We start from the raw sequence: 461373 nt of genomic DNA on the forward strand, positions 1-461373 counted from the left end.
TCAGAGGCATTAAGAGTTTCTGAGTCATGGTTTTGCTTCCCATCCGTTCTCATCCCAGACCACACACCCGATATCGAGCTCATGGCACAGGGATGCATATCCGTTATTGAAATGACCGTGATGCTTGGATTTATGCAGCAGAATCCGAGGCGTGGGGTCATGGCGAAGGGTAAAAAATTGCCCCGGTTCGATGTGTCGAAGGCGGGGCAGGGGTTTGTTGCTGTAGGCGCTTTGTGTCATGCGACTTTCTCCCGAGGGGAGATCTGCTGATCGGAGTAGTTTGCCTGGACCAAGGCATGGGCCAGTGGCGGGCAGACGCTGTTACCGCACATGCGGACCTGAGCGGTTTTGGTAAGCGGGCTGCCGTCAGGCTTCTGATCGATGATGTACGAGTCAGGAAAGCCTTGAGCGCGGTAGAGCTCGCGTGGTGTCAGCATGCGCAGGCCAATGTCCACGATCTGGTAATCATCACCATGGACTGTCACCAGCCCGAAGCGGTCACGGGTGGGGATTGTGTGTAGAGGCTCGTGCAAACTCACTCCATCCTGCTCATTGCCGTAATACTTCACCAGGAATGAGCGAACTTCTCCAACATGCCCGCCGCCGGCAGTCAGTGTCGGCATAGGCTCGTCATGGCTCTGACCGAATTGGTTATTACGCAGCTTCACCAGATGGCTTGTGACCAGACCTGCAGGGCAGCCGGATGCCGTCACGGTATTCAGCGGTTGCTCAACATTGCGGATGCCATGACTGAACCGTTTGCCGCCTGCCTTCCCTTCGCCGTGTCCCATGTGAATCAGGTTGGCCGTGATCAGACTGTGGTGATCCACGCTGGTGACAGTGCCGATGGGGTCTTGCAGATCGCTGCCCACTACGCCGGTGTAGTGCTTGGCCAAGAATGCCGTCACCATTCCCATCACGTTCCCTGTGCTCATGCGCTTTGTCTCGCCACCGGCCGTGACTGTGTGCAGCGGCTCATCCAGGCCTGTGCCCACCGAGCCAGAGCGAAACTTTGTGATGAAACTGACGCCACCCGGCACGATGAATGGGTTTTCCGCCTCTATCACGTACCGCATCACACCCTTAGCAATGCGCCGGCATGTCGCGTCAGCAAGGGGACGCTTGCGTTCAAAGATGGATGGGAACGGGATGGACCAGTCGATGATGTCCGATGCCGGGCGCCAGGCCAGCTGGCCCTTGGCTGGCTTGGCAAAGTGAGTTTGCTGCGGCCACACGATAGGCAGGCCATCACACCGCGCCACCATGAAGAAGCGCTTGCGGATGGTTGGCGCGCCGTAGTCGCAGGCCCGCAGTTCCTTGTATTCCAGGCGGTACCCAAGGGCACGAAGCTGCTCTTTCCAGAGTTGGAACGTCTGGCCCTTACGCTCAGGGCAGGGCATGCCGTCATCAGTCAGCGGCCCCCATGTCTGAAATTCTTCCACGTTCTCAAGGATGATCACGCGGGGGCGAACTGCCTTTGCCCACTTCACGACCACCCAAGCTAGCCCACGGATGCGCTTGGAGACGGGCTTGCCGCCCTTGGCCTTGCTGAAGTGCTTGCAGTCAGGGCTGGCCCACAGCAGCCCGACTGGCCGACCGCGAGTAGCAACGTGTGGATTGATCTCAAACACATCACTGACATAGTGCTCAGTCTGAGGGTGGTTGATGGTATGCAGGGCAATGGCTTCTGGGTCATGGTTGACGGCAATATCAACATGCCGTCCCAAGGCTTGTTCCAGCCCGGTGGAAGCGCCACCACCGCCTGCGAAAAGATCGACCGTGATCTCCGAGGCGATGGGCAACAAAAACTGCTTGGTGGTCATGGGTTGATCCTAGAAAAGAAAAACCCCGGTTGAGTAAATCAAGCGGGGTTATGGAGTGTTGCTGTAATCGTGATGCTTCATAGGGGCGGCATCCTATGTTTTAGCCACAGAGGTTCGGCTATGATCCTTGCAGATATAGTAGAGGGAAATTGGTTATAGTTAGGCGCGCAACCGCCGCGTACGGCTATGAACAGTCATTATTGCATTGGATTTTGACGACACTTGGTTGCTTCTAATTTGATTGTCAATTGCTCACTTTCATTCCTATGGCTAGACTCTTTTTATAAGGACAAGAGCGATTTTTTACGTGATGTGTAAATCTATTTAGACCATTCTCAACCGGATATTAAAAATGAATACTAATCTTACTCCTACCCCTGAAATGATTGACAAAGCCATGAAAGATGCTTGGTATTCGTGCTTGTTAAATCAATGGATCAAAAATGGAAATGAACCTCCTGCAAAGGGAGAGTTAGAATTATTCGCCAATTCTTATAGCGACAAAAAAGCACTAGATCTTATAAAGGCAAGCAAAGGATATAGTGCTTTGCCTCCAAGCCTTCAGGACGACGTAAAACTAATAAGTAATTTGCGTTCCGCAAAATGGGAATAGTTTGAGCCGGCCCATCGCTCAAGCCGATCCGCCCTCGGCGGCCAGTGTGGATTTTTCGTTAGGTACTTTTTGGGAGATTCCTCCGTGCCACCAAAAGTAACGAAAGAGGATTGCTTGGCTGAGATAAGAAGGTTCTTCAAGCAATACGCCTCTTTCTGTCAAAGCCCAGATCCAGATTCAGTACGTGAGGTATTTTCGTCTGCTTACAGCTTAAACGACAAGGTTCGAAAGGCAGGTTATCCGAACTTCTTCAGAAGCGACGAATTCCTGACAATTAAGGCCATACGTAACTACGCGGTTCATCAAGCAGAGATATACAACAAAGCTCGAGCGGTACCAATGATCTCGAATGTGCCTATCGAGGCTGAGCTGGGTGTTCTGTGTTTGGTTCCGAGGATAGTTATGGATCGAGTGCTTGAAAGTACAAAGAATGCTGATGCGATTAGAAAAACGTGCCTCTTTTACCTCGACTATGTCGATATCTATCCGAGCATATTCAATTTTGGCGTACAGCTATTTCTCTACACTGAAGAGCACCAATTGGGTGTCGACTCGGTTGAGTACCGCGAGTTCTCGCATTCAATTGAGTTTGAAAGAGAGAATGGATACTCGCACCATGTGGTTGGTGGCATTACTCTTCCTCAGGGATTAGACGTCGACGAATTTCTTGAGAACAGCCTTCACACATTGGAGGAGCGGAACACTATACAGAATGCCCTTTATTCCGAGGATGAGGGGATGTTTACGTTCAAGGGATAGATGTTGAATATCGTGTGGAAGCCCCTAGCCATTCATCCAAGCCGACGCCGCTTCGCGGCGAGGCTCGAGTCAGGCGTTAGTAGTTTGGTCGTCTATTTGGGGACGCTTTCTGCACGATACATCTGTGAGTGTCTATCAGATTAAATCTGAGTTAATGTATATTGGCTTACTCACGCTCCCCACTCAGCACAACGACCAGATTACTGATCATCTTGGCCAGCTCGGCGGTCATCAAGGTCATGTCGGCATCAAAGATGTCGTCATCGTTGACGGCCGTCACATCTTGTTTTTCAGTCAGGATGTCCAGCGGGGCCACACGTTTGACGTCCAGCGCGTCGGTCAGCACAAAGCTGATGCGATCCGCCCAGGTCATGGCCAGGCGGGTGCATTGCTTGCCAGCTTCAACGTGCTTGCGCACTTCGTCGATGTCGGCGCTTTGTTTCACGTAGCGCACAGCAGCACCGCTATCGCCGGTGGAGCGCAGTTCTGTCTCCTGGTCCACGGTGAAGTTGGCCAGTTGCTCTTCGTTCACCAGCCAGGAGGTCATGGCGGCACCGGGCGCTTGCTCGGTGTACAGCGGCTGCACGGGGAAGGGCTCCACGCTCTTTGCGAAGAGGCCTAAAACCTCGTCACTCTTGGCAACCGCTGCGGCATCAATGACAAACCAGTGGTTTTGAGTGTCGATCCACACCAATGTGTCGCGCTGCACCGCATGAGAGCGGGGCATCAAATCAATGATGATCTGCTCTTTGATTTCCTTCATCTGCTTGCGACCTGGCTTGTAGCCTTGTTGCTCTTCAATTTCGCGGGCCTTCTCGCGTGCCGCCTGGTTGACCACAGCACTCGGCAGTAGTTTCTTTTCGGCCCGCATGCAGATCAGATACTGTCCGTTCACTTCATGGACCAGCTCACCACCTTCTCGTGGCGGTACCCAGCCCAAGCTGAGAGGTTCTTGGCTGCTGCATGGCGTGAATTGATGCTTAGCCAGCAGCTCGGCCAGTCGTTGAGCGGACAGGGCAAATGCCGTATCCAGGCGATAGATACGCAGGTTTTTAAACCACATGGGTGTATTCCTTTCAGGATGGGCTATGCTGCTTCCACATATTTACTTACAGAGCTTGTGAGAGGAAGCGGGGATGTTTAAAGAGGTTGCTTTTGAGAGGACGCTGATTGCCGCTTTTCTAGTTGGCGGGGTCGTGGGCATTGGATTTGGCTGGTTTCTGTTCCCCTTTTTATTTCCTTTACTTGACGCATCTGGAACTGCCGTATGGGTACAAGCCATAGCGTCAGTCGCGGCAATATATTGGGCTGGAAGGCAGGGGCGTGCCCTCTTCCAACATCAGAAGAAAGAGCGGGAAAAAGCTGCTGTTCAACTCGCGGTAGACGTTGTTCGCACGTTGCATAGCCATTTAGAGAAGTTGGGAGGTTCTAGATGGTGGCCTGGGGATAGGCTTAAAGCTGTGGCAACGGGGAAAAACTATTTCAAAATCGACTATTTGGACCCGGTGGAAAGGATGCTCGATCAGGTCAATCTTGAGCATCTCAGCGGTACGCGCTCGGTCGTAATTATGGTGGAGGTGCGGTCAAAAATATGGCGCATTAAAGAGTATTTGACCTGGATTATTGAGAATGTAGAGGATGTTCAGCTACGGGAGGAAAAGGGAGAAAAAATATTTGATGACCGGGCGAGCCGCATTAAGAAGGAAGTGGCAGACATATCTACTTATCTCAGCGAGTTAATAGTTCATAGAGATAAATATGAGCCAATCCCTACTGTTGATTCATAGAATTATTGATTCCCGGTTTGGCGGTGGAATGCTCCGTCTAACATCTGCATTTGCTCGGCGATGATCTCGGTAGTGAAACGCTCCTGACCGTCCTGGCCTGTCCATTTACGGGTGCGCAGACGACCTTCTACGTAGACGGGACGGCCTTTACGCAGGTACTCGCCCGCGATTTCAGCCAGACGGTTGTAGAACACCACACGGTGCCATTCCGTTTCCTCTCGGGGGTCACCGGTCTGCTTATCCTTCCAGCTGGACGTAGTGGCAATCGAGATATTGCACACGGGGGCGCCACCGGCCTGGTATCGGACTTCGGGATCTCGTCCAAGGTTGCCGACGAGAATTACTTTGTTGACGGAAGCCATATTTAGAAGCCCGCTGCGGGGGCGATGTAGTTGAGCAGGCCAGCTGAGACCGTGATTACGAAAGCAAAGCCCAAGCACCAGTCAATAGGGATTTCGCTATCAGCTGGTAGCGGCTCCCAGTCAAAGTGCTGGGCCAGTTTGGGATGCAGGACACGCACCCACAGCTTGTCGACCAATAGCCCAGCAGTTACCAGGCCAGCGAGCAACATCAAATAAGCGAGCGCGGTCATAGCGCCTCCTGTTAGAAAAGAAAAAGCCCCACGCTTCGTTGGAAGGTGGGGCTTCGTTGTTTATGAAACTGATTACCCTCTAGTCGCAGCACTCCCGCCGCCCATGGCGAGGGCGGGTTTGATATCGAAAAAGTGAGGGGAATGGGAATGCTGCGGCCGGAGGGTGCCCGCTCTCACCATGCGGGCCATGGGCCTGTGCGCACTCAGGCTGGCGTTGTCGGTTGTTGTATGACGCGAATATTCAGCCGACACCCGTCGCACGGGGTGATGGTGAGCGAGTGCAAGTCCGGCAAAGCATCCGCTTCGGAACTAATCCAGATAACAAGGCATGAGCACCCCAGCGCCGCCATCAAACTCGAACCTTGCGAAGGCTTTCGGGTCTCCATTTACGAGCAGCTTGTGATGCGGAAGCCCTTGAATCAGCCTCAGATAGCGCTCCTGAAAGCGGTAGCGTACGCCATCGGCCTCCAGGTCTATGGTGCGGAATTCAACTCCAGATCCGTTACAAGGCATGCAGGCTTCTGCATCAGATTTTCCTTTTGGGGCGGGCTCGATCAAACTCCCGTCGCCTTTGCAGGCCAGGCATTCATACTCGTAATTTCCATGACAGAAGTAGCCATCGCCATCACAGTCATCGCAGTCCGCCACGATAACTAGGCCTGAGCCTTCACAATGTTTACAAGGAGTGCTAGGCCTTTTTGGCAGGGTAATTGGCAGAGCCTGAGAGTACTGGCGAGAATCACGCTCAAGAGCCTGAACTCTGCCGATCATCTTTTCATGAGCAGTGGGCAGGCCTCCACCAGCCCCGAAAACAATCACAGCGATATGTGAATTCGTGGCGATGGCATGGCCGTCATCTTGAAAAGGTGCATTGAGATACCCTCGGATGTCTCCACTCGCCGCGAAAGACTGTAGGTCGATCATGTGGGCTCCTTTATTTTCCGATGGGCAGGGCATCGAGACTGCCGCGAACGTCCCAATCAGAAAGAATGGTTTGAGGCTTGAAAACTACTCGATAGTGGTAGGTGCTGACATTGGCAGAGGCCAACTGCTCTGCAAAGTAGGTGACGTTGTCGGATAGACCAAGGAAGTGCTTCTTGTATTCGTTTGGTCCAACCTTGCAGGTGACATGAAAGGACGTGTTGCTGGCGTTGGTGTCAATGGAGCACCGGCCCTCAATGGTCAGGATGTATGCGTCGGTGATTCCGTTGTAGAAAACGATGCGGCGCTCAATCTCGAACATATCAGCGGCTTTCGACAGGTTCCGAGACGCCACCTTAGAGTCAGTGTCGCAGCCAGCCAGAGCCATCAGCGACGCGGCTGCTGCAACCAAAAAGAGTTTCTTCATTTGCTCCTCGCATGAAAAACCGCCCTGAGTAGGACGGTTTCAGATGCGGCCCCACCAAAGGGGCCATGAGTGCTGGGATTCCAACCAGCATGACCGTTTCCGTTTTTGGCCGTCTACGCCTCACCCTCTTTCTCCGTAAACCGTGCTTTGACGGACTGGAGACGGCAGGGATACCGCGCAGAGCCACAACCATGCTTGTGGGTGCTATTGAGCCGGACGAACACTCCCACATAGGCGGGGTGAGCAACATCGGCAGGTGGGTTGTTAAAGAGCGTTGGATGAATATTACCCAAAGGTAATTAATAAAACAATACCTATGGGTAATTATTTAAACGATATGGGTAATGGGCCTGCATGCGCTAGCGGGCTAAGATGCCGTTACTTTTTGTATTTTTTTGGGGCTAGAGGAGAAATGAGCAAACTTAGTCGGATGACTGTGGGAGTGTTGCTGGCCATAGGCCTAGCTGGCTGTGCGAAGCAGGTTCTGTACAAGCCTGGCGCCAATGTCTGGGACTTTGAGGCGGATAAGTCGGCCTGTGAGTACGAAGCGCTAAAATATGCTGGTGGGTACGATAACTCTTACGCAAGTGCGTTCGGGTCATCTTTGGACATGGCGCTAAGGAGAAATGAGATAACGATGGCGTGTATGCGTCAGAAGGGCTGGCATCCAGCCTCATCTAGCTATACCCCTCAAGAGAAATTTACGCCGATTAAGGTCGATCTGCCTTCGTGAATAAGCGTGGCCCAACAAAAAAGCCCCGTGAGGGGCTTTGTCGTATAGGCTCGTCACGTGAGCTGACGTATCAGAACGGAAGGCCGGGGAATCGGTCTTTTAGTTGTCGGATAAGTTTTTGCCGGGTCGACACCACTTGCTTTGTATAGGTTTGATGGCTTTCGACTGTTCGGCGAGCGGGCTCGCGCAACGGAGAAGTGTGTAGTGGGCTGCGACTAGCCTGATTAAGTTTTTCGTAGATAGTAATACCTTCTGTATGACTTCAAATTACCGCTGCAGCCTGGAAATCGAGGTTTTCCTAAGCAATGATATGGCGAGGAATTTGAAGGGTAGTGAGGTAGCGAGATTGCCACCTTTGAATGAGATCAGTCTCATTGTACCAGTATGGGCTTTTCGCTCACTGAGGTATAGAAGTGCTTTGTAACGCTTCCTCGGGGCTGAGGGCGTCAGGGCCTAGTCAGTACATCCAACGAAAAAGCCCCGGGAGGGGCTTTGGTGTTTCTACTCAAAGGAAGGGTCTTCGTTTATTGGTGGCAGACGTTGCGGCGCCTAGGAGGCAAGTGCAATCAGTTGCTCTGCCCCCTCAGATGCGTTATGGACAGGGTAGAGCCTAATTTCTGCATCGTCAGCCTCGCGCTCTATTGCCATCTGATTGGATGCAATGCTTTTTCGCTGGTGTTGCCCGATTGATGGGTCATCCAGGCGCGGTATTGCTGTAATTAGACCTGCTTTGGCAATGCCAGAAAGGTTTGCCGCTCTAGATAACTCCCAAAGCTTGGCCCGTGCATCTCTAACACTTGCAGACTGTCGTACAGGATGCAGCACTGAGAAGTGCAGAATCACGGAAGGGGAAAAAAAGCCGAATTTTACTAAGGCCCCGCCCATGGTTAGTCTTCCCCCCTTGCCAAAGCCATACATCAAGTCCGGTCTACGCGAGATCACAGCTTCCCGAACTTCTGTGCTGAATCGCTTATTCACTTCTTCGGCTTGTGGTGCGTCGTTCTCATCCTGCTCATCAAATTTGTCAATTTGGGCAAGGCTTGAATAGAGAAGAGCAGCAACTTGTAGTAGTTCTGATACAGAGTCCACGCGAACAAATCTTGCATCACTAGGAATTAGTCCAGCTACTGAAAAACTTATCGTATCAATGTCGTTGCTAGCCTCCGCTGCTACGGCGTATGTCTTCAATGCATGATCGATAAGCGTTTTCACATCGGCTGAAGCCTTGCCATAGAGCGACTCTAGGACATCATCTCGGAGGATGCGCTGTGCTGCCCATTGACCTTTAAAAGAATAAACTAAACCCACCATTAGCCGTTCGCCGGTACCGGCAACAGGCTCCCAAAACAGGGCTCTCCATGGCGTCAAAAATTCGGCAGTGGTGTTAGTCATCATGGTCTCTATATTAGACTAGCCGTACTTGGGAAGCGAGCAATGACAAGATTTGCAACGCTCGCAATACGGTCGGCTACGAAATCCGCTATATCATTGGTTCCAAGCATTTGGTCTACGATATTGCCAGCTTCGCTAATTGCAGTTGTGTCAAATGACAAGGCTTGAGCAACTGCGGATTGGGCAATGGCATTTGCTTTATTAGTTTGCTGCACTATGAGTGCGAGTTTGTTGTAGTCTTTCATGGATTTTCCGGCCTCTAGGCACATGGCATGGTCAATCCAAGCTTCCTCCTTTCCATCCCATAAAATATTTCCAAGGTTTCGATCGCGATTTCCGATCGCTTCGTCTGCCGCAAGCGCTGTGGGCGTGGAGCTAAAGCCAGCTGTTAGTTGGTACGCAAGCTGTTCCGCCGCTGTTCTAGCAGGTCCATAAGGAATTGTCTCTAAACCAAGAGTTTGTTTTAGGTTTGGGTACCCCACATCCGCGCTACCAAACCCCAGGTCAGAGCCTAGCCTCACCAGGAAAGGGTCCGGGGTATTCAGCCCCCAGGCACGTAAGAGTAAGGCGCAAAAACATTCTGAGGCAATTTCGCTTAAAGTGCCACGTTTCAATATTGCAGCTCGCTTAACGCCGGATGAAGTTATCAAGATGCAGCGCTGTGCTCCGGTTTGGCCGTCCCCGGCAGGCATCTCTGTTCCTTGTATTAGATCTGCAGTTTCTAAATGCATCATTTAAGGTGCCTCCCCGACACACAATTTTGCGCTAAGCGTCATTGGTTTGGATATAAAAAATAAGGAGCCAAACGGCTCCTTGTCTCTTCTTGCTCAGTCCTTCTTACGTACAGCCTCCCTGGGCTGGGTTAAATCGATATCTGTCATATTCAGCCTTTCCTCAGGCTCCACCAGGCCATGACCTTCCCGCACACAGTGATAGCTTCAGCAATGTGGCGTAGATCGTAGCGCTCTTCATCTGGATATTCATCAATGTTGTCGCTGCGGATTATCAGCGTTCCACTGCTCAGAATCATCGCCTTCTTGAGTATCAAGCGACCAGCAACATCAAGCACGTAGATACCTGCCGCTTCGATACTCCTGCACTCCACATCAACAAACACCAGATCTCCATCATTGATAGTGGGCGACATACTGTTTCCGCTACCGGTCAGCACCTTGATGCGAGACGGATTCACACTTCCAACTTTCTCACGCACCCATTGTTCAAGCACGTCTAAGTGTTGAACAAGTTGCACGGGGGTGTCTACTTCGCGACCACGGCCCATAGAGGGGGTGGGGGAGAGGTGTTCCAGGCGTACATAACCAGGGGCCGGTGCGCTACTGACCGCAGTTGTCATTTCCCCGGTTTCAGCTTCAAGCCAACCAGGAAAAGCGGCATTCAGTCGCTCAACATTATCCTCGCCAATACGCTTTTGGCCTGCCTTTCCTTCAGGGTAGAGCATGCGGGAGACGTAACTGGGGTCAACGTCAATCCGTGAAGCGATCTGTGAGATGGCTCCATGCCCAAGCTGCGCACGTAGCGCGAGCAATGCTTGACGACGTTGTTCAAATTTATCCATGGGCAGATTTCAACTAATTATTACCTGTGAGTAAATGACCTGCGGGTATTGATAAATTAATTACCTATAGGTAAGATTTGTGCATGGAAACTCTTCGCACCTATCTGAACGGCCTAGACCGACCTACACAAGCTGCTTATGCCGAGAGGTGTGGCACCACGCTGGGATATCTCAGGAAAGCTATCTCGCGGGGGCATCGGCTGGATGGAGGTCTCGCCCGACGACTTGATATTGAGTCTGGAGGCCGCGTACGGCGGGAGGAGCTACGCGGAGATATTTGGCCTGAACTAAAGGAATCCCACATGCCCAACACCCCCGACCCCAAACCTGACGACCGTATCCCCATCGGTCCCCCTGACTGCATTACGAAAGCGGGCGCTCATGTCTAGCGGCCGCGAGCAGACAGTTTCATTGAGCGTGGATGCTTCTAGTCTGCTCGCGACGATGGAATCACTTAAACATTTTGCTGAGGTTTCGTTGGAAGTCAGACAGCGACTTCTCAGCCTTGGCGATTCCATTTCTCAGACCAGAAGCATCGATCTTGGTAGTAACGCCACAGGAGCATTTGATATCCGGATCCTGTTTGAGCCTTCCGATCGTTTGACTGAGCTTCTTGCCGCATGCCTGGCAGGGGACTTCAACGGCATGTGAATCGATGTTGAGTTTCATGGCTTGCTCCTTTTGAGACATGTTTGGTTACGTGCATTTCCAAGCATAGCTGATTGGGGCAGGCCGCCCCTTAATGAGTGGTAGTTACACCTACCTCGTCGAGCCCATGTTGCTCGTTCCAAATAAGCCGGTCGTATATGCCGGTTATGTGTTCATCGGTAGGGCAGTTGAAGGCCTGATAGGCCAGCTCAGTAGCTCTATCAATGATTTCAAAGCGGGGAAGTTCTTTTTTATCCATCCCTGCATTTTCAGTTTCACGACCTATTTTTTCCATTTGCAGTTCCCACTCCTGATTTATCACTACGTACTTTTCACACTTTTACTGTAGCGATTACGAGGGGAGGGCGAAACGCTGAAATACACAGGAGTTCAGCCCAATGACAAGACGTTTTTCTTCCTTGAACTGGCGAGACGCGCTTTACAGTGCTGTCCGTCAGGCCCCAGGCGGCGTTGGCGCGGCTGCCGTATTTCTCTCAGACCGTCGCGGCCTGTCAATTCATCCCGAGTCCCTACGTCGCAAGCTGACCGGTGGTGAGCAACTGGACATCGACATGGCCTTCCTGCTGACCGAATGGCTCGATGAATTAGCCGACTGCCGAGAAAGTGCACGGGACTGGCTCATCGCTGCAGCTCACCAAGGTGGATTGCATGTGGTTGATCTGCCGCCTGAGCCGGTAGGGGGATTCGAGAACGAGGCCACGGCATTAAACGAGAAGGCACTCAAAGCAGCCGCTGAACTTGGCGAAATGTGTAGCGCCATCACCGGCACAACGGCAGACGGTCGAGTGACCCATGAAGAGCGTGAGCGTGTGGTGGCCAAGGCCTTGGATTTGATCCGCCTGTGCTTTCGCATCATCCGCAACGTGACCCGCTGGCACCGCAAGGAGGTCTCAGCATGACCAAAGCACCCTACGGCACCTACTACACCGACCTGTACAAGCTGGGCTGGTTCAACAGCCCCCAGGTATGCAAAGTCCTGAAAGTAGCTTTCGACCAAGAACCCCATGAGCGCCAGCAGCAGATCAAAGAAAAGCTGTACGCCGAATTTGGCACCGACAGTCTGGCCATGGTGAACCCACAGCATTTCGTGCGCACGCTGGACGGCATGGGCCTGTTCTTCACATTGCCGACGTCTTTGAAGGATCAACTGCGATGAAGAAAACAGAATGGCCACAGCGCACACAGCTGCAGCGCCGGCAAGCACTCAAACGCAGTGCATTCAAAGCCAAGCCAAAGGAAAAGAAGGGTCCGAGCCTTGGGCAGCGTATTGCCCAGATAGTCGGAACAGCCCTGCAGCATCGGCCCAAGCCCTTAGCTGTCTACCGCTCCGAGCAGCACCGTCGCAACGTCGCGGCACTGCCATGCGCCAACTGCGGCCGGTGGTATCGCTCCCAGGCTGCCCACATGAATGGCATTGAGTTTGGTAAAGGGCTTGGCCTGAAGGTATCTGACGCTTTGATGTTCCCCCTGTGCACCGATAACGCCTGGGGGCGAGGCTGCCACAGCAAGCTCGACCAGGGTGGGATTTACGACAAGGCCACTGCAGTGGGCTTGCAGATCACCTGGCTGCACCAAACCCGTGATGAATTGAAACGCCTGGGCCAATGGCCTGAGCAAGCCGACCGCGACGTAGAGACGTTCGTGGGGGCGTATTTGAGGAGGCAGGTGACATGCTAAGTGCATCCGACCTGATGCGCACGATAGGGCGTCCAATTGCCTATCACCCCGCCTTGGCTCGAATGGTAGGGGGCGTGAATGCCGCCATCTTCTTGTCTCAGCTCATCTACTGGGACGAGCGCATGGAGGATGCCGAGCTGGGTGTGTACAAGACCGCAGAACAGTGGGAGGCAGAAACAGGTTTGTCCGTTCGCGAGCAGACGACAGCACGTCGCCAGTTACGCGACCGTGGCCTTATCACCGAGACCCACAAGCGTATTGAACACAAGCTGTACTTCAAGCTGGACCGTGGTGCCTTTGATCGACTGATTGCGGGGGCGGGTGAAGCCGAAAACCCCGAACAACAAAACGTCGATTCCCTAAACGCGGAAACGCAATTCGGGAATAGCGAAAGCGCAAATACCGAAACCCCCAAAGCGCCATTCCCGAACCACCCAAAGCGCAGTTCGTTAATAAAGACAGAGATTACTACAGAGACTACAGAAGAAAAAAATACCAAAAAAGAAAACTCGCCTTCGTTCAGCTTTGAGCACTGGCCTGTGAATCCATCGTCGGAAGTCTGGGCGGATTACCTGCAGCACCGTAAAGCGATCAAAGCACCGTTGACCCAGACCGCTGCAAACCGCTTGGGCGCAGAAGCGCATAAAGCCCAGGCAGCCGGGTTCAGCGTTGACGACTTCCTGGCCGAGTGCATGCTGCGCGGTTGGCGGGGAGGAAAAGCCGACTGGCTAACGCGGGGAATGTCGCAGGACCAGCCAGGGGGCGGGCAAGCGGCTCGGGGTGGAAAGTTCGACCCCAATGCGTACATCGAAGAGCGTCGACGCAAACGACAAGCGGAAAGCCAAGGAGGTGGCGATGTTATCGACGTTTGAGCGTGAGAGCGCCTGGTTGAAACCAGTGCCCAAGCTGGATGGCAAAACGCTGATGGAGCATCTGTACGCCCGGATGGATGGCCTGTACCCCGGCAAGTGGAAATCCAACTTTGTGGGCGAAGCAGCCATGTCGAACTGGGAACAGGCCTGGGCCGAGGCATTCGATGAAGAGGGCATTGTGCCGGTGGATGTTGCCCTGGGAATCCAGAACAGCCGACGCATGTACGACTGGCCACCAAGCCTGACCGAGTTCTTGCGGGCCTGCCGTCCCTACCTGGAGCCGGATGTGGCGTTCTTTGAAGCAGTGCGGGGCATGCAAGCCCGAGAGCGAGGTGAGCGTGGTGAGTGGTCACACCCTGCGATCTTTCACGCTGCTGCAGCCGTTGGCAGGTTTGATTTGCTGAACCAAGCCTACCAGCAGATGGAAGGGCGCTGGAAGAAAGCACTCCATGCCCAGCTGGCCCTGGGGGCGTGGCCCGATATTCCAGACCCAGCGCCAGCACTGCCAGCGCCATCAAGCGTGGCTCAAAGCGAACAGGGAACAAAGGCCATGCGTGAAATGGCGCAGAAAGCCATCAGCCGTAAAGGTAAAGACCACAAGGCATGGGCTAAAGAAATCATGGGTAATCCGAAAGGACGCACACCCGCCATCGTACGCATGGCCCAGGCAGCAGTAGGAGACCAGGCATGACCGAGGCAACCGCATTAACTCTGGTGCTGCCCTGGCCTGATATGCGGCTAATGCCCAATCGCAAGAACGGGCGGCACTGGGGTGGGGTCCAGTCAGCCAAGGAGCAGGCAAGGCGCGATGGACGTGTGGCGGCAGTCGTAGAGCTTGGTCGGCGGCGCTTCATCGGCGGGGATCGCATCCCAGTGAAAGTGACTTTCATGTCTCCGGATCGCAGGGGGCGCGACCTGGACAACCTGCTGGCCTGCATCAAGCCGCAGATTGACGGCATCGCCAAAGCCCTTGGGGTGGATGACAAACGGTTTCGACCGCTGATTGTTGATGATGGACTGGACCCAGCTAAGCGCGGGTATCTGAAGATTGAAGTGGGGGATGTATGAAATCGCAGATTGAAATCTTGCTGGGCGAGTGGGGGCGCTGGAAGCGGGGGGAGAACCGGAGTGTTCTGGGGTATCCGAAGAAAGCGGCTTTCATGGTTATGCGCGTGGACGGCGGTACTCAAATGGACCCATCGGAGTTTGTGTCTGATAAAGAAGTAGAGCGCTTGGACGCAGAGGTAAATGCTATACACCCGGAATATCGAGCAATCCTGTCCATGCATTATGTCCGGCCAGGGGCTATCAAGGAGAAATTGGAACGACTGAGTATCTCCAGAGCGCTGTATTACTTCCGGCTGGAGTTTGCCACAAAGCAGCTGGCGTTTCAGATGGGGTTTGTGCCACCTGGTGCCTCGGTAGCTCGACGGGGGGCGGCAGCACAAGGCATGTAGTTGGATATTGGTGGGGGTGTTGCGGAGCCGTTTACCTAGGGGTACACTTAACTCGTCCCGGAAGGGATGGAGGGTAAGAGCTCCAGTGCAAAGCGGCATCCGCTCCCGATAGATACGCGGTTTTTTTGCGCCCGCGCCATACAGATCAATGGCTGGGAGGGCGACGGATACAAGACCCGAAAGGGAAAGAAGTCCACCCGGCTTTGCACGGGCTCTTAACCTCCTGGCCGCCATTGCCGGTGCATGTAAGAGTGCTCCGGCGATGACTCTCAAGTCTCGCAAAGGAGCAATCATGCACCAACCCACTCTGGCGCTTGCCGCCTCCAGTCACACCCCTTCGGTTTTCAAATTTGAATCTCATGCTGTCCGGTTCATCATGATCAACGGAGAGCCGTGGTTTGTTGCTACAGATGTATGCAGAGCGCTGAAGCTAAGCAACCCATCGAAAGCCACGGCATCCCTAGATGAGGATGAGCGGTCTAACTTGAAGTTAGATCGTGGTGGCAGCCTTGTTGTTGTCTCCGAATCCGGCATGTATACCTTAGCGCTTCGTTGCCGTGATGCGGTGAAGCCTAATACCGTCCCCCATCGATTTCGTAAATGGGTTACATCGGAAGTTTTGCCCAGTATCCGCAAGACTGGTGGCTACGGAACGCAGCAGAGGACAATCGAGGCTCAGGCGTTGGCGGCAGCTATCTCTCAGCGTATTTTCCAGACCCTAATGCAATCTGAAGCTGATCTACGTACACAGCGATGGAATGTGCGGTTTGATCGAGATAATCGGGAGCAGGACTTAAATGTGCAGATCACACCCATCCCGTCTAACGCCTACATCATGTCGTTTGCCAAGCTGGCACGTAACATCGAAATCGGTGAAGTGGGATGCGCAGCCAGCGATGTTGAGCTTCTGGCTATTGCATCGGCTTGCACAGACCGCGTAGCACGCCGCATGCAGCAAACTACCCAGAATGGGCTGCACGAACGTTGAAATTATTGTGCCTTCACACGTTGTGAATGTGCGGTGCGGGCACAGCAAGATCTTACCTTTTCAGTGTAAAGCGGTTTAGCCTTCATATTCGGGATGTTATGGCTTGCCTGTATGTGAACGATAACAAATAATGAGTGTTCAAGTTGGTATGCATGCCGATCGTAATTTCTCGAGAGATATGATTGTCGAGATTAAAACAGGAGAAAGTTATGAAGAAGCAGAATCAAGATCAAGTTCAGGACCAAGGGGGCGACTCTACGCGTGAGGAGAGAGAGTGGATGCGTAAATTTGAGGAAGAAAATTTTGGACGTGTGCTTGAGCGAGATGTAAATGGGGATCCTATCGGTGAGGTAAAGTGGCGAAAATAGCGCAGCTAATTACTTCCCAGATAGCCGGTTTACGGGGGCTGCGATGATCCCGACTTGACCTGATGGAAACTAATTTTAAGCTGCCCAGTCAGGTCAAGTCAGAGTTATAGAATGTGATCCCTACTCTCTAGGTTTCAAATATCCTCTGCTCTTTAGTACTTTAGTTGCGGCCATTCGCTCGGTCATGTTTCCATTCCGATATTTATCCTTCAAATAATTATCTGATTTTGTCTCATATTCCAGAGCCAGTTCGTTGGCCCGGTCAACTTTTTGCTTCACGTTGTTGCCAGCCTCAACAGCCACTTTCCCCGCCGTCGAGGCTATCTTACCTACGGTATCCCAAAAACCCATTTCTGCTCCTTATTAAGTCGATTTTCTGTATGTGGCTCCACAAGAGCGACATTTGTTGTTGAAAACTTTTTGCTCGCCACAGTTTGAGCATTTACTGCCTTGGCCGCCCCTGCCACTATTTGCAGGGACTTTCATCTCGTATGAGCATTGAGAGCATTTGCGTCCTGTCGGAGTTTCAAAAAACGTCTGCTTACCGCATTCAGGGCACATTTTTCCAGCCATAGATTTACCTGTTTATGTAAATGTGTAAATGTGTAAATGTATTTAAGTTTGTAAGTGTACTTGAAATTTTGAGGGGCGACTCACTTGAGTTTCCTGCTTGAGCTCAGGTTTAAAGCTTAAGCTGCCAAAGGAGACGCAAAAACTATTTTGTCTAGACTCGTTGACGAAGTGTCTATACTCAATCAGAATAAATCCCGTAGGCTGGATATTGCTCAGCCTGACGAAAGGAGCCCTGCCAGAGATGGTGGGGCTTTTTGCTGTGTAGGATGTTATCTGGCTATAAATTGTGCGCACACATTGGGAAATCGTGCGCACTGATATAGACTAAAACCCCTATGCTGGAGTTTCATTTGCCAGCTGATCTTTCTGGGAAGTGGAAAGGGTTTGTTTGTATGCATAATAAACCAAGGGCGTAGATCACTAAACTGTCCGGACATCTAGCGCATGTGTCCGGACAGAGTTACCATTTTCTTTGTAGGCTGAGCATTCTTCGGTCTACAGAATTGAAGCAAGATAGGCCCCTCCAAATTGGCGGGGCCTTTTTGTTTCTGAGAGAAGTCTAAGCAGCCTTAAATCGGTAGATGCCGAGCCAGACAGGGTGGAAACGCTTTGCAAGTTTAGGGCCACTCCTTTTCGGGGTGGCCTTTTGTTTTGGAGAAAACAGCGATGAAAGAACTTATGTTCAGAGACGAGACGATTCGGCTAATTGAGCTCGATGGAAAGAAGTGGGCAAGTGCGGCAGACATCGCCAGAGCGCTCGGGTATACGCGCTCAGATAAGGTGAATCAGATATTCGACCGACATGAAGCCGAGTTTTCGGCCTCTATGACACGCATCACTACATTGCAGGACCTGGCCCCCCAAACTGAGGTTGCAGGTCAGTACCGTACTGTCCGCGTTTTTAGTTTACGTGGTGCTCATCTGATCGGAATGTTTGCTAGGACAGCAAGGGCTCAGGAGTTCCGGCGTTGGGTTCTGGATATCTTGGATGGCAATAAGGCTGCACAGTCTTTAATCCAGCAATGGTTTGAAGCCAAGGCTGCACTGGATGCTCAAGACCGCTTTGCGAGTTTATGCGGTCGAGGCCTTGGTGAGCACCGGCTTCGCAAGAAGCCATTGGCGACGCGTGTCGATCAGCTATCCGAACAAATGCAGCCCTCGCTACAGCTCCAAGGACCCGGCCAAGTGCCGGGTTTTCTTTTTCTGCCTTTGGGTGATTAGGTCCTTCCAGAAACGATGAGTTTCTCGTTTGTAGTAGGTAGAGTTGGCTTACTTAGCGTGAAATTAAAAGCAGTGGCAAGCGTAGCTTCTGTTCCTATTTATGTAGCGGCAGACATGATGACGCTAGTGCTGATCTCCTGCGCAGCGTCAAAGACATGGTAGTGCGAGTCAGTGCGGGAGAGAAACTGGGAAAATACCAGTAAGCACAACCACGTCTATAGGCTTTGAACGGGTCCGTCTATCGTGAGACCGGCGGGCCCGTTCAATAGGGATTACTTAGCCCATTTGCCTGCCTCACGGGCTTTTTCAATTAGGGCGAGGATCATGTCTTGCGAGATCGATTTTCTGAGTAAACGAATGATGGTATCCCTTTGTTCCTTGTGGGTTGAAAGGTAGGAATAGGGAACGGGGATATACCCACCCCCTGGGTTCGGGACTAAGAACTCCATCTCGGAATCGTCAGTTTTGATGGACTCTATGTTCTTAAATAACTCAATATTTAGGTCAGTGCTCATGTTTATTTCTCTATCTCAATTGGGACTTTGATCTTATACGGAAGATTGCTATCAGTCTAATACTGGAGATATCTGCTAATGCCACTAACGGCAGTGTTTATGGGTGAAGGAAATGGAGCTTAAGGTAAAACAGTGCTGTTTCTTGGAAAACCTTTTTTATTTACTCTATATAAGCCACTTTAATATTGAGCACCGCTTACATCAGGTGCCGGTATGGCCTTACATTGCCCATAGGTACGCTACGGAGAACCATGTAAGTGTCATGCGCTGCCGGGGGCCCCTGGGTAAATAGCCCCGGTAAGGGGGATTCGAACCCCGGACTCTCGCTGTTCACGAGTTTTTTCAATGGGGGGTTATATTTTTTCCCCTCCAAAGCTAATGCACATGCGCCTTCCTTGAAAAAAATGGCCTCCCTTGAAAGAGGGGGGGTTATATTTTTCGAGGGGGGTTATATTTTTTGGGGCGTCCCATGCTTGAATACACCAGCACCGCAAAAGAGGGCGCTCGGTGGCTTAGCCGTGGCGAACGACAAGTGCCCTACGCAACATCGTTGGCACTTAATAGGACAGCATCAGCAATTCAAAAAGCACTTGTAGAGCAGATGGGACAAGTGTTTGACCGTCCTACGCCGTATACATTGCGCTCGCTCCGGTTGCAGCGGGCCACAAAACAGAACCTGACAGCGTCCGTTGCTTATAAAGACTTTGCTGGCAAGGGAACGGCGGCAAGTAAATATCTGCGTCCCCAGGTTGAGGGGGGGATGCGCCGCCAGAAGCGATTTGAAAGTGCCTTGGGTCGTATTGGCCCCAGCGGGTACTACGTTCCTGCTGGCGGTGCCGATCAAGACGCATACGGGAATATGTCACGCGGGCAGATCGTCAAGCTGCTGTCCTACCTGCAGGCCTTTGGGGAGCAAGGGTATAGGGCTAATGCGACAGATAAGAGCCGCGCACGTACAGCCAAAGTGGGGCGTAGTGAAGCTGGCTACCGTCGCATCAATGGGGTCATGTACTTCATTTCCAGAGGGAAGGGGACGGTATCGGGAAACCGGACACAGCATTTACCGGCTGGTGTGTGGCGTAAGACAGGAACTCATGGGGCGGATGTAGCGCCGGTACTGTTACACGTCGATAGCGTGAGCTATACAAAGCGCCTACCGTTTTATGAGACTGCAGACGAAGTGTATGGCACTCGGTTTGAGGACGAGTTTACCCAGGCCTTTGAGCAAGCCATGGCCACCGCGCGATGATTGATCCAGATAAGAAAATGACCCAAGCCAGGTTTGCTCAAATTGTGGGTATTACCCAGCCTGCTGTCAGTGGCTTGCTTGCTCAAGGTGTCTTAACTGTAGGCGACAACGCCGGAAACTGGCTCTTGTCGTATTGCGGGCATTTGCGTGAGATAGCCTCTGGTCGTACCCGTCAGTCTGATAACTCAATTGATCTGGTCCTTGAGAAGGCGCGTCTGGCGTCAGCTCAGGCAGACAAGATCGAGATGGAAAACAACGTCAAAAAAGGGGAGCTTGCTCCTGTTGCTGTGCTGGAGGAGGTGCTCGTGCGGGCAGGCGGCAAGATCGCAGCACAGCTTGACACGATACCGGCATCTTTAAAACGCCGCATACCGTCACTGACGGATTCTGACATCGGTTTCGTCAGGCGAGAAATTGCGAAGGCCCGCAACGCGGTTGCAAATCTGAACCTGGAGGATGTCGAGGCAGACGAAAATGAGGCGAAATAATGCTGGTCACGCAGAATCGAGCAGCGATTGCACGCGCTTTGCGCCGTGGCCTGGCTGGCTTTGCCGCACAAGAGCCTATTTCTTTGAGGGAGTGGGCTGAAAGTCACTTTTATCTATCCGCTGAATCCTCGTATGTGGAGCAACGATGGGAAGCCTGGCCGTTTCAGCGCGGCATTCTGGCCTGCATTGGTAGCGATGATGTACATGAAGTGGATGTCATCAAATCGGCACGGGTTGGATATACCAAGATCTTGCTGGCGGCAGTGGGTTACTTTGCTGAGCACCGGCGACGTAACCAGGTATTGTGGCAGCCCACTGATTCGGCGCGGGATGAGTTTGTAAAAACCGAATTGGACACGATGATTCGTGACGTTTCGGTTCTCCATCCGATATTCCCCATGCGGGAGGCCAGGCACAAAGACAATACGCTTCTGGTAAAGAAGTTCATTGGCAGCATGCTTCACCTGCGCGGGGGGAAGTCAGCAGATAACTACCGTCGATTATCGGTCAGCGTCGGGTACTTGGACGAGTTCAGCTCGTTCGATAGCAATATTGATGGGGAAGGCGATCCCGGCAAGCTGGCGCTGAAGCGATTGGAGGGGGCGACATTTCCCAAGTTGGTCGTCGGCTCTACACCGAAGATAAAAGGCCTGTGCTTAATGGAAAAGCGGGCCGAGGGGGCGGACGCTCGCTATACCTACCATATCCCTTGTGCCCATTGTGACGAGCTGCATAACTTGGAGTGGGGCGGGAAAGGTGAGCCTCATGGCTTTAAGTGGGTTGATGATGATCCTGAAACGGTGCGCCATCTTTGCCCGCATTGCGGTGCATTGGCGACTCAAGGTGAATATTTAGCTGCTGCAGAGCGCGGTATCTGGGTTGGCAATGATGGGAGCACTATTGATCAAGACGGCGTGTTCCGCGACTCAGAGGGCAATTTAATCCAACCTCATCTGCGAGTTGCTTTCCACGTTTGGACCGCCTATAGCCCGTTGGTTTCATGGCCCAAGATCGTTAAGGAGTTTATGGAAGCCTACGAAAAAGCATCCACTGGTGAGGATGAGGAGCTGCGTACATTCTGGAACACCACGCTCGGTCGCACTTGGGAGGGCGAAATTGAGCGCATGGAGTCCGATGAGCTGCAGCGCCGTGCTGAAGTTGAAGGCTACCGCTCTCCTGGTCTTGATGATGGGTTGGTCCCCAAACGATGCATGCTGTTGCTGGCTGGAGCTGACATCCAGGGCAACCGTATTGAGGTTGGTGTATGGGGAGTAGGTAAGGGCGGGGAAATGTGGGTCGTAGACCACCAAATTCTCTTCGGAAATCCTTCTGAAGATGAAGTGTGGACAAAGCTGGATGAGTTGCTGTTTGAACGCAGATATTTACATGAGGGCGGGCAACAGATGCCAATCTACGCTACCGCCATCGATACGGGTGGCCACCACTCGCATGCTGTGTATGAATATGCTCGGAAGAATCGGGCGCGCCGTGTTTATGCGATCCGGGGGCGACCTACGGGTGAGAAGCACATCAAGGACGGTGTCACACAAGTGGACATCGACTGGCGCGGGAAGCGTGTCAAGAAAGGTGTGCGGCTTTGGTATGTCGGCACCAATATGGCCAAGGATCTTTTGTTTGGGCGATTGCAAGTTGAGGAGCCGGGTCGAGGCTATGTTCACTTAGCGGCAGATATGCCGGAAGAGTGGTTCAGGCAGTTTGCTGCTGAAGTTCGTGCAGTGCGCCGGACCGCATTCGGTTCACGCTCAGTATGGACGCCAATTCGTAAGCGAAACGAAGTGCTGGACTGCTGTGTTTATGCGCTTTGGCTTGAGGCGCATCTTGAATTGGCAAGAAAGACAGACAAATGGTGGGCGAACTTCGCTCAGAAGCTCGGCGTTGACGAGCCTGACGATGATTCAGGCCCCACTGAAACTCCACAGAAAACGCCCGCGATTGCGGGCGTTTCTGTTTCTAAACCACGAACACAACCGGCCACTGGTGTCAGGCGGGCTGCGGTGAGAACGGGGTCATCAAGTTACTTACGGAGCAGACGCTAATGGCGTACACACGTGCAGATTTGGAGGCGGTGAATAAAGCGATTGCCAGCGGGGTGCTGAAAGTTCGCTATGGGGATAAGGAGGTTCAGTATCCCTCGGTTAATGATCTGATTCGGGCTAAACAACACATTGTTGCTGAGCTCAATGCGGAGAACGGCAAACGCAAGCCTTGGGTGTTCCGTATTCGGAATAAAGGGAAGGGGGTCTGATGCGATATCAAACATTGCAGCAGGCCGGTTTTGTGGTGCCTACCCGTTTAAATGCTGCCTCATCCTCTGCCTATGAGGGAGGAAGCGCAACGGGGAGCCGCTCCAAGAGTTGGAACCCCTCGGCGGCTGGCCCTAATAGTGCCGCCACAGGCAATCTTGGGATTATTCGCAGGCGAGCTCGGGATGCTGTACGTAATGATCCTTGGGCAAAAACAGCGGCTGCTCGCTGGGTCTCGAACGTTATCGGGACAGGAATTCAACCATACCCTCGACATCCTGATCGAGGGGTGCGTAAGGCGCTTAAGGAATTATGGTCGGATTGGGTAGGTGAGTCTGATGCCGATGGGCTGCTTGGCTTTTATGGGCAGCAAGCCTTGGCAGCCAGATGCCTGTTTACCGACGGCGAGGCCCTAGGGCGGATTCGGATGCGTAGGCCGGAGGATGACCTCGTTGTTCCCATGCAGATTCAACAGTTTGAAGGTGACTTCCTGCCAGTTGAGGAAACGAGAAGTCTGGCAAATGGCCATGAAATTGTGAATGGCGTGGAGTTTGACCGCATTGGTCGGCGTGTGAACTACCACTTGTGGGATCGGCATCCCGCAGAGCCAGGTGGGCTCAGGAGTAGAACTTTACGTCCGGTACCTGCCGATATGGTCGTTCACGCATATCCGGTCCTGCGGCCAGGTCAGGTACGAGGTGTATCTGAGCTTGCGACTGTTCTTCTTCGGCTGAAAACCTTAGATAACTTCGATGATGCCGTTGCGTTCCGGCAGGAAGTGTCGAATCTGTTCGCCGGTTATGTCGTCACAAAAGAGGATGAGAGTGAGGGGCCAGACCCAAGTAGTTTTGCAGATCCCAGCATAGAGCCGGATGCTGACGGTGTACCGCTGATTGGTATGGAGCCTGGGTCTGTCACCTCATTGCCTCATGGGACAGATATTAAGTTTGCGTCGCCGCCTGGGGCGCCCGACAACTATGCGGAGTTCATGCGGCAGCAACTGATGGCCGCATTTGCATCCGTCGGTATGCCATATGAGACGACGGGGGACCTGCGTAATGTAAGCGATAGGACTCTGCGCGTCGTGGTGAACGAGTTTCACCGTCAAGTTGAGCAGTACCAGTGGGGGGTATTTATCCACCAATGGTGTCGACCAATCTGGAATGCCTGGATTAACGCTATCGCGCTTTCGGGGATTATGCCGATGAAGTACTTAGAGCGTCGGCTGTTCCGGCGTGTGCTCTGGGTTCCCCAAGGGTGGGCCTACTTCAATCCTGTGCAGGACGTAAAGGCGAACACCGATGCGGTGAGGGCTGGCTTTACGTCGCGGTCCGCAATCATCCTCTCGCAGGGCGAAGACCCCGAGGAGGTGGCGGCTCAAATTCGTGCTGATAACGATCAAGCCGATTCCGACAATTTGAGCTTGGACAGTGATTCCCGCCATGCACGAAACAAAGGCGCAGAGCTTGGCGACCCAAGTGAACGTGTTGATGACCCCTCTGGGGCCTGACTTAACTTTTAGGAGCCACTATGGCTAAGAAATGGCTTTCGATTCAAGCCAAGCAGATTGGCGAAGAAAAGGTCGCCGAAGTGCGAATTTACGATGAAATCGGCTTCTGGGGGACGACTGCGAAATCGTTCGTCCAAGAGCTCGATGCGGCGGCGGCGGATGCCACCAAGATTGTTGTATCGATTAACAGTCCAGGCGGAAACGTGTTTGACGCGTTTGCTATTTACAACGCGTTGATGCGTCATAAGCTGCCTGTTGAAACCCGTGTGGACGGTGTAGCGGCTTCGGCAGCATCGCTGGTGTTTATGGCGGGCGACGAGCGCATTATGCCCGAGAACGCTATGTTGATGGTTCACAACGCCTGGATCATCACGGCTGGCACAGCGGATGAGATACGCAAAACCGCTGAGATGATGGACAAGGCCCGCGATGGCATCGTCGCGGCATATCGACGCAGTGGGCTGGCTGATGAAAAAATTATTGAGTTGATGGATGCCACCACCTGGATGGACGCCTTGGAAGCGCAATCCATGGGGTTCTGCTCTCTCATTGAAGAGCCCGTCAAGTTGGCTGCGTCAACTGACTGCGTGGATATTTTGGAAAAATTGGGTGGGGCTCCTTCCGAGTTCGTCGCCACACTTCGTGCGCAAGTCGAGGGTGAGGGCGAACAGCAACCATCCAGTTCGGCTCCCGATCCTGTTGTAGAGCCGAAGCAAGAGCCCTCTACGTCTGCAGCTCTGCAGGATGCTTCCACCATCGCCGCACAGATCTATGCCCAAAGTCGTGAGCGAGGTATCCCTCAATTGGCTGAAGCTGTTTTGTTGTCGGGTGGTCTGGGGGGCGCAGACGCGGCGACTGCTCGCCTAGAAGCCGCAGAACAGATCGCTGTCTTGTGCGCTTCGGTCAAGCTTCAAGATAAGGCAGCAGAGTTTGTGGCGGCGGGCCTGTCGGTTGAGCAGGTACGTGCCCGACTTTTTGAGCATGTAGTGAGTGCTGCTGACTCCATACAGATCAGCAATTTGCAGCGCGACCAAGCCCCCAGTAATTCATCGGCCCCGGAGCGGAGCGGGCCGAATCACCAGGCGATCTACGCCAAGCGTAAAGCCCTCTCCGCATAACCAGGAGTTATCACATGCCTTTTATTGAACAAAAACCCCGCACAGCAGATTTCCTGCTGTCAGAAGCCAACGGCTCCCGCTCCCGCGAGACAGGGGAAATGGCTCCCACGACAACGGCTATTTATGCCGGTCAGCTTTTGGCTTTGAATGCCGATGGCCGCTATATCCCATTTGCGGGCAAGGGCGATGAACCGGACTCTCCCGTTAAGGCGGTCGGTGTGCTGTATGCCAATGTGCCTGCATCTGAGCAGCCCCAAGCGGTGGTGGTCATTAAGCGCGATGCAGAAGTAGCTGGTGAGCCACTTCTGGGCCTGGATGCTGATGCGACCACGGATCTGCAAGATGTTGGCGTGATCGTTCGCCCTTAACCCCGCCTTATTGCAAACAAACTCCAGGCCGCTTAGCGGTCTTTTTTATTTTCAGGAGCCGTAATGGCAAATATCAATATTTTTCAGGATGAGGCGTTCTCTGTCCCTAACCTGACCGCTGCAATCAACGAGACGCCTTATGTGCCCGGTCGTATTGGCGCTCTGGGCCTGTTCTCTGAAGAGGGTATCCCGACTCTCGTGGCTCAAATCGAGTATGACGGCCAAACGATCGGCTTGGTAGCTGCCAAGCCGCGTGGCAGCTATGGTGCGCCTGTGTTGCTGGCGGGTCGCCGGACCATCCCGCTTAATACCGTACATCTTCCGCAACGTTCGGCCATGATGGCAGACGAAATCCAGGGCATCCGGGCGTTTGGCTCTCAGACAGAGTTGGAGGTGGCCGAAGCGCGTGTACAGAAGTATCTGGCCAAGCACCGCATGCAATTGGATATGACCCACGAAAACCATCGTTTGGGCGCAATTAAAGGCAAGGTTCTTGACGCAGACGGCACTACGGTACTGCTGGATGTCTATCAGACATTCGGTATTACCCAGAAAGAGTTCAATATGGAGCTCGGGACGGCTGGCACTATTGTTCGCACAAAATGCTCTGAAGTTGTGGACATGATTGCGGACGCATTGGGCGGGGTTCCTATGCCGGGCGCGCGCGCCCTGTGTGGCAAAAGCTTCTGGAGCTCGCTGATTGATCACAAAAGTGTGCGCGAGACATACCTGAACACGCAGCAGGCAGCAGAGCTGCGCGGCAAAGCGCCGGACAGCTTTGAGATTGGCGGGATCATTTTTGAGCGTTATCGCGGGCGCATCGCGGGCCAACCGCATGTGGATGATGATGAAGCGTATGCGTTCCCTGAAAACGTGCCAAATATGTTTCTCACTCGCTTTGCTCCGGCTGACTATTTGGAAACTGTCAATACTGATGGCCTTCCTTATTACAGCCGTGTGGAGCCTCTGCCGATGGGCAAAGGCCTGGACATTGAAAGTCAGTCGAACCCCTTGCATGCTCCTGCCATTCCCAAGGCCATTATCAAGCTGAAACGGGCCTGATATGTGGGACAACTCGATCTTTGATCGGGCTTTCGACCAGGCGGGCATGCGTCAAACCGTTGTTCGCCTGGTCGATGGACAGCCTGCAAGTAAGCCGTTCCAAGCTCGTTTTGATCGTCCACAGCAGATTGTTCTGGAGGGTGAGGTTCACACCACGGAGTACTCGATTGAGTTCACGACATCGGACTTACAACCTCCACTTAAGTATGACGATGTGCTGCGGGTGGAGGTCTCTAAGGAGCAGTTTCAGGACTTCCGCGTGAAACAAGAGCCGTTGGTCCAAGGTGACGGCTACTGGACCAGAGCAGAGTTGGGGATCATCAAGTGAAAACACGGGTTCAGTTGTATGTCGAAGGCGTGCGAGCCGCACTGCGTGTTGCGCCTGGGTTCCCTGCCGAAGTTGAGGACTCGCCTGTACGTGCTCACACATTTGTCCGAGATAGGGTCATTACAGTCCAGCTTGGCGCGGAAACGGTGACCGAGGGGGCGACGCCTCGCGTAAACCGGGTTCGTGAGATCCACCTTCTGGTGCATACAGCAGGTGATAACGGACTGGAGTTGTCGGAGTCGATCTTTGCGGCAGCTCATCCAATTGTGATGAATTTCTCTGGCCCAGGCCTTGTGCAGGTCCAAGAGTTGCGCACAGATGAGCCGCGCTACGCAAATGGGGATCTGGAGCGGCAGGTGATCACAAAGCGCTACCTGTTCTATTACCAAACCGCTGACGACTCTCTTAGCGAGTAGGAGCAATCATGAAAGAAACAAGTCCCGTGGCTAAGTGGGAGCCGGAAGTGTTGCCGCTAGATTCGGTGCCTGCGGTCGCACCTGTGGCAGCAGCCCAGAATCCTGCCCGTGGTGGCAGCTACGTTCGCAACAAACAAACAGGTGGTCTGGAACGGGTCCAGTACACGGAAACGTGTAAAGACTGCGTAATGACGCCAACTCAAAAGGGGTAGTTCATGGCTAAGTCTGCCAAGAAAACACTGTTGATGGCCAAGCTGCAGACTGCAGCAGGTACAGAGGCAGTACCGACCGGCGCAACAGATTCGATTTTGCTGCGCAATCTTACGGCCACACCGCTGAGTACGGAGACCGTAGAGCGTGCCTTGCTGCGTCCCTATATGGGCAATGCTGGTCAAATCGTGACTACGGTGTATACGCAGATCGAGGGCGAAGTGGAGCTGGCCGGTTCGGGTACGCCAGGCAAGGCCCCTGCATGGGGCGGCCTGTTGCGAGGCTGCGGATTTGCTGAAGTCGTTGAAGACGCAGAAGTGGTTTACACGCCGGTGTCTGACGATTTCGAGATGCTGACGTTGCATTACTACCTTGATGGCTTGTTCCACAAGATCACAGATGCGCGGGGCACAGTGTCCTTTGATATCAGTGCCAAAGGCATTCCGTTCATGCGTTTCCGATTTATGGGCGTGTACCACCCGATTACCGACCAAGCCGCGCCCGCTGATGTGGACTTCAGTGCGTTCCAGACTCCGCTGGGTGTGAACAAAAAGAACACACCGCAATGGAGCCTGGGCGGCTACAGCGGTTGTCTGCAGTCCTTGAATATAGATCTGGCCAACTCGCTGGTTTGGCGGTCCCTGATTAGCTGCGAAGGTGCAGAAATTACCGACCGTCAGCCCACCGGTCAAATCTCGCTGGAACTGCCCAAGATTGCAGACCTGAACTGGCCTGAAATGGTACGAAACGCCGTCCTGCAGCCGCTTTCAATCACTCATGGTTCTCAGCCAGGCAACATCGTCACTCTCAGCGCACCAGGTGCGCAACTGAGTGAACCCTCGTACTCCGAGGCAGACAACGTAGCCATGCTGGGCATGAACATGAGCATGCAGCCTGGGCAGGGCAACGACGAAATCAAAGTCGTCGTTTCGTAAAACCTACTTTCATTCCGAGGTCATCATGAGTTTCAAAATCGCCCAGCGCCCTGTGGTGGGTTACCCCGTGTCCATCTCTGTCTATGACGAGAAAGGCAAAACGCAAAAGCTGGAATTTATCGCGCAGTACAAGCGCTCGAAACGGCCTGAGCTGAAAGACCTTATTGCGGCTGCCCGTAACTTGGCACGAAAGAATTCCGGTCTGGAGCCTCTGGCTGAAGAGGGCGGCAAGCCGAAAGAGTGGCCGTATGCCAACGACGAAGACTTCTTTAAAGCCCATGTATGTGGCTGGGTCGGCGTCAAAGGTGAGGACGGCAAAGACCTGGCGTTCTCGCACGAGGCTTTAGCCGATCTGCTCACGGAGTATCCCGAGTTTCATCAGCCGTTGTTTGACGGCTTTTTTAGTGCACACATTGGGGCCCGCGCAAAAAACTAATCGAGGCCGCTCGTCACTGGGCAAAAGGTTGGCGCTCGAAGTCAGATGACTTTGAGCCTGATGCCCTGGTGCTTGAGGCACTCAAAGCAGCCGGTGCGCCTGATGCAGTGATTCAACGCGTTCAGCAAGAAGAGCGCACCGACTATGAAGTGTGGCCTGAAAACGAAGCGATTGTTGAGGCTTTCCTTCACTTGTCTAGCTGTTGGACCGTAGTCATTCCCCCGATGGGGGATCTTCTCTACTTCGGTTTGCCTTCCACAGAAATTGAATCGACTTTACGTCTTTTGGGGTTTCCCAGGCGCAAGCGTGCCCGAGTGTTTCGATATCTCAAGGATATGGAACGAGCGGCCCTATCTGTTTTTTATGAGTAGCGGGTATGACAGATCGAGTTATTGGCGTAACGCTCAAGGGTAACGCCTCCCAGCTCCAGCAGACCTTTGCGTCTGGGGCAATGGCCGCCAGCAATTTTGGTGCGGTTGTTGAAAAGGCTATGGGGCAGGCCAAAGCGGCCAACCGTGACTACGCCTCTTCGACAAAAGGGGCTGTCAGCGCCTTGGAGGAAGTGCGGGGCCTGGTCAAAGGTGTAGCGGCTGGCTTCTCCATTATGAAGCTGATTGATACAGCGGACGAATGGGGGCAGTACGCGAGCCGAGTGGACATGGCCACTCGCAGTGCGGAAGAGTTTGGTCACGCCCAGGAGCGGTTGGCAAAGTCCGCTGCTGTTACGTACCGCTCGCTCGCTGAAACCCGTGAGGGCTTTATCAATATGTCTCCTCCCTTGCGGGAGTTGGGGCTATCGCTTGATCAGTCGATTGATGCAATCGATACCTTCTCCGGTCTGCTGGTGACGAACGCAGCCAGCGCTGAGAAAGGCAAGTCCGCCATTGGTGCGCTTTCTACCGCGATGCAGAAGGGCAAGCTGGACGCTAATGGCTGGGGCACGATTCTGAGTACGATGCCTTCGATTGTGGATCTGCTGGCGCAGTCCATGGGGCGCAGCGCAGCTGAGATTCGTCGCCTTGGGGCAGAGGGGAAGCTGACCGCCAAAGACCTAGCAAAGGCGCTTGTCGAAGGAAATGCCGAGGTCATCAAGCAAGTTGAGTTAATGCCAACGACCGTACGGGATGCGGTTGGGCGTCTGATTGGTGTCGCAACGGAGTTTCTTGGCAAAAATAATGAGGTAATCGGTGTCACGGCGACACTCGCCGCTGGTATTGATTTTCTAGCTCAGAACTTTGATTTGTTGGCCACGGCTGTTGGTCTGGTGGCCGCGGTTCACGGTGCACGGTTTGTGGGGGCGCAGTACGAGGCGGCTAAGGCTCTGTGGGCAACTGCTGGGGCGGCTACGGCTCAGACCCGTGCGGCACTGGCTCTATCCGCGGCTATTTCGGGGTCCAGTCGCGCCGCTGTAATTGGTTATGGTGCCATGGCTACTGCGGCTCGCACAGCCAGCGCTGCGATGGCATTGGTGGGTGGCCCTGCTGGCTTGGTTACTTTGGCACTTAGTGCTGGCGCAATTGCATGGATGAATTGGGGCAATGCAACCGAGAGTTCGATCAGGTCAATCAATGCTGCCAAGCGTCCTCTGAAAGAATTGGAGGAGGACTTCGCTAAGCTGAGCAAGACTCAGCAGCGAGGGATGGAGCTCTCCATTGCTACGGAGCTGCGGGAGCAGGAGGCAATCGTTAAAGATGCAATGGCCTCTATCCGGTCCGAGCTTACCGGTTTGGTTTATCAGGGTGGGATGGTGGGCGCCAGTGAGCCCATTGAACGGTTTGCCGCTGCTTTCAATGAGATTGTGAGCTCCGCCGATGGAGCAACCGAGAAGTCAGAGCGATTGGCAAATGAGTTGGAGAAACTCCGTGGCGTGGTGCCTGATGCAGTGGTCCTTAAGCTGAGGGAGATGACCCAGGGGCTTTCTGAGGGGGCGGAGTCTGTTGAGGATCTGAACCGGAAGTTGGAACGTATCCGGGGACTTCTGGCTGATGCGGGTTTGGGCAATCTTGGTGACACTCTCCAAGGTTTGACTGACGCCGACTTTGGAAAGCTCATTACCGGCCTGACCGAGGCGCTCGATGTAATTGGGATGAGTGCCAAGCAAGCCGAGGAATATCGTGCAAAGTTGCGCGGGGCCTCAGATGAGCAAGCCGCTTTAGCAGGTGTTGTGGCCGGGATGGCTGAGGCTGCAAAGAAGCTTGAAAAGGCGACGGCAGATCAAGACGCGAAAGCTGTTCAGGGAGCTCGTAATCTACTTTCGGAACTGGCTGCTCAAGAAGTTCAGTTGCGTGTGAATATTGCGCGGGCAGCAGAGTACAAGGCGCTGATTGCGCTCGGAGTATCTGAGGCTGTCGCGAGTCAGGGGGCCGATACAGCAGGGGAGTTGGCAGGCCTCAAGGCGCAAGAGGAGGTGCTGAAACGGATTAAGACCGTTCAGGACAATATTGCCGCAAACACGAAGCCGACGAAAAAGGCCGCAGGCTCCAAGAAGCAAGACGAAGGCGAACGCTTGCTGAAGCAAATGAAGGAACGCCTAGCGCTGCTTGGCAAGGAGACTGAGTACGAAAAGCTGCTGGCAAACATTTCTTCAGGGGCAGTCAAATTTCGCAAGGTGCCTTCGGAGGCAGAGGCTAAGCGGCTGGCTAAGCAGCTGGACGATAAGCAGCGTGATATTGATCTGGAGAAAACCCTTAAGACGCTAAGGGAGGAGCAAAGCGTCACGCAGCGTGAGTTCATGCGCGAGCTGGATGCTTTCGGAAAAGGCGACTGGGCAAACGGCGTCATTGAGGCGCTTTCTTCTGTAGAGAAGCGATACCGGCAGATCATTCGTGATCGGCAAAATTCACCACATGGCTTAAGCCAGGATGAGCTGAAGGCGATTCAAGAATCGCTACACGAAGAACTGATCATGGTGCGGGATCACTATGCTCAGTTAAAAGAGCTGCAGGGTGATTGGACTTTAGGTGCTAGTAGCGCACTGCAAAACTATGCGGACCAGGCTGCAAACCTCTTTGAGTCTGTTGGGAACATGGTTTCTAACGTCTTCTCCGGTATGGAGGGGGCGTTGGTGCAGTTTGTTCGAACAGGAAAGTTGGATTTCAAAAGTCTAGCTGACAGCATTATTTCGGACATGGCTAGGATCGTTGTCCAGCAAGGCATTACGGGGCCATTGGCTGGCATGCTAGGGAGTGTGATAAGCGGCGCTTTATCAGGCATGTGGGGGGGCGGATCAGGGAACCTCACAGGCGGAAGTCTCTCAGGTGCAACCTGGGGGCCGAAGTTTTCATTTGATGTAGGAGGCTACACAGGTGATGGGGGGAGATATGACTTCGCTGGTTTTGTGCACAAAGGCGAGGGGGTCTTAAATCAAGATGAAGTTCGAGCTCTTGGTGGAGAGTCCGGATTTAATCGTCTTCGCCGTGCGTTGAGCGGGCCAGGACATTCGTTGGGTGGCATGGCTGGCCGACCCTCGTTGCCGCAGTCAGCTGCTCAACAAGTGGCAACTATGCCGCCTATTGTTTTTAATAATTACGCGCCAGGGATTGAAGTTGAGGAGCGGATGTCAGCTGGGCAGTTGCAATTTGAAATTCGCCAGCAAGTGAAGCGGGAGGTTGCTCAGCAAACGCCAAAGATTATTGCACGAGAGCAAGGCGATCCTAATAGTCGACTGTCAAGGCAGCAGGGCAAAAGCCTTGCCGTTTCGCGCAGAAGGTGATTCATGAGATTTTTACCTTTCATACCTTTAGAGGCGGGATATAGCGCCCAGTTCAATGATGGTGTAAGCCGGATTCCGCTGCCAGGTGGGCGAGGTAGGTATCGAGTATCTGAGATTGGGAATAGCTCCTCAATGACGATGTCCTGGTCTTTGAGCAATAAAGATTACTCAATGTTCATGGGGTTTTATCGTGAGTGGAGCGGGACCGCTGAGTTGTTTGAGGTCGATCTTGTGCTCGATTCTCATGAGTTGAAGCGGTATACGGCATCATTTGTACCGAATACTATGAAGCTGATGGGGAAAAACGGTCCAAGCTTTTTGGTCTCCGCTGAGCTAGAGGTGTTGGCTCTGCCAGAGTTCACGGATGTTGACCTCGATTATTGGCGTAGCGTGGTTTCTTTGCTGATTATCTATGGTGGATACGATCAAGCCTTGGAGGTACTGAGTCTACTGGATAAGCTGGTCAACGAGGATTTGCCACATGAATGACGCTGATGCTGACTACGTCAGCTTTTTTTTTGATTCGCCGTCAAGCGTTCCTGAGCTTGAAACGCTGGAAATCAGTCACCCCAGCTTCTCCAAGCCCCGTTTGCTGGTGCGCAACTCAACCTTTGGGCTGGCTGCGCAGTCGGAGACAGGGGAGCCAGCCTTCTTTGAGTACTGTCCGATGATCCTGCGGCCAATGGCTGACCGTGGGACGCTTGATTACGGCATCTCGGTGACGCTGGGAAACTACGACGAAATCAGCGATGAGATCGCACGGGCTAGGGAGGCAGGGACATTAGCGATCCGTCCAACGGTGAAGTATCGAAGTTATCGGGGGGATCGGCTGAACAAGCCGATGTTTGGGCCCATAACGCTACAAGCACAATCCATTTCAATCGGCGCCTCGGGCGCCGTTTTTGATGCTGGTGCGCCGAGTTTGAACCTGGTGCGAACCGGCGAGCGTTATTCCGTTGACCGCTTTCCTATGCTGCTGGGGTTCCTGTGAGTATCGATGATCTGCTTTTTCGCCAGTACGACCGGCAAACGTACAACTGTTGTCATTTCTCGGCAGAGGCCTGGCAGCGATTCACCGGTGACAAGCGTTTGCACGACATCGATGAGAGCACGCTGCAGGCGGGGGATCTTCGATTGCTGTTTACGCATTATCAGCGTGTTGATGGGCCGACCGTAACGCCCAGCATCGTGCTGATGCAGAATCTGCAGGGTGAGTTTCACATGGGGATTTGTTCACGTCGGCGTCTGCTGCATATCCGTGAAGAGGGCACAGCCTTTCTGCCTTTTGATGCTTCGCTCCACACGTACCGTAATTTCAGGTTTTATCAATGAAAACTGTTTATCTGACTCGCACGCCGGACCAGGCAGGGCCAGAAATTCACCAGGTCGCTGATCTGCTGACGTTCCTGCGTTCCGAGTTTGGGCAGTGGCCAGCTGGTGCGCGGATTCTCCATCAGCCGGATGGGCGAGTAGTGACGCCAGTGACTCCGTCCGATATTCCGCGTTTGCGCGAGTTGCCGGGGCCTTTCGTCATCGAGGTGTTCCCCCGAGGTCCAGAGACGTGGATTCCGATGCTGATCAGTCTGGCCGTGTCAGCTGCCTTATCGATTGTGTCGATGATGCTGGCCCCGAGCCCGCCGAATCAGACAGCCCGCAATATTCGCAGTGAGTCGCCAAACAATGGCCTGTCTGACCGTGTGAACCGCGAGCGTGTGAACGGCCGCATTCCTGATATTTATGGCACCGTACGCTCGACGCCGGATTTGCTCTGTGCGCATCGTGTGTTTGAGAACCACGTTGAGAAAGAGATTGCCTACCTGTGCATCGGGCGTGGGGCCTATGAGGTATCGGACATTCGGGATGGAACGACGCCGGTGGCCGATATTGCCGGGGCATCAGTGGCGGTCTATGGGCCATACACATCGCCTAATGGCGGGCAGCCGCAACAGGTCATCGGCAACCAGATTAATGTTCCAGTGCTGATGACCAAGCGCGAGAACGCGGTGAACGGACAAGTGCTGCAGCCGCCCAATGCCTCGCGTCTGGTTCTGTCTCCCATGGTTTTTGAGTCCCCCAATCTAATCCGAAGTGTCGACAGCGGAGTGGATTTTACCGAGCAGTTTCTTGCTGGGGATGTGATCGAAGTGAAGGGCGCCAGCATCTCTGCTGGTACTTATCAATATGTGTCCCCGCTCGACTCCGCTGGAGCCTCGAGCGAGGGGTTTATGGAGGACTCAGTTGGCTACCTTAGTTTGGAGGGAGATCTCTCTGAACACTGGGAATCTGGTCAGGTAGTCACCATTACCAATGGGACTTTCCACTGGATCGGGGTGTCAGGTGGGGATGCGGGTTATTTATTTGATGTGTCGTGCAATATAAATGGCGCATACGGGATTATTGGCGTAAGCGTCAATGACACACTCGGTGTGAAATCGACCGTTCTTGCCTTGGATATATCGCAGAATTACTCGGCATGGCCGGGCCATTTAGGTGCGGTTCATACCTACCCCACGGGCAATCCCATATTGACGAGGCCATCCGGAGAGATCCTGTATGACCTGTCAGGCATGTACACCATCAACACGCTCAATAGTGATGTGTTGACGCTCTCCAATCCAGCGGCAGTGAATCCTGACTGGGATGTCATGGCCAATGAGTATGGCGGGGCTTCGGGCACTTTGACGGTCACGATTGAAGCTCAGAAGGAGCGTTGGGTAGGCTGGATGATTGCAGAGTCGGCAACACCGATCCGGCGAGCGATCTGCAATTTGGTAGCCCTCAACGGCTTATACGCGGATAACGGACGCCAGCAGTACCGGCGCGATGTGACGGTGCAACTGCATGCTGTCCCGCTCGATGAGTACCGCAATCCCATTGGGCCTGAGCAGGTATTCTATGGAACAGTGCAGGGCTCCGGCACCTCCCGCGCCACGCGGGCGCTGACCATGGACGTGGATCTGGGCGCCGAGTCGTTGCGCTGGCAGTTCCGCATGCTGCGCACGAGCGATTCAGATACTGATTTTGAAGGGCAGGTGGTTGACGAGGTGAAGTGGCGGGATTTGTACGTGGCAGCCCCAGTCGCTCAGCCGCACTTTGGTGATGTGACGACGGTGCAGTCCTCTACCTTCGCAACAGATGGGGCGCTGGCAGTCAAAGAGCGTAAGTTGAACGCTCTGGTAACACGCAAGTTGCCTCGGCGCGTGGAGGGTTCTACTTTTACCAGCGAGCTTTACCCCACCAATAATGTCGCTGACATTCTCTCGGCTATCAGTCTTGATCCAAAGATGGGTAATCGGACTGCTGCCGAAGTGGATTTTGACAATCTGTACGCGACCGCTGCGGAGATCAATGCGTATTTCGGAGTCGATGTTGCTCAGTTCAACTACACGATTGACGCTGACAGCCTGTCGTTTGAAGAGATTGTGGCGATGATTGCTGATGCGGTGTTTTGCAAAGCTTACCGTCGGGGCAGCGTGTTGCGACTGCACTTTGAGCGGGAGACGCCCGATAGCGCGATCCTCTTCAACCATCGAAACAAGGTGCCGGGCTCTGAGACAAGGACCACGTCTTTCGGACCAGCTGAGCAGTATGACGGGGTGGAGTTCCAGTGGGTCAGGCCATCTGACGACTCCGTGCAGACGATTTATCTGCCGGCAGACCGTACAGCAGTCAATCCCAAGTCAGTGGAATCTGTTGGTGTGCGGGTGCCAGAGCAGGCGCACTTTCACGCCTGGCGGGCCTGGAACAAGATCCGCTTCCAGACGGAAGTCACCGAATTTGATGCGCTGCCCGAGGCCAATTTGTTGACGCTGTCGGAGCGGATTCTGTGTGCGGACAACACCTTGGGCTTCTGCCAGGACGGGGATGTGGTCGATGTGGATGGCTTGGTCATCGAATTGTCTCAGCCTTTTGACTGGGGTGGAGGTGCGTACAACATCTTTTTGCAGAACGCGGATGGCTTGGTAGAGAGCATCCCGGTATCGAACGGAGGAGGGCGACGCTACGCACTGCTGGCGCGCGCACCGCGTGTACCGATTGTCACCCAAGGGTACAACCCGACCAACTACATCATTGCGGACGCTGCAGACCGGCGTAGTGCCAGACCGTTTCTTGTGACGGAGAAGGACGCACCGAACGAAGACGGGACCATCCCACTGACCGCTATTAATTACGATGCCAGGTATTACGCGAACGACGCTGACTACCGTGCTTGAACCTTACTTTTTTATTCAACTGAACCCCGCTGAAAGGCGGGGTTTTTTGTTTGTGAGACAGATATGGCCTATATCTCCCCGGAAGAGCTGCGCAACGCCAGTGTGGACGCTGGGACGCTTGAGAAGTTTGCGCTTGGCAAAGTTGGTGAGACAAACATCAACCGTGAAGGTAAAGATGTTCAGAACTTGGCGACCATTGCTGATCGTGTGATGAGTCACAGTTCCGCAATTGTCTACGCCACACGGGCTGAGCTGGACGCAGACACAAGCAAGCCGCGTGGAACGTGGGCTGTAGTGATAAACGATCCGCTTTTAACCAACAACGGCTACTATCGCCGCGGCACAAGCACGTGGGGGAAGTCGGCTCTACAGCCAGTGAGTCGAGTCGACTTTGAGGCTTTAGATGGGTTGAGTGTTAATCGCGGCAAAGACTATCCTTGCCGTCAAATGACACGGAACTCAATTACCTCAGAGGCTAATAGCTTCCTTAAGAGCGCGGTGTTGAGCGTGAGCGTAGAGGGGGCTTTACCAGGTAATTATTACAGCATTGCGTATTTCAAGAATGGATCCACGCTTACAAGTGGCCGGCCTGATGGCTTCTTAATAACTCGCCAAACGCAAGATGATTTTGAAACTGCTGATACCTCTGTTGTTGTAGTGCGTGCTAGCGAAACGTTAACACCGGAGATTCCGCGTGACGATCGCATTCATACCGTTGTGCTGCCATCAACCGTGCAGCCTGGGCTTACCGTCTCCATTACGTTGGACACATCGAAACTGCCACCCTATGGCGAATATGTGGCGATGAACTCGCCCGCAAGGCCAGGATATAGTTGGATTATTGACCCCTCTTGCTATCTTTACGCGGTTGAAGCGCCAGTGGAGGATTTGGTTGATACAAGTGCTTTGAGTTACTCGGTGAGTGACACAAACGCTATGAGTGTTGTATGGGGATCGGTTGACAGGCTTTATAGGGTTCGATTCGGCCCCAATGGCTATAACGCTCTGCCGAATATCAAAGGCATTGATTATGCCCTAGGCGGAGATCGCGAGAATGCCGCATGGGTCCAAGTCAATAGTTCCAGTTCTGACTGGTTGCCACCGTTGGTTGTCCGCGCTGTAAATGGGGGCGACAACAATAAAGTTATATATACAGGAGGGAACCACGGAGCGGACGGATATTCTGGAGGTGGGCAGACGGCACGTTGTGTTCTATTTCAACTGTACGTGAATGGACAGCCCCTTGAGATGAGCAGAGCCCAGCAGGGCCATGCTCAAAAAATAACAGCCGTCTTTACCAATGAGATTATGGGGTTCAACACGACTGGAACTGTTGACCCAGCCTCTTTTCCTGCTCGTTATGTGCTGCGGCAGTCTTTCGTGGTGGACTTTGCTCCGGGCGCGATTGAGGTTGTGTCGTTTGTCGAAGCGCTAGAAGAGATTGAGGTACAGAAAGATAATGGACCGCAAGTTGTATCGATCGGGTTTCAGGGCGAGCAGGTCTTTGTTGGATCACGTATAGCACGTAGCGGATTTGACTCATCGAAAGACAGCGGCCCATCAAGCGATACTCCGAATTGTTGGGCCCTAGTTCTCAGTAGCGGGGCAGGTCAACAGGTTAGTTGGGTCGATAGGAAATACGAAGCAGGGGGCGGTCAGAATGTTGCGCCCTCGGCACCGTATATAAGAGGTGGGAGCGCAGCTAATACGAAGTTTTATCACGCGATTGTTGTCGGAAGGCCGATCTCACTTCAGGCTGGTGATGGATATAAGTGGCGTGGTGGGTATGCCTGGCAGGCCCCTGGGCTAGCGATTGATGCGGGTCTTGATTGCAGAATTGACTATCTACGCGAGGGGCGCCTACACCATGCGTTTGTAAAACCATCATCGGAGTTTTTCGTAATCCCATAGTTCATCGCGCATTCTGAAGTTGTTGCCGCCTAAGCGGCTTTTTTTACGTCTGCTGCTTTTGCAGCGCTTCACGGGAGACAGCCATGCCGACCGTATTACACAAGGGGAAGGACTTGGAACCGACAAGCACGGGGACATCGGCGGCTGGTCTGGCCGTCTGGAAAGCAATGGGAGGGATAGCAGGTATGGGGGCCATTGGCGCGGGCTTGGCCACGCTGGTGGTGATGTGTATTTTGCGGCCGCGTACGCAATCAGAATGGATTGTGGGGGTGATCAGCACAGTGGTGGCCTCGATCTCGGGCGGTGCCGCTGTGATTCAGCAGTATGAGTTGCATCACTGGGCAAACAATCCGGTGGGTCTGGTGGCCATGCTTGGCCTGGCCTTTGCATGTGGTTTGCCAGGCTGGGCTGTGGTGAGGTGGGCTTTTAACTTTTTCGACAAGCGGCGCAAGGCTGATCTGCTCGAAGTTATGACGGAACTGCGCGAAGGCGCGATTGGAGGGAAAACAGAATGAAGTCGTTGTTGAGTTTGATCTCGGGCCTGCTGGCCCTTTTTTTTCGTTCGCAGAAAGTGGAACCTACGCCTGCACCGGTGGAGCCTAAGCCGCTGCGCCACCTGGCCTGGGGTCGCAAAGTATCCCAGGCGTTTCGCGACCGCCTATTCGAGATCTGCCAGATCCTGGGCGTAGAGCCGGATTACCTGATGGCGTGCATGGCGTTTGAGTCAGCGGAGACATTCAGCCCGTCGATTAAGAACGCCGCTGGCAGCGGTGCCACGGGTCTGATTCAGTTCATGCCGACCACTGCCAAGGGCCTGGGCACGACCACGGCGGCATTGGCGGCGTTGACGGCTGAGCAGCAGCTCGAATGGGTGCTGGCATATTTCATGCCCTATAAAGGCCGACTTAATACACTGGCCGATGTTTACATGGCAATCCTTTGGCCAGCCGGTATTGGCAAGCCAGACAGTTGGACTCTATGGGATAAGGACAGCAGACCCACGACCTATCGACAGAATGCAGGTCTGGATCTGAACAAGGACGGCAAGATCACAAAATCCGAGGCTGCGGCAAAGGTATTGGCTAAGCTGGAGCGCGGTCGCCTGGCTCAGTTTCAGTGGGAGGGCGTGTGATTGCGGCTCTATGGAAACGAATCGCAGGCTGGCTGGGCCTGCTGGGTGGGTTGATCCTGGCCGCGCTGGCGCTGTTGAATGTCGGGCGGCGTCAGGGCAGGGTGCAGGCAGAGCAGAAACAAACAAAGGCGGACATGGCCGCAGTAGAGGTAGGACGTGATGCAGCTGAAACGATCGAGCGCCTGGATGATGATGCTGTGCGTGACCGTGCTCGTAAGCGGATGCGGGACACAGAGGGGCGGTAGCTATTGCGGTGCCGCACAGCGTCCGTTCCAGTGGCGCTCTGATGCCGAGATCGACGCCACACCGATCAGGGTACTGCGCTACGTAGAGGAGGGAGCCGAAACGTGGAAGAGGTTGTGTTTGTAGTAAGTGCATTTGAAGAGGCGGGGAAGCTGTACGCACAAAAAAACCGCCCGAAGGCGGTTGGTGTTTTGGAGCCCCAACTAATCCTGCACTGGCTCCAATGCTGTGACTGGAATTGTCATTAGATTATATTCGCCGTTAGTGAACCATGAGACGCTCGCCTTGTGGTCGGAGGTAATGACCTCAACTGTCAGCTTAGGACTGCCGCTTTTCAAGGTAACAATGCTTCCGGGGGTAATCTGATTTGTCATGGCGCTCTACCGATGGAATGAAAGTTAGTGTCATAAGTTTATAAGCCGAAAGATTAAACAATCTATTGTCATAGGTCAAACAAAACTGAAAGTGACTATAAAGTCTGTTTGTTTGTGCGTCTTCGCTTGCTGACTTATCCCAAGCGCCAAATGTAGAAAACCGCCCAGAGGGCGGTCTAATTAAGGGTTCATTAACTCTACTGGCATAAGGGCGACAGCGGGAATTGACTGGGTCCTGGCTCTGTTGTCAATCACGAACCACATGCACTTTACGTTGCTGCCTTCTTGGCTCTTGTCAATAACTGTCATTTCAGGGCCACCGCTTTTCAGTTGGACTACATCTCCGACCTTGAACGTGCTCATAGAACCTCCGCAAGTAAATGAAGGCCACAGTATGCCAATGGGCGAATAAATTATCTAGATAATTATTTCGATCGAAATATTATGCTAGATTGCGTGCTGAGTTGACCCTGTTTCGCCAGAACTATGCCGTACACAGATATCGCAAATCTAGAAGAGGAGACACGCATGCATTTTGAGATTAATGCTGGCCATCTGACGCCTACGTATGTATCCCTTGTGGCTAGCACCAACGAGGCCTGCATCCCCAGTGCAAAGTCACCGGGGGTGATGATTTACCAAAACATCGCGCCACACCACGCAGAGAGCCTACTGAAGCTGCTGGAAGAGAAGGGGATTCCATACAAGATATCGACGGATGGCACCTGGCAGGGCTTTAACGGTGCATGCTGGGAGAGTTAGCCATTCTCCAGACGCAAAAAAAGCCCGCTCTATGGCGGGCGTCGTGTTTTATCCCAATAAATCTGCAAGTGTTGAGGCGTGTGGGTTGTAGTAGATCATTGCCATTTTTGGGTCGGTCCAGCCGAATATCTTGCATAGATCCAGCACGGCAACTTTTTTGGATAACATGGTTGCGGCCGTATGGCGGGTGTCGTGCCAAGTAAATCCTTCTAGACCTGCTCGTTGGCGGTATTTCCGAAATAAAGCGTCTAGGCTCGCGGCTTTGATGCCAAAGACCAACTTGTCATCCCACCCGCGCATGCGCTTCAGCAGCTTAAGGGCCTTACTTGAAAGCGGTACATCGCGGGGGCGCCCTGATTTTGTGGTTGGTAAGTGGCAGTGGCGGTCGTAGACCTGTTCCCACTGGAGACCGGTGAGCTCACCGGCACGCATACCAGTGCGAAGGGCCAGCAGCATGCACATTGCTACCGCCTGTCCGAATGAGGCAGGTCGAGCAGAGCGGTGATAGCCCATCTCCCGCAGCATCCGCTTGATTTCCCACCACTGCAGCACACGCTCACGATGTTTGGGCGGGGCAGGCTTGCGGACTTCTGTGCATGGGTTTGAATCCATCCAGCGCCATTCTTGTCTACAGTGCATGAATACAGCGGACAGTAGGACTATCTCTCTACGTATGGTTGCTGGTTGTACGGTATGAGCTCGAAAGTCGCGGAACTCGGCAATGTCTTGTGGGGTAATTTGAAGAAGGGCTTTATCGAGTGGCAGTCGATAGGTTTCAAACGCTGATAGTCTGAGCTTCTCCCACCTTGCTCCGCGTTTCGTTGGAGAAACCTCTGAAGCGTAACGGCGCAATGCTGTACGCAAGGTGTATTGAAGACGTGGGTCTGCCGCTGCTTGATCTCGTAGCTCTTGCTCACGCTGCACGCCCCATGCCATAGCTTCCCGTTTTGTGGGGAAAGTTCTGCTATCTCGGGTGTAGGGTTCGCCAGTTCGCAAGACGAGTTTAATCTGGGCGCGATAGCCGCCCGCATGTTTTGTAATGCTTGCCATATGCCTATTTTCGTGGGGCCTGCCGTGGGGCTTTTTTGGGGCCGTCTATGTGGAATAGTTGAAAGTAGGCTATCAAATGCTTCCGGTGTCAGGAAGCTAAACCATTGATTTGATTAATATTGATTATTTTATTTCAATGGTTTTAGATTAGCTGGTGCCGATGAAAGGAATCGAACCCTCGACCTTCTCATTACGAATGAGCTGCTCTACCGACTGAGCTACATCGGCTAACCTAAGACGATAAGTATATCCTGTTTTTTTCGGGTTTGTAAATTCTGCGCACGCATTTGGGCTGCGGCGTGCTATGTTGGGCGTTTTCAGCCTGTGAAGGGGACGATGATGCTGGGGATCAAGATCAGTTTGGTGGTAGCGGCTTTCTTGCCTTGGTTGGCGGCGATTTGTGCCAAAGCCGGTGGGGCGGGCTTTACGAATCATGAGCCTCGTCCGTGGCTGGCCAGCCTGTCGGGCTGGCGTGGTCGGGCCAATGCGGCGCAGGCCAATGCGTTTGAGGCCTTGCCGTTCTTTTACGCGGCTGTCTTGCTGGCCTTATGGTCGGGGGCGGATGCCTTGCGCGTGCAGAACCTGATGATTTCCTGGATTGTGCTGCGCGTGCTGTATTTGCTGATGTACATAATGGACAAGGCCACCTTGCGTTCGCTGGTGTGGTTCCTGGCCTTGGCCGTCAATATCTGGATTGTGTTCCTGCCCGTGCTGCGGACTTGATGAAATGAATAAGGGCCTGTTCTGTGCTTTTGATCAAGCATGGAACAGGCCCTGGGATTGCTTGCTTGGACTATTGGCAGGCCAGTCGCAAAGCTGGCCTGTTTTTATTTGCCGTTGCTATCTTGCTCTTCCGCTTCCACGCGGGCGCTGACGGCCGAAGGGAACAGGTCCCAGCAGGCAATGAACATGGCGGCGATCAGCGGGCCAATCACAAAGCCGTTCAGGCCGAAAATCGACAAACCGCCCAGGGTGGAGATCAGGATCACGTAGTCCGGGATCTTGGTGTCTTTACCCACCAGCAGGGGGCGCAGCAGGTTGTCTACCAGGCCGATTACCAAAATACCAAAGGCGGTCAGGATGATGCCGGGGACGTAGTGGCCCGAGACAAAGAAGTAGATGGCAACCGGAGCCCAGATCAGCGAGGCGCCTACGGCAGGCAGCAAGGACAGCACGGCCATCAGCACACCCCAGAACAGTGCGCCTTGAATGTCCAGGAACCAGAACATGACCCCGCCCAGCGCACCTTGGGTGGCTGCCACAGCGATATTGCCTTTGACGGTAGCGCGTACCACAGTGGTGAATTTGCGGAACAGATGGGTTTTCTGGCCCTCGCTCAGAGGGATCAACTGGCGGTAATGACGACCCAGCTCCACGCCATCGCGCAGCAGGAAGAACAGCATGTACAGCATGATGCCCAGGCTGACCAGGAACTGGAAGGTGTTCTGGCCGACGTTCAGGGCTTGTTTCGTCAGGAACTGGCCGCCTTGCACGGCAAACTCAGAGAACTTCTCTTGCAGGGATGCAAAGTCATGCAGACCAAAACGAGCGGCAAAATCCGTCACGCTAGGAGGCAGGGCATTCAGTATTTTTTGCAGGTAGGCGCCCGGATTGAGCTGACCGCTATTCATCAAATCGTACAAAGAGGCGATTTGTTGAACCAGGGAAATGGAAATCAGGATGACCGGAATAATGACGATCAAAATGATGACCAGCAAACTGATCAGGGCAGATAGAGACCGCCGGCCTTTGGTTTTAGCCAGCAGTTTGCGTTGCAAGGGGGTAAACAAGATAGCCAGAACGGCACCCCAGAATATGGCGCCATAAAAGGGAAGAAGTATCCAGACAAAGGCAGCGGATACAGCGGCCAGCAAAAGCAAAAAGGTATGGAATTGTAGATTTGGCCGGGTGGACATGGAGTTTTTCCATTAGCGTGAATTTGAGCCGATTGTAAGGGGGAATCCTTACTATGAGCGTGAATCTTGGTATCTGTTTATTGGGTTTCTGTGGGCTTTAAAACACGCTTGTTTTGCATATTCTTGTCATATGAGTTTTGCGCGGCAGGAGAGCCCCAAAAGTTGCTTCAAGTATGAAGGGTAAGCTGGGGGCGCCTGCTTGCGGGTAGCGGCGCCAGCCGGGTTAATGTATGGGCTTGGGGCTTATTGCTCCGGTTGGCGAGCCCGCTGCAAGTAATAGCTGCTGCGCCAGACATGCTGGCTGCTGCGTTCGAACCAGCGATGGGTGTCTGTGATGCGCAAGGTGCGTGAGACATCATCATGGCCTTGTGGCGCGGCTAGAAGCTGACTGCGAACGGCGTTTAACAAGTCGGCCAGGGCCTGGGCTCTGGCTTGTACTTGCTCCAGCCAATCAACAGGGGCTTGTCCGTGCAGGCCTTGCTGCGCCAGGGTATTGAGCTCTGTGGCCAGGGTTTGAGCTTGCTGGTAACGATTGTCCTGCAGGTCCGTGCTGGGCGGATGTTGCAGTCGGCTGCGCAGGCGCTGCATATGGTCAATGGTGTGCAAGAGCGCGCTGATACGGGCGGCAACGGCGGGATCATCGGCTGCGCTGGGGATGCGCAATACAAATTCGTAGGCTTGATCCAGGACTGTCTCGATTTGCTGCAGGTCGGCAGTGGCGGTGCTGGGGCGGCTCATGTTCAGACTGTGCTGATACAGGTTCAGCAGGCGCTGGGCCAACTCTTCCAGGGTGCGTTGTGTGGTTTCCAGGGCCAGGGCCGGTACTTGCAGCAAGCTGTCGTCCAGATGGTGCTGGGGGCGGGCAGCCCGGTCGGGTACCAGGCCTTGTACCCAGCGAGCAAACTGCTGGGTAAAGGGCAGGCACAAGGCAGCCCCCAGGCCGATGAACAGGCTGTGAAAGGCTGCCAGTCCTAATGCACCGGGAGGAACGTTGATGTAGGAGCCTGTGGCATACATGGCTTTCAGGAACAAGGGCAGGATCAGCAGCCCCAATAGACCGGCAATAACGTTGAACAGAATGTAGGCAATGGCTGTGCGTTTTGCGTAAATGGTGCCACCGATCGCAACCAGTACGCCGGTTAGGGTGGTGCCTATGGAGGCTCCCACGACAATGGCCGCGGCCTGGTCAAAGCTGACGGCACCGGCATCCAATGCGGTCAAGGTCATGGCGATTGCGGCGGTCGAGGATTGCAGCACGGCGGTCAGAGCCAGGCCGGTCAGCATGATCAACAGGTGTGCGCCATAGCCTCCTGTTGGCATATGGGCCAGGCTGAAGCTGGCTGCCAGCCCTTGCATGCCGTCTTGCAGCATGCCCAATCCAAGAAATAGAGTGCCAAAGCCTGCCAGTGCCCGGCCCAGCTCCTTATAGCGACCGGGGGCAAGCAGTTTGAGCAGGGCACCCAAGCCGATCAACGGCAGGGTGTAAAAGCCCAGATTCACTTTCAGCCCCAGACCCGAGATGATCCAGCCGGTGGCGGTATTGCCCAGACTGGCACCGATGACTACGCCTATGGCTTGTGTAAAGGAAATCAGGCCTGCACTGACAAAACCAATCAGTGTGACGGTGGTGGCGGTAGAGGATTGGGCCAGCGCGGTAATCAGGGCGCCGGAAACAAAGGCCTTGATGGGCCTGCCGGTAAACGCCAGCAGGATCTGCTTGAGAGAGCCACCCGCAAAAGCCACCAGTCCTTCGGACAGCAGCATCATGCCAATCAGGAAAAGGCCAAGCCCCCCTAAAAAGGGAAAAAGAGTATCAAGCATAAAAGAGTGCAAGCAGCGAAATAATCGGCAGGTTCCGGCGCGACAGACCGGGATAGAAAACGGGATGCTGCATTATCGCCAGTTACGCAGCCTATGGAGTGAAATACTTCAGTGTTGCAAACTGGACGTTTCTGGAAGCGTATGTTGCAAACACAGCGGTTATTCTCTTTTTTGTGTATAAGAGCGCTTGGGTTTCTATGGCAAAAGAGAGGGCAATGTGGATTTTCGTAAAAGTGTGAAGCTGGCTGCAGGGGCCATGCTGCTGGGTGGTGTGGTTGCTGGCCAGGCACAGGCGGTGCAGATGTGGCATTCCGATACGGTCTTTGCGAATCAGGGAATGTGCGCTGCGAACTTTACTTTTGATTCCCAAATGGAGCCGGTGCAGCAACTGAGGGTTCATATTCAGGTGCTAAGCAAGAAGAACAATAAGCTGGTGGCCGAGGATGTGATCGAGGTGGACGATTTTGGAAGTTCCAGTGCCGATCGCTATGCCACTGGTTATTGGTATAACGAAATCGCTTGCGATCAGAATTTGCGAGTGGTGGTGACGGGGGCGACTGCAGTGATGAATGGCGAGCGTGTTGATTTGTTGGCCAAGGATCTGCTGGAAGTGGAGAACTTCGTGCCGTATGAGATCAGCATTACACCCGCAGGAGCCAAGTAAGCGATTCTGGATAGTGATCTTGCAGACAAGGCTTCTTGAGCAATCAAGAGGCTTTTTTCATGAGTCCAAATGTAGAAAAGCCCAGCTACTTGCGTAGCTGGGCTTTTTGTATTTTTGGCTCCCCGACCAGGGCTCGAACCTGGGACCTGCGGATTAACAGTCCGTCGCTCTACCGACTGAGCTATCGGGGACCAGCAAAGAAAATAATTATAGGGTAGGGCTATCGAGATTGTAAAGAGGTATTTTTTGAGAAATTCATTTTCATATACGCAAAACCGGATGCGGCCTTGGCAATAGGCGTAAATCCTGATTTTTTCATTGGAAACATACCGTCTGGTCAATAAGGCTCATGAGCCTGGTTTGTTGCAAATGGTTGCAAGCCTTTTGTTTATTGGCTTTGCGACCGTTTAGCCCATTTTTTGCTGAATTCTCTGTAGGTGAAAAACTAGGGAAAATGCGTATTAAACCCAGTAAACACGCTGGATTCAGTTTATTGACACCAATATTGTTTATGTCTGAAATATAAATGCTTGCAGTATATGTGCCTCAACTATCAAGCCCCTTTCATCCCTGTTTCAGGGCTGATCTGTTGAGCAGTTTTGCTTCAAGAAATAGGAGGGGGGCAGGGGATTGACGTCGGGAAATCAGCTTTTCAGGCGGTGGGACCCAGCACTTGATCAAGAGCCGGACAACGATAAGAAATCCGGCATTCAGACGTTTACAGAGAACAGAGAACATGAAAAAAACTATCTTGGCAGCCATGTTGATGCCTGTGTTGGCGGTTCCCGCATACGCCGCATCAAACGTGACCTTGTACGGCGTGGTGGATACAGGCCTGGGCTACGAGCAGTGGAAAGGGAGCGACCTGAAAGGTGGCGCAGAGAAACAAAGCCGTTTTGGTCTGTACGATCAGGGCTGGATGGGTAACCGCTGGGGCCTGATGGGCAGTGAAGATCTGGGGGGCGGTCTGAAAGCCAACTTCATGCTGGAAAGCGGCTTTGATCTGAGCGATGGCAATATGCGCCAGAACCGCTTGTTTGGTCGTCAAGCTACCTTGGGTCTGAGCGGCGAATCCTGGGGGCGTATGGATCTGGGCCGTCAAACCACTGTGACTTCCCTGTACGTTGCCGGTGTAGCCAGTCCCTTTGGTGGCAACGGCTATCAGTACGGCGTGGGTGCTGCATTTGATGCGGCCAACACGGTTCGTTACGACAATATGGTCGCCTACCAGAGCCCCGAGTTCTCCGGCTTCCAGTTCGGTGCTGGCTATTCTTTCAATACCAACGGCGCACAAAAGTGGGATCGTAGCGGTTTGACTGGCAATACCATCAACAGCGACGACGCTAACGTGAAAGCCTTTAGCGTGGCCATGCGTTACACCAATGGTCCTTTGAAAGCGGCCTTGAGCTTTGACCAGGCCCGTTATGGTTCGGCTCGTGAGCAAGGCGGCAACCTGGTTGCGGCTGAAAGCGGCAATGTCAGCGCCTGGAACCTGGCTGCCAGCTACAAATTCAGCTTTGCTACCTTGCACGCTGCTTTTGGCCAAAGCCGTAACGGTTACATCGGTGGCTCGCTGCAAACCGAACAGTTTGGTCCCGGACTGCACAAAGACCTGAAGGTTAACTCCTACGCGCTGGGCGTGACTGTTCCTGCAGGCAAGGCCGGCTCGGTTCTGGCTTCCTGGACCATGGCTGATCCACGCTCGACTCCACGCAGTACTGATGATGCCAAGACCCAGCACGTATTTAGCGCTGGCTACCTGCACAACCTGTCCAAGCGCACCAATCTGTACGCGATTGGCTCCTACGCTCGCAACATCGGCTACTACAGCGATCTGAAGAGCACGGTTGCCACGGTCGGTATCACGCACCGTTTCTGATCTTTCTGACTGATTCTGCCAGCTCCGGGTCGACGTAGTGCGTTAGCAGCGGCGGCATCGTCCCGGGCAGGGGCTAGGTCAGGGGAAAAGAGCCACAGCGGGGCGGCATCAACATGCAGTCCCGCTGTCTTTTTGGCTAAAGGATTTTGTTTGTCAAAATGTTAATGGCGCCGCTGCGTTGTTATCGGACAGACGCATTTTGCAAGGACAAAAAAATCAGCCCAAAGCAAATGCTATGGGCTGATTTCAATGGTTTTCTTGGCTCCCCGACCAGGGCTCGAACCTGGGACCTGCGGATTAACAGTCCGTCGCTCTACCGACTGAGCTATCGGGGACCAGAGAAAAAGAATATAGCATGTATTTTGAGAAATGTGCAAGTTTTCATGGAGGAACAGCACAAAAGTTTTGGCATGTTGGTGCTGTTTTCACGGGTGGGCAGACTAAGTCTTTGTCTTTATTGAGGAGTTGGTTCGACATCGTGTCATTCGCGATCTTCCGGTTTTGGAGACTTGTGCACTCTAGTGGGCCATTGGCTGCGATATTGGCAGGGTCAACGTGGCCGCTGCCAGAAGCAAAGAGTAGAATCGACGGCTTGTTGACTCTTTTTTCGCTGGGGCCAGCAGCTCTTGTGCTGACGGTGTCGCCCTGCAAAGTGATGAATTCCCATGCAAGCTAGTCAAAGCTCCAGTGCGCAGCGCAGTTCCTTTTTAATTGGACTGGCCCTGTCGGGGGGCGGCTCTATTCTTTTCTCCGCCAAAGCGGTGGTTGCCAAGCTGACCTATCAATACGATGTCAACGCCTTGACCGTTATTGGCTTTCGAATGCTCTTGTCGCTGCCTTTCTTTCTGGCTATTGCCCTTTGGCAAGTGAAGAAAGTACGGCAGGGCAAGCTGGCCGCACTGACTGGTCGTCAGAAGCTGGAGCTGGTGGTGCTGGGCTTTCTGGGCTATTACCTGGCCAGTTTGCTGGACTTTATCGGCCTTGAATATATTTCGGCAGGGCTGGAGCGGCTGATTCTGTTTTTGTCGCCTACCTTTGTGCTGATGTTCTCCGCCCTCTTTCTGAAACGACGCATTCTGCCCAAACAATGGCTGGCTCTGGCGCTGGCCTATTTAGGGGTAGGGCTGGTCTTTGTGCAGGACTTGAGCCTGACCGGCGATGATGTGCTGCTGGGTGCGCTTTGCGTGTTGGGTTCGGCCATTTCCTATGCCATCTACCTGATTGGTTCGGGCGAGCTGCTCAAGGCCATTGGTTCTACACGGCTGGTGGCTTATGCCATGTCCTTCTCGGCGGTCTACACCCTGATTCACTTTTTTGCCGTGCTGGGCTGGCAGGGGCTGGTGCAGCCTGCGCCGGTCTATGGCCTGTCCATGATTCACGCCGTCTGCAATACGGTTTTGCCGACCTTTATGACAATGTGGGCAGTGGAGCGAGTAGGCGCGCCCATGAGTGCTCAAATGGGGCTGATTGGCCCAGTTTCGGTTCTGTTTCTGGCGAACTGGTTTCTGGGGGAGCCGATTACGCTCATGCAATTGCTGGGTACGGCCTTTGTACTTAGCGGCGCGATGGTCTTGAGCCGCCGCTAAGTCTCGGCACAGGCTGGCTTACTTGCCGTTGTTGGCCAGCCGTTTTTCGATTTCGTCGCGGTGCACGTCGTAGGTGGTGAAACCGGCCAGGTTCTCCGGCATGTTCAGCTTGTCTCGATGGATCAGCGTCTGGCGAATATCATCCAGACCGCTACGCCAGTGCTCGCGCATGGTCATGCGACCAAACTGATAGTCCTTGTAGTGCTGCTCGTAGGGCTGGTTGCGGTAAATCAGGTGCACCACGTTGTAGCGCTTGTTGCTGGCCAGCTCTTCGGCCAGGCGGCACGGCAACAGGTCTTTGCGTTGATCTTCGGGGATCAGGGGGAGCAGCTCTGACAGGATATGACGCATGTACTGCGAATGACGCATGTCCTCGGTCACCATACGGGTACGGCTGGAGTAGCGGATCTCGTTCAAGCGGTCGCTGACTTCACCCATATTGTTGGGTACCGGGCCACGCGCACTCCACAAGTCCACTTGAAAAACCAGAGTGTCCCGGCGGGGTGACTGATCCAGCACATAAGAGAGCGGCGTATTGGAAACCAGACCGCCGTCCCAGTAATACTGACCATCAATTTCCACGGGGGCGAAAGCCGGAGGCAGGGCACCCGAGGCCATGAAGTGTTCGGCTCGCAAGGTGGTGCGATGGTTGTCAAAGTAAACAAAGTTGCCCGTGCCTACATTGACAGCACCTACCGAGATGCGCTGACGCTTGTCGTTGATGCGATCAAAGTCACATAAACGTTCCAGCGTGTCTTTCAGGGCGCTGGTGTCGTAATAGCTGGCACCTTCGGGCACGCCCGGTGTGGCTTGCATTGGAGGGGGGAAACGGGGGCGGAAAAAGCCACGCTGTCCCAAGACCAGGGCGTTGCTGGCATTGAAGGCGCTGATGGCCTCACGCATGACATCGTTGATACCAAAGAGGGCACGCTCCAGGCAGGCTGGGCTGGACCAGCCATAGTAGGGCTCGCAAATGGTATTCCAGAACTCCCGCAGGCGTTCTACCTGCCGCTCGGGGGGATTGCCCGCAATAATCGCGGTGTTCAAGGCCCCAATTGAAATCCCGGATAAACAGTCTGGCTCGATTCCTGCTTCCAGCAAACCTTCATATACACCGGCTTGATAGGCTCCCAAAGCGCCGCCGCCTTGCAATACTAGGGCTACCGTTTCGTAGGGTGGCAAATAAGAGGGGCGGGCAAAAGCGGGGACATCTTGCGCTTGTGGCGTAGGAACAGTGTTCATGGCATCACTCGGTTCAAGAGGTGGGCAGGAGAGCGGGACTTATGGTCCCTTCTGTTTGTGCTGCACTGCAGCAAGAATAGCATTGCTGCGGGTGTCAACCATCATCAGAATGCAAACTTGCGTCAAGTTTCCGATGCGCTTGAACCGGACTCCGGGCTGTGTACATGTTCCGCAAAAGCGCTTAACACTTGGCTACGGTAGCGTTCTTTATGCAGGACCAGGGACAGGCGGCGCTTCAAATCCAGAAAAGGGGTGTCCAGGATGCGTAGTCGCTGATTGGCAACAGCATCCAGGGTAGCTGCCTGTGGCAGGCAAGCCAGGCCCAGTCCGGCGATGACCGCCTGTTTGATGGCTTCTACCTGACCCAGCTCCATCAGCACATGGCCGCCGGGCAGCACATTCAAGGCTTGTTCGGTCAGCGCTCGGGAGGCCGAGCCACGTTCGCGCATGATCCAGCTCATGCCCGCAAAGTCCTGTTTTTCCAAGGTGGCCTTGGTAGCCAGCGGGTGATCGGGGGCGGCGCAGACGACCAGCGCATCTTCGCGCCAGATCCAGGTTTCCAACTGAGGGTGATTGACCGGGCCTTCCACGCAGGCAATGTCGCAGCCATGTTCCAGCAACTGATTGATGATGTTGGCCGTGTTGTCCACCGACACATGCAGGGACACGCGCGGGTGCTGGCGCACAAACTGCCCCACCAGATCCCCAATCAGATAGTTGCCGACGGTATTGCTGGCCCCGATGCGGATTTCACCACGCAACTCGCTTTCTTCCTGCTGGCTTTGCATCTCCCGCAGGCGTTCCAGAATTTCGCGAGCGTGTGGCAGCAATTGCTTGCCGCGGCTGGTCAGCTGCATGCGCCCCGGCGTGCGTTCAAACAGGGGACAGTCCAGCTGCTTTTCCAGCTCGGCCAAGGCCATGCTGGCGGCAGGTTGGGACAAGTGAATCTGGGCGGCGCAAGCACGCACGGTGCCCAAGGTGGCAATGCCTACGAACACTTCCAGTTGTCTGATGCTGATCGCATTCATGATAAATAAAATTGATACTTACGATAAGTAATAATGAATTTTTTAATACTCGGGGTCAACCTAAAATTACTTTTACTTATTACATATCTGGAATGACGAGATGAGCAGTGTGACCGATTTACCAGCAGGAAGCACGACCCTGAAGGCACAGGGCAAATCGGGTTTCTCTCTGAAGCCGTCGCGTTGGTGGGGCTTTTTACTGGCGGTGGCCGTAGGTGTTGCGGCTATGGGCCTGGGCAAAGTGTGGCCCTTGATTGGCGGTCCGGTTTTTGCGATTGTCTTGGGCATGGTATTGCGTAACAGCATGGGCGTGGCTACGGTGTTTCAGCCCGGTTTGCGCTTTTCGTCCAAGGTATTGTTGCAGTGGTCGATTATTGGTCTGGGTTTTGGTTTGAGCCTGCCGCAAGTGATGCGTACCGGTATGGATTCGCTGGCGGTGACCCTGGTGACCTTGACGGTGGCGTTTGTGACGGCGCTGGTGCTGGGCCGAGCCTTGGGGATTCCTTCCAAGCTGCGCACCCTGATTGGGGTGGGGACGGCGATTTGTGGGGGCTCGGCCATTGCAGCGGTCACGCCTATTCTGAAGCCTGAGGAACATGAAACCGCACTGGCGATTTCCACCATTTTTATCTTCAATATTGTGGCCGTGCTGATTTTCCCCTTGGCCGGTCACATGATGAATATGTCGGACGCAGGTTTTGGGGTGTGGGCGGGAACCGCCATCAACGATACGTCTTCAGTAGTGGCAGCAGGCTATAGCTACAGCCGTCAGGCCGGTGACCACGCCACTATCGTCAAGCTGACTCGGGCAACCTTGATCATCCCGATTTGCCTGATTCTGGCGGGTCTGGAAGTGTGGCGTTCGCGTCAGGCTGGTCGGGATTTTGACTTGATGCGTGTGTTTCCCTGGTTCATCGTCTGGTTCATGGTGGCCTCGGCTCTGCGCTCGCTGGGTTGGGTGCCGGTGGAGTGGCTGGAACCCCTGCGTTTTCTGGCTGAGTTCCTGATGGTTCTGGCCCTGGCAGCTATCGGTTTGTGTTCGGACTTGCGTGTGATGGCCCGAGCGGGCGTGCGGCCTGCCTTGCTGGGCTTGGGAGTCTGGATCGCGGTGGCGGTCAGCAGTTTGCTGGTACAGCGCTGGATAGGTGTCTGGTAAGACAGGTATGTAAAAAGCCCCTGTCAGTGGAAGATAACTTTCACTGACAGGGGCTTTTTTGTCGCCGGGCCGTCCCAAGACAAAAAGCTCCCCCTCGGGGGGCAGCAAGCCGAAGGCGTAGCGTGGGGGCTTTTTTTGTCGTCGGGCCGTCCCAAGACAAAAAGCTCCCCCTCGGGGGGCAGCAAGCCGTAGGCGTAGCGTGGGGGTTTTTCTTGTATGTGGGCTACTGGTTTAGACGAACCAGGACGCCGGGCTGCGATTCAGCGCCACGCCTACGATATAGGCAAAGATGGCAATCGCAATCAGGGCTGCCACGCCGCGGCTAAAGGCGGTTTTACCGCGCTTGATGGCATAGCTGCCCACCACAATGTAGACCACCAGCAACACAATCTTGGTCAGCAGCCAGGGCTGGTTGGCGGCTGCGCCCAACATGCCGGCCAGCGCCAGACCACAGACCAACAAGACGGTATCGATGACATGCGGGGCAATGCGCACAAAGCGATTCTGCAAACAGGATGATCCGCTGACTGACCAAAAGGCCCGAATAATGAAAAACAGAATGCTCAGCCCGGCGGCTGTCATGTGCAAGTGTTTGAGGGCCACGTAAGTCATGCCAGTTATTTCCTTCTGAAGTTCAGGGTGCAGAAAAGGGCAGTATACGCAGGCTGAGCCTTAAAAGTTTTTCTACGTCCGAGCCTGTGTCTGCCCGGACGCAAAAAAAAGTCATATTCAAAGCAGATTGACGGGCAGTTTCAGATAGATCTGACCATTGCTTTCTGGTTCGGGAAAGTGTCCGGCGCGGATATTGACTTGAATGGAAGGCAGGATCAGGCGTGGCATGCCCAGGGTTTTATCGCGTGCGCGGCGGCGCTCGCAAAACTTTTCCTGGCTGATGCCGTCGTGTACGTGGATGTTGCCGTCCTTCTGCTCCTGAACCGTGCAGTGGAACTGGGGCTCCCGTCCTTCAGGCGGATAGTCGTGGCACATGAACAAGACCGTATCTGCGGGCAGGGCCAGCAGGCGCTGGATGGATTCATAAAGCTGGCTGGCGCTGCCGCCCGGAAAGTCGCAGCGGGCGGTACCGACATCGGGCAGGAACAAGGTGTCGCCCACAAATACGCCCAGACCTTGAACGTGATAGGCCATATCTGCCGGGGTATGACCGGGCACGTGCAAAGCCTGCACTTGAATGGCGCCGATCTGGAACGGTTCCTGATCCTTGAACAGCGTATCGAAGGGTGTGCCGTTGGCCTGTATTTCGGCCTCTATATTAAAGATGCGGCTGAACGTGGACTGCACTTGCTTGATGTGTTCGCCAATGGCTATTTTCCCGCCCACCTGTTCTTGCAGCCAGACCGCAGCGGACAGATGGTCGGCATGGGCATGGGTTTCCAGAATCCATTGCACCTCCAGCTGATGCTGGCGCACAAAGTCCACGACCTTCTGGGCAGACACGGTGCTGCTGCGGCCGGAGGCGGCGTCGTAGTCCAGCACCGAGTCAATGATGGCGCATTCGCGTTGACCTTCGGCATAAACCACGTAGGTGAACGTGGATGTGTCCGTATGAAAGAAGCTGGCGACCTGGGCTTGGAGCATGTCAGACCTCTTGTTGCTTAAAAAATATGAAAAGATATTATATAATAATATATATTGTATTTTTGTAGAACGTTATGAATCAAACCGAACTGGAAGCCCTGCGACAGGTAGCGGGCCGAGCCAGCAGCTTGCTGGGCAGCCTGGCCAACCCTGACCGCCTGATGATTCTGTGCACGTTGGTGCAGGGCGAATGCAATGTGGGGGAGCTGGCGCAACGCAGTGGAATTTCACAACCTACTTTATCCCAGCAATTGACGGTTTTGCGGCGCGAAGAGCTGATTGCCAGCCGCAAAGAGGGCAAGTACGTCTATTACCGCCTGGAAAACCCGGCGGTGCTGGCTGTCATGCAAACTTTATATGGAATTTTTTGTGCCCCAGGAGGCATTGATGATCGCAATTGACTGGAGTTCCTTTACCCCATGGAGCGCCTTGTTTGGCGGCGCCTTGATTGGTTTGGCGGCCGCGGTGCTGGTGCTGTTCAATGGTCGGGTGTTTGGCATATCCGGCCTGCTGTCGGGCACCTGGAGCGGGGAGGCGGGTGACAAGGGCTGGCGCTGGATGGCCTTGCTGGGCCTGGCGGCGGCACCCTGGCTGTACCGCCTGGCCGGGGAAACCGTACCTGTCGTGCAGCCGCAGCCCTGGATGTGGGTGGTGGTAGCCGGTTTGCTGGTGGGGTTCGGAACCCGTTTGGGTTCGGGGTGCACCAGTGGTCATGGTGTGTGTGGTCTGTCGCGTTTGTCGCCCCGTTCTTTGGTGGCAACGCTGACGTTTATGGCCAGCGGCTTTCTGACCGTATTTGTCTTGCGTCATTTGATCTAAGGAGCCCGCCATGCACTATTTCATCGCTTTAGTTTCCGGCCTGATTTTTGGCTTGGGTTTATTGATTTCCGGCTTGGCCAACCCCAGCAAGGTGCTGGCGTTTCTGGATCTGGCCGGAGCCTGGGACCCGTCTTTGGCCTTGGTAATGGCCGCGGCAATTGCGGTGGCGATTGTGCCGTTCAGTCTGGCACGCCGTCGTCCTTGTGCTTTTGTGACTGGCCAGCCCATGAATCTGCCCAAGCAGCGTCAAATAGACCGTCCTTTGGTGTTGGGTGCTTTGATTTTCGGCGCTGGTTGGGGTGTGGCAGGTTTCTGCCCCGGACCGGCCATTGTGCTGGCTGCGTCGGGCGCACCGTTGGCTATTTTGTTTCTGGTCGCGATGCTGATCGGAATGTGGGCGGCAGGGCGGGTGCGTGGCTAAGGACCACGTCACACCGCCTTAGCCCAAATGGGTTGTGGGAGCCGGGACTTGATCCGGCTCCATATTCACCAATCCCTGCAAAATGCCGCAATGCTCCAGGCCACCGGCCTGTCCGCAGCGGTGACGCAGTTCAATCAGTTGTTTTTGCAGGTGTTCCAGCTCGGCAATGCGTACGGCCACATGCTCGATGTGTTCATCCAGCAAATCGTTGACCGGGGCGCAGTCTTGCGCTGGGCCGTCCATGAATGCCAGCAGGCCGCGAATTTCTTCGTGCGTCATATCCAGGCTGCGGCAGTTGCGAATAAAACGTAGCCGTTCCAGGTGGATACTGCGGTACAGGCGGTAGTTGCCCTCGCTGCGCTCCGGCTCGGGCAGCAGCCCAACTTTCTCGTAATAGCGGATGGTTTCCGTGTTGCAGTGGCTTTTTTCCGCCAACTCACCAATTTTCATTGCTTGGCCTCCAAAGGGCTTGACCTTGTAGTTACTTTAGGCTTTCTACTGGTCCCATGCAAGAAGCGAGGAACTGCTATGACATCAGCTAACAACACATCAAAGCTCGGCGTGGGGCAGTGCACAACATCAGCCTGCCAGACCGAGCACGTACATGACCATAGTCATGATCACGCCCATGCGGCGGGCGATCACAGCAACGAGCATAGCCATGATCACGATCACAGCCATGCAGAACAAGCGTCGCACTCCCACGAGGGGGCGTGCTGCTCGGCACCCGCATTTGGCCCATCGGTGACCTTGGCGGCCAGTACCTCCACTCGTCTGGTCGTGCATATTGCTGATATGGACTGCCCGGCGGAAGAGAACATGATTCGCTCCGGCCTGAAAAAGCTGGATCAGGTGCAGAACCTGGGTTTTGACCTGATGCAGCGTGTGTTGACCGTAGACCACGTGGATGGTGCCCGTGACAAGGTGCTGGGCGCGTTGCGCGGCCTGGGCTTTGAACCCCGCATGGCCGATGAAGAGCCTGTGAAGCAGGTATCGCCCAAGCAAGGTCTGATTCGCATTGCCGGCGCCGTGGTGCTGGCTTTGGCCGCCGAGATCAGTCACTGGCTGGCGGCCCCCGAGTGGCTGGTGATTGTTCTGGCTCTGGCCGCGATTCTGTCCGGCGGCGTGCAGGTCTACAAGAAGGGCTGGATTGCGCTGCGTAATGGTCAGCTCAATATTAATGCCTTGATGAGTATTGCCGTTACCGGCGCGGTACTACTGGCCCAATGGCCTGAAGCCGCCATGGTGATGTCCTTGTTCAGCCTGGCTGAGTGGATTGAGGCTCGTTCCCTGGACCGCGCCCGTAATGCGGTGGACAGCCTGCTCAAGCTGGTTCCGGATGAAGTGCTGGTCAGTGCCGATGGCAAGGATTGGCAGCGTGTACCGGCCAATCAGGTGCAGGCAGGCTGGCAAGTGCGTGTGGCCCCTGGGGAGCGTTTTGGCCTGGATGGCAAAGTTCTGCAAGGGCTAAGCACGGTTAACCAGGCTCCTATCACGGGTGAAAGTGCCCCCGTGGACAAAGCGCCCGGTGACGAAGTTTTTGCAGGCACCATCAATGGCATGGGCGAACTGGTGTATCAGGTCCAGGCCGCGCATGATGAAACCTTGCTGGCCCGTATCACACGTTCGGTTCAGGAGGCCCAGGCCAACAAGGCTCCGATTCAGCGCTTTGTCGACCAGTTCTCTCGCATCTACACCCCGCTGGTTGTGGTGGCGGCAGCCTTGATGGCTGTGGCCTTGCCCTTGATCTGGGGTGTGAGCTGGTCGGAGTCCGTATACCGCGCTCTGGTTCTGCTGGTCATTGCGTGCCCTTGCGCCCTGGTGATCTCCACGCCTGTGGCCGTAGTCAGTGCCCTGGCCAGTGCCGCGCGTGCCGGTATTTTGATTAAAGGTGGCGTGTATCTGGAGCGGGCTCGTCAGCTACGGTACTTGGCCGTGGACAAGACCGGCACCCTGACCTTGGGCGAGCCTTCCTTGAGCGAATATGGCAGCCTGCGTCCAAGCCTGTCAGATAGCGAAGTGCTGGACATGGCCGTTACTCTGGCCGAGCGTTCGGATCATCCTGCCTCGCAAGCGATTGCCCGTGGCCGTGTGGCATCGGGTCTGGTGCGCCTGGATCAATTCGAAGCTTTGGCGGGTAATGGTGTGCAAGCACAAGGCACGACTGGCCAATTGCGTCTGGGCAAGCGTAGCTGGGTGCTGGGGCAGAACAAGGCTGAGTCCAGCCAGGCCGAGCAGCAAGCGGTAGAGAGCGGTGCCACCATGGTGTATCTGGGTGACGAGCACGGTCTGCTGGCCTGGTTCGCCATGATGGATACGCTGCGTCCCACCACCAGCCAGGCGATTCGCGATCTGCAAGCGCAGGGTGTTCAGGTGGAAGTGCTTTCGGGCGACCACGAACAAGCCGTGCGCCATGTCGCCCAGCAAGCCGGAATCAAGGATTTCCGAGGTGGTTTGCTGCCACAGGACAAGCTGGACCGTATCGAGGAAAAACTGGGTAACGGTTTGGTGGCGATGGTGGGTGATGGCATCAATGATGCACCCGCCCTGGCTCGTGCCGATGTGGGTATCGCGATGGGAGCTTTGGGTTCGGACATTGCGATCGAGACCGCTGACGTGGCCTTGATGGACGATGATCTGGGCAAGATTGCCTTGCTGATGCGTCAGTCCCGAGCCTTGCATGCCGTGTTGTGGCAGAACATCAGCCTGGCTTTGGGTATCAAGGCCGTGTTCCTGGTGATGGCCCTGACCGGCCAGGCCACCATGTGGATGGCCGTGTTTGCCGACGTGGGTGCCAGCTTGCTGGTGGTGCTGAACAGCTTGCGTTTGCTGCGCGCCCGCAACCCTTGAATTCCGTGTTCGTTGTCACTGAGCCCCACCTCTTTGAGGTGGGGCTTTTTTTATCGCTGGGCCGTCCCAAGGCTCGGCGCCCCCGGTAAAAAGCGCCCCCTCGGGGATGAGCCTGGACACACAGTAGTCCATTGCGGCCTGCTGTGTGCCAGGCGAATCCGAGCGGCATGCAGGCCGCGAGGTGGAGCGCAAGCCGCAGGCGCAGCGTGGGGGCCTTTTTATGCCGCGTCAAATAAGCCCATCACTAACGTGAAGTTTTTTTGACACGCAGTAGTATCATTAAGGCTTCATTTGGGTTGAGGCCCTGCTTGTTTCTCATCTGTGTCGAGCAGGCTGGGCATGACAAGGACGCGCGATGATTGCACTGCTGGAAGCGGGTCGAGCCGGACTCCTGGGGCGAAAACACTGGCTAAATAACCTGTTGGCTGGTTTGGTGGTGGGGGTGGTGGCCTTGCCGTTGGCCATGGCCTTCGCCATTGCCTCCGGGGTCAAGCCCGAGCAGGGTTTGTATACCGCCATTATTGCCGGTTTGGCGGTGTCTTTATTTGGCGGCAGCCGGGTGCAGATTGCCGGGCCGACGGGGGCCTTCATTGTCATTCTGTCCGGGGTGGTGGCCCAACATGGGGTGGCGGGCCTGCAAATTGCCACGCTGATGGCCGGGGTGATCTTGCTGCTGCTGGGCCTGCTGCGCCTGGGAGCCGTGATCCGCTTTATTCCCGATCCGGTCATCGTGGGTTTTACCGCCGGTATCGGGGTGATCATCTGGGTGGGCCAATGGCGGGACTTTTTTGGCCTTCCCGTCGTCGAGGGCCAGCACTTTCACGAGAAACTCTGGTTCTTGCTGCAGAACCTGCCGTCCCTGGATTGGGCAACCACACTGCTGGGGCTTTTGTCTCTGGCGATTCTGATTGTCGTGCCCAAGATCCCAAGTCTGGCGCGTTTGCCCGGACCGCTGGTGGCCCTGGTGGTCATTACGCTTATCCAGGCGATTTTCCGTTTTGAGTCGGTGGCCACTATCGGCTCCAGCTTCGGTGCCTTGCCCAGTGGTTTGCCGTCGTTTCAATGGCCGGAAATTACGCTGACTCGCGTGGTGGAGCTGATCGGGCCTGCGTTTGCAATTGCCATGTTGGGTGCGATTGAGTCCTTGCTGTCCGCTGTCGTGGCCGACTCCATGACAGGGACCCGTCACGACTCCAATCAGGAATTGGTGGGCCAAGGGATTGCCAACGTGCTCTCGCCCTTGTTTGGCGGGATTGCGGCTACCGGGGCCATTGCCCGTACCGCTACCAATATCCGTAATGGCGGTGACAGCCCCATTGCCGGCGTGGTGCATGTCATTTTCCTGGTACTGGTTCTGCTGTTGCTGGCCCCGCTGGCGGCTTATATCCCGCTGACGGTGTTGGCGGCCATTCTGTTCATGGTGGCCTGGAATATGAGTCAGGCCAAGCTGGTTCTTCGCCTGCAGCGCCGTATGCCTACCGCTGACTTGTTCATTCTGTGGGTGACTTTCGCCCTGACGGTATTTGCGGATCTGGTGGTAGCCGTCAATATTGGGGTGATTCTGGCCATGCTGTATGTGCTCAAACGCACCTCGGATGGGGTGCAAGTGCGGGCCCTGGAAGGCCGCCGTTTACAGCGGGCACTGGATTTGTCCTTCAGCCAGGAATTGCGGCAGGATATTTCGGTGCTGACTCTGGAAGGACCGTACTTCTTTGCCAGTGTGGAAGCGGTGAATCGTTCCTTGCTGACGGTGCCGGAGCAGGTTCGGGCCGTGGTCTTGCGCTTGAATTACGTGCCTTTTGTGGATGCGACGGCCATGCAGGCTTTGGAGACTGCCTTGGCGGAGCTGGAACAGCGCAATGTCATGGTGGCGCTGTGCGAGGCGAACGAGAAAGTGGGTCGCAAGCTGATTCGCATGGGTCTGTTCAAGCAGATTCACGCGCATCGCGTTTTTGATAGCTTGCAGAATGCGTGGGAAAGCGTCAGCGAGACCCTGGACCATCAGGCCGTCAAGCAAAAAGAAACGGCCACGCCTGAAACGGGAATGGCAACGTAAGCCTTGATGCCTTGCTTGTCTGCCCTGAAAGAACTTGATAGTGAACAATCCCCTCGTGAAAAGCGGGGGGATTGTTGTTTGGTGCCGGGCTTGGCAAGGGTGAGCCCGGCTTTTGAGCTCAGTTTTTTATTTCATTAAGCACCGTACGAAAGCCCACATGCTGGGTAGACATGGTGGTTTCCTGGGGTTGCCGTGAAGCTGGGCGATAGCGTACGCAGAAGTTCGCCGCACACAGAAACGAGCCGCCCTTGATGACGCCTGTTGCCGGATTTCCGTTGGCATCCGTTGCTGCCACGAGAAGGGGTTTGGGCGCCAGGGGGCGATGCTGGGGCTGCCATGCACTGCGTGTCCATTCCCAGACATTGCCGACCGAATCCCACAGGCCATAGTTATTGGCCGGGAAGCAGCCTACGGGGGCGGTGCCTTCGTAGCCATCGCGCAGCAGGTTCTGGGCGGGGAAACTACCTTGCCAGGTGTTGGCCATCAAGCGGCCGCGCACTTCAGGCGTATTGCCCCAAGGGTAGGTAGCGCCTTCCAGTCCGCCGCGCGCTGCAAACTCCCATTGCTCTTCGGTGGGCAGATCGCGTCCCAACCAGCGGGCGTAGGCCAGCGCATCCTCGTAGGCGATATGGACGACGGGATGATTGTCACGGCCGTTCATATTGGTATCGGGGCCACCGGGATGCCGCCAGTTGGCACCTGGCACCCATACCCACCAGTTGTAATTGCTGGGAGGGGCATGTTGATCGTGCCCGTCGTGGTGATCGTGATCATGCGTTGCTGCCGGTGGCGTGAAGACGGCGGATCCGGGCTGACGATACTGCTCGGGAACCTGAACATTCGGCGGAAATTCCGGCACCCGTTCCGCCTGGGTGACATAGCCTGTGGCTGCCACAAATTGTGCGAATTGGGCATTGGTGACTTCGTGCTGGTCTATCTGAAAAGCCTGGACCTCCACGGGATGTACCGGCTTTTCTTCCGGATAGCCTTCGTCGGACCCCATCAGAAAGCGCCCACCGGGAATGGTGACCAAACCAGCCTGATTGGCGGCTCCTTGCCTGGCCGGGCCGAAGCCTGTTGGTATGCCGCTATAGGCTTGGCAATCGTGGGCCGGAACCGGAGGAGGGAGGGTATCGGAGCCGTCTGCCGCTGCAGGCAGCGGGGCTGCTGTCAGCAGCCCGCATACCGTCAGCAGTGCCTTGGCTCGGGAGAGCTTAAAGGACTTCATCCAGATCCTTGTAGTAGTTCAGGCTGTTGCTGTAGCCTGGGCGCGAAGCCAGACCTTCAAAATCCTCCACTCCGTTGCGCTTGGCATATTGCTCGTACTCGGCAATCAGCTCTTTCAGCTTTTCAGGATGTTTTTCGGACAGGTCATTCAGCTCGGAGCGATCTTCGACCACATTGAACAGTTCCCAGCGGTCTTTGCCCCACGGTGCATTGGCGTACACGATTTTCCAGTCACCCACGCGCATGGCGCGGCGGCCATTCAGCTCCCAGCCTTGGCGGAAGGTTTCATGGACCTGATCGCTGTGACCGGTCAGCACATCCACCATGGAGTTGCCTTGCATGGGGATGACCTGGCGGCCACGGTATTCGCCCTTGGGCTGTTCGATCTGGGCCAAGGCCAGAATGGTGGGGGCGATGTCGGTTACATGGGCCGGAGCGCGCACAAATTCGCCCTGACGCTTGCCACCGGGTACGCGCATGATGCTGGGCACCGAGATACCGCCTTCATACATGAAGGCTTTGTACAGATTGAAGGGCGTGGAGCCAACTTGCGCCCAGCCTGGGCCGTATTCCACAAAGGAGCCGGGACGGCCCGTGTTTTCATAGCTGTTATCGCGATGCTTGTGAGCCCAGGCGCGGGTTTCACCTTCATCCAGCACGGTATTGCCGTCGGCACCGTTATCGGACATGAAGATCACAACGGTGTTGTCGTACTGGCCGGTTTGTTTCAGGTGCTCGATGACACGGCCAATCTGTGCATCCATGGCTTCCACCATCGCGGCGTAGACCGCCATACGTTTGCTTTCAACACGTTGCTGTTCAGGACTCAGCTCTTTCCAGCGTGGCCAGGCCGGATTGCCCACATAGCCTTGCATATCCTGGGGCACCAGACCCAGCTTTTTCATGCGTTCCAGACGTTCCTCACGCAGCACGTCATAGCCTGCGTCATAGCGGCCTTCATATTTACGTATGTATTCCTCGGGCGCGTGCAAGGGCCAATGGGGAGCCGTAAAGGCCAGGTAGGCGAAGAAAGGCTGGTCCTTGCGTTTGTCCGCATCGATATAAGACATCAGGCGCGAGGCAAAAAACTCGCTGGAGTAAAAGTCCTTGGGCAATTGAACTTCCTTGCCGTTCTCGCGGTACAGGGCAACCGGCGCTTTATTGGCATCAAAGGTGATGATGCCGCTTTGGTCAAAGTGGCTGGCGCCACCGTGCATCAAGGCGTAAGACTGGTCGAAGCCCCGATTGGGCGGGGCGACTTCCTCTTTCACACCCAAATGCCACTTGCCAGCCATATAAGTACGGTAGCCATGGTCTTGCAGGACCAAGGGGAAGGGCAGGGCCTGGTCGCTTAGAAAGCCTTCGTAGCCGGGCAGGGCGCGCTGCTGGGGCGTCATCAGTTCGGCCATGCCACCAAAGCCAACCTGGTGGTTGTCCGCGCCGGACATCAGCATGGCGCGGGTGGGGGAACAGAAGGGGGAAGCGTAAAAGTCAGTCAGGGCTACGCCGTCTTTGACCAGGGCATCCAGGTTAGGGGTGGAAATTTCCCCGCCAAACGCGCCAATGTCTGAATATCCCAGATCATCGGCCACGATCAGCAAAATATTGGGGCGTTGTGTCTCTTTGGCTGCGTGACTGCTTAGCGTGCAGGCGGCCAAAGCCAGGCCCAGCAAGTTGCGCAGTAAATAGCTGGTTTTAGTGCGTCGCATTTTCGTGTGTCTCAATCTAGTTATGTTTATAGGTAGAACGGATGTGTAGACAGAGCCAGCAACAATGGCCTCACACTTTTGATCTGAGCCGCCGCTGCCAGTCTTTTAGAGGCTGGCGTGTCTCCCCCAATTCGATTGGACACGAAGCGGCGTGGGGATTTCCAAGACTAAAAAGGTTTGCTTGCATACCTGGAAGGTATGGTGGCTAATATAAGCATTGGAAATCAAGGAACTAGGCTTGCAAGCGGCATGGGCTGTGGTTTTCCCTGATAAGTCCACAAAACGCCCTGAGTGGAGCCTGTTTATTTGACGTAGCCAGGCTTCTGGCATGCGTGAAGGGGGCAGCCATGAAAAAAGCCCCAGCAAGTGGGGCTTGGGTGAGCAATCTGGAAATTAACGGGCCAGCTTGAACTCGTCGTCGCCCATGAAGGCGTAACGCAAGGCGTCGATCAAGGCCAGGAAATAGGCCAGCGGCGACCAGATGGCAAACAGCACCAGGAATAACAAGCCCATGCCGATCTGGCCCAGGTAAAAGCGGTGCACGCCCAGCCAGCCCAGAAATATCGCCAGCACGATCGCGATCTTGCGGTGGCTGTTGGGCTTGGACATTTCGTCTTTCTTGTTCTTGGAAATCCAGATCACCAGCGGGATGGTAATGATCAAGGCGATCAGCGCCTTGCCCCAATGTACGGTCAGGTAGTGCTGAACTTGCTGCATCAACTCGATGAAGTCATGGAACAGGAATCCCAGGTACGAGGAAATGTAGTGGAAAATGGCCTCGCCAAAGGTCAGGCCCAACATCACGATCAGGAAGATGGCAATGCCCAGAATGATTTTTTGCAGCATGGTGTTTCCGTCAAAAAAAACAGCAAGTTCAATAAGTGCGTGCCTGACGCACGGCTTGTTCCCAACTGAGCATCAGGTTTTGGGCTTCATCGCGCGACATGATGGGCTCGAAAACCCGGTCGCATTGCCATAGCGCCGCAATCTCAGGCAGACCTGAATACAGACCGCTGCCCAAGCCCGCCAGATAGGCGGCGCCCAGCGCGGTCGTCTCAATAGTAACGGGACGCACGACAGGCAGGCCCAACAAGTCTGCTTGAAATTGCATCAGAAGATTATTGGCACAGGCCCCACCGTCCACACGCAGCTCGTGCAAGGCCGGGCCGCCGTTGGCCTGTACATCCCGATTCATGGCTTGCAGCACGGCGGCGCTTTGGTAGGCAATGCTGTCCAGAGCAGCGCGGGCGATGTGGGCCATGGTGGAGGCGCGTGTCAGGCCGGTAATGGTGCCGCGGGCTTGGGCATCCCAATAGGGGGCGCCCAGGCCGGTGAAGGCAGGGACCAGTCGTACGCCTTGTGCATCCGGCACGCTGCGAGCCAGCTCTTCGACTTGCGCGCTATGCTCCAGTGCGCCCAGACCATCGCGCAGCCATTGGACCACCGCCCCCCCAATAAATACGCTGCCTTCCAGCGCATAGGCGGGAGCATCGCCGTGATGGGCGGCGCTGGTTGCGATCAGGCCGTTATGGGATTGGGGGACTTGAGAGCCACAGTGCATCAACAGGAAGCAGCCTGTGCCATAGGTATTCTTGGCCATGCCGGGTGTTGTGCAAGCCTGGCCGAACAGGGCGCTTTGTTGGTCGCCCGCCACACCACAAATGGGAATGGGGCTACCCAGAATTTCGGGGCTGCAATGGCCAAACTCGGAGGCGGAGCTCTGTACCTGGGGCAAGACGCTGGCCGGGATGTTGAACAGGGCCAGCAATTCATCGTCCCATTGCTGGCTATGAATGTTGTAGAGCAGAGTGCGTGAGGCATTGCTGACATCGGTGGCATGGACTTTGCCGGCGCTTAAATGCCAGATCAGCCAGCTGTCAATGGTGCCGAAAGCCAGTTCACCACGCGCTGCACGTTCACGGGCGCCGGGTACGGAGTCCAGCAGCCAACGCAGCTTGGAGGCCGAAAAATAGGCATCAATAGGCAGGCCGGTCTTGCCGGTAATGGTGGCTTCGTGCCCTTGTTCGCGCAACTGGGCGCAGAAGTCCTCGGCGCGTCTGTCTTGCCAGACGATAGCCTTGTGCAGGGCCTGCCCGGTTTGCCGATCCCATAGCACTGTGGTTTCACGCTGATTGGTAATGCCAATGGCGTGTATGTCCTGAGGGCGCAGCCCTGCCTGCTCAATCGCTTGCCGGGCGGTTCGGAACTGGGTGTCCAGGATTTCCTGGGGATCATGCTCCACCCAGTCTGTACGCGGGTAGTATTGCTGAGTTTCCTGCTGCGCCTTGGCCAGAATGCGGCCGTCTGCCGCTACCACAAGGCTGCGCGAGCTGGAGGTTCCCTGATCAAGAGCAAGTATGAATGTCATGCGAATGAGGCAGTAAAAGCGGAGCAGACCACAGTGTACTGGCTCTGTGTGATCTGTGTCCGGTCGCAGAAGGGGACTTGATACGCGAGCAAACAAGTTTCACTGGACGGTAAAAGTTCAGGGGCTAAAATCAGGGTAAATCCCGAGCCAGTCAGTGTTTTTTTCGGGTGTCTGCTAATTTCAGGTCCAAAGCTCATCTTATGACTACATTAAGTTCCCCCTTATTGACCGACAGAGCCCAGATGCTGGGCGCCTTGGCGCGCACCACGCAGGTTGATATGGTCGTGGTGGGTGGTGGCGCTACCGGCTTGGGCGTGGCTCTGGACGCGGCCTTGCGGGGCTTGAGTGTGGTTGTGCTGGAAGCCTGGGACTTTGCCAAAGGCACGTCCTCGCGGGCGACCAAGCTGGTACACGGCGGGGTGCGATACCTGGCCCAGGGCAATGTCAGTCTGGTGCGTGAAGCCTTGCGCGAGCGTATGCATTTGCTCAGCAATGCGCCCCATCTGGCGCAGCGCCTGCCTTTTGTCATGCCCAGCTACAAGTGCTGGGAGACTCCGTTTTACGGGGTGGGCCTGATGGCCTATGACGGTTTGGCGGGGCGCGAGGGGTTGGGTCATACCCAATTTTTGAGTGCTTCCAAAATCCGGCAGCTTCTGCCCGGTGCGCGGCAAAGTGGCCTGAAAGGTGGCGTGAAATATTGGGACGGCCAGTTTGATGATGCCCGTCTGGCCTTGGCCCTGGCCCGTACGGCGGCACTGAATGGGGCCTTGCTCATCAATTACTGTCCGGTTGTGGATGTGATGCACAGCGAGGGCAAGGTCTGCGGGGTGCGCTGCCAGGACAAGGAAAGCGGTCAGACCTATGAGATCCAGAGCAAATGCGTGGTCAATGCCACGGGCGTGTGGGTGGATCAGGTGCGACAACTGGATGCGCAGGAAGCCGGGCGTGAACTGCGCCCTATGGTTTCGCCCAGCCAGGGTGTGCACTTGGTGGTTGATCAGGAATTCTTGCCCGGTGAACACGCCTTGCTTGTGCCACGGACCAAGGATGGCCGGGTCTTGTTTGCCGTGCCTTGGTTGGGCAAGCTGATTTTGGGCACGACGGATACTCCCCGAGACGATATTCCGCTGGAGCCGCGCCCCTTGGCCCAGGAAGTGGATTTCATTCTGAAAGAGTCCGCGAATTATCTGCAAAAAGCGCCCACGGTGCGGGATGTGCGCAGTATCTGGGTGGGGCTGCGACCGTTGGTGCGCCCTGCAGCCGAGTCGGCCGCGGGGCAGACGCAATCCATCAGCCGGGAACATAGCATTACGGTTAGTGCGAATGGTTTGCTGACAGTCACTGGCGGCAAATGGACGACGTATCGTGCCATGGCCGAAGATGTGCTGGAACGCTGCCAGCAGTCCGGCTTGCTGAGGCCTTTGCCAGCCTGTCGGACTCAGGAGCAACGTTTGGTCGGTGCTTCTTATGTAGGTGACCGGCGTTCTCTGGGGCGTACAGCCGGTCTGGATGCGTATGGCAGCGAGGCCGACTGGGTGCAGACCTTGCCGGGAGCGGATCAGGAATTGGCGCCGGGCTTGAGTGTGGCCATGGTGCGCTTTGCTTGCCGCTTTGAATATGCCCGTACCGTTGAAGACATGCTGGCCCGTCGTTCGCGCCTTTTGTTCCTTGATGCGCGTCTGGCGCAGTCACTTGCCCCAGCGGTGGCGGCAATTATGGAAGAAGAGACCGGGCGCTCGCCCGAGCTGGAGGCCTTTCTGGAACTGGCCGAGCAATACGCCACCGTGCCTACGCGTTAAACGTATGGCAATAAGAAAGGGCCCGTTCATTACGGGCCCTTTTGCTTTCTGCGCTCAATGAAATTGGGTCTGGTGAAAGATCAGGCCCGCTTCCATTCAATACCTGCGCTGGCTTGCTGATGAGTCAATCAAAGAAAGTGCGAGCTGTTTCAAAGCGCTTGGCGAAATAGGGATTGTCCAGTGAATCAATCCGCACGCGTCCACCACTGGAGGGAGCGTTGATGAATTGTTGCTTGCCTATATAGATGCCTACATGCGAGTTCGGGGTACCCAGTGTATTGAAAAACACCAGGTCACCCGGGCGCAGCTGTGAACGGCTGACACGCCGGGCCGCGCTGGCCTGGTCGCCGGTGCGGCGTGGAATGGGGGAGCTGGACTCCTGGCTGAATACATAGTGCACCAGGCCGCTGCAATCAAAGCCGGTAGACGGCTCGCGTCCGCCGTAGCGGTAAGGCGTATCCAGCAATGTCAGGGCAGACAGGACGACGGCTGAGCGGCGCTGTTCATCCACACCAATGGGTTTGCCGGGGGGGAGGCGGGACAAGGGCGTGTGCGCACAAGCTGCCAGGATCAGTGTCAGGCACAAGGCGAACAGACGTTGCGTAAAAGCAGCAGGAACCATGGGCTGTTACAAAACGGATGTGGTGGCGGCGGGGAAAGCTGTCCCCAGAAGATTATCCGATATTTCAACGCTTTTTAGGCTGCACGCGAGATGGATCGTCGAAATATGCATTAATTAATGGCTAATGTATGCAACAAAACATAAATTTGATACAGGCGCTTTGATCTTTGTCATGTTACATCTCGTTTATAACTACAACATTAAGTGAGCATCTGATAATATTCTGCTGTGTCTTGATACGTTTATTGCATATATTTATTGTTTTCCATGTTTTTAGGGCATTAAAAGAGAGTGTGTGTCGGAAACATCGAGAATGTAAAATTTATATTCACGCAATAGATTGCAAGGCATGATACATATTTATGTAACTTTATATGTTTTAAATGTGTTTTGTTACAAGAAACTGGCTGATTAACAGATTTACAAGGATGGCTGACATGCCCGTATCGGAAAATTCGCTGCTGAATGATATTCAGGAAGTCAATTTGTCGTACTTGTTACTCGCGCAGCGCCTGCTGCGGGAGAATTTTTCGGCAGGTATGTTCCGTTTGGGCTTCGATACTGATGTGGCAGAGACCTTGTTGCGTCTGTCGCCGGCCCAATTGGTCAAGCTGGCCAGCTCCAGCTCGTTGATTTGCGGCTTTCGCTTCAATGATTACGACCTGCTCACCACCTTGACGCAGGATGTGCTGGGAGGGGTATTGCAGCAGGCTCACTCCACTATTCTTCTGTCACAGCGCGCGACGGCAGAACAAGCCGGTTAAACCGGCTGCGAACTTATTACATCAAGAACTATGGCTATAAAAAGCGTCGCCAAAGAAGCCCAGGAAATTGGGCTTGCTTCCGACATGATTGAGCTGGGGGCGCGTTTGCAGGTCCTGCAAGCAGAAACATCATTAAGCTACGACCGGCTGGCCCGTTTGTACCGTGAAGTCAAGGGCTGCTCGCCACCCAAAGGGATGCTGCCTTTTTCTGTCGACTGGTTCATGACCTGGCTGCCCAATATTCATTCCAGCCTGTTCTATAGCATTTACCAGTTCATGGCCGTACATACGCCGTGCGACAAAAGTCGTGCACTGGTCGAGGCCTATCGCCTTTACCTGGAGCAATCGTCGGCCGGGCGTCTGGAAGTGGGGCCGGACGAAGAGCCCGTGCTGAGTTTTACCCGTGCCTGGATGCTGCTGCGCTTTTTTGATAGCGGTTTGTTGCAACTGTCCCAGTGCGAGCGCTGCAAGGGGGGCTTCGTGGCCCATGCGCACGATCCTGAATCAGGCTTTATTTGTGCCATTTGCCGTCCGCCACCACGGGCCGGCAAGACCCGTGCCAGCAAGGCGCGCAGTACACCTAAATCTCCGGGCGGCAAAAGTCGAAAATCAGAGCCGGTCAAGGAGCCGCAAGCCAGGGTCACGGGGCACGTCAACGCACAGGTAGACGTGCCCATCTAACAATAGCTTTTGTCGTCAGTGTGCAGCAAAGCCGGATAGATGCTGGTTTTTGATGTGGATCTGATAAGAATCTGAATGTGTCAAGGCAACTGGAAGCGTTGATCTAGGCTGGAAAAAGGCCATTAACGCGTCGTTTTAGCCCGGTTGCTTGCCGCCATCATTAGCAGCGTGTATTTGAAGAAGGCGTATCCGTGCTTATTATCCTTGGATATATCATTGTTTTCGTCTCCGTTTTCGGGAGCTTTGTGGGGCTGGGCGGGCACTTGGGTGCGCTATACCAGCCTTTTGAATTACTGCTGATTGGTGGCGCGGCCCTGGGAGCCTATTTTGCGTCCAACAGCGGCAAGTCCATCAAGCTGCTGGCCAAAGCGTTGCCGATTGCATTTCGCAGCAGCCCCTACAACAAGCAGTTATACATGCAGTTGATGGGCATGTTGTCTGTGCTGCTGAACAAGGCTCGACGCGATGGCATGATGTCCATCGAAGCGGATATCGAAAACCCCGAACAAAGCCCCATCTTTGCTGATTACCCCAATGTGGTGAAAGATCCGGCTTTGATGAACTTTGTGTCCGACTACCTGCGTTTGATGATCAGCGGCAATATGAGCTCGTTTGAAATCGAAACGCTGATGGACCAGGACATTGAAACCCACCAGCACGAACGTAACGTGCCTGCACGTGCCTTGCGTGAAGTGTCTGACGCCTTGCCCGCTTTCGGGATTGTGGCGGCCGTGCTGGGTGTGGTGAAAGCGCTGGCCTCTGTAGACCAGCCGCCTGCCGTGCTGGCAGACCTGATTTCCAAGGCCATGGTTGGTACCTTCCTGGGTATCTTGCTGGCCTACGGCTTTGTCGCTCCCTTGGCTGCTACCATCGAACGCCGTACCTCGGATTCGGTCAAGGTGCTGGAGTGCATCAAGGTCACTTTGCTGGCCAATCTGAACGGTTACCCGCCCCAGCTTGCCGTGGAATTTGGCCGTAAAGTGCTGTTTTCCTCCGATCGCCCTTCGTTCCAGGAGCTGGAAGAGCATGTGCGTCAGGCCCGCTCGGGTGCTGGTCGCAAAGCCTAAGCGGATGCGTTCATGAGCAATCATAAAGATCGCGTGGTCATCCGTCGCAAGAAGACGGCCCATGCCGAGCATCATGGTGGTAGCTGGAAAATTGCCTACGCCGACTTCATGACGGCGATGATGGCTTTTTTCCTGGTGATGTGGATTCTTTCCCTGGTTCCCAAGCAGGACTTGAAGGAAATTGCCGATTACTTCCGCATGCCCTTGATGGACGCCGTTTCGGGCGGCTATCAGGCCGACTATTCGCGCAGCGTCATTCCTGGTGGCCAGCCCAGCCTGGTGCCCAATCCCCATCCCGGCACGAACAGCAGTCAGGCGGCCGATGATCGCCAGGATGTGGAGCGTCTGGAAGATTTGAAATCGGCTCTGGAAGAACTGATCCGCATCGACCCCGTGCTGAAAGAGTTCCGTCCGCAACTACTGCTGGACATGACTCAGGACGGTTTGCGCATCCAGATTATCGACCGTCAAAGCCGCCCCATGTTCTCCACGGGCAGCGCACAGGTGCAGATTTATATGCGGGCTATTTTGCGCTCGCTAAGCGCTCCCTTGAACGAGATGCCTAACCGTATTCTGATTTCCGGTCATACCGACTCGCTGCAGTACGCCAGTGGCGAGCGTTTGTACAGTAACTGGGAGCTGTCGGCCGATCGTGCCAATGCGGCTCGACAGGAGCTGGTGGCTGGTGGTCTGGCCGAGGCCAAGGTCAAGCAGGTCGTGGGTTTGGCCGATAGTGTCAGCCTGGTTAAAGATAACCCCGCCGCAGCCGTAAATCGACGTATCAGCCTGCTCGTGCTCAATAGCCGGGCCGAACGACGCATGGACGAGCAAGCCGCAAGCGGTTCGGAAGAGTTTGATTTGCGCGAAGCCATGCAGGAGACCGAGGGGCCAATCAGTATTCATATTCCCGGTCTGCCTGAAATGCCTTCTGCCTTGCCAGTGGTGCCCTAGGGCTTGTTAACAGGCCCGACGGCCCAGGTGTTTGGGCTGTGCTTTTTGTTTTGTTGTTCTAAGCCATAACCAGGAAGGAAGTGTTCATGAGCTCCGGCGTAGATCTGAGTCAGTTTTACGAAACCTTTTTCGATGAAGCCGATGAGTTGCTGGCGGACATGGAGCGCTTGCTGCTGGAGCTGGATCTGGACGAGCCTGATCGCGATCAGCTCAATGCCATCTTCCGGGCCGCGCACTCAATCAAGGGCGGTGCAGGCACGTTTGGTTGCTTCGGTCAGCTGGCTGAAACTACCCACTTACTCGAAAATCTGCTCGATCTGGTCCGTAATGGCGAGATGCAATTGCGCAAGGACATGATTGACCTCTTTCTGGAAACCAAGGACGTGCTAACCGGACAAGTCAATGCCTACCGCGAGGAACAGGAGCCTGACGAGGAAGCCTATACCCGTATCTGCGCGCAATTGAGGCAACTGGCCCTGGAGCAAAAGGGCATTCTGGCAACGGACGCCAAAGGAACCGAAGCGATTCTGCAAGCCGAAGCGGAACCCGAGCCGGAACCGGCCGCCAATACGGATGGCTTGCCACTGTGGGTGTCCATGGGACCGGTATCGGATAAAGATGCGGAGGCGCTGCAACAAGAAATGGAGTTGATGGGCACCATCGTCCATCAAACCCGTGAAGGCGATCGCCTGGATATCTGGGTGGAAACCACAGGTTCAGCGGACGACATCCTGGCCGTTTGCTGCTTTATTCTGAATGCCGACCAGGTGTCGGTAAAACCGGCTGCTGCTCCTGGGCAAGCGGCGGCTCCAGCATCCGCCGCAGCTTCTGCTCCTGCCGCCGCCGTGGCTGTCGAGCCCGCCGCTGTCGCTCCGGCCGCTCCAGCACCAGCCCCTGTTGCGGCTGAACCTGAAAAAACCGAAACGCCTGCTCCTGCTGTTGCCCCTAAAGCTGCCGACAAACCCGCCAAGGCCGCGGCTCCCAAAGAGTCCGGCACGATCCGCGTGGGCGTGGAAAAAGTTGACCAGATCATCAACCTGGTGGGCGAGCTGGTCATTACACAAGCCATGCTGGTGCAAACTGCCTCGACGCTGGACCCGGTCGTGCATGATCGTCTTTTGAATGGCATCGAACAGTTGGAGCGCAATGCGCGCGATCTGCAAGAGTCCGTGATGTCCATTCGCATGATGCCGATGGATTACGTGTTCAGCCGCTTTCCGCGTGTGGTGCGTGAAAGCGCGGCCCGCATGAACAAGAAGATTCGTCTGGTCACCAAAGGGCAGGCCACCGAGCTGGACAAGAGCCTGATCGAACGCATTATTGATCCGCTCACGCACCTGGTGCGCAACAGTATCGACCACGGCATTGAAATGCCCGAGGATCGTCTGGCAGCGGGCAAGGAAGAAGAGGGCGTGCTGACCTTGTCGGCCCAGCACCAGGGCGGTCATATCATCATTGAAGTGGTGGACGATGGCGCTGGTCTGAACCGCGAACGTATTCTGAAGAAAGCCATGTCTTCGGGCCTGCCTGTCACCGAGACCATGCCGGACGACGAAGTGTGGCAACTGATTTTTGCCCCCGGCTTTTCCACCGCCGACAAAGTCACGGAAATTTCCGGACGCGGCGTGGGCATGGACGTGGTGCGACGCAATATCCAAAGCATGGGCGGCCATGTGCAGCTGTACTCGCGCGCAGGCAAGGGAACGACCACCCGTATTGTCTTGCCGCTGACGCTGGCGATTCTGGATGGCATGTCGGTCCAGGTGGGCAATGAGGTGTTCATCCTGCCGCTGGCTCACGTAACCGAATCCATGCAGCCCACAGAAGAGCAGTTGCGCAGCGTCACCGATACCGATCACGTCATGTTTGTGCGTGGCGAGTATCTGCCCCTGATTTCCCTGCGTGACATCTTCTCGGTTGAAGGGGCCGAGACTGATGTGACTCGTGCGATTGCCGTTATCTTGCAGGCCGAAGACATGCGCTTTGCCTTGCTGGTCGATCACCTGATTGGTCAGCATCAAGTCGTGGTCAAGAACCTGGAAGCCAATTATCGAAAAATTCCGGGTATTTCCGCTGCCACCATTTTGGGCGATGGCAGCGTAGCCCTGATTGTTGATGTTTTTGCCTTGCAACGTCTGGCGCGTGACCCCGCCTCGACGTGGGCCTGATTATTCGGAGATCTTTATGTCCAACGACTTTACTTCCCACTCCGAAGCTGCCGAGGCTGGCGGCAAGGAGTATCTGGTATTTACTCTGGGCGACCAGGAATACGGCATCGATATTCTGAAAGTTCAGGAGATCCGGGGCTACGACTCCCAGACCGTCACTCGTATCGCCAACGTGCCCAATTTCATCAAGGGTGTTACCAATCTGCGTGGCGTAATTGTTCCTATCGCAGACTTGCGGGTGCGTTTCAATATGGAACGGGTGGAGTACGACCACCAGACTGTAGTGGTGATTCTGAACTTGCACGACCGAGTAGTGGGTGTGGTGGTGGATGGTGTCTCGGATGTACTGGTGCTGCAATCGTCCCAGATCAGCGCTGCCCCCAGCTTCGGCACCGCCTTCTCGACCGAGTACCTGACCGGTATCGGTACGCTGGGCGAACGTATGCTGATTTTGGTGGATATTGAAAAACTGATGACCAGTGAAGAGATGGCTCTGGTTGACAGCGCAGTGGCCTGATCGCCCGAGTCTGTAAAGACTTGCCAGGCGGGGACTTGTTTAACGGGTCCTCCAAGGAATGTTCGGGCCGGGGGAGGCGTCACAAGCGCCTCTGATGTTCGGATCTACTCTAGACAAGGTGCTTGCAATGCTGGATGGATTACGTTTAGCCAATCTGAAGGTGCGGACCAGTCTGATTCTGGTACTGGTGTTTTTTTTAGCAATGCTGGTGGCAGGCGCCGCTCTGGGGATTTTGTCCTTGCGCGCCAATAACGGTGCGCTGCAAAGCATCGTGGTCAATCAGCGTGTAGGCTCGGCCATGTATCAGGCCATCGAGCGCTACAAAGAGACTCAAACCCTGATTGGACGAGCGGCCATCAGCTATGTGGTCAGCAATGATCTGCAAAACCAGGACTTGATGGCCGAGTGGAGCGATGCGGCTCCCAAAACCTCGGCGATCAGCTCGGCAACCCGTGATGCCCTGGACGCCACGCGCAAGCAGTTTGAGCTGGCCCAGGAATCCTTCTTTGAATACCAGGGTGTCGCTACCCAGCTGGAAGGCACCAATGATTACTACCAGCGTGTCGACGCGGCGTTCATGTCCCTGATGCAAGGTGGCGTGCTGCCCTTGATCGCCTACCTGGAGCAAGGTGATATTGCGGGTTTCCGCAGCTATGTGGCGACTACCACCAAGTTCCTGGAAGAGGATCTGTACAGCGCCTTGAACACCTTGCAGGAAGCTCAGCAGCGTTCTATCGACTCGCAATACCAGAAAGAAAACGACCAGTACAACATGGTGATCCGTCTGGTGGGTCTGGCCATGGTGCTTTGTCTGTTTATCTCCTTGGCCGTGTATGTGTTCTTGAATCGCATGGTGTTGCGCCCCTTGCGTCAGGCTGGTGCGCACTTTGATCGCATTGCCAGCGGGGATCTGACCCAGCGCGTGGAAGTGAAGTCCACCAATGAAATTGGTGTGCTGTATGACGCCGTGCGTCGCATGCAGGGCAGCTTGCAGTCCATGGTGCAAACCGTGCGTCAGGGCGTGGAAGAGATCACCTTTGGTTCGCGCGAAATTTATGTGGGCAATACGGACTTGAGCAGTCGCACGGAAGAGCAGGCCGCCTCCTTGCAGCAGACTGCGGCCAGCATGGAGCAGTTGGCCAGCACGGTTCGCCAGAACTCGGACAATGCCCAGCAAGCGGACCAGGTTGCCAAGAATGCTTCCGAAGTGGCTCTGCGCGGTGGCCAGGCGGTCTCTACCGTGGTGCAAACCATGGAAGACTTGTCGGCCAGTTCGGGACAGATTGCCCAGATCGTGAACGTGATCGACGGCATTGCCTTCCAGACCAATATTCTGGCCTTGAACGCCGCGGTGGAAGCCGCCCGTGCGGGCGAGCAGGGCAAGGGTTTTGCGGTGGTAGCCGGTGAAGTACGCAGTCTGGCTCAGCGCAGTGCGCAAGCGGCGCGCGAGATCAAGGGCTTGATCGAGCAGTCGCTGGCCAAAGTGAAAGAAGGGACTCGACAGGTGGATGAGGCGGGCAAGGTGGTCATGGAAGTGGTCAGCTCGGTACAGAGCGTAACGACCATCATGGCGGAAATTTCCTCGGCTTCAAACGAGCAGTCGGAAGGAATTGAGCAGGTGAACCGGGCGGTTGCGCAAATGGATGTGGTTGTGCAGCAGAACGCGGCCCTGGTCGAGCAGGCTACCGCTGCGGCGGGCTCCTTGCAGGATCAGGCAACCCGTTTGTCCGATGCGGTGTCGGCGTTCAAAGTCAGTGCGCAAGACATTATTGATGATCCGTTTGAAGCGCCCGAGCCGGAACGATTACGTTCTACCGAGCGTCTGTCGGCGGGGCCTTTTAGCGGGACCTTGGCCAGCCTGTAGTTATATGAGCACATCTGTGGAACCTTTTGTTTATACATTGCCCTCGATCCCGCAAGCCTCGAGGGCCGACTGTGAGCGAGCCGCGCGCTTGCTCAAGTCGTATGCGGGCATCATCTTAGGTACCCACAAAGAAGATATGGTTGCCCGCACGCTGGGTATGCGCAGTCAGAACGCGGGCATGCGCGAGGTACGCCAGTACCTGGATATTCTGGAACAGGACACCCATAGCCAGGAGTGGCAGGACTTCGTCAACGCCTTCACCATCAATCACACCGCGTTTTTTCGGGAACAGCATCACTTCGATATTCTGGGCAAGTTTGTCAGTACACGCGGCAAACCCCTGGATATCTGGTGCAGCGCCGCCTCTACGGGCGAGGAAGCGTATTCCATTGCCATGACGGTGCGCGAACACTGCCCCTCACCGGATGTGAATGTGTCCATTCTGGCTAGCGATATTGACTCGGCGGCCTTGGACAAGGCCCGTCAGGGCGTGTATACCCTGGAGCGCATTCAGCCCGTGCCCGATTTGTGGCTGCCGCGTTACTTTCAGCGTGGCGTGGGCGCTCGCAAGGGGCTGGCACGCGTCAAGCCCGTGTTGCGCAATATGGTGGAGTTCGAGGAGTTCAATCTGGTGGGGCCGGCCTGGCCGTCTTCCAGCCGTTTTGATGTGATCTTCTGTAGAAACACCATGATTTATTTTGATCGTGATGATCAGACACGCATTCTGGAGCGCTTTGCCGCCGTCACCAAGCCTGGCGGACTGCTGTTTGTGGGGCATTCCGAGAACTTCTCCTATCTGACCAAGGCCTTTCGACTGCTGGGTCAGACGGTGTATGTCCGGAACTAGGGCCCATTAGTTTCACCCCGCCCCAAGCTCTGTTGGCGTTTGAAATCGGGATTATGAGTAGCATGAAGAAAATTCGAGTTTTGTGTGTAGACGATTCCGCCCTGGTGCGCAGCCTGATGGTGGAAATTATCAACAGTCATGCGGATATGGAAGTGGTGGCCGTGGCCCCCGATCCGCTGGTGGCGCGCGAGCTGATCAAAGAACACAATCCGGATGTGCTGACGCTGGACGTCGAGATGCCGCGTATGGACGGGCTGGACTTTCTGGAGCGCCTGATGCGCTTGCGTCCCATGCCCGTGGTGATGGTGTCCTCGCTGACCGAGCGCAATTCGGACGTGACCTTGCGTGCCCTGGAGCTGGGCGCGGTGGACTTTGTGACCAAGCCCAAGCTGGGCCTGCGGGACGGCTTGCTGGATTACTCGGACCTGATTGCCGACAAGATCCGCGCCGCCTCCATTGCCCGTCCACGTCGTGCGACCCCGGCCCCGGCAGGGTCCGCCCCGGCTCGTCGCCTGACGCACAACTTTTCGACCACTGAAAAACTGATCATGATCGGTGCATCCACAGGCGGCACTGAGGCCATTCGCCAGGTGCTGGAGCCTTTGCCGGCCAATTGTCCGGCCATCATGATTACCCAACATATGCCAGCCGGTTTCACGCGCTCGTTTGTGAACCGTCTGGATGGACTGTGTTCCATGCAGGTGCACGAGGCCGAAGATGGTCAGCGCGTGTTGCCCGGCCATGTGTATCTGGCTCCCGGTGGCGTGGCGCACATGAAGCTGGCCCGCTCGGGTGCCAACTATGTGGTCAAGCTGGTGGACAGTGAACCTGTCAACCGCCACCGGCCCTCGGTTGATGTGCTGTTTCACTCTGCCGCCGAGCTGGCCGGACGCAATGCCGTGGGTGTCATTCTGACCGGCATGGGCAAGGACGGCGCGCAAGGTTTGCTGGCCATGAAACAGGCCGGTGCCATGACTTTTGCCCAGGACGAAGCCACCAGCGTGGTCTTTGGCATGCCGCGTGAAGCCCTGCAAATTGGCGCGGCGGACATCGCCTTGCCCTTGGGGCAGATCAGCGAACGAATTCTAGCCAGTGTGGGGGCCTTTGGGCACCGTGTATAAACGGTCCTGAACGCACTGGCATGCTACTCATTTGGAGAATGTAAATGGTACAAAAAAATATAAAAATTCTCGTCGTCGATGACTTTCCCACCATGCGCCGGATCATCAAGAACCTGCTCAAGGATCTGGGATACGAGAATGTAGACGAAGCAGAAGATGGTCAGATGGGCCTGGAAAAACTGCGCAACGGCAATTTCGAGTTTGTGGTCTCTGACTGGAATATGCCGAATCTGGATGGGCTGGAAATGCTCAAGCAGATTCGTGCCGATGCCAACCTGTCCTCTTTGCCTGTGCTGATGGTGACCGCCGAAGCCAAGAAAGAGAACATTATTGCCGCCGCCCAGGCGGGCGCCAATGGCTACGTCGTCAAACCCTTTACCGCCGCAACTCTGGAAGAGAAGCTGAACAAGATCTTCGAGAAAATGGCCGGTTAATACGGAGTACGTCATGGATCCACAGCAAACACCGAATCATCCCGACCCCCAAAGCGTACCGGTTGATCTGGTCTACCGCATCGCCAATCTGACCCGCCTGCTGCGGGAAAGCATGCGCGAACTGGGTCTGGATCAGGCCATTAAAGATGCCGCGCACGCGATTCCGGATGCCCGTGATCGTCTGCACTATGTGGCTCGCATGACTGAGCAGGCCGCCAACCGGGTACTGAACGCGGCCGAGCAGGTGCGTCCTTTGCAGGAGTCCTTGCAAGAGGATGCCCAGGCCCTGGATGCCGAATGGGAACAGTGGTTTGAACAGCCTCTGGACCAGGACCAGGCCCGCGAACTGGTCAAGCGTACTCGAGGCTTCTTGCGCGATGTGCCCGTCAAGGCCCAGCAGACGCAGGACAATCTGCTGGAAATCATCATGGCCCAGGACTTTCAGGATCTGACCGGGCAGGTGATCACGCGCATGCTGGGTGTGGTTGGCACTATCGAGACCGAACTGGTCCAGGTGCTGGTCGATAATGTCCCCACAGAAAAACGCGAAGAAACTCAAAGTCTTATCAACGGCCCGGTGGTCTCGCCGGTAGCCTCGGAAGTGGTCACCAGCCAGGACCAGGTGGACGACTTGCTGGCGAATCTGGGCTTTTAATCCTTGCCCAAATTCGATCATCGCGTTCGCTTCAGAAAGGCGCTGCACCTTGCAGCGCCTTTTTGCTTGTGGGGAACAGCCTGCTTTTATCGGGCTTTCTCCGCGCTATCAGAGCCGCGGTGCTCTTTTAGAATGACCCCGCGGCCTGCAGTGCGAACGCGACATTCGTGCTGGGCGCGTGATTCATTCTTTCAATTCCTGCGTCTTGGCAGTCCATGGCAGAAGACAGCGATCTCGAAAAAACAGAACCGGCCTCACCCCGGCGCCTGGAGAAGGCGCGGGAAGAGGGGCAGGTGGCGCGTTCCAGAGAGCTGACGACATTCCTGATGCTGCTGGCCGGGATTGGCGGAATCTGGGCCGGAGCCAGCTATTTGTACGAGACTTTTGGCGGCATTGTGCGTCGCAGCGTCTGGTTTGATCCGCGCGTAGCGCACGATCCCAGCGCTATGGTGGTACAGGCGGCCGGTCTGGCAGGCGAAGCGTTAAAAGGTCTGGCACCGCTGTTCCTGCTGCTGGTTGTGGTCGCGATCTTTGCCTCGATCGCCCTGGGCGGCATGAGCTTTAGCGGCAAGGCCTTGCAGCCCAAGTTCGAGCGCATGAATCCGGCCAAGGGCATCAAGCGCATGTTTTCCATGCAGACCGTGATCGAGCTGATCAAGACCCTGGCCAAAGCCGGCCTGGTAGGTTCGGTGGCGGTGTATGTGATCTGGACCGAGCGCGAGCAGATGACGGCTCTGATGTATGTGCATCCCACGGCGGCCATAGCCACGGGGATGACGCTGATCATCAAGTGCTGTGCCCTGATCGCCGCCAGCTTGCTGGTGATTGTCTTGATTGATGCGCCCTGGCAGTTGTGGAGCTTTTACAAAAAGCTGCGCATGTCGCGCCAGGATGTGAAAGAAGAACATAAGGAAAGCGAGGGTGATCCGCATGTGAAAGGGCGCATCCGGCAGCAGCAACGGTCCATGGCCCGTTCGCGCATGATGTCTCAGGTGCCGGGGGCCGATGTGGTGGTTACCAACCCTACGCATTATGCGGTGGCCTTGAAGTATCAGGACGGCAAGGGCGGTGCCCCCCGTGTGGTTGCCAAAGGCACGGGGCTGATTGCTGCCAAGATTCGCGGGCTGGCCGCCGAGCACAAGGTGGCCATGCTGGAGGCGCCTGCGCTGGCACGGGCCTTGTACTTCAACGTGGAGCTGGAGCGCGAGATTCCTGTGGATTTGTACTCGGCCGTGGCCGAAGTGCTGGCCTGGGTTTATCAGCTTCGTAACTGGAACAAGGGGCAGGGCGAGCGCCCGATCATGCCCACCCGATTGAAAGTGCCAACTGGCATGGATGAAGGGCCACTGCGTTCGCGCAAACACTAAAAGCAATGAACAATTTTTTTGCCTTACTGAAACAAAACGGTGGTCAACACGCCCGGCTTTTAGCCGGTCCGGTGCTGATCCTCATGGTCATGGCCATGATGATTCTGCCCTTGCCACCGTTTCTGCTGGACCTGCTGTTTACCTTTAACATCGCCCTGGCCGTCATGATCCTGCTGGTGGCCATGTTCACCAAAAAGCCGCTGGATTTTGCCGCTTTCCCGGCAGTGCTGTTGTTTGCCACCCTATTGCGCCTTTCTCTGAACGTGGCCTCGACGCGAGTGGTACTGATGAACGGCCACAAAGGTCCGGATGCTGCCGGTCAGGTGATTGAAGCTTTTGGCCACTTTCTGGTGGGCGGTAACTTTGCCGTTGGTCTGATCGTGTTCGTGATTCTGGTCATCATCAACTTTGTGGTGATTACCAAGGGTGCTGGCCGTATTGCGGAAGTGGGGGCACGCTTTACCCTGGACGCCTTGCCGGGCAAGCAGATGGCCATTGATGCCGACTTGAACGCTGGCCTGATTGGCGAAGACGATGCCCGTCGTCGCCGTACCGAGGTTTCGCAGGAAGCCGAGTTTTACGGCTCCATGGACGGTGCCAGCAAGTTCGTGCGCGGGGACGCGGTGGCGGGCTTGCTGATCATGGTCATCAACGTGATTGGCGGTCTGATTATTGGTGTCCTGCAGCATGACTTGTCTTTTTCGGAAGCCGGTCGCGTTTACACCTTGCTGACCATTGGTGACGGCCTGGTCGCCCAGATTCCAGCCCTGATCATTTCTACTGCCGCCGGTGTGGTGGTGTCGCGAGTGGCGACGGATGAAGACGTGGGCCAGCAAATGGTCAGCCAGCTTTTCCGCAATCCCATGGTGCTGTACATCACCGCCGGTATTCTGGGTTTGATGGGTTTGATTCCCGGCATGCCCAATCTGGTGTTCCTGCTGCTGGCCGCGATATTGGGTGCTGGAGCCTGGATGATGCAAAAGCATCAGCTCGAACAGCAGCAGCAAGCCAGCGAACCCAATGATGAAGTCCTGGCCGCAGCCGATTCTGCCGCCAGTGAAGCCAGCTGGAATGATGTGTCCATGGTGGACCCGCTGGGTCTGGAAGTGGGTTATCGCCTGATCTCTTTGGTGGACCATGCGCAAAACGGCGAGCTGCTGCATCGTATCCGCAGCTTGCGTAAAAAGTTCGCACAGGAAGTGGGCTTTTTGCCGCCTGTGGTTCATATTCGGGACAATCTGGAGCTCAAGCCCAACGACTATCGCATCCTGTTGGCTGGGGTGGAAATTGGCCGGGGTACCGCCACGCCAGGGCAGTGGCTGGCCATTGATCCCGGGGGCGTCACCATGAAGCTGCCCGGCACACCTACCACGGACCCGGCCTTTGGCCTGCCCGCCGTGTGGGTGGATGTCAGCATGCGCGAGCAGGCCCAGATCGCGGGCTACACCGTGGTGGATGCCAGCACGGTGATTGCCACGCATATCAATCACTTGCTGCATCGCCACGGGGCCGATTTGCTGGGCCGTCAGGAAGTGCAGCAATTGCTGGATCACGTGGGCCGCGAAGCGCCCAAGCTGGTCGAAGATTTTGTACCGCAAACCTTGTCCCTCAGCCTCTTGCTCAAGGCCTTGCGTGGTCTGTTGGCTGAAGATGTGCCGATTCGCGATATGCGTAGCATTGTGGAAACGCTGGCTGAACACGCACCGCGCATTCTGGCTCCCGGCGCGGTTCAGCCCGGCCAGGAGGCTGGCGAATTGCTTGCGGTTCTGCGCGTGGCCTTGGGACGCGCTATTGTGCAGCAGTGGTTCCCTGGCGAGGGCGAATTGCGTGTGATTGGTCTGGATGCCCGTCTGGAGCGGGTCATGACGCAGGCGCTGACCAGCAGTGGTGCGCTGGAACCAGGTCTGGCCGAGTCGGTACTGACCGATGCCATGCGTGCGGCCCAGTTCCAGGAGGAACATGGGGATCCGCCCGTGCTGGTTGTGCCGCCTGTTTTGCGGGCCACCTTGTCGCGTTTCTTGCGTCACCACATCCCACAACTGGGTGTCTTGTCCAACGCTGAAATCCCTGAAGAACGCATCCTTCGGGTCACCACCATTATTGGTCAGTCTGAATGAATATAAGTCGCTTTTTTGGTAGTACCAGCCGGGAAGCCATGCGTCAGGTGCGCATCGCTTTGGGCCCCGATGCCTTGATTGTGTCCAACCGTCGCGTGAATGGCGGGGTGGAGATTCTGGCTACCGACTCCAGCTCGGTACCGGGGGGCGCCACCGAACGTGCGCCCATGCCCAGCAGTGCGCCGCATCAAGCCGCGGGGATACGTCAGCAGGAAATGGCCCCGCCGCCCGCTGCCGACAATGTGATGGGTGCGATTGGGGCATTGCGTGGTGCCCTGGAAGGCCGCATGGATGATCTGGTCTGGAGTCACCAGATGCGGCGCTCGCCTGTAGCGGTGAATCTATTTCAGAGTCTTTTATCGCAAGGCTTCAGTACTGCCTTGTTGCGTGCCATGCTCAAGCGCCTGCCTGAAGAGCTGGGCGCGCGGGCGGCCTTGCAATGGGTGCGGACCGAGCTGGAAACCCATTTGCCGGTGCTGCGTTCCGAGGACTCCTTGTGGCAGCCCGGCTTGGCCTTGGCTCTAGTGGGCCCCACGGGTGTGGGCAAGACCACCACGCTGGCCAAACTGGCTGCGCGTGCCGTGCGTCGTTTTGGTCCCGATAAGGTCGTTCTGCTGACGACTGACACCTATCGGATCGGTGCGCACGAGCAACTGAAAATTTATGGCGACCTGATGCGGGTAGCCGTGCATATCGTTCAGGACGTGGCGCAACTGCGTAGCGTGATGCTGGGTGTGCGGCCCGATCAGGTGATCCTGATCGACAATATGGGCATCAGCCAGCGCGACCGTTATGTGCGAGAACAAGCTGCATTGCTGGCCAGTGCCGGACGCCGGGTGCAACGCTTGCTGGTCCTGAACGCCGCCAGCCAGGGCGATACCTTGGATGAGGTCGCCCGCAGCTACACGCAAGATGGTGGCACACCGCTAAGCGGTTGCATCATCTCCAAAGTGGACGAGGCGATCAAGCTGGGTGGCCCGCTGGATACGGCCATTCGCTTCAAGCTGCCTATTCATTACGTGTCCAACGGCCAGAAAGTGCCCGAGGATTTGCGTTTCATGAGTGCCGCCGAACTGGTCGATTCTGCCTTGCAGGTGCGCGGGAACCAGCGTCCCTTGTACGCGCCCAGTTCCGGTGATCTGGCGGCCTTGCTGGAAAGCGGTGGCCAGTCCGCCCAGGAGCAACAGGCTGAAGAAGAACGCCGTGCGCGTGTCTTGCCGCGTCTGTTGTCGGCTGCCTCTGCGGGTGGCCCTATCGCCCTGGAGCAGGCCCGTCGTGCAGCCGCCGACCTGGACGAGCGTCTGGCCTGCGCGGAAGCCTACGATTTCTGGCGCGATCTGCATGCGCAAAATGCCCCTGTTCAGGACGGGGCGGCGGCACAGCGTGCCGAAGGCCTGATGCGTGCCGCGTGTCAGGAAGTCAGTGAGGGCAATGTGTCCCGCTTGCTGGTGATCCATGCCGATCATCAGCTTGCCGGTAGCCAGGAGCAATGCTCGTTCAGTTTCCTGTTCAGTCCTAAGGGCCAGGCCTTGAGCGTGCCGTATTATCAACGCCAAACGCCCTCCCAATGGTCGGATGTACGAGGCGTGCGCAGCATGGAACGGCCGGGCCCGACACAGGCACTGAACCAGGCCATGCAGGTCTTGAATGCCCAGGCCCAACCGGTAAACTTGCTGCATATTTTTGAAGGTGGTTCGCCCACCATGTGGCGTCAATGGGCTGATATGGAAGCCGACTGGCTGGCCCTGATTCCGGGTGCGACTTCCTTGTGGCACAAGGACGGCAAGACCACGCCTAATGCCCTTGGCAAACAGTTGGCCTTTCACGCGATTCCTGATCTGGCAGCACGATTGCATCTGGAAACGTTGGGCCGCGCCAAGCAGGGTGAAATCGCCCTGTGGTACGCCGTCGAGCCGGTGCAGTTGCGACAACGCAATGCCGAGCCTGTGCATCTGGACCTGATCATCCTGCGCACCGTGCGTCGTCACGACGGCAAAGTGTTGAAAACCCGTTTTGCCTTGGTGCACCAACGCGCAGGCTCCGAGGCTATCGCCCCGGCCAGTCTGGCCTGCTACATGATGCTGCGTAGCGAAGTGCAGGAAATGGCGCGCTTGCTAAGCACTGTGCGTGGCATTTTGCCTACCAGCAATTCCGAGTTTGAAGAAGAACTCAACTTGCTGGCCTCCGCCCAATTGACGCTGGCCGCCTGGGATTTGCTGCAGGCACCGGACAATCTGGGTGTGCGACAACTTAGCGCACGCTTGCTGGGCAAACCGGGGCTGAAGTCCAGCCACGCGGTTGATGCGCTGGTAAAGATGCTGGTGTTGAAGGAAGCGATGAGCTAAATTCAGCAAGATTGAAAAAGCCTGCCGTGTGGCAGGCTTTTTTATGTCTGTCAGAGCGCAGCTTTGGCTTGGCTCTAAGCCTTCAAGCTCAAGGAAGACTGCGTATTCCGTGTTTTGCCGGACGCGTCGTAAAAGGTATTGCGACCCGTGAAGGCTTCCAGGGCGTCCAGGTTTTGCTGGGTGTCGACCAAAAAGGTATCCACCAAAATGCGGTTGTTGTCGCTGGCGTTGCGCACCTTCTCGCTCAGCTCGATCAACTGTTCTAGTTCTTCTTCCAGTTCGTCTTCTTCAGCCGCGTAGCGCAGGCCCTGGAGGTTGTTTTCCAGTTCACGTGCTTGCAGGAGCTGGGCGCGAGCCTGGTCCTGTTGCTCGATACGTTCAACCAGCTGATATTTGCGCAGGGTGATCTGGGCCAGTTCTTGTGGCTCGAAGCTGCGCAGCAGCAGGGTGTTTTCTTCTGCCAGTAGCTGCTCGAAGTCCAGCAGGGTTTGGCGTTGATCGGCAAGACAGGTTTGCAAAGACATGGCCGTTTCAGGTGAGTTACTTGAGAAGATCGCGCACAGAGGCAATCAGGGAGTCGGCGATCCGACTGGTGTCAATTTTGAGCTCGCCGGCTGCAATGGCCTTGCGCAAGGCCTCGACTTTTTTCATGTCGACATCGGCACTGCTGTCTTGCAGGGAATTGAGCTGGCGGGCTGCAGCGCTGAAGTCCACTTCGTTGGTGCTGCTGCTGTTGTTGTACGCGTGGCGCGCACGAGGGGATGCCGTGCTGCGCTCTGCGGCAGACGTTTCAGCAAGGGGTGTCTTGAGGGGGGAGGGGCTGATCTTCACGTGTTTCTCCGTGCGGCCTGTTCTTTGCGTTGATCTTGTAACGGCGCTCTGGACGCAAACTTTAGCATGCTCATCCGATTTAGTTTAGAGAACGACCTGAACCGTGGATGCATCCAGTACCGTGGCTGAAATCACTTGCCCCGAACTGGCCTTGATCTGAATCTGGGTGCCTGGTGAGCCGCTTTGCAGCGCCTGGCCCTCGCCGGTCGCTACAAAACCCATACCGCGCGCAATGGTGCGCACCATCTGGCCGCGTGTTACCGACTGCGGGTCGCGTAGAGCCGAAGCCCGTATCGCATTGCCCAAAGGAATACGCTGGCTGGCGACATACCCGATGATCTGGTTGGGATCAATGACCACGCCATTGGCCAGAGCCAGCAAATCCCCCTCGCGCTCAAGCAGATCGTCCTGATTGATGGTCTCGCCCGGATTGATGCGGCGGTTGGTGACGTAATAGTGTCCCTGAATAGACAAGGTGGCGCTGATGGAGGTGCTCCAGCTTTGTGGGCTCAGGCAGCGCACGCCAATACTCATGCGCGATCGCAGGCGTTGACCGCTGGGCAGAAATATCTGGTTCTGGGTGCAGGCAGGCATGGCGTTCAGGCGCGCGCTGTCCAGGGTGATCGTGGCGATACCGGGATACATTTGCGCCAGCTTGAGCAGATAGTCCTGCGCCTGGTCCTGCATGGCTTGCACGCTCAGCGCCTGAACGCTCTCTTGAGCGCGCACGTTCGCTGTTGCACCCAGAGCGAACAGGCATACGCAGATCAGGAGTCTATATAAGGTCATGACTGAATTTTACGGACTCAGTCGCCAGGTCAAGAGCTGAACTGGCCGATAAATTGCGTTTTGTTCCCTGATTTGTGAAGCAGTGCCTCTGGCTACCATTCTGTTATAGCGGTGAAAAGGCGTGCGCGCGTTCACCTGGATCTCAAACTTGAACACAGAATATTGGCTTGACTCCATGATTGATCGCATCGGTGAGCACCTGAAGTTTTACCAGACGGCCCTGGCTGTGCGCCAGGAGCGCCAGGAGGTGCTGGCCTCCAATATTGCCAATGCCGACACGCCTAACTACAAGGCCAGGGATATGGACTTTACGGCCACCTTGAAGGCCGCTTTAGGGGGGCAGGGCCAGATGGCATTGCCCAATACCAGTTTGTCCTTGACCTCGGCCCGTCATATTCCCGCCCAGGCAACCCGTCCGCCCAGCACGGACGAGTTGCTCTATCGCGTTCCTGTACAACCTTCTCTGGACGGCAACACGGTCGAGATGGATGTGGAGCGCATGCAATTTGCCGATAACACCTTGCACTATCAAAGCACGATCAACCTGGCTTCCCAGCGCTTGAAAGGCTTGATGGCGGCCTTGCAACAGTAATAGCGAGTCTTCATGTCCAGTTTCAGTATTTTCCAGATTGCCGGTTCTGCTCTGACGGCACAATCGCAGCGCTTGAACGTGTCGGCCAGCAACCTGGCTAACGCCGATAGTGTGGTCGGACCCGATGGCCAGCCCTACAAGGCCCGCCAAGTGGTGTTTCAAATGACTCCTCAGGGCAACAGCCCCGTGGGTGGCGTACAAGTGGTGGGCGTGCAGGAAAGTGATGCGCCTGGCCGTTTGCAATATGACCCCGACAATCCCTACGCTGACGAACAAGGCTATGTGACTCTGCCCAATGTGGATGTGGTGGCCGAGACCGTCAATATGCTGGCCGCGTCGCGCTCTTATCAGGCCAATGTGGAAGTGGTGAACACCTCCAAGAACCTGATGTTGCGCACCTTGACCATTGGCCAGTAAGCCGGTTTACGGAAGATAGAACATGAGCACAGTCAATAACGATCGCACCGCCCTGGACCCCACCGCAGGGGCCATGGCTGGTGTGGATGCCCGCAACAAAAGCGCCATGGCGGAAACGGAAGACCGCTTTCTGACCATGCTGATTACGCAGCTGCGTAATCAGGATCCGCTCAACCCCATGGATAACGCCCAGGTCACGACCCAGATGGCGCAAATGTCCACGGTGGCGGGGATTCAGCAATTGAATAACACCCTGCTGGCTGTGGCCGGGCAAATGGACGTCAGCCAGTCTATGCAGGCCGCCAATCTGATCGGCAAGCAAGTGCTGGTGCCGGGCTCGAAAGTGTCTCTGGGGACCAGCCAGGATGGCGAAAAAGTGGCCATGCCCTACGGCATTGATCTGGTCAGCGGAGCGACTTCGACCGTGGTTCAGATCAAGGACAGCAGCGGCAAAGTGGTTCGTGAATACGATCTGGGCGCCAAAGACGCGGGCGTGTACTCGCTGGAGTGGGACGGCCTGGATAACGATGGTTCACCGCTGGCCGACGGTTCGTACACCGTCAGCGTATTGGCCAGTAATGACGGCACGGCCGTCACAGCCAGCCCATTGACGCATGGCAAGGTCGATAGCGTGGCTTACACCTCCAGCGGTTTGATGCTGGACCTTGGCCTGGCGGGTTCGTTCTCCCTGCTGGATATACGCAAAATCATGTAAGCGCCGCTTGCCCCAACAGCGGGCTGGGCCAACACGACATTAAAAGGAAAGTTCATGAGCTTCGGACAAGGATTGAGTGGCTTGAACGCCGCCTCCCAAAATCTGGATTCTATTGGTAATAACATCGCCAACTCGGGCACGGTGGGCTACAAGGCCTCGACCGTGCAGTTTGCGGACGTGTATGCCAACTCGCGCATCGGTCTGGGTGTGCAGGTATCGCGGGTCAGCCAGCGTTTCTCGGTAGGTAACGTCAGCAACTCGGGTAACCAGTTCGACATGGCGATTGACGGTGCAAACGGTTTGTTCCGCCTGGAGCAAAGTAACGGCGCTGTCCTGTTCTCGCGCAATGGCCAGTTCTATCCGGACAAGGCGGGCTATCTGGTTAATGCCCAAGGTCATTACCTGACCGGTTACGGCCCAGGTGGTAGCCAGCTGGAGCGCTTGCAAGTGCCTTCGGCCAACGTGCCTCCCAAAGCCACGACCGCCCTGGATTTCAAGCCCAACCTGCCCGGCGGTGCCGAAGCAATTCCAACGACAAAGACGCAGCAAAAAGTTGATGCCAACGGTGATCTGGTATTCAAGCCCAAACTGGATGCCAACGGTAATCCTGAAATGACTCCCAAGCTGGACGGTAATGGTGATCCCGTTCTGGATGGCAGCGGTAACCCCGTCATGGAACCCGTGATGGAACCAGACATGGAAACCGTTGCGGTCAATGTGTTTGATCCCAAAGACCCCACCACTTACAGCAACGCATTCAGCTACTCTGTCTACGATTCGCTGGGTAACAGCCACGAGGTTTCCCAATACTTCGTCAAGCGCCCCGCCAATGCGGCCGGTGAGAGTGTGTGGGACGTGTATTACATGGAAGGCAGCACGCCCTTGTCGCCTGCCAGCGCGACCTTGACCTTTAACGGTGCAGGCGTGATGACCAGCCCCAATCCGGCTACCGTCAATCTGACCCTGGCCAATCCGGGCGGCAATGCGTCGCCAGCGGATGATCTGGTGTTTGATGTGCGTTACACCGGCACCACCCAGTTCGGTGGGGAGTTTGCCAAGGGCAAGCCTTACCAGGATGGTTACGCCACGGGTGAGTACGCTGGCATGAGCATCGACAAGGACGGCACCATGATTGCCTCCTACACCAACGGTGTAACGCAGCGTCTGGGTTCCCTTGTTCTGGCTGACTTCAGCAACCTGCAAGGTCTGAGCCCTGTAGGCGGTAACGCCTGGGCTGAAACCGGCGCATCGGGCCAGCCTATCCTGGGTCGTCCCGGCGAGAACGGCTTGGCCACGATCAAGGGTCAGGCGGTGGAAGATTCCAACGTGGATATGGGTCAGGAACTGGTCAATATGATTATTGCCCAGCGTACCTACCAGGCGAATGCCCAGACCATCAAGACGCAGGATCAGGTTCTGCAAACCCTGGTCAACCTGCGTTAAGAGCTGTCATGGATCGCCTGATTTACACCGCCATGAATGGCGCCCAGCGCACGCTGGAGCAACAAGACGTCATTACCAACAACCTGGCCAACGTGAACACGTCCGGTTTTCGCCAGCAGTTGGCGTATTACCGTTCCGTGCCCGTCACAAGCGATGTGGGTTCGCAAACCCGCGTAGGCACGGCCACAGTGACGCCTGGCAGCCGTTTTCAACCTGGCGCCATGGCCGAGACCGGCAATGCGCTGGATGTGGCCATTGCGGGCGAGGGCTGGTTTGCCGTCCGTGCGCTGGATGGTCAGGAAGCCTATACGCGGGCAGGCGATCTGGTGGTCAATGCCCAGAACCAGCTGGTGACACAAGGTGGCTTGCCCGTGCTCAGCGCCGATGGGCAGGTCATTGAAATCCCGGATCGCGGATCGATCACGTTCTCCAGCGACGGTCAGTTGACCGCGCTGGGTGCGGGTGACAACCCACGCGATATCCAGGTGATGGGTCAATTGAAGATGGTTAATCCCCCTTCTGCTGATTTGTTGCGGGGGCAGGATGGTTTGTTTCGCATGAGCAATGGGGCGCCGGCCCCGGCTGATCCGTCGGTACGCATGGTTTCGGGCTTTATCGAGAAAAGCAATGTGAACCCGGCTGAAGCGATGGTGGCCATGATTGCCAATGCGCGCCGCTTTGAAACCCAGATGAAGGTCATCCAGGACGCCAGCGCACGCGAAGATCGGGCCAACTCCCTACTTTCTTTTAATGGCTAAGCCGCGCTGATTGCGCAGGCGTTAGCTGCAAGGATTACACACACATGATTCGCTCTCTGTGGATTGCCAAGACCGGTCTGGAAGCCCAGCAGACCAATATGGACGTTATCTCCAATAACTTGGCCAACGTGAATACCACCGGCTTCAAACGTACCCGTGCGGTGTTTGAGGACTTGATGTACCAAACCATTCGTCAGCCTGGCGCTCAAGTCGGTGCTGCCAACCAGTTGCCTACCGGCTTGCAGGTTGGCACCGGTGTGCGCACCGTAGCCACCGAGCGTATTCATACCCAAGGTGACATGAAGCACACGGGCCACAATATGGATATCGCGATTCAGGGTAGCGGTTTCCTGCAGGTGGAAATGCCGGACGGCACGTTTGCCTATACACGTGACGGTAGCTTGCAGCGTGACCAGAATGGTCAGTTGGTGACTGCTGGCGGTTATCCCATTCAGCCCCCCATCAATATCCCTGATAACGCGCTGGAACTGACGATTGGCCGTGATGGCACCGTGTCGGTCACTCAGCCTGGTGCAGCCGGTACGAGTGTGGAAGTGGGCCAATTGCAATTGAGCACCTTCGTGAATCCGGCCGGTCTGCAAAGTATGGGCGAGAACTTGTACATCGAAACCGATGCCTCGGGTGCCGCCAACTTCCTGCAACCTGGCATGGACGGTGCTGGTCTGGTCATGCACAAGTACAACGAAACCTCCAACGTCAATGTGGCCGAGGAACTGGTCAATATGATCAGCACCCAGCGTGCCTACGAAATCAACAGCAAGGCCGTTTCCACGGCTGACCAGATGCTGGCTCGCCTGACACAGCTGTAAATCTAAAGAGATCGTGACAATGTTCCAAGCTCTGATGAGCCGTCTTACCTTGTGTGCGCTTGTAGCCCTGTCCGGTTGTGCGCTGGTGCCCCCTGAAGATGTGGTAACCGGCCCCCTGACGGCGGCCCCGCCACCGGCGGTGCCTGCCGCCGTGGTGGCCAATGGCTCTATCTACCAGCCCTCGGCTTACGGTAACTATCCGCTGTTTGAAGACAGACGACCACGTAATGTGGGCGACATTGTCACGATCATGATCCAGGAGCGGACCAACGCGGCCAAGAATGTCTCGACCAATACGGATCGGACCGGAAGCGGTGGTCTGGACTTTACCGGCGTTCCAGCTTTCCTGCCTAACGAAGTGGGTAGCAAGCAGAACTTTGAAGTCAGTGGCTCGAACAAGGCCCAGGGCAAAGGTTCCAGCCGTGCCGACAATACCTTTAGCGGCACCTTGACGACGACCGTGGTCGGCGTTTTGCCTAACGGCAATTTGCAGGTGGCCGGTGAGAAGCAGATCGCCATTAACCGTGGCAGCGAGCACATCCGCTTTTCTGGTGTGGTGGACCCACGCTCCATTACTGGCAGCAATACGGTGTCCTCCACCCAGGTGGCCGATGCCCGTATCGAGTTTCGTAGCAAAGGGGTGATGGACGAAGTCCAGACCATGGGTTGGCTACAGCGTTTTTTCCTGAATATTTCTCCGTTCTGAGCCTTTTGCTTGCTATGGCGTTTTCCATGAGTCGTACTCGTTTTTCTTCTTGTCGCCATGTGCTGCAGGCAGCCATGCTGGCGGCGGGCCTGTTGCTGGCTCCGGTCAGTCAGGCCGAGCGTATCAAGGATCTGGCATCCATTCAGGGCGTGCGAGACAACCCGCTGATCGGCTACGGTCTGGTCGTAGGTCTGGATGGCAGCGGTGACCAGGTGCGTCAGGCTCCTTTCACCCAGCAAAGCTTGACCAATATGCTGTCCCAGTTGGGGGTGACCATTCCCCAGGGCAGCAATATGCAGCTCAAGAACGTGGCGGCTGTCATGGTGACGGCCCGTCTGCCAGCTTTTGCCCGTCCTGGTCAGGCCGTGGATGTGGTCGTGTCCTCCATGGGTAATGCCAAGAGTTTGCGTGGCGGGACCTTGTTGATGACGCCCTTGAAAGGTGCGAACGGTCAGGTCTATGCCATTGCCCAAGGCAACTTGCTGGTGGGTGGGGCAGGCGCCGAAGCAGGTGGTTCCAGCGTACAGGTCAACCAGCTCAATGGCGGCACCATTCCAGGCGGCGCAACGGTCGAGCAAAGCGTACCCACGACTTACGCTCGGGATGGCGTGATCAATCTGGAAATGAATTCCTCGGATTTCGGTACAGCCCAGAACGTGGTGGCGGCCTTGAACAAGCAGTTCGGCCCTTCAACTGCAACAGCGCTGGATGGTCGCTTGATTCAGGTGCGCGGTCCCTTGGATCCCCAGGCTCAAACCGCCTTTATTTCGCATGTTGAAAACCTGCAAGTGAATCTGCCACCGGCACGTGCCCGCGTGGTGATCAATGCTCGTACGGGTTCGGTGGTCATGAACCGCACGGTCACGATTGATGAAGCCGCCATTGCCTACGGCAATCTGTCCGTGGTCATCAGCCGTCAACCGCAGGTCAGCCAGCCGGATACTCCTTTTGGTGGTGGTCAGACCGTAGTGGCTGACAGCACCCAGATTGAAATGCGCAGTGACAGCGGCTCCCTGCAACGCGTGAAGACCAGTGCCAATCTGGCCGATGTGGTGCGCGCTTTGAACGCTTTGGGTGCCACCCCTCAAGACTTGTTGTCCATCTTGCAGAACCTGAAAAGCGCGGGCGCTTTGCGGGCCGATTTGGAGATCATCTAATGACGGTGCAGTACTTCCCACGTCCGGGCACGGGAACGCAGGTTTCGATTTTTGACCCGCAGCAACTGGCCCAACTGCGTCGGCAAGCCGGGCAGGACGGTCAGAATCAGGCCACTCAGCTGCAAGTGGCGCGTCAGTTCGAGTCCCTGTTCATTCAAAATATTTTGAAGCAGGCACGGGCAGCCAATCCCGAAGGCGGCCTGTTTGATACGCAGTCGGTGCGCATGGCACAAAGTCTGGGTGATGAGCAACTGGCCATGCAGCTGGCTGACCCCGGCATTGGTTTGGCCAAAGCCTTGCAGGCCCAGATGAGCGGGCAGAACAGCGAGCCATTTGGTGTCGCGTCCCATGATCCGGAAGCGGCCTCTTCGCGTCGGGCGGATTTGCGTTCGCGCATGCCTAATGACCGTTCCATTGATGCAGCATCGATTGCCGAGCTGATCGACAAGCTCAGCAATAACAATACGGTGCAGCGCGTGTACTCCGCGATTCAGGGCGCGCCCAATCATATTCGTCAGTTTGTGGACCGCATGAACACGGCCGCCAAAGTGGCTGCCGAGGACAGTGGCGTCCCGGCCCAACTGATCTTGAGCCAGGCGGCGCTGGAGTCGGGCTGGGGCAAGCGTGAAATCATGCACGCAGATGGCTCTACCAGTCATAACCTGTTTGGTATCAAGGCCACACCGTCCTGGAAAGGTAAAACGGTAGAGGTCATGACGACGGAATATCAGAACGGCGTGGCGCGCAAAATGACGCAGACCTTCCGTGCTTATGACTCCTATGCCGAGTCGTTTGCGGACTACGCGCGCCTGATCGGTAATAACAAACGCTATGAAAGTGTAAAACAAGCGGCTTCGCCTCAAGAAGCGGCGCAACGCATTCAGGAAGCGGGCTACGCCACTGACCCCTCCTACGCCAAAAAGCTGATCTCCATCATGGCCTACTTTGATGGCGGCAAGTCTTAATTATTGATACAGGTCTAAATATTGCACCAAGGTGGTCGTTAAAAAGCAGCATGTTCATTTTTCGCCTTGGACACTACGGGCCGGGCAGGACAGAAAGGATTTGATATGAATCTCGCCAACCTTGGTATTACCGGCTTGTTTGCCGCTCAAAAGCGCATGCAGGTGACGGGCCACAATATTAATAATATCGATACCGCTGGCTATAACCGCCAATCGGTCCTGGTTGAGACGGCTGGCTCGGTAGGAAGCGGCAATGGCTATTACGGCCGTGGCGTGCAGGTGGTTACCGTTCAGCGCTCCTACGACAACTTTCTGTATCAGCAGTTGGTGCGCTCGCAAACTACCGGTGCGGCTCTGGTTAGCTACGGTACGGAAATTGCCCAGCTGGACAATCTGTTCTCGGACCGCACGGTCGGCGTCAGCCCCGCCTTGCAAAACTTTTTCAATGGTCTGGAAGCCGTGGCATCGCAACCTGCGGATCCTTCGGCTCGCCAGGAACTGCTGGGCCGTGCAGAAAGCCTGGCTACCCAGATTCGTGACGCGACATCCTACATGAACCGCGTCAACGAGAACATCAATACCCAGGTCGGTACCACCGTTACCCAGATCAACAGCTATCTGGAACGGATTGATAACGTCAACAAACAGATCGTTGCTGCCAAAGGCACCACGCCCGGTCACGAACCCAATGACTTGCTGGACCAGCGCGAACAGCTGGTGTCCGAGCTGGGGCAGCTGATTGATGTGCGTACCGTCGAGCAGGATGGACGGATGAGCATCACCACCGCTGGCGGCCAGATGCTGCTGGGTGGCGAAAGTATTTACCCCTTGCACGCCGTGCGTTCGGCTGAAAACCCCGAGCGTATGGTGGTCGGCTTTACCTCCGCACTGAATGTGGACGGCAAGATGGTGGTGTCCGAGTTCCGCGAGGGCACCATTAAAGGCGGCACCTTGGGGGGCTTGTTGCAGTTCCGTCAGGAAAGCCTGGAGCCGGCTATCAATGCGCTGGGGCGCTTGGCTGTGGGTCTGGCTCACACGGTGAACGATATTCACCGTCAAGGTGTGGACCTGAAGGGTGAGGCGGGCAAAGACATGTTCAGCGTCAGCGGCCCGAAAGTGATTGCCAATGGCAATAACCCGGTCAGCAGCGGTGTGCCTGGTGTGTCTTTCTACAAAGACCCTGTTGATCCGGCTGATCCCAGCAAGGGCTACACCCAGCCAGTCGACAAGCTGACGGGCGACAACTACCGCATCGAGCGCGTGGATGGTCGTTTCCAGCTGCGTAACTTGAGCAGCAACGACGTTACCCCCTTGAACGGTCCGGACAAGAACGGTGGCATTACCCGGGTGGATGGTCTGGAAATTGATGTCTCCGGCTTGAAGACCCAATCTCAGGATGGCGACTCCTGGTTGCTGCAGCCCACCGTCAATGCAGGCAGCAGCTTGCAGGTGGAGATCAAGCGTCCACAGGATATTGCTGCAGCTGATAAAGATACCGGTTCGGCTAACGGTGCCATCGCCCAGAAACTGGCGGACTTGCGCAATAGCAAGGTGCTGGCCGACGGCTCCTTGAGCCTGAACGATTCTTTTGGTCAGATCGTGAACCGTATTGCGGTGCAAACGCAGCAAAACGGCACGGCGGCCAAAGCCCAGTTAAAGCTGATCGAGCAAAACTATGCCGCTCAGCAAACCTTGTCCGGCGTGAACAAGGACGAGGAATACATCATGCTCCAGCGTTATCAGGAGCAGTATCAGGCCGCTGCCCGTCTGATTGACGTCAGCTCCCAGATGTTTGACACCCTTTTAGGCCTGCGTAGTTGAGTACGGCTCTTTAGTCTTGAAATTGGAACCTTGCTATGCGTATCAGTTCTTCTCTTTTCTTTCAGACGGGCCTGACTTCGATCAACAAGCAGCAGTCCGATCTGATGCGGGTTTTTCAGCAAATGGGTTCGCAAAAGCGCATGATCACCCCATCGGATGATCCGCTGGCCTCGGCCCAGACCATTAATCTGGCCCAGTCCCAGGCCATGGACAAGCGTTACGGTGAAAACCGTGAAGTGGCCATGCGTGCTTTGGGTGAAGAAGAAAACATTTTGAATGCTGTGAACCTGCAGTTGCAGGGGGTACAGACTCGGTTGGTGGAAGCGTCTACCGGCACATTGTCTGATGCTGATCGTAGTACATTGGCAACCGTCATTGAAAGTGCTTTGGACACTTTGTTTGGCTTAGCCAATACCAAGGATGGCTCGGGGCAGTACCTTTTTTCCGGTTCCCAGGGGAGTACCCAAGCTTTTGAGCGTTCGGGTAATACCTTCATCTACGCAGGGGATAGTAGTAGCCGTCAGATTCAGGTTGAACAAACCCGTCAACTGGATTCGTCGGATCATGGCAATACGGTATTTGAGCGTGCCAATCCGGGTTCAACCGCATATTTTACTCAGGCTAACGGCAATAATGGCACCGCAGTGGTGAGTGGTCCCAATGGCAATTCATCCTTACCTGGGGCGCACGCCAACTATCAGATTCGTTTTACGTCAGAAACGGAATATCGAATTGAAGCGGACGGCGTGTCTGTTGAAGGGGTGCTTGATGAGAATAAAAGTCAGCGCATCAGTCTGCCAGGTGGGGTCAGCTTCCAGATCGAAGGCAAACCTGCTGCGGGTGATAGCTTCACGATCAGTGCGGTGGACAGCACCAGTTCAAGTGACATGAATATGTTCAACACTCTGCAATCGGTGGTTGAAGCCTTGCGCAAACCTGTCAGCGGAGACCCAGCTGCTCAAGCCGAGTTCCGCAACGCGATGAACTCGGCCATGCAACGTATCGGGGAAAACTTCGATAACGTGCAGACCGTGATTTCCTCGGTGGGTACGCGCATGAACGAAATTGATGCCTTGAGCGCCAACGGCGCGGCTCGTGCTTTGAACTACACCAATGAACTCTCGCGTCTGGAGGATCTGAATATTTTTCAGGCTTCCACCGATCTGGAGTTGCGCAAGGCCGCGCTGGAAATGTCGGCCATGGCGTTCCAGACGATTCAGAGCATGAGCTTGTTCAATATGAATCGCTAAGCCTGCGTTCCTTTTTTGGGTGGTTTTTCCTTAAACCGGCAGTCAAGCACCACGTGCGGGAATCTTCTATGCTTTTTAAGAATTTGAGTCTAAAGGTCGGCATGACCTTTTGTATTGCTGCTCTGATGGCATTGACAGTGGCCATGGCAGGTTGGGCGCTGTATTACTTTCATGGCCTGCTGGCCCTGGGTTCGGGCGACAAAGTCTTGCGCACCCTGCAAGAGCAGCAGAGCACGTTCAATATCGTCCTGACCGTTGTGCTGGTGCTGGCCGTGCTGCTGGGCCTGGCCGCGATCAGCTACTTCTTCCGCCGTGTGGTGCGTCCCTTGGGCGACTTTGCTGCGTACTTTGATGCAATTGCCAAAGGCGATCTGACTCAACGTATTCGCGTGCTGACCGCCAATGAAATCGGTGATCTGTTCGAGTCGCTGGGTCGCATGCAGGAATCCCTGGTCAAGACCACCACGACGGTACGTCTGGGCCTGGAAGAGATCCATGCCGGTGCGCAGGAAATTGCCCAGGGCAATACCAATATCAGCAGCCGTACCGAAGAGCAGGCCGCTTCCTTGCAGCAGACCGCTGCCAGCATGGAGCAGTTGGCCGGCACTGTTCGTCAGAACGCGGACAACGCCCAGCAAGCCAACCAGTTGGCCGCCACTGCATCGGATGTGGCTCATCGTGGTGGTAGTGCCGTCAATGAAGTGGTTGCAACCATGCAAGGCATTTCGGCCAGCTCCAACAAGATTTCCGACATTGTGGGCGTGATCGACAGCATTGCGTTCCAGACCAATATTCTGGCTCTGAACGCGGCTGTGGAAGCCGCTCGCGCAGGGGAACAGGGCAAGGGTTTTGCGGTGGTGGCCGCTGAGGTGCGAGCCCTGGCTCAGCGCAGTGCCCAGGCCGCGCGTGAAATTACCGCCTTGATCGAAGACTCGGTGCGCAAAGTGACGGAAGGTTCCTCGCAAGTGGAACGTGCCGGCGCCACCATGCAGGAAATTGTGGATTCCGTGCGTCGCGTGACCGACATCATGGGTGAGATTACCGCTGCCACGATTGAACAGTCCTCCGGGATTGATCAGGTGAATCGCGCAGTCTCGCAAATGGATGAAACAACGCAGTACAACGCCCGTCTGGTGGAGCAGGCCGCTCTGGCATCCTCTGGCCTGAGCGAGCAGGTGACCAAGGTCAACCAGGCCATCGCTTTCTTCCGTTCGCCCGGTACGGAAGTCATTGACGTCAGCGCGCGCCGTGTGGCCAACCGCCGCAGTGTGGCCGCTGCCTCCTCTGAAACAGAACACCGTCGCAGCCCCGCCTTGAACGGCAGTGCCGCGACCACCAAAGCGAGCCCCGCCACCAAAGGCTTGTCGGCGCCTGCCAAGGCTGCACCGGCCGCCAAGGCTACCGCTGCCCAGGATGATAGCCAGCGCCTGCTGCGCCCGGACCTGAGCAAAAGCAGCAGCGCTGCTTCGGATGATGATTGGGAGGAGTTTTAATGTCTCGCACCCGACTGAGTACCTGGGTCGGGCTGGGACGTAAGACGCTGATAGGCTTGTGCTTGCTTACCCTGGCTGCGTGTGCCACCCAGGGTTCCTCCTTCAAGGCCTCGGGGTTGAATGATCTGATCCTGGGCCAAAGTACTCGTGCCGATGCCGAGCTGTCCTTGCAAGGTCGTCCTCATCAGGTCTACCGACAGCTCGATGGCAGTGAAATGGCCGTGTGGTTCCAGGGCACAACCCTGGCAACGGATGCGGTCTATTTTCGACAGGAACTGTGGCTTCAATTTGATGCCCAGGGGCGTTTCCAGCAAGTGGTCAAACGCAGTCATATTCCTTCCATGTATCGCGAGCAAGCGCGTAGTACCACGACAGGCTCGGTCACGATTGAGCACCCTGGCACGGACATGATCACCATCTTGCCGGTCAGCCACTAGAGTTTTCTTTGGATTTAGCAAATGCTGGGTATTGAAAGCAGTCTTCCGTCCGCGTCCCGCGCTTCTAAACGTCGTTCCTCAAAATCATTTCGCCCCAGTCTGAAGTCTGCTTCGGGCCTGAAGATCAGCACCATGCTGATGATCTGCATGGGCTTGTTCATGGTCCTGATTGTGGCCGTGGGCGGCCTGGCGGCTTACTACCTGCAGCAAAGCGGCGATGCGCTGCGTACCATCAATCGTCAGGCAGATCGTTCCGCACAGGTTCTGCAGCTCAATAACAATATGATGGAAGCGCGCCTTAGCTTGATGAGCGCAGCGCGCTTTTATCAGGAAGCTGGCATCGATAACGACGCCAATATGCTGCAAAGTGCAGACAATCTGGTGATTATGGCCAACCAGAAGCTGGATGAGGTACGCAAGGCCTTTGCAGATATCCGTGCCAATATGCCTACCGAACCGGAGCTGCGCCGACTGGCCATGGGTTTGGTGGCTTCCTATCAGGCGTATCTGGACGATGGTATCGAGCCTATGGTTCAGGCCCTGGAGACACGCGACTACAGCACTTTTTACTTCGTCAGCGAAGGTTTTGGTGTGCTGCGTGCGGCCACTTTCCAGTTCCGTATTGAAGAGTTGAGCAAGTTCTACAACGATCAGACGGATCTGTTGCTGGAGCAAGCTCAATTGCAAACCCGTGTTGCCAATAGCGCGATTGGTTTGGGCTTGCTGATTGGCTTGGCCATTATTGTGGCGCTGCGCCTGGTGCTGGGCCGTACCGCTTTGGCTCCCCTGCGTGAAGCCGGTGTGCATTTTGACCATATTGCCAATGGCGATCTGACCAAGAAGATTACCTATCGTTCGGCCAATGAAGTCGGTGTTTTGTATGATGCCATGCGCCGCATGCAGCAAAGCTTGCAAGGCATTGTGCTGACCGTTCGCCAAGGTGTGGACGAAATTGCTTCGGGTTCCTCGCAGATTTTTGCAGGCAATACTGACTTGAGTTCCCGTACCGAACAACAAGCCGCCGCCTTGCAGGAAACGGCGGCCAGTCTGGAAGAATTGGCCAGCACGGTGCGTCAGAACGCAGACAATGCTCATCAGGCAGACCAGCTGGCTCATAACGCCGCCAAGGTTGCTCGCCAGGGTGGGGAGTCGGTCGGTGCCGTGGTCAATACCATGAACCAGATTTCTGCGCGTTCCGGCCAAGTGGCAGACATCGTTAACGTGATTGACGGTATTGCTTTCCAAACCAATATTCTGGCTTTGAACGCCGCCGTGGAAGCCGCCCGTGCCGGTGAGCAGGGCAAGGGCTTTGCGGTGGTAGCGGGCGAAGTACGCAGCCTGGCGCAGCGCAGCGCGCAAGCGGCCAAGGAAATCAAGGGCCTGATTGAAGCCTCGCAAAATGAAGTCCAGACCGGCACACAGCAAGTGGCTAGCGCGGGCGACATTATTCAGGAAGTGGTGCGCGCGGTAAATAGCGTGACCACCTTGATGAGCGAGATTTCCTCGGCCTCTCAAGAGCAAACGGCGGGTATCGAGCAGATCAATACTGCCGTGGCACAAATGGATGCTGTGGTGCAGCAAAATGCCTCGCTGGTGGAAGAGGCGGCTGCGGCAGCAGGCTCTTTGCAGTCTCAATCCGAGACCCTGGCCGAGGCGGTTTCCCAATTCAAGGTCCAGGAAGGCGATGTCATCGATATGGCCGAGCGCGACTACGATCGTTTGCGTTAAGCGCTTTGAGGGGAAAAAAAGGCGCATGCCTATAGTTGAAATCCCCTAGAAAAACAGGGTCCGCGAGGGCCATGCTGCATGGCACAATAATTCTTTGCCTATAGCCAGCAGAGACGCCCATGTCCTTCGCGATTCCCGGTGAATCCGTGGCCAAGACGGCGGTGCGCCAAAAGGCGCCCGGCATCTTGGCCTGGTTGATTGCTTACCCGCCTTTCGATCAGATGCAGGCGCAGCACTGCGATTACCTGATCGAGCATAGCGAGCTACGGTTTTTTTCAGCCGGACAGGTGCTGTTGGAAGAAGGCGCGCGTGTTGATCAGCTCTATCTTGTTCGCCAAGGTCAGATCTCCAGCCAGGAACACGGTGAAACTCACGAGTATGTGGAAGGGGATCTTCTGCCCGTGCGTGAACTGGTCTCGGGTCAGGCTCTGGACAGTGATTACCTGGTGCAGGAAGACTGCTTTACCTTGTGCGTGGCTGGTGAAGCCGTTGCCCATCTGCTGACCATCAGCGAGCCTTTTCGGGATTACTGCTTGCGTGGTGCCAGCAGCCTGCTGGCCTCGGTCTGGCGCAGTGCCCAGAAAAGTGCCAGCGCCGACCTGGGTGCCAGCTACACGCTGGACATGAGTCTGCAAGCCCTGACAGAACGCGGTTTGCTCAGCTGTTTGCCGGATTGTCCGGTCGAGCAGGCGGTCAAGGACATGCACGAGCGTCAGGTCAGCAGCATGGTGGTGGTCAATCCGGACCAGCATTTGCTGGGCATCTTCACCTTGCGAGACTTGCGCCGTTTGGTAGCCGGTGGTCAATACGATCCGACCCAGGCCATGTCTCAAGTCATGACACCGGACCCGGTCTGGCTGGCCCCACAATCCTCGGCCTTTGATGCGGCTTTGCTGATGGTAGAGCATCAGATTGGCCATATCTGTCTGGTTCAAGACCATAAAGTCGTGGGCATGGTGTCCGAGCGCGATGTGTTCTCCTTGCAGCGCGTGGATCTGGTGCATTTGTCGCGTGCCTTGCGCTGTGCCCAGGACGTGTCCGTGCTGGTACGTCTGCAGTCCGATATTGGTCGGCTGGTGGACGCCATGCTGGCTCACGGTGCGCGTTCTGAACAGCTGACTGCGGTGATTACGCGTTTGAATGATCACACGGTTCAGCGCACGATTGAACTGAGCTTGCCCGGCTCCGGGCTGGATGGCATCGAGTTCTGCTGGCTGGCTTTTGGTAGTCAGGCCCGTGGCGAGCAAACCCGTCATACCGATCAGGACAATGGCATTTTGTTTGCCGCCCATTCGCCCGAACAGGCCCAAGCCCATCGCGCCTTGCTCCTGCCTTTTGCGCGTCGGGTGAATGAGGCTCTGGACCGCTGCGGGATGGCCTGGTGCACTGGCAATATCATGGCCAGCAATCCTGACCTCTGCCTGTCTGAAGCCGAATGGCTGCATCGTTTCCAGATCATGATTGAACGGCCTGCGCCCGAGCAATTGCTGGAGTCCACGATTTACTTTGACTGCCGCGCCATCTGGGGCCAGAGCAGTATGCTGCAACGCATGCAGCGCCGGGTACTGGGCATGGTGAACGATAACCCTGTGTTCCAGCGCATGCTGGCTCAAAGTACCTGTCAGACCCGTATTCCCAGCGGTAAAAAGCGTAGTCGTCTGGAAGCGCTGATGGGGCAGGGCGATGACAAGCTGGACATCAAGAAACAGGCCTTGGCGCCGATGGTGGATGTGCTGCGGGTGCTGGCCCTGGCGCATGGTTGCGAACTGGCCTCGTCCATGGACAGGCTGGCCGTGCTGACTCAGCGCGGTGTCTTCACAGACGAGGAGTCAGAGGGCCTGCGCGAGGCCTACCGCTATTTGCAATTGCTGCGCTTGCAACATCATCAAACCCAGTTGCAGCAGGGGCAGGAGCCCAACAATCTGGTGCGTTTAAGTACGTTAGGTGCACTGGATGCACGTGTCTTGCGTGAAGCCTTGTCGCAAGTGCGCCGTGCCCAACGTATTCTGGCTTTCCGGTATCGCTTATGAAACTGCTTTCCTGGCTTCCTTGGCGTAAATCCTCTTTTGCCGCACGCAGTCCCTCCTTGTCCTGGAGCGGGGTGGACGAACTGGCTTTGGACGAAGCGGCCTTTACTGTGCTGGATCTGGAAACCAGTGGTCTGGAGCCCAAGCGCCACCATATCGTTCAGATGGGTGCGGTCCGCTTGGAAAATGGTTCGATTGCCCTGGGCAATATCTGGTCCGGTCTGGTTCGCACTCAGGGCGAGCGCAGCCCTGATAGCTTATTGATTCATGAGATCAGCCCGCAACAACAGGAAGAAGGCGAGCCACTACCCCAGCTGATGCGGGACTTTGCCCGCTATTCCGAAAATACGGTATGGGTCGCCTGGGATGCCGACTTTGATCTGGCGTTTCTGGACCGTGCCTGGCCGAAGGCGGGCCTGGAGCAGGCCCGGCCTTTGGCTCTGGATTTGGCTGAACTGGCTGCGTGTATATTGTCCGACTGGCGTGGTCGTCGTCTGGGCCTGGACGATTGCCTGAAATATTGTGGCCTGCCGGTAAGTGACCGCCATGATGCTTTGGGAGACGCCCTGGTCAGTGCACAGTTGATGCAATTACTGATTGGGCGCGCCAAGCAAAAAGGCATCCTGACCATAGGCCAGGCTCGGCGCTTGATGCAATCGCACAAGCAGCGGCAGGCGCACGCGTTTTAAGAGCCTGCCAGCCCCAGCGCGACCCGCATCATGGCTTCGTAGCCGGAGTTGAATAGCTGGGTCAGGAAGGGCGTAGTCTGAGGAATGACCACGGTCAGCAAGGTCAGGCCGATTGTCAGCGTAATAGGGAAACCCACGGCAAAAATCGTCAATTGCTGGGCGGTACGGTTCAAGATCCCAAAGGCCAGGTTAATGGTCAACAGCACGATAATCAGTGGCAGGGCCAGCAACATGCCTGACACCCACAATTCGCTGCTCCAATCGAGCAAGGCACCCCAGCCATTGATGTTCAGGTCCGCGCCGATGGGCAGCACATGGAAGGTGCGCACCAGCACACCCAGCAAGAGCAGGTGGCCGTTCAGGGCCAGAAAGGTCAGCACCGCAATCACGTTCAACAGCCGCGACAGCACGGCGGTATTCGCGCCGGTAGCGGGGTCAAAGAATGAGGCAAAAGACAGGCCCATTTGCAGGCCGATAAACTCGCCCGCTGTCTGTACCGCTGCAAACACGATGCGCATGGTCAGACCCAGCGCGACACCGATGAACACTTGCTGCGCGGCAATCAACAGGGCCTCGTAAGAGGCTGTGGGCAGATCGGGTAGAGGCGGTAGCGAGGGCGCGACAATCAGGGTCAGGATAAAGCCCAGGCCTATTTTGGCCCGCTTGGGGATGGCGGATTCGCTAAAAAAGGGAACGGTAGCCAGGGTGGCCAGAATACGGATGAAGGGCCACAGAAAGGCGTTGAGCCAGGTATAGAGCTGGGCGGAGTTCAGGTCGAGCACGGCACGCCTAGGGCCTGTTCAGTGGGCAAGGCATGGCACTTTGCCCGTCACGGATTTGCGTACTCACGGAAGGCTCCTTGTCGCGCTGGTCGGTCTTAGTTGACCAGCCCGGGAATGCCACGTAACAGGCCCTGCATGTAGTCGACCATATTGTTGATCAACCAGGGGCCCAGCAGCACCACCGTAATGCCCATGGCCAGCAGCTTGGGGATGAAAGACAGCGTCATCTCGTTGATCTGGGTGGCTGCCTGGAAAATACTGATGCCCAGACCTACCACCAGCACCACGATCAACATGGGACCGGCCATGGACAGGGCCAGTTTCAGGGCGGTATAGGTCATGGACATGACGGTTTCGGGAGTCATCACAGTCCTTTATTGGTAGAAGCTGCGGGCCAGGGAACCCAGCAGCAGATGCCAGCCATCGGCCAGCACAAACAGCATGAGCTTGAAGGGCAGCGAGATGGTCACGGGTGGGACCATCATCATCCCCAGGGACATCAGGACGCTGGCAATCACCAGGTCAATGATCAGAAAGGGGATAAAAATCGTAAAGCCGATCTGGAAGGCGGTTTTCAGCTCGCTGGTTACAAAAGCCGGCACCAGTACGCGCAAGGGGACATCTTCCGGGGATTCCAGTTCTGCCACGCCCGCCATATCGCCAAACAGCTTCAAGTCCGCTTCGCGGGTCTGGTGCAGCATGAAGGTTTTCAGGGGCTGGGCGCCTTGCTCCAGTGCAGTTTCAAAGCTGATCTTGTTTTCTGACAAGGGCTTGTAGGCGTCCTGATACACCTGATCAAACACCGGTGACATCACAAAGAAAGTCAGAAACAGGGCCAGGCCCACCAGCACGGTGTTGGGCGGCGCTGTACCGGTACCCATGGCATTGCGCAGCAGCCCCAGCACGATGATGACGCGGGTAAAGCCGGTCATCATCAGCAAGGCCGCTGGCAGGAAGGACATCATGGTCAGCATGGCCAGCGTCTGGATGCTGAGTGACCAGGTTTGCGAGCCGTTCGGGCCTGCTGTGCTGGTAATGGCCGGAACAGCCTGGGCCCAGGCCTCGGAAGGCAGGAGCAGGCTGATCAGGGCCAGAAGCAGCATCAGGCCGATGCGCTGGGCGGGAGAGAGGAGTGCGGTCATGATGCGGTCAGCGGGGCGCACGGTGCTGGTCCAGATGGGCCTGGAAGTCCGGCTCGGAGCTAGCGGGCGTTGTGGTGTGCAGCAGGCTGATCTGCTGAGGGGTGATGCCAATCAGAATTTCGCGGTCATCAATCTGGACCAAGGCCACGCTGCTGCGCGGCCCCAGGCGTTGATTGTCCAGAATCTTGATGCGTTGCTGGTTTTTGTTTTTCAGCAGCCCGCCTCGACGGGCAACCCAGGCTGCCGCCAGAATCAGGCCTACAACCAGCAGCAGGCTGAGCATGATTCTGACGAGCTGGGCTTGTTCCATGTTCTAGCGGCGGCCGTTCAGGCGTTGGATACGATCCGATGGAGTCACGATGTCGGTGACGCGAATACCGTATTTATCGTCTACCACGACCACTTCGCCTTGGGCGATCAGGTAGCCGTTCACGTAAATATCCAGCGGTTCGCCAGCCAGACCGTCCAGCTCCACCACGGAGCCCTGGCCCAGTTGCAGAATGTTCTTGATGGTCAGACGTGTGCGACCCAGCTCCACCGACAGCTGGACCGGGATGTCCATAATCATGTCGATATCGGTGGTGGCGTTCGCTTCGGCGTGCTCCATGGGCGGGAACAGATTGCTGGCCGGGCTGGGTTCGTGCACAGGCGTGGCCGCGCTTTGCTCGGCCAGTGCCGAGGCCCAGTCATCCTCCAGGGGCTGTTCCAGTCCTTGGGCTTGGGTGCTGCTTTGGCTGCCAGCCTGTTGCTCAGCCATCGCGGCTGCCCAGTCGTCCTCGGGCGCAGACCGGTCGTTAGGGTTGTGAGGGTCGCTCATAGGGACTTACCTTTAGTCAAATCGCTGTCGTTGGTGGCCAAGATGTTTTCTACCCGCAAGGAGTAGCGGCCACCGGAGGTGCCGTAGCGGCATTCCAGAACCGGCACGCCATCCACGTGGGCTTCAATAAGAGTGGGGATTTCAATTGGCAAGACATCATTGGCCTTTAACTGGGTCAGCTCGGCAATGGTCATGTCTATATTGACGAAGTTGGCAATCAGTTCAACTTCGGCGCTGCGCACTTGTCGTGACAATTGCTGGGTCCACCGCTGGTCAATATCGTTGGTGCCTTTGTCCTGCAAGGGGCGGGTCAGCAGATCGCGCAGCGGCTCGATCATGGAGTAGGGCAGGCAGATATTCAGATTGCCACCCTGGGCACCAAATTCAATATTGAAAGAGGTCACCACCACGATGTCATTGCTGCTGCTGATGCTGGCAAACTTGGTATGCATCTCCGAGCGCATGTACTCCGCTTCCAGCGGGTAGATGGACTCCCAGGCACCGCAGTAGCTCTCCAGCGTCAGGGTCAGCAAACGCTGGATGATGCGCTGCTCGGTCGTGGTGAAGTCCCGGCCTTCGACGCGGGTGTTGTAGCGGCCATGGCCACCAAACAGGCTGTCGATAATCAGGAAGACCAGGTTCGGGTCGAAGGTAAACAGCGACACGCCCCGCAAGGGCTTTAAGGCAACCATGTTCAGGTTGCTGGGCACGGGCAGGTTGCGCTCGAAATCCGAGTACTTTTGAATACGAATGGAACCGACGGTGATGTCTGCGTTGCGGCGCATGAAGCTGAGCATGGTCGAGCGCAAACGACGGGCAAAGCGCTCGTTGATCAGCTCCAGGGTCTGCATGCGGTGACGCACTACCCGGTCTGGCGAGGTCAGGTCATAGGCCCGTACGCCAGTCAGGTTTTCGTTCAAGGGCTTGGTGTCAGCGCCTTCGCCGGTAACACCGGCCAGCAGTGCATCGACTTCGTCTTGGGATAGGAAGCTCTGATACGACATTTATTGGATGACAAAGGCGGTGAACAGGACATCATTGATGTTCGGTACAGCAGTGTTGGGCGCGTAGGGCTCTTTCAGGCCGGCGCTCAGCTGTGCAACCAGGGCTTGACGCCCTTCGGAGGTCTGGATGTAGGTGGGGCGCTGTTCAGCCAGAATCTTGAGCACGCGATCACGCACCATGGGCATGTACTCCACCAGCATGGAGCGCGAACCATCGTCCTGGACACGCAAGGTGATGCCTACGTACAAGATGCGCGAGCGGCCATTCTCGTTCAGGGTGACGGTAAAGGGGTCCAGCGGCGCAAAAATGGGTTTGGCATTGACCTTGACCACCGGCGGTTCATCCGGGGCAGGGGCCGCTTCAACCGATTGGCCTTTTTCCGCCCAGGCCAACCAGGCAGGCGTGCTGCTTTGTTGCAGGGAGTAGTACAGCGTTGCGCCCACGCTAGCGGCGATAATAAACAGAACCAGCAGACCGGTTTTCATCAGGCGTGCAAGTTTGGTGGGTGCTTTTCGGGCCATGTGATGTGAGCGATGTATTTTCTAGCGTATTACAAACAGACAAACGCATGTCGGGCCTGAGCCTGACTGCATGCCTGAGCTATTGTGCCGGAGGTCAGACAGGACAGGCCCGGCGAATAGACGCTGCTTTTCGAGCTTAATCATGCTTTTTGCCGGGCTGTCTGTGGGACTGTGAATCAGGCGAAGGTATCAACCAGCGCGTCGGGGTTCAGCGAGCGTGTGGCGCTGCTGTTCACCAAGGGGCTGCTTTCGTCAGCGGAAGCCACGCCGTTCAGGCTGAAGGCGGGTTGATCGCCTTGATTGCCCTTGGCGGCCAGTTGCTCGTGAAAGGCCTGGTGCGAGGCGTGCTGGTCGCCTACGTCAGCCTGTCCCAAGGTCAGCCCGTTTTCTGCAAACTGCTGTTGCAGCTGCTGCAAGGATTGCTCCAGGGCGTGGCGGACTTGAGCATGGGGCGAGGTGATCATGGCGTGGGCCATGCCATCTTGCATTTGCAAGGTAATGCGCAAGGGGCCCAGTTCGGGTGGGTCCAGACGAATGTCGGCGCTTTGAACGCCGCCTTGAGCCTGTTGGGCCAAGGTAATCATTTGACGACCCATGGCCGCCCCCCATTCGGGGGACTGGACCGGCGTGGCAATGGCCAGCGTCAGGGGGCTGGGCAAGGCGGCCGGGCTGTTGGCCTGGACTGCGCTGGGTGCGGCGCCAAGTTGGGCTAGCAGGGAAGCATCCAGAGCGGGCAGGTTCAGATTCACGCCGGCACGGGCATCGTCAGCAATTTGTCGTCCAAAGCTAGCCAAGGAAGCCGACGCTTCATCCATCAAACGTGACTGGGATGAGGGCACATTAGCGTCGATGCCAGTGCCTGGCGGGTTGTTGTTCAGTAATTGTGCTGTGTTCACCGCTGATTTGCGAGTAGTGGTGGCGGCCAGCGGATTGCTGGTTTCAACGGCTTTAGGCAAGACCAGTTCGGCGCTCAGATCAAGCTTGGCTTCTGCTTCAACAGCGTTCAATGGCGCGGTCTGAGCTTGACGGCTACTTGGCTCGGCGGCCAGATTCTGGCGTGTGTTGAGAGCGCTCAGTGGCAGTTTGCTATCGGTTTGGGCACTTTTTGGGTCGGCCTTGCTGCTCTTGATGGCCTGTACTTGCGAAAGAATCGACAAGGCCATGGCAGGCAGGCCGCTATCGGCCGGGGCATCAGTGTCAAGTTCCAGATCGCTCTGATCGGCAATCAGCAGGGCCGGGTCTTTGATCAAGGGGTCCAGCTCGCTGGCACCAGCCTGTTCGGCCACGGCGTCAGCCAGCTTGGGGCTGTCGGCGGGAACCTGGGTTTTGGTGCTGTCCTGCTTGGCGGCTGCCGGTGTCTTGCCAGCCCCTTTGTGTTGCACCTGCTGCTGTTGGGTTTGCAGATGCTGGGCAAAGCCTTCGTCTTTGGGCGCATGCGCAGCCGCAGGCCCGGCCGTGTTAGTGACGGGGGCCGAGGGTGCGGCAGGGGCCGCAGGTAAAACCGAAAGAGTGGGCGAAGTCATGGCGGCGCTTGTTTAATAGGCGGTCTGGCTACGAGTAAAGAGACGAGCAGCGATTTCATCGCTGTTACGTTGTTCCATTCTTTGTTGCTGGACTTGCTGGGTCTGGAGACGGCGGTCGATCAAGGTTTCATACGCTTTCAGGCGCTGCTGATGGCCATACCAGACCTGGCGTCCCTGTTCCATTTTCTCTTCCAGCGCTTGGATGACACTATTTTGCTGGGAAATGGCCTGGTCCAATGTCACGATAAAGCGCCGGAAATTGTGGTAGTTCGCCATGGTTACCCCAGTTTGGCCCACATCCAGCAGGCGCTGGGCGTAGTCCTGGCGATAGGTCTGCAACATTTCCAGCTGCGACTGGGCCGCATCGCGCTCTGTTCGCAGCTCCTGCAGATGGCGGGCCGCGTCGTCCACATTGTTCTGACTGAGATCGACCAGCGTATGTAAAGAGGCGTTGGCTTTCATGGCTATTGCTCGCTATTGAGAACGGCGTTCAATTCATCGAAGGCGCGTGGCACGTCCACACGTTGCTGCATGCCCTGGCGCAGATAGGCTTCCAGCCAGGGGAAACGATCAATGGCTTGATCAATGGCTGGATCATTGCCACGGGTATAGGCGCCCACGGCAATCAGGTCGCGGTTGCGTTGATAGCTGGAGAGCAGGCCCTTGAAGCGGTGCACCATCTTGATCTGTTCTGGCTCCACAATGCTGGGCATGACCCGCGAGATGGACGCTTCGATATCAATGGCCGGGTAATGGCCGGTTTCCGCCAGACTGCGCGACAGTACAATGTGACCGTCCAGGATCGCGCGGGCCGAGTCGGCAATCGGGTCTTGCTGGTCGTCGCCCTCGGTCAGCACGGTGTAGAACGCGGTGATCGAGCCGCAACGGCCTTGTGCATTGGGTTCACCGTTACCGGCGCGCTCCACCAGGGCCGGTAGCTTGGCAAATACGGAAGGAGGGTAGCCCTTGGTGGCAGGCGGCTCGCCAATTGCCAAGGCGATTTCGCGCTGAGCCATGGCATAACGCGTCAGTGAATCCATGATCAGCAAGACGTTCTTGCCTTCATCGCGGAAAAACTCGGCCAGACGGGTGGCGTACACCGCGCCTTGTAAGCGCAGCAAGGGCGAGACATCAGCCGGGGCTGCGACGACAACCGAGCGTTGCAGGCCTTCTTCGCCCAGATTATGCTCAATAAATTCTTTAACTTCCCGGCCCCGTTCACCGATCAGGCCCACGACAATGATGTCGGCTTGGGTGTAGCGGGCCATCATGCCCAGCAGCACACTTTTACCCACACCGGAACCGGCAAACAGACCCATGCGCTGACCACGGCCTACGGTCAGCAAACCGTTGATGGCACGTACTCCTACGTCCAGAACCGTGTCGATGGGACTGCGCTTCAGTGGGTTGGGTGTGGTGTGGCTGAGCGAGACGCACGCTTGCGCGTCGATCGGGCCCAAACCGTCCAGCGGATTGCCGCTGCCATCGACAACGCGACCCAGCAGGCCGGGGCCGACCGGGACATGGCGCGAACGCGCCTGGGCGGGCAGGCTGTCCGGTTGATCGGAGTCGGGCAGCGGAACCGGCGGCTGCAATTGAGCTTCAACCGGTACAACACGTGCACCGGGAGGCAGGCCGGAAATTTCGCTCAAGGGCATCAAATACAAGGATCTGCCTTCAAACCCTACAACCTCGGCTTCGGCCCAGATGTTTTGCGCGGCAGACAATTCCACTTTACAAGCGGCTCCTACAGCCAGCTTCAAACCTGTAGCTTCCAGCACTAAACCCGTGGCGCGGACAACGCGGCCACTGCGCAAGCAGGGCTCAATGGCCTGGACCCGTTGCTGTGCCGACAGCATCTGGGCGCGCCAGCGTTCGGGGGAGGAGGCCAAAAGGGGCGTTGCCATCAGGGCTCCGAAGAGACGGGCAAGCCCAGGCTGGCCAGGGCGCGTTTCCAGCGAGTGGCAAAGGTGGCGTCAATATCGCCGTAACTGGAGCGCACACGACATTCACCGCGTTGCAGCTGGGGGTCTTCTTGCAGACGCCAGGCGCGGGGCTCGCCTTGTTCAATCAGAAACTCACGCACCAGGCTGATGTCGTCCGGGTGCAAGCTCAGTTCCAGGGCGCTGGTATCGCCTGGATCACTACGCAGTACTTCGGCAACCAGATCGCGGATGCGGCTGGGTTCGGCCTTGATGGTGCTTTGCAATACATGCTCGGCAATACGTGTCGCCAGCTGAATCAGGGATTGGCCCATTTCCTGATCCATCAGTTCAATGGACTGGGCGCAGTTCTGGTTCAAGGCGACAAATTCCTTGATGTACTGGTCAATCTGTTCTTGTGCCTTGGCCATTCCAGCCGCCATTCCGGCTTCATAGCCTTGGGCATGGCCACTTTCCTGGCCTGCTGCCAGACCAGCGGCATGGCCCTGGTTGTAACCGGCCTGATAGCCCTGGGTATGGCCTTCTTCCTGCGCCTGGCTGCGCTGGTTTTCCAGATCGCGCTGCAGTTCTTCCGGGGTAGGAGGGACGAACTCGGGCTCTTCCGGTTCCGGGGCGACGACAGGATCATCCAGCCCCTGCATTTGCCAGCGGCTCCAGCTTTCCTGAAGTTCCGAGTAGGCCGAGGCTTTACGGTGGCTGGACATTTACAGGCTCCCGCGCAGGCGGTTCGTGCCTGGGCACAAGCGAATAACGGCTTGGACGGGCAGGAGCTGCCCAAACGAGGCCGTCTTAGACATACTCGTCCCCACTCAGGCCACCCAGCGTAATCTGACCGGCTTCGGCCAGGCGACGGGCCACCTGCACAATGGCTTTCTGTTCCTGTTCCACCTTGGACATGCGGATCGGGCCTTGGGCGTCGATGTCTTCGCGCAGCATTTCGGCAGCACGGTTGGACATATTGCGGAAGAACTTGTCGCGCAACTCTTCGGGCGCGCCTTTCAGGGCAATCGTCAATGCAGAGGTCTCGATTTCCTTGAGCAGCAGCTGAATGGCAATGTCTTCCACATCGGCCAGGTTCTCGAACACGAACATCTCGTCCACGATGCGCTGAGTCAGGTCGGCGTCCATGCCGCGCAGACTGGTCAGGACGGACTCTTCCAGGCTGGCGTTCATGTAGTTCAGCATCTCGGCTGCCGTGCGTGGACCACCCATCTTGCTGCGTTTGGCACCCTGGCCCGATAGCATGCCGTTCAACACTTCGGTCAGCTCGTTCAGGGCCGTGGGCTGTACGCCGCCAAAAGTAGCAATACGCAGGACCACATCATCGCGCAAACGATCCGGAATGTAGCCCAGAATGTCGGCGGCGCGATCACGCTCCAGATGCACCAGAATGGTGGCAATAATTTGGGGGTGTTCGTCGGCAATCAGCTCGGCCACGCTGGAGGCATCCAGCCAGTTCAGGGCATCAATACCGCTGCTGGAGCCTTCGCTGTTTTCCAGCAAGTCTTCGATCAGGCCAGCGGCTCGGTCCGAGCCCAGCGCCTTGTTCAGTACGGAGCGGATATAGGCGTTGGAGTCCAGTGCCACCGCCATGAACTGGTCGGCCTCCTGGCGAAAGCTCTCCAGAGCTGCGTCCATATCGGCACGGGTCAGTTGCTTCAGGGACGCCATGGCGGTACTGAGCTGCTGCACCTCACGAGGCGAGAGGTGGCGAAACACCTCGGCGGCGGCATCTTCCCCCAAGGACATCATCAAAATCGCACTGCGTTCGATGGAATCGTCCGGTTTAGCCGTTTTCATTTTTTTCATCTTTGTTTAACCAGGAGCGCAACACCATAGCCACGGCACGTGGGTCATCGTGAGCCATCGTGCGGGCGGTGTTCAGATTCTCTTCGTAGCGGCTCATTTCGGCGGCACGTTGTTCAGCAGCCTGTTCGCGAGCAGATTCTTCTTTCTGGCGCTCGACGCGGGCGTCAGCCACCGCCTTGGCCTGGATCAGGCCCTGGATGATGGGGTTGATGACGATGCGCCATGCCATGAACAGAATGAATGCAAAGACCAGATACTTGACCAGTTCCATAGCGAGCTCGCGGTACTCCGGATTTTTCCAGAAGGGGGTATCAATATCGCCTTGTTCGTTGAACTGTCCGTTCACCACGCTCAGGCTATCGCCTCGATCAGCCGAGTAACCGACGGCTTGTTTGACCAGATCGCGGATCTTGTCCAGTTCTTCCTGCTCCAGCGGCTGTTGGTCCTTGTCCGTATTGCGATAGTTCACCACCACGGCTACCGACAGGCGGCTTAGCTGACCCAAAGGACCTTTGACGTGGCTGATGGTGCGATCCACTTCGTAGTTCACGGTGGAGTCGTTACGCGCATTGCCGGTGTTTTGCAGCAAGCGGGCCTGTTCGGCCAGGGACACCAGTGAAGGGTCTGTACCGGCCGCTGCAGCGTTTGCGGCGTTGGCGGTTTGTGCGGCGGCATTGGCCGGCTCAATTGCCGGAGCAGTCGGGGCTTGGGGCTGATTTGGCGCAGCAGGCGGGTTGACCAGATTGGCGGTGGCATTGTTGGGAGCCTGATTGCTCAAGGCACCGGGCACGCCCTGGGGCTGCTGCGGGTTGCGTTGCAAGGAAGAGCTGGTCTGCTGGCTGCGTACCGCGGCCTGACCGGGTTGCTGATTGGGCTTGTAGACCTCGGACGTCTGCTCGCGGCGCGAAAAGTCCACTTCAGCCGTCACCTGGGCGCGGACGTTGCCAGCACCGACCAAGGGGTTCAGCAAGGTCAGGATGCGCTGGACGGCTCGGTATTCAATATCGTTTACAAAATTGCGCTGCTGATTATCAGCACCCATCTCGCCAGTGGGGGCGGTTAGCAAGCGGCCATTCTGGTCAATGATGGACACCTTGTCGGCTTGCAGATTGGGCACGCTGGAGGAGATCAGCCAGCTGATGGCGGAAACCTGGCCTTCGCTCAGGTCGCGGCCCGGATACAGCGACAGCACTACCGAAGCGGTCGGAGACTGGCGGTCACGTACAAACAAGGTTTCACGCGGCATGGCCAGGTGAACGCGCGCTTCCTTGACGGCATGCACGGCCTTGATGGAATTGGCCAGCTCGCCTTCCAGGGCGCGCTGATAGGTGACTTGCTCGGTGAACTGGCTGGCGCCAAAGCGACTTTGATCCAGCAGCTCGAAACCGGCATTGCCACTGCGCGGCAAGCCTTGCGAGGCCATTTGCATGCGCACATCATGCACACGATCTTGCGGCACCAAAATGGCGGTACCGTTGCTGTTGAACTGGTAGGGCACGTTCATCTGGCCCAGGGCCGAGACAATCGCACCGCCATCGCGGTCGTCCAGATTGGAGAACAGTACCTGGTAGGTAGGGCCGCGGCTCCACAGCAAGAGGGCGACAATCAGAGCAATCAGTGCGGCACCCAGCCCGATCAGCGCTACCTTGGGCAAGGCGCGCAGTGTGTCGTAGCCAGGAAGTTTGTTCAGCAACTGTGCTGTCTGACTCATGGGTGAGGCAGAGGCAGGGTTCTGCATGGAATCAGGGGAGTTCAAATCAGGACGTGCTCAGGCAGCATTAAGGAAAGGGCGGCGGGCATGAAAGAATCAGGCGCTTATACCGGCATACTGGCAATTTCTTGGTAGGCGGCCACTAAGCGGTTGCGTACCTGGACGGTGGCCTGAAAGCCAACGCTGGCTTTTTGCAGGTCAATCATCACGTCGTTCAAGGAAATTCCGGGCTCGCCCATTTCAAAGGCCTGAGCCTGGGCATTGGCCTCATTCTGCGCCTGGGAAACCCGGTTCAAAGAGCGGGCCAGCTCGGCGGCAAAACCACCGGGAGCGGCGCTGCTGGCCGAGGAGGACACAGAACTGGAAGCCCCGGCCGCTTGCGCAACTGCGCGCATCTGGGCCAAAAGGTTTTCAATGCTGGAGAGATTGGAAATCGACATATTCGCTTGCCAGAAAGTCAGGATGGGCCACGCGCACAGGTGCGGGCAGCTTGCCGTGCTTAATGTAACGTTTAGAACGCGAGGCTAAGCAGGGTATCTAAGCCCAAAAACAGGGGCTTTTCAGCCCTTATAAATAGCAGGCTCAAGTTTTTGGGGCGTCGTGCAAAGCCTGCAAGGCTTGTGTGGCCTGGGGATGGCCTTGTTCCAGGGCGTAGAGCCAGGCCAGCAATTCAGCCACGGCTTGATAGAGCTGAGGGGGGATATGACGGTCCAGATCCACCTGCATCAGCAGGCCGACCAGTTCGGGGGACTCGTGTACGTACAGACCGTGCTCGCGGGCGGTCTCGACAATTTTTTCGGCCAAGGTGCCGTAGCCTTTGGCAACGACACGCGGGGCCCCGTCTTTGGGCTCGTAGCGCAAGGCCAGGGCCTGCGGGCGACGGGAGGGGGAGTCATGACTCATCGGGCAGGTCCTGCGGCAGGGTCGGGTCGGCTTCAATCTGCAATTGGCTCAGGATCAGGCCCTGGTCTTGCAGACGTTCGCGCAAGGGCAGGCTGTTCTCGTCCAGATAAGGGGCGGATTGATCGGCCTGAATATGGACCAGCAATTGCTGGTTCAGGAGGTTGAGCCGTAGGGTGATCGGCCCCAGCGTGGGCAGGTCCAGTTGCAGGGTACTGGACCAATGTTCGGTTTCGTCCTCTGACTGCGCCTGGTGACGTTGCACACTCCAGTTCATGTCGGCATCCGGCCAGGCCTGACCTTGCCATTGCAGGTTCTGGTAGGCCAGCGTATCCAGTTGCTGACGCACCAGCAGGCTATTGGCCGGGTCCTGGGTGCTGGCCTGGGCCTGAGGATTCTGGCTTGTGCTGGTATGTGTTTCGGCCGCGGGGCGATTCAGGTTTTGCGGCTCTTGCTGTAATTCGCCAACGCTGCGTTGCCCAAAGTGCAGATCACTAAGATGAGACTCGTAGAATAGCCCGCTTTGTTGCAAGGCCTGGGGCAAAGCCTGGCTGAAATGCTGGGCCAGAGCAGCCGTGCTGCCTGTAGGCAAGGGGCTTTGGGTTGCGGCGCCGCTGGTCGCAGTGCCTGTTCCCACAGCACTGCTGCCTGTTGTCATTGCACTGGCAGAGCCCGCGTTTGCGCCGCTTGTTGCTGTGCTACCGGGCAAGGGCAGGCGCTGCTGAGCCACGGTGGCGATTGTGCTGGCGGTATTCTGTGCTGTGCCTGCCCGCCCCGCCGTCTGGGTATCGCTGCCGGGACGCGTGGGCTCCTTGCCGTCCGCCTGCATCGTGGGGCGGCCAGGTAACAAGGCCTGTCTCCCCTGGATGGCAGGGGCACGATCCGGAAAGCGCTCCAGCAAGGACAGGATCAATTGGGCAGTGCGCCCCAGGGTTGTGGGGGCCGAGCTGGTGGTGGCCGTATTGGGGCCACGAGCATTCAGAGCCGGGTCGGTCGAGGTTTGTCCGCTTTGTGTGCGGATGTTCCAGCTATCGCGACCCTGGGTGTGGGCGCGGGCTTGATCTACGCTTTGGCGTTGATCACGAGCCGTTTGGTTTTCGGCGCGCTCGGGGCGCTGGCTGCCCGGTGTCTGGCTGATGGCGTCCGGTCGGGCGCCTGTGGCGATATTGCTTTGCTGTCCAGTGCTGATACCCAGAACGGCATCAAGCCGTTGAATGAGCAGCGTCCCCAAGGGGGAGGGGCCGCCTATGCTCATGGATGAACGCTAGGGTTGTAATACGCTTGCAACACGGTTTGCTGGCGCTTCATATTGCCCAGCAGTGCACCCAGACGCCCCAGTTCGGGGGTGGCCAGATGGCGGATCTGGGCGTCGTCCTCCAGAATTTGGGTCAGCAACTGACGGCGTGCCTGTTTTTCAGTAATAGACAGGTCTTCCATGTTCTTGAGCTTTTCCACGGCGAGTTGATAGTGTTCGGATTGTTCAAACACATCCTCCCAGCGAGCCGTTTGGGCAAGCTCCAGCATGTGACGGGTGATGCTGGCGATAATTTGATATTGATCGACGATCGGGTTAGAGGTATCGCTCATGTTCGTACCAGGCGCTAAAGGCGCAAAGGAGGTTGGAGGTGCAGGTCAGGAACAGAACCTGTCCCGCGAGCCCCGGAGTCAAGCTGGCTGCTTGGCACGTTGGGTATCAACATTGCTGCGCCAGGCATCGGCAATATCGGTCAGCAAACGCTCGGCCAGCGTCAGCTTTTCCGCGTCATTGCGAAGGTTGGCCAGCATCAGATTGTGCAAAATCAGGTCATAGGTAGCGACCAGATTGCGGGCCAGCTCTCCGCCCTTTTCGGTATCGACCGCCATTTTCAGGCCGCTATCGACAATATCAATAGCCTTCGATAGTGATTGCCCCCGCCCGGCAATATTGCCCTGTTCCATATGCAAGCGCGCTTGCAGCATGGCGGTGCGAGCACCGTTAAATAACAGGGTAATCAGATGTTCGGGGCTCGCGCTCAAGACCTCGGTTTCCAGACCTACTTGAGCGTAGGCGCGAACCGATTGTTGGCCAAAGCGACGGGAAGGGGCAGGATAGCTCATAGGGGGTTATTTATTGCTGTTCATATTGCCCAGCATGGACAGTTGCTGGCTTAGGTAATTGCTGGTGCCTTGCATGCGGTTGATCATGACGTCCAACTGCACGAATTGCTTGCGGTAGGCTTCCATTTTTTCTTCGATGCGTTTGTCGGCGTTATCGTACTGATCCTGCAGGGTTTTGCCGATTTTTTCGGCGCCTTCCTGGGCCTTGTCAATGCGTCCGCCCTTTTTGACAAAATCTTCTGCTGCTTTTTGGACGCGACCTGCTATGGCCTGTTCGCCGACAAACATCTTCTGGACGTCAGCCATATTGTTTTTCAAGGCGGCGTCCAGCTTCTTGTCATCAATCTGCAACTCACCAGTTTTGGGGTCAAGGTTAATGCCAAGACCAATCAGAGTCCGTACTTCGCCGTCTCCGCTTACATGGCCCAAAATGGCTTCTCGCATTGCGTTTTGGGCTTCACGGGCCAAGGAATCGCCTGTCAGGGCCGAGCCCTGCTTCAGGTCAGGGTTATAGGCGGTTAGCGAGCGAATGGATTTATTGAACTTGTTGTAGGCCGCAACGTATTCTTTGATAGCCTCGGAAGCCTTGCTATCGTCTTTGCTGACGTCAATATTGATGGCTTCGGAACTTGCTTTGTTCAGCGTAATTTCCAGGCCTTCAATAGTGTCGTTCAATGTGTTGCTTTCGCTGCTGATCTTAATACCGTTCACGGTTAGCTCAGCGTTTACCGCTGCTACTTCTTTAGGGCCGCTTGTGGTTGCGTGGCTGGGGTTAAAGTTCAGCAGTTTGCTTAAGTCTTCGTTGCCGTCCACGTTGATCGAGGCAACAGAAGCAGCCTTACCAGTGTCGGTAGCCGATAATTGCAATCGGTAAGGCTCGTCAGCGGCTCCGGTATTAATGATAGTGGCTTTTATGCCCAGCTTAGCATCGGCATTGATCGCGTTCATTACCCCTTGCAAGGACGTGTCCTTGCCGGTCATATCCAGAGTATGCTCCTTACCATTGGCTAATGTGACGGTAATCTTGCCGTCTGTGCCTAGGGCGGTGTCACGAGAAGTGTGTGCTGCGGCGGTCAGTGTTTGTCGGGTAGCCAAGTTACTTACTTCGATGACGTATTGACCAGGCACGGCTTTAGCTGTGCCGGAAACTTTCACGTCTTCGCTATTGGCAGTCGTTTTGACGGCACCATACAAATCTTCGGAGTTCAGTTTTTTGGCAGCAGCTTGCAGTTCAGACAGACCACTTTTTAGCTGACCATAGGCCGAAATCTTGTTGGTATTGGCAACCTGGCGGTTCTGAATGACAACAAGGCTCTTCTTTTCCGTCTTGCGCAGATCTTCCAGTAGTTCGTCCAGCTTCAGGCCCGAGCCTACGCCAATTGCAGAAATAGCCATATTCAATACTCCTTTAGTGTCCTATTTTGTCGCGAATGTGCCGCGCACAAAGCCCATGTCAATGGGACGTTTCGAGGCCAGTTTGCTTTTTAAGCTTTCACGCTGACTTGGTTGCCCTGCAACTGAACGATCATCTTGGCAATCTGGATCACCGCGTCAGAAGGGACTGTGCGCAGTACCTCCCCGGTCGAGTTGTCCACAATCGAGACCACCAGACGCTGGGCCTCATCGTCCATATTGAAGCGAATGCCAGTGGACCAGGCCTGCAGGGAGTTGTTGATCTTGTCCAGGGTGTCGTTCAGCGTGTTCACTATGCCGGGCACGGGTTCGCGTTTATCGGGCCAGCGTTGCTGCAACTGGGTATCGGTACTGCTTTCCTTGATGGGAGTCACCGTGGTGGCTGCCGAAGGTATAGGGGTGCCGGGGTTTTGCTCCACAGGGGAGGCTAGGGGCACCAAGGCCGTCGTTTGAGATGAAACTGAGTTGATCATGACATCACTCCAGAAGGGGCTTGGTGGCAGGCCTGCTCGATGGGGGGGGGGCTTGGCACCTGTAACGCTCCAATTACGGCACCTACGCGCGTATCTTTAGGAGGTATTTTGGTTTTAGGTCCGGTCAGGCCCGTTTAAAGCCTGAACAAGATGGCGAAAGACTGTTTGATTTGGGGACTGTCGGGCAGGGCGGGCAGGCAAAATAGCTCAATCTTTATTGTCCGGATTCTTGCCTGTCCATGCCTCGTTCAGAAGACGTCTTGGTTGAGCAGTACGCCCCATTGGTGCGCCGCCAAGCGCTCCAGCTCGTGTCGCGCCTGCCCCCTAGTGTTGAGCTGGATGACCTGATGCAAGCCGGCATGATGGGTTTGCTTGATGCCGTACGCCGTTACCAGGTCGTGGCCGAGGCCCAGTTCGAGACCTACGCCGTCACTCGGATTCGCGGTGCCATGCTGGACGAACTGCGTAGCCAGGACTGGCTGCCGCGCAGCGTGCGTACCAAAGCACGCCAGATCGAAGTGGCCGTCAGCGCCTTGCGTCAGGAACTGCTGCGCGAGCCTACCGAGCCGGAAATTGCCGAAGCCCTGTCCATGAGCATGGACGATTACTACGAACTGCTGGATGAGGCAGTCGGAGTGCAGGTAATTCACTACGAAGACCTGAAACGCCATGCCGATCCTGCCGCCGATGCGCTGGAGTTTCTGGAAGACAGCACGCGCGAACAGGCGTACTTCGATAATCCCCTGAACCTGCTGACCTCCCAGGGTTTGCGGCAAGCCTTGATTACCGCCATCGACCACCTGCCCGAACGCGAAAAGCTGCTTTTTGCCCTGCAATTCGAGCAAGACCTGAACCAGAAAGAAATCGCCTTGGTGCTGGGAGTGACCGAAGGCCGCGTGTCTCAACTACGCAGCCAGGCCGTCGCCCGTATCCGCGCCAGCCTGGCGAAAGATCAATGGGACGCCATCTCCGATAGTGCGGAGTTTCAGGTTCTGTTATAGCGGGCGTGCTTAATTTTGATATGTGGTTTGAGCGTGCTGATAAGCCAGTGGGAACAGAGTCTTAAAGTGTTAAGCAAGTCTGCTTTGATCGTATAAACAAAAAGCCTCCAAGAAATCTCGGAGGCTTTTTACTGCTGGGCAACCTAGGTTGCCCAACTGAATAGCCCCGGGAATCGAGGAGGCTATTTGGTTAAAGTAACGCGTTGATCGACATAGATTCAGATTGAGTCCGATAGTAGGCCTCTTCCGCCTGCGCAGGAGGAATATACCCGATGGACCCGAGCAGACGTTGATGGTTGTACCAGGCGACCCATTCCAGCGTTGCCAACTCCACGGCAGCCCTGGTTTTCCAGGGCGCTCGGCGATGGATCAATTCGGCCTTGTACAGCCCGTTGATGGTTTCAGCCAGGGCGTTGTCATAGCTGTCCCCTCGGCTGCCGACCGACGGCTCGATGCCTGCCTCGGCCAGACGTTCGGTATAGCGGATGGACACGTATTGCGATCCTCGATCGGAATGGTGAGTCAGGGTGTCGGTGGGACGCCGGTCATACAGGGCCTGTTCCAGGGCATCCAACACGAAGTCTGTACTCATGGTGTTGCTCACGCGCCAGCCGACGATGCGGCGGGCGAATACATCAATGACGAAGGCCACATACAGCCAGCCTTGCCAGGTCGACACGTAGGTGAAGTCCGAGACCCATAACTGATTGGGCCTGTCAGCGTGGAAGTGGCGATTGACGCGATCCAGCGGGCAGGCCTGCGAACCGTCGGCAATGGTAGTGCGCACCCGCTTGCCCCGACGCACGCCCTGCAATCCCAGGCGACGCATCAGACGTTCGACCGTGCAGCGGGCCACGGCAATGCCTTCGCGCTGCAGTTGATGCCAGACCTTGCGTACGCCGTAGACCTGCATGTTGGCTTGCCAGACACGCCGAATCTATGCCATCAAGCCCTCGTCGCGCTGGCTGCGCGCACTGCGCAGTTCCGGATGTCGTTGGCGGGCGGCATAACGCCGATACGCCGATGGAGCAACCTGCAGCACCTTGCAGATCGGCTCGACCCCGTAGATGTCCCGGTGCCGGTCGATATAGGCGTTTACTTCTTCAGCTCGCGGTCGAGCGCCACCTGGGCGAAAAAAGCACTGGCCGACTTCAGGATCTCGTTGGCCCGGCGCAGTTCCTTGTTCTCGCGTTCCAGGGCCTTCATGCGCTCGCGTTCACCGGTTGTCATGCCATCACGCATGCCGCTGTCGATCTCGCTGCGCTTGACCCAGTCCAGCAGCGTGGCCGGTACGCAACCAATCTTCGGCGCAATGGACTCGACGGCTGCCCACAGCGACGGATACTCGCCACGATGCTCCTGCACCAGGCGTATGGCGCGTTCACGGACTTCAGGGGAAAACTTGCTTTGCTTGCTCATAGTGGCTCCATTTTCTCAAAGAATGGAGCCTCCTCAAAACCCGGGGCTATTCATTACACAAACAAAAAGCCTCCAAGAGTTCTTGGAGGCTTTTTACTGCTGGGCAACCTAAGTTGCCCATCTGATCAGCTTTGCTATCGTTAAGATTAACGCAGCAAGGACAGAACAGTTTGTGGAACTTGGTTAGCTTGAGCCAACACAGAAGTACCCGCTTGTTGCAGAATCTGAGCACGTGTCATGTTGGACACTTCAACAGCGTAGTCTGCGTCTTCGATACGTGAACGCGCTGCGGACAAGTTGTTTACTGTGTTGTTCAGGTTAGCAATTGTGGACTGGAAGCGGTTTTGTACAGCACCCAGCTCAGAACGCAAGGAGTCTACGTTTGATAGTGCGCTATCAATAGCTTTCAATGGATCATCTGTAGGGGTCATAATTTCAGCCCCTTTAGTGATAGCTCCGTCCGCTGCTACCTCAACAGCAAAAACCTTACCACCTTCTTTTAAGACATAGTCATGCGTATTGCTATTTTCTACTGCATGAATTGTTTGAGTACCAGTTACAGTAGGTGTAACTGCAACAGTAGCTTGAGTAACTTTAGCTGCTGTTGATACATCTGAAGCATCTACATTATTAGCTGCTGTACTTGAGTTCCAAGTCCAAGTAGAGCTTCCAGTATCATATGTCGCTTTACTGAATGTTCCATCACCAGCCTTAACAGCATAACCAGAGCCATCAGCAAGAGCATACAAACCGTCTGCTGTTTTAGCTGTTGCTGCTGCATCTGTAGCTACTGCCACCCCAACTTTAACGTTAACCGCTGTTGCCGCAGTCGAGTTAATTTGTTCGGCTTTTAGACCGCTAACATTTAACTGATCCAGTTTCAGTGTTTTTGCGTCAATAGCTTTCAGATTGACCGAGATAGTCTCATTATCATGAGCACCTACTTGTACTTTCAGCTCTTGATCGCCAGCAAGAACTTTTACACCGTTAAACTGTGTCTGCTCTGAAATACGGTTAATTTCGGCCAAGCGCTCACCAATTTCAGCTTGGATAGAATCCAAGTCGGAACCAGAGTTAGAGCCAGTAGATGCTTGAACTGTCAGTGTACGAATACGCTGCAAGTTTTCGTTGATTTCGTTCAGCGCACCCTCAGTTGTCTGAGCAACGGAGATACCGTCGTTCGCGTTACGTGAAGCTTGTGTCAGACCATTGATGTTGGCGGTGAAACGGTTAGCGATGGCTTGACCAGCAGCGTCGTCTTTTGCACTGTTGATACGCAGGCCGGAGGACAAACGCTCAATCGCGGTGCCGAGGGAATTCTGGGACTTGGTCAGGTTGTTCTGCGAAACCAGAGCCAGGTAGTTGGTATTGATAACAGACATGGTAACTCCCAATGTTGAGTAGAGCGGCGAAACGGTTTCGCCCTTTGCCCAGGAAAGCGTTGGCGTTCTGCTAGGCCCCAAGGGGCTGATCGCGCATTCGACACACTGCGTTCTTCCTGTACAGCACCATTAACGGACGGGGCAAAAAACTCTTTAGGGCTAATAAGAAAAATTAGTAGATATGCTTTTGACGACGTCCGCCAGAGGCCGTCGTCGTCGCATTTTTCCTCGATTGTGGATGTTCCCCATCGTTGGTTGCCCTGCTATTCCTAAACTCCGTAAGCCAGTGTCAACGACACGTTGGGCTGATCTGTCCTTCGAGCGTCATGGAGATGTGCTTTCATACGACATAGATTGTCGCGTACTAGTGGGACAATTTGCCTAACTAGATGAATTGTCTAACTGGCTATAAGGGAGGCTCTGCCATGAAAGATCTTGTCTGCTTTTCTATAGGTTTGCTTATAGGTGCCGTATTGATGAAAAACAGCCGTGTCATTCGCGAGCTGCAGCGGCAGTTGGAGAATGAAAGAAGGTGCAGTAATTCGTAAGTGCGGAAACCCGAAATCCAGAGCTTTCCCCCGTTCACGAGTCTTGAAATAAGTGTTACAAGGTCTGTCGAAGATTTAAGTGGAGGCAGCATGCGAACTCTGGGACTTAACGATGTCTGTTCCTAAGGATAGGCTCTTTAGGCATTTGGCTATGCTGAGATTAATTCCTCGGGCGCCTAGGAGTATTTCAACGACAGAGTTGCTGGGCTATTTGAGAGCAGAGGGCTTTGTTATTGATATGCGTAGTTTGCAGCGTGATCTAACAGGACGGCTTTCAATGGATTTTCCTTTGCAGTGTGATGAAAGTCAGCGGCCTTATCGTTGGAGTTTTGCAAAAGATTCCCCTAATTTCGCTTTTCCTGCGTTGGATACGCCGACTGCATTGGCACTCGTTATGGCGCAAAACCAGCTCAAAAAGGTCATGCCGCACAGTGTTTTTAGTTTATTAGCACCACATTTTGACCTGGCGCAGCGGCAAATTTCGGGTTTTAAAAATAACGGACTTATACGTTGGGCCGAGAGGGTGAGAGCCATTCCTAATGGAAAGGAGTTGAAGCAGGCTGATGTGTCTGTTGCTGTATGGGAGTGTGTTTCCATTGCTTTATTAGAGCAAAAGCAGCTGGAGATTCACTATTTAAGTCGTAGTAAAAGGGAGCATAAAGTCTTTGTTCTTCACCCTGCGGCGTTAGTGTCCCGCCATTCCGTCAGTTATTTGCTTGGTGTAGTGGATGGGTATTGTGATGTACGACAGTTTGCCTTGCATCGTATAGATAAGGCTAACTGTTTAGATGTCGGCTCCTGCGATCCATCAGGGTTCGATCTGGATCGTTATATTTCATGTGGTGGGTTTAATAACCCTGCTCCCGTGATGCCTGTGCAGTTGGTGGCAGATGTTGCCGCAGATGTTGCTTGGCTGTTGCGAGAGACCCCATTAGCAACTGGTCAGAAATTAAATCAACTTGATGGTTCTGATTGGGAGCGGCTTTCCGTTCAGGTTCCAGATGACCTAGAAACCTTATGGTGGGTGTTTGGCTTGGGCGAAAAAATTCGTGTCCATCATCCCAGCCATTGGGTCGAAAAGATCATGAGTAGGGTAGATGATATGTCTTGTTTGTATGAAAGGCCGAGTACTTTTTGAGTGCGTTTCAGGAGATTTTATGAGTTCCAGCAAGTTCCAGCCGGACATCCGTGAGGCTCTCATTGAGCATGAGCGGAAAGTGCGGGAAGCAGATCGAACGACGGTGGCGATGGCCGCTAATGAGGTGGTGCAACGATTTGGCAGTGCTAATGCTGAATATATAAAGGGATATACCGGTGTAGATCAGGAAACTGGGCAACGCTTAGCTAAGGGATTGGCGGGCATTTCCAATTCCAAAGTTAATGAAAACCCTGTGTATGCGAACCAAAATATTCGACAGCAAGCTGGTTTCAGTGCAGAGGTTGCCGTAACCAGTCGAGATAATGCGGATGCAATTGTTAAAAAATCAAGGGTGCGCACCTCGCGTACCGATGATCTGCCTCAGTATGGAGCAAATCACAATGTTGTTGATCGAGTTCGGATACTCGATGGCAAAGTTGTGGATGGTTCGCAGGCTCAAATGAAGTTTGTTGGTAACCGGGATAAATTGCTGGATAGTATTGCGCGCGAAAAAGGTGAGTTTGCTCGATATCGTGGTGTTTTATTGGAATTACCCTCAGAGCAGTTCCAGGGAGATCGCAGCCATTTGTTGGAGCAGGCCAAGCAGCTAAGAGCACGAGCAAAGGCGCTTGGCACTGATTCAGGACACTCGGAGAGTGTGAAAGAATTGTTTGAAAAAGCTGATTTGCTTGAGAAGCGTGGCTCTTCGCCTAGCTTTCAGCCTCAGTCTGCTGCTGATTACTGCTTGGAGCAGGCTGCGCAGCGTCGTGCAAATGCTCTCAAGGCTGAGGCAAGCGGCAATTTACAAGCAGCGCAGACTCTAAATGAAGAGGCTAAAAATTATGAGAGGCTGGCGGAAAATGTTCGAGATAGTGGCCTTACGACTCAAGAGGCTATTTATTATCGTGAGCACCCTGAAATCGCCACATTGTTGGATATTGGGCGTACCTCGCATCATGCAGGGCTAGAGGGGGCTCGAATCGGTGCTGCATTAGGGGTCAGTATTTCCTTGTTGAGTAATTTTTTTAAAGTGGCTCAAGGAGAGAAAGATCTGGCAGACGTGTTTAAAGATGTGAGCAAAGATGCCTTGAGAGCAGGTGCAGTAGGCTATGCCACTAGTTTTACCGGGGCCGCGATCAAAGGGGGGATGCAGCAAGCTCAGAGTAAATACGTGCGTCAGTTGGCAACTACCGGCGCACCTGCCTTGGTTATGGATATCTGCGTTTCACTAGGGGCTTCCGTTAAACGCTATGTAAGCGGCGAAATTAATGAGGCTCAGTTTTTGTCAGAGGTTGGTGAGAAAGGGTCGGGGATGTTGTCCGCAAGCATGATGGCGGCTGTCGGGCAAATAGCGATACCTATCCCTATTGTGGGCGCAGCAATTGGCTCGATGATTGGTTGTACCTTGTCGTCCATTTTTTATCAAAGTGCATTGGAGGCTGCTCGAGATCTTGAGCGTTCCCGTACGCATTTGAATCGGGTGCGTTTGGCAGAGGCGGCTGCGCGTGAGCGAATTACCCTTGAACGGGAGAGCCTGCTTGCATTCATGGGCCGGGAGATCCCCCAGTTACAGAAAGAGACGATCCAGTTTGTTGGACTAATCGGAAGCGTAAGTGAAACAGGAGTGGATGCAATTGCAGTGGCGGTAAATCATTACGCTACCTTGCTTGGAAAGCAGATTCAGTTTGAAAGCCAGGCTGAATTTAACGATTTTATGGCATCTGATAAACCGCTTTTTTTGTAGGTTTATTGTTTTCTTTGAATGAGTTGTTGAACTGGGTTGAGAGGCTCTATGTTTTATAAGCTGCTTGGTAGTGACGATAGAAAATATTTGTTAAAGATGGCTAAACTTTTGGTTTTGTGCGACAAGCCACTGCTCTGGGATGGTAAGCCATCCAACGAAATTAAGGCGGGAACTAATTTGGATGTTCTCTCTATTGTAGAAAGTGAAAATGAGCAGGAAATTATTGATGAACTTGAAATCTTTGCAGGAATGACAGATGGATTTGGTTTCAGGGAAATGGATTCATCAGCACAAGTTCATGATTTATTGATTGAAGCGTTGAAAGAATTTCCTATCTCTATGGTAGAAAAACCAGAGGTTCGCTTACAGGCTGCCAGTAAGGTTTTTAAAAATATTGTTGGTGGTAGGAAGTTTGATATCCCAGCTGTTCCTAAGGCTGTTTTATTTGAACTTTTGATGGTGGCTCTAGGAGATGGGCAAGTCGCGGGAATCAAGTGGACACTACTTAAGGACTTTCAGCAGCATCACAAGATAGATGATTTTATATTTGATGATTTGCTTGAATGTGCCGAGAACCTAAGCAAAGAGCGCAGTAAAACCGTATCTATTATTCTGGAGTAAAAAAATGGCCATTCCTATAATTGTTGGTGCAGTTGCTGCCGTTGCTGGGGTCTATGGCGCGGTGAAAGGGGTCAGTGGTGCTATGGACCATAGTAATGCCAAGGATATGAATAACAATGCGCGCTCTTTGGTGGAAACGGCCAATGGAAATGTAGAGGAACAGCGCAAGGCTATTAACAACGTTCTTGAAGATTATGGCCAACGAAAGCTGCGTGCATTTAACGGGGTCGTTGTAGCTTTTATTGAAAATTTTGAGCGACTCAAAAACGTTGATTTAGGGCAGAGTCCTGAACTGGATAAGTTGACGGCGGGAGAGTTCAATAAAGAAGTGCTTGGGGGCTTGCGTAACGATTATCAAGCTCTTCAGGATGCTGGTTTGGGTCTTGGGGCGGGAGTTGGCGGCGGGGCGGCTTTGGCGTTTGGCGCCTATAACGGAACGATGCTGTTGGCTTCGGCCAGTACGGGAACCGCAATTTCTTCTCTTGGGGGAGTTGCAGCGACGAATGCAACGTTGGCTTGGTTGGGAGGAGGCTCTTTAGCTGCCGGTGGTTACGGGATGGCGGGGGGAATGATGGTGCTTGGCGGCATTGTGGCTGGGCCAGCCCTGGCTATTTTCGGCCACATTTTAGGCAGTAAAGGTGAAACGGCTCTGAATGATGCCAAGAGCAACTTGGAACAGGCAGAGACGCTGGCAAAGCAAGCAGAGTTGATGGTGATTAAGCTCCAGGCGATCGAAAAGGTGACGTCTTTGGCTAACAGTACTTTCTCCAAGGTTAGTTCCCAGCTACGTCGTACTGTGGGTGATCTGAAGAAAACCATCGATCAAAATGGGGAGGATTTTCAATCGTATCCCGAGGAGAACAAAGCTACTGTTTTTATGGCTGTCAAATTTGCTCAGTTGCTTAAAGCGATGATTGACACGCCCATTTTGGATGAAGATGGCAACCTTGTGCTGTCTACGGAGAAACGCATTCAAGACGTTTCAGCGGTGGCAAGTGGTCAAAAGGATGCTTTGGATCCGATCGCGGTTTAACGGTATGCCCCCTCTTAGAGGGGGGCAGCCTTTACTATTATGAGAACTATCAACTTATCAAGTGCTCCACGGAAAGAGTTTCCCTGTGTGAAATGTGGGTTATGTTGCCAACTGGTTCATTTGGCAACCGAAACCCGTTTTTTGGACCGAGGGGACGGGGTGTGTCGACATTTCGACGCTGGGAGTAAAGGGTGCCTGATCTACGAGGATCGTCCGAATATTTGCCGGGTAGATAGACAGTACGATTTACACTATTTTCAGAACTACAGTTGGGATGAGTTTGTCGCGGCCAATCTCGAGGGGTGTCAGCGTATTGCCAAGCATATGCAGCCCTGAGAGTTGCATTTTTAAGGTTTGCGCGGTCTTGCTTGTTGCTTGTCAGGGCATGATGTCCCTTTTTTGAGCGCGTGGTAGTAAATGGCTGAAAACTAGGCAGTTTGGGCTCGGCGAGGTGTGCGGGTCTAACAATTGCATATGTAAAAGCGGGGCCATCTATTGACGGCCCCGCATTGTAAAAACTTAAGAAAAAACTGGCTTGGGCGGATTTAAATAAGGAACCCGCCCTTGCGCTTACACGGCAATAGGCTTGCCATCCGCACGTTGGATGACGACGGTCGAAGAACGCGGGCGTACCGTGTTCATGCTGACTACCGTGGCGTCATGCGTGTCGTAGGCCGGCCAGTTCGAGGGGTGCTGAATGTTCAGGAACAGGCTGGTGTGGTCGGGCGTCATGGAAAAGCCGGTAATTTCGGCTTCGTTCGGGCCTACAAAGAAGCGACGCAGATCGGACTGGTTGCTGGCGTTGATGGCCGGGCCGGTGCCCGAGCTGTCCGCCAAGGCACCTGGAATCACGGCCAGCATCTGGTCGTTGGTGGCGCGCGCAACATTGTTCTTGCGTCCGCCGTCGATGCCGTTGTCGGTCTGAATCCACAGAATGCCACGGCTGTCGAAGCCCAGGCCGTCGGGGCTGGCCAACTGGTTCAGGTCGGTCAGGCCGGAGCGGTTGGTGTCTGCGTCCGCACCCGAGTCCGAGCCGAATACGAAGATATCCCACTTGAACTTGTTTGAACCGGGTTCGTCGTGCCAGCGGATGATGTGACCGTTGACGTTGTTCAGGCGCGGGTTCGCGGGGTTGGTGCCAGTGGACGCGTTGCGGCTGGTGTTATTGGTCAGCGTCAGGTAGATGTCGCCATTGCTGGGGTGGGTAGCCGTCCACTCGGGGCGATCCATCGGGGTGGCACCGACAAAGTCAGCGGCGCCACGGGTATTGATCAGGATTTCTTCCAAGGTTTTGAACTTGTCAGCCAAGGTGCCGCCATCCTTGCCTTTGGTAGAGCCCGTCAGTGCCAGCCATTCGCCCGAACCGTCTTCGTTGAAGCGGGCGACATACAAGGTGCCCTTGTCCAGATACTTGGCGCCCACGGCCAGGCGATCCGTGCGCTGGGCGTCTTTCGGGTCCCAGTTGGCTTCGGACACGAAGCGGTAAACGTATTCAAAGCGCGAATCGTCGCCACTATAGAAAGCCAGGGGTTTGCCGGCTTCAGGCTTGCTGTAGGCACAGCCTTCGTGGGCGAAGCGACCCATGGAGGTGCGCTTGGTGGCAATGCTGCTGGGGTCGTAAGGGTCGATCTCGACCAGGTAGCCAAAGCCGTTGACCTCGTTGCGCCAGTCTTCCGTGGCGCTGGCACCGGTTTCGGTCACGTTGAAGCGAGCAAATTCGCCCAGTACTTCCGAAGGGTCCTTGGCGGCGGTTTCCCATTTGTAGCGGCCAGTTGGGCCAGCCGATACGCCCACGCGTAATTGGGCTGCATCACGATTGCCAGTGTTTACAAAGCAGGCTGCCCAGTTCTCTTCAGCGGTGATGTAGGTGCCCCAGGGCGTGGTGCCGTTACCGCAGTTATTGTTGGTGCCGCGCACTTGCGTGCCGTTGGGCGAGAAGGGGGTCTTGACCCAGTCCGTGCCACCCACAGGGCCAGCCAGTTTCATGGCCGTGGCCGAGGTGAAGCGGCGGTTGTAGCGCGAGTTCTGAACGATGTCCCAGCGGCCATTGGTACGACGAATATGGATGATGGCCACGCCGTGGGCGTTGATTTCCTTGCGTACTTCTTCTGCCGGGCGCTTGCCATTGACCAGGGTCGGCCCATTGGGGTGCAGGGCTTTTTCATCAATGTATTCGTGGTTGACGGCCAGCAAGCCCTCGGTAGAGCTTCCTTCCAGAGGGAAGAAGTGCATGCCGTCATGGTGCATGCCCATGGAGTTGAGCAAGTCGTTGGAGCTGTTATTGCCGTTCTTGTCCCAGGGCAGGGCATTGTCATTGATTGGCGTACCCCATGGGGCCAGTACATGGGCGATGTAGCCGGGAGGTACGACACAGCCGTCGGTCATGGAGGTGGGCAGGGATTCAAAACCCAGTTTGACGCTTGCTGGTGGTTCCGGATCAGGGCCGGGACCGGGTTTCGGGTTCTCGCCGCCGTTATCAGTGGAATTGCCTCCTGTGCTGCTGTTATCGCAACCAGCCAGACCAAAGCTGCTCATGGTGGCCAGGGCGGCTGCCAGGCCACCGCGCATCACGGCGCGGCGAGTCATGCTTCGTTCCAGGATTTCACTAAAAGGGGTGTTCTGACTAGCGTTACGAACAGTCTTGTCGGAGATATGTTTGCTCATAGTGATAAATAGCGCCAAGGCTGAGTTGTAGGGGTAGCGCTCATGCTAGTGGTTTAAGGTGAAAGGACTATGACACTTCTCCTCGTGCGGGGGTTTTGCGCAGGACAGCAAGATTGGCTCACAATAAGAGGTTATTGCATGCGGCTATTGAACTACGCATAGACTGTGGAAATGTCTACATCATCCTCTCGCCCTGACTCGCCCGAACGCCGCCTGCGTCGCATGAAGCGCAGCGCATTGGCTTTGCTGGTGCTGACTATCTGCCTGTTCCTGCTAAGCCACGCCATGATGCGGCAGGGCGAGGCGGCGCCCATTGCCGGATTTTGGCCCTGGTTGCGTGCCTTTAGCGAGGCCGCCACCGTCGGTGCGCTGGCAGACTGGTTTGCCGTCGTGGCCTTGTTCCGCCACCCGCTGGGCCTGCCGTTTCCACATACTGCGATCATTCCCAACAAGAAAAACAGCCTGGGTGAAAGCCTGGGCGTCTTTGTACGCGACCACTTTCTGGACTCCGCCATGTTGCTGGAAAAGCTGCGCAGCCTGGACCCGGCAGCGCGTTTGGGGCAGTGGCTGTCGCAACCTGAACAAAGCGAACGTGTCAGCCGTGCCTTGCAAACCGCCATGGGCGAGGCTCTGCGCCTGCTGGACGAGCGCAGCGTTAAACAAGCACTGACCGATGGCGTACGTGGTTACTTGATGCGGGTGGACATGGCCGGTTCCAGCTCCCAGATTCTGGGCTTGTTGACGCGCAATGCCCGACACCAGCGCCTGCTGGACGAAGTCTTGCAGCAATTGGGTGGCTATTTGTCCAACGAGGCAGTCAAACAGCGTGTGGCTGATGTATTGGTGCGCTACGCTCAGCGGGAGTGGCCCAAGCTGCTGGCCATGGTCGGGGTAGTGACTTCGGTAGACGAGTTATCGGGCAAGATGGCCGACCGTCTGGCGCGGGCTCTGGTGGATGAAGTGCAAACCATTTTGAGCGAGCCCGAGCACCCCTTGCGCAAGGATTACGAGCAATGGGTACACGACTATATCCAGCGCCTGGGTCAGGACCCGGACTTGATGGAGCAGGTAGAGGCGATCAAGCAGCGCTTTTTGCACCATAAAGATGTGGGTGAGTACATTGATGGCGTCTGGACGGATGTGATGCGTGTTGTGCGCAATGATCTGGCCAAAGAGGATTCTTCTGTGGCGGCCCATCTGCGTCAGGTGGCGCAGGATTTGGGGACACGCTTGAATACGGATGCGACGCTGCGTGAAACCTTGAATGAACACATGCTGTCCGCAGCAGCGGGCCTGGCCGAGCAACTACGTGAAGGGGCCAAAGACCATATCTCGCGCACCGTGCGTCAATGGGATGACAGGCAACTGGTGCGCGAGCTGGAGCTGACCGTGGGCACGGATCTGCAATACATACGCTTTAATGGCACGGTGGTGGGCGGTTTGGTTGGCGTAGGCCTGCACGCGATTCTGTTACTGGGTTTGGTCTAAAAAGAGCCTGCCAGATCAGCGTCCTGTCAGCGCCTTGGCCGTGCCTGGAAAACAGGGCAGAGCATTTCTGACCCGAGTGGGCTGAATCCGCTGCCTTATCGAGGCAGGAGTAGGAAGGGGCGGGGCAGCGAGACGCTCAGCGCTTTGCCCCCACGGCTTTCTTATCAGGCAACTTTCAGCAAGGGAACTGGCTCCTGGGTGGCATTCGGGTCGGGGGCGTAGGTAGAACGGCCAGTCGACCCCGTATTCAGAAGCTGGATGGACAGTTTCAGCTCTTGTGCCTGACGGCTGAGCTCATGCACTGTCACTCCCAAATTACGAGCCAGATCGGCGTTGTCATTGGTATCGCTGTCCATGGTGGAGACAGCGTCGTTAATCTGCGCCAAACCGCTGGCTTGCTCATTGGAGGCCGTGGAGATTTCGCTGATCAGATGCGTCACATCGGAGACGGACTGCATGATTTCATCCATGGTAGAACCGGCCCGTTTGGCATGATGGGCGCCGGTTGCCATGCGCTTCAAGGAGTCTTCCACCAGGTTCTTGATTTCCCCGGCGGCCTGCGCACTTTTCTGCGCCAGACTGCGTACTTCACCAGCCACGACCGCAAAACCTTTGCCTGCCTCGCCCGCACGGGCGGATTCCACGGCGGCATTCAGCGCCAGAATATTCGTCTGAAACGCCAGCCCTTCAATAATCGACACAATATCGCCAATGCGCTCGGAGCTATTGTGGATGTCCTGCATGGTGCTGACCATGTCCTGCACCACTTCGCCTCCACGCCTTGCGGTAGACAGGCTCTGGTCGGCCAGCTGATTGGCCAGCCTGGCATTGTCCGCGGTCTGCTGCACATTCATGGTCAACTGCTCCATATTCGCGGCCGTGCGCTGCAAGGAGCCGGATTGGGCGGCGGTACGGTGGGATAACTGGCGGTTGCCGTCCTCAATTTGTGTGGACACATCCAGCGAGGCCTGTATGCCCTGATGCACATCGCGGGCAAGGCTCAGCAGGCTCTTGCGCATCATGTCCATATAGAAATACAGCTGTGCAATTTCCTGGCTACGGGTGTGTTGCGGGTTCAGGTCGATCAGCAGATTGCCCGTCGCAATTTGTTGAGCAATATGGGTGGCACTGTGCAGGGGCTGCATCATGCGCTGGGTCACGATCCAGCCGTAGGCCAAGGTGGCCAGACTGAGCACCCCCAGCGAGGCCAGCCCGGCGGTCAGATAGGTGCCGGATGCGCCGCTGCCCAATAGCAAACCGACGCTCAAGGTCACCAGGCTGCCCGTCAGAATCCCGAAGCGCAGCAAGCTGGCGCGCAGGCTGCGGTTCAAGGGTTGGAGCAGGGTGTTCAGGGCAGAGCGCCAGCCTCTGGCCTGCAACTGACCTTCATGCAGACGAAAGCCGCGCAACCCTTGCTGCTGGATGGAGTGGTACAGATATTCTGCTTCCTTGATCTCTTTGGGCTGGGCGCGTACCCGTACCGAGGCATAGCCATTGACGCGGCCATTCTCTATTAAAGGAATGACGCGGGCCTTCACCCAGTAAAAGCCGCCGTCTTTGCGGCGGTTCTTGATCAGCCCCGACCAGGATCGTTGTTGCTTGAGGGTCTGCCATAAATCCTGAAAAATCACGGCCGGCATGTGGGGGTGACGCACGATATTGTGGGGTGCCCCGATCAGCTCATCATGGCTGTAGCCGCTAACCTCGATAAAGACCGGATTGGCGTAGATGATGCGCCCCTTCAGGTCTGTTTTGGAGATTAAATAGGTTTTTTCGGGTACCTGTGTTTCATGAGACGTAATGGCTTGGTTTTCACGCATGATCTGGCCCTGTTAAAGACGTAGGCGGAAAAGGACAGATCATTATGTTTCATATTGACTCAATTTTGTTACCTGGTATTTGCATTAGAGTCTAAATGTGTCAATGTAATGACAAGCAGAATCCAGGGTTTCAGAGCAAGGTTACAGTGGTCTACTTCCTTGATTTTATTATTAATTATTATTTTCAAGTATTCCGGGTATCAAAACCGATCCCGGAATTATTGTTTTGTCTAGCTGTCAGTTTTATCAGGATCAGCAGAGCCGCTGCCGATCCTGATTTTATGGTTTAGCGACGAATCGCTTCCAGGCGGGCGTTCGCTGTTTTGGCACTTTGAACCTGAAAGGGCTGCGTGTTCTGGTAGGACAGTACCTGCATGGTGGTAGCCTTGCTCAACTGAGCCAAAGCAGGAGCACTTTGGTTGGAATCGACAGAGCCGGTATTCAAGGCCTTGATGGCATCGGCCAGCTCGGAGGCTTCGGAGGCCAGGTCGCTCATGGTGTTGCCCAGATCCTGTACCAGGGCGGCATTCTGCTGGGTGACTCCATCCATCTTGGCCATAGCCTCGTTGATCTGATCCAGACCGCTGGCCTGCTCGATCGACGCGGTGGAGATCTCGCCAATAATATCCGTGACACGTTTTACCGAGTCCACGACCTCACCCATGGTGGCGCCCGCGCGGGCAGCTTGTTCGGCACCCACGGCCATACGGCTTACCGAGGCATCAATCAGGTTCTTGATCTCTCCAGCAGCTTGGGAACTCTTCTGGGCCAGACTGCGCACTTCACCAGCCACCACGGCAAAGCCACGACCAGCTTCACCGGCGCGGGCCGACTCCACCGCCGCGTTCAGTGCCAGAATATTGGTCTGGAAGGCAATGCCTTCAATGACGGTGACGATATCGCCAATGCGGCGCGAGCTGTCGTGAATGCCTTGCATGGTCTGTACCACTTCATTGACCACTTCGCCGCCACGCTGAGCAATCTGCATACTGGCATCGGCCAACTGGCTGGCCTGATTGGCGTTATCTGCGTTCTGACGCACGGTTACCGTCAGTTCTTCCATGCTGGCGGCGGTTTCCTGCAAGGACGCAGCCTGATCTTCGGTGCGTGATGCCAGATTGGTATTGTTGACTTCCAGAATGCGGGCCGCATGGATAGAGGCATCAATCCCGGTGCGTGCATCACTGGCAATCCCCACCAGACTCTTGCGCATCAAATCCAGACAGAAGTAGAGCTGGCCAATTTCCGAATTGCTTTCGCTGGAGTTGATGTCAATATCCAGCTGCAAGTTGCCGGTGGCAATTTGCTGGGCGATCAGGGAGGCCTGGTCCAGAGGGCGGATCACACGCTGGGCAATCAGCCAGCCGTAACCCATCATCACGGCACTGGCCAGACACAAGCCACCTGTCAGCCACAAACCCGAGCCTTGAGGTACGCCCCCCGTCAGGGCGAAGTACAAGGCGGTGCCGGTCGTGGCCAGAGCCAGGGTGCCCATACGGAACAGGCTGGCACGCAAGGAGTTGCTGAAAGGGCGGCGCAACTGACTCAAGGCCTTGCGCCAACCGGTAGGCACAGCACGGCCTTCATGCAGGCGTACACCTTTGGCGCGGCCTTCATTAATGGCGGCGTACAGGCTTTCGGCCTCGTCGATTTGTTCCTGGCTGGGTTTTACGCGTACCGAAGCATAGCCAGCGACGGTGCCATTTTCGTAAATAGGCACCGCCATGGCGTACACCCAGTAAAAACCGCCGTCCTTGCGGCGATTCTTTACCACGCCCATCCAGGGGCGCTTGCTTTGCAAGGTATCCCAGAAATCCTGGAAAGCCTCGGGGGGCATGTCGGGGTGGCGGACCAGGTTATGGGCCTTGCCGATCAGCTCCTCACGGGTGAAGCCACTGATCGCAATAAAGGCTGCATTCGCGTAGGTGATCCGACCTTTCAGGTCAGTTTTTGAAATAAGGTACTGATCGGCCCGGACGCGAACCTCGTCCTGGGTAATGGGGAAATTCTTACGCATTCATCATCCTGGAGGAGAACAACAAAGGGGACGCGGGGGGCCGTCAAGCCCGCATGGGCCATGCAAAAACGGGGCATAGGCTTCTGTCTGTCCGTGATCGACCTGAATTGTCAGAAACCTTCTATTTTTGCGAATGGCGGAGCAGAACAAAGCGTGAAACTGTTGTCTGATCCGGCCTCTGACTGAGCGCTTGCTTGTCATTTATGGCAAACACATACAGTTCAAACGCTTAACGGCAGGCAGGCGAATTTCTTTAGGCTTAGATGTTCATGGGTCATAATTTGAGCATCTGAAAATAAGGTACCCACTGTAATTTCGGATAGCGTCCCTGCCGCCCGCCGGAGCAGGGCGGGCCTCGCTTATAATCCGCCAGATGCGCGCTGGCGCGATTCAGAAGGAGAATATGTGATCGATACGCAGGAACCTGTAGTCAGTGCTGAGCTGGTGGCTGTTTTAGTGGCTGTCACCGATGGTGAGCCTCGTGTCTTGACCACGGATGCCGGGCAGGCCTTGCCCGCCGGACCGTTTCAGCACACGCACCGTTCTTTGCAAACGGGGCTGCGCGATTGGGTGGAAACCCAAACCCATCACCCGGTGGGGTATGTGGAGCAGCTGTATACCTTTGCAGACAGGGATCGTTTTGACGCGCAGGGCACGCGTATTGTGTCGGTCAGCTATGTCGGGCTGACGCGTGAAGTTGGCCAGCCGGATGTAGCCCAGGTGATCTGGCAGGACTGCTACCGTTACTTCCCGTGGGAAGACCGACGCGATGGTGCACCGGACATTATTCAGAAAACCATCGTGCCTGCCTTGCTGGACTGGTGCGAGCAGGACGAATCCTTGCGGGCCTTGCGCCGCCAGCGCGTCAATTACAGTTTTGGCCTGGAAGGGGCGATCTGGAACGAGGACTTTGTTTTGCAGCGTTACGAGCTGCTGTATGAAGCGGGCTTGTTGCCCGAGTCCTGTCGCCGTCGCCAGCGTGAACAGCAAGAGCTGGGCAAGCATTACGAGCTGGGTCTGGGCATGCGTCACGATCATCGCCGTATTCTGGCCACTGGCTTGGCACGTCTACGCGCCAAAATCAAATACCGTCCTGTTGTGTTTGAACTGATGCCGCCAGAATTCACCTTGCTGCAATTGCAGCAGGCCGTGGAAGCCTTGGCAGGGCGGGGACTGCATAAGCAGAACTTTCGCCGTTTGATTGAACAGCAAGCCCTGGTGGAAGAAACCGGCGCCATGAGTGTGGGTGGTTCAGGCCGACCCGCCAAATTGTTTCGCTTTCGTGGAGACGTTTTGTTTGAACGGGCCATCTCGGGCAGTAAATTGCCGCTGGCAAAACAAGCGCGTTAAAAAGCGGGCCTATGGCTTGACAGTGCTTATGCTCAGGAATAGCATAAATGCACCGTGCCATTAGGCCTTATTTTTAGCGATTTAAATACTCATAATGAGCATAATTAACGCCTCCGAGCCGACAGCGCAAGCTGCAGAGACACGAGCTCACCGTATTCCTTCCTTGCCCGACGTCATCCTGGAACCCTTGGTGCGCGCCACCTTGCAAGAAGACTTGGGTCGCGCTGGTGATCTGACGACGGATTCCATCGTTCCCGCAGCAACGCGCACGCAAATGCGCCTGGTGGCCCGCGAGGAAGGTGTGTTGGCTGGCCTGGATCTGGCTCGTCTGGCCTTTACCTTGCTGGACCCTACGCTGCGCTTCGAGGCCCAACTGCAAGATGGCGATGTCCTGACTCCGGGGGCGCAGATTGCGGTCATTAGCGGCTCGGCCCGTTCCATGCTGACGGCAGAGCGCTGCGCCTTGAATTTCCTGGGGCATTTAAGTGGCGTGGCATCGGCAACTGCCTCCATTGCCCGCGCGATTGCGCCCTACGGCACGAAAGTCACTTGCACCCGTAAAACCATGCCCGGTCTGCGCGCTGTGCAGAAATACGCAGTTCGAGTCGGGGGCGGCAGCAACCATCGCTTTGGTCTGGATGACGCGGTACTGATTAAAGATAACCACATTGCCGTTGCCGGGGGCGTCAAAGCCGCGGTGGAAGCAGCCCGTGCCTATATTGGCCATCTGGTTTGCATTGAGGTGGAAGTCGATACCCTGGAGCAGCTGGATGAAGTGCTGGAACTGGGTGTGGACAGCATTCTTCTGGACAATATGGACACCGCAACCTTGACCGAGGCCGTGGCCCGCGTCGCAGGCCGAGCCAAAACAGAAGCCTCTGGTCGTATCACTCCGGAAACAGCCGTAGAAATAGCCCGTTGCGGTGTAGACCGAATCGCAGTGGGCTGGATTACGCACAGTGCCCGTGTGCTGGATATTGGTCTGGATGCTTGAGTAGAGAAACGTGTTAGCTGTAATGGCGGGTTTTCAGGTGGGGAAGCGGGCGGCAGCAGCCGCCTTGCTGGGAATGGTGGCGCTAGGCTTGGGTAATCCAGCGGCGCAGGCAAGGGAGGTGGCAGCCGAGCAGGCTGTGACATATCCCCTCAAGCCGATTACCGTGATCGTCACCTTTCCGCCTGGCGGCGGGACCGACTTGCTGGCCCGCAAACTGGGCCCCAGGCTGGAAAGGGCGCTGGGCCAACCCGTTATTATCGACAACCGACCTGGTGCCAGCGGCAATATTGGTGCGCGGGCGGTAGCTTATGCCCGCGCTGACGGCTACACCTTGCTGATGGCCAATAGCTCTTTCGCTATCAATCCTGGCGTATTTCGTAACCTGGGCTTCAAACCCAAAGAAGACTTTGCGCCGATTGCGAATATAGGATTTGTGCCCTCCGTGATCGTGACCGGACACGGCTCGGATATTCAGAATCTGGAACAAGTTCTGGAGCAGCAGTCCGAACCGGCCTTGGCTTATGCGTCCTGCGGAAATGGCACTCCTCAGCATCTGGCCGGAGAGATGCTCTATGACTTGCGAGGCACGGCCTTGCTGCATATCCCGTATCGCGGCTGCGGCCCCGCTTTGAACGATGTGGTCGCGGGCCAGGTGCCTTTAGGCATTGTGACCTTGTCCAGCGCGGCTACCTTGATCGAGTCCGGACACTTGCGCGCCCTGGCCGTCACCTCTGCCCAACGCAGCCCCGTTCTGCCTAAAGTGCCAACCGTGGCTGAAGTCAGTCATAGTGATTTCGAGCTGGACCAATGGCACGGCCTGTTGGCCCCGTCTCACACGCCTGAACACATTATCAATACGCTGAACCGCGTCGTGCAAAAAGCCCTGACGGACCCGGCCATGCAATCGCAGTTGCTGGCATTGGGTTATACGCCGCAAGAAGGCAATGAATCAGCACAAGCCAGTGGCTTCAAGGCCATGATCTGGAACGACATCGACCGATTTGGGGCCTTGGCCTACAAGATTGGTTTGCAGGTGGATTAGGGCGGGTAGGGCCCTGCTTTGCGGACTGGTTGACTCCTGGAACGCCAGCGACGGGTTTTCCTCTGATAATGTTCCGGCATCCGAATGCATCAGATCATGCGACAATATGCCCAGTTTCTATATGAATCTTATTGGTCCCTCAGACAGTTTGAGGCCCAGGCAGCGGTTTGGGCTTACCTGGGCCAATATCTATAGAGAGGCGAGGGGCCGATAGCTGAGCTTGTGTCTGTCTAACAGTCAGTCGATTGTGAACTGACAGACAAGCCCAGCTTCTATTTAGAAGAAGCTGTCTTCACTGGGCGCCTCAGGAACAGGCTGGGTCGCAAACCAGTGTTTTTCCAGTAGCAGGGTATGCGTCAAACCATCCTTGCTGCAGTTGGAATCGATCTCGATCTGGCCGCGCTGGCTGCCGCCCGCATTGAAATTATCGGCCTCTACTTCGGCAGCGGCGATATAAGCCTGCAGGTTCAGATCAGGCTGACCACGATCCAGAACAAACTGACGAATCGCTTCAGTGCCTAACTCGTTAAGGGTGTAGGTGTAGTTCATGGTGTGCTCCTGATAGAGGGCCTTGAGAATATGCGGCCATAGATCCAAATCCTAGCACAGGGTAAAAGGAGCCGTGTGCATCGAGGCACTGTACTGCGCGATGTAAGCCCTCCATCTAGCTAACCATGTGACACGAGCAGACAGATGGCGTTGCAACGGAAGGCGTACTGTCGAGTACTCGAACGCCTCGATACCAGCGTGGCTGAGCCCAGAGTTTTGCCGTGCAGTTGCCAGGGGATCACCAGCTAGATCCCCCGCAGCCTTTGTGACTTAACTGACCATGCCTGGAGTGGCGAGAATCAGATCCCTCATTGCTTGGTGGTAACGGACATAGCCGGTACAGCGGCAGATATGGTTTTGTAAACCTTCCGATACTTTGGCTTCAACTTGTTCACGTGAAACGGGCTGCTTTTGCAGGGACTCGTACAGCACAATTCCTGCATTTACAAAGCCGGGGGTGCAGTAACCACACTGAAAGGCAAAGTGCTCCAAAAAGGCTTGTTGTACAGGGTGCAGTTGCGTGACCTTGTCCTGTGCATCCCGCTGGGCATGGGCCTCGATCGTGCGTATTTTTTTGCCCTCAAAGTAACTGGCTGGTGTGATGCACGTTTGTATCTCTTCGCTACGTCCGTCCGGGTGATCCACGATGACAACACAAGCATGGCAAATCCCCATTCCGCAGCCTAAATGCGTGCCGGTCAGCCCTGCATGCTCATGCAGAAAGTCGATCATGGGCAGATCTGGGCTGACGTCCATTGTTTGCAAGTCCACCCGATTAATGTTGAGGTGTAAGGTCTTAGTGGGGCTGCTCATGCCAAGCGCTCCTTGATTTTTTCTGCGGTCACAGGCAGTTCACGAAAGAACTGTCCTGTAGCGTGGTTAACACCGCTGACAGCGGCAGCAATGATGGGGATCATCACCACTTCGGCAATTCCCTTGGGAGAGTCCGTCTCGGAAATCTGGTCCAGTAGTTCGAAACTGGTGTTCCAGACGGCCACATCCTTGGCGCGAGGTAGGCGATAGCGGTGAAAATTCCAGGAGCCATCGCCGGGGCCACCTTCGTGCAGCGGTAGATCCTCGAACCAGGCTTGACCCAATCCCATGGCTAACCCCCCCTCGGCCTGACTCATGACTAGTTGGGGCACGATGGGCTTGCCGCAGTCGATCCACGTATGTGCTGACAATAAGGTCTGTTCACCACTTTTGCTGTCGATCTCCACTTCCGTTAACACGCCAACGGCGGAGTAATACAGGTAACCGCCTCGACGACGTGACACAGGCGGGTAGCTGATATTGCGACGCTCCAGTCGCTGATAGCCATTATGCGCCTTGGCCTGTTCGGTCCTGGTGCCTGCTCCATGGCGCAGTGCCAGCCCATCCAGCGGTAGTCGCAGGTTTTGGCCAGCTACCTCAAAGTCGGCCTCGGCCCACTGGTAGCGGTTAAACGCATGCAGCACAACACCAGTAACCAATTCCAGCTCGTGGGCGCGCTTGGCCAGTTGTGGCAGTGTGAGGGGTTCCAGACCTCCGGTGCTGAGCAGGCCATCGTCGGTCCAGCTGGCGTCCTCAGGGCGTACGGTCAAGGGGGCGATTTGACCACCACCGTAACCTTCCCCCCAGATGGACAGTGCGGCTGGCCATAGTCCATACAGAAACAGCAAGCGAGCCGCTTCCGAGGTGCCGTGAGAACCAAAGTAGGAGGAGCTGCTGGCGTAGGAGCCGGAGGATAGAACCGGTGTCCAGCGTGGATTGGTTTGATGTTTGTCTTGATCAGGCTGTTTTAAGGTGTAGGGGTTGTGAGTAGCCTGCATATCCAGCTCGGGCCAGTCAAGATGTGAAGCCTTTACCGTGTGGGCAGCGCGGCCAACCCACTTGGCACAGATCACTGCTTGGGACGTTGCCGAGCCCGTACCAATTTCTACCGTAGAGGTGCGAAGGTGGACTTGCCCTTGCTCATCAATTTCGATACCAGAATGGTCTCCTTGCGCACCGGTGCCATAGTTTTTCATAACGCAGGCAAAGCCCACGCCATACAGCTTGCCTGGGTTACTGGCTTCAAACTCTTTCTTTTTCTTGTCCCGCCCGGTCCACAATGGATGTTGATGTGCTTTTTCTAAAATCTCCCTGGCACGCAGGGAGCCCGCCGGAATCCCTCCTTCCATATTTTTCTGACCGCTGCGCATGACGTTCTTGAGGCGTAATTCGATGGGGTCCATGTTCAGGCGAGCGGCTGCTTCGTCCAACATCAGTTCCATGGCAGTCATGGTCTGTCCCTTGCCATAACCACGCATGGAGCCGGCCTCCACCGCGCGCGAGGCCAGTGCAATTCCCCAGGAGTCGCTCTTGGGCAGATAGTAAATACCCTGTGCGCTTTGTGCACCGCCTGTGGTGACCGCCCAGCTGCACGTAGCCCTGCCTCCACCGTCCGTTATGCTAAAGCTCTGGTACTGCATGATCTTGCCGCTCTTTCTGTCGATAGCAATGCGGTTGTTCATGCGGTTGGAGTGTCGTTTTTGACCAGCTTGAAACTGCTCAAAGCGGTCATTGGCTAGCCGTACGGGCATATTGTCTGCAAACAGGGCAGCAACAACTCCGTAGTGGTTGAAAGCGCTGTGCTCCTTGACCCCGTAACCTGTGGCCGTACAGGGGTGGACAATGATGTTCTCCAAACCAAATTGGGATGCGGCCACTATGCCCGCAGCTTCTGCACCATCCGCCCCCGGGGTTTGGGAGCCGACCACCATTTGCAGCTCTTTGTTTTTGTTGTCATACCAGCAATTGATGCACTCCGGTTCTAAAGGGGCGCCGTCGATCGATTGGGAGTAGTACTCACCATCGAACACGAGCCAGTCATCAGGCGCTTGGTCGAAACGTTCTTGCATCGCTTCGCTCAAGGCGATGGCCTTCGCTGTATTGGTGTTTCCCTTGCTGGACGGCCATACAGGTGAGTTTCCCTGAATTTTTTCCGGAAACACGACTCCGTCCTTCATGCTGGAGAATATATCGTCGGCCCCTGGAGTATCGCCCTCCACACGGATATAGCGTGCCCCACCATAGGCATCTATTTCCCTGAAGCCTGTCTTGTCTCCATACTTCAGCACGGCGGATCTCTTGCTGGCATTTTTAGCGCGGCGGTAGCGATCAAAGTCTTTGTAGATCAAGATGGCGACCGGGTGCCCTAAAAAGCGTGCCGTCTTACCGGTGGCCAGTAGCATCTCGTCGTTGTAGTAGTCAGGCAGTTCCAGTTGTGCCTTGGCGAGGTCCTGGGCCTGGATCAATATATCGGGCTGTAGGTCGGCACCTAGCGCTTCCAGGTCCAGGCCGATGTAACGATGATCAGCTTGAGCGGCGCGCAGGATAAAGGCGTGAGCCTGATGCTCTGGCCAACCGGGCATATCTTTGGCGCGAATATCACGTACAAAAAATTTGCTGCCGGTGACTTGTCGCGTACCGTCAATCTTGAAGGGTACTTGTCGCTCTACGCTATTCCAGGGCGTAGGGCGGGAGTCGTGTTCTCCCAGAAGTGTGGCCTGTGCTGCCTTGGGTATAAAAGGCGCCATATAAATGGATACGCCGGATACGACACTAAACTTCAGGAACTGTCGCCGATTAAAAGGCGCTGTGCTCATGCAGGACCTCCGGATAATAAAAGATACGTCGCGATATTGAGAGCAACATTCCGCCTTCAGATGCGTAGTCGTACAGCATCGTTGAGCGTGGCTGATGATGGGGACGTGTCAGAACCCGAAGTTGGGCTTTTGGCCAAATTTCATATGTGTGTCTCCGAATCTTCGTATCAGGTAGGACCTCGCCTCGCCTTTTTTGTAGATGGCGTAGCGGGACCTGATTATTTTTAGTTAGCTGGCTAGCTTCATAGGCATGAAGCATTTCTGATAGTGGCGGAGAATATCTGAAAATAGCGTGATAATGGTTATATTGTTTATGTTATGTTGATTTTTATTGTTGTAAATCAGTTGCTTATGGAAGCGCTTGTTGTTGCTGGTGTTTCTACTTAGGCAGGTTTAAATGGTTCTTGGGTGTGGTTTTAACGTCCTGACTCTACGGTCCTGGTGTGTCGGCTGTCTCCATGTGGACTAAAAAGCCAGCCCGATGGGCTGGCTCGATGCACTGATAAGAAGAAAATCTAGAAGCTGCCAAAAATCGTACCCAACGTAATCACGGTGATCAGCGCAAAGATAGGAGCAGCCATTGTCACCATGGCGATATTGCCATAGGACTGACGGTGGTTCAGCTTGCAGATGGACAGCAAGGTAATGATCGCGCCGCAATGGGGCAGGGTATCCAGACCGCCCGCTGCCATCACCGCCACTCGGTGCAGCAGTTCAGGGCTGATGCCAGCTTGCTGAGCCATCGCCAAATAATCCGAACCCAACGTCTGCAAGGCAATACTCAAACCACCTGAAGACGAGCCTGTAATCCCGGCCAATGTCGTCATGGCGACTGCTTCCGAGATCAGTGGATTGCCAGGAGCCACGTTCAACACAAAGTCCCGAATAATCGCAAAGCCTGCCAGGCTGGCAATTACCGCGCCGTAACCAACTTCAGAGGCGGTATTGAACAACGGCAGCATGAAACCAAATACGCCTTTATTGATGCTCTCGCGCAGACTCTTCCAGTGACCCAAGCGGCTGATGATCAGCACCAGGTTCGCGGTAATCAAGGCAATAATCAGCGCCCACAGACCCGTAATCTTGGCAGGATCAACCTGAGGGAAGCGCTCGGCCATGAACTCGAAGTTCGTGCCGGGGAAAATCCCATAAGTGAACAAGGCATTGACGCCAATCACCAGAATCAGCGGCAAGATAGCCAGGAAGATAGGCATGGGTTTCTGACCATGCGTACTGTGATCGTCGCTGGCATCAAAATGATCCTGACCGTGGTCGCCATAGCCTTCGCCATTCGCAATAGCTTTGCGCGCACGCGACTGCAGCCACCACAAGCCACCCAAAGCCATGATCAAACCACCAATAATCCCCAGCCCCGGTGCAGCAAACACGTTAGTGCCGTAATAAGGAATAGGAATCGCGTTCTGAATGGCAGGCGTGCCAGGCAGAGCCGTCATGGTGAAGGTAAAGGAGCCCAAAGCAATCGACGCGGGAATCAGACGCTTGGGGATGCCTGCGGCGCGAAACAGATCCTTGGCGATCGGATAGATGGCAAAGGCCACCACGAACAAGGACACACCACCATAAGTCAGTACGCCGCACACCATCACAATGGTGGCAATAGCATGACGATGTCCCAGCTTGCGTGTAATCCACTGAGCAATCGCCTGAGCCGCACCGGAGTCCGCCATCAACTGACCAAACAAGGCACCTAACAAGAAGATGGGCAAGAACTGAAGCACATAGCCGCTAAGCGCGCTCATGAAGGTGGATGTGTAGATGGGCAACAAAAACCCGGAGTCCCCCGAGAGCAGCACAGCCAGGGCGGCCATCAAGGGAGCCAGCAACAGAACCGTCACCCCCCGATAAGCGAAGAACATCAGCAGCAAAAGCGAGACAACAATAGCAAGCGTACTGGCCATAAACAAAGTTCCTGTGGAAAGTCCGGATCACGGACGTCAGTCAATTAACAAGGACGGATCAAACGCCAAGCAGGCAGTGTAGCAATAGGGGATGACAAACAGGCTTGATAGGGCGCAAGGAGGAGGAGTAGCAGGGAATGGCTGGTCTGTTTACTTTTTGTATCATTTGGTTGAGTGATCGAAGCAGGCGTTGAAGAAGGGAAGCTCAATGAATACAAGGGCTTAGCGTTTTCATAGGAGAGAATCATCAAAAAGATGAAAAAAGATCGAGATAAGTGCTTGCTAAAAGACGAAACCTTGCTATAATTTCTTCTTCGGCGCATTAGCTCAGCAGGTTAGAGCGACGGAATCATAATCCGCAGGTCCCCTGTTCGAATCAGGGATGCGCCACCAAGATAAAGAAAACGGCCCACAGCAATGTGGGCCGTTTTTTATTGCTCGTCGGGATGATGGAAAGCCGTCGGTGTTTACTTATACTGGGCTCATGACAAAACTCATCATCCGCCCCGAGACTTTGGCTGATTTTGCTGCCATCGAGACCGTTACAGAGGCTGCGTTTCGTGATGCGCCTCATACGAGCCACAACGAACAGTTTATTCTTGCTGCCTTGCGCGATGCGGGAGCATTAAGCGTTTCCCTGGTTGCGGAGCAGGGTGGCTTCCTTCTTGGGCATGTCGCCGTGTCACCCGTTTCCATCTCCGATGGCACCTCAGGGTGGTTTGGGATTGGCCCTGTCTCTGTGATCCCAAGGCTTCAGGGCCGTGGTATCGGGTCGCAGTTGATGCGTGAGGCCTTGGGGAGGCTTGCCGAGCAGGGTGCAGCGGGCTGCGTTGTTCTTGGTGACCCATCCTACTATCAACGATTCGGATTCAAACCTGAAGCCAGGCTTGTGTTGCCGGGCGTCCCTCCTGAGTACTTCATGGCCATGTCCTTCGGGCAAGTTGTGCCAGCCGGTACGGTTACTTACCACCCGGCATTTAGCACGCCGGTTTGATGTTGGCGATTAGGCCGAGCAAGGCGTTCAGGATGGTTTAGTTTTATTAAAGACGGTAGCCTTGCCATAGTTTGCTGTGTTTCTTGTCCAACTCAAGGTTAGGCTCATGAACTTATTCAAACGTGCTGGAGCCCTTGCGCTGTTCGTACCCGTCCCGGCTTTGGCGTCCGATGGTTTGCTGACCCTGGTTGCTGGAATTCCTGTTCTGCTTGTGGCGACCATTGTTTTTGCCGTGCTGCTGGCAATACGGTCTCGCAACCTCATCAAGACGCTGGCGACGATCCTGTTTGTCCCAACCTTGCTATTCGGCCTTTACAGCGCCTTGGATGCGGTCACCCTGTTGCGCGATTTTGGGACGGAGAACTTCAGCATTGGCCTTGCTTTCTTTGCGCTATTGGTGCTGGTTTGCGTGTTGTTCTTCCTGATCGTTCGTGGGCAGTCAAAGACACGCTAGCGGCTAGATGATGGGCTTTGTTTTGACCTTGTCCTTGCATATAAGGGGGGCAATTCTGTTGAGGCAGAGTTAGAGGCTTTTGAGCTGGTTTATCGCCCGTTCGTCTTTACACCTCATAAATTCGCGCACTAACAATAAGCGAAATCGGTCTTTTGACCCTCAAGTTCTTTTGTCTATTCTGATTCCTCGACCTAAGGGCTTATCAAGCCGCCACCATCATCGAGGAATGCTTCATGTCGTTGACGAAAACTCTGCAGCATCTGGGCCTGGCCTTGGCGGCCAGCGTCGTATCTCTAAGCGCGCAGGCCACCAGCCTGACCGTTGCTTATCAGACCATTCCCACTCCATCCAATGTGCCTCAGGCCGATGGCGTTTATGAAAAAGAAACGGGCGCGAAAATCGACTGGCGTAAGTTTGATGGTGGGGCAGAGGTCATCAATGCTGTCGCTTCGGGTGATGTGCAGATTGCCTATTTAGGCTCCAGCCCTTTGGCCGCTGCGGCCAGTCGCAAGCTTCCTATCGAGACATTCCTGATTGCTGCTGAGCTGGGTACCAGCGAAGAGCTGGTGGTGCGTAACGGTTCGGGTATTCAGGCTCCGCAAGATCTCATCGGCAAGACGATTGCCACGCCTTTTGTATCGACCAGTCATTACAGTCTGCTGGCTGCGCTCAAGCATTGGAAAATTGATCCCAAGCAGGTCAATATCATCAATCTGACGCCGGCCAATATCGTAGCAGCCTGGGCTCGTGGTGATATTGATGGTGCTTATACGTGGGACCCGGCCTTGAGCAAGGCCAAGGAAAGCGGCAAGGTGCTGATCAGTTCAGGGGAACTGGCCAAGCTGGGTGCTCCGACTTTTGATGTGTGGTTAGTGCGCAAGGATTTTGCGGAAAAACATCCGGATATTGTGTCGGCTTTTGCGCGTGTCACCTTGGCTGCGTACGAGGGCTATACGCATGATCCTGCTGCCTGGGTAGCCAATGCAGATCACATCAACAAGCTGTCCCGCTTGACTGGTGCGACGCCTCAAGAAATTCCCAATGTTCTGGCTGGCAGCGGCTTTTTATCTGCGGCTGATCAAATCAAAACTTTAGGTCAGCCCACTGCCAAGGCCTTGGCCGATACCTCTGCCTTCCTGAAAGAGCAGGGCCGTATCGACGAGGTCTTGCCTGATTACGCCGCTTATACCACCAGCAAATATGTCGAGGCGGCTGCCTCGCTGGCCAGGTAAATCTGATGGCGCAGTTAACACTGAATCACGTCAGCGCACGTTATCCCGGTGCCGATCATTTGGCGCTGCGAGATGTGTCGCTGCAATTGGGGTCGGGGCAGTTGGTGGTGGTTCTGGGGCCTTCGGGAAGTGGCAAGACTACCTTGTTGAATCTGATTGCGGGCTTCACCTTGCCTAGCGCTGGAACGATTACCTTGGATGGCGAACCTGTGCGCGGCCCTGGAGCTGATCGCGGTGTGGTGTTCCAGGACGACGCCTTGCTGCCTTGGCAGACGGTTCTGGAGAACGTGGCTTTTGGTTTGACGCTGCTGGGGGAGTCCAAGGAGCAGCGGCAGGCTGTGGCTCGTCATCACTTGGCTCTGGTAGGGCTGGAGGGCTTGGAGCAGCGCCGTATCTGGCAATTGTCTGGTGGTCAGAAGCAGCGGGTGGGTATTGCTCGTGCTCTGGCGGCGGACCCGCGTGTGCTCTTGCTGGATGAGCCTTTTGGGGCGCTGGATGCCTTTACCCGAGAGCAGGCCCAGACGCTTTTGTTGAATGTCTGGCAACGCAGTGCCAAACCAGTTTTTCTGATTACTCACGATATTGAAGAAGCTGTCTTTCTAGCTACCGATCTGATCATTTTGGGTGGTACCCCTGGGCATGTGGTGGAGCGTTTGGTGCTGGATTTTGGGCGACGTTATACCGATGGGCAGCCGGTGCGTCAGGTGAAGTCCTCACCAGAGTTCATCGCGGCGCGAGAACGTGTGCTGGAGCATGTGTTCTCGGCGCATCCTGTTGCGGCTTCGTCCTGAATTTAGGAGATTGTTCATGAAATTCTCTGCCGCTGGCGAAGTTCTGCAAGCAGGCGATATCGCAGGTTTGTCGGGCGCTTCGTCTTTAAGTGTGGGCAGCGATTCCAAGCCTAATCAATCAGCGTCCACTAAACCTCGGCAAACGTCTATTGCCGTGATCAGTTTGCTCACTTTAAGTGGGGTGTTGTTCTTGTGGTGGGCCCTTACCGAGTGGGGCTATGTGGACCCGCTGTTCCTGCCTTCACCCCAGGCTGTGCTGAGCCGTGTTTCTCGTTTGTTCTCGGTGGGCTATATGGATGCCACGGTGCTGCAGCATTTGGCGGCCAGTTTGTGGCGGATTAGCTTGGCATTGTTTGCCGCTGTCTTATTAGCAATTCCTACAGGTATCGCCATTGGTCGTAATCGCATTGCCCAAGGCATTCTGGACCCTTTGATTGAATTCTATCGCCCGATTCCTCCGCTGGCGTATTTGCCGCTGATCGTGATCTGGTTTGGAATTGGTGAGTTGTCCAAAGTGCTGCTGATTTATCTGGCGATTTTTGCGCCGATCACGATTGCGACGGCTGGCGGGGTGCGTAATGTGGATCCGGTGAAACTGCGTGCGGCTCAATCTCTGGGGGCGACGCGTGCTCAGTTGCTGCGTTACATCATTATCCCCAGTGCCTTGCCTGATATTTTGACGGGCTTGCGCATCGGTTTGGGAGTGGGGTGGTCAACCCTTGTGGCTTCGGAGCTGGTTGCTGCCACGCGTGGTTTGGGATTTATGGTTCAGTCAGCAGGGCAGTTTCTGGCAACTGACGTGGTGATGGCGGGGATTCTGCTTATTGCCTTGGTGGCGTTTGTGCTTGAAATCGGTTTGCGTCGATTGCAGGCCAAGCTTGTTCCGTGGCACGGGCAAGCGCGTTAGCAGCTGGGATGTGATTGTTCGCCTGGAGTTTTTGGTGCAGAGGTTCAGAGTTGATGTTGTGCGGTGTGAGTAGGTCGGCTCTCGTTCGAGCCGACCTGGACGTCCAGGCACCGTAGCATTGCGTCAAGACATGATTACTGCTTTGCTGGTTTATGCCTCAGCTGCTGGATTGAACTCATGGATCCCATAAGGCCTTTATTTAGTGTGTGCACAGTAGCCTTAGTGTGAACACAGCCAGTCAGCTCAGCGCTTGGCAGCTCACACTGACCGAGTCAGCCCACCATCCACCTTGATGTTCTGTCCCGTAATGTAGCCAGCCCCATCCGACAACAAAAACGCAATTGTCGCGGCAATTTCCTCGGCTTTTCCATAACGTCCCATAGGCACACTTTCTCGCCGTTCTTCGGTCGCCGGCAGGCTATCAATCCAGCCAGGCAGCACGTTGTTCATACGTACATTCTTGGCCGCATAGCTATCCGCGAAAATCTTGGTGAAGCTGGCTAGCCCGGCGCGGAATACCGCCGAAGTGGGGAACATCTCCGCAGGTTCAAACGCCCAGGCTGTAGAGATATTCACAATAGCCCCACCACCTTGCGCGGCCATGATGGGCGCTACCAGTCGTGCTGGACGCACGGCATTCAGAAAGTAGACATCCATGCCCTTATGCCAGTCTTCGTCGCTGATCTCCAGAACCGGGCCGCGTGGACCGTGTCCAGCGGAGCTGACCAGGGCGTCGATACGCCCCCAGCGCTGCATTGCCAGGTCAACCAGGCGCTGTAAATCTTCGTTAGATTGATTCGAGCCAGTCAGGCCCACACCGCCCAGTTCTTTAGCCAGTGCCTCGCCCTTGCCGGACGAGGACAGGATGGCGACGCGATAACCATCTTGAGCCAGTCTGCGGGCCGCAGCGGCGCCCATGCCCGAGCCACCTGCGCTAATAAGTGCTACTTTTTCTACAGTCATGAGAGCCTCCATATGTTGAGATTGATATTATTATTTCAGCATGGAATGGAAAAATCATGCGATAAATAAACCCTCCAGGATGTAGAAAAACTACTGTCAGAAAGATGATGAAATCTCGCCGTTCATTGCCTCCGCTCAATGCCTTGCGTGCTTTTGAAGTGTCTGGCCGTCGTTTGAGTTTCCGTGCCGCTGCTGATGAGCTGGGCGTGACTCAAGGAGCGGTCGCCCAGCAAGTCCGGGCCTTGGAAGAACATCTGGGGCTGGCGCTGTTTCAGCGTCACCCGCGTGGGCTGCAACTGACTTTGGCGGGTGCGGCCTATCTGGCCGAGGTGACTCGTGCTTTTGACATTTTGGCTGATGCAACAGGACGCTTGTTGGTGCGACCTGATACGGTCACGATCAGCGTCACACCCACGGTGGCGGCCAAATTACTGATTCCTCGTCTGGGGGATTTACAAGCGGTCTTGCCCGATGTGGAGCTGCGTACCGTGGCAACCGAGGCCTTGTCGGATTTTGAGCGCGATCAGGTTGATATTGCTGTGCGCCTGACTCGTCCGCCATTTTCTGCGGATCTGGAGGCCCGGCTATTGTTTCGTCAGGATCTGGTAGCAGTGGCCAGCCCTCGTTTGGTAGGGAACATGACGCTTCCTTTGCCGATGGAGCAGCTGCGTGCTTTGCCTTTATTGCATGATGCTCACGATCATTGGGCTACGTTTTTGAAAGGCGGTGGCAAATTGTCGGGTGCGGTGTTCAATCAGACAACGTTGGCATTGGACGCAGCCATGGCGGGTCAAGGTGTGGCTTTGGCGTGCAGGGCTTTTGTGGCAACAGATCTGGCCGCTGGGCGTTTGGTGCAGGTGGCGGAAGCAGGGGCTTTAGGGCCGGATTTCTATCTGGTACGCAAGCGATCAGCTCCGGTCAGACAGTCGGTGGAGGCAGTATGGGATTGGTGCTTGAAGAGATTGTTAATTCTGTAGCCTGATGCGCAGTTTATTTGCCCTTTTTAAGGGGGCTGACGTTGCTATGAATGAGGTACGGCTTGGCCGCAAGCCCATTGCCATGGTTGATGTGAATCTTGCGTTTTTGGTCTTCCTGATGCAAAGGGCTAAACTGGCCGCACTTCTGGTGCAGCAGCACCCAGCTTTTTACAGGAAAAAAATATGAGCACACCGCTTCCCTGTCCTCAGTGCACCTTGGAAAATACCTACCATGACACCGAGCAATGGGTATGTGCCGATTGTGGCTATGAATGGCAAGACGCGGACCCGGCTGCCGAAACAGATACCGATGACGATGAGCTGATCGTCAAGGACAGCAACGGTAACTTGCTGGCTGCGGGCGACGATGTGATTTTGATCCGCGACTTGAAGGTTAAAGGCTCCAGCACCTTGAAGAAAGGTGCCAAGGCCAAAGGCATACGTCTGGTTCGTGGTGACCACGAAGTCGATTGCAAGATTGATGGGATCAGCTACTTGTTGAAGGCCATGTATTTGAAGAAAGCCTAAGTACTCAAACTTAGGTTTTTTCAGGCGCAGCGTATAGACACGCTGCGCTTTTTTTATGCGTACAGACAGGGGAATACATCCAGGCGACAGCAACTATCAGCCAACGTATTGATGGCAGGTAGTCGCAAACAAGGCGCTGGACATGTATATAATAATGAGAATGATTATTAATTAGATGCTAACCTGATTGTCTCTATGTCCAAGTTGACGGCGGCGTTCCTGACCCACTACCCGGATTTGATCCGCTATCTGCGCAAGCGTACTCATTGCTCTGAACTGGCGCAAGATTGCGCTCATGATACCTGGCTGCGTTTGCTGGAGAAGGGCAAGCAGGTCGCGGTGGACAACCACCGGGCCTATGTGTTCAGAGTGGCTGCCAATATCGCGGCGGACTGGTATCGGCGTCAAACACGTGAGCAGGCTGCTTTCGATGGCTACGCCTTGAGTGTTGCCCATCACCATGCCCCGGATACGTACGAGGAAGTGCTGGCCAAGGAAACCTTGCAACGTCTGGAGCAGGCCTTGATGGCCCAGTCCCAGCGCAGTGTGCGGATTTTCATGATGCATCGCTGTGAGGAGATGAGCTACGCGCAGATCGCCCAGAAGTTGTCAGTGTCCGAGAGCACGATTGAGAAACACATGATGCGCATTTTGTTGGTGGCGCACCAAGTCTTTAATTCCGCAGTATGAACGCGCAGTCAGATTCGGCCTGGAGCCGAGTAGATGAAGACGCCGCCCGCTGGGTGGTGCGTAAAGAAGGCACCAAGCTGGAGCCGGACGCCCTGGCTCAGTTTGATGCCTGGTACGAAGCGGATCCGTTGCATGCTCAAACCTACGATGCCTTGGCAGCCAGTTGGCGGAGGCTGGATCAGGTTTCGGTGTTGCCTATCGCCCGTAAAAAGAGAAAGTCACGCGTCAAAACCCTGGCCAGTGCCTGTGTCTTGATGGGCGTCTCTTTTTACGCCTGGCAGATGTTTGAGCTGCAAGGCTCAATCCGCAGCGGGGTGGAGATCACTCAGTTGAGTTTGCCTGATGGCTCGGTGGCGATTCTGGACGCACAGACTCGTGTGCGGCTGAATTTTGAAAATGGCCAACGACAAGTCAGCGTGGAGTCGGGGCGTGCTTTCTTCCAGGTGGTGCCTGCTTCGCCCCAGACAGGTCCGTTCACCGTGCAGGCCGGCCCGGCACAGGCGACGGCTTTGGGAACGCGCTACGAGGTCAGTCTTAACGATCAGATCAGCGCCGTGGCGGTATACGAACATACCGTGCAGGTGCAGTGCCAGTCTTGCGAGAGCTCGCAGCCAGTAATCTTGCAGCCGGGAGACAGTGCCACGGTAGCGGGCGGGCAACTGCGGGCGCAGTTGGCTCAGCCTGCAACGTCCACATATGCGGAAGCGGCGCCCGCCTGGGTGAACGGCTTGCTGAGCTTTGATGATGTCAGTTTGAAAGAAGTTGCCCGTCAGTTGGGGGAATACACCCATCGAGTGATCTGGATTGGCAGCGAGCAGGCGGGCTCAATGCGAGTGTCCGGTGTGGTGCAAGCGGCTCGCCCAGCCGCTGCCCTGAACTTGCTGACCTCGGGCCAAGGCTTGCAAATCAAGGAGTTACCAGGGCTTATAGTTATTTACTAATGATAATTGTCATCAATTAAAAAATACGATGGCAATCAGGGGTGAGGGGAGAGGGGTAGCACAGCGTCCTGAGGGTAGTTGTTTACATAGGATGCTCAATCATGAAGTGCGCTTTGCAGGACACGCCGTCTCTTTTTGCCTTGCACAGGCAAGCTCGCCCCGGCGTGACAACCAAGTCTCTTTCTTCTTCTCAAGGCTCGCGCTTCAAGCAGGGGCAACTGGCTTTCTTGATGGCCGGTGTTTTGTTCGTGATGCAGCCCATGCCGGCACACGCTGCCGGGCCTATTGTGCTGGATATGGCCTCTCAGCCTTTGGCTGATGCACTTTTGCAAATTGGCCGTCTGGCCCAGGTGGAAATTGCGTTTTCACCGGGACAGGTTCGGGAAAAGCGAGCCGGGGCCTTGCAGGGCGAACTGACGGTTGAGCAGGCCTTGGATACCTTGCTGGCCCCTTGGGGACTGGCGGCCAGAGCCCAGGGCGATCAGCGCTACACGATTGTGACGGCTCCCGTTGCCAAAGGCTTGTCCGTGCTGGAGCCCGTCCGTGTACAAGGCCAGCGTGTTGGTGAACGCAACTATACCCGCGAGGAACTGGATCAACGCGCAGCGGGTAACCGTGATCTGTCCAGCCTTCTGGCCGATAACCCGGCCGTGCGTCAGAACGAGGCCGCAAAAACCAGTGCCAACCGTGGCTCTCTGGCGCTGGAAGATATCAGCTTCTATGGGGCCAGTCCGTTCCAGAATCAGTTCCAGATTGATGGCATCAGCTCCACCAATCAGATTGATCCTGCCAGCCGCAATTTGAATTTGCAGGTAGGCAATGTGCCCGCCTACTCCCAGGCCTACAACCTGGACACGAATATGCTGGAAAGCGTGACGGTGCTCGATAGCAGCATTCCCGTGGAATACGGCCGCTTTACTGGGGGCGTGGTCGATGCCAAGGTGCGTGATCCCAAGGGCAATAACAGCTTCCGTGCGGACTTCAGCTACAACTCCTCGGGTTTGACGTCGCAGACTGTACCTGAAGAGCAAAAGAAAAAGTTTGGGGCGGGTGAGCCCGGATTCACCCCTGCCTGGACCAAGCGTTTTTCGTCCGCCATGCTGGATGTGGGCATTACGGGCAATACTGCGGCCTTGATCAATGTGTCCCGGCGTGAGTCCAGCATTGATCGCACCATGCGTGTCTTGCACGAGAAGGAATTCACCGATGTGAATACCAACTCCAAAGACCGTGTCGATAATGTGTTCGCCAAAGTCCATACCCGTTGGAGCGCCAGCACGGACTCCGCCTTGACCTTCAAGTACGCGGATCGACGCGAGGATCTGGTCGATTCCGGCATGATGGCCAATCGTGTTCAGTGGCAGAATCAACAAAAAGCCTATGGTCTGGGTTTCGACTTGAATCATGACTTTGGTTGGGGGCAAGGGCGGGTTCAGCTGGGTTATGACCAGATGAACAGCTACCGTAATTCCGACGGCACGGAATATATGGTCAATATGGCGTTTCTGCCCAATGGCCGCCCCGACTACACCTATATCAGCGGTGGTTTCGGGCAGGAGTCCACCGAGCAACGCAATCTGACCATGAAGACCCGACTGGAGTTCAAGCCGTTTCAGACCGGGGCCATTGAACATACGCCCTACGTGGGCTTTGAGCTGGCCCATACCAAGGGAGAATTTGTCCGAGATCGGGATGCCTACGGGGGGCAGAAACGCCATTACAGCGATGGGCAGCCCAGCAAGGTGCAGGTCTTGAACTATTACCGCGCTGGAGAGGTGGGCGTCAGCTATACCAATGCGTCCGTTTATGTATCGGATCGCATGTCCTGGCAGCGTCTGGCCCTGACAACGGGCTTGCGCATGGATAAGGACAACTACTTTAGCAACATCAATCTGGCCCCCCGTACCTTGCTGGAATGGGATGTGCTGGGGACGGGTGAAACCCGTCTGTCGGGTGGCTGGTCGCGCTATTACGGAATGGATATTCTTGGAATTGCCATGCGCGAGCGCAAGAGCCAGTTGCACACCTTGCTGGTGACGGGCGGCAATCCGGTAGACCGTCCTTCGCATACGGCCTACAAGCTGGATGGCCTGAAAACCCCGTATGACGACGAGTGGGCCTTGCGTTTGCAGCAACAGCTGACGAACAAAGTGGCCGCCGAACTGGCCTATGTGCGCCGCTATGGTCGTCAACAAGTCTCTATCGAAGGGCAGGCGAGGACGGGCTACACCTACACCAATAATGGCAAGTCCAAAACCGATGCCGTTACCTTGAGTTTGATGAACACGGCCCCTTGGACCTTGGGCGAGAGCTTGTGGACGGGGCGTGTGGATGTGACCTATCAGCACAGCAAGCGTAATAACAAGTTGGCCGACGGTTATGACGGTGAAGCCGAGGAACAGGAGGAGAACATCTATTACAACGGCGACCTGATACGCCGTGGTGATCGTCCAGTGGGGGACTACAACCTGCCTTGGCGAGTCAGCGCTGGCGTAACCGGCATGTGGGCGCGTTATGGTTTGCAGATGAACAACCGGATCAATTGGAACAGCGCCCGCATGGATGTGCACTATGTGGGTCTGAATCGGGGCGATGGCTTGGAGAAGTACGAGTCCGGTCGGGTCGGTTCTTATTGGACCTGGGATATGCGTCTGGATTGGGAACCGGCCATGCTTAAAGGTCTGGGCCTGGGGCTGGATGTGCTGAACGTGCTGGACAAGCAAGCACCCGTGGTGGTTTCGACACCAACCTCGGTGCTGAACCCGAACCTATATCGCACAGGACGAGAGCTGTGGCTGCGCGCTTCCTATCGGTATTAAAAGGGGGACAAGCTGGCGCAAGTTTGCTGATGGCGGCACTGGCAACCGTGCTGTCAGGGGCAGCTTGCGCTGCGGGGGGAGTGGAGACAGGAGCGGACCAGAAGCTTGGCTCAGGTTTAGCTTCTGCTCCTGTGGTCACTACGGGGCTTTCCGCGTCGGAGACAACAGAGCAATCCTGTGGAGCTAAGGACATGCTTGAGGCCAGGTGTCTACGCGCCCTCTATAAAAATGTCCCCGCTCAATGGCCTGCGCCCACTATTGATCCGGGGCAGCCCTGGCAAGAGTGGGGCCCCGTGCCTGGGCCTGGCTCCAGCGCCCAGTCCGAGGCGGCAGAGGATGCCAAGAACAGGCAGATCGTCTCCTTGGGGGCACGGCTGTTTTTTGACAAGCAGCTGTCCCGTAAAAAGCAGATCTCCTGTGCCTCCTGTCATCAGCCCGACAAGTCCTTTACCGATGGCAAGGCATCAGCCGTAGGGGAGGATGGCTTGATGGGAAAACGCCGTACTCCACCCTTGTTTGCTGCGCCTTTTGCTAAAGATCTGTTCTGGGATGGCCGTGCTCGAACCTTGCAGGAGCAAGTCGTCGGCCCCATAGAAAACCCGGTAGAAATGAACCATGCCTTGAGTGACTTGATCCCACGTTTGCAGGATTCGGAAGGCTATCGTCAGGCATTTCAACAAGCCTTTGGCGCATCTTCATCCAATTCCATCGACGCTGAGCGGCTGGCCCGAGCCCTGGCCGCCTATGTCGTTACCATTCGCCCGGCAGCAACGCGCTTTGATGAATTTATCGCCGGGAATACGGCTGCCTTGAATGATCAGGAACTGATCGGCCTGCACCTGTTCCGTACCAAGGCGCGCTGCATGAATTGCCATAACGGCCCCATGCTGACAGACAACGGTTTTCACAATATCGGCCTGTCTTTTTATGGGCGTCGCTTGCAGGATCTGGGACGATTTGAATGGACCCGAGATCCTGCGGATCTGGGGCTGTTCCGAACACCTAGCCTGCGCAATGTTGCCAAGGCAGGTCCCTGGATGCACAACGGTTTGTTCCCCAGCCTGGATGGCCTGTTGCGTATGTATGACGTAGCAATGGGGCCGGACCCTAAAGAAACCGGCCTTTTGGTGCCGCGTAAATCGGAATGGATACGGGTCTTGAACTTGAGCGACGAGGAGCTTCAGGCTTTGCTGGCCTTTCTGCAGGTCCTGTAGCGATCAAAGCGATTCAGACTTGATTGCGGGGCGCATAAAAAAAGCGATAGTGGCGGACCACTATCGCTTTTAAGCTCATTGGAGGAGGGCGTTTTATTTCAGGCAGGCTTTGATTTTTTCCAGATCCGGGCCATCAATCGGGCGTCCCAGATTGAAGGGCATGGAGGTTTCGCGCCAGTCCTTGTAGTCATGCAGGTATTCCATCTGGCTGGCATATACCTTGGCCGCATCAGGATTGCTGCAAGCCATGGAAATCATCACCTCGTTGGTGACTTGCTGAATGGTCTTCAGGCTTTCATCATCCATGCGGTGTATTTCCACGCCAGCTTTCTGGAAGGTGCGCAGACCTTCTGTCGCTTTTTTCTCTGTAAAAGCAATGGACCACATCATGGTGGCGTCGGCGGCAATTTGCAGTTTCTCCTTGGCCGAATCACTGAGTGCATCCCAGGCGGTTTTATTGATCATGACGCCAAACACGGAAGCGGACTGATGCCAACCCGGCGTGGTCCAGTGCTTGGTGACCTGATGCAGCCCGGCAGAAACGTCCACGTTCGGCGTGGAGAACTCGGCTCCCTCGATCACGCCACGCTCAAGCGATTGATACAGTTCCTGGCCAGCCATGGAAACCTGCGTGCCACCAATCTTTTCCAGCACCTTGCCTTGTTCGAGGCCAGAGAGGCGCAGACGCTTGCCCTTGATTTCTTCCAGATTGCGAATCGGCACATTGGTATGGAAGCCGGATTCGTTATTGGTGATGGCGTAGGGGAGGTACACCATGCCGTACTTGCCGTAGATCTCGTTATAAAGCTCGGCGCCACCCCATTCCTTGATCCAGTTGGCGTAGTCAACCGCGTTGAACAGGCTGGAGTGTGTTCCTAAAGGGGAGAAAGCGGGGTTGCGGCCTGCCCAGTAGCCCGGCCAGTCGGCTCCGGCTTGTATGGTGCCGGACTCCACCGCGCTGAAGACCTCGCCGGTTGGAACCAGTGCGCCGCCTTCAAAGAACTCGATTTTCAGTTCGTCGCCGACCAGCTTGTTAGCCAGCTCTACCCATTTCTTGTCCAGCTCCACCAGCTCGATCGAAGCGGGCCAGGTACTGGTCATGGTCCACTTTTGTGCCGCCTGGCTCAGGCTGGTAATGCCCAGCAGGGCAAAACCCGTCAAGGCGAAGAGTGCCTTCTTTGTCAGTTTCATGGTGTCTCCTTGTTTTATTTAAGTTCCGTACAGGACGGTGGGTAGCCAAGTGGCCAGGCCAGGGAAAATGGCCAGCAAGATGCACATCAAAATAATCAGGGCAATGAATGGAATGACGCCGGTAATGATCTCCATGGTTTTGACGGATTTGGGCGTAATGGCCCGCAAGTAAAACAGTGCATAACCAAAGGGAGGGGTCAGGAAAGAGGTCTGCAACACAACGGCGACCAGAATCACAAACCATAGCAGGCTGATGCCCATCTCTTGCACAATGGGCAACAGAATCGGGAAGGAAAGCAGGACAATACCGGTCCAGTCCAGAAAGCAGCCCAGCGCAAAAATAATCAGCAGCATCACCACGATAAGTAGCCAGGGCTCCATATCCAGGCCACGCATCAGATCCTGTGCGGCACCCAGACCGCCGGTGATATTAAAGACGCCGGTAAAGGCGGTTGCACCCACCACGATAAATAAGATCATGGAGGAAGTACGGCCCGTTTCGTAAAGCGCATTCAGGAAAATGGACCATTTGAATTTGCCCCGGAAAATAACGATCAGCAGGGACAGCAACACCCCAATGGCCGAGGCTTCCGTGGCCGTTGCAATACCGGCCAGCATGGAGCCCAGAATGCCCAGAATCAAAAAGATAGGAGGCACGGCTTCCACCAGCAGCATGCGGATCAGGGCGGGCTTGGAGATCTTTTCATCAGGCTCCACCGAGGGGGCACGTTCCGGGTGACGCCAGGCTACGAACACCACCCAGACGGCATACAGCAGGCCCAGCAGGACACCCGGTATCAATGCACCAGCGAACAGCTCACCGATGGACAGGGGAGAGTAGCTGGCCATCAAGATCAACATGATGGACGGTGGAATCAGAATGCCCAGACAGCCGGAGGCCGCAATAACACCGGTGGTCAGCTTGGGGCAGTAGCCGTATCGCAACATGGGGCGCAAGGCCATCATGCCGGTGACGGTAATGGAGGCGCCAATAATGCCGGTGGTCGCTGCCAGAAGGATGGAGATGAATACCACGGCCAGTGCCAGCCCGCCACGAACGCGGGACATGAGCAGGCGCAAGGCTTCGAACATCTTGTCAGTCACTTCCGAGTCGGACAGGAAGCGCGCCATCAGGATGAATAAAGGAATGGCGATCAGGGTGTAGTTGTCCAGGACATCGCCGTAAATGCGGTTGACGACAATGCCCAGAACCATGGGCTTGCCAGCCACCATTGCGCCGATGACGGCGGTACTACCCAGAACAAAGGCCAAGGGATGGCCCATGAATAGCCCAAGCAGGAGCAGGCCACCCATGACAAGTGCAATCAGTTCAGGCGTCATGGTGAGCGGCTTCCTTCTGGGTCAACAAACGAATAACTTCAGCAATGCCCTGGAGAAGCAAAAGCGCGGCGGCCAGGACCATGGACATCTTCAAGGGATAGACGGGCAACTGTACTGCGCCGTACGTGGTTTCGCCTTGCGCCAGCGAGCGCATGGCGAAGTCGTAGCTGCGTGTCAGAAATACCCAGGCAAAAGGGAAGAAGAAAATCAGATAACCCGCAATCTCGGTCCATTTGCGAACGGTGGGGGAAAAGCGGTTGATCAGCAAATCCACCCGGACATGGGCCTGATGTTTAAGTGCGTAGGCGCCCAGCATCAGAAAGTAGAACCCATATAGCTGCTTGGTGACGTCAAAAGTCCAGCGAGTGGGCTGATTCATCACATAGCGCATGAACACTTCGTAAATAATAATGGCGGAGAAAATGATGGCAATAAAGGAAATGAGCTTTCCTATCCATTCATTGATTGAGTCGATTAGACGCAAAACCATGCTTGTCCCTTTTGTACGTTTTTATTGGCCACACACCGGGTTTAGTCTATGAGTAAGCTCCAAAGCGCCACAACTTGGGTTTACCCTTACGTAAACTTGAGTTTAATAATTAAGGGTAATAAGGCGTAAATAAGGGTGATTTTCTTGGGAAATCGTGCTGGGCCTGAAGGTGAAAGCCAGATTTTCGGGGCGACAATGAGCATGAAAAAAGCCACCCGTTCGGGTGGCTTTTTGCTGCCGGGCTCCAGCCTCGTTCCAGATCTGCTGTCCAGGGACAGCAAGGTGGAGTGTTGCCAGTGTGTGCCAGCCAAGTTGTGTAGAACGTGGCCAGACCCGACTGCATCAGCACGGCTCCGGGTAGAGCCGTGCCGTGTACTTCAACAACTTAGCGCATGTTTTGCGCGGCCAGACCCAGGGCCAGATCTTGCTTCATGCGTTTCTTGTAGAAAGGCAGGCAGATGAACAAGGCCAGGAACCAGAATGGCGTAGCCATCAGGCCGATCAGGGTTTCTTCTTCCTGGCTGAACAGGTACAGCGCAAAGGCAAAGAACGCCAGGGTCAGGTAGCACATGGGAATCGCAAAGGGCATTTTGTAGCTCGATGCGGCATGGGCCTCAGGACGAATGCGACGGTACTTCAGGTAGGTGATCAGAATCACGGCCCAGACAAAGATAAAGCAGATGCTGGCCACGGTGGTCACAATGGTGAACACACGCATTACGTCGCCTTCTGCGTAAAGCAGGAACAGGCTGGACAGCAAAAGGGCGCAAGAATAGATCAGACCATTACGGGGAGTGCCGTTACGCGACAACTGGCTGAATGCCTCTGGAGCCAGCTTGTTCTTGGACAGACCGTACAGCATGCGGCCGGTCGAGAACATGCCACTATTGGCCGACGACAGGGCCGAGGTCAGCACCACAAAGTTGATGATGGCAGCCGCTGCACCCACGCCAATCAGCAAGAACATGTTTACAAACGGGCTCTTGTTGGGCGCCACAATGTCCCAGGGGGTGACGGTCATGATGGCGGTCAGGGCCAGCACGTAGAACACAATCACGCGAACGGGAATCTTGTTGATGGCTTTGGGCAGGTTCTTGGCAGGGTCAGCCGTTTCAGCCGAGGCCGTACCCACCAGCTCGATCCCCACGAAGGCAAAGATGGCGATCTGGAAGGCCGCAAAGAAACCATGCAGGCCATTGGGGAACATGCCGCCGCGATCCCACAAGTGGGTCAGGCTGGCTTTTTCGCCGGTTGGGCCGACAAAGCCGGTAAACAGCAGGTAAGCACCCACACCAATCAGGGCCACAATAGCGATGATCTTGACCAGGGCGAACCAGAACTCCAGCTCCCCAAACAATTTGGCCGACAGCAGGTTGAAGATCAGCAAGAAGGCGATACACGCCAGGCCGGGTAACCAGAGCGGAATGTCCGGCCACCAGAACTGGGTATAGCCGGTAATGGCGACAATATCCGCAATACCAATCACCACCCAGCAGAACCAATAACTCCAGCCCAGAAAGTAACCCATGGTGGGCCCGAGAATATCGGCGGAGAAATCCACAAAAGATTTGTATTCCAGGTTATGCAGGAGCAATTCCCCCATCGCCCGCATCACAAAGAATAAAAAGAACCCAATGATCATGTAGGTAAACAAGACCGAGGGTCCGGCCAGGCTAATGGTGCGGCCTGATCCCATAAATAGCCCTGTACCGATAGCGCCTCCAATTGCTATCAGTTGCAGGTGCCGGTTTTTCAACGAGCGCTGCAGTCCAGATGAATGTTGCTGAGACACACTGTTCTCCTAATTTTTTTTCGTTCAAATGCGTAATTATGACTGTGCTGCGAGAAAACAAAGGGCACAACCCGTCCTCAAGGACGGTTTTCTTGATGCCGATCTAAATAAGCTGAGGAGCGCACAGCAGTCCTCCTTGTTCTGACGACATGAAATGTCAAAACAGACCTGTGTGCGAATAAAAATGGGAATAGGGGTGTGGTATGCCAGGCGGCCAGAAAAGGCGCCTGACTATCTGCTCATAAATAGGCTCCGGACGAATAGGTGAACACAGGCCATATGGCCTCTGTACCCCCTCTGTCCGTTTACCTGAGAGCTTATCCATCGGTTCGCGATGGTCCCCTTCGGTGGGCACGGGTGTGCCTCTCTCCAGATGGTCAAAGGTTCAGGATTCTTTTGCCTGAGAGATTCCGGGGTCGTTGCTCCGTCGGCGCTTCATCAAAGTGAAGACTCTCACCTGAACCGTTATTGACGCCGCTATTGTATAGACAGGTAAAAAGCGATGACTACTAGCGTTAACCTGTAGGCTTTTAATGAGACTAGTTCTTGTTTGTTGAGGGGTTTTGTGGCTGCAGAGCCAGCCTCGGGGATAGTGCAGGGGCGTGATGAAAGTGGCGGCGTCGAGTCTGGCCAGATGCCCTTGAAAGGGGCCGTGTTTTTTGCATGGAAGCTATGCCGTAATGCTTTAGCGTTGAAACAGAAATCGGCCGACACCAGCCTACAATATCGGCTGTCTGGCAATTTTTGTACCTCGCAATATGGTCGAATCGATTCTGCAACTTATCGAGCAACACGGTCTGTTGATCGTGTTTTTCAATGTCCTGGTGGAGCAGGCAGGGGCGCCGGTGCCGGCCTATCCGGTGTTGGTGGTAACGGGTGCCTTGCACGAGTCCGGTGGTTACAGCCTGTGGGGCTTGCTGGGTTTTGCCGTGCTGGGCGCGATGATTGCGGATTACGGCTGGTATCTGGCTGGGCGACGCTATGGTGGCAAGTTGCTGGCTTTGCTGTGCAAAATTTCACTATCGCCGGACTCCTGTATTCGGCAGACCGAATCCATTTATATGCGTTGGGGGGCACCGTCCTTGATGGTGGCCAAGTTCATACCCGGCTTTGCTTCCATTGCCAGTGTGTTGGCCGGTACGGTGGGCACACCCAGAAGAAGCTTCCTTTTTTACGACATTATCGGAGCTGCGGTTTGGGCGGGCTCTGCCGTATTTTTGGGTTCCTTGTTCAGCTCGGCGGTGGATGCACTGTTGAATGTGCTGATCAGCCTGGGTGTGGTGGGCGGAATCCTGCTGACACTGGCTTTGGGCGTGTTCATTGCCAGAAAGTGGTGGCAGCGCCATCGCTTCATGAAGTCCTTGTGCATGGAGCGTGTCAGCGTGCAGGAACTGCACCAGATGCTGTCCTCGGATACGCCCCCCACGATTGTGGATGTACGTTCGACTCTGATGCAGGCGCAAGGACGTATTCCGGGGGCCATCAGCCTGGCCTTGGGTGAGGCCACATTGAACCTGATTACCGACGGGGAAATTATTGTGTATTGCGATTGCCCCAATGAGGTGTCCGCAGCCTTGGTGTCCAAACGCTTGCTGCAAAGTGGCTATAGTCGGGTGCGCCCTTTGGAAGGCGGATTGGAAGCCTGGCGGGCCGCTGGTTTTGATATACAGCGCGACCCGGATTAGCCCGAACCGGCCTTGTAAAAGAAAACGGCAGACATCAAACCATGTCTGCCGTTTTTGCAAGATAAAGACACTCAGCATCAGCGCCCCCAACCAGGCCAGACGACTTGCGCTGATAATCAGCCAACTGCCCAGCAATTGAACTGTGATAGTCAGCACGGCGAATAAAGCCTGGGGCTCCAGTCCGAAGTGGGCCATTTCCTTTTTTGCAGCGCTGAAGTCCCAAACCTTGTTCACACCGCTCCACCAGAAAATGTAGGTCAGGAGCAGAGTAGCCAGTACAAAATACACTCGTGAACGCAGTAATTCTTGTATGAGGTGGTTCATGATGCCTCCTCCTTGGGTGGGGCGTTCAGGGCTTGTGGACAGATGCTTCCAGCGTGGAGCGTGCGACGGCCAGTGTTTGCTGGCTCAAGACCAGTCCACCCATGACCAGTGCCACTCCCACCAGTTGCAGCGTGGTGGGCCAGATGCCCTTGATCAGCGCGTCCAGAATAAAAGCGGTCACAGGCACCAGCAGCATGAAGGGGGCAACAGTGACGGCGCCCAGTTGCTTGATGGCACTGAACCACAGCGCGAAGGGACCAGCCGTCAGTACAGTTGCCAGCAGGAACAGGCCCAGCCAATGCACAGGGATAAGCTGGCTTGGAATGTCCTGCGTCAGCAGCACAACCACACTCAGTTCCACACCGGCAATCAAGAGCTGCCAGCCGGTAAAGCCCAGCAAAGGGATAGGTGGCGCCCCCCATTTGTTCATCAAGACCCCGCCCGTCGCAATGGACAACATGCTGCCCAAAGCGGCGGCAATGCCGATCAGATCCAGAGTGGCATTGCTGGACAGGACAACCAGCGACACGCCCAGTGCACCCAATAGAACGGCTCCAATCCGCGTTAGGGCGGGGTGAGCACGCAAAATGCCCCAGGCGATAAAGATGGTGGCCAGTGGTGTCAGCGCCTGGAAGATGGCGGCCACGCCACCGGGCAGACGGGTGGCAGCGATAAAGAACAGACCAAAGAACAGGCCGGTGTTCAGGGTGCCCAGCACGGCCAGGCGCCCCCACCAGGCACGGGGCGGCAGGCTGCGTACCAATGCCAGCAGGACGATGGCGCCTCCCAGCGCCCGGACAGCAGCCAGGAACAAGGGATTAGGTGGCAACCAGGTCGTGGTCAGAATGTAGGTAAAGCCCCAGAGAATAGCGGCAGTGGCCGCGGCCATTTTGGCGTTCATGTCGATGCACTCCCCATCATGAATAGTTCGATGAAGAGACTATAGGAGTGCAACGATGGCTTGAATAGACAAGAATATGGCCATCAGCGTTCCATAATTAGAACGACTGAGTGGCGGCTGGCTTTGGGTAATTTGCAGCAGGGATTCAGGGGGCGGGCGTATGCAAAATAGTGACGAACTCCTGGCCCAGAAAATCCAGCAGAGCGCGTACCGCAGGCACCAGGCCTCGGCGTGAAGGAAAGACGGCATGTACCACGCCGGAGCGGGGGTTCCAGCCGGGGGCCACATCCACCAGTCTGCCGTCCTGCATGTACGGAGCGATCAGCATGGCCGGCATCTGAACGACGCCAATTCCCTGCAAGGCTGATTGCAGCAAAGTCATGCGGTCGTCGCAGACCAGACGGGGTTGGTAGGGCACTTCCATCAGGGTGTTTTCTGCGGTTTGCAGTTGCCAGGTGGGATTGCGCTGCAGATGCTCGTCGCTCAAGGCGGGCCAGCTACCTAACTGGTCCAGCTTGGGCAGCCCACCCATGCGTTCGATCAGGGCTGGGCTGGCAACCAGATACTGTGTGCTCTCGCCCAGGACTTTCATCACCAGACCGCTGTCTTCCAAAGGAGGGAAGCGGACGCGCAAGGCCACATCAAAGCCTTCGCGAATCACGTCCACGCGGCGGTTGGTGCTTTCCACTTCCAGCTTGACCTGCGGATAGGCCGCCATATAGCGGGCCAGCAATTCATTGACGCCGTAGTCCAGCAAAGCCAGGGGGCAGCTGATGCGTACTGAGCCTTGCGGCTCGCTGCGATGGCGCTCGATGATGTCCTGAGCGGAGTCGGCCTCCACCAGCATGGCTACACAGCGCTGGTAGTACATCTGGCCAATTTCCGTGACGCTGAAATGGCGGCTGGAGCGCTGAATCAGACGCACACCCAGGGATTCTTCCAGAAAGGTGATGCGTCGGCTTAGCTTGGATTTCGGGATGCCCAAAGCCCGTCCGGCCGGTGCAAATCCTCCGTGGTCCACGACCTGTACAAAGTAGTAAAGGTCGTTCAAATCGCGCGTGGATGGGTGTTTGGTGTCGGGCATGTCATTACATGGCCGGTGGAACCGGGCAGCTCATATCGCCTTCTTCGCAGGACAGGTAGGTGTTGAAGTTCTTGATACGGGCCTGGGTCAATTCATTCCGGCATGTGGTGATCAGCATGGAGTGAATGCTGCCGCCCTCGGTGTTGATCGCTGCAAAGTCGCATTCTGCATCCCTGAAGCTGATCCAGGCCCGTTGGGCGTTGCGCAAGGCTTTGAGGGTATCGGCATCATCTTTCAGACGATGGCTGATTTCCTTGTAGAGCTTGTTCAGTTCGGTGTCCGAGTTCTTGTACTCGTTGCTAAAGCACTGGTTCATGGCATTTTGATTGCTCATGCTGTCGCAGTCGGCTGCCTGAACGGAAGAGGCGCTTGCCATCAAGCTCAGTCCTAAAGCGATCAGGCCGGTATTCAATGCTTTTTTCATGAGGTTCTCCGGGTTTGCGGGCGTTGATAAGCGTATGAGTCTGGGTTGAGTCGCCAGGTGCAGCGCGTACTGCCTCTTTGCTTGGGGCAGGGTGTAAATCCTACTACAGAAGCGCGACAAGCCTGGTGCTTTGCAGGGTGACAATTGGGGTCCATAAATAGCATTGAGCCGCATCGTCTTGAATCGGGCACATAGCCCGTCCAAGCCGATGCGGCTCAATGATTCTGTCAGCAGGAGTCAGTGCAGCTTATTCGTCGTTGCTGTGCAGAAAGCGATACACCAGAGCGCCGATCACACCACCAATCAAGGGAGCGACCCAGAACAGCCACAGCTGCTCCATGGCCCAGGTGCCCTGGAAGAAGGCCACGCCAGTAGAACGCGCAGGGTTCACGGAAGTGTTGGTGATAGGGATGCTGATCAGGTGAATCAAAGTCAGTGCCAGACCAATCGTTACGCCTGCCAGGCCAGCGTGACCACGCTTGTGGGTTGCGCCCATAATGATGAACAGGAAGAAGGCGGTCAGCACAATTTCTGCGATCAGGGCTGCGTCGCGGCTGTAGTTGTCGGGCGAGTGCTCGCCAAAGCCGTTGGAGGCGAAACCTGCCACGGGATCGAAGCCGGTTTTGCCGCTGGCGATCAGGTACAGAACACCGCCGGCCAGCAGACCGCCGATAACCTGGGCAATGATGTAGGGAATGGCATCACGAGCGGGGAAGCGTCCCCCAGCGACCAGGCCCAGCGTGACAGCCGGGTTGATGTGACAACCAGAGATATTGCCGATGGCATAGCACATGGTCAGCAAAGTCAGACCAAAGGCCAGGGCTACCCCGGCAAAACCAATCCCCAGTTCAGGGTAGGCAGCGGCAAAGATCGCACTCCCGCAGCCTCCAAAGACCAGCCAGAAAGTGCCCAGCGTTTCTGCGGTGCATCGTTTTAATAAAGACATGATATTGTCCTGTTAGTCATTTAACACGGCTGGATTCTAGCGATAAGCGGGAAGCGCTAAGTGCTTGAAAGGAAAACAACTGTCAAAAATTTTCCTTTGTTTAGGGAGGTGTTTTTTTATAGTAAATGTGAGAAATATCGGTGGCGTGGCGGCTTGTGTCAGGTGTAGGATTTTGTCTGGTTTATGAAGAATTGTGTTGACGATTCTGACGCTGAATATCACTCCCAAGTCCCCCACATTCACGTGCCTCATTCCCTTGAATCCTTGATCCTGTCTCTTGAAGAGCGCCTGTTTGAGCGTGCCACTCGTCAGGATGTGGCGGCGCTTGGCGCTTTACTGGCCGACGAGTTTGTAGAGTTCGGAGCCAGAGGCGCGGCGTGGGGTAGAGCAGAAGTGCTAGGCGATCTGCCTGAACAGGATTTTGTGCAGCGCCACCTCAGCAACTTCAAGCTGACCATCCTGTCAGAGGATGTCGTCCTGGCGACTTATGTGTGTGAGGTATCAGGTGATGAAAAGCCGAAGCAATCCTTGCGCAGCTCCATCTGGAAGCAGAGTCAGGGGCGTTGGCAGATGGTGTTTCATCAAGGAACCCGCGTTGCCCAGGAATAAAAAAGGGTCGGGATTTGAATGGCCCACCAAAGCGTGAATTGTTGTTCAACACTCGGGGGGCGGTTCAATCTTGGCCCTTTCTATTCGGGTCGCGCTTACGGCTGTTGCTGGATGAATGCCGCCGTCATCGGGGATACCTGGTGGAAATCAAAAGCCTGATGGTAGATCTCTCCACTCTTGGCTTCCACGGTTAGCCATAGTTGATGTTCCAGTTCGCTATCGGGCGGAATGACGATTTCTACCGCTCGTGTCCAGCGCGTGTTGCTGAAAGCTTGACGGGGCGCAGGCATAGGCTCGGGCTTGCTCACTTGCAGATAGGCGCGGCGTATATGTGGGTCGCAGGCCTGGCAAAAGCGAATCTGAAATGCTTTGCGATGAGCGCCGGTGGGCCCGCTGATGGGGGCTTTGTTATTCGTCTCAGCCAGAGCAAACGACCAGGGGCCAATCTGACCTTGCAGGGCATGGTTGCCAAATACAGGCTCGGGGCCTTGTTGCGCCAGATAAATCATGAAGGCGGCAGGGATGGCCAAAAGGCCGCTGGCAAAAACCAGGCTGCGTGTGGAAAACCGTGATGCTGTAGGCGCCACTCCAGCGTGAGTTGGCTCTGTACGTGTAGCCCCAGCGCTAGTTGAAGCAGCGCTTGAATTTGCCGCCGCCACTCCATTTTTCCCAGCTATAGCGTCACTTGATGTCGATGCAGTGTTGCCCGCTCCAACCGCTTTAGGCGCTGCCTTCGCAACTGGTGCAGGTTTGGCCCGCACAGGTTTCTTTTCCTGCCAAGGCCACCAGGGCAAGTAAAAGGTCAACCCGGCACCGGCTATGGTCAGCCAACCCAGCCAGGCAACGGTGCCCATGCTCCAGCCCCAGCCTTGCCAGCATAGAGCTAACGCCACAGCCAGCAAGGGCCAGCCGAGCAGACGAAAGATCCGCCTTTCCTTCTCGCTGGGCGTGCGATGCAGCAGGAATTCTCCCTGGCGATCACTGGCCAAAGCCAGGCAGATAAAGCCCGCCAGGCTGATGATAAAAACGGCCAGATTCAGCCACAGACTGGTATTGCTCATGGCTGCACTCCTGCAGGCATCAACAGAACGCTCAGCAAGGCGATCAAAGCCGTCGGTAGAACCATGCCCACCCAAGCGCGAGTGGCACTTTTGGTGCTGAACACCCACATGACGGCGACGGTGTACCAGACAAAGCTCAACATATTCGCTGCCAGAACGGCCTGGGCTTTAGGCAGAGGCCAGAGCAAAGTCAGCAATACCGTGGCAGCGGCTGCCAGGGCGTAGCCGCCGACAGTGGCCGCCACAATGCGCGAGAGCACTTGCAGGCGGTAGCGGGAAGTCAGTCCACTCATCCGTTCACTCCCGCAGTTTGCAAGCTGGCCGGGGCAGCGGCTTTTTTAGGCAGGCTGGCAATGTGCCATTTGCGTTTCATTTTGATGGCGATATAGACAAAGATGGTGGCCAGGCCAAACATGGTCAGGTCAAAGCCTGCCAGGCCCCAGTCACCATGGATGACGGTGACACCCAGGTGACGGTCGGTCGTCAGCAGGTTCAGGACAGGAATCAAGGCGTAGGCGGAGGCTGTCAGGTACAGCAGCTCCAGCCAGGCGCGCTTCAAGGGTCGCCAGGAGGCATACAGGAAGGACCAGCCCCAGACCAGGAACAGAGCATGAAACTCCCAGGCGGCGCGGTCGGCCATATTCACAGGCAAAAGGCGGTTGGCCCAGAAGTAGGCCGCCAGCCCCAAGGGCAAACCGGCCAGAGTGCCGGCATTCAGGATTTCTACTAAACGCAGGCCAGCGGCATCAAAACGCTCGGATGCGCTAGGCGGGGTGGCTTTGGCCATGCGCTTTTGATGCTGGGTGCGACGCTTTACCGTCCACAGCACCAGACCTGTCCCAATGACGGCGCAGCCCAGCAAGCCTGAAATAAAGTACAGCCAGCGCAACCACCATTCGGCAAACACACCTTCATGCAGGGCCAGTAGCACGCGGTGAGTGTCTCCGGTGACATTGCTATTGTCCTCCGGCTCCATGAGGCTGCCATCAGAGGCGTTAAAGCGCAGGGTCTCGGCACGGGTCCAGTACACGCCCGTGACGCCGGTGCGACGCAGTTCTACATAGGTTTGGCTATCTGCCGGGTGGGTAATCTGCACCGAGGCAATGCTGTTCTTGCCCCAGGCTTGTTCTGCGCTGTGCATCATCTCGCCCAGGGGAGCCTGCGGCATGCTCACGGGCAGGAAGTCGCGTTTTTGCTGACGAATATCCTGGAAGTAAGCCTGCCGTCCTTCTTCTGTCGCGCCATACATGACTTCTCGTCCGGTCGGCATGTAGACGGACATGAAAAAAATCAGGCCCGTATAGGTAATCATCAGGAAAAAGGGCAGGGACATGACGCTGACGATATTGTGTGCGTCCAGCCAGGAACGCTGGCCCTTGCCGGGTCTGAAGGTGAAGAAGTCGGTAAAGATTTTCTTGTGAGTTACCACGCCCGTAATCACGGCCAGCAGCATCAGCATGGTACAGATACCGACCAGCCAGATAGCGACCGGATAGGGGAGGTAGTGCAAGGCGTAATGCATGCGGTACAGGCCGGTGCCACCAGCAGTTGCGCGGGGTTCCACTTCCGGCTGAATCTGGCCGGTGACAGGGTCCAGTTCTTCTCCTCCGCGACGGCCGCGTTGACCGGGCTGGGGCATTTCTTCCCAGGCGATGGACAGCCCTTGCGTGGCACGCGGGTTCAGGGCTTGATGCGGCAGGGTAATGGTCCAGGCTTTGGACTCTGCCGGGGCATGCGCTTGCAACTGCGCCAGGGCCTGATCCAGCATCTGGCTGGATTGCTCGGGCAGGACTTGCATGGGCAAGGGGCGCTCCGGCTCCATCCAGCGAGTGATTTCATCGTCCACATAGCCAGCCGTGCCGGTGACGAAGACGAAAAACAGGATCCAGCCCACCACCAGACCGACCCAGGTATGCAGCCATGCCATACATTGGCGAAATGACTCTTTCACGCTGACGCGCCTCCTACTACAACACCGTCTCCGGATGCTGGATTGATGATCATTAAACCGAGAAAAGCCGTGCTTGTTTGGCAACGGTAGGTGACGGATTGAGTCCGCTATTCTTGTACGCTGCGCTCATCACGCAAGCTTCGCTTTTCAGTAAGCAAGTTCTTGGTGACAGAGAGGGGAAGAGGGCATCAGGCTTGAAACAACGGCAGAATAATAGCAATCATTCTCATTTCGGTGTTGGGAATTTCCAGCTTTCAAGGCTTTATTCAGAAATTAATGCGGCGCCATAGCTGTTTTGGCGTTTTCCATAGGGAAAAACGCGGTTGAGAGGGAGGCGGGGCGATGAGCTGGTGAGACTCGGGCGGGAATAAGTCTTGTCGGTTCCGGGCTGAGGGCTGAACGCCGGGATGAGGCAGGAGGGAATATGCCTTGCAGGCATTCCACGCCACTCGCAAATCTTATGGTCTATGGAGTTGGACCAGAGAGTGTTAACTGCCGGTTGATGAGGTCAGAATTCCCATCAAAAAGGCCCCGGCTAGCAAAGTGCCGGGGCCAGCTGGATTTCTGCTTCGCCGGGAGTTTTAGAGCACCACAAACAGCAGCCAGACGACGACCGGGGCAATAACCGTGACGGCAGCACCGTACAGCAGCAGCTGACGGAAGAAGGCATCACGCGACACTCCCTGGGCATTGGCCAGTACCAGTGCGCCATTGGTGGAGAAGGGGCTGACGTCCACAATGGTGGAGGATACGGCCATAGCCGCAATAAAGCCCACCGGCCCCACGCCGCCATCGCCTTGCAGAAAGGGCACCGCCAGCGGAATCAGCGAACCCAGCACGGCGGTGGAGGAGGCAAACGCCGACACGACCGCGCCCACAAAAAGCAGCAGCAAGGCCGCCATCAAGGGAGAGGTCAGCTGGGCAACACTATGGCCGACAAAATCAATCGTGCCCATGGATTCCATCACGCCCACATAGGTGCTGACACCCACAATCAGCATGATTTCAGGCCAGGACACTTGGCCCAGTGCGCGTTTTTGCAGATTGGGGGCCATCAAGGTCAGTACCAGACCGATGGTGATCGAGGTAAAGCCAATATCCTGTTTGAAAAACAAAGTCAGCACGGCCAGGATGAACAGGCCGACCAAGGTAAGAACGCGATACCAGTGGGGGGCCTCGTTGGCACCATTACCGGCTTCGACCAGGGCATCGGGGCTTTTCCGGGCGGTCTTGCGCTCTTCACCAAAGGCTTCGGCTTCAGCGTCGCCAAACACTTGCGGACCACCCGAGCCATGGGCCACGCGGGCAACGTTTACGTCAGCCGAACTTAAGTCCACTTTCTGACGCATCAGCTTCAAACCGCCCATCCACACGAATAGCAAAATGGACACGGCCAGGTTGATGCTCAGGCTGGCCATCATGGTGGCCATTTCATTCAAGGGCAAACCGGCGGCGCTGACCACACGGTTGGTGATGCCACCGTAAATACTGATGGGGGAGAAGCCGCCCCCTTGGGCGCCGTGAATCACCAGCAAACCCATCAAGAGCGGGTTGATGCCGTACTGGCGGGCAAAGCCCAGCGCAATCGGGGCAATGATGGCAACGGCGGCCGGGCTGACGGCACCCACAGCGGTCAATGCGGCCGTGATCAGAAACATGATCCATGGAATGGCGGCGATGCGGCCACGCACGGCTCGCACGGCCATGCTGACCAGCCAGTTGATGGTGCCATTGTTTTGAGCCAGCGCGAACAAATAGGTAATACCGGCCAGTGTTAGAAACAGGTCAGCCGGAAAGCCGCCCATGATTTCCTTGGCGCCCATGCCCGCCACCAGCGTACCCACCAGAAAAGCGCCTACAAAAGCAATCAGCCCCATATTGATGGGTAGGGCGGTCGCCAGTACGAACATGCCTCCTAAAACGGCAATGGATAGCCAATGCATATGTCTCGTCTCCTTGTAATTGAACCTTTTGCAGGTTTCTGGAAACGACCATATCAGTGGCGGTATAGGGCTATCAATAAAGCTTATGGGTGAATGATTACGCTAAACGTAATGATTAATCAGGGGCGCGATGGTTGAATGTTCAATCAGCATTTGTCTGATGCAGCAGAGAGAACAGGGGGGCGGATTTGATGAGCGGTTCGCTGCAGCGTAGTGGCTTGACGCGTGTGGGCGCTACCTTTGGGTTGCTGAGCCAAGTCCGTTTGCCCGCCCATGCGCGTGATTACTGCCGGTCCAGTTCAGCCAGTAGTTCGCTGCTGTGGATCGTGCGCCCGAAGTGATGTTTCCACAATTTGATACCCAGCTCGCCGGAGCGATCCAGGGACGAGCCAACCGTCAGATCCGTAATCAGGGTGGGGTGCAGCCCGGCATCAAACAAGGCAAACCCGGCAGCCAGCACGCAGGTATCGGTTTGAATGCCGCAGACCAGAATGCGATCAGCCTGACATTGCTGCAAATATTCCATTGCAGCGGGGCTGGGGGCGTAGCCGTGCTTGATGAAGATTTGTTTGGCATCGACCAGGCAGCGATCGCTGCGCGGCGGACACCAGCCTAGCTGACTGGAAAAAGGGGTTTGAGACTCGTCGTGCAGTTCAATCAAGGCCGCGCAAGGCAGGCGGGTGCTCAGGGCGTTAATGCCGTCGATCAGCCATGGGGGCGGTGAAAAGCAGCTTTGCACATCGACAACAAGGAGGATCTGTCGCATTGCAGTGGGCTCGGTAAGAGTGCTTCAGCGAATGTCAGGCGGAGCTCGCCTGGGCCTTCTGAAGCACCGTCAATCAAGCCCTTATTGAAACACGGAGTCAGGCGCTTGGGCGGGTCCAGGTCAGACGTGCACCGACGATAATGCCCAGCACCGCCAGCAAGGAGGTGGCCGACAAGGTGGACAAGCCGCTTAAGCCCTGGCCTATGGTGCAGCCCAGGGCCAGCACGCCACCTACGCCCATCAAGGTACCGCCTGCCATGGAGCGCAGCATGTGGCGGGGCGACTTAAAACCTTCCAGCTTCCAGCGGCGACGCAGCAGGGCGCTCAGCAAGGAGCCGGCCACCACACCCACCACAATCATGATGGTAAAGCGCGGGCTCATGCCGGTGGAGATCATGGCGTATTGAATGCTTTCCCCAATCGGGGCGACAAAGCTTAGCGAGCTGACGGGTAAAGGCTCGAAGGGATCATCGCCCAGCCAGCCGGTAGTCAGCCAGCCTGCCACAATCAGCAGCCCTACAAATGCTCCAGCCAGCAGATCATTCAGGCGTTGACCGTCCTGTCGGCGCAGCAAGGCAAAAGCGATCAGGGCGGCGACGAGGATGGCAGTCACCATAGAGCGGACGGGACCCTCGGACAGGGTCACCGCGGGCAGGGTGATACTGCTGGCTTGGGCAATGCTCATGCGCAGCGGCGCCAGCAGGCCCGTCAAGGTGACATAGGCGGCGATACCCAGACAAAGCACGACGACAAAGGAGCGCAGATTTCCCTGTCCCAACAGAACCAGAGCTCGGGCGCCGCAGCCATTAGCCAGGGTCATGCCTGCCCCAAAGAGCACACCTCCAAGCGGCACCAGCAGCCAGGAGAAAGTGGGGTTCAGGTACAGGACCTTGTCCAGACTGATCAGCCCGTAGCCCGCCGCCAGTTGTGTCCCGGCCAGGGCGACGGCCAGCGCCAGGGCAAAGCCCTGAAGCTTGTAGCCGCTACGCCCGGACCAGCGCTCGGTCAAGCCACGATAAAAGCAAAAACCACTGAGCTGGCCACTAATGCCAAAGAGCAGGCCAATGGCCAAGCTGACCCACAGTACAAGTTCTGTATTCATCATGTGCGCTGGATGTTAGGACCGGGTTGGAACCACTTAGCCTTTGGTGCCCCAGATGTCGCGACTGATCGCGGCATACCAGGCCTCGCCATACTGGGCTTCCTGCTTGCGAAAGGCCGGGCTGGCTTCTTTAGGGCTGACCCCGCCGGACGCTTCAGCCAGCTTGTCATCGGCAAAGGCGTACAAGTGCCCCACAGAAATGCCATAGTCGGGAGCGATCAAACTGTAGCAGGTATTGCTCAGTGTGGCCTGTGGCGCAGGCTTGCCGCTCAAGGCATTAATGATGGCAGCCGCTGCCAGCTTGGCTTGCGTATTGGCAGAGAAACCGGACTTGGGCATGGGTGAGGCAATGGTGGCATCGCCCACCACGTAGATGTCCTTGACCTGCTCGGACTCGAAGGTATGCGGGTCAATTGGCACCCAGCCGCTGGCGTTGGTGACACCGGCCTGTTCGGCAATGGCTCCGGCTTTTTGTGGCGGGATCACGTTCAGCACATCGGCTTTGTGGATCTCGCCAAACTCGGTTTCCACGCTCAGCTTGGCGGCATCCACGCGAGTGACTTTGCCGTCTTTGGAGAAGGGCACCCATTCGATCATGTCACCATAGACTTGTTTCCAGCCATCCTGGAACAGGCCCTGTTTGGAGAAGCTGTCTTTGGCATCCAGAATCAGGATCTTGGACTTGGGTTTGTTCTGCTTGAAGTAGTGAGCCACCATGCTGACGCGCTCGTAAGGGCCGGGCGGACAGCGGAAGGGGTTTTCGGGGGCTACCATAATGAAGGTGCCGCCGTCGGGCATGGCATCCAGCTGACTTTTCAGCAAACGGGTTTGATCGCCCGCTTTCCAGGCGTGCGGGGCCAGCAAGGAAGCGGCTTCGTCATAGCCTTCCAGCGTGTTCCAGCGAAAATCAATACCGGGTGAGAGCAGCAGCTTGTCGTAAGACAGCTTCTGGCCCTTGGCCAAGGTCAGGGTTTTGGCCTGGGAGTCGACCGCAGTGGCCAGGTCGTGAATGACATCGATACCGGCTGCGCGCAAATCATCAAAGCCGTGGCCTTGCTGTTCAAAACGGCGCAAACCGGCCAGATACAGATTGGTGAACGGGCAGGTGTAAAAGGTGGTGGCCGGTTCAATCAAGGTGACTTTCAGGGATGGATCACCGCGCTTCAAGTAACGGGCAGCGGTTGCACCGCCAAAGCCGCCACCGACCACAACGACATGGGCCGAGCTGCTGCGCGCGTACACAGGCAGGGTGCTCAAGGCCAGACCAGCCATACTGGTTTTACCGACACGGCTCAGCCACTGGCGACGGGAGGAGTTCAAGGGTGTGCTCATTCTTAACGTCCTTCCGCAACGCTGCGAGGGGTGGAGGAGACTGCAGAGAAATAACGTGCCAGGGCTTCCAGATCCGCATCCTGGTAGCCTTTGACCAGGCGACTCATGATGGTGGTGCCAGCCGGAGGCGTATCGGAGGCAAAGGCGCGCAGTTGCTCCAGCAACACCGCTTCGGGGCGGCCAGCCAGCGAGGGAATGATGGTCGTGGAACGCCCATCCGGGCCGTGACAGTTCGCACAGGAGCTGGCCACTGTTTTGATGTCCAGCGTGGAGCTGGCCCAGGCCGGTGCGGTGGCACTGCTGGCCACGAGCAAGGCGGGGGCAAAAAGGAGACGACCTACCAGAGAGAGGGACATGGGCATTCTTCTTGTCAGTGTGCATCGTTGTAGGAAAGGACGCTCAGCGTAGCATTCCCCTTACGCCCACCTTGTATGACTATATAGAACACTGTTATGAACTCAGCGCCCGTTAAGGGCGCTGAATGGGGCAGGTCAGGGGGCCGGGCTGGAATTGGTCCGCAATCAGTCGCTGATGCTCAGCTCCGTCTGGCCGGTAATGACAGCGCCTTGATCGTCCGTCCAGCTCATTTCCAGAGCGCCGGAACGTCGTGCGACAAAGGTAAATTCAATGTACGGGTTTTGGGAAATCGCGGTTTCCGGCTGCCAGTTGAACAAGGGCTCGCCGTTAAAGGTGGCCTTGAATTCGTGGATGATGTTGCGCGGTACAACCTGGCCTTCCTTGCTCAGGCGCAGACCGCTTTCCATGCGGTGTTCGACCAGGGCGCGCACGCGCACAATGTCGCCCGCCTTGGGCTTGGCATTGCTGATCCAGATACGTGGTTTACTCATGAGTGTCCCTTGTTTACATGCCGCAGCCGCCAGCAGTCACCGTGATGTGATGCTGGGCGCTCAGGACGCGGCCATCGCTTAACCGTGCCAGGGCGCGGATGGTTTGGGTTTCAATCAGGCGCAGGCGAACTGCGACTTCTGTTGTTCCGGCCAGGGCGGTGAAGTTGAAGCGGCAGGCCAGCGGATGCGGGTTGCCCTGGGCCAGAATGATCAGTTCCTGGCAGTACACATCGTCGCTCGCGGGCGAGTCCAGCACCACTTTGACGGGCACTGCGGCGGGGTTGTCGCCCAGAGCGGGCATATCCAGCTTCATGCCTTTTTCTTCTGGGCTGACGCCTTTCAGGAACTCGTCCACAATGGCTTGGACCTGGGCCGCAGTGGCCGGTTTCAGCAATTGATCAAAGGCAACTTGCGCATGCAGATTGATGGGTAGCCACGCGGCACCCAGTCCGGCGGCACTGCCCAGCACAAGCTGGCGGCGGCGGACAAAACGGGAAGGAAGTTTAGAGGAAGTCATTGAAACGGGTCTTGATCCACTGGAAGTCTTCTTGAACAAGGTCGGAGGTACGGACATCCATATCGATCTGGGTTTGCAGAACCTTGCCGCTTGCGTCCAGCTCGTATTCAAACTTGACCGAGATTTCTTCTTGCGGATCTCCGTTGACCATCATGTAGCAAAGATTATCCGGCAGCACGGGCACGACTTCCTTGCCCGCGATACGTTCGGCCAGGTTTCGGGAAACAATTTTGGCTACGGCGTGTGCCACGTGGGCGCTCTTGGGGTAGTGGCCGAACTGGTCGGAAATAAAGCCCATGGAGTCCCCCACCACGTAGACATTGTCGTCGTCGCGGGCAGTGAACAGGCGTGGGTCAATATTGGCCCAGCCCGTGGGTTTGCCATCGGGGCCTGTACCGACCAGGCCTGCGTTCCAGACCATATCGGCGGCCTGGTGCGGGGGCATCAGCACCGCGTCGTCAAACTCAAAATCGCCGGCGGTGGTCTTGATGTGCTTCTTGAAGGGATCGACCTCACGCACTCGGGCATTGGGGACGTGGGTGATGATGTCCGGGTACAACTCCTGGAAGGCTGCGCGGTATCCCTCGCCAATCGGGGCAATGGTGGGCTTGGGATCCAGAATGATGATCTTGCCTGGAATCCTGTTGGTCTTGATATGCCAGGCCATCAAACAGGCGCGCTCGTAGGGCGAGGGTGGGCAGCGATGCGGTGGCGGGGGCAGCGTCATCACAATGGTGCCGCCCTTGAAAGCTTTGAGCTTGTTCTTCAAGGCAAACATCTCGGCATTCGGGATGTAGGCGTTGGGAAAGTGCTGGCGGGTGTATTCCGCCGCGTAGGTGTCATTGCCAAACCAGGCATCGTAGGCATTGCGTATGCCGCCCGACAGGATCAGGTAGTCGTACTCCAGCGCGCCTTGCGTCGTGCGCACGGTTTTCTTGTCGCGCTCGATGGCGGTGACTTCGGCATGAACCAGGCTGTAGCCGTACTTGATGGAGGGCGCCAGCATGTCGTGGTTCAGGAAATCCGTGTTGACGATGTCAATCAGCCACTTGTTGCTCATGGGGCCGGACCAGAACGTGGGGTTGCGCTCGATCAACACCACTTGTGCCTGGGGCACCAGTTTGGACAGGTGCTTGGCGGCCGTCATTCCGCCCCAGCCGCCCCCACAAATGACAATGCGCGGGCCTTTGGTGTGGCGCGGCAGGATTTGGCTGGTGTTGGTGATGATGGCGGGGGCAGACTGGCTGGTGGAGGGCAGAACCAGGGTTCCAAATGCGGCAGCCGGCGTGGCCAGCAGGAAGTTTCTACGATTCATTGTATGTTCCTCGTGATCATGACATGACACACGTCAATCAGGATAAGTAGACCGCTAAGTGCGAGCCAGTATAGCCAAGAGTGCTTTGATTGCGTGGGGATTTTTTATCGGCTGAAGTGAGTTGTTCAGGCCTCAAATACCGTTTGGCGCTGAAATGGCGGCGTTTTTCCCCGGGCGTTCTTGTGTGGGGGATGGCAGGGGTAGTTGGCCCGGACGCGGTGCGCAGCGGCATCCCGGATGCAAGGGCGGGGCTAGACAAACAGGATGGACAGGCTCAGGAAACAACAGAATTTCCGGATTTTTACAATTAAAAAGTAACGGAGCTATCTTTGTGGACGCAATCGGAGGATAGTTCAGGGAGAGAAAATTTTTTTCTCTGATCGTCATTACATTTAGGACTTATTTTGAAGACAGAAATTGGTATTGTGAAGTGGTTCAACAGCGAAAAAGGCTTCGGATTCATCGTGCCGGAGAACGGCGGCAAGGATCTCTTCGCACACCACAGTGAAATTCAGGGAACCGGGTTCAAAACTCTGGAAGAGAACCAACGCGTTTCCTTCATCGAAGGTGCAGGCCAAAAAGGCCCATGCGCAACTAAAATCCAAATTCTTTGATGATGGGCTTGCCTGAAACAGGCAAGCACCGCGTCAAACAGAAAAGGCCGGACCCTGATGGGCTCCGGCCTTTTTTTATTGCGTGGCTTGGTTTCAGCTGCCCTGGTCGGCAAGGGGCACGGTCAGACGCGCTTCCAGTCCGCCACTTTTGCGATTCAGCAGCTCCAGCGTTCCGCCATGCTGGGTGGCGATAGCGTTCACAATCGACAAGCCCAAGCCATAGCCCGCCTGTTGTTGCGAGCCGCGCCAAAAACGGTTCATGGCCAGATCCCGTTCGCTGTCGCTTAATCCGGGACCGTGGTCCAGCACGCTGAGACGCAGATAGCCCGGCTCTCCTGCTTCAATCCGCAAGCTGATCGGTTGCTGGGCTTTGGTATAGCGCAAGGCATTGTCGATCAGGTTCTGTACGGCCACTGTCAGCAGGGATTTCTCAATCTGCACCGGGCCGGGTTTGCTGCGTATATCCAGCGTGATCTGGTCTATGGTGCCGCCGTAGATGGCTTTAAGGGCATGCAGGGCAGCGTATACCGCCTCGTCGGCCTGGCTACTTTCCATTCGGGCGCTTTGCCCGTCCAGCCGTGCCAACTCCAGCAGCCGCTGCAAAATGTTCTGTAGCTGTTGTACGCCCTGGTCTGCCTGGCTCAAGGCCGTATCCAGCGTGTTGCGTTCTCCAGGACGTTGGGCAGCCAGATGGGCAACTTGAATATGGGTTTTGATTCCGGTAAGGGGTGTACGCAGTTCGTGGGCGGCGCTGTCGGTAAAGCGGCGTTCGCGCATGATGGCGGCTTGTTGCCGCTCCAGCAGTTCTTCAAGGGTTCGCAGCAAGGGTTGCAGCTCAACCGGGACTTTGACCTTGGGCAGTGGGCTGTCGTCCCCGGGACGACGGCGCGACAGCATGTCCCGAATCCGCTCCAGGGGAGCCAGGCCGTGACCGATACCAACCCACAAAAGCAGCAGGCTACCAAACAAGGCCACGACAAAGGGCAGGCCAGCCGAAAGCATGATTTCCCGTACCAGTGCTTCGCGTATTTCTATGCTGTCGGCGGCGGCAATCTGAATATGGCCTTCGCGCAGCACAAAGGTGCGCCAGCGCTTGCCACCATGCACGTGCGTGCCAAAGCCCAAAGCCACTTGTGACATATCCGGGCTACCCGCAGTTCGGCTGACCGCCTGAATTTCTACTTCGCTGCGCACCACACTGATTTCGCAAGCCACGCCATCGCGGGCAATGATGTCCAGGGGACGCTCCGCGGATTGGGCCAGCTCCTGCAAGTTTGGAAATTGGGCAACCAGTCCAGCCACCATGCGGGCCGATGCTGCCAATCGGCTATCCAGCGCTTCACGCAAGGAGTGGCGTGCATCCATCAGCATCCAGGTGGCGACCGCACTCCAGAGCACGGTCAGGGAAATGCCGATAACCAGCAGCAATCTAAGGCGTAGGCTCATGGTGTGAAATACCTAACCGGCAGGCCCCAGTTTGTAGCCCAGGCCCCGCACGGTCTCGACAATATTGCTGCCCAGCTTGCGGCGCAAATGGTAGATGTGCACATTGATGGCATTGCTTTCCAGATCCTGATCGTAGCCGTAGACGCTGTCGCACAGTTGTTCGGCACTCAGGATGGTGTGCGGTTTGCTGAGCAGGGCACGCAGCAAGGAGAGCTCACGTCGCGCCAGACTGACTGGCTTGCCGTCCAGGGTGACATGGCCGGTGGAGGCACAGAAACTGAGTCGCCCATATTCAATGCAATCTGTTTCGTGGCCCGCTACACGTCGTGTCAGGACATGCAGGCGTGCCAGCAGCTCGTCCAGGTCAAAAGGTTTGATGACATAGTCATCGCCCCCACCCAGTAGCCCTTCAACCCGGTGATGCAGGGCGTCGCGAGCCGTCAGAATCAGAATGGGCAGTTTGCGGCCTTGTTCGCGCCAGCGACGCAGCAGGGTCAGCCCGTCCTGATCAGGCAAACCCAGATCCAGAATACAGACATCAAAGTGCGACGACAGCAAGGCCGTGTCGGCCAGGCTGGCCGTGCCCACGTGGTCCACGGTCAGCCCATGCAGTCGCAAGCCCGCCACAATTCCGCTGGCGACGAGCGCATCATCTTCAACAAGTAAAACGTGCATTCTCCCCCCCTGTGGTAAATGCGGCTTGTGCAGGCAAAGCCTGATGGTTATTACGTTTCGGCGTTTATGTTAGCAGCCTTGAGGGCAGGGGCGAGAGGGAAAGTTCTCTTAATTTGGCCTTAATCCTGATCCTCTACTGTGATGTAGATTGCATTGCATTTGTATCTCGGTACTTACTTTTTTAATAAAACCGGCTTGGGCAATGACGTTTCTTTAGGCTTAGCCGCATGACAGATATCGGGCATTTATTCACATGACTCCTATATTAGGAATATTACTGGCGACCAGTTTTGTCGCCTCTTTGGTGGCACTGGGCATTCTTGTCTGGGCCGTGGCAAACAAGCTGATCTTCGTTGGGAAGAACGAAGCTGAGACCATCTTCATGAAAGGTGAGCTTGGTCAGCCGGATGACAGTGCTTCCTTTGGGGGGGAGAACGAAGCACAGACGCATCGCTTTGACGTTTTGCGTGCCGGTATTGACCGCAGTGGTCGGGGGCCGGTTCTGCTTCTGGTCACGGTCGGGATTACCTGGCTGCTGATCGGTTCGGTGTTTGGCGTGATGGCCTCGCTGAAATTGCATTGGCCCGACTGGCTGGCTGACGTGGCACAAGTGACCTTTGGTCGTGCGCGTACCTTGCACCTGAACATCGTGGCTTACGGCTGGTTGTCGGTGACCGGGATTGGCGTGGCTCTGTGGTTGTTGCCGCGTATTTTTCATACGCCTTTGCGACGTCCCAATATGGTGTACTTCGGCGCTGCCTTGTGGACCCTGGGGGTATTGGGCGGCACGATTGCCGTGGCCAATGGCTGGTCCGACGGGATCGAGTGGCTGGAATTCCCCTGGCAGATCGACATTCTGTTGGCAGTAGGGGGCTTTTTCCTGGCCTGGCCTGCCATTGAAACCGCCGCCAACCGCAAATCGCGCCACATCTATGTGTCGGGCTGGTATTTCCTGGCCGGCATGGTCTGGTTTCCGTTCCTGTTTCTGGTGTCCAACATCCCCGGTCTGCACATCGGTGCTCAGCAAGCAACCGTGAACTGGTGGTTTGCTCATAACGTGCTGGGTCTGTGGCTGACGCCTATGGGTGTGGGTGCGGCGTACTACATCATTCCCAAGATCATCGGCAAGCCCGTGTATTCCTACAACGTGTCCTTGCTGGGTTTCTGGAGTCTGGCGCTGTTCTACAGCCAGGTCGGTATTCACCACTTGATGGGCGGTCCGGTGCCAACCTGGGCCGTCACCTTGTCCGTGGTGCACAGCATCATGATGTTTGTGCCGGTGATTGCCGTGGCCATTAACCAGCACGTAACCGTTGCGCAGAACCTGTGGGCCTTCAAGCAATCCATGGCCCTGCGTTTCGTCTGGATTGGCGCGCTGATGTACACCTTGTCCTCCTTCCAGGGTTCGCTGGAAGCCATCCGCTCGGTGAACTCAGTGACGCACTTCACGCATTACACCGTCGGTCACGCTCACCTGGGTGCTTACGGCTTTGTGTCCATGGTGATGTTCGGCACGCTGTATTACATGATGCCGCACATTCTGGGACGTCGCTGGCCCTTCCCGGCTCTGATCAAAACCCATTTCTGGCTGGTGACCGCAGGCTTCACGATTTACGTGCTGGCTCTGAGCATTGCCGGTGTGGTGCAGGGCATGGGCTTGATGGACCCAGGTTCAAGTTTTGGCGAGATCACTCGCAAGATGGTTCCGTATCTGGAAGCCCGCTCCATTGGCGGCACCATGATGACACTGGGCCACTTTGTCTTTGCGGCTCACTTTGCCTTGCTCTTGCTGCGCAAAGGTTCCGCTGTTAATGCGACTCCTACACTTGCTCGGGCAGATGCGTCATGAATCGACTCTTACCTTTACTAATCGGGGCCATTGGCGTGTTGCTGCTGGCTACCTTGATGCTGGTGATTTTGCCAGCCTGGCAATTGCGTACCTCGGAACCGCCGGAGCAGTTGCAACCCTATACCGCCCAGCAACTGCTGGGGCGTGACGAGTACGTGGCCAACGGCTGTTTGTACTGTCACAGCCAGCAGCCACGCTCTACCGGTCAAACCCTGTTTGATACGGCACGTGGCTGGGGCCGTGCGTCCACACCGGGCGATTACTTTTACGATTCGCCCCACCTGCTGGGCACCATGCGTACCGGTCCGGACCTGTTTAACGTCGGTGCGCGCATGAAAAGCCGTGACTGGCATTTGACCCACCTGTATCAGCCCCGTGCGATTTTTGACTGGAGCCTGATGCCGTCCTATCCCTATATGTTCGAGCTGAAAGACCAGGTTTCCGAAGGCGATGTAGTGGTGCGTTTGCCAGAGTCCCTGCAGCCGGCGGGCAAGCATGTGGTTGCTCGCAAGGAAGCGCTGGACTTGGTGGAGTACCTGCTGGCTCTGGATCGCACCTATGCGACCAGCGCGCAGGAACTGGATAAACGTGACCGTGGCTACGATCGTCGCCCCGCTGAAGCCTCGACGGATTCGGGCGCTAAATAGGACAAGTCATGACAATGGAAAAAGTTTCTAGTTCGCCTCAGGTCGAGAACATCGACCCCACCTTCGAGCCGTGGGAGCCGCCGCGTCCCATTCCGATCTTCCTGTTGGCTGTGCTGTTCGCCTTGGCCTTGGCCGGTGTGGGTCTTTACCTGCACGATCTGGCGCCACATGCCGCAGCGGACAAGCCGACCGCCGCTATTGTTGCTTCCAATGCAGGCGGCACCCCTGTGGTGCCAGCCATTCCCGCATTGAAGGATGCGCCCGTACTGGTGCATTCGGGGCAGGGCAGTGTGTGGAGCTGTGCTTCCTGCCACGGCGAGGCCGGTGAAGGCGCAGGCATCACTCCTCGTTTGGCCGGTATACCCGAGGCGTATCTGCTCAAGCAACTGGAGGATTTTGCTCAAGGTACACGCCTGAACGAGTCCATGCAGTACGTAGCTCGCGGTTTGAAGCCTGAGGATATGAAAGAGCTGGCTGCTTACTACGCCAAGCTGCCTGCTCCTGCCATTAATGTGCCCAGTTCGGAAGCGAACCTGGCCCGTGGCGAAGCCCTGTTCCATAAAGGGGACTGGAAGCAGAACGTGCCTGCATGTATCAGTTGCCACGGCAGTCAGGGTGAAGGCGTAGGTACGTCTTTCCCGCCGTTGGCTGCGCAGCAGGCCGAGTACTTGTTCAGTCAGTTGTCGGCCTGGAAAGGCGGCCATCGTCACAACTCGCCGCAAAGCCTGATGGATGACATCGCATCGCGCTTGTCCTACGAGGACCTGTATGCGGTTTCCTATTACGCCGCCTCGCTGCCAGCCAATGGCAAGCAGGCGAAATAAGATCAGAACAGAGAGCTTTTTATGAAAGACACTCAAAAAAATGGTCGCAGCAAATCCACCATGTCGGGTGGACGCAGACTGGCCTGGGGGGCCGGTATTGGTGTGCTGCTTTTTGCGATTGGCTATGGCATGAACGCCAAGGGCTGGTTGTCCTTTTCCCTGGGTTCGCCCGACAAGGGCACTATCCAGGTTGGCGAGGCCACCTATAGTCGTGAGGCCATGGAAGCCGATCGCAAGGCACAGAGCAAGGACAAGCATTCGGTCACGGCTGGTATGCCGGTAGGCGCAGATGGTTATTACGTGCCACCGCCAGAGAGCAGCATTCCGGATACGCCGTATGGCGAGGCGGTTCGTCGTGGTCACAAGATCTTTATGGAAACCTCGACCACGGTGTCGGATCATGTGGGCAATACCTTGGCTTGTGTGAACTGCCACCTGGACGGTGGTCGTCGTGAACACTCTGCGCCTATGTGGGGAGCCTATGTCAGTTATCCCGCCTATCGTGCCAAGACCAAGGCGATCAGCACGCTGGAAGATCGCATCATTGGCTGTTTTACCTATTCCATGAATGCGCAGGCCTCGCCCTCGGGTGTTGCGCCGCCCGCTGGCAGCGACGTGTATCGTGACTTGATGACTTATATGTACTGGATGTCCGATGGGGCGCCTACGGGTCAGAAGTTGCCGGGTGCTGGTTTCCCCAAAGTTAAAAAGACTGAGCTGGGCTATGACGTAGCACGCGGTAAAGAGGTCTATACCAACAACTGTGTCTTGTGTCATGCGGTCGATGGCCAGGGGCAGAAGGATGCCGAAAGTGGCGTGGTGTTCCCGCCTTTGTGGGGCCCCAACTCGTATAACTGGGGTGCAGGGATGGCTCGTATTGATACGGCTGCTGGTTTCATCAAGGCCAATATGCCTTTGGGTAAACCGTTCTCCTTGTCCGATCAGGATGCCTGGGACGTAGCGGCTTACATCAACAGTCATGAGCGTCCCAAGGATGCTCGTCAGAAGGGGACGGTTGAGCAAGCGCGTGTGGAGTTCCATGATGGCGAGGAAAGTTACTACGGTAAGGAGGTGAACGGCGTGATCTTGGGTGGGGGCGTGGAGAAGTAAGCCTTTGGCCTGTTTGCTGTTTGTTTGAAGATGAGACCGCCTCAGTTTCTTTTGGGAACTGAGGCGGTTTTGTTTTGGGCTTCATCTTCTTCATTTTCCTGAGTGTTGAGGAGTGGGGGGGGGGAGCAGGAGGGTTGGGAGATAAGGAGTGCAGAGAGCCTGCATGTTTAGATAGTGACTCGTGAAAACGCCGGTCTGGGCCGGGGGGCCGTCCTCCGGGCTTGGCTCCTTGCCGGTGCTGCGCACCGGTGCCCTGGTCAGGCTTGCTATTCGGGCGCTTCCTGAACTCGCGAAAGTGCCTTGTCCCCCGGACAAGGCACAAGCATTTCGCTCAAACAACAGGACGCTTGAACCCCAAATAGCAAGCCCGCCTGCGGCAAGACGCCTGAATCGCCCAGAGGACGGCCCCCCGGCCCAGACCGGCTCACAATGACTATCAATATGAGACTTCCGTTCTTTTGGGATCTGGCTATATGTGGTTTTTTCTGTTGCCGTAGGTGCGCAGGGGGCTTGAGGGGGAGGGGCGAGGTTTATTGGCTAATCGTCGTTTTCAACAGTTGGCGGTGAGGGTGAGGGATAGAGAAATCGGGACCAACTGCTAGTTATCGAGTGCCTGGTGCTTCATTGGAGCATGAATCTTGTTGAGGATCTCCTGGCGCAACAAGCTGTAGTTTGTAATCTGTAGCATGTAGCTTGTCTTTGAAGCCAAAGCGCCTGTCACCATGGTTGTTGTTCAGGTAATCGTAGATACATCGAGAGACGAGGCCAGTACCGATATTGACGAGGACAGGTTTGTACGTCATCAGACGTAGTGTCATTGATTCCGTGTTCAAGGCGAGTCGAACATCAGCCATTAGCCATTAGCCATTAGCCATCAGCACTCAGTAAACCAATAAGCAGCAATCAGTTGCCGCATAAGGATTGTCTTTGCAAGTAATCGCTGAGAGCTGTTTCGGTCCTGCCGGGGTACCGGCGCGCAGCGCCGGCTAGTGCTCAGCCCCGACACCCCAGCAGGACCGAAACAGCGCCTTCCCAGAAACTAATTAGGCAAAAACAATCTTTTTAATCGAGAGCGAAGAGCCGAAAGACCCTACAAAGCCACCAAGCGCTTCAAATCCAGCAAGGTGAAATGCCCATGATCCAGCCACCCGCCGGTATCAATGAAAAACACATTCCCTAATTGCCGCATCTTGTGCGTTGTCTGATGCCCATGCACCATAGCCCGAAGACCCTCTACCATGCCATCGTAGCCAGTCACATAGCGATCCCTGGACCACATACAGACATAGCGGTCATTGGCATCAAAACCCTCGGTATGAATGTGCTGCCAATTATCGTAGGGAAAGTCGGCATGAACCATACCCACCAGTCCCAAGGGCGTTTCTATTTCCATCGCCAAAGGCAGGGCTTTCAGACGTTGAGCGATCAGTGCCTGCTCGTCCGAGGTGCAATCGTCCAGCCATAGCCCACCATGCACGCGATGATCCACTTCCTGAATAGGCTGCCCAATCGCCCGCCGCCAGGTCAGCTGCTCGTGATTGCCACAAATCGCATGAAACCAGGGCAGGTCCAGCCACTCCAGAACATGATGCGACTCCGGACCGCGATCCACCAGATCGCCCACCGAAAAAAGGCGGTCCTTGGACGGATCAAAACGAATCCGCTTTAAAGACGTTTTCAGCTTGGAGAAGCAACCGTGAATATCGCCAACCGCAATATCGCGTCCCAAGGTGTTCTGGCTGAAGTGTGCTACCTGCATGATGATGAAACCCGGACTAGATCAAACGTGCTCATCACGGTACTCAGGGCGGCAGGCCGAGTCAAGAAAGCAGAAGAAGCGCAATAACACCTCCTGCAGAACAGCCCATAGCGAAGAGTTTGAGTTGTGATTTGGCTGCAGCCGGACGAAGCTTGGGGGCAAGTCGCCCGTACAGATCTGCTTGGTCTAAAATCCTTTGATCCTTATATCTTCTCTACCAGAATTCCGAGGTTTTCATGTCTCAAACCAGCACTCCCGTTGATCCGGACGGCCTGCTTGAATATTCGGTGGTCTACACCGACCGCGCCTTGAACCATATGTCCAAGACCTTCCAGGAAGTGATGCGCGAAATCTCCCGCACGCTCAAGCAGGTCTATCAGGCACATTCGGCGATTGTGGTGCCGGGCAGTGGCTCGTTTGGCATGGAAGCGGTGGCCCGTCAGTTTGCAACGGACCGCAAGTGCATGGTGATACGCAATGGTTGGTTCAGCTACCGCTGGACTCAGATTTTTGACATGGGTTCCATCCCCGCCAGCACCACGGTTCTGAAAGCCCGCCCGATTGAGGAGGGCAAGCAGGCCGCTTACGCACCGGCCCCTATCGAAGAAGTAGTTGCTGCGATTCAGGCTGAAAAACCGGCCCTGGTGTTTGCGCCGCATGTGGAAACGGCCTCCGGCATCATGTTGCCCGATGACTATATGCGTCAGGTTGCGGATGCCGTACATGCGGTGGGCGGTCTGTTTGTGCTGGATTGCATTGCATCGGGCACCGTGTGGGTGGATATGAAGGATGTGGGTGTGGACGTGCTGATCAGCGCCCCACAAAAGGGGTGGACCGGCTCGGCATGTTGCGGTCTGGTGATGTTAAGCGAGCGTGCTCGTCAACACATTGAAACCACGACCAGCACCAGTTTTGCCTGCGATCTGCGCAAGTGGCTGCAGATCATGGAAACGTATGAGAACGGGGCTCATGCCTACCACGCCACCTTGCCTACCGACTCCTTGAAAGTGCTGCAAGAGGCGATGGCCGAGACGGAAGCTCTGGGCTTTGACTGGATCCGCAATCGTCAGCTGGAGCTGGGCCGCAAAGTGCGCGCTCTGCTCCGCGAACATGGTTTCCGCAGCGTGGCGGCACCGGGCTTTGAGGCACCGGGCGTAGTGGTGTGCTACACCACGGATGACGGGATACATTCGGCCGCGAAGTTTGCCAAGGCTGGTTTGCAAGCCGCCTCGGGTGTGCCTTTGCAGTGTGATGAACCTGCTGATTTCAAGACCTTCCGAATTGGTCTGTTTGGCCTGGACAAGCTGAACAATCTGGAACGCTCGGTGGAGCGTTTGGCCAAGGCGCTGGATGCGATTGAAGAGCAGTAAGTTGCTGCAGTAGCGGTTGCTACAGGAGAAGGGAGCCTTGCATGGCTCCCTTTTTATTTTTGCTCCCAAGTAGAGTTCGGCTTGCTTCTTCTTTGCCTACTACTTGGTGGCATCCCCAGGGGTTTTGGGGGCTTGATTGAGTTCGCCCATGGCAAAGGCCAGGTTCACAGAGCCGACCAAACCTGCGGTATGAGCCATAGTCTGGGCTTCTTGTGCTCCTAATAGACCGCTGTGCGCTTCGGTCAGCAAGGTCATGCCGGTCAAGCCTTCCTGGTAGGATTCCAGCGCACCTTGGTAGGTGATCTGGGCCGCCTCGACCAGGCTGGTGGCGGCTTGATGAGACTCCAGAGCAGCTCGCAGTGCGTCGGCAGCGATGATCATTTGCTTGTAGGCGTCTTGCTCGGTTTTGGCAACGCGTTCGCGCGCGGTGTCGGCACGCAACTGGGCTTCGCGCACTTGCTTGTTGCGTAGCCCAGCGTCGTAGATCGGGATATTCAGGGCCAGCACGGCGCCTCGGGAGGAGGATTGCGGGCTGACTTCGGGCAGGCTGCCTACACTTAATGAACCCATGCGTTTGGAAATAAAACCCATCAAGGCCAACTTGGGCATGAAACTGGCTTCGGCTGAGTCTATGCCTGCCAGACTGGCCTGATGGGCGGCTTGCAGGGCCTGTACATCGGGCCGCTGCGCGATGGCTTTTTTCAGTGTGTCATTGCCAGGGATATCCAGATTCTCGGGCAGGGGGCGGGCGGCGCTATCGGCGACTTTCAGCTCCGTTTCCGGGGACAGGCCAATTGCACCCAGCAACGTTTGATAAGACTGACGTGCCAGAGTGCTGGCATTCACATGGTGCAAACGAGCCTGGGCTTTCAGTTGTCGTGCCTGCGCGACTTCAATCTGGGTGCCCAGCCCATTGCGCTGCCGCTCCAGGGCGATATCTTCAATCAGTGCCGCATTTTTCAGCCCTTGGGCAGAGATTTGCTCGCGTTGGCGGGCCGAGTTGTAGTTGAAGTAGCTGATGGATACTTCCGCAATCACGGCCTGATGCACACCACTGAAGGTAATCCGGCTGGCCATGGCCAGTTTGTCGGCCGCCTCTTGCAAGGCGGCGCGTTTGCCAAAGTCGAACAGAAGCCACTTCAAGGTCAGGGAAGGAACGGCGCCACTTAAATGGGTGTCGTAATCCACATCGATTTCTCTACCCAGAATGTGCACGCTGCTGTCGCGGTCGCTGCGCATATAGCCGCCCACCACGCTGGCGGAGATCAGGGGCAGGTAGGTGCTTTCCACCATACCGGCAGCTTCTGCGGCTTGTTGGGCCTCGCCCCAGGCAATGCGGGTGCTGGGGTTCAGGCGTTGGGCCAGGTCGATCAGTTCAGGCAGGCTGTATTCGTGATGGGCTTGCACGCTGGGCGCTGGCTGGCTTTGATCCGGGCCGCTGTATTCGGCCAATGTCAGGCGAGGTGGTTCCGGCGCATCTTGCTCGGGCATGGCCTGGGCCATGGGTTTGTGATCAGGCGCCGCGCAGGCGGCCAGAGTCAGGGCGGCCGTCACAGCCAGAGTCAGACGCAATGCAGGAAAACAAGTCATAGACATAAATTCAGGAGGCAGCAGGATGAGTCAGCAGCGTAGCAGCATACTGCTGTCCGCCTTCAAGGACGAGTTGTACGGCCATGCAGACCAGCAAGAACCCCATGATGCGTGAAATGGCATCGACGCCGTTATGCCCGATCACACGCACGATGCTGAGCGAGGAGCGCAGGCAAATGAAAAAGATCAAACCAATCAGGATGGCCAGAATGATGGGCGTGGCCACCAGCACCCATTCTGCATAGTGTCCGCGCATGCCAGCCATTTTGGAGGAGGCACTGATGACCAGTGCCATGGTGCCGGGGCCGACCGTGGAGGGCAGGGTCAGTGGAACGAAGGCGATATTGTTGTGGGCGGCGGTGTTCTGATCGGCTGCCTTGGAAACCACGTCGCTGACAGTGGGAGGAAACAGCATGCGAAAGCCGATATACGCCACAATCAGCCCGCCCCCGATACGCATGTCCACCATGGAAATGCCCAGTGCCGAAGTAATCCACAAACCGGCGTAGTAGGTAATCAGCAAGGCCAGAATGACATACAGCGTCGCCTGACGCAGTTGCTGCTTCTTTTCTGCTGCGCTCAAGGTTTCGCCCAATGACAGGTACATCACCATTGAGGTCAAGGGATTGGCCAGGGGCAGCAAAAATGCCAGCCCCAGACCAAGCAATTTGAATAACTGCATCACTTCGTTGGGCATGGGAACTCCTTGATGAGGTTTCAGCCGGGCAGGGCGTTCTTGTAAATCTTGCCGTCCTTGATGATCAAGAGCAGGTTCTGTTCGGGCTGCTCCAGAAAGCTCAGGCTTTGTTCGGGTTCGCCATCAATCAACAGCAGATCGGCCAGGGCACCGGCTCGGATTACGCCCAGCTCGCCTGCGTACGGTTGGCGCAGGCCCGACAGTTGCAGCAGCCGGCCATTATCTCCGGTCGCCATTTTCAGCACCTTGAGCGGGCTGTAAAAACGGGTCAGCTTGGACAACATGCGGCCATGGTGTGGTAGATGGGCGGGGGTGAACAGAATGTCCGTGCCCCAGGCGGTCTGGATCTGATATTTATCGGCCAGCTCGTAGGCACGTACGGTTCCTACGGCAACTTGTTGTTGCTTGGCCTTGCTGCGTGGGTCGTGCTGGACGTTGGCGTCTTCATCGGCCAAAAAGGGTTGCAGGCTCCACCACACGCCTTCGCCAGCCATCATGCGGGCGGTTTCGTCGTCGGCAAGTTGGCCGTGTTCGATGGATTTCACGCCAGCCTTGATCGCACGCTGAATACCACGAGCGCAGTACACGTGCACCATCACGTAGGTGCCCCAGTCGCTGGCGGCGCCCACCGCGGCACGCAGTTCGGCATCACTAAATTGCAGTCCTTCCAGTGGGTCGTACAAGGAGGTGACACCGCCCCCGGCCATCAGCTTGATCTGGCTGGCGCCCAGCATCAGTTGCTCCCGAACACGACGCAGGACTTGGTCGGCACCATCGGCAATGCAGGTTACACCTGCTCGTTCGGTGTGGCTTAGCTCGCCTTCTGCGCGTGGCACTTCGTAGCGCATACGAAAGTCTGCATGGCCGCCGGTTTGCGCAATCATGGCGCCGCTAGGATAGATGCGCGGGCCATGCAGCAAGCCCATATCAATACCGCGTTTCAAGGAGAAGCTGGGGCCACCGGCATCGCGCACGGTGGTAAAGCCGCGCAGCAAGGTGCGCTCGGCCTCTTTGCTGGCAATCAAATGCAGGTCAGCCGGGTCGGCCATCATGGCGGTCATCTGGTCGACAGCGCACAAGAGGCTATGCCAGTGGGCGTCGATCAGGCCAGGCATCAAGACTTTGTTCTGGCAGTCCATGACGGTGGCGTCGGTCGGAATCTCGGCAACCGGCATGACGGCAGTGATGCGGCCCTGGTCAATCTGGACGGCCAGCCCGTTTTTCAGCTCTGTTGTTTCACCATCAAACAGGCGCAGATTGCTCAGGATCAGTTTGGGAGCCAGGGCGATGGGTTTCTGATCCAGGGCATTATTGGATTGGAAGGCCGGGCCTGCAGGGGCCGCGCTGGGGGCGAAACTGGCTGATGCACTCAAGCGCTTGTGAATGAAGGGAATGGAGGGGTGGGCGCAAACACAGGCTGGCAAGCCATGACGATAGGCTTGGCGTTGTTGGCGCAGGGCAGGGGACTGGCCCAGGTAGGAGTAAGTCTGCATGGCGTCCTAAAAAATCAACGATAAATGAAAGGAAGGCGGACTCAAGACATACGCAGTTCGATCAGATCCAGCAGGCGGACCCGTTCGCGAGCGATTTCATCGGATATCTGGTGTGTGCGAGCTAAAGTGTAAACGGCCTCACGCGCGGCGTGGAGGGCCCGGATTTGCATGTCTTTTTCCAGTGCTTGTTCTGCCAGATCCGGCTCCAGTCCGTCGCCTTGAGGGCTGTGAGCAATAGTGCCCAGGACGCGGTCGGCCATGGCCGTGTAACGCGCCCCTGAGGACTGGGGATTGTGAGCAATCAAGTCATTCAATGTCTGCGCCACCGACTGGGCGCTGGCGTGACGTACGGCTTGCTCGGCCCGTTCTTCCTGCTCCTGACGTCGGCGCAGGGCAGGGAAGCTTACTCGTTTCATGATGGGTGGCAGGGCCAGGCTGGCCGTCAGCAGTGACACGATAATGACGACGGAGGCCAGGAAAATAGCCAGATCTCGGGCAGGAAAGGGACTGCCATCGGCAAGAGTGAGCGGCAAGGTCATGACACCGGCCAGGGTGACGGCACCTCGTACCCCGGCAATGGACAGCACCAGCACCAGGCGCGGGTTGGCTTGGGCGGTCTCAGCATCATGATGCAAGCCCAGCAGGGACAGGCCGCGTCGTAGCCACAGGTAAGCGTAAACGCATAGAAAACGCAGCAAAATCAGGGTGGTACACATGGCGACCGCGTAAACCAGCAGCCAGGCTGGATTGTGGTGGCCGGTCTCCTGGACAACCTGTACCGCTCCGCGAAAGATAGCGGGTAGTTGCTCGCCCAGCAGGACGAACATCATGCCATTCAAACTAAGTTGCAAGGTGTCCCAGACGGTCTTGCGCTGCATACGGGTGGCCGCCAGTGCATTGCCCGAGAGCTCGGCGTAGCTCATGGTCACGCCTGCCGCGACAGCGGCCAGAATGCCAGAGGCCTCCATTTGTTCGGCCAGGAAGTAGGACGCAAAAGGCAGAAGCAGGCTGAACAGAACTTCTGGCCCTGGCTCTTCGCCCCAGCGGCGCACAAAGAGATTACGCAGAAAAAGCAGGGCACGCGTGGTCACTACGCCCACGACCAGGCCGGCCAGCGTTAACCACAGGAAGTTCTGGCTGGCAGACGAGATGGAAAAAGAGCCGCCCAGGGCCAGGGCTACAGCAAGTCGAAACGCAACCAGACCGCTGGCATCATTGAACAGGGATTCACCCTCCAGCAAGGCCTGCAGTCGCGGCGGCAGAGGCACGCGGCGGGTAATAGCCGAGACGGCAACTGGGTCAGTTGGCGAGACAATGGCGGCCAAGGCGAAGGCCACTGGCAAAGGCATGGCAGGAATGAGCCAGTGCAGCACGTGGCCTAATCCGAATACCGTTAAAAAGACCAGAATAAAAGCCAGAACCAGAATGCCAATTCGGTCCCGAATTAAACTTTCCTTGGAAATGCGCCAGCCATCCAGAAATAATAAGGGCGGCAGAAACAGATAAAAGAACAGATCCGGATTCAGGGTCATCCCATGATTGAACCAGCCGGCAATTAGAAAGCCGAGCAAAATCTGTACGAGAGGGGCAGGGATGGCAACAGGTATTATCTTGACCACGCTGTTACTGATTAGAACGGCGGCCAGCATGCTTAAAGTCAGGTTTACGTCATCCATGGCAACTCTGTGTAAATAACCGAGGTTATTGAGACCCTATCAGAAAGATGCTTGTCACTATACTCGTGAAAATCATAGATACACAGTTGCTTAATCAGGTAGGGATATAAGGGATGTATTTGACAGGCTCGGGTACAATTCATCGCAGCGATCAGGGCGCCATGCGCAGATCGGTTTAACAATAATCAGGGAGATGCCACGCATGCGTGCGCTACTAGCCGGTCTGGCTGTCTTGCCCTTGTTGGGGGGATGTTCTCTTGCACCTTCGGTCTATATGGCGGGTTCGTATTTCCCGGCCTGGCTGGCGTGTGTGCTGGGAGCCGTGCTGCTGACCTTACTGATTCGTTGGGGGCTGATTCGTGCGGGAGTGGATGATGCCCTGCCCATGCGTTTGCCTGTCTATGCCTGCTTGACGCTGGCACTGACCTTTGCCGCACTTCTTCTATTCTTCGAGTGACTGAGCCATGACCCAGGCACAGAAATCCTCCCCCCGTAAAGGCGCTGCCCGCCTGCTGAGCGTGCTGATTGTTGTCGCCGCCATTGTCTTGGCATGGTGGTATTTGCAGCGCTCTGCCAACAACCCTTTGTCCGAAGACGCGGTGATCGGTGCCGATGTGGTGCACATCTCCAGCTCCTTGCCTGGGCATATTGAGCGCATGATGGTGCGTGACGGTCAGTTCGTCAGCCGCGATGAACTGCTCTTTACCGTAGACCCGGTGTTTTATCAGCTGCGTCTGGAACAGGCCCAGGCTGAACTGGCGCTGGCTCAGGCTACGCTGGACATGAAGCAACGGGCTGTGCGCGCAGAAGGGCATAACGCCGTCATTGCCGATGATCAGATTACCCGCGCTAAAACCAATTTGACGATGGCCACGCAAAGCCAGCGTCGCTTGGCGAATCTGGCGGCCAAGGGCTATGTCTCCCAACAGCAATTGGATGAAGCCAATACCTTGCTGCGTGATGCTCAAGTCACCTTGAAACAGGCAACAGAGCAATCCGGGGCTGCTCAGGCTCTGGTCGGCAATACGCAGGCAGAAGAAGCCATGGTGCAAGCGCGACAGGCAGGTTTGGCGATGGCCCAGCGTGACCTGGAACATACTCAGGTCAAGGCACCGCACAACGGTCGTATCGTGGGTTTGCGTATCGGCTCGGGGGAACATCTGATGCCCGGCACTTCTGTCTTTACCTTGCTGGATACGGATTCCTGGTATGTCACGGGAATGTACCGTGAAACGGATCTGAAGGAGATCAAGCCAGGGGCCTGCGCCACGGTGTATGTGATGTCCGATCCGTCGCGCAAGCTCTCGGGCAAGGTAGAGGAAATTGGTTGGGGCGTCAGTAGTCAGGAGCAGATCAATCTGCCGCGCAGCCTGCCCTATATTCAGAAATCCATGAATTGGGTACGGGTAGCGCAACGCTTTCCGGTGCGTATCCGTCTGGATGCCCCGCCCGAGGACTTGATGCGCATGGGTGCCTCGGCCACCACCATTATTCATCGCGATGGCAACTGCTAAGACCGGCGTGTCGGGTCTGGCGCGGCTGGTCTGGCAAGACTTGCAGCCCACCCCCGGTCGTCTGGCGCAAAGCTGGCGCGTGGCAGTGCTGTGCGCCTTGATGGTGCTGCTGGCCATGAACTACGGTATTCCCGAGTCTGCCGTCAGCTGCTTTGTGATCTTCTTTGTGATGAAGTCCGATGCCGGCGAAAGCTCGGTACTGGCGCTGGCTCTGGTGGTGCTGGTGTCCATTGTGGTGCTGCTGATGGTGCCATTGATTCAGGTCACGATTCAGTATCCGGCCTGGCGTTTGCTGGCCATGGTGCTGACCTCCTTTGTGCTGTTGTTTCTCGGGGTAGCCAGCAAGCTGGGGCCTTTGGGCGGGATTATTGCCTTGGTCATCGCCTTTGTGCTGACCTTGTTGGGCTATGTGCCCTTTGGCGAGATTGCTACCCGTGCCGTGCTTTATGCCTGGTTGATGACCTGCGCCCCCATGGGCCTGGTGCTGATCTTCAATCTCTGTTTTGGTTTGTACCCGCACAAGGTGTTGCGCCGTGAGCTGGCAGCGCGTTTGCGTTTGTCGGCCCAGGGCTTGATGGGGCAGGCAGATACGCAGGATTTGTGGGACGAACTGGCTTTGGGAGTCAGTGCACAACAGAAGCGACTGGGCTGGATACGGCTGTTTCATTTGCGGCCCGCACAAGAGCAGGCAGAACTGGATCAGACCATCTTGAATACCTATCGAGCCTTGCTGGCGGTTGCCGTCTTGCGCGATCAGCATTTGGACAATGAGCAGGCCACAGCATTTGCCCAGATTTGTGAACGCAGCGCACAGGATATTGAACAAGGGCGTTTGCCGCAGATGAATGATCTGCCCGAGCTGTCAGCCTCCAGTTCTTTGGCCGAACAAGATTTGCGCGATGCCTTGCTGGCCTTGTCGGGGGCAGTGTCTATTGGCAAAGCGGATCCGGAACATGGCTCCTTCATGGTGCCCGACGCCTTTAGTAATCCTGTTTATCAGCACCATGCCTTGAAGGCGACGGCAGCAGCGGTGCTTTGTTATCTGATCTATAGCGCGGCAGACTGGCAGGGCATTCATACCGCCATGATTACCTGCTACGTGGCCGCTTTGGGCTCTACCGGGGAAACCGTACACAAGCTGACCTTGCGGATTGTGGGCTGTTTGCTGGGGGCGGCGCTGGGCTTTATCACCATCTTGTTTGTGATGCCGCATCTGCTGGATATTGGCGGCTTGATGGTCGTGGTATTTCTGGTGTCCCTGTTAGGGGCCTGGGTATTTTATGGCCCGGAACGTATCTCGTATGCCGGCATTCAAATTGCCTTTGCCTTTTATCTGGTGACCTTGCAGGGCTTTGGTCCCAGCTTTGACCTGGATTCGGCCCGTGATCGGGTGATCGGTATTTTGCTGGGCAATGCGGTGATGTACGTGATGTTTACCCAGATCTGGCCTGTCAGTATTGCAGGTTCGGTACGTCAGCGTTTGGCCAAGGCTTCTGACAGTTTGAGCGGCCTGGGCAGCTTATGGCAGGAACGTCCCGCCCAGGCGGTGCAGCAGTCAGCCAGCGTCGCGCAGGAGCTGTCGGCGGCCAAATATGGATTGGCTCTGATGCACTTGGAACCAGAGCGTTTGCGACCCGACCAGCAGCAGGCCCAGGATATGCAACGTCAATGGCAGCAGTTGCGCCAGCAGTTCATCGGCCAAGCCTATATGCCTGTATCTCGCCACCGAAGCGATTGATAACCCTCATTACCTAGAGGTGATTTTCCCGTCCTTGACGGCTCGTAGAATGGCCCTCACTTCCCATTATCGGGATCAAAAGAAGCGCCGCAAAGGCCTCGGTTCGGTCGGAGACACCCCCGCATACCTACTTCTTTCTGCCTATGTCTGCACCTTGTTGCGGGCAGGGCAGGACTCGTCTTTGCTCGGCGTTTTCTTTGATTCAGCGTGTGAGAAGTCTCTTGCCCCCTTTGGGGCTGGAACTGTCCATTACTGATTCCTGATGACGGCAACGTACCGTTTCAGACATCACAATACTGATAAAGGAGCATGAAGTATGGCTGAGCAAGAATCCGCATTGCGGCCAGGGCAGGAGGCCCTGGTCCCTCCGCTTGCTGGCGGTTGGTTGCAGAAACATTTTGCCTATACAGAGCGCGGCAGTTCTCTGCGTCAGGAGGTCTTGGCAGGGCTGACGACATTTCTGGCAATGGTTTATTCCGTATTTGTCGTACCGTCCATGCTGGGCAAGGCGGGCTTTGATACCTCGTCGGTCTTTGTGGCCGTGTGTCTGACCAGTGCTTTTGGCTCCCTGCTGATGGGGCTGTGGGCGAATCTGCCCATTGCGGTGGGCTGTGCCTTGTCCTTGACTGCGTTCTTGGCTTTTGACTTGGTGCTGGGCCAGCAACTTAGCCCGGCCGTCGCCCTGGGTGCCGTGTTCCTGATGGGCCTGATCTTTACCCTGATTTCCGCCACTGGGATTCGTACCTGGATTCTGCGCAATTTGCCCCTGGGCATCGCGCATGGCACGGGTATCGGAATTGGCCTGTTCTTGCTGATGATCGCCTCCAACGAGGTAGGTCTGGTGACCCGTAATACGGGCGCAGGTCTGCCGGTTGCCCTGGGGGACGTCACGTCCATGCCGGTCTGGCTGAGTGTGCTGGGTCTGGCAGCGATTTTTGGCCTGGAGCGCCGTCGTGTCACGGGCGGTATCTTGCTGGTGATCTTGGGTCTGTCGGCGGTAGGCCTGATCTTCGATCCCAATGTGCGTTTTACTGGCCTGTTTGCCATGCCTAGCCTGCTGGGCGAGAACTCCTTGATCGGTGCCATGGACATAGGCGGGGCCTTGAATGCGGTCGTCCTGCCCAGTGTGCTGGCTCTGGTGATGACGGCCGTGTTTGATGCGACCGGCACGATTCGTGCGGTCGCGGGCAATGCCGGGCAATTGGACAAGGATGGCCAGATCATCAATGGCAGTCGCGCCCTGACGACGGACTCGCTCAGCTCTTTGGTGTCAGCCAGCTTGGGGGCTTCGCCTGCCGCCGCCTATATTGAATCAGCTGCCGGCACAGCCGCCGGGGGACGTACCGGTCTGACCGCGGTGGTGGTTGGCCTGGGTTTCCTGATGCTGATCTTCTTGTCGCCTTTGGCCGGTCTGGTGCCTTCCTATGCGACTGCGCCTGCCTTGATGTATGTGGGCTTGCTGATGCTGGGCGGCGTGCGTCATCTGAATACCGAAGATACGGTCGACACCATGGCGGGTCTGGTGTGCGCCGTGTTTATCGTGCTGACCGTCAATATCGTCACAGGCATCATGCTGGGCTTTTGCACGCTGGTGCTGGGTCGCCTGTTCTCGGGTGAACTGCGTCGTCTGAATGTGGGCACGGTTCTGATTGCCATTGCCTTGGTTGTTTTCTACCTGGGTGGCTGGGCCTTATAAAGCAGGGCTTGGGAAGGGCTGGTGTTCCCCTTTACACTAGCCCTTTTTCTGAAAACCAAAGGGGTACCTGTGCTGGTCGCATTTGATTTTGATGGCACGATTACAGACCGGGACAGCTTGCAGGACTTTATACGTCGCATGCGAGGCTGGCCAGTCTGTATTCGTGCCTATTTAGCTTGCGTGCCTCGCGTCCTGGTCTGGGATCGCGGTCCGCAGCGTCGTCAGGCGATCAAGCACCGTTTTCTACGCAGTGCCTTGGGTGGTTTGAGCCGGGAGCAGGTTCAGGCTTTAGCCGCCACTTACGTGCGGGACTATGTGCCGCAGATTGTCCGCCCGGAAATGATGGAGCGAGTCCGTGCCCATCGAGAGCGGGGAGATACGGTGGTGCTGGTCAGTGCCTCGCCGTCCATTTATTTACAGCCCTGGGGGCAAGCACAGGGAATGGCTCAGGTGCTGGCGACAGAGTTGGCCTTTGATGATCAACAAGGTTGTGTGGGCATGGCCAGCGCCAATTGCTGGGGGCAGGAGAAGGTGAATCGCTTGCAGGCGTGGCTGGGAGATAAACCCGTGGAGCTGGATATGGCCTATGGTGATAGCCCCGGTGATGCGCAGATGCTGGCCCATACGCGTCAGCCCTGGCTGCGGGGAAGGGCTGACGCTCTGCCAGCGCTGGAAGCCTGATAGTCAATTGTGGGGCTTGCTCTGTACCGCTTGAGTTGCAGGCTTGGCAGCTTGGTGGCAGGCCTACAGTCCAGGGCGGGAGATCAAGATAGCAAAATGCCCGACCAGAATCTGCTTCTGGTCGGGCATTTTTTCGGAGTGATTTGCAGTGATTAAGTCAGCGGAGATCAATCCCGACGCAGGGGTTTGATCCTGGCCGATGGTTTAGTTCTGATTGCGCTTGATTGCCATACCAATCAACAAGCTGGCCCAACCTTGGGTCAGCAAATCAATACCCAGTATCAGGCCCAGAATCCATACACTATTGCCGGGCCAGCCTGCGGCAATGATCAAACCGGCTGCCAGTGTAATCAGGCCGGAAAAGGCCATCCAGCCGCCACCTGCCTGGGCCCGGTTCTGAAACCAGATCCAGAGTCGGAATGCGCCGGAAGCAATCAGGAAGGCGCCAAAAATCAGGGTCAGGACGGTGGCACCTACCAAGGGGTTGCTGATGGCAATCAAACCGGCGAACAAGTACAAAATGCCGCTCAAGCTCCAGAACAGAAAGCCGCGCCAGCCTTTGGAACTCCATGCATGAGCCAGATGCAGCACGCCGCCTATGGTCATCAGGATGCCGACGTACACCACGCTGGCAACCGTGGCGCCAACCACGTAGATCAAGGCGATCAGACCCAGAATAATCAGGGCGATGCCCAAACCAATAAACCATCCTGGTTTCAAGGGCAGTTGACGTAGCAACTCAGAGCGATTGTTGTCATGTGGACTTAGAGCCATCTATGTACTCCTTGCAAGGTTAAACCGACGCTACGGTCTTAACTTTACTCCAGACCCGGGCAAGGGCCTAGTGATATGCAAAGAGCCTGCTGCAGAAACACGAAGGCCCTACCGTTGCGGTAGGGCCTATGGGCCGCTCTGGCGGCGGTGAACTGTCATGATGACAGTTTGGGAAAGCTGTGTTTCAGACAGCTTACTGACACTATGTCAGTGGTTTCAATGTACGTTAGCTAATCAAAACCAGCCAATTATGGAAAACCCGGAAGTCTGAAACAAAGCCCTTCAAACCGGTAAAACAGGCGGTTTGAAGGGGTGGGAACAAGGCCTTAGTGGCCGTGTGCGCCCTGGTGACCCTGGCCAGCCTTGGTGTTCAAGGCACGGACCGGAGCGCTGATTTTCAGCTCTTCCTTTTGACCGGCGGCATTCTGGATTTCCAGGGTGAGATCCACGGAACTGCCCGCCTCAACCTGTTTGTCCAGACCCAGCAGCATGATGTGGTAGCCGCCGGGTTTCAGTTCCACAGCCTTGCCAGCGGGCAGGTCGATTTTTTCAACCTGGCGCATGCGCATGACTTCGTTTTCCATCGCCATTTCGTGTACCTCTACCTGTTTGCTCAAGCTGCTGCTGGCGCCCAGCAATTGGGCGTTGTCGGTGGATTGCAGCACCATGAAGGCGCCGGTGGCTTGCTGGCCGGGAACCGTGGCGCGAACCCAGGGATCGGTAACGGTGACTTCGGCCTGGGCCAGGGTGGGCAGGCTCAGCAAGGCGGCCAGGGAAAAAAGAGAGCGAGCAATAGTACGTTTCATGTTGGTAATCCTGTTGGGGTTCACTTGCTCAGAGCCAGTACCTGGCGGATATCAGCCACGGCTTCTTCAGCCGTTTGCGTATGACGCAGGGCGATCTGCAACTTGCCTTGTGTGTCATACACATAGGTCAAGGCGCTGTGGTCCATGGTGTAGCTGGAGCCGGTAGGAACCTTTTGATAGAAGACTTTGAAGTCGCTGGCGGTTTTGGCCAGCTCTTCCTCGGTGGGGCGCAGGGCCACGAAACTGGGGTCGAAAGCCTGCATGTAGGCCCGCAGCAGTTCGGGCGTGTCGCGCTCCGGGTCAATGGAGATAAACAAGACTTGCAGCTTGTCGCCATCCTCGCCCAACTGTTCCTTGATGTCGACGGCACGAGTCAGGGCTGTCGGGCAGACGTCGGGGCATTGGGTAAAACCAAAGAAGATCAGCACGATCTTGCCGCGATAGTCGGCCATGGTGCGACGTTGGCCTTCGGTATCCAGCAAGCTGAAATCCTTGGCAAAGTCGGCACTGCTCATGTCTACACCTTCCAGATTGCGAAAGGCGGGCTGCTTGGGGGCCTTGTCGCCGCAGGCGCTCAGGACCAGAGGAGTCGCCAGCATGGCAAGCAGGAGCTGGCGGCGTGAGAAGGAGGCGTTCATAGAAATATCCCGCTAATTGACAACATAAGGTGGCTGCGCCGGGCAGCCGAGGCTGGTCAGGAAACGAGCGTGGAGGGGGGACCGCGCGCACTCAGGGGCGGGCCCGTCAGGGGAAGAACGGGAACCGCCGCCTGTTGGGCAGTGTCCCAGGTATGTCGTGGTGTAGGTGTCAGATTCCAGGCAGGGCTGGGATCATCATTCAAGGCTTTTTGCGCCTGGGCCTGGGCGAACAGACAGGCCGCATGCAGGCTGTGTTGCTCGTCGTGCTTCGGGCCGCCAGGGAGCTGGCTGCTCCATTGCGCCAGGAAAGGGTCGCCCTGAACGCACAGGCTGAGCGCGGCCGCATTGGCAGGGTCGGCGCTGGGCATGTAGCCGTTGGGGATCAGACCACGCAAAAGCAGGGCGCAGATTGCCAGCACCAGTAAAAACCGGCTGCGAGTACCTGAGGTGGGGAATGCGCAGTGCCTGATCATGATCAGAGCATTCTAGTACAGATGGAAATCAGTTTGCCCAGATTCTGTGGCACAGTAGACGCCTATCATCAAGGAGCTTGATATGCGACAGATTTATGGGGTGCTGAGCGCCTTGGTCATGGTGCTGGGGCTGGCGGCGTGTTCAACACCGGATCGCTCTGCAGACAGCAGCTGGAGTCGACCTTCCGGCGTTGAAATCTATGGGGAAATGGATGCAGGGGTAGGGACGGTGCGGCAGTCCCGCTAGGGAGACTGCCGCGTGCCGCGTCAGGCCAGGGCTTGGCCTGCGCTATCAGCTGCGTCCTGTTTTTTCATGATTTCTTCAGGATCAGCTTCATCATTCAAGTACGACAAGGCTTTGCTCAGGCTATAGGCCGGTTCAAAGGAGTCGGGGTTGGCCATAGGCCAGCCCACACGGAAAATCGTTTGACGATAGTGGCCGCGCAAGAGTTCGCCTTTTTTCAGATCCGGGAACAGAGCCGACATCACGCGCACTTCGCCGTTGCTGATACGGCGGGCAATATGGTGAGGACGTAGCTGGTCCGGATGTTCCAGGCCCGCCGCACCCAATAGTTCAGCCAGGGCTTTGAGCGTATTGCCATGGAAGCTGGCCACGCGCAGGGATTTGTCATCAACCACCAGGGCTTTTTGACGCTGCGGATCTTGTGTCGCCACGCCAGTGGGGCACTTGTCGGTATGACAGGCCTGGGCCTGAATGCAACCCACGGCAAACATGAAACCACGCGCGCTATTGCACCAGTCAGCACCCAGGGCCATGATGCGGGCCATATCAAAGGCGCTGATGATCTTGCCCGAGGCACCCAGGCGGATTTGTTCGCGCAAACCGATACCCACCAGCGTGTTATGAACCAGGCGCAGAGCCTCGCGCAAGGGGGTGCCGACGTGGTCAATGAACTCCACGGGGGAGGCACCGGTACCGCCTTCCGCACCATCGACCACAATAAAGTCCGGTGTGATACCTGTTTTCAGCATGGCTTTGGCAATGGCAAACCATTCCCAGGCATGTCCAATACAGAGTTTGAAGCCCACGGGCTTGCCACCGGACAAGGTACGCAGCTTGGCGACGAATTCCAGCAGCTCTACGGGAGAATGGAAAGCGCTGTGGCTGGGTGGCGAGTTACAGTCCACGCCTTCCGGCACACCGCGTGCCAGGGCAATTTCAGGCGAGACCTTGGTGCCGGGCAAGATGCCGCCGTGGCCAGGTTTGGCCCCTTGCGACAGCTTGATTTCAATCATCTTGATGTGATCCTGAGTGGCTCGTTCGGCAAAGCGTTCGGGCGAAAAGTTGCCTTGTTCATCGCGGCAACCAAAGTAGCCCGAGCCAATATTCCAGATCAGATCACCGCCATGACGCAGGTGATAGGTGCTGATGCCGCCTTCGCCCGTGTCATGCGCAAAATTGCCCATCTTGGCACCCTTGTTCAGGGCCAGGATGGCATTGGCCGACAGCGCCCCAAAACTCATGGCCGAAATATTCAGCACCGACAGCGAATAAGGCTGGGTACAGTCCGGCCCACCCACCGTGATACGGAACTGTGAGTCTTTGATGTGCTTGGGCGTCATGGAGTGGTTGATCCACTCGTACCCATTGTTGTAGACCTCCTGGTGAGTACCAAAAGGCTGCTTGTCGACCTGCTGTTTGGCGCGCTGGTACACCAGGGAGCGGTCCGCCCGCGAAAAAGGCAGTTGCTGCTCATCGCCTTCCAGAAAGTACTGGCGAATCTCAGGGCGTATGGCTTCAAAGATAAAGCGCAGATTGCCGATAACCGGGTAGTTGCGACGAATGGCGTGACGAGTTTGAGTGATGTCCACCAAGCCCTGAATGCACAGGGCCAGCCCTGGTATCGCCAGCCACAGCCAGCTTGCGTTTCTGAACAAGGAAAGCAGCAAGAAAAAGGCGGTCAGGCCAATGATGATGTAGAAGGCGGTGTAGCGTGTCAGCCACTTTTGCATAAAGACTCCTGCCAAGAAAACGGGGTGACGGGCAGGATTTCGGGTACCTGCCGGTCAGGCTGCCAACATCATAGAACGCTCCCGTACGGTTTGACCATGCCTGGATGGCGATAGTTTATGAAAACTAACAAACAACCATGGAGTGGCTGAAAAAGGGCGGGGCAGGGCGCAAATTGTTTAGCTTTGAAAGGCGTGATGGAAACCAGGGAGGCTGTTGCGGTGCAGCATGAAACAGCGTGTTCCGCCTTGAGGCTTGTGTCTGGCGGGCAGGGCCGGAGCTGCCATAAACACGATATTCAGCTAGCTGTAATTGAATAGGTAGGTAAGCTATCTATATAATCATGCTTTAGCCTTTGTTCTGTCTCCTGTCTTTTATGCTCCCCTCATTTTCCTGGATCCAGCTGGATCGACCTGCGCTCCTGCATGGCCTGAATTTGGCCTTGGCAGCGTGGCTGTCGTTCACCATCGCTGTTCTGCTTTCCGTTGATAATCCGTTTTGGGCTGCCATGCCGGTGTGGGTGCTGTCGCAAGCGTATCGGGGGCTGGTGTACGAGCGGGCTTTGTGGCGGATTTTGGGAACGTTGGTGGGGGCCGGTTTGGGATTGGCGTTCCTGCACTTGCCCAATCCTTATCTGCAATTGCTGGGGATGGCCCTGGTGGTGGGGGTGGCCTCGGCCTTGACCCATGTGTTTCGGGGCGCTTTTTCTTACTTGCCCATGCTGGCGGGGATCACGATCGGCGTGGTGGTCTTGCCCTCGGTGCTGGCTCCGGATGCGTCACTGGATTTGGCCTTGTCGCGAGTGGAGTGCACGCTGATCGGGGTCGTGGTCACCACCTTGCTGTGCTCGCGGACAACGCCGCGCAGTCAGCGCAAAACGTATTACGAGCGCGTACGTGTCCTGGCGGCGGATGCCTTGCGCATCGCTGCTCATGCTTTGGGGCCGTCTTATCAGCAGCCGGATCAAAGCTCGTGGAGCCGTGTCCGCCAGGAGATTGTAGATCTGGATGCCCAAGCCCGTATTCTGGCGGCAGGCTCTCTGGATGCTTATCGACGCCTGCCTTATGTGGATGCGTTTCTGTACGCCGTGATTGAGCTTTTGGCCGCCAGCGCGCTGATTGTCCAGCAAAGGGAGCAGGGCCTTTCGCCTGCCGCGGATTATGCACGCGACTTGCAGGAACAGGCACAACGCTTGCAGGACGGTCTGAGTTTGCGGGTGCTGGGCAAGACAGCCTTGCGGCAAGAGGGGCAGATCAGTCTGGCGCGCTTGCGCCGTGCAATGGGTCAAATACAAAGGGCGGAGCAGGGCTTGTTCGCTGAACGGGTGCAGCCCAGACGGCACCGTTTTCTGACGACGCCTGCTGTTTCGGTGGATTGGCCCTTGGCAATCCGCACTGGCCTGGTCAGTGGTCTGGCCGCTTTCACTGCTGGTGGTATCGCTTACGCTTTGGCCAGCCCTGCGCTGGAGTTGATGGCGATTGGGGTGTGTACGTTCTCTATTATTTTGGGCTCCATGCCGCGTCCGCAACTGATGAGCCGAACCATGTTTACTGGGATTGCCGTGGGCGTGCTGGTAGCCAGCTTTTATCGCTACTTCGTCCAGGCACACCTGGTTGCGGACTGGCAGGTCATTCTGTCCGTGCTTCCTTTTTTGGTGATCGGCGGTTTGTTACGTGCCAACCGTCCTACGTCGACCTGGGCATTGGACGCGAATATGTGTTTCCAGCTGGCCAGTCAGGCCGGGATGGCGGCGGTTACTTGGCCCATCATCTTGAAGGAGTCCTTGCCTTTGCTGGCGGGCTCCGCGGTCGTGTGCAGTGCTTTCTTTCTTTTGCCTCGCCGTACTCATCCTCGTGGCCAAGCCTTGGTCAGACGTGTGGTGCGCGAACTGTATCCCTTGATCAAGCGTTCGCGCCCACGCCTGTTCCGGGTCTGGCGTGCGCGGGTAGCGCGTCAATGGGTGCGTCTCTGGCACTGGATGGGCGAGCAGACCCCTCATGGTTTGCTGTCCTTGATCAACCTGGGCCATGGCGTGGTCGCGCTGAAGCGGCTGGCCAAACGCGGAACGGAGCAGCAAGCTTGTGTGGAGCTGGTCTGTGAGTTGCTGGAAGGGTTTGAGCATCAGCCCGTGGAGTTGGCCCAGCAATTGCTGCGTCTCAGCCAATCCTGTACCGACATGGTATTGAGGCAGGCGATCATGGATGTGGCGCAGTCCTTGCAAGGGGCGCAAGCGGTTCTGGTTTATGCTTACCCGCCTGATGCTACGCCGCGCGCTGTGGAGACTTCCTGATGAATCACCAACTTTATGAACGATTTGGCCTGTCCATGATTGTGCTGGCGCGCCTGTATCGTCGTGAACTGGATCAGACGCTGGTGCGTTATGGCGTGTCCGAGGCCACCATCCTGCCGATTCGCTATCTGGCCCAGTTGGGAGAACCCATACGGCAAGGGCAGTTGGCACGCATGATGCGTCTGGAAGGCCCCACCTTGGTGCGCCTGATCGACCAGTTGGAGTCCGGCGGTTTGCTGGAGCGTGTGCCCGACGAGCAGGACAAGCGCGCTCGCCTGTTGTGTCTGACTGAAAAAGGGCGGGACTTTCACGAACGCCTGCTGGAATTGCTGCGCCAATCCCGTGCTCCCCTGTTTGAAGGGATTGCGGACGCAGATATAGAAGCGGCTTTGCGTTGTTTTGACGCGCTGGCCGGCAATTTGGGGCTGGAAGCAACGGATATGTCCAGCCTGTTCGGGGATTGATCAAGGGCCTGGGCGAAGCAGCGTAAGCGCATGTTCCAGATGGTGAGCAGAAAGCAGGAGCTGGTTTCCTGCTTTTTTACTTTATGGTTGAATAAACCGTCCTTGTTTCAGCAATAAGGAGGGTATGCCATGAACGATGTAGATCTTGCACGCTTGGTTAAAACCATGAGCGAGGCCCAGCTGACGCTGGCAACCGCAGAATCCTGCACGGCAGGGTTGATTGCGTCCACGCTGGCTGACCAAGCGGGGGCGGCAGCTGTACTGGACTGTGCTTTTGTGACGTATTCTCCGCAGGCCAAGTATCGCTGCCTGGGCGTCGATCAGCGGGTGTTGGCGGAAAACAATCTGTGCAGTGAGGCAGTGGCGCGGGCCATGGCCAAAGGAGCCGCAGAATTGACCCCGGCCAATTTGATCATTGCCAATACGGGGGTGGCTGACGATATTGCGGAGCCGCAGATTCCGGCCGGCACGCAATGTTTTGCCTGGCTGTTCAAGCCACAGGATAAATTTGATCCTTTGGTCGTCTATACGGAAACGATTGTTTTCGATGGCACGCGGGATGAAATCCGCCAGCAAAGTGCGAATCATGCCTTGCTGCGCATCGAGCATTGGTTGCGGCTGGTTAAACAAGAACGCCAGGGTGTGACCCCTGGCGTTTGATACTGCTAACTGGACAAGCTAAGCCTGTAAAGGCTTAGTTTTCCAGGTATTTGCGCCAGACGCGTGGCAGGATACCGCCATGACGCCAGTACTCCATGTCCTCGACCGTATCCAGACGCACAATCACCGGCACGGACTGGGTGCTGCCATCCAGGCGATGGATGATCAGCTCGGCCTGCGAGCGTACACCCAGGTTTTCTTCCAGGCCCTTCACATCAAAGGTTTCGGTGCCGTCCAGGCCCAGGGTATCGGCATTGGTGCCGTCCTGGAACTGCAAGGGCAGCACACCCATACCGACCAGGTTGGTGCGGTGGATACGCTCGAAACCTTCGGCAACCACCGCCTTCACGCCCAGCAGAGCAGGGCCTTTTGCGGCGGAGTCGCGGGAAGAACCGCAACCGTAGTTCTTGCCAGCAATCACCAGCAAGGGAACCTGACGTTCCTGATAGGTCTGGGCCGCTTCAAAAATACGCATCACTTCGCCTTCCGGCATCACCTTGGTGACGCCGCCTTCTACGCCGGGAACAATCTTGTTGCGCAGACGGATGTTGGCGAAGGTCGCACGTTTGACCACTTCGTGATTGGCACGGCGCGTGGTGTAGTTGTTGAAGTCTTTTTGCTCCACACCCTTGGATAGCAGGAAGTCAGCAGCAGGCGTACCCAGGCTGATCGAACCCGATGGCGAGATGTGGTCGGTGGTGATGGAGTCACCCAGAATCGCCAGCGGACGCATGCCGCGCAGGTTGGCCACGGGAGCCGGTTCGCGCTGCAAGCCGTCAAAGTAAGGCGGTTTGCGGATGTAGGTGCTGTCGGCTTCCCATGGGTAGTGGCCACCATTGCTTTCGCGGGCCAGGGCATCCCAGGGTTCGCCACCGTCGTACAGCTCGGCATAGCGTTCGATGAACAGGTCGCGGTCGTACGCGCCGTGGATGGCTTCCTGAACTTCTGCCGATTTGGGCCAGATGTCGCTCAGGTAGACGTCTTTGCCGTCCTGATCCTTGCCCAGCGGGTCGCGGGTCAGGTCTACATTCAGGTTGCCGGCCAGGGCGTAGGCCACAACCAGGGCGGGCGATGCCAGGTAAGCAGCGCGCACGTTGGCGTGGATACGGCCTTCAAAGTTACGGTTACCCGACAGTACGGCGGTGGCAATCAGCTTTTCGGATTCAATCGCGTTGACGATATTGGCAGGCAGTGGGCCCGAGCCACCGTTACACGTGGTGCAACCAAAGCCGGCAATGTTAAAGCCCAGCACGTCCAGGTCGTCTTGCAGTTGAGCGCGCTCCAGCACGTCAGCTGTTACTTGGCTACCTGGCACCAGCGAGGTCTTGACCCAGGGCTTGCTGCGCAGGCCACGAGCGACGGCGTTACGGGCCAGCAAACCGGCGGCCATCATATTGGCGGGGTTAGCGGTATTGGTACAGGAAGTAATGGCGGCAATGACCACATCGCCATCATTCAGCACAAAGTCCTCGCCTTCCACGGGTACGGCACGTTGCGGGTCGTAAGGACGGCCAGCAATTTTCTGGTGATGGGCGGGGAAGGACTGGGCAGCGGTGTCCAGATCCAGGTGATCTTCAGGATTGCTGGGGCCAGCCAGGCTAGGCTTGATGCTGCTCAGGTCCAGTTTCAACACGGTGTCGTAAACAGGAGCGGGAGCGGCCGGGTCGCGCCACAGTTTTTGAACCTTGCTGTATTGCTCGACCAGATCAATCTGTTCTTGTGGACGGCCTGTCATGTGCATGTAGTGCAGGGCAGCGTCGTCGATGGGGAAGAACACCGCGGTTGCGCCGTACTCTGGTGCCATATTGGCGATCATGCCACGGTCGCCCAGGGACAGCTCGTCCACGCTGGGGCCAAAGAATTCGACAAACTTGCCCACCACGCCCAGTTCGCGCAGTTTTTGCGTAATGACCAGAACCAGGTCGGTAGGCAGCACGCCGTCATTGAGCTTGCCAGTCAGCTCGATACCCACCACGGCAGGCAGGGCGATGGCGACGGGCAGGCCTACCATCACGGCTTCGGCTTCAATACCTCCGACACCCCAGCCCAGAATGCCCAGGCCGTTAACCATAGGCGTGTGGCTGTCGGTCCCGACACAGCTGTCGGGGTAGACCAGATCCACGTCCTTGCCTTCTTCGGTCCATACAACCTGACCAATATGCTCGATGTGCAATTGGTGCATGATGCCTTTGCCAGGTGGCACCACTTTCACGCCATCAAAGTTGCTGGAACACCAGCGCAGGAAGGCAAAGCGCTCGCCGTTACGCTGGTATTCGCGTGCCAGGTTGATGTCGGCTGCCTTGGGGTTGGCCCAGCTGTCCACTTGCAGGGAGTGGTCAATAATCACGTCGATAGGGACTTGAGGGCGCACGCGGCTGGCGTCGCCACCGGCTGCTTGTACGCCTTCGCGCAAGGCGGCCATGTCCAGCAGCATCACCAAACCCAGAATGTCCTGACCAAAGACGCGGGTAGGGTAGAAGGTGATGCCGTCGCCCACCTTGCGCTGGAGCAGGGAGTCAATTTCCTGATCCACGTCGGCGTGACGCACGGCCTTTTGACGACAGAGGTTTTCCAGCAGAACGCGCAGCGAGTACGGCAGCTTTTCAATACCGGGGATGTCGGCGATAGGAACGTAACGTACGGAACGTCCGTTCAGGGACAGCGTTTCTAGGGCAAGAGACTGAGACATGGCAAACGATTCATCCGTAATAAGAAGCCAGGAAAGCAGGGCCAACCTGAGCAAGAATAATCAATAAAATTATGCGTCTGGAGCCTTGATAAAACAATTAAATTGTATTTTGTTTGTATATAATACAATAAAACGATCCAGGATCGCTTCGATTTTTAGGAATGTCGGCATGAAAAGCCAATCCAATTCTTTGCATGTCACCTTGGCGCATCGCCTGCTGGACTACGTGCGGGCAGGGCATTTGCAGGCCGGGCATCATTTGACGGAACAATCGCTGGCCGAAGCGCTGGGCGCGTCGCGCTCGCCCATACGGGGGGCGCTGGCCTATCTGGCGGAAAAAGGCATTGTGGGCGCACAGCCGCCCCGACGTGGCTTATATCTGTTGAAAGGGGCCGACCAGCTTGGTGTGATCGAAGAAGAGCTGGGCACCAGCCAGGACGACCAGATCTATCTGCAACTGGCCCGCGACAAGCTATCTGGTATTTGGGGTGACACCTTGTCGGAGAACGACGCCATGCGCCGCTATGGCCTGACACGCGAGCGTGTGCGCCGCATTCTGGCTCGTGCTGCCAATGAAGGTTGGATGGAACAGCGCGCCAGCAAAGGCTGGTCTTTCCTGCCCATGATTGACGGCCCTCAGGCTTGCGAAGAAAGCTATACCTTGCGCCAGATGCTGGAACCAGCGGCCATGCTGCTGCCGGGCTTCGCCATTGACTCCACTGTCTTGCGCCGGGTGCGTTTGCAGCAGCAGGCCTTGGCCGACGGGGGCTGGCGTCATGCCGGACACGCGGAAATGTATCAGGCCAATGCCACCTTCCATGAAGCCTTGGCCTCCTTGTCCGGTAACCGCTTTATCGCCCAGACCGTGACACGCCAGAACCAGTTGCGGCGCTTGCTGGAATATCAGGAAACCCTGGATCGGGAACGTATTCGTCGCCAATGCCTGGAGCATCTGGCAATTCTGGATTTGCTGGAAAAGGGCGAACGCGCTCAGGCCTCCGCCCTGCTGGCCCGCCATCTGGGCAATGCCAGTGAAGAGAAAGTACAGCAGCTGGAGCGGCAGCAGCAGCAACGCAGCGGCCAGCCCGGCGCTTTTAGTGAATCGATGGTCTCTCACGCCGAACCCATGGAGGAGACGGCGCAATTTTCTTTAATGGCGCAAGCCAAGAACCAGGAATAACGTGATGAAGCAAAAATCCCTTCCCGCCGTGTTCATGCGTGGTGGCACCAGCAAAGCCTTGATGCTCAATATTGCAGACCTGCCTGCCGAGCGCGACGACTGGACGCCTCTGTTTTCTGCTGCCATGGGTACGCCGGACCCTTACGGTCGCCAACTGGACGGCATGGGCGGTGGTGTTTCTTCCTTGTCCAAGGTTTGTATTATCGGCCCGTCCAGCCATCCGGACGCGGACGTGGACTATACCTTTGCGCAAGTAGCCATCAAGGAAGAGAAGGTGGATTACCGTGGCAACTGCGGCAATATGAGCTCGGCCGTCGGCCCTTACGCAGTAGAGCAGGGCATGGTCAAGGTTGAGGATGGCGAAGCGTGCGTACGCATTCTGAATACCAACACCAACAAGATCATTCACGCCCACTTCACGGTTGAAGATGGTCAGCCCCGGTACGACGGTGATCTGTCCATTCCCGGCGTAGGCGGCACGGGCTCGCCTATCCGTCTGGACTTTGTGGAACCTGGTGGTGCCTCTACTGGTTCCTTGCTGCCTAGCGGTGAATTGACCGAGTGGCTGGATGTGCCTGGCGTAGGCCGTATCGAGGTGTCGCTGGTGGACGCGGCCAACGCAGCGGTGTTTGTACGCGCGGCTGATGTAGGCCTGACCGGTCTGGAATTGCCCGACTGGCTGGAAGCTCACCCTGAAGTGCTGGAGCGTCTGGACGCAATTCGTGTACAGGCGTCGGTACGCATGGGCATTGCTCCCGATGTGGAAGCCGCACGTCAGATTCGCATCGTGCCCTTTGTTTGCATCGTGTCGCCGGCTCAGGACAACCCGACCTTGTCTGGCGACGTGGTTCCTGCCAAAGAGATTGATCTGGTTGCCCGCGTGATTTCCAATGGCCAGCCGCACCGCGCCTTGCCCTTGACGATCTCGCTGTGCACCGCTGTGGCTGCTCGTTTGACGGGCAGCCTGCCTTCGCAATGTCTGTCCGACTCGGTTGCCCCTCAAGGTCCACTGCGTCTGGGCATGCCTTCCGGTGTGCTGACAGTGGGCGCGGAAGTGGAAAAGAAAGACGGCCAGTGGTTTGCCAAGGCCGGTTCTTTCTATCGTACAGCGCGTCGCCTGTTTGATGGCCGTGTGTGGGTTCCTGGCAAAGCCTTGAAGGACTAATCCACGATACGCAAGTCCTGCGAGGGCGAACGCCCGAAGCGGGACTTGTAGTCTGCACAGAAGCGGCCGAAATGGTTGAAGCCGCAACGCAAGGCAATCTCGCTGACCTGGGTGCCCGGCACGGCATGACGAATGGCTTGCTGGGCCGCTTCCAGACGAATCTGTTTCAAGAACTGCATGGGGCTCAGCCCCCGCTCCGTACGAAATGCCAGCGTCAGGCTGCGCACACTGGCGCAGGCCGCGGTGGCAATCTGCTCCAGCGTCAGGGCCTCGTCCAGGCTGGCCCGCATGAAATCCTCCGCTCTTTGTACCCGGCGCGAACTGGCCGGGCGCACGCTTTGCTGCAATTGCTGGCTGTAGTTACCCGGCTGGGTATGAAACAGATGCAGCAAAAGATTGTCCTCGGCCTGACGCGACCACTGGTCCATTTCGGGCGGCAAATGCCCACCGTAAGCCAGCAAGCTGCCAATCTGGTGCTGCCAGGCGCAGCCGTGCGGCGAATCCAGAGACATGCCAGCGGCAAATTCAATGGGCCGGTCCAGGCTCAAGCCCAAGGTCTGACGGGCCACTTCTTCCAGCCGGTGGCGCGGAATCTTCACTAAAAACTGTTCACAGCCCTGTTCCCAATCCAGTTCAACCTGCAGGGAAGGGGAGATCACGCTGGCGATTTTGGGGTTGGCCTGGACGTACTCCCGACCAACCCGAATACAGGAGCGTCCCTGTATAGGCACCTGAAATAGCAGGAAATCTTCCAGAATCCCCGGTGATACCTGCACCGCTGCACCATATTTCAGCAAGACAAAGGAAAAGCTGTGGCTGCTGGCATAGCGCAGGGAAGCATCGACCGGGCCGTCATTCCAGGTCAAGCGGTGCTCGGTTAAAAAACCGGCCGTCTCGCTGCGTGTCTGGTCCGGGCAGCGCGATTCAAAGCGCGGCGCACTGTGTTGCAAGGGGGCCAGCCCTGACATAAACCACGCTTGCATGATGTGTGTCTCCAAATTTTTGCCGGTTCGGGATAAGGCTTGCCATATCTGGATAGCCGCCCATTCTGCGCCGGTCTAATGTATTTCAAACCTAAAACAGTAGTCCTGTCCCGGCACCTTAGCAGATTGGGATACGACTGGGAATTGCTGTATTCACGTAGTCCCTTGGGCCCGTCTTTTCTGGCTTGCAGGACAAGCGCCGCAAAAATCACGGGCGTCAGTGGTACACAGCTTCCGGCGTATTGGGGGTGGTCCAAGGCAGAACTAAAGTCCAGTTTTTTGAAAGACAGAGGACGGAGACAAACATGAAAAAACAAGTGGCGTTCTGTATGAGCACGCTGGCCTTGGCCCTGGCCTGTAGCCCGGCATCCAGTCAGGAAGTATTCAAGGTGGGGCTGCTAACCACCTTGTCTGGCCCTGGTGCAGCCATTGGCGCAGAAATCCGTGATGGTTTCGAGCTGGGCCTGAACCACTCGGGTGGCAAGCTCGGCGGTGTGGATGTGGCCTTGACGGTGCTGGATGATCAGCAAAAACCAATGGAAGGCCGCCAGGCGGTGGACCGTCTGGTCAAGCGCGACAAGGTCGATGTGATTACCGGCATGGCCTTCTCCAATGTGCTGCTGCCCGTGATGCCGACGATTTTGAACAGTGACACGATCTACATTTCCGCCAACACCGGCCCGGCCGATTACGCGGGCGAGCGTTGCCACCCCAATTTCTTCAGCGTGTCCTGGCAGAACGAGGATATTCCCGCTGCCATGGGCAAGTACGTGACCGATCAGGCGCACAAGAAAGTCTATTTGATTGCCCCCAACTACCCCGGTGGTCGCGAGTCCATTGAAGGCTTCAAGCGTCTGTTCAAGGGCGAGATTGCCGACGAAGTGTATGTGAAGGTCGGCCAGATGGATTACGCCGCCGAGCTGGCACAAATGCGAGCTTCGGGTGCGGATGCCGTGTTTTTCTTCCTGCCCGGCGGCATGGGCGTGTCTTTTATCAAGCAGCTGATCAACTCGGGCCTGTCCACGCAACTGGCGGTGTACACACCCGGCTTCTCGGCTGACCAGGATACGATCGCCGCGATTGGCGAGTCCATGAAGGGTATGGCGAATGCCGCCCAGTGGTCGCCGGATCTGGATAACCCGGTCAACAAACGCTTTGTGGCGGATTTTGAAAAGACCTACGGTCGCCTGCCTTCCATGTACGCCTCCCAGGGCTACGACGCCGCCTTGTTGCTGGATGGCGCACTGAAGGCTGACCCCAAGGCCGCTACCGACCGGGAAGCCCTGCGTAAAGCCTTGCGCAGTGCACCGTTCGAGTCTGTACGCGGCGCCTTTGCCTTTAACAACAACCAGTATCCGGTGCAGACCTACTACATGCGTGAAGTGGCTCCGAATGATCAGGGCCAGATGAGCAACAAGATTGTGTCCACCGTATTCGAGCAGTTCCAGGATCATTTTGCACCGCAGTGCAAGATGGAAAAGTCATAAAGAGGGTGCGTCAAGCATCCGGCAGCAAGGAGGTAATGATGAGCTATAGCAACGAACAGCTGTCCGCATTGGTGCGGGGAGACAGCGTACATAAATCGGTCTATACCGACCCCGAGATCTTCCGTCTGGAGATGGAGCGCATTTATGGCCGTGCCTGGATCTACATCGGCCACGACAGCCAGGTGCCTAATCCCGGCGACTACCACACCACCTTGTTGGGCGGCCAGGACGTCATCATGGTGCGCGGCAGCGACAAGAAGGTGTACGTGCTCTACAACCGTTGCCCGCACAAGGGTGCGAAAGTAGTGGCCGATGGCTGTGGCAACGCGGGCAAGTTCTTCCGCTGTCCTTACCACGCCTGGACGTTCAAGCTGGACGGTCAGCATCTGGCCGCTCCGATGAAAAACGGCTTGGAAAACACCTGCTTTGATCCCAAGCACCCGGATTTCTCCATGCGCCGTGTGGCTCGTGTGGAAAGCTACCGTGGTTTCGTTTTTGCCTGTCAAAGCGCCCACGGCCCGGACTTGAAAGAGTTTTTGGGTCCCATCATCACCTCCATCGACAATCTGTGCGATCGCTCGCCCGTGGGTGAAGTGGAAGTGGCCGGTGGCAGCTTCAAGGTCTGGCAGCCCTCCAACTGGAAGGTGTTCTACGAGAACCTGCACGACACCATGCACGCCAACGTGACGCACGAGTCGTCCTACGTGGCAGCCCGCGAGCAGGCCGAAGACTACGGCTCCATGCCGCTGGAACTGCACATCATGGACGGTAACGGCGAGCCCTACGGTTTCTGGGAAAAGCTGGACCTGTATGCCTTTGATAACGGCCACGGCTACATGGAAGGGATTTTCAATCCCGGTGCCATCGAAACCGACCCGATCACCAAGGCGCACTACGAAACGCTGAAAGAAGCTTACGGCGAAGAAAAAGCGCTGAACATTCTGGGCGAGAACCGTCACAACAGCATTATTTACGGCAGTGGCTCGCCCCACACCGTATTCCAGCAGTTCCGTGTGATTCGCCCGGTGGCGGTGGACCGCACTCATGTGGAAATCCAGCTGTTCCGCCTGAAAGGTGCGCCGGATGATATTTACAAGCGCGGCCTGATGTACGCCAACCTGATCAACTCGCCGTCGTCCAACGTGATGCCGGACGATATCGAAGTCTATGGCCGCTGTCAGGAAGGTAACCAGACCAATGGCGGAGACTGGATCAGCATGCACCGCTATGACGGCACCGACAAGCCTATCGAAGGCGGTATGGTCGCCACCAACGGCACCAGCGAATTGCCCATGCGCAATCAGTTCCGCGCCTGGAAGCATTTCATGACTACCAGTCTGTACGACGCGCCTGCGCAGTCGGAAGACAGTGGTAAAGCCACGGTGCGTTCGGCTTCTGGTGAGCCCATCGCCCCGGCAACACAGGCTTAAGCGGGCTGCTGTCCGAGCCAAGGAGAATTCTTATGTTGTTTGATATTGATTTTGACGTCAGCGTGGATCAGGTCACGCCTGTGAACCTGAGCCTGGAAGCCATCCGTGAAGTGGAGCAGTTCATCTATCACGAAGCTCGTTTGCTGGACGAGCGTCGCTGGCAAGCATGGCTGGATCTGTGGACCGAGGAGGGCATGTACTGGATTCCTCACAGCTACGATCAGGAAAGCCCTTACGAGCACATTTCCCTGTGCTGGGAAAACAAGCTGCTGCGTGAATTGCGTATCCGTCGTCTGGAAAACCACCGCAACTGGTCCCAGCAGCCAATCACACAGTCCTGCCGTGTGCTGGGCAATGTGATGATTGATGGCACTGATCCGGAAGGCTATCTGGTGGTGCGTTCCAGCTTCCACTCCATGGAGTGGCGTGGCAAGGATCCGGTCTACCGTGTGGGCAGCCTGATTCACAAGCTGCAGGCCCAGGAGGGCGGTGGCTGGAAACTGCGCATGAAGCAGGTGAACCTGGTGGATCGTGACGCGGTTCACGGCGCTATTCAGGTGTACATCTAATGTCGGCAGCCCATCACACAGCCTTGCTGGCCCTGCATTATCAAAACGACGTCCTGCACGCCGATGGCCTGATCCGCGTGGGGGTAGAGGCCAATAGCCCCCAGCGTCAGGCCTTGATCGAGGCCGCAGGCCGTTTGCTGGCGCAGGCCCGCGCACAGGGCGTGCCCATTGTGCATGTACGGGTGGGCTATCGGCCTGACTATGCCGACCTGCTGTGCAATGCGCCGATTCTGCACAATGTGAAACGAATCGGCGCCATGCAGACTGGCAGCTGGGGAGCCCAGTTCTTTGACGGGCTGGCTCCCTTGCCCGATGAGTTTGAAGTTCACCACACGCGTATCAACGCTTTCTTTGGTTCCGCGCTGGAGCCAGTGGTGTGTCGTTTGGGCGTGGAGCGTCTGGTGATTGCCGGTGTGGCTACCCATTCTGTAGTCGAGAGCACAGTGCGCCATGCGGTGGATATGGGCTATGAGGTGGCGGTGGTGGCCAGCGCTTGTGGTGCTCCCCCCGCGACCCATGAGGCCTCCCTGGCCAGCATGAGCCTGATTGCTCATATTGACCGGGACGAAGATTGGGCGACGGTGTTCGGCGCACCAAAAGTAGAGTAGGAGAAGCACATGCAGCAGGACATGAAGGTGAATTTACAAGGTAAGGTCGCCATCGTGACCGGGTCCACGCAAGGGCTGGGGGCGGACATCGCCCTGGCTCTGTGTGCCGCCGGTGCGTGGGTGCTGATCGTGGGTCGCAGTCAGGAAGAAGGTCAGCGTACCGAGGCGCGTCTGCAGGCCGTAGGCAAGGCCCAGTTCATGGCCGCCAATATTTGTGATGATGCACAGCTGGATGCCTGCGTGCAGGCCGCCCTGGCACAAACTGGCCGCATCGACATTGTGGTGAACAATGCCTGTTCCTACGGGGACGAAGGCCTGGCTTCCAGCCGGGAGCTATGGCATCAAACGCTGGATGTGAACCTGATCTCCAGCGCGATTCTGGCCCAGAAAGCCACGCCGCATATGGGGCAGGGTGGGGTCATCATCAATATGGGCAGTACAGGTGGCAAATTCGGCGTGGCCGGACGCGCCCTGTATCCGGCTTCCAAAGCGGCCATCCTGCAATTTACAAAAAGCTTGGCCGTGGAATTGGCTCCCTCGGGGATTCGTGTGCTGACGGTTTCGCCCGCCTGGACCTGGTCGCCGTCCGTCGAACGCATGAGCGGTGGTTCGCGTGAGCTGGCCAATCAGGTGGGGGCGCAGGTTCATCCTTTGGGTCGAGTCGGTTCCGGCGAAGAAGTGGCTCAGGTGGTCTTGTTTGCCGTGTCGGGCGCGGCTTCCTGGATGACAGGGATTGATCTGCCCGTGGACGGTGGCTTTTCCGTGCTCGGGCCAGAGCAGGGCAAGTCGCCCCGTCACTGGTTTGAACGCTGGCCGGCGCAGTCGTCTGGCTCATAAATCAAAAAGTGCGGTAAAAGATGTCCAGGGCTTGTGAACACCTGTTTCTTGTTGTGTGTTCACAAGCCCTGACCCCGTTCAGGGCAATTTTAAAAAGGTGTGGGATGACAGACTCAACAAATAAAAAATCGTATGCCGTCATTGTGGTGGGCAGTGGCATCAACTCCCTAGTATGTGCCGCCTTGCTGGCGCAAAAGGGCAAGCAAGTCCTGGTACTGGAACGTAACGACCGCGCGGGCGGGTGTATCCGTACCGAGGAGCTGTTTCCGGGCTTTACCCATGAGTTGCTGTCGTCCTGGTACCCCTTGTTCACATCCGGCGCTGCCTATGCCCGTTTGAAAGACGATCTGGCCGCCCAGGGCGTGGAGTTTCTGGAAAACGGCTATACCACCGGTGTGGTGGGCAGCGATGGCAAGGGCCTGGCCCTGCGCCACGATGTGGGCGATTCAATTCAGCGTATCAATGGCTTGCAAGCTGGTGATGGCGATGCCTTTGGTGCCATGTGCAGCCAATTGTTCGAGCGCGATGCGGGCCTGACCTTCGGCTTGCTGGGCACCGAGCCATACAGCCGTGGCTTGTTGGGTTTGCTGTTCTCGCAATGGCGCAAGCGCCGCATGGACGGCATGGTCCAGTACGGACGCGAGTCCCTGGAATCCTTCCGCCGCTGGGCTGACCGTGAACTGAAAGATGACCGTGTGCGCGGCATGATGGCTCCCTGGGTCTTGCACTCGGGCCTGGGCCCTGACGACGCCTGCTCGGCCTTGATCGGCAAGCTGACCTTTGCGGCTGTGGTGGCCGGTGGCATGCCCGTGGTGAAAGGTGGCGGCCAGAATCTGGTGCGTGCTCTGTGCGCCATTATTGAAAAGGCTGGTGGCCGTATTCAACTGAACACCGAAGTGGAAGAAATTGTGCTGGAAGGACAAAAAGCCCGTGGCGTGCGTGCCGGCGGCCAAGTCTACGAAGCCAGCCATGTGGTGTGCAACGTTACACCGCCACAGCTCTATGGTCGTTTGTTGCCGGGCGCGCCCGCTCAAGTACGTGAACAAGCTAATGCCTACCGCTTTGGCCGTGGCGACATGCAAATTCATCTGGCGTTGGACAGCATGCCTAACTGGAGCGATCCAGAGCTGCTGAAAGTACCGTTGCTGCACCTGTCCGACAGCCTGGAAGACGTCAGCATGAGTGTGGCCCAGGCCAATAACGGCCTGATCCCGGCCAAGTTCACTGTTGCTATCGGTCAGCCATGCTCGCTGGACCCCAGCCGTGCGCCGGAAGGCAAATGGATACTGTGGATGCAGATGCAGGACATGCCATCCAAATTACGTGGCGATGCTGCTGGCAAGATCGACGTGCCGGAAGACGGCAAATGGACCGAAGAAGTCAGCCAGGCCGTGGCCGAGCGCATCATTGACCAACTGGAAGGCGTCATGCCCGGTTTGCGGCAACAAATCGTGGGCCAGAAAGTGCTGTCGCCAGCCGATCTGGAGTCCATCAACTGCAACCTGGTGGGCGGGGACCCGTACTCGGGCATTTGCTCCCCTGATCAGTTCTTCTGGATGCGCCCTTTTGCGTCCAGCAATGGCGCTCGCTCTCACGCTACACCGTACAAGAATGTCTACCACATTGGTGCGTCCACCCATCCAGGCCCAGGTCTGGCGGGAGCGTCCGGATTCATGGTGGCGGAGCAGATTCGTTAATCCTGCTTGTTCCTGGGCCTGAGGCTTGATGCCTGCAGGCAGAATAACCGGCCGGGGTAGGTGTTTTGCACCTGTTCTGGCCGGTTTTTTTTGCTTCTTGGCATTCAGCCAGAAGGGGGGATGAGGGGGAGTAAAGGAGCCGGAACCTGAAAAGTGAGCAGTTCGGGGCGTTTATCGCCTAAAAAAACAGGGTTCTCGTGAATACCTCATGCGCCAAGCCCACAATAGTTCGGTATTCTGTGCATGTTTTCTGCTGCCCTGGCGGTTTCATGCTTGGGGCCTCATTGTTTAGCCGGAGTTTTATTGATGCACGCTTTTCGCCGTTCGCGCCTGTGTGCTTTTTTGTCCTTGTGGCTGCTGGCTGTGGTGCTGGCTGTTACCGCTGTCCCTGTGACGGCCGAGACAGTGGCATTGACGCCTGCGCAGGCCAGTGAATCCCTGAATGAATTGCGTGACACGCTGCAAACTGTCCAGGACCGTTTGCAGAAAAATGATGGCTTGGGCGATTCCGATCTGGTTGCCTTGCGCAATCAGTTGCTGCTGGCGCAAGAGCAGGCTCAGGAAATGAGTGTGCGTCTGGAGCCTGAGCTGTTGAGCGTGACCGCGCGTCTGAATCAGTTGGGGCCTGTGGATGATCCGGCGGGGGAGTCCGAGGACATTGCGCGCCAGCGTGCTCAATTGCAGCAGGCGGTGACCGAGCTGGACGGCATGATCAAGCTGGCCCGTTTGATCGGCGTGGAAACAACACAAGGCCTGGATCAGGTGTCCAAGCAGCGCCGCGTAATTTTCCAGGCGGAATTGGGTCGGCAGTCGCAGTCCGTGTTGACACCGCGCTTCTGGCGCAATGTGTCGCGCGATTTGCCCGGTGATCTGGCCAGGGTTGAACGCATGCGCAAGGATCTGGCTCAGCGGGTAATCGATTTGCCCGCTTATGTGCTGTGGTCGGCAGGAGCCTTGGCTCTGGTCTTGCTGGCTTTGTCGGTCTGGGCGGTACGGGGGCTGGAGCGTTTTACCATCAACCACACCAAGCCCTCGCGCTTGCGACGCTCTTTTTATGCGACGGCCTTGATTGTGCTCTACAGCCTGACGCCCGGTTTGCTGGCGTCGGTGGCGGCAGGGCTGTTTTACTGGAACGGCAATCTGGCTCCGGATCTGTCCAGCTTTGTGTCCAAGTCCGTATTCGCCTTGTATCTGGGTGGCTTTGTGACCGGGATGGGCCGCGTGCTCCTGTCGGCGCAGCGTCCTAGCTGGCGCTTGCCTCCCATCCCCAGCAATGTAGCTTTGAAGCTGGCATGGTTGCCCATTGCTCTGGGCATCATGGTGGCCTTGACCTGGATGTCGCAGCAATTGCTGGGCCTGATCAACGCCACGCTCAGCACTACCTTGCTGGTCAACAGCTTTAATACGCTGACACTGAGCATCTTTATTGCCATTGCAGCCTGGAACTTGAGCCAGGGGCGTGAGAAGACCCCCGTTCCAGAGGGCGGCGAGGACCCGCAGAAAACGGCTTCGGTTCAGCAGGGGGCGACCTGGTTACGCGCCATTCCTATCACCCTGGGTGTGGTCATTGGGCTAGGGATGATTGCCTTCTTGCTGGGCTACATCGCCTTGAGCAGTCTGATTGTGCAAGAGGTGTTGTGGCTGAGTCTGGTGATTTGCACCTGCTATGTCCTGGTCGCACTGATTGCGGATATCGGTCAAAGCCTCTTGCTGCAATTTAAAGAGAAGCGCGCCGCTAATGAATGGAGCAGTACGCAATTGCGTGGCAGCAGCCAGATCGTGATCGTGCTGTCCGGAGCATTGCGTTTATGCCTGATTATTACGGCGATTACCCTGGTCTTGCTGCCTTTTGGGGAAGACCCCACGCAGTGGCTGCAGCGTCGTTTGGGCTTTTTGGTTAAAGGTTTTTCTTTAGGTCAGGTTCAGTTAAAACCCAGCTCGGTCCTGCTGGCCGTACTGATTCTGGTGCTGGGCATTTTGTTTGTCAAAGCCTTGCAGCGCTGGGTTGCCAACCAGCTTTTACCCGCCACGCGTATCGATCCGGGTATGCGAGTGTCTACTGCTAATCTGTTCAGCTATGTGGGCTACTTTATTGTGGTGGCTACGGCGATTTCGTCTCTCGGAATCGGTCTGGAGCGCATGGCCTGGGTGATTTCAGCCTTGTCGGTAGGTATCGGTTTTGGCTTGCAAGCGGTGGTGCAGAACTTTGTATCGGGGCTGATTCTATTGGCCGAACGTCCCATCAAAATTGGGGACTGGGTCAGCCTGAACGGGGTAGAGGGCAATGTACGCAAGATCAATGCCCGTGCCACGGAAATTGAAATGTTCGACCGCTCCACCTTGATCGTGCCGAACTCCGAATTCATCACCAAAACCGTGCGTAATGTGACCTTGAGCAACCCCTTGGGGGTGGTGAAGGTCAAGATCAATATGCCTATCGACACAGACGCTAAACGGGTACGTTCTATCATGCTGGATGTGATGCAGAACTACAGCGACGTGCTGGCCGACCCGGCGCCGGATGTGACGCTGGACGGCTTTGATGCTAACGGCTTGCAGTTTACGGCGACCTGCTATGTAAGCTCGCCTCGCATTGGCAGCCGGGTACGCAGTGTCCTGATGTTCGATATTCTGGATGAATTACGCAAGGAAGGTCTGGCGTTGCACCATACTCAGACCATGACGGTATTGCCCAATACACCGGTCGCCAGCCAGAGTGAAAGCGGCAACCCCTTGCTGAATGATTGAACCTCGATAAAAACAACAGGCAGGCCCCAGGGAGACAACAGCCATGAAGACGCTACGACTAGGTGTGCAGGTCTTGCTCTTGTTTATTGGCCTGCTGCTGGGGGGCGGGTCTCAGGCACAAACCCTGTCCGAGATTGAGCAAGAGCGTCAGCTGATGCGGGAGCTGCAGCAGGCGCAAGATGAAGTTCGCCTTTTGCAGTATCGCCTGGAAGGCAATCAAACCTCCATACGACGCGAACGTAGCTACGAGTTCGAGCAGAAGCTCACCCATGCGCGCGATCTGTCCAGCCGGGTCGTGCAAAAGCTGGAGCGACGTAGCCGCTTGTTGCGGGCGCGCTTGCAGGAGCTGGGTGAAGATGCTGGAGACGAGGCAGACCAAACCACACTTCATAATGAGCGGCAGCAATTGCGACGGGCTGACGCGGCCTTGCGCGCAGACTTGCGGGTAGCACGCCTGGTGCAACTGGAAACGGAACAGACAGGTCAGCTGTTGCGGGATGCGACAGCGCGCTATGAACATGCCAAGCGCTGGCAACGCAGTGCTTCCCTGGTCTTGTTGCAAAGTCTGCCTGGATTGAGCGAGGCCTGGCCGGCGGATCGGCAAAAACTGTTCGACTTCGCCCAGCAGTGGCGTGAAACCTGGAAAGACACGAGCTGGCAGCAAAGTAACGCATCATTCGGGATGGTGATCGCCGTTCTGATCATGGGGTTTGTTTTGCTGCGACTGATGCCGGTGTGGATCAGTCGTTATTTACCGACAGGGCGTTTGCGCCGCTCCAGCCTGACTCTGGCCAATTTCCTGTTGTGGTTTTTTGTCAGCTTGATTCTGGTGGATCAGTTGATTGAGCTGTTCTTCGATCGCCCAGGCATTAGCGCCATGCAGTTTGAACTGCTGGCTACCTTGAAGTTCGGAGCGGCAGTGGCGGCGGTGGTGCTGGCCACCATGAAAGGTATCTTGATCCAGAGTCGCGCCTCCTGGCGCTTGCTGCCCTTGTCGACTCAGGCGCAAGGGCGAATGCGTTATTTTGCACTCGCCTTTTTTCTGATTGCCTATCTGGACATTGTGGCGACCTTTTTCAAAGGTTCGATAGGAACGTCAGACACGTTTCAAGCCTTGATGGATGGCATCACCAGCCTGCTTTACCTGGTCTTGTATGGCTATGGCTTGTGGATACTGCGGGCCGAGCTGTTTGGCCAGACCGAATCGTCGGGGCCGGGCTCTGTCAGAACAGCGCGTAGCTGGGCGCGCCTGGTCTTCAAAGGGGCCGTCGCCGTCTATATTCTGGTCGCTGGGCTGTTCATCGGTGGGTGGCAGGGCTTGTCGGATGATTTGATGTCCCACTTCATCACCATGCCTTTGATCTTTGGCTTGATTGCCTATGTCTTCATGGTGTGGCTGCAGGACATCTCGGACTCCTTGCTGGCCTATTTGCACAACCGCAGCCGTGATCCTGATGCGGCACCGATTCGCGTGCAAAGCCAGTTCATTGTTGTGTTTTTTGCTATCGCCCGGATGAGCGTGTTGCTTCTGGCGATCTGGATGGTGAGTGGGGATTGGTTAACTGAACCCAAACAGATGCTGGAGTCGGGACTGGATGTCTCGCGTGAGGCCTTGCGTCTTGGAGCGGTGCAGTGGCGCCTGGACTTGTGGCTGATTGCCTTGGGCGTGATGCTGGTGGGAGGTGTTCTGATTCATTTTCTGCGCACCTGGCTGCGTCAGAATTACATGCCTAACACCACGCTGGAGCCGGGCCTGCAAAATGCGATCGTGGGCATGGTTGGGTACGTTGCCTATTTTGTTCTGTTGGTGATCTGCCTGTCCATGCTGGGTGTGCCGATTGAATCGGTGACCTGGATCTTTACGGCCTTGACGGTGGGTCTGGGTTTTGGCTTGCGAGGCATTGTGCAGAACATTGCCTCTGGCCTGATGCTGATGGTCGAGCGTCCCGTCAAGGTGGGAGACTGGGTGGAGGTAGAGGGCAGCGAAGGCAATGTGCGCCAGATTCGCTTGCGGGCGACCTATGTTGAGCGCTTTGATCGCACCATGGTCATGGTCCCCAACTCCCAGATGATGGGGCGGCAGGTGCGTAATCTGACTTACACCCCGACCTCCTTGGGCGCGATCGAGTCCCGCTTGCTGTTTCCGCTGGATGTGGACGCGGATGCGGTCATGCAGATTTTGCGTGAGGCCGTGCAGTCCGAGCCGGAAATTCTGACCGAGCCAGCCCCTATCTTGTCTTGCGACGGAATTTTTGGGGATGGGGTGGCATTCAGCACCCGTTGTTTCATCAATACCATGCGAGTCCAGCGCCGGGTGCGCAGCAATCTGATGCTCGACATTCTGCGGCGCTTGCGTCAACAGGGCATCAGTCTGCATCCGGCCCAACGCTGGGTTCAGGAAGCCATGGACAAGGACAGGGCCGAAGACCCCGACCTTTAGGGTTTTCCCAGTGATTGAAAGCTGAAATATTCATCCGTATAATTTGTTTAGCCACACTAAACAGAATAGACGCATTATGCGTATCAGGATGGATGAGACATGAGCAAGAAACAGTCCCCACAGGACGAGGCCCCCGTATCGCCGTGGCGTGCCGCCAGCGCAGCGGGTTTGGGCACCATGATCGAGTATTACGACTTTCAGCTGTACGGCGTCCTGGCTGTGACGCTAAGCGTGCTGTTTTTTCACGCCGGCAATGAGAACGCGGCCTTGCTGTCCACATTGGCCGTGTTTGGCGGCGCCTTTCTGGCACGCCCCTTGGGCGGTATTTTCTTTGGCTGGTTTGGCGACAAGCATGGCCGTACCGCTGCCTTGATGTTCACGATTGTGGGCATTGGAGTGGCCAGCGCCTTGATGGGCATGTTGCCTACCTACGCCACGCTGGGCCTGGCTGCACCGGCCTTGCTATTGCTGTGTCGTTTGCTGCAGGGCTTTTTTGCCGGTGGTGAAATTACGGGCGCAGCTACCTATGTGGCGGAATGCTCGCCTCCCGGCAAGCGCGGTTTCTTTGGCGCGTTCAACCCGGCCGCCGCCACTTTGGGCTTGTCCCTGGCCACCGGCGTCGCGGGGTTGGTGACGGCGCTGGTGGGTAAGGAAGCCATGCTGGATTGGGGCTGGCGTATTCCCTTTCTGCTGTCCATTCCGCTGATCATTCTGTGTGTCTGGGCTCGTTCACGTATCGAGGATTCGCCGCGCTTTAAGGAAATGCTCAGAAGCCATCACCCCGAGCATTCGCCTTTGTCCTTGATTGTGCGTGATTACCGCCGTCCCCTCTTGCAAGTCATTGCCATTGGTTTTGCACAGAATGCAGCAGGCTACGTGGGCGTGGTCTATCTGAGTACCCATTTGATTCACACCCTGAAATACGACGGCACCGCGGTGTTCTGGCTGATTTCCCTGGTCACCTTGTGCTCGGCCTTCATCATGCCTTTTGCCGGTGGCCTGTCTGATCGCTTTGGCCGCAAACCCTTGCTGACGATTGGCTTGCTGGGCTATCTGGTGCTGGTGCCGGTGACGATGTGGGTCGCCTCCTGGGGCAGTTTCCCGCTGGCGGTGATCGCGGTGGCCGTGTCCATTTTGCCCTTCATCGTAGTGCAGGCCGTGGGCTACCCCTTGTATGCCGAATTGTTCCCTACGCGAGTGCGCTATAGCGGCGTGTCGCTGGGCTTTAACATCGCCACCATTCTGGGTGGAGCGACGGCGCCATTCGTGGCGTCCTGGCTGACGGGCCTGACCGGTTCGAGCATGGCACCTGCCTTTTACGTGATGGTAGTGGCGCTGATCGGGATTGTGGCTTTGAGCACGGTGCAGGAAACCTCTGGCCGTCAGTTGGCCGATTGATTTTCAAGGAAGTAAATGATGTCCGGATATTTTCTTTATCACTCCATTGGCATGTTCGAGGGCAAGGAAGCGGCCATGCGTGCCGAGCTGGATCAGTTCAGCCAGGTCTGGTCGGCGCAGGACGATGCCCAGTGGGGGTACGCTCTGGGCCAGAAACAGGCTTTCATGGATGCCTGGGCCCGTTTGATTGGTGCTGATTCCAAGGATATTGCGCTAAGTGAAAACGTCACTGGCGGCCTCTACAGCATTCTGGGTTCTTTGCCTTCGCATGTGCTTAAAGGACGTACCTTGCTGGTTGCGGCCGATTGCTTTCCCAGCCTGCATTTCCTGTTGCAAAAACTGGCCTTGCGCCTGGGCTTCACCTTGCGCACCGTACCTTTGAGTGCGGGCCTGTCCTATGTGACGGACGATGATTTCATCAATGCCTGGGATAACAGTGTGGGTTTGGCCCTGGTGACCTGGGTCAGCTCTACGTCATCGCACCGGGTGGATGTGGATCGCATGGCGCAATGTGCGACGGAGCACGGCAGCCTGATGGCGCTGGATTTGACACAAGCTGCCGGGCTGGTGCCGTTCACCGTGCATGAAGGCGTGGCCTTTACCTTGTCGGCCTCCTTGAAGTGGGCATGCGGCGTGTCCGGTGCCAGCCTCTTGCATGTGCGTGCAGATTTGATCGAGCAGTGCGAGCCGGAGTTTCGCGGCTGGTTCAGCCAGGAAAATCCCTTTAACTGGAATCTGGACCAGTTCAGCTATGCTGATGGCGCGCGTCGTTTCGACCACGGCACACCGGCTATTTTGGGAAGTATTGCGTCCCTGCCTGGCATGCGTTTCGTGCTGGAAACCGGCGTGGAAAAACTGCTGGAGCAAAACCGGGCATTGACGGCGGTCTTGCTGGATCGTGCGGCCAAAGCCAATTGGCCCGTGCTGACCCCATTGGCCGAGAACGAGCGCGGCGGCAGCATCATGTTGCGCGCCAGCAGTGCCCAGCGCGCTCAGGCTATGGTGGATCAGCTGCGTGAGCAGGAGCTCTATTGCGATCAGCGTGACGGCGTATTGCGTCTGTCGCCCGGTAATGTCTGCACCGAGCAGGATGTACTGCGCTTGTGCGACACCTTGCAAGCCGGTTGGTAAAGGAGGAGGGGATATGGATAGCCAAACCTGGGCTCATCAGGCCAGCCGTCGTATCGAACGATCCGCCAAGGTCGTGATGGACTATATGGCGGATCTGGATGCGCTGGGACGCTGGTCCCTGGGCTGCTTTGACACCGAAACGGTGGAGCCTGGCCTGGTGGTGGGGACGTCTTTGTTTGATGGTGGCCAAACCCATGTCAGCGTGGAGATTCTGGCCGAGCAAGGGCTGATTCGCTATTGGGTAGGTAGCGCCACGCAACGTACCCCGCGCATCAGCGCCATGGTGCAGCCGCTGGATCAGAATTCCTGCATTTTGATCATGCTGGCGACACGCGGTGCAGACATGGATGAAAACCGCTGGCTACGTTTGCAGCGTTGCCATGAAACCGAGCTGGATCTGATCCAGGCCCAGCTGCACAGCGCCGCCTAGTGCTCGTGCTTAATAGCTGGGTGGGGTGATCGCCACAATAAAGCGCACATCCGTGTCGTAAGGATTGCGGTAGGCATGGGGCAGGCTGGAGTTGAAATAACAGCTATCGCCCGTTTGCAGACAGTGCTGATCATCCCCTACATCGACCAGCAGCTGGCCTTCAGTCACCAGCACACATTCCTCGGCAGGGTGGCTCCAGCGCTGCCCGACCGAGCTTCCTCCCGGCGGCAAGAAGCCCGCCAGCATTTCAATACTGCCAAAGCCCGGCGACACCCGCTGGTACTGCACGCCCGAAGCGGATTGAATGCTCATGCGCTCGTTCTGGCGCACCACCGCCACTTGCTCTACATTGTCATCCAGCAGGGAAAACAAGGGCGTATCCAGCGCACGTGCAATTTGGCGCAGGGTATCCAGACTGGGTTGGGTCAAACCGCGTTCCACCTGGCTGATCAGGCCGGGGGAGACTTGGGCAAGCTCGGCCAGCTTGCGCAGAGACAGTTTTTTATGAAGTCGGACTTGGCGAATACGCAAAGCGGCCATGTAGATGCGGGGGTAGGTAGTAAAGCCGTCATTGTAGGGCAAGCCCGCAGGGCTGAGGAGCGCGGGACCTGGCCCACCTGCTGCTTACGGGCCAATCGGTTCAAGTCTTTGCCATCGGCTGGGGATCGTCGGCCCATTTTTCTTTGATATGCAGCATTTCAGGCAGGCATTTATCCAGCAGAGCGATCAGTTGCGGGTCAAAGTGCTGGCCGGATTGTTCGCGCAGATAGCTGATGCAGCTCTCCACACTCCAGGCTTTCTTATAGGGTCGCTCACTGGCCAAGGCATCAAACACATCGGCCACCGCCACGATGCGGGCGGGCAGGGGGATATTCTCGCCTGTTAAACCATAGGGATAGCCGCTGCCGTCCCATTTTTCATGGTGATACAGCGCGATCGTGCGTGCCAGTTTCAACAAGCCATGCGAGTGCTGGCCAATAATGCGGGCGCCAATCAAGGTGTGCGTACGCATGATTTCCCATTCTTCGGGCGTTAGCTTGCCGGGTTTTTGCAGGATGGAATCCGGGATGCCGATTTTGCCAATATCGTGCATGGGTGCGGCGTGCAGCAGCTCGTCGGCCGCTTCGCTGGAGTAACCCAGCCAATGGGCCAGAATGCGCGTGTAGTGGCTCATGCGGATGACGTGGCGGCCAACTTCGTTGTCCTTGTATTCGGCCGCTGTCCCCAGGCAACGGATAATCTGCAGGCGGCTGTCGCGCAGTTCCTGCATTTGTACCAAGGACAGATGGTTGCGTATACGTGCCTTCAGAATCGCCGGGTTAAAGGGTTTGGAGATGTAGTCCACCGCCCCCATGTCCAGCCCCATTTGCTCATCCTGCGGCTGCGAGAGCGCAGTTACAAAAACAACGGGGATGTGGCGGGTTTTAAGGTCGGCCTTCAAGGCTCGACAGACTTCGTAACCCGACATTTGCGGCATCATGATGTCCAGCAAGATCAGGTCCGGTAGGTCCCGTTGTGCCAGCTCCAGCGCCTTGATGCCATCTTTGGCAAAGAGCAGCCGGAAATCCTGTTGCAGCGTATGGCGCAGAATCTGCAGATTGGCGGGCTCGTCATCGATGAGCAAAAGGGTGGGGCGCGGCGAGGTAAATTCATTCATGGCGTGGCGGATCCTTGGCCAAGCTCGCATTCAGGTCTTTGATCAGCTTGGACAGGATCAGGCTGGCTTGAGCAAAGTCGAACACGTCGATGGTTTTATTAAGATCATTCAGGGTATCGGTTTGCCCTGTGCTTTCCAGATACTGACAGACCACTTGCAAGGCAGGCTCGTCCAGCTCGTTGAGCAAGACGCTGCTATGCAGAATGTGGAGATTGTTCAAGGCAACGTCGGGGGGATGCACCACGACCTGTTGAGCGTCTGAATAAGTAGTCGGTGAGCCGTTGTGACCAAGTTCGTGAGCGATGCGGTTGAACATTTCCTGCAACTGTTCAATACGGCGACGCATCTGGCGAGTTTGACCACGACGAATTTTTTCTTCCAGCTCGGCGCTGAGGGCAGACACTTGGGGCAGACCCAGATTGCCGGCGGTGCCGCGAATGCCATGCAGGCTGCCCAGCACAATCTCCCAGTTCGGGGATGCCTGCTTGATTTCATCGAGCGGGTAGCGGGTATGCAGGTCAGACAGAAAGCTCAGCAGAGCGCGGCGCAGACGGACCTGGGAACCCCACAGGCTCAGGCCCAACTCCCAATCGATCAGGCTGCTCTCTTGTGGTTCGACGCTGTGCTCCAAGGGGCCGGTGGGGGGCAGACCCATCACCATGGCAATCTCCTGCAGCAAAGAAGGCAGATCCAGCGGTTTGGTGGCAAAGCCATTCATGCCGGCCTCCTGGGCCGCATGACGGTCGGACTCCATGACACTGGCAGTCAGCGCAATTAGTGGCAAAGGCAGCCGCGCTTCGCGGCGTTCCTGTTCGCGCCACCGGCGGGCGGTTTCCAGACCGTCCATCTCGGGCATGTGCACATCCAGCAAGGCCACATCAAAATCTTCTTTGGACAGCAGCTCCAGCACTTTGTGACCGTTGTCGGCCACTGTGACGGAATGTCCGTGCTGCTCCAGGGCCAAGGTCAGCAGTTCCTGATTCAGGCTGATGTCATCGGCCACCAGAATGCGCAGCGGCGGCAGGCGGGGCACGGGCTGATCGTCCGGGCTCAGGCTGGGTTCCTTGCCCGGTTCCAGGGGAATACGGACTTCAAAGACGCTGCCCACACCCAGGGTACTTTCAACCTTCAGCGTGCCGCCCATCAGATCCACCAGCTGGCGGGCAATGGATACGCCCAGGCCGGTACCGCCAAAACGGCGGCTGATGGATACATCGGCCTGTGTAAAAGGGGTGAACACATGGCGCAACTGCTCAGGAGTCATGCCAATGCCGGTGTCCGTGACGCGGATGGAGACGGTATTGCGCCCTGGTTCGGGATTGACATCCACATGCACCGCTCCGCTTTGGGTGAACTTGATGGCATTGCCGATCAGATTGTTCAGCACCTGCTGAATCCGCATCGGGTCGCCCTTGTAAAACTGATGCAGCTCGGGCGCATGGTTCAGACGGAACTCCAGGTTCTTGGCATCCGCTGCCAAACGCAAGGAGGCCACGACCTGATTGCACAATTCAATCAGCGAAAAATCCACTTGCTCCAGCTCGACCGAGCCGCGTTCCAGCTTGGTGGTATCCAGAATGTCGTTCAGCAAGGCCAGCAAGGAGTGGGCGGACTGGTTGATGATGGCAAGGTGCTTGTTTTGCTGCGCATTGATCTGATCATTCAGCATCAAGTCGCTAAAGCCAATAATCGCGTTGAGCGGGGTACGGATTTCATGGCTCATATTGGCCAGAAAAGCCGTCTTGGCCTGGGCTGCCTGCTCGGCTTTTTCCGCACTTTGACGCAGGGATTCGGTCAGTGCCTTGTAGCGGCTCATGTCAGTGACAAAACCGACAAACAGCGGGTCACCCGGCTGGCGTACCTTGCCTACGGCCAGGCGCATCGGCAGCAAGCTGCCATCCTTGCGCAAACCGGTGACATCCCGGCCTACGCCAATAATTTTTGGGTCGTTGGTGCGTAAATAATTGGACAGATAGCTGTCGTGGCGCGAGCGGTCCGGCTCGGGCATCAGCATGTTCACATTGCGCCCCAGCACCTCGCCAGCCTTCCAGCCAAACAGGCGTTCGGCTGAATGGTTGAAGTCCAGAATGGTGCCGTGGCTGTTGATGGTAATAATGCCGTCAATCGCGGTATCCACAATGGCCCGGTTGTGCGATTCGCTTTCTTCCATCTTCAAGAACAACTGGCGGTAGCGCAGCAGGCCGTTGGCTGCGGTCACCAGTACCGTCACCGTAATGGTGAAGGTGGACAGCACCATGGAGGCAAAGGTGCTGTTGAAGATGATCATGTCATCGGGCGGTGTGGTCTGGCCTATAAAGCGGGCGGCCGCCATGCCGGTATAGTGCATGCCGGAAATGGCCAGGCCCAGCACAATGCCGCTGATGACCACGCGTTGCAGCAAGGTCAGGCGGGTGCGATGCAGGCGAAAGCGTATCCACAAGGCCAGCGTGGCCAGTACCACGGCCAGCACAATCGACAGGAAGAAGGTGATGGGCTCATAGCGCAGGACCGGCGCCATACGCATGGCAGCCATGCCACTGTAATGCATGGTGCCTATACCCAGACCCACCAAAATACCGCCCACAATCAGGTGCGAGCGTTGTACACGGGCTTGCGAGAGAATTTGCAGGGCGACCCAGGATGCCCCTACGCTGGGCAGAACCGACAACATGGTGATGGCCGGGTCGTAATGGACGCTGGTGCAAAGTTCAAACGCCAACATGCCAATAAAGTGCATGGTCCAGATGCCACCGCCCAGGGCGATGGCACCCGTACAAATGGCAATCTGGCGGTGTATGCGCAAATCAGCCATGCGGGCAATATGGGCCGTTTGCAAGGCCATGCCCGAGGAGAAGATGGCAACCAGTAGCGACAGGATGACCAGACCACTGTTATAGCTGCCAACCAAGAAGGGAGCCATCTGGTCTGCACTGATGAAGAACTGGTCGAGTATCCGCATAGGTGCTGATGTCCGAAGCGGCCCATGGGGCCAAGTTAGACGAAATGTGTCAGGCTCCCCCTGCCTGTCAGAGGGAATGTAACGGTGAAATTCGGATAGGTTACCGAGTTTGTCTCTTACTGTGCGCTTTTTTGTATGGATTCAACAAAAAAATTCATGGCTAGAGCAAGGTTCCTGTCAGCAACATCGCGGCCACGGAGAAGTAAATCACCAAACCGAGCACGTCCACCAGCGTGGCCACCAGGGGAGCCGAGGCACTGGCCGGGTCAAAACCGACGCGCTGCAAGATGAAGGGCAGCATGGAGCCAATACAGGAACCGAACGTCACAATGCCCACCAGAGCCAGCCAGATGGTGAAGGCAATCAGCAAGGAGTGCTCGCCATAGTCGTACAGGCCCAGGTGTTGCCAGATTTCGATACGAATAAAGCCGATCGCCCCCAACATGGTGCCCAGCACCAGACCCACCGGCAATTCGCGCAGCAGTACTCGCCACCAGTCGCGCACCCGGACTTCACCCAGGGCCAGACCGCGAATCAGCAAGGAAGTGGCCTGCGAGCCGGAGTTACCGCCGGAGCTCATGATTAAGGGAATGAACATGGCCAGGACCACGGCCTTTTCCAGCTGTATTTCGTAGTACTGCATGGCACTGGCGGTCAGCATTTCACCCAGGAACAGAATGGCCAGCCAGCCTCCCCGTTTGCGAATCATGGTGCTAAAGCCCGCTTGCAGATAGGGTTTGCCAATGTGTTCGGCACCCCCGAAGCGGTTCATGTCTTCGGCGGCCTCGTCCATCAGGGCGTCGATCACGTCGTCTACCGTCACAATGCCGATGATGGCATTGGCCTCGTCCACCACTGGAATGGCCAGAAAGTCGTGGCGGCGTATCAGTTGGGCCACGGCCTCCTTGTCCGTCAGGGCCTGCACGGCAATGGGGCTGTCGCCACTCCACAATTCGGTCAGGGCCGCTTGCGGGTCGGCACACACCAGCTTGCGCAAAGGCACCACAAATTGCAGTTGTTGCTTGTCGTTGACCACATAGATGGCATAGACCGTTTCGCGGGTACTTTCCACTTCCCGAATGTGCTGCAAGGTTTGTGCCACATTCCAGCTCATGGGCACTTGCAGAAACTCGGTAGTCATGATGCCGCCGGCTGTGTCTGCCGGATAGTGCATCAGACGCATGATGGAGGTGCGGGTGTGCTGGGTCAGGCGACCAAGAATCTGCTCCTGGTCTTCATGGTCCAGGTCTTGCAGCAAGTCGGCCATTCGGTCTTCGGCCAGTTGCTCCAGCACTGGCAGGCGTTCGGGACGTGTCAGCTCCATCAAGAGCGCACTGGCCCAACGCAACTCCGGCACTTCCAGCAAGGCTTGCAGGCGTTCGTTGTCCAGCTCCTGGGCAGCGAGCAGCGCGGGGCCTTGCTCCAGCTGATTCAGGGCCAGAACAATATCGGCAATCGGGGTTTGAGGGCCAAGTAGCTCAGTTGATGGATGCGTGGACATGCAATACTCCAGTGGGCGTGCAGGTACAGGGTCTTGAGTTCAGGACGTTGGCACCGGGCCAACAGACCGTAAAGCGAACCGGCTCAGTTCGCACGAAACTCGCTAGGATAGCGTTCTTTGCGGATACGTGCTTCCCAAGCCGGGCGCAGGAAACGCCAGGCCGCTGCATTTTGTCTGGGAAATTGCTGATGCTGTGGTCTAAGTATGTCTGTGAATCGATCCATGATTTACCCATAGAACCGCTCAGTGCACTACCAAGCTGAAACTCAGCGTGATGAAGAATATCGCCATCGTAGGGAGGTCTGCGCTGGAAGTCAAAGCGATTGCAATGATGCGCAAAAAAATGATTTGTGCTGTTAAGGTGAGGCTTGTGCCCCTGCACCGAACTTGAGACGGTTAAGAGGGTGCTATAGTGCCCGCTTTGCCGCATAACGGCGACTCGACCCCGGCGGGCCAAGGCCCACTACACGATCAGGAACAACCATGAGCAATGCGATTAATTTTGACAAAGGCAACTACCGCTTCATTCCGACCGGCGTGAACCGCTTTTCGGGCGGGGTGGCCGCTCAGCCCGGTTACGAGATCTGCCGGGTCGTGTTTTCTGCCCCCGTGCCATTGAAAGAAGGTTTTGACTTGATTCAGGCCGTGCTGGAAGCAGAAGAGCGTCCCTTGACAGCCTTGTGCGCCTGCGAGCTGCGCTCGCCCGAGCCAGTTAGCGACAGCGACTTCAACAAGTTCAATGAGCTGTATCTGGGAACGCTGAAAGAGTGGGGCCTGGTCAAAGGCAAGCATAATCCGGTCGCCCGCAGCAACGTGTCGCCGCTGGTAGGCGCACCTGCCGAGCCCAGTTTTTACGCTTTCAGCTACACGGTGGAAACCGATATTGAAGAAGCCACCTTTGTGATCGCAGGCAGCTGCGAAGTCCCCGAAACGCCCGACGACTACATAGAGAGCATTGTGGCCTACCAGGACGTGTCGCCTGAAGGGCTGTTGCAGAAGGCGCAATGGGTTCTGGGTGAAATGGAGCGTCGTCTGGAAGTGTTGGGCCATGAATGGGCTGACACGACGGCCACCCATGCGTACACGGTGCACAATCTGCATCCTTTCATGGCTACTGAACTGGCTCAGCGCGGTGCGATCAACCATGGCTTGGGCTGGCACCTGGCCCGTCCCCCCGTCAAGGATCTGGAGTTTGAAATGGATTGCCGTCGTATCCTGAATGAACGCGTGCTGACCATTGATTAATTGATCGGCCCCTAAAACAAACAGGCCCACGCTAGCGTGGGCCTGTTTGTTTGATGTCTGGCTGTTTATGCCTGGCTATAAGCTGCCTGGCTGGCAGACTGCTGATAGCGACGACGCACAATCAGGCCCCACGCCAAGCCCAGAACGGCGGACGCCAAAGAGCCGCACAGAACGCCCAGCTTGGCAGCATCCAGCAAAACGGGCTCGGCAAAGGCCAGGTTGGCCACAAAGATGGACATGGTAAAGCCAATACCGGCCAGCAAACCAATCAGGGTGACGCCGGCCCAATCCATGCCGGCAGGCAGGGTGCATAGCCCCAAGCGCACGGGCAACCAGGTGCCCAGCAGGACGCCCAAGGGCTTGCCCACAATCAGGGCAATCGCCACACCAAACAGGGCGCTTTGTGCACCGGCGGCATTCAGGTCCAGACCATTCAGGCTGACCCCGGCATTGGCCAGCGCAAACACCGGCATGATGATGAACGCTACCCAGGGGTGCAGCAGTGCAGGAATACGCTGGACCGGAGGCAGAATCTCGCGTTGAGCCAGCTGCATTTTCTGCAGCGTGTGCATGACTTCGTGAGTGTCGTGCTGGCTTTCCAGTTTGGTGGCCAGTTCCAGATTCAGGTGACGGGCCTTGCGAGGCAAGGGCAGGGCGCGCACAGGGCTCATCATGCCCAGAACCACACCGGCCAGTGTGGGGTGAGCACCTGTCTTCAACAAGCCAAACCACAGGATCGCACCGGGAACGACATAGGCCCAGGCCGAGCCTATGCCCATTTTTTGCAGACCCAGGACGGCCACAATACCAACGGCTGCAATCAGGAAGGCGCTGTAGTCCAGGCCACCCGAGTAGAAGAAGGCAATGATCAGGATGGCGACCAGGTCATCAATAATGGCCAGCGCCAGCAAAAACACCCGCAAGCTGGGGGGCAGGGAGCGGCCCAGCAAGGCCAGCACACCCACTGCAAAGGCAATATCGGTGGCGGTAGGAATGGCCCAACCCATCAGCACAGCCGGGTCGGGATTCATGGCGGCGTAGATCAGCGCCGGCAGAGTAATGGCGGACAGGGCAGCACAGATAGGCAGCATGGCCGAGCGCCAGTCGGACAGGGCGCCGTCATGGATCTCGCGGCGGATCTCCATCCCGACAACCAGGAAGAACAAGGTCATCAGAATATCGTTGACCCAAAAATGCAAATCTTGCGAGAAACGCCAGGAGCCCAGCTCCAAGGTCACTTGGGTGTGCCACAGGGCAGAATAGCTATCGGCAAATGAAGAGTTGGCCCAGATCAGGGCTATGGCGGCAGCCATCAACAAGACCACACCGCCCAGGGCCTCGATATGCAGGAGGCGTTGCAATTGGGCTTGCAACTGGCGGGTCAGAACATGGGCGCGTGGCAAAGGCGCACCGGAAGAAGGGTGGGACATGGTCGGCAAATCTCCACAAGGCGGCCCGACCTTGCGTATGTAATTAACCTGCCTTGCTGCACCATGCCAGCAAAACACCCTGCGCAATTATAGGGATGGAGCCTCTTTAAGGCAATCGTCAGCTTGGGTCTGCGTCGGGCGCGATATGTATGGGAATCGTGACTGGCCCATCGTTGGTCAGGCTCAATTGCATATCGGCACCAAACACGCCGCACTGGGTATCAGGCAGCCGGGTGCGGGCCATGGCTACCAGCTCGTCAAACAAGGGCTGGCTGATTGCAGGAGGCGCAGCGCGGCTGAATCCTGGGCGATTGCCCTTGCGCGTATCGGCCGCCAGGGTGAACTGGCTAACCAGTAATAGCTGACCACCGGCTTGCTGCAAGTTCAGGTTCATCTTGCCTTGCTCGTCCGAGAAAATGCGCAGGGCCAGCAATTTATCCAGCAAGCGTGTGGCTTGCTCGCGGGTGTCACCGTGCTCGGCACAGACCAGAACGGCCATGCCTGCGCCAATTTTTGCGACAGTCTGGTTTTCAATATCGACCTGGGCCTGACGTACCCGTTGAATCAAGGCAATCATATTTATTCACTAAAATCAGTGGCCGACAGATTTGGAGAACAGATTCACAATCAGCACACCCACCACAATAAAACCGATGCCAATCATAGCGGCCAAATCCAGCTTCTGCTTGAAGACCACCCAGCCAATCAAGGAAATCAGCACAATGCCCACTCCACTCCAGATGGCATAGGCCACCCCAACCGGCATGACGCGCAGACTGAGTGACAGAAAGTAGAACGCACCCGCGTAGAACATGATCGTGAAGGCGCTGGGCATCAGGCGCGTGAACTGTTCGGAGCGCTGCAGCAAGCTGGTGGCGATGATCTCGAAGAGAATCGCGATGAATAAATGCAGGTAGGCGAGGCTTACAGGGGTCATTGAAAATCAGGGTTGGAAACTGAACCAGCCAGGTAGCAGCAAGACACTGGCCCACAAGGCGGCCGAGGCCCAGGATGAGATATGAAAACTCAGAGGCGACATGGCACAGGTGCCCGCAATCAAGGGGACAGTTGAGCGCAAGGGACCAACAAAGCGGCAGGCCACAATACTAAACCATCCCCAGCGTGCAAAAAAAGCCTGCGCTTTTGCATACAGATGCAAGCGCTTGCGGGCCCACTCGAAGTGGAACAGATTGCCGCCGTAACGCTGGCCCAGAAAAAACGAGATGGCATTGCCCAGGCCGGCGCCCAGTGTCACGGACAGCCAGATCGGCAGCAAGCTCATTTCCCCGGCGCCGACCAGGGCACCGACGGATAAAAGGATGGCTGTACCCGGTATGATCAGGGCCAAAAAGGGCAGGGACTCGACCAGGCACAAAGCGAAAACAGCGGGGGCCACCCATTGTGGGTTGGCGCTGATCAGGGCTGTGGCCTGTTCTGCAAAATTGCTTAGGGTGCTCAGCATATCAACCAGAAGGAAGGGACAGCATCATTGCAGTCTTTTAGTTCAGGGCAAGGCTCAGAATCAGGCGGTCCTTGTGCTGCAAACCGTCCTCAAACAGGGCCTCGTCGTAATGGTGCAGGAAATAATCGGGCTCTACCGCTATCACTCGAAAGCCGGCGCGCTGGTAGAAAAACAGGGGGTAGCCAATGGTGCCGGTGGCCACATATAAGGTTTGCCCACCTTGTTCGCGTACATAGCTAATCAGGGCAGACAGCAGCTTGGCACCCAATCCATGACCCTGGTGCGAGGGCTGAACGGCGATGTTCATCAGTTCCCAATCCTGGGCGTTCCTGCGCTGCAAAATAGCAGCCGCCACGATGTGTTCCTGATCTTTGATACACCAGGCGTACGGTGTGTCTTTGTAGCTTTCAATCAGACTTGTGCTGGGATCAGCTTCCAGAAGCAAAGCCATGGGCAGGCTGGAGCCATGGACCTGTTCAGCGTGTCCAAAATCATTGCTTTGGCTCATGAAAAATCCCCGTCCACGTAAAACCATTGGCCTTGTTCAAGGACAAAACGGCTGACTTCATGCAGACGGTTCGCCCGGCCATTCAGACGGTTGCGAGCGACAAATTCCACAATCGCTTCCGTGTCGGAAACACGTTCATGACGTCGCACATCCAGGCCCAACCATTGCAAACCTTCCGGATTGGGTTCCAGCGAATGAGGGCGGGTGGAGCTATGCCAGGTGGCCAGCAGATAGTCCAGATCGTCGCGCACAAAAGCGCTGTACCGCGAGCGCATCAGGGTAGCCGCATCGGGGGCTTGCAAGTACTGCGGGCCTTGGTGCCAAGGGCCGCAACAAACTTCGTAGGTTTTGGGATTGCCGCAGGGACAGGAATTTTTTGAAGAGGAAGACTTTTTCAAGAGCGTAACTGCCAAGACCAAAGAATGGCACAAGCATACCTGAAAGCAGGTACTGGTTTATGGCGCCACCGCGACGAAAAGTAAGGATTTACAGACCAGGTTTTGCTGTAGCTGGATCGCTTGTCAGGCGGGGGCGTTCGAGGGAGTACGGGTGTTGGTAATGTCTGATTGGTTCATCGTATGGATAAAAAGTTCCAGGCCGAGCATCCAGCGTTTGGTAGCGGCGGTCCGATGCTGTGCTGCATCCTGACTTGTGATCCCTAGTGTCCCCATAAAAAAACCCGCCCGCAAAAGCGGACGGGTTAGCGGCATGCGATTCGCTGCGTCGAAGGGGCTTATTTAGCCGCGTCGATGCGCTGTTGCATACGCTGGGCGCGTTCTTTGGAGCCGGGGTGCGAGCTCATCACGCTGCTTTCGCCGCCGTCCAGAGCTGCCAGTTTTTCAAAGGCAGAAACCAGACCCTGGGTCTTGAGCTTGCGCTCGGTCAGCAGGTCAAAGGAGTAGTCGTCAGCGTCGGATTCTTGCGATTGCGAGAACTGAGCGTTCAGGAAGGCTTCGGACAGCTCGCCCAATTGGCTGGAGTTCAACTGAGCAACCACACCGTTACCGGTGGCGGCAGCAGCGTCACGAGCAGCGGACAGGCCGTAGGCGGTTTGCATGGCTTTCTTGCTGTGGCCCAGTTCAACGTGGCCCATTTCGTGACCGATCACGCCGCGCAGTTCGTCGTCGTTCATCTTGTCCATCAGACCGGCATACACACGGATACAACCGTTAGCCATGGCCCAGGCGTTCACTTCCTGAGTCTGGTAAACCTTGAAGTTCGGTGTTTGACCGTTCAACTGTTTCGCCAATGGCTTGACGACACGTTGCAGGCGCTTGTTGTACTTGCTGTTGGGGCTGGCCACTTTGTTTTCAGCATCCATCTGCTTGCAGGACTGATCCGACAGAGCAATCACTTCCTGATCGGACAAATTGAACGCCTGGACAGCCTTGCTGCCGGCACCGACCATGCCACCCACATCCATTGTCTGGCAGCCTGCAGTCAGGCCAGCGACGGCCAGCATAGCGGCCAATGCACCCATACGAAAAGTCATGAACTTCCCCTTCTACTTATATAAAGAGAAGCGATTTTAATGACTAGGCGGCGAAGGGTTCCTGTATAAAACAAACTTTAACAATTGTTGTGGGCGTATTTACAGTTTATGGAAGGCCTTGATGGGCACGATAAGCGATGTTCGCTGCATTTGTGCTCAACCATCGCCTCAGTTCCGGCTCCTACACCCATATGCATGGCCGAGAAGTTCAGGCTGATGCCAGCCTGTGCGGATTCACTGTCGGTATGGATCAAAAAGCTTTGTACGACCGGGGAAATCATCCCGTTGATGCAAACCAGATCAGCACCATGAAGCTGCCTAGCCAAGGCAGGTGGTTCAGTAAAAAGGGCAAGGAAACCAGGCTGCCAAGATAAAGTGCGGCTACAAGGTTCAAGGCTAGCGGGGCTGGCAGGCGATCCGCCAGCCGCCCCATTGGCCAGTTAACATTCCCGCCTGAACCCCCAACACCAGCGACCCGCTGATCCCCATGAAAATCAGACCAATGGCACGTCCTTGCAGGGAAGGTGGGACCAATTCTGTTGCCAGTGTTGTTGCCAGCACACAGACTACCGCGCTGGCACAAGCCATCATCACTCTTGCCAAAAATAACAGCGTAAAGGAAGGGCTGAGGGCGGCCAGGACATTGCCGAAGACGAATAGTGCCAAGGCACTCAAGTACAGGGGGCGAGGGCGCAGCCGATGTCCCAATAAAGGGACGCATGGCGCCATCAAGGCAAAACTGAGGGAGAAAACTGCCGTTAACTATCCGGCCAGGGCCACTGAGACGCGCAGGTCCGAAGCCACATCCAGTACTAGCCCAACAATGATGTTTTCTGCTGTGCCCGTGACGAAAGTGGCCAAGGCAAACAAGAATACGCGGGGATCCATGCTCTCTTTCCTCTGAACGTGATGACCACGCCAGAACCTTCCGTCGTGGTTAAACCAGGCGAACGGGTTTCGAGGCAGAGCTTCGGTTATCCCTGAATGAATAAAAGCCGCAGATTGTGCGACTTTGAAATACAGGTGCAGCTTGAAATGGGTGGTGCCCCCCCCGTGAGTCGAACACGGCACCAACGGATTATGAGTCCGCTGCTCTAACCAAGCATGAGCTAGAGGGGCAACAAGTCCGCAATTATTACATAAAGTCTGTGTTTGTGCCTAGCGTAGCCACGGCTAGAGCAAGAGATTCAAGCATCTGGAGGCCCAACTGTATTTGCTCGCGATTGGTAGCACCTTGTTGTTTATCCTTGGAGCACAATGAGCGCGTCTAAAACCCAGAGAATAATGATGAAAACACTTATTTTGGCATTGACCATGACAGCTATTCTTTCCGCCTGTGCCGTCCATACTCCCAGGGGTTCGGTGATTGTGGATCCGGATGGTTACGGTGGATATGGGCAGCGTCACTGTCCACCCGGCCAGGCTAAAAAGGGCAATTGCTAAGCAAGTGCTGCAGGCTGTCCCCTTATTTGCGCTGATAGCGTTTGCTACCTGTGCTGGTTTCGCAATAGCGCCCTCCACGAGGGCCGGTGCAATAGGTTCCACTGGAGCAGGGGCAGGCGCTGCTGGATCGCAGCGCCTGTGGCCTGGACTGCGAACGTTGTCCTGTAGTGCCGGTGTACGCAGGACACGACCGCTTGCTGCCGCTGGCTGAACCGTCACGGCAGACAAAGACTTCCCCCTCGCAGTGGGAAATACCGCCTTTTTTGCCTGAGCAGGGAGTGTTTCTTGCCTGCGTGCTCAGAGGTAGCAATACCATGATCAGGCATAGGAACAGCCATTTCATTCTTGTCTCACATACCGGGGACGAATTAGTCACTTCGGATTGTAGGGTGCTGGGTTCGACTCACTGGGGGGGGCACCAGAATTCAGACGGGTTTTGGAGGCTTTAGTAGAGTCCGGTTGATTAATAATGATAACGACAAGAAATGATGGTGATGCTTGCCTTGTCTACGGCATAGACCAGGCGATTCGTGTCATCAATGCGTCTTGACCAAAAGCCGGACAGATTTTCTTTAAGCGCTTCAGGTTTGCCTATGCCATCGAATGGCGCACGTCGTACTTCTTCTATCAGTTTGTTGATACGCTTCAATGTCTTGCGGTCCTGGCCTTGCCAATACACATAGTCAATCCAGGCAGCGTCAGTCCAGCATAACAAACGGTCAGTCATCGCTCGGCTCGCGTGGCATGGCTTTGCCAGCACGATATTGTTCGATAGAGCGGCTCAGGTGTTCCGCATTAGCGGGGGAGCGCAGCAGATGGACGGTTTCCATCAAGCTGTTGTAGTAATCGAGTGACATGACTACAGCGTCTTCCGCATCACGACGCGTGATGATGGTGGTGCTGGCGTCATCGACTACGCCATCCAGTACAGCTTTCAAGCTGTTGCGCGCTTCTGAAAACGAGATGATTTTCATGGCAACCTCACTTGTCCAATTCACTGTACAAGTCTAATGGGAATAGTATGACTTGTACAGATTACTGTACGGGTTAAAGCCTTTGATGGAGGAAGGAGCCAGGCGCATGCAGTGAGCTTATTCCCGCCCAACCCACCCTCTTGCACTCTGCTATAAAGGACGTTTCGCCTCTTCTTTTCAGGTATTGCCATGCGAATCTTGATGCTTGCCCCCGCTTTATTGTTAGCCGCTTGCCAAACTACGGTGCCCACCGAGAAAGTCGGCAGTGAGGCCTGGCTGGAAAAGGTGGACCGTCAATTGGCTGTCTCTGATGGACAAGGGCATGGCCCTGACTATGGCTCGCAGGAGTGGTGCAACGTGGTGCATATCCGTTTGTATGGTCAGCGCTCAGCACAGCCCGTCCCTTGTGATCAGGCCTGGATGGAGAAGGTCGATCAGGAAATGAAAAAGCGTTAAGCCGCATCATGCAAGGCAGCCTGCGCTGCCAGCTTTTTACGAACGCCGATAGTATTTCCGGTGCTCCACCATGGTGCCAATGATTTCAATAGCATGCTGGTCGCTGCGAATGGAAGGATAGTCTTCGTTCAGCGGCACCAGCTCAAATATTTCTTGCCCACCTTCATCTATGCACAAGAGTCGGTACTTCTTGAAGGTGGCTTCTTCTTCGCTGTTTTTGGCGACCACATAATCACCGGGGCGGGGCGTGAGCTCGCAATCAACAATAATCCGGTCGCCTTCCTTGAAGTCCGGCAACATGGAATCGCCCTTGATCTGCAAGGCAAAGGAACGCTCGGACAGACACAGGTCTGTCAGCAGATATTCCACTTCTTCAAACGTGAAGTTCTGACCGGGATCCCGAAACACACCTGCCTGTACATAGTTCAGCAGGGGGATACGCCGCTCGCCCATCATGGCGTCTTGCACGTTGGAGTCAAAACCGTGCTTAGCCCCAAAACCATAGCCTTGCTGATCCAGGCTATGCGCTTCCAGACCCACTTCTTTTTCTATGGCTCGCGCCACTCGTTCGCCAATGCTGCGCCCACCGTTGTAGGTGGATGACAGGTACTGGGCCAGTTGTGCCCGTGTGCGCCCAATAGAGCGCGCAAAGTCAGCCGCGTTGCCGTGAGCGCGGTCTTCAATCAGGCGTTGCAGGTTTCTGCGGCGAATCGAGTAAATATCCATACCCGACATTAAAACAAGAAAAAACTAAACATAGGTTTAGATATTTCTTTTCTTTACGTTTAGAACTATCTATACTCAATGCATGAACGCTAAACACATCATCGAAGAAATGGGCGGTCGCCGAGCCGTATTGCGTATCACGGGCTTGAGCAAAGGCCGCATATCTCAATGGGAGAAGGCGGGTGTCATACCGCGCGTCTGGCAACTGGTCTTCCATCACATGAACCCGGTGGTGCCCGCCCCAGCACCCAAAGAAAGTTCTAGAAATATCTAAGCATTTACCACGGGTTTGGCTTGCAAGCCATGCCTGACAGTTCGACTGCGTCATGGGGTGACGCAGTTCTTGTGCCCTTGGGGCATTGCCTATCAATCGGATGTTCGTGGCCTGTTTGGGCCAGGGGTCCTGCTGCGCGTCATATTTTTGCAAATACATCAGAGGCGTGCGGTTTTTCAGGCGGGGGTGCCATGAAAACACGTATTCACAACCATCGACACGAGTTTGATTGTCGTTGGCTCACACAGTCAGGAGCGTGCCTATGAGCAATATGCCGTGGTTTCGCGCCTATACCGAGATGGTGGACGACGAGAAATTGCGTCTGCTGGCTTTCGAGGACAGATGGCATTACGTGGCCTTGCTCTGCCTTAAAGGGCAGGGCGTGCTAGACAGCGAAGACACGCTGATGCTGCGCAAGGTGGCCGTCAAGCTGGGCCTGGACCTGCGCACCTTGGACGATGTGGTGCGCCGCTTAAGCGAAGTGGGCCTGATCGACCAGGAAACTTTGCAGCCTCTGGCGTGGGACAAACGCCAGATGAAATCCGACAGCAGTGCGGAGCGGGTGGCGCGTTTTCGGGCCAGAAAAAAACAGGAACAAGACGGTAACGAAGGCAGTAACGCGTCCGTAACGTTACCGAAACGGCCGGGTAACGCGCTAGATAAAGAGACAGATAAAGAAGGAGATACAGATACAGAAAAAGATAAAGAAAAAACAAACGTGCGTCGCAAGGCTCCGGCGCTGGAGTTCTCTGCCTGGCCTGCTGAACCCCGTGCCGAAGTGATCGCAGATTATCTGCGCCATCGTCGCGAGATCAAAGCACCCTTGACGCAAACCGCCCTGAACCGCCTGGGCACCGAAGCCCACCGTGCCTTGGAGATGGGCTACAGCGTGGACGACTTTCTGGCCGAGTGCATGTTGCGTGGCTGGCGCGGGGGCAAGGCCAGCTGGCTGGAAGGACGCAACGAGCCCCGTGCAGGTCAGGCGTCGGGCTTTGATCCCCTGGCTTATGTGAACCGTCATCGGCAACGCGAGGAGATAGACGATGTCATCGATATCTGATTTTTCCAACCCCTGGCTGCTGCGTCATACCAAGCTGGAAGGCATCAGCCTGATGGACCATTTGTACAACCGGCTCAATGGCATTTATCCGAACAAGTTCCGCTCCAACTTTCGGGACAAGCAAGCCATTGAAGACTGGAAACAGGCCTGGGCCGAAGCTTTTGACGAGGAAGGTGTCTCGCCCAACGACGTGGCACTAGGCATCAAGAATTGCCGTCGCATGTTTGATTGGCCCCCCAGCTTGCCGGAGTTCTTGCGTGCGTGCCGCCCTCAACTGGAGCCAGAAACCGCCTTTTTCCAGGCCGTGCGTGGCATGCAGGCACGAGTGCGAGGAGAAATGGGCGAGTGGTCACACCCGGCTATCTATCACGCAGCAATCAGCATTGGACAGTTTGACATGCTGAATCAGGCCTACACGCAGCTGGAACAACGCTGGCACAAAGTGCTGGGAGATCACCTGGCCAAAGGACAGTGGCCAGAAATCCCGCCGCCTCGATTGGCCCTGACCTCCCCGCAAGACTGGGAGCAAGGGCGCCGGGAAGGGCAACGACGCGTGCGCGATCTGGCTCAGGTGATTTCGGGCGACATCAACAAGGACCCGCGAGTCTGGGCGAATCGGATCTTGGCCCGCCCGGAAGCGTGTTCCTTGGCCGTGCTGAAGATGGCCAAAGCAGCCTTGGGCAAGGAGTGAACCAGCCATGGATCTGACAACACGACTTCATCAAGAGGTGCATCAGGCGATCACCGGAGCAACTGCCCATCGCTACAGAGCACTGCTGGCTTTGCAGCGGAACGGCCAGATCAGGCATTTGGTACAGCAGCCATCCTGGAGTCTGGTGCCACGGCTTTTCAGCCACCTGATACCTGCCGGCAGGATTTGCTATATCGCGGATTTTGCCTACACGGACAACAGCAGCGGCGATCGCATTGTGCAGCTAAGCGGCGATCCAGAAAGCCTGTTCCAAAGCATCAAACGAATTTTGCTGACCCGGATGCACGGCATCACCGTTCATCGGGCTTGAAGGAGGAACCCACATGACAATCAAAGCAGAAAAAAAGCAGGGTCTGAGCGGCGACGATTTGCTCTGGAACTGGGCCCGTTGGTGCTGGTCCGGGCAGACCGTGGGCAATATGGAACGCTACGTTCCCTGGCAAGAGGACTTTCGGCCCATACATCAAGACCACGCTTTGGCGGTTGACGCCCTCTACCAGCGCCTGCCGCATTACCAAGCCATGGTCATCCAGGCCGAGTACCCGCGCAAGAACGCTCAGTACGGTCATTTGACCGCCAGCGAACGTCAGACCACAGCCCGTTTGTGGATCAAAAAGGTGACTGGCGCGGTCCTTCGGGATGAAGACTACCGCCGCCATTTGATGGATTTCAGAATCACAGTCGAGAAGGAGATTTTGCGGTGAAGTATGCAGCCGAAGTCATAGACCTGTTAGCGGCCTATCCGGGACGAGAGTTCCGCATGATCCAGATTGTGCGGCACGTCAGCAAAGGCATGGAGCTGTCCACGGCCCAACGCAACGCCATGCGCGAAGGGGTCAAGCGTGTGCTGGCGCAATTGCAGGATTCAGGCCAGGTGGACAAGATCAAAGAGGGTGAAACCTCTGCCTTTTACGCCTGGCGTTGCAGTCTGCAACATGGTCCGCTATGAATCTGCAAGGCTAATTGCAATAATGGGCGTGCAAAGTTGCGTCCAATGCAAACGAAACAACCCCGAGCAAGAAATTGCTGCGGGGTTTTTTTATGCCTGGTCACAACAACCTACGCACAGTCATCGATTGGCCATCAAGCAGATGGCCAGGACCGTTCAGGAGAACTACACAAGATGAACTTTGAACAGATCAGTAAAGCCATTATTGATCGCATGGTCGCATTGACCGGGATTGCTCAGGAGCGCATCGAGTACCCCAATGCGCACGCGGCCTTTACTCCGCCGGATACAGGCGTCTGGTGCCGTCTGCTGATCAAGAATACCGACTCGGAAATCTCGGGCATGGGTGCGAAACCCTACACCCGCAAATCGGGCGAGATTCTGATCGAGTGCTTTGATCGTTTGGGTCAGGGCCGTCAGGAGCTGGATCGCCTGAGTGATGCCGTGGATGAACACTTTTCCTTCTGGTCTGAAGGAGCGTTGGAATGCCTGGGCCTGAGCCAGGTCGACGTGGCAGCGGATGACCCGCAAAAACGGCCTCAACGCGAAGAGTTCTACCAGATCAACCTGACCGTCCCGTTTCGGGCCGGTTGATTTTTTACCTGTTTTTTTGTGCCGACCTCGCGTCGGTTTTTTTTTGCCTGCATACAGGAGAGATGCATTATGAGTTCTGGCGCTAAAGTTACTAGCTACCTGGTTAAAGAAACCGTTCCCGGTGTAACCCCCGGTTCGGGCTGGCAGACGCTGCGCGTCACCGGCAACACACTGACTCCGACTCTGAACAAGGAGGAGTCCGAAGAAATCACCGATTCGCGTATTGGTCAGGGTTCGATCGTGACCAGCATTGATATTGGTGGCGACATCACGGGCGAACTGTCCTACGGCACCTTTGACGAGCTGCTGGCCGCTGCCTTCTACGGCGAGTGGAAAGAGAACAAGCTGAGCGTGGGCGAGACCCGCAGTACCTTCAGCCTGGCTAAGGCCTATCGCGATGTGGATGTCTACGCGCTGTTCAAAGGTGCACATGTCAGCACCTTTGCCCTGGAAGTGCCTGAAGAAGGCAAAGCCACCGTGACCTTCACCATGTCTTGCCTGGATTACGAAGACAAGGAAACTCCCTTTGCCACCGATCCGGCCGAGCCCAGCCAAACCCCGTTCATGTCCTCGATCAGCGTGGGTGATGTGAAAGCCAATGGTGTGTCCCTGGCTGGCCAGGCTTGCGTATCGGGCCTGACCCTGAATATCGACAACCAGTTGCAGACCCAACGCTGCTTTGGTGCCGAGCGCTTGGGCCCCGGCGCCCTGATTGAGACCGCAGCAGCCATCACCGGCACGGTGACCCTGGCTTGGTCCCAGAAGGCTTGGGAGCTGTGGAAGAACCAGTTCAAACGCACTCCGATCGCCATTTCCTTCCCGATCACCGACTCTCTGGGCAACAAGTACGAGATCGATCTGCCTGCCATTGAGGTCGATGGTGATTTGCCTAACGGTGCCAAGGGCGACATTCTGAAAGTGGAGCTGAACTTCACCGTGGCCAAGCAAACTCCCGTGCTGACTCGTAGCCCCGTTGCTGCGCCTGCACCTTAAGGAGTGATGACATGGCTTTGAAGATTAATCGACTGGAATCGGTGCTGAGTCAGGAGCGGTGGGAGGATTATGACGAGGACGTGTCTTTCAAGATTGCGGCGCTTGATACCGAGGCTTATCAAATAGCCTTGGAGCGAGCTCGCCGCTTGATTGCACGGGAAGATGCAGGGCATTCACTGGCGGCTATTCGTGTTTCAAGTAACGATGTCCGCGAGCATGATGTTCAGTGCCAGTTGTTGAGCACGTATATCGTCAAGGACTGGAAGGGTGAGGTCCTTGATGAAGCGGGCAATGTCATTCCTTATTCGCCCGAGAATGCGACCAAGTTGTTGTCAGAGAACACAGACCTTTTTGTCTGGGTGATTGCGACAGCGGCCCATGTTGCGGCCAATGCGAAGAAGGAGGCCCAGGAAACCGTGGAAAAGTCCTCGCCCGGTTCCAGTGGGAAAAAGAGTGGGCCGGGCAAAATGAAAAGCTCAAGCTGATTCATTCGACTCTCGGTGCTCAGATCCCGGATGAACCTCCCAGTGATCCAATTACGGATCATGTCATCCGTGTTTATTGTGCTGCAGACCGTTGTCGAAGTGTGATTGTCGGAATGGGCGGTGCGGTGCCATTGCCCCTTTCTACCGAGAACATAAGCGCCGTGGTCCAGGCATACGGAACCCCACTGCCCCGGCAAGAGTTGGATATGGCTGTGTTTGAGCTTGATCGCTTGGAACGCAGTTGATTGTCTGGTGGTGGGAGCAGGAGGTGGGCCAGCTGGGGTTGCACGTTTACCTGGCTGGCCCAATTGTTTTGATAGGGTTCAGGGCCTGAGATTTGAATCAGCGTCTATGTGCGGTTTTCCCTGCTTTGGCAGGGTTTTTTTTATCTGGAGAATTTGAATGGCGCAAGAGTCTCGATTGACTATTACGCTCGATACTCGGTCGGCGGAGCAAGGTGCCAAAGATCTGACGCTTGCCCTAAATGCAATGGAGGCGGCTGGCATTCGTGTTGCGGCCATGTCGGATCGAGTCAATGGCAGTATGGCAGGCGTCAGTCATGCGACCCTCTCAAGTGCTGCCTCAGCCGCTGTGATGGACCGAGTGTTGAAGTCTGCCTTAAGTAGTTTTTCGGCCATGGATTTGATTGAGATGGCCGAGCAGTGGGATAGCTATGCCGAGCGTATGGCGGTTGCGACGCAGTCTTTGGGCGAGTACGACCAGGCCCAGGCACGAGTGGCGCAGCTTGCTCAGGCGACATCCCGCCCTATTGATGAAACACGTGAAGCATTCATCGCACTTTCCCCGGCTTTGCGGGAGATCGGTCTTGGTTTTGATCAAAGCATGGATGCAGTAGGGGCTTTTTCTGGACTGTTGGCAACGAATGGGGCTAGTGCAGATAGCGGCGCAGTCGCCATGGAGGCGTTTGCCAATTCGTTTCGTACCGGTGCAGTTAATGCCAGTGACTGGACGCAGATTACTGGTACTGTTGATTCCCTGATTTCCCATATGGCCGACAGCACAGGGAAAACGACGGCAGAGATTGATCAGTTGGGCAGGAGTGGGCAGATGTCTGCCCAGATGTTGGCTCAAGGTTTGGCATCTTCTTATATCCCTGCCTTGCAGCAACTGGAGTTGATGCCCAAGACAGTCAGTGGCGCGCTGACAAACTTGAACTCGGCATTTGGCGAGTACGTAGGCAATACGAATAACTCCTTACAAGCAACGACATTGTTGGCTTCGGGAATCAACTTCATTTCCCAGAATTTTGAGTTGTTTGCAGATGTTCTGGGGACTGTGGCCCTGGGTGCACTGGGGGTCTATACGTCGCGGACGATTGGTGCTGTTGCGGCAACTGTGAGTGCCACTGTGGCGAGCCATACCAAGGCTGCGGCCACGCTCGCTGCTGCCAGAGCGGAAGCGCAAGCTGCGGCTGCGGCTTTGGCAAGCGCACGAGCAAGTCTAGGTTTGACAACGACTCTTGCGCAGTTAACAACAGCAAAAAATGCGTCGGAGGCCGCCAGTAGGCGTCTTGCTGTAGCGCAAGCGGCAACGGCGGGAGTCGGTAGGACTTTGTTAGGTGTGCTGGGCGGTCCTGTTGGCCTGCTGACCACGATTGGTATGACTGCGGCGTCTTTTTTTACGATGGACGGAGCTTCAGATCGTGCGAAAGTTGCCACAGATGCTCTCACTGGCTCCGCGCAGGATGCGTCCACCGCATTTGGCAACCTGGGGGTTCTGTCCAGGCAAGCTGCGCTTGATAGTCTGGCGGTGCTTCTAGACACTCAGATGGGGGCTGCTAGCAAGGCTATGGCTGATTTCGTCGACAAGCTGGATCCAACGACAAAAAAAGGGGGGGCTGCCGTTGCACGGATGCGAGCGGAGATGCGAAATGAGCTGACTTTCCTGGTGGGTAATGTGTCTTCGGCAGGTGGTGATCTTGAACAGGCCATTGATGGCTTGATCGGGAAGTGGACTGAGCAAGGAGTGATTACCGAGTCTCAAGCTGGCCGATATCGTACGCTTGCTATTGCTATGGTGAAGTCTCGAGATGAGGCTACCCAAACAGGACAGCGTTGGGAGGCGTTGTCCGAGCTGGGCAGGCAGTTGGGTCTAGCTGCTCACGGTGCTGCGGGTGGTGTACAGACGCTAAACAACGCACTTGGTTTTTCGGAGAATGCAAGTAAGCAACTGGAGCAAATCCAGAGTCGGATCAAATCATTGCAAGATAGTGATGATCCGGTAAAACGGATGACTCGCTGGATCAGCGAGAACAAGGATGTTAGTGAGGAAGCCAGGGTCGCACTCATGTCCGCCGCTTATGCGGAAAAGGATTTGTTACAGGCGCGGCAGGCGACGGGGGGGGCGACGAAAGGAGCAGTTTCCTCCGCAAATACCCTTCTACAATCCTTACGCGATCAGGTGGCTGTGTTGGGGATGACTGACGCCCAGTTGCAGCGCTATCGGCTTCAGATGGCCGGTGCTTCGAAGGGGCAGATGGATGAAGTGGAGACTTTGCAGGCTACGAAAAAAGCCTACGAAGATACGGAGCGAGCAAATAAGCTTTACCAGAAAGCGATGCTGGAGCAAAAAAGCATTGCAGAAGAAAACACCATTTTTCAGACTCAGAAAAACCAAGAGAATGTAGGCTTGGGAATTGGTGAGCGCAGACGTAAGCAATTGGCCGAAGAATATCAAATCACGGCGGACTTTGAGCGTCGCAGACGTGCGCTGGAGGCTGGCCAGGAGGATGAGTCCACACGCTTGGATGAACCGCTCTATTTGCAATCTATTGAGAGCTTGCGCTCGGCAGAAGAGGAAAAGCTGGCTATCGTGCGCCGATCTGTGCAGGAGCGTTCACTTCTTGAGCAGGACTGGGGATTGGCGATGCAGGAGGCGATGATTAATTATGCCGATAATACGGCTAATGTTTATCAGGCTGTTTCTGGTTTGGTCGGGAATATATTTAAGGGCATGGAAGATGCGCTTTTCCAGTTTGCCATGAAAGGCAAGATGGATTTTGCGAGTCTTGCCGATAGCATTATCGCGGACATGATTCGAATTGCGATCCAGCAGTCAGTTACAGCGCCCTTGGCGGGCATGATTGGCAACTTGTTTGGTGGCGGTGTGAACGGGGTGTCGACTGCCAGCGCGATACAGCAAGGCGGTGGTGACGGTATTGGTGCCCTGATTAGTTTGAATGGTTGGGGTACCGGAAATTTTAGTGGGGGCGGTTACACCGGAGACGGAGGACGCTATGAACCAGCTGGTATCGTCCACAGGGGCGAGGGCGTTCTGAGTCAAGACGATATGCGTAGTTTGGGTGGGCGTTCCGGGTTTGACCGGCTACGTCGCTCCTTACGTGGATATGCCAATGGCGGGGCGGTGGGTTATCCAGCTTTACCTTCAGCAACGGCGACTGCTTCTATGCCTGGTCAGGATCTGCAGGTGGTAGTTAATAACTACGGCGGAAATAGAGTTGAGGCCAAGGAAGAAATGAGTCCAGGAGCAGATGGCCATATGCTGCGGCGTGTCGTTATCAGTATTTTGGATGAGCAGTTGGGAAGCCCAAGCACAAGCACAGGACGAGTGTTACAGAGAGGCTGGGGATTAAGGGCCCGATCCTAAGGGACCGCAAACTAGAGTGCAGCCCTTAAGTATTGCTGCGTTTCACAAACATCAGGCCCGTTAGATATGAATCCAACGGGCTTTTTTTATTTCAGTCTATGAACAAATTACCTGATTACGTCTCGATCCTGATCGACGGTTTTGGTGAGCGTTTCGACCCGTCTGTAAAGCGCACCGAAATGGATCGCGGTCCTGTGAAACAAGAAATAGTGAATTCGCAGGTGTTGGTGGAAACAGAAGCCACTCTTTTTTTTCGTAGTCGTGAGGATACCGTCAAATTTGATAGCTGGTATTTCGACATGATCCGTCGAGTTGGCTGGTTTGATATATATGACCACCGATATCGTATAACGCGTTCGATGCGGTTCAAAGGTGGGGACATTGGCACTTTGACGCCGTTGGCGAGCGGGTTCCGATATGCCCAGCGTCAAGTGACTTTGGAGTATATGCGATGACTATCACTAAAGAGTTTCGCCGCAACCGGCAACGAGTGACTGATCCAGATGGTGTGGTGGTATTGGTGGAAATTACGCATTCTTCTTTTTCAGCCCCGTTTCGGCTAGCCAACGATACCAAGGCGTGGACCAGTCGCGGTGTGACGTACGTGGGCTATCCATTTCGCTTTACCTTGCCTGATTCCAGCGAGGGGGAAAGTCCCAAGATGGCGCTCGAAATGGCGAATACAGGCGGAGACATTTTGCGCGAGCTCGAGTCCATCCGAGAGCCTGGCGAAGAGGTGTGGTGCAACATCATCATGATTGATCGCTCTATGCCGGATATTCACGCCATGAAATTGAGCCTTCCCATTTCCGTGGTGGCGGTAGATAGCTCAAGCATTTCGGCCAGGCCGTCCATGGATTCGATTCTGAACCGTTCGGCGGTGACGCTGCGATACGACAAGCGTACGGCGCCAGGGATTTTTCAATGATTAAGGCGCTTAATCGTTTTATCGGAAGGCCGCATATGGCCGAGAGCTACGACTGCGCTGATCTGGCGGTAGAGGTAGCGCGGGAGCTGTTTGCTCGTGAAGTTGCGCTACCTGCTGTCAGGCCCCGTCCGCAAGGGCAGCGTGGTCAGGGAGTAGCAATCCGGGCCATGGCCGATGAATTGGCTTTTGAGGTTGCCGAACCAGTCGATGGTGACTTGGTGCTGATGCAAAGCGCAGGGCAAGAGTTGCCGGGTCATATCGGCACTTACTTTTTTGTGAACTACCAGCCGCATGTTCTGCACACATCGGTCGGGCTAGGACAAGCCAGTCTACATAAGTTAACCGCGCTACCCGCCTTTAGTTTGCGGGTTGTTGGGTTTTATCGGTGGAAGAGTCAGAATGAACAGAATTGATGAAGGGCGGCTGGTTGTTACCCCGCACCCATTGACCCTTGAGGGGCAGACAAATACTCCAGCAGATTTGAGAGCAGGCGAAAGCCTGCTTTCTTTTCTGGAGCGTCACGTTCCGAACCTGCACGTATGCAAATATGCGGTATCCATCAACGGGTGCCTCATTTCTCCTGATCACTGGTCGCAAGTGAAGCCTAAGCACGGGACCGTCATTGCAGTACGTTCCGTTGTAGAGAAAGAGGCGTTGCAGTTGGTCGCGCTGGCGGCGTTGACCTACTTTACGTTTGGCATTGGTTCGGCTGGTGGGTTCGTTGCGACCAGCTTCGGGAAATTGGCGGCTACTGCGGTGTTTATGGCTGGCTCCATGCTCATCAATAAGGTATTGGCCCCACCGATGCCCGAGATTGGTAGTACGGATCTTGGCCGTGAGCCAACCTACAGTATTGCGCCTGGCAGCAATAGGGCCCGTCAGCATGATGTATTGCCTTTACTGCTGGGATCAATCCAGTACGCGCCTGATTACGCGAGCCTCCCATATACGTGGTATGAGGGTAATGAGCAAGTACTGGGAGCGGTTTTCAACGCGGGTTTGAACGTTGATCGTTTCGAGGGGGCTTTGCTGAATGGCGATACTGAGCTGAGCGCCTATCAGGATGTCAGTGTGTGGACACGTGGGTTTCCAGGTATGCCCGAGCAGGATATCCCCTTGTTCACAAATCCTGATGTCTCTGACGGCGGTGAGTTGGAGGGCTCTGGCGAATGGGTGACACGTACGACCTCGCTGGACACGACACTTATTCAGTGCGACTTTGAGATCCAGCTGTTTGGCCAAGGCAAGAAGGGGATTGAGGGACGCAATCTGGTTCTTGAGGGTCGATATCGTCCGGTAGGGACGGCTCAGTGGCGACCCATTCAATCGATTTATCTCAATAATCGGGCGATGAAGCCTTTACGCCGTACTGAGACGATTCCAGTCGAGTCCGGGCAGTATGAAGTTGCCTGGAGGAATGCAACGGGCGGCAGTAGTGATGATGCCAAGACCACACGCAATGCGGTCTGGACACAACTGAAAAGCATCCAGCCCGACGATGGCGATTATCTTGGGCAGTCTCGCATTGGGATCAAGGTTAAGGCAACGGGCCAGCTCAATGGCAGCCTGAAAGAGATCAAGGGGCGGTTTGTTGCTCGCGCCATGCCAATTTGGAACGGTAGCAGTTGGGGCTTAGCGACAAACCCGGACAATGGCTTGTCGAACCCTGGTGCGCAAATTCTCCTGTTGGCGCGGGGAATTTATGTTGAAGATCCTTTCTACGGTCGCAAGCTGATCGCGGGCATGGGCTTGCCGGATGATCAGATTGATATTGAAGGCTTAAAGGCGTTCATGCAGCATTGCGCGGCTAACAATTTGCGGCACGATGCGCTGATTAGCGACGACCGAAGCAATGTGGACTTGCTCAACCAGGTGGCCCGCTGCGGCCTGGGGTCGTTTGGTTTTTTCAATGGCAAGTGGGGTGTGGTGTGGGCGTGGGATAACCAGCCTCTGGACGGGGTGGTCAATATGGCTACCATCAAAAAGGCGACGTTCCAGGTCAGCTATGAGCTGGCCAGCGCGGCTGACGGCATTGTCTACACCTATTTAAATCGCGATACTTGGGAGCAGGATGCGCTTTACGTGTATGCGCCGGGCAAGACTGTCATGTTGAATCCTGCCCGAATCACCGGCGAGGGTGTGACGACAGCAGAGCACGCGGCTGTGATGGCCCGCTATCACCTGGGGCAGTCCCTGTATCAGTTCAAGGACATTCAGTACGAAACTGACCTGGAGCACCTCGATTATCAGCGCATGTCTGTGCTGGCCATTAGCCACGATATGACGCAGTGGGGTTTTGGTGGGCGTCTTGTTGCTGCTGCTCAAGATGAGCAAGGCGTAGTGACCTTGCATCTGGATTCACCTGTGACTGATCAATCCGTTCATGGTGCAGGGGCTGCCGAGCCGTTCATTGGACTGCGCGTACCGGGGGAATCCATCTATCGTGTTTTCCGGGTGGTGCGGCCGAGCGCAGGCTCCTTAACTTTGCAGTTAAAAGATCCATGGCCCGAGGATGCATTATTTCCTGGAGAGGATGGGGATAATCCGGAGCATGACACGCTTTGGTTCTACGACTTTAAGCCAACGCCAGGTGCACGAGTCCGCGTGGCTGGTATGCAGATGCAGGCTGGTCTGGGCGGCGCACAGGTAGCGGTCGTTCCCGAGTCTGACGAGTTTTGGGGCTACGTGATCAATGGAACCTACGAGCCAGCCGGTAGCGATAGCGAACTCTCGCGTGATGAAACGCCGGTAGTACACAGCCTTCGAGTCACGGAGCAGCAGACGGTACAGGGTAATACACAGTTTACAGAGCTGACCATTACCTTTGATGCCAATGGGGAGCTGGCGTCCGCAGAGGTTTGGGCAGGACCGGAGGGACAGGAGCTGGTCCATGTTGCGGACACGTTCACGCGCCAAGCGACGTTCCGTATCGACGTGGCGGGCAATTGGATGTTACAGGTTCGTCCAATGGGCCATACCCGTGCAGGTCCGGCAGCGAGCGTTTTCTATGTGACGCAAGTCACGGATCTGCCACCCTGGAACTATGACTCTTTGTTGATTACAGAAATTGCTGGTGGGTTGCGTCGGTATGCTTTTGAGTATGTCGACAATGATCCCCCACTTGATTTAGCAGGTGCTGAGATTCGCTACCTTTCTGGTAAGCATGCTGCGCCTGTGTGGGATGCCATGACGCCGTTGGGTAGTGGTTTTCACACGGCGACGTTTGAGAGTGTCCTGCCCCAAGAAGGGGATTGGACTTTTGCGCTGCGTGCCCGCAATACGTCTGGGCAGCTCTCTACAGATGCGCTTATCCGTATCGCAAAGCTCGGCAAGAACTTTGACCAGGTGCAAACCGTAGACAAGACGCCTCCGCCGGCCGTGGCCGGCTTGGCTGCGGTTGCTGGCCTGGGAACGGTAATTGTGAGCTGGGACCAGGCCGTGTATGAAACAGGGCATGGCCATGCACGTACGATTGTGTATGCCGCAAAAGGGGCTACCGCTACCGTATCGTCGGCAAAGCCTGTGGCCGAGTCGCATAACGGCCCTGTTTCGTTTAGTGCTGGGCTGGGTGAAACCTGGCGAGTATGGGCCAAGCATGAGAGCGTAGACGGCGTGCTCTCTAGTGCATACGCTGGGCCAGTCAATGTCACGCTGGGGAAAGTGGGCGATGCGGATCTGGCGGAAGACTTGGATCTGGCCAAGCGTTTGGCTGACGGCTCAATCACGGCAGAAAAGCTGGCTGATGGTGCCTTGACTGAAACAAAGTTTGCCCAAGGCGTGGAGCCAGTTAAGATTATTCCTGATTCGGGAGCGTTGCCCACCACAAAATCGACGTCAAGCGTGCTCTGGAAGGGGGCGCTATATGTCTGGAGTGCTGCAGCGAAGAAGTACGAGAAGGCGGTAGCTGACGTTGCTCCTGAGTCTCTCGGGCCAGACAAATTCTCGCCTGGCATTGAGCCAGTGACCACGATCCCCGACAGTGGTCAATTGCCGACTTCCAAGGTGACGGCTACTGTTTCCTGGAAAGGTGTTTTGTACGCGTGGAATGCCGCGACCAAAAAGTATGAAAAGGCGGTGGCGGATGTTGCTCCCGAGTCATTGGGGCCAGACAAGTTCTTGCCAGGCACCGAGCCAGTTACGGTCATTGCCAATAACAAGCCACTGCCAACCGTTAAGTCGACATCGAGCATCGTTTGGAAGGGCAAGCTGTACCGGTGGGATGGCACCAAGTATGTGTCGAGTGTCGATGCGGGTGATATTGCTGGCAAGGTCACCGATCAGCAGATCGCAGACATGAGTGCGGCAAAGCTGACAGGGGAAATTGCAGGTACTCAGATTGCTGACAATGCGATCAAGACGCCACATCTTGCGGCGGGATCAGTTGCAGCTGAGAAAATTGCGGCAGGTGCTGTGATTGCCTCCAAGTTGTTTGTGGGAGCAAACGGTAATTTGATTCCCAATGGGGCGGGGGAAATGGGACTTGACCAAGCCAAGCTTGGCTGGCCAAGCCGGTTTGTGGTCGATGAAACAAACGCCCCAGATGGGTTTCCCTGGTCGTATCGTTCCCCAGCGGGTGAAACCGGCACGAGGGATTCCACCTTCGGCCCTATCCCGGTAGAGCCTGGAGCTGAGTATCAGATCACCATCTGGGCCATGGCGGATCGGGCTGATAGCCGCGTCTATATAGAAGGGCGGAATCAGTCTGGTGCACACGCGTTTAAGAACGCAAAAGGAGATGGTGGGTCACACGTTTATGTGCTGGCCAACCGAGTTTTGCCCACGAGCTGGACGCGGTTTTCGACAACGGTCACCATCAGTGATGGCACCACACATTTGCATCGCTTCCGCTACTACATCAACCACGCCAATGGGACAGAGAGAGGGGCAGCGCAATCCTTTGCTGGGCTGACCATGGTCAAGAGGGCGACGGGTGAGTTGATTGTTGATGGTGTCATCACGGCAGACAAGGTGGCGGTCAATGCGATTTCTGCAGATAGCATCCAAGCCAATGCCGTTACAGCTGGGAAAATTGCAGTTGGCAGTGTAGGAGCTGAGCATGTCCAAGCTGGGGCCATCACTGCAAGTAAAGTGACCCTCTCGGATTTTACGAATCTGATCACTAATTCACAGTTAAATGATGCGGATGCTTGGACTTTAGATACAGATGTAGTTCGGGTGCCTAATCCGGGAAATGGAGCTGCGGCCGGCTCTTTTCGGATTCCAGGCGATATTACCGTCAATCGGTATGCGCGGTTTAATGGCGTAGCGGTTACGCCTGGGACTTCATATCTTATGTCAGCTCACTATCGGGCATCCAGTGCGGCGGGCCGGAAATTAACACCTCGCTTTGGAGTGATGTGGCTGGATAAGGATGGTGGATATATTCAGGAGAATCTGTTCAGTGCCAGCGATGTGCTTTTCACAACCTATGCCTATAGAGAAGCGGTGTTTACAGCACCTGAAGGAGCGGTGACAGCAGTCTGTCTTTATGGCCGACTGGCTATGGACCAGATCAATGAGGGGTTTATTGAGCTTCCGTCTTTTCGAGCCATGACGGGAGGGAGCCTGATTGTCGACGGGGCAATTTCGGCTGATAAGGTTGCTGCGAATGCCATTTCTGTTGAGAAAATTGCCGCGAATGCCGTCACTACAGCCAAAATCGCAGCGGGTGCAGTAACGGCAGATCAAATAGCAGCCAATTCGATTACAGCGGAAAAACTGGTGGTTTCGTCTCCCACGAACCTGATTCCCGACACTTTTGGGTGGACTGAGCGAACGAATGCTTCCTCTTGGCGCCGTGTGGGTTTTGGCCTCAATAATACTAATGGCTCGGTCTGGTTACAGCACAAGATATCGGTAGCGTTGGATACCTTGTTCGAGGTCAGAAAAGGGACTCAGTACTTGTTCTCAGTCGAGATGACTTGCCAGACGGATGGGGCGCGACAAGTGTTTGAGGTTGTAAAAGAGGACGGCGACTCATTTTCTCCACGTCGGTTTTTGGGTTCGTTTGTTACCTCCTCGGATGATTATCGCTTGTATACGAACGGGGTCGAGTTCGAGACCTCGGAAAGAGTGCGCCTTAAGGTGTTCGCCAATGACAATCAAGCTGCATCCACAGGTGGCTACATGTGGATCAGAAATCCTTCTTTGCGAGCCATGGCGCAAGGGGAGTTGATTGTTGATGGTGCCATCACGGCAGACAAGGTGGCCACAAATGCTGTGACTGCTGACAAAATTGCCGCGAATGCAATTACTGCGACGAAGATTTCGGCAGGGGCTGTCGGTGCTGAACAGATTGCTGCAAATGCGATTACTGCGAAGCACCTAGTTGTCGCCGACCGATCTAACTTGCATCCTGATCCTACCGTATCGTTGGGCGGAGAAAGTTCGATTTGGTACATTCCTTCGTGGGTTGCGGCTGTGCCTGCAGGAACATCTACCGTCGGATGGGGGTTTAGTGGAGGAGTGTTACGCGCGACTGCTCCGAATCCAGGCACGGTGTGGAATGGTCCCTATTTACGCACGGGGAATATTGAGCTGCAGGGCGGTCAGGATTATGTTTTGTCCTTCCGGCACCGGCGGTTCAATGCTGGAACCTCGGTATTTAGAACGGTTGTGTATTTTTATGATGCCAACGGTGAGCATATCTCCGGGGCAAACGCTCTGCTAAATCACACAACGAGCTCGGCAACTCCGCAAGATGTTGTCTTGCCTGTCACTGCCCCGGAAAAGGCGGCTACGATGCAAATCTATTATCAGCAGTATCCGGACACTAGTACGTCTGGTTTTATTGTTGGTGATTTCTTTGTACGTCGTGCGGCTTCCGCAGAGATGATTGTCGATGGTGCTATTACGGCTGACAAGCTGGCTGCCGGGTCGGTGGTGGCTGGGAAATTAGCGGCTAATAGCGTGGCTGCAAACAATATCGCAGCAGGTGCTATTACAGCTGACAAATTGGCGGCGGATTCGGTTACTGCGGCGAAGCTCGCGGCAGGGAGCGTGAACGCGAGCAAGATTGAAGCCAATGCGGTGACCGCTGACAAGCTGGCTGCAAATAGCGTGACAGCGGTAAAGATCGCAGCCAATGCAGTGACGGCAGACAAGATTCAAGCGGGGACGATTACTGCAGAGTCAGGGGTTATCGCAAACGGTGCCATTACAAATGCCCATCTGGATAACGCGATTGTGACGACGGCGAAAATTGCTGACGGTGCCATTTCGCGTGCGAAGATCCAGACTGCAGCCATTGGGGAAGCGCAAATCGACAATGCGGTCATTACCAGTGGCAAGATTAGGGACGCCCAAATTCAAAACGCACACATTGTTAATGCTGCGGTCGATACGATGCGAATCTCTGGAAATGCGGTAACTGTGGTTGCGTACGCCACTGCAGGCAAAGAGTTTTCGTCTGACAATAGCTTTCGAAACATAGTGGTGGGAATCTACTTGAAGCACCCTGCCGATGTTGTCGTGACTGCCGTGACGGAGGGGGAGTACATAATGGCGGGCGGAAGACATGGTACGAAGCAACATGTTATTCGTTATGACACGGGAGGGTACAACGTGCATAGTTTTACGGCTGCGGCTCTTACTTCAATTGAGGAACCCTCAATGAACAATAGAGAGTCCAGTATGGTTGGTACGGGGATAGGTACAGTTAAACACTCTGTTCCAGCAGGGTGGATACAGTTCTCGCTAAATCAACGACCTAGTGGGTGGTTTGGTGGTGGGACTTACCTGCCTGCAGTAATTCGCATTGAAGCTTTCATGAGGTGAGCATGAATAAGGTCGTTTCTCTGTTTCGGGCAGGGCGGTTTCTTCAAAGGCTGGAGGGGCCATCCGCACTTGTTATTGAGCCTTTTTTGGCTCAATGGGACGGTGACCATGCACCCGGCGTGCTTGATGAGACATGGTGGTACTACGGCGGGAAGGCTCGCAAACGGCAAACTTGCCCGGCAGTCCTGGATGGTCTAACGCTGTGCGGGGTCCGGCCTGGCAGCGTCATTACGATAGAAGGCAAGCAGTATGAATGCACAGAGGGCGGGGATGTGGAGCTGTCGTTCCAATACCCAGGCACGTACGAAATCACGGTCACGCGCTGGCCGTATTTAGACGGGAGGTATGTCGTTGAAAATCCACCACCAGCCGAATAACCACGCAGAACGTCGGCAACGAGAGTATCCGAATATCGGGGATCAGCTCGATGCGGTGTACAAGTTGGCTCGCCATATGCAGGAACGAGGCCAGCAGTTACCGCCAGATGTTGAACAGTGGGTGGCTCAGTGCCGAGCCGTTAAAGAAAAGTATCCAGCCGCTTAGTAAGCGGTTTTTTTTTGGAGTTTGATATGCCATTCGCGATTTTTACTAAGAGCATGACGACGGAAGGTGGGCCCGCTAAGGCCCATTCTATTGGGCGTATTTCTACTGAACGTGGCAGTGCGGGTTGGACGGTGCAAGTCGATCATCATGCGACTCAAGAGCAGGCAGAGCGACAGGCAGGAGTGGTCTGGCAGACGTATTACGTGATGCCATTTGATACCGCTCTGGGTGGCCAACCTCAGCTGTCTGCCGTTACCTGGTTGATTGCAAATGAGCCGGCATTTTTTGGGGGGGAAGCCGTGGTAGGTGTGGACCCAATAGAAAGTGCTGAAGAGCAGCAGTAAATCACAATGTGATCGTAGTGAGGCTGCCTGAAGTGCGGTTTCCCGAAAATTGTTCCCCCCGGCCCGCTTGAGCGGGTTTTTTTATGTCTGCTGCACCCATAAAAGGGATGCAGCAGACAGGGCAAATTTGAATAAGGAGAAGGGCCTGTGCTGAATAACGACGCCGCTCACCTACCCATAAGCACCGGCTCGGCCCTGCTTATTTATGGTTGGACGATGCAGGACTTTGTGCTGACTTTATGGGCGGCTTATGTGGTGATTTTGATTGTGACCAAGCTGCCGGACTTTACTCGTGCGGCCGCGCGGATTGTGGGCGGGATCCAGCGTGCCTGGCGCCAGCTCAAGGAGTGGAAGCATGGATCTGAAGACTAAGCTGGGTGCAGGGGTAGTCTCGGCGGCGATTGCTTTGGTTGCCGCCTGGGAGGGGCGCTCTTTGATCGCCTATGTGGACCCCGTAGGCATTCCGACTATCTGCGACGGCTACACACAAGGAGTCAAGCTGGGTGACATGGCCAGTCCGCAGCGTTGCGACGTCTTGACGGAGCAGGAGGTTCGTCGCGCTTTGAGTGTGGTGGATCGCTCCGTTAGCTATCCCTTGCCGGATGAGGTACGTGTGGCGCTGAGCAGCTTTGTTTACAACGTGGGGGCCGGGGCCTATGCCAATTCGACCTTGCTGCGCAAGCTACGGGCTCGGGATATAGCCGGAGCATGTCAGGAGCTGGATCGTTGGGTCTATGCCGGTGGCCGCAAGCTGCGGGGGCTGGAGCGGCGGCGTCAGGCCGAGAGGCAGTTATGTCTATCAAGTCTGCATTAGTAGGGGCTGCTGTTCTGGCAGCCCTTTTTTTATGGGGGGCGCTTTATGGTCAGGAGCAGTATCGCAAAGGCTATGAGCTGGCCCAGGCGCAGACCAGGGCGGCGCAGTTGCAGGCCGAGGTCCGTGCGCGCTTGATGGAGCAACGATTACAAAAGGAGGTGGAGGATGTTCGAGTCACTTATCAAATGCAGCTGGATGCGGCTAAGCGTGCTGCTGTGGCTGCTCGCGCCGATCTTGATGGCTTGCGCAGCAAGCTCGCCGCCGCCAATGATCGTGTCGCCGCTCAGGCTGCCCGAGCCGGACATGCGCTGGATGCAAACGCCCGAATTGCCAGCCAGCTGCGCAACGTGGTCGGCCTGTGCGCAGAGCGATATACAGAGATGGCAGGAGTTGCTGATGGATACCGGAGCGCTTTAAGCGGTTTGCAGGGGTATGTGTTGGCCTTGAGAAAATAGGGCGCCACAGATGGAAACAGCCAGGGCGTTAGCGCTTCGTGCGCTTAGCGTTGCAGGCCTTCGGTTTGATAAAACAGTTTCAGGTCGCGAGGGCTGCCTAGTCTGACTTTAGGCAAGGTGCTTGCCTCGAAAATGCTCAAGTATTTGTGGCGATTGGGCGGGGTCACGATGGCGATATGGCGGATCATTTGCCATTTCACACTATCTTTACCGCCTTCCAGGGCTCCACGACGGTTGCGCTCAAACAGGGTGCGCCGGAAGTAGCGCAGCAGGCTGGTAGCGGTGGAGACCTCTAGCACGATGAAACCTGTAGCGCGAGCCAGACGTGGGGCCAGGTGGCGCGTGTAGTTGCCTTCCATCACCCATTGTTCTTGCGCAATAGCTGCCTGGTGAAGCGCAACAAAATCTGCTTCGGGGCGGGGCACCCAGTTGCTATGGGGCAGGTGGTAGAGCTGATCCAGATGCACGGCCGGGATGGCCAGCTTGCGTGCGATCGCGTCAGCCAGGGTGGATTTGCCGCTATTGGATGGGCCAAGAATGCAGATGCGGGGGCCTAAGTTCTCAAGAAGGGGCATGGTGCAGTGATGGTGTGATGTCGCGCTTGGTAACAAGGCAAGCCCAACACCGCCATTTTAATAAGAACGCTGATGATATCTGCTGTTATGGTTAAGTTTCAAGCCATGAACAACAGGAGTCATTATGTCTGCTTACGTTAAATTGCGCTCGGCCGTGGCGCTGGCTTTGTTATCAAGCGCGTTGTCGTTTCCTGCCTATGCCCAGTACACGGGCCCGTCGGAGATTGGTCAAACGACGGTTGCGGAGATCCTGAAAAATCCCGTCGATGATCAGGACGTGCGGGTGCAAGGCCATTTGCTACGTCAAACGGCCCACGACAAGTTTCTGTTCTCTGATGGCAGCGGGGAGATCGTGGCGGAGATCAAGGCCAAGCATTTTGCGGGTCAGACTCTGGATGAGAAAACCAGGGTGGAGCTGATTGGCGAAGTCGATACCAGTTCCAAGCGCCCGCCCGAAATTGAGGTGGATTTTTTGAAAGTTGTGGACTGATAGCCCTTGCTTGATGCCCCGTCTTTCTGCTGCCTGATTATCCCCATAGGCGCTGCTTAAATGTGACGCTACACTGGCCGGGTCGCGGTGCAGGCCGCTTTTTATTTTCGTGTCCAGAATGGCTAAGATCCTTCCCATCTTGATGTTGGTCGTCTCCAATGTGTTCATGACCATTGCCTGGTATGGGCACCTGAAATATCCCAATAGCCCCTTGCTGAAAGTCGTTCTGATCAGCTGGGGCATTGCTTTGGTGGAGTACTGCCTGGCGGTGCCGGCCAACCGTTTGGGGCACACCGTCTACAGTGCCGCGCAGCTAAAGACCATGCAGGAAGTCATTACCTTGCTGGTGTTCGTGGTGTTCTCGGTGTTGTATCTGAAAGAGAGCTTTACGCTGAATCACCTGCTTGGCTTCACACTGATTGGTGCCGGCGCGTTTTTTATTTTTTACGGGCCGCTGAAGTAAGAGCAAGCCTCATCACCGTTCAGGCATAAAAAAAAGCCTCGCATGTCGCAAGGCCTGAAGCCGGATAAATAGGGAGGTGAAAAATGTTATCCGGTATTTCCATACTACGGATGGGCAGGCTTGCTGACTAGGTTCAAAGCATAGCAGTGAGTAACTATTTGTGGCTCCGAATGTGCTGTTTCTTATGGGGTTTAGAGGATCTGAACCAGGACAGTCTGTCATCTGAACCGAATAAAGAATGCCTCTGAAATAAATAAACCCCAAAGTCGGAATCAACTCCAACCTTGGGGCTATGTGATCAGGTCGTCAGTGCAAAAAGCGCTTGGACGACGTTGCTGCGTGAATTACTTGCTGACTTGTTCGGACTCGACAACCATGTCCAGAACATCGGCCTTGGACGAGGCGTCTGCAGGCACGTTCTTCAGTTCGTAGCGGTTGATACGCAGCACGTTACGAACGCCAGGAGTATGGGTGTAGCCCTCGATGTCGCCGTAGTAGTACATCCAGTCACCCGTGTAGGTCTTGACGCCCGAATCGCTGTACTGGATCTCGCGTACCTTCAGGCACTGGTAGTTTGGAATCAGGGGGTGGGAGCACTTCTCTTTTTGTGCAGCCACTTCCAGGAACACACGGGTTGGCTCGCTGCCGTAACGGGTCGTTGCAGTAGGCTCACCTTTCAGGCGCCATTTGGTGCCGTCTTTAAAGTTCAGGGTCAGGACCGGTGCTGGATTATCCGGTGCGGAATCGGCCTTGGCCATGCTCCAGTCTGTCGCTGTAGGCAACAATTTGCCAACGGCTTGTTCGTTGCGCATCAACTCGGGGTCCGAGCACATTTTCAGGGTGCTGACTGGCGAGGTAAAGGTGATTTTGGAACCGCTGATGGTGTAGCCGCTGCCCAGGACATTACACAGATTGTCGATCGACATCATGGTGTCAGTGAAATTCAAGGTGACTTGCTCGCCGCCTGCGCCAGGTATGGCAGGGGCTGGCTGGCCGTCTTTGCCGGTAGTGGCAAACAGACGCCAGTGATAAGCCTGCAGAGAGGTTTCTTTATCCATTTGGCGCTCGGAAGTCGCGGTGTTGCTGTTGTTTGGAGCCGCGCAAGCGGCCAGACCCATTAAGGCCAATGTACCAATCGTCAACTTGAGGGTGTTTTTCATGAGTGGTTTCCTTGATGAGTCGTGGGCTGCATTGGGAGTGTCAGCCCGGGGTTGAAAAATAAAACAATCAGAGTGGGGGTGTTCTGGTGGAACGGTCCCACTTCCGATCAAGCTTGGGGTAAAGCTTGGACTTGATTATCCAGACTTTCGCGCAAGGAGTTTGGCAAGGATAGTAAACGTGCCAGCTCGTCCAGATACGCGCGTTCCATATAGCTTTGCTCGTCAATGACGATGGCGCTGGTCAAGTAAATTTCGGCCGACATCTCGGGCGTTTGCGCCAATTGGGCGATGGCTTGCGGGTCAACCGGTTTGAGCAGTTCTTGTGACAGCCAGAGACGGGCTTGTTCGGGGGCGGCCATTTTACTGATTTCCGCGTCAATCAATTCGCGCTCGGCATCACCGATATGGCCGTCTGCCTTGGCAGCGGAGACCAGAGCGGCCAGGATGACCATGGCATGGGTATCGGCCGGGCCGTTGGAAGCCAGCGGCAGCGGGGCGGCTGGGACCGCTTGCACGGGTGTTGGGGCCGCTTGCTGGCCCGCGTTTTGTTCCTGCCAGTTCTGATAGACCTTGATGGCCAGGGCACCCAAGGCAGCGGCTCCGCCGTACGCGGCCATGGAGCCGCCCATTTTGCGGAACTTCTTGTTGCCCAGCAGGACGCCCAGAACGCCGCCTACCACAGCGCCGCCACCAAAACCACCGGCTTGTTCACTGATCTTCTTACCCAGGCCGGAGGAGTTCAATTGGCCTTGACCTTGTTTTAGTGCGCTTTGGCCGCTTTGCAGAATTTGTTGCAGCATTTGCTGAAGTGACATGGGTTCGCTCTATGAAAGGTAAACAGTAGCTTCGTTATAAACTACTTTATTGTGTGTGCCCGCGTACAATTGTAAGCAGACCTGCCGGAGCAAATCGTTCAATAAGACGTGTGCGGCACGGGGAATTTGGTATCTTATGCCCAGATCAATCCATATAAGCGCGGCTGCGCTGATATCAAGGGGGGAAGGGCCTAACTGGCTCTGCACATTATGAAATTGACTCGAACTGCTTTCGCTTTGTCCGTTGTTCTGGCCGCTCTGGCCACACCGGCTCAATCACAGGTCAAGATTGGCGTGATCGCCTCGGCCACTGGACCGACCGCCGTGGTCGGTTTGCCGCAGCGCAATACCGTGCCGCTGCTCCCTACCAAGGTTGGCGATCTGACGGTTGAGTACGTCTCCCTGGATGATGCCAGCGACCCGAACCAAACGGTGACGCTGTTCAAGAAAATGATTTCCGAGGACAAGATCGATGCCTTGATCGGGCCTACCGGATCGCCCAATGCCATGAGTCTGATTCAATTTGCGGCCGATTCGGGCACGCCTGTGCTGGCGCCGGTGGGCGCGGCGTCCGTCGTGCTGCCCATGACCGAGCAAAAGAAATGGGTCTTTAAAACGACCCAGAACGACGACATTATTGCTCAGGCCCTGGTCAAGCATATGGTCGATACCGGCGTGAAAACAGCCGGTTTCCTGGGCTTTAACGATGCCTACGGCGAGAGCTGGTTGACCGTGTTCAAGGAACTGGCCGAGGCGAACAATATCAAGATTGTGGCCACCGAGCGTTATGTGCGTTCCGATACCTCGGTAACAGGCCAGGCCTTGAAGATTTACGCGGCCAAACCAGATGTGGTCCTGGTAGCCGGCACTGGCGCTGCGGCTGTTCTGCCGCAAGTGACGCTGGTTAAGCAAGGTTACAAAGGGCAAATTTACCAAACTCATGGTGCTGCGCTGCCTGCGTTCTTGAGCCTGGGTGGCGAGCAGGTTGAAGGCACTATTCTGGCGGCCAGCCTGATGTTGGTCTTGCCTGAAATTGCCGATAGCAATCCGTCCAAGCCTATCGCGCAGGACTACATCCAGCGCTATACCGAGCGTTATGGTCAGGCTCCTGCTACATTTGGTGCCAACGTGTACGACGCTGGTCTTTTGCTGGAAAAGGCAATTCCTGAGGCGGCTACCAAGGCCAAACCCGGAACGCCGGAGTTCCGTTCGGCTTTGCGCGATGCGCTGGAGCAAACCCGTGATCTGGTGGCTACCCAAGGTGTGTATACCATGTCGCCCGAAGACCATAGCGGCTTTGACGAGCGTGGTCGCGAGCTGATTACGGTACGTAATGGCCAATGGCACTTGCTCAAACCCTAAGCAGGTTGACAGGCAGGTATGGAAAAACGCGGCTTAAAGCCGCGTTTTCTGTTTTCCTTGAAGGAAAGTGGAGGGAGGACCGGCCTGCTTAACCGGCCTGGCTGGGAAGGCTGAGCAAAATATGAGGCTCTTCAACTTCAAGCTCAGTTTTCAGGTACTTGGCACCAAAACGGCTGAGCGCCACGATCAGTTTGGCGGGAATGCCATCCAGAAGAATGTAATAGTCCTCCTGGCCCTGCTCAATTTGCTGGACTACATCCGGTTGAGAGCGTTGCCAGCCTGCGCCTCCAAGATGGGTGATTCGTTCGTAAGGGTCCCGACGCATATCTTTCGTGACGTATGCAACCTCGATCATTTGCCACCTCATGAAGTTCTTGTTGGGACCTTCATCATTGGGCATATGATGGCTGACAGCCATTAGGGATTTTACGAACCTTGAGGTTTAGACCTTCAAGGCCTTGACCAGATAGGGGTCCAGGTCTGGTTGACGCAGCAACCAGTTCTTGTAGTCCTGTGGTACATCGGCAATGGCCATGCCCTTGTGTTTGCCAAAATGCAAAATGGTGGGAATCCGGGCGTGTTCGGAGAGCTGCCACAACTGTTCCCAGGTATTGATGTTTTGCGTCAGGCCCAGCAAGTATTGCAGGAGTGCCAGGCAATTACGTACATCGGCCAAGGCGCTGTGCGCATTGCGCAGGCGCTCGCGGGCGTTGGCGCGATCAATGTGATAGATCAGAGCGGACTGGCTGTAGCTGTCCAGGCCTGGAATCAAGTGCCGGGCCAAGGCCAGAGTGCAAATCCGCTTGATATTGGGCGAACCGGCCACGCCCCAGTCGTAGTCCACGTTATGGCCAATGATGTATTGGGTGTCGGCAGGCAGCTTGAACTCGGTATGCGACGGGCAGTCTTGCAGCTCTTCGTCGTAAATGTGGTGGGTGGCCAGCGCACCCAGAGAATTGGCTTCATCAGGCCGGTAGCGTTGCTCGAATTCTTCATTGACCAGCAAGAAGACAGGGTCGCTTAAACGCAGCCAGGCTGCCTCGATGACTTGAGGTTTGGCAGTGCCGGTGGTTTCAGTATCAAACAGCAGGGCAGACATACGGGAATCGCTAACAGACAAAGCCGTCATGGTAGTGCATGTGCCCCGCTTTGCCTATACGGGTTTCAGGCGAAAGCCTTCGGGAACGCCCCAGCGATTGGTGCGTAGCAGCCAGTGCGTCTGGCAGCTCAGGCAGCGGTACTGGGTCTCATGAGCCCCGTCAGGAGAGGGAGGATGCTGTCCCAGTAAACGCAAGTCAGCATGCGCTTGGCTAGTACTTAATCCCTGTGGCAAGGTCAAACACGCTTGGCACAAGGGCGAGCCGTAAACTGACGCCATATCACCGCTCCCTGATGTTTTGTTTCGTATTGACACATCAGTATCGGTTTGCTTACGGATAGCGTCAAGTCTTCGTTTTTCGTTCGGGGAAATGATAGGAAAAACTCTGATCCCGACCGGCACGTTTTGCCTCGTACAAGGCCGTGTCGGCCTGACGAAGCAGAGCATGCAGATCCAGCGTGGAGGCTTCCAGAGTTGCGATACCCAGGCTGGCCGTCATGGTCAGTTGCTGCTCGTTATCCAGGGCCAGGGGCCGCAGGGCAATACTTTTGCGGACACGCTCGGCCACGGCATGGGCTTGGGTGGCGCTGCAGTCGGGCAGCAAGATGCCAAACTCCTCGCCACCCAATCGACCGCACAAGTCTGTATCGCGCAAAGCCAGGGAAATACGCTGGGTGATGGCGCTCAGGGCCAGGTCACCGACATGGTGGCCGTGGGTGTCGTTAATGGGTTTGAAGTGGTCGATGTCCAGAACAATGACGCTGACAGGAACGTGCCGTAGGCGACATTGAGTCAGCATGGTCTGGCTTTGCTGATAAAAGGCCTGCTTGTTGAGCAAACCGGTCAAGGCATCGTGGTGAGCCAGCCGCTGGAGCTTTTCCACTGCCAGATTACGGGCTGAGATCAAGCTGGCACTGGTAATGGAGGCGAGTGCAATGGAGGCAATGCCGATGCGCAGCGACAGCAGATCCAGTGAGGTATATAGCTGGCTGGGCAGGAAGTAGACCGGCTGGCTCAGGGCAAACAGTGTCCAGAGCACATAGAACAAGGTCAACAAGGTAGTGGAAAAGAGTGAGTAGCTCAGGGCGCACCACAATAAGGGCAGGACGGGAAAGGCCAGGGAGCCGGGGCCGTCAATCAGCAAACTCAACAAGCTGGTCAGTAATAAGGACAGGGCGGGTGCCAACTGGGCCAGACTCATCAAATGGGGCTCGTTCCAGTACTCCATGAAACGGCGTATGGGGCGGGCCGGGGCAGTCAGGATGACGGGCAAAATAGCGGTGTAGGAGATCATGCCGGTCAGCATCCAGGACAGGATGGCCAGCGACAAGGCTTGAGAGGTATGCAAAGACAAGGCAATGCCGCCTAGCAGGGCGGAAAGGATACAGGCCAGTCCGTAGTAGGCGGCCAGGGTCAGCATGGCCTGAGGGCGGCGCAAGGACAGGTCCAGCAGCGGATTGCGGGTGATCAGCCAGTATGCCAGCCCGACGCCACTGACATTGGCCAGGGTTAGCAAAAGGGCAATAGGCAGGGGGTTGCGGGCGATCAGTTCGGCGCACAGATAGGCCAGAATAACAATGACCCAGTTAAGGAACTGGCTGGCCCAATCCGGGCGACGAATGAACAGGCCCAGCAGCACGGCCTCGGCAGGCCAGAAGATGGTCAGGGCGTCGTAATGGCGCAGCTTGGTGCCCAGCAGGGTCAGGATCAAGACCAGGCTGAACAGGAAAAAACGGGAGAGATAGGAATAGCGCCGCGGCGGGCGCAAGCAGGAAGCCTGCTTTGATTTCATATCCGTTGCCATAGGAGCGCACGCTCGTCGTGGACGCTTTACAGCGTCGGATAAGTTTCAAGCCGCCACTATTTTAGGATGAAAGCAGGAATGTTTCTTGCAAATTGTAATTATATGTTTGTAAATGAAATTAATACGGGGAATTGGGTTGGGTTCCCCGTATTAATTGGCAGGCAAAGCCTTAGTTCAAGGCTGGTAAAGGGTGGCGTGGAGCCACGTGATGCACGTCCTGCAGGCGGAAACGGAAACGCACGTTGGCGTCCTGGTTCTGCGCGTCTGCCGTATAGGTGGTGCAGCCGTGTACAGGCGAGCTGAAAATCACGGTACCCGCCATGCGAGGGCCGTTCTTGGGTTGCAAGTAAACGGTATCGCCAATGCGAATATCGGTCTTGTTCAAGGCAATATGCTCAGGGCGCGATACCAAACCGGTTGGATAGATATTTTTCATCATTTTTTTCCTTATCGTGTGGCGTCATTACATCGTTTTTTTATTGAGATTTGATGACACCATGATGGATCGGTCTCCACACGGAGGCCAAGCCATTGCTATTTCAATGTAGAGCCGCGCTGGTCGAACAAATGTCAGGCAGACGTGCTCTGTGGCAGCATGGACAGCGCCTTATTCGTTTGCCAAGCAAATGGACGGAGCGAGTCCGCTACGATGCAAAAAATAAGTCTGGATGTGGCTGTCGTCGCCGTGGTGAATGAATACCCGCATGTTTGGGGACATGCCAGAAGGTCAAAGGGACCTGTTTTGCGTGGGTACATTCAAAAAATGTTGATCGCACTTTCTTGATGTAATGGTATGTTGGTGCAATCAATCAACTATTAACTCATAGCTTTGCGCTGTTGTCAAGTATTGATGCGAAATAGATTTTCAGAGTCGATGTTTCTGATCCACTTCTTTGCAATCAGTCTCCAAAGCAGGGGCAGGCAGGCGCTCAGGCTGTTTTAGAATAGGTCCCTTAACTTGCCTTTTCTGTTGCGACTCATGATTACCATCACTGGCCTTTTTACCCATCCCATCAAATCCTGTGCCGCCCAGGCCCATCCACAGGGCGTGGAGGTCAGCGTTGCGGGCCTGGCCTTTGACCGAGAGTGGGTTGTTGTTGACCAACAGGGCGTATTCATGACGCAGCGTCGCTGGCCGCGCATGGCCTTGATTCAGCCAGTGGTGCAGGACGGGCAGATTACTGTGCAAGCGCCTGGTATGGATTCTTTGTCCTGGTCTCTGGATGCCCCGGCAGGGGATAACGTCGCTGTGTCCGTGCGTATCTGGAGTTCAGATACCTTGGGCCGGGACGAGGGCGATCAGGTCGCGCAATGGTTTAGCGACTTTTTGCAGACTCCTTGCCGGGTATTGCGTAACCATACCCGCGCCAGGCGTTATGTACTGACCGAACGTGTGCGTCCCTGGGAAGAAAAGGCCCAGGGCTGGCGTCAGATTGGTGATCAGATCAACGGTTTTGGTTTTGCAGATGCGCTGCCTTTTCTGTTTACCAATGAGGCGTCCCTGGAAGAGCTGAACCGCCTGGTGCAACAGTCAGGTGAGCAGGCCGTGCCCATGAATCGTTTCCGCGCGAATGTGGTTTTTGAGGGCCTGCCCGCGTATGAAGAAGACTATGTGCTGGGTGTCAGCAGTGAAGGCTTGAGCTTTGCCTTTATCCGCCCTTGTACTCGTTGCCCTATGCCCAATGTGAATCAGCTGACAGGGGATGTGGGTACTCAACCCGGCCTGGCCCTGGCACAAAGCCGTCAGTTCCCGCAAGGGACCTTGTTTGGCATGCAGGCCATGCTGGTTGAATCCAAACCTCAGAGACTGAGTATCGGCCAGACGCTGGATGTGGAATACAGCTTTTAAGCCCTGAACCACACTGGATCAGGCGTAGTCCAGGGGCAGACGGGTCGTGAACTTGATCTGCTCCATGGCGAAACTGGAACTGACGTCGGTCAGCTCTATTTCCGAGATCAGGCGCTGGTAAACACGGTCAAAGCTTTTGATGTCAGGCACAACCACGCGCAGCAAATAGTCGGTATCGCCGCTCATGCGATAGAACTCCACAATTTGCGGGATCGCCTCCACCACGGCCGAAAACTGGCTGTACCACTGTTTGTTGTGCTGATTGGTCTTGATGGCCACAAACACCGTCACCCCGACATTCAGCTTTTCAGAGCTGAGCAAAGCCACCCGTTTTTCGATATAGCCTTCCTGCTCCAGGCGCTGTATGCGTCGCCAGCAGGGTGTGCTGGACAAACCCACCCGATCGGCAACTTCCTGGATGGCCAAGGTGGCATCGTTTTGGAGGATCTCCAGAATGTGCTTGTCGAATTTATCCAGCATAAAAATAATTTCCCAATAATCTTGCTGATTGTAGGTATTTATTCTCGGAATTCTGCCTGCAGTAGCGTGAAAACGCAATAATTGCCCTTGGGCTCTTGCGTAGACTGTTTCCATTCATCTTTAGCGATCAGGATCAGGAAAACAGCATGCAGGACTGCAATTATCAACAAACCCGTTTGACCCATGTAGGACGGGACACCAGCGTGTCGGCTGGTTTTGTGAATGTACCCGTTTGTCGCGGCTCCACGATCCTGGCCGACAATCTGGAGCAATGGGCGCAGCGCAAGGAGCCTGACAATCCCTACGCGTCTTATGGCCGTTTCACCAATCCCACCTTGCAAGCCTTGACGCAGGCCGTGGCCGAGCTGGAAGGCGGTTTTCAGGCCAGCTTGTTTCCCTCTGGATTGGCGGCCTGTACTCATGCCTTGTTGGGCATGTTGGAAGTTGGAGATCATTTGCTGATACCGGATTCAGTCTATGGACCGGTACGCGCGTTTGCCCAGCAGGTGCTGGCCAGCCGCATGGGTATTCAGGTGCAGTTCTATGAGCCGTCTTTGGGTGACGGCATGGCCAGCCTGATTCGTCCCAATACTAAGGTGGTGTACGTAGAGTCGCCCGGTTCGGCCACTTTCGAGATTCAGGATATTCCTGCGATTGCTCGCTGTGCGCATGCGGTGGGGGCGTATGTGCTCTTGGACAATACCTGGGCTACTCCCTTGTTCTTCCAGCCCTTCGAGCATGGTGTGGACGTATCCATTCAGGCGGCCACCAAGTATCTGACCGGGCATTCCGATGCCTTGCTGGGAATTGCCACCGCGAATGAGCGTGCCTGGCCGTTGCTGCGCCGTGCTGCACATGATTTTGGTCAGACAGCCGGTCCTGACGATGCCTTTTTGGCGCTGCGCGGCATGCGTACTTTAGGTGTGCGTTTGCGTCAGCACCAAGCCAGTGCTTTGCAGATTGCCCGTTTTCTGGAGAATCATCCGCAGGTTCAGCGGGTGTTGCATCCGGCATTGGAATCGCATCCCGGTCATGCTATCTGGAAGCGGGATTTCACCGGCTCTACCGGCTTGTTTGGCCTTGTGCTGGAACCCTTGAGCGAAGCGCAGTTATCCTGCTTTTTCAAGACCTTGCGCCTGTTTGGCATCGGTCTGTCCTGGGGTGGCTTCGAGAGTCTGGCTTTGCCCATGGAGATGCCCAAACGCAATGGGAAAGCCTTGTTCGGGGAAGGGCAGTTATTGCGTTTGCATGTGGGGTTGGAAGAGCCCCAGCACTTGCAGCAAGACCTGGAACAGGCTTTGGACGCGGCTTATTCGCTCAACACGTCCAGAAGCACAAGTGGGCTGCGTTTAGTTGCCCAGCAGGCTTAACTGCTGGTTTTCCTGACGGGCGATCAGGCGACGCGTCTGTTCTTCACTGATGTCCAGGCTGGGATCATCCAAAGAAGGTTGAGCGGGGCTGGAGATGCTTTCTGCAATCCGGTTCCAGCGCAGTCCCAGTTTGCTGGGTTTGGCCGGGCGACGACGGCTGCGCGGGGCGGTTTCGTGCTGGTCAGGCGAGTACTGGGTCAGATCAAACTGGCCAGTGACGATCCCGACTTGCTTGAGCAGAACCATGGCCTGCAAGGGGCTTTTGAAACTGCGCGGATCTTTGCTGCGGGCGGTAACTAGCACAGCCTGACCGGCACGCGTGGCCACTTGTACAAAAAAATGATTGCCTTGTCCTTTGATGGACACACCTAAAATCCCCCCGGCTTGCGTGGCGGCACGCAGCTGCTGCAGGGTAAAGGTGACGATTGCGCCTTGACAGGGCAAAGAGGACATAAATTAGCGCTCAATAAAGAAAGCCCGCCGTTGCGGGCTGGTCGGGCAAATAGCTGCGTCCCCAAAGAGGGGACTCAAGGGCGACATTATGCCAAAAAATAGGCGGTTCGTGGCTTGGACGGCACAAGGCAGAAGGAAGTCTTGTGCGGGCAGGCACTCAGGCGGCGGCCTGGGCGCACAGGCGCGGCAGAATGTGATTAGCCAGCAAGGGGGCTAGCGTCAGCGAGCGGATTTCTTGCGGACTGACCCAGCGCGCTTCTTCCAGCTCGGCGGCGGCCTGGATTTCCCGGTTTACCGTCAAGGTGAAAACGTGGGCATGAACCACGTGGCCAGGTTCATTGGCGGCAGGGCTTTCAAAGTATGCCTCGTAGCGGGCAGAGGCGGTTTCTTCCGCTGTCAAGCCCAACTCTTCATCCAGTTCGCGTTGCAGGGCTTGCAAGGGCGTTTCACCTGCTTCCAGCTTGCCGCCTGCCTGCATGTAATAGGTGCTGCCACGTTTGCGGACCAGGAGAATTTGGCCTTCAGAGTTGGTGATGTAGGCGGCAGCCAGCAAGATGACAGGATTGGACATAGGTGTTTCAAGCAAAAAGGGTCAAGCCAGGATCGGTTCAAGCAGGCTATTTTTGCACAGGCTCGGAAGGGGTGTCATCCAGGGTTTTGGCACGCAGCAAATAGCGGGTGGCGAAAATGCCTGGGATCAAGAGCCCCAGTCGATACCAGCCCAGGTGACTGGTCAGCCAGGCCGAGGCGGCCAGCGACAGCCACAACATGATCAGCGCCCGGCGTTTGGCCTGGCGGGTCAAGCCCTGGCCGTTCTCCCAATTGCGCAGGTATGGGCCCAGATGGCGTTGATCCAGCAGCCATTGATGAAAGCGGGGGGAGCTACGGGAAAAGCACCACGCGGCCAATAATACAAATGGCGTGGTAGGCAGCAAGGGTAAAACAGCGCCGGCAATCGCCAGCGCCACACAAATCCACCCGGCAAACAACAGGGCGTAACGCATCATGTTTAGCGGGGAACGCGTCCCAGCATGTAGAACTCGTCATTGCAGCGCATGGACATGAAGTTGGCCATGCGGTTACTCAGACCAAAAAAGGCACTGATACCGGCAATATCCCAGGCGTCCTCGTCGCTGAAACCGTGCTCGTGCAGGGCCTGGAAGTCGGCGTCTTCAATCTCCTGAGCGTTTTGCGAGACTTTCATGGCAAAGCTCAGCATGGCTTTTTGGCGTGCCGGAATATCGGCCTTGCGCCAGTTCACGGCAACCTGGTCTGCCACCAGCGGATTCTTGGCGCGGATGCGCAAGATGGCACCGTGGGCAATCACGCAGTAATGACACTGATTGGCGGCGGAGGTGGCCACCACAATCATTTCCCGGTCTGCATGGCTCAAACCACTGGGCTTTTCCATCAGCGCGTCGTGATAGGCAAAAAAAGCGCGGAATTCGTCAGGACGGTGGGCCAGAGCCAGAAACACATTCGGAATAAAACCGGATTTTTCCTGCACGGCTTCAATTCGACTGCGAATATCCTCGGGCATTTCGGCCAGCGTGGGGACGGGATAACGGCTGATAGCGGGTTGAGCGTGGGTCTCGGGCATGGCTTGTCTCCAGGTAAAAATGGATGTTCTAGTTCATCGAGTAATTAAATCCAGCTACGCAAAGGTGTCCAGGGTCGGTCAAGACGATATAATGACATATTGATCCTGCCGCGGGCAGGGCTCTACAAGAGAGCCTTACGGGCGGAACTGTACTTGCACACCACTACTGACGCGATAATGACAACCATCCTTGAATCTCTTCCAGTCGGCCAGAAGGTCGGCATTGCCTTTTCCGGTGGCCTGGACACCAGCGCTGCACTTTTGTGGATGCGCAACAAGGGCGCGATCCCTTACGCATACACCGCGAACCTGGGTCAGCCTGACGAACCCGATTACGATGCGATTCCCCGCAAGGCCAAGGAATACGGTGCCACGCTGGCCCGTCTGGTGGACTGCCGTCAGCAACTGGTGGCTGAAGGGATTGCCGCCTTGCAGTGCAATGCCTTTCACATCACCACCGGTGGCGTAACCTACTTCAACACCACGCCTATTGGCCGTGCTGTTACCGGCACCATGCTGGTTGCCGCCATGAAAGAAGACGACGTCCATATCTGGGGCGACGGCAGCACCTACAAGGGCAATGACATCGAGCGTTTCTACCGCTACGGCTTGTTGACCAACCCTGAACTGAAGATTTACAAACCTTGGCTGGACCAGACCTTCATTGACGAGCTGGGCGGCCGCGCCGAGATGTCCGAGTACATGCAGGAAAACGGCTTCGACTACAAGATGTCGGCCGAAAAAGCCTACTCCACCGACTCCAACATGCTGGGTGCCACGCACGAAGCCAAGGATCTGGAGTACCTGAACGCCGGTATCAATATCGTCAAGCCCATCATGGGCGTGGCTTTCTGGCGTGACGATGTGGCCGTGGCTGCTGAAGAAGTGCGTGTGCGCTTTGAAGAAGGTCAGCCTGTTGCCCTGAACGGCGTGGAATTCTCCGACCCTGTGGAACTGATGCTGGAAGCCAACCGCATTGGTGGCCGTCATGGTCTGGGCATGAGCGATCAGATCGAAAACCGCATTATCGAAGCCAAGAGCCGTGGCATTTACGAAGCCCCCGGCATGGCCTTGCTGCACATTGCTTACGAGCGTCTGGTCACCGGCATCCACAACGAAGACACCATCGAACAGTACCGCATCAATGGTTTGCGTCTGGGCCGTCTGCTGTACCAAGGCCGCTGGTTTGACCCACAAGCCATCATGCTGCGTGAAACCGCCCAGCGCTGGGTGGCTCGTGCCGTAACTGGCGAAGTGACACTGGAACTGCGCCGCGGTAACGACTACTCCATTCTGGACACCGTCTCGCCTAACCTGACTTACAAGGCCGAGCGTCTGAGCATGGAAAAAGTGGACAGCATGTTCTCGCCACGCGACCGTATCGGTCAGCTGACCATGCGTAACCTGGACATCGTGGACACCCGCGACAAGCTGTTCACCTACACCCAGGCTGGCCTGTTGGCTCCTGCCGCTGGTTCGGCTGTGCCTCAGCTGAAAGACAGCAAGAAGTAAGACACGGCTTGCAGATCGGGGTGGCTCTGGGCAGCCCTCTTGATCTGAAGCAGCAGTATCAAAACACCCCAATATTGGTTGAATCCGATATTGGGGTGTTTTTTTTATGGGATGGGCCTAGCGTTCTTGAACGGCTTTGCTTAATGCTGTCAGTGTTTGCTACAGCCTTGAGCTAGCAAAGAGGGACCTATAGTCAACTTGGCTTGACGAGACCATCAAGGCCAAGCAGCCGTTGGTGTATGCCGTACATCCAATCAGTCGATCAGTTTCCCGCTTGGCTCATGGAAGGCGAAGGGGCCGTCGAATTGGCCGACGGTGGCAGTATGGGTCACGATCTGGCCAAGGCTGTCCAGCGCATGAACGGCATAGCCGGGTGGCTCCAGTGTCCAGGCCGATGCTGCATTTTCAGCCAGATCCAGACAGACTTGATGCGCCACCGATGGGGCGGTGCTGGCAATGGTGCCGCCAAAACGGATCTGGATATTGCGATGCAAATGCCCGCTGATCACACGTTCGATATTGCTGTGTCGGCGCACAATTGCTTCCAGTTGTTCCGCTCCTTGCAGCAGGCCTATCTTGTCCATGTGGCCGATCAAGGTGTTGAAAGGAGGGTGATGCAGGGCAATGATGGTGGGGCGCTCAGGCTGTTGGGCCAACTCGGTACGTAACCAGTCCAGTTGTTCCTGATCCAGACTGCCCGCGCTGGCTCCCAATACCGCACTGTCCAGGGCCAGTAGTCTAAGCTCTCCAATGTCCACGCTGTAGCAAACGGGCCCGGCCTTACCCAGATAGGTATGTTCGGGAAAGCTCTCGCGCAGTTGCTGGCGGTCATCATGGTTGCCCGGCAACAAATACACCGGGATGGAGCCCAGCGGTGCCAGCAAGCGGCGCAAATGCGCATATTCTTGTGGTCGACCAAAGTCGGTCAGATCGCCCGTCAACACCAGGGCATCCGGTTTCTGGGGCAGGGCTAGAGCGTGGTTGATGGCGTCCTGCAGATAGGGGGCGGTATTCAGACGGCCATAAGCCAGCCGACCTTCTTCCCGAATATGCGGGTCCGTCATTTGAATCAGTAATGTTTTCAGCATCGTTATCCGCTTGCGTTAAGAGAGTGGCACGGTACCGGGCATCAGCTTGCCAGGGTTGATGTGAATTCCCACTGTACTGCCAAGGACGGCTCCGTGATCACGGTCTACCTCGGCAATCAGAGGGGCTTGTCCGTCCACGTCCAGGGTCAGTTGCACCCGTCCGCCCATAAAACTGCGTTGTCGCACTTTGGCACGTGCCCAGCCGCTGGGTGTATCCATGCAAACGCTGATGTCCTCCGGGCGAACCAGCAACTCCTGCGCCCCGCGCAAGGTCTCGGGGCAAGTCAGGCTCAGGTCTGCCAGACAGATTTCGTTATTGAGCAGGCTTTGTTCGCTGCGTTGCAGGACGTTGACCCGCCCGAGGAAGGTAGCGACAAAAGGGTGGGCCGGATGGCGGTACAGGCTTTCGCCATCGCCAATCTGAATGATGCGGCCTTCGTGCATGACGGCCAGACGGTCGGCAATGGCAAACGCTTCCTGCTGATCGTGGGTCACATGAATGGCCGTGATACGCAGGCGTCGCAGCAGCTCGGCCAGCTCGTCGCGCAAGGAGACTTTCAGCTTGGCATCCAGGGCGGCCAGCGGCTCGTCCAGCAGCAGAACGCGGGGTTGATTGGCAATGGCACGTGCGATGGCAACGCGTTGTCGTTGCCCACCTGACAAGGCGGAGGGCTGGCGTTTTTCCAGACCGTTCAGGCGCATCAGATCGACCAGCTCACCCACCAGCTTCTGCCGTGCAGGCAGAGCCATGCCCTTGATTTTCGGGCCATAGCCGATATTGGCTTCCACCGTCATGTTCGGGAATAGGGCGTAATGTTGAAACACCATGCCGACCTCACGTTTTTCAATCGGCAGATGGGTGACGTCCTGGCCGTCGAACAGAATGCGGCTGCCGGCATCGGGCATTTCCAGGCCGGCGATCAGTCGTAGCAAGGTGGTCTTGCCGCATCCCGAGGGCCCGAGCAAAGCCATGACCTCACCGGGGGCGATGTCCAGGGTGCTGGGATGCAATCCCCGTGTGCCATCGACATAGGTTTTGGCGCAGTGTTCGATACGCACCGGTATGTGTTTATTTTCCATAGTGTTTCTCCAGCAAGCGCGCCAAGGTCTGCAGCCCCCACAGCACGGGCAAGATGACGAGCATGAAAATCAGCGTATAGGCCGAGCCCACCTCGATACGCATGGACGCATAGCTATCGGCCAGCCCCACGGGCAAGGTGCGGGTCAGTGGCGTATGCAGCATCCAGGTCAGGTTGAACTCGCCTAGCGACAAGGTGAAGACCATCAGGCTGCCAGCCACAATCGCAGGCAGGATGGCCGGCAGCAGGATGCCGAAAAAGATTTGCGTAAAGCTGGCTCCCAGCGAGCGGGCCGCTTCTTCCAGGTCGATCAGGCTGCGTTTTTGCAGAGCTGCTGTGGTCGTACGCACCATAAAGGGCAGGGTGAACACAATGTGGCCCACCAGAATGAACCAGAAGCTTTGACGAAAGCCTTGCAAGGAGCCATAGGCCAGCAGCAGGGCCAGGGCCGAGGCCATGCCGGGGACCGCCACTGGCAAGGTCAGCAGTTCTTCAAAGCTACGCGCCAGACGGGAGCGGCTGCGTGCCAGGGCATAGGCACAGGGGACGCCCAGCACAATGACAGCCAGCACACAAAGCAGCGCCAGCTGCAGGGATAGCCAGACTGTGCTGCCGTAGTTGGCCCAGACGTGCTCCACCCATTTCAGGGTCAGGCCACTTTTCAGTCCGATACGATAATTGTTGACCAGCCCGGCCAGCACGGAAACCAGAATGGGGCCGAGCAGGAACAGCACGGTCAGTCCGGTGACAGCCAGAAGCAAGGGGGCAGGGCGATGGGGGTTTGAAGCCGTTTTCAGTTTCATGGTGCCCTCAAATAACGACCGAGGGATCGCGGACCAGACGCCGGGCCAGCCACAAGGTAAACCATGTCAGCAGCCCCAGGGAAATGGACAAGCTGGCCGCCAGGGTGAAATTCGCATAGTTGGTAAATTCGTTATAGATCGTGATGGGCAGCACTTCGTAGCGGCTGGACAGGGTGAAGGCCGTACCGAAAGCGCCCATGGAGGTGGCAAATACAATGGCACCGCAAGACAGGGACGTGGGGGCCAGTTCCGGTATCCAGACATCTCTGGCAATGTCCCAGCGTGTGGCTCCACAGGAGCGTGCGGCTTCCTCCAGGTTGCGGTCTATGGATTCGGCGGCTGCGGTGTAAGTAGCAATGGCGCGGGGCAGGGAAAAGTACAGATAGGCCAGAAACAAACCCAGCAGGCCGTAGGCAAAGGTCACTCGCCCCAGGCCCAGATCCTGGCTGATCTGGGCTAGCAGCCCCTGCCGACCACCCAGCAAGATAATGAAAAAACCCACGATGACGCCAGGAAAGGACAGGGGCAGCGTCATCAGGGAGAGCAGCAGGCGCTTGGCCAGCACGCGATAGCGAGCCATCACGATGCCGACCATGGCACCCAGCACCAAGGTGGCCAGGGTCACGATGGCGGACAGGAGCAGCGTTTGCAGCAAGGCCTGCAAGTACCGCCCCGATGTCAGCACGACCCAGTAGGTGTGCATGCCTTCTTGTGCGGGCAGGGCCAGAAGCTGTACCGCGGGCAAGAGCCAGAATGCGGCAAAGAAAGCGACGGCAGGGGCCGAGCACAAGGGCAGCAGGTATTTGCGTTGCATACGCTAACTCCACATGGACCGCTTAGCGGACCTCTGCCAGATAACGCTCGGCAAAGGGTTTTTGACCCTGTGCCATGCGCTCATAGTCGATGGCCTTGGCACGCGCGTATTCGCTGTCGGGCAGGAAGCGCGACTGGGCTTCCTTGCTGATGGCGCTGCTGCGAACCGGGCGCAGGAAAGCATTGGCCCAGATGGACTGCCCTTGCTCGGACAGCACAAAATCCAGCACCTTGCGTCCCTGTTCGGTGTGTGGAGCCTTGTTGACCAGGGACATCACATACGGCACCACAATCGTGCCTTCCTGGGGAATCACGAAAGCGACGTCCTCGCCGTCCTTGTACTGAGCGCGGTAGGCGCTGAAGTCATAGTCCAGCAAGATGGGGATTTCGCCGGAAATCAGGCGGGCATAGGCGGTTTGCTTGGGAACAATGGGATTGTTCTTTTGCAGGGCCTTGAACCAGTTGATGGCGGGATCAAAGTTGTCCATATTGCCGCCCAGGGCTTCGTTGATGGCAACGGCCCCTACATAACCCACAAAGGCGGAAGAGGGGTCCAGATACCCGACCAGGCCTTTGTACTCGGGCTTGAGCAGGTCGTTCCAGGAGGCAGGCACAGGCACATTGCCCAAGGCCGACTTGTTTACCATGATGCCCATGGTGCCGGAGTGGATTGCAAACCAATGGCCTTGCGGGTCTTTCAGCCCTTCGGGAATCTGTTCCCAGCCCTGGGGTTTGTAGGCCTGGGTCACGCCTTCTTTCTGGGCCTGAATGGCAAAGGTGATGCCCAGATAGGTCACATCGGCGACCGGATTGGCGGACTCGGCAACCAGCTGGGCCAGGGACTGGCCGGAGTTCTTGTTGTCGGGCGGGACGGTAATGCCGGTGTGCGCCTTGATGGCCTCGATCTGGCTGGCCCAGTCGGCCCATTCTGGTGGACAGTTGTAGCAAATGGCCGTCTGCGCAGCGGCGGCGCTTCCCACGGTCATCAGGGCCAGGGGCAGTGCCACGCGGCAAGCCAATGTACTCAGCATATGTTTCATGGTCGATCACTCCAGTCAGTCAGTGGTGTCAGGAAAAAGCCGGGAATGGCTTGAACGCAGGGGTTTGCGGGAGCGGGTCCCGAAGAGGAAAGGGGCTTCATCCTGGATGCGCCCGTGGTGAACAAGGGGCAGGGGCGCAGGACTCGCCCGGGCTGAAGGTGTAGGGCAGCAGAACCGAGGCCTGCGCGGGAACCGTTTTTTGTTGGGCTACCGCCTCCAGCAGCAGGCCGATGCACTGGCGACCAATTTCTTCATTGGGTTGTGCGATGGTGGCCGGGCGTGGAAACAGTTCAGCGCCCAGGGCGATGCCGTCAAAGCCGATCACGCTGATATCGTTGGGAACCTGCAGGCCAATCTGCTGTGCCGTGCGCAGACAGCGAATGGCAATCAGATCGTTGGAGCCAATCATGGCTGTGGGGCGTTCTGGTTGGCGCAAGAGTCGGGCGACACTGGCAAGATGCACGTCCTCAGAAGACGGTGCTTGCCCTTGCTCTCCTTGATCCATGAAAGGCACTTCCAGCAGTGGCATGGGCACCAGGCCAGCCTTGTCCATTCCTTTCAGATAGCCACGGCTGCGTTGTTGGGCGCGATCAGACACGTGCAGATGACCGCTTACCATGGCAATGCGGCGATGACCTTGCCTTGCCAAGTGGCCGATCAATTCAATCATGGCCTGCTCGCCGTTGACGGTGACGCAAGGATGCTCGGGATGCAGGTTGTACGCCAGTACGTAGGGACAGCGAGTCTTGTTCAACCGAACTAAAGCAGGAGAGTGAGCCGGGTTGGAGACCACCAGCACAATGCCTTCCACATTGCTGGCCAGGAGCAAGGCCACTGCCTGGGATTCACGTTCCAGGTGGTAGTCGGTAAAGAAGGGCAGGATGGCATAGCCGCCGCGGGCTGCGGTATCGGCGATGCCCTTCAGGCACTCGGCAAAGACGGGGTTGAGCAAGGTCGGCAAGACCACGCCGATGACTCGGCTGCGCTGGCTGCGCAGACTGCGTGCCGAGGCATTGGGCTCATAGGCCAGTGCGTCGATCGCGGCTTGCACGCGCAGGCGGGTTTTCTCACCCACCTTTTCCGGCTCATTGAGCACGCGCGATACCGTCGCAACCGATACCTGTGCTGCTCTGGCGACATCCAGTATTCCTATGTTGGCCATGACACCCAGCAGTCAAAATGAAAACGATTACATTTGAGCAAAGGCATATGTCAGGCAAATGACGGTCTTGGTTTTTTGTGTGCAGCAGGGAGCACCTTGATGCCACTTATACGAGCCTGATCGCAAACAGATCCTGGTCTTGATACGGCCAGTTCTACAGTGAGTTCTCCTGAACAACAGGCCTGCGCGGTCAGGCTTTCATCTCATGAAACCCATTCTTGTTTTGCAGCACGAGGTCACGCAAGGGCCGGGGGTGCTGCTGGATCATCTGGAGAGCCACGGTCTTCCCTATCACTTGTGCATGTCGCCGCTGGATGGCCGGGCGCCCGTGTCGGCTCGTGATTACAGCGGGGTGGTGGTGCTGGGCAGTGATCGCAGTGTCAATGATCTTTTGCCCTGGATAGAGCAGGAGCATGCCTTGTTGCAGGATGCGGTTCAGCGTCATGTTCCGGTTCTGGGGCATTGCTTCGGGGCACAACTGCTGGCGCGTTCCCTGGGGGCCCGCGTGCAGCGCAATCCGTATCCGAACATAGGCTGGGGCCAGGTCTGGAGCAGTCCCTACGCCCGGCGTGTCATGGGCCTGCCCAGGCGTGCCATGCTGTTCAACTGGCATTACGACACCTTCCAGATTCCCTCGGGGGCCAGCCGGACTTTATACGGCCCTCATTGCCTGAATAAAGGTTTCTGCCTGGGCCCGCATTGGGCCTTTCAAGGCCACCTGGAAGTGACTGCCGACAGCATCCGTCAGTGGTGTGATCACGGCCGCTGCGAGTTGGAGCAGGTATACGGTCCGGCGGCCCAGGATGCAGAACATATCTTGTTGGGCCTGGATCAGCACCTGAGCACTTTGCACCTTATTGCCAGACAGACTTATCAACGCTGGACAGATCAGTTGCTGGAGCGTGCCGGTGTCGCCCTGGCCCAAATCCATATGCCGTCTTTATACGCAGGCCAGTAAACACTGCTCTGAATTTATGCCGCCACTCCTAGACTTTCTCTGTCTGCTGCAAGTCAGCATTGATCAGGAGTTCGGGATGAGTGCGTCCTTTTTTACGGTTCTGGCAGGAGGGATTTCTCTGGGGCTGTTTATCTATTTGTTCTATGCCTTGCTCAAGGCCGAAAAATTCTAAGTTCAGGCCAGCAAGTGTTCATTGTGGGAACAGGTGTGCATATGAGTGATTTTCTATTTTTAGCGGTGCTGTTCGCGTTCTTTGCGATGGCGACCGGATTTGTTCTTGGTCTTGAGAAGCTGTAAGAGGAGCTGTCATGCTGGACGATCTGATGCAGTTTCTAGTTATTCTGGCCGTCTCTACGGTCTTGTTAGTGGTGGTGGGTAAATGGATTGCCCATTTTTTCAGTAGCCCCAATCACAGCCTGATCGAACGTGGCACGTATCGGCTGCTGGGCGTGAATCCTGAAGAGAAAATGTCCTGGAAGCGATATGGTCTGGCGCTCTTGTTGAGCAATGCCGCCATGTTGCTTCTGGGATATATTCTTTTGCGGGTGCAGGGCTGGATTCCCGGCGACAGCCTGCAGCGCGCCGCACAAACGCCTGACCTGGCCTTTAATACGGCTGTGTCTTTTACGACCAATACTAATTGGCAGGCGTACTCGGGTGAATCCAGTCTGTCCAATTTTTCCCAAATGGCGGCCATCACCTTTCTGATGATGATCAGTGCCACAACGGGTCTGGCAGCGGCAGGAGGTTTCATCCGTGGCTTAAGCCGTAAAAGCTCGGCGGATATTGGCAACTACTGGGTGGATTTCACCCGCTCCTTGTATCGCTTGCTTTTGCCGTGCAGCTTCCTGCTGGCCTTGTTGTATATCTGGCAGGGTATGCCACAGACACTGAGCTCGGATGTCGTGGTCAATACGCTGGAAGGTCTCAAGCAGCAGATAATTCTGGGGCCAGTAGCCAGCCTTGAAAGCATCAAGCATGTGGGGACTAATGGGGGCGGCTTCTTTGGTATGAACGCGGCTCATCCATTTGAAAACCCTACGCCGCTGACCAATACCGTGCATATGCTCAGCATGTTGCTGGTGCCCTCGGCCCTGACTTACGCCTTTGGCTCCATGCTGGCTCGTCGTCGCCAGGGTTGGGCTTTCTTTGCGGCCTTCCTGGTGATGTTCATCGGTTTTCTGTCCCTGATTTATAGCGCCGAACAGGCAGGCAACCCTTTGCTGACTTCCCTGGGGGTGGACCAAACCCAAAGCAGCACGATGGGCGGTGGCAATCTGGAGGGCAAGGAACTGCGCTTCGGTGTGGCGCAAAGCAGCTTGTTTGCCACCGTGACCACGGCTGCGACTACCGGCTCGGTCGATGCCATGCACTCTTCGCTGACGCCTTTGGGTGGCCTGGTGCCGATTGCCCAAATGATGCTGAACAACGTGTTTGGCGGGATAGGCGTGGGCTTTATCAGCCTGGTCAGCTACGCCATTCTGACGGTGTTTCTGGTGGGCATGATGATAGGGCGCAGCCCGGAGTTCTTGGGCAAGAAGATCGAGGCGCGGGAGATGAAGTACGTGATGCTGGCCATGCTGGCGCATGCCTTCAGCATTCTGGGTTTTACGGCCTTGGCCAGCGTGCTGCCATCCACTATGGATAGTCTGTCCAATATGGGGCCACATGGTTTCAGCGAAGTTCTGTACGCCTATACCTCGGGTACGGCTAATAACGGTTCCGCCTTTGCAGGTTTCAACGCGAACACCCCTTTCTTCAATACAACGATAGGGCTGGCCATGTTGGTGGGGCGGTATCTGACCCTGCTGCCCCTGCTGGCTCTGGCCGGTGTGCTGGCTGCCAAGAAAGCGGTTCCTGCCGGACCAGGCACCTTGTCGACGGCCACCCCCTTGTTCACCGGCCTGTTGATTTTCGTGGTTCTGGTGGTGGGCGGGCTGACTTTCCTGCCTGCACTGGCGCTGGGCCCAATTGTGGAGCACCTGTTGATGCTCGATGGCATTACTTTTTGAGGATTGACTGTCATGTCTACCCATCAATTTATGGTTTCGACACCGGCGGCACCGACGATGAAAAGCTTCTTGCGTCCCGTGCTGCTGTCTGCCTTGTTTTTTATGCTGTTGACGGGCATTGCCTACCCGTTGGCCACGACCTTTATCGGCACCGCCCTGTTTCCGGAGCAGGCAAAGGGCAGCCTGATTCTGCGTGACGGCCAGCTCGTGGGTTCACGCCAGATTGGTCAGTACTTCAGTCAGCCCGAGTATTTCCAAGGGCGTCCCAGCGCGACGTTGGGAGCCGATCCGGCTGACCCTTCCAAGAGCATTGCGCAGCCCTATAACGCGGCGGCCAGTGGTGCCAGCAATCAGGGGGTATTAAGCAAAAGTTTGCTGGAGGCTGTGGCAGAACGCAGCAAGGCATATCGCCTGATGAACGGTTTGGCAGAGGATGCTCCCGTGCCTGTAGATGCTGTCACAGCGTCGGCATCGGGTTTGGACCCGCATATTTCGGTGGCCAACGCCCGTTTGCAGGCTGCTCGTATCGCCAAAGTGCGCGGTATGCCGCTGGCTCAGGTCCAGGTCCTGATTGATCGCTATACCAGTGCTCGTCAATTAGGGGTGCTGGGCGAGCCACGCGTGCAGGTCTTGGAGCTTAATCTGGCGCTGGACATGGCCAAGCGTGCCCAGCCCGCAGTGCGTTAGGAGCAGGTGTCATTATGTCTATTACTGATCTGAAAGCCCCGCAAGAGGCCCAGCGTTCGACGGCATTTCAGGCCGTGCCCTGGGGCACGGTGTGCAAGGAAGCCTTCAAGAAATTGTCGCCTCGGGTGCAGTTCAAGAACCCGGTGATGTGTGTGGTGTATCTGGGCAGTATCGTCACCAGCTTGCTGGGCGTGCAGGCCTTGATGGGGCAGGGTGAGGCCCCCGCTGGATTTATCTGGTCTATTGCAGCCTGGCTGTGGTTTACGGTCCTGTTTGCCAATGCGGCCGAAGCCGCGGCAGAAGGGCGTGGTAAAGCGCAGGCCGACGCGCTGCGTTCTACGCGCAAGCGGGTCATGGCCAAGGTTCTGAAAGACCCCGCCCGTGATAGCCGCGCCTGGCCTGTCCCCAGCGACGAACTGCTGCCCGGTGCCTATGTGCTGGTTGAAGCGGGCCAGATTATTCCGGCTGACGGCGAAGTGCTGCAGGGGGCAGCGTCGGTAGATGAGTCCGCCATTACGGGTGAATCGGCGCCGGTTATCCGGGAGTCGGGAGGCGACTTTTGTTCTGTGACGGGGGGAACCCGCGTTCTGTCTGACTGGATCGTGATGCGGGTCACCGCCAAACCGGGTGAGGCTTTTCTGGATCGCATGATTGCGATGGTGGAGGGCGCCAAGCGCGGCAAGACGCCAAACGAGATTGCCTTGAATATCTTGCTGGTTGCCCTGACGCTGATCTTTCTGCTGGTGTGCGTGACCTTGCTGCCTTTCTCCAGCTTTGCAACGGTGCTGACCGGCCAAGGTTCGCCCGTTACGATTACCGCCTTGATTGCTCTGTTGGTGTGTCTGATTCCGACTACCATCGGTGCCTTGCTGTCGGCGGTAGGTGTCGCCGGGATGAGTCGCATGATGAAAGCCAATGTGCTGGCCAGCTCGGGCCGCGCTATCGAGGCGGCGGGAGACGTGGATGTTCTGCTGCTGGACAAGACAGGCACCATTACGCTGGGTAATCGGGAGGCCTCGGCCTTTTTGCCCGCGCCGCAGGTATCGGAACAGGCCTTGGCAGACGCGGCTCAATTGGCATCGTTGGCGGACGAGACCCCCGAAGGACGCTCCATTGTGGTGCTGGCCAAGCAGCTTTTCAATTTGCGTGGTCGTGAATTGCAAGGTGCGCAGACCATTGCCTTTAGCGCCCATACACGCATGAGCGGTATTGATATCGATGGTCGTCAGATTCGAAAAGGGGCGGCAAATACCATGCGCTCCCATATCGAGTCCCTGGGCGGCGTGTTTCCTCGCGAACTGGACACCTTGGTCAATGAGGTCGCTCGCCGGGGCAGCACACCGCTGGTCGTCACTGAAGGTAATAAGGTGCTGGGTGTGGTGGAGCTCAAGGATATCGTCAAAGGCGGTATCAAGGAGCGCTTTGCCGAGTTGCGCGCCATGGGCATCAAGACTGTCATGATTACCGGGGACAACAAGCTGACCGCCGCTGCCATTGCGGCCGAAGCCGGGGTGGATGATTATCTCGCCGAGGCCACGCCCGAGGACAAGCTGCAATTGATTCGGCGCTATCAGGATGAAGGTCGCCTGGTTGCCATGACTGGCGACGGCACGAATGATGCGCCTGCTCTGGCGCAGGCCGATGTGGCCGTGGCCATGAACAGCGGCACCCAGGCGGCTAAAGAGGCCGGCAATATGGTGGATCTGGACAGTAACCCCACCAAGCTCCTGCGTGTGGTGGAAGTGGGCAAGCAGATGATCATGACGCGCGGAGCCCTGACCACCTTCAGCATTGCCAATGATCTGGCCAAGTACTTTGCGATTATTCCTGCGGCTTTTGTGGTCACGTATCCTGCTTTGGGTGCCTTGAATGTGATGCAACTGCATAGTCCGGCTAGCGCCATCCTGTCGGCAGTCATTTTCAATGCCTTGATCATCATCGCCTTGATTCCTTTGGCCTTGCGGGGTGTGAAGTATCGGGCCGAACCGGCCAGCCGTTTGCTGAAACGCAACTTGCTGATTTACGGCTTGGGAGGGCTGATCGCACCTTTCATAGGCATCAAGCTGATTGATTTGCTGCTGACGCCGTTTTTTGGATAAGAGCGTAAGATCAATAGCAATTTTCTGGATGGAGTGCGCAGATTCATGTCACTTGAGGATAGGCCGGACCCGGATGAGCTGCTGCAGGTGATTGGCGAGGATCCGCACCAGCCTCGTCGTGGGCAGCTCAAGATTTTCTTCGGCGCTTGTGCGGGCGTAGGGAAAACCTACGCCATGCTCAAGGAGGCGCATCAACGCCAGTCCGAGGGCGTGTCCGTGGCTATCGGGATTGTGGAAACCCATGGCCGCCAGGAAACCCAGGCTCTGATTGACGGTTTGCCCGTGCTGCCCCGCAAGGAGTATCAACGTCAGGGGCGGGCGGTGACGGAGTTTGATCTGGATGCTGCCTTGGCCTCGGGTTATCAGCTGCTGCTGGTTGACGAGCTGGCGCACTCCAATATTGAAGGCAGTCGACACGCCAAGCGCTGGCAGGATGTGGAGGAATTGCTGGATGCGGGCATTGATGTGTATACCGCGCTCAATGTGCAGCATCTGGACAGCCTGAATGAGGTGGTGGGCGGCATTGTCGGGGTACGGGTTCGGGAGACGGTGCCAGACCGGATTTTTGATCGGGCGGCCGATGTCTTGCTGGTGGATCTGCCGCCGGATGATCTCTTGTCTCGTCTGAGTGCGGGCAAAGTGTATCTGGCCGACTCGGTGGCCCACGCGCGTCAGAATTTCTTTCGTCGCGGCAATCTGATTGCTCTGCGTGAGTTGGCTTTGCGCCGGGTGGCGGATCGGGTCAATGCGGACGTGCATGTGTATCGGATCTCCCATGCGATCCGGACAGTTTGGCCGACACGTGAGTTACTGATGGTATGCGTCAGTGCCGATAGCGCCCAGGAAGCTCTGATTCGGGAGGGGGCGCGCTTGGCCCAGCAATTGCAGACGCCCTGGATTGTGCTGCATGTGGATACGCCGCAGGAAAGCGGGCAGATCAAGGCGCAGGAAGCACTGGTGCGCTTGGCGGCCAGCGCTCAGCATGCCGGAGCCGAGTTTGCCAATATTGCCGGGCAGGATGTGGCGCATACGATTTTGGCCTATGCCCGTCAACGCAATGCGACCAAGCTGATTTTGGGAAACTCGTCAGCGCGATCTATCTGGCCCTGGCGCACTCGTCTGTCCGAGCGCTTGGCGCGCAGCAACCCTGAAATTGGTTTGCTGCTGCTGCGTATGGATACGGTACAGCGGCCCATACGGCCCCTGGAGCTGGAACAACCCATGGCACAAGGCAAGGCCTTGTCGATTGCGTCCATTATTTGTGTTGTGACCACCTTGCTGGCCGAGAAGCTCTTGCCCTTTTTCGAGCTCTCCAACGTGATCATGCTGTTCCTGATCACTGTGGTCTTTATTGCCCTGCGTTTGGGACGACTGGCGGGAGTATGGGCTTCTTTGCTGTCAGTGGCGTTTTTCGACTTCTTTTTTGTCGAGCCGCGCTATTCCTTCTCGGTAACGGATACCCAATATGTCTTTACCTTCGGCGTCATGCTGGGAGTGGCGCTGATTATTGGCCAACTGGCTGCCAAGCTGCAGGCCGAAGCCAGGGCTGCCCGTGATGGTGAACGCCGTGCTGCGGCATTGACTCGTGTCAGCCGGGACTTGGCCGGAGCCTTGGCCCTGGAACAAGTCCTGGCGGTCTGCCGCGATACGCTGGAACCTTTGTTCGAGATGCAGGTGGTACTGGTGGTGCCGGATCAGCAAAACCAGTTGGTAGCGACTCGTCATACAGGCTTTGTAGAGCTATCGGTGGCGCAGTGGGTGTTTGATCATATGGAAGCCGCCGGTAATGGCACTGAAACCCTGAGCGGTGCCAGTGCCCTGTATCTGCCCTTGAAAGGCCCCATGGCCCCGCGTGGGGTCTTGGTGGTGCAGTCCGGCGGAGCCGCTTCCTTGAGGACACCGGATGGACGGCGCTTGCTGGATGCTTGTTGCTTTACCTTGGCCCAGGCTCTGGAGCGAATTCATTATGTGGAAATCGCCCAGGATACGGTGCTGCGCATGGAGGGGGAGAAAATGCGCAATACCTTGCTATCCGCTGTCTCGCACGATTTACGCACGCCCTTGACTGTGATTCGAGGCCTGGCAGAAACGCTGGAGCAGCCCAAAGGCTTGAGTGAAACCGAGCGCACGGATATTGCCCGATCGATCCGCATTGAATCGGACGAATTGCGCCGCCAAGTATCCAACCTGCTGGATCTGGCGCGTATGCAAAGCGAAGGGGTGAAGTTGCATAAGGAATGGCATGCCCTGGACGAGATTGTGGGGATTGCCGTTGCCCGTTGCTCAGCGGCTTTGCAGCCTCGCAAGGTGGTGACCGAGTTTGCGGCCGACCTGCCTTTGATCGAGGTGGATGGTGTTTTGCTGGAGCGAGTGGTGACGAATCTGCTGGATAATGCCGCCAAATATACGCCCGTCACCAGTACGATTTCCCTGCGCGGCCTGTGTTCTGGTCAGTCCATGTATTTAATGATCAGTGATGACGGGCCAGGCTTGCCGCCCGGTGATCCCGAGCGCTTGTTCGATACGTTTACCCGGGGGCAGAAAGAGTCCTCTGTGGCAGGTGTGGGCTTGGGGCTGGGCCTGTGTCGCACGATTATTGCCGCACATGGTGGTACGATCAGCGCCAAGCCGCGTATGCCCCATGGCGTGATCTTCGAGATTCGCCTGCCCTGGAAAGCGGCTCCCCGTATGGATGATGACGAGCTACTGACATGAACAAAGCCCAGATACTGATCGTGGAGGACGAATGCAATATTCGTCGTTTCGTGCGAATTGCCTTGGAGCAGGAAGGCATGTCCGTGATTGAGGCCAGCACGCTGGCGCAGGCGCGCATGGATGCGGCAACCCGTCGCCCTGATTTGATGATTGTGGATTTGGGTCTGCCCGATGGGGATGGCAAGGACTTGATTCGTGATCTGCGCAGCTGGGTGTATTCGCCCATTCTGGTGCTGTCGGCGCGTGAGCGAGAGGAAGAAAAAGTAGCAGCCTTGAATGCCGGGGCGGACGATTATCTGGTCAAGCCCTTTGGCGTACCGGAGCTGCTGGCCCGGATCCGGGCCTTGTTACGGCGCTCTCAGCTGGTTCCGAATGTTCAGACGGCTTCTTCGCGGGTTCGCTTTGGGAACGTGCAGGTGGATCTGGCCTCCCATGAGGTCACGCGGGACGGGGAGGCAGTGCATTTGACACCGATCGAGTTTCGCTTGCTGACGGCCTTGATCCGGGGACATGGCAAGGTGCTGACGCACCAACATTTGCTGCATGAAACTTGGGGAGCGGCGTATTCCGATAGGCCTCATTACCTGCGGGTGTACATGATGCAGCTGCGCCAAAAGCTGGAAGAGGATGCGGCACAACCCAAGTATTTACTGACTGAGTTGCAGGTTGGCTATCGCTTGGCGGGTTTGGAAATCCAGGAGTAAAGCGAATCTGGTGTTGATGTTGGCGGTGTTGCTTGAGATCGCTTATCGCATTGCCTGACGCTTTCAGGACTTGAGTTTGGCGGTTAAAGGATCAGCAGTACGCCAGTTTAGAACGTATATTCAAAGGGATTATTTGAATCCCGTTTGAATAGGCGTGTGAAGCGATCCGGTATTAAAAAGGGGATACGACGTATCCCCTTTTTATGTCATTGAGCAAAGTCTGCTCCGGGTAGAAGCACTCAGGCTTCCAGACGACCCAGAATCAGGAACTCCATCAACGCTTTCTGTACGTGCAAGCGGTTCTCGGCTTCGTCCCAGACCACGCTTTGTGGGCCGTCAATGACTTCGCCGGTTACTTCCTCGCCACGGTGAGCGGGCAGGCAGTGCATGAAGATGGCTTCTGGGTCGGCCACATCCATCATTTCCTGATCCACACACCAGTCAGCAAAGGCTTTGCGACGCTCTTCGTTTTCGTCTTCGTAACCCATGCTGGTCCACACGTCGGTGGTGACCAGGTGCGCGCCCTTGCAGGCTTCCAGTGGGTCGTCGAATTCACGCAGAATGCTGGAATCCGGGTTGCCGGTGCGATCGGATTCCAGGTGGTAGCCGTTAGGGGCCGACACATGCAGGGTGAAGCCCAGGATTTCCGCCGCTTGCAGCCAGGTGTAGGCCATATTGTTGGCGTCACCAATCCAGGCCACGGTCTTGCCCTTGATATCGCCACGGTGTTCGATAAAGGTGAAGATGTCGGCCAGAATCTGGCAAGGATGAAATTCGTTGGTCAGGCCATTGATGACCGGCACACGCGAGTGGGAGGCAAAGCGCTCCAGACGGGTTTGCTCGAAGGTACGAATCATGACGATATCGACCATGCGTGAAACCACGCGGGCGGTATCTTCGATAGGTTCGGAGCGGCCCAGCTGCGAGTCGGTGGTGGTCAGGTGAATGACCGAACCGCCCAACTGATACATACCGGCTTCAAACGAAACACGGGTACGGGTGCTGGCTTTTTCAAAAACCATCGCCAAGGTGCGGTCGTGCAATGTGTGGTGCGGCTGATAGCGTTTGAACTTGTCTTTGATCAGGCGTGCGCGTTCCAGCACATATAAAATTTCGTCGTGAGAAAAGTCGCGAAATTGCAGAAAGTGCCGAAGCGGTCCTGCTTGCACGATGGCATCCATAAAAAAATCCTGCGGATAAAGAAAGCCATCTTAACCTGTCCGGCTATTAAGAGCAAAGCCGGTCTGTGGCGGGGAAGGGGAAACCGTTTGGTTTTGGAATAAAGCGAGAGGGCAAAGTAATGATTAGCAATAAATTGTCAAGCGGCTAATTTATTGAATCCCGGGCTTTGCGTGGCCGCGATCGGATACAATGCGTGGCGAGAAAGGAAAAGGTGCAGCATACCTGAACTGCACGATGAGCGATTAATTGTTATGACAGAGCCAGTGAAGCAACTTGTAATCCATGGTGTGACCCGGCAGGATCAGCGCTTTCGTCCCAGTGATTGGGCAGAACGCTTGGCCGGTGTAATGTCCCAGTTTCGTCCCGCTGGGGCGATGGGTGGTCATCTGACCTATTCGCCCTATGTGGTGCCGCGATTGATTGACGGCGTGCGATGTGTGGTGGTGGATGCTCGCCTGCGAGAGCTTGAACCTTTGGCCTGGAAATTCGTCTGTGGCTTTGCCGATGATAATAATTTAAAAACCAGCGGCATTGACCCCGACAATATGGACCCTGTCGATTCCTGATTCAGACAGCGCATTCAATAAGTCGCCACCGCGAAAACGGTAGGCGACTTGTTTTTTATACGGTAAGCGGCGTGAGCACTTTGCCGGTTTTTTGATACTGCAATACATTTTCCAGCGTCAGCGAGAGCATGGCTTCGCGTGTCTCGTGCGTTGCACTGGCCGTGTGCGGTGCCAGAACGACCTGGTTCAGATCGCGCAAGGCCTGGGGCACCTGGGGTTCATTCTCGAACACATCCAGCCCGGCAGAGCCCAGTCGTCCTTCCTGCAGGGCGGCAATCAGTGCGCTTTCATCGACCACGCTGCCGCGGGCAATATTGACCAGAATCCCTTTGGGACCCAAGGCGTTCAGCACGTCTATATTGATCAGCCCCCGTGTCTCATCGCCACCGACGGCAGCAATCACCATGATGTCTGCCCAATGGGCCAGTTCGATCAGGGAAGGCTCGTAGTGCCAGGGCACATCGTGACGTGGACGGCGGTTGTGATAGCGCAGTTCCATATCAAAGCCACTGGCGCGGCGGGCAATGGTCTGGCCAATGCGTCCCAGGCCCACAATGCCCAGCTTCTTGCCGCTGACCCGCGTCCCCAGCCCGAAACCATTGGGTCTGTCCCACAGACCGGCACGCACGTAGCGATCCGATTCCGTCACACGGCGAGCCGCATCCAGCATCAAGGCCCAGGCCATATCGGCCACGCAATCGTTCAGAACATCAGGAGTGGTACTGACCTGAATACCGCGCTGTTTGGCGGCCTGTACGTCGATGGAGTCGTAGCCTACCCCTACGCTGCAAATCGCTTTCAAAGCGGGCAGGCGGTCCATCAAGGAAGCGGGGGTGGCAGTGACAGCGCTGGTCAGGAGTACCTGTACGCGTTCGATCTGCTGGGCAGAGAGCTGGTTCAGGTCCTGGAGGACAATGCGCTCGAAATGACGGTCGATTTCGTCAAAAGAAGGGTGCTGGGCCAAAGATGCCAGTTGCAGCACGATGGGACGTGTCATGGGGACTCGCTAATGAAAAAGCAAATCCATAACTTAGCATGATTGGCCTGCATGTTCAGGCAATGGTTTTGTGGCTAATAAAAAAGGGGTGCTAAGCACCCCCTTTCTAACTGGTTTTTAGGCCAGAGCCGATTAAACCATTAAAAATCTTCAGCAATCAGGCCAGGGCCTTGATAGCAGCAGACAGGCGGCTCTTGTGGCGGGCAGCCTTGTTCTTGTGAATGATGTTCTTGTCGGCAACGCGATCAATGATGCTGGTCGCTTTGCGGAATACTTCGTTAGCAGCGGTTTTGTCACCGGCTTCGATAGCCTGGCGAACGCGCTTGATAGCGGTACGCAGCATGGAACGGATGCTGGCGTTGTGTTTGTTGCGAGCCACTGCTTGGCGGGCGCGCTTGCGTGCTTGTGCGGAATTAGCCATTTTTAATAAAGCCTAAGTTTTAAAGTTTAATCGGCAAAGACAATTATTCTAGGATACTAAGCCCGCTTTGTAAAGTAAGAGGGGCGAATGCCTACGATAAACAACATGCCGAAATAGGAAATGCCGCTGGCAAGCAACACGCCGCCCAGATACAGCACACGCAGCAGGGGCGTGGCTCCCAGGCTGATCCAGTCGATATAACGGTCAGCCAGCAAGAGGACGGCGGCCAGAGCAGCCAGGGCAGGAATAATCTTCAGGAAAAAACGTAACCAGTCATGATTGGGCTGGTAAATCCCGCGCTTTCGCAGCATGACCAGCAAGGTCAGCGCATTGACGGTGGCACCCAGGCCAATCGACAAGGCCAGCCCGGCATGGGCAAAGGTAGGCACCAGTACCAGGTTAAAGAGCTGGGTAATGATCAGGACGGCAATGGCGATGCGTACGGGAGTGCGGATATCCTGGCGGGCGTAAAAGCCGGGGGCCAGAATCTTGATGGCCAGCAGGCCCACCAGGCCAACCGAATAGGCACCGACTGCCAATTTGGTCTGGGCAACATCAGCGGCAGCAAACGCACCGTAGTGAAACAGGGTGGCGACCAGGCCGTCGGACAGTAAGGCCATGCCCAGGGCGGCAGGCAGGCCCAGCAGCAGGACCAGGCGCAGGCCCCAGTCCAGCAAGCCGCTGTAGTTCTTGTCGTCCTTGCCGGCATGGGCGGCCGACAGCTTGGGCAGCAAGACCGTGCCCAGTGCCACACCTAGCAGGGCAGTGGGGAACTCCATCAGACGGTCGGCAAAGGACAGCCAGGTCACGCTGCCGGACTGCAGCCAAGTGGCGATATTGGTATTGATCAGCAGGGAAATCTGCGCAACAGAAACGCCCAGAATGGCGGGCAGCATCTGTTTAAGAATGCGCTGCACGATAGGGTCGCGGCGCGCTTCACCCAGTCGTAGCGAGAATCGTGGCAACAGGCCCAGACGGGCCAATGCGCTCCATTGCACCAGCAATTGGGCCAGACCGCCCACCATCACCCCAACGGCCAGGGCGTAAATGGGTGTTTCCATATGCTGGGCCAGAAACAGGCTGGCGCCAATCATGGACAGATTCAGCAGGATAGGAGTGAAAGCCGGAACCGCAAAGCGGCTCCAGGTGTTCAGTACCGCAGAGGCAAAAGCCACCAGCGACATGCAGATGATGTAGGGGAACATCATGCGCGTCATGGTGATGGCGGCACCAAATTCGGTTTGTCGCTCGGGGGCGGTCAGGCCACTGGCCATGGCACTGACGACCCAGGGGGCCGCAACAATGCCAATGGCAGTGACCAGCATGACAGCAAAGGTCAGCAGCAGGGCGACGCGGTCCAGCAATTGCTGGACCTTGTCCTGCTCGTGCTCCTTGCGCACCTGCCCCAGGATGGGGACAAAGGCTTGTGAAAACGCTCCTTCTGCAAACAGGCGTCGCAGCAGATTGGGAATGCGAAATGCCACCCAGAAAGCGTCGGTGAGCGGGCCCGCCCCAAAGGCGCGGGCAATCAGAATATCGCGTGCCAGTCCGGTGATACGAGACAGCAGCGTCAGGCCACTAATTGTGGCCGCTGAGCGAAACAAACCCATTGGAGCCGATACAGAAAGTTATTTTGGTGCCATACGAATAGCGCCATCCAGACGGATGGTTTCGCCATTGAGCATTTCATTATTGATGATGCTCTGCACCAGTTGGGAGAAATCTTCAGGGCGACCCAGGCGCGATGGGAAAGGAATGCTGGCCGCCAGGGAGTCCTGAACTTCCTGAGGCATGGCAAACATCATGGGGGTGCCGAAGATGCCGGGAGCAATCGTCATGACACGGATGCCGGTCTGGGCCAGATCGCGGGCCAGAGGCAGGGTCAAACCGACCACACCGGCTTTGGAAGCACCGTAAGCGGCTTGGCCAATCTGGCCATCATAGGCGGCTACCGAAGCGGTGTTGATCAGCACGCCACGCTCGCCCGAGGCTTCTGGGGTATTGCTGCCCATGGCCGCGGCGGCCAGGCGGCACATATTGAAGGTGCCGACCAGGTTGATCATGACGGTTTTCTGGAACAGGTCCAGCGTGTGCGGGCCATTGCGTCCTACCGTGCGCGAGGCGGGAGCCACGCCGGCACAGTTGATCAGTCCGAACAGGGGGCGGGCGCTGTCCTGGCAAGCCAGATCCACGACGGCCTGGGCATCTTGCTCGGAAGTAACATCACAGTGCTGATAAAGTTGGCCCAGCTCTTTGGCCAGAGCCTCACCGGCCTCGTCCTGAATATCGGCGATCACCACGCGGGCGCCATTTTCAACCAGCATACGTACGGTGCCTGCGCCCAGACCCGATGCGCCGCCGGTGACAATAAAAGTCTTGTTATTGATTTGCATGAGCTTGTCTCCCTTGGATAATAAACAACCGGCCCTTTTGGGGCCGGCTGAATCTTGACTTACTTAGCTTGCCAGGGCGTCCACAATGCGCTGGCGGATCTCATCGACGCTGCCCACGCCGGAAATCTTGCGATAGGCCGGAGCTTCTGGGTCGCCGGTGGCTGACCATTGCGAGTAGTAATCGACCAGAGGGCGGGTCTGCTCGCGATAGACAGACAAGCGGTGGCGTACGGTTTCCTCGCGGTCATCGTCGCGCTGGAGCAAGGGTTCGCCCGTCACATCGTCCACACCTGGGGTTTTGGGTGGATTGAAGGTGACGTGGTAGCTACGACCGCTGGCAGCGTGGATACGGCGGCCGCTCATGCGTTCGATGATGCTTTCTTCCGGTACGTCGATTTCGATCACGAAGTCCAGTTTGACCTGGGCATCCTTCAAGGCATCAGCCTGGGGAATCGTGCGTGGGAAACCGTCGAACAGGTAGCCGGGCTCACAGTCGGCTGCTTGCAGGCGATCGCGTACCAGGCCGATGATCAGGTCATCCGAAACCAGGCCGCCGGCGTCCATGATTTTTTTGGCTTCTACACCCAGCGGGGTTTGGGCTTTGACAGCGGCACGCAACATATCGCCCGTGGAAATTTGTGGAATACCAAATTTCTCGGTGATGAAAGCAGCTTGAGTGCCTTTGCCGGCACCAGGGGGCCCGAGCAGTATGAGTCGCATGAATTCCTCCAGGAAATGCGTCGATCCGATTCTCGCTTCAGTATGATGCGTTGCAGCATATTTAGCGCATTTTTTATTCGGATAGAGCAGAAAAAAGATCTTTTATAACCGATTTGCGAAGTGAGCGCGTACTCTTTCCAAGTCTTGTTCGGTGTCTACCCCGGCAGCAGGAATCTCCTGGAGGCGGTGAACCATAATCTGGAAGCCGTTTTCCATGGCTCGCAGTTGCTCTAGAGACTCGAAGTGTTCCAGTGGCCCACGAGGTAGCTGGGCGTACTGCTGCAGGAAGCGATTTCGGTAGGCATAAAGGCCAATATGGTGCAATGCGGGAAGCCCGTCGGCCAGTACCTGTTCGCCACCGGCCAGCGCGTCGCGGGCCCAGGGCATGGGAGCGCGGGAAAAGTACAGGGCGCGGCCTTGCAGGTCGCAAACCACTTTGACGGCATTGGGGCTAAAGAGTGTCTCGGCGTTCTTGATGGGCGCGGCCAGCGTGGCAATGTCGGCCTGTTCGCTGCGCGCCAGCAGCTCGGCGGCGGCATTGATGTGTTCGGGCTGAATCAGGGGTTCGTCACCTTGCACATTGACCACGATCTCGTCCTCGGACAGCTCCAGCAGGCGAGCGGCCTGGGCCAGACGGTCGGTGCCGGTCGGGTGTTCTGCATCGGTCAGCAAGGCATTGAAACCATGCGCCTGGACAGCCTCCAGCACTTGCGGTGAGTCCGTCGCCACCCAGACCTGACGCGCCCCGCTTTGCGCGGCTTGTTGAGCGCAACGCACGATCATGGGATGGCCTGCAATGTCGGCCAGCGGTTTGTTGGGCAGACGGGTGGAACCCAGGCGGGCAGGGATGATGACGGAAAAAGTCATATCAGTTGCTGGAAGGTTCCTGCGCGTCCAGTTGACGTGCTTCGTTGATCAGCATGGTAGGGATGCCGTCCACAATGGGGAAGGCCAGTTTGTCGGCCTTGCAGACCAATTCTTGCTGTTCGCGGTCGTGGCGCAGCGGGCCTTTGCACAAGGGGCAGACCAGCACTTCGAGTAGGCGAGCTTCCATTATTGAACTCCGGGTAATGTGGGTAAGGTTGAGCGCCGTTCGCGCAGCAGGCTATCCAGTTCAGCAATCCAGTCCGGGCGTGAAAACACGGGCTGGACATCCACAACCCACAGACGTGGGTCGTTCAGGTGCTGGCATTTTACGGCGTCTTTACGGGTAATGAGTACCGGCCCCTCATGCAGGGCCTGAAAGTCCTGAGCTTGCAAGGCGGCATGGTCGGGCAGGGGGAAAGTCTGGCTCAGATGCAGACCACAAGCGCGCAGCATCGTGAAAAAACGGGCGGGCTGGCCAATGGCGGCCAGCGCCTGCAGTTCTTGCTGGCCGTATTCCTGATACCAGTCCGACCAGCTCAGGCGACGGCCCGAACTCAGGTGTTCCAGCTGATAAGGACGCAGGCTCATGCTCAGGGCGCGGCCAGGCTCGGTGGGTTGAGGGGTGGAAGGCGGCGTTTGGTCGGCCACAATCTGGCTGATCAGCCAGTCCACGCGACGCAGGCGTTCGGGACTTTCACGCAATGGTCCGGCTGGCAGCAGCAAGCCATTTCCCACACCGCGAGCATCCTGTACCACGACTTCCATATCGCGTTGCAAGGCCAGATGTTGAAGGCCGTCATCCGAAATAATCAGGTCGACTGCCGGATATTTCTCGAGCAAAGCCTGGGCCGCCAGCGCACGGCGAGGGTGAACGGCGATGGGGGCCCGGGTTTGGGCGGCAATCAGGGTGGGTTCATCGCCAAATTGTTCGGCGGCTAATTGGCCCTGGCCTACGCGCGGGCTGGGGCCGATCTCTACCCCGTAACCTCGGCTGACAATGCCGGGTGTCCATCCCAGGGCGCGCAATTGCTCGGTCAGAGCCAGGACGACGGGGGTTTTGCCTGCGCCACCCACGATGATATTGCCCACCACGATCACCGGCACCGGGCTGCGGTAGGATGCGGCGGGATCTTGCTCGTAGCGTTGCTGCTTGCGCTGTACGAAGAGCGCAGCCAGCGCTGAAAGCGGGCGCATCACAAGGCTGAACCAGCCCTTTTTCTGCCACTGCTGGTGAAGCCAATGAGTCAGGCGGACACGCGCACTCATGGGGCCTGGGTCGCAAAGTGAATGCGATGAATGCCAACCTGACGGGCGGCCTCCATAGCCTGTACCACCGCGAAGTGGGGGGCTTGGGCATCGGCCAGAATCAGCAGGCTGCTGTTTTCGTCAGTCTTTTCGCTCGACAAGGCGTGGCTAAGGGGAGAGCCACTGCTGGCATCCAGCCACATACCGTTCAAGGCGTAGCGCCCGTCCTGGCTGATAGCCAATAGCAGGTCCGTGGTTTGTGCGGTCTGGGCTTGAGCCTGGGGCAAGGAAACATCCAACTGGCGATAGCGCACGAAGGTGCTGCTGGCAGCCAGGAAAATCAGCACCACCAGCAAAACATCTATCAAGGGCACCAGATTCAGTTCCAGCGTGTCCTGGTCTTGGGCTCGGCGAAAGCGCATCAGACGGCCCTCTGAGCCAACAGACGATCCAGCGCACCCGCTTCCGTTTCCAGGCAGTGAAGCAGATAGTCGGCACGGCTGCGAAAGTAGCGGTGAAAGATCATGGCCGGGACAGCAATTAGAATCCCCAGGGCGGTGTTGTACAGGGCCACGGAAATGCCACGGGCAATCAGGCTGGGGTCGCCACCGGCGGGGTCGTAGGCAGCAAAGATGTCGATCATGCCAATAACCGTACCAAACAGGCCCAGCAAAGGGGCGATCACGGCAATGGTGCCCAGTGCCGGAATGTACTTGTTCAATTGGTAGCTGATGTCTTTGCCTTCTGCCTCGACCGCAGACTCACGCACGGCGGAAGTTTGGTGGCGGTTTTTCAGTACGGTGGCTAATACTCGACCCAGAGGGGAGTTATCGTACAGGCGGGGCAGGGACTCGTCCTGAATCCGGTTCTGGGCCGTTAGCTCGCTGATCTGGCGTGCCAGTCCGGCCGGTAGAATTCGTTTGCTGCGCAGGGCTAAAAGACGCTCCAGGATCAAACCCAGGGCAAGAATGGAGCAGGCCAGCAGGAACCAGACAGGCCAGCCAGCGGCATGGATCAAAGTAAGCACGAGTCTATTATCCGGTCACGAAATAAATCAGCGCTTATTGTAGAGCCCCTGTCCGCATTGCGGGAATGTTCCGGCGCGAGCGCGGTACACTTTACGGTCTTTTCCCACAAAGCACGGCCAAACCCCTGATGTATTTGAAGTAATAGGTGTAGTGCTAAAACTATCCACAAAAACTGTGGATAATTCTGTGTATAAAACATCCCATAGTGGCTCGGGCGGTGGTTTAGAGGTTCTCTGGCTAATTTTCGACCATCTTGGTGTTTTTATAAATAGTCTTTAATTTCAATGGCTTATCCGCTTTCGATAAAGTGCTGCATCAGGTGTTCAACGGAAGCCATTGTCTTGGCGTCTATTTGACAAAAGCATGACAGTTGTGGATACGGAACGGTGGAAAACTCGTTCGGGGCGAGTCAAAAACAAAGAATATGATGCATTATCAAGAATCTAGAGCACCTGCGGTATGGACCGTGGCACAGTTGAATCGCCGTGTCAGCCAGTTGCTGGATGAGCATATGCCCGTGGTTTGGGTCAGTGGTGAGGTGTCGAACTTTACCCAGGCCGCTTCCGGGCATTGGTACTTTTCCATCAAGGATGACAAGGCAGCCGTTCGTGCCGTGATGTTTCGGGGGCGTGCCCAGGCCGTGGGATTCGTGCCGCGTGCGGGCGAGCGCTTCGAGTTTCGTTGCTCGGTTACCTTGTACGAGGCACGCGGGGACTTCCAGGTTCAGGTGGAAGGCATGCGCCGCGCCGGGCTGGGGGATTTGCACGAAGCCTTTTTGCGGCTGAAAGGGCAGTTGCAAAGCGAAGGCTTGTTCGATCCTGAGCGCAAACGCCCCATCGCCACCTTGCCGCGCAGCATAGGTATTATCACTTCCCTGGCAGCCGCGGCCTTGCGGGATGTCCTGACAGCGATGGAGCGTCGTGCTCCGCACGTGCGCATCATTATTTATCCTGCTCCGGTTCAAGGAGCAGAAGCACCGCCGCGATTGCGGCAAGCTTTGGAAACGGCGATTGAGCGGGCCGAGGTTGATACGCTCTTGCTGGTACGTGGGGGCGGAAGTCTGGAAGATCTCTGGGCTTTTAACGACGAAGGTCTGGCGCGTCTGATCGCGTCCAGTCCTATCCCTATTATTAGTGGGGTGGGGCACGAGACAGACTTCACCATTGCTGATTTTGTAGCTGACTTGCGCGCACCCACGCCAACCGCCGCCGCCGAACTGGCCTGTCTGGGGCGCGATCAGTTACTGGAACAGGTGTTTGCGCGCATGGGCGCGTTGAGCCATGGTGTGCAGCGTCATCTGGATCGGGCCTCTCTGCGTCTGGATCGGGCGGTAGCCAAATTGGTCTCTCCGCATCAACGCCTGGCCCAGCAGCAGCAACGTCTGGATCATCTGACCCAAAGGCTGCAACGTGTGGCTCGCAGCGTCCCCGATACTGCTGCGTTGCGCCTGACTACCTTGAGGGCGCGTTTGGAGCGCAGCATTCCTCAGCTGACGTCAAGACAGCAAAATCTGAATATGCTTTTCCAACGGCTGGAAAAAGGTCTGGATCATGCGCTGGTTTTGCGTCGCCAGCGCTTGGCCGCGGCCCAGCAAACGCTGCAAGCCTTGTCCCCGCGCCTTATCATCAATCGTGGATATGCCATAGTCAGGGATAGCGAGGGGAAAGTTGTAAAAAATGCGTTAGACTTAAAGATTGGTGAACGACTCGATGTCGAGTTGAGTCGCGGTCATGTGTCGGTGGATGTGGTGCGCACGCACGATCTGCTCTAGGCTGCGTCGTCCTTGTTGGATACCAAACACGGTTTTTTTTTAGAAGGAATTGAAATGGCATTCACTCTTCCAGCTCTTCCATACGAACTCAACGCCCTTGAGCCACATATCTCCAAGGAAACTTTGGAGTTTCACTACGGTAAGCATCACCAGGCTTACGTCACCAACCTGAACAATCTGGTTGCTGGCACCGAATTTGAAAACGCTTCCCTGGAAGATGTGGTCAAGAAATCCTCCGGTGGCGTGTTCAACAACGCTGCTCAGGTTTGGAACCACACTTTCTACTGGAACAGCCTGTCCCCTAACGGCGGCGGCGCTCCTACCGGCAAAGTGGCTGATGCCATCAACGCCAAATGGGGCAGCTTTGACGCCTTCAAAGAAGCCTTCACCAAGTCTGCCGTTGGCAACTTCGGTTCGGGCTGGACCTGGTTGGTCAAAAAGGCCGACGGTTCCCTGGACATCGTCAACACCAGCAACGCTGGCACGACGCTGACTTCCGACGACGTCGCCCTGATCACCTGTGATGTGTGGGAACACGCCTACTACATCGACTACCGCAATGCCCGTCCCAAGTACCTGGAAATTTTCTGGAACCTGGTGAACTGGGACTTTGCCGCCAAGAACCTGGGTTAATCATCCTGGTTGAGGGTAGCGCTCATTGGAGGGCTACCCGGCAATAAAAAAACCGCCATGCGCATGCTGGCGGTTTTTTTATGGCGTCAATGAAAACAAGTCATAGGGCGTATGCGGCCATGCCTTGTTGGTGAAGACCTTACATCTGGGATTGCTGGTAGTTTTCCAGGCCCACTTTTTCGATCAGGCCCAATTGCTTCTCCAGCCAGTAGGTGTGGTCTTCTTCCGTGTCGCGCAACTGGGCCAGAATGATGTCGCGTGTCACGAAATCGCTGGCGGATTCTGCCAGTGCTATGCCTTTTTGCAGAGCCGCGCGAACTTCATATTCCAGTTCCAGATCCTTGCGCAACATGCCGACCACGTCCTTTCCGGGTTCAAACGCATTGGGGCGCATGTCGGGAATACCGTCGAGCATCAGGATGCGGCGTATCAGGGCGTCAGCGTGCTGTGTTTCTTCTTCCATTTCGTGGTTCATGCGCTCGTAAAGCTGCGTGAAACCCAGATGCTCGTAAAAGCGGGAATGGATAAAGTACTGGTCGCGCGCTGCGAGTTCGCCGCGCAGCAGTTGATTTAGATAGTCGAGGACTTCGGGCTTGCCTTGCATGGTGATGAGCCTGTAGAGGATGTCAACGGGGGAAGTATGCCATGAGCAGGCCATGAGGGTGCTTGATCTGTGGCACCAAATGGCAAGCACGCTATTCAGTTTGGCGGCTGCAATGGCAAGATCGCGGATTGCCTTCCAATCGTGCCGGGGTGCAGCTCCAGTGTTTACCGGTCTCAGCCGGGTCAAGAGCTCCACACGCGGCCGTTGGCGTTTTCCGAAACCGGGGCTTTTTGCTCCTTTAGTCGAGGTCTGCTATGTCTGCTGCTTTGCGTGTTCGTCCTGCCTTGTTGGGCCTGGTGGGCAGTGTCTTGGTTTTGTCGGCGGGTCAGTTGAGCGCCCAGCCTTCTACACATTTGGAAGTCAAGGAAAGTCACTCTTCCGTCAAGCGGGTGGCTGGTTACTTGGACCAAACTGAACTGCCTGATAGTGTGATGCTCCTCGATCCGCCGCCGGCTGCAGATAGTGCGGCCTTTGCCCGGGATGAAGAAGCGCGTCGGGCTGCCGGGCAGCTAAAAGGGTCAGCTCGCTGGGCATTGGCTAAACAAGATGCAGACTTGGTATTTCCACGGCCCGCTCAGAATTATTCGTGCGCATTGGGAGTTCAAATCGACCAAGAGAGCACGCCGGTTATTTATCAGATGATGCGTCGCTTGTTGCCTGATGCGGGTCTATCCACTTACGGAGCCAAAAACAAGTATCAGCGGGTGCGTCCTTTCGATCTTCATAATGAAGATACATGCACGCCAGCGGATGAGGAGTTTTTGCGCAATGATGGTTCCTATCCCTCCGGCCATGCGGCTGCTGGCTGGGCATGGGCACTAGTGTTGGCGCAGATCAGCCCCGAACGAAGTAATGAGTTGCTGGCTCGTGGCCTGTCTTTCGGTCAAAGTCGAGTCATTTGCAATGTACATTGGCAAAGTGATGTGGAGGCGGGGCGTGTGATAGGCGCCGCCGCGGTGGCTCGTGTGCAGAGTGAGGAGGCCTTCCAGGCTGACATCCTGGCCGCCCGACTAGAATTGGCACAAGCGGAAGTTGCTTCAAGTGGTCAAGCGCTTAATTGCGCCGAACCGTTCTAGCGCTGCTTTGAGTGGGTAGTTCGGCTGGCGATTGTAAAAACGAGCGTCCTCATATTGGTTTGAGTGCAGGAAAGAGGGCTTCCGTCTGCTTTCCTGTGCGAGCGCGCCTTGTTTTCTTAATGCCGTGATTACCTGGCGTTGCGGGTATGAGAATTGAATAAGCTTTTCCTGCTGCGGATTCGGCTTGTCACTGTACCAGGCGCTTTGGCGCATAGACCGCCGGATCGTTCGGGACTGGACGCGCTAAACTGACCGCACTGCGGACATGCTGAATCACCAGAAAAAACCCGGCTGTACTCAAGCGCTACTATCAAAACAGTAGATTTCGAGCGCTCTTCATAGTGCTCTCACGTGATTTTATTCAAGATATCAGGGTGAATTTCATGAGTCAGGACGCCTTTATTTGTGACGCAATTCGTACGCCTTTCGGACGTTATGGCGGTTCGCTGTCCGCTGTGAGGGCGGATGACCTGGGTGCGGTGCCTATTGCCGCGCTGATGAAGCGCAACCCCCAAATCGATTGGAGCAAGCTGGATGATGTGATGTATGGCTGCGCCAACCAGGCGGGTGAAGACAACCGCAACGTGGCACGGATGTCCGCTCTGCTAGCCGGTTTGCCCGTGGACGTGCCTGGCGTGACCTTGAACCGTCTGTGCGGTTCGGGCCTGGACGCGATTGGTTCGGCTGCTCGCGCCATTCGCGCTGGCGATGCCTCTTTCATCTTGGCCGGTGGTGTGGAAAGCATGAGCCGCGCTCCCTTCGTCATGGGCAAGGCTGAAACGGCGTTCTCCCGCAGCGCAGGTATTTATGACACCACGATTGGCTGGCGCTTCATCAATAAAGCCATGAAAGAGCAGTACGGTGTGGACTCCATGCCCGAAACGGCTGAAAACGTGGCTCAGCAGTTCAATGTGTCCCGTGAAGACCAGGACGTGTTTGCCCTGAATAGCCAGCTGCGTGCTGCCGCTGCCCAGGAAGCCGGCATTCTGGCTGAAGAAATTACCCCTGTGATCATTCCCCAGCGCAAGGGCGATCCCATTGTGGTGGATAAGGACGAGCACCCACGTGCCACGACTCTGGAGTCCCTGACTCGCTTGAAGCCTGTCGTGCGTGCCGATGGCACCGTGACCGCGGGCAACGCCTCGGGTGTGAACGATGGTGCGTGCGCGCTGCTGGTTGCCAACAAGGCAACCGTCGAAGCCCAAGGCCTGACTCCGCGTGCTCGTGTGGTGGCCATGGCGTTTGCTGGTGTGGAGCCGCGCATCATGGGTATTGGCCCGGCACCTGCCAGCCAGAAGGTGCTGGCTTTGGCGGGTCTGACTCTGGATCAAATGGATGTGATCGAGCTGAACGAGGCCTTTGCCGCTCAAGGTCTGGCGGTGACTCGCATGCTGGGTCTGGCTGATAACGATCCTCGCGTGAACCCGAACGGGGGCGCGATTGCGCTGGGTCACCCTCTGGGTGCCAGTGGTGCGCGTCTGGCGATTGCGGCCATCAACCAATTGCATCGCACAGGCGGACGCTACGCCCTGTGCACCATGTGTATTGGTGTCGGCCAGGGCGTGGCTTTGATTCTTGAGCGCGTCTAACTAAGGTTGCAGGGCAGGCAGGCCGGTGATTGTCTCACCGGCCTTTTTGTCTGCTTGCTTGAACCAGCCTTGTTCCATCTCCAAGGCATAGCGCACAGGTCGCACCGGGCAGTGGGATTGAAGATCAAAGGGCTGCATGGCCTCGATATTGGTGATCGTGCCTTCTTCAGTAATAAAGGCAATATCCAGCGGCAGAGGTGTATTCTTCATCCAGAAGCAAGGCATTCCGCTTTGCTCGAATACGAATAACATGCCGTGATCGGGGGCCAGGCTTTCTCGATGCATCAAGCCTTGAGCACGAGTCTCGTCGCGATCGGCCACTTCCGCCTGGATTTGTTTGGAACCCAGGGATAGTGTCAGGGTGGGAAGAGTCTCATCCGCCTGGACCGGGGCGCTAATACAAAGCGCTGCCAGAAGACAGGCAAAAAAAACAGGGCGCGCAGGCCCCGTAGTCGTAGTGCGATACTGCATGTGTGTTGCGAACCTGCTTTTGTTAGAATCGAGAGCGCAAGAGATCTTAAGGCGAAGTAATATTAAGTGCCTGCTTGCCTTTGGGGCCTTGGGCGACTTCATACAGAACTTTCTGGCCTTCTTTCAAAGTCTTGAACCCGTTCATCTGAATGGATGAAAAATGAGCGAAGAGATCTTCGCCGCCGTTATCGGGTGTAATAAACCCAAAGCCTTTGGCATCATTGAACCACTTAACGGTCCCGGATAGTTTTTGATTGTCTCCAGTGCCTGCGGTGGTGGTAGTTTCCGACATGCTTGCTGCCTCTCAACTTAGTGTATGGTTGATACTTTTTTCGGCCCCTCCCTGGGCCTGTGATCGCGGCACCTCACTTTTTTATTGTGAAGTTGACACGATCAGTCGGATGATGCTGAATTTTGTTCCCCCCAGTCAACCTATGGAAAGCACCTAGTTCTGTATTATGGCCATTGAGATCGATAAGCAAGGCGCCACAACGGTAGAGCGCCAATCCGCGCGGCTTGCCCCACCACCCATGTATCAGGTCATCTTGCTCAATGATGACTACACACCCATGGAGTTCGTGGTGAATATACTGGAGCGGGTATTTGCCAAGACCCCGGAGCAGGCCGAACAGCTTATGCTTAAAGTACATTACGAGGGTCGGGCGGTCTGTGGTGTGTATCCACGCGACATTGCCGCCACCAAGGTGGAAATTGTGCGACAACTGGCGCAGTCGCGACAGCACCCTTTGCAGTGTGTGATGGAGCCGGTGCCTGATGCTTGACCATTTAATGGTTTACCGTATTGTTCAGATCAGGCAAATTAGTCATAGAATAGCTTTAACCCCTAGTTTTACTCTTGCCGTGTAGGAGGAAGCATGATCTCCGAAGAACTTGAAGTCAGTCTACACATGGCCTTTGTCGAGGCTCGTGCCGCGCGCCATGAATTCATCACGGTAGAGCATCTGCTGTTGTCCCTGCTCGATAACGCCTCCACGCTGGAAGTGTTGAAAGCATGTGCTGCCGATATTGATGCACTGCGCCAGAATCTGCGTAAATTCATTAACGAAAATACGCCCACTTTCCCTGGTGAAGGCGAGGTCGATACCCAACCCACGCTGGGCTTTCAGCGTGTGATACAGCGTGCCATCATGCACGTATCGTCCAGCAACTCCGGTAAAAATGTGGTTTCCGGTGCCAATGTGCTGGTGGCGATGTACGGGGAAAAAGATTCGCATGCGGTGTATTACCTGCAGCAACAAGGTGTCTCGCGCCTGGATGTTGTCAATTTCCTCTCGCACGGTATCACCAAGGCCAATCCGGAACCTGCTGCCCCCGAGCCACCCAAGGCCGCCGCTGCTGCGGAAGCCGACACGCGCTCGGACGCCCAGAAGTCCCCTCTGGATCTGTACGCTACAGACCTGAATACCGAAGCCAGCCTGGGTCGCATTGATCCCTTGATTGGCCGTGAAAAGGAAGTGGAGCGTGTCATCCAGGTGCTGTGCCGCCGCCGCAAGAACAACCCCTTGCTGGTCGGGGAGGCTGGCGTGGGTAAAACCGCGATTGCCGAAGGCTTGGCGCTGCGCATTCAGCGTGGTGACGTCCCGGATATTCTTAGTGAAGCGCGTGTTTACGCGCTGGATATGGGTGCCTTGCTGGCCGGGACCAAATATCGGGGCGACTTCGAGCAACGCCTGAAGGCGGTGCTCAAGCAGCTCAAGGAAACGGCACAGTCCATTTTGTTTATCGACGAAATCCACACACTGATCGGAGCCGGCTCGGCTTCGGGTGGTACGCTGGATGCGTCCAACCTGCTCAAACCTGCGCTGTCTTCCGGTCAGCTCAAGTGTCTGGGTGCGACCACCTACTCGGAATACCGCGGAATTTTCGAAAAAGACCACGCCTTGTCGCGTCGCTTTCAGAAAATTGATGTGGCTGAGCCGACAGTGGAGCAGACCATCCAGATTCTGCGTGGTTTGAAGTCCAGTTTTGAAGAGCACCACGGTGTACGTTACTCGGCGGCGGCCCTGACGGCGGCAGCGGAGTTGTCCGCCCGTTATATCAACGACCGCTTTTTGCCGGACAAGGCCATCGACGTGATCGACGAGGCTGGTGCAGCGCAGCGCTTGCTGCCACGTTCCAAGCAGAAAAAGGTTATCGGCAAGGCCGACATCCAGGCAACGGTTTCGCGTATTGCACGCATTCCGCCCCAGACGGTCTCCAGTGATGATCGCAACAAGCTGGCAACCCTGGCCCGCGATCTGAAATCGGTGGTGTTTGGTCAGGATGTAGCCATTGACGCCTTGGCAGCTGCCATCAAGATGGCGCGCTCTGGCCTGGGTCTGCCTGACAAGCCTATTGGTTCCTTCCTGTTCTCCGGCCCGACCGGCGTGGGTAAAACCGAAGTGGCGCGTCAGTTGGCCTTTGTGCTGGGCGTAGAGCTGCTGCGCTTTGACATGTCCGAATACATGGAGCGTCACACCGTGTCGCGCCTGATCGGTGCTCCTCCTGGTTACGTCGGTTTCGATCAGGGTGGTTTGCTGACCGAAGCCGTTACCAAACAGCCGCACTGCGTGCTGCTGCTGGACGAAATCGAGAAAGCGCACCCGGACGTCTACAACATCCTGCTGCAGGTGATGGATCACGGCACGCTGACGGATAACAACGGTCGCAAGGCCGATTTCCGCAACGTCATCCTGATCATGACCACCAACGCCGGAGCCGAAGCGCTGAACAAGACCAGCATTGGCTTTACCCAGCCCCAGCGCTCGGGTGATGAAATGCAGGATATCAAGCGTCACTTCTCGCCAGAGTTCCGTAACCGTCTGGATGCGATCATTGGCTTCAAGCCTTTGTCGCGCGACATTATCCTGCGCGTGGTGGACAAGTTCCTGATGCAGCTGGAAAACCAGCTGCACGAGAAGCGCGTAGAAGTGTCCTTCTCGGACGCCTTGCGCGAACATCTGGCTGCCAAGGGCTTCGACCCAGCCATGGGTGCCCGCCCCATGCACAGGCTTATTCAGGACACTATTCGCCGTGCCTTGGCCGACGAGCTGCTGTTTGGTCGTCTGGTCGATGGTGGTCAGGTCGAGGTGGATCTGGACGAGAACGGCGAGGTGGTACTGGAATATCCTTCTTCAGGACCTGATGAGCCCGGTAGCAAGGCCTCTTCCCGTCCCGAGCCGGAATTAGTCGACTAAGCCGTGAGGGCATCGCGCCCCTTAATCGTCTGTACGCACTGTGACACCGTACACGAGCGAGTCCCCGTTCAAGGAGCGGGGCTCGCTCGTTGTGTGCGTTGCGATACTGAACTTTACCGCCACAGCCGCTTTTCACCACGTGAATGGCAAGCGCTGGTCTTGGCGGTTTTTATTCTTTTTCTGATTGCCAATCTGTTTCCCGTTGTCTATCTGAGCATGGCGGGTAAAACAGTGTCGCCCACGTTTCCCAAAGCCCTGTTGCTGATCTGGCAGCAAGGGTATTGGGGCTTGTCCGTCATGGCCGGGCTGGTGGGTTTCTGGCTGCCGCTGTTTCAACTGATTTTCCAGTTCTGGGCCTTGGGCCTGATTGCCCGAGAAAAGCCCTTGCCGGGCGATTTCGGTATTGGCCTGCGTGCTTTGAGCCATCTGGAGCATTGGTCCATGACGGCTGTGCTGTTCCTGGGCTTGATTGTGGCCATGGTGAAATTTGCCGGGATCGGGCATTTGACGATTGCGCCAGGTCTGTACGCCTTTTTTGCTCTGACCTTCCTGCTGACCGGCTTGAGCCGTATTACGGCGGGGCGCTTGTGGCGCTGGGCAGAGGATCGTGATCTGGTGCCGGTTTCGACCCGGCAGGTCTTGAAAGAGCATCCAACCTGGAGTGCCTGTACCCACTGTGGCTTCGTGCAGTCCAGTCAGAAACCGGACTGTGACCGTTGTGGTGCAACTGTGCATAAACGCAAGCCCAATAGCCGTACACGAGTGGCCGCTCTGGTGTTGACGGCCTGCGTGTTCTATATTCCCGCCAATGTCCTGCCTGTCATGGAGCTGCGCAGCATTTTAGGCAGTAGCGCGCATACGATTTTGGGTGGGGTCATTGAACTCTGGCAATTGGGTTCCTGGGATCTGGCATTGATCGTGTTCATCGCCAGTATTGTGGTCCCCATCACCAAACTCCTGGCTTTGATGATTCTTTTGTTGGGGCGTCGTTGGCGTGGCAATGCTGTACAGCGTCAACGCAATCGCATTTACGACATGGTCGAGCTGATTGGGCAATGGTCCATGCTGGACGTATTCGTGGTGGTCCTGATGGCGGCCTTGGCAAACTTCCCCGGCTTGTCGCAGATTATTCCTGGAGCGGGGGCCTTGAGCTTTGGCATGGTGGTGGTTTTGACCATGCTGGCCGCGCTTAGCTACGATCCTCGCCAAGGCTGGGACCAGGATACCCACGAAGAACCAATAATAGAACCGCAAACTACGCCGTCTCCGCCTGCCTCACAGGCGACTTCCTGAAGGAAACAAGGTGCACGATCCTACAACTAATCAGCCTGACGGTCAGACCGAGCCTGCGCAGCCTAGACTGATTCCTGCCAAGCGATCCCGATTCTCCTGGATCTGGATTTTGCCCATAGCCGCCGCCTTGGTAGGGGCGTCTTTGGTGCTGAGAAACTGGATGTTGACCGGACCGCGTATCACGATCAGCTTTGATTCAGCCGAGGGTTTGGCCGTGGATCAAACCAAGTTACGTTATCGCGAAGTGGATGTGGGTACGATTTCGGACATTCAGGTGTCTCCGGATCGAAAAGGGGTTTTGGTCACGGCGCAGCTCGAGCGTGATGGCTCCGAGTTCATTACCCAAAAAGACACGCGGTTCTGGGTGGTGCGCCCGCGTTTGGGTTTAAGTGGGGTTTCCGGTCTGGGCACCTTGTTGTCGGGTGTTTATATCGGTGTGGACGCGCCTTTTGAAGTGAATAAAAAAGGCGAGCAACTGGACTTTGTGGGCCTGGAAAGTCCGCCGGAAGTAACCAGTGGCCGTGCTGGTAAGCGTTACGTGTTGACTGCGCCCGAATTGGGCTCGCTGGATCTGGGTTCGCCCTTGTACTACAAGGGCATACAGGTTGGGCAAGTCAGCAGTTATGAGCTGAACGAAGAAGGCAATGGCGTGCGTGTGCAGGTGTTTGTCGATGCTCCTAACGACAAATTCGTGACGCAGGGCTCGCGCTTCTGGAACGTCAGCGGCGTCAATATGTCGCTGGATTCCACTGGCTTTAATGTGCGTACGCATTCTTTGGTCTCTGCCTTGGCAGGAGGTCTGGCCTTTGATCAGATGGAAGGCGAGCCTACGGATATTGCTCAGGCTGATTCGCAATACGAACTGTTCCCCACACAAGAGCGCGCGATGGCTGAGCCGGATGGTCCCGCGGTTGAATTGCGCTTCCATTTCCATCAGTCCGTGCGTGGCCTGGTGCCGGGCTCCAAGGTGGAGTTCCGGGGCCTTGAGCTGGGACAGGTCTACGACGTGGACTTGGAGTTCGACTTTGAGCGCAAGCGCTTCTTTGCCTTGGTGAAGGCACGTATCTACCCGCAGCGTTTTGGCCGCCTGTACGAGCGGGTGGTGGAGGCTAGACCGGACGAGAAAGATCCAATGAGCGCCTTGTTCAAACCGATGGTTGAGCGTGGTCTGCGTGGTCAATTGCGTCCTGCCAGCCTGATTACGGGCCAGCAGTACATTGCTCTAGAGTTCTTCGACAAAGCGCCTGAAGCGGACTTCGATGAAAACGCCAAGCCATTGGTGGTGCCCGTCATTGCGGGCGACTTCGACCGTTTGCAGGAGCAGGTCAGCGATATCGTTACCAAGATTGCTGCTATCCCGTTCGATCAGATCGGCAAGAATCTGCAAAGCGGGCTCACGGAGCTAGGTCAGGTGCTCAAGCAATTGGACAAGACGACGGTGCCGCAGCTCAATGGCGCTCTCAAGTCCATGGATGCCGCTGTTCAGAAACTGGGTGCCATGCTGGATTCGGATTCTTCCTTCAATACTTCTGTGGATCAAACCTTGAGCGAGCTGAAGCGCTCCTTGCGATCCCTGCGTGATTTAAGCGATACCTTGCAAAGCCAGCCCTCGGCGGTCCTGCGAGGTCGTTCCCCTGACGTGCTGCCGGAGCCTGCGCCATGATGTCTCGTTTTCTGATTCCCGTGGCGTTCGCCGGTTTGCTGACGGCTTGCGCTTCGACCACGCCTACTTACTACACCTTGCAAGCGTCCAATGCCGCTCCGGCGGCTGCGGCTCCTTCCACGCAAGTGTGGAAGGGCTTTCAGTTGCGACGCATGGATGTGCCTGCTCAATTGGATCGTCGATCCTTTGTGCTGACGCAGACCGCGGGCGGGCAGGTCAACCTGCTCAACGATAGCCAGTGGGCCTCACCTTTACCTGATGAAATGTCCCTGGCTTTGGCGTCTGGTTTGCAGGATCGCCTGGGCGTTCCCCAGTTGGCCAGCGCTGCTCCGAAAACACCGCTGTGGCAGATCGATGTGCTGGTACAGCGCTTCGAATCTGTCTATGGCGAACGCGCTACCCTGGAGTTGAGCTGGACACTGACGCCAGTTGGCTTTGAGGGGAAGGTCCAGCAATGCCGCTGGCTGGACTCCGAGCCTGCGTCCTCTGTGCCAGAACTGGTGCAGGCGCATCGCCAATTGCAGCAGCGCTGGGCGGATGCACTGGCCGCACAAATGCAAGGTAAACCTGTCCCGGTTAACCTGAGCAAAGCCATGCTCTGCGTCAGTTAACCACTTGGGTTAACTTTTTCCTGTGCGGGTTAACCTGAATACGAATTTGGGTTAACCGTCAGTATTATTTCGGCTTATCGCAGTCAACAAAGCGTAACCGGGATAAGAAGCATGGCGAGCACAACCTTAGGGATTAAAGTCGATATAGAACTGCGCGAGCGCCTGCGGCGTGCGGCGGATCAGTTGCAGTGCACCCCTCATTGGCTGCATAAGCAGGCCTTGCTGTCTTATATCGAAGGAATCGAGCGCGGTGTGCTGCCCAGCGAATTGGCGCTGCTAAGCGGGGGGGACTCCGAAGCCGCCGAAGAAGGTGTACTCATGCCTTCCATCCCGTTTTACGGCTTTGCACAGGATGTGCAACCGCAAAGTGTGTTGCGCGCAGCCATTACCGCCGCCTACCGCCGTCCAGAAACCGACTGTCTGCCCTTGCTGTTAAGTGCAGCGCGTTCTTCTCAAAGTGCGCGTGCCCAGGAGTTGGCCGCTCGTCTGGTTAAAGCCTTGCGCGCCAAGCGCCGTGGCGGCGGCGTAGAAGGTCTGATCCAGGAATTCTCCTTGTCCAGCCAGGAAGGCGTTGCCCTGATGTGTCTGGCAGAGGCCTTGCTGCGTATCCCTGACCGCGCGACACGCGATGCCTTGATTCGCGACAAAATCAGCCACGGCGACTGGCGTGCACACATGGGTGAGTCCCCCTCGCTATTTGTGAATGCCGCCACCTGGGGCTTGATGCTGACGGGGCGCCTGGTCAGTGTAAATAGTGAAAAGAATTTGTCCTCCGCCTTGACCCGCATGATCGGCAAGGGTGGCGAGCCCCTGATCCGTAAAGGCGTGGACGTTGCCATGCGCATGATGGGCGAACAGTTTGTGACTGGCCAAACCATTGCCTCGGCACTGGCCAATAGCCGCAAGTTTGAAGAGCAGGGCTTCCGTTATTCCTACGACATGTTGGGTGAGGCCGCGACGACAGCGGAAGACGCGCAGCGCTACTACCAGGCTTACGAGCAGGCCATCCACGCGATTGGTCGTGCCAGCCAGGGTCGTGGGATTTACGAAGGCCCCGGCATTTCCATCAAGCTGTCCGCACTGCACCCACGTTACAGCCGTTCCCAGCGCGATCGCGTCATGCGGGAGTTGTTCCCGCGCTTGTTGTCCTTGGCACAATTGGCGCATCACTACGATGTGGGCCTGAATATTGACGCCGAAGAAGCAGACCGCCTGGAAGTGTCCCTGGATCTGCTGGACAAGCTGTGTTTTGACCCGTCTTTGGCAGGTTGGAACGGCATTGGCTTTGTGGTGCAGGCTTATCAAAAGCGGGCACCCTTTGTCATCGATTACTTGATTGATCTGGCCCGCCGCAGCGGTCACCGCTTGATGCTGCGCTTGGTGAAAGGCGCCTACTGGGATTCGGAGATCAAACGCGCGCAGGTTGATGGTCTGGAAGACTACCCCGTCTACACCCGCAAGGTGCACACGGATGTATCTTACCTGGCTTGCGCTCGCAAGCTTTTGCAGGCCCCAGAAGCCGTCTACCCGCAGTTTGCGACACACAATGCGCAAACCCTGGCCGCTATTTATGTGATGGCCGGTCAGAACTACTACACCGGTCAATATGAGTTCCAGTGCCTGCACGGCATGGGCGAGGACCTGTACGACGAGGTAGTCGGCCCGATCAAGGACGGCAAGCTGAACCGTCCTTGCCGTATCTATGCACCCGTTGGTTCTCACGAAACCTTGCTGGCGTATCTGGTGCGTCGTCTCCTGGAAAACGGTGCCAACACCTCTTTCGTGAATCAGATTGGCGATGCCGATGTGAACATGGAGCAGCTGATTGCCGACCCCGTGGCTCAGGCCCTGAGCCTGCAACCCTTGGGTCGACCACATGACAAGATTCCGTTGCCGCGCCAGTTGTACTGGGAGGCGGAGCAGCGCTTGAACTCGGCTGGCCTGGATTTAAGCAACGAGCACCGCCTGGGTTCTTTGGCCGCTACCTTGATGCAAACCGCTGCCTTGCCACGTCAGGCTCAGCCTATCCTGGGGCAGGGCAATCCGGTCTGGGACGAGTCCAAGGCAACGATTGTGCGTAATCCAGCCAATCATCAGGACGTAGTGGGGCAGGTCATGTTTGCCACTGCACAGGATGTGGAGCAGGCTTTGGACGCCGCCAGCCACTATGCACCGATCTGGCAGGCCACGCCGGTAGAAGAACGCGCCGCCGCCTTGCAGCAAGCCGCCCAACTGCTGGAAGACAATATGCAGGACTTGATGGGCCTGCTGGTGCGTGAAGCTGGCAAGTCCTATGCGAATGCGATTGCCGAAGTGCGTGAAGCCGTGGACTTCCTGCGTTACTACGCCGGACAGGTTCTGCGCGACTTTGATAATGACGAATATCGTCCCGTCGGTGTGGTGCTGTGCATCAGCCCCTGGAACTTCCCCTTGGCTATTTTCCTGGGTCAGGTCTCGGCGGCTCTGGCTGCAGGCAACGTCGTCCTGGCCAAGCCTGCTGAACAAACCTGCCTGATTGCGGCGGCCGCTGTCGAGCTGCTGCACAAGGCAGGGATTGCTCCCGGTGCCTTGCAGCTCCTGCCTGGTGATGGCCCATCCGTGGGCGCGCCTTTGGCGGCCAGTGAGAAGGTTAATGCTGTGATGTTTACCGGCTCGACCGCCGTTGCCATGGGCTTGAATCGTCAATTGGCTAAACGCCTGACGGCAGACGGTCAGGCCGTCCCGCTGATTGCAGAAACTGGTGGCTTGAATGCCATGGTGGTCGACAGCTCGGCCTTGCCTGAGCAGGTGGTGTTTGATGTGCTGAATTCTGCTTTCGACTCGGCAGGCCAGCGTTGTTCCGCCTTGCGGCTGCTGTGCATCCAGGAAGATGTGGCCGAGCGTGTGCTGAACATGCTCAACGGTGCCATGCAGGAGCTGAGCGTGGGCAATCCCGACCTGCTCAGCACGGATGTAGGTCCGGTGATTGATGAAGAAGCCCGCTCCGGTATCGAAGAGCACATCAGCGCCATGCGCGAGGCTGGTTTCCGTATCACGCAAAGTGAACAAAGCCGCAGCCTGACAGGTACCTTTGTCTTGCCGACCATTATCGAGATCGAGCAGGTCAAGGATCTGGAACGCGAAATTTTCGGTCCCGTTCTGCACGTGATGCGTTTCAAGCGTAGCGAGCTGGACAGCCTGATCAATCAGATCAACGAACGTGGTTACGGACTGACCTTTGGCGTTCACACCCGTCTGGATGAAACCGTGGAGCGTGTCGTTTCGCGCATTCACGCTGGTAACGTCTATGTGAACCGCAATATGGTGGGCGCGGTGGTGGGCGTACAGCCTTTCGGTGGTGAGGGCTTGTCGGGTACAGGCCCCAAAGCAGGCGGCCCCTTGTACTTGCGCCGACTGCTTAGCCGTTGCCCGCAGAACCTGCCTTTGCAAGCTTGGCAGGAGCAGGGCGCGGTCTTGCCTGGTCCGACGGGCGAGTCCAATATTTATCAGTTGCACCCACGAGGTCGCGTTCTGTGCATGCCTGTCAGCGTGCACGGCTGGCAAGCTCAGCGCGAGGCCTGCGCACGTAGCGGCAACCAGGCCATCCTACTGGACCGTTTGGGTCTGGGAGGCTGGCAGGACGCGCCTGCCGAGCAAATTGCCATGTCCGATTTGGGTGAGGCAGATTATGATGCTGTTTTGTTTGAAGGCGACAGCGACGAACTCCGGCAAGTATTGGGACAAGTGGCTGAACGCCGTGGCCCCATTGTTGGGGTTCAAGGGCTGTTGACGCAGGAATTGGAGGGGGGCGCGACTTACCTCGTCGAGCGTTTGTTGCGCGAAGTCTCGGTCAGTACCAATACAGCGGCAGCTGGGGGCAATGCCAGTTTGATGATGGTCGGTTGACATCAGATGGCACCCATTTCTATGCACACGTTTGGTCGCACATTTCACCTGGAGCGGCGGCCCTGCGTTCATTCTCACGGCACGGGCCGGCATGTAGCGCGGCTATATTAAAAAACGAAGGAGAACAATATGCAGTCCATCACGAGCTTTAAATTGGCCTTGGTTTCGACCGCGGTTTTTGGTGCATTGGCAGCGAGTCCTGCTTTTGCCGCTGACAAGGTAATCAAGCTGGGCTTTTCCGCCCCCTTGACCGGCCCGCAGGCTCACTACGGTGAAGACATGCGCAATGGTCTGGTGCTGGCGCTGGAAGAAGCCAACGCCCAGAAAATTGAAATTGATGGCGCAACCGCCCGTTTTGAACTGGTGGCCAAGGATGACCAGGCTGACCCGCGTACAGCGGTCCAGGTCGCCCAGCAAATTGTGGACGACGGTGTGGATGGCGTATTGGGCCATTTCAACTCGGGCACCACGATTCCTGCTTCGCGCGTATACAACGACGCGGGTATCCCCCAGATCGCCATGGCAACCTCGCCTGAGTACACCCAGCAAGGTTACGACAACACCTTCCGCATGATGACCAGCGACACCCAGCAAGGTGCGGCTGTGGGTCAGTTCATCGTCAAGGATCTGGCTGCCAAGAAAGTAGCCCTGATCGACGACCGTACTGCTTACGGCCAAGGTCTGACTGACCAGGTTGCCCGCGCAGTAGAAAAAGCCGGTGGTCAGATCGTGGCCCGTGAATACACCACGGACAAAGCCAACGACTTCACCTCCATTCTGACCAACATCAAGTCCAAGGCACCCGATGCCATCTTCTTTGGTGGTCTGGATGCGCAGTCCGGCCCGATGAAACGTCAGATGCAGACGCTGGACATCAAGGCCCCGCTGGTTTCGGGCGAAATGACACGTAGCGACACCTTCCTGCGTCTGGCCGGTGCAGCTGCTGACGGCACTTACGCCTCCCTGGCAGGTGTGCCTCTGTCCACCATGGCGGCTGGCGAGAAGTTTGCCAAGGACTACCAGGCCCGCTTCAAGGCAGAACCCGGTGTTTACGCTCCGTACGCCTACGACGGCGCCTGGAACATGATCACCGCCATGAAGGAAGCCGGTTCTTCCAAAGCAGAAGACTACCTGCCCAAACTGGCCGCATTGAAACGCAACGGCGCCACCAGCAGCAACATTGCCTACGACCAGAACGGCGACCTGAAAGAAATCGCCGTCACCATCTACGAAGTTAAAGATGGCAAGTGGACGATGGTTAAAACCATGGTCAGTCAGGCCAACTAAGCACGCTTGATCCTGCAGTTTGAGCCTTCGGGGCTCATCTTTACCGTGGCCTGTGTTTGGCAGGCCCACGCTCCCTGTTCTATCGCCCTGTGCCGGGGCAGGGAGCAATGACCACGAGTCACAATCTATGGAAATCCTGATACAACAACTAATAAATGGCCTGACCGTGGGCAGTGTCTACGCCTTGGTGGCGCTGGGCTACACCATGGTGTATGGAATTATTGGCCTGATTAATTTTGCGCATGGTGATGTAGTCATGGTTGGGGCGATGCTGGCCACGACAGTGGTGTTATCGCTGGTCGGCGCGGACCCGGCAGGCTTGTCCGCCTGGTTGATGGTGGGGCTGGCCCTCTTGGCTGCGATCCCCGTCTGCATGGGCATAGGCTGGACTGCCGAGCGTTATGCGTATCGTCCCTTGCGTCGTGCGCCTCGTCTGGCTGCACTGATCACTGCTATTGGTGTGTCCTTTATTGTGCAGAACCTGGCCATGATGATCTGGGGGCGCAATTACCTGAGCTTCCCGCACATTATTGAACCCATGGTGTTTCAGTTGGGTGACGCGCGTATCAGCTTGCTGCAGATTCTGATTATTGGCGGTGCCGCCGCGATCATGTCCGGCTTGATGGTGCTGGTGCACCGCACCCGTCTGGGCACCGCCATGCGTGCAACTGCCCAGAACCGCGAAGTAGCTGGCTTGATGGGCGTGAACATCAATACCGTGATTTCTGCTGCCTTTGTGATCGGCTCGGCCCTGGCTGCCGTCGCAGGTGTGATGATCGTGACTTACTACGGTGTCGCCCAATACACCATGGGCTTCATGCTGGGCCTGAAAGCCTTTACCGCCGCCGTTCTAGGGGGCATTGGCAACTTGGGTGGTGCCATGCTGGGTGGCTTGCTGCTGGGCTTGATCGAAGCTCTGGGCGCGGGCTATATCGGCGACCTGACCAATGGGGTCTTTGGCAGTAACTATCAGGATGTGTTCTCTTTTATCGTGCTGATCTTGGTGCTGATTTTCCGTCCCTCGGGCCTGTTGGGTGAACGTGTGGGAGATCGCGCATGAGTCTGAATCAAACATTAAGTGGCGCTGGCTCCAAACAGCGCCCCGCAACGCCCGCTAAAGTCTGGGTCGGTGCGCTGCTGATTGGTGTGGTGCTGGCCATTTTGCCCTTCGTGCTGGGCATGGCGGGGCAAAGCTGGATCCGCACCCTTAACTTTGCCTTGCTGTACGTGATGCTGGCCCTGGGCCTGAACATCGTGGTGGGTTTTGCCGGTCTGCTGGACTTGGGCTATATCGCTTTCTATGCCGTAGGGGCGTACGTCTGGGCCATGCTGGCATCGCCGCATTTTGGTCTGCACCTGCCGTTCTGGATGGTGCTGCCAGCCGGTATCGCCTTGGCCGCCGTATTCGGTGTGTTGCTGGGCTTTCCAGTTCTGCGCTTGCGGGGCGACTATCTGGCCATTGTGACCCTGGGTTTCGGTGAAATTATCCGCATCTTCATGAACAACCTGGATGCGCCGGTCAACATCACCAACGGTCCGCAAGGGATCAACCGGGTCGATACCTTCAAGATTGGCGACTTCATCTTTGGCAAGGCGGAAACCCTCTTTGGCATACGGATAACCGGGCCAGAAAAATACTATTACCTGCTCCTGCTGATCACGCTGCTGATTGTGTTCATCTGCGTGCGCTTGCAGCACTCCCGCATTGGCCGCGCCTGGGAAGCCATTCGCGAAGATGAAATCGCCGCCAAGGCCATGGGCATCAATACCCGTAACGTCAAACTGCTGGCCTTTGCCATGGGTGCAACGTTTGGTGGTGTGGCCGGTGGCTTGTTTGCCTCCATGCAAGGCTTCGTTAGCCCGGAGAGTTTCAGCCTGACCGAGTCCATTTCCGTGCTGTGCATGGTGGTGCTGGGTGGTATGGGCCATATCCCCGGCGTGATCGTTGGCGCTTTGCTGCTATCTGTCTTCCCCGAACTGCTGCGCTCCGTCGTCGTACCTCTGCAGCAAAGCGTGTTTGGTGACGTGATTCTGGACCCGGATGGCATCCGTATGCTGTTGTTCGGCTTTGCCCTGGTACTGGTCATGATCTATCGCCCCGAAGGCCTGTGGCCCTCTGCAGTGCGCCGTCGTGAACGCAAAATGAAGCAGGTGCAAGCATGAGTCTGAGCATGAACCAACAAGTAAAAAACGGCGAGGTGCTGTTGCAGGCAGAAGGCTTGTCCAAACGCTTCGGCGGTTTGCAGGCCTTGTCCGAAGTCAGCTTCAGCATTCGCAAGGGCGATATCTACGGTCTGATCGGCCCGAACGGCGCGGGTAAAACCACGCTGTTCAACGTGATGACAGGCTTGTACATCCCCGAGTCGGGCCGCTGCACCTTTGCAGGCCGCAACCTGACTGATTGCAAACCGCATCAAATCGCTGAATCCGGCTTTGCCCGTACCTTCCAGAACATCCGCTTGTTCGGCAGCCTGTCTGCCCTGGAAAACGTCATGATCGGCCGTCACGTCCGCACCCGTGCAGGCGTGTTGGGGGCGGTGTTGCGTAACCGCGCTACCCGTCAGGAAGAAGAACAGATCGAGGCCCGTGCCTACGAGCTGTTGGATTACGTAGGCATTGCCCAGCACGCTAACGAGATTGCGCGCTCATTGTCCTACGGCGACCAGCGCCGCCTGGAAATCGCCCGTGCCCTGGCAACTGATCCCATGCTGCTGGCACTGGACGAACCCGCTGCCGGCATGAACCCGTCCGAGACCGTCGTCCTGCGCCAGCTGATAGAAAAAATCCGTGGTGACGGCATTACTGTCCTGCTGATCGAACACGACATGAAGCTGGTCATGGGCCTGTGTGATCGAGTTCTGGTGCTGGAATACGGCAAAGTCCTGGCCGAAGGCAAACCCGCCGAAGTCCAACATAACCCACGCGTGATCGAAGCCTATCTGGGCGCAGGTGCAGCCAAAGAGCTGGGCATTACCGTTGAAGAGGAAAAGGCATGAGCACAGAACCGTTGATGCTGGGTATTCGGGGTCTGGATGTAGCTTATGGCGGCATCCGGGCGGTACGTGGCCTGGACCTGCGAGTGGGCAAGGGCGAGCTGGTTTGCTTGATCGGTGCTAACGGCGCCGGTAAAAGCACGACGCTGCGAGCCATCACAGGCCTGGTGCCTGCTGCTGCAGGACAGATCGAACATCAAGGCGAAAGCATCGTCGGCTTGCCGTCGCATCAACTCGTGCGCCGTGGCGTGGTCATGGTGCCGGAAGGGCGGGGGATTTTTCCGCAACTGACGATTGAAGAAAACCTGGCCATGGGGGCGTATACCCGCAAGGACCACCACGAAGTCCGCCAGGATATCGAGCGTATCTATACCCTGTTTCCGCGTCTGGCCGAGCGTAAGAAACAGTCGGCAGGGACGTTGTCCGGTGGGGAGCAACAGATGGTGGCAATGGGACGGGCGATGATTTCCCGGCCTTCATTGCTGTTGCTGGATGAGCCTTCAATGGGCTTGGCTCCCATCATGGTCGAACGGATTTTTGAGTTGATCCAGACGATTGCTAAGGAAGGCGTGACGATTTTACTGATTGAGCAGAATGCGCGCTTGGCGCTAGAGCTGGGAGATCGGGGATATGTGATGGAGTCAGGGCGGATTATCCTGGAAGGCCCGGCTGCGCAGTTGCTGCATGATCCGAAGGTGAGGGCGGCGTATCTGGGGGAAGAGGATTTTGCGGCGTAGGTAGGATTCGAGTTTGGAGAAAAAGCCAATCAGCTTAAAGCTGATTGGCTTTTTTGTACTAAGTTCTAGAAGTAGTGCAAACTAAAGGCCCGTGTGTCTGATCTCGACCAAAGCAGCTCTGTAGGTAGAGATAGCAGATGATGTTTATAGAGGCATGGTGCGACTTTGTGTAGGCTGGTTAGTAAGAACGTAGGTCGTCAAGGTGGATTTGTTGAGATTTTGGCGCAACATATACTCCGTCCTGCAGTTCAGAAGTGTATGTATACCCGATTAATATGGAGACAAATCTTCATTAAAATTGGCAGAACAGAACCAGTGGCTCTCGCTTAAGGCGAGGTACATAGTTCGCTTCCAACCATTTAGCAGAAGAGAGGTTTCCTCTGCAACGGTGAGTAGATGTGCCCTGAATTGGTCTGATGAGAACACAGCAAGACTTGATTTGCGTTGCCGAATCAGCGGAGTGAGTTCACCGGCGACCTGATTAGAAAACCGGTTTCTCAGATCGCAGTCTTCAAAGTGTTGCTTTGCTCGCTGCTGATCAATAATAGGCCAATGAATAGGAGGGTTCGCAAAAAACCTTACTACAACTTGTTCGCAATGAACAACTTCCGCATGAATCCAGCGCTCCAAGAAGAAGCAATCCTTATCTAGGTAAGGGTGGATCGGTTGTAAGTCCTGGGATGTTGGGAAGCCCGCCCCAGCATCGGTATTGCAGTCTCTGCAGGCTGGAACAAGATTGTACGGATGAACTGATAGCGCTGGAAATTTTGCTTTTGGCAAATAATGATCAAGAGTGCGAGCAGAGCCGATGCCCGCGCAGTAGGGGCATTGACCCTGGGCAGCAACTAAAATTTGATCGTAAATATTACGTGGATGTCCCTTGGACTTTACGACGTTTTCATCATACAAATCCATAAGCACCCCCTTTGAAAGTTCTCCCGCAATGATGTCTTCTTTGTGGCCATGTCTTGCTCTCGGCAAGTCGCACCAAGACCATGTGGAAGAATGGGCTGAAAATTCTTCTGCCGCAGCCTGGATGTCAGCTCGACTTGCAGTGAATGTTTTTCTTGTAGCGTCGTCCATCTCGGCAGTACAGGCATCGAATAGCTCCAGTTCGTTAAAAACTGGGGTGGCTAATTTTTTCATTTCTCAGTCTGGTCCAAGTCGCGATTAATAATCATTGCGCGTAGGATGCCCTTTGCCTCAAATCCTAGGTGCCCTTGAAAATTGGATAAGATTTCATCATATGTACTGCCAGAGGCTACGGCTTCATGTAATAAATTATGAAAACCAGATTTCTCAACCTCTAGACGAAAAACTTCTCTGGTAAGTGTTCCCACATTCTCACCGAATGTTTCTATATCTGGCCTGAATTTTTCAGCTGATGTTCGCTCTCTATATAGTTTCCACACACAAGATTTTGGAATTTCTTGAAGGACCACAGGTGAGTGAGTAGCAATAATTGCCACCCCATTTTGCTTGTATAAAAGCTGGCTTAGGCTTCTTAAAAGAGCTGAAACAAGAGGTGGATGAAGGTGGCTCTCTGGTTCGTCAATTAGTACTAAGGTTTTTTCCTCAACTTTTGCGACTAGTTGCGTGACTGTAAGGATGGTAATTGCATGCCCAGAGCTCATTTTTTTAATGCGCTGTCTAGCATGTTCAGAAACTTGCTCCAGATCATATTGCATCAGGCCAAGGAGGTTCATTTCGGCGAAGTTACTATCACTTTCCAGGACAGAGATAGCAGTAGACCATCGCTGTTTCCGTGATGGCTCACTCAGACAAAATTTTAATGCGTCAACAAACTCCTCATGCAACCGTGTGCGTGATTTGAGTATCGTACCGTCATTATCAGAATAGTCGGTTAGTCCCACATAGCTATACGGAGTTCCATCGGCTGGATTCTCGTCAGAAGCAGGAAGATCGAATGGATCAAAAGCACTAAATGCAATTGAAACTAGATTTGAAAAAAAACCTTTTCCTAAGTTACTTCTCGAGAAGAAAAGGGGGTTATTTTGATAAAATTCAGCTCCATTCTCTGAGCGACCAGAAATAGCCTTGACCATATGCTTCAAAAGCGTTGTTTTCCCAACTCCATTTCTACCAATAAGTGCGTGAATGTTTGTGCTTGGTAAAGTTCCTGCCTTAACACTGAACTCAAGATCAAAGCCGGCGAAAGTTGGAGAGCTTGGGAGGGAAAAGTGGAAATGAAAGTCAGTCGATGGGACTTCGCCAGCTAATACTCTTGTGAATTGAGTTCTAATTGTATTAATGCTAACGCTGCGGAGGTGAGAGGTTTTAAATACGTCTTCGTTTTTTGCGATCTCAAGTATTGTAGGGGATCTTACGACATCTCTTAATTTTATCAGAAAGGCATCACGCCAATCTGGCGAAAAATCGCTCCATAATTTTTTGTAAAAATCAACATCGGTTGCAACGGAAAAATATTTCGAAGATAGCTCGGTGAATTTCTTGTCGAGAGTGCTATAGGTGCTTACCTCTGTAGTTTGACCAAAAAATCCAATTTTAATATTTGGTAGGTTGTGTCTCTTACCATTTTCATCATAGGCAAAGACCTCAAACATCGTAGTAAAAGAGTAATCGTTCCAATAATCAACTCTAAGATACACGGTGTTTTTTTGATAACCTTTTAAGGTTTCATTTCTATCAATTACTACGAAGCTAATTTCCATTTTTTCCTAATTTTTTAGTTCTGATGGTTGTAATAAAAATGTGATTAATTCAGTTTTATAAATTAACAGATTTGTTTAGATTCTATAAATTTATAATAATATTTTCTGACGTTATTTTTCATTTCTCCCTGGCTCTTTTAAGCTAGAGTGTCTCAGATTCTAGCTGCTGAAGCTATATAGATCATTCTGGTATCTCGCAGCAGTCACAAACTATAAGAGTCCGCCAAGTAGATTGAAGTATCTACCGGCGCCGCAGCTAAATGGATAGCCGCCGGCCCTTCGCAGGCCACGGACAAGTAAACCGTAGCTGCCGCTTGCACGGATATCGACATTCTGGTGACCAATGCAGGTGGGCCTCCATCTATGCCTTTTGCTTAGATGGAGGCCACTCACTGGCAAGCTACGTTAGATCAAAACTTCTTGGCAGCGGTGGAGCTAATTCAGACCGTGTTGCTAGGCATGGTAAGCCGCCGATTTGGTCGTATCGTCAATATCACTTCGGTTTCTCTCCGCTCGTCTGTGCTAAACCTGGAGTTGGGGGCTGTGGCAGAGACGTTGATTGCCTCAGTACCAGCCGGGTGAGCAGGAACGCCTGCTGAATTTGGTGCTGCGTGTGCTTTCCTGTGCAGCGAGGCCGCAGGTTTTATCGTGGGTCAGAATTTATCTATTGATGGTGGTTTGGTACGAGCTACGATCTAAGTTATTAAGTCTCAACCATGAGGGGGCACACCATGAGCGGTAAGGCAGTATCGGCTACATCTAACAGCAAAGCAGGCAGTACAACAAAAAAACAAATCGGCATTGTGCTGTTTGATCAGTTTGAAACCCTCGATGTATTCGGACCAGTTGAAATGTGGGGCGGGATGCCGGATTACGAGATGGTCATGGTGTCTCAGCAGGGTGGGCTGGTTCGCTCGTCGCAGGGGATAGAGACACAGGCCGCTTATAGTTTCGAGACGGCTCCGCAGTTCGACATTCTGATGGTTCCCGGCGGTATGGGGACGCGTAGCGAAATCAACAACCCTGCCATGCTGGCCTTTATTCAGAAGCAGGACAGGGCAACCCAGTGGACGGTGTCGGTGTGTACGGGGGCGGCCTTATTAGCCAAAGCCGGTGTTCTGAAGCAGCGTCGTGCTACGTCCAACAAGCTGGCGTTTGATTTTGCAGTGGCTCAGAATGGGGATGTGCTTTGGCAAAAGCAGGCCCGCTGGGTGTTCGATGGCAAGTACGTCACATCCTCGGGGGTATCGGCGGGGACGGATATGGCGTTGGCCCTGGTCGAGAAGCTCTATAACCGTGAGCAAGCTGAAAGCATTGCGCATTGGACCGAGTATGTCTGGAATAGTGATCCGACGATTGATCCGTTTGCGCGCTAAGGCTGGTGTTCACTGGGCGTAGTTGTTGGGTGAAAGCTTTTAGGAGTCGGGGGCTTGGAGTATGTAGCTGATTGCAGCTAGTGCCATCAGCGTATCGAGCATCCCGACTTGATACGAGCCTACTTCCAGCGCTTCTTGCGCCAAGCCTCTTGTGCCGCAGCGTCCAGAAAAGTCCAGGCGACGAAGCGGCTTTGCTTTTGTCCCTGCGTCATTTCTACGGTTTTGACCTTAACCGCTTTGGCCTTTTTCAAGGCATTCAACACACTGGGTACGTTCGATGCTTTGGACACCAAGGTACTGAACCAAAGCACTTGCTCGCCTACCGCCACGCTTTCTTCGATCATGCGGCGGATGAAAAGCGCCTCACCGCCTTCGCACCAGAGCTCCGTATTCTGCCCACCAAAGTTCAGCACAGGAGCATTGTGCTTGGGCGCAGCCTTGCCCAAGCCACGCCATTTACGTTGACTGCCGCTTTCAGCCTCTTCCTGCGACGAATGGAAGGGCGGGTTGCACAGCGTCAGGTCAAAGTAATCATTCGCGCCTAGCAGGCCTTTGAAAATATGTCTGGGGGATTTCTGCTGACGTAACTTGATTGCAGCCGACAAGCCCGGGTTCGCGTGAATAATGCTTCGTGCAGAAGTCAGCGCATCAGCGTCTATGTCGGACCCTAGAAACTGCCAGCCATATTCGGTATGACCAATCAATGGGTAGATAGCATTTGCGCCCACGCCAATATCCAGGACGCGTACTGCCTCACCACGGGGAATGGTCCCCTTATTGCTGTTGGCCAGCAAATCGGCCAGGTAGTGCACGTAGTCGGCCCGGCCCGGTATAGGAGGGCAGAGGTAATCGGCAGGAATATCCCAATGCGCTATGCCGTAAAAACTCTTCAGAAGAGCACGATTCAGGGTTTTGACGGCATTCGGATCGGCGAAGTTGATGCTTTGATCACCGTAGGGATTCACAAAAACGAATTCAGCCAGCTCGGGCGTGTCTTTGATGAGGGCATCAAAGTCGTAACGCCCCTGATGGCGGTTGCGTGGGTGGAGCTGAGCCGCCGTTTTATTTGAAGTGGGTAATTCGGCGTTGGAATTACCTTTTTTTGGAGATGGCATTGGAATCCGAAATTGGCCGGGGTAAGTCTGAGTCGTGGCGCTGCTACGTTTTTAAAGCAAAGCATCAGGGCTAAAGAAGGAGCGATGCTGACTGCGCCAAGGCATTTCGCATCGAGTCCTTCTCCAGTTTTAGAGCTTAGTTCTTGCCCGTGCTGCCAAAGCCACCCGTACCGCGCTCGGTCTCGGTAGAGAATTCGTTCACAAATTGCAGTGCTACTTGCACCACAGGCTGGAACATCAGCTGGGCGATGCGCTCGCCGGGCTGGATCACGTAATCCTGACCGCTGTCATTGGCCAGAATCACGCCAATCTCGCCGTGGTAGTCGGCATCAATCACGCCAATGCCTTGGGCAACACGCACACCGTGTTTCAGGGACAGGCCCGAACGCGAGGCGACGATGGCGACCAGGCCAGGGTCCATCATATTGATGGCCAAGCCGGTTTTAACCAGCGTACGGCCGCCAGCGGGCAGGGTAACGGCTTCGCTCAGGCAGGCGCGCAGGTCCATGGCGGCGGAGCCATCCGTGGCGTAGCTGGGGGCTTCGATGCTCGTGCCCAACAAGTCATTGACGATGCGAGCTTCAATACGGCGGTGCATAGACGGTATCCTGAAAAAAAAGAGGCAGCGCACCTGCTTTAGCGCTGCCCGTCATCATAAAAGAGAAAAGGGATTACAGCCGCTGGGCGATGTCTTGCACCAGCTGGCGTGCGGCCAGCAGTTTATCCTGAGCGGGCCATTGCATATGGCCTTGCTCGTCAAACAGCACCAGTTCGGTATCGTCGGCGTTCATGGCGCGCTGAGCCAGGTTGGCAACCAGTAAGGGCACGTTCTTGCGTTGACGCTTGGCTTGGGCGTGCTCGATCAAGTTGTCGGTCTCGGCGGCAAAGCCTACGCAGAAAGGGCCGTTCTTCAGGGCGGCAACCTCGGCCAGAATGTCGGGGTTGGGGCTGAATTGCAGGTCCGGCGTGGATTGTTCGGACGTCTTCTTGATCTTGATGTCGCTGGCATTGCTGACGTACCAGTCTGCGACCGCTGCAACGCTGATGAAGATATCGGCATCGTCCACTTGGGACATCACAGTGGCGTGCATTTGACGGGCAGTTTCCACGTTGATGCGACGCACCTGGTAGGGCGTTTCCAGTGCAACGGGGCCGGAGACCAGAGTCACTTGGGCACCCGCTTCCTGGGCTGCACGGGCAATGGCATAACCCATCTTGCCGGAGGAGCGGTTGCTGATGACGCGCACTGGGTCAATCGGCTCGCTGGTCGGGCCAGCGGTGATCAGGACGCGTTTGCCTGCCAGCAGTTTGGGCTGAAAGAATGACGTCAGTTCTGCCAGCAATTGGGCAGGCTCCAGCATGCGGCCATCGCCGGTTTCACCACAGGCTTGGTCGCCACTGCCGGGGCCAAGAATGTGTACACCATCGCGGCGCAGTTGTTCGACATTGCGTTGGGTGGCCGGGTGCAGCCACATTTCCCGGTTCATGGCTGGGGCGATCAACAGGGGGCAATGGCCACGAGCAATACACAAGGTGCTGAGCAAGTCGTCGGCCAGACCGTTGGCCAGCTTGGCCATGAAGTTGGTGCTGGCGGGGGCGATCAGGATGGCGTCCGCATCCCGGCTCAGCTGGATGTGGGCCATATTGTTGGGAACACGCGCATCCCACAGGTCGGTGTAGACGGTACGGCCAGATAAGGCCTGGAAGGTGACCGGGCTGATGAAGCGCGTGGCCGATTCAGTCATGACCACATCAATCCGGGCACCCTGGTCCTGGCTGCGACGCAAGAGTTCGGCGGTTTTATAAGCAGCGATGCCGCCGGTGATGCCAAACACCAGTTTTTTATTGCTAAGCATAGGACATGATCCTTACAGACTCAGGAGCGCTGTCGTTTGTTGCGGCGCATGCGCATGAACTCGTCCAGCACCAACAGGGCAGCGCCGCAGCTGATGGCGACGTCGGCAATATTGAAGGCCGGAAAGTAGGATTGATTCCAGTAGAACAGCAGAAAATCTACCACGTGCCCGTGCATCAGGCGATCCACCACGTTGCCGATGGCACCGCCCAGAATCAGGCTTAGCGACAGGCAAAACAAGGGTTGCTTGGCCGAGCGGCGCAGCATGGTCACGATAAAGACCGTGGCAACGGCTGCGATGCCGACAAAGAACCAGCGCTGCCAACCCTGACCACCGGCCAGAAAGCTGAACGCCGCGCCGGGGTTGTAGAGCAGGGTGAAATCAAAAAAGGGCAGGATATTCCAACGTTCCTGATAGAACAGGTTGCTGTCGAAATACTGTTTGGTCCATTGGTCCAGGCCGACAATAAAGGCGGCCAGAGCAATCCAGGCCCAGAACTGCCGCGAGGGCAGTCGGGCCTGGCCGGGAGAAGGGGCCATGTCCTTATCAGGCATGGTGACGCACTTCGCCTTCGCCAAACAGATTGTCCTCGCAACGACCACACAGGGTGGGGTGCTCGGCGCTCTGGCCTACGTCAGGGCGGTGGTGCCAGCAACGCTCGCACTTGGCCTGTTCGGTAGGGGTAACGTCGATGCGCAAGTCGCCTTCGCCTGCATGCACATCGGCACGCGAGACGATCAGCATGAAGCGCAAGTCTTCGCCCAGGGATTGCAGGAATTCCAGATCCTGACCGTTGGCATAGATGTCGATCTCGGCAGCCAGGGAGGAACCGATGGCGCCGGTGCTACGTACATCTTCAATGCGGCGCATCACGTCGGCACGGATGGCGCGCAGGCGTTGCCACTTGCTGCTCAGTGCCGATTGTTCGCCTTGCTCGGGCAGGACATGGAACAGCTCGGTGAAGATGGTGCCGCTAGGAACCGAACCACCGTGCATGTCGCGCCAGGCTTCTTCTGCCGTGAAAGACAGGATAGGAGCCATCAGCTTGAGCAGGGTCTGTGTCAGGTGATACAACGCCGTTTGAGCCGAGCGACGTGGCTGGCCATCTTTAGCCGTGGTGTACAGACGGTCTTTCAGAATATCCAGATAGAACGCGCCCAGGTCTTCGGAGCAGAAGGTCTGCAAGCGAGCCACGATGGGGTGGAACTCGTAGCGCTTGTAGTTCTCCAGCAACTCGGCCTGCATGTCGGCGGTCATTTGCAGGGCGTAGCGGTCGATTTCGGTCAGTTGATCAACAGGCACAGCATGTTGGGTGACATCGAAGTCGGCCAGGTTACCCAGCAGGAACTTCAAGGTATTGCGGATACGGCGGTAGCCTTCCACAACACGCTTCAGAATTTCGTCGGAGATGGACAGCTCGCCCGAGTAATCGGTAGAGGCGGCCCACAGGCGCATGATCTCGGCACCCATCTTGTCGGCAATTTCTTGCGGCTTGATGATGTTGCCCAGCGATTTGCTCATCTTGCGGCCATTGCCGTCTACCACGAAACCGTGAGTCAGCAGGGCTTTGTAGGGAGCGCGGCCGTACAGCATGCAACCGGTCAGCAGGGAAGAGTGGAACCAGCCACGGTGTTGGTCCGAGCCTTCCAGGTACAGGTCGGCAGGCCATTGCAGCTTGTCAGCGTGCGAGCCGTGAGTGGTGTGATCTTTGCCGCCCAGCACCGTAGCGTGCGTGGTGCCCGAGTCAAACCACACGTCCAGCGTGTCGCGATTTTTCTCGTACAGATCAGCCTCGTCACCCAGCAGGTCGCGTGGGTCCAGGTTCTGCCAGGCTTCGATACCGCTCTTTTCGATACGCTCGGCTACTTGTTCCATCAGCTCGGGCGTGCGGGGGTGCAGTTCACCCGTTTCCTTGTGCACAAAGAAAGCCATGGGCACACCCCATTGGCGCTGGCGCGACAAAGTCCAGTCCGGGCGGTTGGCGATCATGGCGTGCAGGCGGGCACGACCCCAGGAGGGGTAGAACTCGGTGTTATCAATGGCTTCCAGCGCCATTTCACGCAGGGTACGGCCGCTGCTGTTTTCCTTATCCATACCGGCAAACCATTGGCTGGTGGCGCGGTAGATGATGGGCGTCTTGTGACGCCAGCAGTGCATGTAGCTGTGCGGGTGCTGCTCGGTTTTCAGCAAGGTGCCGGCGTTCTGCAAGGCTTCCACGATTTGCGGGTTGGCTTTCCAGATCATCTGGCCGCCAAACAGAGGCAGATTTTCGGCGTAATGCCCATTGCCCATCACGGGCGTGAGCATGTCGTCGTCCTTCATGCCGTTGGCTTTGCAGGAGATAAAGTCTTCAATACCGTAGGCCGGGGCCGAGTGCACCACGCCAGTACCGCTGTCCAGGGTAACGTAGTCGCCCAGGTACACAGGGGAGCGGCGTTGGTAGCCTGCATCCACGTGCGCCAGAGGGTGATTGAATTCGATCAGGTTCAGGGCTTCGCCGGTAGCGGTGGCCACGACCTGGCCGCTCAGGCCCCATTGTTCCAGGCAGGATTTCACCAGCTCTTCGGCCACGATCAGCATGGAGCCGGTGGCGCGTGGGCTGTCCAGCTTGACCAGGGCGTAGCTGATTTCAGGGTGTACGTTCAGTGCCTGGTTGGCAGGGATGGTCCAGGGGGTGGTGGTCCAGATAACGATGGCGCCATCGTCCACGCTGTCCACGCCAAAGGCGGCGGCCAGTTTGTCCTTTTGCGCGAAGGGGAAGGCTACGTGCACGGACGGGTCGGTGCGATCGGCGTACTCAACCTCGGCTTCTGCCAGGGCGGAACCACAGTCAAAACACCAGTTCACGGGCTTCAGGCCACGGAACACGAAACCCTTTTGCATGATCTTGGACAGTACGCGCAGCTCGTCGGCTTCGTTACTGAAATTCATGGTCAGGTAAGGGTTCTCCCAGTCGGCCAGCACGCCCAGGCGCTTGAAGTCCTTGCGCTGGCTGTCGATCTGTTCCAGCGCGTAGGCGCGCGCCTTGGCCTGAACTTCAGCTACAGGCAGGTTCTTGCCGTATTTCTTTTCGATCTGAACTTCAATGGGCATGCCGTGGCAGTCCCAGCCGGGCACGTATTGTGCGTCAAAGCCCGCCATATTGCGGCTTTTGACGATGATGTCTTTCAGAACCTTGTTGACCGCGTGGCCAATGTGAATGTCGCCGTTCGCATAGGGAGGGCCGTCGTGCAAAATAAATTTGGGACGACCGGCACTGGCTTGCCGAATTGCTGCATAGACTTTGTTTTCTTCCCACTGGCTAATCCAGCCCGGCTCACGTTTGGCGAGGTCACCACGCATGGGAAAGGGAGTGTCGGGCAAATTGAGAGAGTTTTTATAGTCCATTTGAAGCAAAGTAGTCGCGAGCGCGTTGTGCATCGTTGTCGATGGCGGCGATCATTGTGATGAGGTCCGGGAATTTTTCCTCGTCCCTGACAAATTCCAGAAATTCTATACGGGCAAGTTTACCGTAAGCATCCAGGCGTTGGTCCAGTAAATGCACCTCTAACAGCAGCCGTCCCTGGTCTATGACGGTTGGGCGTACCCCCAAGGAGGCAATGCCGGGCAGAGCCTGTCCGGTCAGTCCGTGCACCCGGACCACGTACACGCCGGAGCGGGCGGCACAGTGTTCAGGAACACGCACGTTCAGGGTCGGGTAGCCAATGTCCCGGCCCAGTTTCTGGCCATGAATGACATGACCACTAATATGAAAGGGTTTGCCCAGCAGGGCACGGGCTCGGTCCAGTTGACCCACGGCCAGGGCGGTGCGCACTTCCGAGCTGGAGATGCGGCGGCCATCGGCATCGGCGACATCGTGCAGAGTCTCGACGCTAAAGCCATGGCGCTTGCCCGCTTCGCGCAACATTTCAATGTCGCCGGCCCGTTTGTGGCCGTAGCGGAAATCCTCGCCCACCAGCAGCCAGCCAGTGTTCAGACCCTGGACCAGAATCTCGTCAATAAAGGTGGCTGCCGACATATCGGCCATGGCCTGATTGAAGCGGGCCAGATAAATTTGTTCAATGCCGCATTGATGCAGGGCTTCGACCTTGTCACGCAGGCCGCTGATCTGCGTGGGGATCAGTTCGGGCCGTTGGCCGCGTTGCGCAAAAAAGGCGCGCGGGTGGGGCGTAAAGGTCATTACACAGGAGCTCAGGTCCTGCTGACGCGCCATTTCATTGACGCGATGCAAGATGGCCTGATGGCCCAGATGGACCCCGTCAAAATTGCCAATGGTGACAGCGCTGCGGGCCGTGCTGTTGCGCCGCGGCAGAGAGCGATAGAGTTTTAGATCAGATTTCACAAGCGAGAGTTTACAATTTTGGATTCGTTATTTCTCGGGAAACAGGATTTTGACCGATTCCACCCTACCTTGTCGCCTTGTTGTGCTTATTTCAGGCCGGGGCTCCAACTTGCAGGCCATAGGCGAACTGATCAAGACAGCGGGCTTAAATGGCCGTATCGAGGCGGTCATCTCTAACAAGGGCGATGCGCCCGGACTGGAATGGGCGCAGCGTCAAGGGCTGCCTACCGAGACGGTTTCGCATCGCGAATTTGCAACACGTGAAGCCTTTGACCAGGCTTTGGCACGCGTGATCGACCGCTACCAGCCAGATTATGTTCTACTTGCGGGATTCATGCGCATCCTGAGCACCGATTTTGTTCAGCACTATGCAGGCAAGCTCATCAATATACACCCATCCTTGCTTCCTAGCTTTCCCGGTTTGAATACCCATCAACAGGCACTTGACGCGGGCGTGCAGTTTCACGGCTGCTCGGTGCATTTTGTGACCCCTGTGCTCGATGATGGTCCCATCATTGCCCAAAGTATCGTGCCCGTCCTGCACAACGATGATGCACAGACTCTGGCAGAGCGCGTTTTGGCAACCGAACACCACGTCTATACCGAGGCCGTACGCTGGCTGATCGAGGGACGGGTGCGTTTGCAGGCTGATGGCCGTGTCGAGGTTGCTGGACTTGCGCATCGCGGCTTTTATTTCCCCGCCTGATTGAGCGGGCTATTTGGAATTTTTGAATATTCATGTCTGATCACCAACAATCCCGCGGCCGCTCGGACCGCAAGCGCCCGTCCTCGTCTGCCCAACGTAACGAGTCTGGAGCGCGTGGTCGCCCTTATGCAGCACGCCGCGACAAACCCTCGGGTCCACCCGAGCCGGGCGCGATGGCACAGCGCCGTCTGGAGCAGGTCTCCAGCGCCTTGGGTGAAGTTTTGCAGTGGAAGCACCCCGCTGACCTGGCCTTGACACGCTGGGCGCGTACACGCCCCAAAATGGGCTCGCGTGACCGTGCCGAGATCCGCGAGGCCGTGTTTGATGTGCTGCGCCACCTGCGTCAGTACCGTAACTGGGCGGAAAGCGGCGTAGGCCCATCTACCCGTCGTCTGGCCATTCTGGGCCTGTCTACGGCTATCGGTCAGGAATCCCTGTCTTTGGGGCTGACGGAAGAAGAGCGCCAGTGGCTGGGCCATATCCGCGCCCTGAATGTGGACGGTCTGCCGGTTGGCGTGCGCCTGAGCCTGCCCGAGTGGCTGGAAGAGCGTCTGAAAGAGATTCCGGATTCCTACAAGCTGATGGCCGCCATGAACGAGCAGGCCTTGCTGGATCTGCGCGTCAACCCCATGAAAGCCGAGCGCGACACGGTGTTGCGCCAGCTGCAAAACGGCCCCATGGCTCGTTTCAAGCCGGTTGCCATGCCGTTTTCGCCCTGGGGTATCCGTATTGAAGGCCGCCCATCTGTCGCAGTATGGCCACAGTATGAGAAGGGCGAGCTGGAAATTCAGGAAGAGGGCAGCCAGTTGCTGACCGCCTTGCTGGAGCCTCGCCGTGGCGAGATGGTTATTGACTACTGCGCCGGTGCCGGTGGCAAATCCCTGCTGCTGGGTGCTTTGATGCGCTCCACAGGCCGTTTGTACGCCTTTGACGTGTCGGCCACCCGCTTGAACAAGGCCAAACCGCGCTTTGCCCGTGCCGGTCTGTCCAATGTGGTGCCTGTCGTGATTCAGGAAGCGGGCGACCAGCGTGTTCGCCGCCTGCATGGCAAGGCACAGCGTGTATTGGTAGACGCTCCGTGCAGTGGATTGGGAACTTTGCGTCGAAATCCTGATCTTAAGTGGCGTCAACACCCCCAAGCTCTGGAGCAGTACACTCAGATGCAGGCCGACATTCTGGAGCAAGCTGCGGCTTGTGTCGCACCAGGAGGTCGTTTGGTTTATGCAACATGTAGTTTCTTGCCTGAAGAAAACGAGCAGCAAGTGCAGGCATTCTTGGACAAACATCCCGAATTCAAACTGCTGGACGCCCGGGAAATCTTGAAGGACAAATGTCCGGCCCTCGCGCTAGAGGGGCCTTATTTGAATCTGCGCACGGACCGTCACCAAACCGACTGTTTCTTTGGTGCGGCACTTGAACGAATCACGGAAAGTGCTTGATTTAAAGCAAGTTCGTCCTTAAATAGTGTTATTGTTAACTGGTTAGGTGGGCTACACTTTTCCGGTTTCCCTTAACACAAAGATCAGGTCTAAAAGGGTCTATGCAATCGTTTCTTTCTTTTCTTGCTGACGGATGGCTGCAACTGTCTTGGTGGCAGCTCACTCTTGTCATTCTGGCGGTGACGCATGTCACTATTGTGTCAGTTACCGTATTTCTCCACCGCAGTCAGGCGCACCGCGGGCTGGACCTGCACCCTGCGCTGATGCATTTCTTCCGTTTCTGGCTCTGGATGACCACCGGTATGGTCACAAAAGAATGGGTTGCGATTCACCGCAAGCACCACGCCAAATGCGAACGTGAAGGCGATCCCCATTCCCCTGTGGTCTTTGGTCTGGGCCAGGTGTTCTTCCGTGGTGCCGAACTGTACCGCCAGGAAGCCACCAACCCTGAAACCTTGAAGCGTTTCGGTCACGGCACGCCCGATGACTGGCTCGAGCGCAACCTGTACAGCAAATACAGCATGTTAGGTATTACCATCATGTTGGGTATTGATCTGTTCCTGTTCGGTCTGCTGGGTCTGACTGTCTGGGCTATCCAGATGGCCTGGATTCCTTTCTGGGCAGCCGGTGTGGTGAACGGTCTGGGTCACGCTATCGGTTACCGCAACTTTGCCAGCCCTGATACCAGCACCAACGTGTTCCCTTGGGGCATCATCATTGGTGGTGAAGAGCTGCACAACAACCACCACGCTTACGGTACGTCCGCCAAGTTCTCCAGCAAATGGTACGAATTTGACTTGGGCTGGTGCTACATTTCGGTGTTCAAGGCACTGGGTCTGGCCAAGGTCAAGAAGGTCGCTCCCAAGCTGCGTCTGGAGCCTAGCGTGCCTTCGAATGCTCCGCTGGAAGGCATTAGCCTGGCAACCTTGCAGGGCGTGATTACTCACCGCTACGAAATTCTGGCCCGCTATGCGGACATCATCAAAACCACCGCTTCGGAAGAAATCGCTCGTCTGAAGCCACAAGTGAACAAGGACAACCCGAATTGCTCCTGGTCCCTGCTGGAAAGCTGCAACGACTGGATCGGTCGCGGCGACGACGTTCTGGCTCCCGAGCAGCGCGCTGAACTGGAAACCGTAGCGGCTGGCGATTCCCGCCTGTCCATCCTGGTTCGCATGCAGCGTGAACTGGCTGGTATCTGGGAAAGCTCCAGTGCCTCCAGCGAGCAGTTGCTGTCCGACCTGCGCACCTGGTGCCAGCGCGCTCAGCAAAGTGGTATTGAAAGTCTTGAGCAGTTCGCCTTGCGTCTGCGCCGCTACGCGGCATGATGGATCGCTTAAACCCGGAACAGCGAGCCGCCGTTACTTTACCCTCTGGCCATGCCCTGGTGCTGGCCGGAGCGGGTAGCGGAAAAACCAGTGTACTGACCTCCCGAATGGCCTGGTTAATCCAGACCGGGCAGGTCAGCCCACATGGCCTTGCTGCTGTTACCTTCACCAATAAAGCCGCGCGCGAAATGCTGACGCGGCTTACTTCTTTATTGCCTATCGATACCCGCGGAATGTGGGTCGGGACCTTTCACGGCCTGTGCAATCGCCTGCTGCGCATGCATTACCGTGATGCCGGTCTGGTGCAGACGTTCCAGATTCTGGATACGGCAGATCAGTTGGCCTCCATCAAGCGTATGGTCAAGGCCAATAATGTGGATGACGAGAAATTTCCGCCCAAGGAAATTCAGAAGTTCATCAACGCCTGTAAAGAAGATGGCCAACGTTCTGGCGACCTGGAAGCGCACGACCCTCACCGCCGCCGCCTGATCGAGCTTTATCAGCTTTATCAAGAGCAGTGCGAACGTGAAGGAGTAGTGGACTTTGGCGAGCTGCTGCTGCGTGCCTACGAGCTGTTGTCCCGCAATGCCCCGATTCGCGAGCATTATCAGCGCCGTTTCAAACACATTCTGGTCGACGAGTTCCAGGACACCAACGTGCTGCAGTATCGCTGGTTGCGTCTTTTGGCCGGTGATCAGGCCTGCATGTTTGCCGTGGGCGACGATGACCAGTCCATCTACGCATTCCGTGGCGCGAACGTGGGCAATATGGCCGACTTCGAGCGCGACTATGCCCGTGGCAATGTGATACGCCTGGAGCAGAACTACCGTTCCTGCGGCCATATTCTGGATTCGGCCAACGCGCTGATCGAGAACAATAGCGGCCGTCTGGGCAAGAATTTATGGACCGATAGTGGCGAAGGCGAGCTGGTACGCATCAGCGAACTGGCCTCGGATGCCCTGGAGGCTCAGTGGATTGTGGACGAAGTCCGCGCCCTGATCGCCGAAGGCAAGCCACGCCGTGAAATTGCCATCCTGTATCGCAGCAACGCCCAGTCCCGAGTGATTGAGCACAGACTGTTTTCCCAAGGCTTGCCCTACAAAGTGTATGGCGGCCACCGCTTTTTCGAGCGTCAGGAAATCAAGCACGTACTGGCTTACTTGCGGTTGATGGATAACGCGGACGATGACACCGCTTTCTTGCGCGTCGTGAACTTCCCGACTCGTGGGATTGGCGCTCGCTCCGTGGAGCAACTGGCTGATCTGGCGCGTGAGCGTGGTACCAGCTTGCTGCGTGCCATTCCTTACCTGCAAGGACGTGCGGCTGCCAGCCTGATGCGTTTCTCGAACCTGATTCAGGATATGGCCAGCCAGGCACAGATCCTGTCCTTGCCCGAGCTGATTGAGCACGTTGTCCACGACAGTACCTTGCTGGCCCATTACCAGGCCGACCGCGAAGGTGCCGAACGGCTGGAAAACTTGCAGGAGTTGGTCAACGCGGCTACGGTTTTTGTGGGTGAAGAAGGCTTTGCCGAACTGCCCGCAGGTCGAGTCCCCGAAGCAGTGGCGGGCGAGTCCGAGCAGGCCATGCAGAACCCGGATCAACCGGCTGCCTCCGTGCTGGCTCCCATGTCGCCTTTGGGCTCTTTCTTGACTCATGCTTCTCTGGAAGCAGGGGACAATCAGGCCCAGGCAGGCCAGGACGCCATTCAGTTGATGACGATCCACGCAGCCAAAGGTCTGGAGTTCGATGCCGTCTTCATTACTGGTTTGGAAGAGGGCTTGTTCCCGCATGAGAACAGCTTGTTCGACCCCGGTGGGATCGAGGAAGAGCGTCGTTTGATGTACGTGGCGATTACGCGGGCGCGTCAGCGACTGTACATCACTCTGGCGCAAAGCCGCATGTTGCACGGCCAGACGCGTTACGCCATGCGTTCGCGCTTTCTGGAAGAGCTGCCTGAGCAACACATCAAATGGTTGTCGGCCCGCTATACCAGTACACCCATGCAGTCAGAGGCCAGTTCGGGCGCCTTCCGTCGTGGTCAAAGCTGGGAGTCCAAGGACAAGAGCTATTCAGCCCAGCCTTACGGCGGTCGCAGTCACACCAGCGTGCTGGAAGTGAATGGCCAGACTTTCCGGGTGGGGCAGGGGGTGCATCACAACCGCTTTGGTGAAGGCACCATTATTAATCTGACGGGTCAGGGCGACGATGCCCAAGCCTTGATTCAGTTCCGTGAAGTCGGCAGCAAGACTTTGGCCTTGGCCATTGCCAAACTGGATCCTGTTAGCTAAAAAGTGAAGCAACGACTGAATCAGTCAATCGCCGTTTGAAGGCCCCCGGAAACTCCGGGGGCTTTTTTTTATGGCCGCACAAAGCGATGGGAATTTTCAAACAGACTTGTTTTTGGCCTGGTTCTTGCATCAAGCAGTTCAATTCTCCAGTTCCTCATTCTTGGTTTCGTAGCCTCCCAAGAAAAGATTCATGTTTTATTTCCTGTTTTTGACAGAAGGATGGTGTGTTCGGAATCCCTTGCTGTATGCGGGTTTCCTGTTTTTAGTATTCTTCTTTTAGCTGCTATATGAGCGTTATATATAAGGGTTATAGATTCTAGTTATAAAGATGGTGCCCCCATAAAATCGAAGCCTAAATTAATTACAAATAACAAACACACATGGAGGCGATCATGGAACCTAGCAATCTCTCGCGCCGGCGCATGCTTTTGTCCACGGGCGGAGTCATGGCTTTGGCGGGAACGGCAAGCCTGACACCCTTGTCAGCGGCACTGGCTCAGGAAAAGGCAAAAACGCAGGCCAAAACCTTGCCAGCCTATGCATCCTGGAAACATGCCGACAGCTTGATCGTGCACAGTGCCAACACTATTGAAACCAAACGCAGCGCTTTTGGCTCGGGTTTGATCACGCCGCTGGATCGCTTGTTCGTGCGTAATAACGTCGCTCCCCCGTCCGAACAGATCGTTGCTGATCCGGACGCCTGGGTGCTGTCGATCAAGGGTGTGAAGAAACCGAAAGACATGAGCGTCGCCGAGCTGAAACGCCTGGGTTTGGTGGCTGTGCCCATGGTGCTGCAGTGTTCGGGTAATGGTCGTGCTTTTTTCCCTGAAAAACCCAGTGGTACTCAGTGGACGGTAGGTGCAGCTGGCTGTGTGGTCTTTACCGGCGTGCCGATCAAGGCCGTGCTGGAGGCTGTGGGCGGCATGGAGGAGGGCGCCAAGTACATGACTGGTCAGGGCGGCGAGGAAATTCCTCAGGGGCTGGACCCGAACACCATTATGGTAGAGCGTTCGATTCCCCTGGAAGCCATTGATGACGCTATCTTGGCCTGGGAAATCAATGGTCAACCCATCCCCTTGGCTCACGGCGGCCCCTTGCGCTTGATCGTGCCGGGTTACACCGGGGTCAATAACGTCAAGTACATCAAGCAACTGGCGTTTACCAAGGAGCAGTCTGCTGCCAACATTCAGCAAAACAGCTACCGTTTGGCGCCTGTGGGTGAAAAGTCCAACCCCAATCAGGAGTCGGTTTGGGAAATGCCCGTCAAGTCCTGGGTGACCAGTCCTAGTGGTGAGCCTGGCGAAGAACTCAAGGCCGGCAAGGTGCAGATCCAGGGCTTGGCTTTTGGAGGCATGTCGGCAGCCAAAGAAGTGGAAGTGTCCGTGGATGGTGGCAAGAACTGGGTGAAAGCGACGTTTGTAGGCCCTGATCTGGGCAAGTATGCGTGGCGTCAGTTCGTTGCAGGCGTGGATTTGAAACCAGGCAAGTACGAGATTGCCAGTCGCGCTACCAGTGAGGCAGGCACGGTACAGCCTGAAGAGCGCGTACCTAATAATCGCGGCTATTTGAATAACAGCTGGCGCGACCACATGTTGGCTGTCACGGTCGTTTAAGTCTTGAATGTTGTACCCGCCCCGTCAGCTCGGGGCGGCTATGGAAGGGAATCATGAAGAAATATCTAGTTGCTGCAGTATCTGTATTTGTTTTTAGTACTCAAGCCTACGCTCAGGAGCAAGGCAGGGAACTGTTTCTGACAGGTGCCAAACCTATTGCCTGTGCGGTCTGTCATACCTTGGCTGATGCTGGTTCAGCCGGGGCAATTGGTCCGGATCTGGATGAACTCAAGCCAGGCAAGGAACAGATCCTGAAGGTCATGAAAGAAGGCATGGGCGCCATGCCTTCTTTTGCACAAACCATGAGTGACGAAGAGCGTGATGCTGTCGCCACCTATGTCAGCTCTGTAGCGGGTCAGTAAGTTCCACCTGCTGTAGCCAGACGCTAGCCGCCTTACCCTTTCTTCTCCTGATCCGGAGGCAGAAATTCGGTAGGCGGCTTTTTATTGGCATTGTGATGCAGGATGCGAGCGGGGCGACCTTCCTCATCCAGCCAGATCTGGCCGATTCCGGAACCATTCCATACCCGTTCCCCCTGTTTGCGCTGATCCGGCAGACGCGGGCTGATGCTCAGGTCACGGCGTTGCGTAAACCAGTTCAGAGGGGATCGCGGCGAGTAGAGCCAGCGGTTCAGCCGATCCAGCCAGTTCAATAAAGCTTCCGGAAATTCGTTCTTGATGCCGCTGCTGGTGACTTGCCAGATATGTGGAATGTGCCCGCTATGGCGTACCTGTACATCGTAGACAAAGGAATAGTGCACATCGCCGGACAGAATCACATAGTTTCCGGGCGTGCGTGAATGCCTGAAGATGTTCAGCATGGTGTTGGCAGCCCCTCGGTGGGCCATCCAGTTCTCGGCGTCTACCGTCAGAGCAAAACCCGCGTACGTGCAGATGCTTTGTATGACTTCGATCAGCTTGACGCCAAACATGGGCGTGGGCGACACAATGATGGCGGCACGTTCATCCAGCAGTTCGTGCTGGAGCTCGGTCAAAGACTCCCAATCCATCAGTCCGGACGGGCGACTGGGCAAACGGCGCTTATGCCAGCGGCGTGTGCGTGTATCCAGCACGATCAGGGTAGGCTGGGTGCGCAGCACATAGTCCCATTGGCGAAACTCCAGCAGTTCCTTGATCAGCTCATCTTGAGTCTTATGTTCAAGACGCTGATATTCATCCGGCTGGCTGGTCCAGGCGGTCACCGTGTCCAATACCGACTCAAACACCTCGGGCCGGTTGCCCCAACCCTGACACAACATATAGGCGATCAGGGCATTGCCTACGATCTGCCGTGAAAAAGGATGGCCATAGGCGACGCTTTCCCATTTGGCGGACAGATTCCAGTCATCGGTGATGTCGTGGTCGTCGAAAATCATCAAGGTTTGCACGTGGGCCAAAAGGCGTGCTGCTTGGGGCAGGTCCTGACGGAAACCTTCCAATGCCAGTGACTCGCGTTGCCAGCGTTGCTGATGCTTGGGCTCCAATTGAGGAGGCTCAGGCTCGGGAATGATTTGCCATGGGATGGGGGACCAAACCAGCAAATACATGGCCATGACTTCGGCCAGCGTGACCAAGTGATTGTGTGCGTTGGCAGTGGTGAAAATCGGTTTTTCCACACCACCAAAAAAGCGCTCGCGCAGATCTTCGTTGGATTTGAAGGCAGGCAGCAAATCCGCACGTCGGTAGTAGCTAGCGGGGTGCCGGTAAAGCGATTCACTATCCGAGACGACGGCGCCTTCCAGATATTCCCCATACAAGCCTAGCCGCTCAATCAAGGCATGAATGGCCGCCAGCATGGGGCCGGCCACATCGTCGGCGTAAACCTGGTCTCCGGACAGCATCAGCAAGGCAGGCCGGGCATGGGCTTGGGTAATGTGCTCACTCAAGACTGTGTCGGCCTGAGCCAAACCATCGCGCGAGGCGTGATGAGGCTTGCGGCACGAGCCAAACATCAGATTGTCAGCGCGGCTGGCCAGCACAAAGCTGGGCCGGGTTTGACCCTGGTGCAGCAGATGGGGAGCCCAATCAGCAATCCCTTGCTCCGGTCCACCTTCGATTGAGGCGAGCAAATCGTAGTGAACAAGCGTGTCTTGGGGCAGGGCTGTAGTTAGTGGTACATCCAGAAAGTGGATAAAGGCCTGCTTGCCCAACTGTACGATGCGACAGTGCTCGCTACTGAGCGAAATACGCTGGGGAGCGGCACCCTCTGCTTGCAGGACCAGGTCCAGGCTCAAGGCCGAGCTGCCAACCAGCCATAGCACCAGGCGCTGGGAATCGAGGCGACGCAAAATAGGGCCTGCCAGTACAGGCGGTAGTGTGGGGAGATGTGGGGAGAGACTCAAACGGGTGACAGTCAAAATCAGAAAAGATAATGGACAGTGTAGGGCCTATAAAGTTGCAACTCGTACTGCTTAGCTGTCTGCCACTTCCGGGCTGGCAGCCAGAAAAGCGGTAATTTGCGCGTCCAGATCGTCCTCATGCACCACGCGGACTGGAAAGCCGAATTTTTCGCTCAAAGGGGCGACAAAGGCATTCAAGGAAAAGGCCATCAAGGCATTGCTGACAACTACCAGGCTGGCGGCACAGGACACGCTCAGACGGCTGCGGTTGGCCTTGATCCATTGTGAGAATTCCTCCTTGTCCGTGCCTTCCTCTGCACCAGGCAGCTCGCGGGTCAACAAGACAAAGCGTCGTCCTTGATCCAGCAAGGCTTCCAGCTCCTCTTTCCAATTGGACGGGGCGCTGTTCGAGATCCAGATACGGGGGAATTCCTGTGTGGCAACGTGCATGGACGGGTCCTGAAAAGGTCTGTTTATGGTTTGTTTTGAATGCGCTGCTTTGTACCATCAATCAACAGGTTCAGGCCAGTGATAAAACGGCCCGTAAAATCATCGGAAAAGATTGCCTCGCGTGCCTGCCAGTTGCTGGGGTACTTTTCTTGAGCCAATTCTAAAAAAGCCTGTTTGCGTAAAGACAGGTCCAATGTGCTGCCGGGCCCCAGAGCCTGTTCTTCCATGACAAAACCCAGAATGTAGTAGATCAGGCTAAAGCTGGCCTCGGCAGCAAATTGACTGTCTGCGCCTGCCTGCATGAAAGCGGACAAAAAGGCTTCGCTGGTGCGCAGCACATTGTCGGTGACTACATAGGTACCCGCAAAGACGCGAGCGCCGTCTCGCCTTTGCAACAGGGCCTGCCGGAACTCCAGGCCCAGATGCCGAACTTGTTCATCCCAGGCTTGGTCCGTTGGACAGTGACGCGCCACGTTTTCTACCAGAGCGTCAGCCATGCCATCAATCAAGGCTTGCTTGGCATTGAAATGCCAATACAGCGATGGCGCCTGGATATTCAGGGCCTGAGCCAGTTTGCGCAAAGTCAGGCCTTCCAGCCCCTCCTGGTCCAGCAAGTCCAGCGCTGTCTGGATGATGTGTTCACGTTGAATACGGGGCGCTTTTGTTGCCATGTTCTCTCCGATATTTGCAACCTAACGCTGTTAGTTTATCATTCGCTTAAAGACTAACAGTGTTAGGTTGTGATTTTTGATTGAGCAGGGATACGGTTATGAGCACCTCAACAACTTCAACGGAACGCAAAGCGCTGGGCCTGCGGCTGGCTCCTTGGCTGGGCTGCCTGGCCATGATTGGGCTGCTGATTCTGGCGACCACGCAGTGGAACGAGTGGACCAGTAGCCGCCGTATACAGAGCACTCAGAATGCTTACGTGAAATCCGACTTTGCGGTGCTCAGTGCCAAGGTTTCGGGCTACGTGAAAGCCCAGCCCTTGGGGGATTATGAGCAGGTCAAGGCGGGGGATCTGATTGCGCAGATTGATCCGGCCGATTACGAGCTGGTCGTGGCGGCAGCGCGGGCGGAACAGTCCAAGGCGCAGGCCCATCTGGACAATCTGGACGGTGAAATTGCACAGCAACAGGCGCGTATTAAAGAGGCGCAAGCCAAGCTGCGCTCCGTGCAGGTGCGCGTGCGGCAATATCGTAATAATCCTTCGCGTCAGGCAAGGCTGGTCAAGGAAGGTGCCTTGTCACGGCAAGGCTATGAAAACGCCCAGGCTGATCTGGATGAGGCAATCAGCCAAGGGGAGGCCGCTACCGCGCAAGTGGAGCTGGCGAAAAACTCCCTGAAGGTTCTGCAGGGGCAGCGTGCGATTCGTACCGCTGATTTGAAATCGGCTGAAGCTGCCTTGGAGTCTGCCCGTCGCAATTTGGGCTATACGCGGATTGTGGCCCCTTTTGACGGGGTCTTGAACAAGCGTCATGTGCAAGTAGGCAGCTTGTTGAACCAGGGCACGCAGATTGTTTCCATCGTCCCCCTGGAGCAGGCCTACGTTATTGCAAACTACAAGGAAACGCAGCTTGCGCATGTGCAGCCTGGGCAGCCGGTGGAGTTGACCGTGGATGGCTTGCCCGGTGGCAGCTGGCGGGGGCGCGTAGTAGAGATTGCACCCATGAGCGGGGCTGAGTCTTCCTTATTGCCTGCCGATAATGCCTCCGGAAATTTCACCAAAGTGGTGCAGCGCATACCGGTGCGTATTGAGCTGGAGCCGGGCCAGGCACAGTTGGAGCGTCTGCGCCCTGGTATGTCGGCACAGGCCAGAATCGACACGGCGGGTTCCCACGTTGCGGCTTATGACATGCCGGGTTTGAAACAGACTCGTCAACTGGCCGTCGTTCGGGCTCAGGAGGGCTGACCATGCCGTTCTCCAGGCTGATGGCTAATACGCAAACCGCTCGCCCCATCCTGACCGTGATGGCGATCTTCCTGGGCGCGGTCTTGACTACCGTGCAAGGGCGTCTGTTTTCCGCTGCCTTGCCGGACTTGCGCGGCCAGTTTGGCTTGGATGTGCTGGAGGCGGCCTGGTTGGGAACGGCCTTGAATGCGGCGCAGTTGATCTCCATGCCGATTGCGCCGTGGCTGGCAACCGTAATCGGGCCGACCCGGGTACTGCTGGTGCCCAGCCTGCTGTTGGGCTTGGCCGCCTTTTTGATCCCTTTCTTTGCCCATCATTACCCCGTCTTGTTGAGCCTGCACGGACTGGCCGGACTTTGTCTGGGGATTTACCTGCCACTGACGATGTCCCTGGCTTTGCGCAGTGTGCACCCTCGGCTTTGGCTGGCTGTCATGGCAGCGTACAGCTTGCGTGTTTCAACCGGCATGGATGCGGGCTATGGCACGTCCGGCTTTTTACTGGAGGAGTTCAGTTGGCATTGGGTGTATTGGCCCACTGCTTTTGTGGGGCCAGTGATTGCGTTTCTGGCCTGGAAAGCCATGCCGTTGACGCCTATAGATCGCGACCAATTGCAAAACGCCGATTGGGGCGGGATGGCCTTGTTTTGTACGGGTTTGGTGCTGGCCTTTGTCGGGATAGAGTCCGCGGAACGGCTGGGCTGGACTGATTCCGGTCTGGTTGTTTCTGCTTTGCTCGGTGGCGTGGTGCTTGTGGCGGCCGCCATAGGACGTGGCATGCGCAGGCAGAACTCCTTTGCCAGCCTGATGGCTTTGAGCAATCGAAATATCCGTGTGTGCCTGATTATTGCCTGCCTGTTCGGCGTGCTGATGACACCGACGTCTTTGCTGATCCCCAGCTTTCTGACCCAGATGGGGGACTTGAAGCCCCTGCAAGCGGGTGCTGCCACCTGGATTGCGTTTGGGGCTTACCTGGCCTCGACTCCGCTGGCGATCTATCTGGCCCGACGTCTTGAGCCACGCCTGATGATGATTCTCGGTTTAAGCATCATCGCCTTCACCGCCTGGCTGGGGACTCATATTAGCCATGACTGGCGTGTGGAGCAGTTTGTTTCGATCCTGATTTTGCAGTCTGTGGGCGAGAGCACCATGTTGATCGGCTTGATTGCTGCTTTTGTGACCAATCTGAATCCTCAACATGGAGTGGCTTTGGGTGTGTATGTCCCCACTGCTCGTGTCTTTACGCCCGTTGCCGCCGCCACGCTGGTGTCGACCTGGCTGCGCATGGCAGGCGATATCAGCTGCAGCAGTCTGAGTAGCCATCTTGTAGAGGGTGACCCTCTGGTTATGGAGAGGGCTTCGGACGGCGTGGCCGCCTTGGCTCGCGTTCTGGCTCGTGAATCGCAGGTCGCTGCGCAGATCAGCGCCTACAACCTGGTGTTTTGGTGCAGCTTGCTGGCCTTGTGTCTGGCCGTGCTGTTGCGTTCTTCACCCCCCAATCCCATTGCGCCTCCCTTTGCTCGACCTGTTTAGGTCCTGGCGGAGAGGCGGTTTTTTTTAATCAAGGAGATTCATTATGAAATTAGGTTTATGGACAGTGGCTTGCACGACTTTGATCGCTTCAAGCGCTGCTTGGGCGGCTGACGGAACTGCACAGGTGCAGGGCTAGAGCTACAGCAAAAGTCGCGCTCAGGTGGTTCAGGAGTTGCAAGAGGCTCAACAAGCCGGTTTGCTGAATTTTGCAGACGATGAATATCCAGTCCTGCCTGCGGGCAGTGCTCATAAGACGCGTCAGCAGGTTGTGCAGGAGCTGGAACAAGCCAGAAAACAGGGCCGCCTTTTGTATGTAGCCCCATAAGGCTGTCTTGAGCTGCCTTTGCGGTATTTTGTTTAAGGTTTAAAAAGGGACTGAGACTGCCTAACGGCAAGCTCAGTCCCTTTTGCTTTTATGAAATTGCTTTTGCGGGAACGGGTTTCAAACCTGGGCTATAGGATGACGCATCAAACGCAGCGCCACCAGTACAGACAAGCTAACGACCACTGCACTGAACAGATAAATCGCTTCCAGCCCCCAGGTTCCTGCGACTGCGCCCAGGGCAGGGCCGGTGATGCCCAAAGAAATGTCCAGAAAGGCGACATAGGCGCCCATGGCGACACCTCGGCTTTCGGGTGGTGCGCGGCGTACGGCCTCGACACCAAAACCAGGAAAGGCCAGAGAATAACCCCATCCGGTCAAGGCTGCACCCAGGTACGCAATGGCAGGGCGGTGGGCACCCCAGATCAGCAAGAGACCCGCTGCTTCCACCAGCACGCACAGCAAAGCGACGCGTGCCCCGCCCAGCTTGTCAGGCAGATGACCAAAGAACATGCGCGCAGCAATGAAGGTAAGCCCAAAGGCTGTGAATGCCAGCGAAGCATTGCCCCAGTTGCGATCAGCAAAGAGCAGGGCGATAAAAGCGGTCAGACTGCCAAAACCGACACTGCATAGCAGCAAGCCCATACCGGCGCCCCAGACCAATCCCAGGACTTGGTAGAAAGGGGTACGACGTAGCGCAGTGGGGGCGGTGGCGCGGACCTTAAGCAGCATCACCAGGGAAATCAAAGGCAACAGCGTGACGGCGACGGCGATACTGTTAAAACCGTACTCCTGGTTCACCACAACACCCAAAGGGGCGCCGACAGCATAAGCGCCGTACATGGCCACACCCACCCAGGCCATGACTTTGCCTGCATTTTGCGGGCCAACCAGACCGATGCCCCAGCTCAAGGCACCCGTCACAATCAGGCTTTCACCGCAGCCCAGCAAGATACGGCCAATCACCAGCACCCAGACCGATAGGGTTGGTGTGCTGACAAAGCTCAACGAAGCCAGATAGGCCAGGCCGGACAAGCACATCACCATCAAACCCAGCATGACGGCGTGCTTGGAGCCTTGTGTATCAGCCAGATTCCCGGCCCAGGCACGGGAGAGCAAAGCGGCTGCGAATTGAACACCGATAACCAGGCCCACGACCAGCGTACTCATCTCCAGCACATTGTGTACATGCAAGGGCAGTACGGGCAGGGGCAGCCCGATACTTAGAAAACTGACGAACACGGCTCGCGTTTTGTCCGAGCGTGGCTATGCCGGCACCAATACCAATGTGGTCGCGGAAGTGGCTGGAGTCAGCGTGGGGTCGGTGTATCAGTACTTCCCGAATAAGGACTCACTGATTGCCGCCTTGCATGAACGCCATGCTTTGCAAATGAACCAGGCTATGGAAAGCAGTCTGGCCGATACGCAGTCCCTGGGGTTGCGGGGGCGTTTGAGTGATCTGGTCAAAGCCTGGTTGGCCGCGCATCGGGTGGACCCGGAATTGCATCGGGTACTGGAAAAGGATTTTCCTTTCTTTGATGCGCCAGCCAGCGAGAGCCAGGCTGATCAAAGTATTCGTGACCGCATTCGTCAACTGCTGGAAGAGCACCGTAGCGAGGTTGCCCCGCAGGATCTGGATTTAGCCACCTGGGTAGTAATGCAAAGTCTGGAGTCCCTGATTCATGGTGCGATCATTCCGCCCGGTGTGCCGTATCCACCGGAGCAGGTGGAAGAGGCCATTGTGGACTTGCTGTGTGGATATTTGGGCTGTGCGGGCTGTGGGAATGGGGGTGAAGGGAGCTGAGTTGTCGAGCCGGTTCTCGAGTGAGTTTTGGCTCATATGAGTTTGTTGTTTGCTGGCCGGAATCACCTTAGCTAAGGCATGCAGTGGACGATGTACTGCAGCAAAACGAAGGATGGGGGGAGCATAGTCAGCTTTACGAGTGTATATCCCCGGTGCTCGGGGGCCTGCCTCAGATCCCCAGGTGTCAGCAATCAGGTGCCTGCAGTCTCGCAAGGTCCCAATGTGTGTTTTACAGACCATCAAGAGCTTCCGTCAAAAAGGCGCCAATCCTTGTGGATATGGCGCCTTCTTTTTCAGTAGTTTACGAGCAGAACGGAGTCGATAGGCCTAGACCTGTCGCCCGATTTCTTCCATTGCTTCCTGAATTTCCAACCACTCTTCTTCCAGCGTTTGATGCGTCTTGGTGAGTTCACCATGCTCAGTCATCAAGACGGGGCGTTGGTCCTTGTAGCTGTCGGAGTAAAAGTCGGGGTCCTGCATCAAGCTATCCAGTTCCTGCAAACGCAGCTGGGCTTTCTCCATGGCTGACTCCACTTTCTTCAAGCGGCTTTCCAGTGGCTTGCGTTGTTGGGCCTGCCGTTGACGCAGTTCGGCTTCCTGACGGCGTTGGGTCTTACGGTCTGTGCCTTCAGCACCTGTATCCGCACGCGCTTCCTGGCGAGCTTCCGAGCGCGATTGCGCGCTGCGGGCCAGTAGCCAGTCGCGGTAGTCTTCCAGGTCGCCATCAAACTCCTGAACCTGGCCATCGGCCACGATCCAGAAAGAATCAACGGTAGAACGCAGCAAATGGCGATCGTGCGATACCAGCAGCACGCTGCCACCGTAATCAGCCAAGGCTGTCGCCAGGGCCTCACGGGTCTCCACGTCCAAGTGGTTGGTTGGCTCGTCCAGCAGGAGCAGGTTGGGCTTTTGCCAAACAATCAGGGACAGGGCCAGACGTGCCTTTTCGCCACCGGAGAAGGGGGCAGTCAGGCTGGTGACCATATCACCGCTGAAACCGAAGGAGCCCAGGTAATTACGCAGTTCCTGCTCGCGGACATCCGGAGCCAGACGCGCCAGATGTTGCAGGGGAGTGGAGTCCGGGTCAATGGAGTCCAACTGGTGCTGGGCAAAGTAGCCGATCACCAGGCCTTTGGATTCCAGGCGTTCGCCTTTGATAGGTTCCAGCTTGCCAGCCAGGGTTTTGACCAGTGTGGATTTACCCGCACCGTTCATCCCCAAAATACCCACACGGGCACCGCCGCGAACCATCAGACGGACCTGGCTCAAAATGGCCTTGTCCTGACCGGGGTAACCCAGATCGGCTTGATCCAATGTCAGCAAGGGATCGGGTGTGTATTCGGGCGAGGGCAGGCGAATGGAAACGCTTGAGTCGTCGCGCAAGAGCGTCACGGTCTGCATGCGGGCCAACGCCTTGACGCGGCTTTGTGCCTGCTTGGCTTTGGTGGCCTGGGCCTTGAAGCGATCAATAAAGCTTTGCAGACGCGCGGCTTCACGGGTTTGACGCTCGTAGGCGATCTGGCTTTGTTGTACGCGCTCGGCACGTTGCACCAGAAAGTCGTTGTAGCCGCCTTTGTAGCGAACCAGCTTGCCTTGATCCACGTGCAGAATCGAACGGGCCACCGCATCCAGAAACTCGGTATCGTGCGAAATCAGCAGAACCGTGCCGGGGTAGGAGCTCAACCAGCGCTCCAGCCAGAGCATGGCGTCCAGATCCAGGTGGTTGGTCGGTTCGTCCAGCAAGAGCAGGTCCGAAGGGGCCATCAGGGCACGGGCCAGTGACAGGCGCATTTGCCAGCCACCGGAGAACTCGCGCACGGGCAGCATCCACTGATCGGGGCGGAAACCCAGACCGGCCAGCAGTTGCTCGGCACGCGAGGGGGCGGACCAGGCATCGGCTTCGATCAGGGCGTTTTCCAGTTCGGCAATGGCTTGGCCATCGCTGTCGGGCGTATTGGCACGTTTTTCCTGCAAGGCACGCAAGCGCTCGTCGCCATCGATAACAAATTCGCGGGCAGGGCGGTCACGGTCTGGAATGGTTTGGCGCACACTGGCCACTTCCCAGACTTCGGGGATGCTCAGGTCACCCCCGTCCAGATCCAGCTCGCCTTGCAGCAAGGCAAACAGCGAGGATTTACCCGCACCGTTCTTGCCCACAATGCCCAGGCGCTCGCCCGGGTTGACGATGAAATCAGTATTGTCCAGCAGGACTTTGACGCCGCGACGCAGCGTAATTCCAGTTGCGCGTATCACAGAGCCAGTTGCTCCCGGCTTAACAAGAGAATCTGGTCTTCAGCGGTTTCCGTGCTCAGCCAGATCGGCTCCAGCTCCGGGAAAGCAGCGATGAAATTGTCGTACTCATTGCCGATTTCCAATACCAGCACACCTTCGGGCGCCAGGAAGTTGGGGGCCGCTTCCAGAATGCGACGCACCAGATCCATACCATCGTCGCCGCCAGCCAGGGCCAGTTGTGGCTCGTGCTGGTATTCCTTGGGCAGGTTTTGCATGGACTGCTCATTCACATACGGTGGGTTGCAAATGATCAGGTCGTAAGCGGTTGGCGGCAATTGATCCAGCAGATCGCTCTTGTACAAGCTCATGCGATCGTTCAGCTCGAAGGCATCGATGTTTGACTGGGCCACTTCCAGCGCGGCGTCGGACAGATCCACGGCATCGACCTGGGCTTGCGGGAAGGCCAGTGCCGTCAAAATAGCCAAACAGCCCGAGCCAGTGCACAAATCCAGGGCGTTGTAGATGGCATCGGGGTCCGCAATCCAGGGTTGCAACTGCTCTGCCAGCAATTCAGCAATGGGAGAGCGCGGCACGATGGTGTCAGCGGTGACGCGGAAGCGATGGCCTTGCAGCCAGGCTTCGCCAGTCAGGTAAGCGGCGGGCACGCGCTCGTTGCAGCGTCGTGCGACCAGGGCCAGATAGGCAGCGCGCTCGGACTCCAGCACGGTGGCATCCAGATACGGGTCCAGCGTGTCCAGGGGCAAATGCAGGGTGTGCAGCAGCAGATAGGCGGCCTCGTCCCAGGCATTGTCACTGCCATGGCCAAAGGCCAGCTGACAGCGGTTGAACTGGCTGACAGACCAGCGCAACAAGTCGCGCACGGTGCGCAGTTCCTGCTGGGCTTCCAGCAGGGAGGAATGATCGATGCAAGGGCTTAACAAAGCAGGGATTCCAATGTACGGCGATAAATGTTTTTAAGAGGCTCAAGATCAGCCACAGCAACGTGTTCATTGATTTGATGGATGCTGGCGTTGAGCGGGCCAAATTCGACCACTTGAGGGCAGATTTTAGCGATAAAGCGACCATCCGAGGTGCCGCCTGTCGTGGACAGATCGGTTTCCACGCCGGTTTCGGTTTCAATGGCCTTGGCAAGAGCCTGGCTTAGCGGTCCAGCCTCAGTCAGGAAGGGTTCGCCACCCAGTGTCCATTCCAGTTGGAAATCCACACCATGGCGGCGCAGGATGGATTCCACTTCGGCTTGCAGACCGGCAGGTGTCTGCTCAGTGGAGAAGCGGAAGTTGAAATGCACATCCAGCTGACCGGGGATCACATTACCCGCGCCAGTGCCGGCATGAATATTGGAAATCTGAAAGCTGGTGGGCGGGAAATCGATATTGCCGGCGTCCCACATGCGGTCTGTCAGTTCGTGCAGCGCAGGGGCGAATACATGCAGCGGGTTGATGGCCAACTGCGGGTACGCCACATGGCCTTGGCGACCCTTTACGATCAAGTGGCCGGACAGGGAGCCGCGACGGCCATTTTTAATGGTGTCACCTAATTGGCGCGAGCAGGTAGGTTCGCCCACGATGCAGTAGTCCAGCTGTTCGCCACGTTCTTTCAGCACTCGGCAAACATGCACCGTGCCGTCGGTGGCCGGGCCTTCTTCATCCGACGTCAGCAGCAGGGCAATCGAGCCTTTGTGTTCAGGATGGGCCTGGGTAAATTCCTCAACTGCGTGGATGAAGGCCGCAATTGAGGCTTTCATATCCGCCGCACCACGGCCATACAGCTGACCGTCGCGCACGGTGGGTTCAAACGGGGGCGAGTCCCAGGCCGCTTCCGGCCCGGTAGGAACCACGTCTGTGTGACCGGCAAAAACAAACAAGGGCGCCTGGGTGCCACGGCGGGCCCACAGATTGGACACCGGGCCGCTGGGCAGATGTTCCAGGCTAAAGCCCGCTTGCTCCAGCCTTGCGCCCAGCCATTGCTGGCAGTGGGCGTCCTCAGGGGTGACCGAGGGGCGGGCAATCAGGGCTTTGAGGGTGTCTAGTACAGAATTGTCAGTGCTCATGTTCAGGCGCGAAGTAAATCATTAATACTGGTCTTGGCGCGGGTACGGGCATCCACACGCTTGACGATGATGGCGCAGGCCAGGCTGTAGAGCCCATCGGCTGAAGGCAGGGAACCAGGGACCACTACCGAACCGGCAGGGACACGGCCCTGGTAAATCTTGCCTGTTTCGCGCTCGTAAATTTTGGTGCTTTGCGACAGGAAGACGCCCATGGCCAGCACCGAGTTCTCTTCTACGATGACCCCTTCCACCACTTCGGAACGGGCACCGATGAAACAGTTGTCCTCAATGATAGTGGGGTTGGCCTGCAGAGGCTCCAATACCCCGCCAATACCGACGCCACCCGACAGGTGAACATGCTTGCCGATCTGGGCGCAGGAACCAACGGTGGCCCAGGTATCCACCATGGTGCCTTCACCGACATAAGCGCCGATGTTCACAAACGAGGGCATCAGCACGACATCGGGGGCTACATAGGCGCCTTGGCGTACCACAGCACCGGGAACGGCGCGAAAGCCTGCCTGGGCAAACGCAGCCTGGTCGTGCTGCTCGAATTTCAGAGGCACCTTGTCATAGAAGGGAGCGGGCTCGCTGGCCATGACGCGGTTTTCGTTGATCCTGAAGGACAGAAGAATCGCTTTCTTGACCCAGTCGTTGACCTGCCACTGTCCGTCGATTTTCTCCGCCACACGCAGGGAACCGTAATCCAGCTTTTCGATCACGGTATGGATGGCCGTGCGCAGTTCAATGCTGTGTTCTTTGGGGGAGAGGGAAGCTCGTTGTTCCCACGCCGATTCGATCAGACTTTGGAGGTCGCTCATAGGCTAGGCTCTGTGAATGCAGGCCGTCATTGGCAGTACCGGGATACAGAAGGCGCATGATGCGCGGTTTACCACCGCAGCGGCCGAGCTTGAATGGAGGCAACAGGATAACCGAGTCTGCCCTATCCATGCACGGTTTTATGGCTTTCTTTGTCGCTTTTGAGGGCAGATGAATACGTATAGGTGCGGGTAGCAGGGGCCGGCTTGCCGTTTTGGGCTGAGCCCGCCGAGGGAGCTTGCAGGAATTTGGTGACCGGGAGCCTGTGTTGGCCTCATTTACTTTATTTCTAACACTGTTTTTCTGAATTCTTGTTTTTTGATAATTAATTTTTGCTTCTGCTTGTTTTTCTTATCGCAGCTATTTTGTTTATTTATTGTTGAGCTTGTTTAACTGAATCGCCTGCGTAAACAAGTATTTCAAAATAATAAAAAATAATCGTGGAACGCCATGCGAATTGTGTGAAGAGTTCTTGGTTTTAGTTGCTGGAAGGGCTAGTGCCGCCTGATGTTTCAGCTTGCATGGTTCTACTCTTACTCTGTAGGGCTCGTGAAAAAAGGCTTTTAACCGTTTTCCATATAGGGTTATTTCCGGGTTTGTCCGGAGCAGGGTCTGGTCTGAGGCCGTGAGTAATGATTCGGTTGCGCTTTTTACATTTTATAAAATTCATCCTATTTTTATCTGCCTAGAATGATTGCGAGGTTTTGCTTATTAACCACATTTGGCTCTTGTTTCTTCATTCAAACGGAGGGGTTATGAGATCGATTCTTTTATGGCTCTTGGGTGTCCCTATTCCTATCATTATTTTGCTGGCCTTGTTTTGGCACTAAGGTATTTGCGATCACAATCTTGAATAAGGAATCATCATGGCTACGACGCAATTTGGTTCGGATGCAGGTTTGGGTACGCAGGCCGTCGCGGAATCGTCGCATTCCGCTGTGTCTTGGGGCGCAGTCATCGGGGGCGCGGTTATTGCCGCTGCCTTGACGGTGACCTTGCTGGTAGGCGGGACAGGCCTGGGTTTCATGGCGATCTCTCCCTGGGGCAATGAAGGGGCCTCGGGCACCACCATGGCTATCGGCACGATTGTCTGGCTGTTTGTCACACAGATCATCGCTTACGGCATTGCAGGTTATGTCACCGGGCGTCTGCGTACAAACTGGACCGGTGTGCATGGCGACGAAGTTCATTTCCGCGATACGGCACATGGTTTTCTGGTGTGGGCTGTCAGTGCGGTTGTCAGTGTGTTCTTGCTGGGCTCGGGCGTCGCCTCCCTGGTGTCGGGTACGGCACAGGCCGGGGCGAATCTGGCTGGGGCAGGCGTTGGCGCCGCGTCGGCGGTTGTGGGGCAGGCTGGCAAAGATCAAGCCCAGGGTCCAGGTTTGGGCTACTTCACCGATACCTTGCTGCGTCCGGCCGATCCAGCCAACGCACCTGCACAGGCTGGCAACCCTGAGCGTGAAGTCAGCCGCATTCTGGCGCGCAGCCTGAAAGAAGGCGAGGTGTCCCAGCAGGATCAGGATTACTTGCTGCGCCTGGTGGCCAACCGTACCGGTCTGACTCCGGAGCAGGCCAAGGAACGTCTGGACTCCGTACAGAAGCAAGCCAAGGAAACAGCCGAGAAGCTGGAACAACAAGCACGTGAAGCGGCAGACACCGCTCGCAAGGCAGCCGCTGCTTTCGCGCTGTGGGCATTTGCATCCTTGCTGGTCGGTGCTTTTGTAGCCAGCCTGGCGGCCACGATTGGCGGACGGGCGCGTATTACGCGTTAAGCCCCATTTGTGACGCCCAGTCACTTATAAGTTGAGGCGGGCAGTGCCAGGCCCCCGGATGTCAGAGCTCCGGGGGCCTTTTTGTATCCGCTTTAATCAAACTGCAGTCTTGCCCGATGCTTCAGGGAATACGAATAAAGCTGCTGGGAGCCTGTCCTAAACGGCGACGGAACATGGTGGAAAAGGCACTGGAGCTGTCATAGCCCAGGTCCATCGCAATCTGTGTGACTGACTGACCGGCAGACAGCTTGGTCAAAGCGGACAGCAGACAGGCTTGTTGACGCCATTCACTAAAACTCATGCCGGTTTGTTGCCGGAACAGGCGCGTAAAACTGCGCAGGCTTTTATTGATTTGCCCGGCCCACTGTTCTGGCGTGCTTTGAATATTGGGCTGACTTAAAAAGTCTTTGCAGAGCTGGGCCAGGGATGGGTCTTGAGGGATGGGGGCAAAGAGCGGCATGGTTTGCGCCAAACCGACTTCATGCAGAAGCAGTTGAGCCAAGGCGCCGTCGCGGCCATCTTCCTCGTACAGAGCGGGCAAGGCCAGGGAGGCCAGCAACAAGTGATGCAGCAAGGGCGTAATGACCAGCACTTCGCAGTGTGTGCTGCTGCGAGGTGCTGCTTCCGGCTCTATATATAAGCTTCGGGTGCTGGCGCTTTGCATGCGTACGCGATGGCGTTTGCCAGCTGGAATCCACACGCCGCTATAGGGCGGAATCACCCAGGCGCCATCGTCGGTTTCGACTTCCATCAGCCCGGTCATGGCATAGAGCATTTGCGCCCGTCGGTGCACATGAAAGTCCAGCAGCGTGCCCGGCGCGTAGTCCGTGCCAATCGCCAGCAAGGGGCGAGGGGTGGCATCTACGCTATCCAGTCGTACATTGTGCATAAGCAAGCCTCTGGCCGAAACGAAAGTATTGTTGACCGGTTTTAGCATGCCAGCCAAAGCAGGGCGACCTATTCTTGGGTTTTGTCATCTGTGTTGATGGGCGGCTATGTATTTTCTATTGCTGTTTTTTGGTTTGCTGGCTGGCGTGACCACCGTGCTGTTTGGCTTCGGTGGCGGTTTTGTGGTGGTTCCCGTGCTGTATTCGGTGCTGATTGGCATGTATGGCGTGGACAGTCAGATGGGGCAGGCGGCCATGCATATTGCGGTGGCCACTTCCACCTGCGTCATGATTTTTGGTGCTGGCCTGTCTACCTGGCGCCACCACAAGGCGGGCACTGTGCCTTGGGGGCAAGTGCGTCCTTTGCTCCTGTTCATCGCCTTGGGGGCGATTCCCGGTGCGGCAGCAGCCATGGCCTTGAGCGGGTCCTGGGTACGTTGGGTTTTTGTGGCGTATCTGGGCCTGACGATTCTGGATAGCCTGTTTCGTTCCGGCTTCACCCAAGAGTCCAGCAATACCATGCGCCCTTTAAGCAAGGCCAGTAGTGCTGGGGCCGGGGTAATTATTGGTGCGATTGCCGCCTTTTTGGGTGTCGGTGGTAGCGTGATCACTGTCCCCTTGATGCGTCGACGCGGTGCCAGCATGACCGCTGCCACGGCCGCAGCCAACCCCTTGTCCTTGCCGATGGCGGTGGTGGGGAGCCTGACCTACGCCATGCTGGCCTGGAATGCCGATTCCTTGGGGGCCTGGCATGCAGGTTATATCGACTTGCGCGCATGCCTGGTGCTGGTGATTGGCTCCTGGCTGGGGATTCGCTTCACCTCGCGCTGGATCGGCAAGATCCCGGACAGCATTCATGCCAAAGCCTATATCGCCTTGTTGGGGCTGGTGTTTTTGGTGATGCTGCTGGTTTAAGCGTTGCAGGGGTGGCCTTGCGCCACCGATCCTTCCAAGCTTGAAGGCTTCACTTTTCCTGTTTTGAAAACTTGTGTTTTTTGTTGAGTGCGGCGAAATGCAGTGCTTGCTGTGCTGCATTTTTCCCTATACTGAGCAGCACAGCACAAACAGGAGTGGGGCAACATGACAACAGAGATTGCAGTGGTCTTGGGTCTGGCTTTAATCGCGATTGTCTTGTTTGCTACAGAAAAACTCCGAATAGATGCTATCGCCTTGCTGGTGCTCAGCACCTTGGCGGTTCTGGGTTTGGTGACTCCCGAGCAGGCCGTGGGTGGTTTCAGCAATCCGGCCACGGTTACCGTCGCGGCCATGTTTGTGCTGGCTGCCGGGCTGCAAAATAGCGGGGCGCTGTCCGGGATTGGGGATTTGCTGAGCAAGGCACGCTCCCCTGTGCAGTTTCTGCTGCTGTTGTTTCTGGTTCTGGCGGTGATTGCTCCTTTCGTGAACAACACGGCGGTGGTAGCGGTATTCATTCCCATCGTCATGGCCGCCTGCGCACGGATAGGCATGTCGGCTTCCAAAGCGCTTATCCCCTTGTCCTATGTCTCACAAATGGCCGGGGTCTGTACCTTGGTCGGGACCTCTACCAACCTGCTGGTCAATGCCATTGCCCGCGATCTGGGCCATCCCGGTTTCACCATGTTCGAGTTCACCGCCTTGGGGGTGATCTGTATGGCTGTGGGGTGTCTTTATTTGCTGACGATAGGGCGCTGGTTACTGCCCGATGCCCGTGGCGGCGAGTTGGTCGAGCAATATGAGCTGGGAAAATACATTACCGAGCTGCGGGTGATGCCCGATTCTTCCCTGATTGGCCAATCGGTGGGCGATGCCAAGCTGGGCGAGCAATACGGGGTGTTTGTGCTGGAGCTGTTGCGCGGCGATACCAAAGTGTGGGGCCCGCGAGAGCAGAAGATCGAGCAGGACGATGTGCTGTTGGCGCGCGGAGACTGGACCAAGCTGGATGAACTGCGCAAAGAAGCGGGTCTGGAAGTAGACCCCCAGTTCAAGCTGGAACAACAGTCTTTTGAGCAGGTCGATCAGGTCCTGACCGAGGTCATGATTGCGCCGCGTTCGCGTATCAGTGGTCGTACTTTGGGCAGTTTGGGAGCAGGCTGGCACAAGAACGCCACCGTGCTGGGCATTCATCGCCGTGGTCAGGTCTTGCGTGAGCAATTGCGTGCAGTGCGTTTGCAAGTGGGCGATATCTTGTTGATATTGACTCCGGCCGCAGAGGCGGCCGATTTGCGGGCTGACAGCAATATTATCGTGCTGTCCGAGCGCGAGGCTGAAAAGGAAATGGGCTGGCGTGCGCCGTTTGCACTGGTCACCATGGCCCTGGTGATTTTGGTGCCTGCCTTGGGCTGGGTGCCTATCAGCATCACCTCCTTGTTCGGTGCCGTGGCCATGACACTGGCCGGTTGTTTGAAAGCAGATGATGTGTACGACGCCATAGACTGGCGCATCATCATCTTGATGGCGGGCTTGCTGCCTTTGGGTATGGCCATGAGCGAGACCGGCGCGGCCCAGTTTCTGGTCGAAAATACCGTTGGTCTGGTGAAGTCCTTTGGGCCTTTGACCGTGTTGGCCGTGGTCTACCTGATGGCCCTGATGCTGACCGAATTCATGAGCAATGCCGCCGCTGCCGTCTTGCTGGCACCGATAGGAATGTCCACGGCGAAAATGATGGGCGTCGATCCCACTCCATTTCTGATCGCCGTTACCTTCGCGGCTTCCACCAGTTTTGCCACGCCTGTGGGCTATCAGACCAACACCATGGTTTATGGCGCAGGCGGCTATCGTTTTGTGGATTTCCTGAAAGTGGGTTTGCCCTTGAATCTGATTTTCTGGGTGTTGGGCGTGTTGTTGATCCCCGTTTTCTGGCCCTTCAATCCGGCTTGAAGCCGTTACTTGTACGGCAAGAATAAAGGAGACCCTGGTCATGGCCTCACCGGCCCCGCAGACCATCCGGATGATGCAAGGACGAGAGGAACCTGATTACAGGCTTGCGTCACCCGAGGGGCCGGATTGTTCCTTGGGACCTTTCCAGCGATAGCTCAGCAGCAGCACCCACAGGGTGGCCATGCCCAGTCCGTACAACATGGCTCCATAGGAAACGGAAATATCAATACCGCAGACCCGCGAGAAGCGGTCCGCGGTATCGCAGATATTCTTGATCGCCAGTACAAACAAGACGGTGTTGACGGCCATGGCCAGACAAGCGGACACCGCCCGTTCTGCCCAGATCAGACTGGCAACGGCCAGAATGGACAAGGGCATCAAGGAGTTGAGCACACTGGTATGCCAGGCTGAATACGCCTGGGAGGAGTTGAGCAAACTTTCGTTGACGTGCGCAAAGGGAAAGAGCCACAACACAATCAAAGCAGCGCACAGGAAAAAAATCAGTTTCCTGGTGGTGATGTTGAACACGATTAAAAGTAAAAGTTTGCTTTATGAGGATTTCGAGTGTAACTGAACTGTTTTATGCTTAAAGACAAGTTGTGTAAATTTCTCGACACAATTTGCGACAATTTTGTTACTTGAATATGTCATAAACAGAAGAATTTTCGAATCTAATCACGTTTTCGTGACAAATTGACGAAGTCTATTCCAATCGTCCACCTGAGGTAAATTGGAGTCTGGATTGTATGATGGCTATCTGGATGAACACTGCAGGAGTGACAAGGATGAAACGTTCCGTATGGTGCTTGAGTGCTGTATTAAGTGTGATGGCCTTGCCCGCCTGGGCTGATAACCCGGCTTGCCAGTATCGGGCTGCCGAAATTCAGAACCAGATCAACTATGCTCGCCAGCATGGCAATGTCCATCGAGAGCGTGGCCTGGAGCGCGCCTTGGCCAATGTGCAGATGCATTGCCGGGACGCGGATTTGCTGCGTGATGTACAGGAAGATATCCGCGAGCAGGCAGAGGATATCCAGGAGCGCCTGGATGAAATCGCCGAGAAACGGGCTGAAGGGCGACAAGACAAGGTGGAAAAGCTGGAGAAAAAACTGGAACGTGATCGTGCCAAATTGGAACAACTGCAAGATGAATTGAAAGAATTGCAGGCTCTGGGTGCTCAGTAAAAAGCGTCACCGCAAGTCCTGAGTCTTTTCCTGTTCTGGCGATTGATCGCGTTAAAAAAGCCGGAGTCAGAAATAAATACGTGCTCCCACTGGGGGCACGTTCTTTTGAATCTGAAAGGACTGCTTATAATCACAGGTGCAGTCGGCGCAATGATGTAAGCCGACCAAGCATAAACAAGAGTGGTATGAGCAGAAAAAGTACAGGTCGTAGCGTTAAAAAAACCAGTAGTAGAAAAAAGACAGGGCAGGCAAACCCGTCCCGATTTTTGAAGTCCGTCCTTGCCGCGGCCCTGACCAGTTTCGGGATTGCAACGGCCTGGCTTCATCCCCAAGGGCCGAACTGGCAAAGTCTGGAATCGTTTCTGGTGTCCTTGGGTTGGCCAGGTGCGACGCAGCAGGATAGTGTGCCTGTTCCGGCCTCGGTCGAGGGGTATGTTCAAACCTCTTTTGCACATTGCCCCCAGTTCTTTCCCGGCTCGCGACCTGTCGTGCCCATGGCTTACACGCAAAGAGAGTTGTGCTTCAGCTCTTTTGCGATTTTGCATAGCGGCCAAACCAAGACGCCGGTGTTTGTCGTCCAGCGTCTGAATCGTCAGCAGATTCAGTCCGCCAAAGGTTTGAAGCGCACGGATCGTTTTTATGCTGAAGGCCGTTTGCCGCAGGCAGAGCGAGCCGAGCTGAATGACTATCGAGGCTCGGGCTTTTCGCGCGGGCATATGGCTCCGGCAGGGGATATGGCTTCGGAGCAGAGCATGGCCCAGAGCTTTTCTCTGGCCAATATGGTGCCGCAAAATCAGGTCCACAACGCCGGCCCCTGGAACAAGATCGAAGCCGATACCCGTAAATATGTGGCGCGTGCCGCAGGCAATGTGTATGTGTTCACCGGACCTGTGTACGAGCGCAATGCGGCGACGATAGGTTCCAGCCAGGTTGCCGTTCCCAGTCATTTGTTCAAGCTGGTGTATGACGCCACCACAGGACGATCCTGGGTACATTGGCAGGCTAACCAGGCTTCCACTCGTGTTGGACCACCCATCAGCTACGAGGAGTTTGTAAGACGGACAGGCTTGCACTTGCTGCCTGACACCAGTCTGAAAAGATCGGGTTGAAGCAGGCACCTTGGCGTGTGGGCACTAGCCCGTTTTATTTATTGAGTATGGCGTGGACTTGATCTTCAGAAAAATACACGCTGTCCCCGACCTCGAAAACGTGGTAACTGATGTTCTGCTCGCTGACGACGCCCCTGAAATACGCCTTGGGGGTGGCTGGCAGTTGGGTGATACGAACACTGATGTAGCGCTCGCTGGTGTAAGAAACCAGCTGTACATGCATACCTTGCTTCAAATCCAGGGCGCCTGGGAAACGGTCCAGATCGTCATGGCTGACTACAACTCGAAATGCAGTGGGCCTGTGAATGACATAGGCTCCCTTCAGCTGGAGATGTAGAGTCAGGATCTGTTGTGCTTGTGTGCTGATTTGCGCGCCTGGATGTCGGACTTCCTGCTCCAGTTCGGGATTGGGCGTCAGATTCAAGATTTGGGCCAATAGCAAAAATTGTTCGTGAGTCATAAATTGCAAATTATCAGGAAAGGGAATCGACGGGCTTTGGAGGCTCAGGGTACAGTGTTCCTATTGTCCGCGATCGGTTCTGATTTCGATTCGCGGTAATTGCAATAAAGATTTTTTGTAGGGAAAACACAATGATGGTTCGACGTCTGATTCAAAGTTGCGCGGTGCTCGGTCTGGCCGCTTTGATGGCAGCTTGTTCCTCCGCGAAGCCCGGTGGTGGCCCCGTGTCAAAACTCTTTAATGAATGCACCTGGGACCGTGAGTCCTGCATGCACGAGGGCCGTTACGAAGCCGGAGAAAGCGAGTATGCCGAGCGTGAGGCTCGAGATTTGAACCGTCAGTCCGCCGCACGTTTGCGCCGTAGCGGTCTGTAAAAGGGAGTTCTCACGGCAGTGCCGGAGTTGTTCTGCCAAACGAGGTATTGGCCGTGATTCGTGATGTATTAGAGCGCCGGCAAACTGCTATTTATTGTGTGGCGATGTTGCTTGCCGCCTGGATGGCCAGTGTCTGGGTGATGCCAGCTAGTCTGGTCAACTGGATCAATCCAGCGCTGGCTTTCATGTTGTATGTCACCTTTGTGCAGGTGCCTATTGCCCAGTTAGGCAAAGCGCTGACCCAGCTGCGCTTTCTGGCCGTTTTGCTTCTGGCCAATTTTCTCCTGATACCTCTATTGGTCTTTGCGCTGGTGCCCTTGCTGCCAGACCAAACCATGTTGCGCCTGGGCGTGCTGTTGGTCTTGCTGGCTCCTTGCATTGATTACGTCGTGACCTTTGCTCAATTAGGTCGTGCCGACGCCCGCGCACTTCTAGCCGCTACGCCGGTACTGCTGCTTGTGCAAATGCTGCTCCTGCCCTTGTTTTTGAAATTGGCCTTGGGGGAACAGTTCGGTTTGTACATCAAAGCCGGGCCGTTTCTGAATGCTTTCTTTTACTTGATTCTGATTCCGCTGCTGCTGGCGGGGGCCACCCAGTATCTCGCGGGTAAAAGTCATAGCTGGGCGCAGATAAAAACGGGTTTGGGCTTGGCCCCCGTTCCAGCCACTGCTTTGGTCTTGTTCATCGTCGTGGCGGCTGTTCTGCGACAACTGGAGCCTGCACTGGATGTCTTGTGGCGAGTGTTGCCGGTGTATGCGCTGTTTGCCATTCTGGCTCCTGTCATCGGCTGGGCGCTGGCACGGCAAGCGCGGCTGGCCGTCCCGTTGCGACGTGCGGTGGCTTTCAGCAGTGCAACTCGCAATTCTTTGGTGGTGCTGCCCTTGGCTTTGGCGATTCCGGGGGCTTTGCCGTTGTTGCCAGCCATCATTTTGACGCAGACTCTGGTGGAACTGCTGGCACAGTTGGTCTATGTGCGTGTGCTGGCTCGCTGGGGCCAAAACGAACAGGCTTGAGCGAGTTCTTGAGCAGGCACGCTGTTTATTGTTTTGTCAGTTGCCAGACGTCATTTGTAGCGGCCTTGCCTAGGCTTCGATAATTTTTTAACTCATTGATTAAAAGGGACTTTGTTTGGTCCTGGGCTGAGTCTGCTTCCAAAATGGAGAAGGGGGCGTTTGTCTGCTAATGCCTGTGCAAACCGCTCGCTTTTCAGCAAGAATTTTCACTGGAAAACCGCCGCAAAATTGCGCGTTTTTTCTTATAGAGCTTATAAAAAAAATCACATGGCAATTGTGTAGCCAAGCTCTATGATCTGCTCCGCCTCAGCCTTGAGTGCAACATCATGTTGCGGGCATGTTCTGTGTCCGCCTTCTATTACTTAGGATATCTTCAAAATGCTAGTTGCCGCTTTTCTGGCGTTTGCAGGCCTGTGCCTGTTCGTTAATGGTGTTCGTCTCTTTTACTCTGAAGGCCATCATGCTGGCAGGCTGGTGGATGCCAAAGATGCTGCTATCGTCAACTTGTTCACGGCCGTACTGGGATTCATCTGCATGTCCCATATCTTGAACCCCGCCAATAGCACCGTGTACTCTCCCTTGTCGGCCATTTATCTGGGCCTGTTTGCCTTGACCTATTTTTGGGTAGGGGTGAACGCGTTTACAGGAAGTGATGGGCGTGCCTTGGGCTGGTATTCCCTGGTGGTCGCCTGCATCGCTGTTCCCGCCGCACTTACAAATTTGAGCGTAGCCGAGCGGATTTTTGACTACTGGCAAGTCCTGAGCTGGTTGTCCTGGGCAGTGCTCTGGTTCATGTTCTTCTTGCTGCTGGTGCTGAATAAACCCATTGCCCGCCTGACTGGGCTGGTGTCTGCCGTGCAAGGGGTGCTGACAGCCTTGCTTCCCGCGCTGCTGTATTTCTGGGGAGTGATCTAAGAGAGCAGGGCGTTTCTTGGAAAGTAAAAAAAGGCCTGGTGTGAAAACTGGGCCTTTTTGCTGCCTGATGCCTTCTGGCATAGTGAAGTAAGAGTCGGTTTTCGCTGATTTCCAACCCTGATGCGCTGCGTGTTCAGCCTGGATTTCACACAAGCTGCGCGATCAGATTTCCCCCGCTCTTTTCTTCCGCTTCTGATTGTGTCGTCCGGCATCAAGCAGCACAGCACCCGCGCCTGACAGGGATAACTGATCCCCCGGGTTTCTAAGTGGGCAGTCCGTCATGGACAAACACCCACAGCCTATACAGCCATCCAGCTCATCGCGTAGCTGTGTCAGGCTGAGAATCCGCTCATTCAACATATCCCGCCAGCTCGTGGACAAGGTGGCCCAGTCCTTCGCGTTCAGTGGCCGGCCAGTAGGTAATTCATCCAGGGCTGTTTTGATGGTAGCCAGTGGAATGCCGGCGCGCTGTGCAATTTTGATGACCGCAATTTTTCGTAGAACATTCCGGTGATAGCGGCGCTGGTTACCATCGCTACGCCAGCCATGAATGAGACCTTTGGTTTCGTAGTGATGCACGGTTGCAATGGTGACCCCGCTGCGGCGGGCGACTTCACCCACGGACAGAGGGATGCTGGTATCGATTCTCATGGCGTCTGGATCTCTTGACCTCATCTATACATGAGGTTTTATAAAAGACCACTCTTGCCTATGCAAGCTTTTCAAGCGGCAGGGCTACTTTTAAAAGAATGAGTCGAGATCTTATGAAGAATCAGCAAGCTTGCGCGCGTAGCGGGCATGGGGTACAGACCGGGTGGGGCGCTTTGTTGTCGGGGGCCAATGCCATGCGTGCCCTCGTCCTGGCCGGTGGGGTGGTATTGCATGCCGTCAATGTCTACATTGTGACCACCATTTTGCCCACGGTTGTGCGGGATATTGGTGGGCTGGATTTATATGCCTGGAATACGACCCTGTTTGTCGTGGCGTCTATTCTGGGTTCGGCTCTGTCACCCAAGTTGCTGGCCTTGACGGGTCCTAAAGGCAGCTATGCCGTCGCGGCCTTGATCTTTGCGGTGGGGGCGCTTGTTTGCGCGCTGGCGCCGAATATGTCCCTTTTGCTGTTCGGGCGCTTCGTCCAGGGGATTGGCGGTGGTTTTCTCTTTGCTCTGGCGTACGCCATGATTCGTCTGGTTTTTGCAGAGCCCTTGTGGCCTCGAGCCATGGCGTTGGTATCAGCCATGTGGGGCGTGGCAACGTTGGCCGGGCCGGCAGTCGGTGGCGTGTTTGCGCAGTGGGGAATGTGGCGTGCGGCTTTTGGATCGGTCGCCTTGATTGCCGTACTTTTTGCCGCTTTGGCATTAGTAGTCCTCCCCAAACGCGAGCAACATGCCGTGGCGGTGAGCAAGGTGGCTATTCCTGTGATTCAACTGCTGCTGTTGACGCTGGCGGTGTTGGCGATCTCTGCCGGTAGTACCTCGGCAGATGTACTGCAAAATGCGCTTGGCCTGGGCTTGGCGGGGGTGTTGGCCGTCGCTTTGCTGGTAGTGGAAAAACGTTCGTCTACCAAGTTGCTGCCATCGGGGGCGTTTCAGTTCAGATCTGCTATTGCCAAACTCTATGCCTTGATGTCCTTGTTAGTGCTGACGGTGACCAGTGGTGAAGTTTTTGCACCGCTTTTTCTGCAAGTCTTGCATCAACAGTCCCCGTTAGTAGCGGGGTACTTGACGGCGCTGATGGGGGCGGGCTGGACGGTAGGGGCAATTATCAGCTCGGGCCTGGGGGAAAAAGCCATTGCGCGGGCGATCATGGCGGGGCCTATCCTGGGACTGCTGGGTATGGTGGGGCTTGTTGTTTTACTGCCAGATACCAGTACGGGTTCCGTCCTGGCTCTGGCACCGATTTGTCTGGCTCTGGCCTTGATAGGCGTGGGAGTAGGGGTAGCTTGGCCCCATTTGCTGGTGCGGGTTTTCAAGGCAGTGCCAGCCCAAGAGCAGGAACTGGCGGGGGCATCGATTACAACCATTCAGCTCTTTGCAACGGCAAGCGGAGCAGCCTTGGCTGGAATGATTGCCAATGCGGGTGGACTTATTGATCCCGGTGGCGTGGAGGGAACGCGTCAAGCGGCATATTATTTATTTGGAATTTTTGCTGTGGCACCGCTGTTAGGGATAGGCGTGGCAAGGAACTGTCGGGCGTGAATGCTGTCTGATTAATTATGAGCCAGCTAATTTGTTCAGTGTTCCGCTAGGGTTAATACTAGAGCGTCCATTAATTAGCTCTTATTGATATAAGATTTGGTGCAATTGAGGCTTGGCTCTATATTTTTAATTTTCATGAAGGAGGTTGCCTTGTGAACAGTGCCCCCTTTACTAATCAGGTACCGAAACCCGATCCGCAGCCGAAGCCCATGCGTTGGCCTAGCGATTTTCCGGGTAAACACGATCGGCAGGAATAAGCTCCGAATTTAATCGGGAAGCCGCCTTCAAGGGCGGCTTTTTTGTGTCTGCGCTTCAAGGCTTTCTTTTGTGGGGCTCGGAAATGAGGAGGGGAATCTTTCGGGCTTGATAGTAGGGATATCAGGTGACGTGCCCGTTGCTCTTGCTGCTTCACTAAGCTGTTTGTTGTGGCTCAGCCATCTCTGTGCCGACTTTCTCTTTATGCAGGGCATGGTTTTTGGCTTGTCTGGCTGGCCGTGTTGAAGTCCTCCCCTGAGACTCCCTGACGACAAAATCCCTTCCTCTTGGGCCGGTTTCAAACCGGCTTTGACCTACGTCTATAGAACGATGTCTATACTCCCTTTCAGCTCACCAATGTAGTATAAGGTAACAAATGTTCTTCGGTTTATTGGCCTTTCAGGCAAATTTATGACCTCTTTATGCATAAAAAATGTAGTTATCGAGTAAAAAACAGGAATAAATGTTATTTATTGTCAAATGTGACTAGGTAATATAATTACTTGCGAATGATTGTCATTATTGGTTTTTTATAAAGGAAAGATGGGGATGAATCGCAATCCAAAGCCAAGCCCAAATCCGGCTCCCAGCCCAAGTCCTGATCCGGCTCCCAAGCCCGAGCCGCAACCCATGCGCTGGCCCAGTGACTTTCCTGGAAAGCACGATCGCTACAACTGATGTTTAAGTAGTGGTGTTCAGGAGAAAAGCACAGTGCCCAGCGGGGTTCTTGCGATTCTGCCCCCCGGCACGTGCTTTTTCTCAGTAGTCTCGAGGTCGATTTCAGTAAATACCGTTGGATTTATCAGATCTATATAGCGCAGCTTTGGTGGGCTGTTACCCGGAAATCACTTTGTTAGCGCGGACAAGCTTTAACTAAAGATTGTGAGAATGGGCTAGCTTCCGTACACAACAATACAAGACGTGCAGCGAGTTGATTGAGTGGCAATTACGGCCAAACAATTGCAAGGGAACCAAATCAATAGACGTACTTGCAGTCATGTGGATCGCTCACAGCATTGAACTGGATTCAATACCTAGGCAATGCCGGCTATTTTTTGTTTTTTGAGGAATTCGTGGGGCTTTTATGAAGCCTACGATGTTGAATGCTTGAAAACAGGCTATTAAAAGCAGTTAGATAGAGAAAGCTAAGCCGTTGATTTTGTTTAAAATTGATTTTTTTGAATCAACGGTTTTCATGCTCTGGTGCGAACGGAGAGACTCGAACTCTCACACCTCTCGGCGCCAGAACCTAAATCTGGTGCGTCTACCAATTCCGCCACGTTCGCAGCACGAAAGAAGTAGATTCTAGCTTGAATTTTCATCCTCGGCAAGTGCTTGCTCCGTATGAAAAACAAATAGATTAGGGGCCATCTTGTACTGGCCCCCAGGTGCTTTTGTACTGCTTTGTTTTACTTGCGTTTTGGGTTCTTGGCGATCAGGCCGCGTGCTTGCCAGTCGGCTTGTTGTTCGGCGCTGATCCCCAGATTATCCAGGATTTCCTGGGTGTCCTGACCCAGGTGCGGAGCAGGGCGGTAGATGGCGCCAGGGGTGTGGCTCAGCTTGGGAACGATGCCCGGTACTTTAAGTGGTGTGCCGTCTGGCAGACTGCTGTCCAGCAGCATGTCACGGGCCTGATAGTGGGGGTCCGCCGCGATATCGGCAATGTCATAAACCCGCCCTGCGGGAACGCCAGCCTGGTCCAGAATTTCCAGTACCTTGTCCAGTTCCAGAGCGCTGGCCCAGTGGCCAATGGCGGCATCGATCACGCCTGCATTTCGGGCGCGACCATCATTGTGCGCGTAGTCGGGATTGTCAGCCATATCAGCGCGCCCAATGGCGTTCATCAAGCGCTTGAAAATGCTGTCGCCATTGCCGGCGATCAAGGCGTACTTGCCATCCTTGCAGACGTAGGCATTGCTGGGCGTAATGCCGGGCAGGCTGCTGCCGGCAGGCTCCCGAATGGCACCGAAGGCGGAGTATTCGGGCAGCAGGCTTTCCATCATGTTGAACACGGATTCATACAGGGCCACGTCAATATATTGACCTTCGCCCTTGTTCTGTTCACGCTGGCGCAGGGCCATCATGATGCCGATGACACCATGCAAGGCTGCCAGAGAGTCTCCAATGGACACACCAACCCGTACTGGCGGGCGTCCGGCTTCACCGCTAAGGTGGCGCAAGCCGCCCATGGCCTCGCCAATCACGCCGAAACCGGGCTTGTCCTTGTAAGGACCGGTCTGGCCGTAGCCTGATACGCGCAGCATGATCAGGCCGGGGTTGATGGCTTTCAGATCTTCCCAGCCCAGCCCCCATTCTTCCAGGGCGCCGGGGCGGAAGTTCTCGATCAGAATGTCACATTCTTTTACCAGTGCGCGCACCACGTCCTGACACTCCGCCTGTCGCAGGTCCAGGGCCAGAGACTTCTTGTTACGGGATTGCACCTCCCACCAGACCGAGTTACCGTCATGCAGCAAACGCCATTTACGCAAGGGGTCACCGCCTTTGGGGGATTCGATCTTGATGACGTCCGCGCCAAATTCGCCCAGGATCTTGGCGGCAAAGGGGCCGGCGATCAATTGGCCCAGTTCCAGGACCCGGATGCCGCCTAAAGGGGTGTTCATGTGCATATCAGTCTTGCGTAGGGAAGGTAAAGTAAGGGATCATAGTCCGGCACGGCTGTATTGTCTTGACAGGAAATTATGATTCAAAATACGTTTGTTTGGATTTACCGTGCCAGTTTCCGGTAAAATGCCGGATTACTCTTATCAATTACTCAATTTAATATAGGTCTTCAATGCAGCCCGAGGTTGAAATTCTGTCCGGCTTGGAGCGCCGAGTCGATGTGGTCGTTTCGGTGGCCGACGTAGAAAAACAAGTCCAGGCCCAGCTCAAGCGTGTGGCTCGTACGGCCAAGGTACAGGGCTTCCGTCCCGGTAAAGCGCCTTTGTCCGTTGTCGAGCGCAGCCACGGCCCTGGTATCCGTTACGACGCCATCAACGAAGAAATCGGCAAAGCCCTGGACAAAGTGATCCAGGACTCCAAATTGCGCGTAGCCGGCACTCCTAATCTGGAAGCCAAAGAAGGCGAGCCTGCTGAAGGCACCATGGCCTTTACCGCAACTTTCGAAGTTTACCCAGAAGTGGCTCTGCCTGATCTGTCCAAACTGGAAATCAAGCGTGCCAACACGCCTGTGACCGACGAAGACATCCAGCGCACCGTAGACGTGCTGCGCAAGCAACGCGCCAACTACGAATCCAGCGCTGATCGCCAAGCTCAGGAAGATGACCGCATCACTCTGGACTTTGTGGGCACCATTGACGGCGTCGCCTTTGAAGGCGGTAGCGCTGAAGGTTTCCAGTACCTGCAAGGTCGTGGCCGCATGCTGCCCGAGTTCGAGACTGCCGTTGCCGGCATGAAAGCAGGCGAAACCAAAACCTTCCCTTTGGAATTCCCTGCCGACTACACCGGCAAGGAAGTGGCTGGCAAAACTGCCGAATTCAAGATCACCGTGACAGACGTGGCCCAGCCTGTTCTGCCCGAGCTGGATGCTGAGTTTGCCAAGTCCCTGGGTCAGGCTGAAGGTGATGTGGACGCTTTGCTGGCCGACATTCGTGCCAACATCGAACGCGAAATCAAGGCTCGTGTGCACGCCCGTAACAAATCCGCTGTGATGGACGCCTTGCTGTCTGCCAGCGAATTTGACGTGCCTAACGCTCTGGTGGACAACGACGTGGAAGGTCGCATCGCTTCGGCTCGCGCCGAACTGAAAGAGCGCGGCGTGCCTGACGCAGACAAGATGCCTATCCCTGCCGAGGCCTTCAAGGAAGAATCCACTCGCCGCGTGCGTCTGGGTCTGCTGGTCTCCGAACTGGTCAAGGCTGCTGAACTGCAAGCCAAGCCCGAACAGGTTCGTGCCCGCATCGAAGAATTTGCCCAGAACTACGAACAGCCCGCCCAAGTGGTGGCCTACTACTTGTCCGATCGCCAGCGTCGCGCCGAGATTGAGGCAGTGGTACTCGAAGATAACGTCGTCGAGCACGTACTGTCCCAGGCCAAGGTGTCCGACGAGGAGGTGGCGTTCGACCAAATCATGGGAACCAACTAATGTCGTCAACCTTTGTCGACTTCTACGCCTCAATGCATGGGGGGCAATCCGTTGCCCCTACGGGTTTGGGCTACGTGCCTATCGTGATCGAGCAGTCCGGTCGTGGAGAGCGGTCTTACGACATCTACTCCCGCCTGCTGCGCGAGCGCATCATCTTTCTGGTGGGCCCGGTTCATGACAACTCGGCCAACCTGATTGTGGCCCAGCTGCTGTTTCTGGAGTCGGAAAATCCTGAAAAGGATATTTCGCTCTACATCAACTCGCCCGGTGGTTCGGTCTATGCAGGCCTGGCCATCTACGACACGATGCAGTTCGTCAAGCCGGAAGTCTCGACATTGTGTACCGGCATGGCTGCCAGCATGGGCGCTTTCTTGCTGTCTTCGGGCGTCAAGGGCAAGCGTCTTGCCTTGCCTAACTCGCGCATCATGATTCATCAGCCTTCGGGCGGTGCGCGAGGCCAGGCTTCCGATATCCAGATTCAGGCCAAGGAGATCCTGAGCCTGCGTGAACGCTTGAACAAGATCCTGGCCGAAAACTGCGGCCAGCCTGTCGAGCGTATCGAGCTGGATACCGAGCGTGACAACTTCATGGCAGCTGAAGACGCTGTGGCCTATGGCCTGATCGACAAGGTGATGAACACTCGTGACGAGTAATCATCTGTCCCGCCAGGGATCGATCTGACGCAGTACTATGGCTGTTCGGGGGCGGGACTTGTTCCCGTCCTTTTACCATCCTGAAGTGAAATTTAAATTTATGTCCGAAAAGAAATCGGCCGACGAGAAAGTTCTGCATTGCTCGTTTTGCAATAAAAGCCAGCATGAGGTCAAGAAACTGATCGCTGGACCTTCGTCCGTGTTCATCTGCGACGAATGTATTGATCTGTGTACCGATATCATTCGTGACGAAGCTGCGGGCGCCACTCCTGATGGTGAACGTAAAGAATTGCCCACCCCCCAGGAAATCAAAGAGTTTCTGGATGGGTATGTCATTGGCCAGGAAATGCCCAAGCGCACCTTGGCCGTAGCGGTGTACAACCACTACAAGCGAATTCGTAGCGGCAAGGCAGGCCGTGACGATGTGGAACTGTCCAAAAGTAATATTTTGCTGATCGGGCCTACGGGTTCGGGCAAAACGCTGCTGGCCCAAACATTGGCCCGCATGCTGGATGTGCCTTTTGTGATGGCAGACGCCACCACACTGACCGAAGCCGGTTACGTGGGTGAGGACGTCGAGAACATTGTTCAAAAACTGCTGCAAAACTGCGATTACGATGTGGAAAAAGCGCAGCGCGCCATTATCTACATCGATGAAATCGATAAAATTTCCCGCAAGTCGGATAACCCTTCGATCACCCGCGACGTGTCGGGCGAGGGCGTGCAACAGGCGCTGCTCAAGCTGATCGAAGGTACAGTCGCTTCGGTTCCTCCGCAAGGTGGTCGCAAGCACCCGAACCAGGACTTTGTGCAGGTGGATACCACCAGCATTCTGTTCATCGTGGGCGGTGCTTTTGATGGCCTTGAAAAGGTGATTCGCGACCGTACAGAAAAATCCGGTATCGGTTTTTCTGCTTCTGTGAAAGCCAAGTCCGAACGAGGCGTAGGCGAGCTATTCTCTGAGGCCGAGCCCGAGGATCTGATCAAGTTTGGTCTGATTCCCGAGCTGGTGGGGCGTTTGCCTGTGGTCGCCACTCTGGAAGAGCTGCACGAAGACGCACTGATCCGCATTTTGACCGAGCCGCGCAATGCCTTGGTCAAGCAGTTCCAGAAGCTGCTGAGCATGGAAGGCGTAGAGCTGGAAGTTCAGCCCGAAGCCCTGCGTGCGGTGGCCCAGCGTGCCATCAAGCGTCGTACCGGCGCTCGCGGCCTGCGCAGTATTGTCGAGCAAGCGCTGCTGGACACCATGTACGAACTGCCTTCGCGTAAAGACGTCAGCAAAGTGGTGCTGACCGAGGACGCCATTGTCGGAAAGAGTAAACCCGAATTGATTTTGGGTCGTCCTTTGTCCGATAGTGAAGCCAGTGACACTGAGTCGCCCTTGAAAAACGCAGTAGCTTAGAGATATCTCCTCGTTTGTGCACTGTCTGGCTTTGGTCGGACAGGCGCAGGCGGGACAGGGCGACAGGCGAAGGTAAAGAGAAAGGAGTGGACCTATGAAGACCACTAGGCATAAGGGCTTGTCTCTCTTTAACTCTGTAAAGTTCTGTTCTAATGGTCGTTCGGCCCACTTGAAATATCAAAATTCGCCACAATCTGAGCTACAACAGGTTAAACCGTGAAAGGGAAGCCCAGGCTTCCCTTTTGCGTCTAAGGACATTTATAGGAAATGACTATGTCTGCGAGCCAGATTCTTTCTACGGAACCTATTGAGCTGCCGCTGCTTCCCTTGCGCGATGTAGTGGTGTTCCCTCACATGGTGATTCCGCTTTTTGTTGGCCGGCCTCGCTCGATCAAAGCCCTTGAGCTGGCAATGGAGTCCGGCAACAACATTATGTTGGTGGCGCAAAAGTCCGCAGGCAAGGACGATCCCGCTCCCGAGGATCTCTACGAAATTGCGTGTGCGGCCAGTATTTTGCAAATGCTCAAGCTGCCCGACGGCACGGTAAAAGTGCTGGTGGAAGGCTTGCAGCGCGCTCGAATCACCCAGGTACAGGATGCCGAAACCCACTTCATGGCCTCGGTGGTCGAAGTGCCCGGCGACTCCGGTGATGCTGCTGAAACCGAAGCCCTGCGTCGTGCGGTGCTGGGTCAGTTCGAGCAGTATGTCAAACTGAATAAAAAAATCCCTCAGGAAATTCTGACTTCCCTGACCGGGATTGACGATGCTGGCCGTCTGGCCGATACCATCGCCGCTCATTTGCCTTTGAAGCTGGAACAAAAGCAGGGCATGCTGGAAACGCCCAAGGCTTTGGAGCGTCTGGAAAGCCTGCTGTCGCAACTGGAAGGCGAAATTGACATCTTGCAGGTCGAGAAGCGCATTCGCGGCCGTGTGAAAAAGCAGATGGAAAAGAGTCAGCGCGACTACTATCTGAACGAGCAGGTCAAGGCGATTCAGAAAGAGCTGGGCGAAGGCGAAGACGGCGCTGATGTTGAAGAGCTGGAAAAACGCATCGAGCAGGCTCAATTGAGCAAGGAAGCGCTCAAGAAAGCCGAATCGGAAATGAAGAAGCTCAAGCTGATGTCGCCGATGTCAGCCGAAGCAACCGTGGTGCGTAACTACATTGAAACGCTGGTTGGCCTGCCTTGGCGCAAAAAGAGCCGTATCAACAACTCCTTGAGCAATGCCGAGGAAGTGTTGGATGCGGATCACTTTGGTCTGGAAAAGGTCAAGGAACGTATTGTCGAGTACCTGGCTGTTCAGCAACGTGTCGACAAACTGAAGGCTCCAATCCTGTGTTTGGTTGGCCCTCCAGGCGTGGGTAAAACCTCGCTGGGACAGTCCATTGCCAAGGCAACGAACCGCAAGTTCATTCGTATGGCTTTGGGTGGTGTACGTGACGAGGCCGAGATTCGCGGTCACCGTCGTACCTACATCGGCTCCATGCCGGGCAAGGTGGTTCAGAACATGAGCAAGGTGGGTGTACGTAACCCGCTGTTCCTGCTGGACGAGATCGACAAGATGGGCGCGGATTTCCGTGGCGACCCATCCTCGGCACTGCTGGAGGTTCTGGACCCTGAACAAAACCACACCTTCCAGGATCACTACCTGGAAGTGGACTACGACTTGTCCGATGTGATGTTCGTGGCAACCAGCAACACCTTGAACATTCCACCGGCCCTGCTGGACCGTATGGAAGTGATTCGTCTGTCGGGTTACACCGAAGATGAGAAGGTGCGTATTGCTTTCGATTACCTCTTGCCCAAGCTGATGAAGAACAACGGCGTGCGCGATGGCGAGCTGGAAGTGACCGAAGATGCCGTGCGCGACATCGTGCGTTACTACACCCGTGAAGCGGGTGTGCGTTCCCTGGAACGTGAAATCAGCAAGATCTGCCGCAAGGTTGTTCGCAAGCTGTTGGTGGCCAATCCACAAGCCGGTACGCGTGCAGCTCGCAACAAAACACTGACCCAGGAAACCTTGGTCGTGAATGCGGCGAATCTGAACGATTACCTGGGCGTACGTCGTTTCTCCTTCGGCCTGGCCGAAAAAGAGAACAAGGTTGGCCTGGTGACGGGTCTGGCCTGGACCGAGGTGGGCGGTGAATTGCTGACCATCGAAGTGGCCGATATGCCCGGTAAAGGCAATGTGCTGCGCACCGGCTCGATTGGCGATGTGATGAAAGAGTCGGTTGAAGCGGCTCGCACAGTCGTACGTTCGCGTGCCCAGAAGTGGGGCATTGCCAATAGCGTGTTTGAAAAGCGTGACCTGCACGTGCACTTTCCAGAAGGCGCTACGCCCAAGGACGGTCCATCGGCCGGTATCGCCATTACGACCGCTATCGTGTCCAGCCTGACGGGTATTCCGGTTCGTGCTGATGTGGCCATGACGGGTGAAATCACCTTGCGCGGCGAAGTTCTGCCTATCGGCGGCTTGAAAGAGAAGCTGTTGGCAGCGCAACGCGGCGGCATCAAAACCGTGATGATCCCGGAAGAAAACATCAAGGACCTGGCCGATATTCCAGATAACGTGAAAAACACGCTGGAGATTATCCCGGTGCGTTGGATTGATCGTGTACTGGAAGTGGCCCTGCAAGACGCTGTAACGCCCCTGAGCGACGAAGAAGTAGCTCGCCTGGCCGCTGAGGCCTTGGCAGCCACGCGTGCTGCTGGGGCGGGTTCTGAGTCCTTCAAGCACTAAGCATCAGCAGTAGTCAGTAAGCAGTGAAACAGGCTGCCTTGGGTTCAAGGTAGCCTGTTTATATTTTGGCTAGGCTGATCGTGCGTTTGAAGTCAGTCATATTGACTGCAACGAGAGCCAGACTTTTGGGTGATGATAGTGACGCGGGTGGTGATACAAGCTTGCGCGAGAGGTTTACGTTTGTTCAACTCGTGCTGTAGGCATGTAGGCATGTAGGCATGTAGGCATGTAGGCATGTAGGCATGTAGGCATGTAGGTACGTAGGGGCTAGGTATGGCTATACCCGCGATTGCAGTCATGACTGCAACTGCAGACATACCGCGAAAATCATGGTCAAAGTGACTATCGCCGTTAATCTGTTCAAACCTGTATAGCGAGCATGCACTCGGACCAATAAAAAACCCCATGTACCGTTTGGTGCATGGGGTTTTTCTCTTATCAGAAGCACCAACCTTACAAAACAGCTCTGGTGGCCTAGAGAGGGACAGCTTAATGCAGCGGGCTGGTGCGAATCAGACCGACAGCAATGCCCTCCAAAGACAGGGAATCCGGGTCGGTGACGATGATGGGTTCAAAGTCCGGGTTCTCGGGCAAGAGGACCACTTGATTGCTGGAGCGCGACAGGCGCTTGACGGTGACATCGTCGCCAATGCGCACCACCACGATCTGCCCATTACGCGCTTCACTGGCTTTCTTGACGGCCAGCAGGTCGCCGTCAAAAATGCCCGCGTCTTTCATGCTCAAGCCGCGTACGCGCAGCAGGTAATCAGGCGTTTGGGTGAATAGGGTAGGGGCGACGCCAATCTCGCGCTCGATATGCTCGGTGGCCAAAATAGGGCTACCGGCAGCTACGCGACCAATAATGGGCAGCAAGAGGGCGTCAGCCAGATTGGCCAATGCGTTGCTGCTGGGAGCAGCACTTTCGCGGGTATCCGTACCGAGCAGGCGTATGCCGCGCGAGGCGCCGGCAGTCAGCTCGATAGCGCCTTTGCGGGCCAGAGCTTTCAAATGATCTTCGGCCGCATTGGCGGATTTGAAACCCAGCACCTGAGCAATCTCTGCTCGAGTGGGAGGGAAACCCGTCCGTTCGATTTCAGAACGAATGATGTCCAGCACTTGTTGTTGGCGTGCAGTGAGCTTGGCGGTCATAGTATTGTCTGCTGAATATATATACAGTAAAGATTGTGCGTTACAGTTGGCGTTTTTGCAAGCGGTGAGGGCCCTAAAGGCTTACTTTTTGACCCTTCGGGCCGCTCAGGCAGACTGGGGCCAATCCTTGCGGTCCAGGGTGTACAACACATGGGGGGCGAGTTTGTGGCCCGCCGCTACACCGGGGTGATCAAAGGTACCAGCTTGCTCTGTCATGCCCAGGCGTTGCATGACGGTCTGCGAAGGCAAGTTCAATTGAGCGGTGTACGCCACAATTTGATCCAGGCCCAGTTCGTCAAAACCAAAGTCCATGCAGGCTCGTGCCGCTTCGGTGGCATAGCCCTTGCCCCAGTACTCAGGCAGCAAACGCCAAAGAACTTCCACGCAAGGCTGAAAGTACAGATCGGCGGTCGGGCGGTTCAAGCCCACCATGCCAATGAAGGCCCCGTTTTCTTTCAGCTCGACTGCCCAGGGACCCCAGCCATGTTCGTCGATCAGGTTTTGGCTGCGCTGGGCGATGGCATCGCTTTGCTCACGGTCCAGGGTGGCCGGGTAAAAACGCAGCGCGTGGGGATCGCTGTTCAAGCGGAAAAAGGGCTCCAGGTCGGAAGCTTTCCAGGGGCGCAAGATCAGGCGTTCGGTGTTCAGGGAAATCGTGTCTGTCATGGTAGTGCTCCAAGGGCTGGAACGACAACGCCCTTCCGAAGAAGGGCGTTGGGGCTGTAGTGAGGGACAGCTTACTTCAGGACTTGAGCGATGGCCTTGGCCACGACGTCAATATTCTGGCTGTTCAATGCAGCAACGCAAATACGGCCGCTGCTGACAGCGTAAATGCCGTGTTCCTGGCGCAGGCGTTCGACTTGCTCGGCAGTCAGGCCGGAGTAGGAGAACATGCCGCGCTGTTGCAGCACGAAGTCAAAGTTTTGGGTAGCGCCGTGCTCTTTCAGCTTGGCAACCAGTTGGGCGCGCATTTCGCGGATGCGATCACGCATGCCGGCCAGTTCAGTCGCCCAAGTCTGGAACAGTTCAGGCGAGTTCAGTACCGTGGCCACAACCTTGCCACCGTGTGTGGGTGGGTTGGAGTAGTTGGTGCGAATCACACGCTTGACCTGGCTCAGTACGCGGGAAGTTTCGTCCTTGCTGGAAGTAACCAGGGTCAGGGCGCCAACGCGCTCGCCGTACAGCGAGAAGGACTTGGAGAACGAGGAGCTGATGAACATGGACAGGCCTAGCTTGGCAAACAGACGCACTACGCTGGCGTCTTCTTCCAGACCGGCGCCAAAGCCTTGGTAAGCGATGTCCAGGAAAGGAACCAGTTGACGTTCTTTGATCAGCTCGGCGATCTGGGCCCATTGTTCCATGCTGGGGTCCACGCCGGTTGGGTTGTGGCAGCAAGCGTGCAGGACCACGATGGACTGGGCCGGCATGGCGCGCAGCGAGGCGATCATGCCGTCAAAGTTCAGGCCATGCGTAGCGGCATCGTAGTAAGCGTAGGTGTTGACCTTGAAGCCGGCGCGCTCGAACAGGGCGCGGTGGTTTTCCCAGCTTGGATCGCTGATGTAAACCTCGGACTGGGGCAGCAGTTGCTGCAGGAAGTCAGCACCGATTTTCAGCGCACCGGTACCGCCCAGGGATTGCACGGTCAAGGCGCGGCCTTCGGCAATGATGGGGGAGTCGGCACCCAGCAACAGGGTTTGAGCACCCAGATTGTAGGTATTGATCCCTTCAATAGGCAGGTAGCTGCGCGCGGCGGCTTTGCTCATCATGGCTTCCTCAGCCTTTTGAACAGCCTGCAAAATCGGGATACGCCCTTGATCGTCGTAGTAAACACCGACCCCCAGATTAACTTTGCCGCTGCGTTCGTCGGCATTGTATTGTTCGTTCAAACCCAAAATAGGGTCGCGTGGAGCCAGTTCGACGGTTTCGAAGAGCGATGTCATGATGATATGGGGGCGTTAGTGCAGAAAGGTAGAAAAACAAAGCATTAATGTGATAATACGGGCTTACCCTAAAGTGTGTCTAGCATGAAATTTGAGCCTGCCTTTCAAGAATTTCCGGGGAGTTCCTTCAAACTTTTCCAACCTTATTTGCCTGCTGGCGACCAGCCTGCGGCGATTGAGCAGTTGGTTGAGGGGATTGATGATGGCTTGATGTACCAGACCCTTTTGGGGGTAACGGGCTCGGGCAAGACCTATACGATGGCGAACATTATTGCTCGCACCGGGCGTCCGGCCATTGTTCTGGCGCCCAATAAAACCCTGGCGGCGCAGTTGTACGCCGAGATGCGCGAGTTCTTTCCACGCAACGCCGTGGAGTACTTCGTGTCTTACTACGATTACTACCAGCCCGAGGCCTATGTGCCATCGCGCGATCTGTTTATTGAAAAGGACTCGTCCATCAATGAACACATCGAGCAGATGCGTTTGTCGGCCACCAAAAGCCTGCTGGAGCGGCCGGACACCATTATTGTGGGCACTGTGTCCTGCATTTACGGTATCGGTAATCCCGGCGACTACCATGCGATGGTGCTGACGTTGCGCAAGGGCGACCGTATTGCCCGGCAGGAGCTGCTGGCGCGTCTGGTCGCCATGCAGTACGAGCGCAACGATCTGGATTTTCAGCGTGGGATGTTCCGTGCTCGTGGTGAAGTGGTCGATATTTTCCCGGCAGAAAACGCGGAGCTGGCCTTGCGGGTCAGCCTGTTTGATGACGAGATCGAAGAGTTGGAGTTGTTCGATCCGCTGACAGGCAAGGTCGTGCAGAAGCTGAACCGCTTTACCGTGTTCCCTAGCTCGCATTATGTGACGCCACGCGAAACCGTGTTGAGGGCGATTGAAACCATCAAGCTCGAACTGCGCGAGCGTCTGGAATTTCTGACACGGGAAGGGCATTTGGTTGAAGCTCAACGCCTGGAGCAGCGCACCCGTTTTGATCTGGAAATGCTGCAGGAGCTGGGCTTTTGCAAAGGCATCGAGAACTACTCTCGCCACTTGTCAGGAGCAGCGCCTGGCGATCCGCCGCCGACACTGATCGACTACCTGCCGCGTAACTCCCTGATGTTTATCGATGAAAGCCACGTCACTATCGGGCAGTTGGGCGCCATGTATCGCGGTGACCGCTCGCGTAAAGAAACCCTGGTGCAGTTCGGTTTCCGCCTGCCTTCGGCCATGGATAACCGGCCTTTGAAACTGGAAGAGTTCGAACGCCGTATGCCGCAAACCGTGTTCGTGTCGGCTACACCCGCTGCCTACGAGCAAGAGCATGCAGACAATGTGGTTGAACAGGTGGTGCGACCTACCGGACTGGTGGACCCGGAAATCGAGGTTCGTCCGGCTACCACGCAGGTCGATGATTTGCTGGGTGAAATCAAGCTGCGTACTGCGCAGGAAGACCGTGTGCTGGTGACAACGCTGACCAAGCGCATGTCCGAAGATCTGACCGAGTATTTGTCAGAAAACGGTATTCGCGTGCGCTACTTGCACTCGGATATTGATACGGTGGAACGGGCCGAGATCATCCGGGATCTGCGTCTGGGCGTCTTCGACGTGCTGGTCGGGATCAACCTGCTGCGCGAGGGTCTGGATTTGCCCGAAGTGTCTCTGGTGGCGATTCTTGATGCGGACAAGGAAGGCTTCCTGCGTTCGGAGCGCAGCCTGATTCAAACCATAGGTCGGGCAGCGCGTAACCTGAACGGTAAAGCCATTCTGTATGCCGACAGAATGACGGACTCCATGCACCGCGCTATCGAAGAAACCGAGCGCCGTCGTGCCAAGCAGATCGCCTTTAACGAAGAGCACGGTATTACGCCGCGCGGCGTGAACAAGGCCGTCCGTGAGTTGATTGATGGTGTTGTTGCCTCGGATCCAACCGCCAGCTTGCGCGAGGATGTGCCGGACGAGTTGATTCGCGACGAGAAGGCCGCTGCACGCGAGATCAAGCGTCTGGAAAAAGAGATGATGGACCACGCCCGCAACCTGGAGTTCGAGCAAGCGGCAGCCGCGCGCGACAAGTTGCAAAGACTGAAGTCCAAACTGCTGATGGCTTGATGGTTGTTGTGTATTTGCAACTAAAGCTGGACGAAAGCTCAGAAAAAACACCGTTCTGCTACCGGCTTTCATCACTCGGGTGTATTGCTTGATTTATCTCATCTCGAGAAAGTGGTGTATCCGCTAAGCAAAGGTTGCTGCGCCTTTGGTTTATTCCAAACTTCAAGCAGCTGCGACCGGTTCTTATTGGCAGCTCCCAAACGATACGGATTTGCTGTTTTCAAGGCGATTTTCGGGGTCTGTTTTCACCCCGGTTTCGTCTTGCCTTATTTGGGGTTTTCCCGCAGACTTTGACGCATTATGAGTAAGGTTCTGTTTGTCTGTACAGGGAATATTTGCCGCTCCCCCAGCGCCGAAGGTGTCTTGCGCCAACTGGTCGACCAGGCCAGTTTGTCGGAGGCTATTTTGGTGGATTCAGCCGCCACGCATGGCTTTCATGTTGGCGAGCATCCTGACACACGCGCACAGATAGCCGCTCGTAAACGCGGTTATGACATCTCTACCTATCAGGCCCGACAGGTCCAGCGCGAGGACTTTCGCAACTTCGACCTTATCTTGAGCATGGACTGGGAAAATCACGCTGCCTTGCAGCAAATGTGTCCTCCCATTTATCGTCACAAGCTCATGCTGCTGATGCGCTTTGCCACTGACTATGAAGCGGCTACCGTGCCCGATCCTTATTATGGCGGCCAGGATGGCTTTAATAAGGTCATGGACTATATCGAAGATGCCTGCCAGGGCGTGTTCGAACTGGTTCGCAAGCGCGTCCCCAATTACCGTGCTGCCTGAGTGGCTACATAACACTTCAGTATAAGTGTAAAAACACACGCTCAAGCACGGTAGTTTCCCCTGTATTTGCTATACTGGACCAAATTGGTCGGATTTGCCGTTGGCAGTCCGGCCGCTTTCGCCTTTGGCAAGGAAACTATCATGCGTTTGACGACAAAAGGGCGTTTCGCCGTAACCGCGATGATCGATCTTGCGCTGCGCCAGCAAAGTGGACCGGTGACGCTCGCAGGCATCAGCCAGCGACAGGGTATCTCGCTCTCGTATCTTGAACAGTTGTTTGGCAAGTTGCGCCGCCATGAACTGGTCGATAGTGTGCGTGGTCCGGGTGGTGGCTATACGCTTGCGCGTCTGGCCCGCCACATCACCGTTGCTGACATTGTGTTTGCGGTCGATGAGCCCGTTGATGCCACCCAATGCGGTGGCAAGGGTAATTGCAAGCAGGGCACAAATGGGCAGAAAGGCGAGTGCATGACTCACGAGCTTTGGGCGACGCTTAGTCGTAAAATGGTCGATTATCTGGATTCTGTCTCGCTACAGGACTTGGTTGATCAGCAGCGTCTGCGTCAGCTGAAGTTGGCCGCTCAGGAAGCCGGCCAGCCAGAAGAATGTACTTTGTAGTGGGCAAGATCCGCTACTGACCCGGAGTTTTGTATGAGTCGCGCTCAGCGTATCTATATGGATTATGCCGCCACTACACCGGTAGACCCGCGTGTGGCCGACAGCATGATTCCCTGGTTGACGGAACGATTTGGCAATCCGGCCTCCAGCAGCCATCCCTATGGGTGGGATGCGGAAGAGGCCGTGGACCAGGCGCGCCGTCAGGTTGCCGCTTTGGTAGGGGCAGAGCCGCGTGAAATCGTCTGGACCTCCGGTGCTACCGAAGCCATCAATCTGGCGTTAAAAGGTGCCGCGCAGTTTTATCAGTCCAAGGGCCGCCATATTATTACCGTCCGTACGGAACACAAGGCCGTGCTGGATACTTGTCTGGCCTTGCAGGACGAAGGGTTTGAAGTCACCTTTCTGGATGTTCTGTCCAGTGGCCTGATTGATCCTCAGGCGTTTGAACAAGCCATTCGCCCCGACACCATCCTTGCCTCGGTCATGCTGGTGAATAACGAAATTGGCGTGATTCAAGATGTGCGAGCCCTGGGGGCAATGTGCCGGGAGCACAAGGTGCTGTTCCATGTGGACGCCGCCCAGGCTACCGGCAAGGTAGCGATCAATCTGCAGGAATGGCCCGTGGACTTGATGTCCATGTCTGCCCACAAGACTTACGGTCCCAAGGGGATCGGTGCCTTGTATATCCGTCGTAAACCGGCCGTGCGCCTGAAAGCGCAAATTCACGGTGGCGGCCACGAACGCGGGTTTCGCTCCGGTACGCTGGCCACTCATCAGATCGTGGGCATGGGGCGTGCTTTTGAACTGGCTGCGCAGGAAATGGATCTAGACAATCAGCGCATCACCGCGCTGCGAGATCGTCTATGGGCTGGCTTGCAGTCTATCCCTGACCTGTTCCTGAATGGCACCTTGGATCAGCGTGTGCCGCACAACCTGAACATCAGCGTGGATCACATCGAGGGCGAAGCTCTGATGATGGCCCTGACGGATCTGGCCGTGTCCAGCGGCTCGGCCTGTACCTCGGCCAGCCTGGAACCGTCCTACGTATTGACGGCCTTGGGTCGCAGCGATCAGTTGGCGCACAGCTCCTTGCGCTTGAGCCTTGGTCGTTTCACGACCGAGCAGGACATTGATGACACGATTGCCGCCATCCGTCGTGTGGTTGAACAATTGCGGGCCATCTCTCCCTTGTGGAGCGAGCCTGCTTCGGAGCAGTTCGCGCAATGATATATAGTGACGCTGTCATGGAGCATTTCCTGCACCCGCGTCATGTGGGTGTCATGAACAGCAGTGATGCTGACGTAGGTACAGGGGAAGCGGGAAGTCACGAAACCGGGGCCTTGATTCGCATCCAGCTCAAGGTATCGGAGCAGGGCCAGATTCAGGATAGCTGTTTCAAGGCTTATGGCTGTGGCTGTACCATCGCTTCCGCCTCGTTTGCGACACAGTGGCTGCAAGGTCGCAGTCTGGAGCAGGCAGCTCAGTTCTCGTCTACAGATGTGCAGCAAGCGCTGGAATTGCCGCCGGTCAAAGTGCATTGTGCTTTGTTGGCCCAGGAGGCGGTTCAGGCCGCTATTGCCTCGGTACAGAACAAAGGCGCGTTTTAGTTGTCCAAGCCTGAAGGCTGAATATTCTTTCAGGTTTATAGAAAGGAAAAGATTATGTCTATTTCTCTTACTCAGCCCGCCGCAGAACATATCCAGCGTCATTTGAAAAAACGCGGGGGCGGTTTGGGGCTACGTTTGGGTGTACGTCTGACCGGTTGCTCGGGTCTGGCCTACAAGCTGGATTTTGTTGATGAGCCGGTTGAAGGCGATCAACTGTTTGAAGAGCACGGCGTTAAACTGTTTGTTGATCCTAAAAGCCTGCCCTTTATTGACGGCACGCGGCTGGATTATGGCCGTGATGGCCTCAATGAAGGTTTCAAGTTCATCAATCCAAACGAGAAAGCCTCCTGCGGGTGTGGCGAATCGTTTACCGTGTAGGAACTCATGTCATTACGTTTCGGTTTGGCGGCCAATCAATTGCACCATGATTCGGCAGATGCGGCTTTGTTTCAGTGGTTGCGGCGTTCAGCCAGCGGTATTCGCGAATTGGAAGTTGAGCTTTATACGGTCGGTCGTACCTGTAATGCCATCGAGCGTTCGGGCCTGCTGGAAGGCTATGGCGGCCTGGTTCGCTATCCCTATGGTCGTGATGGTGGCTTGATGAAGCTGGTGGCCCGGGTCACGCAAAGCCCGGATGGTACACCGCCTTTTGATGGCGCCATTTATCTGATTGACCCGGTAGACCCTTCCTCCATTTTTCCGGAAGCATTGGCGCTCAAGCGCCAATGCATCACGCATGGCCGTCCTTTCATTTCTACCTTGATGGGTGCAATTGAATGGATTGAAGTGGAGCGTGTCAGCCGCGGCTTGTGGCCTGATTCCAGCTGCAAACGTATTTTTGACTTCCCTAATCAAACCCTGGCCATGATTGCGCACGATGCACTCAAGGACAAGATGATTGAGTTTGCCGACAAGCATTTTGATCTGCTGTCTCGCTTTGGCCAACGCGTGGGAACCGGAACGACAAGCCGCCTGTTGAACGAGCTGGCCTGGTCCAAAGGCTGGCCCAAGGACACACCCTGGATTCAGTCATATCTAAGTGGACCTTTGGGCGGCGATGCACAAATTGCCGAGCTGGTGCTGGAAAATCGTTGTCAACGTGTCATCTTCTTTGAAGACCCGCACGTTGCGCGTCAGCACGAGGCTGACATCCAGCTGCTGGAGCGTGCGGTGCGCGTGGTAGCAGACAAGGCTTCGTGTTTTTCTTCGCCTGAGGTGGCTCATAAATGGGCGCAGGCGGTGATGCGTTTGCCGGTGGATTAATTGTCTCCAAATCGTACTCGCAACACAGGTGCAACACGATGAGTCTATGAGCCTGGATTCGCAGTAAAAAGAGGACGCTTTCGAGCGTCCTTTTTTGTTTCGGCATGACGTGTCGCCGAGCAAGTGGTCAGGCTGCGCGAAAGTCGCTGAGAGGCGCTTTAGCGACGGTCGGGACGAGGGCAGCTTGATTCGCGCACGGGGGCTCTCTAGACTACAGTTCGTTGTTGGCAAGCACTGCAACACAATGTCGCCCGATCAATGGGGCAGTCTGTGGATACTGGAGGTAGGCTTGAATCGACGCATGATCTTGAAAGCGACCGGCGCGGGTATCGCCGCCCGGCTTGGAGTTCCTGTTTCTTCTTTGGGTGCTATGTTTGCCACGGTTCCGGCACGTGCGCAGCAGGCCGATACGTTTCCCTCCGGGCCTGTGCGTATTGTTGTTCCGGTGAATCCGGGCGGCAACGCTGACCGTATCGCACGGATGCTCGCGCAAAATCTTGCCAAATTGTGGCAACAAACGGTGATCGTGGATAATGTGCCCGGCGCTCACACCAGTCTTGGCGTCAACCGGGTAGTTCGTGCAGCCCCAAACGGGCATACCCTGTTGTCTAGCGGGGATCAGCTTGCGATCAACGCTGCCCTCGGTCGCAAGCTGCCCTATAGCGAGACGGAGGTCCGTGGTGTGACCCGCACTATTGTTAATTCGCAGGTGCTGGTAGTGCGGCCAGGGCTGGGCGTTAATCACTTCGATGATTACGTGGCGTTACTCAAGCGTCAGCCTGGCGAAGTATCTGCAGCGCTGCCGATTGGTTACGGCAGTATTTATCATTTGGCCGTCGAGATGCTTAACCAGCGTTTGGGTACGCAAACCAATAACATTCCCTACGCGGGAGGGGCCCCCGCTATGTTGGACATACTAGGTGGGCATGTGGACGGGGCGCTTATTGATATTTCTGGGACAATCCAGAACATTCAGAAGAGTGAACTCATCCCTCTGGCGGTGACCTCGCCGGAGCGTTCGAAGGTTTTACCGGATGTTCCCACTTTTCATGAATTGGGAGTGTCTGATTTCGTGATCGAAAGCTGGCAGGGCGTTTTTGTGCCACGTGCCACGCCCGATGAGGTGGTTGCCGGGCTGAATCGCGATATTACGGCTGTACTGCATTCGCGCGAATTTGCGGAGCCATTGGAGGAGCAGGGCTTTGTGATCGCGCCTGGTTCGGCCGAGTCGCTAGATCAGATCGTGGCGCGTGATATTGCCTTGTTTCGTGAAGTGGCGGCAGTTGCTGGTATCAAGCCTGAGTGAGGTCTGTCTTTACCGGCGTAGGGCTGTAATGATGCGATTGGAGTGGAGTCTGTTCCTGAACGGGCAGAATAGCTGCGTATGTGCGTATGTGCGGCCGAAGAAGCATAAAGAAAAACGCGCGGTCAAGACCGAGCGTTTTTCTTGCTTGAGACTGATCAGTCCTCGCGACGCAGGTGCGGGAACAGGATCACGTCACGGATAGCAGGGCTATCGGTCAGCAACATGACCAGTCGGTCGATACCGATACCGCAGCCGCCTGTAGGAGGCATGCCGTATTCCAGTGCACGGATGTAGTCCGCGTCATAGAACATGGCTTCTTCGTCGCCAGCGTCCTTGGCCTGAACCTGGGCCTGGAAACGTGCGGCCTGATCTTCAGGATCGTTCAACTCCGAGAAACCATTGGCAATTTCGCGACCAGTAATGAACAGCTCAAAGCGCTCGGTAATGCCTTCCTGGGTGTCCGAAGCGCGTGCCAGTGGCGACACTTCCACGGGGTAGTCCACGATGAAGGTAGGGTGCCACAGCTTGGATTCTGCTGTTTCTTCAAACAGAGCCAGTTGCAAGGCACCCAGACCGGCATCGCGCAGTGGGGGTGAGTTCACGTCCACTTTCAGGCGAGCCAGCTCAGTGCGCAGGAATTGGATATCTTCCAGCTGTTCGATCTGGTAGGACGGAGCGTACTTCATGATGGCGCCGGTAATGGTCAGGCGATCAAAAGGCAGGCTCAGATCCAGCTCGCGTTCCTGGTATTGCAGGGTGGCGGTGCCACGGGCGCTGATAGCGGCTTCGCGTATCAGGTTTTCGGTGAAGTCCATCAGCCACTGGTAATCCGTATAGGCCGCGTAGAACTCCATCATGGTGAATTCAGGGTTGTGACGAGGGCTGACGCCTTCGTTACGGAAGTTGCGGTTGATCTCGAATACGCGCTCGAAACCGCCCACGATCAAACGCTTCAGGTACAGCTCGGGAGCAATACGCAGGTACATTTCCATGTCCAGCGCATTGTGGTGCGTAATGAAGGGTTTGGCCGATGCGCCACCCGGAATGGGGTGCAGCATGGGGGTTTCCACTTCCAGGAAGTTGGCCTGGGCCATGTGCTGGCGCAAGCTGCTCATGACCTTGCTGCGGGCCAGGAAGGTTTGACGGGTGTCTTCACCCATGATCAGGTCTACGTAGCGCTGACGGTACTTCAATTCCTGGTCAGCCAGACCGTGGAATTTGTCGGGCAGGGGGCGCAGGGACTTGGCCAGCAGGCGCACGCTGGAAGCATGTACGGACAGCTCGCCCTTATTGGTTTTGAAGACTGTGCCTTCCACGGCCAGGATGTCACCGATATCCCAGCCCTTGAATTCCGCGTAGTTTTCTTCGCCCAGTGCGGCTTTGTCCAGGTAGATCTGGATGCGGCCGGAAGCATCTTGCAGTGTGGCAAAACTGGCTTTACCCATGACACGCTTGAGCATCATGCGGCCAGCTACTTTCACGACTTTATTGGTTGCAGCCAGGGCATCCTTGTCCTGCTCGCCGTACTGGCTGTGCAGCTCGGCAGCGTGAGCGTCAGGGCGAAAATCGTTGGGGTAGGCTATGCCGTTTTCGCGCAGGCGGTCCAGTTTGGAACGACGCTCGGCGATCAGGCGGTTTTCGTCTACGACGGGGGCGGAAGTGTCTAGCGGTTCAGTCATTGTGTCAGTACTTATTCGTAGTGGCGGATGTCATCCAGGACGTGCTGGCCAAAATCCGGGCTGTTCAGGTGGCGCAAAATGCGCTCGGCCGTATCGTCCGGGCTGCTTAGCTGACCTTGTTGATGCAGGTCGATAAAGCGGCTCAGGTTCGGGAACTGGTCGCGGGATTGGCTACGGATATGGCCTTGCATATCGGTATCGATCACGCCAGGGGCCAGAGAGCAAACGGCCAGCTCGGGATTTTCCAGCTTCAGGGTTTGCGTATAAAAATCCAGCGCTGCCTTGCTGCAGCCGTACACGGCCCAGCCCGAGACGGGTTTGCGGCCAGCACCGGAGGATATATTGAGCACCTGGCGTTGGGCATCCTTGGGGGCGCCTTGCAAGAAGGCGGCGGTCAGGCTCATGACACTGGCGACATTCAATTGCAGCGCCTGTGTAATGGCCTGGGCATCGAGCAGGTGGCTGGCCTGCCCAACGGGATCAACCGTGCCCGCATTATTAATGAGGACGTAGCGTTGAGCCTGTGTCTGGCTGATCAAGGCTTGCAGAGCCTTGGCAGCCTGTTGTGCGCCTTCCGCGCTGGCCAGGTCTACTTGCAGATGTTGATGAGCCCCTTGGGGCGCATCCAGTTGCAGTTCGCTGCGGGCCAAAGTGATCAACTGATGGCCAGCGGCCAGTGCCTGACGTGCCAGGGACAAGCCCAGACCGCGAGAGGCACCGCTTAGAACAGTCAGCGTGGAAGCGTGCATATTAAATACCTTGTTTCAGGCTGGCTTGAATAAAGGCATCCAGGTCACCATCCAGAATCTTCTGGGTATTGGAGCTTTCGTAGTTGGTACGCAAGTCTTTGATGCGGCTCTGGTCCAGCACATAGGAACGGATCTGGTGACCCCAACCCACATCGCTCTTGGAGTCTTCCAGTTTTTGCTGCTCGGCCATACGGTTGCGCATTTCCAGCTCGTACAGGCGGGACTTCAGCATTTGCATGGCTTCGGCACGGTTACGGTGCTGCGAGCGGTCGTTCTGACACTGCACCACAATGCCGCTGGGCTCGTGCGTAATACGAACGGCCGAGTCGGTTTTGTTAATGTGCTGACCACCGGCACCACTGGCGCGGTAAGTGTCGATACGCAAGTCGGCCGGGTTGATTTCGACTTCAAAGGAGTCGTCGATTTCCGGGTAGACGAACACGCTGGTGAAAGACGTGTGGCGGCCATTGGAGGAGTCAAAGGGACTTTTGCGAACCAGACGGTGCACGCCGGTTTCAGTGCGCAGAAAACCGTAGGCGTAATCGCCTTCAATCTTGATGGAGGCCGATTTGATACCCGCCACGTCGCCGTCAGACTGTTCCAGGATCTCAGCCTTGAAGCCCTTGTGTTCGGCATAACGCACATACATGCGTAGCAGCATGGAGGCCCAGTCCTGGGCTTCGGTACCACCCGCACCGGCCTGAATATCCATAAAGCAATTCAGCGGGTCGGCAGGGTTGGAGAACATGCGGCGGAATTCCAGCTCTTCAATACGGCTGGCCATGGCGGCACAATCTTCTTCGATGGCGGCGATAGTGGCATCGTCATCGTCCATCGCGGCAAGCTCAAACAGGTCCTGCGAATCTTTCAAACCCGTGTGCAAGGCGTCCAGCACATGCACCACGTTTTCCAGACTTTTCTTTTCGCGGCCCAGATCCTGAGCGTGTTGAGGATCGTTCCAGACGTTGGGGTCCTCGAGTTCGGCATTGACTACGTGCAAACGATGAGCTTTGTCATCGTAGTCAAAGATACCTCCGTAAGGCATTTTCCCGCTCCGAATAATCGGCAAGGCGGGCTTCCAGTTGATTAAGTCGTTCCGATTCCATGATTCAGCGGCTTTCCTATATTTGATGTGCCACCCACGCCAGCCAGCAAGGCGGCGCGCGGCAAACTTCCGATTTTACCCTTATCGGAGGTCTATGGCACGTATTGGCCGCTCAGGAACTGGACATTGTGCACGTGGCTGTGCGATAGGCGGGCACGGATCGGTAAGAAGGCTGCTTGAGGGCGGCGGGCAGGGCGGGAGCATCGGGCCCGGAAAGATCGCTATCCAGACTGAAATGCGCCACCACCTGGGCCAGCAAAGTGGTTTGCTCCAGCTGCTCCTGAGCGGTGTGGGCGCTGTGTTCAAGCAGTTGGCGGTTGGACTGGCCTTGCTGGTCCAGGCGCGTCATGACCTGGTTCACGTAGTCGATATGCGTCGCCTGCTCCTGAGAAGCTTGGGCAATATCCGCCACAATGCTGCGCATTTCATTGACCTTGTGTTGTGTGTTGGCCATGACTTGCGCCATACCTCGGGCCGCAGCCGAGCTTTGCTCGGTTTGTTCGACTGAGCTGGAAATCAGGGTGGAAATCTGTTGCAAGGCGTCGGTGGAGCGCAAAGCCAGGTTGCGCACTTCGGCAGCAACAACCGCAAAGCCATGACCATGGACTCCGGCGCGGGCGGCCTCCACCGCGGCATTCAGGGCCAGGATATTGGTCTGGAAGGCAATGTTGCGGATCAGTTTGGTGATTTCGCTCATTTTGTTCGAGCTGTCGGCAATCGCGTCGATGGTATCGAGCAGGCTGTGTACCGCTTGATTGCCCAGGGCCACCTGGCTGGAGGTGTCTTGCGCCAGATGATCGGCGGTTTGGGCCTGCTCCGCGTTCTGGCGCACGGTGTCAGCCAGTTGATTCATCGCCTTGACGGTCTGATTCAATTCGGTGGATTGGTCCAGAATTTGTTCGCTCAGGTTCTGGCTACCCAGCACAATGGCATGCGAGCCGTCGCGTATCAAGCCGGTTTGTTCGCGGATCTGATGCACCACGGTTTGTACGCCCTGGCCGATGCCATTGAGTGCTGTAAGCAAGGTCCCGAACTCATCATGGCGACGCACGCTGAGCTGCGCATTGAGCTTGCCCTGGGCCAGCTCCTTGGCCAGATTTGCCCCTTGATCCAGTGGCTGCTTGATGGAGCGATACAAGAGGCGTAGAGCAATCGTGCTGGCCATGAAGAACAGGGCCAGTGCCGCTAATGCCAGACTGAACGCACGGTCGCTGCTACGACCAGCCAGATCCAGAGAACTGTCCAGGCGCTCGCTGAACTGGTGTTCGAACTGATCCAGTGTGTTGGTGATTTGGGCAGAGGCTTGAATGTATTGCTGGCTGAACACCAGCACTTTGGCCATCAAGGCATTGGGCAGGGCGATACGGATAGCGCCGTTACCATCTTCAAACTGGCCGCTGGCGGTTTGGATGGCCTCGGACTGAACCTGGCTAAGTGCGAGGGTCTGCTCATAGGCGGAGCGAAGCAGGTCCTGTTCAGCCGGTTCCAGCTCCAGATCCCTGAAGCGGTCCAGCATCGCCAGTGTGACACCATCCTGATCCGCCTGGGCACCCGTAAACACCGCCAGGAGGTGGCGGAAGTTTTCCTGAAATTCGATCTGTTCGCTGGAGACAAACGCGATGGCCTGACGGCTTAGCAATTCGCTGATGCGTTTGAAGTCTTTGCTAAGCGCCGTCGTTTGATGGCGCTGGGCTTCCAGATGCTTGCGCTGTTCGATGCTGCTGCTCAAATGTTGCAGGGCAATCAGCATCAGGATTAGAAACAGGCTCAGAATTGCAAAATAGGCGATGAAGCCGGTTTTGAGCGTCAGTAGTTTTTTCAAGGCGACTCCCACAAGATGTGGGGTGCGCCCGAGCGCTGATGGCTCTTGTCGCACCCCTGTCAGGCGCGCCTATCTTTGCATCTAATTGTGACAGGGGTGTGGCGCTATGTCTTAACGGCGGTGGGGAGTGCGACGAGGGGCAGAGGTCGGCGCGCCAATACGCTTGGGCAGGTGGCGGAAGATAATGCGACCTTTGCTCAGGTCGTAGGGCGACATTTCCAGGGTGACGCTGTCGCCAGCCAGAATACGGATGTGGTGCTTGCGCATTTTACCGCCGGTGTAGGCGATAACGGCGTGACCGTTGTCCAGGGTGACACGAAAGCGCGAGTCAGGCAGGATTTCGGTGACGGAACCTTGCATTTCAAGTAGCTCTTCTTTGGCCATAAATCGGGACTCCTTTAAAAATAATAATTCCCGTCTGGCCTTGCTGGGCGGGACGGGGACGGGCTTGAAAACAAGGCAGACCGACAAACCGGACAAGCGGTGTCTGGAGTCCAGCCTTGCACTAGGCCCATAAAAATCGGGGTGAATCTGTGTCTGTCAGGAATGGTTGGTTCCAGACAGGGTCAGGTGGATCAAATTGAAAACACGCCCGCCGTTCATAGGGGGATCCAGCCGGGGCAGACAAGGTCTGCCTACCTGAAAAACGGGCAAAAACACGAATACTTGCCAGGAACAGGAACCTGTATAACGACGCGCGGGACAGGCCCTTGCGGTTAAAGGTGCTGGTTGTGGTGCCAAGTAATGCACTTGGGGCGCTTGATCGGGTCAAGCTTTATTCCCAAAAGTGGGGGTGTTTCAAGGTCGATTTACCCTGGGTAGCTGCATCTGATGTTGCTAAAGTCAGACGAGCGTGGATGGGATGGGCCAATAAAATTCAATCAGCGCCATGACGTGACAATTGTATGATTATAAATAATATTTATGGATTGGTCAAAGATTGACCAGTTCTCATCGTCACAAGCAGGCAGGTAAAGGCGTAGAGGGCAGAGCATGCTTGCCTATATACTAGGCCAATCGTAACGGCGCAGAGGTGACCTGAGGAGGGATCACATGCGCCGTTGCCGTTTTTTAGGACATGCTTGTGAGCACTCAGAAACTGACCCCTGGCACGACGGCTTTACTGGTTTTACCCACGATCTTGTGGGCAAGTAATGCCATTGTGGGGCGCCTGATTCATGATCAGGTTCCGCCCATTACCCTGAATTTCTTCCGTTGGCTGGTAGCTTTCACCATTCTGCTTTTTGTGGGACGACAAGTGCTGCGACGCGGCAGTAATTTGTGGACCAACTGGAAACGCTACTCGATTCTGGGTTTGCTGGGCATAGGGATCTATAACGCTTTGCAATACCTGGCACTGCAAAGCTCGTCCCCCATTAACGTGACTTTGGTCAACGCCAGCTTGCCGTTCTGGATGCTGGTCATTGGACGCCTGTTCTTCAAATCCACCGTCAATGGGCGTCAGTTGGTGGGTGGCTTGATGTCCTTGCTGGGTGTGGTGCTGGTGCTGACGCGTGCGGACTGGCAGGAGCTGATGGCCTTCCGTTTTGTGCCGGGTGATGTGTACATGGTGATTGCCACTATCGCCTGGGCGATCTATAGCTGGATGCTCAGCACCCGTCGCCATGAGGGTGCAATCGCAGAAACCTGGGCCACTGTAGTGATGGCACAAGTGTTTTTCGGTTTGATCTGGTCTGGTGCTTTTGCCGCCATGGAGTGGCAATTTACCGACTGGCATATCGACTGGTCCTGGGGCTTGTTGCTGGCCATTCTGTATGTGGGAACTGGTCCGGCTCTGATCGCCTTGCGATGCTGGGGGGTGGCTGTTCAGCGAGTGGGCGCTGCCACGGCCGGTTTCTTCGTCAATCTGATGCCTGTATTTGCCGCCTTGATGTCGGTTTTTATTCTGGGCGATACCCCCAAGCTTTACCACGGAGCGGCTTTCTTGCTGATCGTAGGCGGGATTTATGTGTCTTCGCGTAAAAGCTGAGGCTTGAGCGGATGCGGGTGTCTTGCGACACTCTGGATGCAAAAAAAGGGACGCCCGGTAGAGCGTCCCTTTTTACTTTGTGGACTTTGGGTTCAAGTCCTTGCACATGGCTGCAGGTGTTTACTTGCCATCACCCATGCGACGGAAAATTGTCGCGACCAAGGGACCGGAAATATTGTGCCAGACGCTGAAAATAGCGCTGGGCACAGCGGCCAATGGCGAAAAGTGGGCGCTGGCCAGGGCAACACCCAGCCCGGAGTTTTGCATACCCACTTCAATAGCCAGCGTCTTGCGCTGTGCTAAAGGCATGCCGCTCAAGCGTGCCAGTACATAGCCCAGGATGTAGCCCAGGGTGTTATGTACAACGACAACCGAGAACACCAACAAGCCACTGGTCGCAATTTTTGGCTGGTTACCCGCGACAACAGCGGCCACGATAGCCACAATGGCCACCACAGATACCAGGGGCAGGGCTGCCACACCGGCTTTGATCTTTTCACCCATCAGGGATTGCACAATAATGCCCAGGGCAATTGGCAGAATCACCACCTGCACAATGGACCAGAACATGGCCGAGGCGCTGACTTCCAGCCATTGGCTGGCCAGGAAGTAAATCAGGGCAGGGGTGACGATAGGAGCCAGCAAGGTGGTGACCGACGTAATGGCAACCGACAGGGCCAGGTCGCCACGGGCCAGAAAAGTCATCACGTTCGACGAGGTGCCACCGGGGCAGCAGCCCACCAGAATCACGCCAATGGCCAATTCGGGTGGCAGGGAAAAGGCGTAGGTCAGAAACCAGGCCAGACCGGGCATGATGATGAATTGTCCCACTACACCAATAGCCACACGGCCAGGGCGCACAAACACCTCTGCAAAGTCCTGGCGCGACAAGGTCAGACCCATACCGAACATGATGATGCCCAGAAGTGGAACAATATAAGCGCCTAACCAGCGGTAGTGGTCGGGAAAGTAATAGGCCAGAACGGCAAACAGTAGAACCCAGATGGCAAAGGTATTGCCAACAAAACGGCTCAGGCGGGCGATAGCCTGCATGATGAAATATCCTTCAAGGAGCACGGCTGGCCGGTGGGCCGGCGCGGTGCGGATTAGTCTGTTACGGGGAGCAGCATGGGTCGGGCCGAGTGTAGGGCCGTCCATCGCAGACCTGCTTAAGGGCTGGCGACACGACTTTCCGATGGGGTGGGATAAAGCGCTGGCAACACGGGGCTGTACGGGCAGATCTGGGTAAGGTCAGGGGTACAGGCGGTGGTGAGCGAAACGGACAACATGGCAGGCCATGTTTTTTATCCTGGAAGGCCGAGCTCGGGCGTATTGTAGACCTTGGCCGCCGTGGTATTTTGATTAGCTGCCTTGCAAATGTGTGTATTAGGAGAGGGTGGGTGAATAGAGCGGGATCACGTCTGGCGGCATACGCCTGTTTGGCCTTGTCCATGTCCTTGGTGGGCAGTTATATCGCCCTGACACGGCCGTTGGTAACGGCACTGCCGGTGTTCTTGCTGGCCTGGCTGCGCTTTGGCATTGGCGGGATCGCCATGCTGCGCTGGCTGCGCAAACCGGCGACTGAACCCGCACTGGATCTGCGTACCCGTGGCCTGATTTTTCTGGAATCCTTTTTGGGTAATTTCCTGTTCACGCTGTGCATGGTGACAGGCATCAGTATGACCAGTGCGGTCTCTGCTGGCGTTATTTTGTCCGCCATTCCCGGGATGGTGGCCTTGTTCAGCTGGTACTTCCTGAAAGAAAGCATAGGGCCGCGCACCTGGGTGTCACTGGCCCTGGGGATGGGCGGGATTGCCTTATTGGCCCTGGTACAGGCGGACGATCACGGTGTGGATCAGCTGGACCCAGGAAAAATGTGGCTGGGCAATGCGCTGATCTTTTGTGCCGTCCTGTGCGAGTCGGCTTATGCGGTCATAGGCAAGCGCCTGACCGCCGTGCTTAGTCCCAAGCGCATCAGCGCGATTATCAATCTGTGTAGCCTGGCGCTGATTACGCCCCTAGGTTTATACGCCGCCTGGGATTTCGATTTCACGGCACCGGCAGGCTGGATCTGGCCTTTGCTGGTGTTTTATTCCTTGGCCGCCAGCGTCTGGACGGTCTGGCTGTGGATGACGGGAGTGCGTTCCGTTCCCGCTTCGCAAGCCGCGGTGTTTATGGTCTTGATGCCCTTGGGTACCGCAGCAGTGGGTGTGCTGGTGCTGGGGGAGAGCTTCACTACTGTGCATATTTACGCCTTCATCCTGGCCTTGGCGGGTTTGCTGTTGTCGACGTTGCCGCAGCGTTCAGGTGCTAAATCGCCCTGACTTATACCCACACAACTTATCCGCATCCGTAAATGATTCTACAAAGTATTACTGCTGTGCTCACCTTTTGTTTGCTTGGGTATCATTAGTCCCGCCAGTTTCTCGGTATTAGAAAAAACTATTGATGCTTACGCAAAAGGGTATGGGTGATGAGGGGCACGGTTTGGCCCAAGAGGTGGCCTTTGTTGGTTTTGTTTGCACCGTTCATTCCTGCATTGGCGCAGACACAAAATGGTATGGCGCAGGAATTGCTGCGGCAGCAGGAACGGGAACGTATCCTGCGTGAGCAGCAAGAAACCTTGCCCGATGTGCGTTTGCCGCCTGTGCAGACCCCCGCTCCTGAGCAATTGCCTGATAAGGACAGTCCTTGCTTTCCTATTTCACAAATACGGTTGGAGGGGGACCAGTCCCAGCGTTTTACCTGGGCCTTGAAGGCAGCCGACCCTGCCCATGATCCCGCTACGGGGCGTTGCCTGGGCACGGACGGGATCAACGTGGTGATGGCCCGTATTCAGAATGCGATTATCGCGCGTGGTTATGTCACAACACGTGTGTTGGCGCCTGCACAAGATTTGCGTGCGGGGCAGCTGACCTTAACGCTGGTTCCAGGTCGTGTGCGTGACGTACGTTTTACCGAAGAAACATCCTTGAAGGCGAGAGCCTGGAACGCGGTTCCTATCCGACGGGGCGATTTGCTGAATTTGCGCGATATTGAACAGGCTTTGGAGAATTTCAAGCGTGTTCCCACCGTAGAGGCAGATATTCAAATTGTTCCCGCTGAAGGCGACGATGCCCGGCCTGGCGACAGTGATCTATTAATCGCATGGCAGCAACGCTCGCCGCCGATCCGTTTATCGGCCCATTTAGATGACTCTGGCAGTAAGTCAACAGGCAAGCTGCAAGGGGGCGTGACCGTCTCGCTGGATGACCTGTTGATGCTGAACGACTTGTTTTACGTCAACCTTAACTACGACCTGTTCAGCAGCCGTGGCAAAGGTAACCGGGCACAGACCTTTCATTACAGTGTGCCCTATGGTTACTGGACGCTGGGCGCGACCATCAGTAGCTATAAATATCATCAAACGATTGCGGGCTACAACCAAGGCTATGTGTACAGCGGCACCAGTGACAATGCAGAGTTACGCTTGTCACGTTTGGTTTACCGTGACGCAACACGAAAAACAGCCTTGTTTGGCCGAGCCTGGACACGTCGCTCGAGTAACTTTATTGACGATGTGGAAATCGAGGTCCACAACCGTCGCACGGGTGGCTGGGAGCTGGGGGTGACCCATCGTGAGTATTTGGGTAGCAGTACCTTGGATGCGAGTGTGGCTTATCGCCGTGGCACGGGAGCCTTTAAAGCGAAAAGTGCGCCTGAGGAGCCCTTCGGAGAAGGCACCTCACGGATGAAGTTGTTTACTGCCGATGTGCAGTTGATGGCGCCGTTCTCGCTGGGAGCTCAGCGCGCCCGCTACATCAGTAGTTGGCGAGCGCAATGGAATCGTACGCCTCTGGTCCCGCAGGATCGCTTCTCTATTGGCGGCCGTTACTCGGTGCGTGGCTTTGATGGTGAGCTGATGCTCATGGGGGAGCGCGGTTGGGTCTGGCGCAATGAAATCGGTGTAGCGGTTGGTGCCGGCCAGGAACTGTACTTGGGTGCCGACTATGGTCATGTAGGTGGGCCATCCACGCGCTGGCTTCAGGGACGCAACTTAGCGGGTTCCGTGATAGGGCTGCGAGGAGGGGCCAAGGGGTTTTACTGGGATCTGTATGCCGGTGTGCCTCTTCATAAGCCCGAAGGATTCAAGACCGATTCGGTCACGACGGGCTTTACCCTGAGCTGGTCCTACTGAACTGAACTTTTCTTTCTTATTTCGCGCCAGATCCAGAGTGTGATGATATGAACAAGAATTTATATCGTATTGTTTTTAACCGTACGTTAGGCTTGTTCCAGGTTGTAGCGGAAATTGTGCGCCGCAATGGACCCGGTGGGCGTGCTGGTACGAGCACCACCGCGCATAGTCGCTTCCTGGCCGTTGTCAATCCTGTCTACTTTGCCTTGGCGATGGCACTTGGTCAGGTTTTTATGGTGCCGGTAGCCCATGCTCAGCTTGTAGCCGATCCGAATGCTCCGGGCAATCAACAGCCAACGGTGCTGGAAGCAGCCAGTGGGGTGCCGCTGGTTAACATCCAAACGCCTAGCGCTGCGGGTGTCTCGCGCAATACTTATCAGCAGTTTGATGTCGATACGCAAGGTGCGATTCTTAACAATTCCCGTACAAGTGTGCAGTCCCAATTGGGAGGCTGGGTGCAAGGCAACCCCTGGCTGGCGCAAGGGACGGCGCGCGTTATCTTAAATGAGGTCAACTCCAGCGATCCCAGCCTGTTGCGGGGCTATGTGGAAGTGGCGGGTGATCGTGCGCAACTGATCATTGCCAACCCTGCGGGTATCTCGTGTGATGGTTGTGGTTTTATCAATGCTGACCGTAGCACGCTGACCACCGGCAAACCGATTATCAATGGTGGGGCGCTGGAGGGCTACCGTGTGCAAGGCGGCAGCATTTCGGTTTTGGGTCAAGGTTTGGATGCCAGTGCCGCTCACTATACGGATTTAATCGCCCGCTCGGTGCAAGTCAATGCAGGCATCTGGGCACAGCAATTACAGGTCACTACGGGTGCCAATGAAGTCAGTGCCGACCACAGCAAGGTGCAAGCCGTCGATACCGATAGCGGGGCGCCTGCATTTGCCTTGGATGTCGGCGCCTTGGGGGGCATGTACAGCCAGAAAATTGTTCTCGTGGGGACCGAGCGTGGGGTCGGGGTGCGTAACGCTGGCGCGATTGGTGCTCATGTGGGGCAGGTGGTGGTGACTGCCGATGGTCGTTTGGAAAATAGTGGCACGATACAGGCCAACGCGGATACGCGTATACAGGCCAATGACGGCCTGATAAATACTGGCATCATCAGCGCGGGCCGCGAGCTGGTGGTGGACAGCGCCAAGGAGGTTGATAACCGCCAGGGGACGCTGAACGCGCGGCGGGTGGCGATTAAAGCCCAGTCTTTGGATAATCAGGCAGGCACCATTGAGCAGGCTGGAACCCAGAGTTTGTCATTGTCAGCCGCTCAAATCAGCAACCGGGAGGGCGGTCGTATTGGTTTGATTGCTCAGGACTCATCGTCAGGAGTGCCCCCTCCTTCAGGGACCGGTGTGGATGGGGAAACGGGCGGTACGGGTGCTAATCCGGCGCCGGGCACTGGTCAGGAAGGCACGGGCGTTGGTAGCGTTGCGCCGCTGGAGCCGGGACAGCTTGATATTGCGACCAGCTTGGACAATACGGGTGGCCGTATTGTGGCTGGTGGCAATATCAATATGCTTGCCAAAGCGGGGCTGAATAATGATGGGGGACACCTGGGCCTAGGGCGGCTTGAGCTTAGCGGCGGCGACTTGAGTAACCGTCAGGGGGAAATCAAGCTTGCCGATCAGGCCCAAATTGCCGTCGGGCAGTTCCGTAATGACAAGGGGCTGCTGCAATCGGCCGGTTCGCTTGATCTGAGCGCACGGGAACTGTCCAATCGTGGCGGCCAGCTTGTCGCTACAGGCGATCAATCGACTCGTGTGCAGGTGGTGGGCACACTTGATAACCGTGAAGGGGGAAAACTGGCCAGTAATGCTGATCTGAACATTCGAGCCGGTGTCCTGGAAAACAAGGAAGGTGAGGTTTTGCACGCAGGCAGTGGGCACCTTGACCTGTATGCCGCCAACTTGCAGGGGCAGCAAGGCCATATTGCCAGTAATGGCACCTTGAATCTTCGCGGTACAGCGACAGACTTGCAACAGGCCACGACGCAGGCACAGACAATCAGCGTTGAGACTGGCACGCTCAATACCGCCAGAGGCACTTTGCTGGCCACGGGCGGGGATGCCCTGGTACTGAAGGCGCAGGACTCAATCGATAACCGTGACGGAATGATCATCGGCAATGGTCACGTGCAAGTGCAAGCGGGCGCGCTTCACAACCAGGGCGGTACGGTATCGTCCGCACAGACATTGAGCATGGATGTTCAAGAGTCGCTCAATAATCAAGGTGGCAAGGTATTGGGTGTGGCCGATGTGTTTATTGACGCCGGAACCGTCGATAACCGTGAAGGCGGTCTGCTTGTGTCCACGGACGGTGGCATGGAGGTACGGACACAGGGCCGTACCGAGAACGCCAACGGCATAGTACAAGGTGCTGCGGCTACCCGCCTGATGAATGCTGGGTTGGGCAATGCGGGGGGCATCGTGCTGGGCTCTCGTGTTGATGTTCATACCCAAGGGGCCTCGCTGGACAATGCCGGCGGCACCATTGCTAGCACGGATGGCACGTTGAATCTGGACAGTGGAGCATTGAATAATGCCGGCGGCTTGCTGCAATCGAACAAAGCGTTGCGTCTGGATACCCATGGGCAGGAACTGATCAACACAGGCTCGGGCAGTGCGGGCGGGATCGTGAGCGGCCAGGCCCTGACGCTGACCAGTGGGAATGTGGACAACCGTGAAGGGGTGATCTACAGCCAAGGTGATGCCAATCTGGAGCTGTCGGGCGTGGCGAACAATAGGGCTGGGCTGATAGCGGCAGGTAAGGCGCTACACCTTCAAGCGGAGCAGATTCTTAATCAGCATACTCAAGGCATAGATGCCAGCCCCTCTCGGGGCATACAAGGCAAACAGGTCACGTTGACGGCGGGTCATGTTGATAACACCAAGGGTGCGTTGGCTGCGGATGACTCCCTGGTGATTCGTGGAAGCGGTACGGCCAGTGTGGTGGATAACACGGCAGGCCAGTTGTATTCGGATGGCCGTATTGAACTGGCTGCCCATCGGGTGCTTAACCAGTCAGGTACGATGCTTGCCGGCCAATCCTTGGCGCTTGCCGCAGATACGGTAGGAGGTGATGGCAGCCTGCATTCAAAAGGCGATCTGAGCCTGTCTGTTCAGCAGAATTTCACTAACCTGAATGATATTCGGGCGAACGGCCAAGCAGTGATTCACTCGGCTGCACAATTGAACAATCAGGGCGTGATTCAGGCGGGTACGCTTGAACTGCGTGGCGAACACATCAATAACACGGTTACGGGGGAGATCAGCGGGGGGCGCACCACCGTTGCTGCCAAGGGAACGTTAAGTAATCGTGGCCTTATCGATGGCGCTCGAACTCATATTGATGTGGGCACGCTGGATAATGCGGGTACGGGTCGCCTATATGGGGATCATCTAAGCATTCAGGCCGATACTGTTAATAACCGGGAAGAGGGTGATCGTGCTGCTGTCATCGCCGCACGAGAGCGCTTGGACATCGGTGCCAAGCTTATTAATAATCGGGAGCAAGCGCTGATATTCAGTGCTGGCCCAGGTGCTGATGCTCTTAATGTCGGTGGTGCACTGGATGGGCAGGGGCAGGCGACCGGTCGCGCGGACCTGGTTCTGAATGACAGCGCCGTCATCGAATCTTTGGGTGGCATAAGCATCGATGCCAACCGTTTGCTCAATCGCAATCTGCATTTCAATACCGAATTGGTCCAGGTAGGCGAACCGACACAGCATACTTATATTCAGCCCTCGGGGGATCCGAACAAGCATGATATCAGTGAGTATCGGTGGGAAGGCTGGAGCCGCGCTGGACGCTATCGTCACCGGGAAACGGGTGCCGAGGTGCGCAACTGGACTCAGTATGAGATTACCCGCAGCGAATATGAAACCCAGGTGACCGAAAGTGCTCCATCCCTGATTCGCGCCGGTGGCAATCTCACTTTACATGGCAATGAGCTGCTGAACGACAAGAGTCAGATCATTGCTGGTGGCGTTCTTCAGGGTGATTTGGATAAGCTAAAGAATGAAGCGGTCTTTGGGCAGCATGTCATTCGCCAGGCTGGAACCAGCCAATATACCTACAGTCGGTGGCGGGGTGGTTTCAAGCGTTATCACCAGCGCAAATGGCATTCGAAAATTGCCTATAACCCGGCTGATAGCGTCACTACATTCAGCCTGGATGTATCTAAGCTTATCGAGAATGCGGCGGGACAAGGCAGTGGCTTTGCCATTGATGATCGACAGACGGCTCAGGTGGGGGGGCAACTGGAGCGCAATGGCGCCGTGGAGCGCAAGCCAATAAGTGAGGTTCAGGCTCAGGCCCCTGGCGTCAAGGGTGATACGCTCGAGCACATCCGGATGGTTCAGGTCGATACCGAGATCCCCACTAACAGTTTGTTCCGCACCAGCCCAGATGCTGGTTCTTATCTAGTTGAGGCCGACCCGCGATTTACCGACTATCGCCAATGGCTCAGCTCGGATTATATGTTGACCCGGCTTGGCCATGATCCTGTCACGATGCTCAAGCGTCTGGGCGATGGGTTTTATGAGCAAAAGCTGGTTCGTGACCAGATCAATCAATTAACGGGACGGCGCTTTTTGGAAGGCTACGTCAACGATGAGGAGCAGTATCGTGCTTTGCTGGAGGCGGGCAGCTCCTATGCCAAGAAATGGAATTTGCGCCCTGGGGTCGCGCTCAGTACAGAGCAAATGGCTCAACTGACCAGCGATATGGTTTGGCTGGTCGAGCGTGATGTCACCTTACCGGATGGCAGCAAGGCCCGTGCTTTAGTGCCGCAAGTCTATGTTCGCGTCAGACCGGATGATCTTGATGGGAGCGGCACCTTAGTGGCGGCCAACGCGATCGATCTTGCTATCAAGGATGATGTGCTTAATTCCGGAATGATTGCCGGGCGTACAGCCGTCCGGATCACGGGACAGAACCTGCGTAATCTGGGAGGGCGTATTGCCAGTGACGCAGTGGTCCTTAGTGCCCGTGAGGATATTGACAATGTGGGTGGCACGATCCAGGCCAAGAGCGCCTTGCTGCTTGATGCCGGACGCGACCTTAATGTGGTCAGCACGACCCACAGTGATGTCAAGCAGGCAGGGAAAAGTGACTTTAGCCGGACCAATCTAGACCGTGTGGCGAGTCTTTACGTGACCAATTCTGATGGCATTCTGTTGGCGGCAGCCGGTCGTGACCTCACACTGAATGCAGCACAAGTGATCAATAGCGGCAAGGACGGCCAGACTGCGCTGGTGGCCAGTCGTGATGTCAGTCTGGGGACCGTCGCCATTGCAGAACAAGAGAATAATGTTCTTGATGCCAACAACTACCTGAAGCAAGGTTATGAGCGGGAGGTAGGCACCAGTATCACGACTGCGGGGGACGTACGGGTACAAGCAGGTCGAGACTTGACTGTGCGTGCCGCGACCGTGACCAGTGAGCAAGGCGCTGTGGTCGCTGTTGCGCAAGGCGAGGCCCAGATTTTGGCCGGACAAGATAGTCGTAACTGGAGTGAAGGCCGACAAATCAAAAGTCGTGGTCTGCTCAGTTCCAAGAAAACGACCACCCGTGACAGTCTGGAGGAAACAACGGCCTTATCCAGTACCTTCAGTGGTAAGACTGTGGCCGTGCAAGGGGAAAATGTCACGGTCACTGGCAGCAATCTGGTGTCTGATGCGGGTACCGTTATTGCGGCCCGCAATGATCTGACCATTCAGGCCGCAACAGATACCAAGCAGGAAAGCCATTTCAAGCGGGTCGACAAATCCGGTTTCATGACCGGTGGCGGTTTGAGTTTCACGATTGGCAAGCAGATGCAAAGTGCTGACCAACAGGATGTCAGCACACGGGCGGCGGCCTCGACAATCGGCTCGACGGATGGGGATGTCATGTTGGCAGCGGGTAGTCGTTATCAGCAGACAGGTAGCCATGTTCTGGCACCCAAAGGCGATATCGACATTCATGCTAAGCAGGTGGATATTCTTGAGGCTCGTGAAACCGGCATGAACATTCAGGAAAGTAAGTTCCGCCAGTCGGGCCTGACAGTGGCTTTGACCTCGCCGGTCATTTCCGCTATTCAGACGGGTCAGCAGATGAAGCGGGCCTCCAGCGATACCTCTGATACCCGAATGAAAGCCTTAGCGGCCGCCATGACGGGGCTGGCGGCTGGCAATGCCTACGATGCGGTCAGCGCTGACCCTACAACGGCCGGTGGGATTAATCTCTCGATTACGGTCGGTTCCAGTAAAAGTGATAGCAAGTCCAAGACCACCTACGACACAGCCGCCGACTCTACGGTGGCAGCAGGTGGAAATGTCCGTATTAGTGCGACGGGTGCGGGCCAGGATTCCGACCTGACGGTGCGTGGCAGTACGGTCAGCGCAGGGGGCGATGTTCATCTGAAGGCCGATGGCGACATCAACTTGTTGGCGGCAGAAAACACGGTCCAGACTGACCGCCGCAGCAGTAGTTCCAGTGCTGGCGTGGGGGTGGCCGTTTCCTTGGGGGCCAATGGGATTGGCTTTGGTGTGACGGCTAACGCCAGTCGTGGCAAGGGCAAAGGAGAGGGTAAAGACCTTACCTGGAGTCATAGCTATGTCACTGCGGGAGACCGTCTGGTGCTGGAGTCCGGCGGCGATACGAATCTGCGCGGTGCAGTAGCCAGTGGCCAGCAAGTGGTGGCGGATGTGGGGGGCGATCTCACTATAGAGAGCCTGCAAGATACGAGCCGCTTCACCAGCAAGGACAGTCATGTTGGCGGCAGCGTGATGGTAGGGGTTGGTTTTTCGGCCAGTGCCAACGTCGGCAAGCAAAAGATCAATAGTGATTACGCCAGCGTTCACGAGCAGTCCCGTATTGAGGCAGGGGATGCGGGCTTCCAAATCACGGTCAAGGGGAATACGGACCTGAAAGGGGCCGTCATCACCGCTTCCGAGCAAGCCGTCAAGGACGGGCTTAACACCTTGACGACGGGTACGCTGACCGCAAGCGATATAGACAATTACGCCCATTACAAAGCCAGCAGTATGAGTCTGGGTGTTGGGTATAGTTCAGGCGGCAGTGATACCGCATCGGGTGTAGGTACGGACCAGCAAGGCCAAGCTGCCACGGGCGAGCAGGTGCCTGGCACCACCTTGCCCAACACGGGCGGCTTTAGCGCCAGCCCGCCAATGGTCATGGCGGCCAGCGGCAAAAGCAGCAGCACCACGTATAGCGGCATTAGTGGCGCCCAAATCACGATTACGGATCAAGCTAAACAACAGCTTCTCACCGGGGAAACACTGGATGAGCGCCTTGCCAGTTTGAACCGTGACGTATTGACGGGCCAGGACGGCAGCAATGCCCTCAAGCCGATTTTCAACGAGCGAGAAATCCAGGCGGGCTTTGAGATTGTCGGAGCGTTGCAACGCGAGACCGGCGTATTCCTGAATAATCGGGCCAACGAAGCCACTGCCGCTAAGAAGGCATTGGATCGTGAACGAAGCAAACCGGAAGGTGAGCGTGATCCTGCACGTTTGGCAGCGCTTGAGCAACAGCTAAAAGCCACGGCAATCTGGGCCCCGGGTGGTACGGGGCGTCAGGTGTTAACGGCCTTGGCGGCAGCTGCGGGCGGCAACGTGACTGGTGCTTCATCCCAGTTTGCCCAGAATCTGGTGGTCAATTACCTGCAACAGCAAGGGGCCGGGTATATCGGCAGCTTAGTTAAAGATGGCACCCTGACCGAAGGCAGTGCCTTGCATGCCGCCTTGCACGGTGTGCTGGCGTGTGCGGGAGCGGCGGCCAGTAATCAAGGTTGTGCCGACGGTGCGTTAGGCGCTGCAAGCAGTAGCTTGTTGACCAATTTGTTCTTGGATCAACCAGGAGAGACGGCGCAGGCAAAAGAAGCGAAGCGCAATCTGATTGCCACGTTGGTGGCCGGCATCAGCGCGACCGGTGGCCTGGAGGCGGCTACCGCCACCAACAGCGCTATTGCTGCCCTTGATAACAACTATCTGACGCAATCGGCTGTCGATAAAGTGAAAGCCTGCCTGAGCGGCAAGACCTGCTCGTCCGAGGAGCAAAAGAGGGTCAGTAAGGAAGAGGCTGAACGTCTCAGTCAGTTGCTTGATCGAGAAATGAATGCGCTGTGCGCGGCCAATCCGGTGGGGGATGCCTGTCGTACTGCGGTCAATACGGCCACGCAGTACATTGCCATGCAAGATGCCTGGGCCTTATTGAATGGAGACGTGACCCGTTCGTCCAAAAACACCTTTGATTATGTCTACAACAGCCTCGGGGCCGAATCACGCTTTGCGCTGTACTACAACACCATTGATAACCGGGCGGACTTCTTTGGGGCATCGGACCGTTATGAGCAACATGTCGGTTCGGGGGCGAAGTGGTATGGGGGGGCGGAAGATGTATCGCGTGCGGCCTTAACAGGCCTGGGTGCGGACGGAAAGGGTTCAGGATATTCATTCCTGTTCGGTTCGCTTCTCGCGGGGGTAAATGCAGACACAATTTATGATTGGAGGCAAGAAGCTGGTAATTCGCTAATGAGCGCCGGGTTCTCAAATTTCAAGGACTTGTATAACCAAGATCTTGACCCAGTGCAGTGGGATATCAATCAACTACGAAGTGAACAACAAACCTTGCAGCCTATCCATCAAAAATACTTGAAGGACCGCGTAGTGTTTACATGGGTATCTAAAACGATGACCAATAGTGATGGTCTGGGCGCAATACTGCCAGATAGACAAACCGCACCCGGCGGGATCGATATTCTGGACTATAACTCGCGGATAAATTACGGATGTAAGCTGCTAGGTTATAGCCAGGAACAGGGGTGCAAACCATGAGTCCATACCCACGCTGGCGTGTATTTTTGAGTTTCTTGCTTTGTCCCGTGCTGGCCGGCCCATTTATTGGGGTGTGGCTGGCCTTGTCGGGGTCACAGCCCGGGGATGAGGCATGGGTGGTACTGGTGGGCAGTATGGCAGGTGCTTTGCTGGCCGCACTCAATGCGCTTGTTTTCTATGGTGTTCCAGCGCTGCTATTAGCCTTGCTCTATAGCGTAGTGAAACCTACAAAAACAGGGCTTAGTGTCTTATTGATTACCCTTCTGGGGGCGCTGACTGCCTTGTTTTGGAATATGTTTGTGTTTCCCGGTCTTAAGGATTGGGCGAGCGCGTTGTTGGGGGGGGGCACGTCACTGTTCATGGCCCTATGGGCCTTACCTAAGCAGTCCCCAAATTCGCACCTGAAAGGCACGATGTCGGACACGTAGCGCAGCCTGGGGACGTAAGTGACATAGCCTAGGCATGCTGAACTTGTTTTATGAACTCTTCAACTAAGGTGGAGGCTAGTACATATAGCCTCCACCTACGCGTTTCTACTCAGAGGATTTTTCTTTGCAAGTTTCACGGCAAGGAAAAGGGCTTGAGCATCAGTGGTAATTTGCAATAGATGATAAGCACTGAATTTTTGTGTTCATGCTTGATTAACGTGCTTAGATGATTATGTGGTCCGGCTATAAAAGATATGGAATGAAATTGAACAGAATTGGATGAAAGTTGATGGTTATTTTTAGACTTTTCTGCTCGGGTCTGCTTTAGCTGGAATAAACGCAGATACTATTTATGATTGGCGGGCAGAAGCGGGCAATGCGTTAATGGGTGCAGGTTTTGGGAGTTTTAGTACGCTGTATAACCATGGAGGCGACCCGGTGCGGTGGGATATTAATCAGTTAATAAGTGAGCAGCAAACGTTGTAGCCTATTCATGAAAAATATCTCAAGGATCGATCTTTCTTTAGGGCTGTTTCTGAATGGTTAACTGATACAAACTCCTTTATTGGTGCTGGGAATAACTTCGTTACTTCTGATATGCAGGGGCAGCCCGGAGGGATTGATATCTTGGATTATCAGTCTCGTGTTAGATATGGATGCAGGCTTCTAGGCTACTCTAAACAACAAGGTTGCACACCATGAAGGGCTATCCATACTGGAAAGTTGGTCTGGGGTTTTTGCTATGCCCTGGAATTGCGAGTGTTATTGCAGCTTTAGTGGGAACCTATTATCAAATATTAAATCAGAAAATAAGTTTTCTTATGGTGTTGGGTTTTTTTGCTGGCACTTCACCTGTAATAGTTTTTTTTACTATTGCTGTTAATATTCCACCGGCTTTTATTTTGTCTATGGTTTTGTTGTTTTTTTTTCGCCCTTTTCGGTCTTTGATGGGTTTGTTTTTTGTTTCTATTCTTGGTGGGTCTCTCGCTTTTTTCTGGGCTGAGTACATATCGCCGATGAACAAGGGGAAGGACTATTGGCAGGCAATTTCTGAAAACTGGCTATCCACGTCGTTTGCCAGTGCATTGTATTTGGCGCGATTTCATCATTGGTGATAGCAGTTTTGGTTTTGCCTAAACGGCCTGAAGTAAGCGATAGAAAAGAATAAAATCGTCAGAATAAACTTGCCCCAGACGTGTTGGACAGCTTGTGTATCAAACGTCTAGCAGGCCTTTGACGGCGAACATCCAGTCTACGTCCCCAAGAATGTCTCCAACGGTGTTAATGGTGAGACAAGAGGTATGTGGGAGACAAGCTGGCTGCTAGGTCGTGGCCTATAAGCGCATTAGCGAGTTCTTTCGTAAGCGTTTGAATTAAGGTCGGTGCTGGCGCTGTGCATGTTTAGGGGGCCAGAATAATGGCCCCCTTCCATAGGCTTATTGCTTACTCAGATCAAACCAAATGCAGCCCAAGCCGCCGTGGCGGGCTGATCCTTTACATGGATGAGGCAGGTCCTTGCGGAGGGCAGTCCTGCGCAAACTCAATAATGAATTGCACGCTGACGTTGCCATTCCATTCGTTCTGATCCAGGCGATAGGCCGCTTCGATATTTTCCGGCAGCAAGGTATCGCGGTTGAACCAGATCGCATCGAAGTATTCGCCGTTACGCTCCAGGCTTAGCTTCAAGTGCTTGTTCTTCAGCAAACGCTGCTGGCGTACAAAGAACTTGTCACGAAACACGGGGGCTGGAAACCCTGCGCCCCAGACCTGTTTTTGCAGCAAGCTAGCGACGGTGATATTGATGTGCTCAGGTTCCAGCGAACCGTCCGTTTCGATGACAGGATCAAACTGGAAGCGGCCTGTCAGTTCCTGTACGGCTTCTTCAAAGGCCTGCACAAACACATCGTAATTGTCCTCTTCAATCGTCAGGCCGGCCGCCATGGCGTGGCCACCAAACTTCAGAATCAGACCGGGATAGCGTTTGGAGACCAAATCCAGCGCATCGCGCAGGTGTACGTCGGGGATGGAGCGGCCCGAACCTTTGATCTCGCCTTCGTCACCCTGGGCAAACGCCAGGGTAGGGCGCCAGTACTTTTCTTTCAAACGCGAGGCGACCAGGCCGACCACGCCCTGGTGCCATTCGGGGTGGAACACGCACACAGTGGCGCTGGTGTCCGGTTCGGCTAGTTCGGCTGCGCGCAGGGCCTCTTCGCGCATGGACTGCTCAATCGAGCGGCGATCCTGGTTCATGTCCTCCAGTTCGCGAGCCAAATTAGCGGCCTCGTCTTCGTCATCCGTGATCAGGCAGCGTATGCCCAAGGCCATATCGGCCAGTCGACCGGCGGCGTTGATGCGTGGCCCCAGGGCAAAACCCAGATCAAAGGCGCTGGCCTGACGAGGATCGCGGCCAGCAACCTGGAACAGGGCGCGCAGCCCAGCCTGCATCTGGCCCTTGCGCATGCGCTCCAGCCCTTGGGTGACGATCAGGCGGTTATTGGCATCCAGGCTGACTACGTCGGCCACGGTCCCCAGGGCAACCAGATCGGCCAGTTCGTTCAGGCGTGGGCCGGCATTGGCCTCATATACCCCGCGCTGACGCAGCTCGGCACGCAAAGCCAGCATCAGGTAAAAAATAACGCCCACACCGGCCAGGTTCTTGGAGGGGAACTCACAACCGGGCTGATTGGGGTTCACAATCGCCAGGGCATCGGGCAACTCATCGCCGGGCAGGTGGTGGTCTGTGACCAGAACTTTCATGCCCGCCATATGAGCGGCTTCCACACCATCAATACTGGCAATGCCGTTATCCACGGTAATCAGCAGATCCGGTTTGCCCGAGGGATGTTGCTCTGCCAGTTCGACCACGGCGGGTGACAGGCCATAGCCGGTTTCAAAACGGTTTGGAACCAGAAAGTCCACGACTGCGCCCATGCTGCGCAGCGCACGCAGGCCGACTGCACAGGCGGTAGCGCCGTCACAGTCATAGTCGGCAATGATCAGCATGCGGTCCCGGCGGGCAATGGCATCGGCCAGCAAAACGGCGGCTTCACGCGCCTGGGTCAGCATATTGGGCGGAATCATGTTGCGCCAGGCCGGATCGATCTGGGCGGCGTCCGTCACACCCCGAGAGGCCAGCAGACGGGCCATTAAATCATGAATCCCGGCCTGTTTCAGGGCGTGGCTGGCGGCTTCTTGAACGGGACGGTTTTTCAGGATAGGGGTGACCACCACTGACTCCAGTTAGAGGTTTGTTTGAACAGGGACAGGGGCCAGATGCGGCGCGAGGCGGGACCGACGTGAGCATAGCGGTCCAGTCCGGTCAGCACCAGTTCTGGCATGGGCCCTGCGGCCAGGGGGGCGAGCACGGTTCGATCCAGCTCGGCCAGTTGTTGTAGCCAAAGCCCCCAGTCTTGTCGTATCAGGCTGTCTTGCAAGTCATCAATAATGCGCAGGTCGGCGGGCTCGGGGCCTAATTGCTGACAGGACGCTCCGCCAAACAGCCACAAGCTGTTCACATTGGGCAGACCCGCCTGTTCACGCTCGTGGTTATCCGGCAGGGCAAAGGCCAGCATCTGAAATTCATTGATAAGACGACGCCAGGGGCGGGTTTGCACATCCTGAGTCCACCAATTATTCAAATTGCTTTGGCTGACCAGTTCTGTGGAGGCCGCTTGCACCGTAAAATCAGCCGGTGGAGTGACACGCCACAAGGCCGGGCTGATGTACTCGAATTGAAAGTCGGTTTCGTCCAGATAAGGGCGAATGGCCTCCAGCAAGGCGCGGCTGTAGGACTCAGTCAAGGCCAGTTGCTCGCTGGGTATCAGCATGGCGCCCTCGCGAGAGGGGGCAATGTGCACCAGCTCTGCCAGCCAGACAGCTTCTTCAGGTGTCACCGAGTGGATTTGTTTCAACTGGCGTAGCCGCAAAGGGGCCAGACCTGCGCTAAGATGCTGGGCTTGGTGCGCCGTAAAGCCGTGGGCGTGCAAAAGCCAGGCTTGTGCTGGCGTGCACAGGTCCTCGGACGGGTCGCGTACCGACAGCGTGCCTTTGCCCTGAGTCAGTAACTGAACCAGTGAAGGGGCCGTCTGGGGCAAGTGTTTGATGAGTTCGCGCGCGATGGCCGGTTCCGGCAGCGCACCGTTGATTACGATCTGCATGACAGCGATTGTAGTGTTTTCTTTGAGGCGATAGCAGCTCGCATGGGATACGAATTTTGGATTGGAGCGCGGTATGCCGGCCTGGCCAGGGGCCGCAAACGGCGTGGGGGACGAAAAGACCGTTTCGTCTCCTTTATTGCGGGCAGCTCGATGGCGGGGATTGCCCTGGGGGTAGCCGCGCTGATTGTCGTGCTGTCTGTCATGAACGGCTTTCAGACCCAGGTGCGTGATCGCATGCTGTCGGTCTTGCCGCATATTGAACTGATTGTGCGCAATGCCGATCATCAGCAAGTCTTGAATGAGTGGAAATCGCTGGCTCAAAAAGCCCAGACCAATCCGGCGGTGGTGGGCTCGGCCCCCTATGTGGCCGGTCAGGGCATGTTGGTGCGCAGTAATCAATTGATGGGCGTGCAGGTACGTGGCATTGAGCCTGATCAGGAAAGCAAGGTGTCCGAGCTGGCCCAGCAAATGGTCATGGGCCGACTGGAAAATCTGCAGCCAGGCACTTTCGGGATTGTGCTGGGCGAGCAGTTGGCCAATCAATTGCGTGTCAGCACGGGCGATACGATCATGCTGATGGCCCCGCAAGGCTCGATCTCGCCAGCCGGTTTTTCACCACGCATGCGCCAGTTCACGGTAACCGGCGTGTTTTCCTCCGGCTATTACGAATACGATGCCAGCCTGGCTTTTGTGAACGTGGATGATGCTTCCAAGATTTTCCGCGACAGTGGCAATAGTGGTGTGCGTCTGCGTATTAAGGACATGCAGCAGGCTCCCATGGTGGCTCAGGAATTGGCCAGCAAAATGCCGCGCAACGTGCTGGTGTCGGACTGGACGGCCAATAACCGTACCTGGTTTGCCGCTGTGCAAACTGAAAAACGCATGATGTTCCTGATTCTGGCCTTGATTGTGGCTGTGGCGGCTTTCAACCTGCTGTCTTCCTTGGTGATGGCCGTGAAAGACAAGCAGTCGGATATTGCGATTCTGCGCACTATTGGTGCCACCCCCAGCGAGATTGCCCGTATTTTCCTGGTGCAAGGTGCTTTGATTGGCGTTGTGGGTACCTTGCTGGGCGTCGGTTTGGGTACCTTGATTGCCTACAATATCGACGTGATCGTGCCCTTTATTGAAAACCTGATGGGTCGTAAATTCCTGCCTCAGCAGATTTACTTCATCAGCGAATTGCCTTCCAATCCGCAGGTCTATGACATTGTGCTGATTGCTATCGTCTCGCTGGTTTTGTCCTTCCTGGCCACGCTGTACCCAAGCTGGCGTGCTTCCAAGCTTCAACCTGCACAGGTGCTGCGTCATGACTGATCTTATCGCTCCAACCGTGCTGCGCGCGCGCGATGTCAGCGTCCACTACGAGGAAGGTGGCAACAGCATTCAAGTGCTTTCCGGGGTGAATCTGGAGGTGTGTCGTGGCGAGATGGTGGCTATTATCGGCGCTTCCGGCTCGGGTAAAAGTACCTTGCTGCACGCTTTGGGCCTGCTGGATAAGCCTGATACAGGCAGCATCGAGGTTAACGGCACCCAGACAGAGAGCCTGAATGAAAGCGAACGCAGTCAGCTGCGCAACAAGGTGCTGGGCTTTGTGTACCAGTTCCACCATTTGCTGCCTGAGTTTGATGCGCTGGACAATGTGGCCATGCCCTTGATCGTGCGTCGCATGAAGCGTCCAGAGGCGCGCGAGCAGGCTCAGCAGGTTCTGGAACAAGTGGGTTTGTCCCAGCGCGTGCATCACTATCCGGGTCAGTTGTCCGGGGGCGAGCGTCAGCGAGTGGCCTTGGCGCGTGCTTTGGTCACACGACCTGCCTGCGTGCTGGCGGACGAGCCTACGGGTAATCTGGACCGCTATACCGCTGAAGGTATGTTTGAACTGTTAAGCCGGGTCAATGAAGAGTTCGGCACAGCTTTTGTCATCGTGACCCATGACCAGGCCCTGGCCTCCCTGGCCCATCGTCAGCTGGTAATGGACAAGGGCTATCTGACCCAGGAAATCAGGGCCGAGCGCCGGGTCTAATACCTCGCAGGGGCGTGGGGCTGTCATACCGCGTCCTTCCCTTTGAGGGGCTGAGGTTTGTGGGGAGTCTCGTTATGCTTATCGATACGCATTGTCATCTGGATGCTCCCGAATTTGCTCAAGACCGAGAGCAGGTGATTGAGCGTGCCCGCGTGGCGGGTGTACGTTCGATTGTGGTGCCGTCCGTAGGTGTATTTGACTGTCAAGCTGCCCGTGAGACCGCGATGGCAGCACCCGGGGGCGTGTATGCGCTGGGGATTCACCCCCTGTTTACTCCTGAAGTGGGGGCAGCAGATCTGGAAGCCTTGGAACAGGAAATCCAGCTGCGTCTGGACGACCCGCGTTTTGTCGCCTTGGGGGAAATCGGTCTGGACTACTTTGTGCCAGAGCTGAAAACCGAAGAGGCTAGTCGTCATCAGGAATGGCTGTATGAAGCTCAATTGGCCATGGCGCAACGCTATGGCTTGCCTGTACTCCTGCATGTGCGTCGCTCTCAAGACCGGGTACTGAAATATCTGCGGCAATTTCCGGGAGTAGGCGGGATAGCCCATGCTTTTAACGGTAGTGAGCAGCAGGCGCAGATGTTCGTACGCCAAGGCTGTGCGCTGGGTTTTGGTGGGGCCATGACCTTTGGCCGAGCCAAGCAGATTCGCCGTCTGGCGCAGGATATGAGTCTTGATGATATTGTGCTGGAAACCGATGCGCCGGATTTGGCGCCGTCCTGGTTGGTGGAGCCGGGGACTCCCTTGGCATCGGTTCGCAATGAGCCGGCTGAGGTGAAAGGAGTCGCGGAGAGTCTTGCAGAGCTGCGGGGGATGGACGTGGCTGATGTCATTCGCCAGACCGGGGCCACGGCACGACGAGTCTTGCCAAGGCTGGATGCGTTTTTGTCTAGCCAGGGGTATTAGGCTGGGGGCAGGCTTTTTGATGTTGCCAGAACTGCTTTTTCACTGGGCTTTCACTCCTGGTTTATCTGTCAGGTAAGAGGCGCGTTTTGCCTATCGGTACAAGCCGATATGAGCAAAGTGTCCTTGTTTCGACCCTTTGAGGCACGCCTGAACTCTACGCTATAGATTTGCGTGGAGATCACGATGGCAGGGCAGAGCCCATGACAGGGCGTGCGTGTTTAGCCGCTTTTGTGGCCGCAGCCACATTCACCCATTTCCTGAAGCCTTCGTATCTGGCCTTGCCTGTTTGGCCGTGGCTGGGTGCTGTGGTTGTGAGCATCTTGCTGGCGCAGCGTTTTTCTTTTGCTTATGTTCTGGTCTTTGCCTGCTTGGGAGCCAGCTACAGCATTTGGCATATACAGGGCCGGCTGGCTCAATCCGTCCCGGTCACTGACATCAATAAAGTCAGTCGGGTAGAGCTGGAAATCCAGTCCTTGGTACAGGCAGGGCCGAATTACAGACAGTTTCAGGCACGAGTCTTGAGCTCCCAGCCTCCCGGTTTGCCCGAGCAGATTCTGGTTCGCTGGAATGCGGCTCAAGGCCATCGCTCCCTGTACCGTGAGCCGTCTGTACAAAGCTTCCCCGAGCTGATGCCCGGTCAGCGCTGGCGCATGTCTTTATTGATGCGTCCACCTCAAGGAGCCCGTAACCCTCATGGCTTTGACGCAGAACGTCATGCCATGACTCAAGGCTGGCGGGCTGTGGGCAGTGTGCGGGGTCAGCCACAACGATTGGACTTTGATCCGGCGCAGTCCTGGCCCACATGGACGGAGCGTCTACGCCATCATTTGCGCAACGTCCTGATGCCCTACGTACAAGAACAACGCTGGGGCGGGGTGATGCTGGCTTTGTCTTTGGGAGATCAGGCCAGTATCGCCGCAGCGGATTGGCTGATCTTCAATCGCAGTGGCCTGACGCACCTGGTCTCCATCAGCGGCACGCACGTTACGTTCCTGGCCGTGTTGTTGGCTGCCTTAGTGTCCTGGTGTTGGCGACGTGTTCGTTGGGGGCGCAGGGTATTGGCCGAACAAGTTCCTGCTCAGGTTGCTGCGACCTGGGTAGGTATTGCCGGGGCGGGTGCTTACTGCGTCATCGCAGGCTGGGGTGTTCCTGCCCAGCGTACTTTTTTGATGTTGCTGGTGCTGGGTGTCTGCCGTCTTTGGGGCTTGCACCTGGGAGCCAGCCGGACTTTGATGATTGCAGCTCTGTTTGTGGTTTTGCATGATCCATGGGCGGGGCTGACCACCGGCTTTTATCTGTCTTTCGCCGCTGTTTCGGTCTTGTTCGCGTTTGGCGCTTTGATGGGGCAGGTGCCGCAGCCAGGCACCCGGTGGCAGCGCTGGGGGCAGCGGATCTGGTTTGCGACTCAGTTGCAGGTGCTGATTACCTTGGCCTTGTTGCCCGCTCTGGCCCCCTTGTTCCATGAAATATCCTTGGCTTCCTTGCCCGCGAATGCGTATGCCATCACCTTGATCGGCTCAGTTGTGACGCCGCTGGTGCTGCTCTTGTTGATTTTGGCGGCGCTACAGGCTCCTTCAAACTGGTGCGAGTCTGTCGCTAATCTTGCTCATGCTGTATTGGATTTCACCATGCAGCCTACGATCTGGCTGGCGGAGCGCAGCCTTGCCAGTGTGCCAGTGCCTGCCCAGCACTGGGCTTGGACAGTTCTGGCTTTGCTGGGGGTACTGCTATTACTTTTGCCCAAAGGCTTTGTGTCCCGCTTGAGCGGCCTGTCTCTGTTAGTGCCCGCCTTGGTTTTGCGACCTTCTTTATTGCAGGAAGGGGACTGGGACTTGTTTGCCCTGGATATAGGCCAGGGTAGTGCGGTGGTGCTGCGTACTCGCAGTCAGGTGTTGCTGTTTGACGTGGGAAACCGCTACGGCCCTGATTCCGATGAAGGCAAACGCAGCATTGCGCCCTGGTTGAAAGCCAAGGGAATAGAGCGGATCGATACCTTGGTGTTGTCTCATGCCGATATGGACCATGTGGGCGGGACGCGCAGCGTATTGCAGGCGGTGCCGGTTAGCCGCTCCTATAGCAGCTTTGATCTGGACGCGCATCTGAATCGGGAGGAGCGTTTGCTGGCCGTGCCTGCTGGCTCCACTGTTCGCCCGGAGCAGGCCCTGCGCTGTGAGCAGGATGTGCACTGGGAGGTAGACGGCGTACGTTTCCGGTTCTGGTGGCCCCCTGCGGATGAAGCCCGATTCAAGGCCGCCTATGGCAGTGAGGAAGATAAGAATGCCATCAGCTGTGTGCTGGAAATTCGAGGTGCCCGACACAGCGCCTTGCTTTTGGGCGATGCCGGTGTGGCGCAGGAGCAAGCCATTGTGGCGGCGGGCTTGGGGCCTGTTGATGTCGTTGTAGTCGGGCATCACGGTTCCCGGACCTCCTCGGGGGCGCATTTTGTGAAACACATGCAAGCGGGGTTGGCGATTGCTCAACTAGGATGGTGGAATCGCTTTGGGCATCCACATGCGCAGGTGCAAACGCGTTGGGAACGCTCCGGCGCTTTATTCCTGCGTACCGATCATTGGGGCGCTTTGACTGTGGAGTCGCGTCCTTCGGCCCTGTATTACTTTGGCGAGCGTGATCGTCACGCCCGCTACTGGCAGTCCCCAGCACCGCCCTGACGGCAGGACAGAAACGGCATAGTAAAGCCCTCGGGCTGGGCTACAATAGTCCTTTATCTGTCAAATTCTGGTCTGAGCGTTCATGACAACTGATCTTCAGGAGCCGCGCCTTAATTGGGTTATGTGTGCCAGTGCCTCCGGTACGCACCGCATGGCGTACTGGGAGTGGGGCGATCCCGGTAACGATCAGGTCTTGATGTGCGTGCATGGTTTGACGCGTACTGGCCGGGATTTTGATCAACTGGCTCAGCGCCTGTCCAAACGTTACCGTGTGGTAGCCCCCGATGTTGTGGGACGTGGCCGCTCTGATTGGCTGATTGATCCAGCCGCTTACGCCATTCCTCAATACGTTGCCGACATGTTGGTATTGATTGCCCGATTGCAGCCGGCACGGCTGGATTGGGTGGGCACATCCATGGGCGGTTTGATTGCCTTGGGTTTGCAAGGCGCGCAAGCCATGTCAGCCTTGCTGCGTCCGGCTCGCCCCGGACCAGGTCTGGGTGTCGAGCCCTTGCAACTGCCTTTGGGTCGCGTCGTTCTGAACGATGTAGGCCCGGCGTTGGATATGACAGGGCTGCAACGCATCAGTGAATACGTTGGGCAGTCCGTGCTGTTTGATACCTTCGAGCAGGCGGTGGAGTATGTACGTTCCGTCTCGGCTTCCTTCGGAGAGCATTCCGCTGAAGAATGGGCCGATATGTCCCGCCACGTCTTTGTGGAACATGAAGGCAAATGGCGTCGCCATTACGATTTGCGCTTGTCGCAAGCCTTTGCTCAGCAAGCGGATGTGGATTTGCAAGCGGCACAGGCTTTGTTGTGGGGCGCCTATGAGGGTTTGCCGGACAAGGTTCTGATCGTGCGAGGCCAAGAGTCCGATCTCTTGAAGCCAGAAGCGGCCCAGGAAATGTTGCGACGCAATCCCAATTCGCAATTGGTGACTATTCCCAATGTGGGGCATGCGCCCATGCTGCGCAATGCCGAGCAAATCGACCATATCGACTACTTTCTAGCTGGATAGCCCCTTATGAGTGTTCAGGCCCGCTTACCCGTTGATTTGCATTGCCATTCCATTTATTCAGATGGTGTGCTCAGCCCCGCGGAACTTGCCGCGCGTGCGCATGCTAACGGTGTGAAACTGTGGGCCCTGACGGATCATGACGAAATCGGTGGCTTGAAACTGGCCCGGCACTATGCCGAGGATCTGGGCATACGCTTTGTGGACGGCGTAGAAATTTCCGTCACTTGGGCGAACAAGACTATCCACATTGTTGGCTTGGGCGTGGACCCGGACCATCCTGCCCTGCAGCAGGCGCTGCATGATGTGCGTGCTGGCCGCGAGCAGCGCGCCCGTCAAATGGGTGAACGCTTGGAAAAACTGGGTTTTCCCAATGCCTATGAAGGTGCAGTCCCATTTGCGGCCAATCCGGAACTGATCAGCCGCACGCACTTTGCGCGGTTTCTGGTACAGCAAGGTTACTCCGTTGATATGAATGAGGCCTTTCGCCGCTACTTGGCGGATGGCAAGCCTGCTGCCGTGGAAACCGTCTGGGCCAGCCTGGAAGAAGCGGTGGGCTGGATACGTGAATCGGGCGGCAAGGCCATTATTGCCCACCCCGGACGTTATGAATTGGATGGCACCCGCAGCCATGCCTTGTACACCCAGTTTCTGGAACTGGGTGGCGTAGGTATTGAAGTGCTGACAGGCAGTCATACTCCGCAGGAATACAGCGTGTATACCCAGGTAGCACGCAGCTATGGTTTTGAAGTGTCCTGTGGTTCGGATTTTCATGGTCCCAGCGAAGGGCGTGTTGATTTAGGCGGTTTGCCGCCTTTGCCCTCTGGATTGAAACCCGTTTGGCAGGAGTGGCTCTAGCAGGAGCCTTGAAAACGATGAATAAAGCCTTTGTGAAAGAGTCCGATCAGGACGATGACGACGATCTGGACGCCCCGGCCAGTGCGCTACCCAGTGGGACCAAGAATTACATGACGGTCCTGGGGTATCGCCGTTTGCGTGGCGAACTGAGCCATTTGATGAACAAGGAACGTCCCGAGGTGGTGCAGATCGTCTCCTGGGCGGCATCCAATGGTGATCGCTCCGAGAACGGCGATTATCTGTACGGTAAAAAACGCCTGCGGGAAATCGACCGCCGTATCCGCTTCCTGACCAAGCGTCTGGAAATTGCCGAAGTGGTCGATCCCGGCTTGCAGCCCAATCCCGATCAGGTGTTCTTTGGTGCAACCGTTGTTTATAGCGACAGCCAGGGTGAAGAGTTCACCATCACCATTGTGGGCGTGGACGAGGCCGAGCCTTTGCAGGGCCGTATCAGCTGGATTTCGCCGGTGGCCCGGGCCCTGATCAAGGCGCGTGAAGGCGATACCGTGGTGCTGCGCACCCCCGCCGGCAAGGAAGAGCTGGATATTCTGGAAGTGTCCTATCCCGAACCCGCACCAGCTCCTGATCTGGATGGAGACAGCCCGATTTGAACGCCGTACTGGGTCCGTATTGGAGATTACGGGGCGCCAATCGCTCCGGCCCCTCAAGACGTCTTGTCGAGCTTGCCGGGTTTGCTGTGTCTCCAGCCCCGCTTGCGGACCCCTTGTTTGAACTGAATTTTCCCTTTTTGTGCACGCCATTTACCGATGTGACCTCTTGTGTCGCTTCCGGTTAAAATGGCGTGTTTTCTATTTCTCCCACCTTTTTTGCCCCTCCCGTATCGTGAGCCAAATCCTGTACTTTCCCGGTTCGTCCGTGCTCTCCGCATTTCGTCGTGAGCGTTTGCTAGAGCGTGTCGAGCAGCGTCAACTGCCTGTTGCCGACATTCTTGCCTTGCACGAATACTATGTCTGGACTGAAGAGTCCGGCCTGGATGCCAGTGCGCGTCAGCACCTGAGCGACCTGCTGGACGATGGTCTGCCTGCGCTGGACCCTCAGCCGCCTAAAGGTGCCTTGGTTCTGCGTGTCATTCCTCGTTTGGGTACCGTGTCGCCCTGGGCCAGTAAAGCGACTGACATCGCTCATAACTGTGGCTTGCAAGCGGTACGTCGTATCGAGCGTGGCGTGCGTTACATCATCACCCCCAAGCGTGGCTTGCTGGGTGCCAAGGAACTGGATCAGGCTCAGCTGGAGCAACTGGCTGCCTTGCTGCACGACCGCATGACCGAAACCGTGGTTGGTTTGGAGTTTGACGGTCAGGCGCTGTTCACCCAACTGGAAGGCAAGCCCATCCAGACCGTGGACGTCCTGGGTGGTGGCGTGGCGACTTTGAAGCAGGCCAACGAGGAAATGGGTCTGGCGCTGTCCGAGGACGAAATTGAATACCTGATGGATGCCTTCACGCGTCTGGGTCGTAACCCGCACGATGTGGAATTGATGATGTTCGCGCAAGCCAATAGCGAACACTGTCGTCACAAGATTTTTAACGCACAGTGGGTAATCGACGGTCAAAACCAGGGCAAGACCTTGTTTGGCATGATTCGCGAAACCCACGCGGCTCAACCTGAAAATACCGTGGTGGCTTATGCGGATAACGCCGCCATCATGACGGGCGGCCCCGCTACTCTGTTCCACGCCGGTATTGATGATCAGGCCAACGAGCCTGTGTATCAGCGTCACGAAGCGTTGGTTCACACCTTGATGAAGGTGGAAACTCATAACCACCCAACCGCAATTGCTCCTTTCCCCGGTGCATCTACCGGTGCCGGTGGCGAGATTCGCGACGAAGGCGCAACAGGCCGTGGTTCCAAGCCCAAAGCAGGTTTGACCGGTTTTACCGTGTCCAATCTGTGCTTCCCTGAGCAAATGGAGCCTTGGGAAAAAGACTCCCACGGTATTCCTGACCGTATCGCCAGCCCCCTGGACATCATGATTGAAGGCCCGATTGGTGGTGCCGCCTTCAATAACGAATTTGGTCGTCCTAATCTGCTGGGTTACTTCCGTACCTTTGAGCAAACGGCTGGCGATCAGCGCTGGGGCTATCACAAGCCCATCATGATTGCTGGTGGTCTGGGTTCGATTGACGATCGCCTGACTCACAAAGATCCTTTGCCAGTGGGTGCCTTGCTGATTCAGCTGGGTGGTCCTGGTATGCGTATTGGTATGGGTGGCGGTGCTGCTTCCAGTATGGGCGTGGGCGCGAACCGCGCCGAACTGGACTTTGACTCCGTGCAGCGTGGTAACCCGGAGATGGAACGCCGTGCCCAGGAAGTGATCGACCGCTGCTGGCAGCAGGGCGAGAATAACCCCATTATTGCCATCCACGACGTGGGGGCGGGCGGTCTGTCCAACGCCTTCCCGGAACTGGTGAACGATGCCGAGCGTGGCGCTATTTTTGAACTGACTCGCGTTCCTCTGGAAGAGTCGGGTCTGTCGCCTGCTGAAATCTGGTCCAACGAATCCCAGGAGCGTTACGTCCTGGCCATTCTGCCCAAGGATCTGCCACGTTTTGAGCGCATTGCTCAGCGCGAGCGCTGCCCCTTTGCCGTCGTGGGTGTGGCGACTGAAGAGCGCCAATTGCGCGTGACTTTCGGCGAAGGCCTGCCTGGCGTGGACGAAGTGCACACCCCCAAGAGCATCGAGGAACGTCCTGTTGACGTGCCTATGGATGTGATTCTGGGTAAAGCCCCACGCATGGAACGCGACGTCAAGCGTCTGGACGGCGTGGCCGAACCGCTGGACCTGACGGTTATTCCGTTGACCGAAGCCATGCACCGGGTGCTGCGTCACCCCACTGTGGCCAACAAGACTTTCCTGATCAGCATTGGCGACCGCAGCGTGGGTGGCCTGTGCAGTCGTGATCAGATGGTTGGCCCTTGGCAAGTGCCTGTGGCTGACTGCGCCGTGACATTGGCTGATTTTGAGGGCGTGCGCGGCGAAGCCATGTCCATGGGCGAACGTAGCCCTAGCGCCATGATTGACGCTGCTGCCTCCGGCCGTATGGCTGTGGCTGAAGCCCTGACCAACCTGGTCGCCAGCGATGTGCGTGACCTGAAAGACGTCAAATTGTCCGCCAACTGGATGGCCGCTTGCGGCGTGGATGGCCAGGACGCTGCCTTGTTCGACACGGTTCAGGCTGTCAGCCAGTGGTGCCAGAGCCTGGGCCTGTCCATTCCGGTGGGCAAGGACTCCCTGTCCATGCGTACCAGCTGGGAGCAGGACGGTGAGTCCCGTCAGGTGATTTCGCCAGTTTCCCTGGTGGTGACCGCTTTTGCTCAAGTGGCCGATGTGCGCCGCACCTTGACCCCCCAACTGCAAACCAATGTGGGCGATACTGCTCTGGTTTTGATCGATCTGGGACAGGGCAAACAGCGTATGGGCGCTTCCGTATTGGCTCACGCCTTCAATCAGGTTGGCCAGTCCGTACCTGACATGCAGGACGCCGAAGCCATGCTGGCGTTTGTGAAGGTGATTCGCCAATTGGCCGACCAGGATCTGATCCTGGCCTACCACGACCGTTCCGACGGTGGCCTGGCCGCGACCGTGGCCGAGATGGCGTTTGCCGGTCACACAGGCGTGTCCGTGAATCTGGACATGCTGACCATCGACCCTCATGCTGCCGATTGGGGCGATTACAAGATTCGTGCCGAACAGGTTTCCGTGCAGCGTGATGAAATCACCTTGCGCGCCTTGTTCAACGAAGAGGCTGGTGCTGTTATCCAGGTGCCATTGGCCCAGCGTGATCAGGTTATGCAAATTCTGCGTGAGGCAGGTTTGTCGGCTCACTCCCACGTGATTGGTAGCCTGAACAAGACTGATCAGGTCGAGTTCTACCGCGATGGCGCTTGCATTTACCAGGCCCCTCGTGTGGAACTGGCGCAACAGTGGAGCGAAGTTAGCCGCCGCATCATGGAGCGCCGCGATAACCCCGCTTGCGCGCAGGCTGAATTCGATCGCTGGGAAGACGTACAAGATCCAGGCATCTCGCCGCGCGTCATGTTCAACCCGCAGGAAGATATTGCTGCTCCCTTCATCGCTACCGGCAAGCGCCCACGCGTTGCCATCTTGCGCGAACAGGGGTGCAACAGTCAGGTGGAAATGGCCTGGGCCTTTGATACTGCTGGTTTCGAAGCCGTTGACGTACACATGACCGATTTGCTGTCGGGCCGCGCATCGCTGGAAGGCATGCAGGGCATGGTGGCCGTGGGTGGTTTCAGCTACGGCGACGTTCTGGGCGCCGGTGAAGGCTGGGCCAAGACCATTCGTTTCAACAACCAGTTGTCGGATCAGTTTGCGGCCTTCTTTGGTCGCAGCGACACTTTCGGTCTGGGTATTTGTAATGGTTGCCAGATGATGGCCGCTTTGGCTCCCATGATTCCAGGTGCAGAATTCTGGCCACGCTTTACCCGTAACCAGTCGGAAAAATACGAAGCTCGTTTCTCCAGTGTGGAAATTGCCTCTTCGCCATCCTTGTTCTTCAAGGGTATGGAAGGGACCCGTCTGCCAGTAGCCGTGGCTCACGGTGAAGGCTTTGCCAACTTCCAGCGTCAAGGCGATGCGTCCAAGGTCGCCGCTGCGGTTCACTTTGTGGATCATCGCGGTCAGCGCACCGAACAGTACCCGCTGAACCCCAACGGCAGCCCTTACGGTTTGACCGGCGTAACCACGGCAGATGGCCGCTTCACCATCATGATGCCTCACCCGGAACGCGTGACGCGCAACGTCATGATGTCCTGGACTCCAGAGCAGTGGGGCGCCGCCGATCAGGGTGCTGATCAGATGGCAAATGGTGGGTTTACTCCCTGGATGCGGATGTTTCGCAACGCTCGGGTCTGGATTGCGTAATTGCTTACGCGTATAATCGATTTTTGGACGGAGTTATAAAAGCATGCGTCTCATCAAGAAAGCACTGACCTTCGACGATGTGTTGTTGGTTCCCGCTTACTCCGAGGTTCTGCCTCGCGATACATCCTTGCTCACCCGCTTTACGCGGGACATCACCCTGAATATCCCGCTGGTTTCGGCTGCCATGGACACGGTAACCGAAGCGCGCCTGGCTATTGCCATGGCACAGGAAGGCGGTATCGGGATCATCCACAAGAACCTGACGGCGGATGCTCAAGCACGTGAAGTTGCACGTGTGAAGCGCCACGAGTTCGGTATCGTGATTGACCCGGTTACTGTGACGCCCACCATGAAGGTGCGCGATGCCATCAACCTGCAGCGTCAGCACGGTATTTCCGGTTTGCCGGTGGTTGAGGCCGGCAAACTGGTGGGTATTGTTACCAACCGCGATCTGCGCTTTGAAGACCGCCTGGATCTGCCTTTGCGTGATGTCATGACGCCTCAAGAGCGTCTGATCACCATGCATGAAGGCGCCACGCTGGACGAAGCTCAGGCCCTGATGCACCGCCACCGTCTGGAGCGCGTGCTGATCGTTAACGATCAGTTCCAGCTGCGTGGTCTGGCAACGGTTAAGGATATTGTCAAAAACACCGAGCACCCTCTGGCCAGCAAAGACAGCCACGGTCAGCTGCGCGTCGGCGCTGCGGTTGGTGTGGGTGACGGTACCGAAGAACGTGTCGAGAAACTGGCCGCAGCCGGTGTGGACGTGGTGGTGGTGGACACTGCCCACGGTCACTCCCGTGGTGTTATCGAGCGCGTTCGCTGGGTCAAGAAGAATTTTCCTCGCATTCAGGTTATTGGTGGCAACATTGCTACCGCTGATGCCGCTCGCGCTCTGGTCGAGGCCGGTGCAGATTGTGTCAAGGTCGGTATTGGCCCTGGCTCTATTTGTACGACTCGTATCGTGGCCGGTGTGGGTGTACCTCAAATTACAGCGATCGCTGACGTTGCCAAGGCATTGGAAGGTACAGGCGTACCTTTGATCGCTGACGGCGGTATCCGCTTCTCCGGCGATGTGTCCAAGGCTTTGGCTGCTGGCGCTTCCGCTTGCATGATGGGCGGTATGTTTGCTGGTACTGAAGAGTCTCCGGGTGAAGTGGTGCTGTTCCAGGGCCGTTCGTACAAGTCCTACCGCGGTATGGGTAGCTTGGGCGCCATGGTCGATGGTTCGGCTGATCGCTACTTCCAGGATCCTTCGAACAACGCTGACAAGCTGGTTCCAGAAGGTATTGAAGGCCGCGTGCCTTACAAGGGCAGTGTGATTGCCATTATTTACCAACTGGTTGGCGGCATCCGTGCTTCCATGGGCTACTGCGGTTGCAAATCCATCGAGGAATTGCACGCCAAGGCCGAGTTCGTGGAAATTACGGCTGCTGGTGTACGTGAGTCCCACGTGCATGATGTGCAGATCACCAAGGAAGCGCCTAACTACCGCGCTGACTGATCTTAGCCAGTCTCTTGCATGCCAGAAACCGCTAGCCTTTGGGTTGGCGGTTTTTTTTGAGGTTTCCGCCTTTGTGTTGTGGGGCAGGGTTGGGTCTCTCAGGATAGACGCCTCTTGCGGCCTGGGTAGGGGCGTGGGGCGGACCGCTTGCCGGTGCTGCGCACCGGTGCCCTTGGCGGTGTCGAGATACGGGCGCACTCTGAACTCACCCGGTGATTGGTCCCCCGGACCAATCACAAGCGTCGGGCTCAAACAGCAGAGTGCTTGCATCCCGTATCCCGACACCGCCCGCGGCAAGCAGTCTGACTCGCCCCACGCCCCCACCCAGGCCGCAAGAGGCTCAGATCGAGAAATACTTAGCCCCGCCTGATTTTTGTGCTTAGGATTTTTGTAGCTGTGTTGGGTTAATTCGCAAACTAATGGCCGATAGCTGGCAAATCCGTTCATAGCAGGAGTTGGGTATAAAACTCCCATATTTCTTATTTAGCAGGGGCTGTTTTGGTTTTGAACAGCCATTGTTGAGGCGGCCATTGAGCCAAAATCACCCCTGCCAGAGTCAGCAATCCACCGCTCACATGGTGTGAGCCCAGTTGTTCGCCCAGCAATGGGATGGCCAGCATGGCGGTCATGAAGGGCAGGATATTCAGGAACAGGCTGCATCGGGCCGGGCCCAAGCGTGTGATGCCTTGGATCCAGCAGTAGGGCAGCAGGACGGAGGTCAGGATACCTGCGTACAGGATCAGGGGGACTGTCTGTTCATTAAGTTGGGTTTGTTCCGCCGGCAGCCAGAAGAAGACGGGTAGCAGGGTAACCAGGTCTCCCCAGGCCTGCAGATAGGTAGATTGCCAGGCGGGTACGGAGATGTGCCATTTTTTCAGGAAGACGCTGTAGAAGGCGTAGCTTAATGCGGCGGTCAGCATCAATAAGTCGCCCGAACGCACGCCTTGGCTGAGTAGTTGCAAAGGATGACCACCGCTAATTAACCAAACCGTTCCAAATAAGGCCAGCAGGGCACCCGGTAGCATGCCGCGCGGGCCGGAGCCGGGGAGCAGCAGGCGGGTGGTCAGCAGGGTCAGCAAGGGCGTCAGTGCAGTAATCACGGCCATATTGGTTGCGCTGGTGCTGGCTGCTGCCCAGTAAGACAGACATTGATAAAACGCCATGCTCAGAAATCCCAGAAACAGCAGTTTGGGTAGTTGAGGACGGATCGAGTGCCAGTGTCGCCAGACAGGGCGAGCGGCAAACAGGCTCATGATGGCCAGCGCCAGCACGACTCGATAAAAACTCATGGCAGGTGCGGCGATCAGGCCGTGCGCCATTTTGGAAACAATGACATTGCCGGACCACAACAGCATGGTCACCAGCGTATAAGCATAGTTGCGCATTGGAAGCATCCATCAATAAGGAAGACGTATGCTCGCTGTAGACCGACTTGCCTGTCTTTCGCTAAACTGACTTGAATTAGCGCAAATGGGACAGCTTGTGCTTGATCCTCTTATTCATATTCCGGTTGAGCTGGCCAAGATGCCTATTAGTGGTTTGGCAGCAGACTATCCGGACGGCCATCTTATTCACGAACATCAGCATGTACGTGCGCAGTTCTTGTACGCCGTGCAAGGGGTGATGGTGATTGATGCCCAGGAAGGGCGCTGGGTGGTTCCTCCTAGCCGTGGCGTTTGGCTGCAACCGGGTCGTCCTCATACGGTTCGCATGCGCGGGCAGGTCAAAATGCGCACGATCTTTGTGGATGAGGATGCTGCTCCGGGCTTGCCGGCGCGTAACTGCGTGCTGGATGTCAGCCCCTTGCTACGGGAGCTGATTCTGGAGGCCAGCCGAATTCCTTTGGTGTATGCGCAAGACAGTCGCGATGGCCGCTTGATGCGTTTATTGCTGGATGAACTGCGCGAGTTGCCTGTATTGCCGTTTCATCTGCCCTGGCCCGAAGAGCCGCGCTTGCTACTGGTGTGTCGACAGCTGGAGGCTAGCCCCGATGATGATAGAGATGCAGATGCCTGGGCCAGGCAACTGGCCATGAGCGTCAAAACTTTCCACCGCCTGTTTCGTCGCCATACCGGCATCAGCTTTGGGCAATGGCGTCAATTCGCTCGATTGTTGGGGTCTTTGGAGGGCTTGGCAGCTGGTGAGCCTGTTGTGCAAGTGGCTTTGCAGCACGGTTACGCCAGCCAAAGCGCATATGCCGCCGTTTTCCGGCGGTATTTTGGGGTTACTCCCAGAGAGTTTTATCGCTCTAAAGACAGCGCGGGCGACGCAGTTTAGTCCGCTAGCTCCAGTAAAAGCCGGGCCAGCATGTCGGGGTGTGTCATCAACGCGCAGTGCCCACTTTCCAACTCTCGGAATTCCCAGTCTTTCTGCTGACGGGCCCATTCGCGCGAGGTATCCACCCCCCTGAACGTAGGCTGTGTGCAGGAGATATAGGAGCAAGGGCGGCCATTGCCGATGACGGGGTTCTGTAAGCGCAGGGAAGAGCGGTAGACGCTAAGCGGCTGTGGTGTCAGGCGGTTACCGACAAAGTGCAGATCTTCTGTGGCATGCAGGCCCAAGGCGCTTAGTGGAGGAGGGGGGACGGCAGGAATGGCGCTTTTCCCGGCAGAGGCCACCATGCTGTCGACAATCTTTTCTGGCAGGGTGTCGAAGGTGCTGGTGCCGCTGGGCAGGATAAAGGCGTCCAGGTAAATCAGTTGTTGAATGCAGCGTGGCATGACGTCGGCGACGCCGCTAATGACCAGTCCTCCAAAGCTGTGGCCCACCAGAGCCACGTTGGAGAGTTCCTCCCAACGTATCAAATTAGCGACATCATCTACAAAGGTGTTCAGGGTGATGTCCGCACTAAGCAAGTGGCTGCGTTCGCCCAGGCCTGTCAGTGTGGGGGTATAGACTTTATGCCCCTTGGCCCGTAGCCGGGCAGCCAGTCTGGACCAGCACCAGCCACCGTGCCAGGCACCGTGAACCAGCACAAAGGTCAGGCTGTCGGAGACTTCGTCCGTATCTTCCTGACATTCGTAGGCAAAGCTGTGCGAGCGGGCACCGGAGGGGCCGGGAGCAGGGATATAGCTGCCGCCTTGTTGTTGTGTGGCCTGTGCAGGTCGGGATTCCTGGTGTTCATTAAGTTCGCTCGGACGAGGGGTACGACTCGAAGACATGCTGAAACTCCCAAAATGGCTGCATGTACTGTAGCTGCCTTGCCGCATGAATGCCAGTGATGCAAGACAATTTCGGCCTGGAGTATTTCTGCGACTCCCTAAGCGGCGCTACACAGCGTAAAATAGATCCTTTACCGCTTTATTATTGGCTCGATACTTTCATGCACCAGCGAATTCTGATTCTTGATTACGGCTCCCAGGTCACCCAGCTTATTGCGCGTCGCGTACGCGAAGCCGGTGCGTACTGTGAAATTCACCCCGGTGATGTCAGCGATGAATTCATCCGTTCCCAAGAAGGCCTGAAAGGGATCATTCTGTCTGGCAGCCATGCCTCGGTCTACGCCGAAGACGCTCTGCAAGTTCCTGCCGCCGCGTTTGAAGCCGGCGTACCCGTTCTGGGCATTTGCTACGGCATGCAAGCCATGGCCCGCCAACTGGGCGGCGTTACCGAAGGTTCGGACAAGCGTGAATTCGGTTACGCCGAAGTCCGCGCCCACGGCCACACCAAGCTGCTGGACGGTATTCAGGATTTCGCTACGGCAGAAGGCCACGGCATGCTCAAAGTCTGGATGAGCCACGGCGACAAAGTTACCGCCTTGCCTCCCGGCTTCAAGCTGATGGCTTCCACGCCTACATGCCCCATCGCCGGTATGGCCGATGAAGATCGCGGCTTCTACGCGGTTCAGTTCCACCCCGAAGTCACCCACACTGTCCAAGGCGCTGCTTTGTTCGAGCGCTTTGTACGCGACATCTGCGGCTGCGTGGGTGATTGGAACATGCCTGACTACGTGCAAGAGGCTATTGCCAATATCCGCGAACAAGTCGGCGACGAAGAAGTTATTCTGGCTCTGTCCGGTGGTGTGGATTCCTCGGTTGCTGCCGCTCTGATCCACCAGGCTATCGGCGACAAGCTGACCTGCGTATTCGTGGACCACGGCCTGCTGCGTCTGAATGAAGCCCAGCAAGTCATGAGCACCTTCGCCGACAATATGGGTTTGAAGATCATCCATATCGACGCTTCCGACCGCTTCCTGGGCAAACTGGCCGGTGTTACCGATCCAGAAGCCAAGCGCAAGATCATTGGCCGTGAATTCGTGGAAATCTTCCAGGAAGAAGCCGCCAAACTCAGCAACGCCCGCTGGTTGGCCCAAGGCACAATCTACCCGGACGTAATCGAGTCCGCCGCCGCTAAATCCGGTAAAGCCACTGGCATCAAATCCCACCACAACGTGGGCGGCCTGCCAGATACGCTGAACCTGAAACTGCTGGAACCCCTGCGCGAGCTGTTCAAGGACGAAGTGCGCAAACTAGGCGTAGCCCTGGGCCTGCCGCCAGCAATGGTCTACCGTCACCCCTTCCCAGGCCCAGGCTTGGGTGTCCGTATTCTGGGTGAAATCAAGCGCGAATACGCAGATCTGCTGCGTCAAGCCGATGCCATCTTCATCGAAGAGCTGCGCAACACGGTTGACGAAGAAACCGGCAAGAACTGGTACGACCTGACTTCCCAGGCCTTCACCGTTTTCCTGCCTGTGAAGAGCGTAGGCGTGATGGGCGATGCCCGTACTTATGAGTACGTTGTTGCCATGCGTGCCGTGCAGACCACCGACTTCATGACGGCTGACTGGGCTGAACTGCCATACTCGCTGCTCAAGCGTACCTCTGGCCGCATTATCAACGAAGTGCGCGGCATTAACCGTGTGACGTACGATGTAAGCAGCAAGCCGCCAGCGACGATTGAGTGGGAATAATCCCGCGTCTGGAATAATCCAGCAGCATAAGGCATAAAAAGCCGCTAAGCCCGCGTAAATGCGGGCTTTTTTGTTTTTAAGGGTGGCAGGGTCTGGCACCGTTTGGCAGTGTCAAGCACGATTTATTTGTGGTATGAAACTTGGTATTATGAATCGTTGATGCCATGATTAAAGCAAATACCATGTGGGGTTTGTTTTCTATCTCATGGTATTGAAAAATCATAGTGTATTGTTTTTTATCATCTTTTTCTGATTTTTGACGTGGTTTTGAGTCATGGTATCAGAATCGATATGGAGCCGCACCTAATGCTAACCGATACCAAGCTAAGAAATCTTAAGCCACAAGAAAAACTCTACAAAGTTAACGATAGGGATGGGCTGTATGCTGCCGTCACGCCTGCGGGTACCATTTCCTTTCGTTACAACTACAGCATCCATGGCAGGCAAGAAACCATCACCTTTGGTCGCTACGGTCTAGGCGGCATCACATTGGCCGAGGCGCGCGAGCAACTAGGTGAAGCCAAAAAGATGATCGCCGCTGGCAAATCCCCAGCCAAAGAAAAGGCCCGCGCTAAGGCACGGATCAAAGATGCTGATACCTTCGATGCGTGGGCGCAAAAGTGGCTGCGCGGCTATCAGATGGCCGACTCCACACGAGATATGCGCCGTTCAGTCTATGAGCGTGAGCTGCTGCCTAGATTCGGCAAAATGAAGCTAGAGGAAATCAGTCACGAGGACCTACGCGCCTTGACGGACCACATCGTAGAGCGAGGCGCACCGGCAACCGCCGTACATGCGCGTGAGTTGGTGCTGCAAATCTTCCGCTGGGCGATTGAACGCGGCCAAAAAGTGGATAACCCTGCTGAGTTGGTGCGGCCAGCCAGTATCGCCCGATTTGAACCGCGCGACCGGGCCTTAACACCAGAGGAAATTGGCCTGATGTATCAATACATAGAAAGAATCGGTACATCCCCCTCTATACGAGCCGCCGCCAAGCTCTTATTGTTGACTATGGTGCGCAAGAGTGAGCTAACCAATGCCACATGGAGCGAGATCAACTTCACCGAAGCATTATGGACTATCCCCAAAGAGCGCATGAAACGCCGCAATCCTCATATGGTGTTCTTATCCCGCCAAGCGTTGGATTTCTTTATCGCGTTAAAAACCTTTGCAGGTGGGTCGGAGTACGTGCTGCCATCACGCTATGACACCGATAAACCCATGAGCAGCGCGACGCTGAATCAGGTGCTGACCTTAACGTACCGGCTGGCACAAAAAGAAGGGCAACCCCTAGCGAAGTTCGGGCCACATGATTTAAGGCGTACCGCGAGCACCTTGTTGCATGAGGCAGGGTATAACACGGACTGGATTGAGAAATGCCTAGCACACGAACAGCGGGGTGTGAGAGCGGTTTATAACAAGGCTGAGTATAGGGAGCAGCGGGCGGAGATGTTGCAGGATTGGGCGGATATGATTGATGGGTGGACAGCTGGAAAAGTACTCACAGCGCACTGATTTTGAGCATTGCAATCTGCTTTTGTAGTGAAAAGCCCACTTTGGTGGGCTTTTTTTATGTCCGGAAAAGGTGTATTTGACGGACAAAAACAATAGGTTTGGGATCTCTTTCCTAAATCCAAGTAAATCTGTGGTTTGTAATACCTAAGTTGTCCGTAAACAGTGGATTTACGGACAGTAAATTGTTGATTTTGTTGGCTTTTATGTTCTGTTAAATGCTGGAAACCCCATGAATTATGGGGCAATAATTAAACATCAAATAAACAAAACGAGGTATTTGGTGTGACAAATGAATTTAGTAAAGCGAACAAAGTTCTTATTACCAAGAAACAGTTACTCTCAATAATTCCCTTGAGTGAGCGCACGATTTATAACTTTGAAAAGCAAGGGAAGTTCCCGCGTCGTATTGCGCTCAGCAGTCGTAAAGTTGTCTGGGATTTGGCTGAAGTGGAGGCATGGATTGATGCATGTAAGCATTCCGGCTCTGCCCCTAGACCCGGAATGGGGGGGTGAGTTGTGGCAATTGACTTGCATGCAGCATTCGAGAGCGAGCCTCCAATATTAGATTTTATTTGGCCGGGTTTCCTAGCAGGGACAGTAGGAGCATTAGTGGCTCCTGGGGCTACGGGTAAAAGTTTCTGGGCGTTAGAAGCGGCAATGGCTATCGCATGTAGCGTTGCTGGAGGTGATCTAGTGGGGCTTTCTCCTCCTCGTGCTGGCCGCGTTATTTATTACGCAGGAGAAGATCCAGAGGTTGCCTTGGTACGTCGTATCCATGCTATCGGCCAACATCTGAATAAACAGGCACGTGAAGCTATCGTAGAGAATTTGATTCTCAAGCCCGTTATGGGAACTCTAATGAACGTGTTGGATGATGTTCAACGAGCAGATCTAATCAGCTTTTGTTCCGGTGCTCGTCTGATCGTGCTGGATACACTAAGTCGGATTCATGATCGAGATGAGAACAGCAACAGTGACATGGCCAAACTTATCGCTATGTTGGAGCATATTGCAGCGTGTACTGGGGCCTCAGTTTTGTATCTGCATCACGTCAGCAAAGGTAGCGCTCGTGAAGGAGGAACGGATCAACAGCAGGCAGCACGAGGCGCATCTGCTTTAATCGACAATGCTCGCTGGTGCGGTTTCATTGCCAAAATGACAGAAAAAGAGGCTAAAAGTCTTAGTGACCAGGAATTTAGTCGACAGCCTATAGGTGATGATCGAAGAGGTTTTTTTGTCCGTTTTGGTGTCAGTAAGCAGAACTACGATGCCATTCCGATTGATCACTGGTACAAGCGTTATGACGGTGGTGTTCTTGTACCAGTGAAGTTGGTTAACACGAGCAAAGAGAGTGCCCTGACGAGTGTTAATGGAGCAGATGATGAGTCGTGGTAACGCTGTCACGCCTACTAGTACTAGCGTACAGGCGCGTGTAATGCTCTATCAGTCCAGTCAGCGCCCACGATTACTTGAGGGTGATTGGATGGATACATCATTTGGGCGTTGCCGCGTGAAGGGCAGGCTTGGTCAGAGGCATGCCGACATAGTGGAGGCTATTCTGTATTGTGCAGAACGTCGTCGAGATGTTTCAGATGGCGGCGTCGAACTTCTTGTGGATCCTGCTCGGTTGAGAAAGACGCTGTCTGATAGCCGCTACAGCTTTACGCAGATCGAAAAGTTGTTGGCTGAACTGCGAGCAGCGACGATCACAATTGATACCCCACAATTTGATTTTCCGATTATTGGTGGATTGATTGATCATGTTATCCCTTCGCTTATGACGCGTCCAGATCCTCTGAGTGGAGGGATGCGGAATCTATGGCGAGTGCGTCTTGGTGTAGCGCTGGTAATGCTGCTTGAGCATGACCTATGCCTGTATTACGATCCTGCCCCTATCGCTCGCCTGAAGTATGGTATCAGCCAAGCGGTAGCACGACATATCTTGAGTCATAAGGTAGAACCAACAGGCGGTTGGTATTTTGACACTGTTATTGTGGCGGTTGCGGGACAAGTATCAAGTCAAGCTATGCGCGATGCAAGACGAAGGCTTAAGGAAGAAAATCAAAACTTACGGGAAATTGGGATTGTGCTCGACGGTGAACGCATAAAAAAAATGACGTCTACAACGCCCGAAGCGTGGCACAGGCGCCCGATGGCGTGGCACACCCGCCCGGTAGCGTGGCACAGCCGCCCGAAACGTGGCACACCCGCCCGGAGTTAGCAGGATATTCAGGATATTCAGTTATCTGCGCGACATTGCCCGCACTTAAGTGCAGTCAAGCCTTGCCAGTCGGCCTACGACCGTCAGGACACCAAAAGAAAAAAGGACTCACAATACATCGAGTATGGCTTATTTCTGGGGTATTTGTGTGGCTTGCGCGTTTAACAAAGCTCGCTTGATCAAAGCGGAGTTAGGTTTATTGTTAAGTGAAGGTAGATCAGTCATATTTTGAGCCAAAAAAGTCGTACGTGTTCTACATGCAAGACACGGCTATTGAGTCCGTCACGACTCGTCTATTTAGCAAATACATCGCTGGAGTTGAAAAAGCCTTCTTTTTGGTGCCCATTCATTCGAGGATATTGGGAACTTAAGTGTAAATACGATCTTATGCGAATGTATGCGATTTTATGCGATCGAATGGATTGATTAATGCGACGCTACGCGATTATGTGCGATTAAGCGCGACTTAATGCGATCTTATGCGACTTATTGCGATTTGGTGAAAAACAGGCTTTAGACATCGGAGAGTTGCACATAATCGCACTGAATCTGATGGCAAGATGTGTGTTGTGGGCCCACAAGCTGCGCTTGTCGTCCCCCAACACCTGATCGACTCGCTGCAGCTCGACGACACACTTGCTCTGCGAGGCATACGGGTGCTGCCGCCCCAAAGAGGAAAATATGGAAGAAAAAAGAAGTGGAACTTATGGCAAAAGACCAAGAGGGAAGTACATCAAAGTTTTCGTAACGTCAGAGGAAATGTCAGAAATTCAAGAAAAGGCCAAGATGTCAGGCTTATCGAACTCTGCTTTTTTGCGAGCGCTTGCCTTGAATCAGAAAGTACGTTCTGTGTTAGACCTGCACGCTGTAACGGACATGGTGAAAGTGAATGGGGATCTGGGTAGGGTGGCAGGCTTGTTGAAACTCTGGTTGCTGGAAAAGCGTGGTCATGGTGCTTCGGCACATTCTGTTGAAGTATTGATGAATGATTTTCGATTGCTTCAAAAGAAAATGATGGACTTGATGAGCAAGGCCTTAAAGGGCCCGCGTTATTGATGTGGTTGAGAGAGAGTTAAGCCAGGTTATGCGAACTAACTCGAGTGTTTTGGTTGTGTGAATGGTCCGTACATTAGGGACCAAAGCGCGTACATTAGGGGCTGTTTTCCGTACATTAGGGGCTAAAACCCGTACATTGGGGACCAAGGGAGCTTGCAATGCATTGGTTTTAAATGTGTTTTTCGGGTTGTCCACAGATAAAACTATTAAAACTCTTTAAAACTTATAAAACCCCTAGTTGGTAGCTTTTGACCGGGGTAGGGATTTATGGAGAAGGAAGAGGCACCAAAAAGAAAATAGTTTGTTATAAGTAACAGTTAATGCTTGTTCAGCAAACGGTGCTTTTCTGAACAGCTCAAGGAGGTTCATTTTTTGTTCGTGAAAGCCTCCTAAAAGTGTTAATATAGTTGTCAATTTTTCAATGTCTTGGATACGTCCATGAATCAACGTATAGGGTACGCTCGCGTATCGACTGACGATCAGCATCTAGATTTGCAGCGCGACGCGCTTCAGCAGGCCGGATGCGGCGTTATCTACGAAGAAGCGGCCAGTGGCAAGAGTACAGAGCGGCCGGAGCTTGAGCAGTGCCGCAAGGCGCTACGAGCAGGAGATACCCTGGTGGTGTGGCGGCTGGATCGACTCGGTCGCAACCTGCCCGACTTGGTACAGATCGTGACTGATCTTGAGCAGCGTGGTATCGGCTTTGAAAGTTTGACGGAAAAGATCGAAACAGGCAGCGCGGCGGGCAAGCTGACTTTCCATGTGTTCGCAGCGCTGGCCGAATTCGAGCGTAGTTTGATCCGTGAGCGGACGCACGCTGGGTTGGCAGCAGCACGCGCCCGTGGTCGATTAGGTGGTCGCAAGCCCAAGCTAGGGGAGAAGGACATACGAGAAATCAAAGCACTCCTGAAATCACCTGAAATCAAAGTGGCTGATGTGGCGCGACGCTATGGCGTTTCTCGGACAACGCTCTATAAGCACGTAGGTGTAGTCACACCGAATAAGCGAAGCAGCTGATGGTGTATTCAGCTTACCACGCCAAGTACTACGCCCACGAGCTGACGCGGCGACACGTCGCCGATGGCGTAGATCGTCTCTCCCAATCGCTGTTCGATGCCAGCGTAGATCTGAACCCGCATCAGATCGAGGCGGCGCTGTTCGCGCTTCGCAACCCGTTGCAGGAAGGCGTGCTGCTGGCCGACGAGGTGGGGTTGGGCAAAACCATTGAAGCCGCGCTGGTGGTTTGCCAGTACTGGGCCGAGCGCCGTCGTCGGCTACTGGTCATCTGTCCTGCCAGTCTGCGTAAGCAGTGGGCACAGGAGCTGCACGACAAATTTGCCATGCCCACCACCGTGGTGGATGCCGTTTCGATGCGCAAGCAGTCCGCTGGTGACATGCTCGCTACCTTGCAACGGCAGGTTGGGCAAGCGGTCGTGATTATGTCCTACCAGTTTGCCGCCAGGCTAGAGGCCGAGCTGCGCGCCGTGCCCTGGGATATGGTGGTCATCGATGAAGCGCACAAGCTGCGTAATGCGCACCGCACCAGCAACCGCACCGGGCAGGCGCTCAAGCGTGCGCTGCAAGGCCGCAAGAAGCTGTTGCTCACCGCCACACCGCTGCAAAACTCGCTGATGGAGCTGTACGGCCTATCCTCCCTAATTGACGAGCACCTATTTGGCGACGAAACTGCCTTTCGCAAGCAATTCATGAACAGCAGAACCGGGCTTGGCGAACTGCGAGAGCGACTTGCCAGCTTCGCGAAGCGCACGCTGCGCCGTGACGTACTGGAGTACATCAAATACACCGAGCGCAAGGCTCTCACCCAGCCGTTTAACCCGACTGACGACGAGCAGGCGCTGTACGAGCGTATCTCGACATTTCTGCAAAAGGAAAACTCCTACGCTCTACCCAGACAGCAGCGCCATCTCACGGGATTGATCTTACGCAAGCTGCTGGCGTCCAGTGCGCCCGCCGTCGCTGCCACGTTGGTCACCATCCGAGAGCGCTTGCTCGGCTTGCTCACGGCAGAAAAAACGGAAGACGATAGCAGTCAACTGGTCGAACGGCTTATCGAAGAGGACGACTTGGAGCAAGACTATCTGGAAGAGGAAGCCATCCAGGTCGACGAAGACACCGAAACACGCACGGCTGAGCCATCCGAAGACGACAAGGCAGGGACTGCAAAAAATGCTCAGGCCGTCCGCGCAGCCATCACCGCTGAGATCGCGGAACTGACCGCTCTCATCGATGCTGCGCAAGCGCTGCAAGTTGACACCAAGGCGCAGGCACTACTGAAGGCGCTCACTCTGGGCTTCAATAAAATGGCCGAGCTGGGCGCGCCACGCAAAGCCATCATCTTCACTGAGTCCAGGCGCACGCAGGAGTACCTGCACCGCTTTCTTTCCGCCAACGGTCACGCAGGCAAGCTGGTGTTGTTCAGCGGTACCAATAATCATGAAGACTCCACGGCTATTTACCAGCGCTGGCTGGAAGAGCACAAAGGCACAGATAGTGTTACCGGCTCACCGCAAGTGGATCGCCGCACCGCGTTGATCGACCACTTCCGCAAAGACGATGGCACCGGCGCGGAAATCATGATCGCCACCGAGGCGGCAGCCGAAGGCGTCAACTTGCAGTTCTGCGCGCTGATCATCAACTATGACCTGCCGTGGAACCCGCAGCGCGTCGAGCAGCGCATTGGCCGTTGCCACCGCTACGGACAGCGTTTTGACGTGGTGGTCATCAACTTCCTCAACACCCGTAATCAGGCTGACCAGCGCGTGCTGGAATTGCTCACCGAAAAGTTCAACTTGTTTTCTGGCGTGTTTGGTGCAAGCGATGAGGTGCTAGGCCGCATTGAAGGCGGCCTCGACTTCGAGAAGCGCATCCTCCAGATCTACGACACCTGCCGCCAGCCCGATCAGATCGAAGCAGCCTTCAACGCGCTGCAAGAGGAGCTGGAAGAAGTCATCGCTGACCGTATTAAAGACACACAGTCCGAGCTACTGGAGCACTTCGACGAAGACGTTCACGACCGTCTCAAGCTGCGATTGGATGAGGCCGAAGCCCGACTCGACAAGCTGGGTCGTTGGTTTTGGGGTGTTACCCGCTATGCATTGAGCGAGCGGGCACGTTTCGATGAACAGTCCTACGCCTTCTCTCTGAGCACGCCGCCAACTGGAATTGCCTCAGGCCGCTATCAGCTCATTCGCGGTGCGACACAGCCGGACATGCTGGCACACGCCTACCGCCTCAGCCACCCGCTGGGGGAGTGGAGTATTGAAGCCAGCCTTAATGCAGCTACGCCCGTCGCCACCTTGAAGCTCGACTATGGTAAACACGGTGCACGCGTTTCCGTGATCGAGGAACTGCGCGGCAAGTCTGGCTGGCTGACGCTGGTTCGACTAGAAGTGACGGCCTTCGAGACCACCGAGGCACTGTTGTTCTCCGGCGTCATTGACGATGGCCAGATATTGGATCAGGAGACCTGCGAAAAGCTGATGGCCATTCCAGCCGCAGGCAAACCCAAGCCTTTGAAGGCCATCGTGCCCGAGGCACTATTGGCTAACAGCCAGCGTGCGGTCGCCGCCACCATTGCGCAGGTGCTGGAAGCCAACCAGCGCCTTTTCAATGAAGAACGCGACAAGCTGGAGCGCTGGGCTGACGACAAGCTGCTGGCCGCAGAGGAAGCCTTGAAGAACACCAAGGCACGCATCGCCCAGTTGAAACGCGACGCGCGCAAGGCCGCCACCTTGCAGGAGCAGGACGGCATCCAGCGTGAACTGTCAGAGCTGGAACGCAAACAGCGTCGACAAAGACAAGAGATTTTTGATGTTGAGGACGAGATCATCGCCAAGCGCGACGAGCTGATCGCCTCACTGCAGCAGCGCCTGCAAGAAAAAACAAGCAACGAGACCCTGTTCAGCGTGCGCTGGCAGGTGCTCTAACCCGATTCAAGTACCCAAAGATCAGGGCAAGCCATGACTAATAAACAGAACCCCAAATTCCAGGAGCTCGTCGCCAAGCTGCGCGAGATTTTCCAGATCGACCGCCCGGAACTCGACTTCGGCATCTACCGCATCCTCAACGCCCGCGCGGGCGAGATCAACGACTACCTGCAAAACCGGCTGGCCGAGAAGGTACAAGCCGCACTTAGCCAAGGTGGCGCTGCACAGCAAGAGCAGGTGGCGCGCGAACTGAAGGACAAGGAAGCGCAATACCAGGCGGACGGCATCGATCCGGCCACCGTCCCGAAAGTGCAAGAGCTGCGCCAAAAGCTGGCGCAGTACAGCACCGGTGCCAGCGAGCACGAAAACGCCCTGTTCTCGCACCTGCTCACCTTCTTCTCCCGCTACTACAAGGACGGCGATTTCATCAGCCAGCGCCGCTACAAGGGCGACACCTACGCCATTCCCTACGGCGGCGAGGAAGTCATGCTCCACTGGGCCAACAAGGACCAGTACTACACCAAGAGTGGCGAGAACTTCAGCAACTACAGCTTCAAGCTCGAAGACGGCCGCACCGTGCACTTCCGCTTGGTGGCTGCCGATACCGCCAAGGACAACCGCAAGGACAATGACAAGGAACGGCGTTTCGTTCTCGCCGAGCACAAGGTCGTCACCCGTATCGACGATCAAGGCGACGAGTACGAAGAAGAAATTCTGCCCGTGGAAGAAGTGACCACTGCCGACGGCAGCAAGGAACTCATCATCCGCTTCGAATACGCTGCCCAGCCCAAGGGCACCAAGCAGGAAGCGCTGGTGACCAAGGCCGTCGAAGCCATTCTGGGCGATGCGGCGGTCAAGGCCCGCTGGCTGGCCTTGGGTAATCGCGCGCCTACCGAGAAAAACCCGCAGCGCACTCTGCTGGAAAAGCACCTCACCGACTACAGCACCAAGAACACGGCGGATTACTTCATCCACAAGGACTTGGGTGGTTTCCTGCGCCGCGAGCTGGACTTCTACATCAAGAATGAAGTCATGCATCTCGACGATGTGCAGAACGCGGGCGCGTTTGCCGACATCGAGAAGAACCTTCGCATGATCCAGTGCCTGCGCAGCATCGCGCTGGAGCTGATTACTTTCCTAGCCCAGTTGGAGGATTTCCAGAAGAAGCTATGGCTAAAAAAGAAGTTTGTCGTCTCCACCCACTATTGCATCACGTTGGATCGAGTGCCGGAAGATTTGTATTTGGAGATTGCGACCAATGAAAGGCAATGGGCGCGGTGGAAGCAGTTGGGGGTTTGGGATGGCGATGCACCGGGTACGGTGGAGGACTTGAAGGCTGCACCGTATCGGATGGTGGATACCGCGCTATTCACTGATGATTTCAAGCAGCGACTTATGGCTTGCATCGATGATCTCGATAATTGCCTTGGAGGCACCATCGTCAATGCGGACAACTTCCAAGCGCTTGCTCTATTGAGTAATCGGATGGGAGGCACTATTGATTTCGTCTATATCGATCCTCCATATAACGCAACAACGAGTGAAATAGCCTACAAAAATGGCTTCAAGCATGGTTCTTGGATCACGCTTATGGAGAACCGGCTGTCTCGAGCGAAAGCGCTTATGCGCCCCGACGCACCAGTTTGTGTGGCAATCGATGAGAACGAGAGGGAGCATCTGTCCCTGCTGATGAAAGACCTGTTCTCAGACGGCGATACGACGCAGATCAGCGTGATCCACAACCCGCGTGGCATTCAGGGTAGTGGGTTCTCTGTAACAAACGAGTCGGCGATATTTTTCAGGCCTGAAGGGAAGCTGCTAGGAAAGCGCAGTCTTGATGATTCAAAGTCTAAGCCGCTGATGAAGACTGGCGGTGAATCAGAGCGGCACACAGCGAAGAACTGTTTCTATCCAATTTTCGTTAAGAACGGAGCGGTCATCGGGTTCGGAGATGTTCCTGATGACAGTTTTCACCCGAGCAGTGCGTGCACTGAGAGCGACAATGGGGTTCTGGCGGTGTGGCCGATATCATCGACAGATGGATTGGAGCGCAAATGGCGCTACGCAAGACAATCTGTCGAGGCGATTATTGAAAATCTTGAAGTTAAGACGGGAAGAAACGGGCTGCCCTCCATAAACCTAGCCAAGGACAAGGAGTCCTACAGGACAGTCTGGAGCGACGCTGAGTTCAATGCGGCTGAGTATGGGAGCACCTTGCTGAAGAACATCGTTCCCGGCAATGGATTCTCGTTTCCCAAGTCCCTATACACGGTTCGACACGCGATTGTTGCGGCGAATTGCAGATCAAATGGCACAGTTCTGGACTTCTTTGCGGGGTCTGGAACTACCGCGCATGCGGTAATTTCCTTGAATCGAGAAGAAAATCTTGACCTTTCGTATGTAATGGTTGAACAAGGTGATTACTTTGATACTGTCTTGAAACCGCGAATTGAAAAAATCGTCTTTTCCGCTGATTGGTCAGAGGGGAAGGCGACTAGTCCAGAGACTGGCATCTCTCACTGCTTAAGGGTCATCAAGCTCGAAAGCTACGAAGATACCCTTAACAACCTGCAACTGCGCCGCACTTCCGCGCAGAGCGATCTGTTGAGCACGCTGCCGCAGCAGGCCAAGGACGACTACCTGCTGCACTACATGCTGGACGTGGAAAGCCGGGGCTCGCTGCTGTCGGTGGAGGATTTCAGAAAGCCCTTCGATTACACCCTCAACATCGCCGTCGATTCCGCCGGGGCTTACGAGCGCAAGAAGATCGATCTGGTCGAGACCTTCAATTACCTGATCGGCCTGCGGGTAAAGCATATCGATACCCAGCCGCAGCGCGGCTTCGTCACGGTCACCGGAATCCTGCCCAGCAATGAGACCTGCCTCGTACTGTGGCGCGATTGCGATGTGCTGGACTACGAAGGCATCAGCAAGCTCTGCGACAAGCTGACTATCAACCCGGCGGACAACGAGTTTGACGTGGTCTACATCAACGGCGACCACAACATCCCCACCGTGCTGACGCAGACCGCAGAGGAAGGCGGTGCGACCCGCGTGCTCAAGCTGCGCCAGATCGAGCCGGAGTTTCTGGAGCGCATGTTCTCGGTGGAGGATGTCTGATGGCACGTGCAGCAAAACCGAAACCGAAAAAGCGCAGCTTCCATCAGGAACTGGTGCTGAACCGCTGGGTACTGGGGTTCTTTCAGGGCGGCACGCTGGCGGCACTCAAGATGCGCTTGGGCGATGACCGCTTCGAGGGCATCGACGAGGACGGCCAGACCAAGTTCTTCCACGAACTGGTCCGAGGCTTGTTCGATCCTAACAAGGTGCCCGAGGCCGACCTGCTGCGCTACGACCTGAACATCGTCGCCCACTGGCAGGCCATCACCGCCCAGCGCAACAAGCTGGAGGGCTTTGAGCTGCAGATGAAGTATTTCCAGTACCTCTCGCTACTGTTCACCGAGCTGTATCTGGATTGGTACTTTAACCGTCGCCAGGATTTGCTTGATGGCCTGAACAAGGAAATGGCTCGCTACCGCACCGAAGCGGGCGCGGAACCATTCCGGGATTTCGAAGCAGATGATTTAAACAAAATTGCTTTCTGGAATGCCACCGGCAGTGGCAAAACTTTGCTGCTGCACGTCAATATCAAGCAGTACCTGCACTACTTTCAAGCGGGTGCTTCGGGCCATTACCCTGACAAGATTATTTTACTTACGCCCAACGAAGGCTTGAGCCGACAGCATCTGGAAGAGCTGGAGTTATCCGGCTTCGGGTTTTCACAGTTCTTCAACAAGGCGCAGACGCCGCCGCGTGGCACCATTGAAATTATCGACATCAACAAGCTGGGCGATGAGATGGGTGACAAAACTGTCGCCGTGGATGCCTTCGAGGGCAACAACCTGGTGCTGGTGGATGAAGGGCATCGCGGCACGGGCACGGCAGCGGGCGCATGGATGTCGCGGCGCGATGCGCTGGTGCGCGGTGGTTTTGCCTTCGAGTACTCGGCCACCTTCGGGCAGGCGGTGGCGAAGGGGATGATCGTCGAGAAGGCCGAAGAAGAAAGTCTCAAGTCCAAATGGAAGCTGGCTTACCCCGGACAGCGCTTCAACCTTGCTTCCGCCAAATCAGATCCGGCCCTTGCACTAACCGCTGAAGACAAGCGCCGTGCGCGAGTCACTGCGACACGCGAGATTTACGCCAAGTGCATCCTGTTCGATTACTCGTACAAATTTTTCTATGAGGACGGCTACGGCAAAGAGTCGCTGATCCTCAACATGAATGGCGAGGCCTACGAGCAGGCGGATAACGCGCGCAAGTATTTCACCGCCTGCCTGCTGGCCTACTACCAGCAGCTTTGGCTGTGGAGTACGCACCGCGACAAGTTGGCTGATTTCAACATCGAAAAGCCGCTGTGGGTGTTCGTGGGCAACACGGTGTCAGGCGAGGAGTCGGACATCCTGGAAGTGGTGAACTTCCTCGCCGACTTCCTGAACAACGATGCTCAGATCAAGAGCTGGCTGACCGACCTGATTGCCGACAAGGCGCAGATTCTGGACGCCAAGGGCAACAACATCTTCAGCGGGCGCTTCACACCCTTGATGGGCTTCAGCGGTCGTGTGGACGAGCTGTACGCCGACATCCTGTTGCGCGTGTTCAATGCCTCGGCCCGCCAACGTTTGAAGCTGGTCAACATCAAGAGCAGCAAAGGTGAGCTGGCGTTGCGCGTGGGCGATGCCGAGCCCTTCGGCCTTATCAATATCGGCGATGATGCAAAATTCTTCGGTTTAGCGGAGAGCACCGATACCTTCGACAGCGAACGCGACGACTTCGGCGGCGCGCTGTTCGGCACGCTGAACAACAAGGACAGCCGCCTCAACGTGCTGATCGGCTCGCGCAAATTCACGGAAGGCTGGAGTAGTTGGCGCGTATCTACTATGGGCCTACTGAATATGGGACGAGGTGAGGGCTCACAGATCATTCAATTGTTCGGTCGTGGTGTGCGCTTGAAGGGCAAGGGTTTTTCGCTCAAGCGCAGCCTGCCGCACGAGAGGCCCAAAGGCGTGCATCTGGACAAGCTGGAGACACTAAACATATTCGGCGTGCGCGCCAGCTACATGGCTGCGTTCAAAGACTACCTGCGCGAGGAAGGCATCACGCCCAATGACGAAGTGCTGGAGCTGGACTTCCCGACGCGGGCCAACCTTCCCAAGGGCAAGCTCAAGACCTTGGCGTTGAAGGATGGCTACAAGGACAACCAGAAACTTGGGTTCAAGCGCACGCACTTCCCGTGGCTGTATGAGGTTCCCACTCAGTTCCAGGGCAAGATCAAGCCCCCCCACGTGGTGCTCGATCTGTACCCTCGCGTCGAGGCGCTGTCCAGCAAGGACAAGGGCACAGCCCCCACGACGGAAGCCCGCAACAAGGGCAAACTGAACCAGACATTGTTCCCGGCTTTCAACTGGGATCGGGTCTATCTGGCCTTGCAGGATTACAAGCTGCAGCGCAGCTGGAGCAACTTGAGGCTGGAACGGCAGAAGCTGATCGACTTCTGCTCCGGAACGCAAGATTGGTACACGCTGTTCATCCCAGCCACAGAACTGAACGTGACAACCTTCGCCGACATCCGCAAACAAGAAGAAATTCTGTTGCGGTTACTAACCGATTACACCGACCGTTTCTATAACGCTTTGAAGAAAGGCTACGAAGGCCAGTTCTACGACATCACCCACATCGACGAAGACCACGGGTCGATGCTCAAGCTGTACCAGTTCGAGATCGAGAACAGCGATGACGGAGTGGAGTATCAGAAAAAGCTGGAAGTGCTGAAGAAGCTGGTGGCAGACGGAAAGATCGGCGAGGCAAGCAAATGGAACGCGCCGCACATGGTGGCCATAAGCTTCGACCGGCACTTGTACTACCCGCTGCTGGCGTTGGAGGACAAGGATGCTGTGCCGCTGAAGCTGCGTCCGTTGGCGTTTGACGCGCCGAGCGAATGGGAGTTTGTCCGCGATCTGGAGGCGTTCTACAACTCCAGCGAGGGCAAGGAAGTGATAGGCCCGCGCAGCCTGTACCTGTTGCGCAATGCGGATCGGGAAGAGAAAGGTCTGGGCTTTGCGTTGGCGGGTAACTTCTATCCGGACTTCCTGCTGTGGCTGGTAGACGATTCCAGTGGCAAGCAGTGGCTAACCTTTGTCGATCCGAAAGGGTTGCGCAATCTCGACCTGTCACACCCCAAGCTGGGGCTGTACAAGGAGGTGAAGACCCTGGAAGCAACGTTGGCAGCACAGACCAAGGCGGGCGAAGCGCCGTTGGTCTTGAATGCTTTCGTCCTTTCACCGACCAAGTTTTCTGACTTGCTTAATGTTGGCGACCCTACAAAGAAGGCTGAATTGGAAAGCCGCAACGTGTTGTTCATGGAGGATGGTGCTAGTGGCTATTTGAAGAAGCTTTTCTCTGTCCTGACTTGAGCATGGTATTTTTCATGGAACTATACTTTGCATGTTAATTAATATGTTGTTTTTACAGAATAAAAATCTATTATTTATAATCGAGTGGGAGTGATCCCGCGTCTGGCATAGCCAGGCAACTCAAGGCATAGAAAGCAGAAAAGCCCGCGTAATTGCGGGCTTTTTTTGTGCAAAAACCTTACGGAACTATCACTGTGAAAAAACGACCTATCGGCCAATCTAAGCAGCAACCGTTCGGGGCCTCAGCCTTAAGTTGTTGAAACGGGCGGCAGGACGTGCTCCAAGGCGCTATCAGCGTTCGTTTGGCCTCTTTCAAGCTCTTGATCTGTGGTTCCTAGTGGTGCTTTTCTTCACCTGCCAGCCTTTGAACTGGGAGACACGCTACACGGTATTCTTTTTCCTGCGCAGTACCGCCGCTACGATGCCACACCCGCAAGGCGCCGACTCCTCAGTCTTTACGTTGAAGGACTCTGTCAGTCCTGGTCGAACTCATGTGATTTCCCAATCATCGCCGGAGCCAAAAATCACGGGGCTATGACAGGGGTAGGGGAAATCGCTAGCAAGTGCGAGTCACTGCTCGTACCGTTAGAGCGCGTAGCTTAACGATGGTGGCAGGCTGTAAGATCTGATTGGGTATGTGAGTTTCCGTGCGGATAAACAAGGATTGAAATTGAGTTCTGTCAGTAAAGTTCAGATTCGTCAGCTTGGGGCGGCTGATGTGGAGGATTTTCGCGCCATCCGATTGGCAGCCTTGTTGAAGGCGCCGGACATGTTTGGCTCGGTTTACGAGTGCGAGGTCAAGAAGACGACGGAAACGTTCCTTGAGCGGCTTAACGATGTCGTGGCATTTGGTGCCTATGTCGATGGCAAGATCGTGGGGTTGTCGGTTTTTAAACAGGAAGACGGGCCAAAGGATGCGCACAAAGGGCATTTGTCCGGCGTATTCGTGGAGCCTGAGCAACGCTCTCAAGGAATCGCCGGCAGGCTGCTACGGGCTGTAATAGACTATGGCCGCGACCATGTTGAGCAGATTATGTTAACGGTCGTGGAAGGAAATCTGGGTGCTCTCAGGCTTTACGAAAAGCATGGCTTCAGGGGGTACGGCGTTGAGCCACGTGCTTTGAAAAATGGCCCTGAGTATCGTGACGAAATCCTGATGGCCTTAATTTTCAATCGGGAAGAACGGATGATACCTTCCCGGAAAATGCTCCCCCAAGCATCCTTGCAAGACTTCGCTGCAGGCGTAATCAATGCCGTGGCGGCGGATGGTCGTTTTATCGGATTGCTTGCCGGTGGCTCGTCGATCACCGGGAACACGGATGCATATTCTGATCTCGATCTGATCCTTGTTGTGCGTGATGAAGCCTACACCGATGTGCTCGCCAGCATGCGCCAGTTTGCGGATACGCTTGGCAATCTGCTGTACGCCTTCACGGGGGAACACGTGGGAGAGCCTCGGCTCCTGATTTGTCTTTATGGCAAGCCTGTCCTGCACGTTGACCTCAAGTTTGTGATTATTGACGATCTTGATCAGCGGATCGAGAACCCTATTATTCTTTGGGAGTCGGACGAGATTCTGGCAGCGCGTCTTTCACAAGGCTCGGTCAGTTGGCCTAATAAGGACGCAGAATGGTTCGAGGAAAGGTTCTGGGTGTGGGTGCACTACGCGGCGGCCAAGCTCGGGCGTGGCGAGTTATTTGAAGTAATCGATATGCTCGCCTTTTTGCGGGGCCAAGTTCTTGGCCCCCTTGCAATGCGTCGTGTCGGAGCTGATCAGAGGGGCGTACGGCGTATCGAAGCGATTGCCCCAGACTTGGCGACGGCTATGGCAGCGACTGTGGGTAGCCATTCAGTTAAAGCCTGCGGCACGGCGTTGCGCAACGCTATTCGCCTTTATATGGATCTTCGGCAGGATTGTCTGCCTATGAATTGTCATCCGGAGAATGAAGCCGAGGTGCTCGCGTATGTCGAAGGCGTTATTGACCCTGATTGTTGAGAGCGGATGCTTGTGTGAGTGGGTTTTGAACAGTTTGTCGTTATCAGGAATGTGAAAAAAGTACCTTGTTGTTGAGAACGGTGGGTTTTGCAAAGGGGCGCCACCACCAGAGGTAAAGCTGCCTTTTCGGAAGGACATTGCTTTTAATGTGCCATCAGGAATGTGCTACTTGTTTGCATACTGCAGTCCACCCGGCCCAGACCCCCGAGCCAGCTCCATAAACGCCTGCAGATAATCAATTACCGTCTCCGTCTCCCTCATCCCCAGAAAAATCTGCTTGGCGATGCCGTGCTTACCCAACCTCACCGGCACCACATCCAGCTTCTCCGCATACTCTTCCACCAGCCATCGCGGCAGCGCCGCTACGCCACGGCCACTGGCAACCATCTGCATCATGATGTCCGTCGTCTCAATCGTTTTATGCCGTCGGGGGGCGATACCAGCAGGCAGCAGAAACTGGTTGTAGATATCCAGCCGGTCTATGTCCACCGGATAGGAAATCAGTATTTCCCTGTCCAGGTCTTTAGGCTTGGCGTAGTCCACATTCGCCAGGGCATGGGCCTTGTTCACTACCAGCACCTGCTCGTAGTCGAATACGGGCTCGAACTTCAGGCCGGGTTTGTAAAGCGGGTCGGGGGTGACCAACAGATCAATTTCATACCCAAATAGCGCACCGATCCCGCCGAACTGGAATTTCTGCTTCACGTCCACATCCACGTCTGGCCAGGCGCTAAGGTACGGCGAGACGATCTTAAGCAGCCATTGATAGCAGGGGTGGCATTCCATACCGATGCGCAGCGATCCTCGCTCGCCTTGGGCGAACTGGCCCAGGCGTTCTTCTGCCAGATCCAGCTGCGGCAGGACGCGGTTGGCAACAGCCAGTAGATACTGCCCGGCTTGAGTCAGTTGCAGGCTACGGCCTTCGCGACGCCAGATTTCTGTGCCCAGTTGCTGCTCCAGTTTCCGCATGGTGTGGCTAAGGGCAGATTGGGTAACGTGCAGCACGGCAGCGGCGGCGGTCAGGGACCCTTGCTTGTCAACTTGCTGCACAACGGCCAGGTGGATGCGCTCTAACATGATACGTGAATGATATTCATGGGTTGGTGAGATAAGACCATTTTACTTCATTGATGCGGCTTCCTACAATGCAAGTCATTCATTCATCCACTGGCCTTTAGAGAGCAGCACATGACGACGATTCATAATCTTGGCTTTCCGCGCATTGGCGCCAAACGGGAACTGAAGTTCGCCTTGGAGTCTTACTGGAAGAGCGAATCATCGCGTGACGAACTCAAGGCTCTGGGCGCCCAGCTGCGTCAGCGTCATTGGGAAAATCAGGCAGGTCTGGATCTGGTGCCCGTTGGAGATTTTTCTTTTTACGATCAGGTGCTGGATGCCAGCTTCTTGCTGGGCAACTTGCCTGAACGTGTGCAGGACTTTCATGGTGACGAGCTGGATAACTATTTCCGTGTAGCGCGCGGTCGTTCGGCCAAGGGGCTGGAAGATCACAGCGCTTGCTGCGGTGGCGTGGCTGCCGGTGAAATGACCAAATGGTTCGACACCAACTATCACTACATCGTCCCCGAATTTACGGCTGACACCCAGTTCAAGCTTGATGCCTCGCGTTTGTTGGAGCAGCTGGCTGAAGCCAAGGCTCAAGGCGTGAAGGCCAAGCCTGTGATTATTGGCCCCGTGACTTATCTGGCACTGGGCAAGGCCAAGGATGAATCCAACAAGCTGGCTCTGCTGGATCGCTTGTTGCCCGTGTATGTCCAATTGCTGGAGACGCTGGCCAAAGCCGACGTGGAGTGGGTGCAGATTGATGAGCCCATTCTGGTTACCGAGCTGGATGCCGATTGGCAGCAGGCGTTCAAGACCGCTTATCAGCAACTGAAAGCTGCTGGCGTGAAGTTGCTGGTAGCCACTTACTTTGGTCAGTTGCTGGAAAATGCTGCTTTGGCCGCCAGCTTGCCTGTTGCCGGTTTGCATGTGGATGCCATCAATGATCGTGATGGTGTGGATGCACTGCTCAAGCTTTTGGGTGACGACAAGGTCTTGTCCCTGGGCGTGATCAATGGTCGCAATATCTGGAAAACAGATTTGACCGCTGTGCTGGACTGGGTTGAGCCCATCGCCAAGCAACTGGGTGATCGTTTGTGGATTGCTCCTTCCTGCTCGCTGCTGCATGTGCCGGTTGATCTGGACAGCGAAGAAAAGCTGGATGCAGACGTGAAATCCTGGTTGGCCTTTGCTTTGCAAAAGCTGGATGAACTGCGTGTATTGGGTAAAGCCTTGAGCCAAGGTCGTGATGTCGTCAAGGCAGAGCTGGCCGATAACCTGGCCGCTTTGACTGCCCGTCGCAACTCGCCCCGTGTGAATAATCCTGCTGTGAAAGCAGCGGTGGCGCGCATCTCGGCCGAGCTGGGCAAGCGCAAGAGCGTTTACGAACAGCGTGCTTCCAAGCAAGCTGAATTCCTGAAACTGCCCGCATTCCCCACCACCACGATTGGTTCTTTCCCGCAAACGGCAGAAATCCGTCGTGCTCGTAGCGAGTTCAAGGCCGGTCGTCTGGACGAAAACAGCTATCAGGCCGCAATGCGTGCCGAGATTGAGCGCAGCGTGCGTGAGCAGGAAAAACTGGGTCTGGACGTGTTGGTGCACGGCGAAGCCGAGCGTAACGACATGGTCGAGTACTTTGGTGAGCAGCTGGACGGCTACGCATTCAGCCAGTTCGGTTGGGTGCAGTCTTACGGTTCGCGCTGCGTGAAACCACCCATCCTGTTTGGTGACATCAGCCGTCCTCAAGCCATGACGGTGGAATGGATCACCTACGCCCAGTCGCTAACTCAAAAACCCATGAAGGGTATGTTGACCGGCCCCGTGACGATCTTGAACTGGTCCTTTGTGCGTGATGACCAGCCTCGCTCGGCCTCTTGCCTGCAACTGGCGCTGGCCATTCGCGAAGAAGTGCTGGATCTGGAAAAGGCCGGTGTGCATGTGATCCAGATCGACGAAGCTGCCTTGCGTGAAGGCTTGCCACTGCGTAAATCGCAATGGCAGAGCTACCTGGACTGGGCCGTGGAAAGCTTCCGCATCGCCGCCAACGGCGTGGGCGACGAGACGCAAATCCATACACATATGTGTTACTCGGAATTCAACGACATCATTTCCTCCATCGCTGATATGGATGCGGACGTGATCACCATTGAAACCAGCCGCTCGGACATGGAGTTGCTGGAAGCCTTCGAGAACTTCCAGTACCCCAATGAGATCGGCCCCGGCGTGTACGACATTCACTCGCCTAACATTCCGACCGAGCAGCACATTGTGAATTTGATGAAAAAAGCCGCCGAGCGCGTGCCAGCAGAACGTCTGTGGGTGAACCCCGACTGCGGCTTGAAGACACGTCAATGGGCTGAGGTGATTCCCGCTTTAACAAATATGGTGGCCGCAGCGAAAGTTTTGCGGGCAGGTGCCTGATCAGATCATGAGCTGAGTTTGGCGGAAAGTCCCGGCCAAATGCCGGGACTTTTTTGAGGCTGATTCAAACCTGTTTTCTGGCTTCACCAGGAAGAAGAGAGCAAGCAGTGCAGCCCCCCGAAGCAGCTCAGACAATCAGCACAGAGTGTACATAAATAAGATGAATTTATTTTTCAAGACCAATGACTTGGCTCGAAAATAAATTCGAGATTGAAATCAGAAATTAGGGCATACATAAAAATGAATAAAGAATTCGCGTTCAGTATCAAAAGCATCCGTTTTGATGAAAACTACCGTCCAGCCGATAACACACGTATCACCACTAACTTTGCCAATTTGGCCCGTGGTGAAAGCCGTCAGCAAAACCTGCGCAATACTCTGAAGATGATCGACAATCGCTTCAATAGTTTGGCTCATTGGGACAACCCGAATGGGGACCGTTATTCAGTTGAACTGGATATTGTCTCTGTTGATATTGATGTTGAAGGCAATGGTTCTACGTTTCCGACTATCGAAATTCTGAAAACCAGTATCGTTGATCACAAGGAAAACAAGTGTATTGAAGGGATTGTGGGTAACAACTTCTCTTCGTATGTGCGTGACTACGATTTCAGTGTGGTTCTGCTGGAGCACAACAAGAACAAAAACGGTTTCAGCGCCCCGGAAGGCTTTGGTGATTTGCATGGCAAATTGTTCAAGGCTTTTGTGAACTCCACGCTGTATCAGGAAAACTTCAACAAATCCCCCGTGATTTGCCTGAGCGTATCCAGCAGCAAGGTCTACCACCGTACAGGTAATCAGCATCCCGTATTGGGCGTTGAATACCAGCAAAACGAGTTCTCGCCGACCGATGAGTACTTCGCGAAAATGGGTTTGCAGGTTCGTTATTTCATGCCCCCAAATAGCGTGGCGCCTTTGGCCTTTTACTTCCGTGGTGATTTGCTCAGTGACTACACGAATCTGGAATTGATCAGTACCATCAGCACGATGGAGACATTCCAGAAAATCTACCGCCCCGAGATTTACAATGCCAATTCGGCAGCAGGAATGCGCTATCAGCCCAGCCTGAAAAATGCGGATCATTCGGTTACGCAAATTGTCTATGATCGTGAAGAACGTAGCCGTCTGGCGGTTGAGCAGGGCCGGTTTACCGAAGAAAGTTTTATCAAGCCATACAAAGTTATTCTTGATCAATGGGCAGCCAGTTACGCGCTTTGATTCATCAAAAACAACAAGGTTATTTAATTATGAAAAAATTGCTACCCACCTCCACCGCTGGCAGTTTGCCTAAACCCTCCTGGCTTGCTGAACCCGAGAAACTGTGGTCGCCCTGGAGACTGGAAGGTGAGGACCTGGTCGAAGGCAAGAAAGATGCACTGCGCTTGTCCTTGCAAGAACAATTGCACGCCGGTATCGATCTGATTAGCGACGGCGAGCAAACCCGCCAGCACTTTGTCACTACCTTCATCGAACATCTGGAAGGCGTGGACTTTGAAAAGCGTGAGACCGTGCGTATTCGTGACCGTTACGATGCCAGCGTTCCAAGCGTTGTCGGCGCTGTCAATCGCCCCAATTCCGTGTTTGTGGATGATGCCAAGTTCCTGCGCCAGCAAACCTCGCAGCCGATCAAATGGGCGCTGCCTGGCCCCATGACCATGATCGATACGCTGTATGACAACCACTACAAGAGCCGTGAGAAATTGGCATGGGAATTTGCCAAGATCCTGAACCAGGAAGCCAAAGAGCTGGAAGCCGCAGGCGTGGATATCATCCAGTTTGACGAACCTGCTTTCAACGTGTTCTTTGACGAAGTGAATGACTGGGGTATTGCTACGCTGGAACGTGCCATTGAAGGTCTGAAGTGCGAAACCGCCGTGCACATTTGCTACGGTTACGGCATCAAGGCCAACACGGACTGGAAAAAGACCCTGGGTTCGGAATGGCGTCAGTACGAAGAGTCCTTCCCGAAGCTGCAGCAATCCAAGATCGACATCATTTCGCTGGAATGCCAGAACTCCCACGTTCCTATGGATTTGATCGAACTGATCCGTGGCAAGAAAGTGATGGTTGGCGCCATTGACGTGGCCACCAACGTGATTGAAACCGTTGACGACGTGGCCAACACACTGCGCAAGGCGCTGAAGTTTGTAGACGCTGACAAGCTGTACCCTTCCACCAACTGCGGTATGGCACCTTTGCCACGCGCCGTGGCTCGTGGCAAGCTGCACGCCCTGAGCGCCGGTGCTGAAATCGTTCGCAAGGAACTGTCGGCCTGATAGGTTTGATACCTTCGCGCTAGCTAGTTTCAGACTGCCCCCAGCAAACAGTATTGATGGCTTTGCCATCGCTGTTGCTGGGGGCAGTTTTATTGGGGCTGCTGATTGTGTTGCTTTAAATGACAGATGCTCTCAAGCCGCCTGCAATGCCAGTAGGCGAGTATTTTGACACCTCTGCTTAAAGAAATTCTTGTCCACCATAAAGAAATGAACTAGGATTCACTCATGTAATGAATCAAGGTTCACTTCTTTATGGCCTATCGTCAAACTCCTGCCGTTGAAGCTCGTCTGCAAGACAATCGTAGCCGTATCCTGGAAGCCGCTCGTGTTTTGGTCAGTGAAGGTGGCTGGCAGGAAGCCCAGGTGGCCAGTGTGGCGGCTGCGGCGGGTATGGCCACTGGGACGGTTTATCGCTATTTCCCGTCCAAGGCCGAGTTGTTCGCGCAAGTGCTGTCGCAGGTGTCTCAGCGGGAGGTGGATGTACTCACGGACATTGCGCAGGCTGACGGAGCCTCTATGCTGCGCCTGCATGCCGCAGTCTCAACATTCGTAAAACGCGCCATGCGTAATCCTCGTCTGGCGTATGCCTTGATTGCCGAGCCATGCGATAAGGAAATCGACGCGGCTCGTCTGGTGTATCGCGCCGCGATCAGCCAGGTCATTCACTCCATTGTTTCCATGGGGCAAGATGCCCAGGAAATGCGCCAGGATGTGCAGCCCGATATTGCGGCTACCGTCATTGTGGGCGGTTTCATGGAAGGGCTGATTGGCCCGCTTTCTCCTTTAAGCCGTCAGCAGCACGATGGCACCGACAGTTACCAGCGCCAAGTGGCCGCGCTGGCTGACCAGATTGCCCAGATGGCTTGCGCCAGCGTGGCAGTCCTTTCTGCCACGCCTTAGAAAAACAGTTCGGAGACAACCATGAACCAAGCGCTTCCCCTCAGCATTTTGAATGCGCCCGAGGATCGTTACAGCACGCATCA

Annotated in this window: 418 protein-coding genes, 6 tRNA genes, 7 pseudogenes, 1 riboswitch and 1 other annotated feature (1 of these 433 only partly in view); of the genes and pseudogenes, 248 read left to right on the forward strand and 183 right to left on the reverse strand. The window is 56.0% G+C overall.

The features are described from left to right. Positions 1-236: 236 nt before the first annotated feature. On the reverse strand, positions 237-1823 hold the full coding sequence (locus tag WFM49_RS03985; RefSeq protein WP_336971812.1) for a DNA cytosine methyltransferase: 1587 nt from the start codon (positions 1821-1823) through the stop codon (positions 237-239). Between the two features lie 352 nt (positions 1824-2175). Between WFM49_RS03985 and WFM49_RS03990 the strand changes: the two genes are divergently transcribed. Together WFM49_RS03990 and WFM49_RS03995 are read left to right on the forward strand one after the other, a co-directional pair. Next, positions 2176-2436, forward strand: coding sequence for a hypothetical protein (locus WFM49_RS03990; RefSeq protein ID WP_336971814.1), 261 nt, complete (start codon positions 2176-2178; stop codon positions 2434-2436). 84 nt (positions 2437-2520) lie between these two features. After that, positions 2521-3195, forward strand: coding sequence for a hypothetical protein (locus tag WFM49_RS03995; protein WP_336971816.1), 675 nt, complete (start codon positions 2521-2523; stop codon positions 3193-3195). Between the two features lie 166 nt (positions 3196-3361). Here WFM49_RS03995 and WFM49_RS04000 read toward each other — a convergent pair whose 3' ends face one another. Continuing rightward, positions 3362-4258, reverse strand: a complete 897-nt coding sequence (locus tag WFM49_RS04000) for a recombination-associated protein RdgC (protein ID WP_336971818.1) — start codon at positions 4256-4258, stop codon at positions 3362-3364. Between the two features lie 73 nt (positions 4259-4331). Here WFM49_RS04000 and WFM49_RS04005 point away from each other — a divergent pair, with 73 nt between their 5' ends. Continuing rightward, on the forward strand, positions 4332-4982 hold the full coding sequence (locus WFM49_RS04005; protein WP_336971820.1) for a hypothetical protein: 651 nt from the start codon (positions 4332-4334) through the stop codon (positions 4980-4982). An 11-nt stretch (positions 4983-4993) separates the two neighbouring features. Here WFM49_RS04005 and ssb read toward each other — a convergent pair. From ssb to WFM49_RS04050, 9 genes and pseudogenes are all read right to left on the reverse strand, one after another. Next, a pseudogene (gene ssb, locus WFM49_RS04010) lies at positions 4994-5344 on the reverse strand (single-stranded DNA-binding protein); the annotation flags it as partial. Between the two features lie 2 nt (positions 5345-5346). Then, complete coding sequence (locus tag WFM49_RS04015; protein ID WP_336971822.1) at positions 5347-5574, reverse strand: hypothetical protein; 228 nt, start codon at positions 5572-5574, stop codon at positions 5347-5349. Between the two features lie 309 nt (positions 5575-5883). Then, positions 5884-6498, reverse strand: a complete 615-nt coding sequence (locus WFM49_RS04020) for a hypothetical protein (RefSeq protein ID WP_336971824.1) — start codon at positions 6496-6498, stop codon at positions 5884-5886. A gap of 10 nt (positions 6499-6508) precedes the next feature. Next, positions 6509-6922, reverse strand: a complete 414-nt coding sequence (locus WFM49_RS04025; RefSeq protein WP_336971826.1) for a beta-sandwich lipoprotein — start codon at positions 6920-6922, stop codon at positions 6509-6511. A gap of 1282 nt (positions 6923-8204) precedes the next feature. Next, the gene (locus WFM49_RS04030; RefSeq protein ID WP_336971828.1) at positions 8205-9047 is read right to left on the reverse strand and encodes a hypothetical protein; all 843 of its coding nucleotides are present in this window, start codon (positions 9045-9047) and stop codon (positions 8205-8207) included. Between the two features lie 8 nt (positions 9048-9055). Continuing rightward, positions 9056-9781: a hypothetical protein gene (locus WFM49_RS04035; RefSeq protein ID WP_336971831.1), complete on the reverse strand. Its 726-nt coding sequence runs from the start codon at positions 9779-9781 to the stop codon at positions 9056-9058. A gap of 149 nt (positions 9782-9930) precedes the next feature. Next, positions 9931-10623: a S24 family peptidase gene (locus WFM49_RS04040; RefSeq protein WP_336971833.1), complete on the reverse strand. Its 693-nt coding sequence runs from the start codon at positions 10621-10623 to the stop codon at positions 9931-9933. Positions 10624-11073: 450 nt separating this feature from the next. Then, complete coding sequence (locus WFM49_RS04045; RefSeq protein ID WP_264672491.1) at positions 11074-11292, reverse strand: hypothetical protein; 219 nt, start codon at positions 11290-11292, stop codon at positions 11074-11076. Between the two features lie 70 nt (positions 11293-11362). Continuing rightward, on the reverse strand, positions 11363-11566 hold the full coding sequence (locus WFM49_RS04050) for a hypothetical protein (protein ID WP_336971837.1): 204 nt from the start codon (positions 11564-11566) through the stop codon (positions 11363-11365). A gap of 103 nt (positions 11567-11669) precedes the next feature. On the opposite strand from WFM49_RS04050, the gene WFM49_RS04055 reads away from it, so the two are divergent. The 9 genes from WFM49_RS04055 (at position 11670) to WFM49_RS04095 (ending at position 16654) form a co-directional block, all read left to right on the forward strand. Continuing rightward, complete coding sequence (locus tag WFM49_RS04055; protein ID WP_009459013.1) at positions 11670-12191, forward strand: phage regulatory CII family protein; 522 nt, start codon at positions 11670-11672, stop codon at positions 12189-12191. After that, positions 12188-12448 carry a hypothetical protein gene (locus WFM49_RS04060; protein WP_336971839.1) on the forward strand — a complete coding sequence of 87 codons (261 nt, stop codon included), beginning with the start codon at positions 12188-12190 and terminating at the stop codon, positions 12446-12448. Before WFM49_RS04055 ends, WFM49_RS04060 begins: the two co-directional genes overlap by 4 nt. 248 nt (positions 12449-12696) lie before the next feature. After that, positions 12697-12969, forward strand: a complete 273-nt coding sequence (locus tag WFM49_RS04065) for a hypothetical protein (RefSeq protein ID WP_336971841.1) — start codon at positions 12697-12699, stop codon at positions 12967-12969. Beyond that, positions 12963-13841: a hypothetical protein gene (locus WFM49_RS04070; protein WP_336971843.1), complete on the forward strand. Its 879-nt coding sequence runs from the start codon at positions 12963-12965 to the stop codon at positions 13839-13841. The genes WFM49_RS04065 and WFM49_RS04070 overlap by 7 nt, the downstream gene beginning before the upstream one ends. Next, complete coding sequence (locus WFM49_RS04075) at positions 13825-14532, forward strand: hypothetical protein (protein WP_162090180.1); 708 nt, start codon at positions 13825-13827, stop codon at positions 14530-14532. Before WFM49_RS04070 ends, WFM49_RS04075 begins: the two co-directional genes overlap by 17 nt. Then, positions 14529-14909 (forward strand): hypothetical protein, encoded by a 381-nt coding sequence (locus WFM49_RS04080; protein WP_336971846.1) that lies wholly within the window; start codon positions 14529-14531, stop codon positions 14907-14909. Before WFM49_RS04075 ends, WFM49_RS04080 begins: the two co-directional genes overlap by 4 nt. Beyond that, a complete protein-coding gene (locus tag WFM49_RS04085; RefSeq protein ID WP_059317813.1) occupies positions 14906-15298 on the forward strand; it encodes a DUF1492 domain-containing protein in 393 nt (130 codons plus the stop codon). Before WFM49_RS04080 ends, WFM49_RS04085 begins: the two co-directional genes overlap by 4 nt. Before the next feature lie 292 nt (positions 15299-15590). Further along, positions 15591-16286 carry a BRO-N domain-containing protein gene (locus tag WFM49_RS04090; protein ID WP_336971848.1) on the forward strand — a complete coding sequence of 232 codons (696 nt, stop codon included), beginning with the start codon at positions 15591-15593 and terminating at the stop codon, positions 16284-16286. A 209-nt stretch (positions 16287-16495) separates the two neighbouring features. Continuing rightward, the gene (locus WFM49_RS04095; protein ID WP_336971851.1) at positions 16496-16654 is read left to right on the forward strand and encodes a hypothetical protein; all 159 of its coding nucleotides are present in this window, start codon (positions 16496-16498) and stop codon (positions 16652-16654) included. A gap of 120 nt (positions 16655-16774) precedes the next feature. Here WFM49_RS04095 and WFM49_RS04100 read toward each other — a convergent pair whose 3' ends face one another. After that, the gene (locus tag WFM49_RS04100; protein ID WP_336971853.1) at positions 16775-17005 is read right to left on the reverse strand and encodes a hypothetical protein; all 231 of its coding nucleotides are present in this window, start codon (positions 17003-17005) and stop codon (positions 16775-16777) included. 888 nt (positions 17006-17893) lie between these two features. On the opposite strand from WFM49_RS04100, the gene WFM49_RS04105 reads away from it, so the two are divergent. Further along, positions 17894-18448, forward strand: coding sequence for a BRO family protein (locus tag WFM49_RS04105; RefSeq protein ID WP_336971856.1), 555 nt, complete (start codon positions 17894-17896; stop codon positions 18446-18448). Between the two features lie 272 nt (positions 18449-18720). Here WFM49_RS04105 and WFM49_RS04110 read toward each other — a convergent pair whose 3' ends face one another. After that, on the reverse strand, positions 18721-18963 hold the full coding sequence (locus WFM49_RS04110; RefSeq protein ID WP_336971858.1) for a hypothetical protein: 243 nt from the start codon (positions 18961-18963) through the stop codon (positions 18721-18723). Positions 18964-19432: 469 nt separating this feature from the next. On the opposite strand from WFM49_RS04110, the gene WFM49_RS04115 reads away from it, so the two are divergent. The 22 genes from WFM49_RS04115 (at position 19433) to WFM49_RS04215 (ending at position 40561) form a co-directional block, all read left to right on the forward strand. Then, positions 19433-20212: a hypothetical protein gene (locus WFM49_RS04115; protein ID WP_336971859.1), complete on the forward strand. Its 780-nt coding sequence runs from the start codon at positions 19433-19435 to the stop codon at positions 20210-20212. Then, positions 20209-20700: a terminase small subunit gene (locus WFM49_RS04120; RefSeq protein WP_336971861.1), complete on the forward strand. Its 492-nt coding sequence runs from the start codon at positions 20209-20211 to the stop codon at positions 20698-20700. The genes WFM49_RS04115 and WFM49_RS04120 overlap by 4 nt, the downstream gene beginning before the upstream one ends. Beyond that, positions 20700-22757, forward strand: coding sequence for a phage terminase large subunit family protein (locus WFM49_RS04125; protein WP_336971863.1), 2058 nt, complete (start codon positions 20700-20702; stop codon positions 22755-22757). Before WFM49_RS04120 ends, WFM49_RS04125 begins: the two co-directional genes overlap by 1 nt. Continuing rightward, positions 22757-22966 (forward strand): phage head-tail joining protein, encoded by a 210-nt coding sequence (locus WFM49_RS04130; RefSeq protein ID WP_336971865.1) that lies wholly within the window; start codon positions 22757-22759, stop codon positions 22964-22966. The genes WFM49_RS04125 and WFM49_RS04130 overlap by 1 nt, the downstream gene beginning before the upstream one ends. Beyond that, positions 22966-24474 carry a phage portal protein gene (locus tag WFM49_RS04135; protein WP_336971867.1) on the forward strand — a complete coding sequence of 503 codons (1509 nt, stop codon included), beginning with the start codon at positions 22966-22968 and terminating at the stop codon, positions 24472-24474. The genes WFM49_RS04130 and WFM49_RS04135 overlap by 1 nt, the downstream gene beginning before the upstream one ends. A 20-nt stretch (positions 24475-24494) precedes the next feature. Continuing rightward, a complete protein-coding gene (locus WFM49_RS04140; RefSeq protein ID WP_336971870.1) occupies positions 24495-25592 on the forward strand; it encodes a head maturation protease, ClpP-related in 1098 nt (365 codons plus the stop codon). Positions 25593-25606: 14 nt separating this feature from the next. Continuing rightward, on the forward strand, positions 25607-25960 hold the full coding sequence (locus WFM49_RS04145) for a head decoration protein (RefSeq protein ID WP_336971872.1): 354 nt from the start codon (positions 25607-25609) through the stop codon (positions 25958-25960). A 63-nt stretch (positions 25961-26023) separates the two neighbouring features. After that, the gene (locus tag WFM49_RS04150; protein WP_336971874.1) at positions 26024-27022 is read left to right on the forward strand and encodes a major capsid protein; all 999 of its coding nucleotides are present in this window, start codon (positions 26024-26026) and stop codon (positions 27020-27022) included. A gap of 1 nt (position 27023) precedes the next feature. Continuing rightward, on the forward strand, positions 27024-27350 hold the full coding sequence (locus WFM49_RS04155; RefSeq protein ID WP_336971876.1) for a head-tail joining protein: 327 nt from the start codon (positions 27024-27026) through the stop codon (positions 27348-27350). A gap of 424 nt (positions 27351-27774) precedes the next feature. Next, positions 27775-27978 carry a hypothetical protein gene (locus WFM49_RS04160; RefSeq protein ID WP_336971878.1) on the forward strand — a complete coding sequence of 68 codons (204 nt, stop codon included), beginning with the start codon at positions 27775-27777 and terminating at the stop codon, positions 27976-27978. Between the two features lie 3 nt (positions 27979-27981). Next, complete coding sequence (locus tag WFM49_RS04165) at positions 27982-28911, forward strand: phage tail tube protein (protein WP_336971881.1); 930 nt, start codon at positions 27982-27984, stop codon at positions 28909-28911. 25 nt (positions 28912-28936) lie between these two features. After that, positions 28937-29347, forward strand: coding sequence for a phage tail assembly chaperone (locus tag WFM49_RS04170; protein WP_336971883.1), 411 nt, complete (start codon positions 28937-28939; stop codon positions 29345-29347). Positions 29348-29496: 149 nt separating this feature from the next. Beyond that, on the forward strand, positions 29497-29718 hold the full coding sequence (locus WFM49_RS18600) for a DUF1799 domain-containing protein (protein ID WP_442893029.1): 222 nt from the start codon (positions 29497-29499) through the stop codon (positions 29716-29718). A gap of 5 nt (positions 29719-29723) precedes the next feature. Next, positions 29724-33059: a phage tail tape measure protein gene (locus WFM49_RS04175; protein WP_336971885.1), complete on the forward strand. Its 3336-nt coding sequence runs from the start codon at positions 29724-29726 to the stop codon at positions 33057-33059. Positions 33060-33062: 3 nt separating this feature from the next. Continuing rightward, on the forward strand, positions 33063-33548 hold the full coding sequence (locus WFM49_RS04180; protein ID WP_336971887.1) for a hypothetical protein: 486 nt from the start codon (positions 33063-33065) through the stop codon (positions 33546-33548). Continuing rightward, positions 33541-34050 carry a DUF1833 family protein gene (locus tag WFM49_RS04185; RefSeq protein ID WP_336971890.1) on the forward strand — a complete coding sequence of 170 codons (510 nt, stop codon included), beginning with the start codon at positions 33541-33543 and terminating at the stop codon, positions 34048-34050. The genes WFM49_RS04180 and WFM49_RS04185 overlap by 8 nt, the downstream gene beginning before the upstream one ends. Then, the gene (locus WFM49_RS04190) at positions 34047-34391 is read left to right on the forward strand and encodes a hypothetical protein (RefSeq protein WP_336971891.1); all 345 of its coding nucleotides are present in this window, start codon (positions 34047-34049) and stop codon (positions 34389-34391) included. The genes WFM49_RS04185 and WFM49_RS04190 overlap by 4 nt, the downstream gene beginning before the upstream one ends. Then, on the forward strand, positions 34388-37273 hold the full coding sequence (locus tag WFM49_RS04195; RefSeq protein ID WP_336971893.1) for a host specificity factor TipJ family phage tail protein: 2886 nt from the start codon (positions 34388-34390) through the stop codon (positions 37271-37273). The genes WFM49_RS04190 and WFM49_RS04195 overlap by 4 nt, the downstream gene beginning before the upstream one ends. Positions 37274-37336: 63 nt before the next feature. After that, complete coding sequence (locus tag WFM49_RS04200; protein WP_336971895.1) at positions 37337-39184, forward strand: hypothetical protein; 1848 nt, start codon at positions 37337-37339, stop codon at positions 39182-39184. Positions 39185-39267: 83 nt separating this feature from the next. Beyond that, positions 39268-39699, forward strand: coding sequence for a hypothetical protein (locus WFM49_RS04205; protein ID WP_181363932.1), 432 nt, complete (start codon positions 39268-39270; stop codon positions 39697-39699). Continuing rightward, positions 39696-40316 (forward strand): transglycosylase SLT domain-containing protein, encoded by a 621-nt coding sequence (locus WFM49_RS04210; protein ID WP_336971897.1) that lies wholly within the window; start codon positions 39696-39698, stop codon positions 40314-40316. Before WFM49_RS04205 ends, WFM49_RS04210 begins: the two co-directional genes overlap by 4 nt. Then, positions 40313-40561: a hypothetical protein gene (locus WFM49_RS04215; RefSeq protein WP_336971899.1), complete on the forward strand. Its 249-nt coding sequence runs from the start codon at positions 40313-40315 to the stop codon at positions 40559-40561. The genes WFM49_RS04210 and WFM49_RS04215 overlap by 4 nt, the downstream gene beginning before the upstream one ends. 201 nt (positions 40562-40762) lie before the next feature. On the opposite strand, the gene WFM49_RS18605 is transcribed toward WFM49_RS04215, so the two are convergent. Further along, the gene (locus WFM49_RS18605; RefSeq protein WP_162090199.1) at positions 40763-40933 is read right to left on the reverse strand and encodes a DUF2158 domain-containing protein; all 171 of its coding nucleotides are present in this window, start codon (positions 40931-40933) and stop codon (positions 40763-40765) included. 180 nt (positions 40934-41113) lie between these two features. Further along, the gene (locus tag WFM49_RS18610) at positions 41114-41296 is read right to left on the reverse strand and encodes a YodC family protein (RefSeq protein WP_042481238.1); all 183 of its coding nucleotides are present in this window, start codon (positions 41294-41296) and stop codon (positions 41114-41116) included. A gap of 165 nt (positions 41297-41461) precedes the next feature. Here WFM49_RS18610 and WFM49_RS04220 point away from each other — a divergent pair, with 165 nt between their 5' ends. Beyond that, positions 41462-41695, forward strand: a complete 234-nt coding sequence (locus tag WFM49_RS04220) for a hypothetical protein (RefSeq protein WP_321275230.1) — start codon at positions 41462-41464, stop codon at positions 41693-41695. Positions 41696-41743: 48 nt separating this feature from the next. Here WFM49_RS04220 and WFM49_RS04225 read toward each other — a convergent pair whose 3' ends face one another. Both WFM49_RS04225 and WFM49_RS04230 read right to left on the reverse strand, forming a co-directional pair. After that, a complete protein-coding gene (locus tag WFM49_RS04225) occupies positions 41744-42745 on the reverse strand; it encodes a tyrosine-type recombinase/integrase (protein ID WP_336971902.1) in 1002 nt (333 codons plus the stop codon). A 152-nt stretch (positions 42746-42897) separates the two neighbouring features. Further along, positions 42898-42973: transfer RNA gene (locus WFM49_RS04230), tRNA-Thr, on the reverse strand. A 111-nt stretch (positions 42974-43084) separates the two neighbouring features. On the opposite strand from WFM49_RS04230, the gene WFM49_RS04235 reads away from it, so the two are divergent. Continuing rightward, positions 43085-43468 (forward strand): MAPEG family protein, encoded by a 384-nt coding sequence (locus WFM49_RS04235; RefSeq protein WP_021446846.1) that lies wholly within the window; start codon positions 43085-43087, stop codon positions 43466-43468. Positions 43469-43572: 104 nt separating this feature from the next. Here WFM49_RS04235 and WFM49_RS04240 read toward each other — a convergent pair whose 3' ends face one another. Together WFM49_RS04240 and WFM49_RS04245 are read right to left on the reverse strand one after the other, a co-directional pair. After that, entirely contained in the window at positions 43573-44661 is a 1089-nt protein-coding gene (locus WFM49_RS04240) for an AI-2E family transporter (RefSeq protein ID WP_021446845.1), read from the reverse strand. Positions 44662-44904: 243 nt separating this feature from the next. Then, positions 44905-46482 (reverse strand): Na/Pi cotransporter family protein, encoded by a 1578-nt coding sequence (locus WFM49_RS04245; RefSeq protein WP_336971905.1) that lies wholly within the window; start codon positions 46480-46482, stop codon positions 44905-44907. Positions 46483-46699: 217 nt separating this feature from the next. Here WFM49_RS04245 and WFM49_RS04250 point away from each other — a divergent pair, with 217 nt between their 5' ends. Continuing rightward, positions 46700-47146, forward strand: a complete 447-nt coding sequence (locus WFM49_RS04250) for an IrmA family protein (protein WP_021446843.1) — start codon at positions 46700-46702, stop codon at positions 47144-47146. 115 nt (positions 47147-47261) lie between these two features. On the opposite strand, the gene WFM49_RS04255 is transcribed toward WFM49_RS04250, so the two are convergent. After that, positions 47262-47337, reverse strand: a tRNA-Asn gene (locus WFM49_RS04255). Positions 47338-47882: 545 nt separating this feature from the next. Here WFM49_RS04255 and WFM49_RS04260 point away from each other — a divergent pair. Next, on the forward strand, positions 47883-49025 hold the full coding sequence (locus tag WFM49_RS04260) for a porin (protein WP_336971907.1): 1143 nt from the start codon (positions 47883-47885) through the stop codon (positions 49023-49025). Positions 49026-49284: 259 nt separating this feature from the next. Here the strand turns inward: WFM49_RS04260 and WFM49_RS04265 are convergent. After that, a tRNA-Asn gene (locus WFM49_RS04265) sits at positions 49285-49360 on the reverse strand. A gap of 330 nt (positions 49361-49690) precedes the next feature. Between WFM49_RS04265 and WFM49_RS04270 the strand changes: the two genes are divergently transcribed. Beyond that, positions 49691-50611 carry a DMT family transporter gene (locus WFM49_RS04270; protein ID WP_336971909.1) on the forward strand — a complete coding sequence of 307 codons (921 nt, stop codon included), beginning with the start codon at positions 49691-49693 and terminating at the stop codon, positions 50609-50611. Between the two features lie 18 nt (positions 50612-50629). On the opposite strand, the gene WFM49_RS04275 is transcribed toward WFM49_RS04270, so the two are convergent. Beyond that, on the reverse strand, positions 50630-51853 hold the full coding sequence (locus WFM49_RS04275; protein ID WP_021446842.1) for a patatin-like phospholipase family protein: 1224 nt from the start codon (positions 51851-51853) through the stop codon (positions 50630-50632). Between the two features lie 122 nt (positions 51854-51975). Beyond that, a complete protein-coding gene (locus WFM49_RS04280) occupies positions 51976-52881 on the reverse strand; it encodes a LysR family transcriptional regulator (protein ID WP_035268980.1) in 906 nt (301 codons plus the stop codon). 100 nt (positions 52882-52981) lie between these two features. On the opposite strand from WFM49_RS04280, the gene WFM49_RS04285 reads away from it, so the two are divergent. Next, a complete protein-coding gene (locus tag WFM49_RS04285; RefSeq protein WP_026484582.1) occupies positions 52982-54037 on the forward strand; it encodes a YeiH family protein in 1056 nt (351 codons plus the stop codon). A gap of 231 nt (positions 54038-54268) precedes the next feature. Here WFM49_RS04285 and WFM49_RS04290 read toward each other — a convergent pair whose 3' ends face one another. Together WFM49_RS04290 and WFM49_RS04295 are read right to left on the reverse strand one after the other, a co-directional pair. After that, on the reverse strand, positions 54269-54649 hold the full coding sequence (locus tag WFM49_RS04290; RefSeq protein ID WP_021446841.1) for a SirB2 family protein: 381 nt from the start codon (positions 54647-54649) through the stop codon (positions 54269-54271). A gap of 117 nt (positions 54650-54766) precedes the next feature. Beyond that, positions 54767-55633, reverse strand: coding sequence for an MBL fold metallo-hydrolase (locus tag WFM49_RS04295; RefSeq protein ID WP_250756937.1), 867 nt, complete (start codon positions 55631-55633; stop codon positions 54767-54769). Between the two features lie 74 nt (positions 55634-55707). Between WFM49_RS04295 and WFM49_RS04300 the strand changes: the two genes are divergently transcribed. The 3 genes from WFM49_RS04300 to WFM49_RS04310 are packed head-to-tail and all read left to right on the forward strand — an operon-like array spanning position 55708 to position 56873. Next, on the forward strand, positions 55708-56034 hold the full coding sequence (locus WFM49_RS04300) for an ArsR/SmtB family transcription factor (protein ID WP_009456065.1): 327 nt from the start codon (positions 55708-55710) through the stop codon (positions 56032-56034). Further along, on the forward strand, positions 56024-56452 hold the full coding sequence (locus WFM49_RS04305; RefSeq protein ID WP_026484580.1) for a YeeE/YedE family protein: 429 nt from the start codon (positions 56024-56026) through the stop codon (positions 56450-56452). The genes WFM49_RS04300 and WFM49_RS04305 overlap by 11 nt, the downstream gene beginning before the upstream one ends. A gap of 10 nt (positions 56453-56462) precedes the next feature. Then, positions 56463-56873 (forward strand): DUF6691 family protein, encoded by a 411-nt coding sequence (locus tag WFM49_RS04310; protein ID WP_009455401.1) that lies wholly within the window; start codon positions 56463-56465, stop codon positions 56871-56873. 18 nt (positions 56874-56891) lie between these two features. Here the strand turns inward: WFM49_RS04310 and cadR are convergent, their stop codons facing one another. Next, positions 56892-57323, reverse strand: a complete 432-nt coding sequence (cadR, locus tag WFM49_RS04315) for a Cd(II)/Pb(II)-responsive transcriptional regulator (protein ID WP_021446839.1) — start codon at positions 57321-57323, stop codon at positions 56892-56894. 78 nt (positions 57324-57401) lie between these two features. On the opposite strand from cadR, the gene WFM49_RS04320 reads away from it, so the two are divergent. Together WFM49_RS04320 and WFM49_RS04325 are read left to right on the forward strand one after the other, a co-directional pair. Continuing rightward, positions 57402-59723, forward strand: coding sequence for a heavy metal translocating P-type ATPase (locus tag WFM49_RS04320; protein WP_324576506.1), 2322 nt, complete (start codon positions 57402-57404; stop codon positions 59721-59723). A 355-nt stretch (positions 59724-60078) separates the two neighbouring features. Then, on the forward strand, positions 60079-61779 hold the full coding sequence (locus tag WFM49_RS04325) for a SulP family inorganic anion transporter (RefSeq protein ID WP_250756940.1): 1701 nt from the start codon (positions 60079-60081) through the stop codon (positions 61777-61779). Between the two features lie 118 nt (positions 61780-61897). On the opposite strand, the gene WFM49_RS04330 is transcribed toward WFM49_RS04325, so the two are convergent. The 4 genes from WFM49_RS04330 to glpK form a co-directional block, all read right to left on the reverse strand. Further along, positions 61898-63007: a formylglycine-generating enzyme family protein gene (locus WFM49_RS04330; protein WP_336971923.1), complete on the reverse strand. Its 1110-nt coding sequence runs from the start codon at positions 63005-63007 to the stop codon at positions 61898-61900. Next, positions 62994-64715: an arylsulfatase gene (locus WFM49_RS04335; protein WP_336971924.1), complete on the reverse strand. Its 1722-nt coding sequence runs from the start codon at positions 64713-64715 to the stop codon at positions 62994-62996. Before WFM49_RS04335 ends, WFM49_RS04330 begins: the two co-directional genes overlap by 14 nt. 393 nt (positions 64716-65108) lie before the next feature. Beyond that, positions 65109-65561 (reverse strand): TM2 domain-containing protein, encoded by a 453-nt coding sequence (locus WFM49_RS04340; RefSeq protein ID WP_254499557.1) that lies wholly within the window; start codon positions 65559-65561, stop codon positions 65109-65111. A gap of 28 nt (positions 65562-65589) precedes the next feature. Beyond that, entirely contained in the window at positions 65590-67083 is a 1494-nt protein-coding gene (gene glpK, locus WFM49_RS04345) for a glycerol kinase GlpK (protein WP_254499556.1), read from the reverse strand. A 200-nt stretch (positions 67084-67283) separates the two neighbouring features. Between glpK and WFM49_RS04350 the strand changes: the two genes are divergently transcribed. Continuing rightward, on the forward strand, positions 67284-68882 hold the full coding sequence (locus tag WFM49_RS04350; protein WP_250756943.1) for a glycerol-3-phosphate dehydrogenase/oxidase: 1599 nt from the start codon (positions 67284-67286) through the stop codon (positions 68880-68882). 124 nt (positions 68883-69006) lie between these two features. Here WFM49_RS04350 and WFM49_RS04355 read toward each other — a convergent pair whose 3' ends face one another. Next, on the reverse strand, positions 69007-69504 hold the full coding sequence (locus WFM49_RS04355; protein WP_336971929.1) for a C40 family peptidase: 498 nt from the start codon (positions 69502-69504) through the stop codon (positions 69007-69009). A 437-nt stretch (positions 69505-69941) separates the two neighbouring features. Between WFM49_RS04355 and flhD the strand changes: the two genes are divergently transcribed. From flhD to flhF, 14 genes are all read left to right on the forward strand, one after another. After that, the gene (gene flhD, locus WFM49_RS04360; protein ID WP_009455187.1) at positions 69942-70268 is read left to right on the forward strand and encodes a flagellar transcriptional regulator FlhD; all 327 of its coding nucleotides are present in this window, start codon (positions 69942-69944) and stop codon (positions 70266-70268) included. A 30-nt stretch (positions 70269-70298) separates the two neighbouring features. After that, entirely contained in the window at positions 70299-70949 is a 651-nt protein-coding gene (flhC, locus tag WFM49_RS04365; protein WP_009455185.1) for a flagellar transcriptional regulator FlhC, read from the forward strand. Positions 70950-71140: 191 nt separating this feature from the next. Then, the gene (gene motA / locus WFM49_RS04370; protein ID WP_009455183.1) at positions 71141-72016 is read left to right on the forward strand and encodes a flagellar motor stator protein MotA; all 876 of its coding nucleotides are present in this window, start codon (positions 71141-71143) and stop codon (positions 72014-72016) included. Between the two features lie 12 nt (positions 72017-72028). Further along, positions 72029-72967 (forward strand): flagellar motor protein MotB, encoded by a 939-nt coding sequence (gene motB, locus WFM49_RS04375; protein ID WP_009455181.1) that lies wholly within the window; start codon positions 72029-72031, stop codon positions 72965-72967. 86 nt (positions 72968-73053) lie between these two features. Further along, the gene (gene cheA / locus WFM49_RS04380; RefSeq protein ID WP_009455179.1) at positions 73054-75135 is read left to right on the forward strand and encodes a chemotaxis protein CheA; all 2082 of its coding nucleotides are present in this window, start codon (positions 73054-73056) and stop codon (positions 75133-75135) included. A 16-nt stretch (positions 75136-75151) separates the two neighbouring features. Further along, the gene (locus tag WFM49_RS04385) at positions 75152-75652 is read left to right on the forward strand and encodes a chemotaxis protein CheW (protein WP_009455177.1); all 501 of its coding nucleotides are present in this window, start codon (positions 75152-75154) and stop codon (positions 75650-75652) included. Between the two features lie 127 nt (positions 75653-75779). Next, a complete protein-coding gene (locus tag WFM49_RS04390) occupies positions 75780-77516 on the forward strand; it encodes a methyl-accepting chemotaxis protein (RefSeq protein WP_336971936.1) in 1737 nt (578 codons plus the stop codon). A gap of 4 nt (positions 77517-77520) precedes the next feature. Beyond that, positions 77521-78363 carry a CheR family methyltransferase gene (locus tag WFM49_RS04395; protein ID WP_026484567.1) on the forward strand — a complete coding sequence of 281 codons (843 nt, stop codon included), beginning with the start codon at positions 77521-77523 and terminating at the stop codon, positions 78361-78363. Between the two features lie 62 nt (positions 78364-78425). Continuing rightward, positions 78426-79484 (forward strand): protein-glutamate methylesterase/protein-glutamine glutaminase, encoded by a 1059-nt coding sequence (locus WFM49_RS04400; RefSeq protein WP_021446831.1) that lies wholly within the window; start codon positions 78426-78428, stop codon positions 79482-79484. A 44-nt stretch (positions 79485-79528) separates the two neighbouring features. Beyond that, a complete protein-coding gene (gene cheY / locus WFM49_RS04405) occupies positions 79529-79918 on the forward strand; it encodes a chemotaxis response regulator CheY (RefSeq protein ID WP_009458133.1) in 390 nt (129 codons plus the stop codon). 13 nt (positions 79919-79931) lie between these two features. After that, entirely contained in the window at positions 79932-80573 is a 642-nt protein-coding gene (gene cheZ, locus WFM49_RS04410; protein WP_021446830.1) for a protein phosphatase CheZ, read from the forward strand. Between the two features lie 215 nt (positions 80574-80788). Then, on the forward strand, positions 80789-81940 hold the full coding sequence (gene flhB / locus WFM49_RS04415; RefSeq protein WP_021446829.1) for a flagellar biosynthesis protein FlhB: 1152 nt from the start codon (positions 80789-80791) through the stop codon (positions 81938-81940). A gap of 5 nt (positions 81941-81945) precedes the next feature. Continuing rightward, a complete protein-coding gene (flhA, locus tag WFM49_RS04420; RefSeq protein WP_336971943.1) occupies positions 81946-84057 on the forward strand; it encodes a flagellar biosynthesis protein FlhA in 2112 nt (703 codons plus the stop codon). Beyond that, a complete protein-coding gene (gene flhF / locus WFM49_RS04425) occupies positions 84054-86402 on the forward strand; it encodes a flagellar biosynthesis protein FlhF (protein WP_336971945.1) in 2349 nt (782 codons plus the stop codon). Before flhA ends, flhF begins: the two co-directional genes overlap by 4 nt. 74 nt (positions 86403-86476) lie before the next feature. Here the strand turns inward: flhF and flgN are convergent, their stop codons facing one another. The 3 genes from flgN to flgA form a co-directional block, all read right to left on the reverse strand. Beyond that, entirely contained in the window at positions 86477-86926 is a 450-nt protein-coding gene (gene flgN, locus WFM49_RS04430) for a flagellar export chaperone FlgN (RefSeq protein ID WP_239055286.1), read from the reverse strand. A 16-nt stretch (positions 86927-86942) separates the two neighbouring features. After that, positions 86943-87233: a flagellar biosynthesis anti-sigma factor FlgM gene (gene flgM, locus WFM49_RS04435; RefSeq protein WP_021446826.1), complete on the reverse strand. Its 291-nt coding sequence runs from the start codon at positions 87231-87233 to the stop codon at positions 86943-86945. A gap of 84 nt (positions 87234-87317) precedes the next feature. Further along, on the reverse strand, positions 87318-88022 hold the full coding sequence (gene flgA / locus WFM49_RS04440; protein WP_021446825.1) for a flagellar basal body P-ring formation chaperone FlgA: 705 nt from the start codon (positions 88020-88022) through the stop codon (positions 87318-87320). Positions 88023-88197: 175 nt separating this feature from the next. Here flgA and flgB point away from each other — a divergent pair, with 175 nt between their 5' ends. From flgB to WFM49_RS04520, 16 genes are all read left to right on the forward strand, one after another. Next, a complete protein-coding gene (flgB, locus tag WFM49_RS04445; protein ID WP_009458122.1) occupies positions 88198-88614 on the forward strand; it encodes a flagellar basal body rod protein FlgB in 417 nt (138 codons plus the stop codon). Between the two features lie 12 nt (positions 88615-88626). Further along, a complete protein-coding gene (gene flgC / locus WFM49_RS04450) occupies positions 88627-89031 on the forward strand; it encodes a flagellar basal body rod protein FlgC (protein ID WP_336971951.1) in 405 nt (134 codons plus the stop codon). Positions 89032-89053: 22 nt separating this feature from the next. Beyond that, positions 89054-89746: a flagellar hook capping FlgD N-terminal domain-containing protein gene (locus tag WFM49_RS04455; RefSeq protein WP_009458118.1), complete on the forward strand. Its 693-nt coding sequence runs from the start codon at positions 89054-89056 to the stop codon at positions 89744-89746. A gap of 54 nt (positions 89747-89800) precedes the next feature. After that, positions 89801-91189 (forward strand): flagellar hook protein FlgE, encoded by a 1389-nt coding sequence (locus WFM49_RS04460; RefSeq protein WP_009458116.1) that lies wholly within the window; start codon positions 89801-89803, stop codon positions 91187-91189. A gap of 8 nt (positions 91190-91197) precedes the next feature. Further along, positions 91198-91947 (forward strand): flagellar basal-body rod protein FlgF, encoded by a 750-nt coding sequence (gene flgF / locus WFM49_RS04465; protein WP_009458114.1) that lies wholly within the window; start codon positions 91198-91200, stop codon positions 91945-91947. A gap of 44 nt (positions 91948-91991) precedes the next feature. Then, on the forward strand, positions 91992-92777 hold the full coding sequence (flgG, locus tag WFM49_RS04470) for a flagellar basal-body rod protein FlgG (protein WP_021446824.1): 786 nt from the start codon (positions 91992-91994) through the stop codon (positions 92775-92777). 19 nt (positions 92778-92796) lie between these two features. Continuing rightward, positions 92797-93483, forward strand: coding sequence for a flagellar basal body L-ring protein FlgH (locus tag WFM49_RS04475; RefSeq protein ID WP_336971955.1), 687 nt, complete (start codon positions 92797-92799; stop codon positions 93481-93483). Between the two features lie 26 nt (positions 93484-93509). Next, the gene (locus WFM49_RS04480) at positions 93510-94640 is read left to right on the forward strand and encodes a flagellar basal body P-ring protein FlgI (protein WP_009458108.1); all 1131 of its coding nucleotides are present in this window, start codon (positions 93510-93512) and stop codon (positions 94638-94640) included. Further along, positions 94640-95605: a flagellar assembly peptidoglycan hydrolase FlgJ gene (flgJ, locus tag WFM49_RS04485; RefSeq protein ID WP_009458106.1), complete on the forward strand. Its 966-nt coding sequence runs from the start codon at positions 94640-94642 to the stop codon at positions 95603-95605. The genes WFM49_RS04480 and flgJ overlap by 1 nt, the downstream gene beginning before the upstream one ends. Before the next feature lie 105 nt (positions 95606-95710). Beyond that, complete coding sequence (gene flgK / locus WFM49_RS04490) at positions 95711-97426, forward strand: flagellar hook-associated protein FlgK (protein ID WP_009458104.1); 1716 nt, start codon at positions 95711-95713, stop codon at positions 97424-97426. A 35-nt stretch (positions 97427-97461) separates the two neighbouring features. After that, entirely contained in the window at positions 97462-98676 is a 1215-nt protein-coding gene (gene flgL / locus WFM49_RS04495) for a flagellar hook-associated protein FlgL (protein ID WP_336971959.1), read from the forward strand. Between the two features lie 68 nt (positions 98677-98744). After that, on the forward strand, positions 98745-100169 hold the full coding sequence (locus WFM49_RS04500) for a methyl-accepting chemotaxis protein (RefSeq protein WP_324576468.1): 1425 nt from the start codon (positions 98745-98747) through the stop codon (positions 100167-100169). Further along, complete coding sequence (locus WFM49_RS04505) at positions 100169-100606, forward strand: hypothetical protein (protein WP_035269056.1); 438 nt, start codon at positions 100169-100171, stop codon at positions 100604-100606. Before WFM49_RS04500 ends, WFM49_RS04505 begins: the two co-directional genes overlap by 1 nt. Positions 100607-100627: 21 nt before the next feature. Next, entirely contained in the window at positions 100628-102334 is a 1707-nt protein-coding gene (locus WFM49_RS04510) for a methyl-accepting chemotaxis protein (RefSeq protein WP_009458096.1), read from the forward strand. Positions 102335-102453: 119 nt separating this feature from the next. Continuing rightward, positions 102454-104364 carry a DUF294 nucleotidyltransferase-like domain-containing protein gene (locus tag WFM49_RS04515; RefSeq protein ID WP_083053883.1) on the forward strand — a complete coding sequence of 637 codons (1911 nt, stop codon included), beginning with the start codon at positions 102454-102456 and terminating at the stop codon, positions 104362-104364. Continuing rightward, positions 104361-105050 carry a 3'-5' exonuclease gene (locus tag WFM49_RS04520; RefSeq protein ID WP_336971965.1) on the forward strand — a complete coding sequence of 230 codons (690 nt, stop codon included), beginning with the start codon at positions 104361-104363 and terminating at the stop codon, positions 105048-105050. Before WFM49_RS04515 ends, WFM49_RS04520 begins: the two co-directional genes overlap by 4 nt. Here the strand turns inward: WFM49_RS04520 and fliR are convergent. The 20 genes from fliR to WFM49_RS04620 all read right to left on the reverse strand — a co-directional run bounded on the left by fliR (position 105047) and on the right by WFM49_RS04620 (position 121186). Then, positions 105047-105832, reverse strand: a complete 786-nt coding sequence (gene fliR / locus WFM49_RS04525; RefSeq protein ID WP_247965761.1) for a flagellar biosynthetic protein FliR — start codon at positions 105830-105832, stop codon at positions 105047-105049. The two genes, WFM49_RS04520 and fliR, sit on opposite strands and share 4 nt — an antisense overlap. A gap of 95 nt (positions 105833-105927) precedes the next feature. Then, positions 105928-106197, reverse strand: a complete 270-nt coding sequence (fliQ, locus tag WFM49_RS04530; RefSeq protein ID WP_003804652.1) for a flagellar biosynthesis protein FliQ — start codon at positions 106195-106197, stop codon at positions 105928-105930. 9 nt (positions 106198-106206) lie between these two features. Further along, on the reverse strand, positions 106207-106974 hold the full coding sequence (gene fliP / locus WFM49_RS04535; RefSeq protein ID WP_035269878.1) for a flagellar type III secretion system pore protein FliP: 768 nt from the start codon (positions 106972-106974) through the stop codon (positions 106207-106209). Positions 106975-106981: 7 nt separating this feature from the next. Further along, complete coding sequence (gene fliO, locus WFM49_RS04540; protein WP_235484243.1) at positions 106982-107284, reverse strand: flagellar biosynthetic protein FliO; 303 nt, start codon at positions 107282-107284, stop codon at positions 106982-106984. 3 nt (positions 107285-107287) lie between these two features. Beyond that, complete coding sequence (fliN, locus tag WFM49_RS04545; RefSeq protein ID WP_009458083.1) at positions 107288-107791, reverse strand: flagellar motor switch protein FliN; 504 nt, start codon at positions 107789-107791, stop codon at positions 107288-107290. After that, positions 107788-108795, reverse strand: a complete 1008-nt coding sequence (fliM, locus tag WFM49_RS04550) for a flagellar motor switch protein FliM (protein ID WP_009458081.1) — start codon at positions 108793-108795, stop codon at positions 107788-107790. Before fliM ends, fliN begins: the two co-directional genes overlap by 4 nt. Next, complete coding sequence (locus WFM49_RS04555) at positions 108796-109281, reverse strand: flagellar basal body-associated FliL family protein (RefSeq protein ID WP_226349333.1); 486 nt, start codon at positions 109279-109281, stop codon at positions 108796-108798. 212 nt (positions 109282-109493) lie between these two features. Beyond that, positions 109494-110840 carry a flagellar hook-length control protein FliK gene (locus tag WFM49_RS04560; RefSeq protein ID WP_254499550.1) on the reverse strand — a complete coding sequence of 449 codons (1347 nt, stop codon included), beginning with the start codon at positions 110838-110840 and terminating at the stop codon, positions 109494-109496. 12 nt (positions 110841-110852) lie between these two features. Then, complete coding sequence (gene fliJ / locus WFM49_RS04565; protein WP_009458076.1) at positions 110853-111302, reverse strand: flagellar export protein FliJ; 450 nt, start codon at positions 111300-111302, stop codon at positions 110853-110855. Between the two features lie 2 nt (positions 111303-111304). Next, entirely contained in the window at positions 111305-112747 is a 1443-nt protein-coding gene (fliI, locus tag WFM49_RS04570) for a flagellar protein export ATPase FliI (protein WP_021446820.1), read from the reverse strand. After that, positions 112747-113487 carry a flagellar assembly protein FliH gene (gene fliH / locus WFM49_RS04575; RefSeq protein ID WP_021446819.1) on the reverse strand — a complete coding sequence of 247 codons (741 nt, stop codon included), beginning with the start codon at positions 113485-113487 and terminating at the stop codon, positions 112747-112749. Before fliH ends, fliI begins: the two co-directional genes overlap by 1 nt. Positions 113488-113572: 85 nt before the next feature. Next, entirely contained in the window at positions 113573-114583 is a 1011-nt protein-coding gene (gene fliG, locus WFM49_RS04580; RefSeq protein WP_009458072.1) for a flagellar motor switch protein FliG, read from the reverse strand. Then, entirely contained in the window at positions 114570-116303 is a 1734-nt protein-coding gene (gene fliF / locus WFM49_RS04585) for a flagellar basal-body MS-ring/collar protein FliF (protein WP_336971972.1), read from the reverse strand. Before fliF ends, fliG begins: the two co-directional genes overlap by 14 nt. Before the next feature lie 104 nt (positions 116304-116407). Next, positions 116408-116743 carry a flagellar hook-basal body complex protein FliE gene (gene fliE, locus WFM49_RS04590; protein WP_009458068.1) on the reverse strand — a complete coding sequence of 112 codons (336 nt, stop codon included), beginning with the start codon at positions 116741-116743 and terminating at the stop codon, positions 116408-116410. A 142-nt stretch (positions 116744-116885) separates the two neighbouring features. Further along, entirely contained in the window at positions 116886-117206 is a 321-nt protein-coding gene (locus tag WFM49_RS04595) for an EscU/YscU/HrcU family type III secretion system export apparatus switch protein (RefSeq protein ID WP_115634930.1), read from the reverse strand. Continuing rightward, on the reverse strand, positions 117196-118458 hold the full coding sequence (locus tag WFM49_RS04600) for a flagellar hook-length control protein FliK (protein WP_336971975.1): 1263 nt from the start codon (positions 118456-118458) through the stop codon (positions 117196-117198). Before WFM49_RS04600 ends, WFM49_RS04595 begins: the two co-directional genes overlap by 11 nt. Continuing rightward, complete coding sequence (locus WFM49_RS04605) at positions 118455-118790, reverse strand: flagellar protein FliT (protein WP_115634934.1); 336 nt, start codon at positions 118788-118790, stop codon at positions 118455-118457. Before WFM49_RS04605 ends, WFM49_RS04600 begins: the two co-directional genes overlap by 4 nt. Positions 118791-118868: 78 nt before the next feature. Continuing rightward, positions 118869-119300, reverse strand: a complete 432-nt coding sequence (gene fliS / locus WFM49_RS04610) for a flagellar export chaperone FliS (protein WP_026484537.1) — start codon at positions 119298-119300, stop codon at positions 118869-118871. Between the two features lie 6 nt (positions 119301-119306). Then, positions 119307-120695, reverse strand: coding sequence for a flagellar filament capping protein FliD (gene fliD, locus WFM49_RS04615; protein WP_336971979.1), 1389 nt, complete (start codon positions 120693-120695; stop codon positions 119307-119309). A gap of 89 nt (positions 120696-120784) precedes the next feature. Next, positions 120785-121186, reverse strand: a complete 402-nt coding sequence (locus WFM49_RS04620; protein WP_336971982.1) for a flagellar protein FlaG — start codon at positions 121184-121186, stop codon at positions 120785-120787. 239 nt (positions 121187-121425) lie between these two features. Here WFM49_RS04620 and WFM49_RS04625 point away from each other — a divergent pair, with 239 nt between their 5' ends. Further along, a complete protein-coding gene (locus WFM49_RS04625) occupies positions 121426-122187 on the forward strand; it encodes an RNA polymerase sigma factor FliA (protein WP_336971985.1) in 762 nt (253 codons plus the stop codon). A 190-nt stretch (positions 122188-122377) separates the two neighbouring features. Here the strand turns inward: WFM49_RS04625 and WFM49_RS04630 are convergent. Together WFM49_RS04630 and WFM49_RS04635 are read right to left on the reverse strand one after the other, a co-directional pair. Further along, positions 122378-123606, reverse strand: a pseudogene (locus WFM49_RS04630) (IS3 family transposase). Beyond that, positions 123212-123328 (reverse strand) — a sequence feature (AL1L pseudoknot). It overlaps the preceding pseudogene by 117 nt. 146 nt (positions 123607-123752) lie before the next feature. Continuing rightward, the gene (locus WFM49_RS04635) at positions 123753-124988 is read right to left on the reverse strand and encodes a FliC/FljB family flagellin (RefSeq protein ID WP_336971987.1); all 1236 of its coding nucleotides are present in this window, start codon (positions 124986-124988) and stop codon (positions 123753-123755) included. Positions 124989-125687: 699 nt separating this feature from the next. On the opposite strand from WFM49_RS04635, the gene WFM49_RS04640 reads away from it, so the two are divergent. The 5 genes from WFM49_RS04640 to WFM49_RS04660 are packed head-to-tail and all read left to right on the forward strand — an operon-like array spanning position 125688 to position 130408. Beyond that, a complete protein-coding gene (locus tag WFM49_RS04640) occupies positions 125688-126674 on the forward strand; it encodes a helix-turn-helix transcriptional regulator (RefSeq protein WP_336971989.1) in 987 nt (328 codons plus the stop codon). A 19-nt stretch (positions 126675-126693) separates the two neighbouring features. Continuing rightward, positions 126694-128418, forward strand: a complete 1725-nt coding sequence (locus WFM49_RS04645) for a hypothetical protein (RefSeq protein ID WP_336971991.1) — start codon at positions 126694-126696, stop codon at positions 128416-128418. A gap of 48 nt (positions 128419-128466) precedes the next feature. Further along, the gene (locus WFM49_RS04650; protein WP_336971993.1) at positions 128467-129039 is read left to right on the forward strand and encodes a hypothetical protein; all 573 of its coding nucleotides are present in this window, start codon (positions 128467-128469) and stop codon (positions 129037-129039) included. Between the two features lie 4 nt (positions 129040-129043). Then, the gene (locus tag WFM49_RS04655) at positions 129044-130072 is read left to right on the forward strand and encodes a hypothetical protein (RefSeq protein WP_115634948.1); all 1029 of its coding nucleotides are present in this window, start codon (positions 129044-129046) and stop codon (positions 130070-130072) included. Between the two features lie 39 nt (positions 130073-130111). Beyond that, complete coding sequence (locus WFM49_RS04660; RefSeq protein ID WP_336971996.1) at positions 130112-130408, forward strand: YkgJ family cysteine cluster protein; 297 nt, start codon at positions 130112-130114, stop codon at positions 130406-130408. 234 nt (positions 130409-130642) lie between these two features. On the opposite strand, the gene WFM49_RS04665 is transcribed toward WFM49_RS04660, so the two are convergent. Next, complete coding sequence (locus WFM49_RS04665) at positions 130643-132658, reverse strand: PhoX family protein (RefSeq protein WP_254499548.1); 2016 nt, start codon at positions 132656-132658, stop codon at positions 130643-130645. Between the two features lie 249 nt (positions 132659-132907). Between WFM49_RS04665 and WFM49_RS04670 the strand changes: the two genes are divergently transcribed. Next, a complete protein-coding gene (locus tag WFM49_RS04670; protein ID WP_250756958.1) occupies positions 132908-134224 on the forward strand; it encodes a DUF445 domain-containing protein in 1317 nt (438 codons plus the stop codon). A 164-nt stretch (positions 134225-134388) separates the two neighbouring features. Here the strand turns inward: WFM49_RS04670 and WFM49_RS04675 are convergent, their stop codons facing one another. Beyond that, a complete protein-coding gene (locus WFM49_RS04675) occupies positions 134389-136044 on the reverse strand; it encodes a methyl-accepting chemotaxis protein (RefSeq protein WP_021446811.1) in 1656 nt (551 codons plus the stop codon). 286 nt (positions 136045-136330) lie between these two features. Beyond that, on the reverse strand, positions 136331-138061 hold the full coding sequence (locus tag WFM49_RS04680) for a methyl-accepting chemotaxis protein (RefSeq protein ID WP_336971999.1): 1731 nt from the start codon (positions 138059-138061) through the stop codon (positions 136331-136333). 405 nt (positions 138062-138466) lie between these two features. Between WFM49_RS04680 and WFM49_RS04685 the strand changes: the two genes are divergently transcribed. The 3 genes from WFM49_RS04685 to WFM49_RS04695 all read left to right on the forward strand — a co-directional run bounded on the left by WFM49_RS04685 (position 138467) and on the right by WFM49_RS04695 (position 141447). Continuing rightward, positions 138467-139411: an NUDIX hydrolase gene (locus WFM49_RS04685; protein WP_021446810.1), complete on the forward strand. Its 945-nt coding sequence runs from the start codon at positions 138467-138469 to the stop codon at positions 139409-139411. A 94-nt stretch (positions 139412-139505) separates the two neighbouring features. Then, positions 139506-140405, forward strand: a complete 900-nt coding sequence (gene nadC, locus WFM49_RS04690) for a carboxylating nicotinate-nucleotide diphosphorylase (protein WP_009458340.1) — start codon at positions 139506-139508, stop codon at positions 140403-140405. 22 nt (positions 140406-140427) lie between these two features. Then, on the forward strand, positions 140428-141447 hold the full coding sequence (locus WFM49_RS04695) for a tripartite tricarboxylate transporter substrate binding protein (protein WP_336972493.1): 1020 nt from the start codon (positions 140428-140430) through the stop codon (positions 141445-141447). Between the two features lie 276 nt (positions 141448-141723). On the opposite strand, the gene WFM49_RS04700 is transcribed toward WFM49_RS04695, so the two are convergent. The 4 genes from WFM49_RS04700 to WFM49_RS04715 all read right to left on the reverse strand — a co-directional run bounded on the left by WFM49_RS04700 (position 141724) and on the right by WFM49_RS04715 (position 147544). Further along, positions 141724-141996 (reverse strand): hypothetical protein, encoded by a 273-nt coding sequence (locus tag WFM49_RS04700; RefSeq protein ID WP_009458345.1) that lies wholly within the window; start codon positions 141994-141996, stop codon positions 141724-141726. A 270-nt stretch (positions 141997-142266) separates the two neighbouring features. Next, positions 142267-142809 (reverse strand): (2Fe-2S)-binding protein, encoded by a 543-nt coding sequence (locus WFM49_RS04705; RefSeq protein WP_009458347.1) that lies wholly within the window; start codon positions 142807-142809, stop codon positions 142267-142269. Continuing rightward, a complete protein-coding gene (locus WFM49_RS04710) occupies positions 142806-145625 on the reverse strand; it encodes a xanthine dehydrogenase family protein molybdopterin-binding subunit (protein WP_336972004.1) in 2820 nt (939 codons plus the stop codon). The genes WFM49_RS04705 and WFM49_RS04710 overlap by 4 nt, the downstream gene beginning before the upstream one ends. Positions 145626-146140: 515 nt before the next feature. Continuing rightward, positions 146141-147544 carry a GntP family permease gene (locus WFM49_RS04715; protein ID WP_035269147.1) on the reverse strand — a complete coding sequence of 468 codons (1404 nt, stop codon included), beginning with the start codon at positions 147542-147544 and terminating at the stop codon, positions 146141-146143. A gap of 316 nt (positions 147545-147860) precedes the next feature. On the opposite strand from WFM49_RS04715, the gene WFM49_RS04720 reads away from it, so the two are divergent. The 6 genes from WFM49_RS04720 (at position 147861) to tauC (ending at position 151922) form a co-directional block, all read left to right on the forward strand. Beyond that, positions 147861-147937, forward strand: a tRNA-Met gene (locus tag WFM49_RS04720). Positions 147938-148028: 91 nt separating this feature from the next. Further along, positions 148029-148538 carry a GNAT family N-acetyltransferase gene (locus WFM49_RS04725; protein ID WP_021446800.1) on the forward strand — a complete coding sequence of 170 codons (510 nt, stop codon included), beginning with the start codon at positions 148029-148031 and terminating at the stop codon, positions 148536-148538. A 106-nt stretch (positions 148539-148644) separates the two neighbouring features. Beyond that, a complete protein-coding gene (locus WFM49_RS04730) occupies positions 148645-148992 on the forward strand; it encodes a hypothetical protein (protein WP_009458382.1) in 348 nt (115 codons plus the stop codon). A 233-nt stretch (positions 148993-149225) separates the two neighbouring features. Beyond that, the gene (tauA, locus tag WFM49_RS04735; protein ID WP_336972009.1) at positions 149226-150224 is read left to right on the forward strand and encodes a taurine ABC transporter substrate-binding protein; all 999 of its coding nucleotides are present in this window, start codon (positions 149226-149228) and stop codon (positions 150222-150224) included. 5 nt (positions 150225-150229) lie between these two features. Beyond that, positions 150230-151015 carry a taurine ABC transporter ATP-binding subunit gene (gene tauB, locus WFM49_RS04740; RefSeq protein WP_336972011.1) on the forward strand — a complete coding sequence of 262 codons (786 nt, stop codon included), beginning with the start codon at positions 150230-150232 and terminating at the stop codon, positions 151013-151015. A gap of 16 nt (positions 151016-151031) precedes the next feature. Beyond that, complete coding sequence (tauC, locus tag WFM49_RS04745) at positions 151032-151922, forward strand: taurine ABC transporter permease TauC (RefSeq protein ID WP_336972013.1); 891 nt, start codon at positions 151032-151034, stop codon at positions 151920-151922. A gap of 258 nt (positions 151923-152180) precedes the next feature. Here the strand turns inward: tauC and WFM49_RS04750 are convergent, their stop codons facing one another. Continuing rightward, positions 152181-152885 carry an SDR family oxidoreductase gene (locus WFM49_RS04750; RefSeq protein ID WP_060186934.1) on the reverse strand — a complete coding sequence of 235 codons (705 nt, stop codon included), beginning with the start codon at positions 152883-152885 and terminating at the stop codon, positions 152181-152183. Between the two features lie 104 nt (positions 152886-152989). On the opposite strand from WFM49_RS04750, the gene WFM49_RS04755 reads away from it, so the two are divergent. The 7 genes from WFM49_RS04755 to WFM49_RS04785 all read left to right on the forward strand — a co-directional run bounded on the left by WFM49_RS04755 (position 152990) and on the right by WFM49_RS04785 (position 160054). Then, complete coding sequence (locus WFM49_RS04755) at positions 152990-153862, forward strand: LysR substrate-binding domain-containing protein (RefSeq protein ID WP_336972015.1); 873 nt, start codon at positions 152990-152992, stop codon at positions 153860-153862. Between the two features lie 4 nt (positions 153863-153866). Further along, positions 153867-154049 (forward strand): hypothetical protein, encoded by a 183-nt coding sequence (locus WFM49_RS04760; RefSeq protein ID WP_250756971.1) that lies wholly within the window; start codon positions 153867-153869, stop codon positions 154047-154049. After that, the gene (locus WFM49_RS04765) at positions 154046-154390 is read left to right on the forward strand and encodes a zinc ribbon domain-containing protein YjdM (RefSeq protein ID WP_026484515.1); all 345 of its coding nucleotides are present in this window, start codon (positions 154046-154048) and stop codon (positions 154388-154390) included. The genes WFM49_RS04760 and WFM49_RS04765 overlap by 4 nt, the downstream gene beginning before the upstream one ends. Positions 154391-154585: 195 nt before the next feature. Beyond that, the gene (locus WFM49_RS04770; protein WP_336972019.1) at positions 154586-155080 is read left to right on the forward strand and encodes an RNA polymerase sigma factor; all 495 of its coding nucleotides are present in this window, start codon (positions 154586-154588) and stop codon (positions 155078-155080) included. Then, positions 155077-156021 (forward strand): FecR family protein, encoded by a 945-nt coding sequence (locus WFM49_RS04775; protein WP_336972021.1) that lies wholly within the window; start codon positions 155077-155079, stop codon positions 156019-156021. The genes WFM49_RS04770 and WFM49_RS04775 overlap by 4 nt, the downstream gene beginning before the upstream one ends. Before the next feature lie 101 nt (positions 156022-156122). Further along, positions 156123-158840: a TonB-dependent receptor gene (locus tag WFM49_RS04780; protein ID WP_336972023.1), complete on the forward strand. Its 2718-nt coding sequence runs from the start codon at positions 156123-156125 to the stop codon at positions 158838-158840. Between the two features lie 191 nt (positions 158841-159031). Then, a complete protein-coding gene (locus WFM49_RS04785; RefSeq protein ID WP_336972025.1) occupies positions 159032-160054 on the forward strand; it encodes a cytochrome-c peroxidase in 1023 nt (340 codons plus the stop codon). A 93-nt stretch (positions 160055-160147) separates the two neighbouring features. Here the strand turns inward: WFM49_RS04785 and dctP are convergent, their stop codons facing one another. The 4 genes from dctP to WFM49_RS04805 all read right to left on the reverse strand — a co-directional run bounded on the left by dctP (position 160148) and on the right by WFM49_RS04805 (position 164868). Beyond that, positions 160148-161245 (reverse strand): TRAP transporter substrate-binding protein DctP, encoded by a 1098-nt coding sequence (gene dctP / locus WFM49_RS04790; RefSeq protein WP_009458420.1) that lies wholly within the window; start codon positions 161243-161245, stop codon positions 160148-160150. Between the two features lie 18 nt (positions 161246-161263). Beyond that, positions 161264-162586: a TRAP transporter large permease gene (locus WFM49_RS04795; RefSeq protein ID WP_009458431.1), complete on the reverse strand. Its 1323-nt coding sequence runs from the start codon at positions 162584-162586 to the stop codon at positions 161264-161266. Next, positions 162576-163076 carry a TRAP transporter small permease subunit gene (locus tag WFM49_RS04800; RefSeq protein ID WP_009458438.1) on the reverse strand — a complete coding sequence of 167 codons (501 nt, stop codon included), beginning with the start codon at positions 163074-163076 and terminating at the stop codon, positions 162576-162578. The genes WFM49_RS04795 and WFM49_RS04800 overlap by 11 nt, the downstream gene beginning before the upstream one ends. A gap of 385 nt (positions 163077-163461) precedes the next feature. Then, positions 163462-164868 carry an amino acid permease gene (locus WFM49_RS04805; protein ID WP_031232286.1) on the reverse strand — a complete coding sequence of 469 codons (1407 nt, stop codon included), beginning with the start codon at positions 164866-164868 and terminating at the stop codon, positions 163462-163464. 378 nt (positions 164869-165246) lie between these two features. Next, a riboswitch (glycine riboswitch) is annotated at positions 165247-165336 on the reverse strand. 290 nt (positions 165337-165626) lie between these two features. Here WFM49_RS04805 and WFM49_RS04810 point away from each other — a divergent pair. Further along, on the forward strand, positions 165627-166553 hold the full coding sequence (locus WFM49_RS04810; RefSeq protein WP_336972029.1) for a rhodanese-like domain-containing protein: 927 nt from the start codon (positions 165627-165629) through the stop codon (positions 166551-166553). 69 nt (positions 166554-166622) lie between these two features. On the opposite strand, the pseudogene WFM49_RS04815 reads toward WFM49_RS04810, so the two are convergent. The 5 genes and pseudogenes from WFM49_RS04815 to aqpZ form a co-directional block, all read right to left on the reverse strand. Then, a pseudogene (locus WFM49_RS04815) lies at positions 166623-166877 on the reverse strand (DoxX family protein); the annotation flags it as partial. Between the two features lie 25 nt (positions 166878-166902). Then, the gene (locus WFM49_RS04820; RefSeq protein ID WP_336972031.1) at positions 166903-167778 is read right to left on the reverse strand and encodes a DMT family transporter; all 876 of its coding nucleotides are present in this window, start codon (positions 167776-167778) and stop codon (positions 166903-166905) included. Between the two features lie 145 nt (positions 167779-167923). Next, entirely contained in the window at positions 167924-168862 is a 939-nt protein-coding gene (locus WFM49_RS04825) for a LysR substrate-binding domain-containing protein (RefSeq protein WP_009458441.1), read from the reverse strand. Positions 168863-168866: 4 nt separating this feature from the next. Continuing rightward, positions 168867-169286, reverse strand: coding sequence for a lysozyme inhibitor LprI family protein (locus tag WFM49_RS04830; protein ID WP_336972034.1), 420 nt, complete (start codon positions 169284-169286; stop codon positions 168867-168869). A 247-nt stretch (positions 169287-169533) separates the two neighbouring features. Further along, on the reverse strand, positions 169534-170232 hold the full coding sequence (aqpZ, locus tag WFM49_RS04835; protein ID WP_239055342.1) for an aquaporin Z: 699 nt from the start codon (positions 170230-170232) through the stop codon (positions 169534-169536). A 183-nt stretch (positions 170233-170415) separates the two neighbouring features. Here aqpZ and WFM49_RS04840 point away from each other — a divergent pair, with 183 nt between their 5' ends. Then, on the forward strand, positions 170416-170841 hold the full coding sequence (locus WFM49_RS04840) for a nuclear transport factor 2 family protein (RefSeq protein ID WP_336972038.1): 426 nt from the start codon (positions 170416-170418) through the stop codon (positions 170839-170841). 95 nt (positions 170842-170936) lie between these two features. On the opposite strand, the gene WFM49_RS04845 is transcribed toward WFM49_RS04840, so the two are convergent. The 11 genes from WFM49_RS04845 to WFM49_RS04895 form a co-directional block, all read right to left on the reverse strand. Next, positions 170937-171902: a DUF3325 domain-containing protein gene (locus tag WFM49_RS04845; protein ID WP_336972040.1), complete on the reverse strand. Its 966-nt coding sequence runs from the start codon at positions 171900-171902 to the stop codon at positions 170937-170939. Continuing rightward, positions 171899-172195 (reverse strand): DUF3649 domain-containing protein, encoded by a 297-nt coding sequence (locus WFM49_RS04850; protein ID WP_257113222.1) that lies wholly within the window; start codon positions 172193-172195, stop codon positions 171899-171901. Before WFM49_RS04850 ends, WFM49_RS04845 begins: the two co-directional genes overlap by 4 nt. Further along, on the reverse strand, positions 172192-173853 hold the full coding sequence (locus WFM49_RS04855; protein ID WP_336972046.1) for a PepSY-associated TM helix domain-containing protein: 1662 nt from the start codon (positions 173851-173853) through the stop codon (positions 172192-172194). The genes WFM49_RS04850 and WFM49_RS04855 overlap by 4 nt, the downstream gene beginning before the upstream one ends. Before the next feature lie 581 nt (positions 173854-174434). Further along, on the reverse strand, positions 174435-175796 hold the full coding sequence (locus WFM49_RS04860) for an SLC13 family permease (RefSeq protein WP_009461047.1): 1362 nt from the start codon (positions 175794-175796) through the stop codon (positions 174435-174437). Between the two features lie 283 nt (positions 175797-176079). Beyond that, on the reverse strand, positions 176080-176562 hold the full coding sequence (locus tag WFM49_RS04865) for an isochorismatase family protein (protein ID WP_009461046.1): 483 nt from the start codon (positions 176560-176562) through the stop codon (positions 176080-176082). A 97-nt stretch (positions 176563-176659) separates the two neighbouring features. Beyond that, positions 176660-177664: a YeeE/YedE family protein gene (locus WFM49_RS04870; RefSeq protein WP_336972049.1), complete on the reverse strand. Its 1005-nt coding sequence runs from the start codon at positions 177662-177664 to the stop codon at positions 176660-176662. 36 nt (positions 177665-177700) lie between these two features. Then, positions 177701-178996 carry an NAD(P)/FAD-dependent oxidoreductase gene (locus WFM49_RS04875; RefSeq protein WP_336972052.1) on the reverse strand — a complete coding sequence of 432 codons (1296 nt, stop codon included), beginning with the start codon at positions 178994-178996 and terminating at the stop codon, positions 177701-177703. Positions 178997-178998: 2 nt separating this feature from the next. Next, positions 178999-179352, reverse strand: a complete 354-nt coding sequence (locus tag WFM49_RS04880; RefSeq protein ID WP_052159242.1) for a c-type cytochrome — start codon at positions 179350-179352, stop codon at positions 178999-179001. A gap of 165 nt (positions 179353-179517) precedes the next feature. Then, the gene (gene soxZ / locus WFM49_RS04885; RefSeq protein ID WP_009461038.1) at positions 179518-179844 is read right to left on the reverse strand and encodes a thiosulfate oxidation carrier complex protein SoxZ; all 327 of its coding nucleotides are present in this window, start codon (positions 179842-179844) and stop codon (positions 179518-179520) included. A gap of 13 nt (positions 179845-179857) precedes the next feature. Beyond that, entirely contained in the window at positions 179858-180361 is a 504-nt protein-coding gene (locus WFM49_RS04890) for a thiosulfate oxidation carrier protein SoxY (RefSeq protein WP_336972056.1), read from the reverse strand. Further along, positions 180348-181676 (reverse strand): FAD-dependent oxidoreductase, encoded by a 1329-nt coding sequence (locus tag WFM49_RS04895; protein WP_324576230.1) that lies wholly within the window; start codon positions 181674-181676, stop codon positions 180348-180350. Before WFM49_RS04895 ends, WFM49_RS04890 begins: the two co-directional genes overlap by 14 nt. A gap of 404 nt (positions 181677-182080) precedes the next feature. Between WFM49_RS04895 and WFM49_RS04900 the strand changes: the two genes are divergently transcribed. After that, positions 182081-182290, forward strand: a complete 210-nt coding sequence (locus WFM49_RS04900; protein ID WP_009461028.1) for a cold-shock protein — start codon at positions 182081-182083, stop codon at positions 182288-182290. Positions 182291-182383: 93 nt separating this feature from the next. Here WFM49_RS04900 and WFM49_RS04905 read toward each other — a convergent pair whose 3' ends face one another. Continuing rightward, positions 182384-183736, reverse strand: coding sequence for an ATP-binding protein (locus tag WFM49_RS04905; protein WP_254499516.1), 1353 nt, complete (start codon positions 183734-183736; stop codon positions 182384-182386). 12 nt (positions 183737-183748) lie between these two features. Continuing rightward, positions 183749-184411, reverse strand: a complete 663-nt coding sequence (locus WFM49_RS04910; protein ID WP_021446792.1) for a response regulator — start codon at positions 184409-184411, stop codon at positions 183749-183751. Between the two features lie 253 nt (positions 184412-184664). Between WFM49_RS04910 and WFM49_RS04915 the strand changes: the two genes are divergently transcribed. Genes WFM49_RS04915 through WFM49_RS04930 form a run of 4 tightly spaced genes read left to right on the forward strand, consistent with a single transcriptional unit; the run spans position 184665 to position 188841 of the window. Continuing rightward, entirely contained in the window at positions 184665-186260 is a 1596-nt protein-coding gene (locus WFM49_RS04915) for a cbb3-type cytochrome c oxidase subunit I (protein ID WP_031232271.1), read from the forward strand. Next, a complete protein-coding gene (locus WFM49_RS04920) occupies positions 186257-186907 on the forward strand; it encodes a cbb3-type cytochrome c oxidase subunit II (protein ID WP_009461016.1) in 651 nt (216 codons plus the stop codon). Before WFM49_RS04915 ends, WFM49_RS04920 begins: the two co-directional genes overlap by 4 nt. Before the next feature lie 8 nt (positions 186908-186915). Beyond that, a complete protein-coding gene (locus WFM49_RS04925; RefSeq protein WP_035269192.1) occupies positions 186916-187731 on the forward strand; it encodes a c-type cytochrome in 816 nt (271 codons plus the stop codon). A 21-nt stretch (positions 187732-187752) separates the two neighbouring features. Next, the gene (locus WFM49_RS04930; protein WP_247965659.1) at positions 187753-188841 is read left to right on the forward strand and encodes a c-type cytochrome; all 1089 of its coding nucleotides are present in this window, start codon (positions 187753-187755) and stop codon (positions 188839-188841) included. 1090 nt (positions 188842-189931) lie between these two features. Here the strand turns inward: WFM49_RS04930 and WFM49_RS04935 are convergent. Beyond that, the gene (locus tag WFM49_RS04935) at positions 189932-190600 is read right to left on the reverse strand and encodes a metallophosphoesterase (RefSeq protein ID WP_336972063.1); all 669 of its coding nucleotides are present in this window, start codon (positions 190598-190600) and stop codon (positions 189932-189934) included. A gap of 236 nt (positions 190601-190836) precedes the next feature. Between WFM49_RS04935 and WFM49_RS04940 the strand changes: the two genes are divergently transcribed. Then, a complete protein-coding gene (locus WFM49_RS04940) occupies positions 190837-191970 on the forward strand; it encodes an aminotransferase class V-fold PLP-dependent enzyme (protein ID WP_250756986.1) in 1134 nt (377 codons plus the stop codon). 99 nt (positions 191971-192069) lie between these two features. Here the strand turns inward: WFM49_RS04940 and WFM49_RS04945 are convergent, their stop codons facing one another. Genes WFM49_RS04945 through WFM49_RS04960 form a run of 4 tightly spaced genes read right to left on the reverse strand, consistent with a single transcriptional unit; the run spans position 192070 to position 197426 of the window. Continuing rightward, positions 192070-193560: a TolC family protein gene (locus WFM49_RS04945; protein ID WP_336972066.1), complete on the reverse strand. Its 1491-nt coding sequence runs from the start codon at positions 193558-193560 to the stop codon at positions 192070-192072. A gap of 10 nt (positions 193561-193570) precedes the next feature. Then, positions 193571-194257: a MarC family NAAT transporter gene (locus WFM49_RS04950; RefSeq protein ID WP_203144911.1), complete on the reverse strand. Its 687-nt coding sequence runs from the start codon at positions 194255-194257 to the stop codon at positions 193571-193573. A 20-nt stretch (positions 194258-194277) separates the two neighbouring features. Next, on the reverse strand, positions 194278-195750 hold the full coding sequence (locus tag WFM49_RS04955; protein WP_336972070.1) for a metal-dependent hydrolase family protein: 1473 nt from the start codon (positions 195748-195750) through the stop codon (positions 194278-194280). A gap of 41 nt (positions 195751-195791) precedes the next feature. Beyond that, the gene (locus WFM49_RS04960) at positions 195792-197426 is read right to left on the reverse strand and encodes a Na+/H+ antiporter (RefSeq protein WP_021446783.1); all 1635 of its coding nucleotides are present in this window, start codon (positions 197424-197426) and stop codon (positions 195792-195794) included. A 202-nt stretch (positions 197427-197628) separates the two neighbouring features. On the opposite strand from WFM49_RS04960, the gene WFM49_RS04965 reads away from it, so the two are divergent. From WFM49_RS04965 to WFM49_RS04985, 5 genes are all read left to right on the forward strand, one after another. Then, a complete protein-coding gene (locus WFM49_RS04965; RefSeq protein WP_336972073.1) occupies positions 197629-197883 on the forward strand; it encodes a YtcA family lipoprotein in 255 nt (84 codons plus the stop codon). 7 nt (positions 197884-197890) lie between these two features. After that, positions 197891-198940, forward strand: coding sequence for a multidrug transporter subunit MdtN (mdtN, locus tag WFM49_RS04970; RefSeq protein WP_021446781.1), 1050 nt, complete (start codon positions 197891-197893; stop codon positions 198938-198940). After that, a complete protein-coding gene (locus WFM49_RS04975; protein ID WP_021446780.1) occupies positions 198927-200678 on the forward strand; it encodes an FUSC family protein in 1752 nt (583 codons plus the stop codon). Before mdtN ends, WFM49_RS04975 begins: the two co-directional genes overlap by 14 nt. A gap of 316 nt (positions 200679-200994) precedes the next feature. Beyond that, complete coding sequence (locus tag WFM49_RS04980; RefSeq protein ID WP_021446779.1) at positions 200995-202374, forward strand: NCS2 family permease; 1380 nt, start codon at positions 200995-200997, stop codon at positions 202372-202374. Positions 202375-202443: 69 nt separating this feature from the next. Then, a complete protein-coding gene (locus tag WFM49_RS04985; RefSeq protein ID WP_336972078.1) occupies positions 202444-203055 on the forward strand; it encodes an HAD-IB family hydrolase in 612 nt (203 codons plus the stop codon). Between the two features lie 204 nt (positions 203056-203259). On the opposite strand, the gene WFM49_RS04990 is transcribed toward WFM49_RS04985, so the two are convergent. The 4 genes from WFM49_RS04990 to WFM49_RS05005 all read right to left on the reverse strand — a co-directional run bounded on the left by WFM49_RS04990 (position 203260) and on the right by WFM49_RS05005 (position 205746). Further along, a complete protein-coding gene (locus WFM49_RS04990; protein ID WP_009460967.1) occupies positions 203260-203829 on the reverse strand; it encodes an HdeD family acid-resistance protein in 570 nt (189 codons plus the stop codon). Between the two features lie 326 nt (positions 203830-204155). Then, positions 204156-204635: a copper chaperone PCu(A)C gene (locus tag WFM49_RS04995; protein WP_021446778.1), complete on the reverse strand. Its 480-nt coding sequence runs from the start codon at positions 204633-204635 to the stop codon at positions 204156-204158. 20 nt (positions 204636-204655) lie between these two features. Continuing rightward, positions 204656-205273, reverse strand: a complete 618-nt coding sequence (locus WFM49_RS05000; protein ID WP_009460963.1) for an SCO family protein — start codon at positions 205271-205273, stop codon at positions 204656-204658. A gap of 56 nt (positions 205274-205329) precedes the next feature. Next, positions 205330-205746 (reverse strand): hypothetical protein, encoded by a 417-nt coding sequence (locus WFM49_RS05005; RefSeq protein WP_021446777.1) that lies wholly within the window; start codon positions 205744-205746, stop codon positions 205330-205332. An 82-nt stretch (positions 205747-205828) separates the two neighbouring features. Between WFM49_RS05005 and WFM49_RS05010 the strand changes: the two genes are divergently transcribed. Further along, entirely contained in the window at positions 205829-205993 is a 165-nt protein-coding gene (locus WFM49_RS05010) for a hypothetical protein (protein WP_157664272.1), read from the forward strand. Positions 205994-206013: 20 nt separating this feature from the next. Here the strand turns inward: WFM49_RS05010 and WFM49_RS05015 are convergent, their stop codons facing one another. Beyond that, complete coding sequence (locus WFM49_RS05015) at positions 206014-207720, reverse strand: FMN-binding glutamate synthase family protein (protein WP_336972083.1); 1707 nt, start codon at positions 207718-207720, stop codon at positions 206014-206016. A 374-nt stretch (positions 207721-208094) separates the two neighbouring features. On the opposite strand from WFM49_RS05015, the gene WFM49_RS05020 reads away from it, so the two are divergent. The 3 genes from WFM49_RS05020 (at position 208095) to WFM49_RS05030 (ending at position 211132) form a co-directional block, all read left to right on the forward strand. Continuing rightward, complete coding sequence (locus WFM49_RS05020; protein ID WP_336972087.1) at positions 208095-210008, forward strand: FUSC family protein; 1914 nt, start codon at positions 208095-208097, stop codon at positions 210006-210008. Continuing rightward, entirely contained in the window at positions 210008-210472 is a 465-nt protein-coding gene (locus tag WFM49_RS05025; protein ID WP_250756993.1) for a MarR family winged helix-turn-helix transcriptional regulator, read from the forward strand. The genes WFM49_RS05020 and WFM49_RS05025 overlap by 1 nt, the downstream gene beginning before the upstream one ends. A gap of 129 nt (positions 210473-210601) precedes the next feature. After that, positions 210602-211132 carry a CinA family protein gene (locus tag WFM49_RS05030; protein WP_250756994.1) on the forward strand — a complete coding sequence of 177 codons (531 nt, stop codon included), beginning with the start codon at positions 210602-210604 and terminating at the stop codon, positions 211130-211132. Between the two features lie 34 nt (positions 211133-211166). On the opposite strand, the gene acnA is transcribed toward WFM49_RS05030, so the two are convergent. Continuing rightward, complete coding sequence (gene acnA, locus WFM49_RS05035; RefSeq protein ID WP_336972090.1) at positions 211167-213821, reverse strand: aconitate hydratase AcnA; 2655 nt, start codon at positions 213819-213821, stop codon at positions 211167-211169. Between the two features lie 169 nt (positions 213822-213990). Between acnA and WFM49_RS05040 the strand changes: the two genes are divergently transcribed. Next, complete coding sequence (locus tag WFM49_RS05040; RefSeq protein WP_009460951.1) at positions 213991-215001, forward strand: GntR family transcriptional regulator; 1011 nt, start codon at positions 213991-213993, stop codon at positions 214999-215001. Between the two features lie 4 nt (positions 215002-215005). After that, entirely contained in the window at positions 215006-216166 is a 1161-nt protein-coding gene (locus WFM49_RS05045; RefSeq protein WP_009460950.1) for a 2-methylaconitate cis-trans isomerase PrpF family protein, read from the forward strand. Here the strand turns inward: WFM49_RS05045 and WFM49_RS05050 are convergent. Then, entirely contained in the window at positions 216163-217149 is a 987-nt protein-coding gene (locus WFM49_RS05050; protein WP_009460948.1) for a helix-turn-helix domain-containing protein, read from the reverse strand. The genes WFM49_RS05045 and WFM49_RS05050 overlap by 4 nt on opposite strands. 305 nt (positions 217150-217454) lie before the next feature. On the opposite strand from WFM49_RS05050, the gene WFM49_RS05055 reads away from it, so the two are divergent. The 11 genes from WFM49_RS05055 to WFM49_RS05105 all read left to right on the forward strand — a co-directional run bounded on the left by WFM49_RS05055 (position 217455) and on the right by WFM49_RS05105 (position 231924). After that, positions 217455-218636 carry an ABC transporter substrate-binding protein gene (locus WFM49_RS05055; protein WP_250756997.1) on the forward strand — a complete coding sequence of 394 codons (1182 nt, stop codon included), beginning with the start codon at positions 217455-217457 and terminating at the stop codon, positions 218634-218636. A 38-nt stretch (positions 218637-218674) separates the two neighbouring features. Next, positions 218675-220066: an aromatic ring-hydroxylating dioxygenase subunit alpha gene (locus tag WFM49_RS05060; RefSeq protein ID WP_035268328.1), complete on the forward strand. Its 1392-nt coding sequence runs from the start codon at positions 218675-218677 to the stop codon at positions 220064-220066. A gap of 32 nt (positions 220067-220098) precedes the next feature. Beyond that, a complete protein-coding gene (locus WFM49_RS05065; protein ID WP_035268326.1) occupies positions 220099-220635 on the forward strand; it encodes an aromatic-ring-hydroxylating dioxygenase subunit beta in 537 nt (178 codons plus the stop codon). Continuing rightward, entirely contained in the window at positions 220635-221243 is a 609-nt protein-coding gene (locus WFM49_RS05070; protein WP_250756998.1) for a cysteine hydrolase family protein, read from the forward strand. Before WFM49_RS05065 ends, WFM49_RS05070 begins: the two co-directional genes overlap by 1 nt. A 9-nt stretch (positions 221244-221252) precedes the next feature. Further along, positions 221253-222080: an SDR family oxidoreductase gene (locus WFM49_RS05075; protein ID WP_254002954.1), complete on the forward strand. Its 828-nt coding sequence runs from the start codon at positions 221253-221255 to the stop codon at positions 222078-222080. Between the two features lie 104 nt (positions 222081-222184). Further along, positions 222185-223777 carry a phytoene desaturase family protein gene (locus WFM49_RS05080; protein WP_336972100.1) on the forward strand — a complete coding sequence of 531 codons (1593 nt, stop codon included), beginning with the start codon at positions 222185-222187 and terminating at the stop codon, positions 223775-223777. 306 nt (positions 223778-224083) lie between these two features. Beyond that, the gene (locus tag WFM49_RS05085) at positions 224084-226525 is read left to right on the forward strand and encodes a DUF3772 domain-containing protein (RefSeq protein ID WP_336972102.1); all 2442 of its coding nucleotides are present in this window, start codon (positions 224084-224086) and stop codon (positions 226523-226525) included. A 43-nt stretch (positions 226526-226568) separates the two neighbouring features. Continuing rightward, a complete protein-coding gene (locus WFM49_RS05090; RefSeq protein WP_336972105.1) occupies positions 226569-228965 on the forward strand; it encodes a mechanosensitive ion channel family protein in 2397 nt (798 codons plus the stop codon). Between the two features lie 99 nt (positions 228966-229064). Next, positions 229065-230363 (forward strand): MFS transporter, encoded by a 1299-nt coding sequence (locus WFM49_RS05095; protein WP_336972107.1) that lies wholly within the window; start codon positions 229065-229067, stop codon positions 230361-230363. Between the two features lie 18 nt (positions 230364-230381). After that, positions 230382-231494, forward strand: a complete 1113-nt coding sequence (locus tag WFM49_RS05100; RefSeq protein ID WP_009459480.1) for an aminotransferase class V-fold PLP-dependent enzyme — start codon at positions 230382-230384, stop codon at positions 231492-231494. A gap of 13 nt (positions 231495-231507) precedes the next feature. Beyond that, positions 231508-231924, forward strand: coding sequence for a hypothetical protein (locus WFM49_RS05105; protein WP_009459478.1), 417 nt, complete (start codon positions 231508-231510; stop codon positions 231922-231924). A 9-nt stretch (positions 231925-231933) separates the two neighbouring features. Here WFM49_RS05105 and WFM49_RS05110 read toward each other — a convergent pair whose 3' ends face one another. The 4 genes from WFM49_RS05110 to mgtE form a co-directional block, all read right to left on the reverse strand. Further along, positions 231934-232506, reverse strand: coding sequence for a helix-turn-helix domain-containing protein (locus WFM49_RS05110; RefSeq protein WP_009459475.1), 573 nt, complete (start codon positions 232504-232506; stop codon positions 231934-231936). A gap of 58 nt (positions 232507-232564) precedes the next feature. Then, entirely contained in the window at positions 232565-233581 is a 1017-nt protein-coding gene (locus tag WFM49_RS05115; RefSeq protein ID WP_009459474.1) for a response regulator, read from the reverse strand. Continuing rightward, a complete protein-coding gene (locus tag WFM49_RS05120) occupies positions 233574-236540 on the reverse strand; it encodes an MHYT domain-containing protein (protein WP_336972114.1) in 2967 nt (988 codons plus the stop codon). The genes WFM49_RS05115 and WFM49_RS05120 overlap by 8 nt, the downstream gene beginning before the upstream one ends. Before the next feature lie 160 nt (positions 236541-236700). Next, positions 236701-238041, reverse strand: coding sequence for a magnesium transporter (mgtE, locus tag WFM49_RS05125; protein ID WP_254499500.1), 1341 nt, complete (start codon positions 238039-238041; stop codon positions 236701-236703). A gap of 483 nt (positions 238042-238524) precedes the next feature. Between mgtE and cnbZ the strand changes: the two genes are divergently transcribed. After that, positions 238525-239286 (forward strand): 2-amino-5-chloromuconate deaminase CnbZ, encoded by a 762-nt coding sequence (cnbZ, locus tag WFM49_RS05130; RefSeq protein WP_336972117.1) that lies wholly within the window; start codon positions 238525-238527, stop codon positions 239284-239286. 65 nt (positions 239287-239351) lie between these two features. On the opposite strand, the gene nhaA is transcribed toward cnbZ, so the two are convergent. The 7 genes from nhaA to WFM49_RS05165 all read right to left on the reverse strand — a co-directional run bounded on the left by nhaA (position 239352) and on the right by WFM49_RS05165 (position 244178). Further along, complete coding sequence (gene nhaA / locus WFM49_RS05135; RefSeq protein WP_336972119.1) at positions 239352-240716, reverse strand: Na+/H+ antiporter NhaA; 1365 nt, start codon at positions 240714-240716, stop codon at positions 239352-239354. Between the two features lie 118 nt (positions 240717-240834). Next, positions 240835-241293 (reverse strand): D-aminoacyl-tRNA deacylase, encoded by a 459-nt coding sequence (gene dtd / locus WFM49_RS05140; RefSeq protein WP_009459465.1) that lies wholly within the window; start codon positions 241291-241293, stop codon positions 240835-240837. A gap of 15 nt (positions 241294-241308) precedes the next feature. Next, positions 241309-241653, reverse strand: a complete 345-nt coding sequence (locus WFM49_RS05145) for a DMT family transporter (RefSeq protein WP_009459464.1) — start codon at positions 241651-241653, stop codon at positions 241309-241311. A gap of 6 nt (positions 241654-241659) precedes the next feature. Then, positions 241660-242178: a DedA family protein gene (locus WFM49_RS05150; RefSeq protein ID WP_009459463.1), complete on the reverse strand. Its 519-nt coding sequence runs from the start codon at positions 242176-242178 to the stop codon at positions 241660-241662. A 37-nt stretch (positions 242179-242215) separates the two neighbouring features. Continuing rightward, positions 242216-242686 carry a GNAT family N-acetyltransferase gene (locus WFM49_RS05155; protein WP_336972124.1) on the reverse strand — a complete coding sequence of 157 codons (471 nt, stop codon included), beginning with the start codon at positions 242684-242686 and terminating at the stop codon, positions 242216-242218. Further along, positions 242683-243084: a YchJ family protein gene (locus WFM49_RS05160; RefSeq protein ID WP_009459461.1), complete on the reverse strand. Its 402-nt coding sequence runs from the start codon at positions 243082-243084 to the stop codon at positions 242683-242685. The genes WFM49_RS05155 and WFM49_RS05160 overlap by 4 nt, the downstream gene beginning before the upstream one ends. A gap of 335 nt (positions 243085-243419) precedes the next feature. Next, positions 243420-244178, reverse strand: a complete 759-nt coding sequence (locus WFM49_RS05165) for a M48 family metallopeptidase (RefSeq protein ID WP_009459460.1) — start codon at positions 244176-244178, stop codon at positions 243420-243422. Between the two features lie 137 nt (positions 244179-244315). Between WFM49_RS05165 and WFM49_RS05170 the strand changes: the two genes are divergently transcribed. Then, entirely contained in the window at positions 244316-244552 is a 237-nt protein-coding gene (locus tag WFM49_RS05170) for a hypothetical protein (RefSeq protein ID WP_250757005.1), read from the forward strand. 22 nt (positions 244553-244574) lie between these two features. On the opposite strand, the pseudogene WFM49_RS05175 reads toward WFM49_RS05170, so the two are convergent. The 5 genes and pseudogenes from WFM49_RS05175 to WFM49_RS05195 form a co-directional block, all read right to left on the reverse strand. Further along, positions 244575-244928, reverse strand: a pseudogene (locus WFM49_RS05175) (MFS transporter); the annotation flags it as partial. Between the two features lie 12 nt (positions 244929-244940). Continuing rightward, positions 244941-245066, reverse strand: coding sequence for a major facilitator superfamily transporter (locus tag WFM49_RS05180; RefSeq protein ID WP_009459451.1), 126 nt, complete (start codon positions 245064-245066; stop codon positions 244941-244943). Positions 245067-245218: 152 nt separating this feature from the next. Next, positions 245219-245297: transfer RNA gene (locus tag WFM49_RS05185), tRNA-Ile, on the reverse strand. Positions 245298-246084: 787 nt separating this feature from the next. After that, positions 246085-246348 carry a Txe/YoeB family addiction module toxin gene (locus WFM49_RS05190; RefSeq protein ID WP_060186046.1) on the reverse strand — a complete coding sequence of 88 codons (264 nt, stop codon included), beginning with the start codon at positions 246346-246348 and terminating at the stop codon, positions 246085-246087. Then, on the reverse strand, positions 246341-246595 hold the full coding sequence (locus WFM49_RS05195; RefSeq protein ID WP_060186045.1) for a type II toxin-antitoxin system Phd/YefM family antitoxin: 255 nt from the start codon (positions 246593-246595) through the stop codon (positions 246341-246343). Before WFM49_RS05195 ends, WFM49_RS05190 begins: the two co-directional genes overlap by 8 nt. Before the next feature lie 189 nt (positions 246596-246784). On the opposite strand from WFM49_RS05195, the gene WFM49_RS05200 reads away from it, so the two are divergent. Continuing rightward, positions 246785-247051, forward strand: a complete 267-nt coding sequence (locus tag WFM49_RS05200) for a hypothetical protein (protein ID WP_083053805.1) — start codon at positions 246785-246787, stop codon at positions 247049-247051. Positions 247052-247087: 36 nt separating this feature from the next. Here WFM49_RS05200 and WFM49_RS05205 read toward each other — a convergent pair whose 3' ends face one another. After that, a complete protein-coding gene (locus tag WFM49_RS05205; RefSeq protein ID WP_088453217.1) occupies positions 247088-247777 on the reverse strand; it encodes a LexA family protein in 690 nt (229 codons plus the stop codon). A gap of 82 nt (positions 247778-247859) precedes the next feature. On the opposite strand from WFM49_RS05205, the gene WFM49_RS05210 reads away from it, so the two are divergent. The 19 genes from WFM49_RS05210 to WFM49_RS05300 all read left to right on the forward strand — a co-directional run bounded on the left by WFM49_RS05210 (position 247860) and on the right by WFM49_RS05300 (position 267331). Beyond that, positions 247860-248051, forward strand: a complete 192-nt coding sequence (locus tag WFM49_RS05210; RefSeq protein WP_094196318.1) for a hypothetical protein — start codon at positions 247860-247862, stop codon at positions 248049-248051. Positions 248052-248313: 262 nt separating this feature from the next. Beyond that, positions 248314-249111, forward strand: coding sequence for a hypothetical protein (locus tag WFM49_RS05215; protein ID WP_266108664.1), 798 nt, complete (start codon positions 248314-248316; stop codon positions 249109-249111). After that, a complete protein-coding gene (locus WFM49_RS05220) occupies positions 249095-249802 on the forward strand; it encodes a replication protein P (RefSeq protein ID WP_336972135.1) in 708 nt (235 codons plus the stop codon). Before WFM49_RS05215 ends, WFM49_RS05220 begins: the two co-directional genes overlap by 17 nt. A gap of 7 nt (positions 249803-249809) precedes the next feature. After that, positions 249810-250133, forward strand: coding sequence for a hypothetical protein (locus WFM49_RS05225; protein WP_250757009.1), 324 nt, complete (start codon positions 249810-249812; stop codon positions 250131-250133). Positions 250134-250146: 13 nt separating this feature from the next. Continuing rightward, positions 250147-250527, forward strand: coding sequence for a hypothetical protein (locus WFM49_RS05230; RefSeq protein ID WP_203144899.1), 381 nt, complete (start codon positions 250147-250149; stop codon positions 250525-250527). Continuing rightward, positions 250524-250772, forward strand: coding sequence for a hypothetical protein (locus tag WFM49_RS05235; protein ID WP_137430852.1), 249 nt, complete (start codon positions 250524-250526; stop codon positions 250770-250772). The genes WFM49_RS05230 and WFM49_RS05235 overlap by 4 nt, the downstream gene beginning before the upstream one ends. 174 nt (positions 250773-250946) lie before the next feature. Continuing rightward, positions 250947-251366: a phage tail terminator-like protein gene (locus WFM49_RS05240; RefSeq protein ID WP_336972141.1), complete on the forward strand. Its 420-nt coding sequence runs from the start codon at positions 250947-250949 to the stop codon at positions 251364-251366. 69 nt (positions 251367-251435) lie between these two features. Beyond that, on the forward strand, positions 251436-252359 hold the full coding sequence (locus WFM49_RS05245; RefSeq protein ID WP_021446765.1) for a phage tail tube protein: 924 nt from the start codon (positions 251436-251438) through the stop codon (positions 252357-252359). Positions 252360-252370: 11 nt separating this feature from the next. Next, positions 252371-252844 carry a hypothetical protein gene (locus tag WFM49_RS05250; protein WP_257113242.1) on the forward strand — a complete coding sequence of 158 codons (474 nt, stop codon included), beginning with the start codon at positions 252371-252373 and terminating at the stop codon, positions 252842-252844. A 402-nt stretch (positions 252845-253246) separates the two neighbouring features. Then, complete coding sequence (locus tag WFM49_RS05255) at positions 253247-256471, forward strand: phage tail tape measure protein (protein WP_336972145.1); 3225 nt, start codon at positions 253247-253249, stop codon at positions 256469-256471. 98 nt (positions 256472-256569) lie between these two features. Continuing rightward, on the forward strand, positions 256570-256926 hold the full coding sequence (locus tag WFM49_RS05260; RefSeq protein WP_336972147.1) for a hypothetical protein: 357 nt from the start codon (positions 256570-256572) through the stop codon (positions 256924-256926). Next, positions 256923-257399 (forward strand): DUF1833 family protein, encoded by a 477-nt coding sequence (locus WFM49_RS05265; RefSeq protein ID WP_336972149.1) that lies wholly within the window; start codon positions 256923-256925, stop codon positions 257397-257399. The genes WFM49_RS05260 and WFM49_RS05265 overlap by 4 nt, the downstream gene beginning before the upstream one ends. Positions 257400-257434: 35 nt before the next feature. Then, positions 257435-257812: a hypothetical protein gene (locus WFM49_RS05270; protein WP_269508203.1), complete on the forward strand. Its 378-nt coding sequence runs from the start codon at positions 257435-257437 to the stop codon at positions 257810-257812. Beyond that, the gene (locus WFM49_RS05275; RefSeq protein ID WP_336972152.1) at positions 257799-265175 is read left to right on the forward strand and encodes a hypothetical protein; all 7377 of its coding nucleotides are present in this window, start codon (positions 257799-257801) and stop codon (positions 265173-265175) included. Before WFM49_RS05270 ends, WFM49_RS05275 begins: the two co-directional genes overlap by 14 nt. 345 nt (positions 265176-265520) lie before the next feature. Beyond that, entirely contained in the window at positions 265521-265718 is a 198-nt protein-coding gene (locus tag WFM49_RS05280) for a hypothetical protein (RefSeq protein WP_336972153.1), read from the forward strand. A 26-nt stretch (positions 265719-265744) separates the two neighbouring features. After that, a complete protein-coding gene (locus tag WFM49_RS05285) occupies positions 265745-266062 on the forward strand; it encodes a hypothetical protein (RefSeq protein ID WP_336972154.1) in 318 nt (105 codons plus the stop codon). A gap of 147 nt (positions 266063-266209) precedes the next feature. Next, positions 266210-266434, forward strand: a complete 225-nt coding sequence (locus WFM49_RS05290) for a twin-arginine translocase TatA/TatE family subunit (RefSeq protein WP_009459872.1) — start codon at positions 266210-266212, stop codon at positions 266432-266434. Further along, positions 266418-266876 (forward strand): lysozyme, encoded by a 459-nt coding sequence (locus tag WFM49_RS05295; RefSeq protein ID WP_336972157.1) that lies wholly within the window; start codon positions 266418-266420, stop codon positions 266874-266876. The genes WFM49_RS05290 and WFM49_RS05295 overlap by 17 nt, the downstream gene beginning before the upstream one ends. Next, positions 266855-267331, forward strand: coding sequence for a DUF2514 family protein (locus WFM49_RS05300; RefSeq protein WP_321217541.1), 477 nt, complete (start codon positions 266855-266857; stop codon positions 267329-267331). The genes WFM49_RS05295 and WFM49_RS05300 overlap by 22 nt, the downstream gene beginning before the upstream one ends. Positions 267332-267375: 44 nt before the next feature. Here WFM49_RS05300 and WFM49_RS05305 read toward each other — a convergent pair whose 3' ends face one another. Continuing rightward, positions 267376-267906 (reverse strand): hypothetical protein, encoded by a 531-nt coding sequence (locus WFM49_RS05305; RefSeq protein ID WP_009459867.1) that lies wholly within the window; start codon positions 267904-267906, stop codon positions 267376-267378. Positions 267907-268030: 124 nt separating this feature from the next. Between WFM49_RS05305 and WFM49_RS05310 the strand changes: the two genes are divergently transcribed. Together WFM49_RS05310 and WFM49_RS05315 are read left to right on the forward strand one after the other, a co-directional pair. After that, positions 268031-268396: a YgiW/YdeI family stress tolerance OB fold protein gene (locus WFM49_RS05310; RefSeq protein WP_239055442.1), complete on the forward strand. Its 366-nt coding sequence runs from the start codon at positions 268031-268033 to the stop codon at positions 268394-268396. Positions 268397-268514: 118 nt separating this feature from the next. After that, positions 268515-268859, forward strand: coding sequence for a DMT family protein (locus WFM49_RS05315; protein ID WP_021446759.1), 345 nt, complete (start codon positions 268515-268517; stop codon positions 268857-268859). A 344-nt stretch (positions 268860-269203) separates the two neighbouring features. On the opposite strand, the gene WFM49_RS05320 is transcribed toward WFM49_RS05315, so the two are convergent. Together WFM49_RS05320 and WFM49_RS05325 are read right to left on the reverse strand one after the other, a co-directional pair. Further along, entirely contained in the window at positions 269204-270019 is an 816-nt protein-coding gene (locus WFM49_RS05320; RefSeq protein WP_203144888.1) for an META and DUF4377 domain-containing protein, read from the reverse strand. Positions 270020-270126: 107 nt separating this feature from the next. Beyond that, positions 270127-270834 (reverse strand): tellurite resistance TerB family protein, encoded by a 708-nt coding sequence (locus WFM49_RS05325; RefSeq protein ID WP_035268249.1) that lies wholly within the window; start codon positions 270832-270834, stop codon positions 270127-270129. Between the two features lie 210 nt (positions 270835-271044). Here WFM49_RS05325 and WFM49_RS05330 point away from each other — a divergent pair, with 210 nt between their 5' ends. Further along, positions 271045-272196 (forward strand): ABC transporter substrate-binding protein, encoded by a 1152-nt coding sequence (locus tag WFM49_RS05330; protein ID WP_026482930.1) that lies wholly within the window; start codon positions 271045-271047, stop codon positions 272194-272196. 88 nt (positions 272197-272284) lie between these two features. Here WFM49_RS05330 and WFM49_RS05335 read toward each other — a convergent pair whose 3' ends face one another. The 4 genes from WFM49_RS05335 to WFM49_RS05350 all read right to left on the reverse strand — a co-directional run bounded on the left by WFM49_RS05335 (position 272285) and on the right by WFM49_RS05350 (position 275535). Further along, positions 272285-272551 (reverse strand): DUF3892 domain-containing protein, encoded by a 267-nt coding sequence (locus tag WFM49_RS05335; RefSeq protein ID WP_230940605.1) that lies wholly within the window; start codon positions 272549-272551, stop codon positions 272285-272287. An 87-nt stretch (positions 272552-272638) separates the two neighbouring features. After that, positions 272639-273325, reverse strand: a complete 687-nt coding sequence (locus tag WFM49_RS05340; protein WP_009455576.1) for a 3'-5' exonuclease — start codon at positions 273323-273325, stop codon at positions 272639-272641. Positions 273326-273638: 313 nt separating this feature from the next. Next, positions 273639-275087 (reverse strand): GGDEF domain-containing protein, encoded by a 1449-nt coding sequence (locus WFM49_RS05345; RefSeq protein WP_336972168.1) that lies wholly within the window; start codon positions 275085-275087, stop codon positions 273639-273641. Between the two features lie 181 nt (positions 275088-275268). Continuing rightward, the gene (locus WFM49_RS05350) at positions 275269-275535 is read right to left on the reverse strand and encodes a hypothetical protein (RefSeq protein WP_009455580.1); all 267 of its coding nucleotides are present in this window, start codon (positions 275533-275535) and stop codon (positions 275269-275271) included. 543 nt (positions 275536-276078) lie between these two features. Between WFM49_RS05350 and WFM49_RS05355 the strand changes: the two genes are divergently transcribed. Further along, positions 276079-276948 (forward strand): MOSC domain-containing protein, encoded by an 870-nt coding sequence (locus WFM49_RS05355; RefSeq protein ID WP_336972170.1) that lies wholly within the window; start codon positions 276079-276081, stop codon positions 276946-276948. A gap of 18 nt (positions 276949-276966) precedes the next feature. Here the strand turns inward: WFM49_RS05355 and WFM49_RS05360 are convergent, their stop codons facing one another. Continuing rightward, positions 276967-277428 (reverse strand): Lrp/AsnC family transcriptional regulator, encoded by a 462-nt coding sequence (locus WFM49_RS05360; RefSeq protein ID WP_088452542.1) that lies wholly within the window; start codon positions 277426-277428, stop codon positions 276967-276969. A 146-nt stretch (positions 277429-277574) separates the two neighbouring features. On the opposite strand from WFM49_RS05360, the gene metC reads away from it, so the two are divergent. Next, on the forward strand, positions 277575-278798 hold the full coding sequence (gene metC, locus WFM49_RS05365; RefSeq protein ID WP_336972173.1) for a cystathionine beta-lyase: 1224 nt from the start codon (positions 277575-277577) through the stop codon (positions 278796-278798). On the opposite strand, the gene WFM49_RS05370 is transcribed toward metC, so the two are convergent. The 4 genes from WFM49_RS05370 to WFM49_RS05385 all read right to left on the reverse strand — a co-directional run bounded on the left by WFM49_RS05370 (position 278778) and on the right by WFM49_RS05385 (position 280851). After that, entirely contained in the window at positions 278778-279251 is a 474-nt protein-coding gene (locus WFM49_RS05370; RefSeq protein ID WP_009455589.1) for a hypothetical protein, read from the reverse strand. The two genes, metC and WFM49_RS05370, sit on opposite strands and share 21 nt — an antisense overlap. Before the next feature lie 157 nt (positions 279252-279408). Next, a complete protein-coding gene (locus WFM49_RS05375) occupies positions 279409-279822 on the reverse strand; it encodes an NUDIX hydrolase (protein ID WP_336972176.1) in 414 nt (137 codons plus the stop codon). A 46-nt stretch (positions 279823-279868) separates the two neighbouring features. Further along, positions 279869-280258: a YbaN family protein gene (locus tag WFM49_RS05380; protein WP_153229801.1), complete on the reverse strand. Its 390-nt coding sequence runs from the start codon at positions 280256-280258 to the stop codon at positions 279869-279871. 2 nt (positions 280259-280260) lie between these two features. Continuing rightward, positions 280261-280851, reverse strand: a complete 591-nt coding sequence (locus WFM49_RS05385) for a peroxidase-related enzyme (protein WP_009455594.1) — start codon at positions 280849-280851, stop codon at positions 280261-280263. A 177-nt stretch (positions 280852-281028) separates the two neighbouring features. On the opposite strand from WFM49_RS05385, the gene argG reads away from it, so the two are divergent. After that, positions 281029-282363 (forward strand): argininosuccinate synthase, encoded by a 1335-nt coding sequence (gene argG / locus WFM49_RS05390; protein ID WP_035268236.1) that lies wholly within the window; start codon positions 281029-281031, stop codon positions 282361-282363. Positions 282364-282617: 254 nt separating this feature from the next. Here the strand turns inward: argG and WFM49_RS05395 are convergent, their stop codons facing one another. The 6 genes from WFM49_RS05395 to WFM49_RS05420 form a co-directional block, all read right to left on the reverse strand. Continuing rightward, positions 282618-283451 carry a phosphodiesterase gene (locus WFM49_RS05395; RefSeq protein WP_239055449.1) on the reverse strand — a complete coding sequence of 278 codons (834 nt, stop codon included), beginning with the start codon at positions 283449-283451 and terminating at the stop codon, positions 282618-282620. 15 nt (positions 283452-283466) lie between these two features. Next, a complete protein-coding gene (locus WFM49_RS05400) occupies positions 283467-284531 on the reverse strand; it encodes an ABC transporter ATP-binding protein (RefSeq protein WP_336972179.1) in 1065 nt (354 codons plus the stop codon). Then, positions 284521-285333 (reverse strand): ABC transporter permease, encoded by an 813-nt coding sequence (locus WFM49_RS05405; protein WP_009455599.1) that lies wholly within the window; start codon positions 285331-285333, stop codon positions 284521-284523. The genes WFM49_RS05400 and WFM49_RS05405 overlap by 11 nt, the downstream gene beginning before the upstream one ends. Before the next feature lie 7 nt (positions 285334-285340). Continuing rightward, a complete protein-coding gene (locus tag WFM49_RS05410; RefSeq protein ID WP_203144881.1) occupies positions 285341-286147 on the reverse strand; it encodes an ABC transporter permease in 807 nt (268 codons plus the stop codon). Between the two features lie 22 nt (positions 286148-286169). After that, entirely contained in the window at positions 286170-287132 is a 963-nt protein-coding gene (locus tag WFM49_RS05415) for an ABC transporter substrate-binding protein (RefSeq protein WP_238441787.1), read from the reverse strand. Positions 287133-287283: 151 nt separating this feature from the next. Further along, entirely contained in the window at positions 287284-288348 is a 1065-nt protein-coding gene (locus WFM49_RS05420; RefSeq protein ID WP_336972184.1) for a LacI family DNA-binding transcriptional regulator, read from the reverse strand. Between the two features lie 205 nt (positions 288349-288553). Between WFM49_RS05420 and WFM49_RS05425 the strand changes: the two genes are divergently transcribed. The 7 genes from WFM49_RS05425 (at position 288554) to WFM49_RS05455 (ending at position 297523) form a co-directional block, all read left to right on the forward strand. Beyond that, positions 288554-289306 (forward strand): type 1 glutamine amidotransferase, encoded by a 753-nt coding sequence (locus tag WFM49_RS05425; protein ID WP_035268225.1) that lies wholly within the window; start codon positions 288554-288556, stop codon positions 289304-289306. A gap of 76 nt (positions 289307-289382) precedes the next feature. Next, a complete protein-coding gene (gene kdpF, locus WFM49_RS05430) occupies positions 289383-289478 on the forward strand; it encodes a K(+)-transporting ATPase subunit F (RefSeq protein WP_022983188.1) in 96 nt (31 codons plus the stop codon). Positions 289479-289614: 136 nt separating this feature from the next. Continuing rightward, positions 289615-291318, forward strand: coding sequence for a potassium-transporting ATPase subunit KdpA (gene kdpA / locus WFM49_RS05435; protein WP_060186013.1), 1704 nt, complete (start codon positions 289615-289617; stop codon positions 291316-291318). 12 nt (positions 291319-291330) lie between these two features. Then, positions 291331-292005 carry a potassium-transporting ATPase subunit KdpC gene (kdpC, locus tag WFM49_RS05440; RefSeq protein WP_083053777.1) on the forward strand — a complete coding sequence of 225 codons (675 nt, stop codon included), beginning with the start codon at positions 291331-291333 and terminating at the stop codon, positions 292003-292005. A 14-nt stretch (positions 292006-292019) separates the two neighbouring features. Further along, positions 292020-294104, forward strand: a complete 2085-nt coding sequence (kdpB, locus tag WFM49_RS05445) for a potassium-transporting ATPase subunit KdpB (RefSeq protein ID WP_336972191.1) — start codon at positions 292020-292022, stop codon at positions 294102-294104. A gap of 45 nt (positions 294105-294149) precedes the next feature. Next, entirely contained in the window at positions 294150-296819 is a 2670-nt protein-coding gene (locus WFM49_RS05450; protein WP_336972192.1) for a sensor histidine kinase KdpD, read from the forward strand. Next, entirely contained in the window at positions 296816-297523 is a 708-nt protein-coding gene (locus WFM49_RS05455) for a response regulator (RefSeq protein WP_336972194.1), read from the forward strand. The genes WFM49_RS05450 and WFM49_RS05455 overlap by 4 nt, the downstream gene beginning before the upstream one ends. A gap of 239 nt (positions 297524-297762) precedes the next feature. Here the strand turns inward: WFM49_RS05455 and argF are convergent, their stop codons facing one another. Further along, positions 297763-298704, reverse strand: a complete 942-nt coding sequence (argF, locus tag WFM49_RS05460) for an ornithine carbamoyltransferase (RefSeq protein ID WP_021446751.1) — start codon at positions 298702-298704, stop codon at positions 297763-297765. Positions 298705-298956: 252 nt separating this feature from the next. Here argF and WFM49_RS05465 point away from each other — a divergent pair, with 252 nt between their 5' ends. Beyond that, the gene (locus WFM49_RS05465) at positions 298957-299271 is read left to right on the forward strand and encodes a DUF3579 domain-containing protein (RefSeq protein ID WP_009455652.1); all 315 of its coding nucleotides are present in this window, start codon (positions 298957-298959) and stop codon (positions 299269-299271) included. Between the two features lie 55 nt (positions 299272-299326). Here WFM49_RS05465 and WFM49_RS05470 read toward each other — a convergent pair whose 3' ends face one another. The 10 genes from WFM49_RS05470 to WFM49_RS05515 form a co-directional block, all read right to left on the reverse strand. Then, complete coding sequence (locus WFM49_RS05470; protein ID WP_060186010.1) at positions 299327-300268, reverse strand: 2-hydroxyacid dehydrogenase; 942 nt, start codon at positions 300266-300268, stop codon at positions 299327-299329. 157 nt (positions 300269-300425) lie between these two features. Further along, complete coding sequence (rpsT, locus tag WFM49_RS05475) at positions 300426-300689, reverse strand: 30S ribosomal protein S20 (protein ID WP_009455654.1); 264 nt, start codon at positions 300687-300689, stop codon at positions 300426-300428. 56 nt (positions 300690-300745) lie between these two features. Then, positions 300746-302299: a murein biosynthesis integral membrane protein MurJ gene (murJ, locus tag WFM49_RS05480; protein WP_083053773.1), complete on the reverse strand. Its 1554-nt coding sequence runs from the start codon at positions 302297-302299 to the stop codon at positions 300746-300748. Between the two features lie 18 nt (positions 302300-302317). Continuing rightward, positions 302318-303082, reverse strand: a complete 765-nt coding sequence (locus WFM49_RS05485; RefSeq protein ID WP_336972199.1) for a 3-hydroxyacyl-CoA dehydrogenase — start codon at positions 303080-303082, stop codon at positions 302318-302320. 63 nt (positions 303083-303145) lie between these two features. Then, positions 303146-303802 carry an adenylate kinase gene (gene adk, locus WFM49_RS05490; protein ID WP_009455661.1) on the reverse strand — a complete coding sequence of 219 codons (657 nt, stop codon included), beginning with the start codon at positions 303800-303802 and terminating at the stop codon, positions 303146-303148. Positions 303803-303904: 102 nt separating this feature from the next. Further along, entirely contained in the window at positions 303905-304669 is a 765-nt protein-coding gene (gene kdsB / locus WFM49_RS05495; RefSeq protein WP_336972201.1) for a 3-deoxy-manno-octulosonate cytidylyltransferase, read from the reverse strand. A 1-nt stretch (position 304670) separates the two neighbouring features. Then, a complete protein-coding gene (locus WFM49_RS05500; RefSeq protein ID WP_009455665.1) occupies positions 304671-304856 on the reverse strand; it encodes a Trm112 family protein in 186 nt (61 codons plus the stop codon). Next, positions 304856-305935, reverse strand: coding sequence for a tetraacyldisaccharide 4'-kinase (lpxK, locus tag WFM49_RS05505; protein WP_336972202.1), 1080 nt, complete (start codon positions 305933-305935; stop codon positions 304856-304858). Before lpxK ends, WFM49_RS05500 begins: the two co-directional genes overlap by 1 nt. After that, positions 305932-306336, reverse strand: coding sequence for an ExbD/TolR family protein (locus WFM49_RS05510; protein WP_250757038.1), 405 nt, complete (start codon positions 306334-306336; stop codon positions 305932-305934). Before WFM49_RS05510 ends, lpxK begins: the two co-directional genes overlap by 4 nt. After that, positions 306336-306941 carry a MotA/TolQ/ExbB proton channel family protein gene (locus tag WFM49_RS05515; protein WP_035268192.1) on the reverse strand — a complete coding sequence of 202 codons (606 nt, stop codon included), beginning with the start codon at positions 306939-306941 and terminating at the stop codon, positions 306336-306338. The genes WFM49_RS05510 and WFM49_RS05515 overlap by 1 nt, the downstream gene beginning before the upstream one ends. A gap of 425 nt (positions 306942-307366) precedes the next feature. Here WFM49_RS05515 and xseA point away from each other — a divergent pair, with 425 nt between their 5' ends. Together xseA and sodB are read left to right on the forward strand one after the other, a co-directional pair. Continuing rightward, on the forward strand, positions 307367-308713 hold the full coding sequence (xseA, locus tag WFM49_RS05520) for an exodeoxyribonuclease VII large subunit (protein ID WP_026482899.1): 1347 nt from the start codon (positions 307367-307369) through the stop codon (positions 308711-308713). A 54-nt stretch (positions 308714-308767) separates the two neighbouring features. Further along, positions 308768-309346 carry a superoxide dismutase [Fe] gene (gene sodB, locus WFM49_RS05525; RefSeq protein WP_009455685.1) on the forward strand — a complete coding sequence of 193 codons (579 nt, stop codon included), beginning with the start codon at positions 308768-308770 and terminating at the stop codon, positions 309344-309346. A 139-nt stretch (positions 309347-309485) separates the two neighbouring features. Here sodB and bfr read toward each other — a convergent pair whose 3' ends face one another. Next, positions 309486-309950: a bacterioferritin gene (gene bfr, locus WFM49_RS05530; protein WP_009455687.1), complete on the reverse strand. Its 465-nt coding sequence runs from the start codon at positions 309948-309950 to the stop codon at positions 309486-309488. Between the two features lie 254 nt (positions 309951-310204). Here bfr and WFM49_RS05535 point away from each other — a divergent pair, with 254 nt between their 5' ends. Further along, positions 310205-311026, forward strand: a complete 822-nt coding sequence (locus WFM49_RS05535) for an acid phosphatase (RefSeq protein ID WP_336972205.1) — start codon at positions 310205-310207, stop codon at positions 311024-311026. A gap of 383 nt (positions 311027-311409) precedes the next feature. Beyond that, complete coding sequence (pcaF, locus tag WFM49_RS05540; protein WP_042487885.1) at positions 311410-312615, forward strand: 3-oxoadipyl-CoA thiolase; 1206 nt, start codon at positions 311410-311412, stop codon at positions 312613-312615. On the opposite strand, the gene WFM49_RS05545 is transcribed toward pcaF, so the two are convergent. Then, entirely contained in the window at positions 312616-313086 is a 471-nt protein-coding gene (locus WFM49_RS05545) for a DUF192 domain-containing protein (RefSeq protein WP_115635105.1), read from the reverse strand. It lies immediately after the preceding gene. 46 nt (positions 313087-313132) lie between these two features. Further along, complete coding sequence (locus tag WFM49_RS05550) at positions 313133-313378, reverse strand: cold-shock protein (protein ID WP_003801483.1); 246 nt, start codon at positions 313376-313378, stop codon at positions 313133-313135. A gap of 166 nt (positions 313379-313544) precedes the next feature. Here WFM49_RS05550 and clpS point away from each other — a divergent pair, with 166 nt between their 5' ends. From clpS to WFM49_RS05605, 11 genes are all read left to right on the forward strand, one after another. Beyond that, the gene (gene clpS, locus WFM49_RS05555) at positions 313545-313868 is read left to right on the forward strand and encodes an ATP-dependent Clp protease adapter ClpS (protein WP_026482895.1); all 324 of its coding nucleotides are present in this window, start codon (positions 313545-313547) and stop codon (positions 313866-313868) included. Between the two features lie 93 nt (positions 313869-313961). After that, on the forward strand, positions 313962-316283 hold the full coding sequence (clpA, locus tag WFM49_RS05560; protein ID WP_336972209.1) for an ATP-dependent Clp protease ATP-binding subunit ClpA: 2322 nt from the start codon (positions 313962-313964) through the stop codon (positions 316281-316283). A gap of 93 nt (positions 316284-316376) precedes the next feature. Further along, complete coding sequence (locus WFM49_RS05565; RefSeq protein ID WP_052159178.1) at positions 316377-317576, forward strand: paraquat-inducible protein A; 1200 nt, start codon at positions 316377-316379, stop codon at positions 317574-317576. A gap of 10 nt (positions 317577-317586) precedes the next feature. Next, a complete protein-coding gene (locus WFM49_RS05570; protein WP_009455704.1) occupies positions 317587-319239 on the forward strand; it encodes a PqiB family protein in 1653 nt (550 codons plus the stop codon). Then, positions 319236-319850 carry a PqiC family protein gene (locus WFM49_RS05575; RefSeq protein ID WP_009455706.1) on the forward strand — a complete coding sequence of 205 codons (615 nt, stop codon included), beginning with the start codon at positions 319236-319238 and terminating at the stop codon, positions 319848-319850. Before WFM49_RS05570 ends, WFM49_RS05575 begins: the two co-directional genes overlap by 4 nt. Positions 319851-319961: 111 nt before the next feature. Further along, positions 319962-323735 (forward strand): trifunctional transcriptional regulator/proline dehydrogenase/L-glutamate gamma-semialdehyde dehydrogenase, encoded by a 3774-nt coding sequence (gene putA, locus WFM49_RS05580; protein WP_021446750.1) that lies wholly within the window; start codon positions 319962-319964, stop codon positions 323733-323735. Between the two features lie 129 nt (positions 323736-323864). Continuing rightward, positions 323865-325022, forward strand: a complete 1158-nt coding sequence (locus WFM49_RS05585) for a branched-chain amino acid ABC transporter substrate-binding protein (protein ID WP_009455707.1) — start codon at positions 323865-323867, stop codon at positions 325020-325022. Between the two features lie 127 nt (positions 325023-325149). After that, positions 325150-326082 (forward strand): branched-chain amino acid ABC transporter permease, encoded by a 933-nt coding sequence (locus WFM49_RS05590; RefSeq protein ID WP_021446749.1) that lies wholly within the window; start codon positions 325150-325152, stop codon positions 326080-326082. Continuing rightward, a complete protein-coding gene (locus tag WFM49_RS05595) occupies positions 326079-327185 on the forward strand; it encodes an ABC transporter permease subunit (protein ID WP_021446748.1) in 1107 nt (368 codons plus the stop codon). Before WFM49_RS05590 ends, WFM49_RS05595 begins: the two co-directional genes overlap by 4 nt. Next, positions 327182-328018: an ABC transporter ATP-binding protein gene (locus WFM49_RS05600; protein ID WP_250757042.1), complete on the forward strand. Its 837-nt coding sequence runs from the start codon at positions 327182-327184 to the stop codon at positions 328016-328018. Before WFM49_RS05595 ends, WFM49_RS05600 begins: the two co-directional genes overlap by 4 nt. Next, on the forward strand, positions 328015-328752 hold the full coding sequence (locus tag WFM49_RS05605) for an ABC transporter ATP-binding protein (RefSeq protein ID WP_336972214.1): 738 nt from the start codon (positions 328015-328017) through the stop codon (positions 328750-328752). The genes WFM49_RS05600 and WFM49_RS05605 overlap by 4 nt, the downstream gene beginning before the upstream one ends. 270 nt (positions 328753-329022) lie before the next feature. Here the strand turns inward: WFM49_RS05605 and WFM49_RS05610 are convergent, their stop codons facing one another. Together WFM49_RS05610 and WFM49_RS05615 are read right to left on the reverse strand one after the other, a co-directional pair. Then, on the reverse strand, positions 329023-329898 hold the full coding sequence (locus WFM49_RS05610; RefSeq protein ID WP_336972216.1) for an HNH endonuclease: 876 nt from the start codon (positions 329896-329898) through the stop codon (positions 329023-329025). Next, positions 329895-331445, reverse strand: coding sequence for an AAA family ATPase (locus WFM49_RS05615; RefSeq protein ID WP_336972217.1), 1551 nt, complete (start codon positions 331443-331445; stop codon positions 329895-329897). The genes WFM49_RS05610 and WFM49_RS05615 overlap by 4 nt, the downstream gene beginning before the upstream one ends. Positions 331446-331823: 378 nt before the next feature. On the opposite strand from WFM49_RS05615, the gene WFM49_RS18615 reads away from it, so the two are divergent. From WFM49_RS18615 to WFM49_RS05620, 3 genes and pseudogenes are all read left to right on the forward strand, one after another. After that, entirely contained in the window at positions 331824-332027 is a 204-nt protein-coding gene (locus WFM49_RS18615; protein WP_442893025.1) for an SDR family NAD(P)-dependent oxidoreductase, read from the forward strand. Between the two features lie 15 nt (positions 332028-332042). After that, positions 332043-332144 (forward strand): annotated as a pseudogene (locus tag WFM49_RS18620) (SDR family oxidoreductase); the annotation flags it as partial. A 32-nt stretch (positions 332145-332176) separates the two neighbouring features. Further along, the gene (locus WFM49_RS05620; protein WP_336972219.1) at positions 332177-332821 is read left to right on the forward strand and encodes a DJ-1/PfpI family protein; all 645 of its coding nucleotides are present in this window, start codon (positions 332177-332179) and stop codon (positions 332819-332821) included. A gap of 119 nt (positions 332822-332940) precedes the next feature. Here the strand turns inward: WFM49_RS05620 and rlmF are convergent, their stop codons facing one another. From rlmF to WFM49_RS05650, 6 genes are all read right to left on the reverse strand, one after another. Beyond that, positions 332941-333936: a 23S rRNA (adenine(1618)-N(6))-methyltransferase RlmF gene (gene rlmF / locus WFM49_RS05625; protein ID WP_250757045.1), complete on the reverse strand. Its 996-nt coding sequence runs from the start codon at positions 333934-333936 to the stop codon at positions 332941-332943. Positions 333937-334072: 136 nt separating this feature from the next. Beyond that, positions 334073-334534 (reverse strand): dUTP diphosphatase, encoded by a 462-nt coding sequence (dut, locus tag WFM49_RS05630; protein WP_336972222.1) that lies wholly within the window; start codon positions 334532-334534, stop codon positions 334073-334075. A gap of 73 nt (positions 334535-334607) precedes the next feature. Then, positions 334608-335792: a bifunctional phosphopantothenoylcysteine decarboxylase/phosphopantothenate--cysteine ligase CoaBC gene (coaBC, locus tag WFM49_RS05635; RefSeq protein WP_336972224.1), complete on the reverse strand. Its 1185-nt coding sequence runs from the start codon at positions 335790-335792 to the stop codon at positions 334608-334610. Between the two features lie 20 nt (positions 335793-335812). After that, the gene (gene lspA, locus WFM49_RS05640) at positions 335813-336346 is read right to left on the reverse strand and encodes a signal peptidase II (RefSeq protein WP_373568173.1); all 534 of its coding nucleotides are present in this window, start codon (positions 336344-336346) and stop codon (positions 335813-335815) included. Further along, entirely contained in the window at positions 336339-339179 is a 2841-nt protein-coding gene (ileS, locus tag WFM49_RS05645; RefSeq protein WP_336972226.1) for an isoleucine--tRNA ligase, read from the reverse strand. The genes lspA and ileS overlap by 8 nt, the downstream gene beginning before the upstream one ends. Beyond that, positions 339169-340134, reverse strand: a complete 966-nt coding sequence (locus tag WFM49_RS05650) for a bifunctional riboflavin kinase/FAD synthetase (protein ID WP_009455719.1) — start codon at positions 340132-340134, stop codon at positions 339169-339171. Before WFM49_RS05650 ends, ileS begins: the two co-directional genes overlap by 11 nt. A gap of 49 nt (positions 340135-340183) precedes the next feature. On the opposite strand from WFM49_RS05650, the gene purN reads away from it, so the two are divergent. The 6 genes from purN to sorU all read left to right on the forward strand — a co-directional run bounded on the left by purN (position 340184) and on the right by sorU (position 347873). Further along, complete coding sequence (gene purN, locus WFM49_RS05655) at positions 340184-340840, forward strand: phosphoribosylglycinamide formyltransferase (RefSeq protein ID WP_257113269.1); 657 nt, start codon at positions 340184-340186, stop codon at positions 340838-340840. A gap of 173 nt (positions 340841-341013) precedes the next feature. Further along, positions 341014-342279 carry an RsmB/NOP family class I SAM-dependent RNA methyltransferase gene (locus tag WFM49_RS05660; protein WP_045931823.1) on the forward strand — a complete coding sequence of 422 codons (1266 nt, stop codon included), beginning with the start codon at positions 341014-341016 and terminating at the stop codon, positions 342277-342279. Between the two features lie 101 nt (positions 342280-342380). Then, positions 342381-343607, forward strand: a complete 1227-nt coding sequence (locus tag WFM49_RS05665; RefSeq protein WP_026482877.1) for a DesA family fatty acid desaturase — start codon at positions 342381-342383, stop codon at positions 343605-343607. Beyond that, positions 343604-345898 carry a UvrD-helicase domain-containing protein gene (locus WFM49_RS05670; RefSeq protein WP_336972229.1) on the forward strand — a complete coding sequence of 765 codons (2295 nt, stop codon included), beginning with the start codon at positions 343604-343606 and terminating at the stop codon, positions 345896-345898. The genes WFM49_RS05665 and WFM49_RS05670 overlap by 4 nt, the downstream gene beginning before the upstream one ends. A gap of 392 nt (positions 345899-346290) precedes the next feature. Continuing rightward, complete coding sequence (gene sorT / locus WFM49_RS05675; protein ID WP_250757049.1) at positions 346291-347511, forward strand: SorT family sulfite dehydrogenase catalytic subunit; 1221 nt, start codon at positions 346291-346293, stop codon at positions 347509-347511. 53 nt (positions 347512-347564) lie between these two features. Further along, a complete protein-coding gene (sorU, locus tag WFM49_RS05680; protein WP_009455724.1) occupies positions 347565-347873 on the forward strand; it encodes a SorU family sulfite dehydrogenase c-type cytochrome subunit in 309 nt (102 codons plus the stop codon). Positions 347874-347905: 32 nt separating this feature from the next. Here sorU and WFM49_RS05685 read toward each other — a convergent pair whose 3' ends face one another. The 3 genes from WFM49_RS05685 to WFM49_RS05695 all read right to left on the reverse strand — a co-directional run bounded on the left by WFM49_RS05685 (position 347906) and on the right by WFM49_RS05695 (position 350970). Then, entirely contained in the window at positions 347906-349798 is a 1893-nt protein-coding gene (locus WFM49_RS05685) for an alkaline phosphatase family protein (RefSeq protein WP_336972230.1), read from the reverse strand. Positions 349799-349921: 123 nt separating this feature from the next. Next, positions 349922-350299: a hypothetical protein gene (locus WFM49_RS05690; protein ID WP_250757052.1), complete on the reverse strand. Its 378-nt coding sequence runs from the start codon at positions 350297-350299 to the stop codon at positions 349922-349924. Between the two features lie 23 nt (positions 350300-350322). Further along, on the reverse strand, positions 350323-350970 hold the full coding sequence (locus tag WFM49_RS05695; RefSeq protein ID WP_336972231.1) for a TetR/AcrR family transcriptional regulator C-terminal domain-containing protein: 648 nt from the start codon (positions 350968-350970) through the stop codon (positions 350323-350325). 98 nt (positions 350971-351068) lie between these two features. Between WFM49_RS05695 and WFM49_RS05700 the strand changes: the two genes are divergently transcribed. The 4 genes and pseudogenes from WFM49_RS05700 (at position 351069) to WFM49_RS18630 (ending at position 354065) form a co-directional block, all read left to right on the forward strand. Beyond that, on the forward strand, positions 351069-352211 hold the full coding sequence (locus WFM49_RS05700; protein ID WP_336972232.1) for an HlyD family secretion protein: 1143 nt from the start codon (positions 351069-351071) through the stop codon (positions 352209-352211). Between the two features lie 2 nt (positions 352212-352213). Further along, positions 352214-353740, forward strand: a complete 1527-nt coding sequence (locus WFM49_RS05705) for an MFS transporter (protein ID WP_336972233.1) — start codon at positions 352214-352216, stop codon at positions 353738-353740. Between the two features lie 154 nt (positions 353741-353894). Further along, positions 353895-353954: pseudogene (locus tag WFM49_RS18625) on the forward strand (hypothetical protein); the annotation flags it as partial. Further along, positions 353937-354065, forward strand: coding sequence for a DUF4148 domain-containing protein (locus tag WFM49_RS18630; RefSeq protein ID WP_425541755.1), 129 nt, complete (start codon positions 353937-353939; stop codon positions 354063-354065). The pseudogene WFM49_RS18625 and the gene WFM49_RS18630, both read left to right, overlap by 18 nt. 117 nt (positions 354066-354182) lie before the next feature. Here the strand turns inward: WFM49_RS18630 and WFM49_RS05710 are convergent, their stop codons facing one another. Beyond that, on the reverse strand, positions 354183-355304 hold the full coding sequence (locus tag WFM49_RS05710) for an arabinose transporter (protein ID WP_336972234.1): 1122 nt from the start codon (positions 355302-355304) through the stop codon (positions 354183-354185). 10 nt (positions 355305-355314) lie between these two features. On the opposite strand from WFM49_RS05710, the gene WFM49_RS05715 reads away from it, so the two are divergent. Next, positions 355315-355866, forward strand: coding sequence for a TetR/AcrR family transcriptional regulator (locus tag WFM49_RS05715; protein ID WP_250757056.1), 552 nt, complete (start codon positions 355315-355317; stop codon positions 355864-355866). Positions 355867-356193: 327 nt separating this feature from the next. Here WFM49_RS05715 and WFM49_RS05720 read toward each other — a convergent pair whose 3' ends face one another. Genes WFM49_RS05720 through dapD form a run of 4 tightly spaced genes read right to left on the reverse strand, consistent with a single transcriptional unit; the run spans position 356194 to position 360990 of the window. Further along, entirely contained in the window at positions 356194-358119 is a 1926-nt protein-coding gene (locus WFM49_RS05720) for an ABC-F family ATP-binding cassette domain-containing protein (protein ID WP_336972236.1), read from the reverse strand. Beyond that, positions 358116-359039 carry a 50S ribosomal protein L3 N(5)-glutamine methyltransferase gene (prmB, locus tag WFM49_RS05725; RefSeq protein ID WP_060185985.1) on the reverse strand — a complete coding sequence of 308 codons (924 nt, stop codon included), beginning with the start codon at positions 359037-359039 and terminating at the stop codon, positions 358116-358118. Before prmB ends, WFM49_RS05720 begins: the two co-directional genes overlap by 4 nt. After that, on the reverse strand, positions 359033-360169 hold the full coding sequence (dapE, locus tag WFM49_RS05730) for a succinyl-diaminopimelate desuccinylase (protein ID WP_035268144.1): 1137 nt from the start codon (positions 360167-360169) through the stop codon (positions 359033-359035). The genes prmB and dapE overlap by 7 nt, the downstream gene beginning before the upstream one ends. Before the next feature lie 2 nt (positions 360170-360171). Then, positions 360172-360990 (reverse strand): 2,3,4,5-tetrahydropyridine-2,6-dicarboxylate N-succinyltransferase, encoded by an 819-nt coding sequence (gene dapD, locus WFM49_RS05735; protein ID WP_336972237.1) that lies wholly within the window; start codon positions 360988-360990, stop codon positions 360172-360174. Between the two features lie 864 nt (positions 360991-361854). On the opposite strand from dapD, the gene WFM49_RS05740 reads away from it, so the two are divergent. Further along, positions 361855-362760 carry a hypothetical protein gene (locus tag WFM49_RS05740; RefSeq protein ID WP_045931588.1) on the forward strand — a complete coding sequence of 302 codons (906 nt, stop codon included), beginning with the start codon at positions 361855-361857 and terminating at the stop codon, positions 362758-362760. Between the two features lie 121 nt (positions 362761-362881). Here WFM49_RS05740 and WFM49_RS05745 read toward each other — a convergent pair whose 3' ends face one another. After that, complete coding sequence (locus WFM49_RS05745) at positions 362882-363649, reverse strand: AraC family transcriptional regulator (protein WP_336972239.1); 768 nt, start codon at positions 363647-363649, stop codon at positions 362882-362884. 106 nt (positions 363650-363755) lie between these two features. On the opposite strand from WFM49_RS05745, the gene WFM49_RS05750 reads away from it, so the two are divergent. Both WFM49_RS05750 and WFM49_RS05755 read left to right on the forward strand, forming a co-directional pair. Next, positions 363756-364562 carry a sulfite exporter TauE/SafE family protein gene (locus WFM49_RS05750; RefSeq protein ID WP_250757059.1) on the forward strand — a complete coding sequence of 269 codons (807 nt, stop codon included), beginning with the start codon at positions 363756-363758 and terminating at the stop codon, positions 364560-364562. Positions 364563-364715: 153 nt separating this feature from the next. Next, a pseudogene (locus WFM49_RS05755) lies at positions 364716-366503 on the forward strand (SLC13 family permease); the annotation flags it as partial. Between the two features lie 96 nt (positions 366504-366599). Here the strand turns inward: WFM49_RS05755 and WFM49_RS05760 are convergent. Continuing rightward, positions 366600-366977, reverse strand: coding sequence for a DUF202 domain-containing protein (locus tag WFM49_RS05760; protein WP_240378722.1), 378 nt, complete (start codon positions 366975-366977; stop codon positions 366600-366602). Between the two features lie 311 nt (positions 366978-367288). Between WFM49_RS05760 and WFM49_RS05765 the strand changes: the two genes are divergently transcribed. Beyond that, complete coding sequence (locus WFM49_RS05765) at positions 367289-367687, forward strand: DUF1090 domain-containing protein (RefSeq protein WP_336972242.1); 399 nt, start codon at positions 367289-367291, stop codon at positions 367685-367687. 185 nt (positions 367688-367872) lie between these two features. Next, entirely contained in the window at positions 367873-368796 is a 924-nt protein-coding gene (locus WFM49_RS05770) for a DNA/RNA non-specific endonuclease (protein ID WP_082453580.1), read from the forward strand. A gap of 34 nt (positions 368797-368830) precedes the next feature. Here the strand turns inward: WFM49_RS05770 and WFM49_RS05775 are convergent, their stop codons facing one another. Further along, positions 368831-369256, reverse strand: a complete 426-nt coding sequence (locus WFM49_RS05775; protein WP_268380414.1) for a hypothetical protein — start codon at positions 369254-369256, stop codon at positions 368831-368833. Positions 369257-369387: 131 nt separating this feature from the next. Here WFM49_RS05775 and WFM49_RS05780 point away from each other — a divergent pair, with 131 nt between their 5' ends. The 3 genes from WFM49_RS05780 (at position 369388) to WFM49_RS05790 (ending at position 371558) form a co-directional block, all read left to right on the forward strand. After that, positions 369388-369630 carry a hypothetical protein gene (locus WFM49_RS05780; protein WP_009455761.1) on the forward strand — a complete coding sequence of 81 codons (243 nt, stop codon included), beginning with the start codon at positions 369388-369390 and terminating at the stop codon, positions 369628-369630. Between the two features lie 104 nt (positions 369631-369734). Next, on the forward strand, positions 369735-370643 hold the full coding sequence (locus tag WFM49_RS05785) for an arsenic resistance protein (RefSeq protein ID WP_442893026.1): 909 nt from the start codon (positions 369735-369737) through the stop codon (positions 370641-370643). A 378-nt stretch (positions 370644-371021) separates the two neighbouring features. Next, positions 371022-371558, forward strand: a complete 537-nt coding sequence (locus tag WFM49_RS05790) for an AmiS/UreI family transporter (RefSeq protein ID WP_026482851.1) — start codon at positions 371022-371024, stop codon at positions 371556-371558. A gap of 162 nt (positions 371559-371720) precedes the next feature. Here the strand turns inward: WFM49_RS05790 and soxR are convergent, their stop codons facing one another. Next, entirely contained in the window at positions 371721-372209 is a 489-nt protein-coding gene (soxR, locus tag WFM49_RS05795) for a redox-sensitive transcriptional activator SoxR (RefSeq protein ID WP_009455765.1), read from the reverse strand. A 113-nt stretch (positions 372210-372322) separates the two neighbouring features. On the opposite strand from soxR, the gene WFM49_RS05800 reads away from it, so the two are divergent. Beyond that, positions 372323-373756: an MFS transporter gene (locus tag WFM49_RS05800; protein ID WP_336972246.1), complete on the forward strand. Its 1434-nt coding sequence runs from the start codon at positions 372323-372325 to the stop codon at positions 373754-373756. Between the two features lie 1456 nt (positions 373757-375212). Here WFM49_RS05800 and WFM49_RS05805 read toward each other — a convergent pair. Both WFM49_RS05805 and WFM49_RS05810 read right to left on the reverse strand, forming a co-directional pair. Beyond that, positions 375213-375297: transfer RNA gene (locus WFM49_RS05805), tRNA-Leu, on the reverse strand. Between the two features lie 123 nt (positions 375298-375420). After that, positions 375421-376632, reverse strand: coding sequence for a CaiB/BaiF CoA transferase family protein (locus WFM49_RS05810; protein ID WP_336972248.1), 1212 nt, complete (start codon positions 376630-376632; stop codon positions 375421-375423). Between the two features lie 173 nt (positions 376633-376805). Between WFM49_RS05810 and tig the strand changes: the two genes are divergently transcribed. From tig to lon, 4 genes are all read left to right on the forward strand, one after another. Then, a complete protein-coding gene (gene tig / locus WFM49_RS05815) occupies positions 376806-378116 on the forward strand; it encodes a trigger factor (RefSeq protein ID WP_009459092.1) in 1311 nt (436 codons plus the stop codon). Beyond that, positions 378116-378769, forward strand: a complete 654-nt coding sequence (gene clpP, locus WFM49_RS05820) for an ATP-dependent Clp endopeptidase proteolytic subunit ClpP (RefSeq protein ID WP_021446711.1) — start codon at positions 378116-378118, stop codon at positions 378767-378769. The genes tig and clpP overlap by 1 nt, the downstream gene beginning before the upstream one ends. A 100-nt stretch (positions 378770-378869) precedes the next feature. After that, complete coding sequence (gene clpX, locus WFM49_RS05825; protein WP_009459099.1) at positions 378870-380171, forward strand: ATP-dependent Clp protease ATP-binding subunit ClpX; 1302 nt, start codon at positions 378870-378872, stop codon at positions 380169-380171. A 273-nt stretch (positions 380172-380444) separates the two neighbouring features. Continuing rightward, positions 380445-382910, forward strand: a complete 2466-nt coding sequence (lon, locus tag WFM49_RS05830) for an endopeptidase La (protein WP_009459101.1) — start codon at positions 380445-380447, stop codon at positions 382908-382910. A gap of 489 nt (positions 382911-383399) precedes the next feature. Here lon and lexA read toward each other — a convergent pair whose 3' ends face one another. The 3 genes from lexA to WFM49_RS05845 form a co-directional block, all read right to left on the reverse strand. Then, positions 383400-384059 (reverse strand): transcriptional repressor LexA, encoded by a 660-nt coding sequence (gene lexA / locus WFM49_RS05835; protein ID WP_026482844.1) that lies wholly within the window; start codon positions 384057-384059, stop codon positions 383400-383402. A gap of 105 nt (positions 384060-384164) precedes the next feature. After that, positions 384165-384725 (reverse strand): GNAT family N-acetyltransferase, encoded by a 561-nt coding sequence (locus WFM49_RS05840; protein WP_009459105.1) that lies wholly within the window; start codon positions 384723-384725, stop codon positions 384165-384167. Between the two features lie 71 nt (positions 384726-384796). Beyond that, positions 384797-385999, reverse strand: a complete 1203-nt coding sequence (locus tag WFM49_RS05845; RefSeq protein ID WP_009459106.1) for an amino acid aminotransferase — start codon at positions 385997-385999, stop codon at positions 384797-384799. An 84-nt stretch (positions 386000-386083) separates the two neighbouring features. Between WFM49_RS05845 and uvrB the strand changes: the two genes are divergently transcribed. The 8 genes from uvrB (at position 386084) to WFM49_RS05885 (ending at position 393688) form a co-directional block, all read left to right on the forward strand. Continuing rightward, positions 386084-388105 (forward strand): excinuclease ABC subunit UvrB, encoded by a 2022-nt coding sequence (gene uvrB, locus WFM49_RS05850; protein WP_088452618.1) that lies wholly within the window; start codon positions 386084-386086, stop codon positions 388103-388105. A 297-nt stretch (positions 388106-388402) separates the two neighbouring features. Continuing rightward, positions 388403-388894 carry a low molecular weight protein-tyrosine-phosphatase gene (locus WFM49_RS05855; RefSeq protein WP_026482840.1) on the forward strand — a complete coding sequence of 164 codons (492 nt, stop codon included), beginning with the start codon at positions 388403-388405 and terminating at the stop codon, positions 388892-388894. 141 nt (positions 388895-389035) lie between these two features. Beyond that, positions 389036-389512, forward strand: a complete 477-nt coding sequence (iscR, locus tag WFM49_RS05860) for a Fe-S cluster assembly transcriptional regulator IscR (protein ID WP_021446710.1) — start codon at positions 389036-389038, stop codon at positions 389510-389512. A gap of 33 nt (positions 389513-389545) precedes the next feature. Further along, positions 389546-390739 (forward strand): IscS subfamily cysteine desulfurase, encoded by a 1194-nt coding sequence (locus WFM49_RS05865; protein ID WP_336972249.1) that lies wholly within the window; start codon positions 389546-389548, stop codon positions 390737-390739. Continuing rightward, on the forward strand, positions 390736-391119 hold the full coding sequence (locus WFM49_RS05870; RefSeq protein ID WP_035268113.1) for an iron-sulfur cluster scaffold-like protein: 384 nt from the start codon (positions 390736-390738) through the stop codon (positions 391117-391119). Before WFM49_RS05865 ends, WFM49_RS05870 begins: the two co-directional genes overlap by 4 nt. A gap of 54 nt (positions 391120-391173) precedes the next feature. Further along, complete coding sequence (locus tag WFM49_RS05875; protein WP_003801383.1) at positions 391174-391497, forward strand: HesB/IscA family protein; 324 nt, start codon at positions 391174-391176, stop codon at positions 391495-391497. Between the two features lie 6 nt (positions 391498-391503). Further along, positions 391504-392382 carry a methylglyoxal synthase gene (locus tag WFM49_RS05880; protein ID WP_026482837.1) on the forward strand — a complete coding sequence of 293 codons (879 nt, stop codon included), beginning with the start codon at positions 391504-391506 and terminating at the stop codon, positions 392380-392382. Positions 392383-392671: 289 nt separating this feature from the next. Next, a complete protein-coding gene (locus WFM49_RS05885; RefSeq protein WP_336972252.1) occupies positions 392672-393688 on the forward strand; it encodes a Bug family tripartite tricarboxylate transporter substrate binding protein in 1017 nt (338 codons plus the stop codon). A 155-nt stretch (positions 393689-393843) separates the two neighbouring features. On the opposite strand, the gene lysS is transcribed toward WFM49_RS05885, so the two are convergent. The 5 genes from lysS to infA form a co-directional block, all read right to left on the reverse strand. Next, positions 393844-395367 carry a lysine--tRNA ligase gene (gene lysS, locus WFM49_RS05890; protein ID WP_009458015.1) on the reverse strand — a complete coding sequence of 508 codons (1524 nt, stop codon included), beginning with the start codon at positions 395365-395367 and terminating at the stop codon, positions 393844-393846. Positions 395368-395378: 11 nt separating this feature from the next. Continuing rightward, entirely contained in the window at positions 395379-396116 is a 738-nt protein-coding gene (locus WFM49_RS05895; RefSeq protein WP_250757066.1) for an SDR family NAD(P)-dependent oxidoreductase, read from the reverse strand. A gap of 1 nt (position 396117) precedes the next feature. Further along, a protein-coding gene (gene prfB, locus WFM49_RS05900) for a peptide chain release factor 2 (protein WP_115635138.1) occupies positions 396118-397222 on the reverse strand; the annotation gives its coding sequence in 2 pieces (ribosomal slippage) (positions 396118-397140 and positions 397142-397222; 1104 coding nt in all). A gap of 111 nt (positions 397223-397333) precedes the next feature. After that, on the reverse strand, positions 397334-399043 hold the full coding sequence (locus WFM49_RS05905; RefSeq protein ID WP_324576004.1) for a methyl-accepting chemotaxis protein: 1710 nt from the start codon (positions 399041-399043) through the stop codon (positions 397334-397336). 111 nt (positions 399044-399154) lie between these two features. Next, entirely contained in the window at positions 399155-399427 is a 273-nt protein-coding gene (gene infA, locus WFM49_RS05910) for a translation initiation factor IF-1 (protein WP_009458008.1), read from the reverse strand. Between the two features lie 694 nt (positions 399428-400121). Here infA and WFM49_RS05915 point away from each other — a divergent pair. Further along, positions 400122-401033 carry a DMT family transporter gene (locus tag WFM49_RS05915; protein WP_021446707.1) on the forward strand — a complete coding sequence of 304 codons (912 nt, stop codon included), beginning with the start codon at positions 400122-400124 and terminating at the stop codon, positions 401031-401033. A gap of 120 nt (positions 401034-401153) precedes the next feature. Here the strand turns inward: WFM49_RS05915 and WFM49_RS05920 are convergent, their stop codons facing one another. Beyond that, positions 401154-402086 (reverse strand): bile acid:sodium symporter family protein, encoded by a 933-nt coding sequence (locus WFM49_RS05920; RefSeq protein ID WP_021446706.1) that lies wholly within the window; start codon positions 402084-402086, stop codon positions 401154-401156. A gap of 347 nt (positions 402087-402433) precedes the next feature. On the opposite strand from WFM49_RS05920, the gene WFM49_RS05925 reads away from it, so the two are divergent. From WFM49_RS05925 to WFM49_RS05945, 5 genes are all read left to right on the forward strand, one after another. Next, positions 402434-403357, forward strand: a complete 924-nt coding sequence (locus WFM49_RS05925) for a DMT family transporter (protein ID WP_336972255.1) — start codon at positions 402434-402436, stop codon at positions 403355-403357. A gap of 149 nt (positions 403358-403506) precedes the next feature. Continuing rightward, complete coding sequence (locus WFM49_RS05930) at positions 403507-405210, forward strand: ShlB/FhaC/HecB family hemolysin secretion/activation protein (protein ID WP_442893027.1); 1704 nt, start codon at positions 403507-403509, stop codon at positions 405208-405210. 47 nt (positions 405211-405257) lie between these two features. Next, positions 405258-414053 carry a two-partner secretion domain-containing protein gene (locus WFM49_RS05935; RefSeq protein ID WP_336972256.1) on the forward strand — a complete coding sequence of 2932 codons (8796 nt, stop codon included), beginning with the start codon at positions 405258-405260 and terminating at the stop codon, positions 414051-414053. Further along, a complete protein-coding gene (locus WFM49_RS05940; protein WP_336972257.1) occupies positions 414050-414481 on the forward strand; it encodes a hypothetical protein in 432 nt (143 codons plus the stop codon). Before WFM49_RS05935 ends, WFM49_RS05940 begins: the two co-directional genes overlap by 4 nt. A gap of 698 nt (positions 414482-415179) precedes the next feature. Further along, positions 415180-415596 (forward strand): hypothetical protein, encoded by a 417-nt coding sequence (locus WFM49_RS05945; RefSeq protein ID WP_336972258.1) that lies wholly within the window; start codon positions 415180-415182, stop codon positions 415594-415596. A gap of 379 nt (positions 415597-415975) precedes the next feature. Here WFM49_RS05945 and recJ read toward each other — a convergent pair whose 3' ends face one another. Both recJ and WFM49_RS05955 read right to left on the reverse strand, forming a co-directional pair. Then, the gene (gene recJ, locus WFM49_RS05950; protein WP_336972259.1) at positions 415976-417709 is read right to left on the reverse strand and encodes a single-stranded-DNA-specific exonuclease RecJ; all 1734 of its coding nucleotides are present in this window, start codon (positions 417707-417709) and stop codon (positions 415976-415978) included. After that, positions 417691-418638: a hypothetical protein gene (locus WFM49_RS05955; RefSeq protein WP_336972261.1), complete on the reverse strand. Its 948-nt coding sequence runs from the start codon at positions 418636-418638 to the stop codon at positions 417691-417693. Before WFM49_RS05955 ends, recJ begins: the two co-directional genes overlap by 19 nt. Before the next feature lie 42 nt (positions 418639-418680). Between WFM49_RS05955 and WFM49_RS05960 the strand changes: the two genes are divergently transcribed. The 9 genes from WFM49_RS05960 (at position 418681) to guaB (ending at position 432520) form a co-directional block, all read left to right on the forward strand. Further along, a complete protein-coding gene (locus WFM49_RS05960; protein ID WP_254499385.1) occupies positions 418681-419955 on the forward strand; it encodes a lipoprotein-releasing ABC transporter permease subunit in 1275 nt (424 codons plus the stop codon). Beyond that, positions 419948-420661 (forward strand): ABC transporter ATP-binding protein, encoded by a 714-nt coding sequence (locus tag WFM49_RS05965; protein WP_254499384.1) that lies wholly within the window; start codon positions 419948-419950, stop codon positions 420659-420661. Before WFM49_RS05960 ends, WFM49_RS05965 begins: the two co-directional genes overlap by 8 nt. 74 nt (positions 420662-420735) lie before the next feature. After that, the gene (locus WFM49_RS05970; protein ID WP_336972262.1) at positions 420736-421569 is read left to right on the forward strand and encodes a TatD family hydrolase; all 834 of its coding nucleotides are present in this window, start codon (positions 420736-420738) and stop codon (positions 421567-421569) included. A gap of 200 nt (positions 421570-421769) precedes the next feature. Continuing rightward, positions 421770-424238 (forward strand): DNA internalization-related competence protein ComEC/Rec2, encoded by a 2469-nt coding sequence (locus WFM49_RS05975; RefSeq protein WP_336972263.1) that lies wholly within the window; start codon positions 421770-421772, stop codon positions 424236-424238. Between the two features lie 121 nt (positions 424239-424359). Next, on the forward strand, positions 424360-425256 hold the full coding sequence (locus WFM49_RS05980) for an alpha/beta fold hydrolase (protein WP_336972501.1): 897 nt from the start codon (positions 424360-424362) through the stop codon (positions 425254-425256). 6 nt (positions 425257-425262) lie between these two features. Continuing rightward, a complete protein-coding gene (locus tag WFM49_RS05985; protein WP_336972264.1) occupies positions 425263-426111 on the forward strand; it encodes a 3',5'-nucleoside bisphosphate phosphatase in 849 nt (282 codons plus the stop codon). A 17-nt stretch (positions 426112-426128) separates the two neighbouring features. Beyond that, positions 426129-426722, forward strand: coding sequence for a transcription elongation factor GreB (greB, locus tag WFM49_RS05990; protein ID WP_009457980.1), 594 nt, complete (start codon positions 426129-426131; stop codon positions 426720-426722). 232 nt (positions 426723-426954) lie between these two features. Beyond that, positions 426955-431016, forward strand: coding sequence for a phosphoribosylformylglycinamidine synthase (purL, locus tag WFM49_RS05995; RefSeq protein ID WP_035268089.1), 4062 nt, complete (start codon positions 426955-426957; stop codon positions 431014-431016). A 43-nt stretch (positions 431017-431059) separates the two neighbouring features. Further along, positions 431060-432520 (forward strand): IMP dehydrogenase, encoded by a 1461-nt coding sequence (gene guaB, locus WFM49_RS06000; protein ID WP_009457979.1) that lies wholly within the window; start codon positions 431060-431062, stop codon positions 432518-432520. 479 nt (positions 432521-432999) lie between these two features. On the opposite strand, the gene WFM49_RS06005 is transcribed toward guaB, so the two are convergent. Beyond that, positions 433000-433905: a DMT family transporter gene (locus WFM49_RS06005; protein WP_336972269.1), complete on the reverse strand. Its 906-nt coding sequence runs from the start codon at positions 433903-433905 to the stop codon at positions 433000-433002. Positions 433906-433990: 85 nt separating this feature from the next. On the opposite strand from WFM49_RS06005, the gene WFM49_RS06010 reads away from it, so the two are divergent. Then, positions 433991-434797, forward strand: coding sequence for an AraC family transcriptional regulator (locus WFM49_RS06010; RefSeq protein WP_250757077.1), 807 nt, complete (start codon positions 433991-433993; stop codon positions 434795-434797). Here the strand turns inward: WFM49_RS06010 and WFM49_RS06015 are convergent. Continuing rightward, positions 434794-435681 carry an alpha/beta fold hydrolase gene (locus WFM49_RS06015; protein ID WP_336972271.1) on the reverse strand — a complete coding sequence of 296 codons (888 nt, stop codon included), beginning with the start codon at positions 435679-435681 and terminating at the stop codon, positions 434794-434796. The genes WFM49_RS06010 and WFM49_RS06015 overlap by 4 nt on opposite strands. Positions 435682-435842: 161 nt before the next feature. Between WFM49_RS06015 and guaA the strand changes: the two genes are divergently transcribed. From guaA to WFM49_RS06070, 11 genes are all read left to right on the forward strand, one after another. Next, entirely contained in the window at positions 435843-437429 is a 1587-nt protein-coding gene (gene guaA / locus WFM49_RS06020) for a glutamine-hydrolyzing GMP synthase (RefSeq protein WP_009457973.1), read from the forward strand. Between the two features lie 306 nt (positions 437430-437735). Beyond that, entirely contained in the window at positions 437736-438944 is a 1209-nt protein-coding gene (locus WFM49_RS06025; RefSeq protein ID WP_336972273.1) for a tyrosine-type recombinase/integrase, read from the forward strand. 282 nt (positions 438945-439226) lie between these two features. Then, positions 439227-439457, forward strand: a complete 231-nt coding sequence (locus WFM49_RS06030; RefSeq protein ID WP_101604780.1) for a helix-turn-helix transcriptional regulator — start codon at positions 439227-439229, stop codon at positions 439455-439457. Positions 439458-439460: 3 nt separating this feature from the next. Further along, entirely contained in the window at positions 439461-440339 is an 879-nt protein-coding gene (locus tag WFM49_RS06035) for a helicase RepA family protein (RefSeq protein WP_311219722.1), read from the forward strand. An 88-nt stretch (positions 440340-440427) separates the two neighbouring features. Continuing rightward, positions 440428-441165 carry an ABC transporter ATPase gene (locus tag WFM49_RS06040; RefSeq protein WP_336972278.1) on the forward strand — a complete coding sequence of 246 codons (738 nt, stop codon included), beginning with the start codon at positions 440428-440430 and terminating at the stop codon, positions 441163-441165. A 681-nt stretch (positions 441166-441846) separates the two neighbouring features. Then, positions 441847-442221, forward strand: a complete 375-nt coding sequence (locus WFM49_RS06045; protein ID WP_336972280.1) for a plasmid mobilization protein — start codon at positions 441847-441849, stop codon at positions 442219-442221. A 438-nt stretch (positions 442222-442659) separates the two neighbouring features. Next, a complete protein-coding gene (locus WFM49_RS06050; protein ID WP_336972282.1) occupies positions 442660-443238 on the forward strand; it encodes a recombinase family protein in 579 nt (192 codons plus the stop codon). Continuing rightward, on the forward strand, positions 443238-446168 hold the full coding sequence (locus tag WFM49_RS06055) for an SNF2-related protein (RefSeq protein WP_336972284.1): 2931 nt from the start codon (positions 443238-443240) through the stop codon (positions 446166-446168). The genes WFM49_RS06050 and WFM49_RS06055 overlap by 1 nt, the downstream gene beginning before the upstream one ends. A 33-nt stretch (positions 446169-446201) precedes the next feature. Next, a complete protein-coding gene (locus WFM49_RS06060) occupies positions 446202-449288 on the forward strand; it encodes a DNA methyltransferase (RefSeq protein WP_336972286.1) in 3087 nt (1028 codons plus the stop codon). Beyond that, a complete protein-coding gene (locus tag WFM49_RS06065; RefSeq protein ID WP_336972288.1) occupies positions 449288-452638 on the forward strand; it encodes a DEAD/DEAH box helicase family protein in 3351 nt (1116 codons plus the stop codon). Before WFM49_RS06060 ends, WFM49_RS06065 begins: the two co-directional genes overlap by 1 nt. Positions 452639-453308: 670 nt before the next feature. Then, entirely contained in the window at positions 453309-454634 is a 1326-nt protein-coding gene (locus WFM49_RS06070; protein ID WP_336972290.1) for a GNAT family N-acetyltransferase, read from the forward strand. Positions 454635-454799: 165 nt separating this feature from the next. Here the strand turns inward: WFM49_RS06070 and WFM49_RS06075 are convergent, their stop codons facing one another. Then, positions 454800-455711 carry a LysR family transcriptional regulator gene (locus tag WFM49_RS06075; protein WP_254499377.1) on the reverse strand — a complete coding sequence of 304 codons (912 nt, stop codon included), beginning with the start codon at positions 455709-455711 and terminating at the stop codon, positions 454800-454802. A gap of 111 nt (positions 455712-455822) precedes the next feature. Here WFM49_RS06075 and metE point away from each other — a divergent pair, with 111 nt between their 5' ends. From metE to WFM49_RS06100, 5 genes are all read left to right on the forward strand, one after another. Further along, positions 455823-458114: a 5-methyltetrahydropteroyltriglutamate--homocysteine S-methyltransferase gene (gene metE, locus WFM49_RS06080; protein WP_336972293.1), complete on the forward strand. Its 2292-nt coding sequence runs from the start codon at positions 455823-455825 to the stop codon at positions 458112-458114. A 240-nt stretch (positions 458115-458354) separates the two neighbouring features. Then, positions 458355-459332 carry a DUF1852 domain-containing protein gene (locus WFM49_RS06085; protein WP_336972295.1) on the forward strand — a complete coding sequence of 326 codons (978 nt, stop codon included), beginning with the start codon at positions 458355-458357 and terminating at the stop codon, positions 459330-459332. A gap of 29 nt (positions 459333-459361) precedes the next feature. Beyond that, positions 459362-460390 carry a methionine synthase gene (locus tag WFM49_RS06090; protein ID WP_336972297.1) on the forward strand — a complete coding sequence of 343 codons (1029 nt, stop codon included), beginning with the start codon at positions 459362-459364 and terminating at the stop codon, positions 460388-460390. Positions 460391-460642: 252 nt separating this feature from the next. Beyond that, positions 460643-461290 carry a TetR/AcrR family transcriptional regulator gene (locus WFM49_RS06095; RefSeq protein WP_035268038.1) on the forward strand — a complete coding sequence of 216 codons (648 nt, stop codon included), beginning with the start codon at positions 460643-460645 and terminating at the stop codon, positions 461288-461290. A gap of 21 nt (positions 461291-461311) precedes the next feature. Further along, positions 461312-461373, forward strand: the start of a protein-coding gene (locus tag WFM49_RS06100; RefSeq protein WP_336972301.1) for an acyl-CoA dehydrogenase family protein. It continues 1651 nt past the right edge of the window; 62 of the gene's 1713 nt are visible here — the first part of the coding sequence; it begins with the start codon at positions 461312-461314; its stop codon lies beyond the right edge, outside the window.

The sequence above is a fragment of the Alcaligenes sp. PF14 genome (assembly GCF_037150615.1).
In the GTDB taxonomy this organism is placed as follows: Bacteria; Pseudomonadota; Gammaproteobacteria; order Burkholderiales; family Burkholderiaceae_B; genus Alcaligenes; species Alcaligenes phenolicus.

Excerpts from the sequence above, each read along its gene's own strand:
- WFM49_RS03985 (WP_336971812.1), bottom strand. The coding sequence starts at position 1,823 with ATGACCACCAAGCAGTTTTTGTTGCCCATCGCCTCGGAGATCACGGTC.
- WFM49_RS03990 (WP_336971814.1), top strand. The coding sequence starts at position 2,176 with ATGAATACTAATCTTACTCCTACCCCTGAAATGATTGACAAAGCCATG.
- WFM49_RS04000 (WP_336971818.1), bottom strand. The coding sequence starts at position 4,258 with ATGTGGTTTAAAAACCTGCGTATCTATCGCCTGGATACGGCATTTGCC.
- WFM49_RS04005 (WP_336971820.1), top strand. The coding sequence starts at position 4,332 with ATGTTTAAAGAGGTTGCTTTTGAGAGGACGCTGATTGCCGCTTTTCTA.
- WFM49_RS04015 (WP_336971822.1), bottom strand. The coding sequence starts at position 5,574 with ATGACCGCGCTCGCTTATTTGATGTTGCTCGCTGGCCTGGTAACTGCT.
- WFM49_RS04020 (WP_336971824.1), bottom strand. The coding sequence starts at position 6,498 with ATGATCGACCTACAGTCTTTCGCGGCGAGTGGAGACATCCGAGGGTAT.
- WFM49_RS04025 (WP_336971826.1), bottom strand. The coding sequence starts at position 6,922 with ATGAAGAAACTCTTTTTGGTTGCAGCAGCCGCGTCGCTGATGGCTCTG.
- WFM49_RS04030 (WP_336971828.1), bottom strand. The coding sequence starts at position 9,047 with ATGACTAACACCACTGCCGAATTTTTGACGCCATGGAGAGCCCTGTTT.
- WFM49_RS04035 (WP_336971831.1), bottom strand. The coding sequence starts at position 9,781 with ATGATGCATTTAGAAACTGCAGATCTAATACAAGGAACAGAGATGCCT.
- WFM49_RS04040 (WP_336971833.1), bottom strand. The coding sequence starts at position 10,623 with ATGGATAAATTTGAACAACGTCGTCAAGCATTGCTCGCGCTACGTGCG.
- WFM49_RS04045 (WP_264672491.1), bottom strand. The coding sequence starts at position 11,292 with ATGAAACTCAACATCGATTCACATGCCGTTGAAGTCCCCTGCCAGGCA.
- WFM49_RS04050 (WP_336971837.1), bottom strand. The coding sequence starts at position 11,566 with ATGGAAAAAATAGGTCGTGAAACTGAAAATGCAGGGATGGATAAAAAA.
- WFM49_RS04055 (WP_009459013.1), top strand. The coding sequence starts at position 11,670 with ATGACAAGACGTTTTTCTTCCTTGAACTGGCGAGACGCGCTTTACAGT.
- WFM49_RS04060 (WP_336971839.1), top strand. The coding sequence starts at position 12,188 with ATGACCAAAGCACCCTACGGCACCTACTACACCGACCTGTACAAGCTG.
- WFM49_RS04065 (WP_336971841.1), top strand. The coding sequence starts at position 12,697 with ATGAATGGCATTGAGTTTGGTAAAGGGCTTGGCCTGAAGGTATCTGAC.
- WFM49_RS04070 (WP_336971843.1), top strand. The coding sequence starts at position 12,963 with ATGCTAAGTGCATCCGACCTGATGCGCACGATAGGGCGTCCAATTGCC.
- WFM49_RS04075 (WP_162090180.1), top strand. The coding sequence starts at position 13,825 with ATGTTATCGACGTTTGAGCGTGAGAGCGCCTGGTTGAAACCAGTGCCC.
- WFM49_RS04080 (WP_336971846.1), top strand. The coding sequence starts at position 14,529 with ATGACCGAGGCAACCGCATTAACTCTGGTGCTGCCCTGGCCTGATATG.
- WFM49_RS04085 (WP_059317813.1), top strand. The coding sequence starts at position 14,906 with ATGAAATCGCAGATTGAAATCTTGCTGGGCGAGTGGGGGCGCTGGAAG.
- WFM49_RS04090 (WP_336971848.1), top strand. The coding sequence starts at position 15,591 with ATGCACCAACCCACTCTGGCGCTTGCCGCCTCCAGTCACACCCCTTCG.
- WFM49_RS04095 (WP_336971851.1), top strand. The coding sequence starts at position 16,496 with ATGAAGAAGCAGAATCAAGATCAAGTTCAGGACCAAGGGGGCGACTCT.
- WFM49_RS04100 (WP_336971853.1), bottom strand. The coding sequence starts at position 17,005 with ATGGGTTTTTGGGATACCGTAGGTAAGATAGCCTCGACGGCGGGGAAA.
- WFM49_RS04105 (WP_336971856.1), top strand. The coding sequence starts at position 17,894 with ATGAAAGAACTTATGTTCAGAGACGAGACGATTCGGCTAATTGAGCTC.
- WFM49_RS04110 (WP_336971858.1), bottom strand. The coding sequence starts at position 18,963 with ATGAGCACTGACCTAAATATTGAGTTATTTAAGAACATAGAGTCCATC.
- WFM49_RS04115 (WP_336971859.1), top strand. The coding sequence starts at position 19,433 with ATGCTTGAATACACCAGCACCGCAAAAGAGGGCGCTCGGTGGCTTAGC.
- WFM49_RS04120 (WP_336971861.1), top strand. The coding sequence starts at position 20,209 with ATGATTGATCCAGATAAGAAAATGACCCAAGCCAGGTTTGCTCAAATT.
- WFM49_RS04125 (WP_336971863.1), top strand. The coding sequence starts at position 20,700 with ATGCTGGTCACGCAGAATCGAGCAGCGATTGCACGCGCTTTGCGCCGT.
- WFM49_RS04130 (WP_336971865.1), top strand. The coding sequence starts at position 22,757 with ATGGCGTACACACGTGCAGATTTGGAGGCGGTGAATAAAGCGATTGCC.
- WFM49_RS04135 (WP_336971867.1), top strand. The coding sequence starts at position 22,966 with ATGCGATATCAAACATTGCAGCAGGCCGGTTTTGTGGTGCCTACCCGT.
- WFM49_RS04140 (WP_336971870.1), top strand. The coding sequence starts at position 24,495 with ATGGCTAAGAAATGGCTTTCGATTCAAGCCAAGCAGATTGGCGAAGAA.
- WFM49_RS04145 (WP_336971872.1), top strand. The coding sequence starts at position 25,607 with ATGCCTTTTATTGAACAAAAACCCCGCACAGCAGATTTCCTGCTGTCA.
- WFM49_RS04150 (WP_336971874.1), top strand. The coding sequence starts at position 26,024 with ATGGCAAATATCAATATTTTTCAGGATGAGGCGTTCTCTGTCCCTAAC.
- WFM49_RS04155 (WP_336971876.1), top strand. The coding sequence starts at position 27,024 with ATGTGGGACAACTCGATCTTTGATCGGGCTTTCGACCAGGCGGGCATG.
- WFM49_RS04160 (WP_336971878.1), top strand. The coding sequence starts at position 27,775 with ATGAAAGAAACAAGTCCCGTGGCTAAGTGGGAGCCGGAAGTGTTGCCG.
- WFM49_RS04165 (WP_336971881.1), top strand. The coding sequence starts at position 27,982 with ATGGCTAAGTCTGCCAAGAAAACACTGTTGATGGCCAAGCTGCAGACT.
- WFM49_RS04170 (WP_336971883.1), top strand. The coding sequence starts at position 28,937 with ATGAGTTTCAAAATCGCCCAGCGCCCTGTGGTGGGTTACCCCGTGTCC.
- WFM49_RS04175 (WP_336971885.1), top strand. The coding sequence starts at position 29,724 with ATGACAGATCGAGTTATTGGCGTAACGCTCAAGGGTAACGCCTCCCAG.
- WFM49_RS04180 (WP_336971887.1), top strand. The coding sequence starts at position 33,063 with ATGAGATTTTTACCTTTCATACCTTTAGAGGCGGGATATAGCGCCCAG.
- WFM49_RS04185 (WP_336971890.1), top strand. The coding sequence starts at position 33,541 with ATGAATGACGCTGATGCTGACTACGTCAGCTTTTTTTTTGATTCGCCG.
- WFM49_RS04195 (WP_336971893.1), top strand. The coding sequence starts at position 34,388 with ATGAAAACTGTTTATCTGACTCGCACGCCGGACCAGGCAGGGCCAGAA.
- WFM49_RS04200 (WP_336971895.1), top strand. The coding sequence starts at position 37,337 with ATGGCCTATATCTCCCCGGAAGAGCTGCGCAACGCCAGTGTGGACGCT.
- WFM49_RS04205 (WP_181363932.1), top strand. The coding sequence starts at position 39,268 with ATGCCGACCGTATTACACAAGGGGAAGGACTTGGAACCGACAAGCACG.
- WFM49_RS04210 (WP_336971897.1), top strand. The coding sequence starts at position 39,696 with ATGAAGTCGTTGTTGAGTTTGATCTCGGGCCTGCTGGCCCTTTTTTTT.
- WFM49_RS18605 (WP_162090199.1), bottom strand. The coding sequence starts at position 40,933 with ATGACAAATCAGATTACCCCCGGAAGCATTGTTACCTTGAAAAGCGGC.
- WFM49_RS18610 (WP_042481238.1), bottom strand. The coding sequence starts at position 41,296 with ATGAGCACGTTCAAGGTCGGAGATGTAGTCCAACTGAAAAGCGGTGGC.
- WFM49_RS04220 (WP_321275230.1), top strand. The coding sequence starts at position 41,462 with ATGCATTTTGAGATTAATGCTGGCCATCTGACGCCTACGTATGTATCC.
- WFM49_RS04225 (WP_336971902.1), bottom strand. The coding sequence starts at position 42,745 with ATGGCAAGCATTACAAAACATGCGGGCGGCTATCGCGCCCAGATTAAA.
- WFM49_RS04235 (WP_021446846.1), top strand. The coding sequence starts at position 43,085 with ATGCTGGGGATCAAGATCAGTTTGGTGGTAGCGGCTTTCTTGCCTTGG.
- WFM49_RS04240 (WP_021446845.1), bottom strand. The coding sequence starts at position 44,661 with ATGTCCACCCGGCCAAATCTACAATTCCATACCTTTTTGCTTTTGCTG.
- WFM49_RS04245 (WP_336971905.1), bottom strand. The coding sequence starts at position 46,482 with ATGCTTGATACTCTTTTTCCCTTTTTAGGGGGGCTTGGCCTTTTCCTG.
- WFM49_RS04260 (WP_336971907.1), top strand. The coding sequence starts at position 47,883 with ATGAAAAAAACTATCTTGGCAGCCATGTTGATGCCTGTGTTGGCGGTT.
- WFM49_RS04270 (WP_336971909.1), top strand. The coding sequence starts at position 49,691 with ATGCAAGCTAGTCAAAGCTCCAGTGCGCAGCGCAGTTCCTTTTTAATT.
- WFM49_RS04275 (WP_021446842.1), bottom strand. The coding sequence starts at position 51,853 with ATGAACACTGTTCCTACGCCACAAGCGCAAGATGTCCCCGCTTTTGCC.
- WFM49_RS04280 (WP_035268980.1), bottom strand. The coding sequence starts at position 52,881 with ATGAATGCGATCAGCATCAGACAACTGGAAGTGTTCGTAGGCATTGCC.
- WFM49_RS04285 (WP_026484582.1), top strand. The coding sequence starts at position 52,982 with ATGAGCAGTGTGACCGATTTACCAGCAGGAAGCACGACCCTGAAGGCA.
- WFM49_RS04290 (WP_021446841.1), bottom strand. The coding sequence starts at position 54,649 with ATGACTTACGTGGCCCTCAAACACTTGCACATGACAGCCGCCGGGCTG.
- WFM49_RS04295 (WP_250756937.1), bottom strand. The coding sequence starts at position 55,633 with ATGCTCCAAGCCCAGGTCGCCAGCTTCTTTCATACGGACACATCCACG.
- WFM49_RS04300 (WP_009456065.1), top strand. The coding sequence starts at position 55,708 with ATGAATCAAACCGAACTGGAAGCCCTGCGACAGGTAGCGGGCCGAGCC.
- WFM49_RS04310 (WP_009455401.1), top strand. The coding sequence starts at position 56,463 with ATGCACTATTTCATCGCTTTAGTTTCCGGCCTGATTTTTGGCTTGGGT.
- cadR (WP_021446839.1), bottom strand. The coding sequence starts at position 57,323 with ATGAAAATTGGTGAGTTGGCGGAAAAAAGCCACTGCAACACGGAAACC.
- WFM49_RS04320 (WP_324576506.1), top strand. The coding sequence starts at position 57,402 with ATGACATCAGCTAACAACACATCAAAGCTCGGCGTGGGGCAGTGCACA.
- WFM49_RS04325 (WP_250756940.1), top strand. The coding sequence starts at position 60,079 with ATGATTGCACTGCTGGAAGCGGGTCGAGCCGGACTCCTGGGGCGAAAA.
- WFM49_RS04330 (WP_336971923.1), bottom strand. The coding sequence starts at position 63,007 with ATGAAGTCCTTTAAGCTCTCCCGAGCCAAGGCACTGCTGACGGTATGC.
- WFM49_RS04335 (WP_336971924.1), bottom strand. The coding sequence starts at position 64,715 with ATGCGACGCACTAAAACCAGCTATTTACTGCGCAACTTGCTGGGCCTG.
- WFM49_RS04340 (WP_254499557.1), bottom strand. The coding sequence starts at position 65,561 with ATGCTGCAAAAAATCATTCTGGGCATTGCCATCTTCCTGATCGTGATG.
- glpK (WP_254499556.1), bottom strand. The coding sequence starts at position 67,083 with ATGACATTCATACTTGCTCTTGATCAGGGAACCTCCAGCTCGCGCAGC.
- WFM49_RS04350 (WP_250756943.1), top strand. The coding sequence starts at position 67,284 with ATGACTACATTAAGTTCCCCCTTATTGACCGACAGAGCCCAGATGCTG.
- WFM49_RS04355 (WP_336971929.1), bottom strand. The coding sequence starts at position 69,504 with ATGGTTCCTGCTGCTTTTACGCAACGTCTGTTCGCCTTGTGCCTGACA.
- flhD (WP_009455187.1), top strand. The coding sequence starts at position 69,942 with ATGCCCGTATCGGAAAATTCGCTGCTGAATGATATTCAGGAAGTCAAT.
- flhC (WP_009455185.1), top strand. The coding sequence starts at position 70,299 with ATGGCTATAAAAAGCGTCGCCAAAGAAGCCCAGGAAATTGGGCTTGCT.
- motB (WP_009455181.1), top strand. The coding sequence starts at position 72,029 with ATGAGCAATCATAAAGATCGCGTGGTCATCCGTCGCAAGAAGACGGCC.
- cheA (WP_009455179.1), top strand. The coding sequence starts at position 73,054 with ATGAGCTCCGGCGTAGATCTGAGTCAGTTTTACGAAACCTTTTTCGAT.
- WFM49_RS04385 (WP_009455177.1), top strand. The coding sequence starts at position 75,152 with ATGTCCAACGACTTTACTTCCCACTCCGAAGCTGCCGAGGCTGGCGGC.
- WFM49_RS04390 (WP_336971936.1), top strand. The coding sequence starts at position 75,780 with ATGCTGGATGGATTACGTTTAGCCAATCTGAAGGTGCGGACCAGTCTG.
- WFM49_RS04395 (WP_026484567.1), top strand. The coding sequence starts at position 77,521 with ATGAGCACATCTGTGGAACCTTTTGTTTATACATTGCCCTCGATCCCG.
- WFM49_RS04400 (WP_021446831.1), top strand. The coding sequence starts at position 78,426 with ATGAAGAAAATTCGAGTTTTGTGTGTAGACGATTCCGCCCTGGTGCGC.
- cheY (WP_009458133.1), top strand. The coding sequence starts at position 79,529 with ATGGTACAAAAAAATATAAAAATTCTCGTCGTCGATGACTTTCCCACC.
- cheZ (WP_021446830.1), top strand. The coding sequence starts at position 79,932 with ATGGATCCACAGCAAACACCGAATCATCCCGACCCCCAAAGCGTACCG.
- flhB (WP_021446829.1), top strand. The coding sequence starts at position 80,789 with ATGGCAGAAGACAGCGATCTCGAAAAAACAGAACCGGCCTCACCCCGG.
- flhA (WP_336971943.1), top strand. The coding sequence starts at position 81,946 with ATGAACAATTTTTTTGCCTTACTGAAACAAAACGGTGGTCAACACGCC.
- flhF (WP_336971945.1), top strand. The coding sequence starts at position 84,054 with ATGAATATAAGTCGCTTTTTTGGTAGTACCAGCCGGGAAGCCATGCGT.
- flgN (WP_239055286.1), bottom strand. The coding sequence starts at position 86,926 with ATGTCTTTGCAAACCTGTCTTGCCGATCAACGCCAAACCCTGCTGGAC.
- flgA (WP_021446825.1), bottom strand. The coding sequence starts at position 88,022 with ATGACCTTATATAGACTCCTGATCTGCGTATGCCTGTTCGCTCTGGGT.
- flgB (WP_009458122.1), top strand. The coding sequence starts at position 88,198 with ATGATTGATCGCATCGGTGAGCACCTGAAGTTTTACCAGACGGCCCTG.
- flgC (WP_336971951.1), top strand. The coding sequence starts at position 88,627 with ATGTCCAGTTTCAGTATTTTCCAGATTGCCGGTTCTGCTCTGACGGCA.
- WFM49_RS04455 (WP_009458118.1), top strand. The coding sequence starts at position 89,054 with ATGAGCACAGTCAATAACGATCGCACCGCCCTGGACCCCACCGCAGGG.
- WFM49_RS04460 (WP_009458116.1), top strand. The coding sequence starts at position 89,801 with ATGAGCTTCGGACAAGGATTGAGTGGCTTGAACGCCGCCTCCCAAAAT.
- flgF (WP_009458114.1), top strand. The coding sequence starts at position 91,198 with ATGGATCGCCTGATTTACACCGCCATGAATGGCGCCCAGCGCACGCTG.
- flgG (WP_021446824.1), top strand. The coding sequence starts at position 91,992 with ATGATTCGCTCTCTGTGGATTGCCAAGACCGGTCTGGAAGCCCAGCAG.
- WFM49_RS04475 (WP_336971955.1), top strand. The coding sequence starts at position 92,797 with ATGTTCCAAGCTCTGATGAGCCGTCTTACCTTGTGTGCGCTTGTAGCC.
- WFM49_RS04480 (WP_009458108.1), top strand. The coding sequence starts at position 93,510 with ATGAGTCGTACTCGTTTTTCTTCTTGTCGCCATGTGCTGCAGGCAGCC.
- flgJ (WP_009458106.1), top strand. The coding sequence starts at position 94,640 with ATGACGGTGCAGTACTTCCCACGTCCGGGCACGGGAACGCAGGTTTCG.
- flgK (WP_009458104.1), top strand. The coding sequence starts at position 95,711 with ATGAATCTCGCCAACCTTGGTATTACCGGCTTGTTTGCCGCTCAAAAG.
- flgL (WP_336971959.1), top strand. The coding sequence starts at position 97,462 with ATGCGTATCAGTTCTTCTCTTTTCTTTCAGACGGGCCTGACTTCGATC.
- WFM49_RS04500 (WP_324576468.1), top strand. The coding sequence starts at position 98,745 with ATGCTTTTTAAGAATTTGAGTCTAAAGGTCGGCATGACCTTTTGTATT.
- WFM49_RS04505 (WP_035269056.1), top strand. The coding sequence starts at position 100,169 with ATGTCTCGCACCCGACTGAGTACCTGGGTCGGGCTGGGACGTAAGACG.
- WFM49_RS04510 (WP_009458096.1), top strand. The coding sequence starts at position 100,628 with ATGCTGGGTATTGAAAGCAGTCTTCCGTCCGCGTCCCGCGCTTCTAAA.
- WFM49_RS04515 (WP_083053883.1), top strand. The coding sequence starts at position 102,454 with ATGTCCTTCGCGATTCCCGGTGAATCCGTGGCCAAGACGGCGGTGCGC.
- WFM49_RS04520 (WP_336971965.1), top strand. The coding sequence starts at position 104,361 with ATGAAACTGCTTTCCTGGCTTCCTTGGCGTAAATCCTCTTTTGCCGCA.
- fliQ (WP_003804652.1), bottom strand. The coding sequence starts at position 106,197 with ATGACTCCCGAAACCGTCATGTCCATGACCTATACCGCCCTGAAACTG.
- fliP (WP_035269878.1), bottom strand. The coding sequence starts at position 106,974 with ATGACCGCACTCCTCTCTCCCGCCCAGCGCATCGGCCTGATGCTGCTT.
- fliO (WP_235484243.1), bottom strand. The coding sequence starts at position 107,284 with ATGGAACAAGCCCAGCTCGTCAGAATCATGCTCAGCCTGCTGCTGGTT.
- fliN (WP_009458083.1), bottom strand. The coding sequence starts at position 107,791 with ATGAGCGACCCTCACAACCCTAACGACCGGTCTGCGCCCGAGGACGAC.
- fliM (WP_009458081.1), bottom strand. The coding sequence starts at position 108,795 with ATGTCGTATCAGAGCTTCCTATCCCAAGACGAAGTCGATGCACTGCTG.
- WFM49_RS04555 (WP_226349333.1), bottom strand. The coding sequence starts at position 109,281 with ATGAAAACCGGTCTGCTGGTTCTGTTTATTATCGCCGCTAGCGTGGGC.
- WFM49_RS04560 (WP_254499550.1), bottom strand. The coding sequence starts at position 110,840 with ATGACTTCGCCCACTCTTTCGGTTTTACCTGCGGCCCCTGCCGCACCC.
- fliJ (WP_009458076.1), bottom strand. The coding sequence starts at position 111,302 with ATGAAAGCCAACGCCTCTTTACATACGCTGGTCGATCTCAGTCAGAAC.
- fliI (WP_021446820.1), bottom strand. The coding sequence starts at position 112,747 with ATGGCAACGCCCCTTTTGGCCTCCTCCCCCGAACGCTGGCGCGCCCAG.
- fliH (WP_021446819.1), bottom strand. The coding sequence starts at position 113,487 with ATGTCCAGCCACCGTAAAGCCTCGGCCTACTCGGAACTTCAGGAAAGC.
- fliG (WP_009458072.1), bottom strand. The coding sequence starts at position 114,583 with ATGAAAACGGCTAAACCGGACGATTCCATCGAACGCAGTGCGATTTTG.
- fliF (WP_336971972.1), bottom strand. The coding sequence starts at position 116,303 with ATGAGTCAGACAGCACAGTTGCTGAACAAACTTCCTGGCTACGACACA.
- fliE (WP_009458068.1), bottom strand. The coding sequence starts at position 116,743 with ATGTCGATTTCCAATCTCTCCAGCATTGAAAACCTTTTGGCCCAGATG.
- WFM49_RS04595 (WP_115634930.1), bottom strand. The coding sequence starts at position 117,206 with ATGAGTCATGACTCCCCCTCCCGTCGCCCGCAGGCCCTGGCCTTGCGC.
- WFM49_RS04600 (WP_336971975.1), bottom strand. The coding sequence starts at position 118,458 with ATGAGCATAGGCGGCCCCTCCCCCTTGGGGACGCTGCTCATTCAACGG.
- WFM49_RS04605 (WP_115634934.1), bottom strand. The coding sequence starts at position 118,790 with ATGAGCGATACCTCTAACCCGATCGTCGATCAATATCAAATTATCGCC.
- fliS (WP_026484537.1), bottom strand. The coding sequence starts at position 119,300 with ATGAGCTATCCTGCCCCTTCCCGTCGCTTTGGCCAACAATCGGTTCGC.
- fliD (WP_336971979.1), bottom strand. The coding sequence starts at position 120,695 with ATGGCTATTTCTGCAATTGGCGTAGGCTCGGGCCTGAAGCTGGACGAA.
- WFM49_RS04620 (WP_336971982.1), bottom strand. The coding sequence starts at position 121,186 with ATGATCAACTCAGTTTCATCTCAAACGACGGCCTTGGTGCCCCTAGCC.
- WFM49_RS04625 (WP_336971985.1), top strand. The coding sequence starts at position 121,426 with ATGCCTCGTTCAGAAGACGTCTTGGTTGAGCAGTACGCCCCATTGGTG.
- WFM49_RS04635 (WP_336971987.1), bottom strand. The coding sequence starts at position 124,988 with ATGTCTGTTATCAATACCAACTACCTGGCTCTGGTTTCGCAGAACAAC.
- WFM49_RS04640 (WP_336971989.1), top strand. The coding sequence starts at position 125,688 with ATGCTGAGATTAATTCCTCGGGCGCCTAGGAGTATTTCAACGACAGAG.
- WFM49_RS04645 (WP_336971991.1), top strand. The coding sequence starts at position 126,694 with ATGAGTTCCAGCAAGTTCCAGCCGGACATCCGTGAGGCTCTCATTGAG.
- WFM49_RS04650 (WP_336971993.1), top strand. The coding sequence starts at position 128,467 with ATGTTTTATAAGCTGCTTGGTAGTGACGATAGAAAATATTTGTTAAAG.
- WFM49_RS04655 (WP_115634948.1), top strand. The coding sequence starts at position 129,044 with ATGGCCATTCCTATAATTGTTGGTGCAGTTGCTGCCGTTGCTGGGGTC.
- WFM49_RS04660 (WP_336971996.1), top strand. The coding sequence starts at position 130,112 with ATGAGAACTATCAACTTATCAAGTGCTCCACGGAAAGAGTTTCCCTGT.
- WFM49_RS04665 (WP_254499548.1), bottom strand. The coding sequence starts at position 132,658 with ATGACTCGCCGCGCCGTGATGCGCGGTGGCCTGGCAGCCGCCCTGGCC.
- WFM49_RS04670 (WP_250756958.1), top strand. The coding sequence starts at position 132,908 with ATGTCTACATCATCCTCTCGCCCTGACTCGCCCGAACGCCGCCTGCGT.
- WFM49_RS04675 (WP_021446811.1), bottom strand. The coding sequence starts at position 136,044 with ATGCGTGAAAACCAAGCCATTACGTCTCATGAAACACAGGTACCCGAA.
- WFM49_RS04680 (WP_336971999.1), bottom strand. The coding sequence starts at position 138,061 with ATGCGTAAGAATTTCCCCATTACCCAGGACGAGGTTCGCGTCCGGGCC.
- nadC (WP_009458340.1), top strand. The coding sequence starts at position 139,506 with ATGAGCATAATTAACGCCTCCGAGCCGACAGCGCAAGCTGCAGAGACA.
- WFM49_RS04695 (WP_336972493.1), top strand. The coding sequence starts at position 140,428 with ATGGCGGGTTTTCAGGTGGGGAAGCGGGCGGCAGCAGCCGCCTTGCTG.
- WFM49_RS04700 (WP_009458345.1), bottom strand. The coding sequence starts at position 141,996 with ATGAACTACACCTACACCCTTAACGAGTTAGGCACTGAAGCGATTCGT.
- WFM49_RS04705 (WP_009458347.1), bottom strand. The coding sequence starts at position 142,809 with ATGAGCAGCCCCACTAAGACCTTACACCTCAACATTAATCGGGTGGAC.
- WFM49_RS04710 (WP_336972004.1), bottom strand. The coding sequence starts at position 145,625 with ATGAGCACAGCGCCTTTTAATCGGCGACAGTTCCTGAAGTTTAGTGTC.
- WFM49_RS04715 (WP_035269147.1), bottom strand. The coding sequence starts at position 147,544 with ATGGCCAGTACGCTTGCTATTGTTGTCTCGCTTTTGCTGCTGATGTTC.
- WFM49_RS04725 (WP_021446800.1), top strand. The coding sequence starts at position 148,029 with ATGACAAAACTCATCATCCGCCCCGAGACTTTGGCTGATTTTGCTGCC.
- WFM49_RS04730 (WP_009458382.1), top strand. The coding sequence starts at position 148,645 with ATGAACTTATTCAAACGTGCTGGAGCCCTTGCGCTGTTCGTACCCGTC.
- tauA (WP_336972009.1), top strand. The coding sequence starts at position 149,226 with ATGTCGTTGACGAAAACTCTGCAGCATCTGGGCCTGGCCTTGGCGGCC.
- tauB (WP_336972011.1), top strand. The coding sequence starts at position 150,230 with ATGGCGCAGTTAACACTGAATCACGTCAGCGCACGTTATCCCGGTGCC.
- tauC (WP_336972013.1), top strand. The coding sequence starts at position 151,032 with ATGAAATTCTCTGCCGCTGGCGAAGTTCTGCAAGCAGGCGATATCGCA.
- WFM49_RS04750 (WP_060186934.1), bottom strand. The coding sequence starts at position 152,885 with ATGACTGTAGAAAAAGTAGCACTTATTAGCGCAGGTGGCTCGGGCATG.
- WFM49_RS04755 (WP_336972015.1), top strand. The coding sequence starts at position 152,990 with ATGATGAAATCTCGCCGTTCATTGCCTCCGCTCAATGCCTTGCGTGCT.
- WFM49_RS04760 (WP_250756971.1), top strand. The coding sequence starts at position 153,867 with ATGCGCAGTTTATTTGCCCTTTTTAAGGGGGCTGACGTTGCTATGAAT.
- WFM49_RS04765 (WP_026484515.1), top strand. The coding sequence starts at position 154,046 with ATGAGCACACCGCTTCCCTGTCCTCAGTGCACCTTGGAAAATACCTAC.
- WFM49_RS04770 (WP_336972019.1), top strand. The coding sequence starts at position 154,586 with ATGTCCAAGTTGACGGCGGCGTTCCTGACCCACTACCCGGATTTGATC.
- WFM49_RS04775 (WP_336972021.1), top strand. The coding sequence starts at position 155,077 with ATGAACGCGCAGTCAGATTCGGCCTGGAGCCGAGTAGATGAAGACGCC.
- WFM49_RS04780 (WP_336972023.1), top strand. The coding sequence starts at position 156,123 with ATGAAGTGCGCTTTGCAGGACACGCCGTCTCTTTTTGCCTTGCACAGG.
- WFM49_RS04785 (WP_336972025.1), top strand. The coding sequence starts at position 159,032 with ATGCTTGAGGCCAGGTGTCTACGCGCCCTCTATAAAAATGTCCCCGCT.
- dctP (WP_009458420.1), bottom strand. The coding sequence starts at position 161,245 with ATGAAACTGACAAAGAAGGCACTCTTCGCCTTGACGGGTTTTGCCCTG.
- WFM49_RS04795 (WP_009458431.1), bottom strand. The coding sequence starts at position 162,586 with ATGACGCCTGAACTGATTGCACTTGTCATGGGTGGCCTGCTCCTGCTT.
- WFM49_RS04800 (WP_009458438.1), bottom strand. The coding sequence starts at position 163,076 with ATGGTTTTGCGTCTAATCGACTCAATCAATGAATGGATAGGAAAGCTC.
- WFM49_RS04810 (WP_336972029.1), top strand. The coding sequence starts at position 165,627 with ATGGTCGAATCGATTCTGCAACTTATCGAGCAACACGGTCTGTTGATC.
- WFM49_RS04820 (WP_336972031.1), bottom strand. The coding sequence starts at position 167,778 with ATGAACGCCAAAATGGCCGCGGCCACTGCCGCTATTCTCTGGGGCTTT.
- WFM49_RS04825 (WP_009458441.1), bottom strand. The coding sequence starts at position 168,862 with ATGCCCGACACCAAACACCCATCCACGCGCGATTTGAACGACCTTTAC.
- WFM49_RS04830 (WP_336972034.1), bottom strand. The coding sequence starts at position 169,286 with ATGAAAAAAGCATTGAATACCGGCCTGATCGCTTTAGGACTGAGCTTG.
- aqpZ (WP_239055342.1), bottom strand. The coding sequence starts at position 170,232 with ATGTCTTTATTAAAACGATGCACCGCAGAAACGCTGGGCACTTTCTGG.
- WFM49_RS04840 (WP_336972038.1), top strand. The coding sequence starts at position 170,416 with ATGAAGAATTGTGTTGACGATTCTGACGCTGAATATCACTCCCAAGTC.
- WFM49_RS04845 (WP_336972040.1), bottom strand. The coding sequence starts at position 171,902 with ATGAGCAATACCAGTCTGTGGCTGAATCTGGCCGTTTTTATCATCAGC.
- WFM49_RS04850 (WP_257113222.1), bottom strand. The coding sequence starts at position 172,195 with ATGAGTGGACTGACTTCCCGCTACCGCCTGCAAGTGCTCTCGCGCATT.
- WFM49_RS04860 (WP_009461047.1), bottom strand. The coding sequence starts at position 175,796 with ATGCATTGGCTATCCATTGCCGTTTTAGGAGGCATGTTCGTACTGGCG.
- WFM49_RS04865 (WP_009461046.1), bottom strand. The coding sequence starts at position 176,562 with ATGCGACAGATCCTCCTTGTTGTCGATGTGCAAAGCTGCTTTTCACCG.
- WFM49_RS04870 (WP_336972049.1), bottom strand. The coding sequence starts at position 177,664 with ATGAATACAGAACTTGTACTGTGGGTCAGCTTGGCCATTGGCCTGCTC.
- WFM49_RS04875 (WP_336972052.1), bottom strand. The coding sequence starts at position 178,996 with ATGAGCACACCCTTGAACTCCTCCCGTCGCCAGTGGCTGAGCCGTGTC.
- WFM49_RS04880 (WP_052159242.1), bottom strand. The coding sequence starts at position 179,352 with ATGTCCCTCTCTCTGGTAGGTCGTCTCCTTTTTGCCCCCGCCTTGCTC.
- soxZ (WP_009461038.1), bottom strand. The coding sequence starts at position 179,844 with ATGAGTAAACCACGTATCTGGATCAGCAATGCCAAGCCCAAGGCGGGC.
- WFM49_RS04890 (WP_336972056.1), bottom strand. The coding sequence starts at position 180,361 with ATGACTTCCTCTAAACTTCCTTCCCGTTTTGTCCGCCGCCGCCAGCTT.
- WFM49_RS04895 (WP_324576230.1), bottom strand. The coding sequence starts at position 181,676 with ATGAATCGTAGAAACTTCCTGCTGGCCACGCCGGCTGCCGCATTTGGA.
- WFM49_RS04905 (WP_254499516.1), bottom strand. The coding sequence starts at position 183,736 with ATGAGCCTACGCCTTAGATTGCTGCTGGTTATCGGCATTTCCCTGACC.
- WFM49_RS04910 (WP_021446792.1), bottom strand. The coding sequence starts at position 184,411 with ATGCACGTTTTACTTGTTGAAGATGATGCGCTCGTCGCCAGCGGAATT.
- WFM49_RS04915 (WP_031232271.1), top strand. The coding sequence starts at position 184,665 with ATGACTCCTATATTAGGAATATTACTGGCGACCAGTTTTGTCGCCTCT.
- WFM49_RS04920 (WP_009461016.1), top strand. The coding sequence starts at position 186,257 with ATGAATCGACTCTTACCTTTACTAATCGGGGCCATTGGCGTGTTGCTG.
- WFM49_RS04925 (WP_035269192.1), top strand. The coding sequence starts at position 186,916 with ATGACAATGGAAAAAGTTTCTAGTTCGCCTCAGGTCGAGAACATCGAC.
- WFM49_RS04930 (WP_247965659.1), top strand. The coding sequence starts at position 187,753 with ATGAAAGACACTCAAAAAAATGGTCGCAGCAAATCCACCATGTCGGGT.
- WFM49_RS04935 (WP_336972063.1), bottom strand. The coding sequence starts at position 190,600 with ATGCAGGTAGCACACTTCAGCCAGAACACCTTGGGACGCGATATTGCG.
- WFM49_RS04940 (WP_250756986.1), top strand. The coding sequence starts at position 190,837 with ATGTCTCAAACCAGCACTCCCGTTGATCCGGACGGCCTGCTTGAATAT.
- WFM49_RS04945 (WP_336972066.1), bottom strand. The coding sequence starts at position 193,560 with ATGACTTGTTTTCCTGCATTGCGTCTGACTCTGGCTGTGACGGCCGCC.
- WFM49_RS04950 (WP_203144911.1), bottom strand. The coding sequence starts at position 194,257 with ATGCCCAACGAAGTGATGCAGTTATTCAAATTGCTTGGTCTGGGGCTG.
- WFM49_RS04955 (WP_336972070.1), bottom strand. The coding sequence starts at position 195,750 with ATGCAGACTTACTCCTACCTGGGCCAGTCCCCTGCCCTGCGCCAACAA.
- WFM49_RS04960 (WP_021446783.1), bottom strand. The coding sequence starts at position 197,426 with ATGGATGACGTAAACCTGACTTTAAGCATGCTGGCCGCCGTTCTAATC.
- WFM49_RS04965 (WP_336972073.1), top strand. The coding sequence starts at position 197,629 with ATGCGTGCGCTACTAGCCGGTCTGGCTGTCTTGCCCTTGTTGGGGGGA.
- mdtN (WP_021446781.1), top strand. The coding sequence starts at position 197,891 with ATGACCCAGGCACAGAAATCCTCCCCCCGTAAAGGCGCTGCCCGCCTG.
- WFM49_RS04975 (WP_021446780.1), top strand. The coding sequence starts at position 198,927 with ATGGCAACTGCTAAGACCGGCGTGTCGGGTCTGGCGCGGCTGGTCTGG.
- WFM49_RS04980 (WP_021446779.1), top strand. The coding sequence starts at position 200,995 with ATGGCTGAGCAAGAATCCGCATTGCGGCCAGGGCAGGAGGCCCTGGTC.
- WFM49_RS04990 (WP_009460967.1), bottom strand. The coding sequence starts at position 203,829 with ATGGCTCTAAGTCCACATGACAACAATCGCTCTGAGTTGCTACGTCAA.
- WFM49_RS04995 (WP_021446778.1), bottom strand. The coding sequence starts at position 204,635 with ATGAAACGTACTATTGCTCGCTCTCTTTTTTCCCTGGCCGCCTTGCTG.
- WFM49_RS05000 (WP_009460963.1), bottom strand. The coding sequence starts at position 205,273 with ATGAACGCCTCCTTCTCACGCCGCCAGCTCCTGCTTGCCATGCTGGCG.
- WFM49_RS05005 (WP_021446777.1), bottom strand. The coding sequence starts at position 205,746 with ATGATCAGGCACTGCGCATTCCCCACCTCAGGTACTCGCAGCCGGTTT.
- WFM49_RS05010 (WP_157664272.1), top strand. The coding sequence starts at position 205,829 with ATGCGACAGATTTATGGGGTGCTGAGCGCCTTGGTCATGGTGCTGGGG.
- WFM49_RS05015 (WP_336972083.1), bottom strand. The coding sequence starts at position 207,720 with ATGCAAAAGTGGCTGACACGCTACACCGCCTTCTACATCATCATTGGC.
- WFM49_RS05020 (WP_336972087.1), top strand. The coding sequence starts at position 208,095 with ATGCTCCCCTCATTTTCCTGGATCCAGCTGGATCGACCTGCGCTCCTG.
- WFM49_RS05025 (WP_250756993.1), top strand. The coding sequence starts at position 210,008 with ATGAATCACCAACTTTATGAACGATTTGGCCTGTCCATGATTGTGCTG.
- WFM49_RS05030 (WP_250756994.1), top strand. The coding sequence starts at position 210,602 with ATGAACGATGTAGATCTTGCACGCTTGGTTAAAACCATGAGCGAGGCC.
- acnA (WP_336972090.1), bottom strand. The coding sequence starts at position 213,821 with ATGTCTCAGTCTCTTGCCCTAGAAACGCTGTCCCTGAACGGACGTTCC.
- WFM49_RS05040 (WP_009460951.1), top strand. The coding sequence starts at position 213,991 with ATGAAAAGCCAATCCAATTCTTTGCATGTCACCTTGGCGCATCGCCTG.
- WFM49_RS05045 (WP_009460950.1), top strand. The coding sequence starts at position 215,006 with ATGAAGCAAAAATCCCTTCCCGCCGTGTTCATGCGTGGTGGCACCAGC.
- WFM49_RS05050 (WP_009460948.1), bottom strand. The coding sequence starts at position 217,149 with ATGCAAGCGTGGTTTATGTCAGGGCTGGCCCCCTTGCAACACAGTGCG.
- WFM49_RS05055 (WP_250756997.1), top strand. The coding sequence starts at position 217,455 with ATGAAAAAACAAGTGGCGTTCTGTATGAGCACGCTGGCCTTGGCCCTG.
- WFM49_RS05060 (WP_035268328.1), top strand. The coding sequence starts at position 218,675 with ATGAGCTATAGCAACGAACAGCTGTCCGCATTGGTGCGGGGAGACAGC.
- WFM49_RS05065 (WP_035268326.1), top strand. The coding sequence starts at position 220,099 with ATGTTGTTTGATATTGATTTTGACGTCAGCGTGGATCAGGTCACGCCT.
- WFM49_RS05070 (WP_250756998.1), top strand. The coding sequence starts at position 220,635 with ATGTCGGCAGCCCATCACACAGCCTTGCTGGCCCTGCATTATCAAAAC.
- WFM49_RS05075 (WP_254002954.1), top strand. The coding sequence starts at position 221,253 with ATGCAGCAGGACATGAAGGTGAATTTACAAGGTAAGGTCGCCATCGTG.
- WFM49_RS05080 (WP_336972100.1), top strand. The coding sequence starts at position 222,185 with ATGACAGACTCAACAAATAAAAAATCGTATGCCGTCATTGTGGTGGGC.
- WFM49_RS05085 (WP_336972102.1), top strand. The coding sequence starts at position 224,084 with ATGCACGCTTTTCGCCGTTCGCGCCTGTGTGCTTTTTTGTCCTTGTGG.
- WFM49_RS05090 (WP_336972105.1), top strand. The coding sequence starts at position 226,569 with ATGAAGACGCTACGACTAGGTGTGCAGGTCTTGCTCTTGTTTATTGGC.
- WFM49_RS05095 (WP_336972107.1), top strand. The coding sequence starts at position 229,065 with ATGAGCAAGAAACAGTCCCCACAGGACGAGGCCCCCGTATCGCCGTGG.
- WFM49_RS05100 (WP_009459480.1), top strand. The coding sequence starts at position 230,382 with ATGTCCGGATATTTTCTTTATCACTCCATTGGCATGTTCGAGGGCAAG.
- WFM49_RS05105 (WP_009459478.1), top strand. The coding sequence starts at position 231,508 with ATGGATAGCCAAACCTGGGCTCATCAGGCCAGCCGTCGTATCGAACGA.
- WFM49_RS05115 (WP_009459474.1), bottom strand. The coding sequence starts at position 233,581 with ATGAATGAATTTACCTCGCCGCGCCCCACCCTTTTGCTCATCGATGAC.
- WFM49_RS05120 (WP_336972114.1), bottom strand. The coding sequence starts at position 236,540 with ATGCGGATACTCGACCAGTTCTTCATCAGTGCAGACCAGATGGCTCCC.
- mgtE (WP_254499500.1), bottom strand. The coding sequence starts at position 238,041 with ATGTCCACGCATCCATCAACTGAGCTACTTGGCCCTCAAACCCCGATT.
- cnbZ (WP_336972117.1), top strand. The coding sequence starts at position 238,525 with ATGAGCAATGCGATTAATTTTGACAAAGGCAACTACCGCTTCATTCCG.
- nhaA (WP_336972119.1), bottom strand. The coding sequence starts at position 240,716 with ATGTCCCACCCTTCTTCCGGTGCGCCTTTGCCACGCGCCCATGTTCTG.
- dtd (WP_009459465.1), bottom strand. The coding sequence starts at position 241,293 with ATGATTGCCTTGATTCAACGGGTACGTCAGGCCCAGGTCGATATTGAA.
- WFM49_RS05145 (WP_009459464.1), bottom strand. The coding sequence starts at position 241,653 with ATGACCCCTGTAAGCCTCGCCTACCTGCATTTATTCATCGCGATTCTC.
- WFM49_RS05150 (WP_009459463.1), bottom strand. The coding sequence starts at position 242,178 with ATGCTGAGCACCCTAAGCAATTTTGCAGAACAGGCCACAGCCCTGATC.
- WFM49_RS05155 (WP_336972124.1), bottom strand. The coding sequence starts at position 242,686 with ATGAGCCAAAGCAATGATTTTGGACACGCTGAACAGGTCCATGGCTCC.
- WFM49_RS05165 (WP_009459460.1), bottom strand. The coding sequence starts at position 244,178 with ATGACTTTTCGTATGGGTGCATTGGCCGCTATGCTGGCCGTCGCTGGC.
- WFM49_RS05170 (WP_250757005.1), top strand. The coding sequence starts at position 244,316 with ATGTTCGCTGCATTTGTGCTCAACCATCGCCTCAGTTCCGGCTCCTAC.
- WFM49_RS05180 (WP_009459451.1), bottom strand. The coding sequence starts at position 245,066 with ATGGATCCCCGCGTATTCTTGTTTGCCTTGGCCACTTTCGTCACGGGC.
- WFM49_RS05190 (WP_060186046.1), bottom strand. The coding sequence starts at position 246,348 with ATGACTGACCGTTTGTTATGCTGGACTGACGCTGCCTGGATTGACTAT.
- WFM49_RS05195 (WP_060186045.1), bottom strand. The coding sequence starts at position 246,595 with ATGAAAATCATCTCGTTTTCAGAAGCGCGCAACAGCTTGAAAGCTGTA.
- WFM49_RS05200 (WP_083053805.1), top strand. The coding sequence starts at position 246,785 with ATGCGAATCTTGATGCTTGCCCCCGCTTTATTGTTAGCCGCTTGCCAA.
- WFM49_RS05205 (WP_088453217.1), bottom strand. The coding sequence starts at position 247,777 with ATGGATATTTACTCGATTCGCCGCAGAAACCTGCAACGCCTGATTGAA.
- WFM49_RS05210 (WP_094196318.1), top strand. The coding sequence starts at position 247,860 with ATGAACGCTAAACACATCATCGAAGAAATGGGCGGTCGCCGAGCCGTA.
- WFM49_RS05215 (WP_266108664.1), top strand. The coding sequence starts at position 248,314 with ATGAGCAATATGCCGTGGTTTCGCGCCTATACCGAGATGGTGGACGAC.
- WFM49_RS05220 (WP_336972135.1), top strand. The coding sequence starts at position 249,095 with ATGTCATCGATATCTGATTTTTCCAACCCCTGGCTGCTGCGTCATACC.
- WFM49_RS05225 (WP_250757009.1), top strand. The coding sequence starts at position 249,810 with ATGGATCTGACAACACGACTTCATCAAGAGGTGCATCAGGCGATCACC.
- WFM49_RS05230 (WP_203144899.1), top strand. The coding sequence starts at position 250,147 with ATGACAATCAAAGCAGAAAAAAAGCAGGGTCTGAGCGGCGACGATTTG.
- WFM49_RS05240 (WP_336972141.1), top strand. The coding sequence starts at position 250,947 with ATGAACTTTGAACAGATCAGTAAAGCCATTATTGATCGCATGGTCGCA.
- WFM49_RS05245 (WP_021446765.1), top strand. The coding sequence starts at position 251,436 with ATGAGTTCTGGCGCTAAAGTTACTAGCTACCTGGTTAAAGAAACCGTT.
- WFM49_RS05250 (WP_257113242.1), top strand. The coding sequence starts at position 252,371 with ATGGCTTTGAAGATTAATCGACTGGAATCGGTGCTGAGTCAGGAGCGG.
- WFM49_RS05255 (WP_336972145.1), top strand. The coding sequence starts at position 253,247 with ATGGCGCAAGAGTCTCGATTGACTATTACGCTCGATACTCGGTCGGCG.
- WFM49_RS05260 (WP_336972147.1), top strand. The coding sequence starts at position 256,570 with ATGAACAAATTACCTGATTACGTCTCGATCCTGATCGACGGTTTTGGT.
- WFM49_RS05265 (WP_336972149.1), top strand. The coding sequence starts at position 256,923 with ATGACTATCACTAAAGAGTTTCGCCGCAACCGGCAACGAGTGACTGAT.
- WFM49_RS05270 (WP_269508203.1), top strand. The coding sequence starts at position 257,435 with ATGGCCGAGAGCTACGACTGCGCTGATCTGGCGGTAGAGGTAGCGCGG.
- WFM49_RS05275 (WP_336972152.1), top strand. The coding sequence starts at position 257,799 with ATGAACAGAATTGATGAAGGGCGGCTGGTTGTTACCCCGCACCCATTG.
- WFM49_RS05280 (WP_336972153.1), top strand. The coding sequence starts at position 265,521 with ATGTCGTTGAAAATCCACCACCAGCCGAATAACCACGCAGAACGTCGG.
- WFM49_RS05285 (WP_336972154.1), top strand. The coding sequence starts at position 265,745 with ATGCCATTCGCGATTTTTACTAAGAGCATGACGACGGAAGGTGGGCCC.
- WFM49_RS05295 (WP_336972157.1), top strand. The coding sequence starts at position 266,418 with ATGGATCTGAAGACTAAGCTGGGTGCAGGGGTAGTCTCGGCGGCGATT.
- WFM49_RS05300 (WP_321217541.1), top strand. The coding sequence starts at position 266,855 with ATGTCTATCAAGTCTGCATTAGTAGGGGCTGCTGTTCTGGCAGCCCTT.
- WFM49_RS05305 (WP_009459867.1), bottom strand. The coding sequence starts at position 267,906 with ATGCCCCTTCTTGAGAACTTAGGCCCCCGCATCTGCATTCTTGGCCCA.
- WFM49_RS05310 (WP_239055442.1), top strand. The coding sequence starts at position 268,031 with ATGTCTGCTTACGTTAAATTGCGCTCGGCCGTGGCGCTGGCTTTGTTA.
- WFM49_RS05315 (WP_021446759.1), top strand. The coding sequence starts at position 268,515 with ATGGCTAAGATCCTTCCCATCTTGATGTTGGTCGTCTCCAATGTGTTC.
- WFM49_RS05320 (WP_203144888.1), bottom strand. The coding sequence starts at position 270,019 with ATGAAAAACACCCTCAAGTTGACGATTGGTACATTGGCCTTAATGGGT.
- WFM49_RS05325 (WP_035268249.1), bottom strand. The coding sequence starts at position 270,834 with ATGTCACTTCAGCAAATGCTGCAACAAATTCTGCAAAGCGGCCAAAGC.
- WFM49_RS05330 (WP_026482930.1), top strand. The coding sequence starts at position 271,045 with ATGAAATTGACTCGAACTGCTTTCGCTTTGTCCGTTGTTCTGGCCGCT.
- WFM49_RS05335 (WP_230940605.1), bottom strand. The coding sequence starts at position 272,551 with ATGATCGAGGTTGCATACGTCACGAAAGATATGCGTCGGGACCCTTAC.
- WFM49_RS05340 (WP_009455576.1), bottom strand. The coding sequence starts at position 273,325 with ATGACGGCTTTGTCTGTTAGCGATTCCCGTATGTCTGCCCTGCTGTTT.
- WFM49_RS05345 (WP_336972168.1), bottom strand. The coding sequence starts at position 275,087 with ATGAAATCAAAGCAGGCTTCCTGCTTGCGCCCGCCGCGGCGCTATTCC.
- WFM49_RS05350 (WP_009455580.1), bottom strand. The coding sequence starts at position 275,535 with ATGAAAAATATCTATCCAACCGGTTTGGTATCGCGCCCTGAGCATATT.
- WFM49_RS05355 (WP_336972170.1), top strand. The coding sequence starts at position 276,079 with ATGATTACCATCACTGGCCTTTTTACCCATCCCATCAAATCCTGTGCC.
- WFM49_RS05360 (WP_088452542.1), bottom strand. The coding sequence starts at position 277,428 with ATGCTGGATAAATTCGACAAGCACATTCTGGAGATCCTCCAAAACGAT.
- metC (WP_336972173.1), top strand. The coding sequence starts at position 277,575 with ATGCAGGACTGCAATTATCAACAAACCCGTTTGACCCATGTAGGACGG.
- WFM49_RS05370 (WP_009455589.1), bottom strand. The coding sequence starts at position 279,251 with ATGTCCTCTTTGCCCTGTCAAGGCGCAATCGTCACCTTTACCCTGCAG.
- WFM49_RS05375 (WP_336972176.1), bottom strand. The coding sequence starts at position 279,822 with ATGTCCAATCCTGTCATCTTGCTGGCTGCCGCCTACATCACCAACTCT.
- WFM49_RS05380 (WP_153229801.1), bottom strand. The coding sequence starts at position 280,258 with ATGATGCGTTACGCCCTGTTGTTTGCCGGGTGGATTTGTGTGGCGCTG.
- WFM49_RS05385 (WP_009455594.1), bottom strand. The coding sequence starts at position 280,851 with ATGCCCGAGACCCACGCTCAACCCGCTATCAGCCGTTATCCCGTCCCC.
- argG (WP_035268236.1), top strand. The coding sequence starts at position 281,029 with ATGACAACCATCCTTGAATCTCTTCCAGTCGGCCAGAAGGTCGGCATT.
- WFM49_RS05395 (WP_239055449.1), bottom strand. The coding sequence starts at position 283,451 with ATGCTGAAAACATTACTGATTCAAATGACGGACCCGCATATTCGGGAA.
- WFM49_RS05400 (WP_336972179.1), bottom strand. The coding sequence starts at position 284,531 with ATGGAAAATAAACACATACCGGTGCGTATCGAACACTGCGCCAAAACC.
- WFM49_RS05405 (WP_009455599.1), bottom strand. The coding sequence starts at position 285,333 with ATGAAACTGAAAACGGCTTCAAACCCCCATCGCCCTGCCCCCTTGCTT.
- WFM49_RS05410 (WP_203144881.1), bottom strand. The coding sequence starts at position 286,147 with ATGCAACGCAAATACCTGCTGCCCTTGTGCTCGGCCCCTGCCGTCGCT.
- WFM49_RS05415 (WP_238441787.1), bottom strand. The coding sequence starts at position 287,132 with ATGACCGTGGGAAGCGCCGCCGCTGCGCAGACGGCCATTTGCTACAAC.
- WFM49_RS05420 (WP_336972184.1), bottom strand. The coding sequence starts at position 288,348 with ATGGCCAACATAGGAATACTGGATGTCGCCAGAGCAGCACAGGTATCG.
- WFM49_RS05425 (WP_035268225.1), top strand. The coding sequence starts at position 288,554 with ATGAAACCCATTCTTGTTTTGCAGCACGAGGTCACGCAAGGGCCGGGG.
- kdpF (WP_022983188.1), top strand. The coding sequence starts at position 289,383 with ATGAGTGCGTCCTTTTTTACGGTTCTGGCAGGAGGGATTTCTCTGGGG.
- kdpA (WP_060186013.1), top strand. The coding sequence starts at position 289,615 with ATGCTGGACGATCTGATGCAGTTTCTAGTTATTCTGGCCGTCTCTACG.
- kdpC (WP_083053777.1), top strand. The coding sequence starts at position 291,331 with ATGTCTACCCATCAATTTATGGTTTCGACACCGGCGGCACCGACGATG.
- kdpB (WP_336972191.1), top strand. The coding sequence starts at position 292,020 with ATGTCTATTACTGATCTGAAAGCCCCGCAAGAGGCCCAGCGTTCGACG.
- WFM49_RS05450 (WP_336972192.1), top strand. The coding sequence starts at position 294,150 with ATGTCACTTGAGGATAGGCCGGACCCGGATGAGCTGCTGCAGGTGATT.
- WFM49_RS05455 (WP_336972194.1), top strand. The coding sequence starts at position 296,816 with ATGAACAAAGCCCAGATACTGATCGTGGAGGACGAATGCAATATTCGT.
- argF (WP_021446751.1), bottom strand. The coding sequence starts at position 298,704 with ATGGATGCCATCGTGCAAGCAGGACCGCTTCGGCACTTTCTGCAATTT.
- WFM49_RS05465 (WP_009455652.1), top strand. The coding sequence starts at position 298,957 with ATGACAGAGCCAGTGAAGCAACTTGTAATCCATGGTGTGACCCGGCAG.
- WFM49_RS05470 (WP_060186010.1), bottom strand. The coding sequence starts at position 300,268 with ATGACACGTCCCATCGTGCTGCAACTGGCATCTTTGGCCCAGCACCCT.
- rpsT (WP_009455654.1), bottom strand. The coding sequence starts at position 300,689 with ATGGCTAATTCCGCACAAGCACGCAAGCGCGCCCGCCAAGCAGTGGCT.
- murJ (WP_083053773.1), bottom strand. The coding sequence starts at position 302,299 with ATGGGTTTGTTTCGCTCAGCGGCCACAATTAGTGGCCTGACGCTGCTG.
- WFM49_RS05485 (WP_336972199.1), bottom strand. The coding sequence starts at position 303,082 with ATGCAAATCAATAACAAGACTTTTATTGTCACCGGCGGCGCATCGGGT.
- adk (WP_009455661.1), bottom strand. The coding sequence starts at position 303,802 with ATGCGACTCATACTGCTCGGGCCCCCTGGTGCCGGCAAAGGCACTCAA.
- kdsB (WP_336972201.1), bottom strand. The coding sequence starts at position 304,669 with ATGACTTTTTCCGTCATCATCCCTGCCCGCCTGGGTTCCACCCGTCTG.
- WFM49_RS05500 (WP_009455665.1), bottom strand. The coding sequence starts at position 304,856 with ATGGAAGCTCGCCTACTCGAAGTGCTGGTCTGCCCCTTGTGCAAAGGC.
- lpxK (WP_336972202.1), bottom strand. The coding sequence starts at position 305,935 with ATGAGTGCGCGTGTCCGCCTGACTCATTGGCTTCACCAGCAGTGGCAG.
- WFM49_RS05510 (WP_250757038.1), bottom strand. The coding sequence starts at position 306,336 with ATGCGCTTTCGCCGAGCCCAAGACCAGGACACGCTGGAACTGAATCTG.
- xseA (WP_026482899.1), top strand. The coding sequence starts at position 307,367 with ATGATGCATTATCAAGAATCTAGAGCACCTGCGGTATGGACCGTGGCA.
- sodB (WP_009455685.1), top strand. The coding sequence starts at position 308,768 with ATGGCATTCACTCTTCCAGCTCTTCCATACGAACTCAACGCCCTTGAG.
- bfr (WP_009455687.1), bottom strand. The coding sequence starts at position 309,950 with ATGCAAGGCAAGCCCGAAGTCCTCGACTATCTAAATCAACTGCTGCGC.
- WFM49_RS05535 (WP_336972205.1), top strand. The coding sequence starts at position 310,205 with ATGTCTGCTGCTTTGCGTGTTCGTCCTGCCTTGTTGGGCCTGGTGGGC.
- pcaF (WP_042487885.1), top strand. The coding sequence starts at position 311,410 with ATGAGTCAGGACGCCTTTATTTGTGACGCAATTCGTACGCCTTTCGGA.
- WFM49_RS05545 (WP_115635105.1), bottom strand. The coding sequence starts at position 313,086 with ATGCAGTATCGCACTACGACTACGGGGCCTGCGCGCCCTGTTTTTTTT.
- WFM49_RS05550 (WP_003801483.1), bottom strand. The coding sequence starts at position 313,378 with ATGTCGGAAACTACCACCACCGCAGGCACTGGAGACAATCAAAAACTA.
- clpS (WP_026482895.1), top strand. The coding sequence starts at position 313,545 with ATGGCCATTGAGATCGATAAGCAAGGCGCCACAACGGTAGAGCGCCAA.
- clpA (WP_336972209.1), top strand. The coding sequence starts at position 313,962 with ATGATCTCCGAAGAACTTGAAGTCAGTCTACACATGGCCTTTGTCGAG.
- WFM49_RS05575 (WP_009455706.1), top strand. The coding sequence starts at position 319,236 with ATGATGTCTCGTTTTCTGATTCCCGTGGCGTTCGCCGGTTTGCTGACG.
- putA (WP_021446750.1), top strand. The coding sequence starts at position 319,962 with ATGGCGAGCACAACCTTAGGGATTAAAGTCGATATAGAACTGCGCGAG.
- WFM49_RS05585 (WP_009455707.1), top strand. The coding sequence starts at position 323,865 with ATGCAGTCCATCACGAGCTTTAAATTGGCCTTGGTTTCGACCGCGGTT.
- WFM49_RS05590 (WP_021446749.1), top strand. The coding sequence starts at position 325,150 with ATGGAAATCCTGATACAACAACTAATAAATGGCCTGACCGTGGGCAGT.
- WFM49_RS05595 (WP_021446748.1), top strand. The coding sequence starts at position 326,079 with ATGAGTCTGAATCAAACATTAAGTGGCGCTGGCTCCAAACAGCGCCCC.
- WFM49_RS05600 (WP_250757042.1), top strand. The coding sequence starts at position 327,182 with ATGAGTCTGAGCATGAACCAACAAGTAAAAAACGGCGAGGTGCTGTTG.
- WFM49_RS05605 (WP_336972214.1), top strand. The coding sequence starts at position 328,015 with ATGAGCACAGAACCGTTGATGCTGGGTATTCGGGGTCTGGATGTAGCT.
- WFM49_RS05610 (WP_336972216.1), bottom strand. The coding sequence starts at position 329,898 with ATGAAAAAATTAGCCACCCCAGTTTTTAACGAACTGGAGCTATTCGAT.
- WFM49_RS05615 (WP_336972217.1), bottom strand. The coding sequence starts at position 331,445 with ATGGAAATTAGCTTCGTAGTAATTGATAGAAATGAAACCTTAAAAGGT.
- WFM49_RS18615 (WP_442893025.1), top strand. The coding sequence starts at position 331,824 with ATGGAGGCCACTCACTGGCAAGCTACGTTAGATCAAAACTTCTTGGCA.
- WFM49_RS05620 (WP_336972219.1), top strand. The coding sequence starts at position 332,177 with ATGAGCGGTAAGGCAGTATCGGCTACATCTAACAGCAAAGCAGGCAGT.
- rlmF (WP_250757045.1), bottom strand. The coding sequence starts at position 333,936 with ATGCCATCTCCAAAAAAAGGTAATTCCAACGCCGAATTACCCACTTCA.
- dut (WP_336972222.1), bottom strand. The coding sequence starts at position 334,534 with ATGCACCGCCGTATTGAAGCTCGCATCGTCAATGACTTGTTGGGCACG.
- coaBC (WP_336972224.1), bottom strand. The coding sequence starts at position 335,792 with ATGCTTAGCAATAAAAAACTGGTGTTTGGCATCACCGGCGGCATCGCT.
- lspA (WP_373568173.1), bottom strand. The coding sequence starts at position 336,346 with ATGCCTGATAAGGACATGGCCCCTTCTCCCGGCCAGGCCCGACTGCCC.
- ileS (WP_336972226.1), bottom strand. The coding sequence starts at position 339,179 with ATGGACTATAAAAACTCTCTCAATTTGCCCGACACTCCCTTTCCCATG.
- WFM49_RS05660 (WP_045931823.1), top strand. The coding sequence starts at position 341,014 with ATGGCACAGCGCCGTCTGGAGCAGGTCTCCAGCGCCTTGGGTGAAGTT.
- WFM49_RS05665 (WP_026482877.1), top strand. The coding sequence starts at position 342,381 with ATGCAATCGTTTCTTTCTTTTCTTGCTGACGGATGGCTGCAACTGTCT.
- WFM49_RS05670 (WP_336972229.1), top strand. The coding sequence starts at position 343,604 with ATGATGGATCGCTTAAACCCGGAACAGCGAGCCGCCGTTACTTTACCC.
- sorT (WP_250757049.1), top strand. The coding sequence starts at position 346,291 with ATGGAACCTAGCAATCTCTCGCGCCGGCGCATGCTTTTGTCCACGGGC.
- sorU (WP_009455724.1), top strand. The coding sequence starts at position 347,565 with ATGAAGAAATATCTAGTTGCTGCAGTATCTGTATTTGTTTTTAGTACT.
- WFM49_RS05690 (WP_250757052.1), bottom strand. The coding sequence starts at position 350,299 with ATGCACGTTGCCACACAGGAATTCCCCCGTATCTGGATCTCGAACAGC.
- WFM49_RS05695 (WP_336972231.1), bottom strand. The coding sequence starts at position 350,970 with ATGGCAACAAAAGCGCCCCGTATTCAACGTGAACACATCATCCAGACA.
- WFM49_RS05700 (WP_336972232.1), top strand. The coding sequence starts at position 351,069 with ATGAGCACCTCAACAACTTCAACGGAACGCAAAGCGCTGGGCCTGCGG.
- WFM49_RS05705 (WP_336972233.1), top strand. The coding sequence starts at position 352,214 with ATGCCGTTCTCCAGGCTGATGGCTAATACGCAAACCGCTCGCCCCATC.
- dapE (WP_035268144.1), bottom strand. The coding sequence starts at position 360,169 with ATGAGCACTGACAATTCTGTACTAGACACCCTCAAAGCCCTGATTGCC.
- dapD (WP_336972237.1), bottom strand. The coding sequence starts at position 360,990 with ATGAGCGACCTCCAAAGTCTGATCGAATCGGCGTGGGAACAACGAGCT.
- WFM49_RS05740 (WP_045931588.1), top strand. The coding sequence starts at position 361,855 with ATGGCTACGACGCAATTTGGTTCGGATGCAGGTTTGGGTACGCAGGCC.
- WFM49_RS05745 (WP_336972239.1), bottom strand. The coding sequence starts at position 363,649 with ATGCACAATGTACGACTGGATAGCGTAGATGCCACCCCTCGCCCCTTG.
- WFM49_RS05750 (WP_250757059.1), top strand. The coding sequence starts at position 363,756 with ATGTATTTTCTATTGCTGTTTTTTGGTTTGCTGGCTGGCGTGACCACC.
- WFM49_RS05765 (WP_336972242.1), top strand. The coding sequence starts at position 367,289 with ATGAAACGTTCCGTATGGTGCTTGAGTGCTGTATTAAGTGTGATGGCC.
- WFM49_RS05770 (WP_082453580.1), top strand. The coding sequence starts at position 367,873 with ATGAGCAGAAAAAGTACAGGTCGTAGCGTTAAAAAAACCAGTAGTAGA.
- WFM49_RS05775 (WP_268380414.1), bottom strand. The coding sequence starts at position 369,256 with ATGACTCACGAACAATTTTTGCTATTGGCCCAAATCTTGAATCTGACG.
- WFM49_RS05780 (WP_009455761.1), top strand. The coding sequence starts at position 369,388 with ATGATGGTTCGACGTCTGATTCAAAGTTGCGCGGTGCTCGGTCTGGCC.
- WFM49_RS05785 (WP_442893026.1), top strand. The coding sequence starts at position 369,735 with ATGTTGCTTGCCGCCTGGATGGCCAGTGTCTGGGTGATGCCAGCTAGT.
- WFM49_RS05790 (WP_026482851.1), top strand. The coding sequence starts at position 371,022 with ATGCTAGTTGCCGCTTTTCTGGCGTTTGCAGGCCTGTGCCTGTTCGTT.
- soxR (WP_009455765.1), bottom strand. The coding sequence starts at position 372,209 with ATGAGAATCGATACCAGCATCCCTCTGTCCGTGGGTGAAGTCGCCCGC.
- WFM49_RS05800 (WP_336972246.1), top strand. The coding sequence starts at position 372,323 with ATGAAGAATCAGCAAGCTTGCGCGCGTAGCGGGCATGGGGTACAGACC.
- WFM49_RS05810 (WP_336972248.1), bottom strand. The coding sequence starts at position 376,632 with ATGAACACCCCTTTAGGCGGCATCCGGGTCCTGGAACTGGGCCAATTG.
- tig (WP_009459092.1), top strand. The coding sequence starts at position 376,806 with ATGCAGCCCGAGGTTGAAATTCTGTCCGGCTTGGAGCGCCGAGTCGAT.
- clpP (WP_021446711.1), top strand. The coding sequence starts at position 378,116 with ATGTCGTCAACCTTTGTCGACTTCTACGCCTCAATGCATGGGGGGCAA.
- clpX (WP_009459099.1), top strand. The coding sequence starts at position 378,870 with ATGTCCGAAAAGAAATCGGCCGACGAGAAAGTTCTGCATTGCTCGTTT.
- lon (WP_009459101.1), top strand. The coding sequence starts at position 380,445 with ATGTCTGCGAGCCAGATTCTTTCTACGGAACCTATTGAGCTGCCGCTG.
- lexA (WP_026482844.1), bottom strand. The coding sequence starts at position 384,059 with ATGACCGCCAAGCTCACTGCACGCCAACAACAAGTGCTGGACATCATT.
- WFM49_RS05840 (WP_009459105.1), bottom strand. The coding sequence starts at position 384,725 with ATGACAGACACGATTTCCCTGAACACCGAACGCCTGATCTTGCGCCCC.
- WFM49_RS05845 (WP_009459106.1), bottom strand. The coding sequence starts at position 385,999 with ATGACATCGCTCTTCGAAACCGTCGAACTGGCTCCACGCGACCCTATT.
- uvrB (WP_088452618.1), top strand. The coding sequence starts at position 386,084 with ATGAAATTTGAGCCTGCCTTTCAAGAATTTCCGGGGAGTTCCTTCAAA.
- iscR (WP_021446710.1), top strand. The coding sequence starts at position 389,036 with ATGCGTTTGACGACAAAAGGGCGTTTCGCCGTAACCGCGATGATCGAT.
- WFM49_RS05865 (WP_336972249.1), top strand. The coding sequence starts at position 389,546 with ATGAGTCGCGCTCAGCGTATCTATATGGATTATGCCGCCACTACACCG.
- WFM49_RS05870 (WP_035268113.1), top strand. The coding sequence starts at position 390,736 with ATGATATATAGTGACGCTGTCATGGAGCATTTCCTGCACCCGCGTCAT.
- WFM49_RS05875 (WP_003801383.1), top strand. The coding sequence starts at position 391,174 with ATGTCTATTTCTCTTACTCAGCCCGCCGCAGAACATATCCAGCGTCAT.
- WFM49_RS05880 (WP_026482837.1), top strand. The coding sequence starts at position 391,504 with ATGTCATTACGTTTCGGTTTGGCGGCCAATCAATTGCACCATGATTCG.
- lysS (WP_009458015.1), bottom strand. The coding sequence starts at position 395,367 with ATGACTGAACCGCTAGACACTTCCGCCCCCGTCGTAGACGAAAACCGC.
- WFM49_RS05895 (WP_250757066.1), bottom strand. The coding sequence starts at position 396,116 with ATGCACGCTTCCACGCTGACTGTTCTAAGCGGTGCCTCTCGCGGTCTG.
- infA (WP_009458008.1), bottom strand. The coding sequence starts at position 399,427 with ATGGCCAAAGAAGAGCTACTTGAAATGCAAGGTTCCGTCACCGAAATC.
- WFM49_RS05915 (WP_021446707.1), top strand. The coding sequence starts at position 400,122 with ATGCTTGTGAGCACTCAGAAACTGACCCCTGGCACGACGGCTTTACTG.
- WFM49_RS05920 (WP_021446706.1), bottom strand. The coding sequence starts at position 402,086 with ATGCAGGCTATCGCCCGCCTGAGCCGTTTTGTTGGCAATACCTTTGCC.
- WFM49_RS05930 (WP_442893027.1), top strand. The coding sequence starts at position 403,507 with ATGAGGGGCACGGTTTGGCCCAAGAGGTGGCCTTTGTTGGTTTTGTTT.
- WFM49_RS05935 (WP_336972256.1), top strand. The coding sequence starts at position 405,258 with ATGAACAAGAATTTATATCGTATTGTTTTTAACCGTACGTTAGGCTTG.
- WFM49_RS05940 (WP_336972257.1), top strand. The coding sequence starts at position 414,050 with ATGAGTCCATACCCACGCTGGCGTGTATTTTTGAGTTTCTTGCTTTGT.
- WFM49_RS05945 (WP_336972258.1), top strand. The coding sequence starts at position 415,180 with ATGAAGGGCTATCCATACTGGAAAGTTGGTCTGGGGTTTTTGCTATGC.
- WFM49_RS05955 (WP_336972261.1), bottom strand. The coding sequence starts at position 418,638 with ATGCAGATCGTAATCAACGGTGCGCTGCCGGAACCGGCCATCGCGCGC.
- WFM49_RS05960 (WP_254499385.1), top strand. The coding sequence starts at position 418,681 with ATGGGATACGAATTTTGGATTGGAGCGCGGTATGCCGGCCTGGCCAGG.
- WFM49_RS05965 (WP_254499384.1), top strand. The coding sequence starts at position 419,948 with ATGACTGATCTTATCGCTCCAACCGTGCTGCGCGCGCGCGATGTCAGC.
- WFM49_RS05970 (WP_336972262.1), top strand. The coding sequence starts at position 420,736 with ATGCTTATCGATACGCATTGTCATCTGGATGCTCCCGAATTTGCTCAA.
- WFM49_RS05975 (WP_336972263.1), top strand. The coding sequence starts at position 421,770 with ATGACAGGGCGTGCGTGTTTAGCCGCTTTTGTGGCCGCAGCCACATTC.
- WFM49_RS05980 (WP_336972501.1), top strand. The coding sequence starts at position 424,360 with ATGTGTGCCAGTGCCTCCGGTACGCACCGCATGGCGTACTGGGAGTGG.
- WFM49_RS05985 (WP_336972264.1), top strand. The coding sequence starts at position 425,263 with ATGAGTGTTCAGGCCCGCTTACCCGTTGATTTGCATTGCCATTCCATT.
- greB (WP_009457980.1), top strand. The coding sequence starts at position 426,129 with ATGAATAAAGCCTTTGTGAAAGAGTCCGATCAGGACGATGACGACGAT.
- guaB (WP_009457979.1), top strand. The coding sequence starts at position 431,060 with ATGCGTCTCATCAAGAAAGCACTGACCTTCGACGATGTGTTGTTGGTT.
- WFM49_RS06005 (WP_336972269.1), bottom strand. The coding sequence starts at position 433,905 with ATGCGCAACTATGCTTATACGCTGGTGACCATGCTGTTGTGGTCCGGC.
- WFM49_RS06010 (WP_250757077.1), top strand. The coding sequence starts at position 433,991 with ATGGGACAGCTTGTGCTTGATCCTCTTATTCATATTCCGGTTGAGCTG.
- WFM49_RS06015 (WP_336972271.1), bottom strand. The coding sequence starts at position 435,681 with ATGTCTTCGAGTCGTACCCCTCGTCCGAGCGAACTTAATGAACACCAG.
- guaA (WP_009457973.1), top strand. The coding sequence starts at position 435,843 with ATGCACCAGCGAATTCTGATTCTTGATTACGGCTCCCAGGTCACCCAG.
- WFM49_RS06025 (WP_336972273.1), top strand. The coding sequence starts at position 437,736 with ATGCTAACCGATACCAAGCTAAGAAATCTTAAGCCACAAGAAAAACTC.
- WFM49_RS06040 (WP_336972278.1), top strand. The coding sequence starts at position 440,428 with ATGGATACATCATTTGGGCGTTGCCGCGTGAAGGGCAGGCTTGGTCAG.
- WFM49_RS06045 (WP_336972280.1), top strand. The coding sequence starts at position 441,847 with ATGGAAGAAAAAAGAAGTGGAACTTATGGCAAAAGACCAAGAGGGAAG.
- WFM49_RS06050 (WP_336972282.1), top strand. The coding sequence starts at position 442,660 with ATGAATCAACGTATAGGGTACGCTCGCGTATCGACTGACGATCAGCAT.
- WFM49_RS06055 (WP_336972284.1), top strand. The coding sequence starts at position 443,238 with ATGGTGTATTCAGCTTACCACGCCAAGTACTACGCCCACGAGCTGACG.
- WFM49_RS06060 (WP_336972286.1), top strand. The coding sequence starts at position 446,202 with ATGACTAATAAACAGAACCCCAAATTCCAGGAGCTCGTCGCCAAGCTG.
- WFM49_RS06065 (WP_336972288.1), top strand. The coding sequence starts at position 449,288 with ATGGCACGTGCAGCAAAACCGAAACCGAAAAAGCGCAGCTTCCATCAG.
- WFM49_RS06075 (WP_254499377.1), bottom strand. The coding sequence starts at position 455,711 with ATGTTAGAGCGCATCCACCTGGCCGTTGTGCAGCAAGTTGACAAGCAA.
- metE (WP_336972293.1), top strand. The coding sequence starts at position 455,823 with ATGACGACGATTCATAATCTTGGCTTTCCGCGCATTGGCGCCAAACGG.
- WFM49_RS06085 (WP_336972295.1), top strand. The coding sequence starts at position 458,355 with ATGAATAAAGAATTCGCGTTCAGTATCAAAAGCATCCGTTTTGATGAA.
- WFM49_RS06090 (WP_336972297.1), top strand. The coding sequence starts at position 459,362 with ATGAAAAAATTGCTACCCACCTCCACCGCTGGCAGTTTGCCTAAACCC.
- WFM49_RS06095 (WP_035268038.1), top strand. The coding sequence starts at position 460,643 with ATGGCCTATCGTCAAACTCCTGCCGTTGAAGCTCGTCTGCAAGACAAT.